The 461,373-nt window shown below is 59.2% G+C and carries 387 protein-coding genes and 3 tRNA genes (2 of these 390 only partly in view); 176 read left to right on the top strand and 214 right to left on the bottom strand.

The features are described from left to right. Nucleotides 1-353, bottom strand: partial view of a zinc-dependent metalloprotease gene (locus JF535_RS04055; RefSeq protein WP_206999367.1) — the start only. Its footprint begins 2,038 nt before the window's first position; the window shows 353 of its 2,391 coding nt (coding positions 1-353); its start codon is at nucleotides 351-353; its stop codon lies off the left edge, out of view. Nucleotides 354-624: 271 nt separating this feature from the next. Here JF535_RS04055 and JF535_RS04050 point away from each other — a divergent pair, with 271 nt between their 5' ends. Both JF535_RS04050 and JF535_RS04045 read left to right on the top strand, forming a co-directional pair. Further along, the gene (locus tag JF535_RS04050) at nucleotides 625-1,443 is read left to right on the top strand and encodes a sulfite exporter TauE/SafE family protein (protein ID WP_206999365.1); all 819 of its coding nucleotides are present in this window, start codon (nucleotides 625-627) and stop codon (nucleotides 1,441-1,443) included. 115 nt (nucleotides 1,444-1,558) lie between these two features. After that, the gene (locus JF535_RS04045) at nucleotides 1,559-2,641 is read left to right on the top strand and encodes a pyridoxal phosphate-dependent aminotransferase (protein ID WP_242523580.1); all 1,083 of its coding nucleotides are present in this window, start codon (nucleotides 1,559-1,561) and stop codon (nucleotides 2,639-2,641) included. 172 nt (nucleotides 2,642-2,813) lie between these two features. Here the strand turns inward: JF535_RS04045 and JF535_RS04040 are convergent, their stop codons facing one another. Further along, nucleotides 2,814-5,351 (bottom strand): TonB-dependent receptor plug domain-containing protein, encoded by a 2,538-nt coding sequence (locus JF535_RS04040; protein WP_242523579.1) that lies wholly within the window; start codon nucleotides 5,349-5,351, stop codon nucleotides 2,814-2,816. A gap of 284 nt (nucleotides 5,352-5,635) precedes the next feature. On the opposite strand from JF535_RS04040, the gene JF535_RS04035 reads away from it, so the two are divergent. Beyond that, nucleotides 5,636-6,451 carry a DUF2884 family protein gene (locus JF535_RS04035; RefSeq protein WP_206999361.1) on the top strand — a complete coding sequence of 272 codons (816 nt, stop codon included), beginning with the start codon at nucleotides 5,636-5,638 and terminating at the stop codon, nucleotides 6,449-6,451. 131 nt (nucleotides 6,452-6,582) lie between these two features. Here JF535_RS04035 and JF535_RS04030 read toward each other — a convergent pair whose 3' ends face one another. Then, a complete protein-coding gene (locus tag JF535_RS04030; protein WP_227718110.1) occupies nucleotides 6,583-7,101 on the bottom strand; it encodes a peroxiredoxin in 519 nt (172 codons plus the stop codon). Nucleotides 7,102-7,321: 220 nt separating this feature from the next. On the opposite strand from JF535_RS04030, the gene JF535_RS04025 reads away from it, so the two are divergent. Continuing rightward, entirely contained in the window at nucleotides 7,322-8,638 is a 1,317-nt protein-coding gene (locus JF535_RS04025) for a hypothetical protein (RefSeq protein ID WP_206999358.1), read from the top strand. Nucleotides 8,639-8,660: 22 nt separating this feature from the next. On the opposite strand, the gene JF535_RS04020 is transcribed toward JF535_RS04025, so the two are convergent. The 7 genes from JF535_RS04020 to tkt form a co-directional block, all read right to left on the bottom strand. Next, nucleotides 8,661-10,559, bottom strand: coding sequence for an NAD-binding protein (locus JF535_RS04020; RefSeq protein ID WP_206999356.1), 1,899 nt, complete (start codon nucleotides 10,557-10,559; stop codon nucleotides 8,661-8,663). A gap of 91 nt (nucleotides 10,560-10,650) precedes the next feature. Beyond that, nucleotides 10,651-11,103, bottom strand: a complete 453-nt coding sequence (locus tag JF535_RS04015) for a hypothetical protein (RefSeq protein ID WP_206999354.1) — start codon at nucleotides 11,101-11,103, stop codon at nucleotides 10,651-10,653. A 44-nt stretch (nucleotides 11,104-11,147) separates the two neighbouring features. Continuing rightward, a complete protein-coding gene (locus tag JF535_RS04010; RefSeq protein ID WP_206999352.1) occupies nucleotides 11,148-13,208 on the bottom strand; it encodes a toll/interleukin-1 receptor domain-containing protein in 2,061 nt (686 codons plus the stop codon). 270 nt (nucleotides 13,209-13,478) lie between these two features. Beyond that, the gene (locus JF535_RS04005; protein WP_206999350.1) at nucleotides 13,479-15,635 is read right to left on the bottom strand and encodes a PKD domain-containing protein; all 2,157 of its coding nucleotides are present in this window, start codon (nucleotides 15,633-15,635) and stop codon (nucleotides 13,479-13,481) included. Between the two features lie 197 nt (nucleotides 15,636-15,832). Continuing rightward, on the bottom strand, nucleotides 15,833-16,330 hold the full coding sequence (locus JF535_RS04000; RefSeq protein ID WP_206999348.1) for a DTW domain-containing protein: 498 nt from the start codon (nucleotides 16,328-16,330) through the stop codon (nucleotides 15,833-15,835). Between the two features lies 1 nt (nucleotide 16,331). Next, a complete protein-coding gene (gene gap, locus JF535_RS03995; protein ID WP_206999346.1) occupies nucleotides 16,332-17,354 on the bottom strand; it encodes a type I glyceraldehyde-3-phosphate dehydrogenase in 1,023 nt (340 codons plus the stop codon). Nucleotides 17,355-17,570: 216 nt separating this feature from the next. Beyond that, on the bottom strand, nucleotides 17,571-19,571 hold the full coding sequence (gene tkt / locus JF535_RS03990) for a transketolase (RefSeq protein ID WP_206999338.1): 2,001 nt from the start codon (nucleotides 19,569-19,571) through the stop codon (nucleotides 17,571-17,573). Between the two features lie 321 nt (nucleotides 19,572-19,892). Here tkt and JF535_RS03985 point away from each other — a divergent pair, with 321 nt between their 5' ends. The 4 genes from JF535_RS03985 to metF all read left to right on the top strand — a co-directional run bounded on the left by JF535_RS03985 (nucleotide 19,893) and on the right by metF (nucleotide 24,631). Further along, nucleotides 19,893-20,870 carry a metalloregulator ArsR/SmtB family transcription factor gene (locus tag JF535_RS03985; RefSeq protein ID WP_206999336.1) on the top strand — a complete coding sequence of 326 codons (978 nt, stop codon included), beginning with the start codon at nucleotides 19,893-19,895 and terminating at the stop codon, nucleotides 20,868-20,870. Between the two features lie 136 nt (nucleotides 20,871-21,006). Continuing rightward, complete coding sequence (gene metK, locus JF535_RS03980; protein WP_206999334.1) at nucleotides 21,007-22,227, top strand: methionine adenosyltransferase; 1,221 nt, start codon at nucleotides 21,007-21,009, stop codon at nucleotides 22,225-22,227. 115 nt (nucleotides 22,228-22,342) lie between these two features. After that, a complete protein-coding gene (gene ahcY / locus JF535_RS03975) occupies nucleotides 22,343-23,719 on the top strand; it encodes an adenosylhomocysteinase (protein WP_479724299.1) in 1,377 nt (458 codons plus the stop codon). A gap of 66 nt (nucleotides 23,720-23,785) precedes the next feature. Then, on the top strand, nucleotides 23,786-24,631 hold the full coding sequence (gene metF, locus JF535_RS03970) for a methylenetetrahydrofolate reductase [NAD(P)H] (RefSeq protein ID WP_206999330.1): 846 nt from the start codon (nucleotides 23,786-23,788) through the stop codon (nucleotides 24,629-24,631). Between the two features lie 73 nt (nucleotides 24,632-24,704). On the opposite strand, the gene JF535_RS03965 is transcribed toward metF, so the two are convergent. Continuing rightward, nucleotides 24,705-25,340, bottom strand: a complete 636-nt coding sequence (locus JF535_RS03965; RefSeq protein WP_242523578.1) for an OmpA family protein — start codon at nucleotides 25,338-25,340, stop codon at nucleotides 24,705-24,707. A gap of 196 nt (nucleotides 25,341-25,536) precedes the next feature. On the opposite strand from JF535_RS03965, the gene JF535_RS03960 reads away from it, so the two are divergent. Then, the gene (locus JF535_RS03960) at nucleotides 25,537-26,289 is read left to right on the top strand and encodes a hypothetical protein (protein ID WP_206999328.1); all 753 of its coding nucleotides are present in this window, start codon (nucleotides 25,537-25,539) and stop codon (nucleotides 26,287-26,289) included. Nucleotides 26,290-26,308: 19 nt separating this feature from the next. Here the strand turns inward: JF535_RS03960 and JF535_RS03955 are convergent, their stop codons facing one another. The 5 genes from JF535_RS03955 to JF535_RS03935 form a co-directional block, all read right to left on the bottom strand. Continuing rightward, complete coding sequence (locus JF535_RS03955; protein ID WP_206999326.1) at nucleotides 26,309-26,968, bottom strand: HAD family hydrolase; 660 nt, start codon at nucleotides 26,966-26,968, stop codon at nucleotides 26,309-26,311. Between the two features lie 36 nt (nucleotides 26,969-27,004). Continuing rightward, nucleotides 27,005-27,367: a hypothetical protein gene (locus tag JF535_RS03950; protein ID WP_206999323.1), complete on the bottom strand. Its 363-nt coding sequence runs from the start codon at nucleotides 27,365-27,367 to the stop codon at nucleotides 27,005-27,007. A gap of 23 nt (nucleotides 27,368-27,390) precedes the next feature. Next, on the bottom strand, nucleotides 27,391-28,143 hold the full coding sequence (locus tag JF535_RS03945; protein ID WP_206999321.1) for a 16S rRNA (uracil(1498)-N(3))-methyltransferase: 753 nt from the start codon (nucleotides 28,141-28,143) through the stop codon (nucleotides 27,391-27,393). Between the two features lie 177 nt (nucleotides 28,144-28,320). Beyond that, complete coding sequence (locus JF535_RS03940) at nucleotides 28,321-31,455, bottom strand: efflux RND transporter permease subunit (protein WP_206999319.1); 3,135 nt, start codon at nucleotides 31,453-31,455, stop codon at nucleotides 28,321-28,323. Further along, complete coding sequence (locus JF535_RS03935) at nucleotides 31,455-32,714, bottom strand: efflux RND transporter periplasmic adaptor subunit (RefSeq protein ID WP_206999317.1); 1,260 nt, start codon at nucleotides 32,712-32,714, stop codon at nucleotides 31,455-31,457. Before JF535_RS03935 ends, JF535_RS03940 begins: the two co-directional genes overlap by 1 nt. Before the next feature lie 264 nt (nucleotides 32,715-32,978). On the opposite strand from JF535_RS03935, the gene JF535_RS03930 reads away from it, so the two are divergent. Next, a complete protein-coding gene (locus JF535_RS03930; RefSeq protein WP_206999315.1) occupies nucleotides 32,979-35,333 on the top strand; it encodes a Tex family protein in 2,355 nt (784 codons plus the stop codon). Nucleotides 35,334-35,416: 83 nt separating this feature from the next. On the opposite strand, the gene JF535_RS03925 is transcribed toward JF535_RS03930, so the two are convergent. The 5 genes from JF535_RS03925 to ampC form a co-directional block, all read right to left on the bottom strand. Beyond that, the gene (locus JF535_RS03925; protein WP_206999313.1) at nucleotides 35,417-36,088 is read right to left on the bottom strand and encodes a pseudouridine synthase; all 672 of its coding nucleotides are present in this window, start codon (nucleotides 36,086-36,088) and stop codon (nucleotides 35,417-35,419) included. 89 nt (nucleotides 36,089-36,177) lie between these two features. Beyond that, nucleotides 36,178-36,867: a TetR/AcrR family transcriptional regulator gene (locus tag JF535_RS03920; protein WP_206999311.1), complete on the bottom strand. Its 690-nt coding sequence runs from the start codon at nucleotides 36,865-36,867 to the stop codon at nucleotides 36,178-36,180. 218 nt (nucleotides 36,868-37,085) lie between these two features. After that, entirely contained in the window at nucleotides 37,086-38,891 is a 1,806-nt protein-coding gene (locus JF535_RS03915) for a phytoene desaturase family protein (protein ID WP_206999309.1), read from the bottom strand. A gap of 112 nt (nucleotides 38,892-39,003) precedes the next feature. Continuing rightward, nucleotides 39,004-39,753 carry a 4'-phosphopantetheinyl transferase family protein gene (locus JF535_RS03910; protein WP_206999307.1) on the bottom strand — a complete coding sequence of 250 codons (750 nt, stop codon included), beginning with the start codon at nucleotides 39,751-39,753 and terminating at the stop codon, nucleotides 39,004-39,006. An 11-nt stretch (nucleotides 39,754-39,764) separates the two neighbouring features. Next, the gene (gene ampC / locus JF535_RS03905) at nucleotides 39,765-41,093 is read right to left on the bottom strand and encodes a class C beta-lactamase (RefSeq protein WP_242523577.1); all 1,329 of its coding nucleotides are present in this window, start codon (nucleotides 41,091-41,093) and stop codon (nucleotides 39,765-39,767) included. 187 nt (nucleotides 41,094-41,280) lie between these two features. Between ampC and JF535_RS03900 the strand changes: the two genes are divergently transcribed. Beyond that, entirely contained in the window at nucleotides 41,281-41,871 is a 591-nt protein-coding gene (locus JF535_RS03900; RefSeq protein ID WP_066960818.1) for an NUDIX hydrolase, read from the top strand. An 18-nt stretch (nucleotides 41,872-41,889) separates the two neighbouring features. Here JF535_RS03900 and hutG read toward each other — a convergent pair whose 3' ends face one another. After that, on the bottom strand, nucleotides 41,890-42,843 hold the full coding sequence (gene hutG / locus JF535_RS03895) for a formimidoylglutamase (protein ID WP_206999305.1): 954 nt from the start codon (nucleotides 42,841-42,843) through the stop codon (nucleotides 41,890-41,892). After that, the gene (gene hutI / locus JF535_RS03890) at nucleotides 42,827-44,056 is read right to left on the bottom strand and encodes an imidazolonepropionase (protein WP_206999302.1); all 1,230 of its coding nucleotides are present in this window, start codon (nucleotides 44,054-44,056) and stop codon (nucleotides 42,827-42,829) included. The genes hutG and hutI overlap by 17 nt, the downstream gene beginning before the upstream one ends. Before the next feature lie 414 nt (nucleotides 44,057-44,470). Here hutI and hutC point away from each other — a divergent pair, with 414 nt between their 5' ends. From hutC to hutH, 3 genes are all read left to right on the top strand, one after another. Further along, nucleotides 44,471-45,208: a histidine utilization repressor gene (hutC, locus tag JF535_RS03885; protein WP_206999300.1), complete on the top strand. Its 738-nt coding sequence runs from the start codon at nucleotides 44,471-44,473 to the stop codon at nucleotides 45,206-45,208. A gap of 233 nt (nucleotides 45,209-45,441) precedes the next feature. Continuing rightward, nucleotides 45,442-47,115 (top strand): urocanate hydratase, encoded by a 1,674-nt coding sequence (gene hutU / locus JF535_RS03880; RefSeq protein ID WP_206999298.1) that lies wholly within the window; start codon nucleotides 45,442-45,444, stop codon nucleotides 47,113-47,115. Nucleotides 47,116-47,298: 183 nt separating this feature from the next. Continuing rightward, nucleotides 47,299-48,849 (top strand): histidine ammonia-lyase, encoded by a 1,551-nt coding sequence (gene hutH / locus JF535_RS03875; RefSeq protein WP_206999296.1) that lies wholly within the window; start codon nucleotides 47,299-47,301, stop codon nucleotides 48,847-48,849. A gap of 70 nt (nucleotides 48,850-48,919) precedes the next feature. On the opposite strand, the gene JF535_RS03870 is transcribed toward hutH, so the two are convergent. The 4 genes from JF535_RS03870 to JF535_RS03855 form a co-directional block, all read right to left on the bottom strand. Further along, complete coding sequence (locus tag JF535_RS03870) at nucleotides 48,920-49,261, bottom strand: hypothetical protein (RefSeq protein ID WP_207000271.1); 342 nt, start codon at nucleotides 49,259-49,261, stop codon at nucleotides 48,920-48,922. 104 nt (nucleotides 49,262-49,365) lie between these two features. Beyond that, nucleotides 49,366-49,674, bottom strand: coding sequence for a superinfection immunity protein (locus tag JF535_RS03865; RefSeq protein WP_206999293.1), 309 nt, complete (start codon nucleotides 49,672-49,674; stop codon nucleotides 49,366-49,368). A gap of 88 nt (nucleotides 49,675-49,762) precedes the next feature. Then, the gene (locus tag JF535_RS03860) at nucleotides 49,763-50,395 is read right to left on the bottom strand and encodes an MFS transporter (protein WP_206999291.1); all 633 of its coding nucleotides are present in this window, start codon (nucleotides 50,393-50,395) and stop codon (nucleotides 49,763-49,765) included. Between the two features lie 8 nt (nucleotides 50,396-50,403). Then, the gene (locus JF535_RS03855; protein ID WP_206999289.1) at nucleotides 50,404-50,901 is read right to left on the bottom strand and encodes an RNA polymerase sigma factor; all 498 of its coding nucleotides are present in this window, start codon (nucleotides 50,899-50,901) and stop codon (nucleotides 50,404-50,406) included. 220 nt (nucleotides 50,902-51,121) lie between these two features. On the opposite strand from JF535_RS03855, the gene JF535_RS03850 reads away from it, so the two are divergent. From JF535_RS03850 to JF535_RS03820, 7 genes are all read left to right on the top strand, one after another. Then, nucleotides 51,122-51,514 carry a MerR family transcriptional regulator gene (locus JF535_RS03850; RefSeq protein WP_066960796.1) on the top strand — a complete coding sequence of 131 codons (393 nt, stop codon included), beginning with the start codon at nucleotides 51,122-51,124 and terminating at the stop codon, nucleotides 51,512-51,514. A 50-nt stretch (nucleotides 51,515-51,564) separates the two neighbouring features. Then, nucleotides 51,565-52,734, top strand: a complete 1,170-nt coding sequence (locus JF535_RS03845; RefSeq protein WP_066960794.1) for an isovaleryl-CoA dehydrogenase — start codon at nucleotides 51,565-51,567, stop codon at nucleotides 52,732-52,734. 198 nt (nucleotides 52,735-52,932) lie between these two features. Beyond that, complete coding sequence (locus tag JF535_RS03840) at nucleotides 52,933-54,540, top strand: carboxyl transferase domain-containing protein (protein WP_206999287.1); 1,608 nt, start codon at nucleotides 52,933-52,935, stop codon at nucleotides 54,538-54,540. 149 nt (nucleotides 54,541-54,689) lie between these two features. Then, complete coding sequence (locus JF535_RS03835; protein ID WP_206999285.1) at nucleotides 54,690-55,487, top strand: enoyl-CoA hydratase/isomerase family protein; 798 nt, start codon at nucleotides 54,690-54,692, stop codon at nucleotides 55,485-55,487. A 245-nt stretch (nucleotides 55,488-55,732) separates the two neighbouring features. After that, on the top strand, nucleotides 55,733-57,736 hold the full coding sequence (locus tag JF535_RS03830) for an acetyl-CoA carboxylase biotin carboxylase subunit (RefSeq protein WP_206999283.1): 2,004 nt from the start codon (nucleotides 55,733-55,735) through the stop codon (nucleotides 57,734-57,736). A 4-nt stretch (nucleotides 57,737-57,740) separates the two neighbouring features. Further along, nucleotides 57,741-58,661, top strand: a complete 921-nt coding sequence (locus JF535_RS03825) for a hydroxymethylglutaryl-CoA lyase (RefSeq protein WP_206999280.1) — start codon at nucleotides 57,741-57,743, stop codon at nucleotides 58,659-58,661. Nucleotides 58,662-58,745: 84 nt separating this feature from the next. After that, on the top strand, nucleotides 58,746-60,005 hold the full coding sequence (locus JF535_RS03820) for a DUF945 family protein (RefSeq protein ID WP_206999278.1): 1,260 nt from the start codon (nucleotides 58,746-58,748) through the stop codon (nucleotides 60,003-60,005). An 84-nt stretch (nucleotides 60,006-60,089) separates the two neighbouring features. Here JF535_RS03820 and JF535_RS03815 read toward each other — a convergent pair whose 3' ends face one another. The 4 genes from JF535_RS03815 to alaE all read right to left on the bottom strand — a co-directional run bounded on the left by JF535_RS03815 (nucleotide 60,090) and on the right by alaE (nucleotide 63,530). Continuing rightward, nucleotides 60,090-60,443 (bottom strand): DUF4870 family protein, encoded by a 354-nt coding sequence (locus JF535_RS03815; RefSeq protein ID WP_066960779.1) that lies wholly within the window; start codon nucleotides 60,441-60,443, stop codon nucleotides 60,090-60,092. Nucleotides 60,444-60,555: 112 nt separating this feature from the next. Further along, nucleotides 60,556-61,950, bottom strand: coding sequence for a response regulator (locus tag JF535_RS03810; RefSeq protein WP_206999276.1), 1,395 nt, complete (start codon nucleotides 61,948-61,950; stop codon nucleotides 60,556-60,558). 260 nt (nucleotides 61,951-62,210) lie between these two features. After that, nucleotides 62,211-62,918, bottom strand: coding sequence for an aspartate/glutamate racemase family protein (locus tag JF535_RS03805; protein WP_066960775.1), 708 nt, complete (start codon nucleotides 62,916-62,918; stop codon nucleotides 62,211-62,213). A 39-nt stretch (nucleotides 62,919-62,957) separates the two neighbouring features. Beyond that, nucleotides 62,958-63,530 (bottom strand): L-alanine exporter AlaE, encoded by a 573-nt coding sequence (alaE, locus tag JF535_RS03800; RefSeq protein ID WP_206999274.1) that lies wholly within the window; start codon nucleotides 63,528-63,530, stop codon nucleotides 62,958-62,960. 375 nt (nucleotides 63,531-63,905) lie between these two features. Between alaE and JF535_RS03795 the strand changes: the two genes are divergently transcribed. Further along, complete coding sequence (locus JF535_RS03795; RefSeq protein ID WP_206999273.1) at nucleotides 63,906-64,505, top strand: PadR family transcriptional regulator; 600 nt, start codon at nucleotides 63,906-63,908, stop codon at nucleotides 64,503-64,505. Here JF535_RS03795 and JF535_RS03790 read toward each other — a convergent pair. From JF535_RS03790 to acs, 6 genes are all read right to left on the bottom strand, one after another. Then, nucleotides 64,499-65,485: a TIGR00341 family protein gene (locus JF535_RS03790; protein ID WP_206999271.1), complete on the bottom strand. Its 987-nt coding sequence runs from the start codon at nucleotides 65,483-65,485 to the stop codon at nucleotides 64,499-64,501. The genes JF535_RS03795 and JF535_RS03790 overlap by 7 nt on opposite strands. A 73-nt stretch (nucleotides 65,486-65,558) precedes the next feature. Then, on the bottom strand, nucleotides 65,559-67,604 hold the full coding sequence (locus JF535_RS03785) for a TonB-dependent receptor (RefSeq protein WP_242523576.1): 2,046 nt from the start codon (nucleotides 67,602-67,604) through the stop codon (nucleotides 65,559-65,561). 156 nt (nucleotides 67,605-67,760) lie between these two features. Then, nucleotides 67,761-68,135, bottom strand: a complete 375-nt coding sequence (locus tag JF535_RS03780; RefSeq protein ID WP_206999269.1) for a VOC family protein — start codon at nucleotides 68,133-68,135, stop codon at nucleotides 67,761-67,763. Nucleotides 68,136-68,293: 158 nt separating this feature from the next. Continuing rightward, nucleotides 68,294-68,710 (bottom strand): RipA family octameric membrane protein, encoded by a 417-nt coding sequence (locus JF535_RS03775; RefSeq protein ID WP_206999267.1) that lies wholly within the window; start codon nucleotides 68,708-68,710, stop codon nucleotides 68,294-68,296. A gap of 53 nt (nucleotides 68,711-68,763) precedes the next feature. Next, nucleotides 68,764-69,615, bottom strand: coding sequence for a universal stress protein (locus tag JF535_RS03770; RefSeq protein WP_206999265.1), 852 nt, complete (start codon nucleotides 69,613-69,615; stop codon nucleotides 68,764-68,766). 366 nt (nucleotides 69,616-69,981) lie between these two features. After that, the gene (gene acs / locus JF535_RS03765) at nucleotides 69,982-71,919 is read right to left on the bottom strand and encodes an acetate--CoA ligase (protein WP_206999263.1); all 1,938 of its coding nucleotides are present in this window, start codon (nucleotides 71,917-71,919) and stop codon (nucleotides 69,982-69,984) included. Between the two features lie 296 nt (nucleotides 71,920-72,215). Here acs and JF535_RS03760 point away from each other — a divergent pair, with 296 nt between their 5' ends. Beyond that, the gene (locus JF535_RS03760; RefSeq protein ID WP_206999260.1) at nucleotides 72,216-72,569 is read left to right on the top strand and encodes a cupin domain-containing protein; all 354 of its coding nucleotides are present in this window, start codon (nucleotides 72,216-72,218) and stop codon (nucleotides 72,567-72,569) included. Nucleotides 72,570-72,701: 132 nt separating this feature from the next. On the opposite strand, the gene JF535_RS03755 is transcribed toward JF535_RS03760, so the two are convergent. The 4 genes from JF535_RS03755 to panC form a co-directional block, all read right to left on the bottom strand. Continuing rightward, the gene (locus tag JF535_RS03755) at nucleotides 72,702-73,628 is read right to left on the bottom strand and encodes a histone deacetylase family protein (protein WP_242523575.1); all 927 of its coding nucleotides are present in this window, start codon (nucleotides 73,626-73,628) and stop codon (nucleotides 72,702-72,704) included. A 2-nt stretch (nucleotides 73,629-73,630) separates the two neighbouring features. Continuing rightward, nucleotides 73,631-75,511, bottom strand: a complete 1,881-nt coding sequence (locus JF535_RS03750; protein ID WP_206999258.1) for a bifunctional acetyl-CoA hydrolase/transferase family protein/GNAT family N-acetyltransferase — start codon at nucleotides 75,509-75,511, stop codon at nucleotides 73,631-73,633. Nucleotides 75,512-75,935: 424 nt separating this feature from the next. Next, nucleotides 75,936-76,325 carry an aspartate 1-decarboxylase gene (panD, locus tag JF535_RS03745; RefSeq protein ID WP_206999256.1) on the bottom strand — a complete coding sequence of 130 codons (390 nt, stop codon included), beginning with the start codon at nucleotides 76,323-76,325 and terminating at the stop codon, nucleotides 75,936-75,938. A 12-nt stretch (nucleotides 76,326-76,337) separates the two neighbouring features. Further along, entirely contained in the window at nucleotides 76,338-77,186 is an 849-nt protein-coding gene (gene panC, locus JF535_RS03740; RefSeq protein WP_206999254.1) for a pantoate--beta-alanine ligase, read from the bottom strand. Between the two features lie 240 nt (nucleotides 77,187-77,426). Here panC and JF535_RS16860 point away from each other — a divergent pair, with 240 nt between their 5' ends. The 6 genes from JF535_RS16860 (at nucleotide 77,427) to JF535_RS03710 (ending at nucleotide 85,088) form a co-directional block, all read left to right on the top strand. Continuing rightward, nucleotides 77,427-78,242, top strand: coding sequence for a DUF6515 family protein (locus tag JF535_RS16860; RefSeq protein ID WP_207000269.1), 816 nt, complete (start codon nucleotides 77,427-77,429; stop codon nucleotides 78,240-78,242). A 342-nt stretch (nucleotides 78,243-78,584) separates the two neighbouring features. Continuing rightward, complete coding sequence (speA, locus tag JF535_RS03730; RefSeq protein WP_206999251.1) at nucleotides 78,585-80,507, top strand: biosynthetic arginine decarboxylase; 1,923 nt, start codon at nucleotides 78,585-78,587, stop codon at nucleotides 80,505-80,507. Between the two features lie 40 nt (nucleotides 80,508-80,547). Beyond that, complete coding sequence (locus JF535_RS03725; protein ID WP_206999249.1) at nucleotides 80,548-81,741, top strand: saccharopine dehydrogenase family protein; 1,194 nt, start codon at nucleotides 80,548-80,550, stop codon at nucleotides 81,739-81,741. A 64-nt stretch (nucleotides 81,742-81,805) separates the two neighbouring features. After that, nucleotides 81,806-82,999 carry a carboxynorspermidine decarboxylase gene (nspC, locus tag JF535_RS03720; RefSeq protein WP_206999247.1) on the top strand — a complete coding sequence of 398 codons (1,194 nt, stop codon included), beginning with the start codon at nucleotides 81,806-81,808 and terminating at the stop codon, nucleotides 82,997-82,999. Nucleotides 83,000-83,368: 369 nt separating this feature from the next. Further along, nucleotides 83,369-84,241, top strand: coding sequence for an agmatinase (speB, locus tag JF535_RS03715; protein WP_206999244.1), 873 nt, complete (start codon nucleotides 83,369-83,371; stop codon nucleotides 84,239-84,241). Nucleotides 84,242-84,401: 160 nt separating this feature from the next. Next, nucleotides 84,402-85,088 carry a DUF6515 family protein gene (locus JF535_RS03710; protein WP_206999242.1) on the top strand — a complete coding sequence of 229 codons (687 nt, stop codon included), beginning with the start codon at nucleotides 84,402-84,404 and terminating at the stop codon, nucleotides 85,086-85,088. A 126-nt stretch (nucleotides 85,089-85,214) separates the two neighbouring features. Here JF535_RS03710 and bioC read toward each other — a convergent pair whose 3' ends face one another. The 3 genes from bioC to bioB are packed head-to-tail and all read right to left on the bottom strand — an operon-like array spanning nucleotide 85,215 to nucleotide 89,025. Continuing rightward, nucleotides 85,215-86,753 (bottom strand): malonyl-ACP O-methyltransferase BioC, encoded by a 1,539-nt coding sequence (gene bioC / locus JF535_RS03705; RefSeq protein WP_206999241.1) that lies wholly within the window; start codon nucleotides 86,751-86,753, stop codon nucleotides 85,215-85,217. Next, nucleotides 86,750-87,943: an 8-amino-7-oxononanoate synthase gene (bioF, locus tag JF535_RS03700; RefSeq protein ID WP_206999239.1), complete on the bottom strand. Its 1,194-nt coding sequence runs from the start codon at nucleotides 87,941-87,943 to the stop codon at nucleotides 86,750-86,752. Before bioF ends, bioC begins: the two co-directional genes overlap by 4 nt. A gap of 14 nt (nucleotides 87,944-87,957) precedes the next feature. Continuing rightward, a complete protein-coding gene (gene bioB / locus JF535_RS03695) occupies nucleotides 87,958-89,025 on the bottom strand; it encodes a biotin synthase BioB (RefSeq protein WP_207000194.1) in 1,068 nt (355 codons plus the stop codon). Nucleotides 89,026-89,204: 179 nt separating this feature from the next. On the opposite strand from bioB, the gene JF535_RS03690 reads away from it, so the two are divergent. Beyond that, nucleotides 89,205-89,927, top strand: coding sequence for a ComF family protein (locus tag JF535_RS03690; protein WP_206999236.1), 723 nt, complete (start codon nucleotides 89,205-89,207; stop codon nucleotides 89,925-89,927). Nucleotides 89,928-90,124: 197 nt separating this feature from the next. Continuing rightward, on the top strand, nucleotides 90,125-91,270 hold the full coding sequence (locus JF535_RS03685; protein ID WP_206999230.1) for a beta-ketoacyl-ACP synthase III: 1,146 nt from the start codon (nucleotides 90,125-90,127) through the stop codon (nucleotides 91,268-91,270). 29 nt (nucleotides 91,271-91,299) lie between these two features. Here the strand turns inward: JF535_RS03685 and JF535_RS03680 are convergent, their stop codons facing one another. Next, on the bottom strand, nucleotides 91,300-93,147 hold the full coding sequence (locus JF535_RS03680) for a winged helix-turn-helix domain-containing tetratricopeptide repeat protein (RefSeq protein ID WP_206999228.1): 1,848 nt from the start codon (nucleotides 93,145-93,147) through the stop codon (nucleotides 91,300-91,302). A gap of 242 nt (nucleotides 93,148-93,389) precedes the next feature. On the opposite strand from JF535_RS03680, the gene JF535_RS03675 reads away from it, so the two are divergent. Then, nucleotides 93,390-93,728 (top strand): DUF4242 domain-containing protein, encoded by a 339-nt coding sequence (locus JF535_RS03675; protein WP_206999226.1) that lies wholly within the window; start codon nucleotides 93,390-93,392, stop codon nucleotides 93,726-93,728. Nucleotides 93,729-93,754: 26 nt separating this feature from the next. Here JF535_RS03675 and JF535_RS16855 read toward each other — a convergent pair whose 3' ends face one another. Beyond that, nucleotides 93,755-93,880: a hypothetical protein gene (locus tag JF535_RS16855; RefSeq protein WP_277987199.1), complete on the bottom strand. Its 126-nt coding sequence runs from the start codon at nucleotides 93,878-93,880 to the stop codon at nucleotides 93,755-93,757. Between the two features lie 90 nt (nucleotides 93,881-93,970). Between JF535_RS16855 and JF535_RS03670 the strand changes: the two genes are divergently transcribed. Both JF535_RS03670 and JF535_RS03665 read left to right on the top strand, forming a co-directional pair. After that, nucleotides 93,971-94,126, top strand: coding sequence for a hypothetical protein (locus JF535_RS03670; RefSeq protein ID WP_206999224.1), 156 nt, complete (start codon nucleotides 93,971-93,973; stop codon nucleotides 94,124-94,126). A 250-nt stretch (nucleotides 94,127-94,376) separates the two neighbouring features. Then, nucleotides 94,377-96,359, top strand: coding sequence for a S8 family serine peptidase (locus JF535_RS03665; RefSeq protein ID WP_206999222.1), 1,983 nt, complete (start codon nucleotides 94,377-94,379; stop codon nucleotides 96,357-96,359). A gap of 102 nt (nucleotides 96,360-96,461) precedes the next feature. Here the strand turns inward: JF535_RS03665 and JF535_RS03660 are convergent, their stop codons facing one another. Next, nucleotides 96,462-96,782: an antibiotic biosynthesis monooxygenase gene (locus tag JF535_RS03660; protein WP_206999220.1), complete on the bottom strand. Its 321-nt coding sequence runs from the start codon at nucleotides 96,780-96,782 to the stop codon at nucleotides 96,462-96,464. Nucleotides 96,783-96,881: 99 nt separating this feature from the next. Here JF535_RS03660 and JF535_RS03655 point away from each other — a divergent pair, with 99 nt between their 5' ends. The 3 genes from JF535_RS03655 (at nucleotide 96,882) to JF535_RS03645 (ending at nucleotide 99,657) form a co-directional block, all read left to right on the top strand. After that, nucleotides 96,882-97,868: a serine/threonine protein kinase gene (locus JF535_RS03655; RefSeq protein WP_206999218.1), complete on the top strand. Its 987-nt coding sequence runs from the start codon at nucleotides 96,882-96,884 to the stop codon at nucleotides 97,866-97,868. Nucleotides 97,869-97,908: 40 nt separating this feature from the next. Then, nucleotides 97,909-98,727, top strand: coding sequence for a serine O-acetyltransferase (cysE, locus tag JF535_RS03650; RefSeq protein WP_206999210.1), 819 nt, complete (start codon nucleotides 97,909-97,911; stop codon nucleotides 98,725-98,727). Between the two features lie 63 nt (nucleotides 98,728-98,790). Then, nucleotides 98,791-99,657, top strand: coding sequence for a GNAT family N-acetyltransferase (locus tag JF535_RS03645; protein WP_206999208.1), 867 nt, complete (start codon nucleotides 98,791-98,793; stop codon nucleotides 99,655-99,657). 43 nt (nucleotides 99,658-99,700) lie between these two features. On the opposite strand, the gene epmA is transcribed toward JF535_RS03645, so the two are convergent. Both epmA and efp read right to left on the bottom strand, forming a co-directional pair. After that, a complete protein-coding gene (gene epmA, locus JF535_RS03640) occupies nucleotides 99,701-100,666 on the bottom strand; it encodes an EF-P lysine aminoacylase EpmA (protein ID WP_206999206.1) in 966 nt (321 codons plus the stop codon). 220 nt (nucleotides 100,667-100,886) lie between these two features. After that, on the bottom strand, nucleotides 100,887-101,459 hold the full coding sequence (gene efp / locus JF535_RS03635; protein ID WP_206999204.1) for an elongation factor P: 573 nt from the start codon (nucleotides 101,457-101,459) through the stop codon (nucleotides 100,887-100,889). A 107-nt stretch (nucleotides 101,460-101,566) separates the two neighbouring features. Between efp and epmB the strand changes: the two genes are divergently transcribed. From epmB to JF535_RS03600, 7 genes are all read left to right on the top strand, one after another. Next, nucleotides 101,567-102,616: an EF-P beta-lysylation protein EpmB gene (epmB, locus tag JF535_RS03630; protein WP_206999202.1), complete on the top strand. Its 1,050-nt coding sequence runs from the start codon at nucleotides 101,567-101,569 to the stop codon at nucleotides 102,614-102,616. A 185-nt stretch (nucleotides 102,617-102,801) separates the two neighbouring features. Beyond that, entirely contained in the window at nucleotides 102,802-104,688 is a 1,887-nt protein-coding gene (locus JF535_RS03625; RefSeq protein ID WP_206999200.1) for a hypothetical protein, read from the top strand. Nucleotides 104,689-104,973: 285 nt separating this feature from the next. Next, on the top strand, nucleotides 104,974-107,058 hold the full coding sequence (locus tag JF535_RS03620) for an EAL domain-containing response regulator (protein WP_206999198.1): 2,085 nt from the start codon (nucleotides 104,974-104,976) through the stop codon (nucleotides 107,056-107,058). 214 nt (nucleotides 107,059-107,272) lie between these two features. Then, a complete protein-coding gene (locus JF535_RS03615; protein ID WP_206999196.1) occupies nucleotides 107,273-109,258 on the top strand; it encodes a M1 family metallopeptidase in 1,986 nt (661 codons plus the stop codon). 215 nt (nucleotides 109,259-109,473) lie between these two features. Then, a complete protein-coding gene (locus JF535_RS03610; protein ID WP_206999194.1) occupies nucleotides 109,474-110,556 on the top strand; it encodes an efflux RND transporter periplasmic adaptor subunit in 1,083 nt (360 codons plus the stop codon). Continuing rightward, complete coding sequence (locus JF535_RS03605; protein WP_206999192.1) at nucleotides 110,553-113,672, top strand: efflux RND transporter permease subunit; 3,120 nt, start codon at nucleotides 110,553-110,555, stop codon at nucleotides 113,670-113,672. The genes JF535_RS03610 and JF535_RS03605 overlap by 4 nt, the downstream gene beginning before the upstream one ends. 143 nt (nucleotides 113,673-113,815) lie before the next feature. Continuing rightward, nucleotides 113,816-113,989: a hypothetical protein gene (locus JF535_RS03600; RefSeq protein ID WP_206999189.1), complete on the top strand. Its 174-nt coding sequence runs from the start codon at nucleotides 113,816-113,818 to the stop codon at nucleotides 113,987-113,989. Here the strand turns inward: JF535_RS03600 and serB are convergent. Continuing rightward, nucleotides 113,983-115,005: a phosphoserine phosphatase SerB gene (gene serB, locus JF535_RS03595; RefSeq protein ID WP_206999186.1), complete on the bottom strand. Its 1,023-nt coding sequence runs from the start codon at nucleotides 115,003-115,005 to the stop codon at nucleotides 113,983-113,985. The two genes, JF535_RS03600 and serB, sit on opposite strands and share 7 nt — an antisense overlap. 140 nt (nucleotides 115,006-115,145) lie before the next feature. Here serB and JF535_RS03590 point away from each other — a divergent pair, with 140 nt between their 5' ends. The 5 genes from JF535_RS03590 (at nucleotide 115,146) to JF535_RS03570 (ending at nucleotide 118,756) form a co-directional block, all read left to right on the top strand. Further along, nucleotides 115,146-116,237, top strand: coding sequence for a hypothetical protein (locus tag JF535_RS03590; protein WP_206999184.1), 1,092 nt, complete (start codon nucleotides 115,146-115,148; stop codon nucleotides 116,235-116,237). Nucleotides 116,238-116,427: 190 nt separating this feature from the next. Then, nucleotides 116,428-116,697, top strand: a complete 270-nt coding sequence (locus JF535_RS03585; RefSeq protein ID WP_206999182.1) for a hypothetical protein — start codon at nucleotides 116,428-116,430, stop codon at nucleotides 116,695-116,697. Between the two features lie 97 nt (nucleotides 116,698-116,794). Then, entirely contained in the window at nucleotides 116,795-117,196 is a 402-nt protein-coding gene (locus JF535_RS03580) for a hypothetical protein (protein ID WP_206999180.1), read from the top strand. A 112-nt stretch (nucleotides 117,197-117,308) separates the two neighbouring features. After that, nucleotides 117,309-118,094, top strand: a complete 786-nt coding sequence (locus JF535_RS03575; RefSeq protein WP_340674112.1) for a 3-hydroxybutyrate dehydrogenase — start codon at nucleotides 117,309-117,311, stop codon at nucleotides 118,092-118,094. Nucleotides 118,095-118,135: 41 nt separating this feature from the next. Further along, nucleotides 118,136-118,756: a response regulator gene (locus JF535_RS03570; RefSeq protein WP_206999179.1), complete on the top strand. Its 621-nt coding sequence runs from the start codon at nucleotides 118,136-118,138 to the stop codon at nucleotides 118,754-118,756. A gap of 40 nt (nucleotides 118,757-118,796) precedes the next feature. Here JF535_RS03570 and JF535_RS03565 read toward each other — a convergent pair whose 3' ends face one another. After that, nucleotides 118,797-119,609 (bottom strand): response regulator, encoded by an 813-nt coding sequence (locus tag JF535_RS03565; protein ID WP_206999177.1) that lies wholly within the window; start codon nucleotides 119,607-119,609, stop codon nucleotides 118,797-118,799. Between the two features lie 97 nt (nucleotides 119,610-119,706). Further along, nucleotides 119,707-120,795 carry a sensor histidine kinase gene (locus tag JF535_RS03560; protein ID WP_206999174.1) on the bottom strand — a complete coding sequence of 363 codons (1,089 nt, stop codon included), beginning with the start codon at nucleotides 120,793-120,795 and terminating at the stop codon, nucleotides 119,707-119,709. A 146-nt stretch (nucleotides 120,796-120,941) separates the two neighbouring features. Between JF535_RS03560 and JF535_RS03555 the strand changes: the two genes are divergently transcribed. Next, nucleotides 120,942-121,409 carry an EVE domain-containing protein gene (locus JF535_RS03555; RefSeq protein ID WP_206999172.1) on the top strand — a complete coding sequence of 156 codons (468 nt, stop codon included), beginning with the start codon at nucleotides 120,942-120,944 and terminating at the stop codon, nucleotides 121,407-121,409. Between the two features lie 96 nt (nucleotides 121,410-121,505). Here JF535_RS03555 and JF535_RS03550 read toward each other — a convergent pair whose 3' ends face one another. From JF535_RS03550 to bioD, 4 genes are all read right to left on the bottom strand, one after another. Beyond that, on the bottom strand, nucleotides 121,506-122,174 hold the full coding sequence (locus tag JF535_RS03550; protein ID WP_206999164.1) for a nitroreductase family protein: 669 nt from the start codon (nucleotides 122,172-122,174) through the stop codon (nucleotides 121,506-121,508). 1 nt (nucleotide 122,175) lies between these two features. Further along, the gene (locus JF535_RS03545; RefSeq protein WP_206999162.1) at nucleotides 122,176-122,391 is read right to left on the bottom strand and encodes a DUF3094 family protein; all 216 of its coding nucleotides are present in this window, start codon (nucleotides 122,389-122,391) and stop codon (nucleotides 122,176-122,178) included. 141 nt (nucleotides 122,392-122,532) lie between these two features. Next, nucleotides 122,533-124,308: an acyl-CoA dehydrogenase C-terminal domain-containing protein gene (locus JF535_RS03540; RefSeq protein ID WP_206999161.1), complete on the bottom strand. Its 1,776-nt coding sequence runs from the start codon at nucleotides 124,306-124,308 to the stop codon at nucleotides 122,533-122,535. A gap of 199 nt (nucleotides 124,309-124,507) precedes the next feature. Next, complete coding sequence (gene bioD, locus JF535_RS03535) at nucleotides 124,508-125,209, bottom strand: dethiobiotin synthase (protein ID WP_206999159.1); 702 nt, start codon at nucleotides 125,207-125,209, stop codon at nucleotides 124,508-124,510. A gap of 366 nt (nucleotides 125,210-125,575) precedes the next feature. Here bioD and JF535_RS03530 point away from each other — a divergent pair, with 366 nt between their 5' ends. Then, complete coding sequence (locus JF535_RS03530; protein WP_066962089.1) at nucleotides 125,576-126,067, top strand: L,D-transpeptidase family protein; 492 nt, start codon at nucleotides 125,576-125,578, stop codon at nucleotides 126,065-126,067. A gap of 334 nt (nucleotides 126,068-126,401) precedes the next feature. Here the strand turns inward: JF535_RS03530 and dnaB are convergent, their stop codons facing one another. The 11 genes from dnaB to rnr all read right to left on the bottom strand — a co-directional run bounded on the left by dnaB (nucleotide 126,402) and on the right by rnr (nucleotide 137,946). Continuing rightward, entirely contained in the window at nucleotides 126,402-127,847 is a 1,446-nt protein-coding gene (gene dnaB / locus JF535_RS03525; protein ID WP_206999157.1) for a replicative DNA helicase, read from the bottom strand. Nucleotides 127,848-128,045: 198 nt separating this feature from the next. Beyond that, on the bottom strand, nucleotides 128,046-128,492 hold the full coding sequence (rplI, locus tag JF535_RS03520) for a 50S ribosomal protein L9 (RefSeq protein ID WP_206999155.1): 447 nt from the start codon (nucleotides 128,490-128,492) through the stop codon (nucleotides 128,046-128,048). A gap of 34 nt (nucleotides 128,493-128,526) precedes the next feature. Then, nucleotides 128,527-129,351 carry a YybS family protein gene (locus tag JF535_RS03515; RefSeq protein WP_242523573.1) on the bottom strand — a complete coding sequence of 275 codons (825 nt, stop codon included), beginning with the start codon at nucleotides 129,349-129,351 and terminating at the stop codon, nucleotides 128,527-128,529. 63 nt (nucleotides 129,352-129,414) lie between these two features. Further along, the gene (gene rpsR / locus JF535_RS03510; RefSeq protein ID WP_066960629.1) at nucleotides 129,415-129,645 is read right to left on the bottom strand and encodes a 30S ribosomal protein S18; all 231 of its coding nucleotides are present in this window, start codon (nucleotides 129,643-129,645) and stop codon (nucleotides 129,415-129,417) included. A gap of 12 nt (nucleotides 129,646-129,657) precedes the next feature. Further along, nucleotides 129,658-130,107 (bottom strand): 30S ribosomal protein S6, encoded by a 450-nt coding sequence (gene rpsF, locus JF535_RS03505; protein WP_066960626.1) that lies wholly within the window; start codon nucleotides 130,105-130,107, stop codon nucleotides 129,658-129,660. A gap of 540 nt (nucleotides 130,108-130,647) precedes the next feature. Then, a complete protein-coding gene (locus JF535_RS03500) occupies nucleotides 130,648-131,970 on the bottom strand; it encodes a tetratricopeptide repeat protein (RefSeq protein ID WP_206999151.1) in 1,323 nt (440 codons plus the stop codon). 96 nt (nucleotides 131,971-132,066) lie between these two features. Beyond that, nucleotides 132,067-132,669: a hypothetical protein gene (locus JF535_RS03495; protein ID WP_153039102.1), complete on the bottom strand. Its 603-nt coding sequence runs from the start codon at nucleotides 132,667-132,669 to the stop codon at nucleotides 132,067-132,069. Nucleotides 132,670-132,709: 40 nt separating this feature from the next. After that, the gene (locus tag JF535_RS03490) at nucleotides 132,710-133,372 is read right to left on the bottom strand and encodes an anti-sigma factor family protein (RefSeq protein WP_206999149.1); all 663 of its coding nucleotides are present in this window, start codon (nucleotides 133,370-133,372) and stop codon (nucleotides 132,710-132,712) included. Between the two features lie 73 nt (nucleotides 133,373-133,445). Continuing rightward, nucleotides 133,446-134,012: an RNA polymerase sigma factor gene (locus JF535_RS03485; protein ID WP_082859184.1), complete on the bottom strand. Its 567-nt coding sequence runs from the start codon at nucleotides 134,010-134,012 to the stop codon at nucleotides 133,446-133,448. Between the two features lie 304 nt (nucleotides 134,013-134,316). Beyond that, nucleotides 134,317-135,075 (bottom strand): 23S rRNA (guanosine(2251)-2'-O)-methyltransferase RlmB, encoded by a 759-nt coding sequence (rlmB, locus tag JF535_RS03480; protein WP_206999147.1) that lies wholly within the window; start codon nucleotides 135,073-135,075, stop codon nucleotides 134,317-134,319. A gap of 3 nt (nucleotides 135,076-135,078) precedes the next feature. Then, nucleotides 135,079-137,946: a ribonuclease R gene (gene rnr / locus JF535_RS03475; protein ID WP_206999145.1), complete on the bottom strand. Its 2,868-nt coding sequence runs from the start codon at nucleotides 137,944-137,946 to the stop codon at nucleotides 135,079-135,081. A 305-nt stretch (nucleotides 137,947-138,251) separates the two neighbouring features. Between rnr and JF535_RS03470 the strand changes: the two genes are divergently transcribed. After that, a tRNA-Leu gene (locus JF535_RS03470) sits at nucleotides 138,252-138,338 on the top strand. 78 nt (nucleotides 138,339-138,416) lie between these two features. On the opposite strand, the gene JF535_RS03465 is transcribed toward JF535_RS03470, so the two are convergent. The 3 genes from JF535_RS03465 to JF535_RS03455 all read right to left on the bottom strand — a co-directional run bounded on the left by JF535_RS03465 (nucleotide 138,417) and on the right by JF535_RS03455 (nucleotide 153,316). Further along, on the bottom strand, nucleotides 138,417-148,748 hold the full coding sequence (locus tag JF535_RS03465; RefSeq protein WP_206999143.1) for a filamentous hemagglutinin N-terminal domain-containing protein: 10,332 nt from the start codon (nucleotides 148,746-148,748) through the stop codon (nucleotides 138,417-138,419). 189 nt (nucleotides 148,749-148,937) lie between these two features. After that, nucleotides 148,938-150,872, bottom strand: coding sequence for a ShlB/FhaC/HecB family hemolysin secretion/activation protein (locus tag JF535_RS03460; protein ID WP_242523571.1), 1,935 nt, complete (start codon nucleotides 150,870-150,872; stop codon nucleotides 148,938-148,940). A gap of 143 nt (nucleotides 150,873-151,015) precedes the next feature. Further along, nucleotides 151,016-153,316, bottom strand: a complete 2,301-nt coding sequence (locus JF535_RS03455; RefSeq protein ID WP_206999139.1) for a protein kinase domain-containing protein — start codon at nucleotides 153,314-153,316, stop codon at nucleotides 151,016-151,018. Nucleotides 153,317-154,193: 877 nt separating this feature from the next. On the opposite strand from JF535_RS03455, the gene JF535_RS03450 reads away from it, so the two are divergent. The 4 genes from JF535_RS03450 to JF535_RS03435 all read left to right on the top strand — a co-directional run bounded on the left by JF535_RS03450 (nucleotide 154,194) and on the right by JF535_RS03435 (nucleotide 157,617). Then, complete coding sequence (locus JF535_RS03450; protein ID WP_206999137.1) at nucleotides 154,194-154,682, top strand: Hcp family type VI secretion system effector; 489 nt, start codon at nucleotides 154,194-154,196, stop codon at nucleotides 154,680-154,682. Nucleotides 154,683-154,825: 143 nt separating this feature from the next. Beyond that, entirely contained in the window at nucleotides 154,826-156,730 is a 1,905-nt protein-coding gene (locus tag JF535_RS03445) for a type VI secretion system Vgr family protein (RefSeq protein ID WP_206999135.1), read from the top strand. A gap of 11 nt (nucleotides 156,731-156,741) precedes the next feature. Then, nucleotides 156,742-157,320: a DUF6931 family protein gene (locus JF535_RS03440; RefSeq protein ID WP_066960591.1), complete on the top strand. Its 579-nt coding sequence runs from the start codon at nucleotides 156,742-156,744 to the stop codon at nucleotides 157,318-157,320. Nucleotides 157,321-157,323: 3 nt separating this feature from the next. Continuing rightward, nucleotides 157,324-157,617: a PAAR domain-containing protein gene (locus JF535_RS03435; protein WP_206999133.1), complete on the top strand. Its 294-nt coding sequence runs from the start codon at nucleotides 157,324-157,326 to the stop codon at nucleotides 157,615-157,617. A gap of 242 nt (nucleotides 157,618-157,859) precedes the next feature. Here JF535_RS03435 and tssH read toward each other — a convergent pair whose 3' ends face one another. The 17 genes from tssH to JF535_RS03350 form a co-directional block, all read right to left on the bottom strand. After that, complete coding sequence (tssH, locus tag JF535_RS03430; RefSeq protein WP_206999131.1) at nucleotides 157,860-160,523, bottom strand: type VI secretion system ATPase TssH; 2,664 nt, start codon at nucleotides 160,521-160,523, stop codon at nucleotides 157,860-157,862. Between the two features lie 69 nt (nucleotides 160,524-160,592). Further along, a complete protein-coding gene (gene tssG, locus JF535_RS03425; protein ID WP_206999129.1) occupies nucleotides 160,593-161,816 on the bottom strand; it encodes a type VI secretion system baseplate subunit TssG in 1,224 nt (407 codons plus the stop codon). Next, the gene (gene tssF / locus JF535_RS03420; RefSeq protein ID WP_206999126.1) at nucleotides 161,780-163,609 is read right to left on the bottom strand and encodes a type VI secretion system baseplate subunit TssF; all 1,830 of its coding nucleotides are present in this window, start codon (nucleotides 163,607-163,609) and stop codon (nucleotides 161,780-161,782) included. The genes tssG and tssF overlap by 37 nt, the downstream gene beginning before the upstream one ends. Further along, nucleotides 163,609-164,091 (bottom strand): type VI secretion system baseplate subunit TssE, encoded by a 483-nt coding sequence (gene tssE / locus JF535_RS03415; protein ID WP_242523569.1) that lies wholly within the window; start codon nucleotides 164,089-164,091, stop codon nucleotides 163,609-163,611. The genes tssF and tssE overlap by 1 nt, the downstream gene beginning before the upstream one ends. Next, nucleotides 164,091-165,563 (bottom strand): type VI secretion system contractile sheath large subunit, encoded by a 1,473-nt coding sequence (gene tssC, locus JF535_RS03410; RefSeq protein ID WP_242523568.1) that lies wholly within the window; start codon nucleotides 165,561-165,563, stop codon nucleotides 164,091-164,093. The genes tssE and tssC (JF535_RS03410) overlap by 1 nt, the downstream gene beginning before the upstream one ends. Nucleotides 165,564-165,695: 132 nt before the next feature. Continuing rightward, nucleotides 165,696-167,183, bottom strand: coding sequence for a type VI secretion system contractile sheath large subunit (gene tssC / locus JF535_RS03405; RefSeq protein ID WP_206999117.1), 1,488 nt, complete (start codon nucleotides 167,181-167,183; stop codon nucleotides 165,696-165,698). Beyond that, a complete protein-coding gene (tssB, locus tag JF535_RS03400; protein WP_066960576.1) occupies nucleotides 167,183-167,701 on the bottom strand; it encodes a type VI secretion system contractile sheath small subunit in 519 nt (172 codons plus the stop codon). Before tssB ends, tssC (JF535_RS03405) begins: the two co-directional genes overlap by 1 nt. A 47-nt stretch (nucleotides 167,702-167,748) precedes the next feature. Then, the gene (gene tssA, locus JF535_RS03395) at nucleotides 167,749-169,017 is read right to left on the bottom strand and encodes a type VI secretion system protein TssA (RefSeq protein WP_206999109.1); all 1,269 of its coding nucleotides are present in this window, start codon (nucleotides 169,015-169,017) and stop codon (nucleotides 167,749-167,751) included. Nucleotides 169,018-169,082: 65 nt separating this feature from the next. Continuing rightward, the gene (locus tag JF535_RS03390) at nucleotides 169,083-169,808 is read right to left on the bottom strand and encodes a hypothetical protein (protein WP_206999102.1); all 726 of its coding nucleotides are present in this window, start codon (nucleotides 169,806-169,808) and stop codon (nucleotides 169,083-169,085) included. A 385-nt stretch (nucleotides 169,809-170,193) separates the two neighbouring features. Continuing rightward, on the bottom strand, nucleotides 170,194-170,859 hold the full coding sequence (gene tagF, locus JF535_RS03385; RefSeq protein ID WP_206999100.1) for a type VI secretion system-associated protein TagF: 666 nt from the start codon (nucleotides 170,857-170,859) through the stop codon (nucleotides 170,194-170,196). A gap of 11 nt (nucleotides 170,860-170,870) precedes the next feature. Continuing rightward, nucleotides 170,871-174,407, bottom strand: coding sequence for a type VI secretion system membrane subunit TssM (tssM, locus tag JF535_RS03380; RefSeq protein ID WP_206999098.1), 3,537 nt, complete (start codon nucleotides 174,405-174,407; stop codon nucleotides 170,871-170,873). Between the two features lie 52 nt (nucleotides 174,408-174,459). Then, on the bottom strand, nucleotides 174,460-175,269 hold the full coding sequence (gene icmH, locus JF535_RS03375) for a type IVB secretion system protein IcmH/DotU (RefSeq protein ID WP_242523675.1): 810 nt from the start codon (nucleotides 175,267-175,269) through the stop codon (nucleotides 174,460-174,462). A gap of 50 nt (nucleotides 175,270-175,319) precedes the next feature. Beyond that, a complete protein-coding gene (gene tssK, locus JF535_RS03370; RefSeq protein ID WP_206999077.1) occupies nucleotides 175,320-176,657 on the bottom strand; it encodes a type VI secretion system baseplate subunit TssK in 1,338 nt (445 codons plus the stop codon). A gap of 63 nt (nucleotides 176,658-176,720) precedes the next feature. Then, nucleotides 176,721-177,308 (bottom strand): type VI secretion system lipoprotein TssJ, encoded by a 588-nt coding sequence (gene tssJ, locus JF535_RS03365; protein WP_340674111.1) that lies wholly within the window; start codon nucleotides 177,306-177,308, stop codon nucleotides 176,721-176,723. Between the two features lie 77 nt (nucleotides 177,309-177,385). Then, nucleotides 177,386-179,092 carry a type VI secretion system-associated FHA domain protein TagH gene (gene tagH / locus JF535_RS03360; RefSeq protein ID WP_206999067.1) on the bottom strand — a complete coding sequence of 569 codons (1,707 nt, stop codon included), beginning with the start codon at nucleotides 179,090-179,092 and terminating at the stop codon, nucleotides 177,386-177,388. A 5-nt stretch (nucleotides 179,093-179,097) separates the two neighbouring features. Continuing rightward, entirely contained in the window at nucleotides 179,098-180,519 is a 1,422-nt protein-coding gene (locus JF535_RS03355) for a type VI secretion system contractile sheath domain-containing protein (protein ID WP_206999065.1), read from the bottom strand. A gap of 80 nt (nucleotides 180,520-180,599) precedes the next feature. After that, nucleotides 180,600-181,550: a transposase gene (locus JF535_RS03350; protein WP_242523567.1), complete on the bottom strand. Its 951-nt coding sequence runs from the start codon at nucleotides 181,548-181,550 to the stop codon at nucleotides 180,600-180,602. A 107-nt stretch (nucleotides 181,551-181,657) separates the two neighbouring features. Between JF535_RS03350 and JF535_RS03345 the strand changes: the two genes are divergently transcribed. The 3 genes from JF535_RS03345 (at nucleotide 181,658) to JF535_RS03335 (ending at nucleotide 187,338) form a co-directional block, all read left to right on the top strand. Further along, complete coding sequence (locus JF535_RS03345) at nucleotides 181,658-182,524, top strand: Stp1/IreP family PP2C-type Ser/Thr phosphatase (RefSeq protein ID WP_206999063.1); 867 nt, start codon at nucleotides 181,658-181,660, stop codon at nucleotides 182,522-182,524. Nucleotides 182,525-182,907: 383 nt separating this feature from the next. Next, a complete protein-coding gene (locus tag JF535_RS03340; RefSeq protein ID WP_206999061.1) occupies nucleotides 182,908-185,868 on the top strand; it encodes a DUF6531 domain-containing protein in 2,961 nt (986 codons plus the stop codon). A gap of 240 nt (nucleotides 185,869-186,108) precedes the next feature. Continuing rightward, entirely contained in the window at nucleotides 186,109-187,338 is a 1,230-nt protein-coding gene (locus tag JF535_RS03335) for a lytic polysaccharide monooxygenase (RefSeq protein WP_206999059.1), read from the top strand. Between the two features lie 81 nt (nucleotides 187,339-187,419). Here the strand turns inward: JF535_RS03335 and JF535_RS03330 are convergent, their stop codons facing one another. Further along, nucleotides 187,420-188,616, bottom strand: a complete 1,197-nt coding sequence (locus tag JF535_RS03330) for a multidrug effflux MFS transporter (RefSeq protein WP_206999057.1) — start codon at nucleotides 188,614-188,616, stop codon at nucleotides 187,420-187,422. 191 nt (nucleotides 188,617-188,807) lie between these two features. On the opposite strand from JF535_RS03330, the gene JF535_RS03325 reads away from it, so the two are divergent. After that, a complete protein-coding gene (locus tag JF535_RS03325; protein WP_206999055.1) occupies nucleotides 188,808-189,824 on the top strand; it encodes a succinylglutamate desuccinylase/aspartoacylase family protein in 1,017 nt (338 codons plus the stop codon). Nucleotides 189,825-189,918: 94 nt separating this feature from the next. Here JF535_RS03325 and JF535_RS03320 read toward each other — a convergent pair whose 3' ends face one another. The 14 genes from JF535_RS03320 to JF535_RS03255 all read right to left on the bottom strand — a co-directional run bounded on the left by JF535_RS03320 (nucleotide 189,919) and on the right by JF535_RS03255 (nucleotide 206,036). Continuing rightward, nucleotides 189,919-191,145, bottom strand: a complete 1,227-nt coding sequence (locus tag JF535_RS03320) for a lytic murein transglycosylase (protein ID WP_206999052.1) — start codon at nucleotides 191,143-191,145, stop codon at nucleotides 189,919-189,921. A gap of 137 nt (nucleotides 191,146-191,282) precedes the next feature. Next, on the bottom strand, nucleotides 191,283-191,951 hold the full coding sequence (trhA, locus tag JF535_RS03315; RefSeq protein ID WP_206999050.1) for a PAQR family membrane homeostasis protein TrhA: 669 nt from the start codon (nucleotides 191,949-191,951) through the stop codon (nucleotides 191,283-191,285). A 182-nt stretch (nucleotides 191,952-192,133) separates the two neighbouring features. Further along, nucleotides 192,134-193,456 carry an adenylosuccinate synthase gene (locus JF535_RS03310; protein ID WP_206999048.1) on the bottom strand — a complete coding sequence of 441 codons (1,323 nt, stop codon included), beginning with the start codon at nucleotides 193,454-193,456 and terminating at the stop codon, nucleotides 192,134-192,136. 122 nt (nucleotides 193,457-193,578) lie between these two features. Beyond that, nucleotides 193,579-194,769 (bottom strand): ATP phosphoribosyltransferase regulatory subunit, encoded by a 1,191-nt coding sequence (locus tag JF535_RS03305; RefSeq protein ID WP_206999046.1) that lies wholly within the window; start codon nucleotides 194,767-194,769, stop codon nucleotides 193,579-193,581. A 63-nt stretch (nucleotides 194,770-194,832) separates the two neighbouring features. Beyond that, a complete protein-coding gene (locus JF535_RS03300; protein WP_206999044.1) occupies nucleotides 194,833-195,018 on the bottom strand; it encodes a DUF2065 family protein in 186 nt (61 codons plus the stop codon). Between the two features lie 171 nt (nucleotides 195,019-195,189). Beyond that, nucleotides 195,190-196,065, bottom strand: coding sequence for a protease modulator HflC (gene hflC / locus JF535_RS03295; protein WP_206999042.1), 876 nt, complete (start codon nucleotides 196,063-196,065; stop codon nucleotides 195,190-195,192). Between the two features lie 10 nt (nucleotides 196,066-196,075). Next, entirely contained in the window at nucleotides 196,076-197,227 is a 1,152-nt protein-coding gene (gene hflK, locus JF535_RS03290; RefSeq protein WP_206999039.1) for an FtsH protease activity modulator HflK, read from the bottom strand. 121 nt (nucleotides 197,228-197,348) lie between these two features. Next, nucleotides 197,349-198,686 carry a ribosome rescue GTPase HflX gene (gene hflX, locus JF535_RS03285; protein ID WP_206999037.1) on the bottom strand — a complete coding sequence of 446 codons (1,338 nt, stop codon included), beginning with the start codon at nucleotides 198,684-198,686 and terminating at the stop codon, nucleotides 197,349-197,351. 190 nt (nucleotides 198,687-198,876) lie between these two features. Further along, complete coding sequence (gene hfq / locus JF535_RS03280; RefSeq protein ID WP_066960503.1) at nucleotides 198,877-199,164, bottom strand: RNA chaperone Hfq; 288 nt, start codon at nucleotides 199,162-199,164, stop codon at nucleotides 198,877-198,879. 179 nt (nucleotides 199,165-199,343) lie between these two features. Further along, the gene (gene miaA / locus JF535_RS03275) at nucleotides 199,344-200,306 is read right to left on the bottom strand and encodes a tRNA (adenosine(37)-N6)-dimethylallyltransferase MiaA (protein ID WP_206999029.1); all 963 of its coding nucleotides are present in this window, start codon (nucleotides 200,304-200,306) and stop codon (nucleotides 199,344-199,346) included. A gap of 161 nt (nucleotides 200,307-200,467) precedes the next feature. Continuing rightward, on the bottom strand, nucleotides 200,468-202,366 hold the full coding sequence (gene mutL / locus JF535_RS03270; protein ID WP_206999026.1) for a DNA mismatch repair endonuclease MutL: 1,899 nt from the start codon (nucleotides 202,364-202,366) through the stop codon (nucleotides 200,468-200,470). A 174-nt stretch (nucleotides 202,367-202,540) separates the two neighbouring features. Further along, on the bottom strand, nucleotides 202,541-203,818 hold the full coding sequence (locus tag JF535_RS03265) for an N-acetylmuramoyl-L-alanine amidase (protein WP_242523671.1): 1,278 nt from the start codon (nucleotides 203,816-203,818) through the stop codon (nucleotides 202,541-202,543). Nucleotides 203,819-203,969: 151 nt separating this feature from the next. Continuing rightward, a complete protein-coding gene (tsaE, locus tag JF535_RS03260) occupies nucleotides 203,970-204,482 on the bottom strand; it encodes a tRNA (adenosine(37)-N6)-threonylcarbamoyltransferase complex ATPase subunit type 1 TsaE (protein WP_206999023.1) in 513 nt (170 codons plus the stop codon). Nucleotides 204,483-204,518: 36 nt separating this feature from the next. After that, nucleotides 204,519-206,036 carry an NAD(P)H-hydrate dehydratase gene (locus tag JF535_RS03255; RefSeq protein WP_206999012.1) on the bottom strand — a complete coding sequence of 506 codons (1,518 nt, stop codon included), beginning with the start codon at nucleotides 206,034-206,036 and terminating at the stop codon, nucleotides 204,519-204,521. A gap of 177 nt (nucleotides 206,037-206,213) precedes the next feature. On the opposite strand from JF535_RS03255, the gene queG reads away from it, so the two are divergent. Then, on the top strand, nucleotides 206,214-207,332 hold the full coding sequence (queG, locus tag JF535_RS03250; protein ID WP_206999010.1) for a tRNA epoxyqueuosine(34) reductase QueG: 1,119 nt from the start codon (nucleotides 206,214-206,216) through the stop codon (nucleotides 207,330-207,332). A gap of 23 nt (nucleotides 207,333-207,355) precedes the next feature. Here queG and JF535_RS03245 read toward each other — a convergent pair whose 3' ends face one another. The 4 genes from JF535_RS03245 to JF535_RS03230 form a co-directional block, all read right to left on the bottom strand. Next, nucleotides 207,356-209,158 (bottom strand): aminotransferase-like domain-containing protein, encoded by a 1,803-nt coding sequence (locus JF535_RS03245; protein WP_206999008.1) that lies wholly within the window; start codon nucleotides 209,156-209,158, stop codon nucleotides 207,356-207,358. A gap of 257 nt (nucleotides 209,159-209,415) precedes the next feature. Then, nucleotides 209,416-210,363: an alpha/beta hydrolase gene (locus JF535_RS03240; RefSeq protein WP_206999006.1), complete on the bottom strand. Its 948-nt coding sequence runs from the start codon at nucleotides 210,361-210,363 to the stop codon at nucleotides 209,416-209,418. Continuing rightward, nucleotides 210,350-211,549: an MFS transporter gene (locus tag JF535_RS03235; RefSeq protein ID WP_206999004.1), complete on the bottom strand. Its 1,200-nt coding sequence runs from the start codon at nucleotides 211,547-211,549 to the stop codon at nucleotides 210,350-210,352. The genes JF535_RS03240 and JF535_RS03235 overlap by 14 nt, the downstream gene beginning before the upstream one ends. A gap of 67 nt (nucleotides 211,550-211,616) precedes the next feature. Further along, the gene (locus tag JF535_RS03230; RefSeq protein ID WP_206999002.1) at nucleotides 211,617-215,027 is read right to left on the bottom strand and encodes a PAS-domain containing protein; all 3,411 of its coding nucleotides are present in this window, start codon (nucleotides 215,025-215,027) and stop codon (nucleotides 211,617-211,619) included. 168 nt (nucleotides 215,028-215,195) lie between these two features. Here JF535_RS03230 and JF535_RS03225 point away from each other — a divergent pair, with 168 nt between their 5' ends. The 3 genes from JF535_RS03225 (at nucleotide 215,196) to JF535_RS03215 (ending at nucleotide 219,220) form a co-directional block, all read left to right on the top strand. Beyond that, nucleotides 215,196-217,406 (top strand): TonB-dependent receptor, encoded by a 2,211-nt coding sequence (locus JF535_RS03225; RefSeq protein ID WP_206998991.1) that lies wholly within the window; start codon nucleotides 215,196-215,198, stop codon nucleotides 217,404-217,406. A gap of 673 nt (nucleotides 217,407-218,079) precedes the next feature. Next, complete coding sequence (locus JF535_RS03220) at nucleotides 218,080-218,568, top strand: META domain-containing protein (protein ID WP_242523566.1); 489 nt, start codon at nucleotides 218,080-218,082, stop codon at nucleotides 218,566-218,568. Between the two features lie 118 nt (nucleotides 218,569-218,686). Beyond that, nucleotides 218,687-219,220, top strand: coding sequence for an META domain-containing protein (locus JF535_RS03215; protein ID WP_206998989.1), 534 nt, complete (start codon nucleotides 218,687-218,689; stop codon nucleotides 219,218-219,220). A gap of 73 nt (nucleotides 219,221-219,293) precedes the next feature. Here the strand turns inward: JF535_RS03215 and smrA are convergent, their stop codons facing one another. The 6 genes from smrA to JF535_RS03185 form a co-directional block, all read right to left on the bottom strand. Continuing rightward, on the bottom strand, nucleotides 219,294-219,854 hold the full coding sequence (gene smrA / locus JF535_RS03210; RefSeq protein ID WP_207000160.1) for a DNA endonuclease SmrA: 561 nt from the start codon (nucleotides 219,852-219,854) through the stop codon (nucleotides 219,294-219,296). 75 nt (nucleotides 219,855-219,929) lie between these two features. Beyond that, on the bottom strand, nucleotides 219,930-220,793 hold the full coding sequence (locus JF535_RS03205) for an SDR family oxidoreductase (protein WP_206998987.1): 864 nt from the start codon (nucleotides 220,791-220,793) through the stop codon (nucleotides 219,930-219,932). Nucleotides 220,794-220,894: 101 nt separating this feature from the next. Next, nucleotides 220,895-221,341: an acyl-CoA thioesterase gene (locus tag JF535_RS03200; protein ID WP_206998985.1), complete on the bottom strand. Its 447-nt coding sequence runs from the start codon at nucleotides 221,339-221,341 to the stop codon at nucleotides 220,895-220,897. 280 nt (nucleotides 221,342-221,621) lie between these two features. After that, nucleotides 221,622-222,125 (bottom strand): protein-export chaperone SecB, encoded by a 504-nt coding sequence (gene secB, locus JF535_RS03195; protein ID WP_066960458.1) that lies wholly within the window; start codon nucleotides 222,123-222,125, stop codon nucleotides 221,622-221,624. A 137-nt stretch (nucleotides 222,126-222,262) separates the two neighbouring features. Then, a complete protein-coding gene (gene grxC / locus JF535_RS03190; RefSeq protein ID WP_066960455.1) occupies nucleotides 222,263-222,514 on the bottom strand; it encodes a glutaredoxin 3 in 252 nt (83 codons plus the stop codon). Between the two features lie 49 nt (nucleotides 222,515-222,563). After that, nucleotides 222,564-222,974 carry a rhodanese-like domain-containing protein gene (locus JF535_RS03185; protein ID WP_206998983.1) on the bottom strand — a complete coding sequence of 137 codons (411 nt, stop codon included), beginning with the start codon at nucleotides 222,972-222,974 and terminating at the stop codon, nucleotides 222,564-222,566. A 342-nt stretch (nucleotides 222,975-223,316) separates the two neighbouring features. On the opposite strand from JF535_RS03185, the gene gpmI reads away from it, so the two are divergent. The 4 genes from gpmI to JF535_RS03165 all read left to right on the top strand — a co-directional run bounded on the left by gpmI (nucleotide 223,317) and on the right by JF535_RS03165 (nucleotide 227,993). Next, complete coding sequence (gene gpmI / locus JF535_RS03180) at nucleotides 223,317-224,861, top strand: 2,3-bisphosphoglycerate-independent phosphoglycerate mutase (protein WP_206998980.1); 1,545 nt, start codon at nucleotides 223,317-223,319, stop codon at nucleotides 224,859-224,861. Between the two features lie 33 nt (nucleotides 224,862-224,894). Beyond that, entirely contained in the window at nucleotides 224,895-226,040 is a 1,146-nt protein-coding gene (locus JF535_RS03175; protein WP_206998978.1) for a murein hydrolase activator EnvC family protein, read from the top strand. A 186-nt stretch (nucleotides 226,041-226,226) separates the two neighbouring features. Next, entirely contained in the window at nucleotides 226,227-227,624 is a 1,398-nt protein-coding gene (locus tag JF535_RS03170) for a S41 family peptidase (protein WP_066962069.1), read from the top strand. Nucleotides 227,625-227,747: 123 nt separating this feature from the next. Beyond that, a complete protein-coding gene (locus JF535_RS03165; RefSeq protein ID WP_066960442.1) occupies nucleotides 227,748-227,993 on the top strand; it encodes a DUF6316 family protein in 246 nt (81 codons plus the stop codon). Between the two features lie 22 nt (nucleotides 227,994-228,015). Here the strand turns inward: JF535_RS03165 and hisF are convergent, their stop codons facing one another. The 4 genes from hisF to hisB all read right to left on the bottom strand — a co-directional run bounded on the left by hisF (nucleotide 228,016) and on the right by hisB (nucleotide 231,000). Beyond that, nucleotides 228,016-228,786: an imidazole glycerol phosphate synthase subunit HisF gene (gene hisF, locus JF535_RS03160; RefSeq protein ID WP_206998976.1), complete on the bottom strand. Its 771-nt coding sequence runs from the start codon at nucleotides 228,784-228,786 to the stop codon at nucleotides 228,016-228,018. A 26-nt stretch (nucleotides 228,787-228,812) separates the two neighbouring features. Next, complete coding sequence (gene hisA, locus JF535_RS03155) at nucleotides 228,813-229,556, bottom strand: 1-(5-phosphoribosyl)-5-[(5-phosphoribosylamino)methylideneamino]imidazole-4-carboxamide isomerase (RefSeq protein ID WP_066960436.1); 744 nt, start codon at nucleotides 229,554-229,556, stop codon at nucleotides 228,813-228,815. A gap of 198 nt (nucleotides 229,557-229,754) precedes the next feature. After that, nucleotides 229,755-230,399, bottom strand: a complete 645-nt coding sequence (hisH, locus tag JF535_RS03150; RefSeq protein ID WP_206998974.1) for an imidazole glycerol phosphate synthase subunit HisH — start codon at nucleotides 230,397-230,399, stop codon at nucleotides 229,755-229,757. A 13-nt stretch (nucleotides 230,400-230,412) separates the two neighbouring features. Beyond that, nucleotides 230,413-231,000, bottom strand: coding sequence for an imidazoleglycerol-phosphate dehydratase HisB (gene hisB, locus JF535_RS03145; RefSeq protein WP_066960431.1), 588 nt, complete (start codon nucleotides 230,998-231,000; stop codon nucleotides 230,413-230,415). Nucleotides 231,001-231,152: 152 nt separating this feature from the next. Here hisB and JF535_RS03140 point away from each other — a divergent pair, with 152 nt between their 5' ends. The 8 genes from JF535_RS03140 (at nucleotide 231,153) to JF535_RS03105 (ending at nucleotide 241,560) form a co-directional block, all read left to right on the top strand. Beyond that, complete coding sequence (locus tag JF535_RS03140) at nucleotides 231,153-231,443, top strand: hypothetical protein (RefSeq protein ID WP_206998972.1); 291 nt, start codon at nucleotides 231,153-231,155, stop codon at nucleotides 231,441-231,443. Between the two features lie 91 nt (nucleotides 231,444-231,534). After that, nucleotides 231,535-233,676: a TonB-dependent receptor gene (locus JF535_RS03135; protein WP_206998970.1), complete on the top strand. Its 2,142-nt coding sequence runs from the start codon at nucleotides 231,535-231,537 to the stop codon at nucleotides 233,674-233,676. Nucleotides 233,677-233,918: 242 nt separating this feature from the next. Beyond that, a complete protein-coding gene (locus tag JF535_RS03130; protein ID WP_206998968.1) occupies nucleotides 233,919-234,434 on the top strand; it encodes a DUF6795 domain-containing protein in 516 nt (171 codons plus the stop codon). Nucleotides 234,435-234,797: 363 nt separating this feature from the next. After that, on the top strand, nucleotides 234,798-235,202 hold the full coding sequence (locus JF535_RS03125; protein WP_206998966.1) for a DUF6795 domain-containing protein: 405 nt from the start codon (nucleotides 234,798-234,800) through the stop codon (nucleotides 235,200-235,202). Nucleotides 235,203-235,205: 3 nt separating this feature from the next. After that, nucleotides 235,206-236,363, top strand: coding sequence for a lipase family protein (locus JF535_RS03120; RefSeq protein WP_206998964.1), 1,158 nt, complete (start codon nucleotides 235,206-235,208; stop codon nucleotides 236,361-236,363). 163 nt (nucleotides 236,364-236,526) lie between these two features. After that, a complete protein-coding gene (locus JF535_RS03115; RefSeq protein ID WP_206998962.1) occupies nucleotides 236,527-238,626 on the top strand; it encodes an AsmA family protein in 2,100 nt (699 codons plus the stop codon). 182 nt (nucleotides 238,627-238,808) lie between these two features. Beyond that, nucleotides 238,809-239,657, top strand: coding sequence for a type 1 glutamine amidotransferase domain-containing protein (locus JF535_RS03110; protein ID WP_206998960.1), 849 nt, complete (start codon nucleotides 238,809-238,811; stop codon nucleotides 239,655-239,657). A gap of 169 nt (nucleotides 239,658-239,826) precedes the next feature. Beyond that, the gene (locus tag JF535_RS03105) at nucleotides 239,827-241,560 is read left to right on the top strand and encodes an arylsulfatase (protein ID WP_206998958.1); all 1,734 of its coding nucleotides are present in this window, start codon (nucleotides 239,827-239,829) and stop codon (nucleotides 241,558-241,560) included. A gap of 116 nt (nucleotides 241,561-241,676) precedes the next feature. Here the strand turns inward: JF535_RS03105 and JF535_RS03100 are convergent, their stop codons facing one another. Further along, nucleotides 241,677-243,881 (bottom strand): TonB-dependent receptor, encoded by a 2,205-nt coding sequence (locus JF535_RS03100; RefSeq protein ID WP_206998956.1) that lies wholly within the window; start codon nucleotides 243,879-243,881, stop codon nucleotides 241,677-241,679. Nucleotides 243,882-244,240: 359 nt separating this feature from the next. Further along, nucleotides 244,241-244,810, bottom strand: coding sequence for a TetR/AcrR family transcriptional regulator (locus JF535_RS03095; RefSeq protein WP_206998954.1), 570 nt, complete (start codon nucleotides 244,808-244,810; stop codon nucleotides 244,241-244,243). Nucleotides 244,811-245,048: 238 nt separating this feature from the next. On the opposite strand from JF535_RS03095, the gene JF535_RS03090 reads away from it, so the two are divergent. From JF535_RS03090 to JF535_RS03050, 9 genes are all read left to right on the top strand, one after another. After that, on the top strand, nucleotides 245,049-246,137 hold the full coding sequence (locus tag JF535_RS03090) for a DUF2855 family protein (protein ID WP_206998953.1): 1,089 nt from the start codon (nucleotides 245,049-245,051) through the stop codon (nucleotides 246,135-246,137). A 6-nt stretch (nucleotides 246,138-246,143) separates the two neighbouring features. Beyond that, a complete protein-coding gene (locus JF535_RS03085) occupies nucleotides 246,144-247,259 on the top strand; it encodes a hypothetical protein (RefSeq protein WP_206998950.1) in 1,116 nt (371 codons plus the stop codon). Between the two features lie 51 nt (nucleotides 247,260-247,310). After that, on the top strand, nucleotides 247,311-247,994 hold the full coding sequence (locus tag JF535_RS03080; protein WP_206998948.1) for a glutathione S-transferase family protein: 684 nt from the start codon (nucleotides 247,311-247,313) through the stop codon (nucleotides 247,992-247,994). A gap of 14 nt (nucleotides 247,995-248,008) precedes the next feature. Beyond that, nucleotides 248,009-248,650 carry a glutathione S-transferase family protein gene (locus JF535_RS03075; protein WP_206998946.1) on the top strand — a complete coding sequence of 214 codons (642 nt, stop codon included), beginning with the start codon at nucleotides 248,009-248,011 and terminating at the stop codon, nucleotides 248,648-248,650. A 104-nt stretch (nucleotides 248,651-248,754) separates the two neighbouring features. Continuing rightward, nucleotides 248,755-249,990 carry a glutathione S-transferase family protein gene (locus tag JF535_RS03070; RefSeq protein WP_206998944.1) on the top strand — a complete coding sequence of 412 codons (1,236 nt, stop codon included), beginning with the start codon at nucleotides 248,755-248,757 and terminating at the stop codon, nucleotides 249,988-249,990. Between the two features lie 52 nt (nucleotides 249,991-250,042). Next, nucleotides 250,043-250,480: an SRPBCC family protein gene (locus JF535_RS03065; protein ID WP_206998942.1), complete on the top strand. Its 438-nt coding sequence runs from the start codon at nucleotides 250,043-250,045 to the stop codon at nucleotides 250,478-250,480. After that, complete coding sequence (locus JF535_RS03060; protein ID WP_206998940.1) at nucleotides 250,477-252,471, top strand: alkyl/aryl-sulfatase; 1,995 nt, start codon at nucleotides 250,477-250,479, stop codon at nucleotides 252,469-252,471. The genes JF535_RS03065 and JF535_RS03060 overlap by 4 nt, the downstream gene beginning before the upstream one ends. A gap of 36 nt (nucleotides 252,472-252,507) precedes the next feature. Further along, nucleotides 252,508-253,740 (top strand): iron-containing alcohol dehydrogenase, encoded by a 1,233-nt coding sequence (locus JF535_RS03055; RefSeq protein WP_206998938.1) that lies wholly within the window; start codon nucleotides 252,508-252,510, stop codon nucleotides 253,738-253,740. Nucleotides 253,741-253,792: 52 nt separating this feature from the next. Next, complete coding sequence (locus tag JF535_RS03050) at nucleotides 253,793-254,428, top strand: hypothetical protein (protein WP_206998935.1); 636 nt, start codon at nucleotides 253,793-253,795, stop codon at nucleotides 254,426-254,428. Here the strand turns inward: JF535_RS03050 and JF535_RS03045 are convergent. The 6 genes from JF535_RS03045 to JF535_RS03020 all read right to left on the bottom strand — a co-directional run bounded on the left by JF535_RS03045 (nucleotide 254,425) and on the right by JF535_RS03020 (nucleotide 259,797). Further along, nucleotides 254,425-255,780: a DUF1254 domain-containing protein gene (locus tag JF535_RS03045; protein ID WP_206998933.1), complete on the bottom strand. Its 1,356-nt coding sequence runs from the start codon at nucleotides 255,778-255,780 to the stop codon at nucleotides 254,425-254,427. The two genes, JF535_RS03050 and JF535_RS03045, sit on opposite strands and share 4 nt — an antisense overlap. A gap of 48 nt (nucleotides 255,781-255,828) precedes the next feature. Continuing rightward, nucleotides 255,829-256,887 (bottom strand): glutathione S-transferase N-terminal domain-containing protein, encoded by a 1,059-nt coding sequence (locus tag JF535_RS16920; RefSeq protein ID WP_206998931.1) that lies wholly within the window; start codon nucleotides 256,885-256,887, stop codon nucleotides 255,829-255,831. Between the two features lie 61 nt (nucleotides 256,888-256,948). Then, entirely contained in the window at nucleotides 256,949-257,539 is a 591-nt protein-coding gene (locus JF535_RS03035; RefSeq protein ID WP_206998929.1) for an SDR family NAD(P)-dependent oxidoreductase, read from the bottom strand. Then, a complete protein-coding gene (locus JF535_RS03030; protein WP_206998927.1) occupies nucleotides 257,475-257,762 on the bottom strand; it encodes an SDR family NAD(P)-dependent oxidoreductase in 288 nt (95 codons plus the stop codon). Before JF535_RS03030 ends, JF535_RS03035 begins: the two co-directional genes overlap by 65 nt. A 64-nt stretch (nucleotides 257,763-257,826) precedes the next feature. Beyond that, on the bottom strand, nucleotides 257,827-258,768 hold the full coding sequence (locus JF535_RS03025; protein ID WP_206998925.1) for a haloalkane dehalogenase: 942 nt from the start codon (nucleotides 258,766-258,768) through the stop codon (nucleotides 257,827-257,829). 24 nt (nucleotides 258,769-258,792) lie between these two features. Beyond that, nucleotides 258,793-259,797, bottom strand: a complete 1,005-nt coding sequence (locus JF535_RS03020) for an NADP-dependent oxidoreductase (protein WP_206998923.1) — start codon at nucleotides 259,795-259,797, stop codon at nucleotides 258,793-258,795. A gap of 171 nt (nucleotides 259,798-259,968) precedes the next feature. Here JF535_RS03020 and JF535_RS03015 point away from each other — a divergent pair, with 171 nt between their 5' ends. The 4 genes from JF535_RS03015 (at nucleotide 259,969) to JF535_RS03000 (ending at nucleotide 264,243) form a co-directional block, all read left to right on the top strand. Beyond that, nucleotides 259,969-260,565 (top strand): hypothetical protein, encoded by a 597-nt coding sequence (locus JF535_RS03015; protein ID WP_206998921.1) that lies wholly within the window; start codon nucleotides 259,969-259,971, stop codon nucleotides 260,563-260,565. A gap of 75 nt (nucleotides 260,566-260,640) precedes the next feature. After that, nucleotides 260,641-262,314 (top strand): sulfatase-like hydrolase/transferase, encoded by a 1,674-nt coding sequence (locus JF535_RS03010; RefSeq protein ID WP_206998919.1) that lies wholly within the window; start codon nucleotides 260,641-260,643, stop codon nucleotides 262,312-262,314. A 30-nt stretch (nucleotides 262,315-262,344) separates the two neighbouring features. Further along, a complete protein-coding gene (locus JF535_RS03005; RefSeq protein WP_206998917.1) occupies nucleotides 262,345-263,088 on the top strand; it encodes an SDR family NAD(P)-dependent oxidoreductase in 744 nt (247 codons plus the stop codon). A 51-nt stretch (nucleotides 263,089-263,139) separates the two neighbouring features. Then, nucleotides 263,140-264,243: an NADH:flavin oxidoreductase gene (locus JF535_RS03000; RefSeq protein ID WP_206998915.1), complete on the top strand. Its 1,104-nt coding sequence runs from the start codon at nucleotides 263,140-263,142 to the stop codon at nucleotides 264,241-264,243. 56 nt (nucleotides 264,244-264,299) lie between these two features. On the opposite strand, the gene JF535_RS02995 is transcribed toward JF535_RS03000, so the two are convergent. Continuing rightward, the gene (locus JF535_RS02995) at nucleotides 264,300-265,709 is read right to left on the bottom strand and encodes a DsbA family protein (protein WP_206998913.1); all 1,410 of its coding nucleotides are present in this window, start codon (nucleotides 265,707-265,709) and stop codon (nucleotides 264,300-264,302) included. A 131-nt stretch (nucleotides 265,710-265,840) separates the two neighbouring features. On the opposite strand from JF535_RS02995, the gene JF535_RS02990 reads away from it, so the two are divergent. Both JF535_RS02990 and JF535_RS02985 read left to right on the top strand, forming a co-directional pair. Continuing rightward, nucleotides 265,841-267,511, top strand: a complete 1,671-nt coding sequence (locus JF535_RS02990) for an AMP-binding protein (protein WP_242523565.1) — start codon at nucleotides 265,841-265,843, stop codon at nucleotides 267,509-267,511. A gap of 36 nt (nucleotides 267,512-267,547) precedes the next feature. Next, nucleotides 267,548-269,344 carry an acyl-CoA dehydrogenase C-terminal domain-containing protein gene (locus JF535_RS02985; RefSeq protein ID WP_206998903.1) on the top strand — a complete coding sequence of 599 codons (1,797 nt, stop codon included), beginning with the start codon at nucleotides 267,548-267,550 and terminating at the stop codon, nucleotides 269,342-269,344. A 137-nt stretch (nucleotides 269,345-269,481) separates the two neighbouring features. Here the strand turns inward: JF535_RS02985 and JF535_RS02980 are convergent, their stop codons facing one another. Then, a complete protein-coding gene (locus tag JF535_RS02980; RefSeq protein ID WP_206998901.1) occupies nucleotides 269,482-270,654 on the bottom strand; it encodes a glutathione S-transferase C-terminal domain-containing protein in 1,173 nt (390 codons plus the stop codon). A gap of 166 nt (nucleotides 270,655-270,820) precedes the next feature. Here JF535_RS02980 and JF535_RS02975 point away from each other — a divergent pair, with 166 nt between their 5' ends. From JF535_RS02975 to JF535_RS02940, 8 genes are all read left to right on the top strand, one after another. Beyond that, the gene (locus tag JF535_RS02975; protein ID WP_206998899.1) at nucleotides 270,821-271,903 is read left to right on the top strand and encodes an MBL fold metallo-hydrolase; all 1,083 of its coding nucleotides are present in this window, start codon (nucleotides 270,821-270,823) and stop codon (nucleotides 271,901-271,903) included. 54 nt (nucleotides 271,904-271,957) lie between these two features. After that, entirely contained in the window at nucleotides 271,958-272,644 is a 687-nt protein-coding gene (locus tag JF535_RS02970; protein ID WP_206998897.1) for a hypothetical protein, read from the top strand. Nucleotides 272,645-272,701: 57 nt separating this feature from the next. Next, nucleotides 272,702-273,826 carry an A/G-specific adenine glycosylase gene (gene mutY / locus JF535_RS02965; RefSeq protein ID WP_206998894.1) on the top strand — a complete coding sequence of 375 codons (1,125 nt, stop codon included), beginning with the start codon at nucleotides 272,702-272,704 and terminating at the stop codon, nucleotides 273,824-273,826. An 8-nt stretch (nucleotides 273,827-273,834) separates the two neighbouring features. Beyond that, nucleotides 273,835-274,116: an oxidative damage protection protein gene (locus JF535_RS02960; protein ID WP_010133137.1), complete on the top strand. Its 282-nt coding sequence runs from the start codon at nucleotides 273,835-273,837 to the stop codon at nucleotides 274,114-274,116. Nucleotides 274,117-274,226: 110 nt separating this feature from the next. Beyond that, a tRNA-Phe gene (locus tag JF535_RS02955) sits at nucleotides 274,227-274,302 on the top strand. Between the two features lie 459 nt (nucleotides 274,303-274,761). Continuing rightward, nucleotides 274,762-275,253 (top strand): hypothetical protein, encoded by a 492-nt coding sequence (locus tag JF535_RS02950; RefSeq protein WP_206998892.1) that lies wholly within the window; start codon nucleotides 274,762-274,764, stop codon nucleotides 275,251-275,253. Nucleotides 275,254-275,380: 127 nt separating this feature from the next. Beyond that, complete coding sequence (locus JF535_RS02945; RefSeq protein ID WP_206998891.1) at nucleotides 275,381-275,785, top strand: hypothetical protein; 405 nt, start codon at nucleotides 275,381-275,383, stop codon at nucleotides 275,783-275,785. 175 nt (nucleotides 275,786-275,960) lie between these two features. Further along, on the top strand, nucleotides 275,961-276,398 hold the full coding sequence (locus tag JF535_RS02940) for a DUF1810 domain-containing protein (RefSeq protein ID WP_242523564.1): 438 nt from the start codon (nucleotides 275,961-275,963) through the stop codon (nucleotides 276,396-276,398). A gap of 262 nt (nucleotides 276,399-276,660) precedes the next feature. Here the strand turns inward: JF535_RS02940 and JF535_RS02935 are convergent, their stop codons facing one another. From JF535_RS02935 to JF535_RS02900, 8 genes are all read right to left on the bottom strand, one after another. Further along, a complete protein-coding gene (locus tag JF535_RS02935; RefSeq protein WP_206998888.1) occupies nucleotides 276,661-279,852 on the bottom strand; it encodes a S8 family serine peptidase in 3,192 nt (1,063 codons plus the stop codon). Nucleotides 279,853-280,034: 182 nt separating this feature from the next. After that, nucleotides 280,035-281,582 carry a tetratricopeptide repeat protein gene (locus tag JF535_RS02930; protein WP_206998886.1) on the bottom strand — a complete coding sequence of 516 codons (1,548 nt, stop codon included), beginning with the start codon at nucleotides 281,580-281,582 and terminating at the stop codon, nucleotides 280,035-280,037. 47 nt (nucleotides 281,583-281,629) lie between these two features. After that, nucleotides 281,630-282,790, bottom strand: coding sequence for a DUF3570 domain-containing protein (locus JF535_RS02925; protein ID WP_340674110.1), 1,161 nt, complete (start codon nucleotides 282,788-282,790; stop codon nucleotides 281,630-281,632). Continuing rightward, nucleotides 282,777-282,974 (bottom strand): DUF4266 domain-containing protein, encoded by a 198-nt coding sequence (locus JF535_RS02920; protein WP_153039129.1) that lies wholly within the window; start codon nucleotides 282,972-282,974, stop codon nucleotides 282,777-282,779. The genes JF535_RS02925 and JF535_RS02920 overlap by 14 nt, the downstream gene beginning before the upstream one ends. Before the next feature lie 36 nt (nucleotides 282,975-283,010). Then, complete coding sequence (locus tag JF535_RS02915; RefSeq protein ID WP_066960394.1) at nucleotides 283,011-283,496, bottom strand: TlpA family protein disulfide reductase; 486 nt, start codon at nucleotides 283,494-283,496, stop codon at nucleotides 283,011-283,013. A gap of 37 nt (nucleotides 283,497-283,533) precedes the next feature. Beyond that, nucleotides 283,534-284,316 carry an outer membrane beta-barrel domain-containing protein gene (locus tag JF535_RS02910; RefSeq protein WP_242523563.1) on the bottom strand — a complete coding sequence of 261 codons (783 nt, stop codon included), beginning with the start codon at nucleotides 284,314-284,316 and terminating at the stop codon, nucleotides 283,534-283,536. After that, on the bottom strand, nucleotides 284,286-285,113 hold the full coding sequence (locus JF535_RS02905; RefSeq protein WP_206998881.1) for an SH3 domain-containing protein: 828 nt from the start codon (nucleotides 285,111-285,113) through the stop codon (nucleotides 284,286-284,288). Before JF535_RS02905 ends, JF535_RS02910 begins: the two co-directional genes overlap by 31 nt. A gap of 3 nt (nucleotides 285,114-285,116) precedes the next feature. Continuing rightward, nucleotides 285,117-287,813, bottom strand: coding sequence for an HzsA-related protein (locus JF535_RS02900; RefSeq protein WP_206998879.1), 2,697 nt, complete (start codon nucleotides 287,811-287,813; stop codon nucleotides 285,117-285,119). Nucleotides 287,814-288,150: 337 nt separating this feature from the next. Here JF535_RS02900 and JF535_RS02895 point away from each other — a divergent pair, with 337 nt between their 5' ends. The 15 genes from JF535_RS02895 (at nucleotide 288,151) to JF535_RS02825 (ending at nucleotide 306,070) form a co-directional block, all read left to right on the top strand. Further along, complete coding sequence (locus JF535_RS02895; protein WP_242523562.1) at nucleotides 288,151-289,371, top strand: hypothetical protein; 1,221 nt, start codon at nucleotides 288,151-288,153, stop codon at nucleotides 289,369-289,371. Between the two features lie 4 nt (nucleotides 289,372-289,375). Continuing rightward, the gene (locus JF535_RS02890; RefSeq protein WP_206998877.1) at nucleotides 289,376-291,892 is read left to right on the top strand and encodes a LamG domain-containing protein; all 2,517 of its coding nucleotides are present in this window, start codon (nucleotides 289,376-289,378) and stop codon (nucleotides 291,890-291,892) included. A gap of 33 nt (nucleotides 291,893-291,925) precedes the next feature. Beyond that, nucleotides 291,926-293,497 carry a general secretion pathway protein GspF gene (locus tag JF535_RS02885; protein WP_206998875.1) on the top strand — a complete coding sequence of 524 codons (1,572 nt, stop codon included), beginning with the start codon at nucleotides 291,926-291,928 and terminating at the stop codon, nucleotides 293,495-293,497. A gap of 29 nt (nucleotides 293,498-293,526) precedes the next feature. Continuing rightward, nucleotides 293,527-294,531, top strand: coding sequence for an FAD:protein FMN transferase (locus JF535_RS02880; protein ID WP_206998873.1), 1,005 nt, complete (start codon nucleotides 293,527-293,529; stop codon nucleotides 294,529-294,531). Between the two features lie 109 nt (nucleotides 294,532-294,640). Then, the gene (locus JF535_RS02875) at nucleotides 294,641-295,180 is read left to right on the top strand and encodes an AraC family transcriptional regulator (protein ID WP_206998871.1); all 540 of its coding nucleotides are present in this window, start codon (nucleotides 294,641-294,643) and stop codon (nucleotides 295,178-295,180) included. A 22-nt stretch (nucleotides 295,181-295,202) separates the two neighbouring features. Beyond that, nucleotides 295,203-297,269: a tetratricopeptide repeat protein gene (locus JF535_RS02870; protein ID WP_206998869.1), complete on the top strand. Its 2,067-nt coding sequence runs from the start codon at nucleotides 295,203-295,205 to the stop codon at nucleotides 297,267-297,269. After that, entirely contained in the window at nucleotides 297,266-300,193 is a 2,928-nt protein-coding gene (locus JF535_RS02865; RefSeq protein ID WP_340674109.1) for a tetratricopeptide repeat protein, read from the top strand. The genes JF535_RS02870 and JF535_RS02865 overlap by 4 nt, the downstream gene beginning before the upstream one ends. Continuing rightward, the gene (locus JF535_RS02860; RefSeq protein WP_206998866.1) at nucleotides 300,180-300,845 is read left to right on the top strand and encodes a tetratricopeptide repeat protein; all 666 of its coding nucleotides are present in this window, start codon (nucleotides 300,180-300,182) and stop codon (nucleotides 300,843-300,845) included. Before JF535_RS02865 ends, JF535_RS02860 begins: the two co-directional genes overlap by 14 nt. A gap of 3 nt (nucleotides 300,846-300,848) precedes the next feature. Next, nucleotides 300,849-301,139, top strand: a complete 291-nt coding sequence (locus JF535_RS02855) for a hypothetical protein (RefSeq protein ID WP_206998865.1) — start codon at nucleotides 300,849-300,851, stop codon at nucleotides 301,137-301,139. Nucleotides 301,140-301,183: 44 nt separating this feature from the next. Then, a complete protein-coding gene (locus JF535_RS02850; protein ID WP_206998862.1) occupies nucleotides 301,184-301,870 on the top strand; it encodes a MotA/TolQ/ExbB proton channel family protein in 687 nt (228 codons plus the stop codon). A 64-nt stretch (nucleotides 301,871-301,934) separates the two neighbouring features. Further along, nucleotides 301,935-302,474: an ExbD/TolR family protein gene (locus JF535_RS02845; RefSeq protein ID WP_206998860.1), complete on the top strand. Its 540-nt coding sequence runs from the start codon at nucleotides 301,935-301,937 to the stop codon at nucleotides 302,472-302,474. Beyond that, nucleotides 302,471-302,992, top strand: a complete 522-nt coding sequence (locus tag JF535_RS02840) for an ExbD/TolR family protein (RefSeq protein WP_206998858.1) — start codon at nucleotides 302,471-302,473, stop codon at nucleotides 302,990-302,992. Before JF535_RS02845 ends, JF535_RS02840 begins: the two co-directional genes overlap by 4 nt. 18 nt (nucleotides 302,993-303,010) lie before the next feature. Further along, nucleotides 303,011-304,048 carry an AgmX/PglI C-terminal domain-containing protein gene (locus tag JF535_RS02835; protein ID WP_242523561.1) on the top strand — a complete coding sequence of 346 codons (1,038 nt, stop codon included), beginning with the start codon at nucleotides 303,011-303,013 and terminating at the stop codon, nucleotides 304,046-304,048. Nucleotides 304,049-304,373: 325 nt separating this feature from the next. After that, nucleotides 304,374-305,159: a LuxR C-terminal-related transcriptional regulator gene (locus JF535_RS02830; protein ID WP_206998856.1), complete on the top strand. Its 786-nt coding sequence runs from the start codon at nucleotides 304,374-304,376 to the stop codon at nucleotides 305,157-305,159. Further along, a complete protein-coding gene (locus tag JF535_RS02825) occupies nucleotides 305,105-306,070 on the top strand; it encodes a LuxR C-terminal-related transcriptional regulator (RefSeq protein ID WP_206998844.1) in 966 nt (321 codons plus the stop codon). Before JF535_RS02830 ends, JF535_RS02825 begins: the two co-directional genes overlap by 55 nt. Before the next feature lie 303 nt (nucleotides 306,071-306,373). Here JF535_RS02825 and JF535_RS02820 read toward each other — a convergent pair whose 3' ends face one another. Continuing rightward, nucleotides 306,374-306,763, bottom strand: a complete 390-nt coding sequence (locus tag JF535_RS02820) for a DUF2237 family protein (protein WP_206998836.1) — start codon at nucleotides 306,761-306,763, stop codon at nucleotides 306,374-306,376. Continuing rightward, a complete protein-coding gene (locus JF535_RS02815; protein WP_206998834.1) occupies nucleotides 306,754-307,380 on the bottom strand; it encodes a DUF2939 domain-containing protein in 627 nt (208 codons plus the stop codon). The genes JF535_RS02820 and JF535_RS02815 overlap by 10 nt, the downstream gene beginning before the upstream one ends. 222 nt (nucleotides 307,381-307,602) lie before the next feature. Here JF535_RS02815 and JF535_RS02810 point away from each other — a divergent pair, with 222 nt between their 5' ends. The 7 genes from JF535_RS02810 to JF535_RS02780 all read left to right on the top strand — a co-directional run bounded on the left by JF535_RS02810 (nucleotide 307,603) and on the right by JF535_RS02780 (nucleotide 315,513). Continuing rightward, complete coding sequence (locus tag JF535_RS02810; RefSeq protein WP_206998832.1) at nucleotides 307,603-308,355, top strand: hypothetical protein; 753 nt, start codon at nucleotides 307,603-307,605, stop codon at nucleotides 308,353-308,355. 65 nt (nucleotides 308,356-308,420) lie between these two features. After that, nucleotides 308,421-309,203 (top strand): RDD family protein, encoded by a 783-nt coding sequence (locus tag JF535_RS02805; RefSeq protein WP_206998830.1) that lies wholly within the window; start codon nucleotides 308,421-308,423, stop codon nucleotides 309,201-309,203. Next, on the top strand, nucleotides 309,200-310,207 hold the full coding sequence (locus JF535_RS02800; protein WP_206998827.1) for a stage II sporulation protein M: 1,008 nt from the start codon (nucleotides 309,200-309,202) through the stop codon (nucleotides 310,205-310,207). Before JF535_RS02805 ends, JF535_RS02800 begins: the two co-directional genes overlap by 4 nt. Further along, nucleotides 310,204-311,784: a hypothetical protein gene (locus JF535_RS02795; protein ID WP_206998825.1), complete on the top strand. Its 1,581-nt coding sequence runs from the start codon at nucleotides 310,204-310,206 to the stop codon at nucleotides 311,782-311,784. Before JF535_RS02800 ends, JF535_RS02795 begins: the two co-directional genes overlap by 4 nt. After that, complete coding sequence (locus JF535_RS02790; RefSeq protein WP_206998822.1) at nucleotides 311,781-313,172, top strand: DUF4350 domain-containing protein; 1,392 nt, start codon at nucleotides 311,781-311,783, stop codon at nucleotides 313,170-313,172. Before JF535_RS02795 ends, JF535_RS02790 begins: the two co-directional genes overlap by 4 nt. Then, nucleotides 313,169-314,188, top strand: a complete 1,020-nt coding sequence (locus JF535_RS02785) for an AAA family ATPase (RefSeq protein ID WP_206998821.1) — start codon at nucleotides 313,169-313,171, stop codon at nucleotides 314,186-314,188. The genes JF535_RS02790 and JF535_RS02785 overlap by 4 nt, the downstream gene beginning before the upstream one ends. Beyond that, entirely contained in the window at nucleotides 314,185-315,513 is a 1,329-nt protein-coding gene (locus tag JF535_RS02780; RefSeq protein WP_206998818.1) for a DUF58 domain-containing protein, read from the top strand. The genes JF535_RS02785 and JF535_RS02780 overlap by 4 nt, the downstream gene beginning before the upstream one ends. A 164-nt stretch (nucleotides 315,514-315,677) precedes the next feature. Here JF535_RS02780 and JF535_RS02775 read toward each other — a convergent pair whose 3' ends face one another. The 5 genes from JF535_RS02775 to cysK all read right to left on the bottom strand — a co-directional run bounded on the left by JF535_RS02775 (nucleotide 315,678) and on the right by cysK (nucleotide 319,120). Beyond that, nucleotides 315,678-316,262: an outer membrane protein gene (locus tag JF535_RS02775; protein ID WP_206998815.1), complete on the bottom strand. Its 585-nt coding sequence runs from the start codon at nucleotides 316,260-316,262 to the stop codon at nucleotides 315,678-315,680. Between the two features lie 100 nt (nucleotides 316,263-316,362). Further along, nucleotides 316,363-316,638: a type II toxin-antitoxin system HicB family antitoxin gene (locus tag JF535_RS02770; protein WP_066960338.1), complete on the bottom strand. Its 276-nt coding sequence runs from the start codon at nucleotides 316,636-316,638 to the stop codon at nucleotides 316,363-316,365. Nucleotides 316,639-316,901: 263 nt separating this feature from the next. After that, the gene (locus tag JF535_RS02765) at nucleotides 316,902-317,084 is read right to left on the bottom strand and encodes a hypothetical protein (RefSeq protein WP_206998812.1); all 183 of its coding nucleotides are present in this window, start codon (nucleotides 317,082-317,084) and stop codon (nucleotides 316,902-316,904) included. 170 nt (nucleotides 317,085-317,254) lie between these two features. After that, the gene (cysQ, locus tag JF535_RS02760; protein ID WP_206998809.1) at nucleotides 317,255-318,091 is read right to left on the bottom strand and encodes a 3'(2'),5'-bisphosphate nucleotidase CysQ; all 837 of its coding nucleotides are present in this window, start codon (nucleotides 318,089-318,091) and stop codon (nucleotides 317,255-317,257) included. Between the two features lie 111 nt (nucleotides 318,092-318,202). Beyond that, nucleotides 318,203-319,120, bottom strand: coding sequence for a cysteine synthase A (gene cysK / locus JF535_RS02755; RefSeq protein WP_206998806.1), 918 nt, complete (start codon nucleotides 319,118-319,120; stop codon nucleotides 318,203-318,205). A 162-nt stretch (nucleotides 319,121-319,282) separates the two neighbouring features. Between cysK and JF535_RS02750 the strand changes: the two genes are divergently transcribed. The 11 genes from JF535_RS02750 (at nucleotide 319,283) to JF535_RS02700 (ending at nucleotide 330,176) form a co-directional block, all read left to right on the top strand. Continuing rightward, complete coding sequence (locus JF535_RS02750) at nucleotides 319,283-319,972, top strand: lysoplasmalogenase (RefSeq protein WP_206998803.1); 690 nt, start codon at nucleotides 319,283-319,285, stop codon at nucleotides 319,970-319,972. 62 nt (nucleotides 319,973-320,034) lie between these two features. Then, entirely contained in the window at nucleotides 320,035-320,697 is a 663-nt protein-coding gene (gene yrfG, locus JF535_RS02745; protein WP_242523560.1) for a GMP/IMP nucleotidase, read from the top strand. A 215-nt stretch (nucleotides 320,698-320,912) separates the two neighbouring features. Further along, on the top strand, nucleotides 320,913-321,293 hold the full coding sequence (locus JF535_RS02740) for an RNA-binding S4 domain-containing protein (protein ID WP_206998798.1): 381 nt from the start codon (nucleotides 320,913-320,915) through the stop codon (nucleotides 321,291-321,293). A gap of 292 nt (nucleotides 321,294-321,585) precedes the next feature. Beyond that, a complete protein-coding gene (locus JF535_RS02735) occupies nucleotides 321,586-323,106 on the top strand; it encodes a S1C family serine protease (protein ID WP_206998794.1) in 1,521 nt (506 codons plus the stop codon). A gap of 52 nt (nucleotides 323,107-323,158) precedes the next feature. Beyond that, on the top strand, nucleotides 323,159-323,593 hold the full coding sequence (locus tag JF535_RS02730; protein ID WP_206998791.1) for a DUF4124 domain-containing protein: 435 nt from the start codon (nucleotides 323,159-323,161) through the stop codon (nucleotides 323,591-323,593). A 168-nt stretch (nucleotides 323,594-323,761) separates the two neighbouring features. Further along, on the top strand, nucleotides 323,762-324,640 hold the full coding sequence (hslO, locus tag JF535_RS02725; protein WP_206998788.1) for an Hsp33 family molecular chaperone HslO: 879 nt from the start codon (nucleotides 323,762-323,764) through the stop codon (nucleotides 324,638-324,640). A 370-nt stretch (nucleotides 324,641-325,010) separates the two neighbouring features. Then, nucleotides 325,011-326,558, top strand: coding sequence for a phosphoenolpyruvate carboxykinase (locus JF535_RS02720; protein WP_206998785.1), 1,548 nt, complete (start codon nucleotides 325,011-325,013; stop codon nucleotides 326,556-326,558). Between the two features lie 184 nt (nucleotides 326,559-326,742). Continuing rightward, on the top strand, nucleotides 326,743-327,423 hold the full coding sequence (locus tag JF535_RS02715; protein WP_206998782.1) for a D-Ala-D-Ala carboxypeptidase family metallohydrolase: 681 nt from the start codon (nucleotides 326,743-326,745) through the stop codon (nucleotides 327,421-327,423). Nucleotides 327,424-327,464: 41 nt separating this feature from the next. Then, nucleotides 327,465-328,199: a D-Ala-D-Ala carboxypeptidase family metallohydrolase gene (locus JF535_RS02710; RefSeq protein WP_206998779.1), complete on the top strand. Its 735-nt coding sequence runs from the start codon at nucleotides 327,465-327,467 to the stop codon at nucleotides 328,197-328,199. Between the two features lie 75 nt (nucleotides 328,200-328,274). Then, nucleotides 328,275-329,408, top strand: coding sequence for an AI-2E family transporter (locus JF535_RS02705; protein ID WP_206998776.1), 1,134 nt, complete (start codon nucleotides 328,275-328,277; stop codon nucleotides 329,406-329,408). Between the two features lie 228 nt (nucleotides 329,409-329,636). Next, nucleotides 329,637-330,176, top strand: coding sequence for a DUF3833 domain-containing protein (locus JF535_RS02700; RefSeq protein WP_206998774.1), 540 nt, complete (start codon nucleotides 329,637-329,639; stop codon nucleotides 330,174-330,176). 38 nt (nucleotides 330,177-330,214) lie between these two features. On the opposite strand, the gene JF535_RS02695 is transcribed toward JF535_RS02700, so the two are convergent. From JF535_RS02695 to glnA, 7 genes are all read right to left on the bottom strand, one after another. Then, nucleotides 330,215-331,012: a bestrophin-like domain gene (locus JF535_RS02695; RefSeq protein ID WP_206998770.1), complete on the bottom strand. Its 798-nt coding sequence runs from the start codon at nucleotides 331,010-331,012 to the stop codon at nucleotides 330,215-330,217. 65 nt (nucleotides 331,013-331,077) lie between these two features. Next, on the bottom strand, nucleotides 331,078-331,893 hold the full coding sequence (locus JF535_RS02690; protein WP_206998767.1) for a hypothetical protein: 816 nt from the start codon (nucleotides 331,891-331,893) through the stop codon (nucleotides 331,078-331,080). A gap of 40 nt (nucleotides 331,894-331,933) precedes the next feature. After that, complete coding sequence (locus tag JF535_RS02685) at nucleotides 331,934-332,269, bottom strand: zinc ribbon domain-containing protein YjdM (protein ID WP_206998764.1); 336 nt, start codon at nucleotides 332,267-332,269, stop codon at nucleotides 331,934-331,936. Between the two features lie 181 nt (nucleotides 332,270-332,450). Further along, nucleotides 332,451-333,863, bottom strand: a complete 1,413-nt coding sequence (gene glnG / locus JF535_RS02680) for a nitrogen regulation protein NR(I) (protein WP_206998761.1) — start codon at nucleotides 333,861-333,863, stop codon at nucleotides 332,451-332,453. A gap of 28 nt (nucleotides 333,864-333,891) precedes the next feature. After that, entirely contained in the window at nucleotides 333,892-334,998 is a 1,107-nt protein-coding gene (gene glnL, locus JF535_RS02675) for a nitrogen regulation protein NR(II) (RefSeq protein WP_207000145.1), read from the bottom strand. Between the two features lie 238 nt (nucleotides 334,999-335,236). Further along, nucleotides 335,237-335,899 carry a DUF4124 domain-containing protein gene (locus JF535_RS02670; protein ID WP_206998759.1) on the bottom strand — a complete coding sequence of 221 codons (663 nt, stop codon included), beginning with the start codon at nucleotides 335,897-335,899 and terminating at the stop codon, nucleotides 335,237-335,239. A 239-nt stretch (nucleotides 335,900-336,138) separates the two neighbouring features. Further along, nucleotides 336,139-337,545 carry a glutamate--ammonia ligase gene (gene glnA, locus JF535_RS02665; RefSeq protein ID WP_066960262.1) on the bottom strand — a complete coding sequence of 469 codons (1,407 nt, stop codon included), beginning with the start codon at nucleotides 337,543-337,545 and terminating at the stop codon, nucleotides 336,139-336,141. A 360-nt stretch (nucleotides 337,546-337,905) separates the two neighbouring features. On the opposite strand from glnA, the gene thiI reads away from it, so the two are divergent. Beyond that, nucleotides 337,906-339,372, top strand: coding sequence for a tRNA uracil 4-sulfurtransferase ThiI (gene thiI / locus JF535_RS02660; protein WP_206998756.1), 1,467 nt, complete (start codon nucleotides 337,906-337,908; stop codon nucleotides 339,370-339,372). A 15-nt stretch (nucleotides 339,373-339,387) separates the two neighbouring features. Here the strand turns inward: thiI and JF535_RS02655 are convergent, their stop codons facing one another. From JF535_RS02655 to JF535_RS02645, 3 genes are all read right to left on the bottom strand, one after another. Beyond that, nucleotides 339,388-340,407: a hypothetical protein gene (locus JF535_RS02655; protein WP_206998753.1), complete on the bottom strand. Its 1,020-nt coding sequence runs from the start codon at nucleotides 340,405-340,407 to the stop codon at nucleotides 339,388-339,390. A gap of 68 nt (nucleotides 340,408-340,475) precedes the next feature. Beyond that, nucleotides 340,476-341,405 (bottom strand): glycosyltransferase, encoded by a 930-nt coding sequence (locus JF535_RS02650; protein WP_206998750.1) that lies wholly within the window; start codon nucleotides 341,403-341,405, stop codon nucleotides 340,476-340,478. A gap of 5 nt (nucleotides 341,406-341,410) precedes the next feature. Beyond that, nucleotides 341,411-343,078 carry an alkaline phosphatase family protein gene (locus JF535_RS02645; protein ID WP_242523658.1) on the bottom strand — a complete coding sequence of 556 codons (1,668 nt, stop codon included), beginning with the start codon at nucleotides 343,076-343,078 and terminating at the stop codon, nucleotides 341,411-341,413. Nucleotides 343,079-343,864: 786 nt separating this feature from the next. Between JF535_RS02645 and JF535_RS02640 the strand changes: the two genes are divergently transcribed. From JF535_RS02640 to JF535_RS02630, 3 genes are all read left to right on the top strand, one after another. Beyond that, a complete protein-coding gene (locus JF535_RS02640; protein ID WP_206998729.1) occupies nucleotides 343,865-345,211 on the top strand; it encodes an oligosaccharide flippase family protein in 1,347 nt (448 codons plus the stop codon). A 44-nt stretch (nucleotides 345,212-345,255) separates the two neighbouring features. Continuing rightward, the gene (locus JF535_RS02635) at nucleotides 345,256-347,151 is read left to right on the top strand and encodes an acyltransferase family protein (RefSeq protein ID WP_206998726.1); all 1,896 of its coding nucleotides are present in this window, start codon (nucleotides 345,256-345,258) and stop codon (nucleotides 347,149-347,151) included. 222 nt (nucleotides 347,152-347,373) lie between these two features. Further along, the gene (locus JF535_RS02630) at nucleotides 347,374-347,757 is read left to right on the top strand and encodes a VOC family protein (RefSeq protein ID WP_206998724.1); all 384 of its coding nucleotides are present in this window, start codon (nucleotides 347,374-347,376) and stop codon (nucleotides 347,755-347,757) included. 108 nt (nucleotides 347,758-347,865) lie between these two features. Here JF535_RS02630 and ppc read toward each other — a convergent pair whose 3' ends face one another. Next, the gene (gene ppc / locus JF535_RS02625) at nucleotides 347,866-350,523 is read right to left on the bottom strand and encodes a phosphoenolpyruvate carboxylase (RefSeq protein WP_206998722.1); all 2,658 of its coding nucleotides are present in this window, start codon (nucleotides 350,521-350,523) and stop codon (nucleotides 347,866-347,868) included. 225 nt (nucleotides 350,524-350,748) lie between these two features. On the opposite strand from ppc, the gene JF535_RS02620 reads away from it, so the two are divergent. Both JF535_RS02620 and typA read left to right on the top strand, forming a co-directional pair. Then, a tRNA-Leu gene (locus JF535_RS02620) sits at nucleotides 350,749-350,835 on the top strand. Nucleotides 350,836-351,122: 287 nt separating this feature from the next. Next, nucleotides 351,123-352,931, top strand: a complete 1,809-nt coding sequence (gene typA / locus JF535_RS02615; protein ID WP_206998719.1) for a translational GTPase TypA — start codon at nucleotides 351,123-351,125, stop codon at nucleotides 352,929-352,931. A gap of 69 nt (nucleotides 352,932-353,000) precedes the next feature. Here typA and JF535_RS02610 read toward each other — a convergent pair whose 3' ends face one another. The 3 genes from JF535_RS02610 to JF535_RS02600 form a co-directional block, all read right to left on the bottom strand. Further along, nucleotides 353,001-355,535 carry a TonB-dependent receptor plug domain-containing protein gene (locus JF535_RS02610; RefSeq protein WP_242523559.1) on the bottom strand — a complete coding sequence of 845 codons (2,535 nt, stop codon included), beginning with the start codon at nucleotides 355,533-355,535 and terminating at the stop codon, nucleotides 353,001-353,003. A gap of 701 nt (nucleotides 355,536-356,236) precedes the next feature. Then, entirely contained in the window at nucleotides 356,237-356,803 is a 567-nt protein-coding gene (locus JF535_RS02605; protein ID WP_206998717.1) for a glutathione S-transferase family protein, read from the bottom strand. A 150-nt stretch (nucleotides 356,804-356,953) separates the two neighbouring features. Then, nucleotides 356,954-357,712, bottom strand: coding sequence for a VIT1/CCC1 transporter family protein (locus JF535_RS02600; RefSeq protein ID WP_206998715.1), 759 nt, complete (start codon nucleotides 357,710-357,712; stop codon nucleotides 356,954-356,956). Between the two features lie 316 nt (nucleotides 357,713-358,028). On the opposite strand from JF535_RS02600, the gene JF535_RS02595 reads away from it, so the two are divergent. Then, the gene (locus JF535_RS02595) at nucleotides 358,029-359,129 is read left to right on the top strand and encodes a GGDEF domain-containing protein (protein WP_206998712.1); all 1,101 of its coding nucleotides are present in this window, start codon (nucleotides 358,029-358,031) and stop codon (nucleotides 359,127-359,129) included. A gap of 26 nt (nucleotides 359,130-359,155) precedes the next feature. Here JF535_RS02595 and JF535_RS02590 read toward each other — a convergent pair whose 3' ends face one another. Beyond that, entirely contained in the window at nucleotides 359,156-359,545 is a 390-nt protein-coding gene (locus tag JF535_RS02590) for an acyl-CoA thioesterase (RefSeq protein WP_066960206.1), read from the bottom strand. A 259-nt stretch (nucleotides 359,546-359,804) separates the two neighbouring features. On the opposite strand from JF535_RS02590, the gene JF535_RS02585 reads away from it, so the two are divergent. Then, nucleotides 359,805-361,484 (top strand): NAD-dependent malic enzyme, encoded by a 1,680-nt coding sequence (locus JF535_RS02585; protein ID WP_206998709.1) that lies wholly within the window; start codon nucleotides 359,805-359,807, stop codon nucleotides 361,482-361,484. A 75-nt stretch (nucleotides 361,485-361,559) separates the two neighbouring features. Here JF535_RS02585 and JF535_RS02580 read toward each other — a convergent pair whose 3' ends face one another. The 5 genes from JF535_RS02580 to JF535_RS02560 form a co-directional block, all read right to left on the bottom strand. After that, nucleotides 361,560-362,435 carry a polyphosphate kinase 2 family protein gene (locus tag JF535_RS02580; protein WP_206998705.1) on the bottom strand — a complete coding sequence of 292 codons (876 nt, stop codon included), beginning with the start codon at nucleotides 362,433-362,435 and terminating at the stop codon, nucleotides 361,560-361,562. A 631-nt stretch (nucleotides 362,436-363,066) separates the two neighbouring features. Further along, nucleotides 363,067-364,956, bottom strand: a complete 1,890-nt coding sequence (locus tag JF535_RS02575) for a DUF885 domain-containing protein (protein ID WP_206998703.1) — start codon at nucleotides 364,954-364,956, stop codon at nucleotides 363,067-363,069. 176 nt (nucleotides 364,957-365,132) lie between these two features. Then, complete coding sequence (locus JF535_RS02570) at nucleotides 365,133-365,987, bottom strand: mechanosensitive ion channel domain-containing protein (RefSeq protein WP_206998700.1); 855 nt, start codon at nucleotides 365,985-365,987, stop codon at nucleotides 365,133-365,135. Nucleotides 365,988-366,214: 227 nt separating this feature from the next. Beyond that, nucleotides 366,215-367,228, bottom strand: coding sequence for an NAD-dependent epimerase/dehydratase family protein (locus JF535_RS02565; RefSeq protein WP_206998697.1), 1,014 nt, complete (start codon nucleotides 367,226-367,228; stop codon nucleotides 366,215-366,217). A gap of 47 nt (nucleotides 367,229-367,275) precedes the next feature. Further along, a complete protein-coding gene (locus JF535_RS02560) occupies nucleotides 367,276-369,414 on the bottom strand; it encodes a prolyl oligopeptidase family serine peptidase (protein ID WP_206998694.1) in 2,139 nt (712 codons plus the stop codon). A gap of 96 nt (nucleotides 369,415-369,510) precedes the next feature. On the opposite strand from JF535_RS02560, the gene dtd reads away from it, so the two are divergent. Beyond that, the gene (dtd, locus tag JF535_RS02555; RefSeq protein WP_206998691.1) at nucleotides 369,511-369,957 is read left to right on the top strand and encodes a D-aminoacyl-tRNA deacylase; all 447 of its coding nucleotides are present in this window, start codon (nucleotides 369,511-369,513) and stop codon (nucleotides 369,955-369,957) included. On the opposite strand, the gene JF535_RS02550 is transcribed toward dtd, so the two are convergent. Then, the gene (locus tag JF535_RS02550; protein ID WP_242523558.1) at nucleotides 369,888-370,970 is read right to left on the bottom strand and encodes an aminopeptidase; all 1,083 of its coding nucleotides are present in this window, start codon (nucleotides 370,968-370,970) and stop codon (nucleotides 369,888-369,890) included. The genes dtd and JF535_RS02550 overlap by 70 nt on opposite strands. 94 nt (nucleotides 370,971-371,064) lie before the next feature. On the opposite strand from JF535_RS02550, the gene JF535_RS02545 reads away from it, so the two are divergent. After that, nucleotides 371,065-371,298: a hypothetical protein gene (locus JF535_RS02545; protein WP_206998688.1), complete on the top strand. Its 234-nt coding sequence runs from the start codon at nucleotides 371,065-371,067 to the stop codon at nucleotides 371,296-371,298. A gap of 18 nt (nucleotides 371,299-371,316) precedes the next feature. Here JF535_RS02545 and JF535_RS02540 read toward each other — a convergent pair whose 3' ends face one another. The 9 genes from JF535_RS02540 to ubiE all read right to left on the bottom strand — a co-directional run bounded on the left by JF535_RS02540 (nucleotide 371,317) and on the right by ubiE (nucleotide 378,174). Then, nucleotides 371,317-372,150 carry an alpha/beta fold hydrolase gene (locus tag JF535_RS02540; RefSeq protein WP_206998686.1) on the bottom strand — a complete coding sequence of 278 codons (834 nt, stop codon included), beginning with the start codon at nucleotides 372,148-372,150 and terminating at the stop codon, nucleotides 371,317-371,319. Nucleotides 372,151-372,221: 71 nt separating this feature from the next. Then, complete coding sequence (tatC, locus tag JF535_RS02535; RefSeq protein WP_206998683.1) at nucleotides 372,222-372,962, bottom strand: twin-arginine translocase subunit TatC; 741 nt, start codon at nucleotides 372,960-372,962, stop codon at nucleotides 372,222-372,224. Next, nucleotides 372,959-373,705: a Sec-independent protein translocase protein TatB gene (gene tatB, locus JF535_RS02530; protein ID WP_206998678.1), complete on the bottom strand. Its 747-nt coding sequence runs from the start codon at nucleotides 373,703-373,705 to the stop codon at nucleotides 372,959-372,961. Before tatB ends, tatC begins: the two co-directional genes overlap by 4 nt. Before the next feature lie 42 nt (nucleotides 373,706-373,747). Further along, the gene (gene tatA, locus JF535_RS02525; protein WP_206998674.1) at nucleotides 373,748-373,999 is read right to left on the bottom strand and encodes a twin-arginine translocase TatA/TatE family subunit; all 252 of its coding nucleotides are present in this window, start codon (nucleotides 373,997-373,999) and stop codon (nucleotides 373,748-373,750) included. 63 nt (nucleotides 374,000-374,062) lie between these two features. After that, complete coding sequence (locus JF535_RS02520) at nucleotides 374,063-374,410, bottom strand: phosphoribosyl-ATP diphosphatase (RefSeq protein WP_206998672.1); 348 nt, start codon at nucleotides 374,408-374,410, stop codon at nucleotides 374,063-374,065. An 8-nt stretch (nucleotides 374,411-374,418) separates the two neighbouring features. Then, the gene (hisI, locus tag JF535_RS02515; protein WP_066960171.1) at nucleotides 374,419-374,817 is read right to left on the bottom strand and encodes a phosphoribosyl-AMP cyclohydrolase; all 399 of its coding nucleotides are present in this window, start codon (nucleotides 374,815-374,817) and stop codon (nucleotides 374,419-374,421) included. Nucleotides 374,818-374,898: 81 nt separating this feature from the next. Continuing rightward, entirely contained in the window at nucleotides 374,899-376,536 is a 1,638-nt protein-coding gene (ubiB, locus tag JF535_RS02510; RefSeq protein ID WP_206998668.1) for a ubiquinone biosynthesis regulatory protein kinase UbiB, read from the bottom strand. Between the two features lie 4 nt (nucleotides 376,537-376,540). Further along, nucleotides 376,541-377,203 carry a ubiquinone biosynthesis accessory factor UbiJ gene (locus tag JF535_RS02505; protein ID WP_206998664.1) on the bottom strand — a complete coding sequence of 221 codons (663 nt, stop codon included), beginning with the start codon at nucleotides 377,201-377,203 and terminating at the stop codon, nucleotides 376,541-376,543. A gap of 221 nt (nucleotides 377,204-377,424) precedes the next feature. After that, complete coding sequence (gene ubiE / locus JF535_RS02500) at nucleotides 377,425-378,174, bottom strand: bifunctional demethylmenaquinone methyltransferase/2-methoxy-6-polyprenyl-1,4-benzoquinol methylase UbiE (protein WP_206998661.1); 750 nt, start codon at nucleotides 378,172-378,174, stop codon at nucleotides 377,425-377,427. A 273-nt stretch (nucleotides 378,175-378,447) separates the two neighbouring features. On the opposite strand from ubiE, the gene JF535_RS02495 reads away from it, so the two are divergent. Continuing rightward, entirely contained in the window at nucleotides 378,448-379,137 is a 690-nt protein-coding gene (locus tag JF535_RS02495) for a CHAD domain-containing protein (protein ID WP_206998658.1), read from the top strand. A gap of 50 nt (nucleotides 379,138-379,187) precedes the next feature. Here the strand turns inward: JF535_RS02495 and JF535_RS02490 are convergent, their stop codons facing one another. The 6 genes from JF535_RS02490 to hslV form a co-directional block, all read right to left on the bottom strand. Beyond that, nucleotides 379,188-381,659, bottom strand: coding sequence for a hypothetical protein (locus JF535_RS02490; protein ID WP_206998655.1), 2,472 nt, complete (start codon nucleotides 381,657-381,659; stop codon nucleotides 379,188-379,190). A 196-nt stretch (nucleotides 381,660-381,855) separates the two neighbouring features. Continuing rightward, entirely contained in the window at nucleotides 381,856-383,475 is a 1,620-nt protein-coding gene (locus tag JF535_RS02485; protein WP_206998651.1) for an alkaline phosphatase, read from the bottom strand. 14 nt (nucleotides 383,476-383,489) lie between these two features. Further along, nucleotides 383,490-385,049 (bottom strand): alkaline phosphatase, encoded by a 1,560-nt coding sequence (locus tag JF535_RS02480; protein ID WP_206998647.1) that lies wholly within the window; start codon nucleotides 385,047-385,049, stop codon nucleotides 383,490-383,492. A gap of 124 nt (nucleotides 385,050-385,173) precedes the next feature. Further along, complete coding sequence (locus JF535_RS02475) at nucleotides 385,174-385,554, bottom strand: gamma-butyrobetaine hydroxylase family protein (RefSeq protein WP_206998643.1); 381 nt, start codon at nucleotides 385,552-385,554, stop codon at nucleotides 385,174-385,176. Nucleotides 385,555-385,667: 113 nt separating this feature from the next. Then, on the bottom strand, nucleotides 385,668-386,981 hold the full coding sequence (hslU, locus tag JF535_RS02470) for an ATP-dependent protease ATPase subunit HslU (protein ID WP_206998639.1): 1,314 nt from the start codon (nucleotides 386,979-386,981) through the stop codon (nucleotides 385,668-385,670). A gap of 215 nt (nucleotides 386,982-387,196) precedes the next feature. Then, nucleotides 387,197-387,736, bottom strand: coding sequence for an ATP-dependent protease subunit HslV (gene hslV, locus JF535_RS02465; protein WP_206998635.1), 540 nt, complete (start codon nucleotides 387,734-387,736; stop codon nucleotides 387,197-387,199). A gap of 120 nt (nucleotides 387,737-387,856) precedes the next feature. Between hslV and JF535_RS02460 the strand changes: the two genes are divergently transcribed. Continuing rightward, a complete protein-coding gene (locus JF535_RS02460; RefSeq protein WP_340674108.1) occupies nucleotides 387,857-388,096 on the top strand; it encodes a DUF2798 domain-containing protein in 240 nt (79 codons plus the stop codon). 109 nt (nucleotides 388,097-388,205) lie between these two features. Here JF535_RS02460 and JF535_RS02455 read toward each other — a convergent pair whose 3' ends face one another. Next, the gene (locus JF535_RS02455; RefSeq protein WP_206998632.1) at nucleotides 388,206-388,772 is read right to left on the bottom strand and encodes an SPOR domain-containing protein; all 567 of its coding nucleotides are present in this window, start codon (nucleotides 388,770-388,772) and stop codon (nucleotides 388,206-388,208) included. A gap of 76 nt (nucleotides 388,773-388,848) precedes the next feature. Next, nucleotides 388,849-391,092, bottom strand: a complete 2,244-nt coding sequence (locus JF535_RS02450; protein ID WP_206998629.1) for a primosomal protein N' — start codon at nucleotides 391,090-391,092, stop codon at nucleotides 388,849-388,851. A gap of 236 nt (nucleotides 391,093-391,328) precedes the next feature. On the opposite strand from JF535_RS02450, the gene rpmE reads away from it, so the two are divergent. The 10 genes from rpmE (at nucleotide 391,329) to rsd (ending at nucleotide 399,193) form a co-directional block, all read left to right on the top strand. Then, nucleotides 391,329-391,541, top strand: coding sequence for a 50S ribosomal protein L31 (rpmE, locus tag JF535_RS02445; RefSeq protein ID WP_010132044.1), 213 nt, complete (start codon nucleotides 391,329-391,331; stop codon nucleotides 391,539-391,541). A 23-nt stretch (nucleotides 391,542-391,564) separates the two neighbouring features. Further along, nucleotides 391,565-392,413, top strand: coding sequence for a thermonuclease family protein (locus JF535_RS02440; RefSeq protein ID WP_206998626.1), 849 nt, complete (start codon nucleotides 391,565-391,567; stop codon nucleotides 392,411-392,413). 165 nt (nucleotides 392,414-392,578) lie between these two features. After that, nucleotides 392,579-393,832 carry a malic enzyme-like NAD(P)-binding protein gene (locus tag JF535_RS02435; protein WP_066960130.1) on the top strand — a complete coding sequence of 418 codons (1,254 nt, stop codon included), beginning with the start codon at nucleotides 392,579-392,581 and terminating at the stop codon, nucleotides 393,830-393,832. A 123-nt stretch (nucleotides 393,833-393,955) separates the two neighbouring features. Then, nucleotides 393,956-394,426, top strand: a complete 471-nt coding sequence (locus tag JF535_RS02430) for a hypothetical protein (protein WP_206998622.1) — start codon at nucleotides 393,956-393,958, stop codon at nucleotides 394,424-394,426. Between the two features lie 180 nt (nucleotides 394,427-394,606). Then, nucleotides 394,607-396,199, top strand: a complete 1,593-nt coding sequence (gene gshA / locus JF535_RS02425) for a glutamate--cysteine ligase (RefSeq protein ID WP_207000136.1) — start codon at nucleotides 394,607-394,609, stop codon at nucleotides 396,197-396,199. Nucleotides 396,200-396,292: 93 nt separating this feature from the next. Next, nucleotides 396,293-396,901 carry an acyl carrier protein phosphodiesterase gene (locus JF535_RS02420; RefSeq protein WP_206998618.1) on the top strand — a complete coding sequence of 203 codons (609 nt, stop codon included), beginning with the start codon at nucleotides 396,293-396,295 and terminating at the stop codon, nucleotides 396,899-396,901. Nucleotides 396,902-396,905: 4 nt separating this feature from the next. Continuing rightward, nucleotides 396,906-397,406 (top strand): disulfide bond formation protein B, encoded by a 501-nt coding sequence (locus tag JF535_RS02415; RefSeq protein WP_206998616.1) that lies wholly within the window; start codon nucleotides 396,906-396,908, stop codon nucleotides 397,404-397,406. After that, nucleotides 397,378-397,818, top strand: a complete 441-nt coding sequence (locus tag JF535_RS16660) for a CidA/LrgA family protein (RefSeq protein WP_206998613.1) — start codon at nucleotides 397,378-397,380, stop codon at nucleotides 397,816-397,818. Before JF535_RS02415 ends, JF535_RS16660 begins: the two co-directional genes overlap by 29 nt. Next, nucleotides 397,808-398,554 (top strand): LrgB family protein, encoded by a 747-nt coding sequence (locus tag JF535_RS02405; RefSeq protein WP_340674107.1) that lies wholly within the window; start codon nucleotides 397,808-397,810, stop codon nucleotides 398,552-398,554. The genes JF535_RS16660 and JF535_RS02405 overlap by 11 nt, the downstream gene beginning before the upstream one ends. Before the next feature lie 171 nt (nucleotides 398,555-398,725). Continuing rightward, the gene (rsd, locus tag JF535_RS02400) at nucleotides 398,726-399,193 is read left to right on the top strand and encodes a sigma D regulator (RefSeq protein ID WP_206998607.1); all 468 of its coding nucleotides are present in this window, start codon (nucleotides 398,726-398,728) and stop codon (nucleotides 399,191-399,193) included. A 78-nt stretch (nucleotides 399,194-399,271) separates the two neighbouring features. Here the strand turns inward: rsd and bamJ are convergent, their stop codons facing one another. Next, nucleotides 399,272-400,045: a BamJ family beta-barrel-assembly machinery protein gene (bamJ, locus tag JF535_RS02395; protein ID WP_206998604.1), complete on the bottom strand. Its 774-nt coding sequence runs from the start codon at nucleotides 400,043-400,045 to the stop codon at nucleotides 399,272-399,274. Nucleotides 400,046-400,528: 483 nt separating this feature from the next. Between bamJ and JF535_RS02390 the strand changes: the two genes are divergently transcribed. Next, entirely contained in the window at nucleotides 400,529-401,539 is a 1,011-nt protein-coding gene (locus JF535_RS02390; protein ID WP_206998601.1) for a histidine kinase, read from the top strand. 1 nt (nucleotide 401,540) lies between these two features. Here JF535_RS02390 and JF535_RS02385 read toward each other — a convergent pair whose 3' ends face one another. Further along, nucleotides 401,541-402,104 carry a TIGR02444 family protein gene (locus JF535_RS02385; RefSeq protein ID WP_340674106.1) on the bottom strand — a complete coding sequence of 188 codons (564 nt, stop codon included), beginning with the start codon at nucleotides 402,102-402,104 and terminating at the stop codon, nucleotides 401,541-401,543. A 78-nt stretch (nucleotides 402,105-402,182) separates the two neighbouring features. On the opposite strand from JF535_RS02385, the gene JF535_RS02380 reads away from it, so the two are divergent. Continuing rightward, nucleotides 402,183-404,105: an ATP-binding cassette domain-containing protein gene (locus JF535_RS02380; RefSeq protein ID WP_206998596.1), complete on the top strand. Its 1,923-nt coding sequence runs from the start codon at nucleotides 402,183-402,185 to the stop codon at nucleotides 404,103-404,105. Between the two features lie 19 nt (nucleotides 404,106-404,124). Here JF535_RS02380 and JF535_RS02375 read toward each other — a convergent pair whose 3' ends face one another. From JF535_RS02375 to ftsY, 7 genes are all read right to left on the bottom strand, one after another. Then, complete coding sequence (locus JF535_RS02375) at nucleotides 404,125-404,976, bottom strand: porin family protein (RefSeq protein WP_206998584.1); 852 nt, start codon at nucleotides 404,974-404,976, stop codon at nucleotides 404,125-404,127. Nucleotides 404,977-405,065: 89 nt separating this feature from the next. Then, the gene (gene trmB / locus JF535_RS02370) at nucleotides 405,066-405,803 is read right to left on the bottom strand and encodes a tRNA (guanosine(46)-N7)-methyltransferase TrmB (protein WP_206998569.1); all 738 of its coding nucleotides are present in this window, start codon (nucleotides 405,801-405,803) and stop codon (nucleotides 405,066-405,068) included. Nucleotides 405,804-406,016: 213 nt separating this feature from the next. Then, on the bottom strand, nucleotides 406,017-406,394 hold the full coding sequence (locus JF535_RS02365; protein ID WP_206998566.1) for a DUF423 domain-containing protein: 378 nt from the start codon (nucleotides 406,392-406,394) through the stop codon (nucleotides 406,017-406,019). 259 nt (nucleotides 406,395-406,653) lie between these two features. Then, nucleotides 406,654-407,508, bottom strand: coding sequence for an RNA polymerase sigma factor RpoH (gene rpoH / locus JF535_RS02360; RefSeq protein WP_206998563.1), 855 nt, complete (start codon nucleotides 407,506-407,508; stop codon nucleotides 406,654-406,656). Between the two features lie 299 nt (nucleotides 407,509-407,807). Continuing rightward, complete coding sequence (gene ftsX, locus JF535_RS02355) at nucleotides 407,808-408,821, bottom strand: permease-like cell division protein FtsX (RefSeq protein WP_206998560.1); 1,014 nt, start codon at nucleotides 408,819-408,821, stop codon at nucleotides 407,808-407,810. Continuing rightward, nucleotides 408,805-409,488, bottom strand: coding sequence for a cell division ATP-binding protein FtsE (gene ftsE / locus JF535_RS02350; RefSeq protein ID WP_206998558.1), 684 nt, complete (start codon nucleotides 409,486-409,488; stop codon nucleotides 408,805-408,807). Before ftsE ends, ftsX begins: the two co-directional genes overlap by 17 nt. A 226-nt stretch (nucleotides 409,489-409,714) precedes the next feature. Then, the gene (ftsY, locus tag JF535_RS02345) at nucleotides 409,715-410,971 is read right to left on the bottom strand and encodes a signal recognition particle-docking protein FtsY (protein WP_206998555.1); all 1,257 of its coding nucleotides are present in this window, start codon (nucleotides 410,969-410,971) and stop codon (nucleotides 409,715-409,717) included. Nucleotides 410,972-411,121: 150 nt separating this feature from the next. On the opposite strand from ftsY, the gene rsmD reads away from it, so the two are divergent. The 3 genes from rsmD to ggt all read left to right on the top strand — a co-directional run bounded on the left by rsmD (nucleotide 411,122) and on the right by ggt (nucleotide 414,144). Then, nucleotides 411,122-411,715, top strand: coding sequence for a 16S rRNA (guanine(966)-N(2))-methyltransferase RsmD (gene rsmD, locus JF535_RS02340; protein ID WP_206998552.1), 594 nt, complete (start codon nucleotides 411,122-411,124; stop codon nucleotides 411,713-411,715). Nucleotides 411,716-411,815: 100 nt separating this feature from the next. Then, nucleotides 411,816-412,295, top strand: coding sequence for a pantetheine-phosphate adenylyltransferase (coaD, locus tag JF535_RS02335; RefSeq protein WP_066960078.1), 480 nt, complete (start codon nucleotides 411,816-411,818; stop codon nucleotides 412,293-412,295). Between the two features lie 70 nt (nucleotides 412,296-412,365). Next, nucleotides 412,366-414,144, top strand: a complete 1,779-nt coding sequence (gene ggt, locus JF535_RS02330; RefSeq protein WP_340674105.1) for a gamma-glutamyltransferase — start codon at nucleotides 412,366-412,368, stop codon at nucleotides 414,142-414,144. 109 nt (nucleotides 414,145-414,253) lie between these two features. On the opposite strand, the gene JF535_RS02325 is transcribed toward ggt, so the two are convergent. From JF535_RS02325 to radC, 8 genes are all read right to left on the bottom strand, one after another. Beyond that, the gene (locus JF535_RS02325) at nucleotides 414,254-414,595 is read right to left on the bottom strand and encodes a hypothetical protein (RefSeq protein WP_206998535.1); all 342 of its coding nucleotides are present in this window, start codon (nucleotides 414,593-414,595) and stop codon (nucleotides 414,254-414,256) included. Next, nucleotides 414,592-415,083 (bottom strand): type VI secretion system amidase effector protein Tae4, encoded by a 492-nt coding sequence (locus JF535_RS02320; RefSeq protein ID WP_206998533.1) that lies wholly within the window; start codon nucleotides 415,081-415,083, stop codon nucleotides 414,592-414,594. Before JF535_RS02320 ends, JF535_RS02325 begins: the two co-directional genes overlap by 4 nt. Nucleotides 415,084-415,232: 149 nt before the next feature. Next, nucleotides 415,233-415,802 (bottom strand): disulfide bond formation protein B, encoded by a 570-nt coding sequence (locus JF535_RS02315; RefSeq protein WP_340674104.1) that lies wholly within the window; start codon nucleotides 415,800-415,802, stop codon nucleotides 415,233-415,235. Nucleotides 415,803-415,848: 46 nt separating this feature from the next. Further along, a complete protein-coding gene (locus JF535_RS02310; protein WP_206998531.1) occupies nucleotides 415,849-416,007 on the bottom strand; it encodes a DUF5993 family protein in 159 nt (52 codons plus the stop codon). Nucleotides 416,008-416,068: 61 nt separating this feature from the next. Then, a complete protein-coding gene (mutM, locus tag JF535_RS02305) occupies nucleotides 416,069-416,884 on the bottom strand; it encodes a bifunctional DNA-formamidopyrimidine glycosylase/DNA-(apurinic or apyrimidinic site) lyase (RefSeq protein ID WP_206998523.1) in 816 nt (271 codons plus the stop codon). A gap of 234 nt (nucleotides 416,885-417,118) precedes the next feature. Continuing rightward, nucleotides 417,119-417,274, bottom strand: a complete 156-nt coding sequence (gene rpmG / locus JF535_RS02300) for a 50S ribosomal protein L33 (RefSeq protein ID WP_066960071.1) — start codon at nucleotides 417,272-417,274, stop codon at nucleotides 417,119-417,121. A gap of 32 nt (nucleotides 417,275-417,306) precedes the next feature. Beyond that, nucleotides 417,307-417,543 carry a 50S ribosomal protein L28 gene (rpmB, locus tag JF535_RS02295; protein ID WP_010132080.1) on the bottom strand — a complete coding sequence of 79 codons (237 nt, stop codon included), beginning with the start codon at nucleotides 417,541-417,543 and terminating at the stop codon, nucleotides 417,307-417,309. A gap of 399 nt (nucleotides 417,544-417,942) precedes the next feature. Next, entirely contained in the window at nucleotides 417,943-418,617 is a 675-nt protein-coding gene (radC, locus tag JF535_RS02290) for a RadC family protein (RefSeq protein ID WP_206998521.1), read from the bottom strand. A 141-nt stretch (nucleotides 418,618-418,758) separates the two neighbouring features. Here radC and coaBC point away from each other — a divergent pair, with 141 nt between their 5' ends. From coaBC to slmA, 4 genes are all read left to right on the top strand, one after another. Then, entirely contained in the window at nucleotides 418,759-419,973 is a 1,215-nt protein-coding gene (gene coaBC / locus JF535_RS02285; protein ID WP_206998519.1) for a bifunctional phosphopantothenoylcysteine decarboxylase/phosphopantothenate--cysteine ligase CoaBC, read from the top strand. A gap of 98 nt (nucleotides 419,974-420,071) precedes the next feature. After that, on the top strand, nucleotides 420,072-422,399 hold the full coding sequence (locus JF535_RS02280; protein ID WP_340674103.1) for a phosphomannomutase/phosphoglucomutase: 2,328 nt from the start codon (nucleotides 420,072-420,074) through the stop codon (nucleotides 422,397-422,399). Between the two features lie 38 nt (nucleotides 422,400-422,437). After that, nucleotides 422,438-423,361 (top strand): acetylglutamate kinase, encoded by a 924-nt coding sequence (argB, locus tag JF535_RS02275; protein WP_206998518.1) that lies wholly within the window; start codon nucleotides 422,438-422,440, stop codon nucleotides 423,359-423,361. 242 nt (nucleotides 423,362-423,603) lie between these two features. Then, nucleotides 423,604-424,215, top strand: a complete 612-nt coding sequence (gene slmA / locus JF535_RS02270; RefSeq protein ID WP_206998517.1) for a nucleoid occlusion factor SlmA — start codon at nucleotides 423,604-423,606, stop codon at nucleotides 424,213-424,215. Between the two features lie 40 nt (nucleotides 424,216-424,255). On the opposite strand, the gene JF535_RS02265 is transcribed toward slmA, so the two are convergent. Together JF535_RS02265 and pyrE are read right to left on the bottom strand one after the other, a co-directional pair. Beyond that, entirely contained in the window at nucleotides 424,256-424,852 is a 597-nt protein-coding gene (locus JF535_RS02265; protein WP_206998516.1) for a hypothetical protein, read from the bottom strand. Between the two features lie 96 nt (nucleotides 424,853-424,948). After that, nucleotides 424,949-425,605: an orotate phosphoribosyltransferase gene (gene pyrE / locus JF535_RS02260; protein ID WP_206998515.1), complete on the bottom strand. Its 657-nt coding sequence runs from the start codon at nucleotides 425,603-425,605 to the stop codon at nucleotides 424,949-424,951. A 123-nt stretch (nucleotides 425,606-425,728) separates the two neighbouring features. Between pyrE and JF535_RS02255 the strand changes: the two genes are divergently transcribed. After that, on the top strand, nucleotides 425,729-426,496 hold the full coding sequence (locus tag JF535_RS02255; protein WP_066960044.1) for an exodeoxyribonuclease III: 768 nt from the start codon (nucleotides 425,729-425,731) through the stop codon (nucleotides 426,494-426,496). A gap of 79 nt (nucleotides 426,497-426,575) precedes the next feature. Here the strand turns inward: JF535_RS02255 and rph are convergent, their stop codons facing one another. Beyond that, nucleotides 426,576-427,295, bottom strand: coding sequence for a ribonuclease PH (gene rph / locus JF535_RS02250; RefSeq protein ID WP_206998514.1), 720 nt, complete (start codon nucleotides 427,293-427,295; stop codon nucleotides 426,576-426,578). Between the two features lie 165 nt (nucleotides 427,296-427,460). Between rph and JF535_RS02245 the strand changes: the two genes are divergently transcribed. Continuing rightward, on the top strand, nucleotides 427,461-428,345 hold the full coding sequence (locus JF535_RS02245; protein WP_206998513.1) for a YicC/YloC family endoribonuclease: 885 nt from the start codon (nucleotides 427,461-427,463) through the stop codon (nucleotides 428,343-428,345). Nucleotides 428,346-428,531: 186 nt separating this feature from the next. On the opposite strand, the gene JF535_RS02240 is transcribed toward JF535_RS02245, so the two are convergent. The 5 genes from JF535_RS02240 to JF535_RS02220 all read right to left on the bottom strand — a co-directional run bounded on the left by JF535_RS02240 (nucleotide 428,532) and on the right by JF535_RS02220 (nucleotide 434,553). Beyond that, nucleotides 428,532-429,986 carry a coniferyl aldehyde dehydrogenase gene (locus tag JF535_RS02240; RefSeq protein ID WP_206998512.1) on the bottom strand — a complete coding sequence of 485 codons (1,455 nt, stop codon included), beginning with the start codon at nucleotides 429,984-429,986 and terminating at the stop codon, nucleotides 428,532-428,534. 44 nt (nucleotides 429,987-430,030) lie between these two features. Next, nucleotides 430,031-431,212 carry an acetyl-CoA C-acyltransferase gene (locus JF535_RS02235; protein WP_206998511.1) on the bottom strand — a complete coding sequence of 394 codons (1,182 nt, stop codon included), beginning with the start codon at nucleotides 431,210-431,212 and terminating at the stop codon, nucleotides 430,031-430,033. A gap of 75 nt (nucleotides 431,213-431,287) precedes the next feature. Beyond that, nucleotides 431,288-432,202, bottom strand: a complete 915-nt coding sequence (locus tag JF535_RS02230; protein ID WP_206998509.1) for an SDR family NAD(P)-dependent oxidoreductase — start codon at nucleotides 432,200-432,202, stop codon at nucleotides 431,288-431,290. Nucleotides 432,203-432,256: 54 nt separating this feature from the next. Then, entirely contained in the window at nucleotides 432,257-432,715 is a 459-nt protein-coding gene (locus JF535_RS02225; RefSeq protein ID WP_206998507.1) for a MaoC family dehydratase, read from the bottom strand. Nucleotides 432,716-432,750: 35 nt separating this feature from the next. Continuing rightward, nucleotides 432,751-434,553 carry an acyl-CoA dehydrogenase gene (locus JF535_RS02220; protein ID WP_206998505.1) on the bottom strand — a complete coding sequence of 601 codons (1,803 nt, stop codon included), beginning with the start codon at nucleotides 434,551-434,553 and terminating at the stop codon, nucleotides 432,751-432,753. Nucleotides 434,554-434,722: 169 nt separating this feature from the next. Here JF535_RS02220 and JF535_RS02215 point away from each other — a divergent pair, with 169 nt between their 5' ends. After that, nucleotides 434,723-435,556, top strand: coding sequence for a helix-turn-helix domain-containing protein (locus tag JF535_RS02215; RefSeq protein WP_206998503.1), 834 nt, complete (start codon nucleotides 434,723-434,725; stop codon nucleotides 435,554-435,556). A 151-nt stretch (nucleotides 435,557-435,707) separates the two neighbouring features. On the opposite strand, the gene JF535_RS02210 is transcribed toward JF535_RS02215, so the two are convergent. The 7 genes from JF535_RS02210 to JF535_RS02180 all read right to left on the bottom strand — a co-directional run bounded on the left by JF535_RS02210 (nucleotide 435,708) and on the right by JF535_RS02180 (nucleotide 446,006). After that, the gene (locus JF535_RS02210; protein WP_206998500.1) at nucleotides 435,708-437,486 is read right to left on the bottom strand and encodes an acyl-CoA dehydrogenase C-terminal domain-containing protein; all 1,779 of its coding nucleotides are present in this window, start codon (nucleotides 437,484-437,486) and stop codon (nucleotides 435,708-435,710) included. A gap of 104 nt (nucleotides 437,487-437,590) precedes the next feature. Further along, nucleotides 437,591-439,195, bottom strand: a complete 1,605-nt coding sequence (locus tag JF535_RS02205; protein ID WP_242523556.1) for an AMP-binding protein — start codon at nucleotides 439,193-439,195, stop codon at nucleotides 437,591-437,593. 28 nt (nucleotides 439,196-439,223) lie between these two features. After that, entirely contained in the window at nucleotides 439,224-440,642 is a 1,419-nt protein-coding gene (locus JF535_RS02200; RefSeq protein WP_206998498.1) for an MFS transporter, read from the bottom strand. A 5-nt stretch (nucleotides 440,643-440,647) separates the two neighbouring features. Continuing rightward, a complete protein-coding gene (locus JF535_RS02195) occupies nucleotides 440,648-441,445 on the bottom strand; it encodes an SDR family NAD(P)-dependent oxidoreductase (protein ID WP_206998496.1) in 798 nt (265 codons plus the stop codon). Nucleotides 441,446-441,456: 11 nt separating this feature from the next. Continuing rightward, nucleotides 441,457-442,629, bottom strand: coding sequence for a 3-hydroxyacyl-CoA dehydrogenase NAD-binding domain-containing protein (locus JF535_RS16915; RefSeq protein WP_206998494.1), 1,173 nt, complete (start codon nucleotides 442,627-442,629; stop codon nucleotides 441,457-441,459). A gap of 30 nt (nucleotides 442,630-442,659) precedes the next feature. Beyond that, nucleotides 442,660-443,469: an acetoacetate decarboxylase family protein gene (locus JF535_RS02185; RefSeq protein ID WP_242523555.1), complete on the bottom strand. Its 810-nt coding sequence runs from the start codon at nucleotides 443,467-443,469 to the stop codon at nucleotides 442,660-442,662. A gap of 92 nt (nucleotides 443,470-443,561) precedes the next feature. After that, entirely contained in the window at nucleotides 443,562-446,006 is a 2,445-nt protein-coding gene (locus JF535_RS02180) for a TonB-dependent receptor (RefSeq protein ID WP_206998491.1), read from the bottom strand. A gap of 288 nt (nucleotides 446,007-446,294) precedes the next feature. Here JF535_RS02180 and JF535_RS02175 point away from each other — a divergent pair, with 288 nt between their 5' ends. The 3 genes from JF535_RS02175 to JF535_RS02165 all read left to right on the top strand — a co-directional run bounded on the left by JF535_RS02175 (nucleotide 446,295) and on the right by JF535_RS02165 (nucleotide 450,814). Next, nucleotides 446,295-446,942: a TetR/AcrR family transcriptional regulator gene (locus JF535_RS02175; protein ID WP_206998489.1), complete on the top strand. Its 648-nt coding sequence runs from the start codon at nucleotides 446,295-446,297 to the stop codon at nucleotides 446,940-446,942. Nucleotides 446,943-447,050: 108 nt separating this feature from the next. Next, nucleotides 447,051-448,289 carry a glycosyltransferase gene (locus tag JF535_RS02170; protein ID WP_206998487.1) on the top strand — a complete coding sequence of 413 codons (1,239 nt, stop codon included), beginning with the start codon at nucleotides 447,051-447,053 and terminating at the stop codon, nucleotides 448,287-448,289. A gap of 503 nt (nucleotides 448,290-448,792) precedes the next feature. Next, nucleotides 448,793-450,814 carry a S8 family peptidase gene (locus tag JF535_RS02165; protein WP_206998485.1) on the top strand — a complete coding sequence of 674 codons (2,022 nt, stop codon included), beginning with the start codon at nucleotides 448,793-448,795 and terminating at the stop codon, nucleotides 450,812-450,814. Nucleotides 450,815-450,909: 95 nt separating this feature from the next. Here JF535_RS02165 and ahr read toward each other — a convergent pair whose 3' ends face one another. Next, nucleotides 450,910-451,917: an NADPH-dependent aldehyde reductase Ahr gene (ahr, locus tag JF535_RS02160; protein ID WP_242523554.1), complete on the bottom strand. Its 1,008-nt coding sequence runs from the start codon at nucleotides 451,915-451,917 to the stop codon at nucleotides 450,910-450,912. Nucleotides 451,918-452,088: 171 nt separating this feature from the next. Here ahr and JF535_RS02155 point away from each other — a divergent pair, with 171 nt between their 5' ends. The 5 genes from JF535_RS02155 to JF535_RS02135 all read left to right on the top strand — a co-directional run bounded on the left by JF535_RS02155 (nucleotide 452,089) and on the right by JF535_RS02135 (nucleotide 457,511). Further along, nucleotides 452,089-453,333, top strand: coding sequence for a sterol desaturase family protein (locus tag JF535_RS02155; RefSeq protein ID WP_206998481.1), 1,245 nt, complete (start codon nucleotides 452,089-452,091; stop codon nucleotides 453,331-453,333). A 218-nt stretch (nucleotides 453,334-453,551) separates the two neighbouring features. Further along, nucleotides 453,552-454,172, top strand: a complete 621-nt coding sequence (gene gmk, locus JF535_RS02150) for a guanylate kinase (protein ID WP_206998479.1) — start codon at nucleotides 453,552-453,554, stop codon at nucleotides 454,170-454,172. Nucleotides 454,173-454,470: 298 nt separating this feature from the next. Then, the gene (gene rpoZ / locus JF535_RS02145; protein ID WP_206998477.1) at nucleotides 454,471-454,734 is read left to right on the top strand and encodes a DNA-directed RNA polymerase subunit omega; all 264 of its coding nucleotides are present in this window, start codon (nucleotides 454,471-454,473) and stop codon (nucleotides 454,732-454,734) included. 68 nt (nucleotides 454,735-454,802) lie between these two features. Then, the gene (locus tag JF535_RS02140; RefSeq protein WP_206998475.1) at nucleotides 454,803-456,920 is read left to right on the top strand and encodes a RelA/SpoT family protein; all 2,118 of its coding nucleotides are present in this window, start codon (nucleotides 454,803-454,805) and stop codon (nucleotides 456,918-456,920) included. A 207-nt stretch (nucleotides 456,921-457,127) separates the two neighbouring features. Beyond that, a complete protein-coding gene (locus tag JF535_RS02135; protein ID WP_206998473.1) occupies nucleotides 457,128-457,511 on the top strand; it encodes a RidA family protein in 384 nt (127 codons plus the stop codon). Nucleotides 457,512-457,584: 73 nt separating this feature from the next. Here JF535_RS02135 and JF535_RS02130 read toward each other — a convergent pair whose 3' ends face one another. Continuing rightward, entirely contained in the window at nucleotides 457,585-458,463 is an 879-nt protein-coding gene (locus JF535_RS02130; protein ID WP_206998471.1) for an NAD-dependent epimerase/dehydratase family protein, read from the bottom strand. A 209-nt stretch (nucleotides 458,464-458,672) separates the two neighbouring features. Then, the gene (locus JF535_RS02125) at nucleotides 458,673-458,930 is read right to left on the bottom strand and encodes a GlsB/YeaQ/YmgE family stress response membrane protein (protein ID WP_066959993.1); all 258 of its coding nucleotides are present in this window, start codon (nucleotides 458,928-458,930) and stop codon (nucleotides 458,673-458,675) included. 236 nt (nucleotides 458,931-459,166) lie between these two features. Here JF535_RS02125 and JF535_RS02120 point away from each other — a divergent pair, with 236 nt between their 5' ends. Beyond that, a complete protein-coding gene (locus JF535_RS02120) occupies nucleotides 459,167-460,090 on the top strand; it encodes a hydrogen peroxide-inducible genes activator (protein WP_066959990.1) in 924 nt (307 codons plus the stop codon). Next, a protein-coding gene (gene recG / locus JF535_RS02115; RefSeq protein WP_206998469.1) for an ATP-dependent DNA helicase RecG crosses the window boundary here: on the top strand, nucleotides 460,087-461,373 show its 5' portion. It continues 819 nt past the right edge of the window; 1,287 of the gene's 2,106 nt are visible here — the first part of the coding sequence; it begins with the start codon at nucleotides 460,087-460,089; the stop codon falls past the right edge of the window. Before JF535_RS02120 ends, recG begins: the two co-directional genes overlap by 4 nt.

Below are 461,373 nucleotides of genomic sequence, written 5' to 3'. Positions count from 1 at the left end.
TCCACCGCGCGGCGCTCCGCCGGATTCTCTGATTGGGCGCGATAATCCAGATTGACCTGATGGATCAGAACCTTGTTGCCAACCCGCTCAAACTTGACCACACGGCTTTCACCGGCCTGGTTGCGGTCCAGACCCACCGGGTTTGAGCCCAGCCCCTGGGCGAGCCCGGTCACCAGCAGCAGCTCGCGGTCGAACTGGTCAACCTGCAACAGGATGCGCCCTTTGGATTCATCCCAGTAGAAGTCGAACAGCCCCTGCTGCTTCTGCATATTTGCGGTCAGGCTGCTGATGGTTTCAGCCTGTACACCGATGCTGAAGACCAGTGCTACCAGCGCGATTATTTTTTTGAACATTTCTCCCCCGGCTGTGCCTTACGGAATTTTATTTGGCTGAGTTTGTTAGATCAGGCGACGAAGATAACCAGACGCCGCACATCCGTAAACCTCCATGGTGTATTTCGGTCTACTGCGGAGCAAAAAAAGCGCTAAAGCGCTTCACCGATACCGCTCTCCACCACTTCGTCGCGACCACAGGATTCGCTTCAACGCATCCATTCATCTCAGGCGCTTATTGGCACAGTTAATGCTTTGAAAAGGTGTTCAATAAAGAACACCGGGAGAGCCAATGACCGTCGAGGAAGTATCACTTTTTATCCTGCTGCTCTGTGTCGCGGGCCTGATTGCCGGTATCACCGCAGGGCTGTTCGGCAATGGCGGTGGGTTTGTGGTAGTCCCCGCGCTGCTAGCGGTGTTTCCATTCCTGCACAGCGCGTCGGATGAAATGATGCGTGTGGCGGTGGGAACGTCTCTTGCGTCCATCGTGGTGTCGTCGGCGCGCTCGGTACAGGCCCACAACAAGCGGGGCGCAGTGGACTTCAAGGTACTGCGGGACTGGTCGGTGTGGATTGTGCTCGGCGTGGGCGGTGGGCTATATATCGCGTCGTTTACCGACAGCAAAAGCCTGGTGTACGTCTTCGCTACCGGTGTTCTGCTCTACTCCATTTACTTCCTGTTTCCCCACCTGTTCGACGGTTTCAAGGGTAAACTGGAGATGCCCACCGGGTTGGCGCGGGCGGGACTGGCGAGCTTTCTCGGCGGGTTTTCTTCACTGCTGGGTATTGGCGGTGGCACCATCACGGTGATGACCATGGTGCTGTGTAATCGGCCGGCGCATCAGGCCGTGGCGACCGCCTCCGGAATAGGCTTTCTAATCGGCCTGCCTGGCGCGATCGGATTCCTCATTATGGGGCTCAACGCACCGAATCTGCCCATGGGCTCGATCGGCTACATCAACCTCCCAGCGCTGGTTGCCATTTCCGTATTTTCCATTATCTCAGCACCCATCGGCGCGCGCTGGGCCCACAGCCTCAATGAACTACACCTGAAACGCTTGTTCGGGATCTACCTGATCGTGGTATCCCTGGCGATGTTTGCCAAGGCTTGATCCATTCCAACTGATGCTTGAAAAACACTCACACGGGGAGAATACAATAATGCAAAAATCGCTAAGCAGACGGATGTTTTTACATGGCTCCACAGCGGCCCTTTCAGCGGCCACTATGAGCGGGCTGGCCAGCAGCGCCGCCGCGAAAGAAATCGCTCGTCCTGCGCCGCTCTACGGCCCGCCACCTGGAGTGGCCAAACTGAACGCCAACGAAAACCCCTATGGCCCGAGCCCCAAGGCGCTCAAGGCCATGATGGAAGCCAGCCAGAAAGGCGCCTACTACGTCTACGACAGCGTCGCGCGTCTCAAATCCATGATCGCCGAACGCCACGGCCTCACACCCGATCACATTACCCTCGGCTCCGGCAGCAGTGCGGGACTGGCCGCAGCAGCGATTGCCGCCGCTCAAAAAGGGAGCATCCTGGGGCCCGATCTGTTCTGGGACACGACCTCGCGCGTAGTGGAAATCCAGGAAATTGGCGAAATCAAACGCTTGCCGAAACTCGAGTCCCTGGCGATCGATCTCGATGCCATGTACGCGGCCATCGACGGTTCCATTTCCATGGTGCAGGTCACCAACCCAAATAACCCGACCGGTATGCTGATCGACCCGATCGCCATGCGGAATTTCTGTATCAAGGCATCGAAGAAGTGCACCGTGCTGGCGGATGAGGCCTACAACGAACTCACCGACAACAGTGATGCAAACACCGTGGTGCCGCTGATCAAGCAAGGGCACGACATCATCGTTGCGCGGACCTTCTCCAAAATCTATGGCCTCGCCGGTATGCGCGTGGGCTACCTGATCGCGCAGCCGGAGAAAATCAAGGAAATGGAGCGCTATGGCCTTGGCTGGTATGGCCTGAACCAGGCCGGTCTTGCCGCCGCCATCGCCTGTTATGAAGACCAGCAGTTTATGGACTACTGCCGGATCAAGGTCAAAGAAGCACGGGACATGGTCAGTGCCGCAGTAAAAGAAAATGGGCTGACCGCGCTGCCGTCTGTCACCAACTTCATGTTTGTCAATCTCGGCGATCTCAATGCGGAGACCTTCCGCGCAGAGATGGAAAAAGAGAATGTCTTTATCCGTGGTATCTACCGCGATTACACCAACTGGTCCCGGGTCAGCATGGGCAAAATTGAAGACGTGCAGAAATACACGTCCGCACTGCCCAAGGTGCTGCACCGCATGACCTGAATCCGGTCACTACGATCCCATCACAGGCCAGCATTGCTGGCCTTTTTTGTGCTCGATCATTTTCACCGTATAGAAACTTTCACCGCATAAAAACCTTCACCACAAAAAATTGCACTGCATAAAAAATCCCCGCCGAAGCGGGGATTCAAGTTTTGCAGAAGACAACTGCAATTTAAAAGGTGTGATTCAGGCTCAGGTAGTAGAAGCTGCCCTGCCAGTCGACCACGGTGTCCGATGCGTAAACCGCTCCACAGCAATAATCACCCAGTTCATCTTTGTCCGGATACTGATCAAAGATATTGCGGCCACCAACACTGACATTGGTCGCTTCGGTCAGGTGATAACGGCCCTCCAGATCGACCATGACCAGGGGATCGTATTCCTGAACCAGGCCACTCTGGAAGTTCTCGTAGCTGCCATACCAGTTGGCGCGTGCCATCAACGATACCGGGCCAACATCGTGCATTGCGGTGATCGCACCACGCAGTTTTGGCTGGAAGTTTTCGAAATCGAACTCATCCTCTTCGTTCAGATACTCACTGGGGTCGGAGGCAAATTCGGACTTGTTGTAGTTAAACGATGCCGTCAGATTGGTGGTACTGGTGTCGGACCAGCTCACCGGATAGGTCGCCACCACATCCACACCCTGGGTACGGGTGTCGAACGCGTTGGTAAAGTAAAAGACCCCACCAATCGACTCGGCGCCAACCACACCGGCATCGACCAGCGCCAGGTAGTTGTCGTACGCGGCACCACTGCTGTTGTCTGCCGATACATCGAGGGTAGAAATGGCATAGGTGCGGTCATCCACATCGATGCGATAAAAATCCACGGTCATGGACAGCTTGTCGAAGTCGGCAGTGAAACCAAAGGTGAAGTTGGTGGACGTTTCCGGCTTCAAGGCCTCCGCGCCCAGGGCCTGTGCCACGGAGCTACTGGCCGGGAACAGGCCGGTCGCTACTGGAAAACCATTGGGCAGACGGGTAGACACGTTTGTGGTGCCTTGCTGGCCCGGTGTTGGTGCACGGAAGCCCGTGCCCACGGATGACCGCAGACCGATATTCTCGGTCAGGTCGTACTGCATGGCCAGCTTGCCAACCAGCTCCGAATCAAAATCGGAATAGTCCTCAAAGCGGACCGCCGCCTGTACAAACAACCGCTCGCTGACATCCGAGCTGAGGTCGCCGTAAACCGCATAAGAGTCCCGCGTGTAGCTACCGGAATATTCCGGAGAGTAACCGGGGAAACCGTTGGAACCAACGCCAACCACCCGATACACGGGGTCGCTCGCATCCGCACAGTCCAGCGTGGAGCCGCCATCGATTACCGCCTGGCCGGCGGTCGTGGGCATATCGCCATCACAGAAACCCCACGGATCGCGGGTGGCGTATGGGCCGGCGGTATACGAGGCCTCATCACCGCCGGTGAGCTCATAGGATTCATCCATGTAACTCAAACCGAATGCGGCCAGTACCGGCGCACTCAAACCCAGGTCCATCTCTTTGGAAAAGTCCGCCTGCAACTGAATCTCTTCGTTGGCCAGCGTGCCCGGCTTGAAGGCTGTGGGGCTGTCCGGCCCCATCGAGGGGTTGATGGTGTTACGCAAGGTGTAGGCCACTTCGCTGTTGCCGTAGCGCGCACTGAAGTCATACAGCAGGCCAGAGAGCATCTCGCCCTTGAAGCCACTGACCAGCGAGTAATCGGTCACTTCACCGGAGAAGCGCGGGGTAAATCCACCAGGGAATTTTTCCAGCGGGCTGTAGATAGAGCCATCCGACTCGCGCAGATCCTCGATGGTGCCATTACCGGGGTAGCGATAGTAGAAGCTGCCGTCTGCCTCGCTCTCGGAATAGTTACCAAATGCGTACAGCTCTTTACCGTCTCCCAGATCGTAGCCAGCATTGAAGAAGATGCGCGCCGCTTCGGAGTTGGGTTGCCCCCAGGGCTGTACCACATCACCTTCCAGTGAGGCACTTTTTGCGGCCTCGATAAAGGCCGGGTCCTGCTCTTCGAGACAAAACCAGCTTTCGCAATACTGCTCACTGCGCGAGGTAAAATCTGCCTTGGCGACTTCACCGGAAATGCTCAGGAACCCGTCTGAGCCCAGAGGCAGCCCTGCATTAGCGGTGGCGGTGGTCTGGAAGCCATCGCCTTCACTGTATTCACCGCTCTTGATGCTGAACAAACCACCCTCTGCATTATCTTTCAAAATAAAGTTGATCACCCCGGCGATGGCGTCCGAGCCATACTGTGCGGCCGCGCCGTCGCGCAGCACTTCCACAGACTTGAGCGCCGAACTCGGGATGGTGGCGATATCCGGTCCCTGGGTACCCGAACCGCCAATCTGTACCAGCGCGGCACGGTGGCGACGCTTGGAATTGACCAGTACCAGGGTTTTGTCGGTAGGCATGCCCCGCAACTGCGCTGGACGAATAAAGGTACCGCCATCGCTGATCGGCTGCCTGGTGACGTTATAGGAAGGCACTAGGGTCTTCAGGACGTCGTTGGTGTCCGTATAGGAAACCGATTGCAGCGCCTCACTTCCGAATACATCTACCGGCACCGGAGAATCAGACACCGAGCGCGGCTTGCCCCGCACCCCGGTTACCGCAACCTCCTCAATTTCTTCCGCCACCACCGGTGCTGCCGGCACCAATGCAAAACCGGCGGCAACCGCCATCACAGCACAACTCAGAGCTTTACGCTTCATAGGTTTTCCCCACTCGTTTTTGAACCATCGTCAGAACCATCACTTTCTTCAGGCAAAAGCTGCCCGTATTGCGCAACCCAAGGGATTCGCAACGTAATTCGCTGTTGTACATCGGATAAATATTGGTGCAGAGAAACTGCGACTGCCGTTACCAGGGAAAGAGCAATAAGCGTGCCAGTTAGGGCGGGACAAAAAATTGACGATATTTTTTTCGCGTCAGTGCATCCGGCCGGTGCGCTGAAGACGTCACAGTGCCATCAACCGGAATTTCTGTAGAACGTACTATGAAAAATGCCCTGATTTTCTTGTCTGTCGCGGCCCTCAGCGCTCCACTAGCCACCACTGCGGGAGAGATCAGTCTGATGCACGACACCGACCAGCAATGCTCCATGCGCCTGCACCACAGCACCCGAGTGAGTGCGGAGTTCTTTGAGGTCATACACGACGATAGCCAGCAAATACTGCGTTATGTGGCGGACAAGCCGCAGCAGCTGGATATAAATGGGCAGGTAATTACGCTGGACACGAAGCAACAGAATCAACTGGAGGCTTACCACGCGGGACTTCTGCAGACCGGCAAGGATATTACCAACATCACCATCGATGCGGTGGATATCGCCATGGAAGGTGTGGGTATTGCCTTAACGGCACTGGCTGGAGCCGACCACCCAGATTCTGTGGAGTTTCAGCATGCCGCCAGCCAGGTGCGCTACACAACGCGCGACCGGCTGCGCAACGAAAACGGCATCTATGTTCTGGGCGATAACTGGGATGTGGCTGCCGGAGAAAACATCGAAAATACGATCGAGCAGATTATTGAGAGCGAACTGGAGCCGCGCATTGAAAAGATTGCCTTGCAGTCTGCAGGCACCCTCACCTGGCATGCACTGAAGGCCGTATTTACCGGTGGCGCGAGCATTGCGCGCGATGCAGAAGCCGCCGCAGAGGCCGCTGAAGCCGTCGTTCAGGAGCGGGCCCGCCTGCTGGAATCCCGTGCGGAAAACCTGTGCCACAACCTCAGGGTCATGGACACCATAGAAACAGACTTGCAGGGAACCATTCCGACCATCGCGACATTTGAAGTGATCGAGCAGAACTGACGCCGGCGACTAATTCAACCTGATTACTCTACCTGGAGCACCCAATTTCTCCCCCCAAACCCAAGGAGAAAGACCCCCCAAGTGTTAGGCCGCATTAGCGGCCTTTTTTTGGACCATTTATCTACCGGTGATTATCCCTTTTTGGCAACGCCCAGTTCACCCAGGGTTTTCGCCATATCTTCCGCACTGGTGGCCGGCTTGATGTCGCGGTCGATTTTCAACACATTCCCATCCTTGCCGATATAGATAGTCACGCGTTTGGCCATGTTCAGCACCGGCATTTTCACACCATAGGCTTCCGCCACTTCGCCGCTGGGATCGCTCAGTAGCGGAAAGTCCGCTTTCATCTCCTCGGCAAACTTGGTGTTGTCCTCCAGTTCGTCGGTACTGGCCATGAAGTAAGCCACGTCGTATTCACGAATCAGGTGGCCATTCTCCGCGAGGGATTTGCACTCGATGGTGCACCCCTTGGTAAACGCCTTGGGATACCAGGCAATGGCTACCGCCTGCTTGCCCTTGAAATCGGACAATGTGTAGGTTTTTCCATCCGACCCCGGCAAAGAAAATTCCGGAGCGGGGCTTCCTACCTCGAGTGCCAATGCCGGAATAGTGATTGCCATCGACACCATCCAAAGAAACAGTTTTCTCACTTTTTTCTCCCAATCCAAGGTTAATTCCAACGGGACAAACAGCCCGCTTTCATGACTCATTATCCATCGTCAGTTTCAGGCTTTTCAGCGCTGGCTTCAATGGCAGCAGGCCCATAAAATGCTGCCTTTTTGCGCGCTCCGGCACAGGGAAACAGTACCAGGCAGTCACAATTCTGCTGCGCAGGGACAAACACAATAATCGAACACCGTAACCCCTGTTATGCCAGCTCTCTTCACATATCCGTATCGTGCCCTGCGCATCCTCTTTGTGTTCAGCCTGCTGATGGCGCTTACCGCCTGCGGTGGCGGCGGAGGAACGGAGGCATCGGATGACACAGAACTGAACCCGACGCCTCCTTCTTACGCGCCGGGCGACAGTTCGGATTCCTCCGGCAGCACACCCTCCACCTCCGACGGGGATTCAACCCAACAAAGCCCGGAGAGCGAAGATGTCGCGGCCGGAAACTACGCCACACTGGAGCGCTGCCTTCCCTTCGCCGGCAATAGTGAGGCCCCCCTCAAGGTGCTGTTTGCCAACCTCGACGGGGCACCGTACTTCGACCAGATTGTGCAGGATGCCGTGGAAAACCAGTTTCAGGGGCTGCCACCATTTTCCGAGTATTCGGGGCAGTTTGCCTTTTATCAGATTGATCTGCAGGGCTTTGCCTCCCTGGGCTGTAGCCGTAATTCCGGGGGCGGGTTTTACTGCGACATCGATCAGATACATTCAGCCATTCTGCAGCAATGCGGCAGTAATGATATCCACGGTGTAATGAAGGTGGTCATCGCGGAAGGGGATTACGGCGCTAGCGGGGGCGAGATTATCTATGTAGCCAGCGACCGCGACTGGCAGGACAGTGGCACCGCCCTGCATCAGCTGCGCAACATTGTCATCCACGAGGTAGGCCATAACTTCGGACTCGCGGACCTGTACGATGGCGGGGTCAACGCCGATGGCACGGCGGTCACCGGCTGGCCCAGTGAACTGTCCCGTGCGTGGGCCAATCTGGACGGGCCCGGCTGCGCCAAATGGTGTAACAGCTTCAAACCCGCTTCCGAGTACACCCAGTCCGCCAATGCAACCTGCCCAACCCTTACCGACAAGGCGAGCTGCACCAGCTTCAATCGTTCCGCGGAAGGCGAATGTGAAACCGACGACGAAGGCAATTACACCTGCTGCGGTTGGTCGGAAGACACCGAAGACGACTACTTTGGCGGGCAGTGCACCCCAGCATGGGGCACCGAGGACATCGGCCAGGACTGCCTGCAGGGCACAGGATGCTTCTATGGCGGGGCCTACGGCAACAACTCTTGGCGCCCGGCGAAATCCTGGAGCGACAGCATCATGTACGGTGCCGGACACTCACAGGCATTCGACGCAGCCTCGGAGCGCGCGCTGCGCGAAACCATCCGCTGCTGTGCCACCTCCGATGATGCGACCAGCTCCTGTGCCAGCTTTCGCGCGGACTATCTGACCTTCCTGCAGGACTCACAGCCTTACAAAAATCGCGTAGGCTCCTGTGGCATAAGCAGCTAACCCGCGCGTGTTTTCGGTAGGCTCAGGGGCCCGCCTCTTCTTCGACCAGAGCCCCCTGAGCCGCGACTTCGACGCCGACTTCGGAGACCACCTTCTGGCCAATCAGCGCCAGCAATGCCGGGATTTCGCGGATCAGTGCACGGTCTTTTTCCCGGTCGGATTCGGTTAGCGCACCCCACGGCTTCAGGTCCGGGTGAAGAAAGCGTACATCGTCACGCACGGCACCGTAGCGGTACCCCGCCAAACGCTTATCGGCACACCAGCGCTGGTGTTCCACCTTTGCCAGAACTTCCATAAGCTCACTATTCGGGGGAAAGCTTGCCCGCGGCAATGGTGCCTGCACCTGCGCCCGGCGGCAGAGCGCAATGCGCAACTTCACATCCAGATGTGCGGCGGCACGCTGATTGGCCACTTTCTTGTACAGCGGCAGGTAGCGCCAGGTCACCACGGAGGGGTTATCCGCTCTACTGGTACCCGCGTCGATTTGCCCCTGCAAATAGCGCTCATGAATGGCTACCGCCAGCTGATCCAGGCGATCGTTCACCACCACATCAATCGTGATGGTCTCATCCAGGGTCTCAAAATATTCTATCGGGACGGCAGCGCCGAGGCCCGTTTTATCCATCTCAATCGGCAGAAAATCGTCATCAACCACTTCGGAAATCCACGACTGCTGATTGAGGCAGACGACAAAGTGTATCGGCGCTACGCCCATGGTGTTCCGCATACGGTTCAGGCGCCGCGCGGCAAGGATGCCGTCAACATCGTGTTCCAGAGCGGTATAGCACAGCTGGAATCGCTGCTGTTCAAGCATCGCTTTCCAGCTTTGCGGGTCGAGGGTCTGCGGATCGACAAAGCGGAACGTCAGATCAAGCACTTCGTCGATATGCGTGTAGCGCTGCCGAAAACGATCCACAGCACGGCGACATTGATCGTCGCACAGCACGGTCGCCGACGGCTTGCGAAAGTCGGCGTAGTGCGCGGTCAGGGCGTACTGTATCAACAGCGCTTGAGACAGAGGCCCGAAGCCAAGGAACAGTACATGCATCGGCTCGTCCTGATCGGAAGCTGGCCGGTAATAGAGGTCGGGCGCGCACTTATCCATGATATTGCGCGCAACGGAAACATTCCGATTGAATATGCGCAATTCAAGACGATCATCAATCAGATTAAAGAAGGAGTGGTCTTGAAAGATTTCAGCCACTTCACCGGTATCCACCTGAATATGGCAACGAAGTCGCGGGCGATCCGCAGCAACATGGCCCGTCGATTCGGCACTCGATGACTTTGTTCGCACGACCCGGTGAATCGCCTTCGCCACCGCAACATTTTTTTCATCATCACCAGAGAAAACGAACACTTCGCTGGCGGATGCCACACGCGCCCGCGCCAGTGTCGCACCGTCCAGTGCATCGCCCATCAGGGCAATAGCACCCATGATGTTCAGCTTGGCGACCAGTGGATTCATAGGGCGATCATCAATAAGCACAACGCGCTTTTTTGAGCACTGTAGATATTGCAACGCAAGGCGATAGCCGGTCTCGCCGATGCCGCACACCACAACAAAACGCCGATAACGAAAGCGCAGCAGAAATAGCGAAATGTGCTCGCCTGCGCGCAGCCACAGAGTCTTCACAGCGGTATAGATAAGCAGAAAAGGGGCAAGGATACGAACCACTTGCAGGATGAACGGCCACTCCTGCGTCACATCGGGTCCGTTAAAAATAAATAGCTTGATTGCACTATAGACCGCATCCCACTGCAAAGCAGAATCGTCACTGCCGGCCCGCGGGAGAACCTGCAAATATCCCCAATAGCCGGCAAAAAATAACCCCGCGATCATGCCGGCAATAAATAGAGCCTCGTTCCTTTTGAACCAGCCCCAGTAGGCGTAAAGCGACTGCCGCAATTTTTCTTCCAAAGCTAATCCACCCTGACAGTGTCATTCGATCGGGGCCCGGGCAGCGTGACACCGGCTCGCAACCTATGTCACGCGGCCCAAACGCGGGCGATCAGGCCATGGTATTGTTTTTGATCATTGGATCCAGAATTACCGCCGCATTGTCCTTGTAAATCGTGAGTGTGTACTGCCAGTCACTGCCATCATCATTCTTGTCGATCACCACCAGGGTACGTGAACTGTCCTTCACCTTTGCCACAGAAAGTTCAGGATCATCAGAGTCGCCGAGTTCACAGGCAAAGTTTCCGACTTCCCCGGTCTCGACTTTGGATGCAGAAAACGAGGTCTGCTGATTGAATTTATAACCATCATAGACACCAGACTGCAGGCGAAACGCGATTTTTACCGCCGCACCTTTGGGCTTAGTAATTGAGATGGTGCCGTCTCCATTGATCGAAGCGGAATGATGCTTCTCGTGGGGGTCTTCCACAAAGACCACATCACACCCATCGTTCCCATCAGGTGCGCTGCAGATGTTTATACGAAACTTGTTATCGATACTCATGAATCTCTCCTTGATACATCTTACTAGTTAACGCGATAGGAAAATTACCGCGTGTTTTGCAGGCCAAAACAGCGCCTGACTACCGACATCAGTGGATCCGTATCAGTCAAGCTGGTACTGAGCAGCGGGTCCAGATGAGATTCATTGCAATGCACCGCATACTTCAATTGATTTGCGCTGGCGCCGAGAACATTTTTGCTGTTGCGCACATGCTGTTGGCGCTCTGGCTCCGCCAGCGCGGGGTCAAGCGCTAAAATCAAGTCTGCGAGCATGGCCAGATGTTGGATTTTTTTTTGCTGACCGGGTGCACTTTTTTCTGACGCCCAACGTCCAAAAGCCTGTGCAGCAGAAAGCAGCTCCAGCGAGCCTTTCGGCGCGCTCATTTTGAGATGCAGCCCCAGCTCAGCGGTCCAGCGTAAAATCTGTGCATCCAGGTTTTCTGGCCGCTCGGCGGCGAGCTTGCGAACATCGATCAGTAAGGATTCGGGCCCCGCGCTTTTACCATACCCGCTCAATGCTGCAGTGAGGTAAAACTGATAAGCCCGCAACCGGTAATCCAGATTCTGGGGGTCCTGGCGAATCAGTTTTTCTGCGGTTTCCTTACCAGAATGAATGATTGCCTGAAGGCGTGTATGATTCCCAGTAATCTGGAAGAGGCGGGTTAATTCATGCTCGGCGGTCATCGTATAGTCGGTGAGGTTGGCCCGGTCCGGCTCTTCCTCTCGCCATTGTTCAATCAGGTTAAGCTGGTGCAGCCGCGCTGCGATCGCCGCATCAAAGTCTCCACGCATGAAATTTACCGAAGCTATCCAGGCCGTGTTGTTGATCAGCGCTTCCCGGTTCTCTGCATTGGGCGGCAGTGCTTGCAGAATGCCCCCAGCCTCCTCAAACAATGCCAGGCTTTCCGCATACTGTTGATCCGCATACTTGAGTACCGCCTGGGTATTCAGCGCGTAAAACAGCTCGGTTTGCGAGCGGCTCTTTTTCGGCTCCAGTTCAACCAATCGGCGCGAGAGGCGCAGATACTGATCGAACCAGTATTGTGCGCGCTGGTATTCCCCACGCTGATAATCCGGATAGCCGACCCAGAAAGTGCTCTGCGCATGATCAAAGACGCGCTGTGCATTGTCTGGTTCCCGCGCCAGCAGCTCCTCGGTGGTCTGCGCGGCGTGTGAAAAGAGCGCAATCGCTGCATCCGTATCGCCGGCCAAGTCACGAATTTCGCCCAGTAGATGCATGGCGGAGGCCTGCCTACCCAGTGCATCGGCATTCAACACCGTCGTTTTTTGCTGAGAGTAAAAGTCGAGCACTTTCTCTCCAACAAGATCCAGCGCATCCAGCCGCCCGATGGGCTCCAGCCGCTGACGCAAGTCGGTCAGCATGAAGTTGACCAGGTCTTCCGCTGCCAGCCGGCGCTCTTCCGCCACATTGCGCGCAGAAATGGCCAGGTAACTCAGGCCGGCGAAAATGGTCACCGCAACCAGCGCGGTGGCAGAGATCAGCTGCTGCACTCGCATACGGCGCTGATGGTCGCGGCGCACCAACTCATCCAGGCCAAGATCCAGAATGGATGCGAGAATTTTTAGCAGCGCCATGCGGGGGCCGTCGCCCTTTGCGCGCATATCGGAGGCAAGGGGCTCCGCGGCGTGGTCGGACAGCGAGCCATCTGGATTCAGCTGGAAGCGCAGGGCTGGGGGCAGACATTCCTTTTCGGGGCGTCCCGCGAACGAGGCAAATGGTTCACCATCGGCGATCAGTGCAAGCACCCTGTCGGGCGCGCGCATCCGGATAAACTGCTGTATCTCTTCATTTACCCAGCGTGATTTGGCGGCCGCCGGTGAACAAATAACAATGAGGTAGTCGCTCGCGGCAAGTCGGCCCTGCAATTCCTCGGAAAGATCGGGGGCCAATGAAAGATCGGTTCGGTCGCGAAAAACCTTTCCGATCCGGGGTTTCAGCACCCCAGCGGCGGTTTGCCGCCCTACCAAGTGTTTGGGCAGGCGATAGGATTCCAACGCACGCTGTAGCCATTTGGCCGCCTGCTCGTTGGTATGACTGTAACTAATGAAGGCCCGGTAACGCTGGGAGTTATTGTTGTTGCTCATGACAGAGCCTGTAACCCGGCGATGGAATAGCCGTCGAGATTATGTGAAAAGCCGGCCGAAAACCATACATTTGTACCAACTGCGGCACGATTGGCGGGCAATTAGCTTATTTGACTTGTGCCGTGCATGGGTACGTGGATCCTTTGGCAAAACCTGCGAGGTCTGCACCGTTTCCGGTGCAGGCCTCTCTCACTCCATTACAGCGCAGACGATAAATTCGGAGCAGGTGTCACGGGCCTGCCGTGAATATGATCGCGCGCTCATTGCCGATTACTGGCACAGGCCTATGCTAGCGGCGGTGTCGTGGCTCAGTCCACCGCTCAGGTCTGTCACGCAGAAGCTCACCGACACATTGCCGCCGGCGCTCGCTGCACTGGTCACCACGGCTATACCATTGCTGTCCGTAGTTCCACTGGCACCACTCTCGCTGATGCTGCCATTGAAGTTACCGGTCACGGAAACCCCGGGCACACCACGCCCGAGATCATCGAGCACGGTTACGGTGGCGGTAGCATACTTCTGTCCACGGCCGGCAGACGCGGTACCGGTCACTACACTGGAGACGTACATAGTGGTCGCTTCCCCAGCATCACTTGCGATCACTTCAAAGCTGGCCTGGTCACTGGCTCCCTGATCGTCGGTAACGGTGAGTGTCGCGGTATAGGTGCCCGCGACAGCGTAGGTATGAGTGACGGTTACTCCGGAGCCGCTCTCGCCATCACCGAAATCCCATTGATAGCCGGCAATGGTGCCATCGCTGTCGGCGCTGGCGCTGGCATCAAAGCTGCACTCCAGTCCACTACAGCCATGGGTCGCACTGGCCATCGGCGCTTGGTTGCCAACGTTGTCGACGCCATAGATGTTGAAGTTGTCCCAGTAGTAGGTGTCACCATTGAGTGTGTTGGGGTCGAACAGAATTACCAGGCTGTCCACCGCGGTCGATGGGGTGCCGCCGTCGATCCGGTCATCCAGCTCGAATTTAAGCCGCTGCCAATCGCTGCCCTCACCCACATGTGCCGCGTACTTGGAGTGGCGCCCGGTGGGATAATTGCTGGCAGTGGCACTGGAGCTGTCCTCCATCTGCACCAGGATCTGCGTGCCCGGTGCGGCGGTGGTGAATACATCCATATAGAACGCCTTGTCACCTGACAGGAACGGATCCGCGTCTGGAACAGCGCTGGTGCCGGCGATGATCACGTCGTACTGCGCAGCGGCAGAGCGCGTGTACATGGCCACAGTGGATGAGCCATTGGTGGTATCCGCTTGCGGATTGACTGCGTCCTGCACAAGGGTGCCATCAAAGGTGTTGTAGGCCAGGGTGCGGTTGGACTCGAAGTCATCCAGCACGGTTTCCTGCACCAGCTTGGGCCCCACATGGACCGGCAGACTGAGATTGCGACTGCCACAGCTGTCGCTGACACTGACATTCACGTCGCCGCCAGCGCTGCCCCACTGCACGGTGACGGTATCGCTGTTGCCACCCGACAGTAGTGTTGCATCGGCCGGAATGCTCCAGCTGTAGCTGGCGTTGCCGCCAATGGCGCCGGCGACCGAGTAGCTGGTGGTTTCACCGTTATCCACGATGCGATCACCCGTGATACTGGGCTGACCGTGATCGTAGACCCGCACATAGTCGACCTGCATGGTCTGCGGGAGCATGGAGTCATCCACCACCCCGCCGAGATTACCGCCTACTGCCAGGTTCAACAGAAAGTGGTAGCGGTGATCTTCAAACGTCCAGTAGGAGGCATCAGTCAGGTCATTGGGGGTCAGGGTGGCGTAAAGCTGGTCATCCACATACCAGCGCATCTCGTTGGGCTCCCACTCCAGTGCATACACATGGAAGCCCGCCGACCAGGGCTCGGGCTGGATTAACAGTCGATTACCGGTAAAGGAGTTGTTGGGATACAGCTCGCCGTAATGCAGTGTGCCGAATACATACTCGTCCGATTGCCCGACAGACTCCAGGATGTCGATCTCACCGCTGATCGGCCAGGCTTCGGCGGGATCGGTGGGCAGCATCCAGAACGCCGACCACATGCCGGTGCCGTCCGGTACCTTGACCCGGGCTTCGAAGCGCCCATTGGTCCACTCGCCACCATTCGGCATATTGGCGGTGCGCAGGCGTGCCGACGTGTAAGCCTTGCTCTGTACCCGCTCCTTGCGTGCAGTAATGGTGAGCATGCCGTTGGCCACGGTGGCATTCTCGGCCTTGTAGTACTGGAGCTCGCTATTGCCCCAGCCACAGATACCGTAACTACAACCATCGCCAATCATGGGCTCCCACTTTGAGGTGTCCAAAGTGGTACCGTCGAAATTGTCTTCCCACACCGGCGTCGGCGACTGGCACTGCTGGCCGAAAGCCGGCAGTGCGGCCGTCAGGCCGACGGTGAGAAGCAACTTTTTATAGCTATTGTTATTTTGCATTGTTTTTTTCCCTCATTATTTTCACGCGCGCTATCACGCGTCTCTCCAATCTATCAACTGGTATCAGCAAGGGTTTTCCCACTATCAACCTGCAGTTAACGTGGGACTAAATAGATCGAGGGGGAAGCGCAAGGAGAAAAGCGTGAAGACCACTACCCGTGAATGAGTCAGGCTTGTGCTATCGCGCAAAGAGGGATTTAGATTGGACGCCCGTTCTGTGTATTGAACTGTAAAAACCGTGATTCAAGATCGGCGGCCAGAATGCGCTGACCTTTCCGCCGCAGAATTTCCACCACACATTCCGCCGTACACAAGCCACCCTGCTTCTGGTTTCTGCGCAGCGCGTAACGGGAAGCCCGGGCACTGTCCATGGAAACCCGGGCGACGCCATGCAGGTAGGCACTGCGGTTGTACATCTTGCGCGCCTCCTGCCAGGTGGCATCCAACACAATAAAGATATTGCAGGCTTCAATGGAGAGGGGGTGTGCTACAGATTTTTCCGTGGGCACCTCGCTAACCGGATACACCAGGCCGACGTCAGCCCTGCTTACGATGGACAACAAGTCTGGATCTGGGTCAGTGCGCTGCCATACGATTCTGTGAACAACGGCGCTAGTGGCGCTGGTCAGCGCAAGCTGTCCCGTGTTACTGGGGCGCTCCAGCTCGCGCTCGTGGGTCAGTAGTAAAACTTGCACGCTACTGTGATTGCAACGCGCGCGTGACGTCTAGCATGCGATTGGCAAAGCCCCATTCGTTATCAAACCAGATAAGCACTTTCACCAGCTTGCCTCCGGCAACACGGGTCTGGCTGGCATCGACGATGCCGGAGCGGGGGTCGTGGTTGTAATCGCAGGAGGCTAAGGGTTCTTCGGTATAGCCGAGCACGCCGGCAAACTGATTGGCGGCGGCGGTTTTGAGGACGCTGTTCACTTCGGCCTGGGTGACATTTTTTTTCAGTTGTACCGAGAGGTCGATCGCGGAAACATTCACGGTGGGCACACGCATGGCTTGCGCTTCAAATTTTCCGGCCATGTCCGGGAGTATCCGCTCGATACCACGGGCGAGGCCGGTGTCGACCGGGATGATGGAGTTCATTGCGGAGCGGGTTTTACGCAGGTCGGTGTGATGGTAGGCATCATTCACCGGCTGGTCGTTCATCGCGGAGTGGATGGTGGTGATCACGCCGGATTCGATACCGAAGGCTTTTTCCAGTGCGGCAATGACGGGCACGCTGCAGTTGGTGGTACAGGAGGCGGCGGAGATGATTTTTTCGTTGCCAGTCAACGCGGTGTCATTCACGCCGTAGACGATGGTGGCATCGACGTCACTCTGGGCGGGTTGCGAGAAAATTACCTTTTCAGCACCCGCCGTTAAGTGCAACGCGGCGCGTTCACGCTCGGTGAAACTACCGGTGCATTCGAGCACGATGTCGACTTGGGGATCGGTCCAATCGAGATCTTCGAGTTGTTCATGATGGGTAACGGCGATTTTGTCGTCGTTGATGTGCAGCATTTGGTCGTGCACGGCGACGGTGCCGTGAAAGCGGCCGTGGACGGAATCGTATTTGGTCAGGTGGGCGATGGTGGCGCAGTCGGCCAGCTCATTGATGGCGACGATCTGCAGTTGATCGCGCAGGTTAGATTCGTACAGGGCTCTTAACACTGAGCGCCCGATTCGGCCGTAACCGTTGATTGCGAGTCTTATTGGATTATTGGGCATACGTACCTCGGGCTTTTACCACCGCCCTCGGTTCGATTCTTTTCCAGTGCGGTGGCGGCCGGGTACCGGGTACGGATTTTCAGGACCGCTGTGAACCCATCCCTGGGCGCTGCGGCGCAAACATCCTGTTTGCGACGCTCCTGAAAACCCGTACCCGGCACCCGCCCTGGAATTCTGGCCGCTGCATTCCGTTAGGATGTCAGCCGCCAGAGTTTCTTACTTCAGCAGTCCTTCAACCGCTTCCGCAACTTTCTCGGCAGTGATGCCGAAGTGCTTCATCAGGTCACCAGCCGGTGCGGATTCACCGAAGGTGTCCATGCCGACGATGGCGCCGTCGAAGCCGACGAACTTGTACCAGTAGTCCTTGTGGCCAGCTTCTACGGCTACGCGGGCACGTACGGAAGACGGCAGTACGGATTCGCGGTAGTCGGCGGACTGGGCGGAGAAGGCTTCGGCACAGGGCATGGAGACGACGCGTACTTTGCGGCCGGACAGCTGTTCGGCGGCGGCAGTGGCGAGTTCGACTTCGGAGCCGGTGGCGATAATGATCGCTTCCGGTTCACCGTCGCAGTCGCGCAGGATGTAGCCGCCTTTTTTGATGGCTGCCAGCTGCTCGTCGGTGCGCGGCTGCGGGGCGAGGCCCTGGCGACTGAAGATGAGGGCGCTGGGGCCATCTTTGCGGGCCACGGCCATTTTCCAGCTCACGGCGGATTCGGTGGCGTCACAGGGGCGCCAGGTCTGCAGGTTTGGTGTGGCGCGCAGGGCGGTGAGCTGTTCGACCGGCTGGTGGGTGGGGCCGTCTTCGCCGAGGCCGATGGAGTCGTGGGTGTAGACGAAGATGACTTTCTGCTTCATCAGCGCGGCCATACGCACGGCGTTACGGGCGTATTCCATGAACATCAGGAAGGTGGCGCCGTAAGGGACGAAGCCGCCGTGCAGGGCGATGCCGTTCATGATGGCGCTCATGCCGAATTCGCGTACGCCGTAGTAGAGGTAGTTGCCGCTGGCGTCGCTGGCGCTCACGCCCTTGGAGCCGGACCAGATGGTGAGGTTGGAGCCGGCCAGGTCGGCGGAGCCACCGAGGAATTCCGGCAGCAGCGGGCCATAGGCGTTGAGGCTGTTTTGGCTGGCCTTGCGCGAGGCGATCTTCTCGGCGTCGGCCTGGCACTGCTTGATGTACTCGTCGGCCTTGGCCAGGAAATCTGCGGGCAACTCGCCCTTCATGCGGCGTACGAACTCTTCCGCCAGTTCCGGGTGCGCTTCTTTATAGTCTTCGAAGATGTCGTTCCACTCGTCTTCCTGCTCGCCGCCTTTGGCGCGGCCGTCCCAGGCGTGGTAGAGGTCTTCGGGAATGACAAACGGCTCGTGCTTCCAGCCGAGGGTTTCGCGCACCAGCGCGATCTCTTCGTCGCCCAGCGGGGCACCGTGGCACTCTTCGCGGCCCTGCTTGTTGGGGGAGCCGAAGCCGATCACGGTTTTGCAGCAGATGATGGTGGGCTTGCTGGTTTCTGCGCGGGCTTCTTCGATGGCGGCCTTGATCGCAGCCGGGTCGTGACCGTCCACGTTCGGGATCACGTGCCAGCCATAGGACTCAAAGCGCTTGGGCGTGTCGTCGGTGAACCAGCCTTCTACTTCGCCGTCGATGGAGATGCCGTTGTCGTCGTAGAACGCAATCAGCTTGCCCAGGCCCAAGGTGCCGGCGAGGGAGCAGGCTTCGTGGGAGATACCTTCCATCAGGCAGCCGTCGCCGAGGAAGCAGTAGGTGTGGTGGTCAACCAGTTCGTAACCGACGCGGTTGAACTGGGCCGCCATGACCTTTTCCGCCAGCGCCATGCCCACGGCATTGGTAATGCCCTGGCCCAGCGGGCCGGTGGTGGTCTCTACGCCCGGTGCATAACCGTACTCGGGGTGGCCCGGGGTCTTGGAATGCAACTGGCGGAAATTCTGCAGCTCGTGGATGGACAGGTCATAGCCGGACAGGTGCAGCAGGGAATACAGCAGCATGGAACCGTGGCCATTGGACAGCACAAAGCGGTCGCGGTCCGCCCACTCGGGGTTGGCCGGGTTGTGCTTCAGATAGTCGTTCCACAGCACTTCGGCGATATCTGCCATGCCCATAGGGGCGCCGGGGTGGCCACTTTTGGCTTTCTGGACCGCGTCCATGGACAGGGCGCGGATGGCGTTGGCCTTTTCTGTGCGAGACGGAGTAGAAGACATAGGGATCTCTCGGTTTGGATCTTCGGTTCATCAGATGCGCTGCGGGCCCGGCTCTGACGGCCAGTTTGCCGCGAACCCGGTTTGCCGAGGGTTATTAAGGGCTGGCAAAACGGGGGCCGTATTTTCCCGTAATACCCTGCCGGGCGCAAAGCCTGCGGGTCCAATTCTTTCCCGAAGGCAGCAACATTTTCCTAACAAACGGCAATCCTGCTGCTCGCCGCAGGTTCCGGGTAAATTTGGTTACACCTGCATCAATATTTTTCGATAAAGCTACATCAAAATACTTTGATATAGGCAAAAGGCACTGCTAGACTTCGCGCCATGCTTACATCCAGCAACTCCAACAGTGGCACCGGTGCCGAGCGGGAAACCCACGCCAGCGCCCAGATCCCGCAACTGGCAGCGACTTTAAAGGCCGCCGGGGACCCGTTGCGCCTGGAGATTCTGCGCCTGCTCAGCCAGGACTCTTACAGCGTGCTGGAGCTGTGCCGCATCTTCGACCTGCGTCAGCCGGCCCTCTCGCACCACCTCAAGGTACTGGCCCAGGCGGGGCTGGTGAGCAAACGCCGCGAGGGCAACAACCTGTTTTACCGCCGCACCGCTGGCAACGAACTGTTGCAGCAGCTGTTTACAGGTCTCGACCAACTGCCGCTGAACGAAAGCCGTGCCACCACCGTGGCACAGATTGCCGCGGAACGCGCCGAGGCCTCACGCCGTTTTTTTGCCGACTATGGCAACCGCTTCCGCGAGCAGCAGGAGTTGATCGCCAGTTATAGCGTCTATGGCCCGCAAGTAGCACAGCTACTGAAACCGGGGCGTCACGCTTTGGAGGTTGGCCCCGGTGAAGGGGAGTTCCTTGAGGAGCTGGCGAGCCGCTTCGGTACGGTGACCGCTCTGGATCTATCGGAGACGATGCTGGAACGAGCCCAGGCTTTCGCCGATGACAAGGGCCTGCAGAATATCGAGTTTGTCTGCGACGACACCCGCGCGGCAGCATCGCGCCCGGAGAGTGCGGACTGCATTGTGGTGAATATGGTTTTGCACCACACGCCGGAGCCCGCACAGATTTTTCACGATTTACAAAAATCCCTGAAGCCCGGTGGGCAGCTGTTGATTACCGAGCTGCACGACCACGGTCAGGATTGGGCGCGGGATGCCTGTGGGGATTTATGGCTGGGGTTTGCGCCGCAACAACTGGTTGAGTGGGCCGCAGACGCAGGCCTGGCCAAAGGCCGCAGTGTGCACAGCGCTCTGCGCAATGGGTTTCAGATTCAGATTCAGGAGTTTTTGAAGCTTTGAGCTTCGTAGCCTTTCGAGCTCTGTTACAGCTCGGGGCGCCAGATCACCCAAAACAGCGCTCCGAACCAAAAGGCTACGGAGCACAAAACAAGATTTACACGATCCGCCGCCAGCGGGAGACAAGGAGAACCTCACAATGAGTGAATACAGTATTTTTACTTCGGAGTCCGTATCCGAAGGACATCCGGATAAAATTGCCGACCAGATTTCCGATGCGGTTCTGGACGCCCTGCTGGCGCGTGACAAGAACGCGCGTGTTGCCTGCGAGACACTGGTGAAAACCGGTATCGCGGTCATCGCCGGTGAAATCAGCACCTCTGCCTGGGTCGACCTCGAAGACCTGGTGCGCAAGGTCATCACCGACATCGGCTACACCTCCTCCGACGTCGGCTACGACGGCGAGACCTGTGGTGTGATCAACGTCATCGGCAAACAATCCGTGGATATTGCCCAGGGCGTGGACCGCGTCAAACCGGAAGACCAGGGCGCGGGCGACCAGGGCCTGATGTTCGGCTACGCCACCGACGAAACCCCCACCTTCATGCCGTCCCCGGTCTACTACGCCCACCGTCTGGTGGAGCGCCAGGCCGAAGCGCGCAAGTCCGGCCTGCTGCCGTGGCTGCGCCCGGACGCGAAAAGCCAGGTGACCTTCCGCTACGACGAAAACGGCAAGCCTTGCGCAATCGACGCGGTTGTTCTGTCCACCCAGCACAATCCGGAAGTGAGCCAGGAAGACCTGCGCGAAGCGGTTCTGGAACTCATCGTGCACCATGTACTGCCCGCCGAGCTGCTGCACGAGAACACCAAGTTCCACATCAACCCCACCGGTAAGTTTGTCATCGGCGGCCCCGTGGGAGACTGTGGCCTCACCGGACGCAAGATCATCGTCGACACCTACGGCGGTTCCGCCCGTCACGGCGGTGGCGCTTTCTCCGGTAAGGACCCGTCCAAGGTCGACCGTTCTGCCGCCTACGCCGGTCGTTACGTGGCCAAGAACATTGTGGCTGCAGGCCTCGCCAACCGCTGTGAAATTCAGGTTTCCTACGCCATTGGCGTCGCCGAGCCGACCTCCGTTTCCATCAATACCTTCGGCACCGGCAAGGTGAGCGATGAGAAGCTGATCGAGCTGGTACGCGAGAACTTCGACCTGCGGCCCTACGCTATTTCCAAGGCGCTTGACCTGCTGCACCCCATGTACCAGCTGACCGCCGCTTACGGCCACTTCGGTCGCGAGCCGTTCGAGCACACCTACAAGTGGATCGATAGCAACGGCAAAGAGCAGACCGAGACCTTCACCGCCTTCCCGTGGGAAAAAACCGACAAGGCGGAAACCCTGCGCGCACAGGCGGGTATCTAATTTTGACACCGGACGGTGGATGCGCTGCGCTTATCCGCCCTACGGGGACGAATGAAAAATTGTAGGGTGGATAAGCGCAGCGCATCCACCATTTGAGATTTAGGTAATGAACCAGATGAGCACCGAATTTAAAGACTTCAAAGTAGCCGATATTTCCCTCGCCGATTGGGGCCGTATGGAAATTGAAATTGCCGAGGGCGAAATGCCCGCACTGATTACCCTGCGGGAGAAATACCGCGCGGAACAGCCGCTGGCGGGCGCCCGTATCATGGGCTGTATCCACATGACCATCCAGACCGCAGTACTGATCGAAACCCTGGTGGCTCTGGGTGCGGAAGTACGCTGGTCTTCCTGTAACATTTTCTCGACCCAGGACCACGCCGCCGCCGCCATCGCCGCCCGCGGTATCCCGGTATTTGCCTGGAAAGGCGAGACCGAGGAAGAGTACGAGTGGTGCCTCGAGCGCACCATCGGTGCGGATGTAGCCGGCTGGCAGCCGAACATGATCCTCGACGACGGCGGCGACCTCACCGAACTACTGCACCGCAAGTACCCGCAGTTGCTGGACAAGTGCCACGGTATTTCCGAGGAAACCACCACCGGTGTGCACCGTCTGCAAGACATGCTGAAAGCGGGCACCCTCAAGGTGCCGGCGATCAACGTAAATGACGCAGTAACCAAGAGCAAGAACGACAACAAGTACGGCTGCCGCCACAGCCTGAATGATGCGATCAAGCGCGGTACCGACCACCTGCTGTCGGGCAAAAAAGCGCTGGTCATCGGTTACGGCGACGTGGGTAAAGGCTCCGCTGCCTCCCTGCGCCAAGAGGGCATGATCGTCAAGGTCACCGAAATCGATCCGATTTGTGCCATGCAGGCCTGCATGGACGGCTTCGAACTGGTGTCCCCCTACATCAACGGCGTGAACGACGGCACCGAGTCCTGTATCAACAAGGAACTTCTGGCCAACACCGACCTGATTGTCACCACCACCGGTAACGTCAACGTGTGCGACGCGAACATGCTGAAGGCACTCAAGTCTGGTGCCGTGGTTTCCAACATCGGCCACTTCGACAACGAGATCGATACCGCGTTTATGCGCGCGAACTGGGAGTGGCAGGAAGTAAAACCGCAGGTGCACAAGATCGTACGCAATGCCGAAACCAACGATCACCTGTTGCTGCTGTCCGAAGGCCGCCTGGTAAACCTGGGCAATGCCACCGGTCACCCCAGCCGCATCATGGACGGCTCTTTCGCCAACCAGGTGCTGGCCCAGATTTACCTGTACAGCGAAAAGTTCGCCGGCCTGCCGGCGGACCAGAAGGTCTCCGCGCTGTACGTGAAAGTGCTGCCGAAGCACCTGGACGAGGAAGTGGCCAAGTACATGGTGGAAGGCTTTGGCGGTGTGATTACCCGCATGACCGACGACCAGGCGAAATACATCGGCGTTTCCGTAGATGGCCCTTACAAGCCGGAAAGTTACAAGTATTAAACACCTCCGCACAGGAACCCGGGCCCGCTCCCGGGTTCCCGTGTGCCGAGGGAATGGAAAAGAACAATGAGCAAATTACGCATCAGTTTTGAATTTTTCCCGCCAAAGACCGAAGAGGGCCGGGGCAAACTGTATAACACCCGCGAGCAGCTGCAGGCATTTAATCCCGAGTTTTTCTCAGTAACCTACGGTGCCGGCGGTACCACCCGCGACACCACCGCGAATATTGTCACCAGCCTACGCAGGGATGGCATTTCCATCGCGCCGCACCTGTCGTTCGGTGGCGACAACGAAGAAATCGTGCTGGGCCTGCTGGAGCGCTACAAGGAAGCGGGCGTAGACCGCATCGTCGCCCTGCGCGGCGATATGCCCTCGGGCATGGGCTCGGTCGCGCAACTGGTGTACGCCAATGAGCTGGTGGCGTTCATCCGCCGCCACACCGGCGACCACTTCCAACTGGAGGTAGCCGCCTACCCGGAAATTCACCCGGAAGCGGATAGCTACGACGACGACATCCGCTTCCTAAAGGGCAAATTTGAGGCGGGCGCGAACAGCGCACTGACTCAGTACTTCTACAACCCGGATGCGTATTTCTATTTCCTGGATCAGTGTGAAAAGGCCGGTATCGACGCGCCGATTTACCCGGGCATTATGCCGATCACTAATTTCACCAATCTGGCGCGCTTCTCACGCAACTGCGGCGCAGAGATTCCGCGCTGGCTGAAGTATCGCATGGAGAGTTTCCGCAACCCGGAAGACATGAAAAAGCTTGGCCTTGAGATCGTCACCGACCTGTGCGAAACCCTGCTGGAAGGCGGTGCACCGGGGCTGCACTTTTACACCATGAACCAGGTAAACCCCACCGCGGATATTTTGAAGGCGCTGGATCTGGATAACACCCAGTCGTCCTGATGGTTCCGATCATCGGCCTGCGCCAAGACGCACATGTGGCGATGCCGGCGAGCGGCATCGCCAGTGCACTATATTAATTACGCTCTTTTTTGGCACCGTCCATCTGCACATTGATGGGCTTGCCATCAAAATCGATAACGCGCACCACCAGGCGCCGATTCTTTTCTCGGCCGCGCTGGGTATCGTTGTCTGCGATCGGGTCAGAGTCCCCGAGGCCGGCAGCCTCTACGCGCGCACTGTCGATCCCCCTTTCCAGCAGGAACTGGCGCACCCAGTTGGCACGCCATTGGGACAACTTGCGGTTCTTCTTCGCATCGCCCGCGTTATCCGTGTGCCCTTCGACCACGATTTTCAGTGCCGGGAAATCCCGCATAATCACCAGCAAGGCCTCAATGTCATGCAGGCTTTCCATTTTTGGCGCAAAGGCGCCGGGTTCAAAATCCACGCCCAGAATAAACGTATCGCCCTCTTCTCTTTCCTGACCCATCAGGTAACGCACCATGTCGTCCCCAAACGGTGCCGCCGTGCGGGCCGACTGCTCGCCAAGCCCGTTGCTCACCAGGTCGCGCGGGTCCAGTGTGTATTTTTTGGTGGGATCCGGGCAGCCGGTCAGGATCAGCGTGGAAAAAACAGCGAATGAGAGTGCGCAGTACCAGCGCATGGCTCTGGAGGCCGTAAGGATTGTGTTGCAAGCACGATTTTCAGGCATGGGGCCAGCTTCTCTTGGTTGCCGGAGTCCACACGATTCTAGGATCGCCCTGCTACATTCCGTAGCGGCAGGCGCGGGGCCGCGAGAGCAGGGTAGCAGAAGCAGGTTGGGTGTGCGTTAGGCGCGACAGCCAATTTCTGAGATGATCAGCAGGACCCTACCCTGTGACCATGCCCGCACTCCCTGGGAGACCGCTATGAACAAACAGTTACTACTCACCCTGCTCGGGGCAGGCGCAATCATCATTGCTGCCGTACTCGGTTCCTCCGTGAACGCACAACAGATTATCACTGTCGACCCCGGTGACGGCTGGCTGAATGCCAATGAAGGCTACCGCGAGACCGTGACTTGGCGGGTGGCCAGTAAAGGCGGCGCGGCTTCACCGCGCGGTGTTTTCGTGAATCTGGACAACAACAAAGAGCTGGCCGTGGTAGACCAGATTCTGGAGTTCAGCGGCGACCGGGGCGAAGTAACGGAAGTGGTGCAGATTTCCCCGGCACAGGCGCGCAGCTGGCACGCCAAGGGTGTGCGCCGGGTGGGCTACCGCCGGGTGTTTGCCGGAGCCGCCGGCAGCCTGTCCAATCATATTCTGTTTGATCTCGACGCCAGTGGTCGCCTGGCGCAGGTCGAAGCATCACCGCCGACGCAGACCGTGAGCGGCAAGTCGCGGCAGATGATGCTGGCGTGGAGCCTGAATGGCGACATTGGCAGTATCAATGCCGTGTCGGAAAGCGGCCAGTTCCTGGTAGGCGATCGGGTTGTTTACGAAGTGGCTCAGCCCCTGGTTGCCAGGGGCAACAGTACGCTGAAGGAAACCGTGATGCTGCCGCCGGGGCTGGTGAACGAACTGGTGGGTAACGGGATCTACCAGGTGCGCTATACCCGCACTTTTGTGGATGACAAGGACACCCGCCGCAGCGCGTCGGTGGATATTCGTCTGACCCAATGAGCGCTGCAAGCGGCGAGCGCTACAAATAATCCAGCAGTAGCTGCATGTCGTTGATTACCCGCGCGCCTTCCGCTTCCAGCTGGCGGGCACGGGTTCCATTATGGCTGTAACCAATCACCGGCATACCCGCGGCCACCGCCGCCTTGACCCCGGCAATGGAATCTTCCACCACCAAGCAGTGCTCCGGCGCCACCTCGAAATGGGCGGCGCTGTGCAGGAACAGGTCTGGCCACGGCTTGCCGCGACCCACGTCGTCCGCACTGAAAATACGCCCGGCAAAATAGTCCCACAGGCCTGTCTTGTTCAAGGTGATCTGCATTTTTGCATGGGGGCCGGAAGATGCCACGCAGGATTGCAGGCTGGTACCCTGCAACCTTTCCAGCACCTCGTGAATGCCATTCACCGCCTCCAGCTCTTCGTGGAAGGCCCGGCGAATGCGGCTCTCGGTGGTGTGAAAATAGGCCTCGGGCAACGGGCCGCCGTAGCGTGCCTCGATATCCAGGATACAGTCTTGCGACGGACGGCCACTGAACTGTTCGTCCAGCTCTTCCGCCGTTGCCGGCATACCCAGCTTGGTCATTTCCTCGGCCAGTACGCGGCAGACAATACTTTCGCTATCCACCAGCACACCGTCGCAATCAAATATGACCAGACGTTTATCAGAGAAGGGGTTTTGCATACTGTTCCTTGCTAGCGCGCGTTCCTGACGAAATACTCAAGTGGCGGAAATCAGCAGTATGCCGATCAGTACGCCAGCGGCACCACCCACGCGCACCAGGTTTTCGTTGCCGTGCACAATGCCCAGCACAAATTCACGGGTCCGCTCGTAGCCCGCCTGCAGGGCATACGCCCCGATGACCACCAGCAGAATGCCCAGTACGTTGAACAGGGTTCCCCAGCTGCGCGTATCGGAAATCAGCAGGAATACCATCCCGATAATGATTCGTGCCCAGGCGCCAAAATAGAACATCTGCGGATTCATCCGCTCGCTCATATCGCGCGCGATTTGCGGTTTGAGAATCACCAGAACAGACATGGCGGTGATGGCTACACCAATCAGCCAGACAATTGCTTTCATTTTTTGCTCCTTGCAAAAAAGCGTTAAAAATCACCCCATTGAAATTGCAGTACCGATAGCGCGGCCACCGGTGCCGTTTCCGTGCGCAAAACCCGCGGCCCCAACCGCAGCGCGTGAAAGCCACGCCCGAGTGCCAGCGCAATCTCTTCCGCGGAAAGGCCACCCTCGGGTCCCACCAGCAACAGCGCCGCCTGCGGACGGCCGTATTGCTGTTCCAGGTTCGCCAGTGTTTCCTCGGTGCGGTGGTGCAATACCAGTTTCAGGGTATCACCACCGTCGAGGTCTTTTTCCGCGGTATCGAGAAACTGCGGCAGCTTCACTGGCGGCAACACCTGCGGCACCCGGTTGCGGGCACTCTGCTCGCAGGCGCTGATGGCGATCTGTTGCCACTGGCCGAGTTTTTTCTGCAACCGGTCACCGGTGAGCTTCACCTCGCAGCGCTCGGTAAACAGGGGCTGGATCGCCTGTACCCCCAGTTCGGTAGCCTTCTGGATGACCCAGTCGAAGCGATCACCGCGGGAAATGCCAATGGCGAGCGTGATGGCCAGGGGCGACTGGCGATCCTCCGCCGTGTAGTCGCCAAGCGTCACCCGCGCCTTTTTGCCTGCCTCGAGCAACTCCGCCTGGTACTCGCCGCCGGCGCCATCAAACAGCACCAGCGGCCGACCCGGGCCAAGGCGCAACACCTTGACCAGATGGCGCGACGCGGCTTCGTCCAGCTGGACTTCAGATTTACCCGCCAGAGGTTCGGCGGAAAAGATTCGGGGAATACGCAACGATCAATCCTGAACAGGGTACAGAGTTGCGTGAAGGGTAATACAGGAAGGAGGGAAGTTGTAGGCTTGCGCCGTTTGGAGCTCAACGTGACGGGGGCTTGGCGCGAAGCGCCCTGATGGGAGCGCCACCGGGCCCAGCCGGGCCCGGCGGCAACATCCATCAGGCTTTCTCGAACATCAAGCTTTCTCGAAGCTGACCGGCAGCTCTTCAGCAGCCTTGTCACCTTTCATTTTGATCCGCAGCACCTCAATCACCTTGTACAGGTTGGGCACCAGGATCAAGGTCACGAACGTAGCGAACAGTACGCCGAACGCCAGGCTGACCACCATCGGGATCAGGAACTGCGCCTGGATAGAGCGCTCGAACATGATCGGTACCAGACCCACGAAGGTGGTAATGGAAGTCAGGATAATCGGGCGGAAACGATCGCGACCCGCCTGCACCACCGCATCCATCACCGCCATACCCTGCGCACGCAACTGGTTGATGCGGTCCATCAATACCAGGTTGTCGTTCACCACAACACCCGCCGCCGCGAGGAAACCAAGCAGTGACATCATGCTGATGTTATGCCCGGTAATCAGGTGCCCAACGATGGCGCCAAAGAAACCAAATGGCACCGCAGTAAGGATCAGCACAGGCTGCGAGTAGGAGCGGAAAGCAATCGCCAGCAGCGCGTAGATGGCAAACAGTGCCAGCACGAAGAATGCGGTCATCGCACTGTTGAACTCCTTCTCCTCCTGCATCTGGCCCGATGTCTTGAGGCTGAAGCCCGGGAACTGGCGCTGCCACTCCGGGAAGGCGGTCTCGCGCAGGTCCTTCAGTACTTTGAAGGATTCTGTGGTGCCCGGCTGGATTTCCGCCGAGATGCGCACCGCACGCTCGCGGTCGTTGCGGCGGATGGTGGTGAAGCCGGGCACGTACACCGCATCGGCCACCGCACTAAAGGGTACCTCGCCGTCGCTGGTGCGGATGCGCACCCGGTCGATCTGATCCTCACTGGCGCGCTCTTCCTGCGGGTAACGCACCATCACTCGCACATCCTCACTGCCACGGGGAATGCGCTGCACCTCCTGACCGTAAAAGCCCTGACGTACCTGACGAGCGATGCTGGTGAGGTTCACCCCCATGTTTTCCGCATACGGTTTGAGCTGTATTTCAATATCACGGCGCGCGCTGCTGAGGTTGTCGCGCACATCGTAGACACCCTCGTAGCTTTCGAGCTTCTTCTTCACCTCATCCGCGGCCCGGCGCAGCTCCGCCATGTCACCGGAGCCAGTACTCAGGTGCAGAGACATGCCCGGCCCGGAATCGTTAATGCTGCCGGTGATACGCATATCTTCGACACTGCCCGGCAACTCACCAATGTACTCACGCCAGCGCTGGGTTAGCTCAGCGGGCTCCACATCACGCTCTTCACCGGGTGTCAGCTGCAGGAGCACATAAATATTACCGCGCCACAGGAACATCATGCTGCTCTTGACGAACGGCTTACCATGGTTCTTGGCGAGCATTTCCTCGTCCTGTGCAAGGCGATCCGCGGCCGTAACAAACTGGTTCATTACTCGCTCGGCTTCCTGGAAAGGCTCACCGGCGGCCATGCTGGTATTCAGCTGCAACATGTCCGAGGCCACATTCGGCATAAAGCTGGACTTGAGATAGCCCTTGCCGAACAGCAGGAAAGAAGTAATCAGTGCAACGAAGAACACCATGACGGTGACCCGGCTATTGCGCAGCGATTTTTCGAGCAATGGCCCGTAATATTTTTCATTGGCAGTTTTGAGCGCACCGGCAAATTTTCCGCGCAGCGCCTGCAGTTTTTTCCCCAAACCCGAGCGCGCAGGTTTTTCCGGCTTCATGCCTACCAGATGCGCGGGCAGGATCAACAGTGATTCCACCAGGGAGAAGAACAGGCACAGCAACACCACCGCCGCCAGCGAAAGTGCCATTTGTGCGGTGCCTCCGGGCAGGAACAGGAAGGGGAGGAAGAACACCATGGTGGACACCACAGCGAAGATCACCGGCTTGGCCACCTGACGCACGCCTTGGTCAGCGGCCTGCAGGCCGGTCATGCCCTTGTCATGTGCGGCGTGCACCGCCTCGCCGACGATGATCGCATCGTCCACCACGATCCCCAGAATCAGCAGGAATGCGAACAGCGACAGCATGTTCAGGGTCACACCAGTGATGGGCAGCAGCCAAAGCGCGCCCATGAAGGCGGTGGCGATACCAATGGTCACCCAGATCGCCAACAACGGGCGCAGGAACAGCATCAGCAGCACAAACACAAGAATCAGACCGCCAATAGCATTCTTCAGCAACAGGTTCATGCGGTCCGAGTACATGTCCGACATGTCCGACCAGATCTCAAGATGCATACCGGGCGGCAGGTCCTTGCGCGCTTCCTCCACAAAATTGCGCACCCGCTCGGCGGTAGCAACCACGTCCAGCGGATCACCCTGCAGCACCCTAAGATTCATGGCACGCTTGCCGTTGAAGCGGATAGCACCACTCTCCTCTTCAAAACCGTCGCGAATGGTGGCCACATCACGCAGCAGCAGCTTGGTACCGTCTGGTCGGCTCAACACCGGGATACGGGCAAAGTCTTCAGCGGTATAGGCCTGGCCGCGAGTCTGCACCTGAATGTCACCGCGGTCGGAGCGGATCGTGCCCGCGGACAGGTCCAGTGAAGAACGACTGACCGCATTGGCGACGTCGTCGAAGCTCAAGCTATAGCGGCGCAGATCGACTTCGGAAACCTCGATGGACATCTCATCGGCACGCTCACCCCAGATATCCACCCTGCGCACGCCGGTGAGCAGCACCAGGCGATCGCGCAGATTGACCGCTATGTCCTTGAGCTGACGCTCCGGCACATCGCCACCGACGGCAATGTGCATCATCTGCGCCTCCCACTCCTGCACCCCGACTACCGGGCGCTCGATTCCGGAGGGGAAGGTATTGATGCTGTCGACCTTGACCTTGATGTCATTCAGCAGGCGCAGCTGGTCGTAACCCTCAACGGCACGCACCTGTACGGAGGAATGGCTGCGCCGGGAAAACGAGTTGACCTCCTTGATGCCCTTGACTTCGGTGATAGCCTGCTCAACCCGCACGGTAACCTGCTGCTCCACTTCTGCCGGCCCGGCGCCAGGGTAGGAGATCTCCACGGAAACCGTATCGGAGGATATCGACGGGAACACCTGCCGGCCGATACTCTGCACACCGAAGATCCCGCCGATGAAAATCATGATCATCAGCAGGTTGGCCGCCTTACTGTTGCGAACGAACCACCCGATAATGCCCTGCATCAGAATGCCCCCGCTTTCGCGTCACCGAGGCCAGCGGTCACCGCGGGCTGCTCCTCGGCCTCCGCCGCTGCACCCTCATCACCGAGCTGGATGCCGTCAGGCTTTTCGTTCAGCGGGTTAGCGGTCACGGCCATACCCTCGCGCAAGTAGCCGAGGCTCGAAACCACCACGCGCTCGCCGCGGGCGAGTTGCCCGCGCACCCACACCTCGGCATCCACCGCCTGCAGCAGCTCCACATCCCTAAAGCGCAGCTTGTTTTCGTCGTCCAGCACCAGCACATGGCTGCCCTCGTGTAAGGCCTGGCGCGGCAGGCGTGCGACATTCTCCAAGGTCTTTCCGGCAATATCCGCCTCGACAAACAGGCCATTCACCAGTGGCGCGGCACCCGAGTATGGGTCCTGCACCCGGGCAACCGCGTAAACAAAGCGACTGCTAGCGTCAATAGCGGCCTCGGTACGCACCAACTGGCCACGCCACTCCCGAGGCTGGCCGGCAATCTCGGCGCTGAGGCGAACCGCCGGGCCGTTCTCGATCGCCTGCCCCAGCGGCAGGTCCAGCAATGCCAGTTGGCGATCGGTCAGCGGCAGGCGGACCTCCGCCACACCGGTACTGTGGATGCGCGCCAGCTTGGTACCGGCGGCAATAAACTGCCCAAGGTCCACATAGGTCTCCACCACACGACCAGCAAACGGCGTGCGCACCCGGGTGCGCTCCAGGTTCAGCTTGGCCTGGTCGCGATCCGCGCGCGCGGCCTCCACGGCGGCGCGGGCCGCCTCCAGTTGCGGCGTGCGCAGGAACAGGGCATTGGCCTCCTCGCTGCCCAGGTTGCGCCACTCGCGCTTGGCCTGTTTGGCCCGCCCCTGCTCCTGTGCGAGTGCGGACTGGGCATTGGCCAGTTGAGATTCGGCGCGGGTCAGCTGGAACTGATAATCGGCAGCCTCGATCTGCAACAGCGAATCTCCCTCAGCGAAGAACCCACCGGCGACAAACATGTCTCCGACCCGCTCAATAGCACCGCCCACACGCGCAACCACATCGATCTCATGACGCGCACGTACGGTACCCTGGCTCGGTACAAGCAGGGTGCGCTGGCCGGGCTCCACATACAGTACATCCGCTACTGGCGGCAGCACCGGCTCCGAAACTTTTTTCTCAGGCTTGGGCGCAAACAGAATCACAGCAGCTACCGCAGCCACGCCCACGGCGACAACGATTCCCAATACTTTATTTTTACTGGTGCTTTTTTTCGAAGGATTCACAGAAGCTTCCGTTGATCAAAATTTAACTAGTTGCGCATTCTACAGGGCTTGGGCCACTTTGGAACCGCCTCTGCATGCAGGCCACCGCAGCAGACTGCACTTGGCCGCAAATGACCAAAATGAACCGCCCCGCTTTCACAATTCCCGTTACTGTCAATCTTGGTCGCCGACGCCGCATGGCCCATAATGGCCGCCCTTTTATGACGCCGGCGCCGCCGTCGGAAAAGTGACTATCGATGACCTCCCGAGGATGTAAATAACAAGATGTTGGATATCAACGCCCGTATTGCCGAAGAACTGAACGTGCGCCCGCAGCAAGTGGCTGCCGCCGTAGGCCTGCTGGACGAGGGCGCAACGGTGCCCTTCATCTCCCGCTACCGGAAAGAAGTAACCGGTGAGCTGGACGACACCCAGCTGCGCAACCTGGAAGAGCGCCTGCGCTACCTGCGCGAATTGGAAGAGCGCCGTGCCGCCATCCTGAAAAGCATCGACGAGCAGGGCAAACTTACGCCGGAACTGGCACAGCAGATCAATGCGGCCGACACCAAGAACCGCCTCGAAGATCTCTACCTGCCCTACAAACCCAAGCGCCGCACCAAGGGCCAGATCGCCATCGAGGCGGGGTTGGAGCCTCTGGCCGACGCTCTCTACGCCGACCCCAGCCTGAACCCGGAAGAGGAAGCCCAGAAGTACCTCAACACGGAAAACGAAGACGCCGCCCTGCATGTGAAAGACATCAAGGCCGCCCTCGACGGGGCCAAGTTCATCCTGATGGAGCGCTTTGCCGAAGACGCCGAGCTGCTGGGCAAGCTGCGCAATTTCCTCAGCCGCGATGGCCAGGTGAAGTCCAAGGTACTCGCCGGCAAGGAAGAGGAAGGGGCCAAGTTTCGCGACTACTTTGAATACGCCGAAGACTGGGCCAAGGTGCCCAGTCACCGCGCCCTGGCCATCTTCCGCGGCCGCAACGAGGGCATTCTGGCGATTAACCTGGGGCTCGACGGCGACGAAGAGCGCCCGGCCACTGCCAGCCACCCCTGCGAGGCCATGATCGCCCGCCATGTGGACATCGAAGACCACGGCCGCCCCGCGGACAAGTGGCTGGGTGAAGTGGTGCGCTGGACCTGGCGCATCAAGCTGCTCACCAGCCTGGAAACCGACCTGCTGGGCCAGCTGCGCGAGAAGGCGGAAGAGGAAGCCATCAAGGTGTTCTCCCGCAACCTGAAAGACCTGCTGCTCTCCGCCCCCGCTGGCCAGAAGGCCACCATCGGCCTCGACCCGGGCCTGCGTACCGGGGTAAAAGTGGCCGTGGTCGACGCCACCGGCAAGGTGCTGGACCACACCGCCATCTACCCCAACCCGCCACAGAACAAGCTGGCGGAATCCGCTGCCGTGATCGCCACCCTGTGCAAGAAGTACGATGTGGGCCTGATTGCCATCGGCAACGGCACCGCCAGCCGCGAGACCGACAAGTTCGTGGGCGAGACCATTAAGCAGTTCAAGCTCACCGCGCAGAAGGTGATGGTGAACGAGGCCGGTGCCTCCGTGTATTCCGCCTCCGAATTCGCCGCACGCGAATTCCCCGACCTGGACGTGACCATCCGCGGCGCCATCTCTATCGCCCGCCGCCTGCAGGACCCGCTGGCGGAACTGGTGAAGATCGAGCCCAAGTCCATCGGTGTGGGCCAGTATCAGCACGACGTGTCCCAGTCGCAGCTGGCGCGTTCCCTCGACGCGGTGGTGGAAGACTGTGTGAACGGTGTCGGTGCCGAACTGAACTCCGCTTCGGCACCGCTGCTGGCGCGCGTGTCCGGCCTCAGCCAGTCGATCGCCAACAACATCATCAGCTACCGCGACCAGAACGGCGCGTTCAAGAGCCGCGACCAATTGAAGGAAGTGCCGCGCCTCGGGCCCAAGGCGTTCGAACAGGCCGCCGGCTTCCTGCGTATCAACAACGGCGAGAACCCGCTGGACAAATCCGGGGTACACCCGGAGTCCTACATCGTGGTGAAGCGTATCGCGGAGAAAAACGGCCGCGAGATCAACAGCCTGATCGGCGACTCCGGTTTCCTGCGCCGCCTGAACCCGGCGGATTACACCGATGAAAAATTCGGTCTGCCGACGGTGAAAGACATCATTGCCGAACTGGAAAAGCCCGGCCGTGACCCGCGCCCGGAGTTCCGTACCGCCCAGTTCGAAGACGGTGTGGAAGAGATCAAGGATCTGCGCCCGGGCATGGTGCTGGAAGGCACCGTCACCAACGTCACCAACTTCGGCGCCTTCGTGGACATCGGCGTGCACCAGGACGGCCTGGTGCATATCTCCGCGCTCTCGGAAAAGTTCGTCAAGGACCCGCACGAAGTGGTGAAGGCGAACGACATCGTCAAGGTGAAGGTGATGGAAGTGGACGTAGCGCGCAAGCGTATCGGTCTGTCCATGCGCATGTCTGACGAGCCCGGCGAACAGGGCAGCGGCGGCGTCAAGAAAGGCGACCACCGTGAGAGCAGACAAGCGCAACGCCACAACAACCGCAACCGCCAGCAACAGGGCGGTGGCAACGCGGGCGGTGGTCGCGGCAGCATGGGCGACCTGCTGGCGGCGGCCATGAAGGGCAAGAAGTAAGCGTTTTTTCTTTCCCGGAAACAAAAATGGGCGGCCACTGGCCGCCCATTTTCGTGAGGGATGCGCTGCGCTTATCCACCATGTTAGAGAGGGAAATCCAGAAAACCGTCACCGGGATTGCACAAAAAGTGCATTTCTTTCTCCAGCACCGGGTGCTCAAACCCCAGCGCCTGCGCGTGCAGCAGCAAGCGCGGCGCCGCGGCCAGGGCTTGCGGATGCGCGTAGAAGGGATCGCCCAGAATCGGGTGGCCCATGGCCTGCATATGTACCCGCAGCTGGTGTGAGCGACCGGTGACCGGGGTCAGCTGCAGCAGGCTGGTGCTGCCGTCGCTGTCGAGTTTCTGCCAGCGGGTCAGCGACGGCTTGCCGGAGTCGAAACACACCTTTTGCCGCGGCCGATTCGGCCAGTCGCAAATCAGCGGCAGGTCCACCTCACCCTCATCCCGCTCCGGCTCACCCCAAACACGCGCCAGATAGCTTTTTTCCACCTGACGATTCTGAAACAGACCACTCAACAGGCGGTGCATGTCCGCACCCAGCGCCATCACCACCAGCCCCGAGGTGTCCATATCCAGACGATGCACAATGCGCGCGTCAGGGTATTCCGCCTGCGCCCGGCTGGCGAGGCTGTCCTGATGTTCCGGCGCGCGGCCCGGCACCGTCAGCAGGCCACTGGGCTTGTCCAGTACCAGCAGGTGGGTATCGGCGTAGACGACATCCAGATAGGGGTCGGTGGGTGGATAGTAGGGACGCAAAACTCGAACTCGGTACAGGCCAGTGGGACCAGAGGGTGATGGGACCAGAGGGCGATGGAAAAGGTGGGAAGGATACCAGCCCGGAGCGATTACACGCAGAAGCCGCGCATCAGGCGCAGCAGGACATCGCGGCTCGACGGCCCCTTGACCTGCACACTGCTAACGTTGGAAAAATCCAGGCATTGCACGGTCCACAGGAACAGCTGGGCATCCAGCTCTGGGTCCTGTGCGCCGATGGGACGGATAAAACGCAGCGCGATATCCGCAAGCCAGTCGTTGTACGCCTGAATTTCCTCGGCGAGGGCTTCCGAGGGGTGCTGCTCAAACAGGTACTGACTCTCAATGCGCAACTGGTCCCGCCGGGAAGACAGGCCACTGTCGATCATCTGGGCGAAAATGTCTGCGATGCCCTCAATGTAGCGCTCACAGTCTTTCACGGTGCCATCGGCACCCTGCAGTTGGGCCAAAAACGCGTCGCCGCGACGGATCAGGTCCGCGTTCACCGGCTCCATCGATTTAACAAACTCGCGGAATGCCGCCACCAGAATGTTGTCGATGGTGCCGAAGTAATAGGTGGTCATCGCCAACTGCACGCCCGCGGCACTGGCAATAGAGCGGTGCGACAGGGCGGCGAGACCCTTTTTGGCAATGATGTCCAGGGTCGCGTTGAGGATTTTGGCCTTGGCGATCTCGCGTTTCTCGGCCTTCTTGTTCGTGGCAGAGGCCTTGCGAGTTGTCTCCTCGGGGGTGATTTTGCCAGCGTCGAAGCCGGTTGCCATGTCGATTGCCTCAAACAGGAATTATGCGGGTGCAGAGGGAAATGAATGCCAAACCCTATACAATGGCCAATTATTGGTCAATCGTGCAAGTTGTGCACGCTCAACAGCAGTTTTGTCGCGCTAATCCCTGAAAATGGCTGTCCGTTCACATTTTTCTGAGCAAGTCTCCTTGTCAGCCTGCCCGAGAATTGGGCGCTACCCGACGATTCCGCACCCGCTCAGGGGGCCCGGAGACGATCAGCGCCCAGCTTGGACAGGGGTGACGTGCTTTGAGCCCCGTTATTTTCTGCTGTACTTCCGCTAAAAATCCGCCGCATCAACGCCCCACCCCGGCGCCATCCCAGCAGGCTTTGCGCGGTCACCAGCCCGGCAAACATGGCGCCCGCGACCCCACAGCTCATGATGTCCTGGCCGGTGAGATACAGGCCGGGCACCCGCGTCTTTGGTCGCAACCAGGTCTGCGCAAAGCGGGCCGGGTCGTGGTTGAGGCCGTAGATTTCCCCCTGGGTGTATGCGCAGAAATGACGCGTGGAGAGCGGGGTGGAGAGTTCGCAGTAATCGATCTGCCCGCGCAACTGCGAGAAATGCCGGTACAGGTGCGCCAGCAAGCGCTCACTGAACTGCTGCTTCAGGGCCTCGTAGTCTGCGCCGCGCTTGCCCCAGGTTTTCTCCTGCCAGCGTTCGAACCAGGCGTATTGTGCCGGTGCCACCACTTCGATGGTGGCGCGGCCGGGGTAGCGGTTTTCAAACTCCGGGTCTTTGGCAGAGGGAAAAGAAATGTACACCAGTGGAATCTCCGCCCCTGGGTCCTGCAGGAAGGCCTCGGTATCTGCCTGGTAGTCCGGGCTCGGGTACAGCCAGTAATTGGTCTTCGGCAAGCCGAGCTCTGCGGCGGTTTTCCGCAGGCCGATATACAGGCACAAATGGCTCATTGACGGTTGCACCGTTTGCAGCTGGCGCGGATAGCCGGCGGCGCTGGCGGCACTTTCCGGCAACAGCTTTTCAAACGTGTTAAATACGCCCGCATTGGAGATGACCGCCGGTGCAAAGATTTCTGTTCCATCCTCCATGCGCACACCGGTTACCCGTGCCCCATCCAGCAACAGGGTTTCTACCCGCGCGTAGGTAAATACCTCACCGCCGGTTTTCTGGATCTGGGGAATAATGGTTTCCGCCATCTTGCTGGCGCCACCCACCGGGTAGTAGCCCCCGTACAGGTAGTGCTTGGCGATCAGTGCGTGAATAATGAAACTGCCGGTTTTGGGCGTCATGCCGTTGTCGCCCCACTGGCCAGTGAGCACCGCGATCAACGTCTCGTTATCCGTCAGCTCTCGTAGCACTTCGTAGGTCGTCTTGTGCAGGTAGTCCGGCCAGCGCAGCTTTTTGTACAGGCCGAACAGGGGGGCGCACCAGCGCGGGCACAGTTTCTCCAGCGTGATCAGGGGCATGGCGCTGGCCACCGCCATCACTCGCTCCAGATATGCCTCGATCACCGGCCGCTGGCCGGGAAAGCGCCGGCTGAGTTCGTCGACAAACGCCTCCCGGCCCGCCACCAAATCGTACTGCTCGTCACCCAGGCAGATGCGGTCGTAGGTGCTATCCATGGGGGCCCACTGCAGGTGGCCACCGGAGATAAAATCGAACAGCTTGCGCGTCATGGTGGGGTGGCCACCCACATCGCCAATGTAGTGCACCCCCACATCCCACTCGTAACCGTTGCGATCGTAGGCATGGGTAAAACCGCCCGCAGTGTAGTGCTGCTCAAGCACCAGCACTTTTTTTCCGGCGGCACTCAGCAGGGCCGCCGTTGTCAGCCCTCCGATCCCGGAGCCGATGACAATGGCATCGTAGGGCCCCGCGAGTCGCCCGGCGCGATAGCGACGGCCTATGCGCAAACGGCTCGGTTTGGGGTTGGGGTTGGGGTTGGGGTTGGGGTTGGGGTTGGGATTGGGATTGAAACTGGAACTGGAACTGGAACTGGAACTGGAACCTTCAGAGGGTACTGAGGTATTGGACGCAGACATGGGCAGCCTCGGCGTTTTCTTTTTTATTATTTGGTGACTGAAACACCTTAGCCGCCCACTAATGGATGTGCAACGCATTGCACGATACCGGAAAAAGTCGCTTGTGATGCCCTCAGCCGCTCACCCCCGCACGCGCACGGCCGAGCAACTTTCCGCAGGTCAGCGATTGGATCCAGTGCTCACCGAGGGTGAACTGGCAGCGGTACTCCCGCGGCAGGTGGTATTTGCTGGCGAAGGATTCACTCAGGCGCAGCACCAGAATCTGCTCTTCCAGGCAGAGCGCTGTGGCCTCGGCCACTTCAAAGCCAAAGTAGTCGCGCACCAACGGGTACAGCGCCTTGAACAGGCTCTCTTTGGCAGAAAAAATCAGGGTAGTGGCCGCCTGCTCTGACAGGCCCCCGGCGCAAAGCCGCTCCCGCTCCGGACGTGAAGACACAACCGGTGCCACCTCGTCACACACCCGGGCGGACATCAGCGCTTCCCTATCAATACCGAGATAGTCCAACCCGGTACGCAAGCCCACTGCGCACACCGCGACAACGTCTGTGTGGGAAATGGAGCCCACCACGCCGTTCGGCCAGAGAGGATTGCGACGCTCGCCGATGCCAACCTGAGTGCTCCCGATAGCTGCCGGAGACAGATACTGCAGCGCCAGCGCCGCAGCGTAGCGCCCGGCAAGGAATTCCGCCTGCCTCTTGGGCACCGATCGCGCGATGGATTCCGGCATGGCAATGCGGAGCTCGGTAAACAGCCCTGGCTGATAGCGGTCGCTATCAAACGCGCAACGCACCACACGCACCCCACTTGCCGGCGCCATCTCCGTGCACACCTCACCAATAAAGCCGCCCGTCTCTCGCATCATCCTTGCTACCGTTATCCCCTGGGATTTTTCTCTGTGAGGCTGACCCCATGTGCCGGCTGACTGTGTGTCGCCACAACATCTGATACGAGACCAGACACTCCACCAGATATATCCTTCGCCCCGGCTTCCGGTGTGGCGATCACCTCCGGCAGGATTGCCTGCAAAATGCCATACAACATCGCAACCCGCTCATCGTTGGGGAAATACTTGTTGGCCAACAGCACGAAGCCGAATTTTTTCTCGGGAATAAACGCCACGTAGGTAGAAAAACCGCCGGTAGACCCGGTCTTGTTAATCAGCACATTGCGCTGTAGAGGTAGCGGCGGCGAGATCGCCGTTACCGGATGGTCGTGACGAAGCATTACGCGCGAGTTACCCGCCAGCAGGTGCGCCTTGTTCAGCGGCAGGGCGTACTGCTCCCACACCATGTCCTGCACGTAATAGTCGGTGCGAAAGTACCCCTGGCGGGTAATCCGCAATGCCTGCTGTATTTCCGGTGCCACCCTGATCAGTTCCATCTGCGCCGCCAGGTAGCGGGTCAGGTCTGCGGCACTGGACCGCACGCCATAGGCCTCTTCCCCCAGCAGGCCGATCGTTACCCGGACGGGCTGATGCTCGCGGTTGTGACCCTCGGCATAGCCGACCATGTTTTCCTCGGGCACTTCAATAAAGGTGTGCCCGAGACCGAGCCCACGAAATACCGCATCCTGCATCGCTTGGGCAAAAGGCTGATTGAGGCTGCGCGCTGCCAGCACCCCCAGCAGGCCGCTACCGGGGTTGGCGTAGGTACGTTTGCTGCCGGGGGTGTACTGCGGCTGCCAGTTGCGGAAATAGGCCAGCAGTTCATCCTCGCTGCGCAGCTCTGCTGGCAACTGCAGCGGAAAATGTCCGGCGGTGTGCGTGGCCAGGTTCAACACCGAGACATCGCCCATGGCACTGCCGCGCAGTGCCGGCAGATACGTGCTGACCGGCGCGTTGAAATCCAGTGCGCCCTTTACCTGCGCGTAAGCCGCCAGGGTGGCGGTAAACGTCTTGCTCACCGAGCCGATCTCGAACAGGGTGTGCTCGGTAACCGGCTCACCGCCCTCCAGCGCAGTTTCCCCCAGATTGAAAAAATAGGGTTCACCCTCGATGGTCAATGCCAGCGCCATTCCGGGGATGCGATGTTTTTCCACCACCGGTTGAATGGCGTCGATCACCGCGGCCTCCAGCTGCTGGGAGGAGAGCGCACCCGCCTGCACCAACGATGGCGCCAGCGCCCACATCCACAGCCCGCACACCAGCGCGCCCCAGCGGACGGGAGCGGATGGCCGGGAACAAGCGGTGATCGGTAACGGCATGGCGAGTCCTTGTGAGATGGTTGTTTTTGGGCACTATCTGGCCCCGAGTATGACCCATGGCACGCGGAATAGTGCCATTTCGGTGCGAATCGTCATCCTCGCAGGTAAAAGAGTACTCGAAAGCCGGGGCAAGCCTCAGATACACTTTAGGGAATCCCCCATTTGCAGTGAAAGCAGTTCCGGGCCCATGCGATCATTTCTGAAAAAAGCCGTTCTCCTGATGCTGGCCCTCGGCCTGCTGACCGCGCTCGTGTTCGTGGCCTTCCCGGGGCTCAAGTATGAGCTCTATCGCCAGCTGCCGCCGAAAATCCGCTGGAACATCTCCTTCGCGCTCACCGACAAGTTTGTGGTGGGGATGGTGTATTTTGTGGAGCGCAACAATCAGCTGCTGCTGGTGCGCCATACCTACCAGGACAAGTGGGCGCTGCCCGGAGGCTGGGTGGAGCGCCACGAGTCCTTCGAGGAATCGGCGCGGCGGGAACTGCGTGAGGAGCTCGATATCAAGATTGATGATTTCGAAGTGCTGGAAGTGAACAAGGTGCCGCGCTCGGGGATCATCAACATCGCGATCCGCGGGCGCCTGAAGGACAAGCAGGTGACCATCCGCGACGGCGAGATTTATGGCTACCGCTTCTTCGAGCTGCACAACCTGCCTGAGGACGTGATCTACACCCACAAGCCGTACATCAAGCGCTACCTGAAGGCCCGACGCCCCCCACGGCAGTTGCCGCCAGAGGAGCCGGCGACGCCCTCACCTCCGGAGCGGCAGACGCCGTAACGGTTTCCCGTTCTCGCCTTATCCCTTGATGCCGTTGGCAATCTGGAACACCACCCGTGCGGCGGTGCGTGCGGCGTGGTCTTCGATGTCGAAATAGGGATTGAACTCGGCGATATCCGCCAGGCACACCTTTTTCGACTCCAGCACCGTGTCCAGCAGCGGCTCGAACAGTTCGAACGCCACCCCGCGCCCGGCGGGCGCGCTCACCGCCGGCATCACGGCGGCCGGGAAGACGTCGAGATCGATGGTCAGGTACACAAAGTCCACCCGCTCGATAAAGTCGGCGATCTGCCGTTGCACCAGCTCAAGACGCCAGGGCACGATCTCGCGGTCGGAAATGACCTGTGCGCCGAGCTCTTCGGCGCGGTTGTACAGCGCGGGGGTATTGGCAGTCGCCGCGGCGCCCACGCACAGATAATTGAATGGTCGGCCGTTGACGTCGCACTGCTCGGCAATCTGGAAAAACGGCGTTCCCGACGAGCCATTCGGCGCGGGCAGGCGCAGATCCAGATGCGCATCAAAGTTGATAATGCCGAGAGTCTTGTCCCGCTGCTGCTCGCGCATCCAGCGGGCGATACCTTGATAGCTGCCATAGGCGATCTCGTGGCCACCGCCGAGCACCAGGGGAAAGTGGCCGGCGGTCATCAGGTCGGTGATGCGCGCGCCGAGCATGGCCTGCCCGGATTCCAGGTCGTCTTTCTCCACACGCACATTGCCGGCGTCGTAAAGCGGCGCGCCGAAGGTCTTGGGCAGGTTGGCCAGGGCCAGGCGCAGTATGCGCGGACCCTTGGCGGCACCGATACGCCCCTTGTTGCGGCGCACCCCTTCATCGGAGGCAAAACCGAGAATCGCCAACCCCGGGGGGCTGTCGAGATGCAGCGGCACGATGTCCTGGTGCCAGCGCTTGCCGGCCTTGCCATCTTCACTATCGACGCGCCCGCTCCACAGGCGCATATCAGCCAGCTGTAACATGCTGTCCCCCAACAAAAATTTCCGCAGGTTTCAGGGCACCCACCTCGTAGGCCAACTGGTCTGGCGTCTCCATTGGCCACAGGGCCATATCGGCGTGCAATCCGGCGCGCAGCACGCCCCGCGAGCAACACACCCCGAGCGCACGGGCCGCGGCGCGGGTAACCCCGGCGAGGGCTTCGGCGGGGGTGAGACCAAACAGGTTGCAGCCCATGTTCATCATCAGGCGCAGCGACGCAATGGGACAACTGCCCGGATTGAGATCGGTGGAAATGGCCATAGGAATCCCGGCGGCACGCAGTTTGTCGACCGGCGGTACACGGGTTTCCTTCAAGGTATAAAACGCGCCCGGCAAAAGCACGGCGGCAGTGCCGCTTTCCGCCATGGCGGCGATGTCTTCATCGGTGATGTATTCAATGTGATCGACCGACAGGGCTCCGGCACGGGCGGCCATTCTGGTGGCCCCGGTAGCGGCGAGCTGCTCGGCATGGACTTTCACCGGCAGGTCCAGCTTCTGTGCCGCGGCAATCACGCGCTCGCACTGCTCCACGGAGAAGGCGATGTTTTCGCAGAACATGTCCACCGCATCGGCGAGCTGTTCTTTGGCAACCGCCGGCAGGATTTCCTCGCACACGAGCTGGATATAGTCGTCGGCGCGGCCATCGTATTCCGGTGGCAGGGCATGGGCGGCGAGACAGGTGGTGAGAATGCTGACCGGATGGTGCTGCGCGAGCCGGCGGGCGACCCGCAGTTGCTTCAGCTCGGTATCGAGATCGAGGCCATAGCCGGATTTGATCTCGACGGTGGTGACGCCCTCACCCATCAGGGCCTTGAGGCGGGGCTCAGCTTTGCGGTAGAGCTCTTCGGCACTGGTGGCGCGGGTGGCGCGTACGGTGGAGAGAATGCCACCACCGGCGCGCGCGACTTCCTCGTAGCTTTCACCGCCCAGGCGGCGGGCAAATTCGCCGGCGCGGTGGCCACCGTAGACCAGGTGGGTATGGCAGTCGATCAGCCCCGGTGTCAGCCACTGGCCTTCGCCGTCGATTACCTGATCGGCGGCGGTTTCGGGCAGCGCCCGGCGGGGGCCGATCCACACAATTTTGTTGCCGGTCACCGCCACCGCGGCATCCTCCACCGCACCGTAGGCACCGGGCCGGGACGGATCCATCGTGGCCGCGTGGACATTTGTAATCAGCAGATCACAGCGCTCAGTCATATTTTCTCACTGGATTGGCGTTAATTGTAACGATAGCCCTGTTGGGGCGTTTTGGCGCGGTTTCTCACCCACAAGAGCGCTGTTCTAGCTCTGTGGCGGTCGAGCACCGGGTATGGCTTTTTGAAACCGCGGTGAATACATCCCTGTACGCTGCGTCAGCGGCGTCCCTGCCGCTGACGCTTTCAAAAAGCCATACCCGGCACTCAACCTTCCATTCGTAGTTCTGCACTTCAAACGCCAGCTCCCTAAAATCGGTCCGGGGTCCGCGTGGGAGCCCGCCAGCAGGCAAACAGCCGCCCCACTTATTGACAGCAACCACAATCAAATCCATAGTTGCCTCAACAGCACACTTGTATATACAAGAATGTACAACCAGGTGGACACTCTACCCGAGCAGGCAAAGGCCACACAAGTATGAGCAGTCAGATTCCCACAGGCACCACAGAGCCCGGCAGCCAGCCCCGCTACGCCGCGATCAAGGCGCACATCCGCGCCCAGATCGAATCCGGCGAGTGGGCCGCCCACTTTCGCGTGCCCTCGGAAAACCAGCTCGCCCACGACTTCAGCGTCAGCCGCATGACCGCCCGCCGCGCCCTGTCCGAGCTCACCGACGAAGGCGTACTCATCCGCTCCCAGGGCCTCGGCACCTTCGTCGCCGAACCGGTACCGGCGGGCTCGCTGCTGGAAGTACGCAACATAGCCGACGAAATTGCCGCGCGCGGTCACAGCTACGCCAACCGCATTCTCAAACTCGAACAAACCACCGCCAGCACGGAAGTCTCCGTGGCCCTCGGCCTCGCCGAAGGCAGCGCTGTCTACCACTCGGTCATCGTGCACCTGGATAACGACCTGCCGATCCAGTTCGAAGAACGCTATACCAACCCCACCCTGGTGCCGGAATACCTGCAACAGGACTTCACCGCAGCCACGCCCAATGAATACCTGACTCGCGTGGCGCCGCTGACGGAAGCGGACACCACGGTAGAGGCGATTGGTGCGGATGACACCGTTGGCGAAGCGCTGGAAATTAAATCGGGCACCGCCTGCCTGCAGATCTGGCGGCGTACCAAAAGTAGTGCCGGTACCGTGAGCTTTGCGCGACTGGTGCATCCGGGCAACCGGTATCGACTGGGCGCACAACTGCGTTTTTGAAAAAGAAGCACGACGAAGTAAAGAAACTTGAATTGAAGGCGGAGTGCCGGGTGGAGGTTTTCAGGATCGTCGCAAACAGGATGTTTGCGCCGAAGCGTACATGGATGTACTCGCAGCGGTCCTGAAAACCTCCACCCGGCACTGCGCGGCCACAACAACAAATTTAAAACTCCGGGCCAAAAGCCCACAGATTTCAATTTCAAACCAAGAATTTGGAAACAGACGAGGCAACCATGACCGATAAACGCCACGACCCCAGCCGTAAAATTGCCGCCCCCACCGGCACCAAGCTGAATGCCAAAAGCTGGCTCACCGAAGCCCCCCTGCGCATGCTGATGAACAACCTGCACCCCGACGTCGCCGAACGCCCGGAAGACCTCGTCGTGTACGGCGGCATCGGCCGCGCCGCGCGCGACTGGGAGTGCTACGACAAAATCGTTGAAGTACTGCAGCGCCTGGAAGACGACGAAACGTTATTGGTCCAGTCCGGCAAACCCGTCGGCGTTTTCAAAACCCACGCCGACGCCCCCCGCGTACTCATCGCCAACTCCAACCTCGTCCCCCACTGGGCCAACTGGGAGCACTTCAACGAGCTGGATAAAAAAGGCCTCGCCATGTATGGCCAGATGACCGCCGGCTCCTGGATCTATATCGGCTCCCAGGGAATCGTCCAGGGCACCTACGAAACCTTTGCCGCAGTTGCACGTAAACACTTCGACGGTGAAGCCAAAGGCAAATGGGTACTCACCGGCGGCCTCGGCGGCATGGGCGGCGCCCAGCCACTGGCCGCCACCATGGCCGGCTTCTGCATGATCGCCGTCGAGTGCGATGAGACCCGCATCGACTTCCGCCTGCGCACCGGCTACGTCGACAAGAAAGCCACCAGCCTCGACGACGCCCTGGCAATGATCAACGACGCCATGGAAAAGGGAGAGGCCATCTCCGTTGGCCTGCTCGGCAACGCCGCCGACGTCTTCCCGGAGATTGTCGAACGCAATATTCTGCCGGACTGCGTCACCGACCAGACCTCCGCCCACGATCCGCTGAATGGCTACCTGCCGCAAGGTTGGACCATGGACCAAGCCGCCGAAATGAGAAAGCGCGACGAAGCGCTGGTAGTCAAAGAGGCGAAGAAATCCATGGGTGTGCAGGTGCAGGCCATGCTCACCCTGCAGGAGCGCGGTGCCGCCACCCTCGACTACGGCAACAACATTCGCCAGATGGCGTTTGAAGTGGGTGTGGAAAACGCGTTCGACTTCCCCGGCTTCGTGCCCGCGTACATCCGCCCGCTGTTCTGCGAGGGCATCGGTCCCTTCCGCTGGGCGGCGCTTTCCGGCAACCCGGAAGACATCTACAAGACCGACGCCAAGGTCAAGGAACTGATCCCGGACAATCCCCAGTTGCACAACTGGCTGGACATGGCCCGCGAGCGCATCCAGTTCCAGGGCCTGCCCGCGCGCATCTGCTGGGTCGGCCTGAAAGACCGCGCGCGCCTGGCGCTGGCGTTCAACGAAATGGTTGCCAACGGCGAACTGGAAGCGCCGGTGGTCATCGGCCGCGACCACCTCGACTCCGGCTCCGTCGCCAGCCCCAACCGCGAAACCGAATCCATGCTGGACGGCAGCGATGCGGTTTCCGACTGGCCGCTGCTGAACGCCCTGCTGAATACCGCCTCCGGCGCCACCTGGGTTTCCCTGCACCACGGCGGCGGGGTGGGCATGGGCTTCTCCCAGCATTCCGGTGTGGTGATCGTGTGTGACGGCACCGAGGCGGCGAAAAAACGCATCGAACGCGTACTGTGGAACGACCCGGCCACCGGCGTGATGCGCCACGCGGATGCGGGCTACGACATCGCCAAGAATTGTGCGAAGGAGCAGGGCCTCGACCTGCCGATGCTCAAGAGTTAATTCACAGCGAGTGACCCGCAGGGTGGATAAGCGCCAGCGCATCCACCAATCGGAACCGGCGGATGCGCTTTCGCTTATCCGCCCTACGAATAGTTGAATATATCCACCCTGTAGGAGCTTGCTTGCGAATATTCGCCTGCAAGCAGGCTCCTACAGGCAAGATCTCATTTTCGGTAAAAATTTATGTACCAACTGGAAATCACCCCCGGCCAACTGAGCCTGGAGCAATTGCGTCGTGTGGCCCGCGAGCCGGTAAAATTGACCCTGAACAAAGGCGCCCACGCCGCCATCAATGCGTCCGCAAAAACCGTGGCCGATGTGCTGGAACAGGGCCGTACCGTGTACGGCATCAACACCGGTTTTGGCCTGCTGGCAAACACCAGCATCAAGCAGGAAGACCTGGAAACCCTGCAGCGTGCCATCGTCCTGTCCCACGCCGCCGGCACCGGCAACTTCATGAGCGAAGACACCGTGCGCCTGCTCATGGTGCTGAAGATCAACTCCCTCGCGCGCGGTTTCTCCGGCATCCGCCTGGAAGTCATTGAAGCGCTGATCAAGCTGGTCAACGCCGGCGTGTACCCGGCCATCCCGGAAAAAGGCTCCGTGGGTGCCTCCGGCGACCTGGCACCGCTGGCGCACATGAGCGTGGTACTTCTGGGAGAAGGGGAATGCTTTATCAACGGCGAACGCAAACCCGCGTCCGAAGGCCTGCGCTTTGCGGAAATGCGTCCGGTGGTACTGGCACCGAAGGAAGGTTTGGCACTGCTCAACGGCACCCAGGCTTCCACCGCGTTCGCGCTGCAGGGACTGTTTTCCGCCGAGGACCTGTTCGCCGGCGCCGTGGTTACCGGCGCGCTGACCCTGGAAGCGGCCAAGGGCTCGCGCCGCCCGTTCGATGACCGCATCCACATGGTGCGCGGCCAGCTGGCACAGCGCGATGTAGCCGCGTGCTACCGCGACCTGCTGGGTGACCAGAGTGAAATTGGCGAGTCCCACGAGGACTGCGAAAAAGTGCAGGACCCCTACAGCCTCCGCTGCCAGCCCCAGGTGATGGGCGCCTGCCTGCAGCAGATTCGCTTCGCCGCCGAAATCCTGCTGGCGGAAGCCAATGGCGTTTCCGACAACCCGCTGGTATTTACCGATGTGGACAATCCGGAAAACTCCGACATTATTTCCGGTGGCAACTTCCACGCGGAACCGGTGGCCATGGTCGCCGACAACCTGGCCCTGGCCATCGCGGAAATCGGCTCCCTGTCCGAGCGCCGCATGGCGCTGCTGATCGACTCCAACCTGTCCGGCCTGCCGCCGTTCCTGGTGGACAACGGCGGCGTGAACTCCGGCTTTATGATCGCGCAGGTTACCTCCGCAGCACTGGCCAGCGAGAACAAGACCTTTGCGCACCCGGCGAGCGTCGACTCACTGCCCACGTCTGCCAACCAGGAAGACCACGTGTCCATGGCTACCTTTGCCGGCCGCCGCCTGCGCGACATGGCCGACAATACCTGCGGCATCCTCGCGGTAGAGCTGCTGGCCGCCTGCCAGGGCCTGGACTTCCGCGCCCCACTGAAGACCACCGACAAATTGGAAAACGCCAAGGCCGCCCTGCGTGAGCGCGTACCCTTCTACGATAAGGACCGCTACTTTGCACCGGATATTGAGGAAGCCAAACAATTGTTGGCGAGCGCGTACTACCGGGAGTACCTCGCCACTGAAATGCTACCCAGTAACCGTTAATCAGCTTTCCTACTAAGCTGCAATTCCGGCGGAAAGCCCTCCGCCGGAATTCAGTGCTGCCCACATCCCATCAATGACCTTTCACGACTTCCACTGGCCCGTGGTCGTCGCAATGCTCCCCGTGCACGTGGTGCAAACGGCCGTCTACCAGATAGTCAAAATGATCCCCGTGGGGCACCATTTCATGCCCGCAGTCAGGGCCGTGGTTGTGATCGGGGTCGCAGGCGGGGTTCATTGGCTTGCATTCGCTCGGGTTGGTGGCACTCACGTCCAGTACATGCTCGCTATTGCTGCCCCCATTGGGGTGGTGCAGGTGTCCATCCTGCAGATAGTCAACATGATCGCCATGCTTAATGGCGGTGTGTCCGCAGTTGGCGTGATGCTGGTGAGATTGGTTGGTTGATTTGCCCATTTTAAGACTCCCTTATTGTCGATTCCTGAAGATGTGCCAACCAAGGTATATGGCACACGTGGGTGAGGTGTGCCACTTCCACGCCATTTCCGGCGCGGGGTTCCTCAAGCTTTCCCTTCGGCGTTTAAGTTTGCCCTGGAATCGTTGCTTCCATACTTGGCCGTCAGCTTGCCGCTCATCTTGCCAGTAGCCGCCCATACTAGCAGTGCCACCCAGGCGATCCACGATAGCCCTGCAGGCACATTGGCGAGGAAAATTTTCCCCAGGTGATTGCGATTAAAGAAGATTGCCAGCAAGCTTGGCAAAAACCAGATCGCAAAAAAGAAGATAACGAAGCCCACCGTTTGCAACAGGTCCATTTGTGCAAACAGATCGAGGAAACCGGAAAGTTTTTGTTCAAGGTTCGACAACATGGTGAATATCTCTTTCATGATTAGTGTGAATTATTGACTGATCGATCGACACCTTGTGTAGTACCCGCGCCATCCGTTTTCTTACAATTTATTTGCCCATCGCTTCGATATTTTCCCGCTGCCATTTTGCAATCTGCCGCTCGCTACTTTTTATCCGATGCCAGTACCAGGCGCTCCAGAAGCCCATCGCCAGTGCAAACACGCTGATCCAGGTCATGGCAAAGCGACCGTCACCAGCGAAAATCGGCTCCAGCCAGCCATAGCCCGACAGCCACTGCCACACGGCAAAAATACCCAGCTCCGCAATAAAAAACAGCCAGGTAAAGCGCAACATGCGGCGCTTGCGCACCAGTCGCTGTCGCGCCAGATCGAGATAACCGTGCACGGATTCCTCCAGCGGCTCCCACACACCTCGACGGTTTGAAACGGAAAAGGCCATGGCCCAGGCCAAGAGCACGACCACCAGCAACGCACGCCAGGGGGCGTCGGCTGCCCCACTATCAAGCATCAGGTAGACACCACCAACACCGACCACCAGCGACGCGATCCATTCAAACCACGCATACCAGCGCATACGACGCTCCTGCCGGACTACCTGCGCGCGAATGGCTGTGGGTACCGGCACTTCGACTGGTGCTTGCTGCCAGAGACTTGCCAATTCCTGCAGCCCGTCATCTGCATTTTGATCAGCGCCGGACTGGCTGTGTTCTCTATTATTCATGTGCGGATTCACACCGTTTCACTCAATTTACTGTTCAAGCGTTCGCGCGCTCGGTTAAGGCGTACCGCCACGTTGGACTCGCTGATACCCAGCACTTCGGAAATTTCGCTGTAGCTCAGGCCTTCGAAGCGCAGGGTCAATACCTGACGCATACCCAGGGGCAGTTGCGACACCGCGCGCATCAGCCGCTCGGCGTCACGGCGCTGCAACAACTGCGTCTCGGGCCCCGGACGCTCGTCGGCGACCGTCTCCAACACCTCGCCATCCTCGCTGTCGCGACGGCGGGCCAGCTGGGTAACACTGCGGTTGTGGGCGATGCGGTAGGCGAAGGTCCGCGGGCTGGCATCCCCACGGAACCCGGGCAGCGCCCGCCAGATGGCAAGCCAGATCTCCTGCACCAGGTCCTCGCGCTCTGCCCGGTTACGGACATAGCTGCCTGCCAGGCGGGCGATACCGCTGCCACAGTCCTCGATCAGCTGTTGAAATAGTTGTTCGCGCGCGTCCAAGTTGTGCTTCTTCCATCTGGTGAGGCCGCTCTATTGCGGGTAATGCCACTTACTGTACCCAGCGGCGCCAAAACCTTACATAAATTTTGCCCCCTGGTTTGAGGCCTGCGGCCAGCGATGCCGAAACCAAAATGGTCAACCCAGTCACAATTTAGCCCGGATTGAAGTTTACGTTAACGTAAACGTCAACTAGACTTCAGGCTGATCTGAGGAATGGCACATGAGCAATACCACTGCCGGCAGCTACAGCATTTCCGAGCTGGCCCAGGAATTCGGGATTACCACCCGCACCATCCGCTTCTATGAAGACAAGGGGCTTCTGACCCCCCAGCGGCGCGGGCAGACGCGGGTGTACAGCCCCGAAGACCGGGTGCGCCTGAAACTGATCCTGCGCGGCAAGCGGCTTGGTTTCTCGCTCGACGAGAGCCGGGAAATCATCGATATGTATGACCCGGCCCACGGCAATGTGGAACAGCTCAACCGCCTGCTCGAGCGAATTGACGCCAAACGCCAGCAGCTGCGGCAGCAGCAGCGCGACATCGAGAAGGTGTTGGCCCAGCTGGACGATGCGACCGCCCGTACCGAGGCGGCGCTGAAAGAACAGACGACCTGAATACCGATTACTGAATAAAAACCTCTGACGGATCCAAAGCGGAGCACGCGATGAATACTCCTTATCCAACCCTCAACTTCGACCTCGGCGAAGAAATCGACATGCTGCGGGACATGGTCTACAAGTTCTGCCAGGCAGAGCTGGCGCCGCGCGCGGCGCAGATCGACGAGGACAATCTGTTCCCCGCTGATATGTGGAAGAAGTTCGGCGAGCTGGGTCTGCTGGGGATGACTGTGGAGGAGGAATACGGCGGCTCCAATATGGGCTACCTGGCACACGCGGTGGCGATGGAGGAGATCTCCCGCGCATCTGCGTCCGTCGGCCTGTCCTACGGTGCCCACTCCAATCTGTGTGTCAACCAGATCCGCAAGAACGGCACCCCGGAACAGAAGGCGAAGTATCTGCCGAAGCTGTGTTCCGGTGAGCACATTGGCGCGCTGGCGATGAGTGAGCCCAACTCCGGTTCCGATGTGGTAAGCCTGCAGCTGAAGGCGGAGAAGAAGGGCGACCGTTTTATCCTGAACGGCAACAAGATGTGGATCACCAACGGGCCGGATGCGCACACTTATGTGATCTATGCGCGCACCGAGCCGGGTATCAGCTCCGGTGGCATTACGGCGTTTATTGTGGAGCGTGGCTTCAAGGGTTTCACCCAGGCGCAGAAGCTGGACAAGCTGGGTATGCGCGGTTCCAACACCTGTGAGCTGGTGTTCGAGGACTGTGAGGTGCCGGAGGAGAATATTCTGGGCCAGCTGAATGGCGGTGTGCGCGTGCTGATGAGCGGCCTGGATTACGAGCGCACGATTCTGTCCGGTGGCCCGGTGGGTATCATGCAGGCGTGCATGGATATTGTGGTGCCGTACATTCACGACCGTAAGCAGTTTGGCAAGGCAATTGGTGAGTTCCAGCTGATGCAGGGCAAAATTGCGGACATGTATACGGACCTGAACGCGAGCCGCGCTTATCTGTATGCGGTGGCGAAGGCCTGTGACCGCGGTGAGGATTCGCGCAAGGATTCTGCGGCGGTGATCCTGTTTACTGCGGAACGTGCGACGCAGATGGCACTGCAAGCCATTCAGACCCTGGGCGGCAACGGCTACATCAATGAGTACGCCACCGGCCGCCTGTTGCGCGATGCCAAGCTGTATGAGATCGGCGCGGGCACTTCCGAGATCCGTCGCATGTTGATTGGTCGCGAGCTGTTTAACGAGACTCGCTAAGTTCTAAATGGGGTCCGCGTGAGCTTCGTTGCAAGCTCCGAGGCGGCCCTGCTGCCGGTATTGGTTTGCAGGACACGCCGTGAACCCATCCATGGGGGCTCTTCCGCGACATCCCTGTCGCAGAAGGTCCTACAAACCAATACCGGCATCAGCGCCTTCGCTTTTGGCGCTGAGCACGAATCAACTTCGTAAGACTTTATGAATCAGATTCAGAGCAAAATAAATTCCCGAGATCCAGCGTTTGCGGAAAACCGCGAACAGATGCAGAAGATCGTGGACGACCTGCGGGAAAAACTGGAAACCATCGCCAAGGGCGGCAGCGAGCGCGCGCGGGAGAAACACGTTTCTCGCGGCAAGCTGCTACCCCGTGAGCGTATCGACACCCTGCTCGATCCGGGCAGTCCGTTCCTGGAGTTTTCACAACTGGCCGCATTTGATGTGTACGGTGAAGACGTGCCGGCGGCGGGCATCCTGACTGGCATCGGTACCGTGGCCGGCCAGCCCTGCGTGATCGTTGCCAACGATGCGACGGTGAAAGGCGGGACCTATTATCCGCTGACGGTGAAAAAGCACCTGCGTGCGCAGGCGATTGCCGAGCAGAACAATCTGCCGTGTATCTATCTGGTGGATTCCGGCGGTGCCAACCTGCCCCGTCAGGACGATGTCTTTCCGGACCGCGAACATTTCGGGCGGATTTTCTTTAACCAGGCGAATTTGTCGGCGAAGAACATTCCGCAGATCGCGGTGGTGATGGGTAGCTGTACTGCCGGGGGTGCGTATGTGCCGGCGATGGCGGACGAGTCCATCATGGTGAAGGAGCAGGCGACGATTTTCCTGGCGGGTCCGCCGCTGGTGAAGGCGGCGACCGGTGAGGAGGTGTCTGCCGAGGAACTGGGCGGGGCCGAGGTGCACTGTAAGACTTCCGGGGTTTCCGACCACTTTGCCAATAACGATACCCACGCACTGCAGATTGCGCGCAATTCCGTGGCGCGCCTGAACCGGGTGAAGAATCCCGGGTTGGATATCCAGAAACCGGTGGAGCCGATTTATCCGCCGGAAGAGATCTACGGCATTGTGCCGAAGGATTCCCGCCAGCCGTTTGATGTGCGCGAGATTATTGCGCGTGTGGTAGACGGTTCCGAGTTTGACGAATTCAAGGCGCTGTACGGCACCACACTGGTCACCGGGTTTGCGCGCATTCACGGTTATCCGGTGGGCATTGTGGCCAACAATGGCATTCTGTTTGCCGAGAGTGCACAAAAGGGCGCGCACTTTATTGAACTGTGCGCGCAGCGCAATATTCCGCTGGTATTCCTGCAGAACATCACCGGCTTTATGGTGGGCAAGCAGTACGAAGCCGGTGGCATTGCCAAGCACGGTGCCAAGATGGTGACCGCGGTGGCCACGGCGAAGGTGCCGAAGATCACGATCCTGATCGGCGGTTCTTTCGGTGCCGGCAACTACGGTATGTGCGGACGCGCCTACGATCCCAACTTCCTGTTTATGTGGCCGAATGCACGCATCTCGGTGATGGGGGGCGAGCAGGCGGCGGGCGTGCTGGCGCAGGTGAAGAAAGACCAGATGGCGGCGCGCGGTGAAGAGTGGAGCGAGGACGACATCGCCAAATTCAAACAGCCGATCATCGACGACTACGAACACCAGGGTCACCCCTACTACGCCTCCGCGCGCTTGTGGGACGACGGTGTAATCGACCCGAAAGATACGCGTACTGTACTTGGCTTGTGCCTGGCGGCGACTACGCACAAGGAGCCGGAGGAAACGAAGTTCGGGGTTTTCCGGATGTAATTGGTGGATGCGCTGCGCTTATCCACCCTACACGCCAACGGCGGAGCACCCGTAGGGTGGATAAGCGCAGCGCATCCACCACCCCCCAGCACTCAGTTAAATGATCAGGTAGGGTGAGCGCCTAGCTTACCCAACACATAGGAATCACCATGACCGAAAAAATGCTGTGCGACATCGACAACGAAGGCGTTGCCACGGTTACCCTCAACCGTCCTGAAATCCACAACGCCTTCGATGACGACCTGATTCGCCAGCTCGGCGAAACCTTCGACAACCTCGCGCGCAGTGGCGGTATTCGCGCACTGGTGCTCGCGTCCAACGGCAAAAGCTTTTCCGCCGGTGCCGACCTCAACTGGATGAAGCGCATGGCCGAATACAGTGAGGACCAGAACCGCCAGGACGCCGCCGCCCTCGCTGCCATGCTGCACAAACTCGACCAGTTCCCGGCACCCACCATCGCCCGTGTACAGGGCGCTGCGTTTGGCGGTGCCGTCGGTCTCGTCAGCTGCTGCGACATCGCCATCGCCGCCGAGCGCGCCAGCTTCTGCCTGAGCGAAGTCAAAATCGGCCTGCTGCCAGCAACCATCAGCCCGTATGTCATCAACGCCATCGGTACCCGCCAGGCGCGGCGCTATTTCGTTACCGCCGAACGCTTCTCCGCCGAACGCGCCAAGGAAATCGGCCTGGTGTCGGAAGTCGTCCCCGAGGGCGAGCTGGATTTAACCGTGCAGCAACTGGTGAACAACATCACCGACAACGGCCCCAATGCCGTCACCATGGCCAAGCAACTGGCCATGTCCATGTCCAACCGGGTTGTTAATGACGAGCTGCAGGGACAGACCAGTGCACTGATCGCCGCCGTGCGCGTGTCTCCTGAAGGACAGGAAGGGTTGAGTGCGTTTCTGGAGAAGCGTGCGCCCAGTTGGATGAACAGCGGGGACGAATAGTTTCTGAGATGAGCACCCGTTGCCATCTAACGGAGGTATTCACATCCACCGCTTACGAAGTAAAGAAATTCAAATCGAAGGGCGGGCGTCGGGGGCAGGTTTTCAGGATCGTCGCAAACAGGATGTTTGCGCCGAAGCGCCCAGGGATGGGTTCACAGCGGTCCTGAAAACCTGCCCCCGATGACCGGCCGCTACGTTACAAGAACAGAGCACCCAAGAACCTGGGAAAGACAACAGAGCCAGCTATGATTCGCAAACTGCTGATCGCCAACCGTGGCGAAATCGCCTGCCGTATTATCCGCACCGCGCGCCGTCTCGGCGTTGCCACCGTTGCGGTGTATTCCGACGCAGATGCCAATGCCCTGCATGTCCAGCAGGCCGACGAAGCCGTGCACCTCGGCCCCGCACCGGCCAAAGAATCCTACCTGGATATCAACAAAGTCCTCGCGGCCGCCAAGCGCACCGGCGCCGACGCCATACACCCCGGCTACGGATTCCTCTCCGAGAATGCCCACTTCTGTCGCGCCTGCGAAGAAGCCGGCATCATCTTTGTCGGCCCACCCGCCGCCGCCATCGAAGCCATGGGCTCCAAATCCGCCGCCAAACGGATCATGGAAGAAGCCAAGGTGCCACTGGTGCCCGGCTACCACGGCACCAATCAGGACCCAGGTATTCTCGAAGGCCACGCCAACCGCATCGGCTACCCGGTACTGCTTAAGGCCGCCGCCGGCGGTGGCGGTAAAGGCATGCGCCGGGTCGACAAGGCCGACGACTTCCACGCAGCGCTGGACGCCGCCAAACGGGAAGCACAAAACGCATTCAGCGACGACGTCATGCTGATCGAGCGCTACGTGGTCAACCCGCGTCATGTCGAGATTCAGGTGTTTTGCGACAAGCAGGGCAACGGCGTGTACCTGTTCGAGCGCGACTGCTCCGTACAGCGTCGCCACCAGAAAGTCGTGGAAGAAGCACCAGCCCCAGGGTTGCCGGAAGAAACCCGCAAGAAAATGGGCGAGGCCGCCCTGCGCGCCGCCCACGCCATTGGCTACGTGGGAGCCGGCACCGTGGAATTCCTGCTCGACGCCAGCGGTGCCTTCTACTTTATGGAAATGAACACCCGCCTGCAGGTGGAACACCCGGTAACCGAAATGATTACCGGCCAGGACCTGGTGGCCTGGCAGCTGGCGGTGGGCGCCGGCGACCCTCTGCCACTGGCGCAGGAAGACCTGCACATCGTGGGCCACGCGTTTGAAGTGCGTATCTATGCGGAAGACCCGGACAACGACTTCCTGCCCGCGACCGGCAAACTGCTCCGCCACCAGCCGCCCCAGCAGGACAGCGCCGTGCGCGTGGACACCGGGGTACAGACCGGCGATGAAATCAGCGTGCACTACGACCCGATGATCTCCAAGCTGATCGTGCACGGGCGCAATCGCCGGGAGGCGCTGGCCAAACTGGACCGCGCTCTGCAGCACTACCAGATCGCCGGGCTGCGCCACAACATTGAATTTCTGCGCCGGGTGATCAATCACACCGCATTTGTGAATGGCCGTGTCACCACCCACTTTATCGAAGATCACGAACAGGAAATTCTGCAGCAGGAACAGCAGCTGCGCGCGCAGCAGTGCGCAGCCATTGCCGCCTTCCTGCAACACAGCGAAACCCGCGCACAACATCGCAGTGCACCCCGAGCCGATGCCTTTTCCCCCTGGCACGCCGGCAATAACTGGCGCAACGGACTGACGGTATGGCGCCGCCAGAAAGTCGAAGTGCACGGGCGCGAAATCGAAATCCATTTTTCCGGCAGCGAAGAAAATCTGCAGTGGCGCTGTGACGCCGCCGTCGATGCCCAGCAAGGCACCATCTCGTCACTGCACGGCCAGAACGTGGCGGTGCTGGATGGACGCCGGGTGAACTTTTCCAGCGTTGCCCAGGACAGCGAGGGCACGGTGTTTGTCAGTGGCGAGCAGGTGGATTTCAAAATCCTGCCGCCGGATATTGGCGAGGCCAGCGATGTAGCGCACGGCCTGGAAGCCCCCATGAACGGCACCATTGTCGCCCTGCTGGCAGAGGCGGGAGCAAAGGTCAGCAAGGATCAACCGCTGCTGGTGATGGAAGCCATGAAGATGGAGCACACCCTGCGCGCGCCGGCAGACGGCACCGTGAACCAGTTCTTCTGCGCTCCGGGTGAACTGGTCGATGGCGGCAGCCTGCTGGTCGACTTCACTGTGGAAACTGCGGAGGCCTGAGGCGATGACACTTCCCAGCCGGGTAAAAATAGTCGAGGTGGGCCCACGGGATGGCCTGCAGAATGAAAAGCAGCCGATCTCCGTGGAAACACGGGTGGCACTGATCAACCTGTTGAGCGAAAGCGGTCTGCGGGTTATCGAAGCCGGTAGCTTTGTCAGCCCCAAATGGGTGCCGCAGATGGCCGCCAGCGAGGAGGTTCTTACCGGTATCCAGCGGGTTCCCGGTGTCACCTACAGCGCCCTCACCCCCAACATGGTGGGCTACGAGCGGGCACGGGATGCGCAGGCGGATGAGGTGGCGGTGTTTGGTGCAGCGTCGGAAAGCTTCACCCGCAAGAACATCAACTGCACCATCGAAGAGAGCCTGGAACGCTTCCGCCCGCTGGCGGAGCAGGCTCGCGCAGATGGCATTCCCGTGCGCGGTTATGTCTCCTGCGTGCTGGGCTGCCCCTACGAGGGCGACATCAAGCCGCAAAAAGTGGCCGAGGTCAGTCGCGCGCTGCTGGACATGGGCTGCTATGAAATCAGCCTCGGCGACACCATAGGTGTCGGCACCCCGGAAAAGGCGCGGTTCATGATTGAAACCGTGGCCCAGCAGGTACCCCTCGAAAAGCTGGCGGTGCACTTCCACGATACCTACGGCCAGGCACTCGCCAATATCTATGCGGCACTGCAGGCGGGGGTGACCGTGGTGGATTCCGCGGTTGCCGGGCTGGGCGGCTGCCCCTATGCCCGCGGCGCTTCGGGCAATGTGGCCAGCGAGGATGTGCTGTACATGCTCGACGGCCTCGGCATCCACACCGGTATCGATCTGGGCCGTCTGGCCAAGGCCGGCAACTTTATTTCCAACGCCCTGAACCGCGAAAGCGGCTCCAAGGTCGCCCGCGCCATTGCCGGTGAATGCGGCCTGGTCGATGGGGATTGAGGAGATTGAGGGAATAGCGGTCACAGTCTGCATCGCGATCTGCTACCATCGGGCGCCTGACTTAAACGCTTGAAATTTGATCGCATGAAAGCCTTACGTTTTGTCCTGATTGCCCTCTCCACCCTGTTGCTACTGGCCGCCTTGATTGCCCCCGGCCTGATTGGCCCCAAGGTGGAGCAAGTGCTGCAACAACAGCTGGCGCACCAGCCCAACATTGAGGTCACCGGCTACCAGCGCAGCTGGTTCGGCGCCGAGGCCCTGACTCTGCTCAAGGGGAAAGATGGCGCCTCGGAAACCTTCACCGAACTCCAGCACGGTCCGGTACTGTTCACCCGCAGCGGCCCGCGCGTCGGCGCCCTTTACGCGAAAACCCGCCTGACCGGCAAGCAGCTGGAACCGACCCTGCGGCATCAGCTGGAGGCCTACTACGGCCCCATCGGTGCCAGCGTGGAAGATAGCCCGGTGATCGTGGAAACCCTGGTCGCGGCAAACAATCGGGTCATCAACACCCTGCACCTGTTGCCCATTGAGCGCAACGTCGCCGACCAGCAGATTCAGTTTGCCGGCGGCCGCATTCAGCTGATCACGGATTACCAGGGGCAGCAGCAAGCCAGTGCTTTCGAGCTGGGTGAATTCGTCCGCATGGACGGCCACCGCGAGGCACTCTACCTGCAGTCGGCCAACGGCAACTTCCAGCTGGCCCCCAATGGCGCCGGCAGTCTGCACTTGGACCTGCCGCTGGTGCGCACCAACAATGACTCCGGGCCGCTGGAACTGCGCAATGCCGAATTTGATTACACCGGAAAGCTGGTGGCCGCGCGCACCCTCAACGTGCAGACCGCCGTCAAGCTGCCGGAAATCCAGTCGGCCACCCCCGCCCGGGCCCTCACCCACCAGCTGAACGCGCCGGCGGTCAGCTATGACGACCTGCACCACTACCTGTATACCGCGCTGCTCACCCCCGCGGCCCAGCGCAGCTGGCCACAGGTATTTGACCGCCCGGTGAAATTGCAGCAACAGCTGGATATCGAGAGCGCCAATGGCCCCATGCAACTGCAAATGGATGTGGACTGGAAGGGCATGCCGCGGAACCGAGCGGTGGCGAATGACAAGCTGTTCTGGCTCGACCACCTCAACGGCAGCGCCAACATTACCGCTGCCGAACAGGCTTTGCTGCAATCGCCACTGATCATGCAGGCCAGCGCGCTCAAACAGTACGGTTTCCTGAAGGAGGAAAACGGCCAGCTGTCCATGCACCTGCAACTCGAGCGCGGCAACCTGCGGGTCAATGGCCAGCAGCTGCCAGCAGACCTGTTTGTACTGGCATTGATGGGCGGTTTCTAAGCGGCAACGGCGCACCCCTTGCCTGTTTGCGAAACAAAAAAAAGAGCGGCCACTTGGCCGCTCACATCTCTCTCATCAATTTTTCTATGAGTAGGCTGGTCGGTTATCCGCCAGCGTTAACCAGCCGCGAATCACCCGATACACCATCCACACCCAGCTGATTCCCCAGACCGCAAAGCCCACCAGAATCCACACCGTCGCCCAGCCCACCACGAACCACAGCAAGCTGTACCAGAAGGTACGAATTTGCCAGCGGAAATGGGATTCCGCCAGGGTGCCGCGCACATCGCCGCGCTTCACATAGTTAATCAGCACACCTACAAAGAAGGGCACCGCGGTAAACAGGCTGATGGCCTGAATCAGGTACACCAGCGTGGCAATATCGCGGCCAGAGCGCTCGCGCTCGGCCTGTTGGGGGGCAGGGTACTGCTCAGACATGGGCTCAGGGTTCCTTCAATGAATACCGTGTTTCAATCCAGCCGCTAGTGTAAGCCCAAACCACGCCGAATATAACGCTGCCCAGGACACATTGTCGCAACAGCCACGGCACTTATCGCAGGGCCCACTCGGTGTGGACATTTTTCTCCCGCCAGGATTTCAGTTGCTGAATGGACGTCCGCATCAGGCCCAGAATTTCCGTGCGCTGGTGGCGACAGTAATCCCGCTCGCTGTCGATGGACAGCCGCGCCGCCAGCGCCTTCAGGCGACTCGCCACCACCTCAAGGCCCACGCTTTCGGCCTCGGCGGCAATGGCCTGTGCCTGATGCTGCGCATCGAGCCAGTGGCGCCCGGTGAGCGAGCTGGTGAAAGCAGTGATCTTCTTCGGCATATTGGCCAGACGGTCGCCCAGCAGCTCGGCAAAGGCCAGATGGCCGAGGGTGTCCCGCTGGCGCTCCAGCGTGCTTGCGTTCAGTATCTTGGCGGCCCGTGCGGGCTTACCCGCAGGGGCCGACTCACGGGTTTTCTGCTCCACCCAATTCAGTAACTGCAACAACTGAGGGTCACTGGCGGGCAGCGGAAGAATGCCACTCAAGCCGCGCTCCAGATAACGCTCTTTATCCCCTTTACGCAGATCCGGCAGCATGCCGAAAATCAGCAGGTCTTTGTTGCCGTAATCACCGCGGATCTTGCGCGCCGTTTCCACTCCATCGATCAGCGGCAAACGCACGTCGACCAGTACCAGGTCAAACTTGCCACGCAGGGCGGCGTCGGCGCCGTCAACGCCGTTAGTCTCCCGGCGTACCCGGTGGCCGTGGGCCTCCAGTCGCGTGCGCAAGGAAGGATGCGAGTCGTTCTCCACCAGAAGAATTTCCAGCTCACGCTGGGCGCTATCTCGGGACGCGGCCGCCGGCACCACCTGCCCGGAAAGCTGCCCGGCACGCTGGATGTCCTCGATACTGCTGCGCAGCTGCCGGCACTGGCCCAGTGCAGCCTCTGCCAACTGGCGCACTTCACCGTCAGTACCGCGGGAAAGCAGGTTCATGGTGCTCACCAGGGTTTCCAGGGGCTTGCGCATGCGGTGGCCGGTAATCGAGAGAAAGTCACAGTGCTCCTCGCGCATCTGCTCCGTCTCGGCCTTGGCTTCTTCCAGCAGTTTGTCGCGCGTCATCAGCTCGTGCACCCGCGACTGAACCTGGCGAAATAGCTTGGCATTTTCTGCCTGCAGATCCGTAGCCTGCGCGGCCCCGGCGTCCAGTGCAGCGCGGGTCTTGGCGGTGGCTACCGTCCAGGCAATGGCAAAGGCCGCCGTGGTGATAACCAGTAGCAACACCCAGATCAGGGGGACCTGCGTATCCAGCAACAGCCCCTCACCGGGAAACGCTGAGGCCGGCAGCGGGAGAGCGAACAGCGGCGACAGAAGGACAAGAGCGGGCCGCGTGCGCGCGGACTTGCTCAAATCGAGGGAACGTAACAGGGAACGACTGACGGAGCCGTGTGAGGTCATGGCTGTATTCATCCTTGAAAACCAATTATGTACCGGGTCATTCCTGCGACCCGGTCGGACGGCTTAACCTGCCTACTGCAAACCCCCGCGGGTGAACGCAGGGCAGCCTATCCGATTATTTGTGAGCGCTTGCTCGCGCGATTGATACCCCAACCAAAGGGCATGAACAAGACTATTTTACGCCATTTGGCAGAAAATACAGTGTGAAAATGCGGTATCAGGCGCAAATAAACACCCGTACCAGTTGAACCGATCAACTATTACGCAGCCTGGACAGCTCGCTCCTGCAAGATTGCCAGCATTCGCTCGGAGGGCAGGAACAGCCGTGTTCCATCGCAGTGCAACAGCAGCTCCTCATAAAAGTAGTCGAAATGGGTACAACCGAGGATCAGAATCTGCACGCCACTTTTCACCAGTGCGGCGGCCAGGTCATCCAGCGCATGCTGCCGAACGATGGTCGCGGCCGGCATACCGTCTTCGATGTCTTCCACAATCTGCAGGTTGCCGATGCCAATGACTTTGGCGGAGGGGTTACCCGACAGGATTTCCCGCTCAATGTTGGCGCAGCTCTGGCAGTTCGCCGCCAGCAGGCCAAAATTCCGATAGCGCTGGGTCAGCTCCGCATACACATCCAGCGGTGAAATCACCGGGATCGCCGCCGCCGAGCGCACCGCTACCATATCCACCGCGCCGGAAAGGGAGTTGCAGTAGATCATTGCCGCACCCGCCCCCGCATTCTGCAAGCGTTCGATCGCCTGGATCAGCTGCGCGGTGAGTTCGCTGCGCCCCAGCGCCTGCAGCTGGGTCTGGGCCTGCGGCGAACTGGAGATGGCGAGCCCCATGCCTGGCACATTGCGGGCGGCCAGGAATTCAAGGCCGAAGCGGGTATCCGTGGCGGTACCGGCAATGACACCGATAGCGGCCATATCACTCTGTATGCCGTTATTTTCTATGTGCTTGTTCTGCATACCGGGAAACCCGCCCCATGCTGTTACAGGAAAAATCGCTCAGCCGGCAGAGCAGGTGTCTGCGGCCGGACGCCTATTCAGCCACAGACGGCGCAGACAGTCGAGATACATACCGTAGGGACGACCGAGCGCGCCGGCAATCATCACGAACGTAAGGCAGGCTGTAGCGATTTCGCCGGCCGATGCGCCGCCCAGAATCATGTTCAGGGTATACAGCGGCAACTGAAAACTGAGAAACACGAAGGTATCGACCGCGTAATTGTGCACAACGCCACCGCGCCCGAACCGCGCCACAACCCAGTTGCGATAGATACTGAACGGGCGCGCAATCAGGGTATTGAACACCACCGCCAGCAGGCGCACCTGAATATGCTCACGCCAGCTCATCCCCGCCAGCAGCAGCTCGATGGGGATCGCAATCACCCACGAGAAGCTGTTCATGGCAAACACATCCAGCAGCCATTCATCCCGGCGGGTGCGGCGGTTCTGCCGCGCATTGAGCTGAGTATTGGTGGACTGCTTGGTCTCAACAGGCTGCTCGTCTTCCAGCACCATGACGGGCGGGGAAACGGGGATGGCTTCGGTAGCCTGAGACAGGGATTGCGGTGACATGCTAGGGGTAATCCGATATACGACCGAAGGGTAACCGGTCGAAGTTGCTTCTGGACATTATTCAACCACTTTTGGTGGCGCCGGCGATTATATCCACAAAAAATGGAAATACTAGGCTCATAAGATCAATTTTTCATTAATAAATACACAAGTATCCTAAACAAACCAATTTGACGAAATAGTCACACTAATTCAGGCAACTTTCCGCTGAACCACCCCCTTTTCCTACCACGCAATTCCCCGCACTCCCTGGTGCCGTCCGGGTCGCCAGGGATTACACTGCGCAAACGGCCGCGACGCTATGCAACTACTTGCATAGAGGCCCGGAGCCCGGGCGCCGCGCGCCCCTTTCAACCCGGCGAAAGCAACTGAATCATGTCACTGAGATTTGCCGTACTGACCCTGCTGGATATCGAACCCGGCAGTGGCTACGACCTCAAGCGGCGCTTCGCACGCAGCGTCAGCTACTTCTGGAGCGCCAGCCATCAGCAGATGTACCGCGAGCTGCACAAACTGCACGGGGAAGGCCTGCTGGACTGCGCCGAACAGCCCCAGGAGGGGCGGCCAGACAAGAAGGTGTATTCACTGACCACCGCCGGGCGCGCCGCCCTGGCGGAGTGGGCGGCCAAACCCGCCGCCGCGCAAAAGATCCGCGAGCCGTTTCTGATCCAGCTGTTCGCCGGCCACCACCTGAGCAACACCCAGTTGCGCGCCGAGGTAGAGCGGCATTTACAGGAACACCGGGCGATGCTCGCCACTTACGAAGCCCAGAACCAGCGGTTCTACAGCCGGCCTGTGGAACAGCAGCAGCGCCTGTGGCTGGCGCACCAGCCCCTGCTGCTTGGCATCGAAACGGAAAAAACCTGGATTCGCTGGGCGGAACAGCTACTGGAGCGACTGGAGCTGGAGAGGCAGAAAGAGGAAAGAGTGGACGCGCAAGCGGGAGCACAAGGCCCGGAGCAGCACAATCACTGAAGGTTAAACTGGTGACGCAGGTGAATGGCCAGGGAGAGCAGCAGCAAGGTCACGACCCACACGGTGATGTAGATTTTCATGGAGCGGTGCGCGGATTTCTTCTGCCACCAGGTGCGCGGCTCGATGTCCTGGAACAGGAACACCAGCTTGCAGGCCAAATTGACGCACACGATATTCACTGCCAGCAACAATCCCGCCCCGGCCGCCAGCTCCCACTTGCCGGCGCCGAGCATCATGCCAAAGGTTGCCGCCGGCGGTAGCAGCGCCACCGCCACCATAACGCCCACCAGTACACTCGACAGGCCCGTGGTCATGGAAAGTGCCGCTGCGGCGCCGGAAGCAAGTGCCAGCGCCACCGAGTCCCAGCCCACGTTGGTGCGCGCCAGCAGCTCCTCACTGAACGCATCCCACGGCCACACCAGCCCGATCACCACAGAGATGAGCGTCGCCACCAGCACGCCCACCGACAGGGAAGCTAGGGCACTGCGCATCAGCGCCGTATCGCCCAGCGCAGTACCCAGACCAAACGCCATGTTGGGCCCCAGCAGGGGTGCAATCACCATGGCACCAATAATCACCGCCACGTTGTCTTCCAGCAGCCCGATCGCCGCCACCAGGGTCGAGAGCACCACCAGCACCAGGTAATCCCGGTCCAGGCGCGCGCTCTTCTCCGCGGTGGCATACAGCGCTTCGCGCGCCGCCAGTGCCGAGTCTTCCTTCTTGCGCTCCTCCTCACTCTGCTGGGGCAGCGAAACCTCTACCGGAATCACCAGCACCCGCGCCCCGGCGACCCCTTCCACCAGCGGTGCCAGCAGGTCCAGCGCCGACTGCACCTTGTCGTCACTCACCAGCATGCGCATGCTCTGGTGCCCGCTGGGAACCTGGGCATCGAGACGAAATTCTTCCGCCGCGCAGGTTTCTGCGATAGCAGCAACGCGCTCGGCGTCCTTGGCATCAGCGAGTATCGACAGCAATTTCATGCGCTTACCAAATAGAAGCCCACGTCAGAACGCATCGGCGGGGATAGCGAGTAGTTTCAGGGTTGTCGCCGGCTCAGAAGCTGTAGCGCAGCGAGGCCCGCAGTGCGCGAGGCTCGAAGATATGGTAGTGGATATCTTCAGCTCCATCACTGCTCTCCCCTGCCAGACGCGATGGATAAAAATACTCCACATCGCGATCTTTGGAATCCAGTGCATTCAGCAGATCCAGCTGCAGGCGCCACGCGGCAAATTCCCGCCCCACACGCAGGTTGACCAATGAGGAGCCACCGGACTGCACGCCGCCGTCTTCGATCAGCGGATAGGCACTAAAGTGGCGCAAATGTAGTGATGCAAACCAACCATCCCCGGCGTTGTAATTTAACGCAGCGCTCGCAACCAGAGGAATAGCGCCGGGGATCTCCACTCCAGCAGGATCAGGGTCGGCGAAGCGGCCATCGGTATACGAGACTTCCAGTTCACCGCTGATCTGCTCCGAAGCAAACCAGTAAAAACCGACTTCCACCCCACGCCGCTCGCTGGGACGGCTGGCTTCGGTATTACCCGCATCGCCGACAAACAACAGTTCGGAATCCAGGTCCAGCTGCCAAAGGGCAACGGTGGCGTGAAGCTGGTCGGTAACAAAATGACGCGCGCCCAGTTCGAAGCCGCGGGACGCTACCAGCGGATCTACTGCATCCACTGCCTCTCCGGTTAGAGGATCCACCTGGATTACGGTGCCGCGCGCATCATTGGAATGTAGCCCCTGACCATAGCTAAGATAAAACTCGGATACCGGCAACGGCCGCCAGGCGAGACTCGCCTTGAGCGAAGGCCTTCCATCGCTGCGACGACCGCTATTCGCTTCAAGTGCTGCATTCACGTTAAAGTCATAGATGTCATAACGCAGCCCAACGTAGCTGCGCAACGTATCGCTCCACTGGATCTCGTTGACTGCAAAAATACCCAGGCTGTCCTCCACAACCCGGTCCTCCCGCACCGTCCCCAGCACTGCGCGCTCGCGCGTCTGGTAGAGGCCAACCTGGTCGATATCATCCCTCTGCCCCTGTATGCCCAACCGCCAGCTGGCGGCTTCTCGTTGCCACTGATGAGCCAGTTCAAACCCGTATATGCGGCGATCATCCCGCTGCTGGAACTGGTCACCCTTATCCGGGCGCTCCAGTGCATAGGTGAAGTTGGACCAGAGCGTAAAGTCGTAGTCAATGGCATAGCCACTTAGCGAGAGTTCTCCGCCCGCAACCGCGCCACTCCATCCACCCGAAAGGCTATAGCGATGGGTATCGCCACCGAGACTGGTATCGAGGGAACCAAAGGGATCAATAATGCCCTGTGCGACGGCACGCTCGGGGATTTGATCGGGCGAGTTCCACTGGTTTTCGTAACTCATCAAAGTAAACTGGGCGCGACCGCCCGCGAGATCTAAAGAGTACTTACCGAGCAAGTTCAATTTGTTGACGTCTTCGCTGATATCGCTCCATGGGCCATCGTATACCTGCCATTCCAATGCCAGCAGCAGATCATTGCTGCCGGAACCCAAAGTATTGGCCACGACGCCGCGGCGATAACCCCGCTCACCCAAACTCAATTCAGCAATCCCCTGATCAAGCTCCTCCGCCAGGAAAAAATGTGCCGAACCCGCAGAAGAAAAATCTCCCACATCGGCATAGTAAGGCCCCTTGCGATAACGCAGGCGCTGGACCATTTCCGGAATCACAAAATTAAGATCCGTATATCCCTGGCCGTGACCGTGGGAGCGCAGGTTGACCGGCATACCCTCGACGAAGGTAGCAAAGTCGGTGCCATGATCCAGATTGAAACCACGTAAAAAATACTGATTCGCCTTGCCGCTACCAGAATGCTGAGTGGCCACCATACCCGGGACAAATTCCATCAGATCGCCGGTGCGGAGTAGTGGCCAGGAACTGATTTCCGCCGGCCCAACTTCCCCTTGAGATGCGGAAATTGCGTCGCCATTCAGGTTCAGCTGCCGACCGACGACTGATACTTCTTCCACAGCCTCATCGGCTCTCATCACGCCGTTCATTTTTTGGGAGCCGGCTGCGTCACTGACAACCAGTGCGGCCAGTAGGGAAACAAGCATGAATACCTCATTTTTTATTTATTGAAGCTGGAAACGCCACCAAGGCGCGAAGATCGCCCCGTCACGCTTCAAGATAGTCGAGATTGATGACACCACCGAAAACGGCAGAATCAATTCCGTGTCAAATAATGAAGACCGCCGGATTTAATCGATGCGCTAGAACGCGTCGGCAGGGATATGGCATACCACTTCGATATTGTGCCCGTCCGGATCCAGCACATAAGCGCCGTAATAGTGTTCATGGTATTCCGGTCGCAGCCCCGGCGCGCCGTTATCCTTGCCGCCTGCCTCGATGGCAGCCTGGTGAAACGCCTGCACCGTTTCCCGGTCTTCGGCGCTAAACGCGATATGCACCGCGGGCGCGGTGCTGGAGCCGCCCTTGATCAGTAGCTGTGGCTTGCCACCCCAGCCGAAGCCCGCCCACCCGGCCATTTCCATCACCAGCTCGTAACCGAGCGGTGCCAGCGCGGACTGGTAAAACGTTTTACTGCGCTGGTAGTCGTGCACTATCAGCCCGATATGGTCCAACATTTTTTCTCTCCCTGGCGCGACAAAATCGGATCCCGTTTCCGGAAAATCAGTATAGAAGGCCCGGCACAGGAGAGAGAGGAGAGTGGAGAGAGAGGAGAGTGGAGAGAGTGGAGATAGGAGAATTCGGGGATAACGGGAGCCGGCCCGGACAAGAGACGTCAGACCAACCCCACAAAGGAAAGCGCGCCATAAACCACGACAGCGGTGCCGCAGACAAACTGCCCCAGGATCAGGGCGCGGATGGCAAAGGTGTAACGAATAAAACGATGCTGTGTATGCAGGTCTCGACTGAAGACCCGCGCCGTTTCCGGTAATTGCTGCTCAATAGCGCGCAGGCCGGGCACTGCAAGATTCAATAGCGCACGGCTGCGCAGGTCCATTACCCAGAAGACACAGGACACAATCACCACAAACCCGCCGAGCATCACCAGTATGAGGGGGTGAAAACCTTTTTCCACGGCGGTGAATACTCCACCGTCCGCAAACATCGATAAGACGACAAAAAAATTGAATGCCTTGAGGCGCTGCTCGGCGTTAAAGCGATAGTGCTCGCAGAGGTACTGCTGTTCGTTCACCTCGGAATTCCTTATTTTTATAGCGGGTCTGTATTGAGTCGTGAGTGCCCAACTCAGGGAACAATAACCACATCGGTATTGGCACGGCCCAGAATCCGCTCGGCGGTATTCCCCAGCAGGAACCCTTTTGGCCCCTTGCGCACGCCGCGCCCCACCAGAATCATACGCGCTTTATTGCGGTCCACCACCCGATTGACTTCGGCAGCCGGCTTGCCGGTAACAAAGTGGGTTTTCTTGCACTCTGCGCCACTGTCGGCGATCACCTGATCAATCGTTTGCAACAGTGCACCGGCCTGCTCGCGGAAGGCATCCAGGTCTATGATTTCGTCTGTAGCGGGCACGCAGGCTACGGCTTCGAGCTCGGCACCGAGCAGCTTGCCCAGTTGCTCGCCGAGTTTGAGCGCACGCTGGTTGAGTGCAACGTGCAGGGTATTTTCCACGGCGGGGTCCAGTGCGGCAACGATGCGGTCGCGCTTGACCCAGTGGGTACTAACGGCGAGCCACAGGGGCACCGGAAGGCTTTCGATCAGGCGCCAGTCAATGGAGCCGAAGCCGCCGCGTGCAAATTGTTTCTGGGCGGTTTTTACCACCAGGTCGACGGGGTTGTCGGCGAGGTAGCTGAGAGCCCAGGAAGGAATGTCGTGATGCCAGATGACGTCAGCGGTGGAGCCTTCGGGGAGCGTGTATTTTTGCTGCAGCTCATCCAGCCACTGGCGGCGCTCGGTCTGGAGTTGATCGCGGACGTCGAGCACTGCCCCGGACAGCATAGGGATAGAGGCGACCGGCTCATACACAAAACTGGCCAGCTGCAGCCTGGCACCGGATTTCTGCGCCAGTTCAAGGGCGCGCTCCAGGGCGATTTGCTCGTGCTTGGGCTTGTCGAGAATAACAAGAATATTCTGCATGCGGCCTCCGGTGCTGCTGGGGTGTATCCAATACCTTTATAGGCATTAAATCACCGGATCGGGATTTTGTCTTGGTTCAAATCAAGTGTGGCTAGCCTGTAGTACCTGTTGATCTCGCGCGGTGGCGGGCAATCACTGGGAGATTTTCGCTGAAAATGATGTGGCGATAGCTTATGAAAGATCAAACTAGGAAGTGAAGGTGGAGTGTCGGGGATTCGTTTTCGAAAGCGTCGGCGACATGGACGTCGCCGACGCAGCCTACAGGAATGTAGTAACAGGGGCGCCTAGCTCAGTTTCGAAAACAAATACCCAGTGCTCCGCGACCGCAGGAGGCAAAACAGAGCACTCAGTTACTCAGCACCGCAATTATTTGTTGGCGCGATGGTCCACCAGCTCATCAACCACAGAGGGATCGGCAAGCGTCGAGGTATCCCCCAGCGAATCCAGCTCGTTACACGCAATCTTGCGCAGGATACGGCGCATGATCTTACCGGAGCGGGTTTTCGGCAGGCCCGGTGCCCACTGGATGATATCGGGTTTGGCGATGGGGCCGATTTCCTGCACACACAGGTCGATCAACTCCTTGCGCAGCTCTTCCGACGGCTCGCGGCCGTTTTTCAGGGTGACGTAGCAGTAAATGCCCTGCCCCTTGATATCGTGCGGGTAACCCACCACGGCGGCTTCGGCGGTATCTTCGTGCAATACGATCGCGCTTTCGATTTCCGCAGTACCCAGGCGGTGGCCGGAGACATTGAGTACGTCGTCGATGCGCCCGGTAATCCAGTAGTAGCCATCGGCATCACGGCGCGCGCCGTCACCGGTGAAGTAATAGCCGGGGAAGGTAGAAAAGTAGGTATCGATCATGCGCTGGTGGTCACCAAACACACTGCGGATCATGCTCGGCCAGCTGGCCTTCATCACCAGGGCGCCCTCGCCTTCACCGTCAATTTCCTGCCCCTTCTCGTCCAGCAGCGCCGGTTGTACGCCGAAGAAAGGACGGGTGGCAGAGCCAGGCTTCAGGGTGGTGGCACCGGGTAGTGGTGTGATCAGGTGGGCGCCGGTTTCGGTCTGCCACCAGGTATCCACGATCGGGCAGCGCTTGTCGCCCACCACCTGGTAATACCACTCCCAGGCTTCCGGGTTGATCGGCTCGCCCACGGTGCCCAGCAGTTTCAGGGAACTGCGATCGCACTGGGTAACATAGTCGTCACCAGCGCCCATCAATGCGCGAATGGCGGTGGGCGCGGTATAGAAGATATTGACCTTGTGCTTTTCCACCACCTGCCAGCAGCGGGACGCGTCCGGGTAGGTGGGCACCCCTTCAAACATCAGCGAGATGGCACCGGCGGCCAGCGGGCCGTAAACAATGTAGCTGTGGCCGGTAATCCAGCCCACATCGGCGGTACACCAGAACACATCGCCCTCTTTGTAATCGAAGGCGTATTTGAAGGTCATGGTGGACATCAGCAGGTAACCGGCGGTGGTGTGCAGCACCCCTTTGGGCTTGCCGGTGGAGCCGGAGGTGTACAGGATAAACAGCGGATCTTCCGCGTTCATCGGCTCCGGGGCGCACTCGCTGCTCTGCTCGGCAACAGACTCTGCGTACCAGATGTCGCGCTTGCTGTCCCAGTCCACATTGGCACCGGTGCGCTTCACCACAATGGCGGTGTGCACGTCCGGGCACTTGGCCAGGGCCTTGTCCACGTTGGCTTTCAGGGGCACTTTGCGACCGCCGCGCACACCTTCGTCCGCGGTGATCACCAGGCGGCAGTCGGAATCGAGAATCCGGTCCTTGAGGGAGTCCGGGGAGAAGCCGCCGAACACCACTGAGTGCACCGCGCCGATGCGGCTGCAGGCGAGCATCGCGTAGGCGGCTTCCGGGATCATCGGCATGTAGATACAGACGCGATCGCCCTTGTTCACACCGCGGGCCTTGAGCAGGTTGGCCAGTCGGCAGACCTGTTCATGTAGCTCGCTATAGGTAATGGCTTTGCTGTCGGCGGGGTCGTCGCCTTCCCAGATAAACGCGGTCTGTTGCGCGCGTGCGGGCAGGTGGCGGTCGATACAGTTCACGGAGACATTCAGTTCGCCATCGGCAAACCAGGCGGCGTGCCCCTTGGTCAAGTCTTCCTCGACAACCTTGGTGAAAGGTTTGCTCCACTGGAGGAAGTCCTTGGCCTGTTGGGACCAGAATCCATCGGGGTCTTCCACCGACTGCTGGTACATGCGCAGGTAATCCTCGTCGCGGACGAGAGCATCGGCGGCAAATTTTTCCGGCACGGGATAGATGTGCACTTCAGACATTGTTTTCTCCCTTATTAGAATTATCGGGCTGCAGCGCCTCCTTTAGCGGCTCAGGTAAGTGAGCAGTCACTATGGCGCGTTCATCGCTGTGCCCCGGTCGCTATGCGGGGGCATTTATCCCGACAAGTTATACCACTGGCGGCGAACAAATGACAACGCTGTCACTCTTTCGATTACTCCATCATAGCCTGCCACGTTTGCCGATTCCCAGCCCGCACCCGGAATCCCGTGCCTTTTTTGCCCGCGCGGTGCAAAATACCTTGAAAAAGTGATCACATTTTTCAGGAGTGCATTCTATGTCGGTAAAACTATTGCGTATCCAGGAAAGCCGCGGCGAGCGGGATGCAGGCCCCGTCGCCAAGGAAAAGGTACTGGCGGGCGCGCCCCAGCAATTGACCGAGCATTTCTTCACCAATGCCAAGGAAAACTTCTTTTGCGGGGTCTGGTCTTCCGATGCGGGCAAGTGGACACTCACGTACAGCGAAGATGAGTTCTGCTACATCATCGACGGCGAGGCGATCATCACCGATGCCGAGGGCACCAGTGAGAAAGTGTCTACCGGGGACGCGTTCTGTATTCCGGCAGGGTTTGAGGGGACCTGGGAAACCATTGGTTCGGTGAAGAAGTTTTATGCGATTTACGAGGAGTAAGTCTGAGTCTGGCGATATCCAAAAGATGACGCGATAGCGTAAAATCACCGGGCAGCTGTTTTCAAAACTGCGCTGATGAAAGCAGTCACCCGGTGCTTATTCTTCCCTTCAGATCCTGCTTATTCGATCGGCTTAGCTACCGATTAACCCCTTTAGGTGTGCGACCACACTGCGTCCCAGCGCCGATAGCGCGTAGCCCCCTTCCAACGCGGACACGATGCGGCCTTCGCAATGCGCGTCGGCAAATGCCCGCAACCTCTCCGTCACCCACTGGTAATCCTCTTCGCGAAAGCGCAGTTGCGCCATGGCATCCTCGATGTGCCCATCGAAGCCGGCAGAAATAAACAGCATCTGTGGTTTGAAGCGCTGCAGTGCCGGCAGCCACTGGTTGCTCACCAGGTCCCGGAGCGCACGGCCCTCGGCGCCCGCTTCCAGCGGGGTGTTGACGATGTTATCCGGTAATTCACCGGTGCCGCTGAACGGGTAATAGGGCGACTGGAAACTGGAACACAGCAGGTAGCCCTCGCGGCCGGCGACAAAATCCTCGGTGCCGTTGCCGTGGTGCACATCGAAATCGAGAATCGCAACGCGCTGCAGGCCATGCTGCGCGCGGGCATGGGCGGCAGCGATGGCAATATTGTTAAACAGGCAGAAGCCCATGGCCTTGTCGCGCTCTGCGTGGTGACCGGGCGGGCGTACCGAGCAGAAGGCGGAGTGCACTTCACCGGCGATCACCCGGTCCACCGCATCCACCGCAGCACCAGCCGCGTGCAGGGCCGCATCCAGTGTTTGCGGGCACATGCGGGTATCTTCATCGAGCACCTCGAAGCCTTCACTGGGGGCGCGGGCGAAAATCGAATCTACGTAGTCCGGGGTGTGCACCCGTGCCAGCTGGGCTCGAGTGGCCTTCGGCGCATCGAAAAAGCGCAGGACGTATTCCATACCGCTGGACAATAGCTGGTCCTGGATGGCGTCGAGCCGCGCGGGGCACTCGGGGTGTTCTGCCCCCATGTCGTGCTGACTGCAGGCAGAGCTGGTAAAAAATCCCACGGTAGCCATGTTTAATCCTTGTTTTCGTTATTGGGTGTGCCGGTCAGATCCAGCTCCAGGTAGAGCTCATCCATGCTGTCGCCCCTGCGGGAAACAAACCCATTATTCTCAAAAATCCCCAGCATGGGTTTATTGTCGCGACGCACACAGGCAAACATTTTGCGGATGCCGCGGGCGCGGGCAATCGCTTCCATTTCCTGCAACAGGGTGGTGGCAATACCCTTGCCGCGGCGACTTTCCTTGATGACAAACGCCACCTCACAACTGTTGTCCGCTTCGTAAAAATAGTAACGCCCCACCCCCTGGATCACCTCGCGATCGCCGTCGTAGTCGGTGAAACACAGAGCCAGGTCCCGTCCCTGGTCAACACTGACGAGGCTGCACGATTTCTCCCGCGACATCTGCGTTACATGGTGGTTGTAACGCATCATCAGGGTTTCTTTGTTGTGGGTGTAGAAAAACTCCTGCAACCGGCGCTCATCGGACGGGCGCAGTGGGCGCAATGTATAGCGAATGCCACCGAAGGTGTAGCGCTTTTGCTCCACCGGGCCGAGCTCCGGCACCGAGGTGGGCGCCTGCTCCTGGTACTCGGGCACCCAGTAAAATTCCCGCACCTTTTCCAGTAAGGCCCGGCGAAACTCCGGGTGCGCGATGCGAATCATTTCCAGTGTCCGCTCGCGTACACTTTTACCGCGCAGCGAGGCAATGCCGTATTCAGTGACCACATAGTGCACGTGCGCGCGGGAGGTCACCACGCCGCTACCGGGAGTGAGGGAGGCCACAATGCGGGAGATCAAGTTGCCGTCTTTATCCCTTGCGGTGGACGGCAGTGCGATGATCGGCTTGCCGCCCTTGCTCAGTGCCGCACCGCGGATAAAATCCACCTGCCCACCAATACCGCTGTACAGCATGCGCCCGATAGAATCGGAAACCACCTGTCCGGTCAGGTCGACTTCAATTGCGCTGTTGATCGCCACCATCTTGTCGTTGCGGGCAATCTTGACCGGTGAGCTGACATGCTCTGCGGGATACAGCTCCACGTGCGGATTGCCATCGACAAAGTCGTACAGCATCTTGGAGCCCATACAGTAGCTGGTGATAGTTTTGCCGGTATGAAAGGTTTTCTTGCGGTTGTTGATGACGCCGCTTTTCATCAGGCGCGCCACCCCGTCGGAGATCATTTCCGAGTGCACACCCAGGTCCTGGTGATTTCCCAGATAACGCAGCACCGCGTCGTGCACCTTGCCCATGCCGATCTGCAGGGTCGAGCCGTTTTCCACCAGCACCGATACGTACTGCCCGATCTGCTCCACCGCCTGGTCCATTTCCGGTGGTGGTGATTCAGGGATGGGGGCATCGGCGGTCATCCAGGCGTGTATCTGGTCCCGATGGATAAAGGTATGGCCGTTGGTGCGCGGCATGCTCGGGTTGATCTGGGCAATTACTGTGGTGGCATTTTTCACGGCGGAGGACACCACATCCACGCTCACCCCTAGTGAGCAGTAGCCCAATTCATCCGGCGGGCTGACCATGATCAAGGCGGCATCCAGTGGCAGCACATGATCGCTGAACAGCTTTGGCACTTCGGAAAGAAACGTCGGCGTGTAATCCGCCCGCCCCTCCGCCACCGCGTTGCGCACGGCAGTACCGCCGATATACAGCGCGTTGACGGTAAACAGTTCCGCGTATTTGCGCTCGGCCCAGAAGTTATCCGACAGGGTAAAGACGTGGGTTACTTCGATGTCATTGAGGCCCCGGCTGTTTTCCACCAAGTCTGCCATCAGCTGATTGGGGACGGCAGCGTGAGAGCCGAGAAATATCCGGCAACCACTTTTTAACAACTGATCCCAGGCGACGGGTTCGTTGGTTTTGGGGTTTGTCAGGGATGACATTGGGAGGCTAGATTCCTACCTAGGTTTTTGCCCTATGGTAGGCGGGTGGTTATCGGGTCACAAGCTTGGCTCGGGGTTCCCCCTAAGGAGAGCATGTGGCGGCCAAGCACCGGGTGCGGGTTTTCAGGACCACTGTGAACCCATCCCTGGGCGTTGCGGCGCAAACCTCCTGTTTGCGACGCTCCTGAAAACCCGCACCCGCTGCTTGGCCTTAGCATCGACTTCCGCGCTCTGATCGGATAGGGCTAACGAAGTCAAACACTATAAATTTAAGGCGGAGTGCCAGCTATTGGCTTTCAGGAGCGTCGGCGACAGGACGTCGCCGCCGCAACGCCCAGGGATGGGTTCACAGTGGTCCTGAAAGCCAATAGCTGACGCTCCGCCGCCACCGGGCTAGCAATAAATGGAACCACAGAAGTTGAGATTAGGCAGTCTCAGCCATCTGCACAGGAATGGTATTGGTACTACGCTCAACCCGGTTCTTTTCATCCAGATAAACCAGCTTGGGCTTAAAGGAATCGGCTTCGGATTCAGACATCTGCGCATAGGCCGCAATGATAATCCGGTCGCCAACCTGCACCCGACGCGCCGCCGCACCATTCATGGAAATAATGCCGGAGCCCCGCTCCGCAAGAATTACATAAGTGTGAAAACGCTCACCGTTGGAGACGTTGTAAATATCGATTTTCTCAAACTCGCGTAGCCCCGCGAGCTCCACCAGATCCGCATCGATCGCACAGGAACCGTCATACCACAGCTCTGCCTGAGTCACCGCGGCCATGTGCAGCTTGCCTTTCAGCATCTCAATTTGCATAACGGTCTCCACTTACATAATCAAAGAAACGTTATCGATCAGACGCGCGCCGCTGGTGTACATGGCACCCAGCAGCGTGATTTCGCGATCATCGTGCGCCGCCGGCTGCAGGTCCTTGCTGTTGCAGATGGAAAAGTAATCCACCTTGAAACCCGCGTGCTCGATCCGCGCCTTTGCTTCCTCTTCCAACGCAGCAAAATCCCGCCGGCCGTTTTCGATTTCCACACGCGCCCAGTTCAGCGACTGGTTGAGTATCGCCACCTTCGGGCGCTCCTCCTCGGTGAGATAGCCATTGCGCGAACTCATCGCCAGGCCATCGTCTTCCCGGTGCACCGGTGCGGCCACAATTTCCACGGGCATGCACAGGTCTTCCACCATGCGGCGAATCACCGCCAGCTGCTGGAAGTCCTTGATGCCGAATACCGCCTGGTCCGGCTGCACGATATTGAACAGCTTCGCAACGACGGTGGTCACCCCCTCGAAATGCCCCGGGCGACTTGCGCCACACAGCACATCGGTCATCGCCGGGCAGATCACCTTGGTCTGCTGGTCCATGCCGTTGGGGTAGATCTCACTCTCTTCCGGGTGGAACAGGTAGTCGCAGTTGGCCGCGCGAAGTTTGGCCATATCTTCCTGCATAGTGCGGGGATAGGTGTCCCAGTCTTCGTTCAGGCCAAACTGCAGGCGATTGACGAAGATCGACACCACCACAAGGTCACACTGCTGCTGGGCCAGCTTGACCAGCTCAATGTGCGCGTCGTGGAGGTTGCCCATGGTGGGCACAAAACCGATGGTCTTGCCATCGCGGCGGGCCTCTGCCAACGCATCGCGCAGGCTGGCCACATGGTGAAAGACTTGCATTACCGGGGTTCCGCCAGAGGTGTACACGGGCGGCATATTACCTTCCGACGCCGGGTGGAACAAATAGCATGACCCAGCCTGAAAACATTGGTCAGCTTCGGTTTTTCGCCTCATCGCACAACCTTTTTAGACCGGTTCAGGAAGGATTCAGTGTACGCAGGGCAAACTGGCCCCCAGATTCAACGAAAGCCTGAGATACAGGGCACCGACAGGCCGCTTCAGCGGCTGTGGAGAGCGACCATGAAAACACTGATTACAGCCATTACTACCGCGAGCCTGCTGCTAGTCGCAGGCCCGGCACTGGCAGACAGGGACGATCGCCACCACCGCAACGACCTCAGCCGCAAGTTTGTGCAGCAAAACCGCGACCAACACATCAAGGTGCGCGACATCGAACAGAGACGCCGGGACGAGCTCAACCGGCGTCAGGACCGCCAGCATGCCCGCGAGGACCGTCGCAACAATCATCAGGGCAACAACAATCACCAGGGAAGGAGCGACCGCACCCGCAGAGAGGACCACAGGTATCTCAAATACGTGGGCTACGACTCCCGTTACGACAAGAATCGTCGCCACAAGAAGCACGGGCATGGGCACGGACATGGGCATGGGCACGGACACGGGCATGGGCATGGGCATGGGCACGGACATGGTCACGGATACCATAAACCCCACCGCCCGGTGCACTTGCCGAGCCGCCCCCATCACGGCGGTCATCACAAGCCGCACCGCCCGCACCATCGCCCGCACAAGCATCGCTGGCGTCCGGCACACTACGGCTACGGCTATCGCTGGACGCGTCTGCCCAGCACCTACATCAGCCTGACGTTTGGCGGCCTGGGCTACTACTTCAGCGACGGCATTTTCTACCGCCCGTACGGTGCCGGTTATGTGGTCGCCGAGGCTCCGATCGGCGCATTCGTTCGCACCCTGCCCGGGGAGGCGATGAGCGTCAGCTTCAACGGCCTGCATTACTACGTTGCCTACGACACCTACTATCGCTGGGACCACCGCCGCCGAGGCTACCTGGTGGTCGCCAACCCCGGTTTCTTCTGAAGCCGGGCAAGGGTCACTTCCCAGGCTCAAACACAAACCCCACCCCAACAACCGAATTAACATTCGGTTATTTTCCCGGGCGACTCCTTCGAGTCGCCTTTTTTATGTGCGCGCGCAAACGTTTTAGAAATGAAAAAAACGCCAGCGTGGTGTGTTGCTGCCAGCACAGGAAAAACCGAATAAAAATTTAATTTACACCATTGAAAAAAGACGAAATTTCTTTTCTATAGTTATTGCTTTCAACCCACACTGGCCCCAAGATTCGCGCCCCTGACGCACCCGGGAACTCTTTCCGGGATACACTTTCTGAACTCCCAAGGACACTTCAACTAAAAAGGCGCCATGAAACAACAAAAGATCGAAAACTGGACCTGCGACGACTCCGCAGAGCTCTACGGCATCCGCAACTGGGGTGCCGGCTATTTCAATTTGAATCAGTCCGGTGAGATCACGGTTGAAGTCAAAAACAAAGCCGGTGACTTGCACGCCGTATCCCTGCTGGATATTGCCCACGGCGCCACCGAACGCGGCTTGGGCATGCCTTTGCTGGTGCGTTTCGAGAACCTGCTCGACGCGCAGATAGCGCGCATCAACAACTCGTTTCGCAGCGCCATTGAAAGCAGCGGCTACAGCAATGTGTTCCGCGGTGTGTTTCCGATCAAGGTGAACCAGCAATGTCAGGTCATCGAGGAAATTGCCAGGGCCGGCCGCGAATTTGGTCATGGACTGGAGGCGGGCAGTAAAGCCGAGCTGATTGCCGCGCTGTCGATTCTCGACAATACCGATGCCCTGATCGTGTGCAACGGCTACAAGGATGAAGAGTTCATCAACCTGGGATTGCAGGCGCAGCGCCTCGGTGTGCAGGTGTTCTTTGTGGTGGAAACCCCTTCCGAGGTAGACACCATCATTCACTGCGCCCAGCGTGAACAGGTTGAGCCCAATATCGGTGTGCGGGTGAAACTGGCCAGCAAGGTAGGCGGCTACTGGAACGCCACCAGTGGCGACCGCAGCATTTTTGGCCTGGGCAGTAATGACCTGATCGCGATGGTCGACAAGCTGCGCGACCACAACATGCTGCACTGCCTGAAGCTGCTGCATTACCACCTGGGCTCGCAGGTGCCGAACATCCGCGATATCCGTACCGGGGTACTGGAAGCCTGCCGCTACTACGCGGATCTGGTGGAAGAAGGTGCCGCCATGGGTTACCTGGATCTCGGCGGCGGCCTGGCGGTGGATTACGATGGCTCCAAGACCAATTACACCCACTCCAAGAACTACTCGCTGGATGAGTACTGTGTGGACGTGGTGGAAGCCATCATGGGCACCTTGGACAGCGAGGGCGTAGAGCACCCGGTCATCATTACCGAGTCCGGCCGCGCCACGGTAGCCTATTCGTCGGTGCTGCTGTTCAACATCCTGGATACCACCAGCTTCGAACCCATTGAGCTGGAAGAGGACAGCATCGGCGAAGATGCACACCCGATGCTGAAGAATTTACAGGATGCACTGCAGAGCGTTACCGCGAAAAATCTGCAGGAGAGTTACAACGACGGGCTCTACTACCGCGACGAGATCCGGGCGCTTTATCTGCACGGCCAGGTGAGCCTGCGGGATCGCGCGCTGGCAGAAAACCTGTTTTTGCAATGTGCACAGAGAATTCGCAAACTGCTCGACGAAGTCGATCAGATCCCGGTGGACCTGCAGGCGCTGCCAGAAGTACTGTCCGACATTTACTACGCGAATGTGAGCGTGTTCCAGTCGCTGCCGGACATCTGGGCGATTGACCAGCTGTTTCCGCTGGTGCCGGTACACCGCCTGGACGAGGCGCCGACCCGTTCGGCGATCATCGCGGATATTACCTGCGACTGTGACGGCAAGATCGACCGCTTTATCGATCGCCAGGACGTACGCAAGACATTGCCGCTGCACCCGCTGAAGGAAGGCGAAGAGTATATTCTCGGCACCTTCCTGGTGGGCGCTTACCAGGAGACGCTGGGTGACCTGCACAACCTGTTTGGCGATACCAATGTGGTGAGCGTACGTATTGAAGAAGACGGCAGTGTGGATTACAGCCGTGAAATCCACGGCGATAGCATCGCCGATGTACTGAGCTATGTGGAATATTCGCCGCAGGATCTGTTCGAGCGCTTCCGCAAGCTCGCAGAAAAGGCGGTAAAAGAAAAGCGCATTACGGCGCAGCAGCGCAAGGATATCCTGCACACCTATACGGCGAGCATGAGCGGATATACCTACTTCGAGAAATAATCTATTGGTTCCCCCAACATCAGAATCAGGGAGAAGAAAAATGGCCAACGTTCTGATTGTCGGCGCCGGTGGCGTCGGCCAGGTAGTTGCACACAAGTGTGCGCAGGTAGAGGAAGTGTTTGAGAACATCACTCTCGCCAGCCGCACCAAATCCAAATGCGACAAGATCGCCGATATGCTGCCGCGTAAAATCAATACCGCGGAAGTAGACGCCGATAACGTCAAGGAAATGGTCGCGCTGATCGAGAAGGTCAAGCCGGACATGGTCATCAACGTGGCCCTGCCCTACCAGGACCTGCACATCATGGATGCATGCCTGGAGACCGGTGTGCACTACCTGGACACCGCCAACTACGAGCCGCCGGAAGAGGCCAAGTTCGAATACAGCTGGCAGTGGGCCTACCAGGACAAATTTGAAAAAGCAGGCCTGATGGCGCTGCTGGGCAGCGGTTTTGATCCGGGTGTCACCAGTGTGTTTACCGCCTATGCGAAGAAGCACCACTTCGACCGCATCAAAACGCTGGATATTCTCGACTGCAATGCGGGCGACCACGGCCTGCCGTTTGCCACCAACTTCAATCCGGAAATCAACATCCGCGAAATCACCGCGAATGGCCGTTACTGGGAAGATGGCAAATGGGTTACCACCAAGCCCATGGAAGAGAAGCGAGTCTTTGAATTCCCGGAAGGTATCGGCGAAAAAGACCTGTACCTTCTGTACCATGAGGAGCTGGAATCCCTGTCCAAGCACTTCCCGGAGATCGAGCGCGCGCGTTTCTGGATGACCTTCGGTGCCAGCTATCTGAAGCACCTGGAAGTGCTGCAGAATGTGGGCATGACCAGCATTGAACCGGTCGAGTTCCAGGGCCAGCAGATTGTGCCGATCCAGTTCCTGAAGGCGCTGCTGCCTGATCCCGCAAGCCTGGGTCCACTGACCAAGGGCAAGACCTGTATCGGCAACATCATCAAGGGTGTGAAAGGCGGCGAAGAGAAAATCTATTACGTCTACAACATCTGCGACCACCAGGAAGCGTACAAAGAGGTTCAGTCCCAGGCCATTTCCTACACCACCGGCGTGCCAGCGATGATCGGCGCCAAGATGATGATGGAAGGCAAGTGGATGAAGCCCGGCGTGTGGAACATGGAACAGCTGGATCCGGATCCGTTTATGGAAGACCTGAACAAATACGGCCTGCCCTGGCAGGAGACCTGGCTAGACAAGCCGTTCGTTTAAAACCCATCAATCCCGGATCGCCAGATCCGGGATTTTTGCAAGAGCAAGAAGTGACTGACACTCTATGGACCTGACGCCCCGCAAAGACTACTTCGGCGAATTCGACCCGAGCCGCGTTCCCACGCCCTGTTTCGTGGTGGATGAAATCGCGTTGCGCGACAACCTTGAAGTGCTGGCAGACGTACAAGCACGCAGTGGTGCCAAGGTGCTGGCTGCGCTGAAGGCCTTTTCGATGTTCAGCGTGGGGCATATCGTCGCCGAATACCTGTCCGGCACCTGCGCCAGTGGTATCAACGAGGCGAAGCTGGGTTTCGAGGAGTACGGCGGCCGGGACCTCGGCAAAGAGGTACACGTATTCAGCGCCGGCTACAAAGAGCAGGAACTGATAGAAATTCTCGGCTTCGCCCACCATGTGATTTTCAATTCGTTCTCGCAGTGGAAGCGCTACAAATCCCTGTGCCTCGAGGCGCAACAAAAGCGCCCGGAATTACAGTTCGGCTTGCGCATCAATCCGGAACACTCGGAAGGCCACACACCTATCTACGATCCCTGCGCGCCCTGTTCGCGGCTGGGTATTGTGCGCTCGCTGTTTGAAGGAGAAGACCTGACCGGTATCAGCGGCCTGCACTTCCACACCCTGTGCGAACAGGACTTCAAGCCCTTGGAGCGCACGATTCAGGCGGTGGAAGAGAAGTTTGGTGACCTGATTGCGCAGATGCAGTGGATCAACTTCGGCGGTGGCCACCATATCACCCGCTGCGACTACCAGGTGGAAGAGCTGATCAGCGCGGTAAAGGCATTTTCAGAGAAGCACGATGTGCAGGTGTATCTGGAACCCGGCGAGGCGGTTGCGCTGTTTTGCGGCGTGCTGGTGGGCGAGGTCATCGACCTGACCTGGAATGGCAAGAACCAGGCGATCCTCGACGTCTCTGCCACCTGCCATATGCCGGATGTGATCGAAATGCCCTACCGCCCGGAAATTACCGGCGCCTCGCTGCCGGAAGAGCTGCCGCACAGCTACCAGCTGGGCGGGCAGAGTTGTCTGGCGGGCGACCGAATTGGCGAATACAGTTTCGCCGAACCACTGCATATCGGGGACCGGATTGTGTTTGAGGAAATGGCCTACTACACCATGGTCAAAACCAACACCTTCAACGGGATTCCACTGCCTTCGATTGCCCTGTGGAATTCGGATACCGATGAGTTGCGCATGATTAAAGAATTTGGATACGAAGACTTTAAAACTCGTCTCTCGTGACGCCAGTCCACCGCAGGAGCTCTGAAGCAGTTGCGGTGGCGATGAAGCACCGGGTGAAAGGTTTCAAAACCGCTGTAAATACGTCCCTGTAAGCTGCGTCGGCGACGTCCCTGTCGCCGACGCTTTTGAAACCTTTCACCCGGCACTTCACCTTAATATCTAGCCATGTTGCTTCGTAAGCCACTTGAGAGGGATGCGTACTCAAATACTACGAAGCTGAAAACTTGAAGCGAAGGTGGAGTGGCGGGGGCAGGTTTTCAGGAGCGTCGCAAACAGGATGTTTGCGCCGCAGCGCCCAGGGATGGGTTTACAGCGGTCCTGAAAACCTGCCCCCGCCACTCCGCCGCCACAAACGGTTATAAAGAACCCATGCACCAAGAAGACCCCAATATTTTCCTGGGCTCCGAAATCGAGCAACCTAAGCCCGAAGACGCCCTGTTTCATATCCTGCCGATTCCCTACGAAGAAACCGTCTCCTACGGCGGTGGTACCGGCAAGGGGCCGGCGGCCATTATCGAAGCGTCCCACCAGCTGGAAACCTTCGATAACTTCTCCACACCCTGTGAGCTCGGCATTTATACCCGCGACGCCGTGGACGTGAGCGGCCCAGCGGAGCAGGTGATGGACAATATCGCCAGCGCCACCGCCGACATTCTCAAGCACGGCAAAATGCCCGTCGGCATCGGCGGTGAACACTCCGTCACCTGGGGCATTATCAAGGGCTACCTGGATGCGGGAATCACCGATTTCGGCGTGGTACAGATCGACGCCCACGCCGACCTGCGCGACCGCTACGAGGGCCACAAGCACAGTCACGCCAGTGTCATGCGCCTGGTCTGCGAAGCGGGTATCCCGCTGTATCAGCTTGGCATTCGCGCCTACTGCGAGGAAGAGATGGAAGCGCGCAAGCAGTACAACGTGCGCTACCTGGACGCGCACCAGTTGGTGCCCACCCAGGTTCAGTCCATCGAACTGCCGGAGGACTTTCCCAGCAAAGTCTTCTTTACCCTGGATATCGACGGCATGGACCCATCAGTCTTCCCGTCTACCGGCACCCCGGTACCCGGTGGTCTGGGCTGGTACCAGACCCTGAACCTGTTTGAATCCGTCGCCAAACAGCGCGAGATCATCGGTTTTGACCTGCTCGAATTCGCGCCAATCGCCGGATTCCACGCCTACGAGTTCGGTGCCGCGCAGCTGCTGTACAAGCTGATGGGGATCGTGCAGCGCAACCAGCGCTAGACCCGAGCGGCGCCCGGTTATCCACACCAGACGCGGCTGTGGATAACCCTTGCGGTGACCTGACAATTCTTAACGTTAAGCGGTCAGCCGTCGCTAGTATGGCCTCCCGAATCCGGTTATTATTTGCACAGTCAGTAAGTACTCGCTCGCGGGGGAATCCATGAAGCACTCGGTAAAAACCCTCTTGTTCGGCACAGGACTCGCCGCACTCCTTTCATTCGCCTTCGCCGCGCCAGCAGATGCGCATCCGGGCCACCGCGGGCATCACCACGGGCACCTGCCAGCCAAGCCGCCCCGTTATCGCCACGGGTATCGACATGGATACCGCCATGGTTGGGGACACGGTCACGGCTACTGGGGCCCCCGCTATCGTGGGCCGCGTTTCGGCATTGGCTTTACCGTTCCGATCCTGCCGGCGGGCTATGTGAATATGGCCGTGGCCGGGGTGCCCTACTACTACCACGGTGGCTACTACTACCGCCCGGCGCCAACCGGCTATGTGGTGGTTGACGCGCCACTGGGCGCCGCCGTACTGACTCTGCCCAGCAGCGCCGTGCGCGTGCAAATCGGCGGGCTGACCTATTACCAGTACGGCACGGCCTATTATCAGTGGCGTCCGCAAATGAACCGCTACGTAGTGGTTCCACCGCCGGCAACGGTTGTGGCCAGCGCGCCGGTGGCAGGCTCTACCCAGCCCGCCTACTCCCCCGGGCAGGTGGTGGATGAGTTGCCGGTGGGCTATTCCGCCGAGGTGATCAATGGCATCCAGTACTATCGTTACGGCGGTCACTACTTCATGCCCACCCAGCGCGACGGCCGCGAAGTGTATGTGGTGGTTCAGGTCTGACGCGACCATTCAGCGTTAAAGCCTGAATTTTTAGAGGCCCCCGGAGGCTGGCCCGTGACAGCGGGCGAAATCTCCGGGGGCTTTTTTGCACCCGCCCATCGGGCAACGGCACGGGGAATGATTCATTCAGCCGGATGCCGCAGCATCCAGTTCAGATACCGCACGACGGCGTGCGAGCTCGAGGTACAGCACCTGATAGGTCGCTGGCAGTCCGGCATCGGTGCGCTGCCGTTCGTAGGCTTCCGTCAGTTTGCGCAATTTCGCCCGACTCAGCAGCCCCTTGCCCGCACCGTGGTTCACGTTGTGCGCACCAATACTCTTCAATTCGCGCATCAGCGTGCGCACGTCATTGAAATGCAGCACGCGCTGCTCAACCGCGGCGCGCACTTCCAGTTGATTGCCGACACAGGCACTGCGCCAGTCCCCTTCCGGCAGGAAGCGGTTAACGTGCACGGCGTCATCCACGGTTCTCCAGCTGGTTTCCAGCTCTTGCAGGGTGCCCGGCAACAGGGTGGAAATCAGTGCGTTACCCGCCGGTGCCAGCACCCGGCGAATCTCTGCAAACAACTGCGGCAACTGGTAGCACCACTGCAGGGCAAAACTGGAAAACACCAGGTCAATACAGCCATCCGCCAGTGGCAATTGCTCCGCATCTGCGGCCACATAACCGTCCGCCACCGGGCGCTGTTCACGGGCATAGCCCAGCATCTGCGGCGCAATATCCAGGGCGATGATTTCCGCCTCGGGAAAACGCTTGCGCAACAGTTCACTGCCGTAACCGGTGCCACTGCCGAGATCGAGAATCCGCTTGGGCGCCCCGTTTTCTGCGGCGCGGCCCAACAGACCACGGCAGACCGCGCGCTGCAAATGTGCCGCGGCGTCATAGCTCTGCGCGGCGCGACCGAAGGCGCGCGCCACGGAGGATTTTTCCAGCGGCGCGGTTGCTGCATCCAGCGATGACACGAACGACCGGATCAGCCTGGCAACCGCCTCGGGCTGGCTCAGGTGCGGGCAGTGACCGCAGTCGCCCATGACCGTTACCTGCGCGCCGGGGGCGTGCATTTTTTTCGCTGCAGCAGCGGGCACCAGTGCGTCCTTACTACCCAGTATGTGCAGCGCCGGAACCGGAAGTTGTTGCAGCAGGGCACGATTATCCAGCTCACCCAGGCAAGCCAGGGCTGTGCACCAGCTCTGCGGAATCGACGCAGGCTGCGAGCTCTTGAGGGTTTTCAGCAGGCCGCGCATTTGCCCGTCGCCGCGCGCCTGCAGCCCCGCGAAACGCGACAGGTTTTTTTCCGGCATCTCGCACTGGGCACGACAAAATTCCGCAAACACGTCCGCGTCCATGCCCGGCCAGTCATCTCGGTTCACGAAGCTGCCGTTCGCGGCGATGCTCACCAGCGCGCGCACTTTGCCGCTGGTGGCGGCCAGTCGGGCGGCCAGCATGCCTCCCAGAGACCAGCCCAACAGCAGGCAGTCATCCGGTAGCTGCGCGTCCAGTTGTGCCAGCAAGTCGCCGGTCTCCGGCCAGGGCTCTGCGGCGCGCGCACCGAAGCCCGGCAGGTCGATATTGATCACCTGCCCACCAACGTCCTCAAGTGCCTGCAGCAATGGCTGCCAGCAACGAGCATCGCTACCCCAGCCGTGAATCAGCGCGATGTTCACAGGGCTACCTCGCACGAGTTGAGCGCATTGACCAGGGCGTCTATCAGGCCATCAATGTGCGCCTCTGAATGCGCGGCAGACAGGGTAATCCGCAGGCGCGCGGTGCCGGCGGGCACCGTGGGCGGACGAATCGCCCCCACAAGATACCCGGCATGCTGTAACTGCTCCGCCACACGCAACACCGCGCTTTCGCAGCCCAGCACCAGCGGCTGTATTGCGCTGGTGGAATTTTCCAGGGGCAAAGCCCGCGCGGCAGCGCGCTGGCGGAAGTAATCGATACGATCCTGCAGGGTCTGGCGCAGCGGTTCTACCTGCATCAATTCCAGTGCCCGCAGGCAACCGGCAGCCACCGCAGGGGGCATACCGGTGGTGTAAATATACGTGCGCGCAAACTGGGTGAGGTAGTCGATCAGTGCCTGTGACCCGGCCACAAAGGCGCCGCCATTGCCAGCCGCTTTACCCAGTGTGCCCATCACGACCGGTGCCGAGTGCTGATCCAGTCCCGCCGCTGCGGCGCTGCCGGCAGAGGGATAGTCCAGGCTGCCCATTACCCCGAATCCGTGGGCCTCATCCACCATTAACCAGGCGTCATATTGCTGGCAGAGCGTCGCCATCTGCGCGAGCGGCGCGGTATCCCCGTCCATGCTGTAAACGCCATCCACCGCCAGCAGGATGTTGCCTTGGCTTTTTTCCCGGGCGCGTTTGAGCTGGGTTTCCAGTGCGTCCAGATCGTTGTGGGCAAACCGCAGGTACTGGGCGCCGCACAGGCGGCCACCGTCGATCAATGAGGCGTGATTGAGTTTGTCCTGCAGCACAAAATCACCGCGGCCCACCAGTGCATTGATGACGCCCACATTGGCCATATAGCCGCTGCCAAATAACAGCGCGGCTTCGCGCCCGGTCATTGCGGCAATCATGTGTTGCAGTTGTTGATGGATCGCGAAGTGGCCGTTGACCAGATGGGAGGCGGTGGCACCGGCACCGAGTTGGGCACCGCGCTGCTGCGCCGCGATCACTTGCGGGTGCGTGGCGAGGCCCAGGTAGTCGTTACTACTGAAGGTAACCAGCGCACGGCCGTCCACCTCGGCCAGCGGGCCCGGTGCGGCGTCGAGAAGTTTGTGGCTGCGATACAAGCGCTGCGCCCGGCGTTCCGCCAGGCGCGTATTGAGAAAATCCTGCAGGCTGGACAAAACAACCGCTGCACTTACGCCTTGGCGGCGTCGTAAAAGAAAGGATTGGTCTGCTGCTCTGCGATCTGCGACTGCAGCTCGGCTTCCACCGCCGTCTCGTCTTCGTACTGCTGGTACTCCTCCGGCTGGATGCCGAGACGCGCGAACAGCTGCATATCCTTGTTGGCCTCGGGGTTGCCGGTGGTGAGCAGTTTTTCCCCGTAGAAGATCGAGTTGGCACCTGCGAGGAATGCCAGCGACTGCATTTCGTCATTCATGGATTCGCGACCGGCGGACAGGCGCACATGGGACTTCGGCATCATGATGCGTGCCACGGCGATGCAGCGGATAAATTCAAACGGATCCAGGTCGTCGTTGTTCTCCAGCGGCGTGCCCGCCACCTTCACCAGCATATTGATCGGCACCGACTCCGGATGGTCCGGCAGGTTCGCCAGCTGCATCAGCAGCCCCGCGCGATCCTTTTCCTCTTCACCGAGGCCGATAATACCGCCGGCACACACTTTCATTCCCGCCGCGCGCACATTCGCCAGGGTGTTCAGGCGATCCTCATAGGTGCGGGTGGTGATGATATCGCCGTAGTATTCCGGTGAAGTGTCGAGGTTGTGGTTGTAGTAGTCGAGGCCGGCATCCGCCAGGTCCTTGGCCTGATCGTCGGAGAGCATGCCCAGGGTCATGCAGGTCTCCATTCCCAGCGCCTTCACTTCCTTCACCATCCTGGTGACATACGGCATGTCTTTTTTCTTCGGCGAGCGCCACGCAGCCCCCATGCAAAAACGGGTGGCACCACTGGCCTTGGCTGCGCGCGCTTCTTCCAGCACCGCCTCCACCTTCATCAGCTTCTCGCGCTCCAGCCCGGTGTCGTAGCGGGCACTCTGCGGGCAGTAGCTGCAGTCTTCCGGGCAGGCGCCGGTCTTGATGGAACACAGGGTGCTCACCTGCACCCGGTTGGCATCGAAGTGCTGGCGGTGCACCATCTGCGCGGTAAACAGCAGATCGTTGAACGGCAGCGCAAACAGGTCCAGCACCTGCTGGCGGGTCCAGTCGTGGCGCACCTGGCCGTAGCTGGAAGAATCGGAAGACATTTGCGGGTTGGCAGTCACAGGAATTATTCTCCTCGGGCGACGGGACACCTTGGTCTCAGCGTCGGGATCGGTTCAACAACCGGGTTTCCATCAAAGGCAGCCAGTGTAGCCACGGCCCCCTCGCTGTCAACCAAGAGAACCGAGTACGGTTTACAAGTCGGCAATCAGGGAGGATTGCGATGGCACTGATGCGTTCACTGGGCCGGTTGTTGGGCAGTGCGGTCGACCGGCATCTGGCGCGCTGCCTGCTGTGCGGCGACGGCCCGGTGCCCTGTGCCGGCATATGCACCCCCTGCCGGCACGACCTGCCACCACTTGGCCACGCCTGCCCGCACTGCGCCCTGCCACTGGCAAGCCCGCACGACCGCGCCTGCGCCCGTTGCCTGCAACAGGCACCACCGCAAAACCGCAGCTACGCCTGCTGGGTGTACGCCTACCCGGTGGCGCAGTTGATCCAGGGCTTCAAGTACCGACGCGACTTTGCCGCCGGCCGCACCCTGGCGGAGCTCACCGCCGCCGAACTCCTGCCGCACCAGGGCAGCGACCAGCGCCCGGACCTGCTGGTGCCGGTGCCCATGCACTGGCGCAAGCAACTGTTCGAGCGCGGGTACAACCAGGCACAACTGATCGCGGACACCCTTGGCAGCCACTGGCAGATACCGGTGGACGCCCGCGCCCTGCGCAAGGTCGCTCCCACCGACAGCCAGCAAACCCTCAAACGCGCCCAGCGACGCAAGAACCTCGCCAACAGTTTCCAGGCCCAGCCGCGGGTGGCGGGGCTGCATATCGGGTTAGTGGACGATGTGATCACCACCGGTGCCACGCAGGAGGCCGCCGCCCAATCGTTGCTCCAAGCCGGCGCCGCGCAGGTCACCAGTTTCGCTCTGGCCAGAACCCCTTAGCACTCAGCCAGATTCCCCCAATGACCAAGCGGTACTCCCGTGCACCTTCCTAGACCACTGTGACCCTAGGCGCCACAATAGTCGCCCCTTTCAGCGGCTGCGCAAAATTCCACCGGCTGCTAACGTTATAAAAGAAGTCCGCCTGAACCGGCCATCGGCCCCACGGGTGAACAGCACAGGATGATGGGATAGAGAAGATGAGTGAATTCAAAATGCCCCGCGGCATTGTGATCAGCGGCACCGGCCTGTGGACGCCTCCGGACGCCATCAGCAACGAAGAGCTGGTGCTGGCGCTCAATACATTTGCCGAAAAGTTTAACCGCGACAACGCCGATGCCATTGAGTCCGGCGAGATGCAGGCGAAGCCTTATTCTTCCGCGGAATTTATCGAGAAGGCGTCGGGGATCAAGAACCGCTATGTGATCAGCAAACAGGGCATTCTCGACCCGGAGCGCATGCGCCCCTACCTGCCGGAGCGCGCCGACGAAGAACTGTGCCTGCAGGCAGAAATGGGCCTGAAGGCAGCCAAGCTGGCGCTGGAAAAAGCCAACAAGAAGCCGGAAGACATCGACGCGGTGATCGTGGGGGCGTCTTATCTGCAGCGCGCCTACCCCGCCATTGCCATCGAGATTCAGGGCGAGCTGGGTATCGACGGTTTTGCGTTCGATATGGAAGTGGCCTGTTCCTCCGCCACCTTTGCCCTGCAGCGGGCGGTGGATGCCATCAGCTCCGGTTCCGCCAAAGCGGTGTTGGTGATCAACCCGGAACTGGCGTCACCGCAGGTGGATTTCACCGACCGCGACAGCCACTTTATTTTTGGCGATGTGGCCGTGGCCACGGTGGTGGAACGCAAGGACACCTGCAAGGCAGGCACGGCCTGGGAAATTCTCGGCACCAAGGCAAAAACCGTGTTTTCCAACAATATCCGTTCCAACGTCAGCTACACCTCCCGCGCCGCGGATGTCGATCCGTTTGGCGAGGGCAAGCTGTTCCGCCAGAACGGTCGCAAGGTGTTCAAGGAAGTGTGCCCGATGGCGGCCGCTCATCTGGAAAGCCAGGTGCAGGAGCTGGGTTTTGAACCCAATGCCGTCGACCGCTGGTGGCTGCACCAGGCGAACATCAACATGAACCTGCTGATCGCCAAAAAACTGATGGGTGACGACGCCACCGCGGAGCGCGCCCCGATTGTGCTCGACCGTTATGCCAATACCGGCTGCGCCGGTTCGGTGATCGCGTTTAACCTGAACAGCGATGACCTGCAGGTGGGCAGCAAAGGCGTGATCTGTTCGTTCGGCGCGGGCTACTCCATCGGCAGCCTGGCACTGGAGAAAGTTGCGATCTGACGACGCTAGGGAAGTCGTTGGAAATACCGCTAGCGGTGCGGTATCACCCGCGCCGCCAGCTCCCTGAATTCAGTGCTGCCGCGTATCGCGGCCAACTGCGGGTCTACGTTCAAAAACACCATGGAATGGGAACGCTGGACCACGGCTCGCTGTAACCACTGCTGCGCGGCCGCCGACTCACCCAGCGCGAGATAGGCTTTCGCCATCTCGTAGGCGGGCAGATAGGCGCCCTGCGCATCCAGATCTTGCAGCAATGCTCGCGCCTCGCCCTCATTACCATTCAGTGCCATTGCCCGCGCCAGTGACGCTATGCCAATGGCGCCACCATCAGAGCGGCGTACATTCTCCCGCAATGAAGCGATTGCGCCCGGCAAATCACCCATCGCTTCCAGCGTCCAGCCGCGCCACAGGTAGACCAATTCGAAATCGGGATTAAGCTCCTGCGCCAGCGCCAATTGCTCGAGCGCCGCCGGGTAGGCGCCCGCGTGGTAGAGCACCCACCCCAGCGCGGCGTTCGCGATCAGGGAAAGCGGGTCCAGTTCCGTCGCCCGGCGCATTGCGCGCTCCGCCTCATCGAACCGCCCGGCTGCCACCAGGAGATTGGCATACCACTGATGCGCTTTGGAGGTATCGGGATTGAAGGCGATGGCCTGCCGAAAGCGGGCTTCGGCTTCCTGCAAATCCCAATCGTAATACAGTGCCACATAACCGAGATTGGCTTCTGCAGAAGCATTGACGGGGTCGAGCTGCAGGGTGCGGCGGGCGGCACCCCGTGCACGGGTAAAGGCTTCGGCCGGGGGGAGGTAATCGTAAAAGCCCAGCACCGCCAGCGCGTCGGCTAGCCCGGCCCACGCAGGCGCGTAGTCCGGCGCAAGCGCAATGGCCTGCTCAAAGCTTTCCACCGCCCCGTGCAGGTCTTTTTCCGTGCGCTTGTGCCAGGCATAGCGGCCACGAAGATAGTGATCGTAGGCCGCCGGTAAAATATCAGCAACGCGCTGGGAGTTATTCAAATCACTCTGCAACTCTCCAGCCAGTGCGCTGGCAACCTCCAGTGCGATATCTTCCTGCACCGAAAATATATCCGTCAGTTGCCGCTGATAGCTGCGCGACCACAGTTGATAGCCACTGCTGGTATCCACGAGGCGCACGTTGATACGCAACTGTTCTCCGTCTCTGCGCACACTGCCTTCCACCAGCGCATCCGTCGCCAGAAGTTCGCCAATACCCCGGGCGTCGAGCCCGGATTGCGGAATCGAAAATGAGGAGGTTCGGGAAACAACGCGCAGACCGGGAAACCCCGACAAGCGATTCAGGATGTCATCGGCCAGCCCATCGCTGAAGTAATCGCGCGCGTTATCTTCACTGGTGTTAACAAACGGTAGCACCGCCACCGATTCAAATTGCCTGGGCTGCGCGCTGTCCGGGTTCAGTAACTCGCCTGATCGCTGCAAGAAAACCCCCAGTGCCACCACAGCGACACACCCGGCCACCAACCATTGCCAAGGGCGCCCGCTGAATTTCTGCAGGTTGACTGGTGCGCCCTGCTGAGCGGGGTCGCCTTGGCGAATCACTGGAGCAATAAACCGATACCCCTGCCGGGGTACGGTTTCAACAAAACGCGGGCTGCGGGCGGAGTCGTTGAGCGCCTGGCGCAACTTGCGCACCAGGGTATTCAGGTTGTCGTCGAGAATGCCGGTAGCGTCTTCCGGCCAGAACTGCGTGCAGACCTGCTCGCGGGTTACCACTTTTCCCGGGCTTGCCAGTAACAATGACAACAGGCGCAGGGGCTGCTCCTGAACAGCAACCACCCTGCCGCGGCGCAACAACCGATTGCGCTCCGTCTCGAGCTCAAATTCTCCGAAACACAGTGTCGCCATACGCCACTCCGGACCAGGTCTGCTGGCTATCCACGCCAAAAGCGCAGTTCATCTGTACCGCTAACCTTTTGATTTAACGGTATTTGCCAGTTCAGGTAAAGATCAGGCGCCAATTCATTGTGACCAGCAGGCGGGGCTGGTTGTATGGATCCCAAGCCTGCACAGCAACGCGAGGCTTACCCAAGAATCCACCGTAACAACACAGTGCGCGCAGCAGTGCGCAGACCCAGGAGATCCCCACCATGCGTAATTCATTGATCGCTTTTATTCTGATGCTGACCAGTACTGCAGTATTCGCTGCCGACGGCCAACAGTACATTATCGAGCGCACCATACCCGGTGCCCAAAATCTGACGCCCGCGGAACTAAAATCCATCTCGCAGAAGTCACGGGCAATACTGGAGTCACTCGGCCCGGAAATTGTGTGGCAGCAAAGCTATGTGGCCGAAGACAAGTTCTATTGCGTCTACCAGGCTCCCAACAAGGAAATCATCGCCAAGCACGCCAAGCTGGGTGGTTTTCCGGCCGACAAGATCGTGGCAGTCAGTGGTGTCATTGGCCCCCAGACCGCAGCGGACTGATTCGCTTATGAGGTCCTCCGGAGCACTCACTCCACTGCGGAGGGCCGCACCACCCACTCCGGCTCCTCATATCCCCCCAGGCTGCGAATTTCCACAAACGGCGCAGCTCTCTTGATGATCTTTTCAATCTCCGGGCTGTGATTGTTTTCCATCGCATCCCGATGTGCCTTCGATTCCCAGCGGGCGATTCGGGTTGGTGGACGATGTGATCACCACCGGACGCCATTAGTAACGAAGAGCTGGTGCTGGCGCTCAATACATTTGCCGAGAAGTTCAACCGCGACAACGCCAATCCCATTGAGTCCGGCGAGAAGCAGGCGAAGCCCTATTCTTCCGCGGAATTTATCGAGAAGGCGTCGGGGATCAAGAACCGCTATGTGATCAGCAAAGTTCGATGAGATTACATTATTTGGCGCAAAAATCATGCAATTGATGTGATCAAGGTCTGGCATTTCCGACTGAGATATCGCTTACAGTGATCCATCGGCATTTAACCAATGTCGAACTTGCGGCTTTCCATCGCGCGCGGCCTTATCGGCTACTCGTACCGGCGCAAATTATTGCTGCGTAGTAGCCCTGCCAACAGCAGTTCGCTGCAACCCAGCACACCACCCAAACATAGATCCTTTTACCGGGAGAAAAATAAGAATGAAATCCATTCTAAAGGGGTACTCTTTTTTCGCGCTTTCGGCAATCACCACGCTCGGGCTACTGGGCAATCACTCACAGGCTGTTGCGCAGGCCTCTGCCGATGCAGATTTTTCCAATGTCCCGCAGCGCCTCATCGTGCGCTACAAAGACACCCAAACGCGCGACTGGCAGTCACAGGCAAGCATCTTGTCTAATCGCGGCGGCGTGAAGATGGGGCATCTGCGCAAGATGGCGCTCGCGGATCGCCAGGTATTCCGACTGGAAAAGCGCATGGCACCGGGCCAACTAAAGAAGCTGCAGGCCACACTGGAAGCCGATCCAAATATTCTTTCCGTCGAGGAAGATGCATTTATGGTGCCGCAGTACACGCCGAACGACACCTACTACAACGTCCAGTGGCACTACTTTGAAGCCACCGGCGGCATTAACCTGCCGGCAGCGTGGGATAAGCAAACCGGCGCGGGCGTGACCGTTGCGGTGCTCGATACCGGATACGTGTACCACTCCGATCTCGATGCCAATATTCTGCCCGGCTACGATTTTATCGATGACACCTTTGTATCGAACGATGGCGACGGCCGCGACGCGGATCCCTCTGACCCCGGCGATGCGGTGTCACGCAACGAGTGCGGTATTTTTAACCCACCGCAAGACCAGAGCAGCAGCTGGCACGGTACCCATGTAGCCGGCACCGTGGCGGCGGTTACCGGCAACAACAAAGGTGTTGCCGGCGTAGCCTTTGATGCGAAGGTAGTCCCGGTGCGGGTACTGGGCAAATGTGGTGGTTACCTATCCGATATTGCCGACGGAATCGTGTGGGCTTCCGGTGGCAACGTTTCCGGTGTGCCGGTGAACGCAAATCCGGCACAAGTCATTAACATGAGCCTTGGAGGTAGCGGCGCCTGTGACTCCACTTATCAAAGTGCGATTGATACGGCGGTTGCCAATGGCTCAACAGTTGTTGTCAGTGCGGGCAACAGCGACGCCGACGCTTCCGGTTATCGCCCAGCCAGCTGTGACAACGTGATTTCTGTTGCTGCTACCGAGCGCTTCGGCGCCCGCGCCTACTACTCCAACTTTGGTACAACCGTCGATGTGAGCGCGCCAGGTGGCGATGTCGCTTACGACGGAACCCACGGTGTCGCCTCCACCCTGAACGACGGCACTACTGGTCCGGGCGCCGAGTCCTATGTGTACTACCAGGGCACCTCCATGGCGGCGCCACACGTATCCGGCGTCGCCGCGCTGATGTACGCAGCCAATGGAGGCGTTACCCCGGCTCAGGTTGAGAGCACTCTCAAGTCGACCGCGCGTGCGCTGCCCGGCGCCTGCTCCGGCGGATGTGGTGCGGGTATTATCGACGCGAGCGCGGCGATCGATGCGGTCGGCGGCGGTGGCACCCCCACCAATCAGGCACCGAATGCGAGCTTTACGTTTAGCGCTTCCGACCTATTCGTGACCTTCACTGATGCCAGTAGCGATAGCGATGGCAGTGTTGTCAGCCACAGCTGGGACTTCGGTGATGGCGGTGCCTCAACCGACGCCAATCCGAGCTACAGCTACGGTGCCGCCGGCACCTACTCTGTCACCCTGACCGTGAACGACGACGATGGCGCGACCGATAGCAGCACCCAGTCGGTCACCGTTAGCGATGGCAGCGGTGGCCCAAGTAGCGATGGCTTTAGCGAGAGCAATATAAGCGTTGCTGGACGTGCGTGGGAGTACTACACCATTGATGTGCCAGCCGGCGCGACCAGCCTCGAAGTATCCACCTCTGGTGGCAGCGGCAACCTGGACCTGTACCTACGCCTTGGCGCCAACCCCACCAACAACCTGTACGATTGCCGTGACACTGGCGGTGGCAATAATGAGAGCTGCACCATCAGCAACCCCGCTGCTGGCACTTGGCATATTGGCCTCAAGGCCTCTCGTCGTGGCGCTGACGGAGTCAACCTGGATGCCTACTGGTACAGCAATTAAAGTGCGCTAATGCACCGCGCGAATTCACCGCAATGCGCAACCAACATGGGCGCCCTGTTTTCAGGGCGCCCTTTTTTCTGCCCGGTACAACCAGGTTGCCGATTACTCCGTTCTGTTCGTCGGTGTTACCACCCACTCCGGCTCGTCGTAACAGCCAAGCACACGAATCTCCACAAAAGGCGCCGCACTGCGAATAATGCGGTCGATCTCCGGGTTATGCTTTTCCTGCATCCGATCGCGCTGTTCTTTGGAATCCCAATGCGCAATGGCGATGAGCTTGTCCGGCTCGCCGATTTTGCGGTGCAGCTCGGTGCCCAGCGCACCGGGGGCCTGCTGGATTAGTTCGGAGGCACGCACCCAGGCGTCGGCGTACTGTTCGGCGGTGTGGCCGGGTTTGATGGTGACTTCAAAGATGTATTTCACAGATCCTCCTGAATCGTCGGTGGTTGGTGCTACCGCCCAACCGCGTTAGCATAGCGCCCCCTATTTACCTGAGCCTATCTGGCTCACTGGAGCGCCGCCATGACTGAATCGTCACATCCCTATGACGCGCTCACCCCGGACCGGGTCATCGATTGCGTGGAGAGCGTTGGCCTGCTCTCGGACGCGCGTATTTTTCCCCTCAACAGTTACGAGAACCGCGTCTACCAGGTGGGTATCGACGAGGCGCAGCCGCTGATCGCGAAGTTCTATCGCCCCGGGCGCTGGAGCGACGCGCAGATTATTGAGGAGCACCAGTTTGCCCTGGAGCTGGAAGACGCAGAAATCCCAGTTGTGGCGCCGCTCACACACAACGGCCAGACCCTGCACGAGGCCCACGGTTTCCGCTTCGCGCTGTTTCCCCGCCGCGGCGGCCACCAGATTGAGCTGGATAATTTCGAGCATCTGGAGCAGGTGGGCACCATGCTCGGGCGCATTCACGCCATCGGCGCCTCACGCCCGTTCGAATACCGTAATTCACTGAGCCTGCAGCACTTTGCCATCGACGCCCGCGAATTTATTCTGAACGGTGACTTTTTACCGCGGGAAAACGTGGAGGCCTACGCCACCACCACGGCGCACATCATCGAGCAGATTGCCCCAATATTTGACCGGCCCTGGAACACCCTGCGGCTGCACGGCGACTGCCACAGCGGCAACTTCCTGTGGCGCGGTGAAACCCCCTGGTTTGTGGACCTGGACGACTGCCTGCAGGGCCCGGCCATCCAGGATATCTGGATGCTGATTTCCGGTGACCGCGCCGAGGCGACCGCCTATCTGGATACCGTGGTAGAGGGTTACGAAACCTTCTACCCTTTCGAACCGGCACAATTACAACTGGTAGAACCGCTGCGCTGCCTGCGACAGATGCACCACGCCGCCTGGCTGGCGCGGCGCTGGGAAGACCCGGCTTTCCCCAGGGCCTTTCCCTGGTTCAATTCGCCACGCTATTGGGCGGAACATATTCTGGCATTGAGAGAACAGCTGTTTGCCCTGCAGGAACCGCCGCTAACGCTTGGCGCGGTATAAAGTGCGCTACCGGGTAGAGAGCAACAAGGAGCAATATCCAATGGAAACCGCACAGGCGGAAGTGACTCGGGACTTGATCTGGGAGAGCATCCGCCGGGATGTGGCGGCACAGGTGGAGCGGGAGCCCATTCTCGCGAGCTTCCTGCACGCCACGATTCTCAACCACGACTCCTTGGAAGCGGCACTGAGCTTCCACCTCGCCAACAAACTCGACAGTGCGGTGGCACCAGCGCTACTGATCCGCGAAGTGATCGACGAAGCGCTGGCTTCCGACCCGGGTATCGGCTGTGCCGCGCGCGCGGACCTGGCGGCCATCGAACAGCGCGACAGCGCCTGCCAGTCGCTGTATGAACCCTTCCTGTTCTTCAAGGGCTACCACGCCCTGCAGGCCTGGCGGGTGGGGCACTGGCTGTGGCAGCAAAACCGCCGTTCCCTGTCCCTGTTTGTGCAGCACCGCATCTCGGTGGTATTCGGCGTGGACATTCATCCCGCGGCACAACTGGGCCAGGGCATTCTGCTGGATCACGCCACCGGTATCGTGATCGGTGAGACCGCAGTGGTGGAAGACAATGTGTCCATCATGCAGTCGGTTACCCTCGGTGGCACCGGCAAGGAATCCGGCGACCGCCACCCGAAAGTGCGCTGCGGCGTGCTGATCGGCGCCGGCAGCAAGATCCTCGGCAATATCGAAATCGGCCGCTGCTCACAGATCGCGTCGGGCAGCGTGGTACTGAAAGCCGTGCCGGAAAAATCCCTGGTGGCCGGCGTGCCCGCCAAAGTGATTGGCACCGCCAGCTGCGAACAGCCCGCCATCTCCATGGATCAGTGCGCCATCTCCAAAGTGGATCAATTGCGCTGATTCTGCTGTCACTGGTTGCGAACAATCGATACGGGCACTTAACCGCACGACTATTCTGTAACCATGAAATACAGTCTCAGCGCCAAAAACCTCGTATGCCGCAACCTGGAAAACAAAGCCGGGTACTGCGCGGATCTGCTCAACCCCAAACAGAGCAAGGAGATCACCGGCCTGTTGCGCACCGACAGCGGCCTGCTGTCCTCCCGTTTCAACCAGGTGGTCAGCAACGCCGTCATGCAACCGCGCATCCTGCAGCGCTTCGTGGTCGACTACTTCGCCGAACGTCACAGCCCATTTTCCCTGTGGCACTGCGCCAGCAAGCCGTTGGACGATACCGAGATGGCGGCGCTTCACCTGAAGCGGATGCCACCACAGATTGCGGTGGCGGCGGAAGTAAAACAGCTGGCGGTAGAAGGCAGTAGTGTGGAAGGGCTGGTCATCAAGCCGGCAACCACCGCCGAGGAGATTAGTGCGTTTGGCGACCTCGTGGCGAACATGCAAGACTGCCCGCGGGAAAGCGCACAGATCAAAAAATTTTACCGACAGCTCGCCGAGCTACCTGAGCACAAACACAGCCGCCTCAAGCTGTTTCTCGGCGAATACCAGGGCACGCCGGTCGCCACCGGCACACTGTTTTCCTCCGCCGACTCCCTCGGCTTCTACGACCTCGCCACCCTGCCCGACTACCGCGGCCGGGGCATTGGCAAAGCACTGTTGCTGCACCTGATCGGGGAGGTCCTCCACAGCCACCACAAACATACCGTGGCCCTGGTGGGCGAGGATCAGCAGGATATCTGGCTCAATGCCGGCTTCTACGCCGTGGGGGAAGTCGCCCACTACGAATTCACCCCGGAGCGCGGCAGCGCGCATCTGGTCAAGGAAGACCACCCGAGTGATGAACCGGGCGACGACGACCGACAGAGTGCCTGATAGCGCCTGAGAGCACTTCACAGCAACCCGCCGGTCCGCCTGTTCAGGCGCGCTCGATGGGAAAGGCAATCACCTCATCAATACGCGCCGCGCCACAGGCCAACATCAACAAACGGTCCACCCCCAGTGCCACCCCGGCACAACCCGGCATACCCGCCGCCAGCGCCTGTACCAGCCGCGCCTCAAACGGGCGCACCGGCTTGCCATTCTGCTCCCGATAACGCTGGTCCGCCTCAAAGCGACGCTGCTGTTCCTGCGCATCCGTCAGCTCCCAGTACCCGTTGGCCAGCTCCATGCCACCGGCATACGCCTCGAACCGACGTGCCACCGGCACCCCCAGCTCATCTTCCTCCACCCGCGCCAGCGCCGCCTGCGACGCCGGGAAATCGTAGACCAGCGTAATTACCGGCTCATCCGCCCCATCCATGTTCGGCTCGATATGGTGGCTCATCAAAAGATCCAGACACTCGTCCCGCCCCGCCGGCTCAAACGAAATCTCCAACACCCGCGCCACCACCGCCTTCAACTCCTCAAACGACGCCCGGTGCGGATCCACATCCAGATGCTGTAAAAACAGCGCGCGATAGCTGTAGGAGCGCACCCGGGAAATCTGCAACAACCACGACAGCAACTCCCCCACCTCAATCATCAGACGGTGATCGTCCCAGCCCACCCGATACCACTCCAGCATGGTGAACTCCGGATTGTGCCGCCCCCCGGCCTCCCCATTGCGAAACGCCTTGCCCAGGTAGTAACAATCGCCGATGCCCGCCGCCACCAGGCGCTTCAGTCCAAACTCCGGGCTGGTGGCCAGAAACGCCGGCGCACCGCTGCAATCGGCCGTGATGGAATCGATATGCGGGTCGCTGGTGGCGCACCGGGACAGGATAGGCACCTCCATTTCCAGCACCTGCCGCTCACTGAAAAAACGGCGGATATCCGCGAGCAGGGTGGCGCGGCGACGGAGGTTGTCGAGAGGGGCAGTAGGGCGCCAGAGGGTTTCAGACATGGGAGCAATCAACCGAAATGATTAAGGCAGTGTAGTCGTGCCGAATGGCAGAGAATCAGAAGAGAAGGCGAGGCGCCGGGGATGGGTTTTCAGGAGCGTCGGCGACAGGGACGTCGCCGACGCAGCGTACAGGGATGTATTCACAGCGGTCCTGAAAACCCATCCTCGGTGACTTGCCGCCACCACGCACCCCAAGTGGGAGCCACGGAGGCAGGGGAAATCAGTCTTCCTTGGCGCGACCCAGGTATTCCCCATTGCGGGTATCCACCTTGATGGACTCACCGATTTCCAGGAACAGCGGCACCTTCACCACCGCACCGGTGGACAGGGTCGCCGGCTTGGTACCACCCTGGGCGGTATCACCGCGCAGACCAGGATCGGTATCGGTAATTTCCAGAATCACGTGATTCGGCGGAGTAACCGCCAGCGGCGCACCGTTGTACAGCGTCACCACACAGATATCCTGCTCCTTCAGCCACTTGGCCGAATCGCCAACCGCCTTCGCATCCGCCTGATGCTGCTCGAACGTCTCCGGCTCCATGAAATGGAAGAACTCACCGTCGTTATAGAGATACTCCATATCCCGGTCCATCACATCCGCAGACTCCAGGCTCTCACCGGAACGGAAAGTGCGCTCCCATACACGGCCAGTCTTCAGGTTGCGCAGCTTCACGCGGTTGAACGCCTGGCCCTTACCGGGCTTCACGAACTCATTGTCCACAATGGAACAGGGGTCGCCGTCCAGCATTACCTTCAGACCGCCTTTGAATTCGTTAGTGGAATATGTACCCATGAGCTCCTCGAAATATCAGCAGAATGCCGTCAAATTGATTAAACTTCGCGCGGCCCGCCAAAGGCCTCTCAGCAGTTTCCAGCCACCGCGCCAAAAAATAGCCCGCTATGATACAGCACCGCCAGCCCAGCCGTGAAATAAGCCGCATCGAAATCCACACCCCCGGTGAGGACAGTGCCGCCACACGCCGCTGGCAGGACGAAATGGCCGACCTGGTCACCGACCCGCAGGAACTGCTCGACGCCCTGCAACTGGCACCAGCACAACTGCCCCAGCTCACCGCCGCCTCCGCGCTATTCCAGCTGCGGGTGCCGCGCCCCTACCTCAAACGCATCCGCCCCGGTGACCCGCAGGACCCGCTGCTGCTGCAAGTATTGCCCAGCGCGGCAGAACTGCAGCCGACCCCCGGCTTCAGTGACGATCCGCTGGAAGAGGCCAACGCCAATCCGGTGCCCGGGGTGGTGCACAAGTATCGCGGCCGCCTGCTGCTGATTACCGCCGGCCAGTGCGCGGTCAACTGCCGCTACTGCTTCCGCCGTGCCTTTCCGTACAGTGACAATCATCTCAACCGTCGCCAGTGGCAACAGGCGCTGGACTACATCCGCAGCCAGCAGGATCTGCGCGAAGTCATCCTGAGTGGCGGCGACCCACTGGTAATGAGCGATAAACAGCTCGGCTGGCTGGCAGAAGAGCTCCAGCAAATCCCGCACCTGGACAAGCTCCGCATCCACACCCGCCTGCCGGTGGTGGCCCCCTCGCGGATCAACCGCGAGCTGCTCGACTGGTTCAGCGGCAGCCGCCTCAAGCCGGTGCTGGTACTGCACTGCAACCACGCCAATGAAATCGATGGTGAGGTGCGGGACGCGCTCGGCCGCCTCAGGGCCGCCGGCGTCACCCTGCTCAACCAGTCGGTATTGCTGAAAGGCGTGAATGACACGGAGCAATCGCTCGCCGACCTGTCCGAAACCCTGTTTGCCGCCGGTGTGCTGCCCTATTACCTGCACCAGCTGGACCGGGTACAGGGCGCCGCCCATTTTGAAGTCAGTGACGACCGCGCCCGCGACCTGGTGGAGCAGCTGCGACATCGCCTGCCGGGCTACCTGGTCCCGAGACTGGTGCGCGAGATACCCGCGGAACGATCCAAGACACCGCTGTGAACGATCGCCGGGGCCGCGCCGCGGGCCTGGAAAATCCCCCACAAGAGCCAATCCGCGACCGCCCCGCGATACGGTCCCGCCAAAATCGCGAAAAACCCCGCACCCGTGTCGCCGCGTTCAACTGGTACGATTGTTTCTATGGCGATGTCTCGTATACTGCGGAGAGATAAAATCCGGTTAGAGTCATGCAGGAAGCAGTCGATACTCATAAAGCGGGAGCAACCCGCACCGGCAGTGAAGCCGGACAACCTCAAGAGCAAGCGCCAACCGTCGCATCGGGCTATTCGTCCACACCACCCAGCGCCAGCATCACACCCCCGGACGGCGATGCCGCAAGCCCGCGTACGCCCTCACTGCTGGAGCGCCTGTCGCCGGCCCCCCTCGACCTGCAGGAGCTCACCTGCGGCTGCCGCAGCCCCCGCCAGTTGAAACGCTGGCTCGCCGGCTACCTGCAACAGAATCCCCCCGCCGACCGGGCGCAACGCAATGCCGGCACCCTGCGCAGCCTGCTCACGGAAGTGACGCGCTGGGATAATCCCGCCAGGCAGCGACTGGCAAGCCTGGAGGCTTTGCGCCCGGTGGTAGTGGCGCATTACCAGCAGCTGGTACACCCATTGTTGAACCAGGCACGCGAGAACCCGGATACCGCACAAACCCAGGAGCAGCGACGCGACCTGTTGACGGGAATCATTCTGCTGCAGCACCTGGCGCTCGCCTACACCAGCGTGTGCGTGCAGCTGGCCGAGGCGGCAAGTACCGGCAAGCAAAACATGCTTACCCGTCGCCGCCTGGCCATCGCATTACACCGAGCCATCGACGGCTTGCGCCGGCTGATGTTCACCAGCAATGTCTTTTTTCTGGCAAGCCCGAAAGGCAGCTGGGGCCGTTTGCAACGCCTACTGCAGCTGGCGCGGGAACAGCAGCTGGAGCAACGACGGATAGCAGACCCTCTGGCCGGCCCGCTGGCCGGGGGTTACCGCTGGGATCGCCTTGTGCGGAGCTATCTGGATATTGCCCTGTTTGCCAGCGCCAACCCAATGCAACTGACCACCGGCGAACAGCTGCAACTGTGGCAGTGTTGCCGCCGCTGGGCCGCCAGCGCCTCACTGCTGGACGCACCGGCATCTGGCACACCCGCACTGCTCGCCAGCCTCAAGCTCGACCAACCCCCGATTCCTGCGGTGCGCCTGCAGCAGAGCCGGGTTGGCATGCACCATTTCACCATCCCCCAGGGGTGGTCAGTGGACCTGACCGGCCCACTGCAACAGCTACAGCGCCGGCTGCGCCGCCCCGGCGCGCTGTCCCCGGATGTGCTGCAGTGGGTACAGGCGGTATGGGCCGGGGAGAAAAGCCGCGGCGGACAACGGACACCGGTCAATATTCGCTGCCAGGTAGCGATTGGCCTCAGTGCAGTTTGTCACCACCTCAAGTGCGGCGACGAAGCGGCGCCGGAAATCGAAGCGACCTTCGCCCACGCCACCGAGGCGGATCGCGCACTGGTCATGGACGTCGATACCGTCGACTTCCGCAGCGGGCGCACACTGCGCAGTTACGAGGTTTCCGCCGCCGATCCCACGGGAGACCTGCTGCCCAGCGCGCCCTCGGTGGCGCGCAACGCAAAGCCCACCACCACCCGCCAGCGCTATCAGCCGATTCCTGCCACCCTGCTCAATACCAGTGAAGGCGGTGCCGGCCTGCGACTGCCCCCGGCGACCCAGATTCGTCCGCGCTGCGGCGATCTCATCGCACTGTGGCTCAACGACCGCTGGCAGGTCGCCCTGATACGCTGGCAATACGCTCTTCCGGACCAGTGCCGGCTGGGAATTGAATTCTTTGGTGGACACTCCAGCGCGGTACAGGTGCGCCGCCACACTCAGGATGGCCGCCGCACCGCGCCCATGGCCGGCCTGCTGACCGGCGATGCCGGGCTCCCCCCGGAACTGGTGCTCCCCATTCCGCTTTTCCAGTCTGGCGACACCGTGGATATCGTCAATGCCGGGCAGACACGCACCGTGGTGTTGCGCAGCCCGACCCTGACCACCGGCAGCCTCGCCATCTTTGAGTTTTCCTGAGCCCAAGCCCGCACGCTGCCAATTACGCCTGAGGAAACGCCCGCAGGGTTCGTCCTCATTAGGGTGGCATCATGGAACCGTATCCCAGAGTGGCAACGCGGCACTTGTTTGCGCAGATACACAACGCCTAAACTAACCGGTTCGCGGCCTCTTGGAATACCTGACGGGTGACCAGCAACCGATAAAGGCCCCCAGGTACTGCAGGGAAGCGGTCATACACCGAGTGAAACCGCATAGTTATGAAGCTTGCATAACGCCGCCGCAACGCAGTACAACAGGAAAACAATGAGCAGCGACAACACCATCCGTCTACTTCTGATCAACGACACCCCCGCTGAAGCCCAGCGCCTGGTGAGCATGCTGCACAATGCCGGCCGCCCCAACCGCGCCCAGCATGTGGCCAGCGAGGCCGCCCTGACCAAGCTTCTGCAAGAACACACCTGGGATCTGCTGATCGCTGCGGAGCAGAGCAAGCAGCTGGCGGCAGCTACCGCCATCCGCACCATCAGCAAATTACAGAAAGACGTGCCCACCGTGCTGCTGACCGAGCGCGCGGGCGCCCAGCCGGTGGTCGAGGGGCTCAAGGCCGGTGCCCGCGACGTGGTCACCGTGGACGAGGACCAGCACCTGCTGCTGGTTATCCAGCGCGAACTCACCGCGCTCGAAGAGCGCCGCCAGGCGCGCATGCACGACCGCCGCTACCACGCCACCCTCGCCCGCGCCAAGGAGCTGCTCGACAGCTCCAAGGATGCCATCGCGTACATCTCCGATGGCCTGATCGTCTACGCCAACGAATCCTTCGCCGAGCGCTTTGGATACCAAGACCGCGACGATATCGAATATCAGCCGATGATCGACATGCTCACCGAAGGTGAGCAGGAAGATGCACGCGAGTTCTTGCGCCAGTGCGCCATCAACAACAACGAGGTGGAAGCTCAGGAGTGGCAATTCACCGCCAAGACCGCCAGCGGTACGCCCCTTGGCACCAAGGCCGAGGTGCTCTCCACGGTGTACGACGACGAGCGCTGCCTGCAAATCCGTATCGCGGCCAGCAGTGGTAACACCGAGGAGCTGGAAGCCCAGCTCAGCGAAGCGAAGAATCGCGATGCGGCCACTGGCCTGTACAATCGCCAGCGTTTCGTACAGCTGCTCAATAACGCCATTCAGTCCGCCGCGGGCTCCCAGCGTACCGGCGGCCTGATGTATATCGAAATCGACCGTTTTGAAGAATCTGTGCAGCAGATCGTGGGCGTCGCCGGCGCCGATGACCTGCATCGCAAATTTGCGCAGCTACTGCAGAGCAGTGTGCGCCGCGGCGATGTGGTCGCCCGCTATGGCGAAGAGAGCTACTGCCTGTTGATGCCGGAAACCACCCCGGACAGCGCCGAGGGTCGGGCCAAAGAACTGCTGCAAAAGATCGCCGACACCATTTTCGAAGCCTCGGGCAAAACCCTGCACATTACCGCTTCCATCGGTATTTCCCTGCTCAGTGAAACTTCGGGCAATGCCGACAAGGTGCTGGAGCAGGCCTCCAAGGCCCACGACCAGGCACTCAAACGGGAAAATGGCAACAGCTTCGCCCTGTTCGAGCCCGACAGCGAACAGCACGGAGACGCCAACACCTACCACCGGGCCCGCGTTACCCAGGCACTGGAAGCGGGTAACCTCAAGTTGCTGTACCAGCCGATCCTCAGCCTGCAGGGCAGTGGGGAAAAAATCTACGAAGTGCTGGTGCGTCTGGTAGACGGCAAAGAAGAACTGGCCCCCCTCGCCTTCCTGGAAACCTTGGGAGACGCCGGCCTCTCCACCAAAATGGATCGCTGGGTCATCCTCAGTGCGATCAAGGCGGCCGCCGCGCAACGCGCCAAGGGCGAAAACGTTTCGGTGCTGCTGCACCTCACGGTCGCCTCTCTCAAAGACACCAGCCTGCCGGCCTGGCTCGGCGTCGCTTTCAAGGCCGCCAAGGTCCCTCCCAACGCGGTCACCTTCCAGCTGCGCGCGGAAGACATCAACAGCAACCTGCACGCGGCGCGCGACTTCTCCAAGCTGGTGCAGGATATGGGCTGCCGGGTTGCGATCTGCCATTTCGGTACCGGCCTGAGCCCGTTCAAGGCCCTGGAACATGTGCAGGTGGATATCGCCAAGATCGACGCGTCCTTCGTGCGCGAGGTACAGGACGAAGGCGAAGACAGCGAGGGCTTGGTCAAACTGGTGGGCCAGCTCAAGGAGATCAACACCCAGGTGATCGTCCCTCACGTGGAACAGGCGAGCATGCTGCCCACCCTGTGGCAGACGGGCACCGACTATATCCAGGGCTACTATGTACAGCCGCCGGCCGACGACATGGATTTTGACTTCAGCCTGGATTGACCGACCAGATTCTGTGCGCGGGTAAGGTGCGGCCGGAGGAATACCACCGGCCGCAACACCCGGAGCATCCCGCCTACAGACCGCATTTCGGTCTACCTTAAACAGCGATGCAACACCAGGTTTTCACCTCTCGCCGGCTATTGAGTATTCTGTGCCGCGAAGCAATCACCTCATTCACCCACTTACACGCACAACAACAATCATGGAGCCCCCTATGCTGCCCCAATTGTTTAACCCCGGTCTCGGTCGCCTGATCGGCGCTGGACTGCTGGCTTGCAGCCTCGCCACCCTGAGCGCCTGCGGCAAGAAAGAGGCTGAACCCGGTACATCGGGCACCGCCACCCCCGAAAGCGCCACCGAGTACCAGGCGGAGGACCTGCAAAAAGAAGGCGCCATGGCGGAGAAAAATGCGCCCGAATCCGGCGTCGACTACCACTCCTTTGCCAACACCGACGCCTACCGCGTCAAGCACCTGGACCTCGACCTCACCGCCGATTTCGACAACAAGGTGCTGAAAGGCGAAGCCATTCTGGATATCAAGCGGCTCAACCAGAAAAACCCGCCGCTGATTCTGGATACCCGTGACATCGACGTCACAGCCGTGCGCGCCGGCGTTGGCGACAGCCTGCAGGATGTCAAATTCAGCCTGGGCAAAAAAGACCCGCACCTGGGCACCCCGCTGAAGATCAACCTGCCCAAGGGCGCCAGCAAGGTGGCCATCCAGTACCAGACTTCCCCCGGTGCCTCCGGTGTGCAATGGCTGGAACCCCAGCAGACTGCGGGCAAAAAACACCCCTTCCTGTTCACCCAGGCCCAGGCCATTCACGCGCGCAGCTTTATCCCCCTGCAGGACACCCCACAGGTGCGCATGACCTACAAGGCCACCATCCGCACGCCGCAGGAATTGCGCGCGGTAATGAGTGCCAACAACGACCCGGAAGCAGAACTGGATGGCGTATTCGAGTTTGAAATGCCCCAGGCCATTCCGTCTTACCTGATCGCCATCGGCATCGGCAACCTGGACTTCAAGGCCATGGGCGAGCGCACCGGCGTCTACGCCGAGCCGGAACTGCTCGACGCCGCAGCCAAGGAATTCGAAGACACCGAGGATATGCTCGAAGTCACCGAACAGAACTTCGGCCCCTACCGCTGGGACCGCTACGACCTGCTGATCCTGCCCCCCAGCTTCCCGTTTGGCGGCATGGAAAACCCGCGCCTGAGCTTTATCACCCCCACGGTGATCGCCGGTGACAAGAGCCTGGTGGCGCTGATCGCCCACGAGCTGGCCCACTCCTGGTCCGGCAACCTGATCACCAACGCCAGCTGGCGCGACCTGTGGCTGAACGAAGGCTTCACCACCTACCTCACCAACCGCATCATGCAGTTTGTGTACGGTGACGAGCGCTACCAGATGGAGATGGCACTGGGCTACGACGACCTCAAGGCCGACCTGGACGACCGCGAGGACAAAGACGAGATCATGGCCATCGATTTGCGCGGCCGCGATCCGGACGAAGTCTTCTCGAACATTCCCTACGAAAAAGGCTCCCTGTTCCTGTATGAACTGGAGCAAAAGGTGGGCCGCGAGAACTTCGACAAATTCCTGATGGAGTACTTCAACCACTTCGCCTTCCAGAGCATTACCACGGAAGACTTCGTGAAATACCTGGATGACACCCTGCTGAAGCAGTACCCGGACAAACTGGATCGCGCACGCATCCAGCAGTGGATTTTTGAACCGGGCATTCCCGAAGGTGCCCCGCAGCCCACCTCCGACGCCTTCACCAAGCTCGACCCGATTCGCGAGCAATGGTTAAACGGTGAGATGAAGGCCGGTGACATCGATACCAAAGGCTGGACCTTCCACCAGTGGAAGTATTTCCTCGACGGCATGCCGGAGAAATTGAGTGCAGATCAGCTGCAGGAACTGGACAGCACTTTCGATCTCACCCAGTCGAAGAACAACGAGATCGCCTTCAGCTGGCTGATGATCGCGGTGCGCAACGACTACCAGCCGGCCAATGCACGCCTGGAAGATTTCCTGGTTAGCATCGGCCGCAACAAGTTCCTGCGTCCGCTGTACCGCAACCTGGTGGAAAACGGCAAGACCGACGAAGCCAAGCGGATTTTTGAGAAAGCCAAGCCCGGTTACCATCCGCTGACGGTGAAGGTGAACAGCAAAATCATCTACGGCGACTAGGCCCGCTGCTCCGTCCACCCTTGCGGGCAATCCAATAGGGTGTCTGTCAGCGTAGAACCCCCGGGTGCTCGCACTCGGGGGTAAATTTTTGTAAAACCCCTCAACTCTGACTTCCCGCTGCACTAGTCTGGCGCGGAAGTTGCTGCACTTGGTGCGACACTTGTCCGCGCCAGCATCAAAAACACTGTTTTGACCATCAGGTAATGCCCATCACCATGAAACTGACCCGTGCATTCGGACGAGCCTCCCGCACCCTCGCCGTGGCCTGTGCCGCGCTGCTGAGTTTTTCCTCCTCGACCGCCGTTGTCGCACAAGGCGGCCCCGGCCGCGCACCGGTACCGGTGCGCGTTGCCGCTGTCGAGCTGGAGCAGATTTCAAATCCGGTGGAGGCACTGGGCACCGCCAGGGCGTGGGAGTTTGTATCCCTGCGCGCCGGCGTCACCGAACACATCAGCCGCATCGCGTTTGAAAGCGGGCAACGGGTAAAGGCCGGTGATGTACTGGTGGAACTGAGCCACGGCGAGGAACTGGCAGAACTGGCCGGCGCCCGCGCCACCCTGCAACGCTACGAGCGGGATGCCAAGCGCCTGCGTGGGCTGGTGGGCAAGAACCTCTCGACCCGCGAACAGCTGGAAGCGGTGGAAACCCAGGTGGCGGAGACCCGTGCACTGATTGACGGCCTGCAGGCGCGTATCGATGACCGCATTATCCGCGCGCCCTTCGACGGCCAGCTGGGGTTGCGCAACATCAGTGTGGGCAGCCTGGCCACCCCTACCACCGAAATCACCACCATCCAGGAAATCGACCGCCTGAAGCTGGATTTCACCGTGCCCGAACGGCAACTGTCGGCTATTGCCGGCGGCATGAAAATCGAGGCCATGAGCCAGGCCCATCCCAACCGGGTATTCAACGGCGAGGTGATGATCGTGGAAGCGCGGGTGGACCCGCAGACCCGCGCCTTCACCGTGCGCGGCCGCCTGGACAACCCGGATGGCGACCTCAAGCCGGGCATGCTGTTGCGGGTCAATATCATCAGTAATCCGCGCCAGGCGCTGACTATTCCCGAGGCGGCACTGGTGCCACTGGCGGGCGACCAGTCTGTATTTGTGGTGAAGAAAACCGAAAGCGGGCATATGGTTCAACGCCGCGAGGTGGAAATCGGGCACCGCTATCTGGGCAAGGTCGAAGTGCTTTCGGGGCTTTCCCAAGGCGATCAGATCGTCACCCGCGGCACGCTGCATATCCGTGACGGCCAGGCCGTTACCGTCGAAGCGCAAAACGGAGCAGCCAGCCAATGATCATCAGTGATACGGCGGTCAAACGCCCGGTCTTCGCGCTGGTGCTGGCACTGCTGCTGGTGGTGTTTGGCCTGATCAGTTTCGACCGCCTGGCACTGCGCGAATACCCCGATATCGATCCGCCCATCGTATCCATCGACACCAACTACCCCGGCGCCTCCGCAGATATCGTGGAGACCCGTATCACCCGGGTGATCGAGGACCGGATTGCCGGTATCGAGGGGATCAAAACCGTCAGCTCATCCAGCACCGACGGGCGCTCGCGTATCTCCATCGAGTTCAATATCAACCGCGATGTGGACGGCGCGGCCAACGATATCCGCGATCGCGTTTCCGGCGTGATGGACAACCTGCCAGTGGAAGCGGATCCGCCGGAGATTGAGAAGGTCGACAGCAGCGACGATGTAGTGATCTGGCTCAACCTCACTTCCGACCGCATGACCGTGCCGGAGCTCACCGACTACGCCAACCGCTACCTGGTGGACCGCTTCTCGGTGCTCGATGGCGTGGCCCGGGTACGCGTGGGTGGAGCCAAGGACTTTGCCATGCGCATCTGGCTGGACCGCGGCGCCATGACCGCGCACAACGTCACCAGCGCGGATATCGAACAGGCACTGCGCGCGGAAAACCGCGAGCTACCGGCGGGCTACCTGGAATCCAGCGATCGCCAGTTCACCCTGCGCCTGCAACGCCAGTTCCAGAGTGCCGAGGACTTCGCGCGGCTGGCGGTGGCTACCGGCGATAGCGGCCATGTGGTGCGCCTGGGCGATGTGGCGCGGGTGGAACTGGGTTCCGCCGAGGACCGCTCCACCTTCCGCGGCAACGGCGAGCCCATGGTGGGCATCGGCATCACCCGCCAGTCCACCGGCAATATCGTTGCCGTGGCGGAGGCGGCCAAGGCGGAAATGGTGAAGGTCAACAAGACCCTGCCCGACGGCATGCGCCTCAGCCAGAGTTACGACGCTTCGGTGTTTGTGTCCGAGGCGATCAGTGAGGTGTACACCACCCTCGCCATCGCGGTGATCCTGGTCACCCTGGTGATCTACCTGTTCCTCGGCAACTGGCGCGCGACCCTGGTGCCGGCGGTAACGGTGCCGGTGTCCCTGATCGCCACCTCCATTCTGCTGTACGCCTTCGGCTTCAGTGTCAACCTGCTCACCCTGCTGGCGCTGGTACTGGCCATCGGCCTGGTGGTGGACGATGCCATTGTGGTACTGGAGAATATTTTCCGGCGCATGGACGAGTACGGTGAGCCGCCACTGCTGGCCGCCTACCGCGGTGCCCGCGAGGTGGGCTTTGCGGTAGTGGCCACCACCATGGTGTTGGTGGCGGTGTTCGTGCCCATTACCTTCCTCGAAGGGGATATCGGGCGGCTGTTCTCGGAATTTGCCCTGACCATGTCCGCCGCAGTGATCTTCTCCTCGATCACCGCGCTTACCCTGTCGCCGATGCTCGCCTCCAAACTTGTGCGCCCCAGCGACCACCACAACGCCGCCACCCGCTTTATGGACAAGGCGCTGTCCAGTGTTCAGCACCGCTACAGTCGCGGGCTCGACCTGCTGCTGCGCCGCCACTGGATTGCCGGCTGTGTGTTTGTGGCGGTGATGGCGTTTGCGGCGCTGGCGTTCCGCCTGATTCCTACGGAATACGCACCACGGGAAGACCGCGGCTCCTTCTTCCTGCTGGTCAACGGTCCGGAGGGTGCCAGCTACCAGTACATGCAGGAATACATGGACACCATCGAGGAACGGTTGATGCCGCTGGTGGAGAAGGGTTATGTGAACCGCCTGCTGGTGCGCTCACCGCGCTCCTTCGGCAGCTCCGCCACGTTCAACAGCGGCATGGTGATTTTCACCCTCGCCCCCTGGGGTGAACGACCTTCGGCATTCGAGCTGATGAATCAGGTGCGCGCCGCGGTGAGCGACCTGAGTGGCGTGCGCGCCTTTCCGGTCATGCGCCAGAGTTTCGGCGGTGGCCTCGGTAAACCGGTGCAGTTTGTACTCGGTGGCGGCAGCTACGCGCAGCTGACCGAGTGGCGTGACCAGCTGAACGCGGCCATCGACGCATCCAACCCGGGGCTCGTGGGAGTCGACTGGGACTACAAGGAAACCCAGCCGCAACTGCGCATCAATGTGGATTACGAGCGCGCCGCAGACCTGGGGGTACAGGTCAGCGATGTCGGCACCACCCTGCAGACCATGTTTGGCTCGCGACGCGCCACAACCTTTATCAGCAATGGCGAGGAGTACGATGTGATCCTCGAGGGCGAGCGCGATATGCAGCGCACCCCGGACAGCCTGGAAAACCTCTACGTACGCTCCACCACCACCGGCCAGCTGGTGCCCTTGCAGAGCCTGGTGGAAGTGAGCGAATACGCGGACTCGCCCCAGTTGCAGCGCTACAACCGGGTGCGCTCGATCACCCTGGACGCCAACCTGGCGGATGGACTGGTGCTGGGTGAGGCCCTGCAGTACCTGAACCAGCTGGTGGATGACACGATCGAGGGCTCGCCGGTGATCGACTACAAGGGCCAGTCAAAAAGCTTCGAGGATTCGGGCAATACCATCCTGTTCGCGATTCTGCTGGGCGCGCTGGTGGTGTTCCTGGTGCTCGCCGCCCAGTTCGAGAGCTTCATCCACCCGCTGGTAATCATGTTCACCGTGCCCCTGGCCATGGCCGGCGCCCTGCTCGGCCTGCTGCTTACCAACCAGTCGCTGAATATCTACAGCCAGGTGGGGCTGATCATGCTGGTGGGGCTGGCGGCGAAGAACGGTATTCTGATCGTGGAGTTTGCAAACCAATTGCGAGACCGCGGCGTAGAATTTGGACAAGCCCTGCGGCAGGCGGCAGAAACTCGCCTGCGGCCGATCCTGATGACCGGTATTACCACCGCCGCCGGCTCGCTGCCGCTGCTGCTTTCGTCCGGCGCCGGCTCGGAAACCCGCGCGGTGATCGGCACTGTGGTGTTGTTCGGGGTACTGGCCGCGACGCTGTTCACCGTGTACATCGTGCCGGTGGCCTACGACATACTCGCCCGACGCACCGGATCCCCGGGGCAGGTGGCGCGGGAAGTGGCGGAACTCGACGCGGAGCACCCGATCACAAAACCCGATTGATTGGCGGCAGATGTTGCGCCGGGCTAGGCATACCGGCGCAATTCTCATAATCTTCACGCCTAGAGCGCAACTTTTTCCCGGTTCGCCTCGTCTAATGGGCAGCAACCGGGAAACCACAACCGAATCGCAGACAGGGAACCCTCATGGGCAAGCGACTAATCGCCGTCACCGCACTGATCACACTGGCTATGGTTATCTCCGCCTGTGGGCGACAGACTGCCTGTTACCAGGACGGCAACAAGCGCAAACCGTCAATACCGTTCGCCAGCGTAAACGCAGAGCTGCCGCCGCTGGTCAGCCTTGTCAGCCTTTACTGAGTAGCGTCGTCCAGCAGCGCCTCGATCTGGCGATCATTGAGACCAAACAGGTACAGGGCCGCATCCAGCTCGAAACCATCAATCGCCTGCGGCGCTTCCGCGCGCACCTTGGGCTTGGCGTGGAAGGCAATACCCAGCGCCCCCAACGCCAGCATCGGCAGGTCATTGGCACCATCGCCCACCGCAACCACCTGCTCCAGGGAAAGATGCATTTCCTCGGCAATTTCCTGTAACAAATGCGCCTTGCGCGCGCCATCCACAATCGGATCAATCACCCCGCCGGTCAGTGCGCCGCCATCAAATTCCAGCTGGTTCGCGTGAATCACATCCACCGCCAGGTGGTTGTCCTTCAGGTAATTGGCGAAATAGGTAAAGCCGCCGGAAAGAATCGCGGTTTTGCAGCCCAGTCCGCGCAGGGCACGCAACAGGCGCGGGGCCCCGGGCATGATCGGCAGCCGTGGGGCGATATCCGCGAGGCTGGCCTCGGTAAACCCTTTTAACAACCCCATTCGCCTGCGGAAGCTCTGCTGGAAGTCCAGTTCACCACGCATGGCAGACAGGGTGATCTCCGCCACCTGGTCGCCAACGCCGGCGATCTTGGCCAGTTCGTCGATCACTTCCGCCTGGATCAGCGTGGAGTCCATATCGAAACAGGCGAGCTGCGGCGTGCGCTGGGTGGCCCCCGGCTGCAGGATCAACTCCATGTCCAGTCCATCCGCCAACGCCAGCAGCGCCCGGCGCGCGTCATCGAAAGCCAGTTCGCTGTCGAGCTGCAAGCGGATCGCACAGCAAGCGGCACGGCACGCCAGAATATCCACCCCCACCACGCGCCACTGCTGCCCATCGAGAAACGCCTGCAATGCCTGCAGTGATGGTTCACGCACCTGCCCGGTGAGCAGCGTCAGGCACCAGGGCGCGCTCACCGCGGCGGGGCATTCGGGCATCGACTCGCGTAGCGGTTGCGCGAAGACCCGCTGGCAAAGGGCGGCGAGAGAGGCGTAGTTAGCTGCGTCCATGACTGACTCTTGATGGTTGGCGGGCGCTGCCCCCAAGGGCAACGCACAGGAAAAAGGCTGCGCATTATAGCGCGGCGCGTTTTTTCGCTGAAGAAGTGGGATAAAATCAGCCGCTGTACTGCCAGCGAAAACATAACAAGATGAAAAACCTCCTCGCCAGCCTGTCCGAATTCAGCCACAGCCTGCCCCAGCGACTTGCCGGACTCTCCCGTAAACAGCGGCGTCAGCTGCTGGCGGCCACCATCTGGCTGACCCTCGCCGGCTTTTGCCTCGCCACCCTCGGCCACGCGTTCGGCCAGCAGCAGTCCGCGGCCATCGCCCGGGACCGGGCCAGTGCCACCGCGGCAGCCAAATTGCTGGCCAGCCAGAGCCTGCAGCAGATCGTCGCCGGGGACCGTATCAGCCTGCAGATACTCGCCCAGCAGGCGCTGACACTGCCATCGGTGCATGGGGTGACCATCCAGGACGTCGATTCCAGTCCGCTGGCCCAGACCGGAGAGCGCGGCCGCGGTGAAATGATTACCGAGCCGGTGGTACTGCACGATAGTCTGGCGGGCAGTGTGGCACTGAACATCCAGCCGGGCGCGTCAGTAACTTACCCCTGGGGGAGCCTGTTGCTGTGCCTGATCTTTGCGCTGCCGTTCAGTGCCGCCTGTGCCCTGGCGGCCGATCGGCTGAGCACACAACCACAACGCAAGCCACTGATCGTACCCAAGGCAAAACCCAAGCCGCCGCCGGAAGTGACCGCGGGCCTGTACCTGCGCCCGCTAAACTGGGCGCAGCTGGGCAACCAGCTGTCGCGCAGCGCCTTGGACAGCCTGCAGGAAACGCTGGACCAGCGCCTGCAGCTGCTCACCCGCATTTACGATGCGCGCCCACTGCCGAGCGCCGGCCCCGCGGTCGGGCTGGGCTTTGCCGGCGACGACGCCGCCTTTCGCGCGGTCTGTGCCGGCCTGCTGCTGCGCGGCCTGCAACAGTCGAGCCGCGCCACCGGGCTGCAGCTGGCGCTGGCGGTGATGCCGACCCGGCCGCAGCAATTCGACTTCGCGGGCGAGCAGCTGCTGAGCCAGTCCCGCGGCCTGGCACTGCATCCGCAGCTGCAGGACGACGATTCCCTGGCCGACCGGATCCAGTGCCACACCACCAGTGCGGGCGCCGAGGTCACCGGCCTGAACCCCAAGCTCCAGCAGCTTCTGGACAATCAGCTGCAGCAACTGGTGGCCGCCGGATAACGATTCACTTATAACCCGACCGGTTTTCATTGCATTTCGGTCGTTGCAATCCCCTAATAATCTTCGTGATTCGATCTCCGCGACCCTTAAATAGCCTCCACTTGGGTTTCGATTTGCCGCCAGTAACGTTTCTCTGACGAGCAGATCGAAAATAAAAAGGTTCACCCGCCCTCGCGGCGTGGAGGTTTTCATGAAGCGTTCTTTTGCAGGACTGGCTGGCGGCATTGGCGCCGCTGCGCTGCTGGCAATGTCCGGCTGCACCAGCATGGAGAACATGACCGACACCACAACGGCCATCAACCGCACCAATCAGGGCCCCGGCTACTACTCGGTGCAGAGTCGCTATTACCACTGCCACCAGAACGGACGCTGCCACAACGTTCGCCATCCCAACTACTACATGAACGGCGGTGAATACCGTCGGAACATGCCGCAAAACCGCGTCAACCAACCTCGCTGAACCTTCCCAGTACGCGTTAAGTCACGAAAACAGCTCACCGGTACTTACTGCGCTTGCGCGCGGTGACTGCCCGCTGCTTGTCCCCCGGAGGTCTCCTATGAAGAGCATTGTCAAAAAAGGCCTGTTGGCCGTCACCGTATTCGGCACCCTGACACTGGGCGCCTGTGTTTCCGATGGTTATTACAGCTCCAGCAGTGTCGGGTACTCCAGTTACCCCTACTCGCGACCCTATGTGTACCCGTCCAGTAGTGTGTCGTTTTACTACTCGTCGCCGCGCTACTATCGCTATGGTCATCGCTACGGCCATCCCCGTTACTATCGCGGCGGCTACCATCGCTACCACGGTCGCCACTACTACAACCGCCACGGCTACCGTAAGCACTATCACCACAACCGTCCCGGCTACCGCCCGAACCGTCCCGGTCGCCCGACACATCTGCCCAGCCATCGTCCGGGCGGTGGGCACCACCACCACGGTGGCAGACACCATCGCCGCTAGGCCCAGGCCAATGATCGGGGTATGAGGCCAACTCATACCTTGGTCATACAGACCCGCGACTCCCGCCGCTGCTAGGATTTATCCAAAGAATAAGCATCTGCGGGAGTTTGTCGTGCAGCAGAATCAATCGCACTCCGTCCTGATCACTGGTTCTACCAGCGGCATAGGTCTTGCCATCGCCCACTGCTTTGCCAGGGCCGGGCACCACGTCATGCTGCACGGTCTTGCAGATAACGAAACCGCTGACGCACTGCGCGCAGCATTCGCCGGCTACCCCGGCAACCAGGGTTTCAGCTCCGCGGACATCGCCAGCGAAGCGGGGTGCGCGCAACTGGTGGCGGACACTCGCGAAGCCATTGGCAACCCGTCGATCCTGATCAATAACGCCGGTATTCAACACACCGCCGCGGCCCATGAATTCCCCAGTGACAAATGGCACCAGATTCTGTCGATCAACCTGAGCGCCAGTTTTTTTCTGTGCCGAGAGCTGTTGCCCGCCATGCGCGCGGCGCGCTGGGGACGCATCATCAATGTTGCCTCGGTGCACGGACTGGTCGCCTCGGAAAACAAATCCGCCTACTGCGCGGCCAAGCACGGGCTGGTGGGATTGACCAAGGTGCTCGCCCTGGAAAATGCCGACCACAACATCACCGCGAATGCGATCTGTCCGGGATGGGTGGAAACACCGCTCATCCAGCCACAAATTGAACATATCGCCCGCGAGCAGCAGATCGACCTGGAGACGGCACGCGCAGAGCTGGTGGGCGCAAAACAGCCGATGGCACGCGCCACCAGCCCCGACGCGATCGGTGAACTGGCGCTGTACCTGTGCGGCGATTTCGCCGGCACCATTACCGGTGCGGCCTTGCCGGTGGACGGCGGATGGAGCGCACAGTAGTATCGGTGGCACCCGATTCATTCATTCTCCAGGGTGCTGCCGTGAATTATCAACTGCTGATTGCCGACGACCACCCGCTGTATCGCGACGCGTTGGCGACCACCCTCACCCCACACTTCCCCAAGGCCGAGCTGCTACAGAGCGAGGACCTGGACTCCACACTCGCGCGGCTGGCGCAGTCCGAAATCGACCTGCTGTTGCTCGATCTCAACATGCCCGGCAGTGAGGGATTCAGCGGACTGGCACGGATTCGTAATGACTTCCCTGCGGTGCCGGTGGTGGTGGTTTCCGGTAGTGACCGCCACGGGGTCATCCAGCAGGCAGCCGGTCTCGGTGCCAGTGGCTTCCTGTCCAAAACCGCACGGCCAGATGAAATACTGCAATGTATCGAATGCGTGCTGGCGGGAGATCAGTGGTTTAGCGAAGAAGCGCTGCAGGCGGAAAGTGAAAGTGCGCTGGCAGAGAAGCTGGGCCAGCTCACTCCGCAGCAATTGAAAATTTTCCAGATGATTGCCCAGGGCATGCTGAACAAGCAGATCGCCTACGACCTGGACATTACCGAGCCCACGGTGAAAAGCCACGTGACGGCGATTTTACGCAAGCTCGAACTGCGCGATCGCAAGCAGTTGATCCGCGAGGCCCAGGCGCTGATTCAGATCTGAGCGCGGTTGCCAGCCGTGAACCGAACGGCGGCATTTTCAGTCAGATAAAGTGCTGCACCTTGTTTTTATAGCTGCGGCTCATTTTCAGGCGCTCGCCATTGTTCAGCACCAGGTGATACTCGCCATTGATGTGCGCACAGATCTCCCGCACGCGCTTGAGATTAACGATGGTTGAACGGTGAATACGCTGGAAGACTTTCGGGTCCAGCTGCTGCTCCAGCTCCTTCATGGTGATACGCATCACATGGGTCTCGCCGTTGGCGTGCACACACATGTAATCACCAGCGGCGTCGATCCAGTCAATCTCACGGGCGGGCACCAGGGTAATCTTGCCCGAATCCTTGATCGCAATTTTTTCCGGGTAACGGCTACTGCCCAGCTCACCCGCGGCCAGCCTCTCCTCCAGGCTCTCCGGGGATTCCTGGGTGAGGTCGGCCACGGCTTCCAGCAGCTGTTCGCGCTGCGCCGCAAGATTTTCACTGCCGAGCTTCTCACGCGCGCGCTGCAAGGCGCGGCTGAGGCGATCTTCCTCGATGGGTTTCAACACATAGTCCACTGCGTTGACCTCAAAGGCCTCCACCGCGTACTGGTCATAGGCGGTGACAAATACAATCTGCGGGAGGGCCTCTTCAGGCAGCAGTTGCACCAGCTCGAGACCGGTCACGCCGGGCATCTGGATATCCAGAAACGCCACATCCGGCTTGAGACTGACGATCTGCTCCTTCGCCTCACGGCCATTACCGCACTCCGCCACCACCTCGACACCGCCCAGGTTTTCTAGACGCAAGCGCAAGCCGCGCCGGGCCAGAGGTTCATCGTCTACGATAATGACTTTCAAACTGTCGCTACTCACCGCTTGTCTCTCCACCTGTAAAAACCGTTTCCCTACGTTTCCCTGCAACACCGCCTGTTTCAGCCGGACCTTTTAACCCGGCGAGCGGAGGCAAGGGTCAATCCCGCTCAAACGGGATACGCAAATGTACCGCAAGCCCACCTTCAGGACGATTGCAGAAGCGGGTTTTCTGCTCCGCGCCGTACAGCGCCTGCAACCGCTCGCAGGTATTGCGGATGCCTACCCCATTACCTTTACCCAAATGCACCAGCTCTGCCTCCGGCATACCGGGACCATTGTCACTCACCTCCAGCAACAACTCGCCGGCAAAGACCCGCGCCTTGATCCGGATTTCCCCGCCCCACTCCCGCTGTGAGATGCCGTATTTGATCGCGTTCTCCACAAGGGGCTGCAGCAACAGGCTCGGGACCAGCGCCTGCTCGGCCTCCCCCTCCAGATCCACCCGCACCTGCAAGCGGTCGGCAAAGCGGACCTTTTCAATGTCCAGGTACAGCATCAGCGCCTCGACTTCCTTCGCCAGGGTCACCTTTTGCATGGGATCGTTGTCCAGCGAGTGACGCAGGAACTGGGAGAGGCGCGTCACCATGCTGTTTGCGGTTTTGCCATCCTGGTCAAGGATCAGCGTGGAAATCGCGTTCAGGGTATTGAACAGAAAATGCGGGTTCAGCTGGTAGCGCAACATCTTGAGCTGCGACTGGTGCGCGATGGACTCCGCGCGCAGCGCCTTCTCCTGCTGCAGCAGTGAGGCCTGGTAATACTTGATGCCGTAATACAGCGCCGTCCATGTCATGTAGATCAGGAACGAATAGGAGAACCAGTAGATGGCCATCACCATCGGGTGTTCGTCGCTCTCCTTGCCATACAGCCACAGGGAGCCACCAAACTTGATGGCCGCCCACAGCGCCGCCCCCAGAATGATCACGCCGAGGGTGCCCGCCAGGCGCTGTGCCGGTGCCTTGTTCCAGAGCCGCTGGAAGCCGCGGCGCATGCCTTCGGATATGGCAATACCGGACGCGGTGGCCACGGCAATGTAGCCACTGTATAGCCAGTGATTGCCGACCCAGAAGAAGCCCCCGATAAACGTCAGCAGGGTATAACCCGCCCAGCCGCTCCACTGCAGCGCCCAGTACTGGTTGCGCTCAGAGGTCAGCCATTCGGAAAGCCAGTTGAAAACGGAAGTGCCCATAATGCTCCAAACATGCGCAGAAAGTGCGCCAATCTGGGAAAATAGCCTAAATCACCAGGGGCGTGGGCGAAATACCACCAAACGCAGCAATCTGACAGACTGCCGCAGATTGCGGCCAAACCGGACGCATTGAGGGGAACAGCGGGATGAATTACTGGTTATTCAAGTCGGAGCCGGACGAATACAGCCTTTCTGACCTGCAAGGGGAGCCCGGCGGGATCGGGCGCTGGGATGGTATCCGCAACTATCAGGCGCGCAACTTTCTGAGGGATCAGGTCGAAGAGGGCGACGGTGTGCTCTTTTACCACAGTGCCTGCAAGGTGCCCGCGGTGGTCGGCACCGCCCGCGTGGCGCGCGCCGCTTACCCGGATCCGGCCCAGTTCGACCCGGAAAGCAAATACTGCGACCCCAAGGCCAGTACAGACAAGCCGCGCTGGTATTGCGTGGACATCCAGTGGCAGAGCGCATTTGCCCACCCGGTGTCCCTGAAAGCCATCAAGCAGAACCCGGCGCTGGCGGAGATGGTGCTGGTCAAGCAGGGGCGGCTGTCGATCCAGCCGGTGACGTCGGCGGAGTGGAGACTGATCGAAAAGCTGGGAGCAGGCTCTGACTGACAAAGGTGGATGCGCTTCGCTTATCCACCCTACACGAACACCTTGGAAACCGTAGGGTGGATAAGCCGCAGGCGCATCCACCGATTTCCACATGATTTAGATAAATTCCGCAATCTCGTCCAGGGGCTTTTTGCTGATCGCCGGTACCTGTGCGCCCTCGGCGGGCAGCCCCGCGACCACGACCATATAGGGGCGCTCGTTCACCGGACGCCCGAGAATCTCGTTAAGGAATTTCATCGGGCTGGGGGTATGAGTCAGCGTGGCAAGGCCCGCATTGTGCAGTGCCGCCAGCAGCATGCCGGTGGCAATGCCCACCGATTCGGAGGTGTAGTAGTTTTTGCGCTGCTCTCCCGCGCCGCCCTCGGAAAATTTCTTCAGGAAGATGACAATGAGATAGGGCGCCGTTTCCAGAAAGGGCTTGTGCGCATCTGTACCCAGGGGCGCGAGGGCATCCAGCCACTCCTCGGACGCGCGGCGCTCATAGAACTCCCGCTCCTCGGCCTCGGCCGCCTGGCGAATCTCGCGCTTTACACTGGCCGACGCCACCACACAAAAGTGCCAGGGCTGCATATTCGCGCCACTGGGGGCACTGCCGGCGGTGCGCAATGCCTGCTCGATGACTTCCCGCGGCACCGGGGCATCGGAAAATTCCCGCACCGAGCGACGCCGTTGCATCAACTGGTAAAACGCGCGCGCACGCTCGATTTTCGCGGCATCGTCCAGCGGCTCAAATTCCAGGGGCAGAAACTGTTCTGAGTTGGCCATATCACACTACGCCTTTAGTACGCGCGATGAACAGGCTGAGCAACGACAGCAGCGTGAGCACGGCGAGAATAATGCCCAGCAACAGGAAAGGGCGGAATGGTTTGCGCTCCACATCGTTGTGGCCACGGGTCAGGTAGCGATCCACGCGGGCCTGATCTTCGTCAGAGAGCTGTTTCGGTGGGATGACGGATTCGGTTTCAGGATCTGATTGCGACATGGTAACCGGGGTCTTTTTTATTGTGATACCCCGAGTTTAGGAGATTCGCCGCAACGAAAAAAGCCCCGCGCGTGCGGGGCCCTGTGACGACAAGGATTCCCTGTTGCCGACTGATTACCGGCTACATGACCATTGGGGCGATCAGAACAGCGCTTCCTCAAGGTCCATCAACGTCTCGCTGCCGGCCTGCACGCTCTCGGCCAACGCCTTGGTCTGCGGCAACAGGCGGGCGAAATAGAAGCGCGCAGTCTTGAGCTGGCCACGGTAGAAGTCGTCCGCCTGCCCCGCGGCAACCGCGGCAACCTTGGCCCACATATAGGCATAGGCTACATAGCCAAACAGGTGCAGGTACTCCACCGACGCGGCACCGGGGGCATTCGGGTCGGTTTTCGCCGCTTCAAGCACTGTCGCGGTCACATCCTTGAGGCGCTGCAATTCGGTCGCCAGCGGCGCAATGAACTCGGCCACTGCCTCGTTTTCCGCGTTGGCATCGATAAACGCCTGTACATCGGCCGCAAACAGCTCAAAGTAGGCGCCGCCGTTGGCCACGGTCTTGCGGCCGATCAGGTCCAGCGCCTGAATGCCGTTGGTGCCCTCGTAAATCTGGGTGATACGTACATCGCGAACCAGCTGCTCCTGCCCCCACTCGCGGATATAGCCGTGACCGCCAAACACCTGCTGGCCGAGCACGGTGCACTCGAGGCCCTTGTCGGTGAAGAATGCCTTGGCCACCGGGGTCAGCAGCGCCACCATGGCTTCCGCGTGTTGCTTTTCCTCGCCCTCGGCAAACTTGGCCAGGTCGAGCCAACGGGCCACATAGGTGGACAGGGCGCGGGCACCGCCGATGTAGGCCTTCTGGGTCAGCAGCATGCGGCGCACGTCCGGGTGCACGATGATCGGGTCGGCGGTTTTCTCTGGCTGCTTGGCACCCTCCGGTGAACGGCTCTGCACGCGGTCGCGGGCGTATTCAATGGCGCTCTGGTAGGAGCGCTCGGAAGCCCCAAGCCCCTGGATGCCCACACCCAGACGCTCGTAGTTCATCATGGTGAACATGGCGGCGAGGCCCTTGTTCACCTCACCCACCAGCCAACCCTTGGCGCCGTCGTAGTTCATGGCGCAGGTGGCGGAGGCCTTGATACCCATCTTGTGCTCGATGGAACCGCAGTGCACGGCGTTGCGCTCACCTAGGCTGCCGTCCTCATTGACCAGAATCTTCGGCACCAGGAACAGGGAAATACCCTTGGGGCCCTTGGGCGCATCGGGCAGCTTGGCCAGCACCAGGTGAATGATGTTTTCCGACAGGTCGTGCTCGCCGCCGGTGATAAAGATCTTGCTGCCGGTAATACGGTAGCTGCCGTCATCCTGGGGTTCCGCCTTGGTGCGGATAATCCCGAGGTCGGTGCCCGCGTGGGGCTCGGTCAGGTCCATGGCCCCGGCCCAGGTGCCGGCGTACATGTTGGGCAGGTACTTCTGTTTCAGCTCGTCACTGCCGTGGGCGTCGAGTGCCAGGCAGGCGCCGTTGGTCAACACCGGGTAAAGGGCAAAGGAGATATTCGCTGAGCACAGCATTTCTTCGACCTGTGCGCCGAGCATCTTGGGCATGCCCATGCCGCCGAATTCCGGATTGCCCACCAGCGCACCCCAGCCGCCTTCGCAATAGGTGGCGTAAGCCTCCGGGAAGCCTTTCGGTGTGGTCACCACACCATCGTTCCAGTGGCAGCCTTCCTCATCGCCACTGCGGTTGATGGGATCCAGGGTGTTGGCGGCCAGTTTGCCCATCTCTTCCAGGATGGCATCGGCGGTTTCGCGGTCGGCGGTTTCCGCCAGCGCCGGCAGGCGCGCCCACAGTTTGTCCGCCTCGAATACCTCGTGCAGCAGGAAGTTCATCTCGCGCAGTGGTGCCTTGTAGTCGGCCATGGTCTCGCCTCGCTGAATTGGTTGTGGTTCTGACTTTTGTTTCTGACTAATAGTTTTGACTGTGTCAGTGAGTGACTGACGGGACGATCAAGCAATTAACTCAATCGTTTGTTTCAAACACATGTTTGAAATCTAGGCCGAAGCGCACCCCAAGTCAAGCCGGACCCTCGGTCCGGCCCCTGGCGTCAGCCATTACGCATCAGTTGGATGAAGATAGCAGCGGAGAGAGATCGAGGTGGGCGGCGCCAGAGCGGAAGTCGCCAGATTCATCATGGGGCAGCACGCCCAGACACGGTGCCGGCAACACCGTGCGCAGGGTCGCCAGGTTTTCCTCTGCTCGCGGCATGTCACTCTGGGGACCGCGCACAAAGTTGGCGACCCAGCCGGCCAACGGCAGGCCATCGCGGTGAATCGCCTCGGCAGTCAGCAACGCGTGATTGATACACCCCAGCTCCATACTGACCACCAGTATGACCGGCAGCTCCAGGGCCCGTGGCACGTCGGATAAAAACTGGCGCGGCGCCAGCGGCACCCGCCAGCCTCCAGCGCCCTCGATCAGCACCAGATCCGCCTTGCTGCTCATCACCCCGCGGCAGATACCCACCAACCGCGAAGGGTCCAGGCGCCGGCCGGCTTCCATGGCGGCGATATGCGGTGCAATCGCCGGCTCCAGTGCGATCGGATTGACCTGCTCATAGGGCATATCTTCAGTCATCGCCGCCATCAGCGTCAGTGCATCGCTGTTGCGCAGCCCCTCCGGGGTCTGCTCACAACCGGATGCCACCGGCTTCACCGCCGCCGTTTTCAGCCCCTGCGCGCCGGCCGCATGCAGCAACGCCGCAGTGACATAGGTTTTTCCAACCTCGGTATTGGTTCCCGTTACAAAAAACGTGCGAGTCACAAAATCTTCCTCGATTTGTTGGGTGTTTTTCTTTGACGCCTCTTTAATCGTGGTCTACTTGATGATAAATTGACCACATAGCGCAGTAATCACACAACCCTCATCGCCATACAAGGCTGGGGTTAGGATAATTGCCTAACAATACCCCCAGGCTTAGCTTGGGGCGACAGCCTAGGACAGCGCTGTCATAACGCTATTGCGTCACCAAGTCGCACCGCGCAACCACATTTCTCCGCCGGGCAACTCAACCTTGCCAGCAAGCCGAGACGCCCCGCGACGGTCAGGGATGTGGAAGTGCGAAAGCACGGAAGCTGATGTTTAAGCCCCGGAATGACACCATTGATGCCATTACTACCGATGAGAGCCATGCGATACCTAAAACTCAGTCTGATAGCCCTTCTCCTGGTCCCCACCCTGGCACTTGCCAAGATCAAGTCTGTTGACGAGGTCGTGGTGTACAAGTCCAAGCACCTGATGCAGCTGAAACGCAACGGCAAGGTTGTGAAAAGCTACAAGGTAGTCTTCGGCAAAAACCCCGTGGGCCACAAGCAGTACGAGGGTGATTCCCGTACCCCGGAGGGGCGCTACACCCTGAACTGGAAAAAGAAGAACAGCACCTATTATCGCGCCATTCAGGTCTCCTACCCCAACGCGCAAGACCGCGCCCGGGCGAAAAAACTGGGCCGCAGCCCCGGTGGTTCCATCATGATCCACGGCCAGAAGCCGCACTGGAAAGGTATTGAAGACTACCTGACCCGAATGAACTGGACCGATGGCTGTATTGCGGTAACCAACCCGGAAATGGACGAGATCTGGGCGATGGTGGATACCGGTACGCCGATTGAGATTTTCCCGTAAGGTCCTCTGGCTACAGCGTATAAAAGTGTGAATTGAAGGCCGGGGGCTGGGGCAAGTTTTTCGAACCGTCGTCGCCATGGATGGCGGCGCCGGAGCGTACATGGATGTACTCGCAGCGATTCGAAAAACTTGCCCAAGCGCTCGGCCGCCACCGTGTCGGAGATCAGTGCTCCGGAACACCACCGTGGCGGCGAATCACTGGGTGCGGGTTTTCAGGACCGCTGTGAACCCATCCCTGGGCGCTTCGGCACAAACATCCTGTTTGTGACGATCCTGAAAACCCGCACCCAGCAATTCACCTTAAATTTTGACTTCTGCGACTCGAACTTCAGTCTCAGTGCTCTTCCTGATAATACTCCGGCGCCAGGTCATCAAAGCGTGTGTACTTGCCCACAAACGCCGCCCGGCAAGTACCAATCTCACCGTTACGCTGCTTACCGATAATCAGCTCCGCCAGGCCCTTGTCCGGGCTGTCCTCGTTGTAATACTCATCGCGGTAGATAAACAGAATCACATCCGCATCCTGCTCGATCGCCCCGGATTCCCGCAGGTCCGAGTTCATCGGGCGCTTGTTCGGGCGCTGCTCCACCCCCCGGTTCAACTGCGACAACGCAATCACCGGGCACTCGTATTCCTTCGCCAGCGCTTTTAGAGAGCGCGAAATCTCGGAAATTTCCTGGGTACGCCCCTCGGTACTGCCCTTCACCTGCATCAACTGCAGGTAATCCACCATCACCATCGCCGGCATCGCACGGCGCTCCGCATCTTCCCGGCTCAGCTTGGGGTCTGCCCGCATCAGCAGGTTGGTGTGATCGCGTACCGTGCGCTTCACCCGCGCGCGTACCTCACTGGGCGACAGACCCGGGGTATCGTCAATGTACAGCCCCTTGCCCTTCATCTTCTGCACCGCGCTGGACAGCTTGGGCCAGTCGTCCTCCTGCAGCTTGCCGTTACGGATACGCCCCTGATCGATCTTGCCGATGGACGACAACATCCGCATCACCAGACTGTCGGACGGCATCTCCATACTGAACACCAGCGTCGGCTTCTCCTGGCTCAACATGGCCGCCTCGACGAAGTTCAGCGCCAGTGCGGTCTTACCCATGGAGGGACGGGCGGCGAGGATAATCAGTTCACCGGGCTGCCAGCCGGAGGTGCGCTGGTCGAGCTCGGTCAGCCCGGTGCTGAGACCGGTAATATCACCCTCGGACTTGAACAGCTCATCAATCCGCTCAACGGTTTTCTTCAGCAGCGTATCCACGCCGACAAAGCCGCCTTCTTTGGCGCGCCCCTCGGCGATTTCCGCCACCCGGCGCTCGGCCATCTGCAACAGGTCGGCAGACCCCAGTCCACCGGGATTGAAACTGGTTCGGCTGATCTCGCCGGCAGCGGCGATCAACTGGCGCAGCATCGAGCGCTCGCGCACGATCTTGGCGTAGGCCACGATATTGGCCGCGGAGGGGGTATTTTCAGCGAGTTCAGCGAGATAGGCGGGACCGCCGATATCCGCGAGCAAATTGCGGCTGGCGAGGCCTTCGGCCAGGGTGACGATATCCAGCGGCTGCTCACCCCCGGACAGCTCCAGCATCACACCAAAGATGACCCGATGGCTGGCGACAAAGAAGTCCTCTGCACTCAATTGCTCCGCCACCGCATCCAGGCGGCTGGCGTCGAGCATCAGTCCACCCAATACGGATTGCTCGGCCTCTACCGAGTGCGGTAGCGGCGAACTGGACTGGGATTCCTGGGTTTCTTCTTCAGGCGGGGCGTATTCGTTCATCTGTGGGGCTGCTGCCATTCTTCCGAGCGCAAAAACGATTTTACCGGACTCACAAACAAGTCAGGCGCTGGGCTTCCAATGTCGGTCCGAGACCCACAGGGGAAATCCAGCGCCTGATTGTAGCGCGCCTCGAGGGGTAGCGGGAAAATCCGTTACCACACCTCGAAACGGGCTAGGCGTGCTGATCGCGGCAGAAGCTTACTCGGCTTCTACAACAACCTTAACCACGGTGATCACGTCAGAGTGCAGCTGTACGTCTACGTCGTACTCGCCCACTTCGCGCAGTGCACCTTCCGGCAGTTTCACTTCGGCTTTCTCTACAGCAACGCCAGCAGCGGTGATCGCTTCGGCGATGTCACGAGTGCCGATGGAGCCGAACAGCTTGCCTTCGTCGCCAGCGTTAGCGGCGATGGTGACAACCAGGCCTTCCAGCTTGGCAGCGCGGCCTTCGGCTTCGCTTACTTTGGCAGCAGCTGCTGCTTCCAGCTCAGCGCGCTTGGCTTCGAACTCAGCGATGTTCGCTGCGTTGGCCAGAACGGCTTTACCGGTAGGCAACAGGAAGTTGCGGCCGAAACCGGATTTAACTTCAACGCGGTCGCCCACATTGCCCAGTTTGCCTACTTTGTCGAGCAGAATAACTTCCATCTCGGAACCCTCAGTTTCAGTTCTTGTGCGCCGCTCAGCGGTCGTTGCTCGAGCGCGCGCGAATATCAATCCAGCTATCGATCAGGGCCAGTCCGCACAGGAACCCGGCCAGCGGCAGTGCAGCGATCACCAGCGTAATGTACATGGCAATCAGTGGGCCGCGTCCCCAGCCCTTGCGGGCTACCAACCAGTGGATCAGGCAAATACCCGCCACCATGATGGGGAATGCGGCTACCGCACCCCAGAACACAAAGTGCTCACTGACCAGGCAGTACACCCACAGCAACATACCGACGGCAGCCACCGGTAGAGGCATACGCAATGCGTGCATCTCTTCCCGAAAACCGCCGGGGTTATACAGCAATGCCTGCCACCAACGCCCCAGCAGCAGTGCCAGGGTTGCACTGATCACCGATACCCAGGTCAGGTATCCGGTGGCCTGCGCCTCGCTGGCGAATGCATTGCGCACCTGCTGCGCTTCCGGGGTAGTCGCCCCACCGGCGGCCTCATTGACCGCCTGCATCAGGCTGTCCAGCAATCCACCGGACACCTGCGAGGTCACCACAATGCCGAGGCTGGTTGCGATGGTCAGCACCACCAGCGCCCAGCTCCACGCCCGTGTTGCACGCAACACCAGCGCTCCGGCCAGCACCCCCACAAAGTGGGTGATTGCCATACCGGCCATCAGCGGCGACATATAGCCCGCTCCGGTGGCGGCAACCACCGGCAACAGTGCCCAGACCAGCACAAACAGGCCGTCACTACTGCCGCGGCGCAACCCCACCAGTGCCAGCACGGCGGGGCTGATCAGCGGAATACCCACCAGGGTGAGGATTACCGCGCGTAAGCGCGATCGCATGGCAAATTCAGCGATAGCGCGCACTAGATAGCTTCTCTAATTACAACAGTACTTACGAAGCGATTAAGCTTCGTGGCTGTCCGTGTACGGCAGCAGCGCAATGTAACGCGCGCGCTTGACCGCAGTGGCCAGCTGGCGCTGATACTTGGCTTTGGTGCCAGTAATACGGCTCGGTACGATTTTGCCAGTTTCAGAAACGTAGGCTTTCAGGGTATCGAGATCTTTGTAATCGATACGCTTGGTGCCTTCGGCGGTGAAACGGCAGAACTTACGACGACGGAAAAAACGTGCCATCTGACTATCCCCTTACTCTTCGTCTTCAGTGGTGTCGGAAGACTTGTCTTCCTCGGCGCCTTCGGAAGAAGAATCTTCACGGTCGGCGCGCTCGCGACGCTCAGAGCGTTCTGCGCGCGCAGCTTTGCGCTCGCGGGACTCTTTCTCGGCCTTCATGATCGGGCTTTCTTCGGTGATCGCTTCGTCTTCACGGATCACCAGATTGCGCAGCACGGCGTCGTTGTACTTGAAGTTGGTGGTCAGTTCGGCCAGCGCTTCTTCAGTACACTCAACATTCATCAGAATGTAGTGAGCCTTGTGGATCTTGTTGATCGGGTAAGCCAGACGGCGGCGGCCCCAGTCTTCCAGACGGTGAACGTCGCCACCGCTTTCTTTGATGGTCGCAGTGTAACGCTCGACCATGCCGGGCACCTGCTCGCTCTGGTCCGGGTGAACCAGGAATACAATTTCGTAATGACGCATTTTTGCTCCTTACGGGTTAAAACAGCCTCCCGGTTTGGCACTGCCCAGATCCGTGTCTGGATACAGCAGCCGCCCAGTGAGGCAAGGAGTGCGCAACAGCAACCCAGACGGGTGCTCTGCGGGCGGCGTATTCTATGCGCCTGGCGTACTGGTTGCAAGTTGATCGATTCGCTGTCGCGCAGATAGTCTCTTGCGCGGCAGCAGGGGAAACCGCAATGGCGCGGGCAAGCGGGCCGACCTCGAAGTCACTATTTGCGAGACCCCGCCCCGGCCGCCGGGGCACCGCGCTGGAACGGAAGTCGCCGCATCAGTCACGAATAATTGGAAATAAGTTTTGAGGGGGGACTTCGCCCGCCCGTCTTACTTGCAAAGGTCAATAACAATAAGCGGAATCCCGAATTCCGATACAAACATCCCAGTCAAAATAACAATAATCTCCAGGGATCGAAGAATAACAATCAGGACTCACTACGCAGAGGGGCGCCAGCGCCCCTCCATCTCTTTTTCACCCAACAGCAGTTCCTCGCAGCCGCACCCAACTCAGAAGACGTAGCGCACACTCAGGCTGGCTTCGGTTTTTTCGTAGCTGTAGATATCGAAGTTGTCGTCATTGTTCGTGCGAATTACCCGCGCATCCAGCTGCAGGCGTGGCAGCAACTGTACCTCCGCCCCAATCCAACTACGCAGGCGATTGCCTTCCCGGGCCTGCTGCTTGAACTCACCGTCGCTGTCCTGCAACTGGTTGTTGCCGCGGTAGTTGCTCAAACGGTAGTGGCTGCCGGCGTGCAGCGACCAGCCCCACGACAGTGGCAGTTCAGCCTCAACCCCGAAGGTCTGCCGGCGCGGCGAATAACTGTAAAAACCGTCATCTGCGGTAGCCAGGTCCTGGCGGTCGTCCAAATCCAGGCGGTACAGCACATCGATGTCCATGATTGCCAACGGCGCAGCCCAGCGCGCCTCAAATCGCTGGCGCCAGCCATCCAGGTAACGGTAGGTCTCTGTGCCATTAAAATAACTGGGCTGATAAGCCAGCGTCAGCACGCCATTGCCGAACTCCTGCTGCATGCGCCCCACAAGACGCCACTCATTGGTGACACGCTCGCCACCGAGGGAAGCGGTCTCCGCGACGCCCCCCAGCTCCACCCGCCAACCCTGCCAGGGCATATGCCGGGAAATACCCGCATTGAAACTGGTGAGGTTCAGGCTCTCCAGATCGCTGTAACGACGGCCGAAAGCAAACCCATGCAGGCGCCAACCATCTTCTGCGGTCCCCCGCAGGCGGTACTGACCCCAGGCAAACAGCTCGGTGAAGGTATCTGCGCCCACCGAGTCATCGGTAAGCAGCTCATTCTGCAGCGAGTAGGCGTTGCTGTCATAACCCGAGGTCAGGCTCAGCAGCGCCAACCCACGATCCGGATCCTGTTCCGGGGCAGGCTCCGCTCCCGGGGCCCGCGCCAGCGCCGAGAGACGCATCAGCGCCAGGCGACGCAGTTTGGGGGACTCGCTATCGGTAAGATCCCGGTAGTAACCCACTGCGGAAACCGGGCGGCCCTGCTTTTCCGCCATCAACCCCAGCTGCAGGCGCGCCACCTCGCTCCACTCAGGATCTTCCAGCAGCTGCTGAAACTGTGCCTGCGCTGCCTGATAGCGCCCAAGTTTGAATAAGGTCACCCCCAGGTTATAGGTCAGGCTGGGGCCCTGCTGGCCACGCTGACGGGCCTGCTCGAAGTGCGACAATGCGCGCTCGTAGTCCCCGCCCTTAAATGCGGCAGTGCCATTGGCAAACGGCTCTTCGGCAATGGCAGGCGCGGCTACCGCGCCCCACCAGAGCAAGCCGGCGAGCAATTTTGGTGTCAATTCCATTTTCAATACCTCCAAACACAACAGGCCGGGCACACCGCGCCCAGCCCTTAAAAAGAATCATCCACTAACAGGCTTCACCCGCTACCTCTGCAATCGTTAGCCGTCCGTTGCCGCATCCACCGCCGCCGCGGGATCCAGGTCCAGAATGCCCTCGAACAGTTCCTCCAGATCCACTGGCAGGCGGTCCTTCACATCCTCCGGCAGGTTGTCGATGATCTCCCGCACGTCCGCCATCGAGCCCGCATAATCCGCACCGCTCAGGGCGTTCTTCAGGGCCTCTTCCGCGGCCTCGCGGGCAGCGGCCGCATTTTCCTGTGCGCTCAGGGCCGCCGCGTTGGCATTGGCAATCGCCGCCTCACTGCGTGCCATGGCATCGGCGACCAGCGCCGCAATTTCTTCTGCCTTCAGCTTGCCGGCAGCGCGAATTTCCGCCTGCGCCGCTTCCGCATCGGCATTGCCGGCGGCAATCGCGGCGTTGGCTTGCGCCAGACCTTCAGCGGCGGCTTCCGCGGCGAAACTGCTCGACATCTCTGGCAGCTCGATCACATTGATCGCGTCTTCTGCGGTGGCTTCCGCGTCAACCACGGAAACATCGACATCCAGGTCCGCATTCACCCCGACTTCATTGGCCAGCGCATTGCCACCGATCGGAGCGGTAACCATCAGGCCCAGCGCCATCCATGCTTTCAACGTTTTCATAATTCAACCTCATTTGTGTCTTTCAGCGTTGTGTTGGAAGTCAGATCGTTTGCGGCGTCACAGCCGCACCCTGGTTAGCTGGCAAGTCCCCTCTTGCAGGGAACTCCACCGGCACATAAAACTCTTTGCGTGCACCGTCGTGCTCAATGCGGATCAATATCTCATTGCGCTGCCCGGTACGCGCACGCACAGGCAGCGTCAGCCGATTTGCGCCCGCGTTTAGGTTGGTGCGCCAGCTCAACTCCCGCTGGTCACCGTATCCTTCAAGCGCGAGATTTTCCGGAAGAGACACACTGATCAAAGCGCCTTCCATTGCGCGTGCAGCATCCACAGAGACCCGTACCGGGAGCGCTTCTGAGGCTGACGCCTGCACCATCGATGCCTCAACGATGGGCGTGGACGACCGCCACTGCGGCAGCGCCGCAATGACCGCGAACAACACACTGGCGGCCGTAGCCAGCTGCCACTTGCGCACGTTACCCTGCACTGCATTGCGCCGTTTCGGCATTGCCGCATTCAGCACGCGCTCTTCGAAATATTCGCTCGGCTGGGGCGCTGGCATGGTGCGCAGCAGATTTACCAGACGCAGCTCTTCGGCATATTCACGGCACTCACTACAACGATGCAGGTGCTTCAGCAGCACGCTGTTGTTTTCCCTTTGCATCAAGTCCAGTTCGCGACGAGCCTGACAGCAGTTCATCATTTTCATCCTTCCTTCAGAGAGCGATTCCGCCACTCGTTTTGTACCTGAGATAGCGCGCGCATTTTTCTATGGGTTAACACGCAGCGAAGGCTTCAATGGTTCCCGGCTCGAGCACGGATTTCAGTTTTTTTCGCGCCCGGTGCAACCGGGACTTCACGGTGCCCACATTGATATCGAGAATTTCGGCGACTTCCAGCGCGGTATAGCCTTCGACGTCATGTAACAGCACAACATCGCGCCAGGACTCATCCAGGGTGAACAGCGCGCGATTCAGCATGCGCTGTAGCTCGAGTTGTTGATAATGATTGCGCTCGTCTTCCAGACGCTCCTGAAAAAACTGGTCATCACTGACGCAGGGCGCGGTTTCATCAACGGGAGAACGGGCGCGACGGCGGTACAAGTCCACGTAGCGTCGGTAGAGCACTTTGATCAACCAGGGCCCCAACTTTTGCACGGTTGCCAGCTCATCAACACGGGGAAACAGGTGAGTCAGTACATCCTGCACCAGATCTTCCGCATCCGCCCGCTCCTGTGTCCAGCGGTAGGCCATGCGGTGCATCAGACGCAGGTGCGGTCGCACCAGCGCGGTAAAGCAGTCTTCCTTTGCTGCCCTCCCGCGAAAGAAATCAATTAAGGACACCCCATTACTCCTTTCCCCATTCCCACAGTAGCGATTCTCAAGATTTGCCGATTAACACGTATCAGACCCACAAAAGGTTCCCGCAAACATAGCGCGATTAGTGACAGTGTCGAGGAGGAGAGGAGGGGCGGAGAAAGAAAGACGCCGGTAATAGAAAAAACAGGCACCCGATTTCTCGAATCCGGACAGAACGAGAATATGGGTGCCGATCAGGGGGGATTTTTATGGCGCGACATGGCAACAAGGAGCGGCAAAATCGCGCGGATGGAATAACGCAGGCATGACGCTAAGGCGGGGACGGAGCCTAGCCGGCGGAACGCTGCCGCACCGCCTCGAACAGACAGACGCCGGTGGCGACCGACACGTTTAGACTACTGACCTCGCCCGCCATGGGAATATTTACCAGGTGGTCACAGTTTTCCCGGGTCAGGCGGCGCAGGCCGGGACCCTCGGCACCCATTACCAGAGCGAGGGGGCCGGTGAGGGAGGACTGATAGATATTCTGCTGTGCCTCGCCGGCGGCACCGTAAATCCACACGCCCGCCTGTTGCAACATCTGCAGGGTACGCGCGAGATTGGTCACGGTGACAAACGGCAGTACTTCTGCGGCACCGCAGGCAACCTTGCGCGCGGTGGGCGTGAGCCCCGCAGCCTTGTCCTTGGGCGCGATCACCGCATGCACGCCGGCGGCCTCCGCAGAGCGCAGGCAGGCCCCGAGGTTGTGTGGGTCGGTGATACCATCCAGCACCAGCAGGAACGGCGCTTCATTTTTTTCATCCAGCTGCTGCAGCAGGGATTTCAGAAACTGCTCATCGTAAATCTTTGTGTCGCTAACACACACGGCGACCGCACCCTGATGGTTGCCGTCGTCACCGACTTTTTCATCCAGGGCACGCCGATCCACAAAACGGATGACAATATCATTCTGCTCCGCTTGGCGAATAATTTTCTGCAGTTTCTGATCTTTGCGCCCGCGCAACAGCAACAGTTCCTGTACCTGTTGCGGGCTACTTTTCAACAGAGCCTGCACCGCGTGCAGGCCGTAAACCAAATGTTGTGCCACGACTTACTTATTCCCACCTGGTTTCTTCGATAGTTTTTTCTTCAGCTTTTTCTTGGCCTTCTTTTTTGCCGCTCGCGCTGCCGATTCAGCCTTATCCGCTTTTTGAGCAGCCTTGCGCGCCGCAACTGCGGGGCGCTTGCCACCTTTACGCGGTTGCGTTTTCTTCGGCTTGCGTTTTTTCGGGGCCACTTCTGTCGACTCTGCCTCTGCTGGCTGCTCTACTGACGGCGGCACGATTTCTGTTTCTTCGCTACCCACCTTGCGCTTCCGGATCGGCCGCGGCGCGTCTTCGTCGTTTTCCTGCAGGGCTTTCTTTTTCAGACCGGCGCCCCAGGGGCTGGCTTCTTTCTCTTCAGCACTGAAATCCGGCTTCTTGCGGCGCTGGCGTTCCTGCTGAAACTCCACCGCCAATTCCATCGCACGACCACTCACTTCGGTTGACTCCTCACCCTTGCGCAACTTCGCTGCTTTGGGGGCGTTTACTGCTTTCGCCGGTTTCTCGGCCTGGACGTCAGGCCCGGAAGATTTTTTCTCTGCCCTGGGCTTTCGGTATTTGGGGTTTTTATAGCTGGGGCGCGGGTGCAACTCTACAAAGGTGAAGTCGACCTTGCGCTCTTCCAGGTCGACCCGCGCCACCTGCACGGTGACACCGTCCCCGAGATGGAAGCGTGTGCCACTGCGCTCGCCGACGAGGCGCTGCTGGGCCTGCTCAAAGTGGTAGTAGTCTTTGGGCAGTGCCGTGACGTGAATCAGGCCCTCCACATATAAATCATCCAGTTCCACGAACAGGCCAAAGCCGGTGACCGCACTGATCACACCGCGGTAAACCTCGCCCACGTGATCCTGCAGATATTCGCATTTGAGCCAGCTCACCACATCGCGGGTGGCGTCATCGGCGCGACGCTCGGTCATGGAGCAATGCTCACCCAGCTCCACCATGGCCACCGTGCTGTAGGGCAGGATGTCTTCCCGCGCCAGCGCGTGCGCCCCGGGCGCCTGACGCACCTTGTGCGCCACTGCAGCAGGGTTGGCGCTGCCATTGCGGATCAGCCAGCGCAGCCCCCGGTGCAACAGCAGATCCGGGTAGCGTCGAATGGGTGAGGTGAAATGGGCATACGCGCGATAGTCGAGACCGAAGTGGCCGCGATTCTCCGGCTGGTACACCGCCTGATTCATGGAGCGCAGCAACATGGTCTGGATAATGTGGAAATCCGGGCGCCCATCTACCTGCTGCAGTAGCGCCTGGTAATCACTGGGCTGCGGCTCACTGCCACCGTCCAGGCGCAGCCCCAGCTCACCCAGGTACTCGCGCAGGTTCTCCAGACGCTCCTGCTTGGGAATATCGTGCACCCGATACAGCGCCGGCAGTTCCGCCGTCTCCATCAACTCCGCCGCGCATACATTCGCGGCGAGCATGCACTCCTCGATCATTTTGTGCGCGTCGTTACGCTGCACCGGCACGATGCGTTCGATCTTGCGCGTGGCGTCAAACAGGATGCGGGTTTCCGTGGTTTCAAAATCGATTGCACCGCGACGGTCGCGGGCGCCCCGCAGGGCGCCGTAGAGATCGCGCAGGTTGTCGATATGGGGAACCAGGGCGGCAAACTGCTTGCGGATGCCGCTGTCGCGATTGTCCCGCTCGTCGACCATTTCACCCACCTGGGTATAGGTGAAGCGCGCATGACTGCGCATCAGACCCTCGAAGAACTGGTAGCCGAGGATGCTCCCGGACTGGTCGATGCGCATCTCGCACACCATGCACAGCCGATCCACTTCCGGGTTCAGGGAACAGAGCCCATTGGAGAGTTTCTCCGGCAGCATCGGCACCACAAAATCCGGGAAATACACCGAGTTACCGCGCTGGTGCGCCTCTACATCCAGCGGCGTGCCCACGGCCACGTAGTGGGATACGTCGGCAATGGCAACCAGCAACTTCCAGTTACCATCCGGCAGCACCTCGCAGTAAACAGCATCGTCAAAGTCCCGCGCGTCTTCACCGTCGATGGTGACCAGAGGCAGCTGGCGCAGGTCGACACGCGCCTTTTTGTCCTCTTCCAGCACCTCGTCGGCGATACCTTCTACCTGCGCCAGTACCGCGGCAGGCCAGGTATGCGGAATACCGTAGTTGCGGATGGCAACATCGATCTCCATGCCCGGTGCCAGGTGGTCGCCGAGCACCTCCGCCACCTCCCCGTGGGGCAGCGCATTGCGTCCCGGCTGTGCGGTGATATTCACCACCACATACTGGCCACTCTGGGCGTCGGCACACTTGCCCTCGGGCACCATCACATCCAGGGTCATGCGCGGATTATCCGGGCGCACGAAACAGATACCGTCCTCCCGATACAGGCGCCCGGCGAGCTGGTGGGTGTTGTGTTTGATGACCCGCACCACGGCGCCCTCACGCTTGCCGCGAAAGCCGCCGGGGGTTTCCCGCACCAGCACCTCGTCGCCGTCAAACACCTTGCGCATCTGGCGGTGGGACAGGAACAGGTCATCACTGCCGTCTCCGGGGGAGACGAAACCAAAGCCATCGCGATGGCCTATGACCCGCCCGCGCACCAGGCTCATTTTGTCGAGCACGCCGAAATCCCCGGCGCGGTTGCTGGCAATCTGGCCGTCGCGGGACATGGCAATCAGCCGCCGCCGCACGCCCTCGCGGCGATCCTCATCGTCGATGGACAGCAGGTCGGCAACCGCTTCCCAGGAAACAGGCCCGGCCTGCTGCTCCAGCAGGTCCAGTAAAAACTCGCGACTGGGGACGGGTTTTGCGTATTTTTCCGCCTCGCGTTCGGCGTGGGGGTCGGCGACCGTTCCAGCGCTGTCAGCGGGGGGAGTGTTTGATTTGTCTTGTGTCAAAACAGCTTCCATTGTTCTGCGATCGACCGTGCAGTCTGCACAGCCCCGGCATGCACGCGGCGCAGCGGTATTCGAGTGGGTGCAACCAGAAGTGGCGAATGCCGGGAGCGGCCCTTAGCCACCCGAAACGTTGCACATTGCCGCGAGTATAAGCGATTTGCGGGCAATTCCCGACCCGCTTTTGCAGTTGCCGCCAGCGACCAGCCTGGCCGCGCGGGGCCCTGCCGCCCCGATGGCACAAAAGGCAACAAAAACCGTTGACACCCCGCAACCAACTCAATATAGTGCGCGTCCTCAACGGAGCACACCGTTGATTTGCCCAGGTGGCGGAATTGGTAGACGCGCTAGCTTCAGGTGCTAGTGACCGCAAGGTCGTGGAAGTTCAAGTCTTCTCCTGGGCACCATATCTGCAAAAAAGGCCGACTCGCGAGAGTCGGCCTTTTTTTGTGCGCGCCGGGGTCAAGCCCCGGCCGGGGGCAAGGTTATCGCCCCCCCACCGCCGCGGAAGTTTCGCGCCGACGCTTCTCCTCTTCATCCTCCTCCATGGGTATCAGCGCCCCTCCCTGCAGCCGCACTTCCGGCAAATTCAGCACATCCACGCCCAGACTGTACGGAGCCACCTCGGTGAAGATACCCGGATCCAGCTGCGCAATATCATCCACCGGGTTCTGCACCGCAGACTTCAACCCCTGAGCGGTCTCGTTACTGGCAATGGAGACACCCTTGTTACCGATGGCGGCAAACAGTGGCATCCGCCCCTCGAACGCCGGCTCGTAATAAAACAGCGAAACGATATCCACGGACTCGGTGACATTGAACCGCAATGGGTTGACTACGGTGCCTATATTGCCCCAGCGCTGTTGCGCGGTGCCGATCACCGCGGTACCCGCAGTAATGTGGGTCTCGCGAACGCTCTCAGCTGTCAACAGGCCAAAGTTTGCACTGGCAAGGGCCAGATTCCCGCGGCCTACGTTAATCTGGCCGATAACCAGGTCGTCGGCTTCCACAATCGATACATCGATATTGCCGCCGCTGGCACGCAGTGACAGGGACTGGAGGTCGGACTCGATATCCAGATCGCCGGCCAGGGTGAAGTCGGCATTGGCGGCCTTGAGGGAGCCACCGATGGTTTGTGTAGTGCTGCTGACCAGAACCAAATCGCCAGTACTGTCGTATGCCAGCGCCATATCGCCACCAATAAACTCGACACCGGCACTACCACCATCGTAGGTGAAGTCCATTTGCTGGCTCGAAACCAGATCCAGGCCACCGGCACTATCCTGCAACGACTCGAAACCGCCAAAGGTAAATTCACCCACCTGGTTTTGCGCGTCAGAGTTTCCGGTGATCCGCCACTGCTGCTTCGCCGCCAGCTGCATCTGCAGCTGGTCGCTACCAGAGCCCCCAAGAAGCTGCGTGGGCTGGACGCCTGCCAGAATCTGCAGCAGGTCGTCACCGGCGCCCAGCGACAGGCTGTCGAGCAGCGCTCCGCTCATCACTACGGTGTCATTTCCAGCGCCGGTATCCAGTGAGACCAGGGCGCCGCCATTCAGATTGAAGGTATCGACTCCGCTTCCAGCAACGATCTGCTCAAAACCGCTGAAGCCCACTGAGGACTGCTCAGTAGCAACGCTGCCACCGCTAGCCCCCAGGGTCCAGCTCATATCACCGTCAAACCCGTACAGGGTATCGCTGCCACTCCCCGCGCTGATGGAATCCAAGCCGGCGAAACTGACCCCGCCCATTTGCAGGCGCTGCGGACCGGTCATCAGGTAATCGGCACCGAAGGTGGGGCCGTCATAAGCACCGGTAGTCTGTACTTGTTCCAGGTTCTCGAACAGCACGGTGATGGAGTCGACAACAGCGACCGCCGCGCCCTCAACCAAGGCTGCATCCTGCTCCAGCGAACGCCAATTAGCCCCGCTGCTGGCGACGGTATCGACACCACCGGCGGCGTCAATACGACCAATACCATCGAAATCGATACCGGCGACGGTAATACCACCATCGCCTGACAGGTTGAATGTATCCGCTGCTGAGGTGCCAATCAGGGAATCCGCACCACCATTACCGGTCACCTGGCTGACCCCGCTGAAATCGATGCCGTCGACACTCAACCCACCGGATTCTCCGGCGAGGACAAACTGCTCGTCCGCACTGGTGCCAGTCAGGCTGGCACTGTCCGTCACCACTCGATCGATACCATTGAAGGTTACCCCGTTGGCGGATACCCGCGCGCCGCTCGCCAACTGCCAGCTATCGGCACCGCTGACCACCTCGTTATCCCCTTCACCACCGGCAAATACCTCCGCGACACTGACAAACAGCAGATCGAATACAGAAATTTCACTGCTATCCGCACTCAGCGCAAAGCTTTCGGCCGTCGTGTTTTGGGTAGCATCGATGACTGCGGACTGGGTGGCGATCTGATCGATCCCGCGGAAGGTCACACCTGCCGTGCTTGCGCTCCCCGCACTATTTCCCAGAGTCCAGCGCACACCGCTGGCGCTCGTTACCCGATCCGACCCCGCCCCTGCGTTGACGTCCGTAATACCCGCAAAATGGATGCCCCCTGCCTGCAGGCCTCCATCGGAAGCCAGTGCGTACTGGGTATCGGTATCCGCACCGTCGAGAATGCCATTGCCGCCACTGGCCTGCTCCATTTCACTGAAGGCAATGGCGGCATGGGACACGGAACCAGATTCAGTGCCCAACTGCCAGCCGCTGTCAGCGGCACCCACTATCGTATCGCTGCCGCCGGCGCCCGTTACTGAAGACACATCGCCGAATGTCATACCGAGACTGGTAAGCGCACCGTTTCCGGTTACGGTAAATTCGTCAGCGCCGCCGGTGCCGGTCAATGCACCGGTGGCGGTCACCACGCCGACGCCACTCACGCGGATATCGCCACTGGTCACCGCGTTGGCGCCCGACAACGTGACGCTATTCCAGGCCTCCAGCGCAGTCACATCATCTTCCAACGCCAGGCGCTGCAGCCCACTGAACGTGGAGGCACCGGACGCGACTGTGCCACTGGCGGTGATGCTTGCGCTTGCCTGCCCGCTCACCGACAGGCTCACACCCTGCCCAACGTAGCTTTCCACTTCGCTGAACTGGATACCGTCGTGGCTAACGCTATTGTCGCCAGCCAGCGCGTATCCCTGCCCCGCACGGGAGATCACTTCGTCGTCTTCGCCAGCGCCCGCGGAGACGGTGCCCAGATTCCGGAAAGCGATACCACTCACGGTGAGGGCGCCACTGCCCGACAACACAAACTGTTCGGCGCTGGTGCTTCCAACCAGGGTGGAGGTGCTCACGCTGTCGATGCCGGTAAAGTTCATCGCACTGCTGCTGAACGCTCCGTCAGCCCCCGCCAGCTCGACGCTGGAAATAGCGCTGACATCGTCGCTACCTACGCCACCTTCAACCGCGGTTACACCATCGAACTGAACGCTGTCGGCAGTCAGTGCGCCATTGCCCGTTACTGCAAAGGTATGCCCACCATCATCACCGACAACACGCCCGGAGCCACCGGAGAACGCCTCGATACCGGAGATCGACACACCATTGTGCTGAAGGCTCGCGGTATTTTCTGCAAGCTGCCAGTCCCCACTGATGGCACTGCTGAAACTATCCTCGCCCGCGCCACCGGCGAGTGTGGCGACCCCATCAAACTGGATACCGGCAACATTGATTGCGCCATCACTGGCAAGCGTAAATACGTCTGCCCCCGTACTGCCGGTCAGTGTACCGGTGGTCGCCTGCGCAATACCCAGCAGGCCAAGTGTATCCGCAAGTAATTCTCCCGCTGTGTCGGACAAGGTCAGTCCACTGTATGCGCTGGCATCCAGGGTGTTGTCCGCCGACACGCCGTCCACAAACGTCATATCGTTGACGGTGAGCAATCCTGCGGAGATGCTGCCGTCGCTGTTCAAGATAAAGTCGTCGGCACCACTGGTCCCGTACAACCCTCCATTAAGGGCATTGAGGATTTCCACGTTCAGGAAAGTTATGCCATTGTTTTCGGCACTGCTGTCTCCCAGCAATGTCCAGTCCGCGCCACTGAACCCGGTCACAGTATCGGTACCACCCAACCCATCCACGCGGGTAGAGGAGCCAATTTCCAATCCATTGACGGTGACACTGCCGTCAGCGTTAAACAGGATGTCATCGTCGCGGTTGGTAGCTCCCACAACGCCAACATCAAGGATGTCGATATCGTAAAATACGATACCCTCGGCGGTCACAAAATCACCATCTTCGCTCATGTCCGCAGAGCCGGCGGAACGAATCGTATTGGTGCCATCGTTGCCATTGACCTGGCTCAGCCCCGAGAGATTCAGGGCCGCCACGGTGATCGCACCATCGCCAGCTATCTGGAAGGTCTCATCCGCAGCGGAGCCATCAAGCTCTGCCAGTACGGCGGAGTTCAGAGCGGCAAAGGTCAGCCCCGCCGCAGTCCGCAGTTCACCATCGGCGCCGGTCAGGGCCAGCGCATCGCTGTAACCGCTCGCATCCAGCTGGTCGCCAGTAGTGGCGGGGTTAGTGATGGCATCGTAGGTCGAGCCGTTGCCGAGCACTTCACTCAGGCCGGTAAATGCCATGTCCCCGTATGAAACGGTTGCGCCATCGGCTTCGCTGCCGATCAGGGTGAAAGTATCGTCGCCGCCGGTGCCGGTGACCGTAGCAGCATCGGTATCAATGCTGCTGAAGCCGTCAAAGGTCACGCTATTACTGCTCTGTGCAGAGTCTGCATCCACCAGTGTCCAATTGATGCCGCCGGCACTCTCAACGCTGTTGCCGGTACCACCGGCGGTGACGCTGGTGACCCCGGCAAACTGAATCAGGCGAGCAGTGATGCTGTCGCTGGTCAGTGCGAATACATCGGTCCCGGCACTGCCGATCAGTGACGCGGTATCGGCCGATATCAGACCACTGAAGGTGACATCATCGGCGATGACCTCCCGCGCATTGCCAGTGAGAGTCAGACCCGCGACAAAAGCGGTGGCATCGAGGTTGGCGTCGTCATCCGGAGCACTGAAGCGCTCCACCTCGCTGAACACGATGCCGTCGTGGTTAACCGATTTATCCACATTCAGCGTGAAGTCCTGGCCGCCGCGAGATACCACCTGGTCCTCTTGATCGGCCCCGGAGCCTGCGCTGACGTTGCTCAGACCGGTGAACTCAATGCCTGCGACCTCAAGAGCACCACTGCCCTGCAAGGTGTAGGTTTCCGCTGCAGTGCTGCCCCGAAGGTCGGACGCAGTGGCTTGATCAATGCCAGCAAACTCAATTGCGCTGGTATTGAAAGCGCCGTCCGATCCCGCCAGGGTAACTTCGGCGATGGCTGTTACCTCGTCCGTGCCAGTGCCCGCATCGACATCGCTGACACCACTGAACTGGTGTGTGCCATCAACGATCACTGCATTGTCAGCAGTAACTTCAAATGCGTGCCCACTGTTGTGCCCCTTAATCGCGCCGGAGTTACCGGTGAAGGTGTTGATGCCTTCAATTAACAGGTCGCGTCCAGTTGCGCGCTCAAAGATAACGCTGGACAGGTTTTCTGCCAGCACCCAGTCGCCAGTGGAAACACTGTTGAAACGATCGGAGCCGCCGTTGCCGTTGAGTTCGGCAACGCCGTAGAAGTTGTAGCCCACGTATGTGCTTACGGTCAGCGTGTCGTCAGCCAGATTGAAGGCTTCCTGACCTGCCGTGCCGTTTACAATTTCGGTGGTAATCTCGGTGATACCGGTAACGGACAGTCCGCCGGCATCCAGCTGTCCGAAGGTATCGGTCAGGCTAATGCCTGTATCAAAGGCACTGGCATTCAGGCTATCTACACCGCCATTGCCATGCAGAGACGTCATGTCAGATATGGTCATACTGTCCGCAAAGGTGACGCCGCCATTCGCGTTCAGTGTGAAACTATCGGCACCGGTGGTTCCCAGCAGGCCGCCATTGACCGCCGCTAGTGTCTCCGCATTGATAAAAGTAATGCCATTGTTTTCCGCACTGGTGCTACTCAGTAGCTGCCAGTCCTGGCCATCCATGCCGGTAACGCTGTCGTTATCGCCGCCGCGTGCGTCAATAGATGTGACATTTTCAACCGTAATGCCATTGACAGTCAGAATGCCGGAGTCATCGAATGCGATGGTATCGTCGTCATTGGTGGCTTCCAGAGTGGCCGCTTCGATGGTCCCCAAGTCATAGAACTGTATCCCGCTGCTACTGACATAGCCGCTTTCCATGGTCGGCGTATCGATGGCAACAAGCCTGTCGTTGCCGCCTTCACCGTGGACCTCGGTAAGACCGGAAATATTCAAACCGGCAACCGTCAATGCACCTGAATCGCTTACGGCGAAAATCTCTGCATTGTCGGTTGCAGTCAGATTGGCGAGAGTCGCTGAATTTAGGCCCTCGAACGTCAGCGAACCTGCAACGTGCAATTCACCGTCGCTGCCGGTTAGGGCCAGTGCATCGCTGTAGCCGCTGGCATCCAGCTGGTCACCGATCGCGGTGGGGTTGATGATGACATCATAGGTCGAACCGTTACCGAGCACCTCGCTCAGGCCGGTAAATACCATGCTACCGAAACCGACGGTAGCCCCATCGGCTTGGCTGCCTGTCAGTGTAAAGGTATCGTCGCCTGCGGTGCCGGTGAGCGTGGCCGCATCCGCATTGATGCTACTGAAGCCGTCGAAGGTAATTCCATTGCTGCTCTCGGCAGAATTCGTATCAAGAAGAGTCCAGTGGATATTACTATCACTGGAAACACTATCGCTACTCGCACCTGCAGTAACCGAGGTGAAACCACTAAATTCGTATCCGGAATATCCGGAAACATCCAGCGCTCCGCCATTCCCCAGGGTGAAGGTTTCCTGCGCATCACTACCCTGAAGTTCACCATTAGAGGCAACAACGTCCCATGCACCCGAGAAAACAATGGAGGCATTGCTTACACTACCGCTACCCAGGGCCCAGATACCAGAACCTGCGACTTGGTCATTACCGGACCCTTCGATACTTGAAAGGCCGGTAAATGTGAACGCACCGCTATCGAGGTCCGCGTTATTTTCGGAGTTCACATCCAGGACAACATTCTGCCCATTGGTATCAACTGTTGCGACACGCGTGGAACCAAAACCGGAAAAGGCGATACCGTTATCAACGGAGAAACCAACCTCATTTTCAGCCCCGGCGAGATGCGAATAAATCTTGCTGCCACTCGCGTCGTCGAGATAGAGCACCGCCAATCCGGAGGCCCGTTCCGAAAAAGTGTCGTTTCCGTCAGAGATCACTTCTTGCAGCTCCCCGAAAAGCATTCCGTTAACGGTTACTGTCTGCGAATCGTTATTAGAGCCGATCACGAAGTCATGCTGGGTAATCGCATTAGTAGATGCGGTCACTTTGTTAGCGGTAATACTGGAGATATCGGAAATGGTCAGGTTGCCGGCGACCACTTCGAGCACATTGTCGGTGAGAGTCAAACCATCCGAAAAGGCAGAGGCATCCAGAGAAGGATCGCGTGCAGCACCACCGTCAAATCCCAAACCTTTCTGCAGCATGGCAAGACCGTTAAAAGTGGTATTTGCAACGGTGACGCCGCCGTCAGATTCAATAGTGAAACTCTCACCGACATTGAAGTCCAGAGTGCCGCCGGAAGTGTTGATGGTATCGAAACCGATAACACTAACCCCGGAACTACTTAAAAAATATATACCGGATTCAGCGGCGCTATTCAGGGTCCAACTGTCATTCCAATTAACAACCTCTGTTCCATTTTCAGTGCCCTGAATCATCAGCAAATCATAGAACCTGATATTGCTACCACTGGCATCAAAATAGTCATTCGTTCCATCGTTCTCGATGGAAAATGTGGTAGTTCCGGCATCATCGCGTGCCGCAAGAAGATCAGAAGTTACGCTACTCAACCCTGAAAATACTGTCCCAGTGCTGCCGTTCGCATCCGTAAGGAGCGCGACACTATTGTTATCGGCACCTATGACAACTCCGTATTCATATCCAGAAGCATCCAGAACACTAGCACTCGAACCGCCACCCGGTGAGACAGTCACCAAATCAGTAAATAGAATTTCGTGAATTCCGACATAACCTTCGCTATTAACAGAAAAGTTATTTTCGATATTTCTTTCGGCTGCAAGGTCTGCACCATTCGAGGTAACCGTCCAAGCTCCGGTAAAATTGATTCTCTTATTACTTGCACCAGCACCGCCTACTTCCCAGTCACCGGTCGAAGAAAGTGTATTTCCAGAAGCACCGATTACGTCATCCAGGTCATGAATTTCTAGCTTGACCTCTGTGAAAGTGGGGTCAGTTAACTCAGCGCTATTATTTTCGACCACAGATAAAGCGATTCCGCCGGCTTGCGCAGTATCTATCAGCGACACCCTGACATCCGACAAACCAATAAACTTGACCCCACTATCGTCACTGGCGGTATCAACAAAAACCTCTGCCGCTACATTGTTATCATCCTTAAGGTAAGCACCTGAGAGACCCAGCGCATTCAATTCACCGCCGGACTCTACTTTGCTGATGCCATTGAATGTCAATGTGTTGCCAGTAAACTCCATGTTATTTGCCACGGCAACGGTAGTGCCACTGCTCACATTGAAGAAGTAGCTATTACCACCACCGACAATGTTTCCTGAACCACCGGAAAATAAATCGATATTTTCAATCGTGAGATTTCCGCCGTGGGTGACACTGGCGAGATTTTCTGCAAGCACCCAGTCGCCGTCGGCAGCACTCTGGAAACTATCAGAGCCGCCATTGCCGTTCAGGTTCGTAACGTCGTAGAAGTTATACCCGGTATATGTGTCGACGCTCAGAGTAGCGCCGGCAACCAGATCGAAGGCTTCTTGGTTCGTCGAACCAGTCAATGTGCCGGTGGTGATCTCTGTTATGCCGGCAATAACCAGTCCATCGGCGTCCAGCAGCTCACCGGCGTTGTCGGTGAGACTGACTCCTGGACCGAAGGCACTAGCGTCAATAGCATCCAGGCCCCCGAGACCATTCACAGCATCGAGGTTCTCGAAAATTACGTCATCGTATTCAACCTTCCCATCGACAGATAGGGTGAACGCATCGTCGGCAACACCATCAGCTGCGTTATTTCCAAAGAGCGTGACCCCTTCACCAACCAAAACGCCATCGGCATCTGTGATAGATGCAATACTTGTTGACAAGTCACCTTTAAGGTTTGTTACTCCGCCGCTCAAGTCAATTTCCGAAATTGAGGAAATGGCGCTGACATCAAAGTGATGATTTCCGCCCAGGTTGGTTATGGCCAGAGTGTTTGCGGACTGGAGATCCCCGAGGCTACTAACAGTTGGTGGGCTGTCCTCTGCAACATTTAGCGCGCCTACATCCAATGAGAAATTTCCAACATCAACATCAGCGCTGTTTCTGAAACCATTAACTGCTATTACGTTCAGGCTGCCATTAATTGCGGTTACTGCCTGTCCGGAGGTCAGCGTCACAGTGTCTTGAGATTCGAGATTAAGAGAAGATTCCCCACGCCAAACCAAACCCGCCTCAACGGTAAGAGTCTCGGCACTCGCATCAATCGTTACCGCAGCGTTGTCATCCAGTGCGCCAACGACCGCGGCAGAGCTGATACAGTTGCCGGCGCAGTCAACACCATCCAGAGCCACAGATTGCGTGGTAACCTGCCACTCCCCACCACTAGCAGCATCTGCATCATCGGTAACCACGGACACCGTGGATGCGCCAGAAATGACCGATTCAGAGATAGTTTTGACCGTACCGCCGGTACTACCCGAACCGTTACCGGTACTACTAATGGTTCCATCCAGAGTCAGACTCTGAGATGCGCTCACGGTGATATCACCACCATCCGCCACTGTATCAATCACCGTAACCGGATCGGTATTGGTGTAGGTATTTGCGTCCGCAATCAACGCACTATCGGTCCCGAGAGTAATCTCCTCGGCAGTAACGTTGATTGTTCCGGCAACAGCATTCTCAACTTCACCGTTACTGACGGTCAGCGATCCATTATTGTGAATCGTTGCAGAACCTGGCCCGTAGGCTCCCAGGGTGATCGTCCCTCCACTGGTATCGATACCGGTCGCGATTACAGTGCCTGTGTTGTTTACTGCTGCGCCGACAAGTGACCTGGCTGCGCGCGCCTCCATCACCACCTGCACGGCTTCTAGATTACCGGAGTTAATAACATCAAGACCCTCGCCAAATTCGATATCGGCAGCCTCTTCGCTGATAGCAACGCCAGTGACAAGTCCGCCTGCCAGGGTAAGGGTCATTCTCTCGCCAGCATGGAAATTGATACTACCGGTGACCAGCTCTCCGTTTTCTGCCGCCGTCAGATCACGGGCGTTCGAAACGCTGGCGCCAATTAACGTGATACCGCCAGGCGCGAAAATCTGGTCGCCGGCGGCAACGCTCACTGTGGCTGCCGCATCACCCAACGTGAATTCGTAATCCCCATCTGCACCCGCGATGTTGCCGTTCATCGCTGCAGCGGTGAGCGCTGCCACACTCACCACCGAATTCTCACCAAAAAGTACGCCTCGGGGATTAATCAATACGACATGACCATTGGAGCTCAGAGTCCCGAAAATTTCTGTGCTTCCCTCAAGAACCCGGTTGATCACCATTGCCGATGGATCGAAGTCTCCACTGACACCGGTAAAATTAAACTTAGCGCTTTCGTCTGCTTCGATAACAAAATCGGCCCAATCGATATGGGCAAACTGCCCATCGATGGCATATTCGTAATTCAACGAGCCGACACCAGTATTATCAGTCACTGTGCCTACCACAACGTTCATACCACTAGGCCCAGCCATGGCAAACTGGGGCATGGTTAGCGTGATGCCGGCTAGACCAGATACACTCACTGCAATAGAAAGCAAATTTCTTTTCATATTCATGATTCTTGCCACTTAGCTCCATGGCGGCGCCGCGGCGCTGCCGATATCATTTAAATCGAAGTTTGATTACTGCAGGAAGTAGGAAAAGTCTGCATATAGGGTGGGACTGTCGGCATCGTCTCCGGCACCCTCAATGGATGACTTGGAACTCGTCGGCCAGGCCACCGACAATTGGCTCGCCCAGTTTTCGGCCCAACTGAACTTAAACAGGAAGCCGGCCCCGGCGAGGGCTGCCCAGTCATTGTTCAGATCCTCTTCAGGATTGTTTACGATGCCGTAGCCAGCATCCGCAATCACCGCCACCTGCAGCATGTCATTCAGGCGATTACCAAAGATTTTGGGATTGATCGATTCGGGGAAAGACGGATACCACTCGGCAGAGATCAGCCCGGCCTGATCGGCAGAAAAATCCCGCACATCAAACGCACGCACGCCGTTGGCACCGCCAAGGGAAAGTTGCTCAAAAGATGGCAGGGTATTATCGCTATACTGCCAGCGGCTTTTTACGACAAGCCGCGACTGCAAATCTGTCAGTGGCATTGGGAGAAAGAGCAACGAACTGGTTTCCGCAGCGAACTTTTGAAACTCGGAATCCGTTTCCAAGCTAGTGTCACCGGTGTAGCTATTCAGCTCCCCATACTGTATTTTCGCGTTGATGACGTTCAGCATGGGTATGCCCCCACCGGACAGGTGATCCACGTAGATACCAGCTTCGCCACCGAGCGCCTGATCCCAGCGTTCGAGGATAGGCGTCGCAGCCATCATTTCGGATTTCTTGTCCGTTACCGTGACAGTACCGGTGATATTGAAATCCCGTGAACGCCGGAATTTGTGATCCACACTCAAGCCATAGTTTTCATTGATGCCTTCAAGCTCGAGCAGGTTAATGAAGTCGTCTTCGTTTGCAGAATTATGAATCTTGAACTTATTGTAATCGGCCGAAAGTTGAATGCGTGTGCGCGTACTCAACAGGGGTAGGCTGTATTTTAGTTGCCCAAGATTCGAGCCGAATCCGGAATCAAATTCATCAATACCGGACGACTTGAGATAACCCACCGTGAGCTCGTCACCGATTCCAAGGGGATTGAACCAGTCGACGGCAGTGAAAATACGGTTGTCGCCGGTAAATGTAGAGCCGTGGTTATCCATGCGCGTGACCAGGCGCCAACCGCTCTCATCACGTACCTTTAGGTTGAGGCGGGTCTCACCGGGGTTGTCGCCCGGGCTGAAGTAGCCGGCAACGTTCAACGCGGGCAAGTCGTTTAACAGGTAAAGCGACTCTTCAATGCTGTCGTGATTGACCAATTTTCCTTGTTGCGAAGAAAACGCGTCAGCCAGTTGCGTTGCACTGTACTTCTGGTTGTCGTGTACCGCCACTTGCCCGAGTACGCCCTCCTGCACTGAAAAGGTCACCACGCCACCCTGCACTTCCTGCGCTGGAATCTGCACCTGTGCCAGGAACAACCCCTGCTGGCGGTAGAAACGCGTGAGCTCTGCGGCTATGTCCTCCAAATCCACATAGCTCAGTCCACGCTGGGCGTTCTGACGCTCCAGCGTATTTATCAGCTTGCGCAGCTCCCTCGCTCCCAGATTTTCCGGTGCAAAGCGCGCGCCCATGCCTTCGAGTAGTAGTGCGATCTCTTGCAGGTTCTCGACGGTGTAACCCGCTGCGACAATCTTATCTTCCTTCATATACTGGACGCGGAGTGCTTCGGCCTTTGCCTCGACTGTCTCGCGGTCAATACCGAATTCCGGGTACTCTTCCAGACGATGGAAACGGAATTTCTTCACCGAGATACGGGGGCCGATTTCACGACCGGAAACCTCTGGAATGTCCGTATCCAGGTTAGGGTCCCTGGCCTCCTTGGCGCGGCGCTCGAACTCCTCCGATACATCGGTATCGTTGATATGGGGTACATCCTGTTCAAACGCCTGGCGCACCCGGCTGCGGAAACCACTGTCGCCGTCCTGCGCGCTCACTTCCGAACCAGTTAGCAACATTCCCGCCACCGAGACCACCAATAATCCCTTACTGAACAAAGCCACATTTCCCCCCTTGGAATATGCCACGTGCATCCACAGACTGATTTTCCGCACTAGGCAGTGTTCTATCGTCAGCAGATCACTATGTTTTTATACGGTGCTCAGCGCACCAGATCGCGCACGATGCGGAAGCCGGTAATCTCATCACCAGCGCCACTGTGCAGTGTTTTTGAGGTGGCCAGACAGCGGCTCATAGCATCCACCCGACTGCCGCCGGCGGCGATCAGCTTCTTGTCTATACTGACGACCCACTCCTGAACATTACCCACGGCGTTAACGATTCCGAAGGGGTTGGCCTTGCCCGCGTTAGCCGCGACGAGCTCCAGCCCTCGCTCGATACCGCCATATCGCAATGTGCAGTTACGATCAGAGACTTCGGGCTGACCATTGGCGCTGGCCGCAGCAAACCATTCGATTTCGTTCGGCAACCGGTAACTGCGCCCGGTCTGAGCACTAAGCCACTGGATATACTGCTCTGCCTGCGCTCGGGAGATGTTATGCACGGGTAGTGCGCCACTATCGAGCTGCACCCCAGTACACTTGCCCGTCGAATTACAGAAGCGCGCAAATTCGCTGTTTGAGATCTCGTAACGCCCCACCGCCAGAGGCCTGCCGGAAGCACCAGCCACCACCACCATTTGCGGACCGAAACCTCCATCTCGCATCGGATCAGCACAGGTGTAGCGATCACCACGGGCGCCACTACCCGGGCGCAGATGCGCACAGTAATCGATATCGAAATCCGCTAGCAGGCGCTGCGCAGGTAGCATGATGCGCGCTTCCCGAAGCAGCCCCGCGGTGCGCTCAGGGCTGCTCACCGCCAAGCGCCCAAAGCACCCGGCAAGCTCTTCTGCCAGTACCGGGCGCAGAACCGCGGCCTTGGCCCTGTCGAGTTCGGCGAGCCGGCCGAGTGCACTGCCGATTGAAGAAATCTGCATCCCGAAGGTGCAACTCAGGGCGGATTCCATATCATCCAGTACCGCGTCAATCTTGCGCTGCTTTGCGGCGGCAGCGAGTTGGCGCTGCTCGCGTAGCTCTTGCTGGCGCAAGCGTTCGGCTTCGCGCTCAGCGGCAATTCGCTCCTCTTCCAGACGCCGGCGCAATTCCTTGCGCTCCTGGGCCAATTGGCCACGAATTTCTTCGGCTCCTTCCACCTGTTCATTCCAGCGGGCGGCACGGCCGAGCATGGCTTCTGCCGGCTCCAGATTACCGAGATTCAACTGACCGGTGGCCGCCGCAATAAACAGATCGGATACCTGCCGTCGCACGGACTCAGGGAATGACACATCGCGAGGGTTGAGATCGATGTATTCATCCAGCTCTACGCGCAAGTCCCGCTCCCAGGAAGCGGTAAGTACACTGAGGCCCAATAGCCGACTGATTGCCTCGCGCTTGTCCGCAATACGGCGCTCTAGCAGCTCGCGCTGCAGCTTATCTTCGAGCTCCACTTTCACCCGCTGCTGCTCGGCAACGTTTTCCTGCTCAAGATGGGCATAGCCAAACCCACCAGCTACGAGTGTGGCAACGAACAGGCCGCCGAAGGCCCATTTCCAACCCGCCTTGCCAAAAAACTGATGAACGAACTTATCCACCGTGGCAGTACGGTCGCATCGCTCGAACGCAAGTGCGGCTTCAAGGGCACGCCACTGGCGACGGCTAAGTGCGCGTATGCGCTTCGGCTTCAGCTTGCGCGCAAACGCCTTGTCTGCAGGAACCTTGTTATAAGGATGGCGACCACTGAACAGCTCATAGGCAACGCATCCCAGCGCATAGACGTCATCTGTGGGTTCCGGCTCGCCGCCCTTGAGCATTTCATAGCTGGCATAGGCCGGCGTGAGTGCACCCAGGGTTCCGGCGTCAAATATGGTCTGCTCACCAGCCTTGCTGGCAATACCTCCCTCAGACACCGCGCGTGCGATGCCAAAATCAATTACCTTAGCGCCCTTCTTCTGGGTAACAAATATGTTTCCCGGCTTGAAGTCCGAGTGCACGATCCTGTGAGAATGCGCATAAATCAGGGCTTGCGACACATCATGCAAAATCGCCGATGCACGCTCACTACCAAGGCCCACATCCGCATGTTCGCGCAGAAGCTTGTCGAGGGGCGCCCCTTCAAGGAACTCCATGGTCATGAAAACCCGGTCGCCTTCGCGGTCGAAGTCGTACACGGTTACGATATTGGGGTGCGCAAGAGTTTGGGATTTCCGCGCCTCGCGCTGGAGGGAGATGAAAGCATCGGGGTGCTTCTGGAAGTCTTCGTTCAGTAGCTTGATCGCCACATAGGGGTCGCTATCACTGGCTTCCAACTTGCGTCGGTCGAGCGCCTTGTAAACGGCACCCATGCCGCCCACGCCCAGCAGCTTGTCCAGCTCGAAGCGGCCCTTGATGACGGTTTTGGTCACCGCCCCTTCCCGCGAGGTAGACGGCACGAAGTGTGTAGTCCCATACGGCTTGGCTGCCGGAGACCGGGGATCACCAGAATCAACGATTACGGTAGCAGCAGCGCCTTGCAAGGGCTTTTCTGCGGCTCCGGAGGGAAGCAGCCCCGGATTGGAACCAACAGGTGGGTGATCATTTGCGCCTGTGTTTTCATGACCGACAAATACCGTCACATCAGAATCATCACACGCAGATAGATTCTCTCCGGCTTTTTTGACTATTCGGGTCTTGTCACTCACTACCATCTCCCTGGCGTATACGTTACAGAAAATCCCTTTTCTGCTTATGCGTGACATTCGGCACGATCAACCGCCATTTAAGAAATTCGGATAGAGCAACAACTACCGGCGCGGGCTGTGCAGACTGTCTAAAGAAGCGCGAAGTATAAAGGAGCGATTTTCTCGCAACAATTGGATGATGGCGCGAAAGCACAGAAACCTTATTACATTTGATTACACAGTGTTCGCAGACGCCGACAACTAAAACGAGCGTACCAACAAATCATGAGTACACGTGACTTTTTGTAACTCAGTACCAATTAGAGTCGTTAAATCGTGTCAGAGTCGGATAGATCCGGAGATGTATAACAGGCACGCAGACGCAATTCATTTAATTCGTGCCAGAGTGCATTTAGTATGCGCCAATTACCGTGCGGTCTATTATCGGCATGCGCAGGAATTAGTGTCAGAGTCAATTAGCACATTCTCTTTAACAGTTTTTTTTTACATGTGTGTCTGCTTAAATCCGTCCGGCTTGCCGAATCGGCAATACCTCGGTTACTGCTTTATGGCGGTAAAGGAATATCCACCATCATGTCCAAAAAATATTGAGGGATAAACAATGGCTATTTACATGAACTTCAACAGCAAGGCGCCCGCTGGCAACGTAACCGCCAAGGGCTATGAAGACTGGATTGAAGTTGACAGCTTTAACTTCGGCGTAGGTCGTGGCATCAGCATGGAAGCAGGCGCGGTTGCCAACCGCGAAGCGTCTCGCCCGAGCCTCAGTGAAGTTACCGTCACCAAGCGTATCGATGCAGCTTCTGGCGGCCTGTTCAAGGCTTCTGTCACTGGTGACGAAGGCGTCAAAGTTGAAATCCACGTTGTACAAACTGGTGCCAACTCCGTTGAGAAATTTGCAGTCTACAACCTGGAAGATGTCATCATCTCTTCGTACAGTATTTCTGCTTCTTCCGGCGGCGCACCTCAGGAGGCCATCTCCCTGAGCTTCTCCAAAATTGAAGCCGACCTCAACCACGCGGATAAAACCAACAAGAACCCGAAAAACATGCGTGTCGGATACGACCTGTCCACCGCGACTCCGCTGTAATCAATCTAGGCGAATTGACCCGATGTGGGTGGCAATCGCCACTCACATCGGCTTTTGACGTTCACGCACGTCAATAGTGCAGCAATTTATCTGCGCGGTTTAATCAAAGCACCTGCTGGCACCTATAAGGATTTTGGGCTGTTATGTCTTCTATCAATCAAGACAAGCGCATGATTCGGACGAACTGTTCGATCGGCAAAGATACTTTTATCGCCACGGCACTGCATGGCGAAGAGCACATATCCAAGCCTTACCGCTACCAGCTCAAACTACTCTCCACGAATCACGGTATCGAGCAGGCAGATGTCGTGGGAAAACCATTCACAGCAAGCATCCACTACGCAGAGAAAGAACGGTATATTGATGGGTATGTCACACACTTCTCAATGCATGACGTAAACGCAGAAGGCATGCGAAAGTATATAGCCGTAATACAGCCGGGACTTTGGTTCACCAATCTCGGCGGCAAAAACCGCATTTTCGAGCAAAAGTCAGCGAAGGACATTATCAAAGAAGTACTCGGTGAGTACAGCAGTGTTATAAAGTTCAGCGACAAGTTGACGTCTGAGTACATCGCCCGCGAGCATTGCACCCAGTTTAATGAAACAGACTTTCAGTTCATTCACCGACTGATGGCGCAGGAGGGGATATCATACTATTTCGTACAGAAGAGTGGTGCCCACGAATTGGTTATCTGCGATGACCATAAGGACTATTACGACTGCATCTCCGAAAAAGTCGATTACGATGGTGGAGGCAGCCATCCGCGCAAGAATTCAGTAAGCAGCTGGCACAGGGACTTCAACTATCACCGCGGCGGCTATGAATTGAAGGACTACAATGAGTTCACTCCTGGGAAGAACAATCTGCAGTCCGTCAAAACAGCCAGTAAGCTGAACGGTGTTGGCGACTTCATCCAAAATATTTACGGTATCAATCACTTTAAGGCTTCTGGCGAATCAGAGCACGTGTTTCAGGACAGCTACCACAAGGAACTTGCAAAACGCGCCATCGAGGCCGAGGAAAGTCTCTTTGACATCGGCCACGGCACCAGTGATTGCCCCGCGCTGGCCGCAGGAGGTTGGTTCCAGCTCGATCACACCATCAAGTCGGAAAAGGGAAAATACCTACTCACCTCGGTCCGCATCTCGGCCACGGACAGCAACAGTGATGATACCCACTTCAAGAATACCTTCACCTGCATCCCGGATAAGGTAACCCCGCGCCCAGATCCATTCACTAGCACCAGACAAATACATGCACCCCAGGTGGCCGAAGTACTCAGCGTAAAAGCCACGGAGTCGGGGGGTTCTAACGACCCTTATACACAGGTCAAGGTGCGATTTCCCTGGAACTCCAAGCAGAACAGTTGTTGGGTACGGGTAATGCAATCATTCTCCGGTAATAACTGGGGTGCGAACTTTGTGCCGCGGGTAGGTCAGGAAGTCGTTATCACCTACATCAACGGCGATATGGAGCGACCGGTGGTAACTGGAGCGGTCTACAACGGTGACAATACCGGGCCAGGCTATACAGCCACTCAAAGTGGTTGGAAAACCCAATATGACACTAGCAAATTTAACGAGCTCCGCTTTGAAGATAAAAAGGGCAGCGAAGAAATCTATATGGAAGCAGGAAAAGATCACAATTTCCTGATTCACAATGACCAATCTGGCAAGATCGATAACAACCAGACGCTGGAAGTCAAGAAAAATCGCACCATTACCATTGCCGAGGGGGATGAGAGCATCACCCTCAGCAAGGGAAATCAGACCACCAAGATAAAGGGCGATCACTCGATCACACTCGATTCCGGCAATCAGGAACTGAAAGTAAAGTCCGGCACTCAGACCATAGACGTGATGGGCGCAATAAAAATATCCTCCAAAACATCGATAGACCTGAAAGTCGGCAGCAACACTATTTCGATCAAGCCTTCGGGAATCGAGATAAAGGGCGTAATGCTGTCCTGTAAAGGCGACGCGACGGCTGAGGTGAAGGCCGGAGCCATGTTGACCCTCAATGGTGGCATAACCAAGATCAACTGATAGGCTGAGTGATGACAGATCTGGTTAAAGTAGAAGCAACAACAGCAGAACAACTGCTGCAACACATAGAAATCAGCGACGAGGGGCGTCCGGCTCTGGTTCCGGATACTGCCCCGGAAGTCAGTATTCTGCGGCTTATGGAAGCGGGCTGCTATGCCGATGCTATCAAACTGCTGGCACTCGGGCTGCCAAAGCGCGAGTCCGTATGGTGGGCATGCCTGTCCACCAGAGACATACAAAGCCCGGCGACCGATGAGAACAATGTAAAAGCACTGGTTGCAACCGAGAGCTGGGTGAAAAATCCCAGCGAAGAGCGTCGCCTGATCTGCAAACAGCTGGGTGAAGTAACTGGGCACAAGACCCCGGCAAGCTGGGCCGCGACTGCCGCCTCCTGGTGCCATGGGAGCCTCGCCGCACCCGGCGAGCCCGTGATCGAGCCACCTTCGCACCTATACGCGCATGCGGTGGCGGGAAGTGTAATTCTCGCAGCATCCCTCTCCGACCCTGCAAATCCGGAACAAGCTTTTAGACGTTATTTGCAACAGGGGCTCAATCTTGCTCGCGGTGGCAGCGGAAAACCGGAATTGTAGATCATGGGAAAGCCCGCATCACGAATAACCGACATGCATGTATGTCCAATGACCACGGGTACAGTACCGCATGTGGGTGGACCAATACTCTCTCCGGGCGGCCCCACTGTGCTCATTGGCAACCTGCCAGCGGCCACGGTCGGTAGTGCCTGTACTTGCGTCGGCCCCCCGGATACCGTAGCCATGGGTAGCACGACGGTACTCATTCAGAGCAAGCCTGCTGCTCGAATGGGAGACTCTACCGCACACGGAGGGAAAATTGTGGTGGGTTGTCCGACCGTACTGATTGGAGGCTAGGCGTGCGAAGAGTCGAATCGTTAATTTTGGTTGTCTTGATTGCGTTATTAACTTCAAACCCAGGATTCGCCATGGCACTTTTTGGAGGATAGTGATTTATTTTTTCAGGGGTATCCGGATACCTGACGCACACAAACAAGCCTATCGTTCATGCTGGGCTTTGCTGGGTTAGATAAAGGTTTTTCCTCGATCATTGCAGCGTGTGACCGGGCCGATGCATAACCGGGGCACACGCGCTCCAATCAACCAACGTGATAGGTAAAACCGCTCTCGGCAGTGGCTCCCACATGAATGCTTTTCACATCCTCCCCTTTCGCCATCTTGTCCAGGCACTCGCTTGCCAGAGAGGGTAACAGAGTGCGATTCAGGATAACTTCGATATTGCGCGCGCCGGTGTCGGCCTCCTGGCAGCGGGCAACGATATTGATGAGAACATCGTCGTCATAACTGAAGTCTGCTCCATAGTGCTCGCGCACGCGCTTTTCGATACGACGCATATTGATCTTGCATATATCGACCAGGTTTTCATCATCCAGAGGATAATAGGCAATCACATTGGCGCGACCGAGAAACGCTGGCTTGAATTTTTGCAAAAGGTGCGGGCGGATATTGTCCAGCAGCACCTCGGGATCCGGCTTTTCCTCAACCTGATTAAAGATCGCGCGAATTGCATCTTCACCGGCATTAGATGTCATGATGATCAGCGTATTCTTAAAGTCGATGTCGCGGCCTTCACCGTCCTTGATCGTACCCTTGTCAAACAGGTTGTAAAAAATATCCTGTACGCCGGGATGTGCCTTTTCCATTTCATCCAAGAGTATTACCGAATATGGCTTGCGTCGTGCGGCCTCGGTCAACACTCCGCCTTCTCCATAACCCACATAGCCAGGGGGCGAACCAAGCAGCATGGAGACTTTATGCTCCTCCTTGAACTCGGACATATTAATGGTGGTGATACTCTGCTCCCCCCCGAACAGTTCTTCCGCCAAGGCCAACGCCGTCTCAGTTTTACCCACACCGCTGGTACCACAGAATAGGAACACACCCACAGGTTTGCGCGGGTCAGTGAGACCAGCACGGGAAGTGCGCACTGCCTGCGCTACGGCATCCAGCGCGTGAGGCTGGCCGATGACCCGCTGATTGAGTCGCTCCGCGAGCGTCTGCACCGCCTCGATTTCATTACTGACCATTTTGCCGACCGGAATCCCGGTCCAGTTGGCGATAACCTCGGCAATAGACTGCTCATCTACCGCCGACTGCATGAGCGGTGTTTCTCCCTGGATTTGGCGCAACTGCTCAGTGAGGGTCTGTAACTGCTGCTTGAAATCCCACAACGCCGACGCATCAACGGTCTCAGCACCTTCCGAGAGCTGGGAGGAATAGGCCTCGTCGATTCGGTCGCGCAGAGTACGAATCTCTGCTATCAGTTCCTGCTCTCTCTGCAGCTGACTTTCCAAGCAATCCAGCTTCTGCTGTGCTTCCTGCTGCTCCAACTGCAGCTGCTGAATGACATCTTCGTGGGCACCAGTAGCGGCATTCTCTCGCCGCAGCTTTTCGATGGTACGGGTGCTGCTGGCAACAATACGCTGTATATCCTCAATCGCACCTGGAGTTGAGGACTGACTCAAGGCAACGCGCGCGCATGCCGTGTCGAGCAGGCTCACGGATTTGTCAGGTAGCTGCCTCCCGGGAATATATCGGTGAGAAAGCTGGACAGATGCAACCACGGCCTCATCCAGAATGCGCACCTTGTGATGGAACTCCAGGCTGGGGGCGATACCCCGCATCATATCCACGGCTTTCTGTTCGTCAGGTTCTTCCACTTTAACCACCTGGAAACGACGAGTAAGCGCCGGGTCCCGCTCAAAGTATTTCTTGTACTCCGCCCAGGTGGTGGCCGCTATGGTACGCAATTCACCCCGCGCCAGCGCAGGCTTCAACAGGTTGGCGGCATCGCCCTGCCCTTCCTTGCCACCTGCGCCAATCATGGTATGGGCTTCGTCGATAAACAGGATAATCGGTGAGGCCGACGCTCTCACCTCTTCAATCACGGACTTCAGACGACTCTCAAACTCGCCTTTTACACTGGCGCCAGCTTGAAGTAGGCCTAGATCGAGGGTTCGCACAGTGACATCGCGGAGTGGCGCCGGAACATCGCCGCTGGCGATACGCAATGCGAAGCCTTCGACTACTGCGGTTTTCCCCACGCCCGCTTCACCGGTGAGAATCGGGTTGTTCTGACGGCGACGAGTGAGAATATCGATGCATTGGCGAATTTCCTCATCGCGCCCCAGTACTGGGTCGATCTCTCCTTCACGAGCCCGCTGAGTCAGGTTAACGGTATATTTGTCCAACGCTGGCGCTTTGCTCGCGGCGACTGCCACCGGGGCGCCATCAGCAGTATGCTCCGTGCCCCCTAACACGCTCGACTCTCCACTGTGACCAAACATGGCACGCGCGGTTTCACGAATCGACTCGGGAGCGATACTTTTCAGTTCCGGGCAAGATTCCAAAAGCTGACGACGAGAGGTTTCCTCCAGCAACAGCGCAGACAGGAGATGCCCAGAACTTACCGCAGTGTGGCCGAAATCAATGGATGCAAGTATCCAGCAGTTTTTTGCAGCCTCGACAATGCTTGGCGACAATGCTGCGGGGCGGCTGCTGCCGGATTTAAAGCGGGCGATGGCACCGGCCAGTTGCTTGGCAAGATTCGACGGATTGACGTCGTGCTTGTTGAGTAGATGGTAAAAATCGGTATCGGACTGATCCAGAAGCTTCAGCAGCCAGTGCTCCAGCTCAACATTGTACTGACTTTGTGCCAGGCAAAGGCCCGCTGCGCCCTCTAGCGATTCACGCATGACGGGTGTCATGGTGTCCACGAGTCTTTTGAGATCTACGTTGATCATAATATTATTTCCCTCAATTCGTTCCCTGTTATTTCACAAGTGATCACGGTCGCCGTTTGAATTCCACTTTTATGCTGCAGGCAACGCCTCTTCTGGAGACATCTGGTCGGCACTCAAGCTAACCACCACCTGCTCATCCTGATCCTGATCCCCGGCCATATGCGTATTCCATCCCAACAGGGGCTGGAGGCTGTCATCTCCCGTGAGCTGCACTGGCGACACCTGATTGGTATTCAAAGTGGCTGAAATTTCGAAATCCATTTCAATACCCGCACTCAACTGGATAAATGACTTCAGCGCTTCCAGTTTTTCCGAACCCGGAGCAATGGCCATATGATCCGAATAATCCAGTGGCTCGATTAATAGGCGAAATTTATTCTGGGCCTGGAAGCACTGGGTTCCGAGAATCGTGTCCGTACCAAGGCGATTGTTCACACCGAGCGGATACTGTGGGCCGGGTAGTCTGGTTAGCACATCTTCGGGAAGATCATCCCACTGCCCCTGAAACTGCTCGATCGTAACCTTCAGCCCAAAATACTGCCGAACCATACTTTCCAGTGCCGCTGCGGAGCACTGTTGCCGACCAAGATGGCCCGCCATGCCGTAAAGAACATCGTCCGGGATGGGTATCCGGTATTGAAGCTCACTCGTACCCAGTCCAGCGATCGATGCGAGCGCCTGACTGAATAAATCTGGCTCTCTGGCCTTGCGCCGTTTCGCCGATTCATAATTGACCGGCAGCCGATATTTTTGCCAAGCGCGGTAAAACAAAGAGATATTGCGGTGATGAAAAATATCCAGAAAGTCTCGCAGCGCTGTGCTCTTTTCGCGAAGCTCACGGTGCAGCACCTCCGTCAAATAGTAGGGCATGACACCCTGACTTCCGACGAGCCCACTGAATCCGACTTCCATACTCCACTGTTTTTCCGGGTCGGATTCTTCAGTATTCAGCGAATCTCGAGGCCCCTCATTGCGCTCATTATTCACCCACCCCTGAGCGGAAACTGGGGCAGAGAGTTTACGTTCTTCAATTCGGATTACATCCGCGGCAACAAACGACAGTGAAGACTGCGCCTTGAAGCGTACCGCCTCCCGCACCGGCGGCGCAGCACCGGCCACCGGTTCGCGAGCAAATACATTACTCACCGCTACATCGTCCGAATCTTCGCCATTTTTTTCAATAAGAACCGCGTGTTCCAGATTCCGTACCGCCTGAAAGAACTCAAAGCGATAAGGCTCCCCACACAGCTTCTGGATTACACTAACGCTTTGTCGCCGGCGCGTGGAGGCCATTTCTTTAGTTCCCCATCTCGATCGCTCAACTTGGCGATCAGTCTGGTAAAGGAGTTTATTGAACAATAGAGCCCGAGAAAGCGCTCGATCACGCTAGAAAACAGCAAGGGGGACGCACCCGCAAGCATCATCGAATCAAATTCGATGCTTACCTCGGTACCCCGACATAAGACCACGCTGCCATCTACCTGGATAGGCGCCGTAATTGGACGGGTTTCGAGCTGAAGCACTGACTCAATCATGTTGCGAGTACTGCCAGAATTACGGAAATCGTACAGCCGTAGTATTTCTTTCAGTACATCAACACCGCCATTGTTACTGAGGGAGAGGTGGTTAAGGTTCAAGTGTGAAATCAATCTCCAGTAGGCCCGATCGCGTCGAGGCGGCCGAATAGTGGCGGTAGGAGGAACTGGACAACTGATCCGCTTGGACGGCGCATCGCCGTCGACGATGGACATGTACGGCTGAGCATTACCTGATGGTAATTTTTTCGGCAGATTACGATTGGTGCAGGTCAGTTTCAGCCCCAGGGTCTGCTGGTCGGCGTCGTATGGATTGAATTCCAGGTCCACCAGCGTGATGTCCACTTCTGAGGCCTGTTCATTGCGGTGCTCACCTTCGATAACATCACGTCGGCGGGAGTACCAGAATGCGGATTTTCCATCGGCAGATTCACTATGCTGGATACCGTAGAAAGGACGGTAGTGCGTGGTTTCGCCTCCGGCGTTAGTCGAACTGACCGCATTGATCGAATATACCTCGAGACCATCACTGCGGCGTACATCGGGAATCACGTGATAGCTGTACTCTTCGTGAGTAATCGGGATCGGATCAGCACTATGATCGAACAGGTTGACCACTGGGGTGCAGCCCAGACAGAACATGGTGGGCGAAAGCTGTTTTTCCAGCTCGTGGTGGGACTCCGCCAGGTAGATATAGAGGTTAAGTGAGTCACCGTACTTGTCACTCAGAGCCCCTGCGAGCCCACCCACATCGATAAACTGGAACTTCTCGGGGAATGCGAAATACTCGGTGAGCAAGCGGTAGCCGAGAAATGCGGAGTCGGGATAGGGCAATAGTCCCTCATCCCGGCTTAGACCCACCTGCTTCAAGGCATCCGCGTCAAGAAATATCGGATTGGGATCCCCTTCGCCCGTCGCGACGACGAGCTTGACGCACTTCGTTAGAATCAGGTCGTAAAGGTTATAGATGTGGCTCGGCTGCCCCTTGAGGAAGAAACGCAAGCGGCTTGGCTTGAGTTCGCCGAAGGTCACATCCTCATTGAACGTCTTCAGCGATAGCTTGAGTACCGCGTTGGCCCCTGCGACATCGTTGCAACCCGGTGCGATAAACGGCCGCGGCATCAAGCTCGCACTCTCGGCCTGAAACGGGCATACGTCCACGGGGTAACAACTGGTGAACCGGCAGTTTTGGCCCTGGAAGCTCTCGGATTCAAGCACAAGATCTTTTTCGAGATGAACAATGCCATCCAGGTCGGATTCGGGCTCAAACTGGATGATGGCGCATGAAGGGATAGGGCGGAGGTAATGTGGATACAGAGTTTCCAGCATCGCGTCCGTCAGCTCCGGGAAATCGTCGCTCAGCTTTTGTTGCACCCGTGCATTCATATACGCAAAACCAGACAGCAAACGCGCTACCAGAGGATCATCTACCGTATCAGTATCCAACTGCAGGCGCGCTGCGGCGGCCGGATGCATCCGGGCAAACTCTCCGGCAGTCTGCTGCACAAAGGCCAGTTCGCGCTCATAAAGGTCTATCAGTTTTTCAGTCATTATCGCACCTCTGACACGTCGACCAGTTGCGTGACGGGATTCAATGCGGAATCAAACACGATGATTTCTGATGCAGGGTTCACATGTAATACGGCTTCTACCCGAAACCGGATACTAGGATCCTCGACGTCGATGTTTTCCTGGGTACTCACCTTCACCGAGCTGATCCTCGGCTCGTAGCGAAGGATAGTACGCTCAATATCCCGGCAAAATTTTCGGCGGCTGTCTCCGGACGTGAGGTTTACTGTGGATAGATCCGGCAGGCCGTAGTTGATATTTGAATCGTCGAGGTGCTCGTGCCCTTCCGGGGCGGAAAGGCATCGGTAGCGGGTATTGAACAGGAACTCGAGATCCCGTCGCACACCCTCGCGCAACTGGCGCAATACTTGGTGGGGACGGTGGATGTCCACGCTAACAGAGGAATCCATCAGACGATCCAGAAGCGGTGCTAGGAGTCGCTTCTCACCGGTCAACTGGGCCATCAGCTGGTCACTCCCACACCGATCTGCGATAGCGCAGTGGTCAATTTCAATTCAGACACCAGGTGATCAACCGTATAGTGACTTTTGAGGTGAATCACACTTTGGTAGCTACCGGGTTTTCCTGGCTCATCCATTACTCGTACCCTTGCCTCGCGTAGTGGATAGCGGGCGAGCATTTCCCATGATAGATCCTCGCGGCCAGTGGTATACCGATCCATCCAGTGCTGAAGTTGTCGCTCACAATCCGCCGCGTTCATGTAGGCGCCCACTTTGTCGCGGATCATCACTTTTATGTAGTGGGCAAAACGGGAGGCACACAGTATCTGCTGCAACATACCGCTGATTCGGGCATTGGCAGTAGCAGATTTGGAGCTGTACTGCTTTGGCCGCTGTAATGACGGAACACTGTTGAATGCGCTATACGGTGAGTCATAGCAATGGCACAGGCAGGTAAACCCAAGTTCGCTGAGTTCTCGCTCGGCAAAATCGGTGATCAGGATGGAGGTCGCCATCTTGATCGACTGCGCACTGCTATCGACACCGTAAGGGGCGTTCGGCAACTGTGTGACCAGACCTCCCCCCAGATGATCCCGCGCTACACCGCGGATATGTGAGAACCAGCCAACCTCATCAAACTCGCGAATCAGCACACACCCCATAGCAAACACCGCATTGCCCCACAGGTGGTTACTCGCGTCCGAGGATTGCACACTTTCGCCAAAACGAATGCCTCGGTAATGGGAAAACCCGCGGGTATGCGGTTGCCGCATCAGAACCTGCGGCAGTAGTACACCGATAAACCGGGAATCCTCAAGATCACGGAGGGTGTTCCAGCGGAGGTACTGTTTCTGCCGGAATACTTCGGCGAAGTCGATCGGGCGTGCGACATCATCAAAACTGTCCACCCCGAAAAGCTGCGGCGCCGCGCTACAAATGAACGGGGCGAAAGCCGCTGCCGCAGTATGGGCGATCCCCTGCAAAGTAAACACATCGTCGTATGGATGGTCTGCAAACGGCTGATGGGAGATATAGTAGTCACCGATCAGCAAGCCAAAAGGCTCACCACCAGGGGTACCAAACTCTTCGTTATATACGAGATGGAACAGCCCAGACTGATCGTAATCCGCGGCCCGCTCGATATCTCGGGAAAGATCTTTCCAACTGACATCCAGCAGCTTGATAACTATATTGTCGGCCGCTGGTGTTTCGGAAATCAGCATCGACAGGCCACGCCAGCGTGCTTCCAATTCCTGGAATTTTGGATGATGGAGAATCGCGTTCACCTGATCATTAATCAGGAGATCCAATTCGGCAATGACCTGATTCAGCCACTCACGTACAGACTGCTGACCGATTTCACCAGCACCACTGAAGGCACTCAACCAATATTCAAACGCGAACAGGTCGTCTGGCTCATCCAGAAATTTCTGCAAGCGGCTGTCACCATCCTGAAGCAGTAACTCGGCAAACAAGATCGTGTCACCTGGCTTCTGGTGGGAAGACATCGAAGGCAAGGCAGGCTCTCCCCGGCGGGTATGAGAAGTGTGTTAACAGGCAGGAGTTGGCGGAAAAAGGGCCGCTTTAAAAATCGGCCCCCTTGCCAATTACCCTGCGCTCGGGATATTAGCCACCATGCGCATGGATGTAGTGAGTTCTTCCATCTGCAACCAGGGCTTCAGGTATGCAACAGCGCTATAACAACCCGGCTGTCCTGGAATTTCCTTTACTTCTACTCGCGCTTCAGCCAGTGGATACTTCGCCTTCATTTCAGCACTGGCATCCGGGTTGGAATTGGTGTACTGGGAGATCCACTTATTCAACCAGCGCTCACAGTCACCCGCCTCCATAAAGCTACCCACTTTATCGCGTGCCATTACCTTGAGGTAATGGGCAATTCGAGATGTTGCCATCAGGTAGGGCAGGCGAGCGGATATAGAGGCATTCGCGGTTGCATCTGGGTCATCGAATGCTTTTGGTTTCTGGGTGCTCTGGGAGCCAAAGAATACAGAGTAATCGGTATTCTTGTAGTGGCACAGCGGCAGGAAACCCTGTGCACTGAGCTCCGCCTCTCGACGATCGGTGATACCGATTTCAGTCGGGCACTTCTGGTCCAGGTCACCATCATCGCTTTTGAACAGGTGAGTCGGCAGGCCTTCCACTTTACCGCCCCCTTCCGCACCACGGATTGCAGTACACCACGAGTTTTCAGCAAATGCCTTGGTCATGGTCGTACCCATCACGTATGCTGCGTTCATCCAGCAATACTGTTCGTGACTAGCTGGACGGGAGACACCATCCTCGTCTACTTCGAACTCTTCGTAGTTAAAAGACTCAACCGGCTTGGTGTTGGCGCCGTACGGAGTGCGCGCCAGGGTACGCGGCATCACCAGGGTTACGAACCGGGAGTCATCGCTGTCCCGGAAGCTGCGCCACTTGATGTATTCACCAGACTCAAAGATGCCGCCCAAATCGCGCGGCTTGGAGAGTTCGGTGAAGTCATTGAAGCCAAACATACCCGCACCCGCTGCGGAGATGAATGGGCAGAAGCCTGCAGCGGCGACGTTGGACATTTTACTCAATAGCTCAATGTCTTCCGGGTGACTGGTGAATTCGAAGTCGCCGATCATGCAGCCGAACGGTTCGCCACCCGCAGTGCCAAACTCTTCTTCATATATCTTTTTGAAGGTCTGGCTCTGATCGAACTCAACCGCCTTGTCCAGATCGCGGAACAGCTCGCGCTTGGTGATGTTCATCATGCGGACCTTGAGAGTCGCACCCGTTTCGCTGTTCATTACCAGATGATTCAGACCGCGCCAGGACCCCTCAAGCTTCTGGAATTTTTCGTCGTGCATGATGGCCGCGAGCTGCTTGGACATTGCCGCATCAATTGCGGCCACCGCCTTATTGACCGTCTGCGTAAGGTTGCGATCCCAGGTTACAGTGCCCTGTAGAACCTGTTGGGTCAGGTTGGCGATCAGGTCCTGGGCTTCATCTGGCTGCGTCTGCTTGGTGGCGGAAATCGCCTGCTCCAGCAGGCTTACTGACTGCTCTTCGACTTCCTGTTCCGCTACATTTTCAACTTCGGTGCTCATTACGCATCCTCTCCCTTGTCATCTCCCAGTCCAAGCTGCTCGGAGATTGCCGTAACGTTTTCAGTGCTCTGGAGAATGTCCTCCAGAACCTTCTCCAGCTCCTCAGAGCGGTCCGCTTTGCTCAGCAAGTCGCGCAGCTTACTGCGTGCTTCCAGCAACTGTTTGAGAGGCTCTACCTGCTCGACGATCTGCTCTGGGGTAAAATCATCCATGTGATTGAAATCGAGGTTTACCGCCATTTTACTACCATCATCAGACAGGGTGTTTTCGACCTGCAACGCAAGTTTCGGATTCACCTTAGCCATCACATCGTTGAAGTTATCGCGATCGATCTGGACAAACTTACGCTCTTTGAGTGCTTTTCGGTTTTCCATATTGTCGCCGGAGTAGTCACCCATGACACCCGTTACGAAAGGCAGCTCTTTTTTTACCTCCGCACCATTGGTTTCAACATCATAGGTAATGTGAACGCGTGGCTTGCGCACTCGCTTTAGTTTGTTGTGAATACTCTCGGACATCTGGGTCTCCTTTCCTCAATACGGGAATCGTGGTGGTTTCTATGGATTTACCAACTGGGTTCTGCGGTCGGCTCCGGGGCTGCCCAGCCCGAATCTTCCTGGGCGGGTTGAGACTCGACGCCGGCAGCAGGCTGCTCAGGAGAGCTGGACTGGGTAACTGGTGGCGCCACATAACGCTGGCTGTCGGAGCCATCCAACCGCACACCGGTCAGCTGTGAATACATCGCGCGGGACTGATCGTCGGGCAGAAGTTCACCCATCAGCTCGGCAACGGTCATCCGCCCCCAGCCAATGAGTCGCTCGAGACCAGGTGCCAGCGGCGTATGCGGCTCGTACGTGCGGAAATATTTCGCGGCCTTTTCCAGCAATTGCAGGGCGTCTTCCCTGGAGGTGATAGCGCCGGTAGGTACAGAGACCATCTGCATCGCGATTCCTCCATTCTCGGCGACGGCGACAGGCGCCTGCCCGGCGTCCACGGCAATGGGCTCGGCCTCTTCCACAGCGGCGAGCGACTCAAGCTGGGACTTGTAGACAAAGCGGACTGTGCGCAGCACTTCATCGAGAAGGGTAGTGATATTGGTCGAGGGCGGTGCATCACTGCCACAGGATTCCCGCAGTGCAGCATTGGCGGCCTTGAAGCTGGTGAGGCACTCTTCCAGCGTATCCACCAGATCCGATGCCCATTGCGGAGCTGCCGGGGTGGCACAGGCATCAAACTCGCCGATGCTGTAGCCGAGTGTTTCTACACGCGCCGCCTTGGCGTCCGGGTCAGCGATCTTGTCTGCGTCCCGTGCCTGCTGATAGTGGAAAAAGGAGTAGCTGCCGTAATCGCCCTCCGGGGTGATCTCGGCGTTGCGGATTGGCATCAACAGGGTGCCGTCTGCACCGTCGCCGTTGAGGCCAGTAAGGGGCGCCACTTTTGTTTCAATGCCGTCTTCATCAGGCTCGGGGTATAGATCGTCCCAGTATTCCGCGATCAACCGCTCGATGAGCGTAAATCCGTCGCGCAGCCCGGGAAAGCCGTGCAGGCGAATTAGCGCTTCGGTATACCAGCTGGCGACCTCGAGATCCTTGCTCTTTTCCTTGAGAATCTTCTGTGCAGTCTTGGCTACCTCGCGCCAAGGAGCGAGCAGATCGGCGTCGCTCTCATCGAACATCGCCGAGCGCTCTGCGGCACGCGCGCTGTTACGGGCGTCCTTGATGGTGTAGTAATCGGAGGTGGGGGAGCGATCTGCGCGGATGTCATCACCCTGTCGCCGCTCGCCGGGAATATCCTGCAGAAGAGAGTCGAGTTCAATCGCATTCGGAAATGCCATGAAAAATCCTTTTTTATTATCAGGCGCGGAAGGTGTCGACTGCGCGCCTATCATTTCGTGACCTTTCAGGCTAGCGCAGCCTGGGAAAACACATCATGCGAAGCGTTCTTCGAATTTTTATCGTTCGTCTCCGGGGCATCTTTTACTGCCCCGGTAAAGCTTGCGATCAGCTGATCGAATACGCGCCTCCGCGCTGAAAACACACCCTGTTCACACCACAGGAATAGCGTATAGATTCTGTCATCACAGCCGATACAGGCCACGAGGTACTGAACCGGTACAGTGTCGACCTCGGCAAGTAACTCGCCAAAGAATCCCGTCCCTCCATCGAGCGGCAGTTTCTCTGGCGGGCTGCTTACCGCGGCCCGGTGTAGCTGAGTCGCACATTGGGATAACTGTGCGCAGCAGTACTCTTCTACCGTTGGTGCCGACCGAAAATCTTCAACTCTCTGCGGCAACACAACCATAAATTCATTGTTTTCCAGGCTACCCGCCTGCAACACCGCCCGGTGGTTCAGATCGTCAAATACCCGCCAGAAATCGGGCACAGATACAGCACAACTGCCGTCATCGGACACCAAGCGTAGTGCTAATGAATCGGATCTAGAGGGACTCAAGCTCGCTGTGGTGTTATCAGTCCGCTGGATTTCGGCATGCCAGCCCGCCGCCCACAGGGCCTGCACCAGCTTCTCGGCTTCCGTCACCTCGCGACAATTTTTTATCACCCGAGAGCCACCACTCAGCAGCTTTTTAATCTGGGTGAAATCCAGGCCGAACTTCTCGGCCAGCAACCGAATCCCCTGTCGACGTTCAACCCCTTCCCTGAGAACACCGGTAAAAATTACCGCGCATTGACTCGCTGACATTTTCAATCCCTGAACTGTTTTCCAAGAAAACCTGTTAAAGGAATCCTGGTACGACCGGACTTCAATGTCCGACTTTCAAAAAAATTCTGCAGCCCGCTGTGCAGCGTGTGAACTTTTACTTAAGAAACAAAAAATATATTTCCGCAATCTACGAAAGAAATCGGCACTACCGTACCGATTACGGGAACACCAAAGTATTATTTTATCGGAATAGAATTCCGCTTGAACACCAATTTGAATGCAAATACAGATAAAATGCAGATTTTTATTGGTACGAACATACCAACTAGATAAGAGCCCCTTCTATTCTTCACCAGTGATATTTCGGCGCGCCAAGCATTCGGCTATAACTTAGCGGATCAGGCAATCCCGGACTCAATAGTGAACTCGGGGCGAGGTGCTGCGAACCTTCACACCACCAGAGGCTATAACTGTTATGTTTTTCCTTCATAAGAATTTCGAGCATTGTCGGATAATGCTGTGAAATTCGCGAGGCACCACTGAGTGTGAACAAATCGGCTTCTCTGTCTACATTAATCGCATTGCCTGGAATCCGCGGTGGCGGGGGAAATCGCTCCAGCACCTGATCCGCAGAAAGTGCATGCTGCAGCGCCTCAATCGCCAGTGTGGAGGCCTGCTCATACCACTCCTCGGCTTCAACCAGCACAGCGAATGGATTTGATCCATTTTCCAATGGCGCGGCAAGTGTGACAGGAAAGTAGCGCCCCACACTGTCTACACTCGGCACCAGTATTCCTATCCAGCCCTGTCGGTCGAGCACACCGGGGCTCATTGCAAAGAGCCAGATTGGGCTAGTCAGGTAATAATCCAGCCAGCGGTCACCGACCAGTTCTCGGGAGCCGTGCACCGCGCGCTGCAGCCATTCATCCCAGGGCGTAACAAAGCTTGCTGGCAACTCCCGCTGAATAAAGTCGCCGTGCCCCGGAAGCTTCCCAAAGATCCCTCTGTGTGACATACCAGCTCCGCCTACAGTACTTGCGGACAGCGATATCCGCCCAGCAAGCCTTGATCGAATGGATTACTCACGCCGGATGCAGAAAGTTTGAACTGGGCCGAACGTCCGGATTCTCGGAAAGTAACCAGATGCTCAGACCCATTGCGTGAAGACTCCAGTTCTGAATTCAGTAGTAATCGGTACCAGGCCCAGTCGCCTTCGAAATGTTGCCGATGTACCGTTTCGTTCAGGTCCTCAAACAGAATCCGTACCCGGTTCGTTTCCCCGCCGCGCCAATCCAGTTTGGAGCGCGTGCGCGGACCGTGTGAATAGGGAACTCGCTGATTGCCAAGCTCCAGGGAAAAAAGTCGCACACCCGAATCCAGCTTGGTTGGCTCTATGCGGAAACTGTACCCGGCCTGCTCACCCTGACTGAACAGGGTTTTCCGGATACGCTCCGCGCGCTCCATTTGGTGCAGTGCACCACTGGAAATGCCCAATGTCTGGCCTTCCAGGGCCTTAAGTCTCCAGTTGCGGGTATCTACAAACGGCTTCAGGTACTCCTGTATGAACTGCTGCTCGATACCGCCGGGCTTGAAGTACTTGTTGAACGCCATTACCGGCGCCTCCTGGCTGCCGCTGGCCCGCAGAGGGAAACGGTCCGCGAGGCTACGGCTATACACACTGTATACTTGCTCTCGCCATACGCGATCGATGTGACGTTTGGCTTTGGCCATCACCAACCCCCAGGTGCTGTCTGCAATCTCCTCCAGCCACTGGTCAAACGGTGCTGGAGCATTGGCGGCCTTCACTCGCAATTGCTTGATTGCATCTCCGGCGCCATTGAAGCGAGCCCTGGCCTTGTTGAAAGCCACTTCATCGGTATCCACACCACTGTCAATCTCCGCCAGATAGGCCTGTAGCTGGGTGATGCTGGAAAGATAATCCTGTACGCGGGCCGGTCGGCTTTTTTCGCTGCGGGTCAGCCTTTGCAGCGGCTCAAACCGAAGGTCGACCACGGTCGGCTGAAATTTATCCGCCAGTTTGCTAGCTGCACCACTGACAGCCGCGGTGCTGAGGCGACGGGTGGTGCTGGAAACCGGAAGCGGTACGCCACTCGCGTCCAACGGCACTTCAGGTCGGGGGGTCAGTAATGTGTTGTCTGAAGTGATTTCAACAATGGCAAGCAGGGGCGAGTACACAGGGTCGGAAAGTTTTGACAAGATATCCAGTGCTTGTGAGGTGGACTGGAACCGCTGGATCGGGAACCCCGATACGAACTGCTGCCAGCGCTGTTGATATTCGCCGAGATAGATTCGCTTCACGTCCTCTCCAAGCCGCTTGCGGTCATCTTCATTGAAATCTTCCCCACTGAGCTCCCCACCATATATCCAGCGTTCGTCTGCCAGCTGATCCAGTAGCGGTGAATCGGCATCGAAGTTCAGCTCCTTATATCCAGCCTTGGTATACAGGTAAGGAATATGGAAGCGGCTATCACCAGGATCGACGCCAAACAGTTGTACGGTATCTCCACCCACTTCCCCGTAGAGGTCGATCTGTGTCTGCCCCAGATCGCTGCGCAACATCTGTGCGTACAGGCGCTGCGGTACCGGGATACGGCGCAGTTGCTGCCGAGCCGTTGCAATGGCCCGTTCATTGGGCTCAAGATCCTCCGGCAGCGGTGAAGAAAAAAGCCGCTGCAGATGGGTCATCATCTGCTCTTGCTTACCTGCCTCGCCCGACAGAGTCTGTGACCAATCATCGCTGAAATATGCCGTTAGATCTTCGAGGCTGCGCCTATCTGGATTAAACAACATCAAATAGGTCTTTAGTGTTTGCGGTAGTGCTGGATCCGCGCTGTCGAGCATTAACAGTCGCTGCTCCAGGGAACGCTGCAGGGCCGGCAGAAACGTCAGTGCTAGCTGCTGGCGGTAGAGGCGGTCCGCCGCAGCATCGACCCTCTCATCGTACAGACCGAGATTGTTGAGCCAGGGATGGTCTTCTTTCTGATATACGCGCGATGCGGCGTTCAGCGGCGCGAGCAACTCGAGGGTTTGCGAGGGAGAGAGTTTACGGCTGCCCAGTCTTATCTTGGCTTCTTCGTAAAACGCGATATTGCTGCGGACTTCTCCCATATAACGATGGTTCTGCGCGATGCTCCCAGTCCACAGGAATATAGCGCCGACAAAAGCCGCAGCGGACGCTACATAGACGGAACCGCGCAGCCAACGGGTAACGCGCTCAACCTTGCGATTCACACCGACCAGTTCGGCTTCCGGGAATATCACATCTTTTAACAGACGATGCAGGAAGTAGCTCTTGCCTACCCCCTGGAATCGCTGCGCCACTTCCCGTTCGAGACCGAAGTCGGAACTCACCGAGGCCATCATCCGGTCAATCGGGCTTCCCTCCTGTGTGCCACTGGTAAAGTACACGCCGCGTACCATGGGCACCGTGTCGTAGCGATTGGCACTGAACGCCTGCCTCACAAAATCGGACAGTACGTTTTGCAGGCTCTCCATGCGCGCAGGGAATCCCTGTAACAGAGCGCGCTTCTCGACATTCCGCTCCTGATGTACACGCCAAAGGACCCTCTGATTGAGCCGTTGGATCAAGGCCTGGAACTCGCTAGCAAAGTCATCGAGCGGTGCTCCCGCCCCCGCATGTGCCTCTTCTGGGAAGCTGATACCCCACACCTGCTCCCGCTCAGCCTGGGAAAGGTTATCGAAATATTCGCTGAAGCCTGCAACGAGGTCGCACTTGGTGAAGGTGAGGTAAATCGGGAAGCGAATCCCCAATTGCTGCTGGAGATCATTAATACGCGCGCGGATTGTCTTGGCCTGATGTACGCGTTGCTCGGTGGTCTGCACCATCAGGTCCTGCAGGCTAATCGCGACCAGCACCCCATTAATCGGACGGCGACGGCGGTAGCGCTGCAACAGGTTCAGAAAGGCTTTCCAAGCATTATTATCATATACCCGGTGACTGTCCTGCGTAGTATAGCGACCGGCGGTATCAATCAATACCGCATCATTGGTGAACCACCAATCACAATTCCGAGTGCCGCCTACACCCCCGAGCGCCTCTTTGCCGTGGCTTTGTGCGAGCGGAAATTCCAGGCCAGAATTGACCAGTGCAGTGGTTTTACCGGACCCAGGCGGGCCGATAATGATGTACCAGGGCAACTGATAGAGTGAAACATTGCCACGCTGGGATTTAAACCGTGCCTTGCGCAGGACCTGCATGGCGTCACGAAAACGTTCCGACAAAGCATTCAGCTCTTCGCGGCTTCGTTCCTCGTCGGGATCCACTTCTTCCTGCGATTCTTCAATACCTTGAATCAACGCTTGGTTCTGTCGGCGCTCCACCAGCCACTGGCTCAGGTTCCACACCAGCCAGATTGCAAAGATAAATACGATGATGGTGAGACGCGCACCTGAAGGCAGGGTGGCATTATCACTGCCGAATTTTATGTAATCGGCACCAAACCAGATTAAAAGCGAGAGCGCACACAGGCCAATCAGGCCCAGCACCCATTTATTGGTGAAAAAAATCGCCAGTCGTTTCATGAATTACTCCAGTCCCCGCGACCATTCTGCGCCGGGCAATCAGCAACCGTATCTAGCGCGGCTGCGCAATGTTGTCCTGCAATTCAGGCATCAGTGCCTGTATTTCTTCCGCTACCGGCGTTGCGCTCTGATACAGCCACCAGCGGTACCCGCTGAACGTGGCTACCAAAACGCCGAGCACCACACAGGCAATAACCCAAAGCGGTACGTAATGGATCAGTCTTGTCTTGCGATCCACACAACCCTGCCAGCGAGGGGAAAGATCGCGGTCCATAGCCGGACGATGGCTTTCAATAGTGCGGTACAAATTGTCACGGATCTGTTCCAGCTGTTCATGGCCTCTCTGTACCAGGCGATACTTGCCTTGGAAGCCAAGGCTGAGACACAGGTAAAAAAGTTCCAGCAGTTCAATATGCGATCCCGGTGTTTCCAGGGTGCGCTGCAGGATCAGAAAGCATTTCTCACCACCGAAGGTTTCTTTGTGGAACAGGCTTAACAGCGAGTGCTGGCTCCAGCCGCTTGCGGTACCCCAGGGAGTGGACAGCACTACTTCGTCCACCACCGTGCACAGTAGATATCGTGCGGTCAGCACCGTTTCCTGGGAGAGGGATAGCTGTCTGGCCTCGCGCTCGAAGCTCTGAATTTCGCGAGTCAGCCGCTTGTGCAGGTCCGGCACATTCGTGTGGTTCATCGTGCTACGGAGCTTGATGATAGCCCCGAGCAACTTGGAAGCCGCCGAGATCAGCGGATTCAGACTGTTGCGTATACGCACTTCTCCAAGGGCTATGTCGGGGGCCGTGGGCTGCTGTGGCTGGGGCGGCTGTCTACCCGCGGGCGCGGCCGCTCCTGGAGTTGGGATCATCACTGTGCGGTCTGCAGCACCGGGCGCTGAATAAGCATCATTACTCATGTTCAGTTATTCCTTATTGCCCACAGTTCCATAGTAAGGCCGGGGAACTCTGCTCCCAGATGTACCGCGAACCCACCGGAGCGCTGCATTGCCTGCCATAGCTCGCCCGTCCGCTCGAGTTCGAAATAGGTAAAGCCAGCATGGTAAGGAATCTGCCGCGGCGCGACCGGTAGTGCACGAATAGACAGGCCCGGCAACTGCGCGGAAATGAGTTCGCGGATTGCCTCCACCGGCGCGACTTTTGCCTGACTGGGAAACCGGCTGCGCAGCAGGTCTCCAGGCATATCCGCCTTTGCCGCCATCACAAAGCTTGCGGTTTTGATCAGAGACGGATCCGTTACCGGCGCCACATATATCCCGAACTTACGTTGCACCAGCTCCATGGCGATGGCGGTCTGCTCGAGGACCGTGGAAAGGGATTGTCGCAATGCGGAAAATAATCCCACATAACTCTGCTGCAGGTTTTCGTGCATATAACGCGGGATTTCCGGCGGCCGCTTGTTGGCGGCGGTAAATGTGGAGAGCTCGCCAGCGAGCTGCAACAGCTCCAGAAACAGACTGTGCGGATGCAGCCGGGGCTGTCCGGTGATCTGCTTAAGCAAAGGCTCAACACGGTTGATAACCTGCAGTAAAAGATAATCTGCGATCTCGGCAGAGCCACTGCGACCGCTGTCTGCCAAACGATGACCCAGTGCTGTACCACGATGATCCAGTAAGCCCTTCACTTCTTCGATATACGCTTTGATTACCGGAGAGGCATCAACGTTTAACAGCGGCGGGATGTAATCGGGATCCAGTTCAACCGGCTTTTCCGGCTGCCGCTCGCGAATACGGGTAATACCGATTGCCGCATAGCCGCTGAGATCCTCGCTGCCGAGCTTCAGGCAGGCCCGCAGTTTGCCCACCTGAATCCGTGCCGCCTCGCCAGAAGTGGAGGCGCTGTTACGCGCGTCGAAGTTGGCGGCCTGATAGCGTGCCTGGGGGAAATCTTCCTGATCCCTGACCGACTCCTGGCTTCCCGGGCGCTTCATCGGCACACACAGGTAGACAGTTTCATCCCGGGTATTAACCGGCACATCCAGCACATCCGGCAGGTTTTCATTCTCCGGCGCCAACACCGGGGTGCCATCGGGAAAAATGCCACTAATTCGGGATAGAGAAATTTTTCCCATGGCCAGCGGCTCACTGTCGATGGCCAGTTCCAGCAGCCCCCACGTATAGGGGCCCAGGGCACCCGTGCGGGCCTCGACCAGCTGTTCCAGATAGCGGTCCTGTTGCTGGAAGTGCTGTGGACGAAGGAACATTCCCTCGCTCCAGATAACCTTATTATTCGCCGACATACGCTGTCCTTGTTGCGGCGCCAGGCGGTTGCCTTGCGGATTGGATGGGAGCGAATTTCCGATTTACTTTCCGGACTGCTGCAGCTTACGCAGTCGCTCATACTCTGCGCTCGAAATGGTTACCGTGTTGTCTTTTTTCGATTCACCACGGGCAGCACGACGACGCATATCAAGGGCTTCTGTAGAAGCCATGCGCGTACCCTCAAGTGTGATCGCATATTCATTCTTTCTGTGATCGATAATTGGCAACAACATCAGCGCATCGGCATCCTGATACTGGACAAACTCCGCCAACAGGCCGATATATCTAACTTCTGGAGTCAGTGCCAGCTGTTCGACCCGCTGCTCTCCCGGAGCGAACTCCTTGAGAACGACTGTGTCAATCAGGTCCTTGCCGAGACGGGATTCGGCGTTTTCATACAAGTTGAGAAAGTCTTCACGGGAAAACTGGCGATCATCGGCAAGCATGAATACCCGTACGACTACCGGTGAGGAACGTCCATCGCTATCCGGATTTACGTCATTTTCGATCTCAACCGCCAGCGCAATGCTGGTATCCAGGTTCAATGTGCGGCGGGTGGTCTGACAGGCCACGAGCCCCATGACCAGCGCGATCACAACCAGTAGTTGAACTATCTTTTTACTTTCCACAGTGATCTCCATATGTTCGCCGGCAGCCCTGCGGGCACCGTTTGATTTTTACAGCTTTATAAACAGCGTTTTCCTTATCATTGGCCTTTGCCAAAACTGCGCGCGTTCTTGAGTTCGGATAACTGGCTTTCGTACGTAGCAGCAAATTCATCACCAAACAGACGTCGGTAGCAGGCTTCCGGGTCGCTGATCAGCTGCCGGTACATCTCTACAAAATTGTCCCAGTTACGTGCGCCCTTACTGGAGAAGACACCGCCCTGAGCACCATTGCGCCGCTCGATATATTCCGGGCTGAAAAAACGCAACATCGCATCGTAGCCGGCGCGCATTCCGGAAAGCACTGCCACCTGATGATCCGACAGGTCATCAAAACTGTCGCGCACTGCGTCTACCGGCTGCAGGAATGCACCGTTACCTGCAAACATCGCGGCCAGCGCATCGGCCGCACTGGCACTGAACTTGAGTGGATTGTTCGCCTCGGTCTGTATCATGGTGCGCTGCACGCGCAATTCGTTTTTTATGCTGGTGCGTGCGCGTAACAGGTCGATCAGTCGCGACACGGTTTCCTCGATAATCTCCGCGGACTGCTGATCCAGATGCTGTAGCTGCTCCGCACGCAAATTGAGACCGAGCCTTTCTGCCAGCATGTTCCCTTGAATCGAGCCTTGCGGCTGCGGCTGCGCACTCTGGGATGGCGTCGGGACAGGCGCAAATTGCTGTGAAGCACCGGCGAATCCAGCGGCGGTCGATGGGGTAACAGGGGCGTCAGTGGACGGGGCGACAGCTGGGGCAACCAGCAGCTCGGATTCGGGCGCTGCGGGTGTATCAAAACCCGGCGCACCCTGCACCTGCTCACTCACCAGTGCAGAGAGTGAATCGGCGAAGGGATTGTTGGTGGTGGGCGCCGGGGTAACCGACGGCTGCGGAGTCTCGGCTACGGTGCCAAAAGATTGATGCTGCGCGCTCCCCGTCATCGAATTGGGTTGCGGGGGCGCCAGCGGAGGACTCTGCAGCGCAGACTGACCCGACTGCTGTACCGAAAACTGCATCGCGTGGCTATGCACGGGTGCGTGATCTGCGGCGCTACCCTCTTTCCACCAGTCGTCATCGCCTCCCCAATGATCAGCGGACGCCACGGGCGGCACAATACCCGCACCAGGAACATTCAGCATTTCCAGTGGATCACTGGGTGCTTCCTGACCGAGAAAGCCGTCCATCGACTCGCCGCACGGCGCACCGGTCAGGTATCCCCATTCGCCACTCGGATTGCTGCTAGCGCCCCCACCTGCTCCCATATTCCCCCCGGCATTGCCTGCAGTGGGATCCAGCCAGCTATCCAACTGCTTTGCTTCCTGGGCGGTTTGCATTTTTGCCGCTGCCGCCGGGCTGAATGTGGTTCGGTCCACGCTGTCGAGGAAATCAGCCCCACCCAGGCCATCGGGCAATCCTGCTTCGGCCCTGGCCTGGCGAATACTGACTTTCAGCCGGTAGTCTCCGAGGACAATTGCATCGCCATCCGTCAGGGCAACACGGTTGCCCTTGCCCAGTGGATCCTCTGACTGATTGTGATAGGTCCCATTGGTACTCTGATCGATCAGGTAAAACTGGTTGTTCGCAAACTGGATCTCACCGTGACGCGATGAAACCACACGCTGGGGATCCGGTAGGACCCAATCATTACTATCGGCGCGTCCAAAGCTGCCTCCGGCGCTGCTGAACAACTTGGTGTGCTTGATCATGTTGGCGCCTTCCGGATCGGCAACCACAGAGAGGATTAAATCCATGACGTTCAACTCCAAGGCCCGCAGAGCGGGGTTCCGGCAAGGGACTGTAGTTTTGGCAATACAATCTGATCCCGGCCCTGCACCGAGCGCAGCGTGGACAGGCCAGCAGATTGAAAACGTGTGGCTCCAGCATCTGTCATCAGGGCTTCCGCACAGGGCGTCATCCACTGCCCCTGGGGCAGGCGGCGCAGGTGCAGGGGAAGGTCGGAGTAGATATCGGAGGCGATGACGGCAGGCTGACCGCGGGCGACAAACTCGCTACACAAGGAGAGTGCCAGCAGGTAGGCGCCATTGCCCCACAGATAATACTGGTGGCCAAGCTCAGGGGTGAGCTCTTCAAACTTGAAGATCTCAGTACGTGCGGTATCCGCACCATAAGGCAGGCGCAACATAAAACGGGGAGCAGCCAGTGCTATATGTGCGCAGGCATCGTATTCACGCACGGCCTGCCAGCTGCTGGCGAACTCTTCCGACAGCGGGTAATGCCAGTCATCGGGATCCATGGAACCCGCGAGACTGGCACAGCCGGCGAGGCGGCTGTCGCCCCCCATCAGCAATGCGCTACCTGCGGCTTCGGCGATGGTGGCCAGATCGATCAGCATATGCAGATCCCGCTCTTGATCCTCGATAAAGAAATCCCCCAGGATCAGGTTGTAGGGCACTCCCCCGGCCACGGCCTCACCTGTGACCAGACGCTGGAACAGCTGGGATTTTTCCAGATCATCTTCTGCCTGGGACAGGTCCGCCAGTATCTCTTCCTTGCTGACATCGATCAGGTGAAGCTCCAGGCCGGGGTGATCCTCGAGGCGACGCAGCAACAGGTGCAGGCTTCGCCAGCTTGCCTCTATCTGACGAAAATCACTGTGATGCATGATCTTGCGCATGGCTTCGGACGCAGCCTGGGCAACCGCCTCCAGATATACGCCCTGGTTAACGTCTGGTTTTTGCTGCACATAAGGAGCAACGATGTCTTTGATCAGTTGATCGATCTGCCCCGTGGCACTGGACTGGTATTCCTTCTGGTACGCCTGCCCGGAGAGAATCGCATCCAGCATCGAGCGTGCCGACAATCCACCTGCGGTATGGTGTGCAGATGGGTCCAGCGCTGCCAGCTCCGGTCGCCACTGCTGGATTTCATCGGCGGCGCGAGAAAAGTCCGCCGGTGTCAGTAGCTGTTTTTCCAGCTCGATAAATTTCTTGAACAGGGGTACCCGCTGATACAGATAATCCGGATGCAGGTCGTCGAACTCCAGCAGGTGTAACGGCTGCTCCATGAGCGGAAGGCGGATACTTACCTGTAACTGTTCGAACAACAGTTCAAAATTATCTTTGCGTAGCGGATAAGCCCTGCGCGTGGCAATGCTGCCGGGGTCACATCGCTTACCACTGCCTCGGCCACTGAAGTCGCCCAGTATCGCAACCTTCAAACTGGTACCACGGTGCAAAGTCGACCCGTGATCAGCCTGCTCACCAAAAATCGTTCCCGAGGTGTTTAACGTCGCCCTGCTCATACGCCGGTATCCATGGTCACGGGTATAGCCACGGGTTTCTCGTCCCCGGTGGCGCCCCCCGTTGCATCTGGTTTTTCTTTTGGTGGTGGCATCAATTCTGTATTCCGGGTCCGAGCGCTATCAGCACGCGCGGTTACAGGAGCATCCGTGGCTTTGCGTGTTGTATTTTTTCGCGGCCTGCCCCGCTTCAAAGGTCGCACTCGCTGGTTAGCGATCTGTTCAATTTTGTCCTTGAATACATCGCCTCCGAGTATCTGGCCGAGCTTGATGGTCTCAGCAATGTACTCGAGCAATCGCCGATCGAAGCGATAGCGGAAAAGCTTGCGATAGGCCTCGGCACGCTGTTGCGGGGTTTCACCCAGCTTCAAATAAAGACGGTGGTCGGTAATCACATCACTTTCCTCATTACTGGCGTGATGACTGAAGCTGGACCACGGATACGCACCCAGGGAATCTGCCAATCCAAGATACAGCGGACGCAATTCCACATAGCGATAGCAGGTAAGCAGATACGCATCCGAATCAATCAGGCTGGACTTGTAGCGCCCCGCCCAGAGCGTGCCAGAGCGTTTGTACTTGTGATTGACAAACTGCACATAGCGCCGCCCCAAGGATTGCATCATCGAAGAAATACCGTCTGGCACTCTTGGTGTAGCGATGACCTGGATCATATTCGGCAATAAAACATAGGCATGCACCTCGACCCGATACTGGTCTGCCGCATTGCGCAGGCTGCTCAGATAAAATTGATAATCTTCCTCAGCATAAAAACAGGGCAAGTTGTTATGGCCTACCTGCACGATATGCTGGGGAATATCAATCAGATTGAGTCTCGGGAGACGGGGCATCTTGCCGATAATTCCTTTTAATTTGCACAACCGTACCAGTTGCGCATCCGTTACTGTGGAGGGGCACGCATTATTGCAAAACCAGTAAAAAAAATTCAAACGTTACTCGTTAGCACGTTAACATTAACTGATTACATTTATGGAATTTCGCTCGCGCGCGGAACGGAATCTCGTTTTTACGGACAGGTCATGGAGTAATGACAGACATGGAGCCCATCAGGCTGGCTGTCAACGGACGCACCGATATCGGCCAGGTGCGAGAGGAAAATGAAGACAGTATCCGCTGCCATAGTAGCGAGAATCATCCCTTTGCCTATGTTGTCGTTGCAGACGGTATGGGGGGATACAGTGGCGGCGCCATGGCGAGCAACATCGCCGCCGACACTCTTCAGGACCAGCTCGACAAATTACTTAACGCCACGTTTCTCTCCTGCTCACCACAGCAACAACAGCTGATGCTGCGTGCAGCTCTTGTTGATGCCATTGGTGTGGCCAATCGAAAAATTCTCGATAAAAAACAGAGCCATCCGCAGTTTTCCCACATGGGCACCACCCTGGTGAGCGCTGTGATCTGGCAGGATTTCCTGGTGGTGGCGCATATCGGTGATTCCCGTGCCTACCTCTGGAACAACTACGGCCTGCAGCCATTGACCAAGGATCACAGTGTGGTTCAGCAGATGATTGATTCCGGGCAGCTGACCCGGGAACAGGCACAGTCGTCCCAAGTACGCAATCATATTACCCGTGCACTGGGTGTCGCCGAGAAGGCCGAAGCCACCATCAATAGCTGGACATTAAAGGAAAGCGCACTGCTTTTATTGTGTAGTGACGGCCTGACTGAATACTTGTGCGATCATGAAATACAGCGGGTTATGGCAACCTATCGTCCCGCGCTGGAATGTGTGTACCACTTTATCGATGATGCCAACCAGCGCGGCGGACGTGACAATATCAGCGCAGGGATCATTGAGTTCTGCAATCGCGCGGATGCGGTTGTTGAGTTCTCAGGAAATCCAGTCACGCTAAAGCCGAAGCAGAAAGGTGACATCACTATAAGAAAGACACAGCGCTAATCAAACACGTTACAAGTTTCGGCCCAAACCCTATTAATTGAGCAAGCCCAATGACACCGGAAAGTATGGTCGGTTTTATTCCTTCCGTTCTCGCTGACCTCGTCCCGCCGCAGCAGCCTCCATCCCCAGGCGATGTTTTTGCTATCTGCCGATGGTTACGCAAACCTGGAAATGGAACAGCCGTACCAGTCGAGGTGAAAAATCCGCTGTGGCCCAGTGCTCCGACTATCAAACCGATCGATTACTGCCTGACAAATTTCTCCAGCCCAGCCATTCTCCACCTACCGGATAAGACACCCGTTCAGCTCTGCAACTATCCTGGCACCAATTTTCGCGGTGAGCCTACCCCAGATATCGTTCAGGCCACCACTGTCCTTGGCCACGTGATCGCATTTAATGGGGAGGTCGCTTTTGGACGCACTGACTTTGTCCTCTCCGGGCCATTCAATTTTTCCTGGCAACGCTTCTATCGACAAAGTGTCGATGGTAATCAGGGCCTGGGCCAGGGATGGCGGCATACACTCAGCGAGCAACTGCAACTTCCGGAGCCGGGAGCCGACAGTAACAAGGTCATACTCAATACCGCCGAAGGACGCTGTATTGCTTTCGATCTGCCGGCCATCGGCCACGGTAGTTTCAATCGCAGCGAGCGACTTTGCCTGCTGCGACAGAGCCTGCACAGTTTCCGAGTCTCTGCATTCGATCAACCCGATAAAATTTTTCGTGCAGATGGCGCCGGCCGTAGTGTTCCTCTCAGCGAGATCCGGGATGGCTTCGGCAACACCCTGACAATAGATTATCAGGAGGGGCGGCCCCACAAGATCGTGACATCCTGGGGGCGCACCCTCTATTTTGTTTACCGGCAGGGGTGTCTACAAAAAATTTTCGACTCCCTAGAAAGCTCGGATCATGCGCCTCTGTGTGATTACGAGTTTGATGACGAGCAGTGTCTTGGTACGGCAGTCAGCAATCACTGCACCCACGCAAACTATGCATCACGCCGCAGTGAATCTTACTCCTACGAACAGGGACGACTCTGCAAACTGCACAGCGATGAAACCGGCCACCTTGCATTCACCTACGACGGTATAGATCGCTGTCGCCAACTCAGTGTGGGGCGGCAGCAGTACCTGCTGCGCTGGTCATCGGGACGACGCGCGTGTACCCTGTCGGTTGATGATCAACACGATATCCAGTGGCAGTTCGACACCCGCGGAAATACCATCAGTCGCCGGCAACATGGGCGCGAGACCCGTCGACGCTACGATTACTATTCCAATCTGTGCCTGCAGGTAGACAGCACGGGGGCATCCACTTTATTGCGCCACGATGAATTTGGCCGGCTTGTGCGCCGCAACCGCCACGGCGTACACCAGCATTACATTTACGATGCCAGGGGGCGATTGCTGGCCAGCGGGATCAGCGGCCCCGACGGCCCCTCTGCCGTCTGGAAGTTTTCCTATCAGGAACACTCGCGGCCCACGCAGGTGGTCGACCCCGCGGGCAACCAGTGGCACTGCGACTACGATGACAAAGGCCAGCTGCGCCAACTCAAAGATCCGGAAGATGGCTGTGTGAGCCTGCATTGGGATGCACAGGGGCAACTGCGGGAATTGCAACAGGGCGACCGTCGATATCGCTGGCAGTATGACGAGCGGGGACGGCCGCGGGCGTTTGACGCAGGTAACTCAGACACCGCAACGGTACACAGCTGGGAATACGACACCTTCGGCACTCTCTGCAAAAGCACATTGGGGGCACAAACCTGGACCCTGCGCTGCGATGACCATCACCGCCCCTGCGCCATCGAATATGACGGAGAAACGCAGCTTCAGTGGCAATCCGATGAACTCGGCCTTGTGCGTCATATTCGTTTTGCTGCGGGCACCCCCTGGCAGCTGGATTACAATCCGCGCCGGCAGCTTATCCGGCTCCACGCCGGCAATACGCAATTCCGCTGGCAATACGATGCCTTCGGCCAGTTGAGTCAGTTTTTCGGCGATGGGGGCCATCAACAGCGTGAGTGGCTGTACGATCTCGGCGGTCGCGTCACTGAATACCGGGACAGTGATAACCACTGGTTTCTGACCTACAACGCCCGCGGCACCCTAAATCAGATCCGCAACAATAACGGGCAGCAGTGCAACTTCCATTTCGATACTCACGGTCGCCTGCTGCAGGCGACAAACGACTGCTGCACCCTCCGCTACCGCTACGATCAGCGCGGTTTGCTCATCGCCGAGCACCGCGACCTGCAGCTGGAAAATCGCAGCGAGAGTCTCAGTATCAACCACCAGTATGACAGCCGGGGCTGGCTGCGCAGTTCCAGTTCCGACAGCCTCAATGTCACCTACACTTTTGCCGCCAGCGGGAATCTCTACGGTATCGATGCCAATGGCAAGCTGGTACTGCGCTGTGAGCAACGGGAAAATAGCGTGGCCTGGAGCCTGGGCGAGCACGAGGTCGTCAAACAGTATGAAGCCGGCGTGCTTACGACCATTACCCTGAACGGACAACATCGATTACCCCTCCAGAGTCGCCAACATCCCGCTAAGGTGCCAACCGCTCCCGCACAGTTTGTGCTGCGTGCGGCAAACGGACACACGGGGCTCGACCCGCGCGGTAATGTGGTTGACGAAGTGCGCCGAGACCACGGCGAAGTGTCGCACTATCACTACCAATACGATGGCTGGGGACTCCTGCACAGCACCGAATGCGGTGATTTCAAAACCTATTTCCACTACGACCCTTTTGGGCGACGGGTCGCCAAAAGCAGTACCCATCGTCGCTCGCGGCGACAACAGCGGGTGCTCAGTCACTGGTCTGGTCTCAGCCTGTGGAGCGAGGCAACTGTGCGGGACGGCCAGCGAACGCGCTTTCACTACCTCCATCACCCCATCAGTTCTGCTCTGGTGGCTCGCTCACTCGACCGTTCGAACGGCGACAGTGAAACAGACAGTGCGAACAATCCAATGCAGTACTGCGTCACCGATGATGATGGACAGCTGCTGGCGCTGCTGGACGAGAGCGAACCGGATACGCCAATCTGGCAAAGGGAAACACTGGACCCCGCTGCGAACGCGATTCGCAACCCCGGCAGCTACCGGGGTCGCGAGGGCATCTTCGATGTGGAAACCCAGCTTGTATACCGCGATTTCTGCTACTGGCGCCCCGCTCGCGCGACGGAGGGTGGCAACCCATCGCCAATCCTCAGGGCGCCCCTGGATATTGGCCAGGGGCGCTTGATGGCACTACACCAGGATCCGCAGCCTGCCCGCGCTTCAGCGGACCAGGGGCTGGATTCAGACCATGTGGCGGAGCGGCTGGCACAGCACGACGTTTAGCGGCATCCCAACACCGTCGCGTCGCGCTCAACCAGCCACTGGCTCTGCCAAAACAAGCACCCCGTCACACAATTGGCCCACACCCCGTGGGGCGCATAAGTTTTGACGCTCCATTCCCCAACCACCCACACAAATTCCATTAGCATGACGCCGCGAAGACAGCGTTGTCATTTTTTGGTAGGCGGCGTACACGCTTCGCTCCGAAAAACATAATCAACAATAAATTTAAGGAAATCTGTCATGCATCACACCAACAAAGCTTCGCGAATACGGCGTTCACAGGCCAGCGGCCAGCAAGGCAGCGGCCCGCTGCGGGCACTCACTTTATTCGCATTGTGCGCACTGCCCGGCCTCGATGCCCACAGCCATGGCACCATGGAAGTTCCGGAGAGCCGCATCTACAACTGCTTCCTGAATAATCCGGAAAACCCCGCTGACCCCGCCTGCGCCGCCGCCAAGGCCCTCGGCGGCACACAGCCGTTCTACGACTGGAACGAAATCAACCTGGCCAATGCCGCAGGTAATCACCGCGCACTGGTACCAGACGGGCAGCTCTGCTCTGGCGGGCGCAGCAAATACGCAGGCATGGACCTGGCACGAAGCGACTGGCAGGCAACGCCGATCACCCCCAAGGCCGATGGCACGTTTGACTTCACCTTCTGGGCAACAGCGCCACACGCCACGGATGAATGGGTGTTTTATATCACCCGCTCCGGCTACACCGGTGCCGATCCGCTGAAATGGGGTGACCTGTTCGAGTTCTGTCGTTTGGGCAATATCCCCGTAGGGGCCGATAAACGGTACACCCTGACCTGCCCCCTGCCCGAGCTGACCGGCAAGCATGTGATCTATACCACCTGGCAGCGCTCCGACAGTACGGAGGCCTTCTATACCTGTACCGATGTGGTACTCGGTGACGGCACACCCAGTGTCTGGGCGGATCAAGGTCCACTGCAGGCTCAGTCAGACCTCGCGTCTGGCAGCCAGATAAGCTTGCGATTGTTCAATAGCAGCGGCAACGACATGGAAACCGTCACCTTGCAGCTAACGCAGGATTCGACCGCTGCGGAATGGGCACTGGCATTTGCCAACCGGGTCAACAGCCAGTCCCAGTATGCGCGCATCGGTGTGCTCGACCCCTCCAGCGATACCATCACACCGCGATCGAGTGCAACGGAGAACCGGGTGTACACGCCGGCCGATTTAAACCTGAGCCACGAGGTGGATATCCAGCCGGCAGATACTGGCGGCGACGACGGTGGTGATACGGGCGGTGGCGATGGATACGACTACGCCTACCCCGCGGGCATCGGTAGTTACGTACCCGGAGAGACGGTAGTACTGGGCAGCGACGGCAGCCGTTACCGGTGCCGCCCCGCCCCGGAAGGGCAGTGGTGCAATATCAACAGCGCCTTCCATTACGCACCGGGCACCGGAACCAACTGGAGCGACGCCTGGACGCGCCTATGATGAACCGCTAAATGAACCGCCCAAACAGAAGCGTCCGGCGCTCGCCGGGCGCTTCTGTTACTCGCCGGTAAACCCAGCCGCTCAAGTGGTCACGGCCTGCGGGGGCTGGCGCAGCGTCACCACCGACAGCAGCACTGCCACGGCACCGCAGATCGTAATCGCCGCGACCAGTGTGCGGGGCGCACCATCGAACACGGCGCTCACGATAGCGATGGCCACGGCACCCAGCATCATTTGCAGCGTCCCGCCAAGCGCTGCCGCGGTGCCCGCAATCGGGCCGTGATCATCCAGCGACAGGACCATGGTGGTGGGTACTACCAGACCGAGAAACCCATTGGCGAGTAACAGCAGCGCCACCAGTACCGCAAAATCGTCGACACCCGCCAGGTTAAGCAGCAAGTGCAGCAACCCGCTGAGCGCGAAACCCGCGACCGCCCATTTCACCACGCTCACACCCCCAAAACGCTCACACAGATTGGCAGCAAACTGGCTCGCGATGAAAAAGCCCAGCGCATTCGCCGCAAAGGCCAGGCTGAACTGGGAGGGGGTCAGGCCGTAATAGTCTGTATACAAAAATGCCGCAACGGAAAGGAAAGAGAAGAAACTCGCCGTACCCATGCCGCCGATCAGTGTCATCCCCATAAAATAACTATCCCGGAACAACACACGAAACGCGCCGAGCATCGCCGCGGGGTTTACCGGCACCCGCTGATCCACCGGCAGTGTTTCCGGCAGGGCGAAGCGAATCAGCAGCAGGCTTGCCACTGTCGCCAGTGCCACGGCATAAAATACCGAAGGCCAGCCAAATGGCGCCATCAACAGGCTGCCCACCAGCGGCGCCAGCATCGGAGAAATCGAAATGACCAGCATTACGGTGGTCATCAGCCGCGTGGCCTCGGTGCCGGTATAGCGGTCACGAATAATGGCCCGCGGGATCGACATCACCGCGGCCGCGCCCACCCCCTGCACAAAACGCAGCGCAATCAGCCACTCGATGGTGGGGGCCAGTGCGCAGCCGATGGACGACAGCAAGAAGATCACCAACCCGAAATACAGCGGCGGTTTGCGCCCGAACATATCCGCCGCCGGCCCATAAAACAGCTGGCAGGCCCCAAACGCGATAAAGAAAGAGACCAGGGTGTACTGGGACATGGCCGTTGGCACCCCGTAGTCCTCGGCCATGGCCGGCATCGCGGGCAGGTACATATCGATGGCGAAGGGGCCGACACAGCTCAGCAAGCCGAGCATCAGTGCCATTTTAATCAGGTCAGGTTTCATGGGCTCTCGTATTCCGGGTGCTAACGGGTAGCAACTGTTACCGCCGGACAACCACGCCCGAACACCACTCGATTCTAACAGCACTCGGCAACGCGCCAAGCAACCCAGGCCCGCGAATCAAAATTGACTTTCACCATTCGCTGAGTCACAACTAGAATAACCCGCAAGTCATCCATAGCGATCAACCATCCATGCAAGAGCCCTTCGAAATCGCCGGCGTCAGTGTACTGCCGGGCGAGACGCGCAAAATAGAACTCCCCATCGTGCGGCTCTATACCGATACCGAAATGGCTATCCCGGTGTATGTGCACCGCGGCAAGCGACCGGGCCCCACCATGTTTGTGTGCGCGGCGATTCACGGTGACGAGCTGAACGGGGTCGAGATCATCAGCCGCCTGATCAACAGCAAGGCGCTCCGTTCCCTGCGCGGCACATTGATCGCTGTGCCGGTGGTCAATGTGTACGGGGTACTGCACCAGTCCCGCTACCTGCCAGACCGGCGCGACCTTAACCGCTCCTTCCCCGGTTCCTCACGCGGCTCCCTTGCCGGGCGCATGGCGCATGTATTCCTCGAGGAGATCGTCGCCAAATGCGATTACGGCATCGATCTCCACACCGGCGCCATCCACCGCAGCAACCTGCCGCAAGTGCGTGCCAACCTGGACGACCAGCAGACCCGCGAAATGGCCAGCGCCTTTGGTGTGCCGGTACTGCTCAACGCTACCCTGCGCGATGGCTCCCTGCGTCAGGCCGCCGCCGACCTGGGCGTTCGTATCCTGTTGTACGAAGCCGGTGAGGCCCTGCGTTTCGATGAACTGTGCATTCGCGCCGGTGTGCGCGGGGTACTGAATGTGATGCGCAAGCTGGATATGCTGCCGCCCAAAAAAGGCCGTCAGGGCATCGAGCCGTTTGTTGCGCGGCGCAGCGGCTGGTTGCGCGCCGGCGACAGCGGCATCGTCAACCACAAGAAGCAGCTTGGGGATCACGTCAAGAAAGGGGAAATCCTCGCCACCATTGCCGATCTCTACGGCAACGAGCTGGACAAGGTGCTGGCGGATGCCGACGGCATCATTATCGGCAAGCAGAATATTCCGCTGGTGCAGGAGGGTGAGGCCATGTACCACGTGGCCTATTTCCACGAACCGAACGAGGTACTGGAAAATCTGGAGTTACTGCAGGACTCGTTGCTGCCAGAAGAGAACTTCTAAATTTTCTCGCGAAGCGCTTGGTAGAAAGTGCAGGGCGGGCGCCCGCCCGCCATAGCAGGCGGAACAAGGCACCCTAAGCAGCACAGCGGCGATCTTATTGCTTGCGCAGGAGTTCAAGCACTTCCTTGCTCGGGAAACCCTGCAATTCAACGCCCGCTTCTTCCTCAAACTTGAGAATCGCCTTGCGCGTGCCACCACCGGCCTTGCCGTCGATCTCGCCGTCGTAATAGCCCTTCTCTTTCAGCTTGGTTTGCAGCTCGATCACCTCATCGTGATCCAGCTTGGTAAACGGCCGCTTCCAGTCTTTGGTCAGCGGCTTGGCGCCGCCAATCTGGTCCGCAAGAATACCCACCGCCGCTGCGTAGCGATCCGAATTGTTGTAGCGCTTGATGACGAAGAAATTCTTCAGCATCAGAAACGCCGGGCCCTTGCGACCCGCCGGCACCTTGAGCTCTGCCATATCATCCGGGCGCGGGAACTCCTGGCCGCGCACGCGCTTGACCCCGAGTTTTTCCCATTCCGATATTTTCAGCTTGCCCGCCGGCAGCTTGCGCTCCGGAATGGTCACCTCGTAACCCCAGGTCTGGCCGGTGACCCAACCATTTTTGTCCAGCAGATTCGCCGCGGTTGCCAGCGCATCCGGTACCGAGCTCCAGATATCGCGCTTGCCGTCTCCGTCCATATCCACCGCGTAGGCCTGGTAACTGGTGGGGATAAACTGGGTGTGCCCCATGGCCCCCGCCCAGGAGCCGGTGAGGTGACTCTCATCGATGTCACCACTTTGCAGGATCTTCAGCGCCGCCAGTAACTGGCTGCGGCCGAACTTTTTACGCTTGGGGTCCGCATAAGCCAGTGTGGCGAGCGAGCGCACCACACTGCGCATGACCGTCTGATTATCCAGAATCGCGCCAAAGCTCGACTCCATCGACCAGATCGCCAGCAGGATGTTTGGATTGACGCCGGACCGCTTTTCAATCTTGTCGAGCCACGGCTTCAGCTCCTGCTTCTTGGCACGACCACGCTGCACCGCGAATTTGGTGATGCGATTGTCAAAATACTGCCACGCCGGTGCTTTGAATTCAGGCTGATAACTCGCCTTGTCCAGCACCCACTGATCCGGCGAATCAATGCCCTTGAAGGCGCGGTCAAAGGTTTCTGCGGTGATCCCCTCCTTCATCGCCGTTTTGCGGAACTCTTTCTTCCACTTTTCGAAACCCGGGTCCGCGGCAGCGCCCGCCACCAGCGGTAGCGCACACAGGAAAGAAAATAGAATGGAAATAAAACCGGTGCGACGCACCGCTACAGAGGCAACCTGGCCCATAACGACTCCTTGGCAAAACACGCTCGCTCAAGGGTAGAACGGAAGACCGGTAACGGAAAGGGAGGAATGCCGCCAGTCACTCAGGCTGTGACCGGCCCGACACTCTTTTCAACCAAGCAGAGAAGGCTGTGCCGTTCTCAGCTCGCCGCCGGAATCACGTAAAACAGCACCGCAAAGAAGTGCAGCACGCCGCCCGCCAGAACAAACAGGTGCCAGATGGCATGGTGATAACGCAGGCTGCGCCACAGATAAAACGCGATACCGCCGGTGTAACACAGGCCACCGAGTACCAGCAGCAACAGACCGCCGGACGCCAGGTTATCCATTAGCGGCTTGATTGCCGCAATCACCACCCAGCCCATCAGCGCACTGAGCGTGATCGACAGCGCACGGATCTTCTTCAGCGGTGTGAACTGGATGATGAGGCCCACCAACGCCAGCCCCCAGATAATCCCGAACAGCCACCAGCCCCAGGGGCCGCGCAGGGTGACCAGGGTAAACGGGGTGTAAGTACCGGCGATCAGCAGGAATATGGAGGAGTGGTCCAGTGTGCGCAGTATCTGCTTGGCAGAGACATGGGTGATGCTGTGATACAGGGTGGACGCGGAGAAGCACAGAATCAGCGTCGCGGCGTAAATGCTGCTGCTGACAATGTGCCAGACATCCCCGCGCAGAGCGGCAAAACTGCACAATACGCCGAGGCCGGCGATGGCAAGTAGTGCACCCACACCGTGGATGACGCTATTGGCGATCTCTTCCCCAAAGCTGTAACGGCTGGTGACCTGGGCGGTCAGACTATTGGACATGGCGCTTACCCGTTCTGCGAACCTGCATCGATCCTTTGAGCGATCGATGACCAGAATGACAGAAAAATGTGACTGAAACTTTAATTACAGTCCATCATCGGGATTTGCCGCCTGCGACGCAAGCGAAGTTTGAGACCGGCGGGTATCGCCGGCCTCAACAGGAGGGGAAGGGACAGGGGCGATCAGATGCTCGCGTTGTGGATACCCATCTCACACAGGGCGGACGATTCACGCACGATGGTCTGCACCCGATCCGGGCCGGTGGAGATGATATCGATGGGCGCACCGACCAGCTCTTCGATACGCGCGATGTAGTCCCGCGCGGCCTGTGGCAGCTCCTTCTCGCGGCACACACCAAAGGTGGTCTCGCTCCAGCCAGGCATGGATTCGTACACCGGCTGCGCGCTTTCCCAGCCAGCTGCATCGAACGGCACCGGCATATCTTCGCCGGCGGCATTTTTGTAACCCACACAGATCTTCACTTCTTCCAGGCCATCCAGCACATCCAGCTTGGTCAGGCACAGGCCGGAAATACTGTTGATACGGATGGCGTGGCGCACGGCAACGGCGTCGAACCAGCCGGTGCGGCGCTGGCGACCGGTAGTGGCACCAAACTCGTGGCCTTTCTCACCCAGGTGGCGGCCTACCTCACAGTCCAGCTCGGTGGGGAAGGGTCCACTGCCCACACGGGTGGTATACGCCTTGGTAATGCCAAGCACGTAATCCAGGTACAGAGGGCCAAAACCGGAGCCGGTGGCGGTGCCACCAGCAGTGGTATTGGAGGAAGTCACATAGGGATAGGTGCCGTGGTCGATATCCAGCAGGGAGCCCTGGGCGCCCTCGAACAGGATGTGTTCGCCATTCTCACGGGCGGTGTGCAGCATGTCGGCCACATCGGCGATCATCGGCATCAGCTCGTCGCGCCAGGTTTCCGCGAGCTTGATGGTTTCCTCGTAGCTCACCGGGTCGACCTTGTAGTACTGGGTCAGGGCGAAATTGTGGTATTCCAGCAGCTCTTTGAGCTGGGCACAGAAGTTGTCCCAGTCACACAGGTCGCCCAGGCGCAGACCGCGGCGCGCGACCTTGTCTTCGTAAGCGGGGCCAATCCCGCGACCGGTGGTGCCAATCGCCTTGGCGCCACGGGCCTTTTCACGGGCCTGGTCCAGCGCCACATGCACGGGCAGGATCAGCGGGCACGCCGGCGACAGGCGCAAACGCTTGCGCACGGGGACACCGGCAGCTTCCAACTCGCCCATCTCTTTCTGCAGGGCTTCCGGGGACAGAACCACGCCATTGCCGATCAGGCAGGTCACGTCCGGGCGCAGCACGCCGGAAGGAATCAGGTGCAGCACGGTCTTTTCACCGTTGATCACCAGAGTGTGGCCGGCGTTGTGGCCGCCCTGAAAGCGGACCACCAGTGCGACTTTCTCGGTCAGCAGATCAACGATCTTGCCCTTGCCTTCGTCGCCCCACTGGGTGCCCAGCACCACTACATTCTTGCCCATGTGCGTAAATCTCGTGTCGTCAGTTCAAAAGACGGGCGGAAAGATGTGTCGGCCGCGCCCGTCGTGCGGCCTGAAAATCAACGTGCTGCCGTTGGCCAGAGGCCAATAGCAAAGCTTAGGGTTTACGAGCGGGACTTCACCACCCAGCCGGCGCCTTCCTTCACCAGTTCGCGGTCGCAGCGGCTCAGGGTCTCGCTATCATCGCTGCCGGCGTCGCCCATCAGGCTGATCACCACTTCACCCGCAGCGCGCAGGGACTCGGCGGTCTGCCACAGCTGTTCACAATCGCTGGCGGGAGCCAGAATCGCCCCGGCCTCCCGTTCACCGTTGGCACCCAGTGCATTGATCGCCGCCAGATCGGTACTGAAGCCGGTGGCCGCGCGGTCGCGGCCGAATACGGCACCGATGCCGTTGTAGCGGCCGCCGTTGGCCAGTGCCTGGCCGTGGCCAGGGGAGTAGGCGGCAAACACCAGCCCGGTCTCATAGTCGTAGCCGCGCATTTCGCTGAGGTCGAAAAACAGCGTCACCTGCGGGTAACGACGCGCAACCGCGTCGGCAACTTTCTGCAGTTCGTCCAGTGCACTTTTCAGCGCGTCCGGGCCGTTGCCAAACAGCTCTTTGGCCCGCGCCAGACACTCGCTGCCACCGGCCAGGCGCGGCAGGCCGCGCAGCCAGTTGGCGGCATCCGCGGAAGTAATATTGTCGTCTACCCAACGCTCGATATCCGCCACGGCTTTGCTTTGCAGCAAGGCAATCAACGCGCTCTTTTGCTGCTCGTCCAGCTCGGCGGCCCGGGCAAGGCTGCGGAAAATCGCCACATGCCCAAGGTCCAGGTGGATTTCGCGAATACCCGCAGCACGCAGGGTTTCGATCATCAGGCTGATGACCTCGATGTCGCCCTGCAGGCTTTCGACACCGTACAACTCCGCGCCAATCTGGATCGGCGCGCGCGGCCCCATGGGCGCTCGCGGGCGAGTGTAGAGCACCTGTCCCGCGTAGCACAGGCGATTAGCGCCACTGCGGGGGAAACTGTGGCTGTCGATACGCGCCGCCTGCGGGGTAATGTCCGCGCGAATCCCCAGGCTGCGGCCGGACAACTGGTCAGTCACCCGGAAGGTACTCAGGTCCACATCGCGCCCCATACCAATCAGCAGGGAGTCGGCAAACTCCACCATCGGCGGAATAATCAGCTCATATCCCCAGCGGTGATAGAGGTCCAGCAGGTTTCGGCGCAGGGTTTCCACCCGCTTGGCGTCGGCAGGCAAAATCTCGGCGATGCCATCCGGTAGCATCCAGCGTTCGGCTTGGGTCATGATGTGGGTATTCGACAGTTAACAGTGTGGCCTTCGCGACCGGGAGAACCTCAGACCTGTAGATCAGCCAAAGAGCATCAGCAGGGCCGTGCCGGCGAGCATGGAGACCAGCCCCGCCGTGCGCAGGCTGCGATTATCCACAGATGCCAGCTGCTGCACCAGTGCGCGCCAGCGCCGGGGGTAGAGAAAAGGCAATACACCTTCGATGATCAGTACCAGGCCCAGGGCCCGGACCAGCTCGTCCCACACAGTGACAGCTCCAGTCGCGCTTTGGCTTAGAGGTTCTACAACAGGTTCAATAAAAAGGGGCCGGCACAAAAAAACCGGGCGCCGGCCCGGTTTTGGGGATTTTACCACCATTTGATCGCGCTGTGGCCAGTTGTAACCAAACCGCGATCAATGTGGCTTCTGGGCAACTGCTTACTTGCCCTGAGAATCCTTGAGGTAGCGGAAGAAGTCGCTGTCCGGGTCCACCAGCAGCATGTCGCTCTTGCTTTTGAAGGATTCTTTGTAGGCGGTCAGGCTGCGGGAGAAGCGATAGAACTCCGGGTCCTTGCTGAACGCCTGGGCATAGATCTTGGCCGCTTCCGCATCACCGTCACCGCGCAACTCTTCTGCCTTGCGGTAAGCCTCGGACTCGATCACCACCTTCTGGCGGTCGGCATTGGCACGAATGCGTTCACTGGCTTCCTGACCTTTGGCGCGGTGATCCCGCGCCTCCAGCTCACGACCCGCTCGCATCCGCTGGAACACCGATTCGGAAACTTCCGGTGGCAGATCGATACGCTTGACGCGCACATCGACAATTTCCACGCCCAGGTCCGTTTGCGCCGTTTTGTTCAGGTTCTCGGTGATCTCCGCCATCAGCTCGTCGCGCTGACCACTCACCACCTCGTGCAGGTCACGCACACCAAACTGGTTCCGCAGCAGGTTGTTGATCTGCTCCGCCAGCAGGCGCACTGCGTTGCGCTCGTCACCGCGAGTCGCCACATAGAAACGGCCCACATCAACAATCCGGAACTTGGCGTAAGAGTCCACCATCATGAACTTGTTTTCGCTGTTCAGCATCCGCACCGGCTGCGAGTCCACCGTCTGGATACGGGCGTCGAACTTGCGCAGCTCGTGCACCAGCGGAATTTTGAAATACAGCCCGGGCTCGTAGTCGGTACGCACCACTTCACCGAAGCGCACCAGCACCGCCTTCTCGGTTTCCTTCACAACGAAGGCACTGGCAGACAACGCCAGCAGGCCCAGCAGTATCAGGGCAATGACAAATAGTGATTTGTTGTTGTTCATAGCAACCCCCTTATCGCACTTCGCGGCTGCGGCGAGCGTTATTCACTTCGGTGCGAATCTGGTTCATCACCCGCTGGGAAATCTCGTCGACCACCTGCGGAGTCACCTGTGTGCGCTGGCTGGCGCCACCGGACGCACCTCCGGTCAGCTTGTCCAGGGGCAGGTACATCATGTTGTTGCCACCCTCGACATCCACCATGACTTTGGACGTGTTGCTCATCACTTCCTGCATGGCATCCAGGTACATCCGCTCGCGGGTGACTTCCGGTGCCTGCTGGAACTCCGCCAGGAGTGCGGTGAAACGTGCCGCCTCACCGCGAGCACTTTCGACAACCCGGGATTTGTAGGCTTCCGCCTCTTCAATCATGCGCTGAGCCTGACCGCGCGCCACCGGGATGACCTGGTTGGCATAGGCCTGGGCTTCGTTCTGCAAGCGCACCTCGTCCTCACGGGCTCGCACCACGTCATCGAAGGCGTCCTGCACTTCACGCGGTGCCTTGGCGTCGGTGAGGTTGACCACATCGACCCGAATACCGGTTTGGTACAGGTCGAGGTACTCCTGCAGGCGCACCTGGGTATCGGCAGCAACCTGGGTACGATTCTGGGAGATAACCCCGTTCAGGGTCTGCGAGCCCACGATGTGGCGCAGGGCACTGTCAGTGGCCTCCTGCAGACTCTTCAGCGGGTCGCGCACACGCAGCACAAACGATTCGGCATTGTCGATATGCCACTGCACCTGCAGCACCACGTCGACGATACTGGCGTCCTCGGTGAGCATCTGGCCGGTGGTGCGCTCGGTACGCACCTCGGTCATGTTCACCTTGGTGACGTGATCGATCAGCGGCGGATTCCAGTGCAGACCGGAATTTACGGTGTTGTGGTATTTACCCAGGCGCAGAACCACCGCAGATTCGTTGGCATCCACCTGATAGAAGCCCCACAGGCCGTACACTACGGCCAGTACGATCATCACCAGCGACCAGGGGAAACTGCCGCCACCAGGGCGCCCGTCACCAGCGTCCGATGGCTTACCACCAAACAGGCCGTTCAGCTTTTGCTGCATTTTGCGCAGCAGTTCGTCGAGATCGGGCGGGCCATCGTTGTTGCGATTACCACCACCCCAGGGGTCTTTGTTATTACCACCCGGTTCGTTCCAGGCCATTTATTTACTCCAACTCTTCAACTTATTGATCGTTAGCTGTCGCGAAATTCTAGCATTGATTGCCATCAAGTATCCGCGCCCAGCGCTGTAAACTTTACCCTTGCTTATACGGTGACACCGCTCACTCGGTTTCCCAGTCTTCCGGTTTGGGCTCGGCATCGGGGTTTTCCGGTAGCCACTGCGGCGGATTCCCCACCTCGCGAAACGGCGCCATCAGCCGCTGTAACTCCGCCCGCGGCAACAATATTTTCAATTCAATGTCGCCGTTGTCGCGATAATTTTCTTCCTGCACCGCATTGCCTTCAAACAGCTGAGCCCGCAAGCGCGCGTGCTGCGGAGGAATCACTACCGCGCCGCTCACCATCTGCTGGCCAAGTCGTTCGGCGATGGCCTCCACCAGCAACTCACACCCCGCACCGGTGGCTGCGGACAACCACACCGCGCGCGGCACGCCCTGATCATCCCGGTCGATACGCGGTTCGGCGTCGGCCAGCAAATCCAGTTTGTTGTACACCAGCAGATGAGGCAAATCCGCCGCGCCAATTTCTTCGAGTACTGCCTGCACCTCTTCAATCAGGTGCAGACGATTTTCTGCCGCCGCATCCACCACATGCAGCAGTAGCGTGGCATTGGCCGCCTCCTCCAGCGTCGCGCGGAAGGCTTCCACCAGGCGGTGCGGCAAGTGGGAAACGAAGCCCACGGTGTCCGCCAGAATCATTGCGCCCACATTGGGCAGCTCTACCCGGCGCATGGTGGGATCGAGTGTGGCGAACAACTGATCGCGCACATAGACGTCAGCACTGGTGATGCGATTGAACAGGGTAGACTTGCCGGCATTGGTATAACCCACCAGCGAAACCGTCGCCACCTCGGCACGGGAACGTGCGCGACGCCCCTGCTCACGCTGACGCCGCACTTTGTCGAGACGCTTTTCAATGGAGTCGATACGCGCACGCAGCAAACGGCGGTCGGTTTCCAGCTGGGTCTCACCGGGGCCGCGCAGGCCAATACCGCCTTTCTGGCGCTCGAGGTGGGTCCAGCCTCGCACCAGGCGGGTGGACATGTGCCGCAACTGGGCCAGCTCTACCTGCAGCTTACCTTCATGGGTACGCGCCCGCTGGGCAAAGATATCCAGAATCAGGCCGGTGCGGTCCAGCACCCGGCACTTGAGTTCGCGCTCGATGTTGCGCTCCTGGCTGGGCGACAGGGTGTGATCAAAAATCACCAGTTCCGCGCCGTGCTTGGTCACGGTCTCCTGTATTTCTTCCAGTTTGCCGCGACCGACAAATGTCTTGGGATCCGGTGTGGCGCGCTGGCCAAAGATAAAGGCCACCGGGTCGGCACCGGCGGATAGCGCCAGTTCTTCAAATTCCCGCGGGTCGTCGGGACTGTCGATGGCGGAGAGTTCCAGGTGTACCAGCACAGCCAGCTCACCGGATTCCGGGCGATCAAAAAACAAGGATTATTCTCTTGGGCTCAATAGGTGCGCCATTGGCTGGCGCCGAACAACAGACGCCCCGGACGAACCGGGGCGCTGTTAATTACTGCTTTGTACAACGGCTTCGCAAACCCATCGCCACGCTTATTACACCAGAAACCCGGGGCAAACAGCGGGGACAATACGCAGCGAGGTACCGTCAAACCAACGGCTAGCCGCCGAAGGTATCGCGCTCGCCACCTTCCGGAGCGGCGCCTTCACCACCCTGTCCGGCCGGGTTCATCAGCGGTACACGAACAGCGCGCGAGGGTACAACGGTGGAAATAGCGTGTTTGTAGACCATCTGGCTCACGGTGTTTTTCAACAGCACCACGAACTGGTCGAAGGATTCGATCTGGCCCTGCAGTTTGATGCCGTTCACCAGATAGATGGAAACCGGGATTCGCTCTTTACGCAGAACATTCAGGTAAGGGTCTTGTAAGCTGTGCCCTTTTGACATCTTTTTTCTCCTTGCCAAAAGATAAGTCGCCAGATGACGCACGATCGCGCCCGCGAAACCCGCGGACTAAAAAACGGCCATGGTGATGCGGCGTATAAAAAAGAGCCAAAATTGAACAGGCTCTGTGAATAACTGACTGAACAGGGCTGGATACACCAGCCCACTCACGTTATGGCTGCTCAACCGAGAAATTTCAAGGCCTCTGCCAACATTTCGTCAATTTTGCGCACTTTGCCGCCAGACTGCTGTGCATCGATGCACTGCAGGTCCGGCCACCGTCGCAACCAGGTGAGCTGACGTTTGGCCAACTGGCGCGTGGCGGCAATGCCCGCCTCGACCATCTGCGGGTAATCCATCTCACCGTCGAGATACTCCCACACCTGCCGGTATCCCACCGCGCGGATCGCCGGCAGATCACGGTGCAGGTCACCGCGGGCGCGCAGCGCCTGCACTTCCTCGATAAACCCATTTTCCAGCATGCGCTCGAAACGCAGGGCGATGCGCTTGTGCAATAGGGACCGGTCTGTGGGCACGATCGCCAACTGCTGAATTGCGTATTGGGTGTGCAGAGAATCGCTCTGCTGCGCGGCCCGGAGTTCGGTCATGGTCTTGCCCGACAGGTGGTAAACCTCCAGCGCCCGCTCGATACGCACCGAGTGATTGGGGTGCAGCTCTGCTGCCATTGCCGGGTCTACTTGTGCCAGTTCGGCATGCAGTGCTGGCCAGCCTTCTTTTTCTGCGCGCGCCTCAATGGCCGCGCGAAACGCCGGGTCCGCCTGAGGCATCTCTGCCATGCCCTGCAATAGAGCCTTGAAATACAACATGGTTCCGCCCACCAGCAGCGGAATCTTTCCGCGCCCGCTGATCTCGGCCATTACCTTCAGGGCGTCCTGGCGAAAGCGGCCTGCGGAGTAGCTTTCCGCCGGATCGCAGATATCGATCAGGTGATGGGGGTATCTGGCGAGCTCCTCCGGTGTCGGCTTTGCCGAGCCGATATCCAGGCCGCGGTACACCAGCGCCGAATCCACGCTGATCAACTCCACCGGCAAGTGGTCGCTGATCGCCATCGCCAGGTCGGTCTTGCCCGAGGCAGTGGGCCCCATCAGAAAGATAGCGCGGGGGCGCGCGGGGTTTATTTGCATTTGGACGCCTTTAGAAACCGTAGCGAGCGGGTGCCTGGTGGTGGCCGCCGGAACGCAGGCAGCGGAATGTATTCGCTATACATGAGCATTCGACCGGGCTGGCGCACCAGTACCGCCGGACGCCGCCAGGCATCCGCGCAGTAGGTTTATGAAGGCGTCCATTATTGGCCGCGCATAAACCACTTATCCATATCGGACAGTTTCACCTGGGTCCAGGTGGGCCGACCGTGGTTGCACTGCCCGCTGCGTTCGGTGCGCTCCATATCCCGCAACAATGCATTCATCTCCGGGATGGTCAGCTTGCGATTGGCGCGCACGGAACCGTGACAGGCCATGGTGGAAAGGATCTCATTGATCTGGTTGCCAATGCGATCGCTGCTGCCCTCTGCCAGCAGGTCCGACAGCACATCCCGCACCAGCTGCTCCACCGGTGCACCGTGCAGCATGCTGGGCACCTGCCGCACCATCAGGGTTTCCGGCCCGGCGCGCTGCAACACAAAGCCGAGGGAAGTGAACACTTCCTCACGCTCTTCGAAACAGTCCGCCTCGCGTTCACTGACTGCCAGACTGACCGGCACCAGCAACGGCTGCGCCTGAATGCCACCGGCGGCGTGGGCGGCTTTCATATTTTCGTACACGATACGCTCATGTGCCGCGTGCATATCCACCACCACCATGCCGTGCTGGTTCTGGGAAAGAATATAGATACCGTGCAGCTGGGCCACGGCAAACCCCAGCGGTGGCGCCTCGCTGTCCGCTTCCGCCGGCATCGACGGCTGCCCGCCCGCCAGTGGCGTCGCCACGGCACCCGCAGGCGCCTCCTGCACACCGCCGCTATGGGGCTGGTGCAGTGCACCATAGCCCTGCATCTGCTGCTGGATGCGTTGCGGAGAGGACGCTGTACCAAATCCCTGACCGGCAAACCCCGCGGATGGCGCGGACGTCGAGGGCGACGGCGCCGAGGCCAGCGCCATTCGCTCCTGCCCGGCAAATTCGCCGGCGGCTACCCCGGAGATCTGCGGCGAAACCGCTTCGTGCTCGTCATTCTGACCCGGGCGCACATCGGCCAGGGCGCGGTGCAGGGAACCAAACAGGAAGTCGTGCACCAGGCGGCTGTCGCGGAAGCGCACCTCGTGTTTGGTGGGGTGCACATTCACATCCACCGAGGCCGGATCCAGCTCCAGGTACAGCACAAAGGCCGGATGCCGGCCGTGATACAGCACATCGGCGAAGGCGCGCCGCACTGCGTGGCTCACCACACGGTCGCGGATCGCGCGGCCGTTGACGTAGAAAAACTGCAGGTCAGCCTGGGAGCGGGAAAACGCGGGCTCCGCCACCCACCCCCACAAGCGCAAGCCATTGCGCTCCATTTCGATATGCAGCGCATTTTGCATAAACGCCGGCCCACACAACTGGGCCACACGCCGCTCCATTTCTGCGCGACTGGTGCCACCGCGCAGGTTGTGCACACCTTTGCCGTTGTGGCGCAGACTGATCGACACGTCGAACCGCGACAGGGCAAGGCGCTTGATGGTTTCATCGACGCGATTGAATTCGGTCTTTTCGGTACGCAGGAATTTCCGGCGCGCGGGGGTGTTAAAGAACAGGTCCCGCACCTCCACCGTGGTGCCACGGGGATGGGCGGCAGGCGCAAGCTGGGTTTCCATTTCGCGCCCCTCGGCAGATACCACCCAGCCCTTGCCGGAGTCATCGCGGCTGCTGGTCAGCGTGAGGCGGGCCACAGAGGAAATACTGGCCAAGGCCTCGCCGCGAAAGCCGAGGGTGGCAACCGCTTCGAGATCTTCGAGTGCGTGAATTTTCGAGGTGGCGTGACGGGCGAGGGCCAGGTGCAGGTCATCCTTTTCGATGCCCTTGCCATTGTCGCGCACCATGATGCGCTTCACCCCACCAGCGTCCAGGTCGACTTCCAGCCGTGTAGCTCCGGCATCGAGGCTGTTTTCCAGCAACTCCTTGATCACGGAAGCCGGACGCTCAACCACCTCACCGGCGGCGATCTGGTTGGCGAGTCTTGGGGAAAGTAGCTGGATATTTTCTGGCATCGGGGTCTTGTACTTACCGCTGGCCCGGAGCTATTCCGGGGCCACGCTTTCGGAGTTCTAGTGAATTGTTGTGGCGCAGGAGCACCGGGTAGCGGTTTTGAAAAGCCATTCCCAGTAGCCTGCCGCCACCGAAGGTAAAACGACCTCCGCTGCCGCAGTGCGGAACCACGACACTCAACTAGACGGGATAGTCAGCGTCTGACCCACCCGGATCATCGTGGTGCGCATGCCGTTGGCCCGCTTCAGGTCGGCCACCGAGATGTTGTAGCGGGCGGCGATGCCGGACAGGGTATCACCCCGCAAGATTCGATGCTTGCGGTCGATACGATTGGCATTGGCTGCAAGCCAGCTATCCGCCGGTGGGCGGGCGGTGAAGTGGGCGGCGATACCGTCGCCGAGCTTCTCCGCCATGCGCTTCTGGAACGACGGGTCGCGCAGGCGACGGGCTTCCTGAGGATTGGTGATAAAGCCGGTCTCTACCAGAATCGAGGGCACATCCGGATTGCGCAATACGGAGAAGTTCGCCTGCTCGACTTTCTTTTTGTGCAGGTGGGTGAAACTGCCCAGGGAGCTGAGCACACTGCTGCCAATATCCAGGCTCGCATTCATGGTGGCGGTCATCGCCAGGTCCAGCAGTACACCGGCGAGGGTGTCGTCCTTGTCGCTGAGGCTCAGGCTGCCAGCACCGCCGATGAGGTCGGATTCGTTTTCCCGCTGTGCGAGAAACCGCGCCGTCTCACTGGTGGCACCGCGCGAGGACACCGCATAAACGCCGGCACCGCGCGCATCCTTGCGGGTGAAGGCATCCGCGTGAATCGACACAAACAGATCCGCACGCAGTTCCCGCCCTTTTTTCACCCGATCGCGCAGGGGAATGTAGTAATCACCGGTGCGCACCAGTTTGGCGGTAAAGCCGGGGCGTGCATCGATGGACTTTTGCAGGTAGCGGGAGATGGCCAGCACCACGTCTTTTTCGCGCAGGCCACCGGGACCGAGCGCGCCCGGGTCCTCACCACCGTGGCCGGCATCAATGGCAACAACGATATCGCGCTTGCCGCTGACCACCTGCACCTGCTCGATAGTTTTTTCTTCCACCTTACCCCGGTCGTGCAGGTCAATTACCAGCCGGTCGGGGAGCTGTTGGTGGCGGCGCAGGGCGAAGCTGCGGGGATTGACCGGTTGCTTGAGGTCCAGCACCACACGCAGGTCGCGATTGTTCTGCACCGCATGGCGCACGCCCGCGATGGGTGTATCCGCCAGTGGCAGATCCTCGATGCCGGTGGACAGCCTGGCGCCACTCACGTCGATAACCACGCGATCCGGGTTGGTGAGCGTGAACAGTTTGTGCTCGGCGGGGCCGTTAAGATCGAACACCAGGCGGGTGTGATCCGGAGCACGCCACAGGCGCACCCCTTCGACTTCTGCGCTGTTGGCCACGGCCGCCGGCAGCATAACCAGCGCCGCCAGCAACAGGGCGACGAGCCTGAAGTCCCAATTTGTTGCAGTCAATTTTGCTGTCAGTCGCACTGGCAACCTTGCTCCGCTCATTATTATTGCCCTGTGGAATCTATGCCATTCGGCCCCAACCACTCTCCCCAGTGTATCAATCCCGTGGGAAGTCCGCCCCTTTCAGTACCGCCGCGCCCGCTTCGCTCAGCGCCACCAGTTTCAGTGCACGACCCTCGCCCTTGAGCTGCAGGGTCAGCTCCATATCCGGGGGCGGCAATACCCCGGCGCCGCGCTCTGACCACTCCACCAGACTGAGGCTGCCCGGGCCAAAGTAGTCGCGCACCCCCATATACTCCAGTTCTTCCGCATCGCCCAGGCGATAAAGATCAAAATGATAAACCCGGCGCTCGCCTTCGCTGCCGGGGGCAAACTCGTAAGGCTCCACCAGAGTATACGTCGGACTTTTTACCGCACCGCGGTGACCTAACGCGCGCAACACCCCACGGCTGAACGTGGTCTTGCCGGCACCCAGCTGGCCGCCAAGAAAAATCACCAGGCCGGCACTCAGGCCACTGGCCGCACAGGCTTTGCCCAGCGACTCGCCAGCCGCCACGGTGGCGGCCTCGTCGGCGAGATACAGGGTTTTATCCACAGGCAGTGTGCTCACAACGACATCCCTCGAACAAATCCTTCGGACAAACTCTCAATCCACCAGCGCGCGGATATGTGGCAGCAGGTCAGTGGCGAGCAGGCCGCGCTGGCCATCCTGCGCCGCGCGGTTGCCGGCCTCGCCGTGCAGCCATACCGCCAGCCGTGCCGCCGCGGGCGGCGCCATGCCCTGCCCAAGTAACGCGGCGATCACACCGGTCAACAGGTCACCCATGCCGCCGGAGGCCATGCCCGGATTGCCGCTGTTGATCAGTTCCACACCCTCGCTGTGGGCGATCAGTGTGCCGGACCCTTTAAGTATCACGACGCCACTGAATTTTTGCTGAATGGCTTTCGCTGCCGCCACGCGGTCGGCACTGACCTCGGTAGTGGACACACCCAACAGGCGCGCCGCCTCGCCAACATGCGGGGTGAGCACCCAGTCGTCGCGCTGCACGCCTGCCAGTACCCGACCGCCGGCGAGAATATTCAACGCGTCCGCATCCAGCACCAGTTTGGCCCGGGCGCGGCCGGCGCGTGCCAGCAGTTGTTCGCTCCACGGGCTTTTGCCCAGCCCCGGGCCAACCGCAATCACATCCGGCGCCTCCAGCAGTGGCTCCAGCTCCTGGCCGGACACCACCGGATGTGCCATTACCTCCGGGCAGCGGGTCAGCACCGCGGCCACATGCTCCGGGCGCGACGCGAGCGAGATCAATCCGGCGCCGGCGCGGGCGGTGGCCTCTGCCGCCATCAAGGCCGCGCCACCAAAGCCGTGGTCACCGCCGACCACCAGCACATGGCCAAACTGGTTTTTGTAGCTGTCGACAGGGCGCGGCAACAGGCGCTCCAGGCTGTCGCCATTGTGCCGCGCCAGCAACGCCGGCACCTGCGGGTAAATAGCCGGCGCCGCACCCAGATCGTCAAAGACCACGTCTCCGGTGAGCGCGGGGCCGCGGCCCAGATACAGGCCGGCCTTGCGACCAATAAACGTGATGGTCACATCCGCCGCCACCGCACCGCTATCGGCGGTGCCGCTGTCCGCATGCAGGCCGGACGGCAGGTCCACTGACAGCACCGGCGCTGCCGCCGCATTAATGTGCTCAATGGCACTGTCCATCGGCGCCCGCAGGGAACCACTGAAACCGGTCCCCAGTAGCGCATCCACCAGCACGGTATTTTTCTCCACCGGCGGTAAGGCTTCCAGACTCGACACCAGGGTGGCACCCTCGCGCTCGGCAAAACGGTAGGCTTCCAGCGCCTCGCCCTGCAGCTTTTCGGCGGGCACGGCCATATACACGGTGACGGGAATCTGTCGCTGGGCGGCAAGCCCGGCGATCACATAGCCGTCTCCGCCATTGTTGCCGCCACCACAAAACACCTGGATCGCCGCCAGGTCGGGCCAGCGGCTGCGCAGGCTGTCATAGGCCGCGCGACCGGCGCGCTTCATCAGTGCAAGGCCGGGGATCTGCTGCTGGCTGATAACCAGCTGATCCAGCTGGCGCACAGCCTCCGCACTGTAGAGAGATTGCGGGGCCGAAACAGGCGGGTGGGCGGCGGTGGTCTGACTGTCCATGATAGTTACTGCGTTCCGATGTTGGCGATGACGATGGCCAAGCGCAGTGAGCAAGCCCTGTGGCTAGTTTCACCTTTTGCGCTCAGGTTCTGTGGTCAATTTTTAAACTGTGGCAAAATACCGGCAATTATACCGCCTCAACCCACGATTCGCCGCACACAGGGTCATCCCTTTTTCATGAGCGCCACCCCCGACCTTCAAACCCTGCAAGACCTCGCCGCGCAAATTCAGCGCTGGGGGCGGGAGCTCGGCTTTCAGCAGGTGGGCATTACCGACTGCCACCTGGAGCAGCACGGCGAACGCCTGCAGCAGTGGCTGCAGGCTGGCTACAACGGCGATATGCAGTGGATGGGTGCCCACGGTGAAAAACGCTGGCGACCGGAACTGCTGGAAGAAGGCACCCTGCGGGTAATCAGTGTGCGCCTGGATTACCTGCCACCGGATACGCAGCCGGTAAAAATCCTGAAGAGCCCGGACAAAGCCTATGTCTCGCGCTACGCCAACGGTCGTGATTATCACAAGCTTATCCGCAAGCGACTGGCACAACTGGCGCAACAGATCGAGCGCTACTGTGATGCGCAGGGTATTCAAAGCCGCGGCCGCGCCTTTACCGACAGTGCACCGGTAATGGAGCGGGCACTGGCGGAAAAGGCCGGGCTGGGATGGATTGGCAAAAACTGCATGGTGATCAACAGCCAGGCGGGCAGCTGGTTTTTTCTCGGTGAGATTTACACCAACCTGCCTCTGCCCGTCACGTCCAGTGCAGAACCGAATCAGTGCGGCACGTGCACCGCCTGCCTGAAGGTGTGCCCCACCGATGCGTTTGCGGGCCCCTACATGCTGGACGCGCGTCGCTGTATTTCCTACCTGACCATCGAGAACCAGGGCCCGATTCCCGAGGAACTGCGCGAGCCGATGGGCAACCGGGTATTCGGATGTGACGACTGCCAGATCATCTGCCCGTGGAATAAATTCGCCAAACCCACCGCGGAAGCGGATTTTCACCCCCGCCACGGGCTGGATAACGGGGAACTGGTGACGCTGTTTCAGTGGACGGAAGACGAGTTCCTGAAAAAGACCGAGGGCTCGGCGATTCGCCGCATCGGCTTCGAGCGCTGGCAGCGCAACCTGGCGGTGGCGCTGGGCAATGCCGACCCGGCCCCGGAAATCATCGCTGCACTGGAACAGGCCCGGGATGCGGCAACCCCGCTGGTGCAGGAGCACATTGACTGGGCGCTGGCGCGCCTGCACAGCGGGCGGCGGCGCAAGCGCAAAGTGCGCAAGCCCGCGGGATAAACCAGCGCAGACCAAGACCGGCGTTATTCGTTGGCCACGATCGCGGTATCGATCAGTTTGCCCGCCTCATTAAACCACTTGATCCGGTGGCCATCGGTGACCACATGGAAGCTGGCCTTGCGCCCGTAGGACCAGTTGCGCCATTGACGCACCCACTGGTCGCCGTCGAGCCACCAGCGCCCGGTATCGGTTTCGTCCATCTCCACATCGTTGCGTGAATACCCGAGCATGGTGCCATCCGGCTTGAGCTCGATGCGATACGACTCGCCCAAGGTGTTAGTACCGAGAAAAATAGCCCCCGGCATTTCCCGCTGCAGGTCGTCGGCGGTGAGGTGGCGGCCGCTCGCCCGTGCCAGCGTTTCTTCCTCGGCATGCAGCTCTCCGCTGATCAGCTGCGCCAACACCTTCACCCCGGGCTCGATCTTGTCTGCGTCGATTGCCGAAAACCCAAGGCGCACGGCACGACCGTCACTGATGGTTTCCAGCAACAGGCCATTCTGCTCGGCCCGAATCTGCAGCTGCAGCGGATCGATATGTACGGGGAGTTCCAGCCAACAGGCGGTGCCACAGCTGGCGCGGCGAACCTTGAGTTTCGGCAAGTGGAACATCAGCGCTTCACCCAGTGCAGACCAGCGCTCCTTCAACTGCTGGGTAATCTTGAACAGCGCGGCGTCCAGATGCCCTGCGGCAACAAATTTTGCCAGCAGGCGCTGGTTCAGGGCAGGCACCCGCTCGCGCAGGGTATAGCGCAACGCGCGCAACCGTTGGATAACGGGCTTGGGCGCAACTACAAACGCGAGCTGCATGCCCGGGTCGATCACCTTGGGAAACTGGTAGAGGTAAATCACCGAGCCGCCGCCATCCATGCTCTTCAGGGGCGGGAGCGGGTTACCGTGGTAGCAGAAATCGTGGTCACAGTCATTTTCGATGACCACCGCCTTTTGTTCGCGGGCCTGCCTCAGCAGCAGTCGCCGCCGCTCCAGGCTGGTGGTGACCGCGGTGGGATTGTGGACATTCGGTTGCAGGTAAATACAGTCTGCTTGCCGCAGCGTCTCTTCGACCAGAGGCCCGTCCGCATCCTGGGGGAGAGACAACAAGCGCGCACCGGTGCGACGAAAAATTTCACCGCTCTCGCCGCCGGCCGGTGTTACCAGCGCCAGCGTGCGCTCATCGCCCAGCAACAACTCACCCAGCAAGTGGTAGGCCTGCTCCATCCCACTGGTTAACAGTATCTGGCCGGGCTCCACATAAATGCCCCGCCGCGGCAACAGGCGCGTACATATCTGCTCCACCAGATTGCGGTCATCCTCGTTGTTGCCAAGGGTGGCCCACTGGGCCACTTCCCGCGCGGTAAAAATATCCCGGGTGCACTCCCGCCATTCCGCACCGGGGTACAGGCGCGGGTCGTATTCATTACTCACAAAGGGGAAAGGATATTGCAGCCAGTTGGCGGGGCGGTTTTGCAGGGCGCGGCGGCTCACCGATACCGGGTTGCAGTGATTGCGCCAGTAACTGCGGTCATCTTCATCCTGCCGCGGAACATCCCCGGCACCGTGGCTGATCACGCCCTGCTGGGAGACGGTTTCGCTCACATAGAAACCGCTGCGCTCGCGGGTCACGAGAAAACCGTCATCCACCAGCTGCTGATAGGCGAGCACCACCGTATTGCGGGCCACCCTGAGCTGTTCCGCCATGCGCCGTGACGACGGCATTTTGTGGCCGGCAGGAATACTCCCGGAAAGAATTCCCTGGATCAGTTTTTCACGAATTTGCTGCTGCAGACTCTTTTCTGCCGCAGGATCGAGGACGATCAGTGCTTCGCTCATGTTCGGCTCTTTATCGTTGTAATCGCCTGCGATGAATCCGACGTGTGGATGGCAGTTTGCCCGGCTCCACAGGGACAATCAAGGAGACTACCGGGCACGGTTCGAGCAGGCACAGGCTCCGGGCATGTATGCGCAATGCGTGCCAACTTCCGCAGGCGAGTCGATACATCTGGCCGTGGTCTGGGAAAGAGAGAGGGAGTATCGAGAAAAGCACGTCTTGCCACCCACCTGCAACTCGCAGGCGGGCGGCAGCCAGATCACAGGCCGTGCAGAAATTCTGCGGTGTGGCGGTACACTCGCCCACAGGCGTCCGGCACCAGGTTTTCGATATTCAGGAAGGCATGAATCATGTCGTTGAAGTGCAGCAGCTCGGCGTTGGCGCCGCCCTCGCGCACCTTGCGCACATACTCCACGCCCTCGTCCCGCAGGGGGCAGAACTCGGCGGTGATCACCAGGCTGGCGGGCAGGTTGCGGGTGAACTCCCCATACAGCGGTGACACCTGCCGGGGATTTTCTGCGTTCTGCAGGTAGTTGTTGAAATACCAGAGAATCTTTTCCTTCTCCAGCAGATAGCCGCGGCCATTTTCCTCGATAGACGGGGTCTGCATGGTGTAGTCGAGGCTCGGGTAAATTAGCACCTGTGCATCAATGGTATGCGGCTGATGCTGCAGCAAGCGGCTGGCGGAAGCACACATTGCGCCACCACCGGAATCGCCCATCAGAATCCAGCGGCCATTGTGGGCGATGCCTTTTTTATCCAGCGCGGCCCCCAGGTGACGAACCACGCTGATCAGGTCATTCAATGCTGCGGGGTAGGGATTTTCCGGCGCGCGGCGGTATTCCACGCTGATCAACGTGCGCCCGCAAGCCTCGGCAATGCGACGACAGATGGGATCGTACACCGACACGCTGCCGGCCATATGGCCACCGCCGTGGCAGTAAATAATCGCCGCCTTTTCCTTCGCGCTTCCCTCTTCGGTCGCTGCAGGCTGGTAGATCCGCACCGGCACTGGGTATTCACCACCGAGCACCAGGGTTTCGCACACAGTCATTTCCGGGCCGGGCTCAACAAAATTGCGGGTCAGGTTGGCCAGGCTTTCACGGGCGGAAATCGGGGTGGGTTCAAAACCCGCCGCCTTGAGCTGCGCCACCTGCGCGTTGACCGCCTCCAGCCATTCCGCGAGTTTGGGTTCAAGCTGCCGCATTGTCCGCCTCCAGATTTTCCAGTTCGATTTTTTTACCGCTTTCCGGCAACAGGAATGAGAACACAAACAGTGACGCCGAGCAGGCCACGGCAAAGTAAGCCGCAGTGGCCGGCTCACCGGTAATATCCGCGAGCAGGCCAGCGCCGTACATCAACACCGTCTCCACGCCGTAGGAAACGGACCAGAACATGGCGAAGGTCACCGTGATACGCCCCGGCGTCATGCCCGGCAGTTCCTGCGGCAGAGTAACCAGTGCGGTCATCGGCAGGAACATACAGAAACCGGCGAGGGCAGCGGCGGCGTAGGCGATAATCGGGTCACGGCTGGTGACCATGAGCGCGGCAAAGATCACCAGCGCCAGGCCGCCAAAGCGCAGCACCGGCAGGCGCAGCGGGAAGCGCTTGGTGACGATGATGCCCGCCACGGTGCCCACCATGCCGGCGGCGATCATCACCGCAGACAGATGGTGGCTTGCCACAGCAAAGCCGTCGATCAGCGGGAACAGGGCGAACACCGCGATGTAGCAAAACAGCACACCGCAATACGCCAGCGGCAGCCACCAGTTGAAACCCTCTTTCACGCCCTGCTTGAAACCGTAATTTTCCTGGGGCTTGTCGGCACCGCCGGATAGCGAAAAGTTCTCCGCCGTCAGCCACCACAGCACGCCCAGCGCCAGCACCATCACCCCGTACAGCACCACTACGGACTGCCAGCTACCCAACCAGCTGAGCAGTGCGGTGGTGGAGAGCAGAGCCAGCAGGTTGCCGGTATTGAACGCGGCGGCATTGATGCCGTTGATCATGGGGCGCTCTTCAGCGGCAAAGTAGTGCAGCACCACCGGGGCGAAATACACAATCGCCAGTGCACCACCGAGCCCCAGTGCCAGGCGCGACAGCAGCCAGCCACCGTAGGTGTCCGCCAGCGCACCAAAGCCACCGGCGGCAATCAGGACGATGGCGATGGCAAAGGCACGCTTGGCCCCCAGGCGCATGAGCAGCGCCGCGGCAGCCAGGTTACCGATGATTTTGGCAATGGTGATGACGTTGCTGCCCCAGGTGGCATTGGCAAACCCCTCTTCACCAAAGGACGCCTGAATGGCCGGGGTGAGAATGGCCCCGGACACCCAGCTGGCCGCGAACAGCGCATAGGCGCTGAACATCAGAATTTCCAACAAGTATTTTTTCATCGCTGTGCTACCACTTTTTATTCTTCCGGATAATAGGTTTCAGACTGCGCGTGAAGACGCCCCCTGCCTATACGACCTTGGTCGTATCGAAGGTGCGCCGCAGCCCCTGCTGTAACAGGGCGCGCAGCGCCGCCGGCCGCAGCGGTTTCTGCAGGAACTGCCAACCCGCCTGCTGCGCGCGCGCCTTCACCGTATTGGTGTTTTCCGCGGAGATGATCACGCAGGGCACGTCGCCGCCCCACTGCGCCAGCAGCTCCGCCGCCAGATCGATGCCGTTGTCGCCGTCGTCGAGATGGAAGTCCATCAGCAGTAAATCCGGCTCGGCCGCGGCCAGCGCCTCCCGGCGATTCTGCGCACACTGCACGGTACAGCCCCAGCCGCCAAGCAGCGCCGCCATCGCTTCGAGAATGGCCGGCTCGTTGTCCACGCACAGGATCTGCAGGTCCAGCGGCGCACCGCGTCCGCCGCTGCTTTTGGTACTGGGCCGCACATTCACCCGCGCGGTGGCGCGCGGCAGGCATACCCGGAACACGCTGCCACGGCCGGGCACCGAGGACAGGCCAATCGGCGCATTCAGCAGCCGGCACAGGCGTTCCACGGTGGCCAGGCCCAGCCCGTAACCGTGTTGACGCTGCCCCTGACCGGCGGCACCCTTAGGCGTGAGGCGGCAGAACTCGCGGAAAATCGCCTGCTGCTGGTCCGGCGCAATGCCCTCACCGGTATCCCAGACTTCCAGGGAAACACTACCGCCACGGCGGCGCGCACCGATCAGCACGCCGCCCTCGCGGGTGTACTTGACCGCGTTGTCCAGCAGGTTCTGCACCACACGCCGCAGCATTTTTTCGTCACTTTGCACCCACAGGTGGCTGCGGCGGTAGCGCAGGCGGATGCCGCGCGCCTCCGCCGCGAGGCGCGCCTGGGCCACGGCATCGTCAAGGATGCTGTCGAGGGATACCGGGGCAACACTGGGCTTGATGTCACCGGCATCCATGCGGGCAATCTGCAGCATGTCGGTAATCAGCTGCTCCGCCGCGGCGAGGGCACTGTCGGCGCGGGTGAGCAGCTGGCGGCTGTCATCTTCCAGGGGGTGCGCGGCCAGCGCATCGATAAACAGCCGGCTGGCATTCAGGGGCTGCACCAGATCGTGACTGGCCGCGGCAAGGAAGCGGGTTTTGCCGGCGCTGGCCTCCTGCAGTTCGTGATTCAATGTCTGCAGTTCGTCATTCACACTTTCCAGCTCGGCGGTGCGGTGCGCTACCTTGTGCTCCAGCGAGTTGCGCACATCGGTCAGCTCCGCCAGCGCGCGCTGGTAGTCAGAGACATCGGTATAGGTGGTAACGAAGCCACCGCCGGGCAGCGGGTTGCCGCGAATCTCCAGCACCGTGCCGTCGGTGCGGTGACGCTGCACCCGGTAGGCGGTGCCATTGCGCAAATGCTCCACGCGCTTGTTCACATGGTCTTCCACCACACCGGGACCGCACTCGCCGCGGCTCGCGTTGTAGCGCACCAGCTCCGCCACCGGCCTGCCCACGTAAATCATTTCCGGGGGATAGTGGAACAGCTCCAGATAGCGGCGGTTCCACGCCACCAGGTTGAGGTTGCCATCCACCACCGAGATGCCCTGGTCGATATTGTCGATACTGCTCTGCAGCAGACCGCGCCCGAACTGGTAGATATCGGATGCCTGCTCCAGTTGCTGGGTGGTGACATCCGCCTCCCCCAGCTGGCGCACCAGGCGGCGCGCACTGGTGCTGCCCACCACACCGGCGAGGATTTTTTCGACCGCATCGCGGTAGTGCTCGGCAGAGGCGCCGGGTGTTTGCGCGTCCGCAGGTTCCTGCATCGGCGCCAGTGCGCGGCTCGCCGCATCCTCGCCCACAAAGCGCGCCAGTAGCTGCCGCAAACGCGCGCGATCCACCGGCGCCACTTCCGCCGCCGCACTGCCGGGCAACCAGCGCTGCTGCAGCAGCGAACAGCCAATCAGCGCCAGCCCGTTGATCCCCAACCCGAACACACAGGCGATGGTCAGCGGGTTCCAGCCGAGCCCCAGCAGCGCGGCAATACGATCTTCCCCGCCGAGCGCCGCCGGCAGTGCGGACATCGCCCACACCAGCGACCCCAGCACCAGACCCACAACCACACCGGCGGCGCGCAGCCGCGGCCAGCGTGCCGGCCAGGTCACCGCAGCGATCATGGCCGGCGCGAGCTGGGCCGCCAGCGCCAGGGACAACAGACCAAAGGTACCGAGGCTCACCCCGGAACCGATCAGCTCGCTTACCCCAAACGCCGCCAGCATCAGCAGGCCGATAATGCCGCGGCGCACCCGCCGCAGGTCACTGCCTAGCGCCACACCTGCCGGGCGCTGCTGCAGCCGCTTCAGCCACCAGGGCACAATCATGGTGTTGGCGATCATGGTGGAAAGGGCGATGGTGGCGATGATCACCATGCTGGAGCCGGCGGAGAGACCGCCCACAAACGCCAGTAGCGCCAGCCACGGGATACCACTTTCCAGCGGCACGCCCAGTACAAAGCGCTCCGCGTTGGCATAGCTCTCCGGCAGCCACAGCATGCCGCCGTAGCCCACCGCCAGCACTGCCAGGGACACCACCGCCAGATACAGCGGGATCAACTTGCGCACCGGGCCGATATCCCGCTCGTCATCACTCTCGATCATCAGGATATGGAACTGCCGCGGCAGGCAGAAAATGGCCGCCATGCCCAGTATCACTACGGCCAGATAGCCGGTGTCGGCGGGACGCGCCTCGGCGATGGCCGCCACCCTGTCACTGGCGAGCGCCGCGCGGGTGAGATCGGCGGCGCCGTCAAACGCGCTGTACACCACAAACCAGGCCACCGCGATCAGGGCGCCGATCTTCACCAGCGCCTCGAAGGCCACCGCCAGCAGCATGCCGTTGCGGTGCACGCTGCTGTCGATATGCCGGGTACCGAACAATACCGCAAACAGCCCCAGGGTCATGCTCACCACCGCGGTCACCACCGAGGCACTGATGCCCCGGTCCTCCACGTTCTGTGCCAGCAGCAGGAAGCTGTCGGCCACCGCCCGCAACTGCAGAGACAGATACGGCACGATGGCCACCACCGCCAGCAAAGCAACTACCGCCGCAAGCCACTGGGAGCCGCCGTACTGGGCGCTGATAAAGTCCGCGATGGAGGTGGAGCCCTGCTGTTTCGAGAGACGCACAAAGCGCATCAGCAGGGGGGCACCAAAGATCAGCATCAGGCTGGCGCCAACAAAGGTAGGGGGCAGCAGCCAGCCCTCGGTAACTGCCTGCGCGGGCACGCCGAAGAACATCCAGGCACTGGTATAGGTGCCGGCCAGCGCCAGCAACAGGGGTTTGAGCGGGCGAATGCGCCCGGCCGGCAGCCGGTCACCCCAGAAGGCGATGGCAAACAGCATCAGCAGGTAGGTCAGGCCCACGGCGGCCAGCAGGGTCAGGCTGAACAATTGGCGCCTCATTCATTTTTTTGTTTATGATGAAGAGAGTAACCGATAGTTCGTTTTGTGTCCTGTTCACCTCCTGCGACCATCGTCATACCTTGGTCTAACAGGCAAAGTCGCGATCAGCAGATACAGTGCAAATCCGTAACTTAGATAAAAACCATAAACCGGTGACCGGAGAGAGCCATGCGCAATCCAATTAAATTCAATCCCATCGCCGCGGGCATCATGCTTGCCTGCGGTGCCAACCTGTCCTATGCAGATTCGAAGCTGGAAGAAGTAACCGTGACCGCGCAGAAGCGCGAGCAGTCGCTGCAGGAAGTGCCGGTGGCGGTAACTGCGTTCGGGGAAGATCAGCTTCTGGAGAACGGTGTTGCCGACCTGAGCGACATTCAGAAACTCACCCCTAACACCACCCTGCAGGTGAGCCGCGGTACCAACTCCACCCTCACCGCCTATATCCGCGGTATTGGCCAGCAGGACCCGCTGTGGGGCTTCGAGCCCGGCGTTGGCATCTATGTCGATGACATCTATGTAGCCCGCCCGCAGGGTGCGGTAATGGATGTGTTTGACGTAGAGCGCATCGAAGTACTGCGCGGCCCGCAGGGCACCCTGTACGGCAAGAACACCATCGGTGGTGCAGTCAAGTACGTGACCAAGAAGCTGTCCGGTGATACAGAATTCCGTATTCGCGGTGGTGTGGGCTCCTACAACCAGCGCGACCTGGTACTGAGCGGCCAGACCGGCCTGTCCGACACCGCCGCCATTGGCTTCGCCGTCGCCAGCTACCAGCGCGACGGTTTCGGCGAGAACATCAACACCGGCGCCGACAACTACAACAAAGACATCCTGAGCGGCCGCGTATCCCTGGAGTTCAACCCGAACGAAGATCTGTTCATCCGCGTTGCCGCAGACACCACCAAGGACGACTCAAATGCGCGTTTCGGCCACCTGCTGGCTCCGAATGTTTGGGGCACCGAACAGCCCCTGGACGATGTCTATGACCATCGCTCAAATATGCCTGCGGATAACTCAGTAGAGTCCAGCGGTGCATCCCTGACCGCCGAGTGGAATGTTTCTGAGAACGTCACCCTCAAATCCATCACTGCCACCCGTAGCGGCGACACCAAGACGAATATCGACTTCGATTCCAGTCCTCGTCCGGACTTTGATGTGCCCGCCTTTTATGAAGATGAACAGTTCACCCAGGAATTCCAAGTTAACCTGAACGGTGACAACTTCAACCTGGTTTCCGGTATTTACTATTACGATGGAACCGCTGCCGGTGCGTTCGATGCCGTACTGGATCTGTGGAAGTATCTCTTCGGTTTCTCTAAAACACAGCACGTCGCCGGCTCTGTAGACACCGAAAGCCTGGCAGTCTATGCCAACTACGAGTACGCACTGACCGACAAGCTGAATATGACCCTAGGCGGCCGCTACACCCGCGATGAGAAGTCCGCAGAAGTATTCAAGGGCGACTATGCAGGCCTCTACTCGCCCACGTTCGCCGACCGCTACGAGGGAACCCCGGCAGATCCTGAGCCTTACGCAATCCTCACCGACTACACCAACAGCGACAGCTGGAGCCAGTTCTCACCCAAAGTTGGCATGGACTACCAGATCGATGAAGACACCATGGTCTACGGCAGCTTCAGCTCCGGCTTCAAGTCTGGCGGCTTCGACATGCGTGGTGACGCCTCCATTAACCCGGAGACAGAGGAAGGCTACGATCCGGAAACTGCCAACACCTTTGAAGTCGGTATCAAGACCCAGCTGCTGGATGACCGTATCCGTCTGAATGCGGCTGCCTTCAGCACCGACTACGAAGACATGCAGGTCACGGTGCAGGACTTCTCACCGTCCACTGGCGGTTTCGCCAGCTCCGTAATTAACGCCGGTGAATCAGAAATCCGCGGCCTGGAGCTGGAAATGCTCGCCAGTATCACAGACCGCCTGACTGCCAACCTGGTACTCGGCTACACCGATGCCGACTACAAGGAAGTTCTGACTTACAACACCACGACTGGTGAAATTGAGAATGTTGCTGATTTGTGGGACAACCTGCAGTACAGCCCAGCCAAGACCGGCCTAGGGCAGCTGAGCTACAGTATGGACGTAGCGGGTGGCGAACTGGTACTGAACGGCTCTGTTTCCTACCGCGACGGCATACAGATCTATGCTGCCCCGAACCCTCTACTCGACGTGGGCTCCGTGACCCTGGTGGACGCGGGTGCGACCTTCTTCAGTGGCGACGGTAAATGGCAGGCTTCCCTGCAGGGCAAGAACCTCAATGACGAGGTTTACCGCAATGCAGGTTACAGTGCTGCAGCCCTGACCACCGGCTACTACGGCGCACCACGTACTATCGCTCTCACAGGTAGCTACAACTTCTAAGAACTGTCACTCCCATTCGTTGTACATTGCATTGTTGGGGCCCTCTGGGCCCCTTTTTTATGCCTGATAAACCGAGGCCTATATCCTCACAACACACGCCTTCCCTATTCCCCGCGGCGCACCAATAACTAAATTGGCACCTAATTCCACACTTTGGCGGCATCCTCTTCTAACCTGAAAGAGAGGGCGGCAGTGACGCCGCTGCTTGAACCAAGCCATCGAGGTATCCGCGTGCAGAAATTGAGTAGTATTCTGCTGACGGCGGCAATTGCGACAGGAGTTGTTGCGGGTTGTACATCAACCGAGCCCAGGGATAGTCACGCAAATCGCGCTTTCAGCAGCGCAGTCCCGCCACATATCAATCCGGCACATATGTCGGTCAGAGCCTCCGACCGCCGGTCGAGGAGTGGCAGCCGCGCCGCGCCGCGCTCCCTGAACGTGAACGGCACCCGCTTCCGCTGCTTTGAACAGGAGCTGGACTCAAAAGTGGTGGTGCGCTGCGTACGGCAGTCCTAGCCACCACTCACCCCCTTCGGGGGGCACTGACGCCCATCACTCCCTGTTTCTGTGACCATTTCCGCCACAAGCTGGCGCCGCTGTCCTCTCGCAAAACCCGCAGCTGTCTAAGCTTGATCTATCTGCACGCAGGGAGCAGGAACAGGGAGCAAAAGGAATGATCCGAAACGGTATCAATAAAGTGGTCCCGGCGTGGCTTACCGGCCTCGCCATCGTGATTGCTGGCTGTATGAACATGGACAGCAAGGAGTCCGGGCCCACCCAGAGCCCCGGCTCCATCACCAGTGTCTGCGGCGACAAGTGGGAAATGCGCCTGCTGCGCATCAACGGCCAGGCAGTACCGGTCGACCAGCCGCAAGAGTTCACCTTCCTGTGTAACAGCGATGGCGAATCCATGGGCAAAAGCGGCATCAACACCTACCGCGGCGCCATGCAGATCACCGCCAATGGCCAGATCCTGTGGGATACCGCCAGTTTCGCCTCCACCAAAATGGCCGGCCCACCCCAGCTGATGGAGCAGGAAACCCAGTACCTGCGCGCCCTGTCGGGCACGCGCCAGGCCTTCGTCAAAAGCGGTGGCGGCCGCCTGATCCTGCGCGACGCTTCCGGCGACATCTATATCGAATACGTCAAGGCGGGTGGCTAAGCGCATTCGCCACCCTGCACCACCACTGCGCCCGGCAGGTGCCGAATAGATCGGATCGGTCACAGACAGCTTTTGCCGATTGGTGTTAAATGGCGCAAAAGGCCACCGGATGGATGACATGCACCGCCTGATCCCGCAGCCACAACGCGCCTTCGCCCGCACCAGTATTGCCGGCGCTGGCTCCCTCGCGCTGGCATTCCTGTTGCTGGCTCTGAGTGGCTGCAGCAGCCACGACACCACCCCCTCCGCCATGACCGATACCGGCAGCGACCCCATCTGTGACCGCGAGTGGCTACTGGATAGCCTGACCGTGGACGGCCGCGAGCACAAACCGAGCATGCTGTGGAAAAAAATGTGGCGCGACCGCCCCTACCTCGGCTGCGACAAGCTGGGGGTCGTGCGCGGCAGCGCCGGCTCCAACCCCTACCTGGGCAAATTCCAGCTGCGCGACAACGGGGCCATCCAGTGGCTCAAGCCACCGAGAACCACGCGCATGGCTGGCCGCCGTGACAGCAGCGAGCTGGAAAAGGATTTTTTGCTGGCCCTGCCGCGTGCGACGCACGCCCACACCCACGGTAACCGACTGGTACTGGAAGGCGACGATGGCACCCGCCTGGAGTTCAAGCAGGCCGGAGACAAACACGCCCAGTAGACTGCCGCCGGCACCACAAAAAAGGCAGCCTCCGGGGCTGCCTGAACAGGTTTTGATTGGATAGGGCGTCGCTTCAGGGGCGCGAGCGGCGCTGGTGCTGCTCCAGGTTCTGCTGGCGCTTGCGCTCACTTTTGCGCAGCAGGATATACGTCGCGCCGAGACCGCCGTGCTGCTTCTGCGCACTGTGAAACGCGAGCACTTCTTGCAACTGTGGCAGCCAGGCATTCACGCAGCTTTTCAGCATCGCCGGGGACTTGCGCCCCTCACCCTTGCCGTGGGTGATCAACGCACAGCGCACATCCGCCTCCACACAGTCCCGCACAAACTGATACAGCGCACTGCGGGCCATTTCCACGGTGTGGTTGTGCAGGTCCAGGCGCGCATCCACGGTGTATTTACCGAGACGGAGATTGCGGTACACGCCGTTCTGCACGCCGTCGCGCTTGAATTCAATGGGATCGAACGGCTCCACCGGCTCGACAAATTCGCCCCCCAGGGGGTTGAGCTCCCGGTAGGTCTGGGCGGTTGCAGATTCGCGCCGCGCGCGCTGGTTGAGCGGGTCTTTGGTGGTTTTGCGCAAGGCGCTCTCGCGCTGTCGGGGGGACAGTGGCTTAACATCCCCCAGCTCGCCCATCGCACCGCGAAAGTCTTCCAGGTCACTCTTGTCCACAACATCCCCCCAATTACCACGGTATCTGGCCTGGGTACGTCAGGGATCGAGAAACAGATCCACTGCCAGTTCACCGGCCTTGGCGGGATTGTGCGCATATTGCGTGAAATCTTCCACCCCCCGTTCGTGTAGCAGCGTCTCGTCGATCAACTGGGCACCGTTCAGGCCCTGGTTGTCGGTGATCAGCACCTCGTAGGCGGCATCCGCCATCACGATGGGCTTGCGGCTCTGCTCGAACATTTCCCGGCTGCCCACCGCAAACTCAATCGCCGCGGTGGCCACCAGGGTGCGGGGCCACAGGGTCGCCACGCTGACCTTACTCTTCTGCAGCTCCGCCGCCAGCCCCATACTCAGAATCGTCATACCGAACTTGGACAGCGCATAGGGGGCGAACGGGCCGAGCCAGCGCGGCTCGAGATTCAGCGGTGGAGACAGGCTGAGAATATGCCCGCAGGGGGACTTCTTGAGGTAGGGGATTGCCAGGTGCGCGGTCAGGTACACCGCGCGGGCATTCACGTCCATCATCAGGTCGTAGCGCTTGGGGGGCGTGGCCTCGACGCTGGTGAGGTTGATGGCACCGGCATTGTTGATCACGCCATCGATGCCACCAAAGGTGTCGGTGGTTTTCTTGATCGCCTCCGCCACCTGCTCCTCGTTGCGCACATCCACCTGCATGGGCAGGGCGACCCCGCCGGCGGCTTCGATTTCCTTGGCCACGGTGAAGATGGTCCCGGGCAGCTTGGGGTGCGGCTCGGCGGATTTCGCGGCAATGGCAATGTTGGCACCGTCCGCGGCACATTTGAGCGCTATGGCGCGGCCGATACCCCGGCTGGCACCGGTAATGAAAATGGTTTTGCCTTTGAGGGCGCCGGTGTTTTTGGTGAGGGTGTTGACTTCAGACATATTGAGGCTCCCGGCAAAGTCTTTCTTGTAGGGTAGATAAGCGCAGCGTATCTACCATATTTGAGGCTGTCGGGAAGGTGGATGCGCTGCGCTTATCCACCCTACGGAGTATTTGGGCGCTCAACCACGGCTGGGCAGTAGATGTCCTTGAAGGTTTGCGGCATGCGTTTGGGCTTGCCGCTGGAGAGCTCGATGCACACCATCTGCCAGCTGGCGCGAAGCACCAGGGCCTCGTCACTGGCGCGGTACACCTGGAACTTACGGGTCATATTGAGGCGGCCGTCGACCATGGTCAGCCAGGTGCCAATGCGCAGCTCATCGCCCTCTCTGGCGGCCAGTATATAGTCGTACTCGGCCTGCCGAATGGCCATTCCGCGATCCAATGACTGGTAATGGGTGACATCCAGCCCGAGTTCCTTGCTGTGCAGCCAGGCGGCGCGTTCGCACCAGCGCACGTATTCGGCGTTGTTGGCGTGGTGCAGGCCGTCAACGTGTTCCGGTTCCACGCGGACTATATAAGTGAAAGGGGCTGGTAGGTCCCAGTTCATCGGACAGGTACTCCGTAAGATTGCCCGTGGCGGCCCTGCTAGCCGGTGCGCATTTACGAGACACGAGCTAGGCGCCCCCCCTCAACCCATCCCTGGGGGCTCTTCCGCGAGGTCCCTCTCGCGGAAGGTCTCGTAAATGCGCACCGGCTATCAGAACCTTCGCATCAAGCTCATTTATTCAACAAAAGACCGCCCAACTTACTGGAATGCAAAGTCTCAGACCATTACGTCAGACACAAAAAAGGCTCCCGAAGGAGCCTTTTTCTGAAACAACCGCGCCTTATGCGTCTGCGTCGGTTTTCTCTGCGCCTTGCTCGGCCTGCTGTTGTGCCTGCTGCATGGCAGCGGCAAACAGGGCGTCGAAGTTGATCGGCGGCAGCATCAGGGCCGGGAAGGAACCCTTGGTCACAACGTTGTCCACCACTTCGCGGGCGTAGGGGAACAGGATGTTCGGGCAGGCAGTGTTCAGCGCCTGAGCCAGCTGCTGGCCTTCCAGACCTTTGATACCGAACAGGCCGGCCTGCTGAACTTCGACCAGGAATGCCGTCTCGTTCTCGATCTTGACGGTGATGGTCAGGGTCAGCGCCACTTCGTACAGATCTTCATCGATCTTGGCGGTCTTGGTGTTCAGTTCCTGATTAACTTCCGGTTTCCACTGCTTCTTGAAAACCTCGGCACCCATCGGCGTCTCGAAAGAGAGGTCTTTCAGGTAGATGCGCTGCATTGCGAATTGGACTTGTTGTGCGTCGCCGTTTACTGCTGCGCCGTTTTGTTCTTCAGCCATGTCACTGCCTGTCGTAAAAAATAGATTATTGACTGCCTTCCCTGATAGAAAGACTCCCTGTATGGGTCTTACTTATGGGGGCCTCGAAATACCCTTTCAAGGCACGTCACGGAAAATTCTTGAGCCCGCGGCGGGCCTCACGCCAGCAGTTGATCCAGCTGGCCGCTGCGCTCGATAGCCATCAGCTCATCGCAGCCACCCACATGGTGATCGCCGATCCAGATCTGCGGCACCGTATGGCGCCCTGCCTTGGCGGTCATCTCCGCGCGCAGGGCGCGGTCGCCGTCCACGGAAATCTCCGTATAGGGGACGTTCTTGTTGTCCAGCAGGTACTTTGCGCGCACGCAGAAGGGGCAGAAGCGGGTGGTGTAGATAACAACTTCTTTCACAACCGAATAACCTCTTGGCTTCTCTGACGAATGGTTTCAGGGCGACGAATCAGCCTTTGACCAGCGGCAGCTTCTGATTCGACCACTCGGACATACCGCCCTCGAGGCGGCGCACGTTGTAGCCCGCCTTCTTCAGCTGGCGGCCCACCGGTCCCGCGTGCTGGCCCATCTTGTCGGCCAGGATCAGCGTCTTTTCTTTATAGGGTGCCAGTTCGCCAATGCGCTTCTCGACCTCGCTGTGCGGGATATGGATGGCATCCACAATATGTCCGGCAACGAAGTCCGAGCGGTCGCGCAGGTCCACCACGCGGGCATCCTCAGAGTTGATCAGGCGCGTGGCCTCATTCGCGGACGCGGGCTTGCCCGCCTTGATACGTTCGGTAATCGCCAGCACGTAAATCAGCGCTACCAACAGACTCACCAGCAGCCACTGCTCGCTGATAAAGACGAAAAAATCCACTTCGCCCCCAGAAATTCACAATTGTTGTTTTAAATGGGACCACTGACGCAGCAGTCGGTCACGTTTGGCCGGGTATTGTACGGCAACGGGAAAGCCCCTGTGCACCACATGCAGTCCGGCGGTTTGAAGGTGGCGCAGTATACACGATGATGGCCAATTCTTAATCAGCAATTTCACCGCGCGCCGGCGCTGCCACGCCGGCAAAACAGGCTCAATTACTGACCCGGAGCCTGGAAACAGGTTAAAATCCGCCACCTGCGGTAAAACTCCCGCGCGAGTTCCGTCCCCTGGCACCGACGCCGAACGATATTCCACGCAACCCAATACAGGAATTCCGATCCCATGGCATCCGAGACTTCGCCCAAACGCCCGCTGGTACTGCTGATTCTGGATGGCTTCGGCCACAGTGAGCACGCGGAGCACAACGCCATTGCCGCGGCCAAGAGCCCGGTTTGGGACCAGATCTGGGCCAGCCGCCCGAAGACCCTGATCCACACCTCCGGTATGGCAGTGGGCCTGCCAGAAGGACAAATGGGCAACTCGGAAGTGGGCCACATGACCCTCGGCGCCGGCCGCGTGGTGTACCAGAACTTCACCCGCATCAACAAGGCGATCAAGGACGGCGACTTCTTCACCAACCCGGCCTATACCGCGGCGGTCGACAAGGCGATTGCCAACAACGGCGCCGTGCACATCATGGGCCTGCTGTCGGACGGCGGCGTACACAGTCACGATGACCACATCGTTGCCATGGCGACCCTCGCCGCCCAGCGCGGTGCCAGGGCGGTTTACATTCACGCGTTTACCGATGGCCGCGATACCGCTCCGCGCAGTGCGGAAACCCCGCTGGCGCGCCTCACCCAGGTGTGCGATGCCCTGGGCAACGCGCACATTGCCAGCATCAGCGGCCGCTACTTTGCCATGGACCGCGATAACCGCTGGGACCGCGTGCAGCCGGTGTACGACCTGATCACCCAGGGCGTGGCCGAGCACACGGCGGATTCCGCCCTCGCCGGCCTCGAGGCTGCCTACGCACGGGACGAGAACGACGAATTTGTGGCCCCCACCCGTATCGGCGCACCGGCGCCGGTAAATGACGGCGACGCGATGGTGTTCATGAACTTCCGCCCGGACCGCGCGCGCCAGCTGACCCGCGCCTTCACCGACCCTGACTTCGACGGTTTCCCGCGTGCCGCCACCCCGAAGCTGGCGGATTTTGTGATGACCACGGAATACGCCGCCGACATCGACGCCAGCTGCGCCTTCCCGCCGGAAAACCTGGTGAACACCTTTGGCGAATATCTGCAGTCGCAGAACAAGACCCAGCTGCGTATCGCCGAAACAGAAAAATACGCCCATGTGACCTTCTTCTTTAGCGGTGGCCGCGAAGCGCCCTACAATGGCGAAGAACGCGTTTTGATTCAGTCTCCGGATGTGGCCACCTACGACCTGCAGCCGGAAATGAGCGCGCCGGAAGTGACCGACAAGCTGGTGGAAGCCATCGAGAGCGGCAAGTTCGACGCCATCATCTGCAACTACGCCAACGGCGACATGGTGGGCCACACCGGTGTGTTCGAGGCCGCCGTCAAAGCGGTGGAAGCCCTGGATGTGTGCGTGGACCGCGTGACCAAAGCCGCACTGGCGGCCGGTGGCGAGGTGCTGATCACCGCCGACCACGGCAACGTGGAAGAGATGTACGATGCGGGCTCCGGCCAGGTGAGCACCCAGCACTCGACCCTGCCGGTGCCCTTTGTGTACATCGGTGAGCGCGAGGTCACCATGCGCGATGGTGGCAGCCTGGCGGATGTAGCGCCCACCATGCTGGCGCTGATGGGCCTGCCGCAGCCGGTGGAAATGAGCGGTGAGCCGCTGGTAAAAGTGAACTAACCCGGGCCAGTCCCGCGAGGTAGAACCATCTCCATGAACATATCTGCCGTCGTTATTGCAGCCCTGCTGTCGTCTCTGCTTCTGGTCCCCGCCTGCTTCGCGCAGGCGGCGGACGAAGAACAGCAGGCGCGGCTCGCGGAGATCAAGCAGCGCATCGAGGCCCTGCAGCAGGAACTTAACCAGGTAAAAAGTGACCGCGACCAGTTGCTCAAGGACCTGGAGTCCAACGAAAAGGACATCTCGGAACTTCTGCAGCGGATCGACAAGATCAAAGCCGACATGCAGAGCCGCGGCGAAAAACTGCAGGAGCTGAAGAAAGAAGAGCAGCAGCTGGAAGAATCCCGGCGAAGTATGCAGCGGCGGGTCGAGCAGGAAGTCGCCGCCGCTTACCGACTCGGTCGCCAGGAGCAGATCAAGCTGCTCCTCAACCAGCAAGACCCCCAGCACATCGCCCGCCAGCTCCGCTATCACGACTACTTCCTCAAACAACGCAATCGCGTCATCGGCGATTACGTCTCCACCCTCGACCAGCTCTCCACCGTCAGCGCCGGCATCCAGCGCGAACAGGACACCCTGGCCCACGAACGCAGCCAGCTGGAAGAAAAACGCCGCGCGCTGGTGAGTGCACAACAGAATCGCCAGCGCACCCTCGACAAGCTCGCCCGGCAGCTCGCCAGCAAGAGCGGCGAACTGAACCAGCTGCACAGCGACCGCAGCCGCCTGCAACGCCTGGTAGACGAAGTGGGCCGCGCCATTGCCAGCCTGATCAACCCCAGCGACCAGACCCCATTCGCCAAGCAACGCGGGCGCATGCAGTGGCCCACCAGCGGCCGTCGCGCCAACGCCTTTGGCCAGCGCCGCGCCAATGGCATCACCTGGACCGGCGTCACCCTGCGTGCCAACGAGGGCACACCGGTCAAGGCGATTCACCGGGGGCGCGTGGTCTTTGCCGACTACCTGCGCGGCCAGGGCATGCTGATCATCCTCGACCATGGCGATGGTTACATGAGCCTGTATGGCCACAACCAGTCCCTCACCCGCGCTATCGGCGAGTGGGTGGAGCGCGGCGATACCATCGCCAAGGTGGGTAATACCGGCGGTCTCAGCCAGGCCGGGCTCTATTTCGAAATCCGCCACCGCGGCAAGCCGCAGGACCCCACGGTGTGGTGCAGGGGCTAAGCCCGCCACCACGTCCATAACCAAGCCCGCAAAACAGGCGATGCTGCCCTACCACACTCCCCGCTGCGTTTTTATCCCTGCGCAACACACGCCAGTTCGTTTCCCCGCCAAGTTCAAACCTCACGGGAGTGCCGGGTCTACAATTCTTCATGGACAGTAACGATAAATGCCAAGGACGTGCAGATGATGTTCACCACCAAAACACTGGCCCGCCTGATTGGCGCCGCCGCTCTCGCCGCTCTTCCGCTGATGGGACTCAGCCAGGGCGACCAGGACAACAGCGCCGTGCGCGCGGTCCAGGAAGCCGAATCCCGACTGCCGCTGGAAGACCTGCGCAGCTTTGCCAAAGTGTTCGAACAGATCCGTCAGGGCTACGTCAATGAAGTCGACGACAGCACCCTGCTGGAATACGCCATCAAGGGCATGCTGCAGGGGCTGGACCCGCACTCCGCCTACCTCGACAGCCGCTCGTTCGACGACCTGCAGGCCAACACCACCGGTGAATTCGCCGGCCTCGGTATCGAGGTGGGTATCGAAGACGACTACATCACCATCATTACCCCGATGGACGACACACCTGCCGCCCGCGCCGGACTGCGCGCCGGTGATGTGATCCTGCGCCTGTCGGGCAAATCCATGCGCGGGGTAAGCCTGGACGAGGCGGTGGATAAAATGCGCGGCCCGGTGGGCTCCTCGGTCACCCTGACCATCGGCCGCAAGGGCCACAAGGAGCCCTTCGATGTCACCGTCAAGCGCGACAAGGTGCGCGTATACAGTGTGCGCGGCGAGATGCTCGAAGACGGTTACGGCTACCTGCGGATCAGTCAGTTCCAGATGGACACCGGCGGCGACCTGATGCGCGCCATGAAAAAGCTGAAGAAAAAGGGCGAACTGAAAGGGCTGGTGGTCGACCTGCGCAACAACCCCGGCGGCGTGCTGCAATCCTCGGTGGAAGTGGTGGATGCGTTCCTTGAGGAAGGGCTAGTGGTTTACACCGAGGGCCGCAATGACTCGTCCAACTTGCGCTACTCCGCCAGTGCCGGCGATGTCACCAACGGCGCACCGCTGGTGGTTTTGATCAACGACGGCTCTGCCTCCGCCGCGGAAATTGTCGCCGGCGCACTGCAAGACCACCGCCGCGCGGTGGTCATGGGCACCGACAGTTTCGGCAAGGGCTCGGTGCAGACCGTTATCCCGATCAACCAGGATCGCGCGATCAAACTCACCACCGCCCTCTATTTCACCCCCAAGGGGCGCTCCATTCAGGCCCAGGGCATCAAGCCCGATATCACCGTTGAAAGAGTGCAGGTTACCCGCCTGGACGGCCGCGCACGCACCACCGAAGCGGATCTGGCCGGGCACCTGGGTAACGGCAACGGCGGTGCCGAAAGCGGCTCGGAAGATCGCAAGCGGGCCAAGGCCAAGCAGGACGACTGGTACAGCCGTGACAACCAGGTGTTTGAAGCACTGAATGTGCTCAAGGGCCTGAATCTCTATGTACGTCGCACACCCACGGGCACTGAAGAAAGCAGTGCACCGAAAGCGAAAGATCAGGTGGCACAAATTCGCGCCGAAGACCTGTAAATCCCGGTAATTACAGGGAGTGACACCCGGTTATTGGCTAGGCTTTTAACTGGGTGTGCTGTTACCGCTGGCATTGGCGGGACGGTAGTAAGAAGTCGTTACAGAGGTATTAGCGAGGTTGTCATGCAGCAGTATCGTCGTGGCGAAAAAGGAGAGTCTATCCCTCCCCGAGCAGACCGCTTCTTCAAACTGGACGACGATTGGTACTTCACCGTCCGCGGCGGCAAGACCTTCGGCCCCTACGCCTGTCGCGAAGAAGCCGAAAAGGCCGTAGACAAATTCCTCAACCCCCTCAACAAATACACCGGCAACGTGCGTCCGTTTGGCAGCCTGCGCGCACGCCGTTGGCGCGGCACGCAAAAACTATAAGCGGGCCGTACGCACTCGCGAGTTAAAGTCGCATTTCAATACCCGCGTTCTGCATAAACGCCTTGGCTTCGGCCACGGTGTATTCACCGAAATGGAAAATACTCGCCGCAAGCACGGCATCGGCACCACCCTTGAGCACGCCGTCGGCCAGGTGTTGCAGATTACCCACACCACCGGAGGCGATGACAGGTACCGACACCGCGTCGGAGATGGCGCGGGTCAGGGCCAGGTCAAAACCGTTTTTGGTGCCATCGCGATCCATGCTAGTCAGCAGGATTTCCCCAGCACCAAAGCTGTCCATTTTCTTCGCCCACTCCACCGCGTCGATGCCGGTCGGCTTGCGTCCGCCGTGGGTGAAGATTTCCCACTTCGGCTCTTTGTGATTACCAACCTGCTTGGCATCAATGGCAACGACGATGCACTGGCTGCCGAAACGATCGGCGGCCTCGCGCACAAAGTCCGGGTTGAACACCGCAGCGGAATTGATCGCAGTCTTGTCCGCGCCGGCGTTTAGCAGGTTGCGGATATCCTGCAATTCGCGCACCCCGCCGCCCACGGTCAGGGGGATAAACACCTCAGAGGCCATTTTTTCCACGGTGTGCAGTGTGGTATCGCGGCCCTCGTGGGTGGCGGTGATATCCAGGAAGGTGACTTCATCGGCACCGGCTTCGTTGTAGCGCCGGGCGACCTCCACCGGGTCACCGGCATCGCGGATGTCGACAAAATTCACGCCCTTGACCACCCGGCCGGCGTCGACGTCGAGACAGGGGATTATGCGTTTGGCGAGGCCCATGCTGTTGTCCCGGTTCCTTATTTCAGTTACTTGTTCCAGCTGTCGCACAGCTGTTGTGCTTTTTGCAGGTCGAGCTTGTCTTCGTAAATCGCACGCCCGGTGATGGCACCGAAGATTTCGGTTTTGTCATCGCCAGCGGCGAGCAGTTTTTCGATATCTTCGATGCAGCTGACACCGCCGGAGGCGATGATGGGGATCTGCACCGCGCGGGCGAGGTCCATGGTAGATTCGAGGTTGACGCCCTGCATCATGCCGTCGCGGGCGATGTCGGTGTAAACGATGGCGCTGACACCACAGTCCTGGAATTCCTTGGCGAGCTCGGTGGCCTGCACATCGGAGACTTCGGCCCAGCCTTCGGTGGCGACGAGTCCGTCTTTGGCATCGAGGCCGACGATGATATGGCCTTCGAATTCCCGGCAGGCTTCCTTGACCAGTTTCGGGTTTTTCACCGCCGCGGTGCCGATGATGGTCCACTGCACGCCGGCTTCGAGGTACCACTCGATGGTTTTAAGGTCGCGGATGCCGCCGCCGATCTGGATCGGAAACTGCGGGAACTGGCGGGCGATGGCGTTGACGGCGTCGCCGTTGACGGGGTTGCCGGCAAAGGCGCCGTTCAGGTCGACGATATGCAGGCGCTTGGCGCCCTGGCTGAGCCAGTGTTCGGCGGTGGCGACGGGGTCGTCGGAGAAGACAGTAGCGTCTTCCATTTCACCCTGGCGCAGGCGCACGCACTCGCCGTCTTTCAGATCAATGGCTGGGATTACGATCATTTTGGTTAACTTCCTGTTTCGGGGCCCCGGTTAGTTTCAGGCCCGGTGGCGGCAGGGCACCGGGTAAGTCTTTTCAAAACCGCTGTGAATACATCCCTGTACGCTGCGTCGGCAACATCCCTGTTGCCGACGCTTTTGAAAAGACTTACCCGGCACCCTGCCTTCGCATCTAGTTATTTACTTCGCCGGCCGGCGCTCTTAAGCAGCACCGTTCCAATCGACAAAATTTTTCAACAGCTGCATACCCGCATCCGCACTCTTTTCCGGGTGGAACTGGGTGGCAAAGATATTGTTGTGGGTCACTGCCGCGGCGAACTGCACACCATAGTCGGTGATGCCAGCAACGGCTTCATTGTCTTCCGCGGGCACATAGTAGCTGTGCACAAAATAGAAACGGCTGCCGTTTTCGATGTTGCGCCACATGGGGTGGTCGATGGCTTGCTGCACCCGGTTCCAGCCCATATGCGGGACTTTTAAATGCTGGCCATTTTCGTACAGGTCCTTGCCGAAAAACTTTGCCGGCTGCGGGAAGATACCCAGGCAGTCGACGCCGCCATTTTCTTCACTGCTCGCCATCATGATCTGCATGCCCACGCAGATGCCGAGAATCGGCATGCCCGATTCGACACACCGGTTCAGCAGCGGCACGAAGCCCGGGCGGATGAAGCCTTCCATACAGTCGCGGATGGCGCCGACGCCGGGGACGATCAGGCGGTCAGCGCCTTCGGCTTGTTCAGGCGTGGTGGCGAGCACCACTTCATCAGCGGGAGCGACTTTTTGCAGGGCGCTGGCGACGGAGTGGAGGTTGCCCATGCCGTAGTCGAGGACGACGATCTTTTGCATCTTCGCTCCCGCCTTACAGCACGCCTTTGGTGGAGGGCATGGCGCCTTCCATCCGCGGGTCCGGGGTCAGGGCCATGCGCAGGGCGCGGCCGAAGGCCTTGAACACGGTCTCGATCTGGTGGTGGGCGTTGAAGCCGCGGATGCAGTCGATGTGCAGGGTCACCAGGGCGTGATTGACGAAGCCCTGGAAGAATTCATAGAACAGCTCGGTGTCGAAGTTGCCGATGCGTTTCTGGGTAAAGGGCACGTTCATGGTGAGACCGGGGCGACCGGAGAAATCGATGACCACGCGGGACAGCGCCTCGTCGAGGGGCACGTAGGCGTGGCCGTAGCGAGTCATACCCTTTTTGTCACCGATGGCCTGGTTGATGGCCTTGCCAAGGGTGATACCGATGTCTTCCACGGTGTGGTGGTCGTCGATATGCACGTCGCCATCGCAGGTGATATCCAGGTCGATCATGCCGTGGCGGGCGATCTGGTCCATCATGTGCTCGAGGAAGGGGACGCCGGTGTTGAATTTGCCGGTGCCTTTGCCGTCGAGGTTAAGGCTGACCTGGATCTTGGTTTCCAGAGTGTCGCGGTTGACGCTGGCGGTGCGCATGAGGTCTACATCCTTGATTGCAGGGCGGGACTCACCGGTTTGGCTGGCCCCTGAGACAGAAGGCGCGAATTATACGCCCAAATGGGCCGGAATTTGGCGGATAGTGTCAGATGAAACTTGATTCGTCACAGAGATCAAATATCATACCGCCCATGACTATGCACCCCCGCCACAAGACCCCTGTCTGGGTCAGCTTTGTACTGCTGTTCGCGCTGATGCTCGCGCAGCCGGTGCTGGCGGAGCATATTCACATCGAAGAGCGGGCGCACAGCATGTGCGACCTGTCCCACAACCACACGCCCGCCCCCGCGGGGACTGAGTTCACCTTCGTCTCCGCTGACCTGGCGCCGCTGTATATCCAGCAGCAGGCCCCGGCGGCCCTCGATTGCCAGCCGGAGCGCCAGTCCGCCCGCGGCCCTCCCGTACACCTGTCTATCCGCTGAACGCGCCGATTTAGCAAACACATAACGCTTACGTTTTCGGGCACCGGTCTCTCGAGCGGCCGCGGCCTGTGATTGACAGGAATAATTCAAAATGTACCGAGTAAACACTCTGGCGCTGGCTGTTGCCTGCGCTTTCTCTTCTGCTGTGTCTTCTGCCGCTTCCGCTCAGGCCACCGATTCTGACCGAGAGGCCCTGGAAGAGGTCAATGTTACGGTGTCCCCACTGGCCAAACCCGCCGATGCAGTAGCGGCGCCGGTTTCTGTACTGAGCGGCGATGAACTGCGCAAGTCCGCCGCGGCCACCCTGGGCCAGACCCTCAACAGCCAGCTGGGCGTGGCCAATGCGGCCTTCGGCGGCGGCGTGGGCCTGCCGGTCATTCGCGGCCAGAGCGCCAACCGGGTGAAGGTGCTGAGCGACAACCTGGACGTGGCCGACGCCTCCAACACCAGTTCTGACCACGCGGCCAGTATCGAACCCCTGCTCGCCAACAGCATTGAAATCCTGCGTGGCCCGGCCGCCCTGCGCTACGGCAGCGGCGCCATCGGCGGCGTGGTCAACGTGATTGACGGCCGCATCCCCACCCGCGTTCCAGAAGCCACCGAGGGCGCGGTCGAGATGCGTCACGACACCGCCAATAACCAGGATGCGGGCGTGTTTCGCCTCGGTGGCGGCGCAGGCAACCTGGCCTGGTACCTGGACGGTGTCTACCGGGAGAACGGCAATACACAGATTCCCGGCCTCGCAGTCCTTGAACATGAGGAGCACGAGGAGCACGACCACGAAGCACACGCCGGTGAAGAGCACCACGAGGACGAGTTCAATACCGATGGCTTTGTCGGTAACACCAACGCCCGCGCCAAGAGCGGCAGCGCCGGCCTGTCCTGGGTAACCGACCGCGGATTTATTGGCTTCTCTGTCAACCGTCTGGAGAACAACTACGGCATCCCCCTGGGCACCCATGTTCATCATGAAGACGAGCACCACGAAGAGGGCGGCGAACAGCACGCGCTTGCAGAGGAGCATGAAGAGCACGGCGAAGAAGGGGTGCGTATTGACCTGGCCCAAACCCGCTACGACCTGAAGGGCGAGCACGCCTTTAACAGCGAGTACTGGGACAAGATCAGCTTCCGCCTGGGTCACAACGACTACGCACACGTCGAGATCGAGGACGGCGAACCCGGCACCCGCTTCACCAACAAAGCCTGGGAAAGTCGCGTGGAGGTTACCCATGATGACGGCGGCGAGTGGCGCGGTGCCTACGGCCTGCAAGTGTCGCGCAAGGACTTTGCTGCGATCGGCGATGAGGCGTTCATTCGCCCGTCCATCACCGACAGTCTCGGCGCCTTTACCATGAAAGAGCGCGAGTGGGGCAACTGGCACCTGGACCTGGGGGCCCGCCTGGAGACGGTCAGCATCGACCCACAATACGGCAACGACAAAGACTTCACTCTGGTCGGCCTGTCCAGCGCACTGCAGTATTTCCTGAAAGAGCACCAGCACCTGAGTGTCAGCCTGACCAGCGCCGAGCGCGCACCGGTGGCCGAAGAGCTGTTTGCCGATGGCGCTCACCTGGCGGAATCCCGCTACATCATCGGTGACGAAAACCTCGACAAGGAAAACTCGCTCAACCTGGAGCTGGGCTATCACCACCACAATCAGGACGCGACCGGATGGCACGCGACCAAAGTGGAAGCCAATGTGTTCTACAACCGTATCGGCGACTACATTTATGCCGCCAATACCGGCCTGGAAGATGAAGAAAGTGAATTCGCCATCTACGGCTACCAGAACCGCGATGCCGCCTTCTATGGCGCTGAAGCCTCGGTGCAATTCCCGCTGGCCAGCGGCCTCAGCCTGACCCTGTTTGGCGACAGTGTGCGTGCAAGCTTTGATGATCGCATCGCCGGTGAAAGCCGCGAAGTGCCACGCCTGCCGCCGCTGCGTTACGGCTTCGCCCTCGGCGGTGATTACGCCAACTGGAACTGGCAATGGCGCAATACCCACGCCACCGAGCAGAAACGCCCCGGCACATTTGAAGAAAGCACCGACGCCTACACGCGCATGGATCTCACCGCCCAGTACAACTTCAAACTGGCGGGTAACGATGCGGTGGTGTTTGCCAATGCACGCAACCTGCTGGATGAAGAAATCCGCAACGCCACTTCGCTGTTGCGCGACTTCGCGCCGGAAGCGGGGCGCAGTGTGGAAGCGGGGGTGCGCATCCACTTTTAATCCAACCTGAGCATTCCGTGCAATGTCGGCCGGCATTGCACGGAATGCTCAACACCCGCCCCACTATTCCCTCAAAAAATTCACGCTCCCCGCCCGACCACAGCGCCTAAAGTACACACTGTTGAGCGTCGCGGATTCCTGCACGACAGTACCAACTGACTTTTCAAATACATTGTTACTCGACATGTGAGCATTTCGTCTTACAATCATCCGCTCAACCTGAAACCAAGGACGCGGAATCAGTGCAAAAATTTCTTATCGCCCTGCCTGCTGCACTTCTGATTCTTTCACTACCCTGGCCTGGAGCTGCCATGTCCAAAATGAATCCATTGAAAGCCTGCACTTTTTCTGAAATGGAAATTTCCATTCTATTCAAAGGTGCGCCCGCCAGAGGAGCCAAGATCACCCGAACCATTGAGTGGAAGCAAGAACGCACAGATCAGTTCACTACTGATGACCATGGCCATGTAACCTTACCGGCGGAATTCGAAAATCACCTTCTCAAAGCCTTCCCCATGGAGTTTGTCTCGGCGCAACATCTGGCGGTGCAATTCGAGGGTAAGGAATATGAAATCTGGAATTACGCGAAGCGTGATGCAGATCTCAATAGCGAGATGTACGGTGCGCCCCTGCAACTTACCTGCGAGCTGACTAGTGAACCAAAGACCCAGCGCGCGTTTGGCTCTATCGTGGGAACACGCTGCACCTGGCAACCAAAGAATAACTCCACTATTAACGCTGAAAAGGAATTCACGTAACGAAATTTACCCCCCGTGGTTCAGCGTCAACATAACCAATGACTTTTACCTAATCAAAAGAAAGCACGCAAGAAAACTGTTTTTTGACCTGCATCCTGAACAGTTCAATAAGGCTGTAAATTTACCGCCATCACCGCATACAACCTGCTCCGCCGCCGGTCTTTGTACGCCTGTACCACAAATAACAAATCAAAGCTATCGACAACCAAATAAACACCGTTAGAATCGAAGCAACAAATAATTTTCCTGAACATCCGTAGTCGGATTTCCAGCCCACATATGACCCAAAAAATTACACCAAAATTGGCACTTATTTTACTGTGCGCATTTTTTAGCACCTTCAGCACCACTAAAGGATATTCAATGTCGATCTTTGACGCAGGGAAGGCTTACTTTTTTTCTCCGGTAACTGGCGTAGTGACTAAAGACGACAAGCCTATTAGCAATGCCAAAATTATTCGCAAGTGGGAGCATCAGTCGATGGAGCAGGACGAAACCGTTACGGATGATGATGGGAATTTCTCTCTCCCCGAGGTGCGTCGCCGCTCGGCAGTGCAATTCATCCCGGCTGAGTTCGTTGTAGGCCAGGAAATATCCGTCGTGCATGACGGAAAGGAAATCGTTATCTGGTCCGCATCCAAAAGGGATTCTTCAAAGAATTCCGAGCTTGGTGGAAAAGCACTCGACCTCAAGTGTGACCTGAATAGCGAAGAAAAAATCTACCGAGATTTCGGCCCTGCGCTTTTCACAAAATGTACCTGGGAGTAATTCATGAATAACCTGACTCCCGAATTTGCAGCAAGACTCGCATCAGACATATACGACATAAAATTGAGCCTTCGTCAGGAGCGCTTTAAGAAGCTCTACGAAAACTACTTCAACATAGAAGAAACGAAACTAAAGGGGAAAACCGGGGCGTTCACTTTTCTGAAAAGCACACATACCATGGGCATTGCGACACATGGGATAAACGACTACACAGGCCACTCCTTCGTTGCTTTGAAGGGAACTGCTAGCCTCTATGACGGGCTAACCGACCTGAACGCAGGACTGAAAAAATTTCACACCGGTGGCCTGGTGCACCAGGGCTTCTATTACACCTTTGAATCCTTTGTAAAAAGCATCGACGATTTCGTGGATGACCTGCCGAACGATGTTCACACAATTCACTGTGTAGGCCATAGCCTCGGAGGCGCTCTGGCCACTCTCGCGGCAGATTATCTAAAGTTAAAAAGTAATAAAACGGTAAAGCTGTATACGTTTGGTAGCCCTCGCGTAGGCCTGGACTTCTTCGCCAATGGTGCAACCAAGCGGCTCGAAGACTCCAATATTTTTCGCGTTTACCATCGAACCGATCCTGTCGCGATGGTCCCTACTTGGCCGTTTATCCATGTGCCGGATAGCGGGCCCGGTGATCTTCTCCTTCAGTCCGGCGTTGCACTCAACCCCGCCCAATACCACAAAATGGACAATTACATCGCCTCACTGTCCGGAGGGGAAGAAAAGCACAATTGGGACCTGGTGAGAAAAAAGCGCCCCCCCACCCTGATTCAACGCAGCATCCAGAGCTGGCTCGAGTCAGATGGCCCCCTCTCGCTAACACTGAATACGGCCTGGGTTGCCGCTGAGGCGGTGATGTGGGTATTGAAAAAGGTGGTAGAACTTGCTGGTATCGCACTTGTTGTCACCGGAGCCACCACCTTCACGCTGATGGATCAACTGGCGATTTTTCTCAAAAAGGCCCACGACTTCGGCAAGAAGGTTTCCCATTGGGTCACCCGACTGCTCATCCGGCTCGGCAGAATGATCGGTATCGTGGTTGCCGATGGCACCAATATCACCATCGCGCTCATCCGGACAATTTTTATCCGCATGCACAACGCTGTGTCTGAACTGGTGCTGCGTGCCGGGCGCCACACAGAGCACTGACCCCCTCATCCGGCGTAGCGCCTTCAAGGTCCTCGCCGGATGAGGTTTCATTTCCTACCGGCAACTGCTTCAATAGTCGCATCCGCGACACCGGGAGCACTTCAACAAGTGCTCCCGGTGTCGCCCCTTTTCTCGCCATTTCCCGAATAAGGATGCGCTCTTTATGGCTTGGATCAAACGCGGTCTTATCACCCTCGTTGTTCTCTTCGTACTTTTTGCCGGCGTTGTCGCCTGGTTCCTTTCCGGCCTCGATGCCAACCAGTACAAGCCCAAAATCGTGCAACTCGCTGCGGACCAGGGGATCGCCCTGACACTCGACGGCGATATCGGCTGGCAAATCTGGCCCAACATTGCGCTAAAGCTCGAAGGTGTGAAACTGGCACCGCTGGCCCTGCCCAGTGAATCACTGCTGGAAGCCGATAAGGTCGCGGTAGGTGTGGCACTGATGCCGCTGCTGGACAAGCGCATCGAAGCCCAGGAGATTGTTCTGCTCGGCCCCCAGGTGGCGCTTACCGTGGACAAGAACGGCAAGGGCAACTGGGAGCTGATTACCGACGCTATGGAGGCGAAAGCCGCCCAGGACGCGAAGACCCAGCGCGAAACCCCGCCCACTCTGGATGTTCCGAAGGAGAAAGAGGCCTCAGCCGGTGGCCTTGAACTGGCGCTGGAACAGCTGCGCCTGGAAGACGGCGTGCTGCGCTACACCGACCGGCAAACCGGCACCGAGTATGCCGTGAGCAAACTACAGATTTCCGCCGACAACCTGGTGCCCGGCGGCAAACCAGGTGACGTGCGCGTAGCCGCCGAGCTGGCGGGCAGCGATCTTCCAGAGCCTATCCAACTCGATATCCACAGCAGCCTCGCCATCGACGAGGGGCTGAACGGGCTGCGCCTGCAGCCGGCCAACATCAAACTTACCGGCGCCGACGGCGCCAGTGCTGAAGTCAACCTGCGCGGTAACGTGCGCCGCCCCAAGGCCGATGCCCCCTGGCAGATCCAGCTCAACCTCAAGGTCAATGTGGACCCGATTGCCGGCTGGCTTGCGAGCGTAGGTAGTGACTATAAGGCCCAAAGCAGCAGCGCCCTGCAGAGACTCACCATCGAGTCCGATATCAGTGGCACCGACAAGCAGATGAGCCTGCAACCACTGGAACTGTCACTGGACGGCCACAAATTCAACGGCAGCGCGAGCTATCAGGCCGGCGACATCCCCAGTGTTTCCCTGAGCCTCAAAGGCGGCGAACTCAACGTGGACGACTACCTGCCACCCCCCGCAGCCGCCCCGGAGCAAAGTGAGCTCAGCGCCGATATGACCGCCGCACAACCGGTGCCGCTACCCCTCGAGTCCATGCGCGGCTTCAATGCCAAGCTGGACCTGACCCTGGAAAAGCTGCACGCACTGGACTTCGAAATTGACCAGCCGCAGCTGGCAGTGAACGTGAATAACGGCCTGTACCAGTTGAACAAGCTCGCCGCTGGGCTCTACGGTGGCAACCTGAACAGCACCGGTGTATTCAATGCCCGCGGCAACACCGCGCGCGGCGAATTGAGTGGCGGCCTGAGCGGCGTAGAAATATCCAAGGTCCAGGAAGCGCTGTTCGCCAGCGACGAACCGGAAGCCGCAGACCAGAAGAAGGTCACCCTGTCTGGCAAGACCGACCTTACCTGGGTGGCCCAGACCAGCGGTGCTGACACCCTGGCGCTGCAGAAAAACCTGCGCGCCGCAGTGCAGCTCAACGCCAAGGAGCTGGCACTGGCGCCCTTCAATCTGGAAAAAGGCATGTGCCAGCTGGTGAGCTACGCCGAAAAAACGCCACTGCCAGAAAGAGAGTGGCCCGCACAAACCCGCCTGCAGGACCTGCGCACCAGCGTGAACCTGAATGGTGACGTGGCCAAGGTGGAAGGCATCAATGCCGGCATCGAAAATATCGCACTCAGCGGCGACGGCACCGTCAACTTGGAGCAGCAAAACTTCGACTTTGCCCTTGGCCTGGCCCTGGTAGGCGAGAAGACATCCGGCAACGGCTGCTCGGTACAGAACAGTCGCTGGCGTAACCGCCCGCTGCCACTGCGCTGCAAAGCCAAGTTTGACGAGGCCGGTGCCACCACCTGCAAGCCGGACAGCCGCCGCCTCGACGACCTGATCCGCGAAGAGCTCAAGTACAAAGCCGAGAAGAAATACGGCGATAAAGTGCAGGAAAAAACCGAAGAGCTGAAAGACAAGCTCAAGGACCGGTTCAAGGGCCTGTTCAACCGCGACTAAACCACCGGCCCGGCCATGGGCCGGGCCCTCCGCCCAGCCCGTTATGCCGGATTCCAACACGGTCCCCGTCCCTGCCCGCTGCCTGAAGTCCCGACCCACAGGCTGCCCGCCGCAAGAAAATTGACCCACCACTTATATTGTCGCAATATATGCCAATACATTTCTTACAGAGACCCAATAGGATGCGCAACAAACTTCTCATCGCCGCGGCCGGTCTGACGGTCGTGGCTGTGGCGTTCGCCCTGCTGCTGCCCACCCTCCTCCACAAGGCCGGGCTCCACCCCGAGTACACTGGCGACACCGTCGCACTGCCGGGCAAGCGTGCGCTGGTGATCACCACCAGCCACGGCACCCTGAACGCACCCGGCGAGACCGACGGCAAGGCCACCGGCGTGTTCGCCTCGGAAATGACCGTGCCCTATTACACCTTCCTCGACGGCGGCATGCAGGTGGACATTGCCAGCATCCAGGGCGGCGAGATCCCGGTGGACCCGGAATCCTTCTTCTACGCGGTGCGCACCGCGGAGGACGAGCGCTACCTGCAGGATGCGGTAGTGCAGGCCAAAGTAAAGAATTCCCTGCGTATCGACGAGGTCGACTTTACCCGGTACGACATCATCTTTATGGCCGGCGGCTGGGGTGCAGCCTACGACCTGGGTTATTCCGATGCTCTGGGGCGCAAGGTCAGCGAGGCCTATTACGATAGCAGCGCGGTAATCGGTGGGGTGTGCCACGGTGTGCTGGGCCTGATCAAGGCCGAGGACAAGGACGGCAAGCTGCTCATTGCCGGGCGCCGTATGACCGGAGTCAGCGACAAGCAGATCAAGGAGCTGGGTATCGAGGTCACCCCACAGCACCCGGAAACCGAGCTGCGCAAGGCCGGCGCCGAGTACGAAAAGCAGACCGCCTTCCGCGACATCTTTGCCACCCACGTTGTCGTGGATGATGAACGCCGCTTTGTCACCGGTCAGAACCAGAACTCCGGCTACGAAACCGCGCATCAGATGATGGCCATTGCCGCCAAGCCCTAAGGCCCACGTTCACGTCGCCAGCTCTATCGCTGGCGACCAGCCCCATACAGGCGCAACCCCTATGTACCGCAAACCCGCTTCAACCGCCCGCCGCACCGGCAAACATTTCGCCCGCACACTGCTCTGCACCTCACTGGCCGCCGCCATCAGTGCTGTGACGCAGGCGCAAATGAGTGAAAGTACGAGTGAGTCAGCAACATCCACCGACGCCGCCAAGCGCCCCAATATCCTGGTGATCCTCGCCGACGACCTCGGCTACACCGATCTCGGCGCCTACGGCAGCGAGATCAGCACCCCCAATCTGGATGACCTCGCGCAACAGGGGCTGCGCTTCAGCAAATACCGCACCGCGCCCAGCTGCGCTCCGACCCGCGCCATGCTGATGTCGGGCGTCGACAGCCACCGCGCCGGCGTCGCCAATATCGCCGAAGCACTGACGCCGGCCCAGTCGCACTCTCCCTTCTACCAGGGCCACCTGCGCAAGGACGTGGTGACCATCGCCACCCAGCTCAGGGACGCGGGCTATCACACCTACATGGCGGGCAAATGGCACCTGGGCTACAAGGATCCAGCGCTGCGCCCGATCAACCGCGGCTTCGAACAGACCGTCATGATGCCGTATTCCGGCGGTGATAACTGGTCCAACAAAAGCTACCTGCCGCTATATGAAAAAACCCTGTGGTTTGAAAACGGCGAGCCGTATGAACTGCCAGAGGATTTCTATTCCTCAGAGTTCCTGGTAGACAAGGCCATCGCCCAGATCGACAGCAACCGCGCCGACGGCAAACCGTTTTTCACTTACCTACCGTTTATGGCCGTGCATATGCCTATGCAGGCCCCAAGGAAATACACACAGAAATATCTGGAGACCTATCGCCAGGGCTGGGACCCGATCCGCAGCCAGCGCCAGCAAGCGGCGAAAGCGATGGGACTGGTGCCCGCCGATGCGGCGATGAAGCACATGAACACCACCGCCGAGTGGGCGACGCTGTCGGAAGAGGAACAGCGCTACAACGCCAAACGCATGGCGGTGTATGCGGGCATGGTCGATGCCATGGATGTCCACATCGGCCGACTGCTGCAGTACCTGAAAGACATCGGTGAATACGACAATACCGTTATCGTCTTCACCTCCGACAACGGTCCCGAGCCCAATGAAATTACCGGCCCACAGCGCCTGCTGATGCTCAAGCTGCTGGACTACACCGACGACTACGAAACCCTCGGCGAAAAGGGCAGCTTCGCCACCATCGGCCCGAGCTTCGCCAGTGCCGCTGCCGCGCCCCTCGGGCACTACAAATTCCACTCGGGGGAGGGCGGCATGCGGGTACCGCTAGTGGTCAGTGGCCCAGCCGTTGCCGATGTCCTGCGCGGACAAATCAGCCACGCCACCGCCTATGTCAAAGACCTCGCGCCGACCCTGCTGGAACTGGCTGGGGTTGCCGACCACCGCGGCCAATACCGCGGCCGCGCCGTGGAGCCAATGACCGGCCGCAGCCTGCTACCGCTGATCGAGCAATCCGCTACCGCAGTGTACGGCCCCGAGGACACCATCGCTTACGAAATCGGTGGCAACGCGGCGCTGATCAAGGGCGACTACAAGATCACCTTCAACCGCGGTCCGAATAACGATGGCCAGTGGCACCTGTACCATATCGAGCGCGACCCGGGTGAAACCACGCCGCTGGAACAGCAGGAGCCGGCGCGCTTTGCCGAGCTGCTGTCGGATTACGAAACCTATGTGCGCGACAACGGCGTACTGCCGGTACCGCCGGACTACAACCAGCGGCGCCAGGTCACCCGCAATGCCGTAAAGCAGCGTTTGCCGCAGATCGCCCTTTTCGCCGGGTTACTGCTGGCCGGCGTCGCGGCGCTGCTGCTGTGGCGCCGCCGCCGCGGCTAGCGGGTCAAAAGTACAAACCGAAGAGCACAAAAAAGCCGGCAGTTTCCTGCCGGCTTTTTTGCATCTGCATGGGCCCACTGCAGGGCCCAGCACTCACACTAGATCGGTACCACGCCTCAGAACTGATAGCTGACCGTAGCACCGATGGTGCGAGGCTCGGCAAGCCAGTCCTGCTGGGCGCCGGTCATCGCCGCGGGCACGGTGCGCAGGTAGGAGTAGACATCGTCCGTGGCGTTCTTCACCCACACCGCCGCATCCCAGTCCTCATTGCGCCAACCGGCACGCACATTGACGGTCTCACGATCCTGCACAAAATCGGGAACATCCGGATTCACCGCGTGATCCGAGGCATAGTTGTAGTCGGTACGCAGGTAGGCCGCACCGTCCGCCACCGGCGCCATCAGGGTGGCCGCGAGATTGGAAGTCCAGCGCGAGGCAGGGAAGACATCGTTATCCAGATACTGCACGCCGCCGCTCAGCTTCAGGAACTGCCAGGGGGCTGCGGCAAAGTTCAGGTCCACGCCCTTGATTGTGCCTTCATCCGCCTCATTGGCGACATAGGTGCCGAGGCCCATGGCCTGCTGTCTCAGGTACTGGAGGTCATCCACCAGCATATGAAACGCCGTGGCATTGAGCTCCAGCTGGTTGTCGAACAGACGCGACTTGATACCCAGCTCGTAGTTGGTGGTCTGCTCGTTATCGTAGGTGCGCTCGGCACCCGCGCCCGCCACGCCGTTGAAACCGCCGGACTTGTGGCCGGTGGCAACAGAGGCAAACACCATCACGTCCTCATTGACGAAATGGGTCAGGCTCGCCATACCGGTGACACTGTCGTCCTCGAGACGGAAGCTGTCATCTACCGGAGCGTAAAGTGCCGCGATCAGTGGCGGGATATTCATAGCCGGCCCCGCCGGGCCAAAGGCACCGGCGGGGATACCGGTTGCCGTGGAATCAGCCCGCACATACATATCTGCGGATTTTTCCTCAGCGGTGTAGCGCAGGCCAACGGTAGCTTCCCAGCTGTCGGAGAAGGTGTAGGTGGTCTGGCCGAAGGCCGCAAAGGTATCGGTCTCCCAGGCATTGTCGATCGTGGAGCTGTCGCCGGGGCGTGCCAGCATGGCAAATGCAGGCCCCAGCGGATGCACCTGAGTGCCCACAGCGAGGATGTCCGAGCCAAAGTTAGCGACCGGCTGGCCAAAACCGCGGCCCAGCTCTTCATGACTGAAATAGAGGCCCGCCAGGTACTGCAGCGGCCCGTCCAGATCACTGCTCAGGCGCAGTTCCTGCACCAGGCTCTCGCCACGGTACGCATCGTCCACGTAGTAGAGGTCGAGTTCGGTGCGGTCACCGTCAAAGCTGCTCACCCATTCGTAATCGTTCCAGGCGGTGATTGAAGTGAGGGTGGCAAAAGACAGGTCGTAGTCCACCACCGCGCTGAGCGCATCGGCCGAGAGGGTAAACGCCAGCGGGTAATCGTTATTGCTGTAGTAATCCAGCGGATCGCTTTCGGGAACTTCCAGGCCCTTCATCTGCAACACGCCGGCCATAGCCGGGCTGATGGTAGTGTCGGCACCACAGCAACTGGAATCCCGCTCTACACGGCTGGCTATCAGGTTCACACTGAGCGCGTCGGTAGGCTCCCAGGTAAATTTACCGCGCAGGTTCCAGTCAGAGCGGTCGTTCTGGTCCGGGCCGGTACCACTTTTCAGCCAGCCATCGCGCTGGTGTACCGACCCGCTCAGGCGGTAACCCGCCGTGTCACCAACCGGCGCGCTCACCGAGGCGGTGAATTTCTGCAGCCCATAGTCGCCGGCGGAGGCCTCCAGTCGCGCTTCAGACTCCTCCATATTGACACCGGTTGTGACAATATTAAGCACGCCCGCATTGGCGTTCTTGCCATACAGGGTCCCCTGGGGTCCCTGCACCACTTCGACCCGCTCAACATCCACCAGATCCGACAGGCCGAGGCCAGAGCGACCCAGGTAAACACCATCGACCACTACCGCCACCGAGGCCTCCAGCGAGGGATCGTTCTGGTTGGTGCCCAAGCCGCGGATACGAATGCCAGCCGCAAACGGGCTCATATTTCGGTTAACCGTGAGGCTCGGTACCTGCACGGCCACATCCTTTGCATCGTCGATGCCCGCCTGCCGCATTTCCTCAGCGGACAGAGCACTCACCGAGACGGCAATGTCCTGCACGCTCTGCTCGCGCTTGGTGGCGGTGACGGTAACTTCTTCCAGTTCAGCCCACGCACTGGCGGCGGCGCTGGCGAGGCCGACCGCGAGTGCGGTCTTGGTAAACAGTTTATTCATCGGCATGGTCTCTCTCCCAGATCGCTGGAATTATTATTGTGAATTGGCGAATGAGCCCACCCAGACCACCGGTGATCCTGACCGCCAACTATTGTCATAACTTGCGACATCAACTGTATGCTAGCCAAACCAGGCAATTGAATGCAAGGCGAATCGCGGACAGCCGAATAAATCGGCACAACCTGTGTCACTTCTACACAATTAAGGACAAACTGTTACCCGGCTATTGCGAGAAAGAGGCGCGGGCCGAACGCATGGATCGCATGCAGCGACCTGTTAGCAGTCACTTGAAGGGAGGAAGATTCAGGCAGGAACAGGCTACATCAGGGAAACGAAAGAAGGGCGGCAAAAGGAAGGCAACAAGCTCAGGTGAGCAAATCCTTCAGCAGCCCCTCAACGATCTTGCCGCAGGCCTGGTCAGAGAGCTTCTGGTGCCGCGAAAGACGCTCGTAAAATTCAAACGACATAATTGCATCCACCGCTTCGCGCTTGTCGGCGGGTAACTGCAAAATTTCCGGCAGGCACTTTTCCAGGTTCTTGCGCATTTTGCGCACATTGGACTCATAAACGTCGGAGATGACCTTTGAGCGCCACAACAGGCTCCACGTCGCCCGCTGCAGGTGAATCAGCTGCGAAAAGGCTTCCATGCGACAGCGCACCGAACCGGTCAGCCGCTCCTCAAGGGAACCCTCCATCGGCATTTTGTTGAACAGGGCTTCATAGACGGGGCGCACCTGCGAATTGAGCTCCGCGTACAGCAACTCCATTTCGGTGAAGTGCCGGAATACTGTGCGGATGGAAATACCTGCCTCATCCGCCACCTGCTGCGCCGTGGGGATATAGATTTCGCGCTCCATCAGAGCGAGCATCGCGTCAATAATCTGCTGGCGACTGCGCACACTGCGCAGGGCGCGGCCATCTACTTTGACTTCCATAACGTCCCCGCTTCCACTTTGAACTTGCTACCACCCACCCAGTAATTCGGCGCGATGGCGCGATATTGTGCCACAGCAAACGCTGACGACCTATTCGCCGCACAACTTTCCCAGCACCCAGCCATTCTCTCGAATTCCCGCTGCCGGTACTCGGCCCTTTCGAGACGAATGGCACTTGGCGAATCATGTATTGGCATATATAGTGTCATTATATTCATAAAACATAAAGGACCTGAAAATGGCGAGCTGCACTGAACTCTGGGTCGACCGCAAGGACTTCCGCAAGACACGCACGGTCGGTAAACGGGACCTCACCGCCGGGGACGGCCAGGTGCTGGTTGCCATCGACAAGTTTGGCCTCACCGCCAATAACGTCAGCTACGCCCTGTCCGGGGAGATGATCGGCTACTGGGGCTATTTCCCTGCGGAAGGGCAATGGGGCAAGGTGCCGGTGTGGGCCTGCGGCACAGTGATCGAATCCCACTGCCCCGAGGTCCCCGCCGGCGAGCGCCTGTGGGGCTTCTTCCCCATGGCGAGCCACACGGTGCTGACCCCGGGCAAGGTGCGCGAGGACCAGTTTATGGATATGGCGGAACATCGCCAGGCCCTGCCCGCCATGTACAACGCCTACCGCCGCACCCAGGCGGAGCCAGACATTCTCACCAAGCTGGAGAATGAGCGCTGCCTGCTGTTCCCGCTGTTTGCCACCTCGTTCGTACTGTACGACTACCTCATCGACAACGCCTTGTTCGGCGCCGAGCAGGTGGTCATCGGTTCCGTCTCGTCCAAGACCGGCTTCGGCCTTGCGCACCTGCTGCATCGCGATAACGAAATCACAGCGAAGGTCGTGGGCGTTACGTCCGCCGGCAACACCGCGTTTGTGCGCGACCTGGGTTGCTGCGATCAGGTGGTGCACTACGGTGAGGAAAGCCAGATCGACGCGAGCCTGCGCACCGCCTATATCGACATGTCCGGTAACGTCACCCTGACCCGCGCCCTGCACCAGCATATCGGCGACAACATTGTCGAGAGCGCCATGGTTGGCGCCAGCCACTGGGAAGGCGGCGGTGCTGCCGGCGACCTGCCCGGGGCCAAACCCACCTTCTTCTTTGCCCCCGGCCAGATCGCAAAACGCGATAAGGAGTGGGGGCCCGGCGCAATGATGCAAAAAGCCATGATGGCCAGCGCCGAGATCGCCATGGCCACCAGCGGCAACCTCAAGGTCGAGTGGCTGCACGGGCCCGAGGCTCTGGATAACGCCTGGCAGCAACTGCTGGACAACAAGGTCGGCGCCAGCCGCGGGCTGATGGTTTCACTACTCGACTGATTGCTTATGAAACGCTATTCCTGCGTACTGCTGGCCGGCGCCAGCGCCGCCCGGCGCATCCGCGAGGAGGGGCTGCACCAGCAGCAATTCTCCACCCTGATCGGCGCCTCCGGTGGCCCCAAATGGCTGGCAATCAGCCACCTCGACCGGCTGCTGGCAGGCGAGTTTTTTGCCGGCCGCAATACGCCAATCACCAGCGTGGGTTCCTCCATCGGCAGCTTCCGCAATATGTGTTACGCGCTGGAGGATGCCCCCGCGGCTATTGGCCGGCTCGAAGATGCCTACATCAACCAGCAGTACGAATCGGACAGGCCTACCCCTGCGGAAGTGACCGCGGTCGGCGAAAAGATGGTACTCGCCGCCCTGGGCCCGACCGGCGCCCAGCAGGTAGCAAACAACCCCATCTGGCAGAGCCATTTTGTGACCGTGCGCGGACGCGGCCCGCTGGCCAGCGAAAACCGCGCGGTACTGGCGCCAGTGTTGATGGCATCGGCCATGGCCAATGCGGTGTCGCGGCGCACATTGCGCGCCTTCTGGGACCGGGTGGTCTTCCACACCGGCGAATCCGCGTCGATACAGTTCGACAACCTGCGCACCGTCAACACCCGGCTATCCGAGCACAATGTATCCGATGCGGTACTGGCAAGCGGTGCGATTCCGCTGGTCATGGCGGGAGTACAGAATCCCCACGGCGCACCGGCTGGCAACTACCGCGACGGCGGTATTACCGACTACCACTTCGACCTCGCCTTCCGGCACCCACAGGGCCTGGCCCTGTACCCGCATTTTTTCCCGTATATGGTGCCGGGCTGGTTTGACAAGTCCCTCAGCTGGCGCTGGGTCCGCGGTGGTGCGATGGAAAACACCTTGCTTGTGGCGCCGTCACCGGCCTTTGTAGCCAGCCTGCCCTACGGAAAAGTTCCCGACCGCGACGACTTCCGTCGCCTGACGGAAGACGAACTGCGCAAGTACTGGAATACCGTGGCCGATATGAACCGCCGCCTCGCCGACGATTTCTTCGAACTTTGGCAAAGTGGCAACCGCGGCGCGCTGGCCGATCATCTGATCGAAGTTGGCCGCGACGACCTGCCACACAAACTCGACCGGGTCACTGCGGCCTGAACCAGCCGTATTTTGTCGCGGCAATAATAATCAACAGGAAAGCTAACGCGCATGATCGATCTCTACACGGCCCCAACGCCCAACGGACACAAGGCATCCTGCACGCTGGAAGCGCTGGAGATTCCCTACGAATCACACTTTGTGAATATTGTTGAGGGCGAGCAGAAAAAACCGGAATTTCTGGCCATGAACCCGAATGGTCGCATCCCGGTCATCGTTGACCGCGCGCAGGACCACTTCGAGGTATTCGAGTCCGGCGCCATCATGGTCTATCTGGCGGAAAAGGCCGGCAAGCTGCTGCCCACCGATATCAAGGGCCGTACTACGGTCATGCAATGGCTGATGTTCCAGATGGGCGGCGTCGGCCCGATGATGGGTCAGGCCAATGTGTTCTACCGTTATTTCCCGGAGAAACTGCAGCCGGCAATCGACCGCTACCACAATGAATGCCGACGCCTGTTCGAAGTGTTGGACACGCGGCTGGCGGAGCGCGAATGGCTCGCCGACGACTACTCCATTGCCGACATTGCCAACTGGTGCTGGGTGCGCACCCACAAATGGTCCGGTGTATCGGTAGAAGGCCTCGAGCATCTCAATCGCTGGCTCAGCGCCATGTACGAACAGCCCGGCATGCAAAAAGGCATTGCAGTGCCGTTCAGCCTCGGCAACCTGCTCGACGACGAAAAAGAGCAGGAGAAATTCAAAACCGGCGCGCGCAAAGCGCTGCAAACCTAATTGGGGAACACAACATGATCCAGGTCTACGGTGTGCACGGCTCACCCTTTGTCCGCAAAGTTTTGATCGCTCTGGACCTCAAGGGCATCCCCTTCAAGCTGATTCCGCAAATGCCGTTCAGTGGCGACGCGGAGTACCTGAAAATCAACCCCCTCGGCAAGGTCCCCACACTGGTGGATGGTGACCTGACCCTGGGGGACTCCAAGGTGATCTGCCAGTACCTGGAAGCGGCCTACCCGGAAACACCACTGTATCCACAAGCCGTGGCCGAAAGGGCCAGGGCGCACTGGTACGAAGACCTGTGTGGCGGGCGCGTTTCCGAACTCGCCGCGGGCATTTTCTTCCAGCGCTTTATGCGACCACTTGCGTTCATGCAGGCACCCGACGAGGAAAAAGTAGCGAAGATCATCGACCGCGACCTGCCCCCGCTGCTGGATTACCTGGAGAGCCAAATCCCCACAGAGGATTTTATATTCGGTGACTTCTCCATGGCCGACCTGTGTATTGCCAGCCCGTTCTTTAATGCCAGCTACGCCGGCTACGATGTCGATCCAGCGCGCTGGCCGGCACTGGCGGGTTTGATTGAGCGAGTGAAGGCACTGCCGGCCGTTCAAAAAATTCTGGAAAAAGAAGCACGGGTTCTGGGGCTGAGTTAAACAGCTATACCAGGCGTTACTAACGCACCCGATGAAACGTGAAGCTAAAAATATAATTTGCCAGCGTTTAACATGAGTAGACGGCTCTACCCAACGGAAAAAATATGCAAGAGAATAAAGAAATCCCGGCCAACATCGCACACCAACAGAAGCTGCACGAAGAAAGTAAACAGCTCCACCGCGGCCAAGAGAATCACTACCGCATCTGGCAGGCACAGGCTTCGCCCTACTCCTACAAAGTCATGACCTTCATGAACTACAAGGGCATCCCTTATAAGAAGGTGGGCGCCAACCATATGGAACTCGAGTGGGCAAAGAAAGTGGCCGGACAATCCATTGTCCCCATTATGCTGACACCCGATGATCAGGTGATGCAGGATTCCACTCCGATTGTGATGCATCTGGAAGAAAAATTTCCGGCAGTGAAAACCGTACCGCACGATGCGCGCCTCGCATTCCTGATGTGGCTGATCGAAGAGTTTGCCGATGAATACATGCCGCGCATTCACATGCACACCCGTTGGGGCAATGAACAGAACCGGGCCGCCGTGAGCCACCGCATCGCCAGGGGTTTCACCTTTGGCAGTGCCGACATGGAAGCCAAAGACCTGGCGCCATTCCTGGTGGAACGCCAGTCCGGCTTTAACCAGCACCTGGGTCTTGTGGGTGACGAGGTGCGTGCCAGCATGGACCAGCAAGTTGAAGATCTGCTGGCGATACTCGAACAACACTTCAAGCACCATCAGTTTTTGCTGGGATTCAAACCGTCAGTCGCGGACTTCTCCCTATACGGGCCGCTCAAGGTGCACCTGTATGAAGACCCCCGCTCCAACGAAATCATGGAAGTGAAGGCCCCGCGCACCTGCAACTGGATACAGACCATCACCGACCTGGGGGATACCCGCGGCTGCGCCGGCCAAACCGAGTTCGGCGACTGGATCGACTTTAATGAAGGGTTGCCAGACAGCCTGCTGGCACTACTGGGCTTTATCGGCAAGACCTATCTGCCATTGGCAAAAGCCACCGCGAAGGCCTGCATTGCCCGTGAAAGGCACTTCGAGGAAACCATTTACGGCGCAACCGCGTCCTTCAGTGCGCATCAATACCGCGCCTGGAGCTTCGAACAGCTGCAGCTGCGTTACGAAGCACTGACCGATGGCGAAAAAACGGACCTGGCCAGCGCCCTGCGCGACGCGCGGATAATGCCCGGATTGATGGGCGACGGAATCCTTCACAACGGTTTGTTCGACGGGTTCACCCCGCCGTTTATCAAAGATGGTATTCCGGACGCGCGCATTAAGCGCATCAAGGAGAAGGCCGCGCAGGCCAATGCCACCTGATGTGCATCCACCGTTATGCCATTACCTGTAGCTAATAGCGAAGTAACATTCCATGTTTGATATTCATGTAGAACGTATTATCGACAAAGACATTAACACCGTATTCGAAATACTCGCCGACCACGCGGCGTATGCACGCTTTCGCGGAGTAGACGGTGCAAAGCTTCTGGAGCCCGGGCATACCGAGAAAAATGGCGAGGGAGCGCTGCGCCACCTTGATCTTGGCGCGATAAAATTTGCAGAGCGCATTACCTGCTTCGAGCGCCCCTACCGGCTCGATTACAAGATCGAAAAATCCTCGCCCCTGCCATTCAACCATGAAATCGGCAGCGTTACCCTGAGCGAGGTAGAAGGGGGGACCAAGGTCACCTGGATTTCCAGAGGCTCCATCAACATCCCTGTTCTCGGCAAACTCTTTCTCGGCCCCCTATTCGAGCGCAAGGGGCGCCAGGGCTTTGGCTCACTACTCAAGCAAATCGCTGCACTATGAAGCCGTTTATTCCCGTATTGCTCTGTGCCGCCGCCCTGACTGGTTGCGGCAGTAGTTCTGATAACAACGCCAACAACAGCATTAACGACAGCGCGGATAAATACGGTTTCAGCGCACCCACCGCGGCGACCATCCGCGCGAATGCCGATGTGCTCAACCAACTGCCGTTTGCCAATCAGCAGGACTTTGCCGATGCCCGCCGCGGCCTGATTGCCAGCGCTGACGAGCTTCGGATTGATGGGCCCGGATCCGGCCCCGTGTGGGACCTTACCGCCTACGACTTCATTCAGGGCGACGCGCCCGCCAGCGTCAACCCCAGCCTCTGGCGCCAGGCCAAGCTGAACAATATCCACGGCCTGTTTGAAGTCACCAAGGGCATATATCAGCTGCGTGGCTTCGACCTCGCCAACATGACACTGATCGATGGGGAAAAGGGCTGGATCGTTGTCGATCCACTCACATCCAAAGAAACCGCCCATTACGCCTTCGAATTTGCCATGCAGCACCTGCAGCGCAAGCCAATTTCTGCGGTTATCTTTACGCACAGTCACGTGGACCACTTTGGTGGCGCCACTGCGCTGGTCTCCGCCGAGGAGATCGCCAGTGGCAAGGTGGACCTCATCGCACCCGAAGGCTTTATGGAAGAGGCCACCAGCGAGAACTCCATGGCCGGCATGGCGATGTATCGCCGCGCCCTGTACATGTATGGCAAGCGACTGCCGCGTTCCGAGCGCGCGCATGTGGACACCGGCCTGGGCAAAGAGCCCGCGCTGGGTTCCAGCAGCGTGTTGCCACCAAATTATCTGGTCACCGAAACGCCGCAACAGCACGAGATTGACGGCGTGCCTTTTGTCTTCCAGAACGCACCCCACTCGGAAGCCCCCGCGGAACTGACCTTCTACCTGCCCGAGCACAATGCATGGTGTGGTGCCGAACTGGTTTCACAACAGATGCACAACGTCTACACCCTGCGCGGCGCCAAGGTGCGCGACAGCCTGAACTGGAGCAACACCATCGATGATGTGATCCAGCGCTTCGGGAATGCGGAGATTTATTTCGGCAGCCACCACTGGCCGATCTGGGGCAACGCGCAGGTGGTGGACTTTCTCAAAAAGCAGCGCGATGTGTATAAATACATTCACGACCAGACCATCCGCATGGCCAATGCCGGTCTGACGCCACAGGAAATCGCCGAACAGATCCAACTCCCCGCGTCGCTGCGCAAGAACTTTTCCACCCGTGGTTACTACGGCACTGTCAGTCACAATGTGAAAGCGGTGTATCAGTTTTATTTCGGCTGGTACGACGGCAATCCGGCCAATCTAAATCCGCTGCCACCGGTAGACTCGGCGAAAAAGACCATCGAATTTATGGGCGGTGCCGATGCGGTACTGAGCAAGGCGCAGCGCTCTTTTGACGATGATGAATACCGCTGGGTGGCAGAGGTGCTCAACCACCTGGTCTTCGCGGAACCCGATAATGACGACGCCAAAGCCCTGCTGGCAAAAACCTACGACCAGCTGGGGTATAGCGCGGAATCCGGCCCGTGGCGGGACGTGTATCTGAGCGGCGCCTACGAGCTGCGCCACGGCGGCCCCGAGCGCGGTATGGATCTGGCGCTGGCCGCCGAGCAATTGCAGTACATGCCCCTGCCGCGCTTTCTCGACACCATCGCGGTGGGCCTGGACGGCCCCAAGGCCGAGGGCGAAAATCTAACGGTCAACTTCGTTTTCCCCGACCTCAACCAGAGCTATGTACTGCAGGTCGAAAACGCCGTGCTGCACTACTGGCAGCGGCAACCCGACCCCAATGCCAATGCCACCCTGACCCTGACCCACGATCTGTTCCTGAGACTGTTGACCCGGCAGGCGAGCGCCAGGGAAGTGCTGTTTTCCGATGAGCTGGAAGTTGCCGGCAGCAAGCTGGACCTGATCCGGTTCTTTTCACTGTTCAGTATGGCCGATGGGAAATTTGATATCGTCACTCCGTGACGACATCAATATAGAAAAGGTAACCCGGAGGACACCATGAAGTGGCCACTACAAAAAGCGCTGTATCGCACTGCACATATGATTACCAAGCCACTGGTGAAACTGATCAAGGTTCCGGTACCGGAATTGATCACCGGTGCCGGGAGCGTTACCCAGTTGCCGCCGCTTATCCAGAAGCACGGCGTAGGTCGCGTATTACTGGTCACCGACCAGGGTATCACCCGGCTTGGCCTGGCGGATGGGCTGGTCAAGGCACTGGAAGAAATTGGTATTGGCTGTAGCGTGTTTGACGGTGTGCAGCCCAATCCCACGATCGAGAATATCGAGGCCGGGGTGGCGGCATATCAGCACAATCGTTGTGATGGCATTATTGCCTTTGGCGGTGGCTCGCCCATGGACTGCGCCAAGATGGTCGGTGCCCGGGTCAGCAACCCGGGCAAGTCCGTGATGCAGATGCGCGGCGCATTCAAGATCCCCAAGGCCCTACCGCCACTGTTCGCGGTACCCACCACCGCAGGCACCGGTTCTGAATGCACTGTTGCGGCGGTGGTCTCGGATCCGCAGGCGCAGGAAAAATTCGCAGTCACCAGCCTGAAGATTGTCCCCCGCTACGCGGTGCTGGACCCCGAGCTGATGCTCGGCCTGCCACCACACATTACCGCCAGTACCGGCATGGATGCACTGACCCATGCCATCGAGGCCTATATCGGCAGATTTGGTACACCGTTTACCGATGAGAATGCCGAGAAGGCGGTAAAGATTATTTTTCAGGATCTCGAAGCGGTGTACCTGGACGGTAGTGATCTGGAACGGCGCAATAATCTGGCCCAGGCGTCCTACTTTGCGGGGCTCGCATTTACCCGGGCACTCATTGGCTATGTACATGCCATCGCACACAACCTGGGAGGCATGTACGGAGTGCCCCACGGCCTCGCCAATGCCATCGTGCTGCCCCACATTCTGGATTTCTCGCGCGCGGACTGTGAGCACAAGCTGGCACGCCTGGCGGTCGTTGGCGGCCTAGGAGAGGCTAAAGAACCCGCCGCGGATCTTGCCATGCGCTTTATCGAAAAGATTCGCGATATGAATCGCAATATGGATATTCCCACGAGCGTGGCGCAATTACAGGAAAAAGACATTCCGCACCTTGCGCAGCGCGCCCTCAAGGAAGGCAACCCGGACTACCCGGTACCCACGCTGATGAACCAGCAGCAGTGTGAGGCGCTTTTGCGCAAGTTACTGCCATCCGTTGAGAATCCTGCCGGATAAATTAGCCGGCGCACTCGAAGACAATCAAAACAACACCACTACAGGACCACCGATGTCAACGCGCGTAAAACTCTGGCTATTACCAGCCCTGCTGTATGCCTTTTTTGTTTTCTGGTACACCGATTTTTCCGGCCCACTCAGTGACGCAGAAGTAGCAAAGATCACCCGGGCGCTGACCGACAACGGTGTATCCGCAGAGCGGGTGGATGAGCTGGCGCGCTTTATGCGTGAAGACAGCGGCCGCCAGTTCCTGATGGTCAATGCGATCCACAATAATGCCGAGCCACCAGCGGTGGCAGGCGCACCGGCCAACGCAGACGCCGATACCCTGATGGGGCTGTACCTGGAACATATGCTGCCGGCACTGCTGAAACGGGCCAGCCACCCGGTACTTATGGGTGATGCCGTATTCCCGGTGATCGACCTGATCGGACTCGAGGGCGCCGAGGAGTGGACCAGTGCCGCCATCTTCCGCTACCGCAGCCGGCGCGATTTTATGGAGGTCATCAGCAACCCGGTATTTCTCGGCCGCCACGACTTCAAGACCGCAGCACTGGAAAAGACCATCGCCTACCCAATCGAACCCAGCCTGTACCTGGGTGACCCGCGCTTGCTGCTGGGGCTGATCTTGCTGGCACTGACGTCACTGGCTGACCTGTGGCGACTTTCCCGCAACAGCAGCCGCTAGCGAACAAACTCGACGCCGGGCACCGTCCAGTCGCCACTCAGAAACGCCCGGCGGGGCAAGTACAGTCGCAGGGTCAGCGCGAAGGCCCCGTCAGGTGCGGGCAGCCAATTGGCCTGATTTACCGGCGGCTGGTGCTGAATGAGAATATCCAGAGACCCATCCTCGTTGTACTGCAGCGCGTCGCGGCCTCCGATCGTATAGCGGCTAATGGGATTGTCGACCAGGAAGCCGTCCTCGTCGTACAGGGTCAGCGACCAGAACGCATCCACCGGCGGCGTCTGCCCGGCAGCAAAATGCAGGCGGTAACGGTTTGAGCCGTGCAATGGGTTACCCTCAACATCGACTTCGGCGTTGGGGTAGGCCGCCTCTTCCGGGGGCAAGGCACCGAGGCCAATAACTGCCACCGCCATACGCAGACCATAATCATCCCCGTAGCGCCCGAGTTTGGAACGCCAAACGGCCCAGCCATTTTCCAGCTCGCGCGGACCATATGCGGCAGACAGTACCCGGCTTTGTGCAATTTTGATTGCCCTGTCCATCAGCAGGGTTGGCACCGGATTCCAGCGCTCTTTTACCTCGTTGCTGCCAGGCACAATTCCCAGGGTACGTAGACTCGTTACAGCCACTGCATCCTGCGCCAAGGTCCGTTGCTTCTGCAGTAATCTATTTACCAGTGCGAAGTATTCTGTCGCGGACATCGCCATCAGTTCCGCGGCGGGATCTCGTTTGCCCGTTTTTGCATTAGCTTCCATCACCTGCCCATTATGGCGCTCACCGGTCAGCCAACCGGCCAGTGGCGTGAGGAAAACTTCCCGCTGTAAGTTGCGCACATTGGCGATGTCGGAGCGGCCGTTGGTCTGGATGCGGCCAATTATCCACACGCCGTTGGTAGGCGCGGTAATTTCCTGTACATCGGCAGGCACCGTGCCCTGCCAGTCCGGCCCGGCAATCAGGTAACTGCCGGCGCCGGTGCCGGTGCTGCCTTTGCCAACGGTGGCAAACACATTGGTCCACATATCCATCAGTGGCATGACGTACTGGCGGCCGGCGGTGTCCGGCACGTCCAGCACCAGCGGCCCGGTGGACAAATCCAGCCAGGCAATACTGTAGAGCGTGTCATTATTCGGGCGCACCACGTTGCGGAAAGTGTGGTCAGGAAAAAACTGGATATGGCTGAACCGGTTGAGGGTTAAGCCACTGCCGATCATAGACTCGCGGGTGAGCGCCATCAGCGCCAGCGGGTAACTGTACACATAGGCCTGAGCGGTCTTTTTGACCAAGCTCAGGCTGTATAACACTGGCCCGCCCAGCAGCATGATCAGGACAGACAACACGACCAGAGCTTTTTTCATGCCAACGCCTCCGGCAGGGAAATGCCACCGAGTCTCATGTACGAACCTTTAAACGAGTCCAACAAGTAATGCCTCACAGCCGGTGCCATCCAGGGCTCCGAGAACCCGCTGCTGGTCGGCTTTCGCCAACTGAGCAAACTCTTCGCGCAGCCAACTCAGGCACTTGCCCTGGTATGCAAACGCAGACTGGACCCAGCGCCGACCATCGATCTCGCATTCCCAGATACTTTGGCCAGCCTGCAGGGCCGCGGCATTGGCCAGTTGTGCCGGCACATAGGTGCGGCCAATTTCGTTCAACAACGGACGCAAGGTCGAGGGAAGGTCCACTGGGTCGTTCCACTGTGCACCGGCAAGGTCGAGGCCACTCTGGTCTTCCATCAGGCTGGTCCAGGCAACGACGCGAGGAGCCAAATCAAGGGCGATGTGTCGCGGCGTTGGATCGACACCCACCAGCTGCGTGAGCTGGCCGTACAAGGCGAAGTCGCCGCTACCCGGCCTTGAACCGAGCATATACGGCTGGCTGGCCAAATGCGCCTCCATTACCTGTAGGAAGCGGCGGTAGCCGGCCTCGATTACCGGTGCGGTCTGTTCGCTGGAGCCCACTACCCCAAGGCGGCCGATCTGACGCTCGGAGAGCATCACGCTCATCTGCTGCAACATGGCATCCGGCAGGCTCACCGAATAACCGAGCGGAAGCAGGTTACCCGCGTGACCGGCATCGGCGGCAAAGTGCCAACGGTAGTGAAACATAAACTTGGTTACCCACTCATCGGCATAGTCCTCGAGCAGGTAATCGATAAACGCCAGCGCCGGGTCCTGCGGCAACACGGACCGGTCTGAATACAGATGCTCAAGACGGCGAATCAAGGGGGTAGAGTCACAGAGCGCCTCTGGCTGAGGGTGAGGCTGCTCATCGTCACCCGGCAACAACAGTACCGGTAACAGGGCGGGCTTGGGCACCGCCACCCCTAAAGATTGCAACGCCTCGCGGGGGTCCCCCCAGGTCACCCGGTAGGGAATCTGCCGGTAACGCATCAGCGCCACCATCTTGCGACTGTAGGGCGAGCCAATGTGGCCGAATATCTGGATCGGGTCGATGCTACTCACTGGCTTTCTCCAAGGTTTCCTATGTCAGTAACGTCCCACAGACCAAACCACTTCCGCAGAATCAGGCCAAGCGCGCCGACAGCCAGCGATCCAGCGAAGGCGACAGGCGCTTCAGCCACCACATCCAGTGGGTCGCGCGGTGTGGCAACAACATAAACGTATTTTTTTGTACTGCGCGGCAGATCATCTGCGCAATATCCGCGGCGGACAGCGGTGAAGCATCCATCGTTTTGCCAATGCCGGCCTTGGTGCGGTCATTGTTGTTTACCATGGAGTCCAGTAGCCCGGTGCGGAACAGATGCGGGCAAACCACAGTCACACCAATACCGTCAGGGGATAGTTCCGCACGCAGGGTTTCCGACAGGCTGACCACCGCCGCCTTGCTGGCGTTATAACTACTCATTTTTGGCACCGAGGCGATGCCAGCGATCGACGCAATATTCACAAGCTGGCCACCGCCCTGGGCCTTCAGTGCCGGTGCAAACACCTTGCAGCCGCGCACCACCCCCAGAGTGTTGATGTCCAGCAAACGCAGCCAATTGTCGATGGGCTCTTTCTCAATGCGCCCGGCACTAGCAACGCCGGCATTATTCACCAGCACATCCACGCCGCCCCAGTGCTGCTGGCAGGCAGGCAGCCAATAGGGTTTCAAAATCTCTTTCCTGGCGCACGTCGCAGTGCTGATAGAAGGCCTCTGCGCCGAGGGTTTTGAGCTCCCCTACCACCGCTTCGCCTTCCGCCTCACGCACATCCGCCACGGCGACGCGCCAGCCATTGCGGGCAAAGCACAACGCCAGTTCGCGGCCGAGGCCGCCGGACGCGCCGGTAATCGCAATGCGGCGCTCGGCGAATGTATTTTTATTCGTGCTCGGCATACTTGTACTCGATTATTCTATTTTTTACTTTTCTATTTTTTGGGCAACCCATCTGCGCCTGGCACTACGCGGGATCGCTTGCGGCCTCGGTGGACTGGTGCACTTCGAGGAACGGCAGTATCTCCGCCACCAGTTCCTCCGGTTTATCTTCCTGGATAAAGTGGCCACCGCCACGGATGATCTTGTGCGCCTGGCCGCGGGCGCCCGGCACATGTTTCTGGAATATTTTTTCGAAGCCGCGTGACACCGGATCCCGACTGCCAAACAGGGTCAGGAAGGGCTTGTGGAACTGTTTCAGGCCGGCCCAGGTTTCCTCATTCAGCGGCACCCCAGGGTTATCCGGATGGATGGCAATAAGCTGCGGAAACTGCAATATACCGGCTTGGTAACGGCGCGCCGGGAAGGGTGCCTTGCGGTAGGCATCGAACTTCGCCTGATTGAACTCTTCGCACTGGATTGTGTTCTTAAAGGCGATTTTCCACGGGAAGGACGGCATCCAGCGCATCACGGCCAGCCAGATATCCAGGTAGCGGTTGCCGCCCTTGCCGGTGGGCACGCCAGTATTACTGGCAATGACGCGATCAAAACGCTCTGGGAATTTGGCCACCAGGTGCAGACCGATGGTGCCACCCCAGTCCTGACAGAACAGGGTAATGTTGCGCAGGTCGTTGGCGAGCAGCCATTTTTTCATCCAGTCCATGTGCCGTGCGAGGGTGTAATACTGCTTGCGTGCGGGCTTGTCGCTGCGCCCACAACCTACCAGGTCCACGGCAATAACCCGGCGCCCGCTCTGCAGCAGCCCCGGTATCATTTTGCGGTACAGGTAGGCCCAGGAAGGGTTGCCGTGCATCAGCAGGATCGGTTCAGCATCCCGCGGCCCTTCATCCACGTGGTGAATACGAATTTCCGTTCCATCGTCGTCGAGGATGGTGGTGTAGTGCGGCGCAAAGCCATAGCCCGGCAGGTTTTCGAAGCACTCGTCGGGCGTGCGCAGTATGTCCATCATTATTTCAATCTCGCGTATTTTTTGTCACACCAGCTTCAGCATCAGCTTGCCGTGGTTTTCACCGCGGTAGAGCATGTCCACCGCCTGTGGGAACTGCTCGATACCCTCGACAATATGCTCACGGAACTTGAGCTTTCCCTGCTTCTCCCAGGTCAGCAGCTCCACAAACGCCGCAGGAATTTGCTTGAGATAATCGCGCATGGTGAAACCCTGCATCAATCCGCTCTGTGCGATCAGCTGCATGTAATTGCCCGGCCCCACCATATTTTCCAGCTGCCCGTACTGGGATACCGCACCGCACAACACAATGCGTGCATGCCGGTTAATACGCGCGAGCACCGCATCCAGGGTTTCGCCACCCACACCGTCAAAGTACACGTCGATACCGTCGGGCGCGGCCGCGCTCAGGGCCGCGCCGAGACTGCCCGCGCGGTAATCGATCACCGCGTCCAGCTCCAGCTCCTCGCGTAGATAGCGGCACTTGTCCGGCCCGCCGGCAATACCCACCACACGGCAACCCTTGAGACGTGCAATCTGGCACACTACATGGCCAACCGCGCCGGCTGCAGACGACACGACCACCGTCTCGCCCGCTTGCGGCTTGCCAATATCCAGCAGGCCGAAATAGCCGGTAAAGCCGGTCATCCCCAGTCCGCCCATATAGCGGCTCAGCGGCACCAGTTGCGGGTCGACTTTGCGCAGTGTCCTGCCGTCCAGGGTGGCGTGGGTCTGGATACCGGTAAAGCCGGTACAGAAATCCCCAACTTTGAAATAGTCCGTGCGCGAGGCAATCACCTCACCGACCCCAAAGCCGCGCATCACCTCACCCGGCGGTACCGATTCAATATAACTGCGCTTGTTGGTAATCCAGCCCTTCATGGCCGGGTCGATGGATAGATAGTGGAGCCGGATCGAGACCTCGCCTTCCTTTGGCTCGGGCAGCGGGTCGTGACTGAACGCCCAGGTTTCCGCCGTTGGTAGGCCGGTGGCGGGCTTGGCGAATCGCACCTGTGTTACCTGCTCATTCATTGGAAATGCCTCTTGTCCGGGTTGCGGCTGGCGGGTGTGGGCCCGCGCCGACTTTGCATTGACTTGTGAGGCCAGTTTCCCCTATTGTCATAATTAGTGTCAATTCAATAGATTGACCGAATCGAACAGATTAGCAGGCATTCCCGCCGGCATATTGCACAGGGGTTGAGTATGGGTTCACATGCAGTCTGGATCATTGGCGGTGCACTGCTAACTTATGGCCTGTTCCATTGCTGGTATGTGGGCTTTGGCAAACGTGTATCGCCGGAGCTGCGCGACCGTATGAGGCTGGCCATGGAAAAGGTGGGCCTTCCCGAGTTTCAGCGTAGGAACATTCTCCAATTCCTCGAGCGGGACGACGGCAAAGATTTTGTGATGGTCAACCTGCTGGAACTCAAGCAGCCGCGCGCAGAATCCCGCAAAAAGCTGACCGCATACTCGAAGATATTTCTGGGGAGCCTGCTCCGGCGCGCCGGCCACCCGGTAGCAATGGCGACCGCCGCCTCCGGCAAGATCGAAAGCGTCAATGTGGCCCCGGAGCGGGATTGGGGCGTGGCCTTTCTGGTGCGCTACCGCAGCCGCACGGACTTTGCAGAGGTGATGCTCGAAACCCTCGGTAGCGAGCATCACGGGCTCAAGCTGGACGCGCTGGCCCGCACCATCGCCTTTCCCGCGGCACCCTGGTCACTGGCCGGTGGCCCGCGCATTCTGGTACCGCTGCTGATTGCCCTGCTGGCCACAATCGCGCTCTACATCAACGCAGTTTAATTCTGGGCCTGACGACGCCCGCCTGAGAAAGCACAAAACCGAAATACAGAACAAAAATACAACCACGGACCGCCCATGAAGAAACTCGCCATTACCCTTGCCCTGCTCGTGGCCGCCGGCTATGTCGGCTGGCAGAATCGACTCGACCTGCTGCTGTGGGCGGCCCCCAAACTCACCGAGCTGCGCACCCCCGTTGCCCCCAACCAGCCGGTGAACTGGCAGCAGGGGCCAGAGGTGGCCACACAGTCACCGGCAGAGCGACCGCCCAACGTGATCCTGATTCTCGCCGACGACCTGGGCTTCAATGACATCTCCCTCACCAATGGCGGCGCCGCTGATGGCAGCCTGCAGACGCCCTCCATCGACAGCCTGGCGGCCGCGGGCACCCAGTTCACCAACGGCTATGCCGCCAACGCCATCTGCGCACCCTCCCGCGCCAGTCTGATGACCGGGCGCTACTCCAGCCGCTTCGGTTTCGAGTACACCCCAATCTTCAAGCTGGGACCGCGGATTTTCCAATGGATGGAAGATCTGGAGCCAAGCGATCCACCGGTGCTGGTGGACCTGGACGTAACCGCCTCGCTGCCACCCATGGAAGAGCTGGGTATGCCGGCAGAGGAAGTCACCATCGCCGAAGCGCTCAAGCAACAGGGCTACTACACCGCCCATATCGGCAAGTGGCACCTGGGCACCGGTACCGGCATGCGCCCGGAAGAGCAGGGCTTTGACGACAGCCTGTATATGAAAGGCACCCTGTACCAGCCCGCCGACCACCCCGAGGTGGTGAATGCGCGGGTGCACGGCGACGCTATCGACAACATGATCTGGGCGACCGGCACCTACGCAGCGCAATTCAACGGCAGCGAACCCTTTGCCCCGGACGGCTACCTCACCGATTACTACACCCGCGAGGCGGTCAAGGTGATCGAAGCCAACCGCAACCAGCCCTTCTTCCTGTATCTGGCCCACTGGGGCGTGCACAACCCGCTGCAGGCGTCGCGCGCGGATTACGAAGCGCTGTCTCACATCAAGGATCACCGCCTGCGGGTCTACGCGGGGATGATCCGCGCCCTCGATCGCAGCGTAGCCAAGATCAACGCCGCACTGGAAAAGCACGGCCTCAGCGACAACACCCTGGTGATTTTTTCCAGCGACAACGGCGGTGCCGGCTACCTTGGCCTGCCGGATCTGAACAAGCCCTATCGCGGCTGGAAGCTGTCGCACTTCGAGGGCGGTACTCACGTACCCTTCCTGATGCGCTGGCCGGCACAAATTCCCGCGGGCGGCACCGTCACCGAACCAGCACACCACATTGACCTGTTCCACACCATCGCCGCCGCCGCGGACGCTCCGGTACCCGACGACCGCAAGCTCGACGGCATCGACCTGCTGCCGGCCATTCGCGGCGAGGTCGACGCAAACCTACAGCGCCCACTGTTCTGGCGGCAGGGCCACCAGCAGAGCGTGCTTTCCGAGGGCTGGAAACTAATCCGCGCCGCGCAACCGGACAAGCCCGGTGCCGGCCCGCAGAAGTTCCTGTTCCACCTCGCCGCCGACCCCACCGAACAGCGCAACCTGGCTGCTGAGCAACCGCAAAAGGTCGCCGAGCTGGAGGCGCTACTTGCAGCACACAACGCCGAGCAGGCACCGCCGGCATGGCCCAGTGCAATGCAGGCGCCGATCCTGATCGACAAGACCACCAACGAAGTTACCGAGGCCGGTGACACCTACCTGTACTGGCCCAACTAAACACGCACTGGAATATTTGGAAGCTTGACCATGAGTAACAACAAAACCGTACTGGTGACCGGCGGCTCCTCCGGCCTCGGCGCACAATTCTGCCGCACTCTGGCCGCCAACGGCTATACCGTGGTTGCCGCCGCGCGGCGCCTGGAGCAACTGCAAACCCTGTGCGCAGAAATTGAAGCGGCCGGCGGCAAGGCCTATCCGCTGGAACTGGATGTCACCGACCTGGGCGCCCTCGCCGGTGCCATCGACAAGGCGGAGGCCGTCGTCGGCCCCATCACCTGCCTGGTCAACAACGCCGGCAGCTCGGTGAGCAAGAAAGCCGTGGACATGACCCCGGAAGATTTCGATTTCGTAGTGGACCTGAACCTCAAGGCCCCGTATTTCCTCTGTACCGAATTCGCCCGCCGCTGGATCGCCAACGGCATCCAGGGCCGTATTGTGAACGTGGGCTCCGTCTCCGACCGCAAGGCAATGCCCGGACACACCGTGTACGGCACCACCAAGGCCGCCATCGCCCGCCTGACCCAGCAATTTGCCCGTGAGTGGATCAACAAGGGCATTTGCGTAAACGCACTGGCACCGGGCTATATCCGCACCGAACTCAATGCCGAATACTTTGACAGCCCCGCCGGCCAGGCGGTAACCGCGTTTATGCCGCGCCGCCGTGTGGGCAAGCCCTCCGATCTGAACAAGGCCATCCTGTACCTGTGCGAACCGGACCAGGAATTTTTAACCGGCCAGGTACTGGCACTCGACGACGGCCAGTGCCTCTAATCCGGCACGGCGCTTACCCCGAATTAGTAGATCCCCAGAGAAGTAATAACCATGAGCGAACAGAGCAACCCCCTGTTTACCCCCTTCAGCGTGAAGAGCCTGACCTTGCAAAACCGCGTGGTAATGGCGCCGATGACCCGTGATTTTTCCCCGGGCGGCATACCCGGTGACGATGTGGCCGGCTACTACCGCCGCCGCGCCGAAGGCGGCACCGGACTGATCATTACCGAGGGCACCACGGTCAACGACCCGGTAGCCAGCCTCAGCCAGCGCGTACCGGAATTTCACGGTGAAGCCGCGCTCGCCGGCTGGAAAAAAGTGGTGGGGGATGTGCACGCTGCCGGTGGCAAAATCTTCCCGCAGTTGTGGCATGTGGGCACCGCGCGGGACGCGCGTAAGTCTGCCAACCCGGAGCTGCCGAGCGCCGGCCCTTCAGGGCTGCTGAAGCCGGGCAAACAAATTGCCGAGCCCATGACCACCGCGCATATCGAGCGCGTGATCCAGGCCTTTGCCGAGGCGGCTGCCGACGCGCAGAAGCTGGGATTTGACGGCGTCGAGCTCCACGGTGCACACGGCTACCTCATCGACCAGTTCTTCTGGGAAGGCACCAACCAGCGCAGCGATGCCTGGGGCGGCAGCATGGCCAAGCGCGGGCAGTTTGCGGTGGAAATCATCAAGGCGGTGCGCGCGGCCACCGGCCCGGACTTCCCCATCATGCTGCGTTACTCTCAATGGAAGCAGCAGGACTACACCGCGCGTCTGGCACAAACGCCGCAGGAGCTGCACGATTTTCTCGCGCCCCTGGCGGATGCCGGGGTGGACCTGTTCCACTGCTCCCAGCGCCGCTACTGGGAACCGGAGTTTGAAGGGTCGGACCTCAACCTGGCTGGCTGGACCAAAGAACTCACCGGCAAGCCCACCGTGACCGTGGGCTCGGTGAGCCTGGATGGGGATTTCTTTGGTGCCTTTGCCGGGCAGTCTTCCGAGACCCGCGCCATCGACGATTTGCTGACGCGACTCGAGCGCGGCGAGTTCGATCTGGTGGCCGTAGGCCGCGCCCTGCTGCAGGACCCACAGTGGGCCAACAAAGTCCGCGATGGGCGTCTCGACGAATTGCAGTCTTTTAACGGCGAATCACTCGGCCGCCTGACCTGAGGCTGCAGGGTAAACGAATACCCGAAAGAAAGAGGACCCTGACAACAGCAGGGCCCTCAGCCTGCAGGCTCCGGCTGCTCTGCCAGCAACTGCTGGATCGCGCGGGCCACCAGCCAAAGGCGGTCCTGACCCCACACCGCGAGCCGCTCGTGGCCGCTCTGGTCGAGCAAGCGGAAACTCGGCACGCCCCACAGGCCCGCCGCGTATAGCGCCTCGCGATTACCCTCCAAAAGAGCTTCCCATTCACGCTCGCCGTGTGACGACCGCGCGTTTGCAGCGAGGAGGCTCTGCGCCTGCTGCCAATCCAGCCCGGCCTGCTCCACCACGTAACGCAGGCCCCGGTCTTTATTGGTATTGACACCCTCGGTAAACGCCGCCCGGAGGAAGCACGACAACAGCTCCACTTCGCGCCCCTGTTCACAGGCCCAGGGGTAGAGCGCATAGGCGCGGCGCACCGGGTCGCCGATGGGGTCATAGAAATCGCCGTATGCGACGCCCGCCGCGCGCGCTTCCCGTGCTGCGTCGGTAAAGATATACATACCCTTTTCGCGGGTCGCCGGCACGCCGCGCATCACCATCGGCAGCACCGGCCGCAATACCAACTTGATACCGGCGTCACGGGCAAATTCCACCACGCGGTCAAAGCACACAGCGGTGTAAGGGCTGCGCAGGGAAGGAAAGAATTCCAGGGTGAGACTGCCTGCACGCTGGGAGTCAATCGGCTCCAGTGGCGGGCGCGCTGCCAGCAGTGGGTTGGCAGGTAGATGATCCACACCCAGTTCGGCCAGGCGCCGCTCCAAATGATAGAGGCGGTCGACGCCCCAGTACCATTCATTGCCATAAAAGAACATGCCCCCGGAATAATGCTTGAGCTGGCGTCGCCGGGCATTGCCAGCGGCAATGCGCTCCGCAAGCCGATCGTCACTGGCGCTACCCCATTGATCGGCAAGTGCCTGTAGTCGCACGCGGTTACCGGCCCACAAAGCCTCTCCGACTTCTGCAGCGCAGGCCAGAAAACCACTGAGACTCTGAGCGGAAAGGATGGCGGAGGCCTGCTGCACCAGCTCCGGTGCGGGGGCTTCGTCGCCTCCGGGAAACCCCAGGCCGTAGTGCGGAGCGATCAGCGCAGCATCCACCCGCGACAGGCGTGTGAGTAATTCCGGCTCGGCTACATTGTTGCCGCTCGGAGCACTGACCAGATGAACCTCCAGCTCGATGCCATAGCGCCCAACCAGAGCGCCCAGCATTTGCGCTGCAAGGTAACTGTAGCCGTCGTCCACCTGATGAAAATACTCCACCACATGTGCCGCGCGGTCGCGCTGGCGAGCGGCTTCCGCTTTGTCCCGGCGCGCCTGCAGGCGCTGCGGCGCACACACCCGCGTCATCACCTTCGATGTCAGCCAGCGCAATAGTCGGCTGGGGTCCATCGTGGCCGCGCCACCCTGACTTTTGAATGTTTGCGCCATACTGATTTTCCTTTCGGCCTTGTATTGTCCTAGTTTATGCCATTATATTTGAAGATACTATCAAAGCGACCACGCACAGCGACCATGGCGACCAGAAACTCTGGCGGCAGTCGAGCAACCAGGAAAGAATAATGAATAGACCTTGGCAAGAGACTCTTTACCCACCAGGCGTTCCTGCAGAAATTGACCCGGATGCACACGCCTCCATCGCTGAAGTGTTTCAGGAATCGGTTAAAAAATTTCCGCAGAACCCGTCATTCATCAGCATGGGCAGCGAACTCACCTACACCCAGCTGGGAGAAAAAGCCGAGGTGTTTGCCGCTTTCCTGCAGCAGGACCTGGGGCTGGTTAAAGGCGACCGCCTGGCCATCATGGTACCCAACCTGCTGCAGTACCCCATCGCACTGTTTGGCGCGCAGTTGGCGGGCATTACCGTGGTCAACGTCAACCCGCTTTACACCGAGCGTGAACTGCGCCATCAGCTGCAGGATTCCGGTAGCAAGGCGATCGTCATTTTCGAAATCTTCGCGCACACCCTCGAGGCAGTTATCGACGATACGCCAGTGGTGAATGTAATTACCACCGGGGTGGGCGATTGCCTCGGCCTCAAGGGCAAATTGCTTAATTTTGTGGTGCGCAAAGTCAAAAAGGCGGTGCCGGCGTTCCAACTGCCCGGCGCTATCGGCTTTAACGAGGCCCTGGCCCGCGGTGCACGCCTGGACCTGTCACCGGTGACCATCTGTGGCGATGACATCGCGTTCCTGCAGTACACCGGGGGTACCACCGGTGTGGCCAAGGGCGCAGTACTGAGCCAGCGCAATATCATCGCCAACATGCTGCAGACCCGCGCCATGATCGAGCCGATTGTGGAAGAGGGCAAAGAAATAATGGTCACGGCGCTGCCGCTCTACCATATCTATGCACTCACCTGTAACTGCCTCGCCTTTATGTTCAGTGGTGGCAGCAACCTGCTGATCGCCAACCCCCGCGACCTGGACGGGTTTGTAAAAACCCTGTCCAAATATCGCTTCACTTTCTTCACCGGTGTTAACACCCTGTTCAACGGCCTGATGAATACCCCCGGCTTCGACAAGCTGGATTTCAGCGCCCTCAAGGTAAGTATGGCCGGCGGCATGGCCACCCAGCGGGCAGTGGCCGAGAAGTGGCAAGAAAAGACCGGCTGTGCCGTGCTCGAAGGCTTCGGCCTTACCGAGTGCTCCCCCTGCGTAACGGTAAGCCCCTACACCCAGGATTACTTCAGCGGCGCAATCGGTGTGCCCCTGCCTTCCACCGACGTGCGTTTGGTCGATGAAAATGGCGAGGATGTGGCCGCAGGCGAACCCGGCGAGCTGTTGGTGAAAGGGCCACAGGTCATGCAGGGCTATTACCAGCGCCCGGAGGCCACCGCCGAAGTTCTGCACGACGGCTGGCTCGCCACCGGTGACATTGCCACCCTGGGTGAGGACGGCCTGCTACGTATTGTCGACCGCAAGAAAGACATGATTCTGGTCTCCGGCTTTAACGTATTCCCGAACGAAATCGAGGAAGTGGTGGCGATGCACGAATCCATCGCCACCGCCGGTGCCATCGGTGTGCCCTGTGAGCAGACCGGAGAGAAAGTGCGCGTGTACGTGGAAGTTCATGAGGGTGAGCTGGATACCGAGGCTCTGATTGCCCACTGCCGCCAGCACCTCACCGCCTACAAGGTGCCGCGGGAATTCGAAGTGATGGATGAATTGCCAAAAACTCCTGTTGGCAAAGTGTTGCGTAAAGACCTGCGCAAACTCCTGACCGAAGCCTGATATCCAAACCACACAAAGTTTTAGAGAGTTATTGTCATGCCCGAATATAAAGCCCCGCTGCGCGATATGCAGTTTGTACTCCAGGAAGTGTTCGACTGCGAGGCCCACTATCGCAAGCTCGGTTTCGAGGATGTCGATACGGACACCATGAATGCCATTTACGAAGAAGCGGCCAAGTTTGTCGAGGACGTTGTCGCACCCCTGAACCGCATCGGCGACGAACAGGGCTGCCAGTGGAACGACGGTGAAGTGACCACGCCCGACGGCTTCAAGGAAGCCTACGAGCAGTATATGGAAGCGGGCTGGCCAACCCTGGCACAGAGCGAGGCGTTTGGTGGCCAAGGCCTGCCGCATTCGCTGCAGCAGCCGATCAGCGAAATGATATCCGCAGCCAACCACAGCTGGAGTATGTACCCGGGCCTCAGCCATGGCGCCATGGCAACGCTGGAGGCGCACGGCACCGACGCGCAGAAAGCCCGTTTCCTGCCGGCGCTGGTCGAAGGGCGCTGGACCGGCACCATGTGCCTGACCGAGCCCCACTGCGGCACTGACCTGGGCCTGCTGCGCACCAGGGCCGAAGCCAACGATGATGGCAGCTACCGCCTCAACGGCAGCAAGATTTTTATCAGTGCCGGTGACCACGACCTGGCAGAAAACATTGTGCACATCGTGCTGGCGCGCATCCCCGGCTCCCCGGCGGGTACCAAGGGCATTTCGCTGTTTATCGTGCCCAAGGTCAACGTGAGTGAAAAGGGCGAGCTCGAGGAGCGCAATGGCGTGCACTGCGCCTCCATCGAACACAAGATGGGCATCAAGGGCAGCGCCACCTGCGTACTCAATTTTGACGATGCCCGCGGCTACCTCATTGGCGAGGTCAACCGCGGCCTCAATTGCATGTTCACCTTTATGAACTCTGCGCGCCTGGGCGTAGCACTCGAGGGCGTGGCCGCTTCGGAAGCCGCCTTCCAGGGCTCACTGGCCTACGCCCGCGAGCGCCTGCAGATGCGCGCGCTGTCCGGCACCAAGAACCCGGACGGGGCGGCCGACCCGATCATCGTGCACCCGGACGTACGCCGCATGCTGCTGACCCAGAAGGCGTTTGCCGAGGGCGGCCGCGCCATGAGCGCCGACCTGTCGTTGCTGATCGACATCACCCACAAAAGTACCGACGCGGACGAGCGTGCGCGCGCGGAAGCCAAGCTGGCCCTGCTCACCCCTATTGCCAAGGCCTTCCTCACCGAGACCGGCATGGAGTCCACCAGCCACGGTGTGCAGGTGTACGGCGGCCACGGATTTATTTCCGAATGGGGCATGGAACAGCTGATGCGCGACACCAAGATTTCCTGCCTGTACGAAGGCACCACCGGCATTCAGGCACTCGACCTGCTGGGCCGCAAGGTACTGGGCAGCCAGGGCGAACTGCTGAAAGGCTTTATGCTGGAAATGGGCAGCTTCCTCGGCGACTGCAGCACTGACGAACAACTGGCTGCACACGCAGCAGTGATCGGCCAGTACCTGGAAGAACTGCAATCGCTGACCGCAACAATCGGCAAACGCGCCATGAGCAACCCGGAAGAAATTGGTGCGGCCTCGGTGGATTACCTGATGTTCGCCGGCTACGTGGTGCTCGCTTACTACTGGCTGCGCATGATGGCCACCGCACAGCAGAAACTCGCCGAAGGCAGTGGCGATGCAAATTTCTACACCGCCAAATTACAAACCGGTGCGTTTTATTTTGACCGGGTTCTGCCCCGCGCCAAGAGTCACAGTGCCTGTATCCAGAATGGTGGAGAAAGCATGATGGCGATGGCAGCAGAGCACTTTGCCTTTTAAATCCTCGTGCATGGCGGCCTCCGAGATCGCCTGGCGCCGATGCTTGGCCCCACTTTGTGGGGCCTTTTTTTGGCGCATAAAAAAGGCCGCTGAATGCGGCCTGATTATTTTTGCGGGATTCGTCGAACCCGCACCGATCAGCGCAGCGGCCCCCACACTTCAAGGTGCGCCTTGCGTTCCACACGGCGGTCGGTACGCAGGGTCAGCAGCGCTGCCAGTCCGGTCTCGGCAAACAGCGCCGCGATGGCTTCCTGTTCGGCGGCCGCTGCCGCGTCGTAGCTGTCCTGGATGCGCTGCAGCAGGTAGAAACGGTACGGCATCACCCAGGTGCACAATGGCATGCCGCGCCACTGGAACTCTGCCTTGCCGATCATACGTGTGGCGGGGTTTTCGCAACCGTTGGTACCGTCCTGCAGGTCCGGGCGCTCGCGCAACCATTGATTGGCAAAGGCCACATGCGCCTCCAGCTCCGGGAGGTATTCCTCAGCCACATAGCGCATCAGCGCCTTCAGGGTATCGGGAATGGCATCATCGGCGAACAGCGGAGCGTTTTCGCCCGCGTATTCTTCCGCGTACTCCACGACCACCTGTTCCGGCGCATGCATACGCTCCACCCAGCGCGCCACCCGCGGCGCGGTCTCGCGCATCAGCGCGGCCGGCTTGGGGTCGCGCGCCATATGCCCGTAGAGGGGGCCGGTGAGACCGTAGTCGCCGAGGGTTGGGCGGCCACCGAGCAGGTAGGGCGCAGCGGCGAGGTGCTCGGAGAACAGCGCCAGGAATTCGGCGTAAGACTGTTCGATCAGTGCGCGCGCCTCGACCGGCGCGCCGAAGCCGACCGCGGCCTTGCGCATGCGCCCGCTGGCAAACTCGAATATTTGCGTGCGCCCATCCTCATCCGTGCCGGGCGGTACCAGGCCCGCACAGAACTCATCTTTCAGAAAGGCCAGGTTTTCCTCGTCGAAGTGCCAGCGGTAGTGCATCGCCGGACGCAGCAGGCCCTCACCGCCAAACAGCTCGAACAGGTGCGCCACCGTACGTTGCAGCGGCGTATCGGGGTAGGCCGACTGGCGGTACAGGCCTTGCTGTTCGAAGTAATCGATGATGTCGGTACCGTCCTGGATCACCTCACCCGCGGCACTCTCCACCACCGGCATGATAAAACGGCCGAGCTGCGGCACGATCGCCTGCTGGAAATGCGGGTGGTTCACCCCGCATTCGGTAAACCCGATACCCTGCTTGCGCATATAGCAGCGTACCTTGGCGGTATACAGCGAAGCGGGGATTCCATACATCGTATAGGCTGAGGTCATCGAAAACTCCGGTCTGGCAATAATACGTGTGCCCGCAAGCGGACCCCACGCAGGTTTTTATTCGTATCTTTACTTCGCGGCAAATAATGGCATAAAGTATGACACAAGGTAAAGAGATCGGACTGCGTGTTTCGCACCACTGCCCGATACACACAGGAGTCACGCTGTGAATGTGAACAAAAATGTAAGCCTCACTCTCGGGGCAATTGCCGTCGCCGCTTTGATTTTATTCAGCCAGCGCGCACAAATTGCGCCGGTCCTGATGGAGCGCGCCATGCCTCGAATGATGGCCGCCGACACCGTCGCGGAACTCGGTGATGGCCTGCACGTTGCCGTGTGCGGCGCCGGCAGCCCCATGGCTGACCCGCAGCGTTCCGGTCCCTGCCTGCTGGTGATGGCCGGCGACAACCTGCTGATGGTGGATGCCGGCAGCGGCGGCGCCAAGACCATCGGCATGATGCGCCTGCCCATTGGCGAAATCGACGCGGTGCTGCTGACCCACTTCCATTCCGACCATATCGATGGCCTCGGCGAAGTGGCCACCCTGCGCTGGGCCAGCGGCGCCAACACCAGCCCCCTGCCGGTGATTGCCCCAGAAGGCGTCGAGCCGGTGGTACAGGGTTTTAACCTGGCGTATTCACACGACGTGCAGTACCGCAACGACCACCACGGCGATACCGTGGCACCCCTGTCCGGCAAGGGCATGCTGGCGCAACCGTTTGCGGTACCGGCAGATGGCGTGGGTGAAATTGTGTGGGACCGCGACGGTCTGCGCGTCACCGCCTTCCGCGTCGAGCACGCGCCGGTGGAGCCGGCCGTGGGCTACCGCTTCGACTACGCCGGCCGCAGCGTGGTGATCAGCGGCGATACCGTGCAATCGCCCAACCTGGAGCACTTCGCCAAGGGTGCGGACCTGCTGCTGCACGAAGCGCTGTCACGCAAACTGGTAGGCATCATCGAGAAGGTGGGCAAGCAAACCGGTAACGCCATCGCCGCCAAGGTGATGTATGACATCCAGGACTATCATACCGACCCGCGCGAGGCCGCCGAGAGCGCCCAGCGCGCCGGCGTTGGCCACCTGGCCCTATACCACCTGGTACCGCCACTGCGCATACCGGCTATGGAGGCGGTATTTGTGGACGGCCTCGACGAGATCTATTCCGGCCCGGTGACCGTTACCCGCGACGGCACCTTGTTCTCCCTGCCCGCCGGCAGCGACGAAATCCGCCTGGTCTCCGAAGGCCTTTGAACCCTGCGCGCCGATGCCCGCTGCAAACAATAAACCGCAGTACAGGAAACCCTCATGAAAAAATGGCTCACCCGCACCGCACTGGCCCTGGTGGCGTTTTTCGCCTGGGCTTTTTGGCTGGCTTTTTTCTCTGCCCGCCCACCACTGACCATCGACCCCGCCACCCTCGCCGGCGATGGCAGTACCCTCAATTACTGCGCGCTGCCGGAACTGGATGGCAGCGGCAAGATGGCCGCCGACATCCCCAAGGGCAACACCCCCGGCTGCGCCTACGAACACTTCCCGCTGCCGATCCTGGCCGAGTGCACCGAGCCACTGTCTGAAGGCGCAGCCGACCTGCGCGGCCTGTGGATCGGGGTGGAAGGCGGCTACAAGGGCCATGTGGAGCGCGTCGAGCAGTGCGGCGAACGGGTGGTAATCACTTCTGCCGGTATCATTCACGACTTGGGCCCCAACAGCACCGGCGGCCTCACCTCCAACGATACCGAGGGCTCGGTGCTGTTCACCGCCGGCGAGCGCGAATACTGCGCCCGCAGCTCCGCCGGCACCACCTGGAATAACGGCGTACTGGAGTTCCGCGTGTTTGGCTGGGGCCCGATCGTGGTCAAACGTTACATGGACGGCGAACAGCTGGTGTGGGAATACGCCGACGGCAGCACCACCCGCATGGACCGCCTGTGCACCCTGCCGGACGAACACAAGCAACCCAAACCACGCGGCAAACGGATCGAACTCTTCTAACGTTGTTTAGGACCTCTGGTACACTCGCTGCACCCGAGGTTCCTATTTGTCGATTCCATGCCCGCCGATTCCAAGCCCAAGCCCAAGACCCCCGGTCGCTTTCAGCAGGCCCTGCTCAAATGGTTCGACCAGCACGGCCGCCACGACCTGCCGTGGCAGCAGGACATCAACCCCTACCGGGTGTGGGTCTCGGAAATCATGCTGCAGCAGACCCAGGTAGCGGCGGTAATTCCCTATTACCAGCGGTTTATGGAATCTTTTCCCACGGTTGAGGCACTTGCCAGTGCCAGCCAGGACCAGGTGCTGGCCCACTGGAGCGGCCTCGGTTACTACGCCCGCGCGCGCAACCTGCACAAATGCGCGCAGACCGTGGTCAATGAACACAATGGCGAATTCCCTCGCAGCGTGGATGCCCTCACCGAACTGCCCGGCATCGGCCGCTCTACCGCGGGCGCCATCGCCAGTATCAGCATGGACCTCAGGGCCGCGATTCTGGACGGCAACGTCAAACGGGTACTCGCCCGCATCCACGCCGTCGACGGTTGGCCGGGGCAGACCGCCGTGGCCAACACCCTGTGGGAGATCGCCGAGAAGTACACCCCGGCCAAGCGCACCGGCGACTACACCCAGGCAATGATGGACCTGGGCGCCACCCTGTGCACCCGTGCCAAACCCGCCTGCGAGCGCTGCCCCTTCGAGCAGCACTGCATCGCCCGCGCCCAGGGCAACCCCACGGACTACCCCGGCAAAAAGCCGAAAAAGGAAAAGCCCGAGCGCCAGACTACCCTGTTGCTGATCGAACACGACGGCGAGCTGTACCTCGAGCAGCGCCCCGCCAGCGGCATCTGGGGTGGCCTGTGGAGTCCCCCGCAACTGGAAGGGGACGATGGAGGAGAGGCCAGCGCGCAGGAATGGCTGGCGGCAAAGGACCCGGACGCCAGCGAGATCCAGGCCCTGCCGCCCATGCGCCACACCTTCAGCCATTTCCACCTGGACATCCATCCGGTGTGGATCCGCCTGCCCAATAAGCCCGGGCAGGTGGCGGAAGCAGCCAGTGGCTGGTATAAACTGCGCCAGCTCGACCGCCCCCGATCCGGACAGGATCTGGGCCTGCCGGCGCCCATCGCCAAGCTGGTCAAACAATTAACGGCCATGCGCGCCCCACTATTGGCACCCTGTTAGGAGAAACCATGTCTCGCACCGTCTTCTGCCGCAAATACCAGGAAGAACTCGAAGGCCTCCCCAACCCGCCCTTCCCGGGCCCCAAGGGGCAGGACATCTACGACAACGTCTCCAAGAAAGCCTGGGGTGAGTGGATGGCCCACCAGACCATGCTGATCAACGAAAAGCGCCTCAACATGATGGAACCGTCCTCCCGCGCCTACCTGGCAGAACAGATGGGCAAATTCTTCGCCGGTGAAGACTACGACGACGCCGAAGGCTTCGTTCCCGAGCAAGACGGCGACAAGTAAGCAACCGCTTACAAACCGAAAAAACTATTTATCAATCAAGGGGTTGACTCCCCCCGGAAGAGCAGGTTTAATACGCGCCTCGCTGCCGGGGACAACCCGAATCAAGCGAAGCCCAGATAGCTCAGTCGGTAGAGCAGGGGATTGAAAATCCCCGTGTCGGTGGTTCGATTCCGCCTCTGGGCACCATACAAAAAAAGCCCCATCCGCAAGGATGGGGCTTTTTTTGTATCCGTTGCCCGGAGGCCGGATGAGAACCACCGCGGTTCGACAAATCGCGCCAGCGATTTGCAACGAGCGCCCCAGCGCGAAGCCCGCAGGGGCGCAATAGCCCCTAGGCTATTGCGATTCTTCCGCCCCGACCAAAGCCTCAAATCACTCCGCCTCGACTATCCTGCACTTAAGCCACCAACTCCAAAGTGCACTCATGAACGAGTCCACTCAAGTTCTACTGTTACTCTGCTATCCCCTTCTGACCCAGACAGGAAAGCCGTTCCAACAAGTAACTCGCGAAGAGGAGGCAAGGATATATCTCTACAACCAGCCTTCAATAGACCGTCAAATCTACTATGCCTCTCGCTACCGAATAGCCCGGCATCAACTGATCATCCGGCTGGAAAAACGCTAGCAAAATCAGAAATCCGACGAATGCTTCAATTTGATTTTCACCTTCAGTCCTGGCACGCAAACCCAAATACCGGCGAGGCAACCCCCTCTGGCAAGTTGCCCGGAAAATACAATTCGCTTGCAACACATGATCTAAAGGGTTTGCGGAGACTGGACCAGTTCAACTCAGAGGCGTTCAAATCGGTGCGCGGCAGATTCTTTATATTCGGCGGCGGAAGTTTTGTATTAATGCCTCTTGATTACACGCCCAAGTACCATCTGATCTATATTCGACATCCTGATCGCTATGAAGGTTATGATACGCCCTACAATCTATTAAGCGATGAGAATAAACGCAGATTACGAGAGCAAAAGGCATTCATCGATAGCCTTCCCCCTGAGGATCCAGAGAAAACAATTTTGGAAAAAATCTGGAAAAATGCCCGGAGATTTTTGGCACCTGTAAAAGGGCCGATTTTTGCTAAGCGAAGAGGACGCCAACTTTACAACATCCTCGAAATTACGCCCCATTAGATATCACTTGCCTTTTAACTCCACATGATGATAACTAGATCAAGTTATCAAATCGTCTGTTCAGCATAAATTCATACGCACAAGTCAGTATGTACGCACCCAAATCACAACAGGTACCGGAGTGACCATGAAAAAGACCCTTATTGCAGCCTTCGCAAGCTTCGCGTTCGCTTCGCCCGCACTGGCTGACAAGCCAGAAATCACCGGCGAAGAAGTAGTGCAAGCCAAGGCACCGGCGGAAGCCCAGGCCCACATGAAACACAAGTCCGACAAGGCCGAAAACAAGGGCGGCAAGTCGGAGGAAAAGCGACTGAAAGCCGAAGAGAAGCGCGCAGCCAAAGAGGCAGCGAAAGCTAAGGCGGGGCAGGATATCGAGGAGGAATCCGCAAAGGCCGAGGACAAGCGCAAAGGCCTTGAGGAACAGAAGGCCAAAAAAGCCGAACAGGAACGGAAGGAACTGGGCAAAGGTTCCGAACAGGGCCAGGCTGCCCGTGAAGAGCACAGCAAGAAATGGTGGCAGTTCTGGAAGTAGACCTTTCCCGAATTTAATGGCGCAACACAAAAGCCCGGGCACCTGCATGGAGAGGCCGGGGCTTTTTTGTTCAGGACAGAGGGACCCGAACCCCCGGCATCCTGCTCCCAAAGCAGGCGCGCTACGGCCCCACTCAAAGCAACCCACCGTTACTAAAGAAGTCGCAGGAAGCTCTATGCACACCATGGACGACCCACATAACCTACAACGCTTCCTCGACGCTCAGGCATCCTGCTACCACGAAGCCCTCGCCGAAATTTGCGCCGGTAACAAACGCAGCCACTGGATGTGGTTCATCTTCCCCCAAATCGACGGTCTCGGTCGCAGCGCCACTGCACGCCACTATGCCATCAAAAGCGATGAAGAGGCGGAGGCTTATTTGGCCCATCCGATTCTCGGCGCCCGCCTGCACGAATGTTGCGCTGCACTCCTGGCAGTAGAAGGCCGTAGCGCCCACCAAATATTCGGCAGCCCGGACGACATGAAACTGAAATCCAGCATGACCTTGTTTACGGTAGTGGCGGGACAGAAGAGTGAATTTATGCAGGTGCTGCAGCGTTATTACGCTGGGGAGTTAGATACGGCAACGCTGGAGTTACTGGGCGGCGGCTAGCCCACAAGGATGGGCATCGATTTTTACCTATTGTGTAAAAGAAAAGCCTGCACCGCGGTTGTTCCGGAATGCAGGCTTCGGGTTTATCAATTGTGTGTGGCATTGACTGCGAACCAGCAGTCAATGCCAAGACACTCAGTCGGCAACGGTCGCCTCTTCGTTATCACTGCTGTTTGCTACCCGGCCATTGCCGGGTAGCTCAGCTTCATGAAGCACTCGTGACCGCCTTGCGTGTCACGCTACCGCGGTTAACCACAACCGATCAGTAGAATTCCAGCGACCAGGAATCAAGATATCCCTGGTCACCAGAAAACAGATCAATAATCTGCAACTGCCAGTCGCCGGCAGAGTCCACATTGCCGACATTCACCTGATACGTTTCCAGGATGTTATCGACGCCGTCGAAGCCGGTTTCCTTCAGCACATGGATACTGCCAGAAGGTGAAATCAGGCGCAGTTCGATATCGCCCCGGTAGGGATGTTTGATATCCACCGATACTGACACCAGGCCGGTTGGGCCTTCACGATCAACGCTGATCGTGCTGGCGATGCCCGCTGGGTCACCATCGGGAATATTCATATCGGCACCGTTGATGTAATAGGCCGGGTTCTCACCGCCGCTCACACCATTGTGGGTAGCCACCACGCTCGCATCGGCAAAGGCGTAGTAGCCCAAAACCCACACATGCCACTGGCCTGCCTGAAGACTGTCTTCGCTGATGGTTTCTTCACTGCCCCACAATACGGACTTGGCGTCGTAATCGTATTTACCCGGCGCTGATCCGAACTTCACGTACAGGTCTACGTCTCCAGTACCACCGAATGTTTCGAAGGTAACGTTGGTCGCATTCGCGGGCACATCGAAGGTAAAGCGGAAGCCTTCTCCGGCTGCGCCACTCATGCCGCCGACGGCCACCCCGTTCTCAAGGGTGTTGCCAACCGGTGGCTGGGACGCCTCTACGGTAACCGACTGGGTGACACCACTGCTCGCGCCGTCGTTGTCGGTCACGGTCAGTGTGACACTGTAGCTACCCGCAGCACTGTAGGTATGGGTCGGGTTTTGCGCGGCGGATGTTGCACCGTCACCAAACTGCCACTGCCAGCCAATAACATTGCCATCGCTGTCGGAACTTTCATCGCTAAAGCTTGCGCTCAGTCCAGTCACCAGGAAGTCAAAGGTGGCATTCGGAGCCTGGTTAGGGGGCGGTGGCGCATCGGTTACCGTGACCGTCTGCGTGGCGCTGTCGGTAGCGCCAGCATCATCGCTGACCATCAAGGTGACGGTGTAATCGCCGGCGGTCGCATAAGTATGCGCTGGATTCTGCACGGTGCTGGAAGCGCCGTCGCCAAAGTCCCACTGCCAGCTGGTGATGGTGCCATCCACGTCCTGACTCTGGTCGACAAAACTGACCGAAAGGGCGTTAACACTCTGGCCAAAGTCGGCGGTTGGCGCGATGTTCGCGGGCGGGCCGCCATTGCCATCGAAGCTTGCCGCCAGTGTTACACCATCGTAAGCCGCGTAGGTGCGCAGCATGATGTACCAGGTGTCTGCTGCAGGCGCGGCGACTTCCACCACCTCTTCATTGCCATTGCGGTAGGGCCGGTAATCCCACACATCGAAGCTGGCCTTGGCGCCGACCTTCACATAGAGGTCCACATCACCAGAGCCACCGGTGGTCAGGATGCGTAGGTTGCTGGCACCTGCCGGCACTTCAATTTTGTAGTGGCGCTCCTCACCGTAAGTGGTGCTGACGAGATCGCTCAGCGGCGTGCCATTGTCGAGTACATAGGCATCATCACCGGGCGGAGGTGGCGGTTCGACGTTGAGGCTACAGTCGGCGTTGATGGCATCCACGGCAGCCTGAGCTTTGACCAGGCCGTAACCAAAGCCATTGTCGCGCCCGGCAGCACCAAGATCTTCCGCCGTGGCGGCGAGTGCGGAGCGTATGACATCGGCACCACAGGCAGTGTGGTGACTCCATACCAGTGCAGCGACACCCACCACATGCGGGGTCGCCATGGACGTGCCGCTTAGCTCGCCATAATTACTCTGGCCAATCGACAGCTGTGCGGTTTCACCCAGCTGTTGCAGCAGCCCTGTACCCGCCGTATCCGAGACGCCAACCGAGATAATCTGCGTAGGCGTACCGCTGATGGTGCCCGCCAGTGGGCCCGGCTCATTGTTGTAGATGATGGCACCCACGGCGCCACCGGCCTCACAATTCTGCACCTTGTCGGCAAAGGTCGCGCCGCCGCGCTGAATCAGACAGATTGCATCCGTCACCCCGGTGCACACGGCGTCGGCCAGACCACAGTCGACCAGGTTGCCGCTGGCCACGCCGCTGGCGGAACCGTCCATTGCCAGTGCATCGTAGCCAGTACCACCCACAGACAGCGACGTGGAATAACCGGTACCCATCGGCATGGTGGAACGCACTGCTACGCCCGGGCCTGCCAGTTCCACTTGATCGTTTTGCTGGGAGAAGCTGGCAAGATTCTTGTTGGCATCAATCGCCGCAACAGAGACCACCGCCGGGTAAGAAGCCGGATAAGAATAAGCGGTATTGCCGTCGTTACCCGCTGCCGCAATCGGCAATACTCCTGCGTCAAAGGCGGCCTGGAAGGCATCGGCTTCCGTCTGCACATAGGTGTTGGCACCGAGGCTCATGTTGATCACTTTGGCGCCGGCGGCAACACAGTTGTCCATGGCATTGATGAGAGAGGACGAGTAGGCCCAACCCTCGGCATTGAACACCTTGACGATGTGCAGGCGCACTTTGCCATTTGGCAGCACACCCACCACGCCGCGGTCGTTATTTACCGCAGCAATGGTTCCGCCTACATGAGTACCGTGACCATTCTCATCAGTAAACCAGTCGCCGGCACCGCCCGGATCGCTGTCACCGGTGACGTTGTTGCCTGACAGATCCTCGTGGGCATATTCAAAGCCTGAATCGATAATACAGGCGGTCATGTTGGTCGCACCGGCATCACTCAACAGATGCGCCTCAACCATTTCAATACCAAACGGGGTAGATTGCGACAGCATGTAGCGCTTCTCGTCCACTTCAATCCGCTTGATATTCGGGTTGCCTTTGAGCTCACGTAGTTCCTGCGCGGAAAGTGTCGCGGCTATGGCGTTTCGGTGCGGTAGATCTTGCTTTACCCGTACGCCGGCAGCGCGCAGCTGGCCACGATTCGTGATGCGCTTCAATGGGCCCGCGCTTTCCGACTGCGCGCGTTTTTGGGCGAACGATGGTGGGCCGATACGCGGCTCCGCACGCCTAGGGTCATCTCCATCGTGGAATTTAATGATGTAACGCTCGCCTTCAGCCTGCTCATCGGATGCCAGCGTCATCATGGGAGCCAGCAGGACGGGCAGCATTGTGGCAATCGCCAGTACCCGTGTTAGCCCCGCACCGGCTTTCCGGCCTGGATTATTGTTATTAATCATTTCTTCACCTGTTGGTTGAAAAAAGCGGCATTTTCAGTGCCTTTCGCGCAGCATTTTTCACTGCGCTTTTTTTCTACCATGGTGGGCGCCAGCCGGCGGCTACACGGTGGTGAGCATTCGGTGACTTTTTGGTGACAGGAGTAAATTTTGTGAAGTGGTAGTGGTTTCGCTTCAAGAGGGGGCTACATCATATGCTGGCGTACACGCGCTCGCATGTGCGCAACCTGATCTTCCAGTTCTTGCTGCAAACGGATGTATTCCGGTAACGAAAGGGCCTCGGCAAAGGCTGGATCCTGTAAGACCTGCTGGTAGTCTACCCAGCCCGCTTGCTGCGCGCGCAGCAGCCAACCATGGGCCAACATATAATCTTTTTCAATGGCATAACAGGTGGCGATATCAACATAATTGCCTGGCCACTCATCCCCTTTGGCTATCAGCTTTTCAGCAATGTCGCGCGCCTGCTTAAGAGCCTCCTGCGCGCTTTGCTGATGGCCCTGCATCTGGAGAATTTGGCCGGTTCTCAGCAATGCATAGTGCGCAGGTTTATCCGCCGGCTCCAATGGCACGGCGCGACGGTAAAACATCAGCGCTTGGTCGTAGTCGCCTCGATAGAGTGCGATGTCTCCCGCCGCAGTCACGATATCAGGATGCTCAGGTGCAAGCTCAAGAGCCGCAGTAATCGTCTCGTTGGCACCTGCGATATCACCATTCCGCAGCAGGAAGTAGGCGAGCGAATGGTATAACAGGGGGTAATCCGGACGCAGGTTACGCGCCTTCGCATACCATTCCCGCGCCTGCTCGGACATTCCGAGCCCCTTGAACGTTTCGGCTACGTGCAGGTAAACAATCGCGTTATTGGCATCAAGGCGCAACGCACGCAGGTTCCACTGCATCGCTCGGCCAAACTGGCCTAGCTCCTGCCAATGAAAGGCCGTATTACTAATTGCAGCCAGATTATTCGGATCAAGTTCAAGGGTTTGCGCATAGACTTCGATAGCCCGCCGGAACCATCCTTTCATCGAATAGGCATGCCCCAGTGCCTTGTGACCACTGGCCTCCCCCGGGGCCATGGCAATCGCCGTTTGCGCAGATGCAATGGCACTATCCACTTCACCCAACATCGCCTGAGCATCACTCAGGGCCGCCCAGGCCCCGGCAAACTCAGGATCCAGCGCGATTGCCTTCTCGAACTGCGCAACGGCGATACGTGCATCCGCCTCCCGGTAGCGCTGATAGTAATCGATACCGCTGAGATACAGGCGATAGGCTTCGGCGGAGGACGTTAAAGATTCGGCATGACCACTACCCGCGGGCTTCCACTGCGCAAACTGCCAGGCGCCCAGAACTGCGAGTGCCACTGCGATCACACCGGCAGCTACGCGCAAGCGCGACCATCGCGTTTCCTGGCTGACCACCACCGGCTCGCAATCCAGGCGGTAACCCCTGCCGCGTACTGACTTTATAGTGATTGCTGACGACGGATCGAGTGATTCTCGCAACCGCTTCACGGCCTGCTTCACGCTCTGGTCGGTCACCACCTTGCCCGGCCAGATGGCATCAATCAGAGCCTGCTGCGTCACAGTGTCTGGCCAGGCATCCACCAGCACCCGCAACACCTGCATACTCTGGTTGGTCAGTCGAACCGGACGGCCACCACACTCCGCCTGCCACTTACCGAAATCTACCTTGAGATCACCAATTTGCAGTTTATTACCGTTTTTGTACCGCAAGACTGCCCCCTGGTCCCTTTAGAGTCTCCTTCCCCCGAGCTGCCCCGTCAGAACCACATAGACCAGAACAGGCGCACGACGTGTGCATTGAAGCTGTACGAGGGTTCCTCTCCCGGCAGAATGCTGGCGTCGCCGTTGTGTACGCGCACATCGCGGAAGTCGTCGTAGTCGAACAGGATGTAATCCCAGTACAGGTTTAATGTATTCTTGCGGTCAAACAGCGCCCAGCGCTCCGGTAACTGATAGGACGCGCCAATGCCGATGGCGGTACTGGCGAAGTCGCTCAGCTCCTTGTCACGCGCGAGAAAGGTGCTGGCGTCGGCGTAGGGAAACAGGTCACTGTAGAAGTCTGCACCATTCTGTTTGTAAAAACGCAGCTTACCCTCGAGGATCAGGTTTTCCTGCTCCAGTGGATGGGTGTAGCGTAGCTCCAGGTTGTCGGAATCAATCCCCCAGCTATCGGCATAACGCCGATACTCGGTCTTGATGGCCGCGCGGTAGGGCAGCATATATTTGGCCCGCAGGGCCACCGCGTCGCTGTTGCGGGTGCGCGGGTATCGTTCCAGCTGATAGGAAAAACCGAGCTCGGTGGCCGGGTTGACGTAGCGCACGCTGCGATACGGGTTATTCAGGAAACCTTCATCGGAGACTGTTTCGACGCTGAGTTCGGCGATCAGTTTGGTGGTGAGAATCTGGCTCCAGCCAAGGGAGTAACGGCGGTGCTCGGCGAAGTCCGAGAAGTCGTTGTCATCGTTGCGCATCACCGTGTCGCTGCCGAAGCTCACCCGCATGGACAGGTTGCTCAGGTCACCGAAGAAGTCCTGACTGATGCCGAAGCCTACGGTCTCTGCCTGGTAATCGCTTTCACTGGAGTTGGTGTAGTTCAGGCTCATGGTGGTCTTGTCCACCAGATAATCGACACCCAGAGAAAACTCGTCCCGCTGCTCTTCATACGGGCTGGCGGTGGCCTGTACGTCAATGGACGCACCGGAAATCATATCGACATAGTAATTGGCAGACAGCGAGACGGTGTTGCCAATATTCTTGCGCACCAGTACGGAGGGACCATCGATGGTGACCCCGCCGCCGCTGTAGGCGTGGTACATGGTATCCGCACGCTCTTCGGGCAATACGGCGGCGGCTGCGTTGCCGGCAATCAGCGAGGCCGCGAGCAGGCCCAGCCATTTTCTACACTCAGTTACAGCCACAGCCGCCTCCGGAGCCACCCTCTGCACCACGGGCGGCCTCACGCGCTTCGTACACATGGTTCATATATCCGGCCGCGACCGGGTCCCGTTCAAAGCCCATAATCGGGTCGGCAAGATAGTGCCGCTCGTAGGGCTGCACCCAGGGTTCCGGCATCAGGGTTTCACAACCGCCGAGGAGCAGCATTACCGGCAGCAACAGAAGCGCGCGTTTGCTCATGATTTATTCCCGGATGAGTTCCTTGATGATTTTTTTGTACTCGGCCTCATCGCCACTGCGGTATCCCTTGTGCACATAGCGCACATTGCCGTCGCGGTCGATGAACACAGAGCTGGGCATGGCCTGTACGCCAAACATTTTGCTCACCTGGCTTTGGGCGTCGAACAGCACCGGGAATTCCACCGGGATTTTGTTCAGCATGGCCTGCGCGTCTTCACGATTGGCATCCACATTGACACCCCAAACCTGGAAACCGACGGGCTCGTAACGGGCGTGCAGGTCATTCAGCAGTGGCATTTCTTCACGGCAGGGCCCGCACCAGGAAGCCCAGAAGTTGAGCATGATTACTTCACCGCGCTGTTCGCTCAACTTGAGGTTGCCGTCTTTCAGGGAGGCGAGGGTGAAGTCTTCAGCGGGCACTTTGGCGGAAGCTGGCGCGCCCGCCAGTAAAGCGGCACTGGCACAAAGAGCGGCAATCAGTTTACGCATGAAATTTCTCCGGTACTTTCTTGTTGAAATTTATTATTCAGAAATAAATAGAAACACCCAGTTGGGCAGAAAGATTATTGGTAACGATCGGCTCACCAAAAATCTCATGCTCAAAAATGTGGTCGCGCACGTCCAGACGCACAGCCAGCCAGTCTTGTGCCAGCATGCGCACACCCACCCCCACGTTGTAGGTGAAGTGCTCTGCGTCCGCAAAGCTGGTATTACCCACACCACCGATCAGGTACAGGTTGCTGTTCAGTGCCCACTTGTCAAATATGAAGATTTCACCGGGCAAAAAATTCCACGCTAGTGACAGGTTGTACATGGAAAGCTCGCGCTCTTCATCGGTGAGTAGCGGTGCGGAACCACTGAGGCGTTCGTAACTCGACTCTCCCAGGGTGGTCTGGCCGTAGGCCGCTTCCATAAAGAAGTCTTCGTTGATGTGGTACGCCAGGCTGCCGCCATACAATGCGTTACTGCCGAAATCTTCCACATTCATGATGCCGCCCAGATAGGCGGTAAACTCGAAGTCTTCCGTGTCGATATTGGCCTCGCGGATTTCGCGGCGCTCAAGATCGGGCGAGATAATTTCGTCAATCACTGCATCGCCCTGGGCAATTGCGATCGAGGAAAACCCAGCGAAGGACAAGGCGCAAGCGATACTTCTAAAAATCGTAGCGAGCGGGTGGCTGGTGGTGGCCGCCGAAGCACAGGAAGCGGAGTGCATATGTGATACATGAGCATTCCGAGCACCGCCGGACGCCGCCAGGCGCACGCGCAGTAGATTTTTCACATGAATACGTCGAATCCGAATTTCCATTCGACTATCTCCTGATTATTTTCCCGCGAGGTGAGCAGGTAGTGATTGGCAACTTCCGCGCGCAGCGCAAAGCGGCGGGATAAATAGGTGGTAACGCCGATGCCGGTCAGCATGGTGGTGTCCTGGCGGTCTTCGGTGGCGACAATAGTCGCGTTGGGCGAGGTGATGTTTACGCCGCTGCCGAGCATGAAATACGGTGCAATCCGCCACTCGGGAAAGGGTTTGTGCAGCAGGGCCAACTGGTAGGTCTGGCTGTCGGAGTAGGCGCCGATGGTTTGGGTGGCCCGCAGTTCGGCAGAGATATTGCCGGTGAAGCGGTAGCCAAGGGAAAGCCCGAGCGCGTTGGCACCTTCGAAGTCGCCGTAGGCGAAGCCGAGGCGGAAGCCCTGCTCGCGGTAGTCGTCGATACCCGGGGTGGGTACGGCGATCTGTTCGCCCTCAGCGGCAAAGATTTCGTCCAGATCGGAAATCTTCGCCCAGCCGGTTTTCCCGCTGCGGGTCATGACTTTGACCCAGTCGGTGCGGCGTTTCAGAAGCCACAGGCGCTCGCCGTATTCCACCACCTGGTCGATTACATAACCGCGCCCGGGGCCGGTATACAGGTTGAGGTACTCGGCCCCGTTGACGACCTGCTCGGCATCCTTCGGGATATTGTCCGGGATGTGCTCGCCAAATTGACTGGCAGAGAAGCTTTCGACCACCGACCCTTGCTGTGCGGCCGCCGCAGGTGCAGCCATCAGCAGGCCGGCAAGCGCGGCCCCCAGGCTGATCCAATATTTTCCGGGCTGGCAATTCATTATCTAGTCGACCGGTGCTTCAAAGGGGTTGTTGTAATACTGCGCACCGATATCCAGCCATTCTGAAATCAAACGCAATTCTGCCGCGGACAGCGCACCCTCGTGGAATCCGCCCGCCTCAAAGATACTGAAGAAACGGCTGGCGTTGGCCCCATTGGTGTTCATGATGCGCTGAATATTGACGGTAACCATAACAGGAATCGGGTTGCCATCGGCATCCAGAATCAGCTCCCCGTTTTCATCGGTTTCAAACAATGGGTTGCCATCGTCGTCGGTGTCCTGCACCAGCACATCCTGCACCGCCCCGTCGCGCAGCTCCTGGGTCGGGTTATCGAACAGCAACTCTACATATGAGGTGCTGAAATTGTTGTTCACACCGGACTGGTCGCCGCGCAGGTCCAGCTGGCCGGGGGGCACCTGGGTCATGCCGGCCGCGTCGCGGTTGGTGTGACAGGCCGTGCAGGTGTGATCTTCGAGTACCGTACCGTCAACGTCGGTGACCTGGCGCGGCAAATCCCAGATCGGCTGGATGTGGGCCTGGTAGTGGATCACGGTGCGGCAGGTACTGGTCCACTCGCTCTGGCAAGCGAGACTGGTGGGCGCCATTTCCGGTACGGGCAAATCGCTGATACGCAGGGCGGTGGCCGGGTCTTTTGCCCGCAGGGCCGGATCTGTCCAGAAATCCGTGAACAGGAGATCCCCTTCCAGTGCCGGGTGTCCGGCCACGCGCGCCAGCACTTGCGCCATGGTTTCCCCCATTTGCGCCTGCAGTGCCGGCTCGGTATTGGCAAACGGGGCCGCACTGGTGGGCGCACCGGCCCATGCGGATTCAGGTTCTTTATCGGTACGTCCGTGTGGCACTTCACTGTCGCGACTGTGGCACCCCTGGCAGTTGCGCACTTCACCGGCGCGGAACTGCAGCCAGTTGCGGTGGCGGCCGACAATGCGACGACCATTGGCATCCACCACGGAAATAGCCAGGGGCATGTCCGCCGGCACTTTGACTCGCACGGAGCCGTCCGGCTGGATCGGGGTATAACCAATGATTTCCCGCATCAATTGCGAGCGGTTGCGGCCGAAGGCGGAGCGGTCAAAATCACGGATATCCGCATCGGGAATGCCCACCGCTTTCACCACCCGCAAAAATCGCGCGGGGCGCTCGGCGGCGGTGGTCCGCAGCGGGTCTGCCAGGGCGGCAATATCCAGGGCCGCGGTGCCATCGAAGTCGTACACGCTGCGAATATCCAGCACCGCCATGCCCTCATCAAACAGGTCGCGGTCGATATCGATTCCGGGGATGGGTTGCGGGATAAATTCCGGCACCGGGCGGGTGTCGGCGGTGACCGCCTCGCTGATCATCTCGCCCTCGACCGGCTGGATGATCGGGCGCTGGGTGCCTTCGACGTAATCGTAGATCCACAGGCCGTACAGTGGGTCGGCGGGCACAATGTCCGGGGTCGCCAGCCACTCATCGGTGCAGGGTTGCGGCAGCTCGGTTGCCGGGTCGATTACGCGGCATTCACTCCAGCTCACCAGCAGGCGGCTGGTGCCATCGTGAAACGCCCACGCATTGGCGAACAGGCCATGGGGCGACAGCCCGCCGTCGATAATCACCTGCTCGACCGACAGCGATTCCTGCCCCTGCAGGACACCCTGCTGCTCCGGCTCGCTGTAAGCTTCGGTGAAATTCTCTGCATCGATCACCACCATGTCGCCACCGTAGGTGATGCCCTCGGGGGCACGCAGGGTGACGAGTATGCGACCGTCCGGCATCTGCTGCGGCCTGGCGAAAGCGGCGGGTACCGGATCGGTGCCGGCACCAGTGCCCGTTGCCTGGCTGTGGTAGCCGTAGTGGAACTGCAGGTCGCTACCATCCGGCTTGACGGTATACAGGCTCAGACGATCAACACCGCCCATGTTGTCCCAGCGGGTAAACAGGATACGACCGTTGAACAGCACCGTGGGCGAGAGGTCGTGGCTCTGGTTGTAGGAAATCTGCTGGATAGCGCTGCCATCCGCTTCCATCACATGCAGCACGAACGCGGGTTCCTGCAGGTCTTCGGCGAGGGCGGAAAACTGGGGCTTGTTATCGTCGAGCAACAGCGCGCGGGAGCGACGCTGGCGAGTGGAGGTGAATGCGATGCGACCATCCGGCAGGAATGCCGGGGCAATATCGTCACCCTCCTCGGCAAGCAGGTCGGATGCGATGACACGCTTCAGTTCGGCAGACTCGAATTCGTACAGCCAGATATTCCAGCTGGGCTGCTCGTCGTCATCAAGGCCCTCAATATTGGGGGCGCGCATGGCGAATGCCAGCTGCGTGCCATCCGCGGAGACGGCAAGGTCTTTTACATCGTAGCCGCCCTCAAAGAGAATGCCCGCCGCTTCATCACGGACAAACAGGCCTTCCGTCAATACCCGCTCGGGGGCGGTGGCGGTGGCGCGATCGCGCAGCACCAGTTCCGCGCCGGGGTTAAACGCCGACGGTGCGTAGAGGTCGTCCACCACCAGCATCTCGTTTTCGTCGCGGTTCAGGTTGCGGCGCACATAGACAACCGGGTAATCCACCACCACCGGGTCTTCCGCCTGCTCACCCCCACCGAGACTGGAACCTTCACCGCTGCCCGCCGAGCAACCGGCAAGCAAAAGCAGCGACAACAGCCCGCCAGCAGTCGCCGCCAGCGTACAAAATTTATTCAAGGGAAGATCCTCATCTCAGTTGCCTCCGCGCGACCACTCGCCCGCATTGCTACAGCGTTCTTCGTGAAGAAAGTACTCACTCACTGTGATCGCGGCGGATTGACTGAATCTGTGTCCGGCAAATTTGCCGTCGTATTATGCTCTGATTTTCGCGGTTGCTCCGCACACCCTCAAGCTGCGCACAAGGTTTTTGCCAACCAGTCCTCGCTTTATCTTATTGCCGCTGGCGAATCATGCCGCTTTCTTTAGTATCGATGATCGGTCTATAGGCACCATAAAACGCGCAGCGCGGAGTTTCTTCCCCATTGCGCGACGAGAACCCAACGCGTACCCGCCCATGAAAATAAAATCGTCCGCTGCGCGCCTGTTGCTCGCGGCGACCACCTGCGTCACTGTCTCACTGTCTGTACCCGCATTTGCCGGGCCGGAAGAGCAGGCTGCCCGAATGCACAGCCGGATTACCGGCGTGAAGCCCAGTGTCGATGTACTCAAGCAAATGGCCGAAGCAATCGCCAATGGCAACGCCAGCGCTGCGGCCGAAATGGCCATGCAGCACGACGCCTTCTACGACGTCACCCTGAAAAACCTGGCAACACCCTGGACCAATCGTGACGGCGACAACTTCGCACCGCTCAACGATTACACCGCAACGGTGATCGGTATGGTGCGCGACGATGTGGATTTCCGGGAAATTCTCTCGGGCGACATCATTTACACCGGCGCCTCCGGTCTGGACCTGCCCAGCTACAGCAACAGTAACAACAACCACTATGAAGCACTGGAGCGCAGCGACTACCCATTGCAGGTAGCGCTCGAGCGACGCGCCCAGTCTGCGGTCACCGGCCTTCCCAGCGAAGCAACCGCCGGCGTGATGACCACCCGCGGCGGCGCTAAGGCGTTCTTTTATGCCGGCACCAACCGCGCCATGTTCCGCTTCACATTAATGAACCATCTGTGCCGCGATCTGGAGCAGGTGCACGACACCTCACGGCCACCGGATCGCATCCGACAGGATGTCAGCCGCAGCCCGGGCGGTGACAGCCGCGTGTTCCAGAATAACTGTGTGGGTTGCCACAGCGGCATGGACCCGATGGCCCAGGCGTTTGCCTATTACAACTTCGAGTACGACGTAGAGAACGACCCCACCGGCGAAAATGGCCAGCTGGACTACAACCGCAGCGGCGATAGCGACCCGGTAACCGGCACCCGCGTGCAGGCCAAGAATCACATCAACAGCGCCACCTTCCCCTACGGCTACGTCATTCCCGATGACAAGTGGGACAACTACTGGCGCGAGGGCCCGAACATGCACCTGGGCTGGAGCGGCGAACTGCCGGGCTCCGGCTACGGCGCAAAATCCATGGGCCGTGAACTGGCCAACAGCGAGGCCTTCGCCCAGTGCCAGGTCACCAAGGTATTCGAACAGGTGTGCCTGCGCTCGCCGGAAGACAGCACCGACCGCAATCGCGTCGCCAGCATGACCAACAGCTTTACCGGCAACGGTTACCAGTTGAAGCAGGTCTACGCGGATGCCGCAGTTTACTGCGCGGGGGAATAACACCATGAAACAGACAAATACACGCTGGCAACATACCGCACTGCTCTCCACCCTGTTCGCTTCCGTACTGCTGGCGGCCTGCTCTGGTGGCAGCGGCCAGTCCACGGAAGACCTGCCCAATACCAATCCGGATTCCGGCGATACCAGCTACAGCGGGCCGGCCCCGGAAAGCGAAGACGTACAGAACTACAAGCGTTATATCTGGGACAACCTGGCGGCGGAAAATCGCTGCGGCAGCTGCCATATCGAAGGCAACCAGAGTCCGCGCTTTGTGCGCAGCGACGATATCAACCTCGCGCACGGCGAAGGCCGCGACCTGGTCAACCTGGGCAGCCCGGAAGATTCCCGCCTGGTCACCAAAGTCGCCAGCGGCCACAACTGCTGGCTGGCCAATGCCAGCGCCTGTGGTGAGATCATTACCAATTACATCCAGGAGTGGGCCGCAGCCGCGGGCTCGGTAGCCAGCACCATTACCCTGACGCCTCCCACCGAACGGGACGTGGGCGCCAGCAAAAGCTTCCCCGCGTCCAGCGGTAACTTTGCCACCACCGTGTACCCGCTGCTGGAAGAATACTGTGCGAGCTGCCACAGCGAAGACGCAGACACCGCCCAGCAGCCCTATTTCGCCAGTAGCGACATCGATCAGGCCTACGAGGCGGCAAAGGCGCGGATGGATCTGGACACTCCGGAAAACTCGCGCTTTGTGGTGCGCCTCGGCAACGACTTCCACAACTGCTGGAGCAACTGCACCCAGGACGCCGACACCATGGCAGCGGCGATCCGCAACTTTGCCGACGGCATCACGCTTACCGAGGTGGACCCGAACTGGGTAATCAGCAAGGCGCTGTACCTCACCGACGGTGTAGTGGCCAGCGGCGGCGGGCGCATCGAAAATAACGCCATTGCCCTGTACGAATTCAAGTCCGGCAGCGGCACCATTGCCTACGACACCTCTGGTATCAATCCGGCCATCGACCTCAACCTGTCGGGCAATGTGGAATGGCTGGGCTCCTGGGGCATTCAGCTCAATGGCGGCAAGGCGCAGGCGGCCACCGCCACCAGCAAACGTCTGTTCGATACCCTGACCGGTACCGGCGAGTACTCCATTGAAGCCTGGGTGGCACCGGCCAATGTGGTGCAGGAAGGTCCGGCGCGGATCGTGACTTACTCCGGTAATAACGACACCCGCAACTTTACCCTCGGCCAGGCGATGTACAACTACACCTTCCAGAACCGCAACGATGCCAGCACCGACGCCAATGGCATGCCGGCGCTGATTACTGACGATATGGCAGAGCGCGCCCAGGCGACCCTGCAGCATGTGGTTGCCACCTTCGACCCGATCAACGGGCGCCGCCTGTACGTCAACGGCGTATTCACCGATGACCAGGATCCGGTCGCGGCGGGCCTGCTGTCGACCTGGGATGACTCTTTTGCCCTGGCGGTGGGCAGCGAAGTCTCCGGTGATAATGTGTGGCAGGGGTCGGTGCGACTGCTGGCAATCCACTCCCGCGCACTCACCCAGGACGACATCCTCACCAACTACGAAGCCGGTGTCGGGGAAAAATTCCTGTTGCTGTTCAAAGTGGAAGCGCAGACCGGTGTACCCCAGGGCTACGTGATGTTCGAGGTGCAGCAGTATGACAACCACGGCTACCTGTTCAGCGAGCCCAAGTTCATCACCCTCGAAGACGGCGTGACTCCGGATGGCGTGATCATCCAGGGCATGCGTATCGGCATCAACGGCCGCGAGGCGGTGGTGGGCCAGGCCTGGGCCAACCTCGATACCACGGTGACAGCCAGCGAGTACGACCCGGAAAGTGGCCAGAAGCTCTCCCCGCTGGGCACCATTATCACTCTGGAAAAAGGCCCGACTTCCGACGAATTCTTCCTGACCTTCGAGCGTCTCGGCAACGAAGAATTCGTGCGCGTGGAAGCCACCCCCGCAGCTCCTGCCGCGCCGGCGGACCTGACCCCGCAACCGCGCATCGGCATACGCCGTTTCGAGCAGATCAACGCGGCACTGTCGGCCGCCACCGGTGTGCCCCGCTCACACCCGGCAGTGGCCGATACCTGGGAGAAGATCAAACAGCAGCTGCCGGTAGAAGCGGACGTGCGCGGCTTCCTCGCGGCCCAGCAAATGGGCATTACCCAGCTGGCGGTGAAATACTGCAACACCCTGGCCAATGACGAAGTGGCCAGGGCTGAATTTTTCCCGGGTTTTGATTTCAGCGCAGGCGTGAACCAGGCGTTTGATACTGAAGCCAAGCGCGATCAGATCATCAATCCGTTGCTCGACAGCTTGCTCGGCCGCCCCATCGACTGGCCGGCAATCATCGGCCATGGCGAGCAGCTCGACAGCGCACCCGACGCCAGTATCGTGCGCGACGAGTTGAGCACACTGATCGACAAGGCATCGGTCTGCACGCGGGGCGACTGCAGCAAGCCCGCCACCACGGTCAACACCGTTACCGCCACCTGCGCCGCAGCCATGGGCAGCGCGATGATTCTGATTCACTGATAACCGGCGCTTTTGCACCGGGGAATGGAAACAATGAGCAAAAAGAAATATTTCGAACTGGATCAGCCTCTGCGCCACCCGGATCATCACCGCCCGGTCAGCCGGCGGGATTTTCTCGGGCAGGGCTTTCGCGCGGGCATGGCGACGGTCCTCGGCGGTTCCATTTTCAGCCTGTTTGCCAATCCGCGCATGGCCCAGGCCGAGCTGTCGCCTGACCTGGAAGCCATGCGCGAGTTGTGTGGTGTGAGTAAATTCGGCGCAGGCAAGATTCCGTTTATCTGTTTCGACCTGGCCGGCGGCGCCAATATTGCGGGTTCCAACGTACTGGTCGGCAAACAGGGCGGACAGCTGGATTTCCTCAGCACCGCCGGCTACAGCAAACAGGGTCTGCCCGGCGATATGGTCCCTTCACTCACGGACGCGATGGGCAACAGTTTCGTCAACAACGAGCTGGGGCTTGCCTTCCACAGTGACAGCCAGATGCTGCGCGGCATTCTCAACAAGGTAGCCATCGGCAACCGCGCCGCCATCAACGGCGCAGTGATTCCGGCGCGCTCGGAAAACGATACCGGCAACAACCCGCACAACCCCATGTACGGCATCAACCGCGCCGGCGCCAACGGCTCGCTGCTGGCGCTGATCGGTTCGCAAACCAGTGAATCCGGCGGCAATTCCATGGCCCCCGCCGACCTGATCAACGCGGAAGTGCGCCCCACCAAGGTGGACCGCCCAAGTGACGTGACCGGTCTGGTGGATGTGGGCGATCTGGTGGGACTGCTCAACCAGGAAGATACGGTTCAGGTCATGGAATCCATGTACCGGATTTCCAGTGCCAAGCTGGGCAAGGTCAACACCCGCGTCAGCAATGATGCGGTGATCAAGGATCTGGTGAAGTGCGGTTACATGAAAAGTGCCGATCTCGCCGACCGCTTCGGCAACCCCACCGCGCTGGATCCGGCGCTGGACCCGGATATCGTCGGCCCCAATGGCATTTTCTCCACCGCAGAGTTTGAAAACGATCGCGAGTTCCGCAAGGCGGCCTCCACCATGAAGCTGGTGATCAACGGCTACGCCGGTGCCGGCACCATCACCATGGGCGGCTACGACTACCACACCGGTGACCGCGCCACTGGCGAAATCCGCGACCTGCGCGCCGGCCGCTGCATCGGCGCCTGCCTGGAATACGCCGCGCGCGTCGGCCAGCCACTGATGGTGTATGTATTCAGCGACGGCTCGGTATTCAGCAACGGTATGGTCGACGACTCTGTCGAGGGGCGCGGCAAGGGTGTATGGACCGGGGACAACCAGCAGACCGCCGCGTCTTACTTTCTGGTTTACAATCCTGTCGGGCGACCGCAGCTCATCGGTGGCACCGCAGACGAGCAGGCACGCCACCAGCAACTGGGCTATATGCGCCCCTCCGGTGACGTCGAGACCGCCGGCAGCCCCGCCGCCAACAACGTGAACCAACTGGTGCAGACGGTGGTACTGAACTATATGGCGCTGCACGGCGAGCAAAATAATTTTGCCAGCCTGTTCCCCAATCACGGCCTCGGTAACGCCAGCCTGATGGACAGCCTGACGGCATTTGAACCGATTCGATAACCCAGTAGCAGCCGGTAAAAGAAACTCCGATGTACCTTGTGCGCCCCCTTGTGTTGTTGGTCAGCCTGTTCAGTTCCGCGCTCAGCTACGGCGACTGGCACTACCACAAAGAGTCCATCATGGGCACCGAGGTACACCTGCAGTTCTGGCATGAGGACGGCAGCAGGGCGCAAGCAATCAGCGCATCGGTGATGGGCGAATTCCGGCGCATTGATGCGGCCCTTTCGCCCTACAAGGAAGACAGTGAACTCTCTCGGGTCAACCGCACCGCCGGTCTTGGCCCGGTACCGGTTACTGCCGAGCTGGCCTCGATCATTCAGAAGTCGCTTTGGTACAGCGACAAAACCGCCGGTGCCTTCGATATCACCTATGCCACCGTGGGCAGTCTGTACGATTTCCGCAAGGGTGAGCGCGCAAATCAGGCAACCACCGAGCAGTTGCTACCGGCGGTGAATTACCAGCACCTTCAGCTGGATACCAAACAGAACACACTGGCTTTCGCTGACCCGCGCACCAAGATTGACCTCGGTGGTATCGCCAAGGGCTACGCGGTCGATCGCGCGGTGGCCATCCTGCAACAGTCTGGCGTGACCCACGCCAGCGTCAGTGCCGGCGGCGATGCGCGCCTGCTGGGCGATAAACGCGGCAAGCCCTGGCTGATCGGCATTCGCCACCCGCGCGACAAATCAAAAAATGCCGCGGTTATTCCACTGGAGAATACGGCCATCTCGACCTCCGGGGATTACGAGCGCTTTTTTATCGATGACGACGACCATCGGGTGCACCATATTTTCAACCCGTCCACCGGCAAGCCCGCGGCAACCGATCCCGATGGCGATACATCTGACAATCAAAAGTTGATCAGCGTCAGCGTCATCGGCCCGCGCGGATTTGATACAGACCCGCTCTCTACCAGCGTGTTTGTGCTCGGCAAGCAAAAAGGCCTGGCACTGGTCGAGGGACTGGACGGGTTCGAAGCCATCGTTATCGATGCGAATCACCGGATGTTCTTTACCAGCGGACTGCAGCAGTAATTGCCAACTGGGTCACACCGGAAACGCGGCACCCTGACATAATCTCAGGGCATACTGTACACACCGTTACACAATAAATTCTAACGCTCACAAACTCTCAGGCTTCAGCATGTTTTCCCCCCGTCGCGCCCAATCCTTTCGTGCCCTGTTGACGGCATTCACTCTGACGTTGACCGGCAGCGTGTTCGCGCAGAGCAGCGATTTTCCCGGCGCGGATCTCGAAGACCTGAAGCAGGAAGTACTCAAGCTGAACCGGGACCTGCTGGTGCTGGAAGAAGACCTGCTGTTCCCCGCCCAGAGCCAGGTGGCCGTGTACGTATCCATGGATGTGGGCCACTTTTTCGACCTGGATAGCGTCAAGCTGCACATCGACAACAAACTGGTGGAAACCCACCTGTATACGGAACACCAGAAAAAAGCCCTGTTCCGCGGCGGTATCCAGCCGCTCTTCAAGGGCAACCTCAAGTCCGGTGAACACACCGTGACCGCCTACTTCACCGGCATCGGACCGGAACAGCGGGAATTCAAGCGCGCCGCCACCCTGGAGCTGAAGAAAACCGACGAGCCCGCGGTGATCGAACTGCGTATTTCCGATTCGAGCAGCAAGCAGCAGCCGGAATTTACCGTCGTGCAGTGGCCGGCTCCCTGAGCGCACTATGTGGTTTTCCGCGGTGAAAAACATAACCCTCTCACCACTGGCGCTGACGCTGGCCGCCGTGATTGCCGGTACCGTATTGCCGGCAGCGGCTGACACACCCGCAGCCGTCGCACCCCAGCCTCTGGGTGAGGTAAACCAGCCGTCCCCAAAAAAACCCGGTGAACGATTTCAGCAGGCGCAGGACATGCGCTACGGCGCGGCGCTGTACCACTATTTTCAGGGCAATACCTTCGATGCCCTGAGCACCCTCATGGTGTCGGACCTGCGCGGCGGTATTGCCCATCACGCAGACAATGCCGATCTGATTCGCGGTGGCATCAGCCTGGCGTTCGGCCTGGAGCGACAGGCGGCGGAACTGTTTGAAAAGCAGTTACAGAAAGCGGCGGATGCCGACAACCAGCAACGTATCGCACGCTTTCGGGAAGTTGCCTGGCTCAAGCTGGCGGAACTGAATTATCGCCACCAGAACTGGGATACCGCTGCGCTACAGCTGCACAAGTCCGGCGCCATTCACCAGTCCACCCTGACTTTGAACCTGGCCATCCGCGGCGGCAACCTGGAGCAGGCGCAACAACTACTGGCAATGGCAGACCTGCCGCTCGCCGAGCGGGTACTCGGGCACAACAACCTTGGCGCCGCGCTGGCGCGGCAACAACAATTGCCCGCCGCAGCGGAAGAATATCGTCGTGCAGCCGCGCTGGTCGAACAGGACCTGGATGCCGCTGAGGAACTGCGCATCCTGCGCGACAAAGCGCGCATCGGTGCCGGATACGCACTGGCACTTGCCGGAGACCACGCCGGTGCCGCACAGGAGTTCCGTGGGGTACGCCTGGATACGCCCTGGTCCGCGGATGCGCTCCTCGGCCTCGGCTGGGTATCGGTCAATGGTGGCTACCATCAGCAGGCGGTGGACGCACTCGGTTACCTGATCAACCGCAACCCGCTGTCCCCCCAGGTCCAGGAAGCGCTGCTCGCACTGCCCTACAGCTATGAGGCGCTGCAACGCCCGAAACTTGCCCTGCAGTCCTATCTGCATGCGGAACAGCGCTACCAGCAGGCACTCGACGATCTCAAGGCACTGGAGCAGGCCTCGTATCGCCTGCAGTTCCCACTGCCTCCGGAAAACGAAACCCTGAACCTGCAGCGCTACGGATGGCTCGAGGATGCGGAAACCCCCGCATTGATCCGCGACAACCAGCGTTATCTGCTGCGCATGATGCAAAGCGATCGGCTGCAATTGCAGCTTGCGGAACTGCGCGACCTGCAACAGCTCACGCGGGTGCTCGCGCGCTGGCAGCAGCGGCTACCGGAATTCCACAACCTGATTGATGAGCGCGAGCAGCGTCATACCGACATCGTGCAACAGCACAACAGCGCCCAGTACGACCAGCAGGTACAGATCGCCGAGCAGCAACTGCAGCGGCTGAAGAACTCCCTCGCGCGGATCGAGGCGGACCAGGACGGCCTCGCGATGCTTGCCAGCAGCGATAGCGCTGCGTCCGAGTATCTGGGAATGGTGCGCGCGGCCGAAGCGCGCTACCAGCACCTGAGCAAGGCGGGCAAAACCAGTCGCTACCAGCAGCAGACACTGGCGCGCGCACGCGGCCTTCTTCAGTGGCAGGCGGCGGACCAGTATCACCAGAACCTGTGGCACACGCGCAAAACGATCGCTGCACTGGAAGAGCAACTGGCCGAGGCCGCGCGCCGCCAACGCAGTGTTGCGCGCATCGCCGCCGAGGCACCACAGCTCAACCTGCTGGCCGGCAGCGTGGATGACGCCGGACAGCGCCTGGCGCAGCAGCAAGGTGCCATCGAGCGCGCCAGCAGCGCTCTGCAGAATCAGATTCGTCAGGACCTGCGTGACGCGCTCGGCGCTGCCACGCAACGGGTCGCGCAATATATGGCGCATACCCGCCTCGCCATTGCGCGCATTCAGGATGCGACGATACAGGGTGCTTACGAGGCGCCCACCCCGGCACAGCCTGAGGGCACACCTGAGACCGCAACGGAGACCACTCCCGAGCCAACCCCTGAGCCCGCGGTTGAAACCATCCCGCAAGCAGCGGAGGTGCCATCGTGAAGCCAGGCTGGCCGCGTACAAAACTGCTGACACTGGCGATTTGTGCCAGCGCTACCCTGGGCGGCTGCGCCAGTCAGTTTGATCCAGGCACTACACTGGCAGACCTGCCAGCTGCTACCCTGCCACCGGAACCGCAGGTAGAACTGCCGAAAGTGGCGCTGCCGGTATTGATTCACAGCTACGAAAAGGCCCTGGCAGCCAACCGCGACCCGAAAACCCGTCGCCAGATCCAGTTGCGCCTTGCCGATCTGGAAATGGAGCGCCTCGAGCAGCAGCAGGCGGATAACCCGGAGATGGTCGTCGCTTACGGTGAAGCCGTACGCCACTACGAAGCCCTGCTGCAAACCTCCGCCGATGACGATTACCTAGCCTACCGACTGGCCCGCGCCCGCGCCCTCGACGGCAACCTGTCCGGCTCCCTTGCCGCGCTGGAAAACATCGTCGAGACCGCGCCAGAGTCCCCGTTTATCGCCGAGGCCCTGTTCCGCCGCGGCGAGGCAGCCTTCAGCCAGAAAAAATACCGCGCCGCAGAGCGTGACTTCCGTGCGGTGCTCGCGCAGGGGGACTCCCCCTTTGCACAAAATGCGCGCTATATGCTCGGCTGGAGCCAGTTCAAGGACGCGCGCTACCGGGATGCCAGCAATACCTTCCTGTCGCTGATGGATCTGCTGTTGGCGGAAGACCAGGCGGAAGACCAGGCGGAAAGGCGTCCACTGCAAGCACTGCAGAAAGGCGAGCGCCGCCTCGCCGACGATACACTGCGCGTACTGGCGCTCGGGTTTAACTATCTCGGCGGTGCCGAGGTGATCGAATCCTTCAGCGCCGTAACCGACACCGGCGCCAGCGGCGACGCCGAAACCCGTCACACTCGCAGCTATCAGCACCTGCTGTACCGCGCCCTCGGTGACTGGTACGCAGAGAGTGAACGCTACCGCGATGGGGCACAGACCTTCCTCACCTTCGTCGCACAGAACCCGCAAAGTCCCGAGGCGCCGGGCATGCATGTGCGTGCGGTGGAGATCCTGCAACAGGGCAACTTCCCCAGTGAAGTGGTGCCGGCAAAACGGGAATTTGTTACCCGTTATGGGATTCGCAGCCTCTACTGGCAGAACGCCGACGACGCCCTGCGCAGCGAGCTGCGCGGTCAGCTGAAGCCCTGGCTGGAAGAGCTGGCCCGCTTCGATCACGCCCGCGCCCAGGCACTGCGGAACGAAGTGCGCAACCCCGGGAACAACAAACGGGCCGCAGCACGCGCCGAGCGTGAATCGCGCAGCGCATTCCTCGCCGCGGCCGCGCTCTACGCAGAATTTATCGAGACTTTCCCCGGCGACGAAAAGGCACCACCGCTTACCTTCCTGATGGCGGAAAGCCTCAACGATGCGGGCGACCATGCGCGCGCCTTCGACGCCTATACCCGGGTCGCCTGGGAGTTCACCGAAGAAACCGGCAAGACCCCGGTCAATGCCACCGAGGCAGGCTACGCGGCCATCCTGATGGCGGGGGAAATGCACAAGTCCGAGCGCAACCCGGAACTCGCCAGCCTGTGGCTCGATCGCAAAACCGAAACCAGCCTGCGCTTTGCCGATACCTGGCCCGGCGACCAGCGCGCTCTTGCGGTACAACTGGCGGCGGCCCAGAACCTGTTCGCCCAGTACCGCCACGCGGAAACCATTGCCGCCGCAGAAAAGGCCGCTGGCTGGCAACCGCCACCCAATCCGGCGCAGCGTCGCAACATCCTGATGCTGCTGGGGCACAGCCATTTCGAGACGGATAATTTTTCCGCGGCAGAAAACGCCTACGCACAGCTGCTTGCGGGCATGGCCACCAGTGACCCGGAGTACGTCAATACCCGCGATCGGCTGCAGTCGTCGATCTACAAGCAGGCGGAGCAGATTCTCAAGCAGGTGCACCTGACCACAGACAGCCTGGAATTTGTTGCGCCCACCGAGGAAGCCATTGCGCTGCTGCTGCGTGTGCGCGCAAGCGGCCGCTCAGCCATCGCCGCCACGGCGCAGTACGATGCCATCAACCAGCTGATGCGCCTGCAGCGCTGGCCCCAGGCACGGGCGGAACTGGCGGACTTCCGCCAGCACTATCCGCAGCACAAGCTCACCCCATCACTGACCGCCAAGGCCGTAGCCATCTATCAAGGGCTGGATATGCCGGAGGCGGCCGCCAACGAGCTGATGGCCTTGGCCAACAGCGACCCGGACCCGCGCGTGCGCCGCGACTCGCTTTACCTGGCCGCTGAACAATTCGAGCAATCCGGCAACACCGCCCGCGCCATTGAGGCCTATCGCCAGTACGCCCGTGATTGGCGCGAGCCTGCGTTGCAGAATCTGGAAGCCCAGTTCCAGCTGGTGTCCCTGTATGAAAAGGTCGGCAACCCGCGCGAGCGCAATCTCTGGATCAACAGCCTCGCCGGTAACCGGGTCTCCGCGCCGCGGGGTCGTTATCTGGCGGCTTACGCCAGCAATGAGCTGGCCGCACAAAGCTATGCCCGCTTCGAGCGGCAGAAACTGAACCTGCCCCTCAAGCAGAGTCTCAAGCGCAAAAAGCAGGCCATGGAAGAGACCGTTTCCGACTACAAAAAAGTGCTGGATTTCGGTATTGCCGAATTCACCACCGCCGCCAATTTCCGCCTGGCAGAAATCTATCGCCAGCTCAGCCGCGACCTGATGGACTCGCAGCGCCCCAACGGGCTGAACCCGCTGGAACTGGAGCAGTATGAAATCCTGCTGGAAGAGCAGGCTTACCCGTTCGAGGAAAAGGCCATCGAACTGCACGAAGCAAATGTAAAGCGCACCGCGAACGGGGTGTACGACGACTGGGTGAAAAACAGTTTCTCGTCCTTGGAAAACCTATTACCGGCGCGCTATCGCAAACCGGAAACCACAGTGGAGTGGAGCGATGCGGCTTACTAATCGACATTTCGGTAACAAGCGCGACACGCTGCTCGTAGTTTTTGCGCTGGCGGCCGCGCTTCTTGCCGGCTGTGCGGGCACCCCGACGGACCCGGCGGCTGCGAGCGACACGCCAGTGACCACCGACGCATCCGGCAAGCGTGTACCCGGCCCCAACCCTTATCTCGCGGAAGCCGGCAGCGTACCTGCCGGCGCGCAGCAGGGAATCAACCGGGCGCGCGACTACTTTGTGCAACAGCAGTACGCCGCCGCCGAAACGGAGCTGCAACAGGTGGTCACCCAGTGGCCGGGTTTGTCCGGGGCCTGGCTGAACCTGGCAAAGGTACAACTGAAGCTCAACAACCTGGAAGCGGCGGAAGCCAGCCTGAACCAGGCGACCACCGCCAATGCAAACAACGTTTTTGCCTGGAATACCCTCGGCGTATTCCTGCGCGACCAGGGGCGCTTTGAAGAAGCGCAGGTCGCCTATGAAAGTGCGCTGGCGCACTGGCCCGATTTTGCTGCGGCACATCGCAACCTGGGGATTCTTTTTGATCTTTACCTGCATCAACCGGAACGGGCCTTGCATCACTACCGCGAAGCGCGTGCGCTGGAGCCGGAAGAAGATCGCGTGCTGGCAGGCTGGATTGTGGACCTGGAGAGGAGACTGTAACCCGTGAACATATTACGCAATGCGCTTCAGGTGTTGGCTGTGTTACTCGTCTCCAGTCTGTGCTTTGCCCAAGACGACAGCGGTGAAGTAATCACTTTGGAGTCCACCATCATCGGCAGCCAGGAACAGCCCAAGGTGCTGTACATTATTCCCTGGAAGCAGGCCAACAGCCTGGAAAAAATTGACAGCACCCTGCCCAACGCCATCACCCATACGTTCCAGCACCAGGAATACTCGGAGCTGCAACGAGAAATAAAACTGCTCGAGCAAGAACGCTCGGATCAGCAACCGTAAACCATTTTTATAACCAGAAATCTTTACGTCCCGGAGATTTGACCATGGAATTTTTCAATACACTGCTGCGCTTTTTCCAGAACGGCGGCCCGTTCATGTACCCCATTGCGCTGGTACTGGTGATCGGCCTGGTACTGGTTATCGAGCGCTGGGTATTCCTGTCGCGCGCGAAAATGGCCAACCGCCGCGCCTACGGGCAGGTATTGCCCATGATGCAGCAGCGTAACTTTGCCGCCGCGCTCAAGTTCTCACAAAACGAGAAAGCGCCCATGAGCCAGATTGTCGCGGCTGGTATTTCTACCGCCCAGCACGCGCGCAAAGACGAAAACATCGCCATGGCCATCGAGGAAAGCATTCTTGAAGCGGTGCCGCGCCTGGAAAAGCGCACCAATTACCTGGCCACGCTGGCCAACATCGCCACACTGCTCGGCCTGCTGGGCACCATTATCGGCCTGATCGCGGCCTTCACCGCGGTCGCCAACGCAGATCCCTCAGAGAAGGCTTCCATGCTCTCCTCCAGTATCTCCGTGGCCATGAACACCACTGCGTTCGGCCTGATCTCCGCCATCCCGCTGCTGCTGGCCTACTCCATGCTGCAGAACAAAACCAATGAAATCATCGACAGCCTGGAAATGGCCGGGGTCAAGTTCCTCAATCTGATTACCCTCACACGTGGCCAGAAGGCCGAAGCCGCCGCGCGTCCGGCCGCCAAGGCTGGCGCTACCGCCTGAGCCGCGGCGAGAACGTATACCAGGGTGTAACAACCGAATAAGAGTCAGATAACAAGAGAGAGCCATGGCTATCCGACGCAGGCTGGAAACCGACCCGGATCTGGACATCACCTCGTTTATGAGCCTGATGACTGTACTGGTCCCCGTATTGCTGCTGAATATGGTGTTTTCCCATATCTCCGTGCTGAACCTCAACCTGCCCGGTCTGAGCGACCCCAGCGTGGCGGACCAAAAAGAAAACCAGCAGCTGGAACTGGTGCTGCGCAAAGACTACATCGACATCAACTATCCGGCGGGAATTCGCGTAAAGCGTATTGCCAACCGGGACGGACAGCCGGATTTCAAGCTGGTGTCAGATGTATTGCAGGAAGTGAAGCGCAGCCTGCGTGAGAAGGATATCGACAAGAAAGACCTGGTAATCCTTTCCGAGCCCGGCACCCCTTACCGCACCCTGGTGAGCGCCATGGATACCGCACGCTCTTTCCGCGCGGTGGTGGCCGCCTCGGTGGTGGATGCGGAACTGTTCCCGCAAATATCCCTGGGGGATGCGCCCGTGACGGACGCACCGGCAACAGACAATCAGCTGGCAGGCAACGGAATATGAAAGCGACGATCGGCGGAAAGCTGAAAGGGCGCAAACAGCGTCGGCACAAACAAACCAAGCTGAACCTGGTTTCACTGATGGATATTTTCACTATCCTGGTGTTCTTCCTGCTGGTGAACTCTTCGGATGTTGAGGTACTGCAGGCAGACAAGACCATCACGTTACCGGAATCCACCTCGACCGAGAAACCCGACACCACCACCGTGGTGCGGGTCAATGGCGACCAGTTGCTGGTAGGCAATCGCATGATCGCGAAGGTGGCGGATATCCCCGCGGATCAGGAACAGATTCAGCCCCTGCTGAATGAACTCGAGTACCTGGCCAGCCGCGCCGAGCCGCTGTCAGAAGAAAAACAGGCAGTGGGCCGCCCGGTAACCATTCTCGGCGATGAAGAAGTGCCTTACGCGCTGCTCAAGCAGATCATGAACACCTGTGCCGCGGCGGACTACCGGGATATTGATCTCGCTGTCACGCAGACGACACCTCAGGACCCGGCCACTGCGGCCGCCGGTCGCTAACGGGAGGGGCAAAATATCATGACTACAGCCACCTTCCATTCAGCAGCCACCAGTGCATCGGGTCGAACGGCCCTGATGCCCTGGCACTACTACAACTCCACTCTGCCGTGGACGTCCAGCGAGGAAGAAGACCAGCGCTTTCAAAAATTCCTCAAGAGCGGCATCGCCGCCTTTGTGGTGGTGGGTGCCCTGTTTACCTTTATCCCCGCACCGGAGCTGACCCGGGAGCAGGCGGAAAAGCTTCCACCGCAGCTGGCGCGGGTCATCCTGGAGAAGAAAGAACTCCCCAAACCGGTAGAAAAGCCGAAACCCAAGCCGGTAGAAAAAAAGCAGGAAAAGCCCAAAGAGGTAAAGCCGGAAAAACCCAAGCCCATTGAAAAGCCCAAGCCGGAGCCCATCAAAACCGTTAAGCCAAAACCGCTGAGCGAGAAGGCTCCCGCCGCGGAAGTGGCCAAGGCCCGCGAGAAAGCAGCCAATAGCGGGCTGATGCAGCTTCAGGACGACCTGATGGATATGCGCGACAGCCTGGACGTGTCCGCAGTGGCCAGCGCCAACAGCCTTGCCAGTGGCGCAGCCGAGGCGCAGAAAATTGACCGCTCACTGATTAGCGACAAGTCAAAGGCGGGCAGCGGTGGCATTAATACCGGTCAACTGAGCCGCAACACCGGCGGCTCGGCACTGTCTGGTCGCGAGACCACGCAGGTGCAGGTCGCAGAAGCCACAGCCGCTGCGCAATCCAGCGGCAAAGAGGCGCGAAGGGAACGCGGCACCCGCGGTGAGGAATCCATTCGCCAGGTGATGGAGGCCAACAAGGGGGCCATCTTTGCCATCTACAATCGCGCCCTGCGCCGCGACCCGACCCTGGCCGGCAAGGTCACGGTGAAGCTGGTCATCGAGGCCAATGGCACCATCTCCGCGGTAACGCTGGTCAGCAGTGAGCTGGACAGCCCGGACCTCGAGCGCAAGCTGCTGGCCCGTATCCGCCTGATCAACTTCGGCTCTGCCAACGTGGAGAAATCCACTCTCAACTACTCCATCGATTTCCTGCCCTCCTGAGGGCAGGTGACCTCACGCCCCTTCAAAAAGCCTCAGTCCCCAATGCCGGCCCAGGTATTGGGGACTGCGCCTGCGCCCGCCCGCTCCCCCTCACTCTCGCTCTCATTCACCCGGCAAAACGTTCAATACTGACTTAGCTGCATCACTGCAGCTCTAATATGTACATTCGTACCAAATAACATTGGAAAATCGCGCCGGAACTGATAAAAAAGTCTCAAGTATTTTGTGACCGTGGTCACATATTCCGTATGCTGGCGGTGCACTTGGACCATTCGAGTCGATGCCCCCTGAATTTGGCATGTAAAACGTAGAAGGACTTCCACGCGTGGACGACCAGAACCCACAGACCCAGCTGCTGAAGGACGTCTGGCAGAGCCGCAAGGCACTGTTCGCCAAACACCAGACCGAGTTGGGGAAATTCAGGGTAGATGCGCTGATCAGCGCCATTTTCAGCAACGGGCCTTTTTATCACTACGTGTTTGATCTGAGTGACCTCAACCTGCTGTACTGCAGCGCGGAAGTGGAACAGATTCACGGGCTGAAGCTGGAGTCCCTCACCCTCCAGGACATTCTTGATCAGGTGCACCCGGAGGATATGGATTTCGTCTCCCGCGCCGAGGCGACGGCCATCCGGCTATTCCAGGACAAGATCGGCCTGCACAAGATTACCAATTACAAGGTTTCCTATTGCTTCCGGTTCCGCGTCAAGGGTGGTGACTATCGTTTGTTCAACCACCAAGCGGTCGTATTGACCACGGACCAGCAGGGCAGGATAGGCAAGGCACTCAACGTGCACACCGACATTTCCCACCTGACCGACAATAACAATCGTCGCCTTTCTCTGATCGGGATGAATGGTGAACCCTCTTATCTTGACCTCGAAGTCGACGGCGAAGTCGCCGACCCCATACCCCAGCCTCCCAGATTCACCCCGCGCGAGATCACTGTTATCCAGCGGATCGCCAAAGGAATGACCAGTGCGGAGATCGGAAGGGAGCTGTTGCTCTCGGAGTACACCATCAAGAATCACCGCAAGCGAATACTGAAGAAGGCGGGTTGCCAGAATATGACCCAGCTGATTGCCCGCTGCATTACAGAAGGCCTTATTTAACCTGTGCAAACCACGGGTTACCGATAGATTCGTACCCTGACAATAAAAAAGCCGACACAGGCAATAACGATGTAACGATTGGGGCTGGCCAAATGGCAGACGACGTTTTACAACCGGAAAAAAATCCGACGCAGCAGGCGTCGCCGACAATTCCCGAGCTCTTCACCAGCGGTCGCTTTGGCACGCTCCATCAGCGCAGCGAATTCGACCGGTTTGTTGCCTCCGTGTTTGGATCGGGCGGTACTTTTTACTACGTCATCGACCTGTCGAAACAGCAGCAACCGCTACAGGCAAGCCCATCCATCGAGGCCATTCTTGGCCTGGCGCCGCGCGCAGTAACCTTCCAGGCCATTCTCGATCGAGTGCATCCGCAGGATAGGACGTTTGCGACACAGGCAGAAAAAACCGCACTGGCGATCCTGGAAAAGAAACTGGGCCCACAACAGATAAAAAACTACAAGGTCTCCTTTACCGCCAGAATGCGGACCGCCGAGGGACGCTACTACCTGTTCAATCATCAGGCGATGGTACTGGCCGAGGACAATCATGGCAGGCCAACCAGGCTGCTCCGTATCCACACGGATATCTCCCACCTGGCCAGTCACAATAATTTCAAAGTGTCATTGCTGAGTCTTCGCGGCGGTGAGGATTTTTTAAATCTGGATGTACTCGCCAAAGCGGAGCCTGCTGCAGAACTGCACGCAAACTTTACCCGGCGGGAACGGGAAATCCTGGATCTGCTTGCCGCAGGCAAGACCAGCGTGGAGATCGCCAGGGTCATGAGCATTTCCCCGCATACGGTAAAGAATCACCGGAAAAATATTCTGCGAAAGGCCAACTGTAAATCCACCAGTCAGCTGATTTCCCAGTACATCAGCGAAGGATCGAAGGGCGTGCTTCACGCGACATGAATAACGGGAGCCTTGAACAGAGACACCCAAACCAGTCACAGATTTTCGCGTAATGCAACCATTTTGACTTGAAAGAGCTATTGTTTGACCGCGGATAAACGCGCAATCTTGTTACTGAGCAGGCAAGCCTCCCTAACGGGGATGCCTGCCGGTACGGATACTGCGCTCGCCAACAATGTTCATCCTGTGAGTTGGTTATCAGCCGAAAGGCTGGCTCTGAGCAGGCCAGGACGGCTTGCTTCAGGGCATTTTGTCTGCGCGACAGCGTTACACCACCGCTTTTTACCACTTCATCGGCCGTATTTAATTCAAGTCCACCGCGTACTGACGCAGCAGCGCTAACGGAACAATTTCCAGGGCGCGCTGGTGGGTGCGCTGCAGGTAAACTCGCGGCGCCATGTCCGCCTGCTGTGCCTCGAGCCAGCGCGCAGCGCACAGGCACCAACGGTCGCCCGGATTCAGGCCGGGAAAGCCGAACTCCTCCACCGGCGTACTCAGGTCATTGCCACGCTCGCGGGAAAACCGCAGGAAGTCCTTGGTCACCTCCACACACACTGTGTGCGACCCCATATCCTGATCATTGGTGTTGCAGCAACCGTCGCGGAAAAAACCGGTCAGGGGATCGCGGCTACAGGGAATCAGCGCCTCGCCGAAGACGTTTTTGGATTCGTGCATTTCCAGTGCTATTGCCATTCTTCAACTTCCCCGTTTTCTGTATCGATCAAAACCATATCCACCAATTGCCAGCGCCAACCATTCCGCTGCAGTGACAGTTTTACACCCGTATCATCCACTTTATTGCCACAGATTACCGACACGGTATTGGGCCCGCTGAAGTACCAGCGGCGCAGCTGCCAGTGATGGTCATGCTCAGCGTTAGTGGTGTCTTCGTCCGTCCCCGTGCGCCGCTGCGGCGGGGCCGCTTGTGGCTGCCGGCTGGTGCCGCCAAACACCCGCTCCAGATCCCGCTCAAACGCGCGCCAGTCCTTTTGCCCCTGAATCAAGTCGGCAATACCCTGCGCACTGATCAGCCGGTCCACCAGCGGCCCCAGAAGCAGATCGGCGCCGGCCGTAAACAGGCCGCTCAAGTCCGGGGGCATGTCTTCGCCCATGGATTGCTGCAGTTTCGCCTGCAGACGCGCACGTATGTTCGCCCGCAGCACGGGAAAATCGACATAGCGCTCCAGTGCCGCGGTATCTTCGTGATGAGCGGCCTCGATCAACCGGTGCGCCGAGTACCAGGGCAGCGCCGCATATACGCCGCTCACCAGCAGTACCGTCAACCCGGCACGCAATAACCACCTTCCCATTCCGTTTCTACCATCGCTATCGGCCAACAGCAGGCAATAGTAGCGTTGCGGCACCCGCAATTACAGACGCTTACACCAAAGGGTTTAAGGCGCCAACAGGCCCTACGCCTGTGTTATCGTTGCCAATCCTGTTGCCGAAACCGGCAGATCGCAGGAAAAACCGGTTTCTGGATGTAGCACCGGCAACAATAAAGGTAAAAATTAGTTCAAGGAATTTCGACCATGAGTAGTGATATTTACAGCGCGCCAAAATCCGAGCTGGCGGCGGAGCAGGGCGGCAACCCCGAGATGGGTTCGATAGCCGGTGCGCTGGCGGGGGATTACCAGGTCGCCATCGGCGATACCCTGAGTGAGGCCTGGGCCAAGACCAAGGGCAATAAGGGCACCGTATGGTTGGGTGTGCTGCTGTATTTTGTGGCTTCGGTCGCCATTACCATTGTGGCCGCACTGGTTACCGGGCAGTCCCTCACCGAACCCGACACCAATGTGGGCGTTGGCAGCATTGTGTCCGACCTGATCGTTATGGTTGCCGCCGCACCGCTGGCAGCGGGCATGATCATGATCGGCGTGAAAATCGCACGGAATGAAGCCGTCTCCGGCACCGAGGTTTTCGCTCACTTTGACAAGATCCTGCCGCTGGCCCTGGGCATGATCCTGATGTACCTGCTGATCGGTATCGGTTTTATTCTGCTGGTACTGCCGGGCATCTACCTGATGGTGGGCTATTTGATGATGATGCCGCTGATTGTGGACAAGAATATGGGCCCCTGGCAGGCTCTGGAAACCTCGCGCAAGGCGATCACCAAACACTGGTTCCCAGTATTTGGCTTTACTATCGTGATGCTGCTGCTGTATATCGCGGGCTTGCTGGCGCTGTTGATTGGCCTGATCTGGGCGATTCCGGCTCTGAGCATTGCGTACGGTATCCTGTACCGCAATATGTTTGGTGGCCATGAAGCCACCCCGGACATCTGATGCTCCCTGCGGCATAGAAACTGGCGTGTCCAGTGACTATGCCGCGCAATCCTTAGCCCTGCCCGATGCACAAGACAATTCCAGCCACAACCGACGCCGACGCCGCTGCCGTGATCCGTGATCTCGACACCCTGTACGAGATCGAGACACCAGAAGGTATCGACCTCACCACCCGCGTTGCCGGCCCTTTACCGCGCATACTCGCCTACGCCGTGGACCTGTTCTACCGCACAGTGATCCTGATCATTCTCGGTATCGCGATCAGTGTTGCGGGTGATGCTGGTGTGGGTGTGTGGCTGCTGGTGTCCTTTTTGCTGGAATGGTTTTACCCGGTTTTTTTCGAGGTGTTGCGCGGCGGGCAAACCCCGGGCAAGCGGGCATTTTCTATCGCGGTGATCAACGATAACCTCACCCCCATCGGCTGGGGGCCGTCGATCATGCGCAACCTGCTGCGGTTCGCAGACTTCCTGCCATTCGGCTATTTCGCCGGCATTATCAGCATGACCTGCAGCCGGGATTTCCGGCGCCTGGGCGACCATGCCGCCGGCACCCTGGTGGTCTATCGGGAGCAGCCGAAGACGGCGTCCGGCTTGCCATCGGTGCCACCCGCGGCGCCACCCCGTGGATTGCAGCTGCAAGATCAACAGGCCATTGTCAGCCTGTGCGAACGTCACCGCGCACTCAGCCAGCCGCGACAGCAGGAACTGGCCGAGCTGCTGCAACCGCTCACCGGCAGATCGGGTATCACTGGGCTGGAGCGGCTACACGGCATCGGCCGCTGGCTGCTCGGGGCACGCACGGTGGAAGAAACTACGCCGCGCGGAACAACACAGGCAGGTGACCAGTGAAGCAGCGCGACTTCGAGCAGCGCCATCAGCAGCTGTGGCAACAACTGGAAAATTTCCTGGCCGGCTATCGCAAAAACACGGCCACCGAAACAGGCAGCGACGGGCGTGTAGACGACCTGCCGGCCAGCTACCGGCGACTGTGCCAGCAGCTGGCGGTGGCCAAGGAGCGACAGTACACCAGCCAGCTGATTGCGCGCCTCAACCAACTGGTGATGGACTGCCACCAGCGGCTCTACCAGCAGGAATCGGTGTCCAGCAGCCGCTGGCTCGATTACCTGTTTGCCGGCTTTCCCCAGGCACTGCGCCAGCAGGCGCGCTTCGTGTGGCTCGCCTGCGCACTGTTCCTCGCCCCGGCACTGGTGATGGGACTCGGCAGCTACTCCAACGACGCACTGATTTACACCGTGATGTCGCCGGAGCAGGTGCTACAAATTGAATCCATGTACGACCCGGCCAACCGGGTACTGGGGCGCGAACGCGGATCGGATACCGACCTGCAGATGTTCGGCTTTTATATCAAAAACAATATCGGTATCGCCTTCCGTACCTTTGCCGCAGGCATACTGTTCGGGCTCGGCTCCATCTTTTTCCTGGTGTTCAACGGATTATTTCTCGGTGCGATTTTCGGCCACATCACCCGTGTGGGATTTGTGTCCACCTTCTATCCGTTTGTGATCGGTCACGGTGCTTTCGAACTGACCGCCATCGTGTTTGCCGGTGCGGCCGGGCTGCACCTGGGGCACTCCCTGGTCAACCCCGGCAACCAGCGCCGTCGGGATTCCCTGCGCGGGGCCGCGCGGGAGTCAATGAAAATCATGTACGGCACCTTCCTGATGCTGGTCATCGCCGCCTTCCTCGAAGCCTTCTGGTCCTCGAGCACCCAGGTGAGCATCGCGGTGAAGCTCGCGGTGGGGAGTTTTTTCTGGCTTCTGGTCATTAGCTACTGCGTGTTTGCCGGGCGCTCCAGGCCATCCGGCCCTGCCATCGCGGGAGGTCGCCCTTGAACCTCAACCGTCTCGCCGTGCGCGCGCGACCGCGTTCCAGCTGGGAATCTGTTGATCTGGGCATCCTGCTCGCGCGCCCCCTGTGGTGGCAGTTGAGCGCACTCTGGCTACTGCCAGCCGCGCTCCTGTTTTTACTGCTCGGGCTGATTTTTCCCGACAGCCCCAACTGGGTAATTTTTGCCGTGTGGTGGTTGAAGCCGGCGTTTGAGCGGCTGCCGCTGCTGGTGGCAAGCCGCAAGCTGTTCAACGAACCCATGAGTAACCGCCAGGCGCTGGCACAGTTTGGCAGCGCCAACCGCCACGACTGGCTTGCCTGGCTGACCTGGCGACGGCTCAGCTTTACCCGCGCCTTCGATTTACCCGTGACGGTACTGGAGCATGCACAGGGAAAGACACGCGCAACCCGCATCGCCCTGCTGCACCGCAATACCGCCAGTAGCGCCAGCTGGCTGCATATCGTCGGTGTGCATGTGGAAATGATCCTGGTGATGGGCCTGGCGGCATTGCTTTACCTGATGCTGCCGGCACAGCTGGAGATCGACTGGATCCCCCTTGTCAGCGACAACAGTGTGCTGTCTGCCTGGATCGCCAATGGCCTCACCCTGCTGGTGATGGCCGCGGTCGCGCCGTTTTATGTGTGTGCCGGGTTCATGCTGTATATCGGCCGGCGCGTTGAGCTGGAGGCCTGGGATATCGAAATCCAGTTCCGCAAGTTGCGCGCCCGTCTCGACGCACAACAGCAACGTCCGCGCAAAGCGCACACTGCCCGTGCCACGACGGTGGCATCGCTCGCCTGCGCAGTGTGCCTGGCAGGCATAAGCGCCTTGCTCGCACCCCAGCCAGCGCATGCGGATGTCGCCACTCCGGGTCAGGCAGAAGCCGTGATCGACGAGGTGCTGGCAGGGGAGGATTTTCACCAGCGCGAGCAGGTCAGCCACTGGCGTTTGAAAACCTTCGAATCCCGCGAGCATCCCATTCCCGAGTGGTTAATCGCGTTTGTCGAGTGGCTGGAAGGGCTGGGCGGTAGCGAAGAAGTTGACACCGAGGGCGCGTTTTGGCCCATGCTCGCGGGTATTATTGAAGTGCTGCTGTGGATCACGGCCATCGGCCTTGTGGCCTACCTGCTATGGCGCTTTCGCGATCACCTGCGCGCGCTGCTCGGCTACCGTGCACCGAAATCCATCACCGAGCGCTCGCGCCCGCAAACTCTGTTTGGGCTGGATGTGCGCCGCGAGAGCCTGCCGGAAGATGTGACCCGCGAGGTGCTGACCCTGTGGCAGGCTGGCCACCAGCGCGAAGCCATGGGGCTGCTGTACCGCGCCAGCCTGTCCAACCTGATCTCACAATTCGATTGCGCCTTCCGCGATCACCACACGGAAGCGGAGTGTGCACAGCTGGTGCGGGATGAGGCCGGGCAGGACCCGCGATTGCAGCCCGCCCTGGTGCATTTTTTCAGCCAGCTCACCGTCGTCTGGCAGCGCCAGGCTTACGCGCACCAGCCACCCGCGCATGCGCAACTGGAATCCCTGTGCATGCAGTGGCAACAGGTTTTCCGTGAGCGGGAGGCAACCTCATGAAACTGAGCCGGCTCGCTATCTTCGTCACCCTGCTGCTGGTCGCCGTTGCCAGTGGCCTGTTCCTGGTTTTTTTCGAGCGGCACACCGAGGAAGTGGATCGCGGGTTTGGCCCCGAGGCACGCCGTAATCCGTATCTCGCTGCCCATCGCTTCCTCGACCGGCTCGGCATCCACCATCGCCGCGCCGACAACATTTCCGTGCTCGCCACCCTCAATGACGGCGACGCCCTGTTTCTCGCCAGCTCCAGCCAGATCTACAACGCCGATCGCCTGCGCGAATTCATGGACTGGATCGATTCCGGTGGCCACGCCATCGTCATCGCCCACCAGGGTATCGGCGACCACGAGCAGGATCTGTTGCTGCAGGCACTGGGGCTGGGAGTTACCGAAGGGGACCTGGATCTCTATTTCAACCGCCAACTGCGGGAAGTGTTCGGCGAAGAGGCCAGTGAACTGCAGGGTAAAACGGTGAGTGAACTCATGCGCGAGCACAACCGCAAACTCCGCGAAGAGCAGCGCAGCCACGGTAGCGATGAAAATAACCATAACACAAGCAAACACAGCGGCGCATCGCAGCAAACCGCCGCATCCTCCGAAGCCACGCCTGCTAATGCCGAGTCGCATAACACTCAGCCGCGCAATCCGGATATCGACCCGGAGCGCCTGATCAACCTCACCAGTGATGGTGGCACCAGCTACGCGCTCTATTTCAATCCACGCACCGCGTTCACCCACGAAATGATGGGCCAGGCCAGCGATGTCGACGTGGACGGGGAGCCACTGCACTGGGTGGCGTTCCAGAATATTCCCACCCTGTCACCGCTGGTGTACTACGAGCGTGGCCGCGGTCGACTGACACTGATGACCGATGCCAGTCTGTGGCAAAACGATCGTATCGGGGAATTTGACCACGCCTATTTTCTCGCCCACCTGGTTGGCGAGCGCGATCTGGTAATGATCACCCGGCCGCGCTTCGACACGCTGGGCACCCTGATTCAGCGCTATGCCCTGGAACTGCTGGTAGCCGGGCTACTCGCACTGGCGGCATGGATCGCCAACCGCAGCCGGCACTTCGGGCCGCTGGCACCGGCGCCCGCGAGCGCGCGGCGCTCCCTGCTGGAGCACATCCGCGCCTGCGGACAGTTTTACTGGCGCCAGAACCGGGGCGAGCGGCTGTTCGAGCAGATACGCACGCCGCTGCGCGCAAGGCTCAGCGGAAACCAGCCGTACGACGCCACGCAACAGCAGTATGTTGCTGCGAAGGTGGCAGAGAAAACCGGCCTCGCCGCAGCAGAAATCATCGACACCCTGTGGGGGCCGGCACCCCACACCCAGGAAGACTTTACCGCGCGCTTGCGCAGTATTCAGATCATTGAGGCCGCCTTATGAGCGAAACCACTCTGGAAACAACACCCGCCCATCACGCAGATACCCGCCCGGCGGACGTCAATCCCTGGCAGCGTGCCAGCGACCAGGTCAATACCTTGCGCGCACGTATCAACCAGGTGGTTATCGGCCAGCAACCGGTGGTGGACCAGGTGCTGATTGCGCTGCTCGCCGGCGGCCACGTATTGCTGGAAGGGGTACCCGGGCTCGGCAAAACCCTGCTGGTGCGGAGCCTCGCGCGCGGCTTCGGCGGTGCATTCCGGCGCATCCAGTTCACCCCCGACCTGATGCCGGCGGATGTCACCGGTCACGCCATTTATCATATGACGGAGAGCCGCTTTGAAGTGCGCCGCGGCCCGGTGTTCACCAACCTGTTGCTGGCGGACGAAATCAACCGCGCGCCGGCCAAAACCCAGGCGGCGCTGCTGGAGGTCATGCAGGAACAGCAGGTGACCATCGATGGCGAAACCCATGCGACGCCCCGGCCGTTTATGGTACTGGCCACCCAGAACCCGGTGGAACAGGAAGGTACCTATCCGCTGCCAGAAGCAGAACTGGACCGCTTTCTACTCAAGGTCCTGATCGACTTCCCCAGCCAGCAGGCGGAAGAACAACTGGCGGCCGCCGCCAGCGGTGGTCACATCGAACGCACCCTGCGGGACTCGGTACAGCCGGTGTTTGACGCCGATGCACTGCAACAACTGCAGACGCTGGTACCGCAAATCCAGGTGGACCAACAGGTGCTGGCGTACGCCGTGCGCCTGGTGCGGGCCACCCGGGAATCCTCGCAGCTGCGCCGCGCCGCCGGACCGCGCGCCAGCATCGGCCTGATTCTCGCCGCCCGCGCGCACGCGCTGCTGGAGGGGCGCGACTTCGTACTGCCGGACGACATCAAGGCCATGGCCATCCCCGTCATGCGCCATCGGGTCGCAGTCTCCCCGGATATGGAGATCGACGGCGAAACCGCCGACTCGGTGCTGAGCCAGATCATCGAATCCGTGGAGGCCCCGCGGCTGTGAGGCCCTCGCCACTGCTTATCCGCTTGCTGCTGATTGCTACCGCCAGCGCATTGGCGGTCAGCGTCGCGCGCATCTGGTGGCCGGCGGCCGCGGGGTTGCTCAGCAGTGCCTGGTGGTTTGGATTGGTCGCGCTGACACTCGCAGCGCTGCTGGACCTGCTCACCGGACGGCACGTTGACGGCCTCAGCGGGCACCGCCACCTGCCGGGCAACCTCGCTCTGGGTGTGGAGCAGTTGATCGGCGTGCAGCTGCACAACCGCGGCCCACGCCCACTGAGCCTGCAGGTATCCGACCAACTGCCCGAGCAACTGCGCAGCAGCGACCTGCCCCTGCAGGTTGCACTCAACCCGGGCCAGGATATCCATATCCACTACAACGCCACGCCGGTGCAGCGCGGGCGCGCGGCTTTCGGGCATCTGGCGCTGCTCGCCAGCTCGCCGTGGAAACTGTGGCAATGCCGGGTGCAGCTGGGGGCGCCTCAGGAGGTCAAGGTCTACCCGAATTTCCTCGGCATCTCTTCCCTGCAGGCACTGTCGACCGAGCAATCCCTGCGCTATCTGGGGGTTCACCAGCAGCAACGCCGCGGCGAGGGCCTGGATTTCCGCCAGCTGCGGGAGTACCGCCGTGGCGACAGCCAGCGCCAGGTAGACTGGCGCGCCAGCGCACGTATGCAAAAGCTGATCAGCCGCGAGTATCAGGACGAGCGGGATCAGGAAATCATTTTCCTGCTGGACTGCGGTCGGCGCATGCGTACACAGGATGGTGAGCTGAGCCATTTCGACCATGCCCTGAACGCGCTGCTGCTGTCTGCTTACGTGGCCATTCGCCAGGGCGATGCCGTAGGCCTGCAGTGTTTTGCCGGTACCCACAGCCGCCTGCCACCGGTAAAGGGCGAGGGCGGTATCAACCTGCTGCTGAACCATGTCTACGACATCCACTCCGGCACCGCACACAGTGATTACACCGCCGCCGCCGAACAGCTACTGGCGCACCAGCAGCGGCGCGCACTGGTTATCCTGCTGACCAATGTGCGGGACGAAGACAGCGAAGACCTGACCAGCGCCGTGCAACAGCTTTCCCGCCACCATCTGGTGATGGTGGCCTGCCTGCGGGAGCGCGCGCTGGATCAACTGCTGGAACAGCCGGTAGCGGATTTCGACAGCGCACTGCTGTACAGCGCGGGGCGCGACTTCAGTGCGCGCCGCGAGCGCCTGCTGCAGCAATTGCGCGCGCGCAACAACATTCTGGCGGACGCCCTGCCATCGGAGATGCATCTGTCGCTGGTGGAAGCCTACTGGCAATTGAAGCGCAGCGGCCGCCTGTAGCCGCGCGATCGCCACAGGCAACCGGCGAAGGAGAATCAGGGAAGAAGAGCCGGGAAGAAAAATCGGGCAGGAAGATAAGGCGAGCGGGGGTCCGAACCCGGGTTTGAGGAAGCAACACCGTGTCCGGCGCCCGTACCGCGCCGGCCGCCGTTTACCTCAGGTGTTCAGAACCGATAACTGAAGTTGACGGTGAGCGTGCGCATATGTCCGAAGTTCAGGCGCACATCGGACACGCCATCGTTGACCCACAGCCGGGCATCCACATCGTTATAGTTGTACTCGATGGACGTATCGAAATCCTGGGTCCACTTGTAACGGTAACCCACGCCAGCGTTCCAGTAGTTGTCATCCGTATCGTCATCGATCACATACAGGACATCGCGCTTTTCAATGGTGTCGACGTCGAAATTGCCGTAGTTCCAACCCACCATCCAGTAGAAACACTGCACATCGCAGGTCATGGTGAAATCCACTTTGGCGCCAATACCCCACTGGTCCACGGAAACGCTGCCGTCGTCAAAACCGGTATAGCGCAGTTCTACCTGCCAGATGCCCGCATCCGGGGTCACACCAATGCTGGCATAACCGGCAAAATCCTGCTCATCATTGATCTGCAGCTCGCCCACACCCAGCCCAACCGTGCCCACGATGCGATATTCACCGTTGCAGTAGCCGTCGATGGGATTGTTCCACTGGGCCAGTGCGGCACTGGAAGCGAACAGAGCCAGAAGGAATACCAGGCCTTTCATTGTCACCGTCCTTGGTTTTTCAACTCGGAATTTTTCTACGGGTTCACAAACCCTGTTGTCACTCGATGCAAGCAGTTAGCGAAGGATGCGCACACACCCGTTAAGGTTTCGGGCTCATGGCGTTCTGCTCGATATCGATAATTGCCCAGACGCCACCGGCAAACGCGGGATTTTTTCGCAGCAAATCCAGCTCGCCTGCTTGCGGCGGTGGATCACCGGCGGCTTGCAATTCATCCAGTCGATCCACAATGGTTTCCGCCATTTTTTGCAACGCGCCTTCCAGCGTTTCGCCCTGGCAATGGCAGTGCGGCAAATCCGGTGCAATGGCACCGTAACCGGCAAACTCGATATTGTGGACCACGACCGGATAGCGCATGGGGATGTCTCTTTTCAGTTAACTTTTATCCCACCAAGCGTAGACCCAATTGCCGGAAAAAGAACAAAATTATCCGGCAGGAAAATATTTACGCGACGTTTAGCCACGTCGCCCCAATGTAAGCGATTTTTTCAGGCGTCTTGAAACGGCGCATGGCCGGCAATCGCCAGACACGTATCCCACGCGATGCTTTCATTGGTGAAATTGTGTGGCCGCGAAGACGCCGCTTGCGTGTTATCGCGAAACTGTCGATATGCCGGGAATCAGCGGGGAATTCGCCCGAGGAGGGCGCGGCGGGAAAAAATCATTTCCCGGTAGGTCTGGGCGAGAGAGAGGTCAACCGATGCATCCGCACCCTGCAGTTCCTGCATTTGCCGGGACAGCCAGGTGATTTCGATTTCCAGGCGATGGCGCAGGTGGCGGGTTTCCAACTCACTGATATTCACATGCGAACATCTGGCGGGGCTTTGGACTCTGGTCATAGGCGTCGCCTCTCAATGGCTTGGCCGATCCCTGGAACAGGGTGGCGCATTGGATGACATCGGCCGTCGTCAAAAACAACACGACGGCCGAGGCATAAGGTAAAGCCTAGACCATATTGGGGACTTTGCCGGACTCAGCCCAGCAACAGGGATTTCCAGTCGAAACTGCGATCGCCAATCACATAGAAAAACGGGTTCAGCAACGCTTCCTTCTGGTTGTAGCGCAGCAGCGCGAACTGGTCATCCACCACCACGCCGCCGGCGGCTTCCACTACCGCCTGGGCGGCAGCGGTATCCCATTCGCAGGTGGGCGCAAGGCGCGGGTAGAGGTCGGCAGCACCCTCTGCCACCAGGCACAACTTCAGCGAGCTGCCCATATTCTTGAGCGCGGTCTCGCCCAGGCTGCCCTCGATACGCGACAACAGGGTATCGACGGCACCGGCACCATGGCTGCGGCTGGCCACCACTTCGATCGGCTGTTTGGATTCCAGACGCGGCTTCATGCTGCGCACGGAGATGGGAGCCTCACCGGCGCTGTCGCGCTTGAACGCACCGAGGGACTTGGCCCCGGCGTAGGTGATATCCAGCACCGGCACATGCACCACCCCCAGTACCGGCTCGCCCTGTTCGATCAGCGCGACATTGACCGTGAACTCGCCGTTGCGGCGGATAAATTCCTTGGTGCCATCCAGCGGGTCAATGATCCAGTAGCGCTGCCACTGGCTGCGCTCCTCAAAGGACGGCATTTCGCCCTCTTCCGACAATACCGGAACGCCCGGTACCAGGGCTTCCAGCGCCGGCGCGAGAATTTTGTGCGCCGCGAGATCCGCCGCAGTCACCGGGGAATCGTCGGATTTGGTATCGACTTCGATATCGCCACTGGCGTTGTACACTTCCAGAATGGCCTCGCCGGCAGTAACCGAAATAGCGATGACCTTATCCAGCAGTTCCCTGCTCACTACATTTTCCATGATTCCCCCACTAGGCACTGATACGTATCGTGAAACGATTGAAGCGGGAGATTATACGCAGCTCACGGCGGAATTTGTTGCCCGATACCGCCGCCAGCTCGGATCAACGGATCAGGCGCTGAACAGGTCCTCAATGGAGAGGTAACGCTCACCGGTGTCGTAGCTGAACACCAGCACGCGACTACCTGCTGGCAAATCGCCCTCCCGCTGCTTGAGCGCGGCCAGGGACGCGCCGGAGGAGATACCCACAAAGATGCCCTCTTTGAGGGCGCACTTGCGGGCCATCTCAAAGCTGTCCTCTTCGGTCACCGGGATGGTGCCATCCAGCACCTCCCGGTTGAGCACCTCTGGTACAAAGCCGGCACCAATGCCCTGCAACCGGTGCATCCCTTTTTCCTTGCCGGCAATCACCTGGGATTTTTCCGGCTCCACCGCGTACACCTTGAGGTTGTCCATGGATGCTTTCATCACTTCGGCACAGCCGGTGATATGGCCACCGGTGCCCACACCGGTAATCATGTAGTCGAGGCCCTCCGGAAAATCGGCGAGGATTTCCCGCGCGGTGGTATTTCGGTGAGCGCTGACATTGGCGGGGTTGGTAAATTGCTGGGGCATCCAGCTGTTGTCGTGTTGCGCGAGAATTTCCTCGGCCCGGGCAATGGCACCCGGCATGCCATTTTCCTTGGGAGTAAGTACCAACTCCGCTCCCAGCGCCTTCATGATCTTGCGCCGCTCAATGGACATGGATTCCGGCATGGTGAGGATCAGTCGGTAGCCCTTCACTGCGGCGACCATGGCGAGGCCGATACCGGTATTGCCGGAGGTGGGCTCGACAATCACCCCACCGGGCTTGAGCGCACCACTGGCTTCCGCATCCTCGATCATGCTCAGGGCAATCCGGTCTTTAATGCTGCTGCCGGGATTAAAGCGCTCCACCTTCATCCACACCTCAATATCATCCCGGAACAGGTGATTGAGTCGCACATGGGGGGTATTGCCGATGGTTTCGAGAATGTTATTAGCCTTCATCTGTCGCTCCGTGAAGTGATGGTGTGGTCAGTATTGTTATCGCCTGTCGGGGGATTGCAAGCCAGTCGATTGAACCGCCAGCCGCTTTGACGAATACTCGGGGAAGCATACTCGCAAGATCGACAAACCCGAACATTCACAAGAATAAATCCGGAGACCACCATGTCCGACACCGCGATGACCACACAACCTGCAGCCTCCCTGCCAAGCTTCGCTCCCGCCGCACTCTTCGCTGCTGCCAGCATCCTGTATATGGCCCTGGACGCATCGGGCGTCGAAGCCCTGTGGATGGCGGCGCTGAAAATCGTGCCCATTGTCACCCTGATGTGGCTGGCGGCGCAGTCCCTCACCGGTGCCACGCGCACGCTGACCCTCGCCGCACTGGTGCTGTCCGCCACCGGCGATGTGCTGCTGGCGGTGCCTTTCGACAACCATTTTGTGTTCGGTCTGGGCGCGTTTTTACTGGCGCAACTGACTTATGCGGGCAATTTTCTGCGCGCCGCCGAGTTTGGCAGCCGGCACTTTGCGCTGCGCGGGATTGCGGTGGTGCTGGCGGCACTGTTGCTGGCCGGCCAGGTCTTGCCGGCAGCCGGGGCGCTGGCGATGCCGGTGGCGTTCTACATCATCGCCATCGTGGTTATGGCACTTGCTGCCGCCGCCCACCGCAGCGGTTCGTCCCTGCTGTTTGCCGGTGCGGTGACGTTTATGGTTTCCGACGCGCTGATCGCCATCAACCGGTTCGTTGACCCGATCCCCCTGGCGGGGACCTGGATTATGCTGACCTACTATGGCGCGCAGGCGCTGCTGGTGATTGGCCTGGTGCGCGCGGATTTGGTGCTGCGCCGGGCTTGAGGGCATAATAGCCGACCATTTTTTGTGCAACTGCGGGTCTGAGCCCGCACAATAGGTTGGATATGCTGGACTGGAGCCGGATCGATACGGTGCTATTGGATATGGATGGCACCCTGCTGGATCTGCATTACGACAATCACTTCTGGATGGAACATCTGCCGCAGCGCTATGCAGAGGCGAATGATATTTCCCTGTCGGAAGCGCAGCAGCTGGTGATCCGCATGACTGATGAGTTGCGCGGCACTCTGGACTGGTACTGCCTGCGCTACTGGTCCGATGTGCTGAAGCTGGACGTGCTGGCAATCTACCGGGAAATTGAGGATCGCATTGCGGTGCGCCCGCACACCGACCACTTCCTGCGCAGCCTGCGCACCATGCAAAAGCGGGCGCTGCTGGTGACCAACGCCCATCCGGATGGGTTGAGCCACAAGCTGGCCATTACCGGTATCGATCAGTGGCTGGACGAAATTGTTTCCTCCCACGACCTGGGCCACGCCAAGGAGAGTTCACTGTTCTGGCACTCGCTGCAGGAGCGCCAGCCATTCGACCCGTCGCGCACCCTGTTTGTGGATGACAACCTGCACGTGCTGGGTGCGGCGCGGGAATACGGCATCGAACACCTGCTGTGCATCCGCCAGCCAGACAGCAAACATCCGGCACGGGAGATTACCGAGTTCCCGGCGATTCATGACTTTGATGAGATTGTTGGGCCCCGGGAACGCTGAGCCCAGCTAAGTGCTACTAGGAAGTTCCGTGGCGGAAGAGTGCCGGGTGCGGGTTTTCAGGACCGCTGTGTATACATCCCTGTACGCTGCGTCGGCGGCGTCCATGCCGCCGACGCTCCTGAAAACCCGCACCCGGCACTCTGCCTTCACATCAAACTATTTACTTCGGAATAATCCGTTGGTCTTTTCACGTTCATCATTGATGTAGGGTTTTGATGGAAAAAGTACGTATCGACAAATGGCTGTGGGCCGCACGCTTTTTTAAAACCCGCAGCCTTGCCAAGCAGGCTATCGAAGGCGGCAAGGTGCATGCCGAAGGCCAGCGTGTAAAAGCCAGCAAGGAAATCGCGACCGGCACCCTGCTGACCATTCGCCAAGGCTGGGATGAAAAAGTGGTGGAAGTGATCGCCCTCTCCGACCAGCGCCGCGGCGCCGACATTGCGCAGACGCTGTACCGGGAAACCGAGGAAAGCATCGCCAAGCGGGAACAGTTTGCCGCGGACCGCAAGGCCAACAACGCAAACATTTCCCACGAACGCCCCAACAAGAAACAGCGCCGACAAATCCACCGATTTATCCGTGAATCCCAAGATTGAGCACTCTCTACAGCCCTCGCGGGATCCGGGGCCCAGAGCTACGGAGCACAACAGCCAAATGTGAAGGGTGGGTACCAGATGGAGCTTTTCAGGAGCGTCGCAAACAGGGACGTTTGCGACGCAGCGTACATGGATGTACTCGCAGCGGTCCTGAAAAGCTCCATCTGGTACCCGGCCGCCAACAAAGGCAGATCAGTGCCCCAAGGACCACTCGAGCTCAATCGAACCCGCAGAGCACATAACCGCCAAAGTGCTAAACTGCCCAAAACCAACGAATAACCAAGACGCCGCGATGAAACTCCTGCTGAAATTCTGCCTGCTGATCCTCTGCTTCTCCCAGCTCGCCCACGGCGACAGTCGTGAACGGGAGCAGCTCAAGCGCTCGATCATCAAGATCTACACCACCGCCGCCGCCCCGGACTATTTCAATCCCTGGGCCCTGCTCAACGCCCAGCAACTGTCCGGTTCCGGCGCGGTCATCAAAGGCCAGCAGATTCTCACCAATGCCCACGTCATCGCCAATGGCAGCTTTATCCAAGTCCAGCGCCACGGCGATGCGCAGAAGTTTCGCGCCAGGGTGAAGTTCGTATCCCACGACGCCGATCTCGCCCTGCTGACCGTGGAAGACCAAAGCTTCTTTGACGACACGCGCCCGCTGGCCCTCGGCAAGCTGCCGGATCTGCAGGAAGAAGTCACCGTGTACGGCTATCCAATCGGTGGCAAATCCCTCTCCATCACCCGCGGCGTGCTGTCGCGGGTCGAGCACCAGTATTACGCCCACGCCGAAAGCTACCTGATGGCCGGCCAGATCGACGCCGCCATCAACCCCGGCAACAGCGGCGGGCCGGTGATTTCCGACGGGCGTATTGTCGGCGTTGCCATGCAGACCAACCACAGCAAGGGCGCGGAAAACCTGGGCTATTTCGTGCCACCCAGTGTCATCAGCCACGTGCTGGAAGATGCCGAAGATGGCGTGCACCAGGGGTTCCCCGAACTCGGTGCGGTGACCCAGAGCCTGGAAAGTCCCTCCATGAAAGCAGCCGCCGGCCTGAGCGAAGACCAGCAGGGCGCGCTGGTGGTGCGCGTATTTGAGGATGCCCCGGCGGCGCTGGTGCTGCAGCCCGGTGACGTGCTGCTGCAGGTGGACGGCTTCGATGTGGCCGCCGACCGCACCATCGAGTGGCGCCCGAACCAGCGCACCAACTACCACTACGCGGTGGATCAGTATCACGTTGGCGACCGGCTGCCGGTGCGTATCGCCCGCGACGGCGAAATCCTCGAAGTCGAAATCAACCTCGCGGCCACCCCGCCGTCGCGCTCGCTGGTACAGGGCGAGAAGTTCGACCAGCGCCCGCGCTACTACATCTACGGCGGCGTGGTGTTTGTGCCATTGAACATGAACCTGATCAAACGCTGGGGCAATAACTGGCATTCCAAGGCCCCCATCGAATACCTGTACGCACGCAACCAGTGGTCCAGCCCGGAGCAACAGGAACTGGTGGTGGCGCTCAAGGTGCTGCCGGCACCGGTCAACCTCGGTTACCACGACTGGAAGAACTGGATTATCGAGTCGGTCAATGGCGAGAAAATCAGTGACTTCCAGCAGTTTGCCGAGCTGATGGAATCCTCCCAGGCCGGCTATGTGGAATTGCGAGACAGCGCCGGCTACCGCATGGTGCTCGATGCCGCTGCCGCCGGGGAACAGCAGCCGTTTATCCTTCAGACCTACCAGATTCCCGAGCGCCATTCGCAGGGCCTGTTCAGCACCCTGGCAGAGCGCGATGCACAGGAAGCATTGGGGCAGGTGCCGTAACCGGCATCGCAGCGGCGATCATTCACACAACAGGAGTTTCGGGGGGACACGGATGCCGGGGAGATCATGGATTCTGGGCCTTGCCCTGCTGGCGGCAAATGCCGGTGGCGGGGAGCTGTACCGCTGGGTGGGTGCCGATGGCAAGGTGCACTTCGGTGACCGGCCACCACGGGAGGCTCAGGCGGAGTCCCTTGATAACAAGCTGAAACCCATCAACAGCGCCGAGCCCACCCACCAGCAGGACTTCCCGGACCGCCGCCGTGCCGACCAGATCGAACAGGATTACGCGGCGCGCAAACAGAAGGAACAGCACAAGTTCCAGCGGCAACAGCAGCAGGCCTGTGCCCGCGCACGCAAGCAACTCAAAATACTCAAGGGGCCGGTGTACTTCGTGGATGCCGATGGCAACGAATCCACCATCAGCGAGCGCCAGCGGGTCATCGAGGCGCGCAAGCTGGAACAGCAGATCCGCCAGCACTGCGGCTAGCCGGGGCCACCCGCTGACCATCGGCCGCCCCGGGCACTATCCTGTATGAATCGCCCCGTAAGACCTGGGCTGCAGGACTTGGCCTGCAAGACTTGGGTAAAGGGGCGCGACAGGGTGGGCAACAGGCACTAAAATCGCCCCCCCAGATTTTCAGCGAGGCAGTCACTCATGTCGGACCAGTTGGAACGCTTCATCTTCTCCAAGCACGATATCCGTGGCCAACTGGTCACACTGACCGATGTCTACCAGGAAGTGCTCGAGCACAACCCGCTGCCACAGCCGGTGCAACAGCTGCTGGGCGAATTCCTCGCGGCTGCCTGCCTGCTTTCCACCACCCTCAAGTTTGACGGCATACTGATGTTGCAGGCCCGCGGAGAGGGCGATGTACCCCTGCTGGTCGCCGAGTGTACCCATCACAGCGATGTGCGCGGCCTGGCCCGTGTGGCCGAGGGCGTGGAGATTGCCGAGGGTGCCACCCTGCGCGAGCTGGTGGGTGAGCGCGGCGCTCTGGTGATCACCGTGGACCCACAGCAGGGTGAACGCTATCAGGGCATCGTGCCGTTGGAGAAAGATACCCTGGCGGAGTGCCTGGAAGACTACTTTACCCAGTCGGAGCAGCTGCAGACCCGCTTCTGGATCGAGTCCAGCGCCGACACCGTGGGTGGTATCATGCTGCAGGTGCTGCCGGGCAACAACGCCGCCACCGAAGTGGAGAACGAGGACGCCTGGGAAACTGGTGTGCACCTGGCCTCCACCGTCACCGCCGACGAGCTGCACAACCTGCCCCACAACGAACTGCTGGTGCGGCTGTTCCACCAGATGGAACCGGCCAGTCTCGGCACCGCGAATATCCGCTTCAAGTGCAGCTGCTCCAACGAGCGCAGCGCCCGTGCACTGATCGCCATGGGCCCGGAAGAGGTTTACCAGCTGCTGGAAGAGCAGGGTGGGGAAATCACCGCGGACTGCCAGTTCTGCAACAAGACCTACCGCTTTGACCGCGACAAGATCGAAGCCCTGTTCAATGCCCCCCCACACACGCTGCACTGAACAACACACAGCCGATAAACAAAAGCGCGCCACCCGGCGCGCTTTTTTGTGTCTGTACTGCTAGCCGCACACCCTGCCCGCCCCCGGGACGCTGACTGTAGTAAAAACTACAGAACACCCAATATTCTTCAAAATTATGAAGTAAAAAAACTACATCATCATTTTGAATGAATTTTAGTGAAAAATTTCCTTCACAAGGCCAAATTCGATCAAAAATTATACGGCTTTTCCTGTGATCGGCTTTTGAAGTTTGCCATAATGCGCCCACCAGCAGGCCAGTCGCGCATTTTGCCGCGGCAGTTTGTCGCGTTATTAGGCGGCACCCCCTACTATTTATTTCAGTGATACAACTTTCATGGGTAATAAGCGAATGGCACAGCAACACGAGACGGTGCAGGCGTTCTCCAACCTCTCAGCGGCACAATTGGTGGAGCAGGCGCTGCAGCGCGGCGAAGGTCACCTCACGCATACCGGTGCACTGCTGGCAGTAACCGGTGCGCGCACCGGCCGCTCTCCTGCAGACCGTTTTGTGGTGGAAGAAGCCTCCACCGCCGACAGCATCGAATGGGGCAGCGTGAACCGCCCCTTCCCGGCAGACAAGTTCGATGCCCTGTGGAACCGTGTTGAGGATTTCGTTGCCAGCCACGACAGCTTCGTACAGCAGCTGCATGTGGGTCAGGACGAAGATCACTATATTCCCGTGAAAGTCACCACCCAGACCGCCTGGCACAACCTGTTCGGTCGCAACATGTTTATCCGCGCGGAAAAGTACAACCCCAAGGGCAAGGAAGAGTGGCGCATCCTGCATGCGGCCAACTTCGAGTGTGACCCGTCCCGCGACGGCACCAACTCCGAGGGCTGCGTGATCATCAACTTTGCCCAGCGCAAAGTACTGCTCGCAGGCATGCGCTACGCCGGCGAGATGAAAAAAGCCATGTTCTCCGTGCAGAACTTCCTGCTGCCGGAAAAAGACGTAATGCCGATGCACTGCGCCGCCAACGTGGGCAAAGACGGCGATGTGTGCCTGTTCTTCGGCCTGTCCGGCACCGGCAAGACCACCCTCTCCGCAGACCCGGCGCGCTACCTGATTGGCGACGACGAGCACGGCTGGGCCAAGGGCGGCGTATTCAATATGGAAGGCGGCTGCTACGCCAAGACCATCAACCTGAGCCAGAAAAACGAGCCAGTGATCTGGGACGCCATCCGCTTTGGCGCCATCGTTGAAAACGTGGTGACCGACAACGCCGGCGTACCCGATTACGACGACACCAGCCTGACCGAAAACGGCCGCTGCTCCTACCCACTGGAGCACGTGGAAATGCGCCAGCTGGAAAACCGCGCCGGCGAACCGAAAAACGTGATCTTCCTGACCTGCGACGTGACCGGCGTACTGCCCCCGGTTTCCGTACTGTCCAAGGAAGCGGCCGCGTACCACTTCCTGTCCGGCTACACCGCGCGCGTAGGCTCCACCGAGCTGGGTGCGGAAGCGGGCATCCACCCCACCTTCTCCACCTGCTTCGGTGCCCCCTTCATGCCGCGCGCACCGCGCGAATACGCGGACCTGCTGATGAAGCGCATCGAAGACTTTGACTCCAAGGTCTACCTGGTGAATACCGGCTGGACTGGCGGTTCCGGTGAAAAAGGCAAGCGCTTCCCGATTCCGGTAACCCGCGCAGTGGTTGCGGCCATCCAGAGCGGTGCCCTGGAGAATGCCCCTACCGAACACCTGGACATCATGAACCTGGAGATTCCGGTCGAGGTTCCGGGTGTGGACCAGTCCTACCTGAACCCGCGCAACGCCTGGGCAGATGCCAGTGCCTACGACGCCGCGGCCAGCAAACTGGCGGCTCTGTTCGCCGACAATATCGAGAAGTTCGCTGTCAGCGACGAGATCAAGGCCGCCGGCCCCAAGGCCTGACGGATTGATCTTCCCAGCGGTGGCAATAGCACCGCACGAAGGCGGCCCACGGGCCGCCTTTTTTGTGCCCGACGTTCCTGCCGCAGGTGGCTCAGGTGGCTATAGTCTTTAAAAGGCCCCTATTTTCCGTGCAGGGAAAACCGGGATACCGCACACAACCGGGCAAGGACAAACAGGCACAGGCATGCCGTCAGGCAACCCCTTTTCCATTTTCAGGCGTCGCTACGAGCACCTCCCCCCCAACCAGCAGACCAACTGGTGGGTCATCGTTGGGGTAGCGCTCCTGTTGTTGCTGTTGCTGTTCCTGCTATGGCTCTACCTGTTCCTCAAGGAGCGGGAAAAACCTTACTACGAATTGCAGGGCTACCGGGTGGCCTCGCAGGCAAGTCTCAAGCAGTTCTTGCGGCAGCGGGAAAACCGACGCGCCTTCGGGCAACTGGCGGATTTTATGCAGGACGCCAGGGTCGCGGATGCAATCGAACCGCAAAACCTGCTGCGCCAGGGATCGGACTGGCTGGACATCGACGAGCCGCCTTTTGCAATACCGCCCCGGGATTACTGGCCCAACATGGTCCCCACCCTGCAGCTGATCCGCGATGAGCTGGTACCGAGTATCGGCCCGGTGGATGTGGTGTCTGCGTACCGCACCGACCATTACAACCGCAAGGCCGGCGGCTCGGGCAAGAGCAAGCACAAAACCTTCTGTGGCGTGGACCTGGTGCCGCGTTCCAATATCAGCCGCAAAGAACTGGTGGAGGAACTGCGCAATCTCCACGCGCGCCTGGGCCCGGAAAGCCATATGGGCCTCGGTATTTATAGCGGCGTGCGCTTTCATGTGGACACCTGCGGGTTTCGCAGCTGGTAGCCGAAGTCCCCGTTTATCCGGAGTTAAGCGAGCAGTACACAATGGATATCAAGGAAACGCCCGATCACGAATTTGTCGACATCCACATCGAGCGCCGCAGGGTCATCTGGATTGTCGCCCTGCTGCTTATCCTGTCTCTGGTGTTGATCGTATTGACGGTGGAAAAAGTACGCGAGCTGGCGGAACGCATCGTCAGCCCGGTGGAACACATCGAGCCGGAACCCGAACCCATTCCCATCGATCCCGATGTACCCCTGATCTACCGCATCAAGGGCTACACCGCTGCCAGTGCCATTGCGTTTGACAAGTTTCTCGACGAGGGCGATCACCGCGCACATTTCGAGAAACTGGAACACTTTCTCAAGATCAACGATGTGGACGATGTGGTGCCATCGTTCGAGCTGATGCGCCAGGGCACGGACTGGCAGAAAATCGGTGAGCCGCCGTTTGCGATCCCGCCGGAAGACACCTGGGAGACCATGGTCGATACGCTCAAGGTACTGAAAAACTACATCATTCCGGAAATCGGACCGGTGGTGGTACTTTCCGGCTGGCGCACCGCGCGCTACAACGCCAAGGCAGGCGGCGCACGCACCAGCAAACACATGCACTTCTGCGGCCTGGATATGATTCCGGAGGACGAATACACCCGCAAACAGCTACTGCCCAAACTGCGCCGTATCCACCGCAAGGTGGGGCGCAAATGGAACATGGGGCTGGGGATTTACAGCGGCATTCGCTTTCACGTAGACACCTGTGGCTACCGCCGCTGGTAAAGCATCCTGCTATCTGGTTTCATAGCCGCTGGTGCCAAAACGCTCGACCAAATAACAACAAACAAGGACGCTCCGGTGCAGGAAAGACTGGAAAGACGCTCATTTATCTTCACCCTGTTGCTGGTGACCATTGCCTTCGGCTTTTTGCTGAAGCCATTTTTCACCGCTATTTTCTGGGCCTGCGCGGTGGCGCTGATCTTTCACCCGCTGTACCACTATTTACTGAAGCGCTTTCCCAACTGGCCCAACCTCACGGCATTGGGCACCTTGCTGCTGTGTATCGTGGTGGTGGTGATCCCGGTGCTGGCGGTGGCAAGTTCATTTGTCAGTGAGGTCGCCAACCTCTATCAAAAAGTGCAGTCCGGAGAAATCAATCTCGGCGCCAAGGTAGAACAGGTGCGCGCAGCCTTCCCGGGTATCAACGCCGCACTGGAACGCGTCGGAATGGATTTTGACGGCATCAAGGAACGCCTGCTGGGCGGCCTGATGACCGCCGGCAGCCTGATTGCGAAAAATGCCCTGGCACTGGGGCAGAACACGCTCAATTTTTTCGTCAACCTGGGCCTGATGCTGTACCTGACCTTTTTCCTGATCCGGGACGGCAATTCGCTGACGGCGCTGTTGATCCGCGCCCTGCCACTGGGTGACGAACGGGAAAAACTGCTGCTGGCGAAGTTTGCCGAGGTCACCCGCGCAACCATCAAGGGCAACCTGGTGGTTGCCATCACCCAGGGCACCCTGGGGGGGCTGATCTTCTGGGCCCTAGGACTGCCCGCCCCCCTGCTGTGGGGCGTGGTGATGACGGTGCTCTCGCTGCTGCCGGCGGTGGGTGCAGCGATCATCTGGTTCCCCGCCGCCCTGTACCTGTATGCCACCGGGGATGCGGTCAAGGCTACGGTATTGATGATCTTCGGCGTCGCAGTGATTAGCCTGGTGGACAATATCCTGCGCCCAATTCTGGTAGGCCGCGACACCAAGCTGCCGGACTATATCGTGCTGTTTTCCACCGTTGGCGGCCTGTTGATGTTCGGCATCAGCGGCTTTGCCATCGGGCCTTTGCTGGCGGCGCTGTTTATGGCGTTCTGGGAGATCTTCATGCGGGAGTTTATCAGTGGCGACCAACCCCTAATTCCACCGCCGCTCGAGTCACCGCTGGATGACTTGCACGACGAAGGGCGCTCCGCAGCGCCGCGTAAATCCGGCGACTAGCCCATCCCCGAAGTCCGGACACCAGTCACCGCCAGGTGACTGGCCGGCGGAAATACCGTACGGCAAATCCGCCTGCGCACGCCTTTTGCGCACACGATCGTAGGCTCTGACGGTTTACATCCGTGGCAGCCTCACCGCCGCGGACAGATTTATACACATCCAATTCCAGGCCTTGTTCGTATTCTTCGTATACTCACTGTGCTTACACCCGAACATCAAAGGCAGTCCATGAAAAAATCCATGTTACTGCTGCTGGCTATTGTATTTGTATGCTCTGGCTGCAGCGCCCCCACTATCGAAAGTTATGCCAACAATACTCCGCGCTTTGTGGCGGAAGACTTCTTTTCTGGCCCCATGAAAGCCTATGGGCTGGTAAAGGACCGTGGCGGCAACGTCACCCGTCGTTTCGTCGCCGAGATTGATGGCAGCTGGGAAAATGGGCGCGGCGAGCTGCGCGAGAAATTCGAGTTTGACGATGGCGAAATACAGTACCGCACCTGGCAGCTGGCGCCGATGGCCTCCACCGGGGCGGGCCTGCGCCAATACGCTGCCACCGCCGGTGATGTTGTGGGCACATCGACCATGTCGGTTGCCGGCAATGCGGTATTCATGCAATACGTTTTGCAGGTGCCCTACAAGGGTCGCACCATCAACGTGAATGTGGACGACCAGATGTTTCTGGTTGCGCCCAATGTGCTGATCGCCGAGTCCAAGCTGAGCAAGTGGGGATTCAATGTGGGAGAAATACAGCTCACCATCATCAAGTAGTCCCGCTAATCAGGTAGTCCCCCTGATCATTTGGCGGGCTACCGGCTTTTTTCGGCCTCCTGCAGTATGAGCACCATTTCCGCCATCGGGGTCTCATCGACGATGATCACCCCTTCCGTGGCCCGGTCCAGGTCCGCAATCAAGAGAATCACCGTGGCAAAGGTAAGGGACAGCGTAACCGCCAGTTGCCTGGACCCGCTGCGGCTGACACCAAACTGAAAGCCAATTGCCAGCATCGCCAGGGCAGTCAGAAAATACAGTGCCAACCAGATCGGGCCCGGTATGCGGTACTCCAGCCCGATCACGATCCGCGAGTTATGGGAGTTGATGATTTGCGTGACAGGCTCCACGAACTGCCGCAAGTAGGCTCCCGGATGCCCCGCCGCCACATGCTCCCGAACCATGGCCCAAAGCCGTTCCTGGATCACCACGCTCTCGGCGAGGCTTTCCGGCGCGACCTCGTCCCTGTGCGGGTCGAAATTGCGCAGCTCGGCATACTCCAGCAGTAGCTTCTGCGCCTGACGTGCGGCGGCCGGCTTCAGGAAATCGGCGTGCAAGTAACCGGTATGGATCGCATTGACCTCATCCAGTAGCAGAGTCTTGCGCTTGTTGTAACGGTCCGCGGTCATGTTGAACGTAAAGGCCAACAAAAACGCCAGCAACCCGAGCGTTGCTGTTACCGCACTGCCAATGGACGGCTCTTTGTCCAGACCCCGCACCCGCATATAGCGGCTGCCCAGCCACAGTCCGGCTGCCAGCGCGGCCAGCACAAACAGTACGGTAAATACGTAAATTGCCGCCAGCGGAACCGTGTGAAAGAAATTGTCGGCAAACATCACAACCTCCAAACCTATCCATCAGTCTGGCTCAGTTTTGGCGCTACTCAACAGGATTAGGTCCCTCAGGTCGGCATATTGATCCGCTGGCGCAAGACATCCGCGAGGGGACGCAGGAGATCCCGATCGCCCCAATATCCAGTGTGGCTGAGCGGGTTCCATGACGTGAGCAGGTTACCCGTGTTGATCGGGTGGTCCTTCACAAAGTGGTAGGTGTCGCCCAGCTGATTGACCGGCCACCCCAGCACATCATCCTCATCGTAATAATTATCCCACTGGAACTGGGGGTTGGGGCGGTCGAAACAGGTGGGGCGGTCGAGCCCAGAAGTGAAAATGGGAATATTACAACCGGTGGTGACCAGGTTACGCAGCGAACGCAACCTGAGGAACTCCCGCTCATCGGCACCGATACCAGCCATATTTTCGAAGCTGTATTTTCCGGTACCCGCATCCCACAGGTAGCTGGAGATCACCTGGCAGCCGAGGGACTGGGCAATAATCACCACCGGCTTGCGGTGATCGCGGCCCAGCTCCAGGTAGGCCTGACGTAACACCGCCTGGATCTCTCGCTGTACCTGCAGATACTTGGTGTTCGGGCCGGGCTGTCGGGCGCTGTACTCGAGGGCGGCGGCGTCACCAAATCCGAACAGCAGGAATTTGCGCAAACGGGTCGCATCGAGTTCATTGTCGGTGTCCCGCAGCATTCTCTCCCACAGCAGGTCCTGGGGCTGCTGCAGAAAATAGGCGTAATGCACCACCTTGAACGAGACCCGATCCCACGCGGACCCAAGATCCCGTTTTAGACCGTACTCCAGTTCGCGATGGTATTCCCAATCCACCTTGCCCATACCGTGCAGGGTGATCAGTGCCACGTCTTTCATCCTTGAAATCCCGTGTCAAATTGAATGGCCGATCTGCGCCTCAGGCTTTCTTGACGAACTCCGACTTCAGTTTCATCGGCCCGATACCGTCAATTTTGCAGTCGATATCATGGTCGCCGTCCACCAGCCGGATATTCTTCACCTTGGTGCCCACCTTTACCACCAGCGAAGAGCCTTTCACCTTCAGGTCCTTGATCACCGTTACCGTATCGCCATCGGTGAGTGGATTGCCATTGGCATCGTTAATCTTCAACCCTTCCTCTTCCGCAGTTTCTCCCGCAGCCCATTCATTGCCACACTCCGGGCAGACGAAAAGATCGCGATCTTCATAGGTATAGGTGGATTGGCACTTGGGGCAATTGGGGAGATCACTCATGGTCGCTGTCACTGATAATGATTGTTACGGTTGGCTGTTGCCGATCATCGTTTTACCGGGAATACAGGCAGTAAAGCAGAGTTGAAGTTGGCGCCAGCTGATCAGAGTCAAAAATTGCGCGTACTATAACGAAAATGGGCACCCGCAGGTGCCCATTTTGGTCGTCGACATCAGTCAGCACTCAATCGTCGGCGCCGTTCATGCCCAGCTCTTTCAGCTTGCGGGTCAGGGTGTTGCGCCCCCAGCCAAGCAGTTCCGCGGCATCGCGCTTGCGACCCGCCGTGTGCTTGAGTGCAATCGCGATCAGGGCTCGCTCAAACGCCGGCACTGCTTCGCTAAGGATTTCCCGTTGACCGGTGGCCAGCGCCTGATCCGCCCACAGCCGCAGCGCCTTCTGCCAGTCCTGTGGGACCTCGCTCGCGGCGCCCTGCTGATGCAGCTCCGGTGGCAGGTCGTCCACCAGCACCTCACGGCCGGAGGCCATCACCGTAATCCAGCGACAGGTATTTTCCAGCTGGCGCACGTTGCCAGGCCAGTCGAGACCCGACAGGTACTCCTCGGTTTCCTTGAGCAAAATTTTGGGCTCAACGCCGAGATCCTTGGCGGCACTGTTAAAGAAGTGGCGCACCAGGCGCGGAATGTCTTCGCGACGATCCGCAAGCCGGGGAATATGGATGCGGATGACGTTCAGGCGGTGGAAAAGGTCTTCGCGGAATTTGTGCTCTTCCACCAGGCGCTCGAGATCCTGGTGGGTGGCGGCAATAATGCGCACATCCACCTTGACCGGCGTGTGACCGCCGACCCGGTAAAACTCGCCGTCCGCCAGCACCCGCAGCAGTCGGGTCTGGGTTTCTGCGGGCATATCCCCAATTTCATCGAGGAACAGGGTGCCGCCGTTGGCCTGCTCGAAGCGCCCGGCGCGCTGCGCGCTGGCGCCGGTAAAGGCGCCCTTCTCATGGCCAAACAGTTCGGATTCCATCAAATCCTTGGGAATCGCCGCCATGTTGAGCGCAATAAACGGCTGGTTCTTGCGCGGACTGTGATTGTGCAGGGCGGCTGCCACCAGCTCCTTACCGGTACCGGATTCACCGTTGATCAGCACGGTGATATTGGAGTGGGAGAGGCGCCCGATCGCGCGGAACACCTCCTGCATCGCCGGCGCCTCACCGATGATTTCCTTGTTGGCGGTACCGTTTTCGACGATTACCGGCTCTTCGGGCTGCTGCTCATTGGCGTGGGCCAGGGCGCGGCGGGTAACGGCCACGGCCTCATCCACATCAAAAGGTTTGGGCAGGTACTCGAAGGCGCCACCCTGATAGGCTGCGACCGCACTGTCGAGGTCCGAGTGGGCCGTCATGATGATGATGGGCAGGGACGGACGCTCTGCCTGAAAGCGTTGCAGCAGTTTAAAACCATCGGAGCCGGGCATGCGGATATCACTGATCACCACATCCGGTGACTCGCTGTAAAAGTCATCCAGGGCACGATCCCCGTTTTCGTAGCAGGTGGTATCGATCCCCGCCCGGGAAAGGGCGCGCTCCAGCACCCAGCGGATGGAGCGGTCGTCATCAATGATCCATACGCGATTATTCATAATCTTTTTCCGGTTCTGTTATTACGTTCTAATAATTTTTCTCTGCCGCTGAGCCGTCATTGGCCAGCGGCAGGTATATCTGAAATTCTGTCTCTCCGGGCCGGCTCTCGCATTTGATCAGCCCGCGGTGCTGATTGATGATGTGCTGCGATATCGACAGCCCCAAACCCGAGCCTTCAGCGCGGCCGGAAATCATCGGGTAAAAAATTCGCTCGCGAATGTCTTCCGGAATACCCGGGCCGTTGTCCACAACATCGATGCGGCAGACCAGCGGGCAGTGTCGGCGGCCGATGGTAAATTGACGCTGTACCCGGGTGCGGATGGTCAGGTCTCCGTCTTCGAGACCCACATTCTCAGCGATGGCCTGCATGGCATTGCGGGCGATATTCAATACCGCCTGTATCAGCTGCTCGCTGTCGGCGGGGATATCCGGGATCGACGGGTCGTAATCGCGTTTGATCTCCAGCGCCCCATCGCACTCCGCCTCGATTAACTGTGCCACCCGCTCGGTAATCGTGTGCACGTTCACCGACTGCAGTCGCACCGGCTTACGCGGACCCAGCATGCGATCCACCAGGTTGCGCAGGCGATCGGCCTCTTCGATGATGATCTGGGTGTATTCCGCCAGATCTTCGCCACCGGACTGCTCCAGCTCTTTCAATTCCCTTTGCAGCAACTGTGCCGCACCGCGTATTCCGCCCAGGGGATTTTTTACTTCGTGGGCCATGCCCCGCACCAGGTTACGGGTGGTCTCCTGGGCAGAGATCAGCGCATCCTCGCGTGCGATGCGCAGCAGGCGATCCATGGACTGGACCTCCAGCAATAACAGGCCCAGCTCGGTGAGCGGTGTCACCGAGTAATCCACCGTGCACTCTTCCAGGTTGTGCAGCAGCCATAACGCACGCCGTACGGTGTACTTTTCCCCGTTTTCCAGCGCCGAACGCAACGCCTGCTGGGCAGAGCGGGACTCACGGACGACGTCTTCCAGGGGCAGGCCGATGGAGCGCGTGCTGGACGCTGCCACCAGGTCTTCGGCCGCCGAGTTCAGGTAGCGCAGGGACAGATGCTCATCCAGCACCAGAACGGCCGAGGTCAGGTTGTCAAAAAGCAGGCGTAACTGACGATCATTGAGCATTCGGGGGGATCCGACTTCGTTCATTTCTTCGGGTCGCCTAATGGCAGTGCAAAAAGCAAACCAAAATGGCGCAAAAAACCGGACTCTTTCGGGGCTTAGAATTCGGGGCGCGGTGTTTCAGCACAGAGAATGCACCAAAATTGTGCGCAGATCAAAATTTGTGCTGCCTGGAGCCCAGAATGGGGCTGGCGGAGAAGGAAGGGAGGGGCCACGCCTTATCGTGGCCCGCGTAACCGGACTAACGTTTCGGCTTGGGCGTGAAACCCGGTGCTTGCTGGGCCTTGGGCATCGCCGGCGCCTGACCCGCGGGGAAATCCGGAACCTGACCGCCGGGACGCTTCACGTACACCTCGATCGCCTGGGAGCGGGCCAGTGGCTGTCCCCGGGAACCCAGCAGTACCGCCTGTATCGTATGTGCACCGCGCTCCAGCGCGGAAATATCCAGGCTGGTGCCGGAGGAGCTGCCCGACCAGCGCTGGCCGTCAACCACTACAAAAAACTCGTAGCCATCTCTGGGTACCGGGTCCAGCGCCACCTGCAACACAATAAACCGCTGGCCTGGCGGTATGGTGGCCCCATTGACCGGGCTCACGATGGAGAAGTTCACCGGGCCCGTATCATCCCCAGCGCGGTTGTCCTCACGGTCGCGGGGAGACAGCTTGCGCGTCCGCAGCGGCTGCCGGGGCGCAATGGGCTGCACGTTAATCGGCCCGATTTCCACCTTTTCGGCCTTGCCGTCCGGAGGCGGGCTGTCACTGAAGGTGATACGCCCATCCGGGCCGACAATCTTGTACACACTGCCAGAGCCGCTACCTGACTTGTTGTCCGCGGCAGTCGACTCCTGCTGCGCCAAAGCGGGGACGGCGAGAATAAACGCCAGCACTGCAATCCACCTGTTCATGGGCTTTCCTGCCTCTCGCATTCTGTTAGAGGTTGCTTGATAAAGGCTAGTGTACTCCGGTCTGCGCTACCGGCATAAAAAAAGCCCACACCGCAAGGTGTGGGCTTTCTCGTCATCTTTGCACCGTTCTCACCAGACCTTGCAGATGCATGGGCCGGCGGCGGCGCTCCGATGATACTCCGTTTTAACCCCAAATAGGGTTTTAAAAGGAGGCGCCTGCGGCGTCTTTATACTGATCTTTATACTGAATAGTACAGTTCGAACTCAACCGGGTGAGTGGTCATGTTCACACGCTGTACTTCTTCGCGCTTCAGCTCGATGAACGCATCGATAGCGTCGTCGGTGAATACGCCACCTTCGGTCAGGAAGGCGCGGTCCTGATCCAGTGCGTCCAGGGCCTGCTCCAGGCTGGAAGCCACGGTCGGGTACTCGGCCAGCTCTTCCGCCGGCAGGTCGTACAGGTCCTTGTCGGCTGCGTCGCCCGGGTGGATCTTGTTCTTCACGCCGTCGAGGCCAGCCATCAGCAGGGCTGCGAAGGCCAGGTACGGGTTGGCGGTCGGATCCGGGAAGCGAGTCTCGATGCGCTTGCCTTTCGGGCTCGGCACGAACGGAATGCGGATAGACGCAGAGCGGTTGCGCGCAGAGTAGGCCAGGATAACCGGCGCTTCGAAGCCCGGAACCAGACGCTTGTAGGAGTTGGTGGAAGAGTTACAGATCGCGTTCAGGGCGCGCGCGTGCTTGATGATACCGCCGATGTAGAACAGGGCAGTTTCAGACAGGCCAGCATAGGCGTCACCGGCGAACTGGTTCACGCCGTCCTTGCTGAAGGACTGGTGCACGTGCATACCGGAACCGTTGTCACCCACCAGCGGCTTGGGCATGAAGGTAGCGGTTTTGCCGTAAGCGTGGGCTACGTTGTGTACCGCGTACTTCAGGATCTGTACTTCGTCCGCTTTCTTGGTCAGGGTGTTGGCGCCAACGCCGATTTCACACTGGCCCGCAGTACCCACTTCGTGGTGATGTACTTCGATTTCCAGGCCCATGGCTTCCATGGCGGAACACATGGCAGCACGGATGTCGTGCAGGGAGTCAACCGGCGGAACCGGGAAGTAACCGCCTTTCACGCCCGGGCGGTGGCCCATGTTGCCGTCAGTGAAAGAGGCACCGGAAGACCAGGCCGCTTCTTCAGAGTTGATCTTGTAGAAGGCGCCGCCCATTTCGGCACCCCAGGTGATGTCGTCGAATACGAAGAACTCGGGCTCCGGACCGAACAGCGCGGTGTCACCGTAACCAGTGGACTTCAGGTATTCCTCGGCGCGCAGCGCGATGGAACGCGGGTCGCGCTCGTAGCCCTGGCCGGTGATCGGATCAACGATGTTACAGCGAATGATTACGGTCGCTTCATCGGTGAAGGGGTCCAGGAAAGAGGTTTCATCGTCCGGCATCAGGATCATGTCGGATTCGTTAATACCCTTCCAGCCCGCGATAGAGGAACCGTCGAACATCTTGCCTTCTTCGAAGAACTCGCCATCAACTTCCTTGGACGGAAGAGAAACGTGTTGTTCCTTACCTTTGGTATCGGTGAAGCGCAGGTCTACCCATTTGGCTTCGCTCTCTTTGATCAGTCCGAGCGTTTTCGCTGACATTGCAGTCCTCCAAGAATGAAAATTTATGTATCGCGCCAATTCGCGTTGTCTTGTGGCAACAGTAAAAGCAAGGAGTGTGCCAAATTGGGGCAAACAGGCATAAAGCGGCCTCGGGCCCGCGAAATCCGGTGACAACCACGGGTTTTCGGTGATTCACCACCAGCGAGCCCCCACGATAGTCACAATGTTGGTGCCCCCCAAGACAGAAATGCACCGATTTGGGGCCATCAAGTCACCGCGAGCACCAAATTGGTGCTGCAAGCAAAATCCCCTTAGCGAGTTTATAATTCGCCACCTTTGCCGGGAAGGCTATAACTCCTTCCTTGGCCTCACATTCAACCGCGTTTCCGGCACACTCCCATGCACTTTGTCGTCAAATTTTTCCCAGAGATCACCATCAAAAGCAATCCAGTGCGCAAGCGCATGTCGCGGCAGCTGGCCGACAACCTGCGCAAACTAATGCGGCAGCTGGATGATCGCATCAAGGTGCACAAGGACTGGGAAAAAATCGACGTGATTGCGCCGGATGCAGTATCCCACCTTTCCGAGCGTATTGAAGAGGTACTGGCGCACACTCCCGGTATCGCGAACTTTGCCCGGGTACAGCAGTTCCCGCTCGGCGACCTGGACGACATCTACCAGAAAACATTGCCCATCTGGGGCCCGCAGCTCGCCGGCAAGACGTTCTGCGTGCGCGTCAAACGCACCGGCAAGCACGACTTCCAGTCTCTCGATGTGGAGCAGTATGTAGGTGGTGGGCTGAACAAGAACACCGATGCCATCGGAGTAAAACTGAAAAACCCCGATGTCACGGTGAAACTGGAAGTCCGCCACGACAAGCTGAACGTGATCGAGGAGCTGCACCAGGGCCTGGGGGGCTTCCCGCTGGGCACCCAGGACCCGGTGCTATCGCTGGTGTCCGGTGGCTTCGATTCCACGGTTGCCAGCTACCTGACCATCAAGCGCGGCATCCGCACCCACTTCCTGTTCTTCAACCTGGGAGGCCGCCAGCACGAGCTGGGGGTAAAGGAGGTCGCCTTTTACCTGTGGGAAAGATACGGCGCATCCCATCGGGTGAAATTCATCACCGTACCGTTTGACGAAGTGGTTGCCGAGATACTCGAGCAGGTCGACGACTCCTATATGGGTGTCACCCTGAAGCGCATGATGCTGCGCGCCGCCTCGGTGGTCGCCAAGGAACTGGACGTGGACGCAGTAGTGACCGGTGAGGCCATTGCCCAGGTTTCCAGCCAGACCCTGAAAAATCTATCGGTCATCGACAGCGTTACCGATACGCTGGTCCTGCGCCCGCTGATTACCTCCGACAAGACCGACATCATTCGCACCGCCCGCGCCATTGGCACAGAGGAGTTTGCCGCGAACATGCCGGAGTACTGCGGGGTAATTTCCGTGAAGCCCACCACGCGCGCAAAAATGGAGAAGGTAGAGCACGAGGAAACCCGATTCGATTTCACGGTGCTTGACCGCGCCATCGGCAACCGCGTGATGCAGAACATCGATGAAGTAATGCAAGATCTGGGTGAAGATGCACCGCCGGTGGATATTGTGACCGAACCGGGTGATGCCACCGTCATCGACATTCGCCACCCCACGGAAGAGGAAGTGAACCCCTTGGAACTGGAAGACACCACCGTGGAAACCATTCCCTTCTTCCGCCTCAGCACAGCGTTCCAGAAACTGGATAAGGATAAGCACTACCTGTTGTACTGCGATCGCGGCGTAATGAGTCAGTTACACGCCTCGCACCTGCTGGATGAGGGGTATCGCAATGTTGGGGTTTATCGGCCTGAGAAACCGAAGCATTGACACTGAGTAATGCGCTTAACGTACCAGCTCCAGGGGACGCGGCGATCGCTTCCCGGTCGACTCGTGCCTCTGCTGCAACCCTCGACCGACACCAACTCGGGCGGTCGCCGGGTCTGGTGAGCCGGGTAACCCCTGGAGTTCATCATAGAAACTGGCGGAATTATTTTTCAAGTCCCGACGGATCGCCTGGTATAGCAACATATTTCGCTTCGCAAGCCGGTCGGGAAAAACCTTCTCCAGCCAGAATACTATGCGTTTAGCCTGCCGTGATATTAGCGGAACCGAAGCGAGCCATTCGCCGAATTTCTTGGTCCAGTGTCGGCCTTCCGCTCTGAACCTTTTCACACGGGAGGAGGAGCCCATGTGGAAAATCAGCCCACCATAAACACCACCCATCAGAAAATGATAATCCACTGTGTTGGAACGCAGCAGCTTTAGCCAGGGTATTTCATGCTCCCAAAGCTTGTAGCCGACGCCGATGCCCGTATCAAACGGCTGCTTTGTCACTTCAGAAAACCGATGAAACTCGCGTGTATCAGCGTCACTCGAGGGCGCACCAAAGCGCAAATCCAGATTCCGAAACAGTTGTGCGGATGCAAAAATAAACGAGGGATGCGGTAGGTATGTATCACCGTTTTCCTCCCTCTGAATCGCCATCAAATCCACGTTATGCTCTTCGAGTAGCGCCAACGCACGATCAAATACATTTCCCGTGATAGGCCAACTGTCGACGTCCAGCGTACAGATGTAGTCACAGCCATCTTCCAGGGCGACTGTTTTAAGTTGATCCAGATACCAGATATGTTCTTGGCTTCCCCGGAGATCGGTATCCACGACAGGCACCGCCTCGATATATTCCCTTCCGGATAGGTAGTGCCACAAATCGGGGGCTAGCCGGTTGCATGCCGCATAGATCTTGAACTGGTTTTTATAGCAAGCCTCCAGCCTGCGAAAATGCTCCTGAATTACCCACTCTTCTGCCGGGTCCAGATAATAAACGACCAGGATACCAATCTTGACTTGCTTGCCGTCCATACTTGTCTTCCTTGAACCCCTTGGCTTTGGGCTGAAGTAACAACCCATCAATTAATGAAACGCTCTGCTTACACGGGCTTCGAACCGTGTATTGGCTTCAGCGACTCGCGGAGGACGCACGCGATGAGCTTCCATGACCCCAGTGAAAATACATTTTTAGCGAACACCTTTGTCGCATAGTGTCGGGCAGTCGCCAAATGGCCAGCAGACAGTGCCCACCACGCCCACTTTGAAAACACAATGCGCTCGGTGACAGGCTCCGCATCCTCTGGCTCATACCGGATTACCCCATCAATACCCCTTCGCGCATAAGCATCCTGGATGGCATTAAGTGTCGAGCGCCTTTGTTGCAACCGATTCGAGTAGCCGACACTACTAAAGTGCTGCCGGTAACGAAGTAACGTCAACGGTATGTTCGCAAGCCGACCTTGTTCCGCCAGCCGGAGAAAAAGGTCGATGTCCTCCGCGTGAGTATATTTTTTTCGATAGCCGCCAACAGAATTAAATGCACTCACCCGTATGATACTTGCAGGATGAATGATGGCACCTCCTGCACCAGCAAGATGTGCAGCATCAATTTCTTCATGAGCCCACATCTCACCCATTTTTCGGAGCGGACGATCAAAGGGGTCTATAAGCAACACCTCACTGCCACACGCCACGCAGTCATCATTTGCCTGCATAAACCCAACGAGCTCCGCAAAGCGCTGAGGCTCGCAGATATCATCCGCATCCATCCGAATCAGGTATCTGGCGCCTATCATTCCCGCCAATTCATTGAGGGTATCAATCAAGCCTTTATTTTCACGTGAACGAAACCGGATACGAGCGTCTTGCGCCGCATACTTTTCCAGCACACGACGGCTGCCATCGGTGGAGCCATCATCAATAATGCACAACGTGAAATCCGCATGCGTCTGGTTCAGAACGCTCCGAATTGCAGCATCCAGATAATGGCCGGCATTATAAACCGGCAAAATCACCGCAACGTCAGTCACCTGTCTCACTCCGCAGTCGCCGCCGCCGCTGATGTGCTGACGAGAGAAACACCTTCCGTATCGCCACTTGGGGTACCATTGACGAGTGTAATAAAGGTTTCGCCAAGGTCGATAACATGCCCGCTATCGCGGAAAGCGACATCATCCGTGTTATCGCCGTACAGAACCGCAAATCCGTTGGCACGGTGGCTCCCTGTCCGCCAGAAGGGAACCGGACCAATTTCCCCAATGGAGGCACAAGCTACATGATTTGACACCACATCTTCATTCCAAATAACGACCAGATCTGCATCCGGAAGATTGGGGTCCGTGTCTTCTGGATTGCTTCGGGTCTTAACGACTCGATCAACCAATTTCGCCTGAGTCGCCACATCTTTTAATTCAGAAAGCTCCCGGATCAGCTCATTACAGAGTTCTTCGTATTCATCTGGGGAAACTATTCCATTGCGGTCGCGACCCTTCAGATTAATTCGGATATAGCCTTCCGAAAAACTGGGAAGTGAAAAGGCCTTCATTTCAGGGCGCAGATTCTCATACCAATTGGGACATTGAAAAGGTTCATCGCGACCGGATTCACGCAAAAGCGCAGGACCCAGTATTGAATCGGACAAGGTATTAAGCGATAAATGTGACTCGATTTTCCGATATGTGTTCGGAGCTACCAGACGTTTTATCCAATTTTTCAGCCAACCCCTCTCCTTCGTAGTAGACCAAAGTGCGCCCGCCATCCCATATTTTTTTTGGAAATCCTGAGTTATGGATCGTTTATTTAATTTTGGCGAGACCCCACCAATTGCCTTCTTTCCAGGAAAGTTCCACCGGTATAGGAATTCAGGCAGGAATACGATACTTGGAAGATCCATTGTATTTGGCCCCATGCCATGGGCCGAGAACAGCATGAGCCTAGCATTACGTGGCATTACTTCAAGAATTCGGCCTATCGCTGTATCGATCTCCTTGAAAGCCTCGAGAAGGAGATTTCGCGGTGCCGTTTCCATCAAAAAGTCATTGATCGGATGGCTATTGCCGAGATGCCAGAAATAATGTCCGGCCACGTGGCTTTCTCCAAAGATTGTCAGGAAAAAATCCCACTGCTTATTCTTGATGAGATCGACACAGGCATCAGCACGACGCTGAATACCAGTCTTCATGTCTTCGAAGAGCTGCAACATTCGTGCGTAGTTATAGCAATTGCCGCCGTCGTTGTTTAACAGCGGGTGGGGCCCGTACTTTTGAACGATATCGTCCCAAAGCTGCGGAGGCTCTGAAACACTAGCGGTCTGGCCGGAATGTGTCCCCCACGCCAACACCTGAATACCATCCACGGACTGATCGATTGCGGTCTGTGGCATATCGAATACTGCCACTTTCTTGCCCGGCATCTTCGCGTAAAACGGACGATATTTCTTAAAATCAAAACTATGAATAAGTTTCGTTTTGTAGGTACTAGCGTCATACTTAATAGGCGACCAGTAACCCGTAGCCGCAGGGGAAGCGCCGGTAAGAAACGTGGTCCAGGGGGTTTCTGCGCGATACCAGTCATAATTTCGCAATGCACAGTATTTCCCTGCATGGTAAATCTTGGCGATATTTGGCAGTTCTCCACTTTCAACCCAGCGCTCAATGGCCACTGAATCAGCAGAATCCAACCCCAAGGCAACAACCGGATGCATCACGAACCCTCCCTGTTTTGTGATTACTTGATAATTTTTATCTTTGGCACTGACTCGCGATGAGACCGAATTCCAAAAAAGTCCAGCCTCTTTGCAGGCCTTTTACGGAATGCTTTGCGTATTAGTGCAGGCAGAAGACCGGCAACCTCAAAGAGGTGGCAATAGCCGCGAAAACCGGCTTAGCACCTCCCATAACACTTCCTTGTCACCGAGACATTGCCGCCTATGGTACGGTCATGCCTGTTGAATTTGAAGAAAAAATGTGACGTAATTCACCCCGCGTTCGCGGTGGTGCAAAAGCGGTATCGGTAAGCTGGGTGGCGTGCTCTTTTTTAGGTGCCGGTGGTTTCGCGACAATAAAGGAATCCTTACGCGTGTGGCGGGGCCTGCATCTTTTTGGCGCCGGTTTAAACGCTTATGCCATTGCAGGGGAACGCATACCTGAGTAATGCGCCTTTCAGTTTGGCTCATTTCTTGCTGACAAGTCTTCTATCCATCTCCGGCACCTAGGAAGCCTGGGGCCTGAAGGCATTGTGTCGGCACTACCTTCGTTAGCATGTAATATTTAGAGGGCGATCTACTTGCCGGATGCCCAGCCATTGATGCTACAGCAACAACCCGGATGTTAGCGCAACATCATTGCGGCCGGGCGAATAACGCTGACAAAAGCTATTCGCCTGCACACCCAAGCGGAAGAATCAGATTTAGGCCGGACCTGCTTCAAGTGGATTCGGCAAGCCCAGCCTCACCCTTCAATCAGGCTGTTGAGATAACAAGGACGTTTTAATGTTGATCGCCAATCGTGGCTCGGCGCTTCTACAAAGTCTGAGACACAGCAATTCGACCAAGTTTCGCGGCATTCGCAGCGCGGGCTGGACGCTTATTGGCTATGGCTCTGGGCAACTGATAAGACTGCTCTCCAACCTGATCCTCACACGCCTGCTCGCGCCCGATATGTTTGGGCTTATGGCGCTCGCACAGGTCTTCATTACCGGCATGGTAATGTTTAGCGACATCGGCATAAAAACCTCAATTGTTCGTCAAAAGTCAACCGGCAACGACGACTTCCTGAATACCGCCTGGACTGTGCAGATAATTCGGGGAGCTTTTATATTTTTGATTTGCCTGCTGCTAGCCTACCCCATCTCGCTTGTGTATGAAGAGCCCACACTTTTTCCGGTACTGGCGGCACTGGGCATTAGCGCATTGATCCAAGGTTTCCAGACAACGGCATTCGCGACCGCTGAAAAAAATCTTTCCATTGGTAAGCAGACCGTAATCCAGATAGCAACCCAGATCTTTGCTACGCTGGTCATGGTCGTCTGGAGCTATTTTTATCCCACCATCTGGGCGCTTGTCGCGGGCAGCATACTGAGCACTCTGCTGTCAGTGATACTGAATCACATCTATCTAGATGCTGAGCATCGGCACACGTTCCGTGTCAGCGGACCACACCTCACAGAAATAATCCGGTTTGGTAAATGGATTTTTATTTCGTCCGTTATAGGATTTTTTGCCAACCAGATGGACAAGCTCTTTCTGGGTAAAGTTTTGACAATGACTGAGCTTGGCGTATATGTGATCGCTTTCACGCTGGCACAACTCCCAGAAAGCATTTCGAATAGCATTAGCAGCAAAGTCATGATGCCGATATACAGTAAGGTTCAGGATGCAGACATCAAAACCATCCGTTCTCATGCATTTAAAATGCGCCTGAATCTCGGTAGTTTCTGCCTATTTATCACTCTGTTTTTCGTAATTTTCGGTCAAGAAATCATAACGTTTTTGTACGACGATCGATATGTTAACGCAGGATGGATGCTGGAAGCGCTGGCACTGGGTGTTGCCATCCGTGTTGCGACAAAAGTGGGGCCATTTCTTCTAAGCAGAGGTGACTCGAAGACGTTTACGGGCATTGTTGCCGTGAAGACCGGGGTGGTATTCACGTCGATGCTGATTGGGTGGGTTTACTTTGGCGTTCCGGGTGTCATATATGCAACCGTCGCTGCCAGTATTGCCAACTATTGTCTGGAGATCCGAATATACCGTCGTCACAATCTCTGGCTATGGAAGCTGGACGCTTCATTTTTCGCAGTCATTGCCTTGAGCTTTGGGCTTTCCAGGTTGATTTAAAGCGATGAGATCAGAAATGACTTTTCACGCTGGGAGAGTGGACATTGGCTAGAGGCAACTTTCGACTCGACATAAACGGCCTGCGTGGCTGGGCTGTCATCGCCGTTGTCCTGTTTCATTTTCTGCCCGACACATTGCCCGGTGGATTCTCTGGCGTTGATGTATTCTTTGTAATATCCGGATTCCTTATGACCGGAATCATCTTTTCTGGAATTGAGAATCGCACGTTTAATATCATTGAATTTTATGTTGCGCGAGCCAACAGAATAATCCCGCCACTTGCCATCCTCTGTATTAGCGTGCTTTTTTTTGGATACGTTTATTTGTACCCTCCTGAGCTCGAGATGCTCGGCAAACATGCCGTGGCAAGCCTTGGTTTTTTTTCAAATATATTGTATTGGCGCGAGTCTGGGTATTTTGATGCTGCCTCGCACGAGAAGTGGCTCCTGCACACCTGGTCGCTATCTGTCGAGTGGCAGTTCTATATCCTGTATCCACTGATACTCGCAGCGCTTGGCCGCTTTTTCTCTTTAACCAAAATCAAGTGGTCGCTACTCCTTTTCACCGTGGGTGCTTTTGCCTTCGGCTGCATCGTGACATTCAGTTGGCCTGACGCAGCCTACTTCCTCCTGCCCACCAGAGCATGGGAGCTGATGCTTGGGGGTATTGCCTATGCCTTCCCGATTAATCTGTCACCGCTTTATCGTCGTGCGCTGGAAGCGGCAGGGCTCGCGCTCATCGTACTAACCTACCTGCTGGTGGATAGCAGCACGCCATGGCCCGGCTACCACGCCCTGGCTCCCGCATTGGGAGCATATTTGCTTATTCTGGCGAACCGGCAGGATAGCCTGCTTACCAATAACGCGACATTGCAATTCATTGGCAAGCGGTCTTATTCCATATACCTCTGGCACTGGCCCGTTGCCGTCCTGGGACTGCAGCTTTCCGTCGCGCACTGGTGGGTGCCCGGCTTTGCCTTGACGCTTTTGCTGGGCTGGATGAGCTATCGATACGTAGAGACAATAAGGCTTCCCAGTTATCACCAATTACATAAGGCAGCCCTATCCAGACCCGCGCTGATCTTGCTGGCGTCAGGCTTGTTTGCCTTTGCGGTCTTCCGCACTGACGGGGTAGAGACTCGCTTCCCTCCGATGTTTAATGACTTGCATGAGCAGGCAGGCCTTACCAGCCCACATCGCTCACAATGCCATATTTCGGAATATCGCCCACCCGAGCAGTCCTGCGAATACTTTGCAGACTCCATCCGCTGGGCGACTCTCGGTGATAGCCACACTATTGAACTTGCGTATGAGCTCGCAAAACAATTGCAAGACAAAGGAGAAGGGCTCAAGCACTTTAGTTTCTCCGGTTGCCCACCGTCATTTCAGCTCGAGAATGGCATTAGTGAATGTGCCGACTGGTACGATGCTTCGCTGCAATATATCGTTGATCACCCAAGCATTGAGAATGTGGTAGTCGGGCATCGCTGGTCCTTTGCCTTTTGGGGAGACAATATAGAGGCCTATCCGGACCTTCCGCCGCAACCGACGTCTCCCGCGGTCACGTCCATGACCGAGTCCCTGGACAAGATTATCCGGACACTGGCCGGCAAGAAAGAAAAGGTGTTCGTCATCTATCCCATGCCTGAACTCGGCACTAGCATCCAGCATCTAATCAATCAGGCGATGGACGATGGTATGTCTCTGTCGGAAATCCCGGGCATAACCCTTGATTATTACCACAGCAGAAACAGCTGGATATTGCACCATTTTGACACGACCGAATATCCGGAAAATGTGCATTTTATCCAGCCCGAGAAGTTATTTTGCGACAGTGCGTTTTGCTATGCAGTCAAGGGCGGCAGACCACTGTACTACGATGATGACCATCCCTCCCTCGCAGCGGCGAAGATTCTATCTCGAGAAATTATCAGCCGGTGACCGGGCGCATTTCACTTGCGACGCCTCACATTGCTCCCTACGCAGTATCACAATAGTTTAAGAATTTGATACTACCTGGACGGACTGCGATCCCCGCTCAACTGCGCGATCAATCAAAGCCCTTTTCATCATTAGTGGATCATCATGGGTGGATTGCGGTTTTCCTTCTCCCCGGTTTGCTCTAAGCTCAACGGCACAATTTCCCAGCCACAAGGAATGAAGATGTTCAGTCACATCATGCTCGGCGCTAACGATATTCAGGAATCCAAGGCATTTTACGATGCGATTCTCGGAGTGCTCGGCTACAAGCCCGGTGTAATCGATGAAAAGGGCCGCTGCTTCTATTTCACTGATACCGGTGTGTTCGCACTTTCCAAACCCATCGACGGCAAGCCTGCCAGCTGCGGCAATGGCAGCACTGTCGGTTTTTCAGTGAAGAGCCCTGAGCAGGCGGATCAGTGGCACGCCGCGGGTCTTGCCAACGGCGGAACCACCTGTGAAGACGCGCCCGGGGTGCGTGAAGGGGGCGGCATGAAGCTGTACCTGGCGTATCTGCGCGACCCTGCGGGCAACAAGATTTGCGCGCTGAAGCGCATAGAGAGCTGAATACGCTTTCACTGCCCGCGCCGAAGAAACAAGAAAGCCCGAGCTAGTCGCCGGGCTTTTTTTGTTTCGGAATGGTACCGGACCGAGTCCCAACCCGGCCCGATATACTCACCCGGTGTTGCGCATTCCCGCGGCGATACCGGCGATGGTGACCATCAGGGCGCTCTCTAGCACCGGGTCGTCCTCCCGGGTGCGCAAACGCGCCATCAGTTCTGCCTGCAGCAAGTGCAACGGGTCGGTATAAGGGTCGCGCACGCGGATGGACCAGCGCATCACCGGGTTGTTGTCCAGCAGGCTGTCGCGGCCGGTGAGCTCGCTCAGCGCGGCAACGGTACGCGCCAGGCGGCTGCGCAATTCCACCCCCAGGCGCTGCAGCTCGGCATCATCCGTCAGGCGCTCCTCATACCAGAGCGCCACGCGCGTGTCGGATTTCGCGAGCACCATCTCCAGCATATCCACCACGGTCTGGAAGAACGGCCACTGGTCACTCATCGCGCGCAGGGTCTGCGGCGCGTTTTCCAGGCCGGTTTCCAGGGCGGCGCCAGTCCCCAGCCAAGCCGGCAGCATCAAGCGCATTTGCGTCCAGGCAAACACCCACGGAATCGCCCGTAGGGTTTCCACACCGCCACCGGGTTTGCGGCGCGCGGGCCGGCTGCCCAAGGCAAGGCGGCTCAGCTCGGTTTCCGGGGTGACCGTGCGCAAATAGGAAACCAGGGCCGGGTCATCCTGTACCACCTCCCGGTAGGCGCCCACGGAAGCCTGGGTCAGGCGGTCCATTTCCGCGCGCCATTCCGGACGCGGCTCTGCCGGCGGCAACAGGGTGGCCTCCAGGGTCGCCGCAATATATTGCTCCAGGTTGTAGGCCGCCACGGATGGGCGCCCGTATTTCACTCGGATCATTTCCCCCTGCTCGGTCACGCGGATACGGCCAGCCACAGAACCCGGAGGCTGGGACAGCAGCGCCATGCGGGTGGGTGAGCCGCCGCGGGAAATGGAACCACCGCGCCCGTGGAACAGGGTGAGCGGTATGCCATGCTCGCGGAAGATACCGGTGAGCGCTTCCTGGGCGCGGAACTGGGCCCAGGCCGCACCGAGGAATCCGGCATCCTTGGCGGAGTCGGAGTAGCCAATCATGACTTCCTGACCACCCTTGACCCGCTCGCGATAAAACGGGATTTCCAGCAATGCACTCATGGTAGTGAAGGCATTGTTCAGGTCGTCCAGCGTCTCAAACAAGGGCACCACCCGCATCGGTGCTTTTACCCCACCTATTTTCTGCAGCAGCATGACCGCAAGTACATCGGATGAGGTTTTTGCCATGGAGATCACATAGGCGCCGAGACCCTCCGGGCCCTGCTCGGCGATCACCCTGCAGGTGTCGAGCACCTCGCGCACTTCCTCGGTACAGAACTCGCTTTCGAAAAAGGCGCCATTCACCAGCGGACGACGGCTTTCCAGCTCGCTCAGCAGAAACTTCTGCTTCACCTTTTCACCCCAGCTGGCATAGCTGCCCAGGTCGAGGAAGCGGGTGATGGCATCGATGGCATCGGTATGACGGGTGGACTCCTGACGGATATCCAAGCGCAGCAGGGTGATACCGAAACAGTTCAGACGGCGCAGGGTGTCTTTCAGCTGGCCGTCAGCAATGGCGGCGAGACCGACGGCGCGCAGGGAGCGATCGATCAGACTTAACTCGTCATACAGCTGGCTACCACTGGCATAGATTTCCCCGTCAGGTTCGGCAGCACCATTGACCCTCGCTTCCATTACCTCGCGTGTCAGCCGCAGACGATCACGCACTGCGCGCAGCAGCACCCGGTAGGGCTCGGGGCTGGGGCCGGTGCGCGCCAGCAACTCGTCGCTGGCGCGATGTATGGACAGGTCTGCCAGCAGGTTTTCCACGTCCCGCAGGTACAGGTCGGCGGCCATCCAGCGCGCCAGGGTCAATACCTGTCGGGTTACCGCGGCGGTGACATTGGGGTTACCATCGCGGTCACCGCCCATCCAGGAGGCAAACCGGATCGGCACCCAGTCAGACGGCAGCGGGTCCAGACCGGCCAGCGCAAGCTCCTCCTCAATATCCCGCATCCCCTGGGGTACCGCCTGCCACAGCGATTGCTCGATGGTGGCAAAGCCCCACTTGGCCTCGTCTACCGGGGTGGGGCGCTCGCGGCGGATTTCATCGGTGCTCCAGGCGGAGAGAATCTGCTCGCGCAACAGGCGGCGCAGGTGGTCGCGCTCCTCCGGGGTAGCGTCGGGCCTGTCCAGCTCCGCCAGCCGGTCGGCAATCTGGTCGTATTTACGGATCAGGGTGCGGCGGGTCACTTCGGTGGGGTGGGCGGTAAGCACCAGCTCGACAGAGAGATTGGAAAGCACATCCAGCACCTGCGACTGATCCAGATTCGCTTTCTTCAGCTCAGCCAGTACCTGACGCAGACCGCGGTCGGTGTCAGGATCTCCGGGGAAACGCTCATGCCGGCGGCGCAGGCGCTCACGGTGGCGCTGTTCGGCGAGGTTGGCCAGATTGAGGAACTGACTGAAGGCCCGGGCGACCTCCAACAGGGTCTCGTCATCCAGCGGGTCCAGCAATTCCCGTAGTTTTCCTACAGGCATTTCCCCATGGCTGCGGCTCTCTACCGCCACCTGCCGGATGGTCTCCACCGTCGCGTACAGGGAATCACCCGCCTGCGAGCGCAATACCGTCCCCAGCTCCTCACCCAATAGACGAACATCTTCCCTCAAGGGCGCATTTTGGTCTTGATCCATGGAATATCTCCCCCTGGCCGGAATAAATTTTCGCGTTATTTTTACATATTTTGCGGGCCTTTGAGATGCCCTGACGGCATCTTCTGTAAAAAAACTACAAGATTCGCATGAAACAGCCCGGCAATTCTCCAGGCGATCCAGCGCGCACTACCGGGTCACAACAGACAATTGACTCACGCAAGAAAATCGCTATAGTGCGCACCCTCAGCGGCACACGCCGTTGATGCCCAGGTGGCGGAATTGGTAGACGCGCTAGCTTCAGGTGCTAGTGACCTTACGGTCGTGGAAGTTCAAGTCTTCTCCTGGGCACCATCTCTTCTCTCTGAATACCCGCATTTCAGCCCTGTATGGTTCCGCTGTCAGCGCCTTTTCGGCTGACTTCACCCCGCGGCGCGCATTTCCGAACAAATTTTCACCAAATCAACTCCCAATTGCCACATTTCACCTCTATAATGCCGCGCCTTGGCCGGATAGCCGCTGTACCAAACCTCAGCCCCATCCCCGCCCAACCAAATTCTCAGGTGTGACTCCTACTCTTTAGCCCAGTTAGCACTGGCGGGAAGCCACCCCCAATCACGCAATACGCCCAGAGGCCCCCAGTGATAGACAATCTTCGCAATATCGCGATCATCGCCCACGTTGACCACGGCAAAACCACCCTGGTGGACAAGCTGCTGCAGCAGTCCGGCACTCTCGACCGCCGCAGCGCCGACTCCGAGCGCGTGATGGACTCCAACGATCAGGAAAAAGAGCGCGGTATTACCATCCTCGCCAAGAACACCGCGATCCGCTGGAACGATTACCGCATCAACATCGTGGACACCCCCGGGCACGCCGACTTCGGCGGTGAGGTTGAGCGCGTACTGTCCATGGTGGACTCGGTACTGCTGCTGGTGGACGCGGTAGACGGCCCCATGCCGCAAACCCGTTTCGTGACCTCCAAGGCCTTTGAGCAGGGCCTGAACCCCATCGTGGTGATCAACAAGATCGACCGCCCGGGTGCGCGTCCGGATTGGGTAATGGATCAGGTATTCGACCTGTTCGACAGCCTCGGCGCCACCGAAGAGCAGCTGGACTTTCCGGTCATCTACGCTTCCGCCCTGAACGGTATTGCCGGCCTCGACGAGACCGATATGGCCGACGACATGACCCCGCTGTTCCAGATGATCGTCGACAAGGTTGAGCCGCCCAAGGTCGACCTGGACGGCCCGTTCCAGATGCAGATTTCTGCGCTGGACTACAACAGCTATGTGGGCGTGATCGGCGTGGGCCGCATCAAGCGCGGTACCCTGAAGCCGAACCAGCAGGTGGTTATCCTCGACCGCGACGAGAACAAGCGCAAAGCCAAGGTACTGCAGGTCATGGGTTACCTGGGCCTGGAGCGCGTGGAAGTGGAACAGGCCAGCGCCGGCGATATCGTGTGTATCACTGGCGTGGGCGAGCTGAACATCTCCGATACCCTGTGTAACCCGGATCACCCGGAAGCACTGCCGCCGCTGTCGGTAGACGAGCCCACCGTGAGCATGACCTTCCAGGTGAACGACTCACCGTTTGCCGGTAAAGAAGGCAAATACGTAACCTCGCGCAACATCAAGGATCGCCTGGACCAGGAGCTGATCCACAACGTGGCACTGCGTGTGGAGCAGGGCGATTCCCCGGACAAGTTCAAGGTCTCCGGCCGCGGTGAGCTGCACCTGTCGGTCCTGATCGAATCCATGCGTCGCGAAGGCTTCGAGCTGGGTGTATCCCGCCCGGAAGTGGTACAGAAAGAAGTCGACGGCGAAATCCACGAGCCTTACGAGCAGGTGGTGATCGACGTTGAAGAGCAGCACCAAGGTCCAATCATGGAAGAGCTGGGTCTGCGCAAGGCCGACCTCACCAACATGGAACCGGACGGCAAGGGCCGCGTGCGCCTGACCTTTATCGTACCGTCCCGCGGCATGATCGGTTTCCGCTCCCAGTTCCTGACCATCACCAGTGGCTCCGGCATCATGACCAGCATCTTCGACCACTACGGTCCGGTGAAGGTGGGCGATGTGGCCAAGCGTATCAACGGTGTACTGGTGTCCATGACCAAGGGCAAGACCCTGGCCTACGGCCTGTTCGCCCTGCAAGATCGCGGCCGCCTGTTCCTGGGCCACGGTGAGGAAGTGTATGAAGGCCAGGTGATCGGCATTCACTCCCGCGGCAACGACCTGGTGGTTAACCCGACCAAGGCCAAGCAGCTCACCAACGTGCGCGCTTCCGGTACCGACGATGCGCTGACCCTGTCACCGCCCATCCGTCACACCCTGGAGCAGGCACTGGAATTCATCGAAGACGACGAGCTGGTGGAAGTGACGCCGGAAAGCATCCGCATCCGCAAGAAGATCCTGCAGGAAAACATGCGCAAGCGCGCCAAGAAGTAATACTTGCAGGAACATAAAAAAAGCGCCCCGAGGGGCGCTTTTTTTTAACCTGTAAAACAGAGCAATGAATCAGAACTCATAGCTTGCTTTCAGGTAGTAGAAGCCACCGCCAATACCGTACGGGGAGGTTTCGTAGTACACACCACCCAGCACGTTATCCGGCGCTCCGACGATGGAGCCATCGATCTTGCCGCCTTTCTCATCCAGCAGGTTGGATGCACCGGCAGTCAGGAATACGGATTCCGTCGCCTGGTAGGAAGCTTCCATGTCCAGGGTAAACTCGGAACCCAGCTGCTCGCCAAACCAGTCGGCGTGCACCCCAACGTACTCACCGTAGAAGTTCGCACGCACGAAGGCACTGAGTTTGTCCCAGTTTTGCGCCATGGTGAAGGAAGCGCGGTGCTCCGGCAGTCCGCGCTCCAGACGCACCGCTTTACAGATTTCACCCTGGTTATTCACAAAGGCACCGCCACAGGTGGCGTCACCGCCTTTTACCTCGGTCTTGGTCCAGTTGTACGCCATGCTGAAATCAGTGGTACCGCCAAACAGGTCTGCACCATAGGTGGCCACCACATCCACACCGGTGGTTTCGGTATCGAAGTCATTGGCGAAGTAATTGATCTGTCCGATCAGCTCCGGGTTAGGCACACCGGCGGCCGCCATCGCCGCGCGCTGGGCGTCGGTGGGTGCGGCGTTATCGGTCAGCGCAATACGGTCTTCCACTTCGATGTAGAACGCATCGATGGTCAGATCAACCGGACCTGCGGACATAACGAGACCAGTGGCGAAGTTCACCGACTCTTCTGGCGTCAACTCCGCTTCACCCAGCTTGGGAGCCGGCAGGGTTTGTGCCTGGGTCAACTGGCCGCCCACGATGGAGGTCTGGGTGTTGACCACAGAGGCCTGCCCCATGGTCGGCGCACGGAAACCGGTGCTGTGCGAGCCGCGCCAGGCGACGTTGTCGGTCAGCTGCCAGTTAAACGCCAGCTTGTAGTTGGCGGTATCGCCGAAGGTGTCGAAGTCCTCGTAGCGCAGTGCACCACTCACCAGCAGATTATCGGTAAACTGATTTTCCGCATCGACGTACAGCGCGTAGTTGCGGCGCTCTGCGGTGCCTGCGGAGTCGATGGAGAAGCCGGCAAAACCGTGCGAACCGATATTGAAGCCCTGTTCAGCCAGCGGGCCCACCTGCCAGGACATGCCTTCACCGGCAATGATCTGGAAGGATTCTTCACGCCACTCGGTACCCATCGCCAGGCTCAGGGAATCGAACTGCTTTTGCACGTCAAAGTTGAAGGTCTTTTCCAGCTGGATGTAAGCGCCGGTTTCGAAATTGCGCTTGCTGTCCGGGCCGAACGACGGGTTGATGGTGTTGTTAAGACCGAACTGCGCTTCGTTGCGGCCAACAGAACCGCTGACGTCATAATTCCAGCCCTGCATGAAGCCGTCGGTGAATTCACCGCGACGCCCAGCGGTAATGGACGTATCGGTAATATCGCCGACAAAGCGGGGGGTGTAACCGCCTGGAATCATTTTGTTGAAGACGAAGCAATTAGCGTCTGCCGTCAGTCCGGAAGTCACCATATCCGAGCCATCCGCCACCGGCGTTGTGCGATAGGCATCACAGCTCGCCGCATTGCCGTCCAGTGCACCGACCAGTCGAATGCCATCGCCGTCGGTGTAAACACCTTCACGGCCATTCGGGTTACGGTAATAGAAACCGCCGTCGACCATGCGATTGGAGTAGTTGGCGAACGCGTAAATTTCGCTGCCATCTTTCAGGTCGATGCCGAAATTACCGAACAGGGTCAGGTCATCTTCGATCTTGGGCGAGCCCCAGATTTGCGCGGGATCCGCAATCGCGGTATTGCCCGCATCGATCATTTCCTGAGCATCCGGGCGCTGCACCGAGCGCGAGGTGTCGTCGGCATTTTTCAGCTGGAAGCTTAAATTCAGGAAACCGGAGTCGGTCATGGGCATGCCATAGTTGCCCGACATGGTTGTGGTCTGGCCGTCGCCCTCGAAAAATTCGCCGGATTTAACTTCCAGGGAACCGCCCTCGGCATCATCCTTCAGTACAAAGTTCATCACCCCGGCGATGGCGTCGGAGCCGTACTGGGCCGCCGCACCGTCACGCAGTACTTCGACCTGCTTGAGCGCGATGCTGGGGATTACCGAGATATCCGGTCCCTGGGCACCATCGTTCAGGCCGCCGCCCTGGAAGGCAATCACGGACGCGCGGTGACGGCGCTTGCCATTCACCAGAATGAGGGTTGAGTCCGAAGAAAGACCACGCATGTTCACCGGACGGATCATCGAAGCAGCGTCGCTGATCGGCTGGTCGTGGACATTAAAGGACGGCACGGAGCCTTTCAGCAGGTCGAGCATGTCGCTGCTGCCGGATTTCGCCAGGTCATTGGCGTTGAGCACATCCACCGGCACCGGGGACTCGGTCACGGAGCGGGCTTTGGTTCTGGTGCCCACGGTAACCACTTCTTCGATCACCTGCTGGCTTGTGTCGCCGGTCTGCGCATAGGCAGGCATGCCCAGGCTGCCGGCCAACGCGACCAGCGAAAGGGACGTAACAAGTTGTTGGACCTTCATAGTATCTCTCCGTTTGGCGTTTATTTTTTTGTGGAGCAAAATTTCGACGTAGAGGTTAAATTCGCGAAATTGTCACAATGTACGTAAAAGGTGAGGCATTCACCCCTAAGAACAGATTTATTGAAAAACATTATTGTCGTTAAGTCTACACAAAAGCCTATTTGCCAAATTAATAATAAATATCACGAGAGCCATCAAAGACAGTACATTTGACAAAGTCGGAAAAGCGCGTATCTTCGGGTATTCGTCGACAGCTCACACAATTCATCGTCGACTTCCGCTAACTCTTCCGACGACAGAAATTCCGTCTTCATTTAGTTTTTTCGCGGCCCCGAAAAATTTCAGGTGGCGTTGCCGCTTACGTATTTATCCATGCTGCATTTTGCAGCGAGCGATTCCAGCGCGCACCAAAATCATGCGCAGGCTTATCGGGCGCAACTCTTTGGTGCGAATTGGCGCGAAATTTATAGCGCGCCGCATTGGAACGGCATCAACTTCTTTACGCGATCCGAATTTCCGAATTTATTGGTCAAAAAAATGGGGCCACTTGGCCCCGTTTTTTACTTACGTTTTATTAAAAGCGCACTTCCAATTCCGGCGCGGCACTGCTCGCGATATGGAACCCGTCGTCGAAGCCCGCGTCCACAACAAAATATGCGCGACTACTTGACCGAAAGGCTCCCGAAAAGCGACAGGTATACTCAGGCGCTGATAGTGGGTGCGCTGTCGGCAAAGGTTGGATCCTGGTCAGCGATATCCAGCAGGCGCTGCAGGTTATCGCGACCATCGATGGAAAAGCGGTTGCGGAATTGCCCCCAGGCAACGCCGACCGCTACCCGATAATCCGCGTCATCCAGCTCACCCACTTGCGGTAGCGGCGCCGAATCCAGCTCAGCAAGAATCCGCTCGATGCGCAGCTGCTGCCGGCGGGTATAGGCATTGGCGTTCAGATCCAAGCCACTGCGCTCCAGCAGGAACAGGTTAATGGCCGAGTCGAGCAGGGTATTGGCGAGGCAATAGCGATCGAGGTCCTGCGCATCCGGAATGAAGACCTGACCCGCTTTTTCCCGCACGTATTTCACAATGGGTGTGGAGTCGGTCAATTTCAGTGCGCCGTCTTCCAGGAAGGGCACCCGCAAGGTGGGCGTACCCGGCGCCTCGTTTCCATGGATATCCAGTTCGACCATTTCCCAATCGAGCCCTGATTGCATTAACGCGATACGGCAATGGCGAACATACGGCGAGGTAAAGCTTCCATAGAGTTTCATGCGGAGAGTATTCCTGATTCTGAGTTAGGCGGTGCGGAAAACAGTGGATGATCATGGCGAAAAAACGCAGTATCGGCAATCCGTCAATCCCGCCGCCCCACAGAGGAAACGCACCGCATGCTGTTATACCTGTGCTTGCGCAACGCGTGTTTACCCGAGGCCACCAAATGCCTGTTGCACCAGATGCCCCACGATAAAGGCCACCGCCGCCGCACAGCCGCCCAGTAGAAAGGTGGTCAAGCCCGCTCGCAACAGCGAGCTGCGGTAAACCCACCCCTTCAGCAGGCCAATGGCGAAAAACACCAGCCCCGCCAGCAGGCTGCTGACAATGAATTGCTGGGAGAACGCCAACCCGGGCACCAGAAATGGCAGTAACGGAATCACCCCCACCACGATAAAGGCGACAAACGTCCACCATGCAGAGGCCAGTGGATTCGGCGCAACGCGACTGAGCCCGTACTCTTCACTCAGCATGGTATCTATCCACAGGCCCCGGTTGGCGGTGACCTTGTCCACAATCTGCTCGAGGCTTTCGCCACTGAAGCCCTTTCTCGCGTAGATCTGCCGCACTTCTTCCCGCTCCCCTTCGGGTACCAAGTGGATATGCTCCTCTTCGGTACGGCGGGCATTTTCCACAAAGCGCTGCTGTGCGTTGACCGCTTCATAATTGCTCACGGCCATGCTAATACCGTCGGCCAACAGATTGGCCATGCCCATAACAAGCACCACCAGTGGCGAAAAACCAGCCCCAAACGCACCGGCAGCAATGGCAAACGTGGTGATACAGCCATCAATCCCACCCAGCACCATATCCGACAGGCGCTCGGGCCTGGGAGGCATGGCAAGGCGGCGCGCAATGTTGTCCGGCTGATGCTCACGCTGCAGTTGTCGACGTCGGGAGGTATTCATCGCCAGGCCAGGCCCCAGTTAAGACACATTAAATTGATGACACGCAAAACCCACGCCTCAGGTGGAGCAGATTTTGCACGAATAGTACCGGCGGGCCGACAACGAACTCTCGAGCCGGCGGGCACTCTGGCAACGGCGAGTACTTACTGACCGGAGCCTCCCCCAATATTGAGAACAGCATCACAAATCGGTTGACCGCGCCCCACGGCACTCTCTGCGCCAAACCCGTTCGCCTTTACTATAGCCCGCTGGCGTCCCTCTACCGGGACTGGTATCACCTGCCCGATGTAGTTGGCCGGAACGCATTATTGAGATTATGGAATTCGCAGCGACATCGACCAGTAGCGCGCACGATCGCGACACCAACAGCACCGATCCGATCAGCCGTGTACGGGGTCTGGAGCTGCGCCGCCGCATCCAGGCCTCCGGCTACATGCTAATTTTTTCCCTGGCCATTACCGGTGCCATGGGCGTGATCGCACTGATGGGCGCCGATCTATTTCTGGCCACCACACTGTTCGCGGTTGCGGGCATCATCCTGCTGGCCTACATCGGCGTGAACGTGGCGGGCCCGAGCCGCAAGACGCCGCTGCTGGTGGGCGCCCTGCTCCTGGTGCTCTATTTCTACCTGCTGTTGTCGGGCGGCGTGAACAACACCGGCTTGATGTGGGCGGTGATGCTGGTGCCGGGGTTCATCAACCTGTACGGCTATAAATGGGGCACGGTCACCCTCGCCGGTATTGGTGGTGCAACCGCACTGATCCTGTTCTACCCGGACTTCCCCGGCCTGCTGGCGCAATACGATACCGCTCACCGCGCGCGCTTTATTGCCGTGTTCGGCGCGCTAACCGCGCTGACCGCGATTCTCGACAGCAGCCGCCACCAGACACAAAAGATGCTGCACCAGCTCACCGCGGAGCTGGAGAATCACGCCTGTACCGATGCCCTGACCGGGCTGTCCAACCGCCGCGAAGCCTACAAGGCCATTTCCGAGCTGGAGCGTCGCAACCGGGAGCTGGCCGGGCGTTACTCGGTGCTGATTGGCGACCTGGACAACTTCAAGACCATCAACGATACCTTTGGGCACAGTTTCGGTGACCGCGTTTTGCAGGATGTGGCAAAGGTGTTGCGGGAGAACACCCGCAGCGACGACATAGTCGCACGCTGGGGCGGTGAGGAATTTCTGATCCTGCTGCCGAATACGGACGTCGAAGGCGGCGGCATACTGGCGGAAAAATTGCGTAAAAAAGTCGCGGCGCTCAGTGACAGCTATGCGGAGAGTGCGCGCATCTCCATCAGTTTTGGCGTGGCCGAGGGCGGTGCGGCGGAACCGAACCACAGCCACCTGCTGGCAGAGGCGGATTCACGCATGTACCGCGCCAAGACGGCCGGGCGCAACCAGGTGGTTGGCGCCTAGTCATTCTCAATCCCCGTAACATCCACTCAGGCAAGATGCGGGATCAGCTTTTCCCGCACCTCGTCCGGAATCGGCGCCTTCGTCTGCTTCTGGTAATCGAAGTGCACCATCACGCAATCCCCCTGCGCCACCAGCTTTTCGTTTTGCCAGATCTCCTGGTGAATAGTCATCGAAGTATTGCCCACGGCGCTCAGGGTGGTGCGGATCTCCACCGGTGAATACAGGTAGATCTGGGCCACAAAATCCACTTCCATCTTTTTCAGGATCAGGTTCCACTGGCGCAGATTGAGCTCGGGGTTGAACAGCTGGAAAATGGGCGTGCGCCCCTGCTCGAACCATACGGGCACGACCGTATTGTTGATATGCCCGAGGGCGTCGGTTTCGCTGAAGCGTGGCTCGACCTGGTAAGTGAACATCGGTGTCCTCATTTGCGGATGGAAAGGCCGTCATTTAAGCAGCCCTGCGCGATATGGGCCAGTGGGGCCGAAACGGCGGGCGTTTTCGCCAATTCAAAAGACACATAGCGTCACTCCAGCGTAAAATGCCGGCCCCTGATCCGCTACGCTACAAAGAGCCCGTAGCGCGTCTCTTGTGCGCCTCTTGTGCGTCTCTTATACGACAAGGCGCAACACTGCGCAGAGCCCAAATTTCAACTTCGAATTCCTTGCTGTTTTTATGAGCCAGAAAGACAAACGTCCACTGTATATCCCCCATGCCGGTCCCTCCCTGCTGGAAATCCCATTGCTCAACAAGGGTAGTGCCTTCTCCCTGCAGGAGCGCATCGAGTTCAACCTGATTGGCCTGCTGCCCAACAACGTGGAATCCATTACCGAGCAGGTGCGCCGCGCCTACCACCAGTACCAGCAGTGCCGCACCGACCTGGAGCGCCACATTTACCTGCGTGCGATCCAGGACGACAACGAGACACTGTTCTTCCGCCTGATCGAGCAGCATATCGAAGAGATGCTGCCGATTATCTACACGCCGACGGTGGGTGCCGCCTGTGAGGAGTTCTCCAACATCTACCGCAATCACCGCGGCCTGTTTGTGTCCTATCCGGACCGCAAGCACATGGACGACATCCTGCGCAGCGCCACCAAGGAGAATGTGAAGGTGATCGTGGTCACCGACGGCGAGCGAATCCTCGGCCTCGGCGACCAGGGGATCGGCGGGATGGGCATCCCCATCGGCAAGCTGTCGCTGTACACCGCCTGTGGCGGCATCAGCCCAGCCTACACCCTGCCGGTCACCCTGGACGTGGGCACCAACAACCGCACCCTGCTGAACGACCCCATGTACATGGGCTGGCGCAACGAGCGCATCTCGCAGGAGGAATACGACGAGTTTATCGAGGAGTTCATCGCCGCGGTCAAACGTCGCTGGCCCAAGGTGCTGATCCAGTTTGAGGACTTTGCCCAGACCAACGCCATGCCCATCCTGCAGCGCTATCGCGACCAGGTATGCTGCTTCAATGACGATATTCAGGGCACCGCGTCCGTGGCGCTTGGCACCATGCTGGCGGCGTGCAAGGCCAAGGACGAGTCACTGGCCAAGCAGAAAGTACTGGTGGTGGGCGCAGGTTCTGCCGGCTGCGGCATCGCCGAACAGGTCGTGTCGGCGATGGTCAACGAGGGTCTGAGTGACGCCAAAGCCCGGGAACGTATCTTCATGTTCGACCGCTACGGACTGGTCACCGGTGACATGAAGGGCCTGCACGATTTCCAGCAAAAACTGGCACAGAGCACCGACAAATACCCGCAGTCACCCGAGTGGGACCTGCAAACCCTGATCGAGCACGTAAAGCCCACGATTCTCATCGGTGTTTCCGGCCAGGGCGGTCTGTTTACCCAGCCGGTAATCGAGGCCCTGCACAAGGGCTGCAAGCGCCCACTGGTGATGCCGCTGTCAAACCCCACCTCGCGCGCGGAAGCCACCCCCCAGGAAGTGCTGGAGTGGACCGGCGGGGAGGCCATGGTGGCCACCGGCAGTCCGTTCGAGCCGGCAGAGCTCAACGGCAAGAAGTACCCCATTGCCCAGTGCAACAATGTGTACATCTTCCCGGGTATCGGCCTCGGCGTGATCGCCGCCAACGCCAATCGCGTCACCGAAAATATGCTGATGGCCGCGTCCAATGCGCTGGCGGAACATGCGCCGGTGGTTCAGAAGGGCAGCGGTGCGCTGCTGCCCTCGCTGTCCGACATCCGCGCGGTGGGCAAGGCCATCGCCATGGCCGTGGGCCTGCAGGCCCAGGAAGACGGCGTGGCACCGGGGATTACTTCCGAGAAACTGGCGATGAATATCGAAAAAAACTTCTGGTCGCCGAATTACCGGCGCTATCGCCGCGTGGCGTTCTAAGCCCGATTTTTTGCCAACCATCGTTGCCCGGCGCTGCTTGTACCGGGCAGCGCGTTGGCCGCTCGATACTATCGATTATTTTTTACTGCCTTTGTTTTTCCTGTCCGGGCCTGCGTCATCCACAGCGGCACTCAGCGCGTGGTATTTCTGGCGAATGCTGTCGATATCCACCGTGGGTTTGGGAAACTGCATGTCCAGGGATTCCAGCGCAGACACCACGATCTGCGATATAGCCAGATTGCGAAACCATTTTTTATTGGCGGGAATAATGAACCAGGGCGCATATTCTGTGCTGCATTTTTCCAGAACATCTTCAAACGCATCGGTGTATTCGTCCCAGTAGTGTGCTTCCGAGTAATCGCTTTCACTGATTTTCCAGTGCTTGGTGGGATCGTCGATGCGCTTCTTGAAACGCTCCAGCTGCTCTTGCGCATCGATATGCAAATAAAACTTGAGCACCGTGGTGTCGTTGTCGGCTAATAACCTTTCAAAATTGTTGATGTGCGCGAAGCGGCCCGACCACACTTTTTTCGGCACCAGCTTGTGTACCCGCTGCACCAGTACATCCTCATAATGCGAACGGTTAAATATGGCCACATGGCCGCGCCGGGGCGTGACCTTGTGGCAGCGCCACAGGAAATCGTGTTCGGCCTCGGCCTTCGATGGCTGCTTGAACCCGGTTACGGTACACCCCTGCGGATTCATCGCACCCAGCACATGATTGATGGCGCCGTCCTTGCCCGCGGCATCGCGGCCCTGCAAGCAGATAAGCAAAGAGCGTTTGTGCTCCGCATACATCCGATACTGCAATTCGCGCAATTTCTTTTTGTATTCTTCAATCAGCGGCAATGCCGCATCGCCATCGTCAAGATCACCATGATAAGACGCATCGATTTTTTTCAGCTTTACCTTGCTGGCGGGCAATACCCGGAATTCCCTGTAAAAATTCAATGCGCCATCCTGTGTTGTTCAATGATACCGATGAGCGAACTTGCGGTGACCAGACCCCGGCATGTCCGTATTTACATCGGGATTTGGTGCGTGCCACTGATTCAATTTAGCAGGATGTAGCGACTGCACTCGTCGCGGATTCGTCAAACTAGACGCCTGATGTTGGGGAAAAAGAAAGCCGCCTTGGAAAGGCGGCAAAAGGGGCAACTCAAAGATGCGCAGGGGGATGCGCACCCGTAAGGGAGGGTTTGGGCCAGGAAGGGCGTCCATGCCTTTCTCAACCCTGATTGCAACGGCAGGATGCAATCACTTTTAGAAGAGCCAGTCGGGGGAGAAAGGCGCCTCTACCGGAGTTCCGTTTCCGGTGAATCTGGGTTGCGACCCAGAAGTTCAAGGTGACTCTATTGCGTTGCAGGGAGGTATACGGCCTCAGAGCGCGACTGGATTACTATTTTTTTCTTCTTTGTTCCAATATGCGCCGGTTTTTATGTCACAGTGCGAGGCTCCGGTTTCTCTCGTGTATTTGCGTGCATTCGCACCACGAGCGCCAGGGAATTGAAGCCACGGGCGGCGGTTTCTACAGGCAAAAAAATAGCGGGCACAAGGCCCGCTATTTTCATCCGGGATTGGATCAGCTTTTAACGCTGTCTACCCAGTTGTTTACACGCTTTTCCAGCAGCGGCAACGGCAGAGCGCCACCACCGAGGATCGTGTCGTGGAAAGCGCGGATATCGAACTGGTCTCCCAGTTTTTCTTCCGCTTCGGCGCGCAGCTCTTCAATTTTGATCATGCCCACTTTGTAGGAAGTGGCCTGGCCCGGGTAAGTCAGGTAGCGACGTACTTCGGAGCGCACTGCACCCTCGGGAATCGCGGAGTTTTCCAGGAAGTATTCCACCGCCTGATCCTGACTCCAGCCCTTGGCGTGCATGCCGGTGTCCACTACCAGGCGAATTGCACGCCACATTTCTGCAGTGAGACGCCCAAAGTCTTTGTAGGGGTCTTGGAACTGGCCCATTTCCTTGGAGAGTTTCTCCGAGTACAGCGCCCAGCCCTCGATATAGGGAGTGAAGTGCGCCTGGGTACGAAACTGCGGGATGTTTTCCAGCTCCTGAGCAATGGAGATCTGCATGTGGTGACCGGGACTACCCTCGTGGTAGGTCACGGTTTCCATATCCGCGGTGGACAGGGCGCTCATGTCGGACATATGTATGTAGTAGGTGCCCGGTCGCGATCCGTCCGGGGTACCGGAGGAGTAGTGCTGGGCGCCGCCCGGCACTTCGCGGAATGCCTCCACACGCTTCACCACCAATTTGGCCTTGGGCAGGATGCCGAAGTATTCCGGCAGCTTCGCCTCGATATCGGCGAGGTAGCCCTCTACCTCTTCGAGGTATTCCTTGCGACCTTCATCGGTGTTGGGGTAGTAGAACTGGTCATCGGTACGGATAAAGGTGAAGAATTCCTGCAGGTCGCCGTCAAACTCTACCTTGTCCTTGATCGCTTCCATTTCCTTGCGGATGCGCGCAACTTCGTCCAGGCCCAGCTGGTGTACTTCTTCTGCGGTCATCGGCAGGGTGGTGTAGTGGGCCAGGCGGTTGCTGTAGTAGTCGTCACCGTCCGGCAGGTTGGAAACACCTCTCGGCACTTCGTCCGCATTGGACTTGTCTTCCTTCAGCCAGGCGATATAGGCATCGTACGAAGGCTTCATTTGGCTGGTGAGGGCTTTCGCCACTTCCGCCTGCAGCCCTTTGGCAGTGGCGTCATCGATGGTGCCGGCGTCTTTCAGTGCTGCGATTTTCTTCTTCGCATCGGCCATCAGCGGGGCATCTTCGCCATCACCAAACGGCTGGCCAGTGGTGACCTTTTCGGCACGTTCGATCGCTAGGTCGTAGGCGAACTGGGGCGGGCGAATGCCTTTTTCGGCCGAACCCTGGGCGCGCTCCAGCAGCTGGCCGAGGGCCGTGCTGATACCGCCGATACGGGCGATGTAGTCACGCATGTCCTGCTCGGTTTCCACCTTGTGCTGGTTGATCATAAAGGTGGGGAGCTGAGCTTCCGGGCCGCCCAGTTCGCTGGCGAAGTAACCGTGATCCGCCCACGGCTGGTTGGCTTTCTGCTGTTCGTATTGCTGGATCCACAGATCGTAGGACTCTTTGCCCTCGGCGGTCAGTTTGTCGTAGTCGAACTGCTGCTTCATTTCCTCGACGGTGGCTTTTTTCCAGGCCAGCTGGCGCTCATCGGCGGCCTTGCTCATATCGTCGATATTGCTGTACTGCTCCTTGCGACCCAGGTAGCTGAGCTGGATGGGGCTGAACTGCAGCTGCTCTTCAAACTTGCTGTCGAACCACTCGGTCAGGCGTTTGGTCTCGTCCTGCTGGTGGTCTTCCGGGGTCAGCGGCAGCTGGGTCGCCTGCTCACCGGATTGGGCGGCGTTTGCCTGTTCGGTTTGTTTTTTTGGATCTTCGCTTTGCTGGCAACCGGCCACCGCGGCCGCAATCACCAGACTCAGGAGCGCCTTGCGCATAGTCTCGCCTCTTTGAAAGGAATGTTGAAAGTAACGTTTTATAGATTTGAACAAAACGGTTCAGGTTAAAAAATCCAGCCGGCTACCATGACACCGCACAGCGTTCCCGTCGACCAGCCTGCGATGAAACTGCTGTCACACGGGATCAGTGACCCGCCAGTTGAGGCTGCCGGCGCCTACTCCTGCTCCAGTGCCTGGGGCTGGGTTATTTTCTTTTCGTCACCACGGACAATGTGCAGCTCGCGCTGCGGGAACGGAATGGTGAGCCCTTCGGCCTCCAGCGCCGGCTTGAGATTTTTCATCAGGTCCCAGTAGACGTCCCAGTATTCGTCGGTCTTGGTCCAGGCGCGCAGGTGGATATTTACCGAGCTGTCCGCCAGGGCGCGCACTGCGTATGCGGGTTCCGGGTCGGTCAGGATACGCGGGTCTTCCGCCACCAGCTGGCGCAACACGCGCATGCCGGTTTCGATATCGTCGCCGTAGGCAATGCTGGCGATAATCTCGATACGACGGCTGGCATTGCGGGTGAAGTTGGTAAGGGTCTCGCCCCACACCTTGTCATTGGGTGCCGAGATGCGCAGGCCATCCGGCGTATCCAGCTCGGTGGTAAACAGGCCGATCTTGCGCACGGTGCCAATGGTACTGCCAAACTGTATGGTCTCACCCACACGGAAGGGTCGCAGGCCCAGCAGTACAAAACCGGCGGCGATACTCTGCAGGGTATCCTTGAGTGCCAGGCCGATCGCCAGGCCAGCGGCGCCCAGCAGCGCTACCAGTGAGGTGGTATTGGCGCCGAAGATATCCAGCACCACCAGACCACCCACAACATAGGTGGCCCAGACTGCGAGGGTCTCCAGTACCGGCACCAGGGTCTCATCGATGCCGCGCTCGGTCAGGCGATTGACGGCGCGGGATACCAGCTTGGCGGCAACCCAGGTCGCCAGCAGCGCCAGCAATGCCCACAGCAGGTTCAGGCCCACCTCCAGAACCACCGGCCACAGCTCTTCCAGTTGCGCTTTCAGTCCATTCACCCAGACATCTCCCCTTTCGACTCGTTACTGGCGCACAAGAGTATGCCAAGGATCGATGGCAATGCCAGAGCCAGGTGCGAGCGCCACCCGCCGGCGATCATGCGCCAGAAAAGAAATAGTGTTGAATGAGCTGCAGAACCAGCAGCGTCATCACCAGTATGAAAATGATATTGCGGCGGATCATGGGCGTACCCTTGTCGTGGTCATAGTCATGGTCGTGGACATAGTCATGGTCTGGACGGCGGCAGTGTCAGCAACCCTTCGGCGAGCAGCCAGTCGCGAGATTCCCGCAGCATAGCTTCAAGGGTGGCGTCATTGCGATAACCCAGTTCACGCTGTGCGCGGCTGCAGTCGGCCACGGCGCGGTCGGTCAGCATACGGGCCTTCTGCGGCGTAACCGCGGGCTCGCGGCCGCTGATACGGGAAACCAGGTCCGAGCAGGCGGCGAGTGTGTGGATCGCAAACGCGGGTGTGGTGCGCCGGGGTGCGGGGACCCCCAGCAGTCTGGCGATTACACCAAAAAACTCGAGAAAGCTGGCATCGACGCCGGCCAGAATGTAGTTCTCTCCCCGCTGCCCGCGCTGGAAGGCGTCGATGTGCGCACGCGCCACCGCCGCCGCGTGGCAAAAGGAGCCCGCCCCCGGTGGCACACCGGGCAGACGGTTTTCTGCCATCAGGAAGAAGGTCTGCGCCCAGCTGGATACATCGTACTTGCCCACAATCGCACAGGGATTCAGGAACACCGCATCGAGGCCGCGGGCAATTTCCGCCTGCACCGCCTGCTCCGCGTGGAGTTTTGAATAGTGGTAGTGATCGCGGGGTTCCAGTGCGCGCTTGGGGCTGGCTTCACTGATCACGCCCTTGTGGTAGCCATAGGCCGAGATGGAGCTGGTGACGATCATGCGCCCGGGCTTGGCCTGGCGATCGAAATGCGCGCGGGCGACGCGCGCCAGATTCGCTGACCCCACCACATTGTCCTGCCACTGCTGTGCATCGCCGCCACGCCACATACTGGTGTTGCCGGCAACATGGAACACCGCATCGAGTTCCGCTGGCAACGCCGCGCGCAGGGAGTCCACATCGTCGAGCGACGCCTGCACCGGGATTGCCCCAAGCGCCCCGAGCCGCCCGGTATCCGATCCGGCCCGGTGCATCGCGGTCACCTGCCAGCCGTCGCCGACTAACTGCTCAATCAGGTTGGCACCGAGAAAGCCGGTGCCGCCGGTCACAAATGCGCGCATACAATCTCCCACTCAACGGGCGCGGGATGCGCCCGGGAAGTAAGAGATTACTGGATCTCCAGCCCCAGTTCATGGGCAAGGAACGCATACTGGTTGGTAAAGTCTTCCACCTGCATCCACACCGGCTTGCCAGCACCGTGGCCCGCACGGGTTTCCACGGCGAGGTAGATGGGGTTGTCGCAGCCCTGGTCGCGCTGCAGCACGGCGGCAAACTTGTAGCTGTGCCAGGGCACCACACGGTCGTCGCGATCCGCGGTGGTGATCAGGGTGGCGGGATAGCAGGTGCCTTTTTCAGTGTTGTGCACCGGTGAGTAGGCGTACAGCGCTTCGAATTCGTCTTTGTTTTCTGACAAACCGTAATCGCTGTACCACTGGCGTGCGTTGGCCGAGGCGGTGTGATAACGCAGCATATCGAGTACGCCGACAATCGGCAGCGCCACCTTGAACAGGTCCGGACGCTGTACTTCGGTGGCCCCGACCAGCAGGCCGCCGTTAGACCGGCCCATGATGCCGAGCTTTTCCGGTGAGGTGATCTTTTCGTCGATCAGCCATTCCGCCGCGCCGATAAAGTCATCGAATACGTTCTGTTTCTGCAGCTTGGTGCCGGCCTTGTGCCAGGCGCCGCCGTACTCGCTGCCACCGCGCAGGTTCACCATGGCGAAGGTGCCGCCCATATCCAGCCAGCCGGCAAAGCGGGTGTAAAAGCTCGGCAGCTGCGCCGCGTTGAAGCCACCGTAGCCGTACAGCAGGGTCGGGTTACTGCCGTCTTTTTTCAGGCCTTTTTTATGCACCAGGAACATGGGCACACGGGTGCCATCCTTGCTCTTGAAGAAATGCTGGCTGATGGTGTAGTCCGAGAAATCCGCCGGATACCGCGGCGCTTTCACTTTCTCGCTTTTACCACTGGCCACATCCAGCTTGTAAATGCTCGGGGGCGTGAGGAAATTGCTGAAGGAATAGTAGGTTTCGCTGTCCTCCGGATCGCCGTAGAAACCTGCCACGGTGCCGACGCCGGGTAACTTCAGTGCATATTGCTGATTACCGCGCAGGTCGGTTACCACCACCTTGGATTTTGCGTCTTCGAGGTAATGCAATACAAAGCGCCCGCCGATCAGACTCGCGCTCTGCAGGGCATTTTTCTGCTCTGGCACCAGGGTTTTCCAGTGAGACCGGTCGGGCTTGTCCAGATCGATGGCGATGATGCGGCCGTTGGTGGCATCGGCGTTGGTTTCAAAGTAAAACGTCTTGCCGGTATTGCCCAGGTAGGTGTACAGGCCGTCCCAGCGATCGAGCAGCTTGACCACTTTCGCCTGCGGGTCGGTGAGGTCCTTGTAGTAAACACCGTTGCTGTCGTAGCCATCAAAAATGCCGAGAATCAGATAGTTTCCGTCATCACTGACTTCGGCACCGGGGTTGCGGGTGGGGTGGTCGGTGATCTCGTAGATGAGCTGGTCTTCACTCTGCGGGTCGCCGATTTTGTGGAAGTACACCGACACCTGCTTGCTGTCGTCCGCGCTGCCGTCCTTGTTGAATGGATAACGGCTGTAGTAAAAGCCGGATTCATCCTTGGCCCAGCTGGCGCCACTGAACTTGATGCCGGTCAGGTGATCATTGATCATGCGCCGCGTTTTCAGGTCGCGCACATGGAAATCGGTCCAGTCGGTGCCGCCATCGGAAGTGCCATAGGCGAGGTAACGGCCCTCGGGGCTGATGGAATAGCGCTTGGCGGCGATGGTGCCGTCATCGCTCAGCGTGCGCGGGTCCAGTACCACGCCGCCCTGTTTGCCGATATCGCGGGTGCTGTAAAACACATTCTGGTCCCAGGTGCCATCGTTGTATTCGTAGAACACCTGTCCGGCTTTTTTGTAGGGCACACCGTAGCGCTCGTACTGCCACAGTTCGGTGAGGCGGTCATTGATTTTCTGCCAGCCGGGAAGCGCTTTCAGCCGCGGCAGCGCAAAATCATTCTGCGCACTGACCCACTGCTTGACCGGTGCCGACTCCTGCTCTTCTAGCCAGCGGTAGGGGTCGCTGACACTTTTGCCGAAGTAGTCGTCTTTTTGCGCTACGGTGGCGGTTTTCGGGTAGTCCAGCGCTGGCTGGTCGCCGCCGGCGGCGATGGCAGCCACCGCGGCGAGCACGGGAATGGCCGCTCCGGCAATCAGTGTCAAAGCTGTTTTGTTCATAGCGATGTCCGGTTTTTCAATGACGATGAGTGGGCTAATCTAGAAAATTCGCCGCCCGGCATCCAGCGGGCCACAGCATTTTAGAAGAGGTGATCGATGAAAGGCCTGATTCAGCGGGTAAAACACGCGAAAGTAGAAGTCAGCAGTGAATCTGTCGGCGCCATCGACCACGGTATTCTGCTGCTGCTCGGCGTGGAGGCGACGGACTCGGAGCAGACCGCCGACAAGCTTCTGCACAAGGTGCTGCACTACCGCATCTTCAGCGACGCCCTGGGCAAGATGAACCTGAACGTGCAGCAGGCCGGCGGCGGCCTGCTGGTGGTCAGCCAGTTTACCCTGGTGGCAGATACCGCCAGGGGGCTGCGCCCGAGCTTTAGTCGCGGCGCCTCGCCGCAACAGGCCGAAACCCTGTACAACTACTTTCTCGCGCAGGCGCAGCAAAAAATTGCCAAGGGCTGCACGGTGGCCGGAGGTCAGTTTGCTGCGGACATGCAGGTATCGCTGTGCAACGATGGGCCGGTAACCTTTTTGCTGGAAGCCTGAGCCCGGGTGTTCAGCGCCTCCAGACGCGCCTTGCGCTCTGCCTTGGGCAGTGCGCCCAGCCGCTCCACCGCCGTATAAAACGCCTCCCAGTCGCGACCACTATCTTTGTACAGCTGCACAAACGCCGGCACCTGAGATTGGTACTCACTCACCAGCGCCAGGGTCGCGTTGTTGGTTTTCTCAATCATGCGGGAAAATTTTTCGTCCTGCACCCAGCCGGTGGAGACCTCGCGGTAGCAGCGGCGCAGTTGCTGCAGGGTCTGCGCCTTGCGCACGCGCTTCTCCGCTACGGGCTGATCGGACTGGTAGATGGCCTGCAGTTGTTTGCGCGCGGCCACCATCAGGCCGTTGACGCGGCGCGCCTGTTCGACACTGGCCACCTGGGGCGCGGGCAGGCCATTGCGGCGGCGCCAGTCGGGCAGGGCAATACGCGATACCGCCGTTGCAAAGCTCTCGTTAAAGCGGGTATCCCCGGCGATATACACGCGACGGTGTGCCAGCTCGTGGAACAGCAGGCTGGCAAGCCGGTCGGGTTTCCAGTTGACGAAGCTCGACAACACCGGGTCATCGAACCAGCCGAGGGTGCTGTACGCGGGTACCGGACCGAGATACACATCGTAACCCTCTGCGCGCAGGCGCCCCGCATGGAATTGTGCATCCGCCTTGGCAAAGTAACCACGGTAACTGGCACAGCCGGCAATGGGATAACACCATTTCTTCGGTGACAGGGAGAATTCGGGAGCCGCCACTAGATTCCATAGCGCGTACTCGTCCTCCAGTTGGGTAAACGCACTGTACGCACTGCCCACCGGCAGATGCAGTTCACCGGCGGCATAAGCTCGGATGGCGCGCACCCATTCCAGCTGCTGCCTGAGCTTTGCATCGGTTTGCTCGTCCACCACCAGGCGATCGATGGATTTGCGCCCGGCGAGAATCTTCAACTGGCCGGTGGCCGCCTGAGAATAAAACTGCACCGTCTCGCAGCCCCCCAGTGGCAGCAATGCAACTATCATCAGCATCGCAGGCAGGGTCACGCGCCTGCGGCGGCCATGTGCCGCAGAACCAGCTAACTTTAGGGAAACGAAAAAACGTTTTAGGGAAATTTCCATGCAGCCCGTGGCAGCGGTCTCACTGGTTTTTACACTTGTTGTTGGCGCCATTCTCTGGATTCAGGTGTTGCGCATGAGCTTTGCCGCGTCTTCCGGTCTCGGCGTGCTGGCGATCTTGTGCCCGCCGATCCCGCTGGTGCTGCTGCTCGCGGATCACCGCCGTCGCAGAACTCTACTGCCACTCCTGTTACTGGTGGCCGGCCTCTCCAGCATAGTCGCTCTGAATTCCTGAGGCACAGGCTGCGGAGGCCTAATCTGGCGCGTTTTCCGCGCAGGGGAATGACTCTACGCCATCACCCGCAAAGGTTCCGGTATCGAGAAAATGCACGACCTGCTGAATCACCCGCGGGTCGTCGGTCAAGCCATCGTGGGTCAGCGGGTACGTCACCCGCGCGCAGGTGCCCTCCACATAGGTGCTGGGCAGGCCAACCCGCCCATCGTCATCGCCATCGATAATGGCAGCAAACAACGGGTTGAACGAGCGGGTACCGGCAATCACCCCGAGAGGGAAGCGCACCGGCCCCAACCGGTTGGGCAGGCTGCGCGGGTCTATCCCCATCTGTTTGCCGGCCGGGCCATTGAGATCTTTTATCCACGGAATGCAGGAAAGGAAATTGCCCAGGCGACTGCCCTGGTTGGGTGTGCCGAGCATCACCACACTGGCGATGGCCGAGGTGTCGCGCTGCTCAAAGTAGTAGCGAACCAGCAGGCCGCCCATGGAGTGGGCTACAAAATGCACCCGGCTCGCACCGCGCTCCTCGCATTCAGCAAGACCGCGCGGGATTGCCTCGGTGGCAAGTATTTCGATGGGGTTTTCCCGCGAGGGATAAGTGAGGTTGACCGTGGTATAGCCGTCCGCGACCAAAGCGCGCTCGATTGCCTGCATCGACATGGCGTCTTTGGTAATGCCGTGCAGCAATATGGCGCAGGGCTTGAGCTGCACCGCGGTTGCGGCCGCGCTGTCGTGCCGGGCAGATGCCGGCGCCGCCAGGCTGAGCACCAGCAGCAGAGCGCAAATGGCCGAGAAGCAGACGTCACGAGAAAAGATGTCGGCCGGCGCTGAAAAAACGCGCGCTGAAATCACCTGAAAACCTCCTTGTGTTGGCGCTGTGCCCTGGGGGCCGCGTCACTGCGGCCACCCACCCTGAATGGGGCTCAGGGGCTTTCGACCGGTTTTCCCCGACCGCGCTTGATCATGCGCCCGAAGATGATCCCCACCTCAAACAGTAGCCACATGGGGATTGCCAGCAGGGTCTGGGAAATCACGTCCGGCGGAGTCAGCAGCATGCCCATGGCAAAGCAGGCAACGATGACATAGGGGCGCTTCCTGGCCAGATCGCTTGCGCTGACGGCGCCACTCCAGATCAGCAGGACGGTGGCGATGGGAATTTCGAAGGCAAAACCAAACGCGAAAAACAGCTTCAGCGCCAGATCCAGGTAACTGCGGATATCCGGCATCACCTTGATATCGGCATGGGCGGAGCTGATAAAAAATTCAAAAATCAGCGGGAACACCACAAAGTACGCAAACGCCATGCCCGCATAAAACAGGAAAATACTGGAAAACATCAGCGGCGCGATCAGGCGCTTTTCGTGCTTGTACAGTCCCGGCGCAATAAACGCCCAGAACTGGTACAGCACAAAGGGAATGGCAACGAAAAACGCCAATACGAAGGTGGTCTTGAACGGCGTGAGGAACGGCGAGGTCACTTCCGTGGCAATCATGCCGGCACCTTCCGTCAAGCGTGCCTGCAGCGGGTCGGCGACAAAGTTATAGATGTCGTTGGCGAAGGGCACCATGCAGGCGAAGATCGCCACCACCACCAGCAAGGTTTTCAACAGGCGATCGCGCAATTCGATCAGGTGCTCAATAAACGGCTGGTCTTTTTCACTCATGGACGCTTATCTTCCGACTCGGTGGGGCTGTCGCTGTTTGACGTATCAGAACCCTCGCCATCCGCTCTAGCAGTGGATGCGGGGCCCGAGCGCGAAACTTCGTCGTGGTCGGCGGGGTCCAATCGGTCTACCTCCGCCCAGGCCTCGTCTTCCTCGTGCTTGAAGTGATCCGGATGGTGGGGATTGTGCTCGGGATCGCCATGATCGTGCAGATGCTCGGGATATTCGGGATCTTCCTGATCCTCGTCTTCCTCATCTTCCTCCGGCAGGTAGTCCTCCTCCGGCCGTTCACCACCGGACCCGCCGCGCTCTTCTTCCGGCAGATAGTCCGCTGCCTGTCGACGCTGGTCGGCGGCCACATCCGGCTCCGACGGCGCCTCAAGCGATGCGGCGTTGCCGGCGGCATCCGTGCTCTCATCCGCGCTGTCTTTTAGCGCCTTCGCCTGCGCTTCAACAGATTTCAGATCCTGTTCGAACTTGCGTTCCGCCTCACTGAGGGTGCGCTCCATTTCCTGCTGGCTCTCGCGCAACTCCCTCAGCACGCGTTCGTTGTGCAGCTCGCGACGGATTTCGTCGGCACCGACCTCCCGCTCAAGTTCATCCTTGGCACTGCCCAGTGTCTGCTTCAGCTGCGTCCACCAGCGCACCGTGGTACGCACCGCATCCGGCAGCCGCTCGGGGCCGATGACCACCAGGCCAACGACACCGATCAACAACAGTTCAAAAAATCCGATATCAAACACGCGTGCTCGCTCTATCAGTTGCGGACGATGGCGGTCATCTGGTTACTTGTCCTGAGACTGCTTTTCTTCGGTGGAGGTCTTCTGTTGCGGCTTCGCGGACTCGTCCTTGGTCAGCAATTCCGGGGCTTTGTCCTCGCCTTCCTCGTCCTCTTTTTTGCCCTCTTCCTTCATGGCTTTCTTGAAGCCCTTGATGGCGCCACCCAGGTCGCCGCCGAGATTGCGCAGACGCTTGGTGCCGAAAATCAGCAGTACGATGACCAGCAGAATCAGTAGTTGTTGCCAGCTAATACCCATATTGAAATGCTCCTGAATCAACGCTTGAGTGCGTTTGTAACTAAAATTTTGTGGTGCCCGCGGTCAGCCCTGGCTTCGCGAGGCTTTTTCTTCCAGCCCCGAAAGGCCGAAGCGGCGCCCCAGCTCATCCAGCACTGCGCGCGAATCCGCGCCCAGGTGGTTGAGCATGACCAGCGAGTGGAACCAGAGGTCGGCGGTTTCCGAAATCATGGCCTTGTGGGCCTCACTGTCGGGCGCGGCCCCTTCCGCATCCTTGGCGGCGAGCACCAGCTCGGTCGCCTCTTCCCCGACTTTTTCCAGAATCTTGTTGAGCCCCTTGTGATGCAGGCTGGCAACATAGGAGGAATCTGCATCACCCTGCTGCATGCGCAAACGCAAAACCCGGTCCAGTTGTATCAGCATATTACTCATGACGCTGCCTATTTCTCCCCTGCGTAGATCTCTTTCGGGTCGGTGATGACGGGCTGGCGAATCTGCCACTGGCCGTTTTCCAGTACCTGGTAGAAACAACTGGTGCGCCCGGTGTGGCAGGCAATGCCGCCCAGCTGCTGCACCATCAGCACAATGGTGTCGCCGTCGCAGTCCAGGCGAATTTCCCGCACCTGTTGCACATGTCCGGAGGACTCGCCCTTGCGCCACAACTTGCCGCGCGAGCGCGACCAGTAGACCGCCTGGCCTTCCTCAACCGTCAGGCGCAGGGATTCGGCATTCATCCACGCCATCATCAGCACGCGGCCGGTTTTAATGTCCTGCGCGATAGCGGGCACCAGCCCATCACTGTTCCAGCGCACTGCCTGGGTGAAATCGTTTTCGCTCACGGTATGCGTCCTTACTGCATTCGTTATTGTAGGCTGCCAGGTCGGCGCCCCGGTGGCCATTTTGCGCCGGTGACCCGTGCCTCAGGGCCACAGCAGCAGGGCCAGGGCCGCCGCCCCGAGGGCCCAGCTCGCCGCCGGTATCTGTGCCAGTAGCCCGGGGGAGGCGACCAGTGCCGCACCCGCCGCCAGCAGGCCGCCGACCACCATGCGCGCATAGCGGGCGCGCCCGCGCTGGCGACTACCGGCGAGCTGGTCGCTGAGCTGCTGCAATTGCGGCCCCAGCTCTCGCCCCTGCTCCAGGGCAGAAAATACCATTTGCGGCATTTGCGGGAACTTTTCTAGCCATTCCGGCCCGTATCGGCGAATTTCGCCGACAATCGTCTTGGGGTGAATACGCTCGCGCATCCACCGCTCCAGAAATGGATGGGCAGTCTTCCACAAATCCAGCTGAGGATACAGCTGTCGCCCTAATCCTTCTATATTGAGCAAAGTTTTCTGCAGCAGCACCAGTTGCGGCTGCACTTCCATATCAAAGCGCTGGGCCGTCTGGAACAAACTGATCAGTACCCGCGCAAAGGAAATTTCACCCAGCGGCTTTTCGAAGATCGGCTCGCACACCGCGCGAATCGCCGATTCAAAGGCGTTGACCGGGGTGTCCTTGCGCACCCAGCCACTTTGCACATGCAATTCCGCCACCATGCGGTAATCCCGGCGGAACATCGCCAGGATATTGCGCGCCATATAGTACTGATCCTCGCGGGTCAGACTGCCAACGATTGCGGTGTCGATGGCGATGTACATGGGGCGATCGGGATGCTCGCGGGAGACAAAGATATTGCCGGGGTGCATGTCCGCATGGAAGAAGTTGTGCTCAAACACCTGCTTGAAGAAGATCTCCACCCCGCGCTCGGCCAGCAGTTCCATATTGGTATGCTGCGCGCGCAGCTGTGCCAGGTCGGTCACCGGAATCCCGTGAATACGCTCCAGCACCAGCACATTCTCGCGGGTGTAGTCCCAGTAGACCTCGGGGATGTACAGCAGGGGCGAGTTGGCGAAGTTGCGCTTCAGCTCGGAGCCGTTGGACGCCTCGCGCACCAGATCCAGTTCACCCTCGATGGTATGCCGATAATCCTCGACCACCTCCACCGGGCGCATCCGGCGGCCGTCGGGCAAATAGCGTTCGATCCAGCGGGCGATGTAGTGCAGCAACTCCAGATCCTGCGCGATGACCTTGTCGATGCCGGGCCGCAGTACCTTCACCACCACGGCCGGGCCGGGCTCGCCGTTTTCCCCCTTCAGCCGCGCACCGTGCACCTGTGCAACAGACGCCGAGGCCAGCGGCTCGCGCTCGAACTCCGCGAACAGCTCATCCACCGGCGCACCCAGTGCCTCCTCGATGCGCGCAATGCACTGCGCCGCCGGATAGGGCGGCACATTGTCCTGCAGGTGATTGAGCTCCTGCACCATATCCGGGGGTATCACATCCGGGCGCGTCGACAGCAGCTGGCCGAACTTCACATAGATGGGGCCGAGGTCTTCCAGCGCGCGGCGCAGCCGTTCACCGCGCCCCATTTGCTTCACCCGGGCACTTTGCGGCAGCAGCTTGGCCGGCGCCCACAGGGCCCGCAGCCACAGGGGCTGGTGCTCGGCGGGGACGATCTCATTCAGGCGGTAGCGCAGGAATACCCGCGCAATGGTCAGACTTCTCGCTACTGGCACGCCGCTACTTACCCTCACCGTCTGGCTGGTTCCGGCGCTCCAGCTTGCGGCGCAAAATATCAACACGCGCCTCCAGCCGGTCCACCCCCTGGGCAAATTCCGCCACATCTTCCGCAAACGCCTCAAATTGCGCCTGCGGCGGCGTCACCCGCCACTCCTCACTCACCGCCTCGGCACCCGCTTTCGGCGCCGCGCCCAGCGCATCTTTCAGCCAGCTCGCCGCCATGCGCACCCCGCTACCCAGCTGATGCGCGGGAGAATCACCAATCAGCTTCGCCAGCGGCTCCTCCCAATCGATATCCAGATTCCGCATGATTGCCTGTAACTCCGCCAGCAGCGCGCTGGAACCGCGCACTTCCACCCCCAGCTTGGCCGGTGTCGCGTCTCGATTTCGCAGCAATTGCACAAAGGCCAGCGCAGAGCCGGACAGCTCCGTGGTCACCTCGCCACTCCAGCGGCTGTGGACCTCTATATAGCCACCCTCTTCACCGTCCTCATCATCGATCGCCAGGAACAGGGTCAACGCAGGCGCGGTGAGATCTACCCGCAATACCTTGCCCGCCAGCTTGGCCAGGCGCGCGCGGCTGCCCGGGTCATAGCGCAGGGCGGTGTTGATGGCGGTTTCCAGGGTGGCATCGAAGCCGGCGCGGAAGGTGGGGTCGGTCATTATCTTCTGAAATCGTCCATGTCCGGATCGTCGCTGTGCTTCTAAATCGTGTGTTTGCAATGCTGAAGTCACACGCTAAGGCGTCGATACCGGGGTCTGTTTGCGGGACCGTCTGCGGCCTGGATGGCCGCAGCCGAGCCCCCATGGATGGGTTTACGGCGTGTCCCGTAAACAGACACCGGTAGCGGCGGCGCCACGGGACAAGGACCGAAGCCCAAGCGTTAGGGCTTGATGCCCTTGTGCAGGGCCACAATGCCACCGGTCATATTGTGGTATTCGCAGTCCACAAAACCGGCCTCGCCCATCATGTCTTTCAGGGTCTGCTGATCCGGATGCATGCGGATGCTCTCGGCCAGGTAGCGGTAGCTGTCTGCATCGTCCGCCACCAGCTTGCCCATAAACGGCAGCAGGCGGAACGAGTATTGATCGTAGACCTTCTCCAGCAGCTTCGACTGCGGCTTGGAAAACTCCAGCACCAGCAGGCGGCCACCGGGCTTCAGCACCCGCAGCATCGAACGCAGCGCCAGATCCTTATCGGTGACGTTGCGCAGGCCGAAGGCGATGGTAATGCAATCAAAAGTATTGTCCGGGAACGGCAGGTACTGGGCATCTGCCTGTACCGTCTCCACATTGCCCGCAATACCGCGATCCAGCAGACGATCGCGGCCGACTTTCAGCATCGACTCGTTGATATCCGCCAACACCACCTTGCCGGTAGGGCCCACAATACGGGAAAAGCGCGCCGTAAGATCCCCGGTACCGCCGGCAATATCCAGAATGGTCTGCCCCGGACGCGCGGCAGAAAGCTCGATGGTGAAACGCTTCCACAGGCGGTGGATACCGCCCGACATCAGGTCGTTCATCACGTCATAGCGGGCTGCTACCGAGTGGAATACATCCGCCACTCGTCCCGCCTTCTCTTCGACCGGCACCTGCTGGTAGCCGAAGTGGGTCGTCTTGCGTTCGGTCATCTTGTGCCTGCTGCGCCAAATTTCAGGGCCACATTGTACATGGGGCGGACCTGATCGGCACCGCCACCGACTAAACTTGAGCAATATCGAGACACCGCGGCTCTCTTTCCGTTCTGCTTCCGTCTTACTTATGCCCTATCAATTGCACAGTAAGCACCCACTTGCCCCGACGATCCGCGCCGTTGCACACACACAGGCTCTTGCAGCTATCGCCTGCTGCCAGTCGGCGGAAGACGAGCACGCCATCCACAGTGTGCGGAAACACGGCGAAAATTGCGCGCCCTGTTGCGCCTTATCCGCTACGCCAATACCACCACAGACACCCTGTACCGCACAGAGAATACCCGTTACCGCAGCATCAATGATGCACTCAGTGCCTGCCGCGAGAGCGCATCGCTACATCTCGCCCTGGACGCACAATTGGAAGTCGGGCGCTGCCCGCACACTGCAGCGCACCTGAAGGGGCGATTGGATAACGGGTACACCGAAAGGCTGCTGGAGCAGACCGAAAAGTCGTTGCAACTGGCGCTAATAAAGATTTATGGCTGGCACTTTCAGGGCGCCAGCTGGGACGATATTGAATTGGGCTACTGTAAAAGCTACCGGCGGGCGTTCAAGGCCATGGGACACGCCCTCGCACTGAACTCAGACGAGCAGGTTCACACTCTGCGTAAACGCGCCAAAGACCAGTGGTACCAGAGTCGCCTGCTGGAAGAGCACTACCCGGAAACCATCGGCAAGCGCACCCGCGACCTGCAAAGGTTAGCCAGCGCACTGGGCGACTGGCGCGACCTGCGGTTACTCTGCCAGCACCTTGCTCGCCACGGCCACGAAACACCCGAAATGGCCAGCGAACAGAAAGCCTTGCTGGACCAAGCAAATCAGCGGTTAGAACAGCTGCGCGACGAGATCGCGCAGCTATGCCGGCAACTGTTCCCGCAGGCGCACTGGACGTTTGCGTAGCCTAGGCGTCGGCACCAGCAATTCGGCCACCGCCAGCCAGCTTGCCTGCATTAACGGGAAATCGTAACGATTTCTCCGGATTCAAAATCTATCTGGATCACATTGTTGAACTTGGTTCCAAACAGCCTACCATCGGCTGCAGCCTCTGCGTCCAGAATGCTGATATTGTTCCCAAGGCCATAGCCGTAGTATTTCCATGGCATCACAGCACAAGAATTCGCCTCGAGATCAAACTTCATCAGGTAATCACCCGAAATCCAGATCCAGGGATTATTCGGATCTACATCCATACCATGGATATTGCCGATATTCGGATCCAGCGCGTTCCTACCATGATCCTCAATACACTCATCCAACAATAGCGACAGCTCATTGCTGCTCTGATCATAGGAATAGAGGGCACCGTTGGCCTGCGACAGAACGTACATCAGGCCAGAATTGGGGTCCGGCTCCACATCAACCGGGACATCGATTTCTCCACCGGAATAAACACTGCTTATCGTCGCACTGGCAAGGTCCAGCGCCAAAATTGAGTCCGTAGAGGTCTCAGTTAATAACAGGCGGCTACCACTTACATCAAGGCTGCCGCCCGAGAAAGTGTAACTACCACCGCAAGAGCCACCTCCAGAAGAAATCAGTGGCCGTACCAGACCATCGGCCAACGTGACCTCGAAAATTTCATGCTCGAAGACTGCGAAAATTCGGCCAGCGGACTTGTCCAGCACAAGATCTTGCGCGAAATACCGACACGTAGGTAACCGGGCTATCTCTTCCCGGTTTCCGGTATTCAAGTCAACGACCGCCAGAATTCCTTCTTCAGAACCGCCATCATCGAGCACGTAAGCGGTTTGCGCGTCCTCATCCAGCTCGATCGCTCTTATCGCAAGCAAGTGCTTACCCGAACCTACGCCATTGGCCGCAAATTCAGTACGCTCACCGGTTTCGGTATCAACCGCGAAAATGTAGCCGTAAGCGGAATCACCAACCAGCAGCCTGCTTGCAGCCGCATCATGCGCCAGGGAAGCCAACTGGTTGACGTTAAAGAGCTTCTCATCCGACTCCAACGACAGAACCTGATGTGATCCATCTGTAAGATCAGCCTTGGCAATTCCATAGTAACCCGCCATATACGCTGTACTAGTTGCGCCATCGATATCAACTTTATCTAAAGCCAGCTCTACCGGCTCAGTTAAATCAGTAACATCGGTACCCGCGTAGTCAATAAGTATTAACCGACCCTCATCGGCAATCTCCTCGGCGGTGCGGTATTTAATAGCAACTATGCCGCTTTCAGTTAAGTCAAATGAGCGCGCCGCAAGTTTTACTCCAGACGGTGTATAGCCATCGACAAGTAGATTCAGGCTGTTGTCCGCAAAATCATACCGGAATATGACTACTTTATTGTCGTCATAGCTCGCCACAGAAAAATAGGTAAGCATCAAGTAAATACTGGTATAATCTGCCGACAACTTGGCATCAGTAACATGGGCAAATTGCCATTCCGCGGGATCGAGTTCCAGGCTCTTGCCGAGTAGCACTGTATGCGCAGATGAATCAAGATTGAGTGCAGTTAATTTCAGATGCCCGTCGAATAGCTCTGGACAAATAACCTGTCGTCGAGATGAGTCCAGCATCAGCATGCCGCAATAGGGATAGTCCGCGGGAGTCGAAAGTATTTCGTAGCTATCGTCATCAAGACCCCAAATGACCAGTGGGTTGTACCATCCATCATCGGAAGGAAGCTGCCAAAGCTGGCCCATCAACTTTCGATTTTCCGCATCGATAGTGAAGCTTACCGGCACCGCACGGTTTTTAATCTCTACTGTATCCGCGACTTCCTCAACGTTTCCACTGTCATCCTCTGTTTCGACAACAACGGTGGAGTCGTCATCGTCGGGAACCGAAATCTCTGCTTCCCACTCGACCTCATCTTCTGAATCTTCATCAGAACCACCGCCCGTGCCATTTGCCAACGGATCCGGCACGTAACGATGAATCGACATGCTATTTTGCAGGCTTACTGCTGAGGAACGAGTCAGCGTTGCCTCAACGCCGTTTACCCGCACAGATTTTACCGAGCCCGCGTCTCTGGCGGTCCCCCTGACAATCAAGGTATTGGAGCTCGTGCGCGTTACCGGCGCGGGAAATAATATGGACGCGGTAGGGGGCTGACTGTCTGTCGAGGTGGAATCGGATTGAGCGAAAGCAATGGTAACTACGCAGTTAGCGGTGATCTGCCCAGTGGTATAACTGCCATCACTCAATGTCCCGTTACAGCCTTCGACGGAACTTATCTGATACCCCTGATCCGCGGAGATGGTGAAAGTGGCGGTACCACCACTCTCCACCGTTGCACTTTGCGGGGAAACGGAGCCGCCGGTTCCCACGGATGTTGTAACCGAATACTGCGTCGGAGTCGGCGATGGAGATGGAGCAGAACCCCCATCGCTTCCTCCCCCACCACCACAGGCAGATAAAATACAGCTTGCAACAACGACCCCTAAAGTGCGCTTCAAGTTCATGTACGCTCGCCTATTATTGTCATTTTCGCGAGGAGCAATAACATGTGAAGAGCACGACCTACAAGCAAACAGCGCCACATTGGCACTGAATTCTTCTTCTTAAACTGAGATCGAACTCTCAGCCCCCCATTGTCTGCAAAAGATGCTCGCTGCGGCTTGGGAAGTACACCGAAACGGACGATAGCCGGATCGCAGATCAGTTTTCGCCCATCAACCCGCCAGAATGTGCCATCACATGAAAGATAAAGCTCTGCTCATTGGTGCCAGACAGCAGGTGTGAGCCGGGGCCGCGCGCCCACACACCGACGTCTTCACCGGCATGGGTTTCACTGCCGAGCGGCACCAGGGCTTCCTGGTGGTAGCCGGCTGATTCGGTGTCGCTGGCGCTGATGTCCTGACGGCCGGCACTGATCGGGTCTTCGTAGCGGTCGTCCGCATCGGTGCTGGCACCATAGTGTGCGTGGCCGAGGCCGTTGGCATAGGTGATGGTGGTGTAGGGCAGGCCGTCGGCGGCGAGCGCCACACCGGCTTCCGGCTGGCCGCGGCTGTCGTTGTTCACCACTTTGCCCAGAATCGGATTGCCGCGGGTGGGGTAACCGGCAATGGTCATGACGTGGCTGTGGTCGGCGGTCACCACGATCAGGGTGTCTTCCGCACTGGTGTTGTCCATCGCCACCTGCACCGCTTTCGCCATTTCCACCGCGTCGGTGAGCGCGCTGTAGGCACTGCCGGCGTGGTGACCGTGGTCGATACGACCCGATTCCACCATCATGAAATAGCCGTTTTCGTTTTTGCTCAGCAACTCGATGGCCTTGCCGGTCATTTGCGACAGGGAGGGTTCGCCGGCCACATCGTTGTCGCGGTCTTCCTCGTAGCGCATGTGCGAACTTTCAAACAGGCCCAGTAACTTGTCGGTACTGGCCACCTCAATTCCATCGAAACCGGACTGGTCCTCGATATACCGCGCATTGGTCACACCGTCATTGTAACGCGCCTTCCACGCGTCGATCAGGTTGACCCCGTCAGTACGGCGCCCGGTTTTTCCCTCGAGATCGGTGACCTCCGCGGGCAGGAAACTGCGGCGGCCGCCGCCCATCACAACGTCGATCCCATCGCCGGCGGCCAGCTCCACCAGCTGTGTGGCAATATCCTTACAGCCTTCCGGCGCCGCGTATTCCCAGCCACGCTCCGGCACCTTGGCGTAGGTGGCGGCAGGGGTGGCGTGGGTGATGCGCGCGGTGCTCACGATACCGGTGCTCTTGCCCAGGCCTTCTGCCAGCTCCAGCGCGGTGGTGAGCGGGCGCTGCAGACTGCCAGCGCAATCACCGCGCGCCACCGTTTCATCCACATTCAGCACACCGGCCTTGGTTTTTACGCCGGTGACCATGGCGGTGGCGGTGCCCGCAGAGTCCGGGGTCTGCTGGTTGGTATTGTAGGTTTTGATCAGACCCGCAAACGGCATTTTCTCGAAGCTGAGCTGGTATTCCTCACCACTCTGGCCCTGCAACTGCCCGGCGAGAATGCGCGCGGCGGTGACCGTCGAGATACCCATGCCATCGCCTACAAACAGGATGACATTCCTGGCCGCACCGCGGTCGTTGTTGATCGCCACATCCCGTGCACTGGCGATGGCTGCGGCACCATTTTTGTACCAGTCACTGTTGCGCTGGGCGTCCGACAGCACCAGACCCGGGACTTCCGGCTCGGGTTGCGGTGCCGGGGCGCCCGGCGCCGGTGCGGAATTATTGTCACTGCAGGCGGCTAGCGTGAGGCCGAGGAGCGCCGCAAAGGCGGCGGAAAGTTTGTTCAGTTGCATGATTTACCCCCAAATTATTCTGCGCTGACCGGCAGCCCGGTGGCGCCGATCATCAAATGAAATACCGCGTTCTGCTCCAGGGTGCCCTGAACCAGCTGTGCACCCGCGCCAATGGCGTGCAGGGTGATGTCTTCGCCCGCGTGCGACTCGGATCCCAGCGGCACCAAGGCCTCCTGATGGAAACCCGGTGCCTGGGTATCGGTGGCCGTGAGATCCTTGCGGCCTGTATCTGCGGGCAGATAATACCGGGCATCGGCGTTGGTTTCTCCGCCCAGGTCGGCAAATCCGAGACCATTGGCATAAGACAGGGCGGTGTAGGGCAGGTCGTCTTTGGCCAGTGCGGGGGCACCGGTGGGCGCGCCGTGGCTATCGTTGGTTTCCACCTTGCCAAGAATCGGGTTGCCGCGTGTGGCATAGCCGGCAATGGTCATCACATGACTGTGGTCGGCAGTCACCAGTATCAGGGTGTCATCGAGATTCACGGTTTCCGTCGCGGTCTTGACCGCTTCGGCGAACGCGATGGTGTCGTGCAGGGCGGTGTAGGCGCTGCCGGCATGGTGGCCGTGATCGATGCGACCGGATTCCACCATCAGGAAGTAACCCTGTTCATTTTTCGACAACAACTCAATCGCACGGCCGGTCATTTCCGCGATGGAAGGCTCGTCTTTGTCATGCGCGGTGCGGTCGGCGTCATAACTCATGTGGGAGGCAGTAAACAGACCGAGCAGTTTGTCGGTGTTGGCAAGATCGGTGCCCGCCAGCTCGCTGCCACTTTGTACATAAGCTGCGCGCTGCTCGCTGTAGCGATCCCGCCATTCGGCGGTAAGGTCGCGCCCGTCGGTGCGCTTGCCGCCATCATCGCTGGTAATAAAGTGACGGCGCCCACCGCCGAGAATCACGTCAATGCCATCGCCCACATCGAGGCTTACCAGCTGTGCGGCGATATCCACACAGCCATTTGCCACGGCCTCTTCGCTCAGGCCATCGTTGGACTCCCAGTTGCGCTCCGGCGAACGCGCATAGGTGGCCGCCGGGGTGGCGTGGGTGATGCGCGCGGTGGAAACGATACCGGTGCTGCGCCCCTGGTCTTCCATCAGCTCGAGAAAGGTATTGAGTTCGTTCCCGGCCACGCCCGCGCAATCGGCACGCAAGCCATCGCTGTCGACATTGATCATGCCCGCGCGGGTTTTCACGCCGGTCATCATGGCGGTCATGGTGCCGGCGGAATCCGGGGTCTGCTGGTTGGTGTTGTAGGTTTTGATTAGCGCGGTATGGGGAAATGCTTCGAACGAGAGCAGGTTTTCCTCGCCGCTCTCGCCGCGCATCTGGCCATCCAGAATACGCGCGGCGGTGAGTGTGGAAACGCCCATGCCATCGCCCACAAACAGAATGACATTTTTTGCGGATTTTTCGGTGCGGGTATCTGCCAGCTTGGCCGCCAGTGCGGCCTCTCCGTTGGCGTACCAGCTACTGGTCTGCTGGTAGGCTGGCAACTCTGCCAGCGCAATCGACGACATCGCCGTCACGGTGCCCGCCGCAAAGAAACGCAGCGCGCGATTAACCTGTTTACCCATGGTGCTTGCCCCCCTGGCAAATTTTACAAAGAAGCGCGCATTAAATACGCCGCAGGGTTACGGGGGTGTTACCGATTGTTCACAGCTTTGTGACAGGCGGGCAAAACAGAGGGGGGACTTGGTGCTAGCCGCCGATGAATTTCACCGTACTTTCGTCGGGGTCGCGGCCCTTGCCGGCCGCTTCCAGCCGCGCCAGATACGCCGGCCACTTTTCGTCGCGGGTATCGCAGAGTTCGCGCAGGTAGTCCCAGGTGTAGATACCGCTGTCGTGGCCATCGTCAAAGAAAATCTGCAGGGCATAGCGGCCGGCAGCCGCGACCCGGTCGATGCCGACATGCAGCTTGCCCTCTACCAGGGTGCCTTCACCGATACCGTGGCCGCGCACTTCGGCACTGGGAGAATACACGCGGAGGTATTCGGCGGGAAGTACAAACTCCGCGTCCTTGTATTCAAGGGTCAGAGCTTTTTCGGCTTTATTCAACCGGATTTTCTGGGGTGGGGACATTCAGTTTCCGCTAAAGCGCACGTCGTCGGGTAGATAAGCGCAGCGCATCGACCACGGGGGCGGTGGATGCGCTGCGCTTATCCACCCTACGGGTGGTTATCTCAGGATTATGTTTAAAGAATAAAGCGTGAGAGGTCTTCGTCTTTGCTCAACTCGCCCAGGTGCTTGTCGACATACGCCGCGTCGATGGTGATGTTGGTGCTGCCGTCGCCGCCGGCGAAGGAGATCTCTTCCAGCAGGCGCTCCAGTACGGTATGCAGGCGGCGCGCACCGATATTTTCGGTGGATTCGTTCACTTCAAAGGCCACTTCGGCAATGCGCTGAATGCCGTCGTCGGCAAACTCCAGGTTCACGCCTTCGGTACCCAGCAGTGCTTTCTGCTGCTCCGTGAGCGAGGCGCTGGGCTCGGTGAGAATACGCTGGAAATCCTTGGAGGTGAGCGAGCTCAGTTCCACGCGGATCGGCAGGCGGCCCTGCAGCTCCGGTATCAGGTCGGAGGGCTTGGACAGGTGGAAGGCGCCGGAGGCAATAAACAGAATATGATCTGTTTTGATCATGCCGTATTTGGTGGTGACGGTGCAGCCTTCGATCAGCGGCAGCAGGTCGCGCTGAACCCCTTCGCGGGACACGTCGGCACCGCCGCTTTCCTGGCGTTTGGCCACTTTGTCGATTTCATCGATAAATACGATGCCGTTCTGTTCCGCCGACTGGATGGCTCTGGTTTTGATTTCTTCGTCGTTGATGAGCTTGGCGGCTTCATCGTCGGTCAGCTGTTTGAGCGCCTGTTTGACGGTGAGCTTGCGCTTCTGGGTTTTGCCCTTGGACATGTTGCTGAACATGCCCTGCAGCTGGTTGGTCATTTCTTCCATGCCGGGGGGTGCCATGATTTCGACACCCATGGGGCTGGCGGAAACGTCGATTTCGATTTCCTTATCGTTGAGTTCACCCTCGCGCAATTTTTTGCGGAAGACCTGGCGGGTGCCGGAGTCTTTTTCACTGGGGTCGGTGTTGCGTGCGGGTGGCAGCAGGGCGTCGAGAATACGATCTTCGGCGGCGTCCATGGCGCGCTGCTTGACGCCTTCGGTGGCGCGCTCGCGCTCGAGTTTGATGGCCATTTCGACGAGGTCACGCACGATGGACTCGACGTCGCGACCGACGTAACCGACTTCGGTGAATTTGGTGGCTTCGACTTTGATAAACGGTGCGCCGGCCAGTTTGGCGAGGCGGCGGGCGATTTCGGTTTTACCGACGCCGGTGGGGCCGATCATCAGGATGTTCTTCGGGGTGATTTCCGCGCGCAGTTCTTCGTTCACCTGCATACGGCGCCAGCGATTGCGCAGGGCGATGGCGACGGCGCGTTTGGCGTCGTTCTGGCCAACGATGTGACGGTCGAGTTCGTGGACGATTTCTCTGGGGGTCATGGACATGGTCTTTACTCGGATTCTTTTCGCTTCGTTCCGGCTTCGTTTACTTTGAAGCTGGTGCGGTGGCGGGCGATCACCGGGATTCAGGTTTCAGGACCGCTGTGAATACATCCCTGTACGCTCTGTCGGAAACATCCATGTTTCCGACAGTCCTGAAACCTGAATCCCGGCGCTCGCCCTTCGATTAGGATTTCTGCACTTCGTTAGCGAGTTGCAACTCAATAACTCAGCTCTTCAATCGTGTGATTCTGGTTGGTGTACACACAGATATCACCGGCAATTTTCAGCCCCTGTTCCACAATGGTTCTGGCATCCAACTCGGTATTGTCGAGCAGCGCACGGGCCGCGGACTGGGCGAAGGGGCCGCCGGAGCCGATGGCGATCAAGTCGTCTTCCGGCTGGATCACGTCGCCGTTACCGGTGACGATCAAACTGGCGGTTTCGTCGGCGACGGCGAGCAGGGCTTCGAGGCGGCGCAGGGCGCGGTCGGTACGCCAGTCTTTGGCAAGCTCGACGGCGGCGCGGGTGAGCTGGCCGTTGTGGGCCTGGAGTTTGGCTTCGAAGCGCTCGAACAGGGTGAAGGCGTCGGCGGTACCACCGGCGAATCCGGCGATAACCTTGTCGTTGTACAGGCGGCGCACTTTGCGGGCGTTGCCTTTCATGATGGTGTTGCCCATGGAGACTTGCCCGTCACCGCCGATGACGACTTTGCCGTTTCGGCGGCAGGAAAGGATGGTGGTGCCGCGATATTGTTCCACGTGTGCCTCGGTGTTTTACATTGCGAGAGCACTAAGTGTGGTCGATGGGGCTGAATTTCAACTTTGGGATTGCGGCTTTATACTCCGCGCCCACTTTCAGGTGTATCGAGAGGACTGCCTGTGACCCGTATCAAGCGCCGCTATTACACCCTGGTATTTGCCCTGTTTATGTCGTTTTTCATGTCGACATTGATGTCCGGCGTGGTGACGCTGATCAATACGGGGCTGAGCGAGGGGTTTCTGGAGCGCTGGCTGCGCGCAGGTGTCGCGGCCTGGGTGATTGCATTTCCGCTGATTTCGCTGATTGCGCCGCTGGCGCACAGGCTGACGCGGAAGTTTGTGGAGCCAGGTGGGGACTGATTAGTCCGATGGTTCTGTGGTGGATGCGCTGCGCTTATCCACCCTACGGGGCGCTGTAGCGAGGATCAGTAGGGTGGATAAGCGCAGCGCATCCACCAGATTCAGCACACTATCCTTGCGCAGGACGCTTGAGCACCAGCGGCATCAGGCGGTGTTCGGCCAGTACACCGCGCGCGGCGGCCATTTTGGAGCGGTTGGTGTAGGGGCCGACGAGGACCCGGTGCCAGGTGCCGCGGCTGTCGGTGGCGGACTCTACTTTGGCATCCAGGTTGGCCAGCATCAGCTGGGCGCGCAGGCGTTCGGCTTCGTCCTTGTCGCGGAAGCTGGCGGCCTGGAGGATGTACACCAGGTCGGACTTGGGCTCTGCCCGCTCCGGGGTCTCGCGGCTTTTCTGCTCGCCCTCGCGCACCCGCACCTGCTGGTTCTTCGGCTCGGGGACCTTCACTTCATTCTCTTCCAGCAACTTGTAGAAATCGAAGCGTGGTTTGGACTCGCCGGCCGCAGGCTGTTGCGCCACGGGCTTTTCGATGCGCTTGACCGCTTGTGTCTGCGCGGTCTTGAGGTCGTTCAGCAGGAATACAAACACTGCAAAGCCGCCGACAAAGTTGCCCAGCACGAACCAGACCCAGGCGGGCTTTCCGGTAGATTGTTGGCGGCGGGTATTGCGGCGGGCCATGGTGTTCTCTCGATTTCTTAAGCGTTATCTCTGCAGGCGGGAAATTGTAACGCCTGCGCGCGGCACTGTGCGGATTTTAAGACAGCTCCTGCGCATCCATATCCACCGCCCACCGCAACCGTCGGTTGCGATTGCCCTCCGCCCACTGGCAGAACTGCGCCAGTATTCGCTGCAAAAGACCGCGTTTTTCCGCGGTGATCTGGAGATAGAAGCGGAAGCGACCGGACTTGCGCTCCAGTAATGCGGGCACCGGCCCCAGATACTGCAATTCCGGCGAGGGTGGCGCCATGGCCTGCAGGTACTCGCGGGCGTTGACCAGGAACTCTTCCGCCCAGCGCGGCTCCTCACACTCGGCGCGCACCAGCGCCATGGCGCGAACCGGTGGCAACTGGGCGATCTTGCGCTCCTCCATCAGCTGGCGCGCGAAGGCGCCATAGCCCTTGTTCAGCAGCAATTGCAGCAGCGGGTGCTCCGGATAGCGGCTCTGCACCAGCACCTTGCCCGGCAGATCGCCGCGCCCGGCGCGGCCGGCCACCTGTTCCAGCAACTGCCCCATGCGCTCGGGGGCGCGGAAGTCCGCGCTGAACAGGCCGCCATCGGCGTCCTGGATCACCACCAGGGTGACCTTCGGCAGGTGGTGGCCCTTGGCCAGCATCTGGGTGCCCAGCAGCAGGCAGGGCTCGCCGTTGCGCGCCGGTTCCAGCAGTTTGTCCAGCGCCTGCTTGCTGGTGGTGGTATCCCGGTCCACACGGATTACGTTGAAATCCGAGAAGCTGTGGGTAAGGAAGTCCTCACTGCGCTCGGTGCCGGCACCCAGGGCGTTGAGGTTGCGGCTGTGGCACTGGGGGCAGCTGTGCACCTCGCGCATCCGGTAGTCACAGTGGTGGCAGCGCAGGTGGCGCTGGCGCCGGTGCAGGGTCAGCTTGGCGGAACAGTGCGGACAGTCCGCCAGCCAGCCGCAGTCGTCGCAGGTCAGTGCCGGGGAATAGCCGCGCCGGTTGATAAACACCAGCGCCTGCTCGCCGCGTCTCAGGGTATCGCCGATATGCCGCAGCACCTGCGGGGCAAAGCCCTCCTGCAGCTGCTGGTGGAAGGTTGGCACCACGCTGATTTCCGGCGGACGCGCGTTGCCAGCGCGGTGGCGCAGGCGCAGGTGCTGGTAGCGGCCGCTCAGTGCATTGTGCAGGCTCTCCAGGGACGGCGTGGCCGAACCCAGCAATACCGGCACCCCGGCATTTTTGGCCAGTACCACGGACAGGTCACGCGCGGAATAGCGCACCCCGTCCTGCTGCTTGAAAGAGCCGTCGTGCTCCTCATCGATCAGGATCACGCCGAGGCGCGGCAGCGGGGTAAAAATGGCGGAGCGCGTGCCGATGACAATGTCCGCAACGCCGCTGGCGGCCGACAGCCAGGCGCGGGCGCGCTCGCCATCGGCGAGCCCCGAGTGCAGGGCGGCGATACGGAAGTCGGGAAAGCGCGCGGCAATCCGGCGCAGGGTTTGCGGGGTGAGACCGATCTCCGGCACCAGCAACAATGCCTGATGGCCGGCGCGCAGGGCGCGCTCCATCAGCCGCAGGTAGACCTCGGTCTTGCCGCTGCCGGTGGTGCCTTCCAGCAAGGAGGCACTGAAGCCGGTGGCCGCTACCGACTCAATGACCAGGCGCTGCTCGTCGTTCAGCTCTGGCGCCGGGCGGGGTTCCACAGGTTCCAGCGGCGGCGGCGCGGTGGGCCCGGACACCCAGCGCGCGAGCCCGCGCTCGATCAGCGCCTTGCACACACTGCTGGTGAGGCCGCGCGCATTCAGCGCGGTGCGGCTCTGGCGGCCCGACCCCAGCAGTAGCTGCAGCAATTCCTGCTGTTTTTTTGCCCGCGCCAGCGCCGTTTCCGGCAAGCCTTTGCCCTCGGTAGTCAGCTCCAGCCATTGCTCCGCCCAGTGATCTGCCGGCTTGCCCTTGCGCAGGGCCACCGGCAGCGCGGCGGCGTACAGCTCACCGATAGGGGCCTGATAGTAGTCAGCGGCCCATTGCAGGAAGTGGCGGCTGCGGGCGTCAAAAACAGGCTGGCGGTCGATACGTTCGCTGGCGGGCTTCAGCTCCGCCAGTGGCGATTCCGCCACCACCTCCACCAGCACCGCCACCAGATCGCGCTTGCCAAACGGCACATGAAAGCGCTGCCCCGGACACAGGTCATCGGCACTGAGCCCCGCCGGTGGCAGGTAGTCAAACAGGCGGCGCAAAGGGACCGGGACCGCCAGGCGCAATATGACGCCGGCGCCCGTGACCGAACCCTGTTGTGCTTCCTGAGCCGAGAGAACCGCCAAACTGCCCCCGATGCGTGTTCTGCCTAGTGAATTTTGCGAGCGCGCTAGTGTAACGGCTGGCGGTCGTGGTTACAGCTGCTGCCAGCAAGACTTTACAACCGCATTTCCGCTTGAATCGGCGAGCTAATCTGATAGTATGCGCCGACTTTTTAAACAGCCCGGGGAATCCTCCCCTGCACCAATGACGATCCCGTGCTCAGCAAATGACTGGGTGGCGGTGTCGAAAAGAGGCCATCATGAAGACCGATATCCACCCGAATTACGCCGAAATTACCGCAACTTGCTCCTGTGGCAACACCTTCAAAATGGGTTCCACCCTCGGCAAGGACATCCAGCTGGACGTATGCTCCAACTGTCACCCGTTCTACACCGGCAAGCAGAAGCAAGCGAGCACTGGTGGCCGTGTCGACCGCTTCAAGAAGCGTTTCGGCAGCCGCATCTCCAAGTAAGCGCCTTCGAGCCGCAAACCGGAGTGAAGCAAGTCGTTCCGGCACTGACCGGCTCGCCGCTTACCCAAAAGACGCCCTGGGCTTCCCTCGGCGTCTTTTTTTGTGCCTGTCTGTTACTGCTCGGGGCGCTCCTGCCTGCCCGCGCCCTGGCCGACTGTGTACTGGGGGAGGCGGACGAGATTGTGGCCCTCAGGAAGGTGGTGGATGGCGACACCCTGCGCCTGAAGGATGGCCGCCGCGTGCGGCTTATCGGGGTCAACACACCGGAGCTGCGCCACGGCACGCGGCCGGCCCAGCCACTGGCGGAGGAGGCCAGGGAGTTTACCGAGCGTTTTCTGGCCGGTGGCGACCTTGAGCTGGTGTACGACGAGGATCGCTACGACAACCATGGTCGCGTGCTCGCCCATGTCTACAACCATCGCGGCGACAGCCTGGAAGCCGCACTGCTCGCTGCCGGGCTCGCCTTTCATATTGCCATTGCACCCAACTTCGCCCTCGCCGAGTGCCTCGCCAGCCGCGAGGAGCTCGCCCGTGAACGGCAGCGCGGCCTGTGGGCGCCGGGGGTCTGGCCAACGCTCAGGGCCGACCAGCTGCGCCCCGGCGACGGCGGCTTTGTGCGGCTCACCGGCACCGTGAAAAAAACCGACCGCAACCGATACCTGTGGCTTGAGCTGGATGGCCCGGTGGCCGTACGCCTGGATCTGAAACGGGATTATGGCCACCCGAGCGGGCGCAACTGGCAAGGCCGCAAAATAGTGGTCAAAGGCTGGCTGGTAGACCGGGGAGAGAAATATGCATCCCGAAACCGGCGAAATAAACGCTGGTTTATTGCGTCAGATTCCGAATTTACTATCGAAATTAGTAGGGATTAACTGTTCCGCTCAGTTTCTGAGCTTGTGGACTTCCAGTCGTCTCGGTTATTCTTCGCGCCTCGGATAGGGCGCCCCTTTGCCCCACAATAAAATCAAAAATCCGCTGTAACCTGCCGCCAGCCACAGAATGCCGGCTGCCTTGCAATTCAACGAGATGACACCCTGATGACCGACTCACTGCGCCAGGCAGCGCTCGATTACCATGCCTTGCCAACACCGGGCAAACTTTCGGTGGAACTGACAACCCCCGCCCACACCCAGGAAGACCTGTCCCTGGCCTATAGCCCCGGCGTGGCCGAGCCGGTGCGCGAAATCGCCAAAGACCCGGAAGCGGCCTACCTGTACACCGGCAAGGGCAACCTGGTGGCGGTGATTTCCAACGGCAGCGCCATTCTCGGCCTCGGCAACCTGGGCCCACTGGCATCAAAACCGGTGATGGAGGGTAAATCCCTGCTGTTCAAGCGCTTTGCCGACATCAATTCGGTGGATATCGAGGTGGACTGCCCCAGCCCCGAGCGGTTTATCGAGACCGTCGCCGCGATCGCCAATACCTTCGGCGGTATCAACCTGGAAGACATCAAGGCGCCCGAGTGCTTCCATATTGAAGAAGCGCTGATCGAGCGCTGCTCGGTGCCCGTCTTCCACGACGACCAGCACGGCACCGCGATCGTGACGGTTGCAGGCATGCTCAACGCGCTGGAGATCCAGGGCAAGCAACTGTCGGATGCGCGCATCGTATGCCTGGGTGCCGGCGCTGCGGCCACCGCCTGCTGCAAGCTGCTGCTTGCCGCAGGCGCCAGAAAAGAACAGATCACCATGCTCGACAGCCGCGGTGTGATTCACTCCGGGCGCAGCGACATCAATGCCTATAAAGGTGAATGGGCCCGCGATACGGAGATGCGCACACTGGACGACGCCATCGAGGGCGCTGACGTGTTCCTCGGCGTCTCTGGCCCGGACCTGCTCACCGCCGAACAGCTGGCACATATGGCCGCGAGGCCGGTGGTGTTCGCCTGCTCCAACCCCAACCCGGAAATCTCCCCGGAGCTGGCCCACGCCACGCGCGACGACCTGATCATGGCCACCGGGCGCTCGGATTATCCGAACCAGGTGAACAACGTACTGTGCTTCCCGTTTATTTTCCGCGGCGCGCTGGACGTGCGCGCCACCCGTATCAATGAGGACATGAAGCTCGCCGCCATCGAGGCGATCCGCAAGCTGGCACGCGAGGAGGTACCCGAAGAAGTGCGCGCGGGCTACGGCGGCGTGGAACTGAGTTTTGGCGCCGACTACATACTGCCCAAGCCCACGGATCCGCGCCTGCTGCCGGAAGTGGCGGCGGCAGTGGCCCGTGCCGCGGTGGACAGCGGCGCGGCGCGGCTGCCGTATCCGGCACACTATCCGTTGAATGCGATCTGAAGCATCGCTCATTTGGCCCCGGTGGCAGCAATGCTGCCGGGTGCCGGCTTCATTCTCAATCCTTGAGCCTCCCCTCCACCGCCGCTAAACTGCCCCCATGTCTGAGCAAAGATGTCCCCACGCATGAGTCACGTCTATGTGCTGACCAATCAGCACCAGCAGTTTTTAAGCAAGAGCAACGAGTGGATCGACGGCCGCGAAAGCACCAAGCTGTTCCGCACCGAGCACAAAGATGTCGCCATCAATCAGATGTTCGAGGCCAACACCCGCGACGTCAGCCTGCGCATCGAACTCCTCGAGTGCCCGCTCGACAGCAAAAAGCACCCGCAGGTGCCCGCTGAAGCGCTGAGCGACGAGCCGCTAGTGTCCGCGGACGAGGCCACTGTGAACGCGCAGGGCGCCGGTGACCCGGACGAACTGCCGCAACCCGCTCCGGTCGAAACACCGCCGGAACACAACCCGGAAGCGGACCCTGCACCGGCGCCGGAAGTGGCTCCTGAGCCGCAACCCGAGATAGAACCCGAGCAGTTTCCCGGCACCACACCGGAAATCCAGCCGGACCAGCCGCCGGAGTCCATCGCCAGGCAGGCCTGAGCATTGAAAGTCACCGCACCAGGCCACCGCCACTGCCCCGCGCAAACCCCTTGAGTTGGGAGGCGGCGCCCCCATTTAGGCGGGACTGCCTTTAAACCGCACCTGCGAGCGTCCACCAACGGCGCATCCGGCCAACCAGCCTAGCGGCTGCCACAGGAGATTCCCTTGTCGACGTTCACTATGGCCGAGCTGGCCCAGCCGGAAGCTTTAGCCCTGCTCAAGGGCATCCGCCGCGGCATTGAAAAAGAAGGCCTGCGCGTTTCCCCGGAGGGAGAGCTGGCCCAGACCGGACACCTCCAGGGTCTCGGCTCCGCGCTGACCCACGAATACATCACCACCGACTTCGCGGAAGCACTGCTGGAATTCATTACCCCACCGGTGGCCACCCCCGAGCAGGCACTGGAACAGCTGGATCATATCCATCGCTATACCTACAGCCAGATTGGCGACGAGCGGCTGTGGGTAAACAGCATGCCCGGCCGCATCGGCCGCGACGAAGATATTCCCGTGGCCCGCTACGGCAGCTCCCACAGCGGCACCATGAAGACCATCTACCGCCTGGGCCTCGGCTTGCGCTACGGCCGCGCCATGCAGACCATCGCCGGCATTCACTACAACTTTTCCCTGCCGGATACCTTCTGGCGCTGGCTGCAGCAGAAAGAGGGCGGCAGCGACCAGTCCGGGACAAATGAGTCACTGCAGGACTTCAAAACCCGCCGCTACTTTGACCTGATCCGCAACTTCCGCCGGCACTACTGGCTGCTGATCTACCTGTTCGGTGCCGCGCCGGCGGTGTGCGGTACCTTTGTGCAGGACCGCGAACACAAACTGCAACCGTTCGATGGCGACGGCCGCAGCCTGTATGCGCCCCAGGCCACTTCCCTGCGTATGGGCGACCTTGGCTACACCAGCGACGCGCAGAAATCCCTGATCGTCTGCTACAACGATCTGCCGAGTTACCTGTCCACCCTGTGCGCCGCCATTAGCAAGCCGTATCCGGAATACCACGCGCTGGGAGTGAAGGACGAAACCGGCAACTACCAGCAGCTGTCCACCGGCCTGCTGCAGATCGAGAACGAGTTCTACTCGCCGATCCGCCCCAAAAACCCCGCCGGCATGGGCGAAACCGCCCTCTCCGCCCTCGACGCCCGCGGTGTTGAATACATCGAAGTGCGCTGCCTCGACCTCAATCCCTTTGTGCCGCTGGGTATCGAAGCCCCGCAAATGCGCTTCCTCGACGCCTTCCTGCTGCACTGCCTGCTCAGCGACAGTCCCATGACCGATGACGCCGACTACCGCGCCATCCAGGAAAACCAGGCGCGCATCGTGTACCAGGGCCGCGACCCGGAAGTCCAGCTGGTGCACAACGGTCGCGAGCGCAAACTCACCGACTGGGCCAGCGAGCTCCTCGACCAGATTCAGCCGATGGCCGAACTGCTCGACCGCGCCTGGGAGAGCGACGATTACCAGCGTGCCGTTGCCGCCCAGCGCGACAAGATCGACGGCAAAGTCCCCACCCCCGCCGCGCAGATGCTGGCAGAGATGCACGAACACAAGCAGACCTTCTTCCAGTGGGCCCAGGCCAAGGCCGAGCAACACCGGCAGTATTTTCTTGAGCGCCCGCTGAGCGAGGAAGATCAGGCCGAGTTTGAACGCCTGGCGAAAGAGTCGCTGGAAAAGCAGAAACAGGTGGAAGAAGCCGATACCGGCAGCTTTGAAGACTTTCTCGGCAAGTACTACGCACAGTATGTGTTTTGTCAGAGAGGGCTCTGAAACGGCCGGGTGACCAATTGAGCTCTGGGCGAAGGTGCCGATGGCGGGTGCAGCCAATAAAGCCAATTTAAAACCCAAGCGACAAGACTCGCAATGAACTACCTTGCCCATCTGCTGCTCTCAGGCCCCGACCCGGACTGGCAACTGGGCGGGCTGCTCGGCGACTTCGTCAAGGGGCCCATGAAGGGCGAGCGCCCGCAGGCCATCGAAGACGGTATCCGCCTGCACCGCCGCATCGACCTGCTGAGCGACCAGCACCCTGCCTACCTCCGAGCACTTCGGCGGCTCGGGCCCGAATGGCGTCGCCTCGGCGGTATCGCCCTGGATATCTGGTTCGACCACTTACTCGCCCGCGACTGGCAACACTGGCATCCACAACCCCTCGAAACCTTTACCCACCACTGCTGGTCCAACTTTCGCGCGCGCCAGCCATGGATTCCGGAAAACGCACGGGCATTTATTCAAAGGGCCGAGCAATTTAAACTGCTACCCGGCTACCGCGAGGTAGCAGTTATCCAGCGCACCCTCGAACGGGTCGGAATGCGCCTGCGACGCCCGCAGCCACTGGCGGACGTGCTGCCGCTGCTGCGCGCCGATCGCCCGGCGCTGGAAACGGATTTTCAACAACTGTTTAGCGACCTGACACTCCAGGCCGAAGAATTCCGCCGACAGCTCGATACGCGGACACCATCCGGACAATAAATTTATGACTCTGCCGACACCCCGCACCACCTTCCTGCTGATGTTTCTTGCCGTTATCTTCGTACTCGGTGTCGCCTTCTACATGGAATACATCATGGGGCTGGAACCCTGCCCGCTGTGTATTACCCAGCGCGTCATGTTCCTCGGTGTCGGCCTGGTGTCACTGATCGCCTTTCTGCACAACCCCAGCGGTGCGAGCCAGATCGGCCGCCGGCTGTACGGCCTGCTGGTCTCGCTGTTCGCCATCGGCGGCCTGTATTTTTCCGCCCGTCAGCTGTGGCTGCAAAGCCTGCCGGAAGACCAGGTGCCGGCCTGCGGCCCGGGTATCAGCTACATGGTGGATGCATTCCCCATGGCCGAAGTCATCAAGACCCTGCTGACCGGTGACGGCAACTGCGCCGAAGTGCAGTGGACCATGCTCGGGCTCTCCATTGCTGGCTGGGCCGCGGTGGGCTTCGTCGGCCTGATCCTGTTCGGTGTGTGGCAGGCGTTCCGCAAACACTGAGCCGCTGCCCGCCATGGCGCTCGCGACGAAACCACTCCGCTGGCTGGTGGGGGCAGGCCTGCTGCTGGCCTTCGACCTCGCCGGCCGCAGCCTGAGTGCTGCTTTTGCATTACCCGTGCCGGGCCCCGTGCTCGGCATGCTCCTCCTGCTGCTGAGTCTCATGCTGTACGGCGGTGTGCCGCGTGGACTGGCAGAGGTGGCCGGGCAACTACTGCGCTTCCTGGTCCTCATCCTGCTACCGGCGACGGTGGGCATCTACTTTTTACGCGACCTCTCCGGGGGCGACTGGGTCGCCCTGGTGATAGCCATGGTGGTCGGCACGCTGATCAGCTTTACCCTGACGGGAATCCTACTGAACAGATTGATCCGTCGTGTTGGCGACACCCAGGGTGAGAATATCCGTGTGGACTGAGTGGCAACGCTGGCTGGCTCAGCTGCACCAGGTGGCGAGCGATTTCTTGGCGCCGCTTGGCCCTGCGCATCCACTGGTGATCCTTGCCCTGAACCTCATATGTTTCTGGGTCGGGGTAAAAATCTATCGCCGCCTCGGCAATCCACTGCTACACCCGGTGGTGGGCGCCAGCCTGCTGGTGTTCGCCGGACTGGTGCTACTGAGTGTGGATTTCGCCAGCTACCAACGGGGTAGCGGCCTGCTGAATCTGCTGCTGGGGCCGGCGGTGGTCGCCCTGGCCATTCCACTCAAACAAAACCTCGCCGTGGTGCGCAAAGTCGGCTGGCCGCTTATGCTGGGCCTGATGGTGGGTGCGGTGCTGGCGCCCCTGGTGGCGGTGGTCATCGCCCTGTTACTCGGCGGCAGCAAAACGGTATTGATTGCGCTCACCACAAAATCGGTGACAACGCCGGTGGCACTCGCCCTCGCACAGGAAATGCACGGGATTCAAAGCCTCGCGGCGGGCGTGGTGGCCTTTACCGGTATCGTTGGCGCCGTGTGCGGACCGGGCCTGCTGCGATGGCTGAAGATCACCGATGAGCGGGTGGTGGGGTTTTCCATGGGCATCAATGCCCACGCCATCGGCACCGTACGCGCGCTGGAGATCAGCGCCCTGTGCGGTGCGTTTTCCGCCCTCGCCATGGGCCTGTGCGGGGCGCTCACCGCATTGCTGTTGCCGCTCTTTGTGACCACCTGAACACTATCCGTCAGCAGTATCTATCGAATCCAAAAGCTTCGGCCTCACACGCCTGTCCCGCATCGTTTCGGTACCTTTCTGGCGCCTTTTTGCGGCCTGTTCCTTGCTCGCGGCGGCAGAAGCTTCTACATTCCTAAGAGCGGTTATAGATTCACAAAAGGAAACTTGGAGATGTTGGAAAACTGTAAAAATGCGCAGGAGCGCTGGGGTGGCGTGAGCCAGATTATTGACCGCTGGCTGCAATCCCGTCAGACGCTTCTGGTGAGCTTTTGCCAGCTCTCAGACAAGAAAGCCTTCGCCGATGGCGACCGGGAAGCCGGCGCCAATGTGCGCACCCTGTGCCAACAACTGGTGGACTACGTCTCCGCCGGGCACTTCGAAGTCTATGACCAGCTTATCCAGGAGGGGCAGGCTTTCGGGGATACCGAGGGCCTGCAGCAGGCCAAGGCGTTGTACCGGGAAATCGACGAGACCACCGACGTGGCTGTGGACTTCAATGACAAATACCTGGAAACCGACGACCTGACGTCACTGCCCAAAGACCTTTCCGAACTGGGCGTCGCCCTGGAAACCCGCTTCGCTGCGGAAGATCGTATGATCGACACCCTGCACACCGCACACAAAAACCAGCTGGCATGAATCGGTCTTAAACAGAAAAGCAGAATGCATAAAAAAGGGGCCAATGGCCCCTTTTTTGTGTGCGCAGGCTTGACCAGGTTATTCCGTACCCTGATCTTCCTCCGCTGCCGGCGCTTCGCTGTTCACGTCGGCCTTGTGCAATTCCACTTCAAAAATCAGTGTGGAATTGGGGCCGATCAGGCCGCCCGCGCCACCCGGGCCGTAAGCCAGGTCGGAGGGGATATACAGCTCCCACTTGGCACCTTCCTTCATCAGCTGCAGGGCTTCGGTCCAGCCCTTGATCACGCCATTTACCGGGAACTGCACCGGCTGGCCGTTTTTGTAGGAGCTGTCGAACTCGGTACCGTCGATCAGAGTTCCTTTGTAATCCACTTCCACCACGCTGGTTTCTGAGGGGCTGGCGCCAGAACCTTCAGTGATCACCTTGTACTGGAGACCGGAATCGGTGGTTTGAACACCTTCTTTCTTGGCATTCTCTTCCAGGAATTTTTTACCTTCTTCCATATTCTTGTCAGCGGAGGCTTTGAAGTCGGCCTCCTGCTTGGCCATCAGTTCTTTCTGCTTGGCCTGCATGCTCTCCTGGAACACCTGGATGACTTTTTGCTTCTCTTCTTCACTCAGGCGGGACTCGCGACCAGCGGCCACATCGTTCAGCGCCATGGAGACGATGGCCGGGTCCAGGCTAACTTCCTGGCTTTTCAGGCGGTTCGCCATATCTTCGGCGATGATGTAGCTGACCTTCTGCTCCTGGGATTCGAGCGCGATATCGGCAGAGCCAGCGGGCTCCTGTTTGTTACAGCCAGCCAGTGCAATACCCAGTGCAACCGCAGCGGCCAAAGAAGTTTTATTCATGAGAATGGTCTCTTTATTTCCGTGAAGCATTTATTCATAGGAGCAGGGTTTCCCCTTCTCTGCTGTTGTACACCCGAACCGCCGCAACCTATGTGCGATAGATCACATTACCGCAGGCCGGGCCAGCGTCAGCCAAGTCTAACCCATGCGGGTTAGCGCTGCACACTGCCCGCCAGGACTCTGCCTGGCACTATTCGTTTCATTTTGCGTTGAGCCGCTCCAACGATGATTCATCATCAAACACAAGGTGTGTGACAAGCAACGGAGGACCCATTTCGGCAAAGTACTGCAAACGAACAAAGAAAAAGCCTTGCATCAACTAAAGTACAGGGATGCACTTCGCAAATAACAGCGCTATTATCAGCGTTCTACCCTGAGTTTTTTTCTCCCGCAGAGAGGTGATTCTGCACTACAAATGGGAGAGCTTCGGGGGCTCTTTTCGAACCGACACCCACAACCGTTTCAACTGCAGGATCTCAACTCATGGCCGCCAAACGCAAAGCCGCTGTATCCATTGCCGATCTCGAAAAGCAGATCGCCAAGATCACCACTCAACTCGACAAGGCTCGGGCCAAGGACGCGGCCGATGCCGAAAAAGCCCTGAAAAAAGCCACCACCGCAGCGAACAAGGCACAGGCCCAGGTAAAGCAGGCTAAGGCTAAACTGGCGACTGCGCGCACGGCGGCAGGCAAGGCGAAAACCCCCGCGGCGAAAGCTTCGGCCAAGAAGAAGGTCGATACCGCCAAGGCCGCCGTGGCCAAGGTTGAGAAAGTCGCCAAGGACACAGCCAAGACCTTAAGCGAATCGAAAGCGGCCGCCGCCGCTGCCAAGCTCGCCGACAAGACCGCGCAAACCATCAAGAAAGCGGGTGAAGCCGCAGCCAAGAAAGTCCAGGCTGCAGCGAAAAAGAAGAAGACTGCTGGCAAGAAGGTAACGGCAAAGAAATCAGCAACCAAGAAGACTGCGGCTAAAGCCGCCGCCAAGCCCGCCGACAAGAAAAAGGCTGCAAGCAAGAAGGCCGCGCCGAAGCAGGGCGCAGCAAAGAAAGCGACAGCCAAGAAAGCCACTGCCAAGAAGGCACCCGCGAAAAAAGCGGCAGCTGACAAACCCGCAGCCAAGTCAGCGACGGCAAAAAAAGCTTCCGCTAAAAAAACCGCTGTTAAAAAGACTGCCACCAAAAAGTCGGCGCCCAAGAAGGCCGCCACAAAAGACGTGAAAGTGGCGAAGGCGAACGGCAGCACGCCGGCCGCAGCACCCCAGCCGGCGCCGGCGAAAGAGCCTCAGGACAAGCCGGCTGTCGCACCCGCTCCGGCAACAGCGGCCGAACCCATCATGGGGAAAACCTCAGAGCCCAAGCCCCTGCTACCGGAATCCAGTCCGGCGGCGGTAACACCGGTCACTCCGACCATCACCCCAAGCACACCGGCCAAGAGCCTGTTTTCCACCGAAGAAAACCCGCATTACGGCCCGGAAGAGCACAAACACAAGCACTAAGTCAGGGTGCCGCACCCGGCTCCGGTGAACCGCCTCCGGTGTGTTCGCCGGTAGTGGTCGCATTTTCAAGAGCGGCTCTGCCTCCGGTACTGTAGGCATCAATCAGGCCCGCCCAGCGGGCCTGTTCTTTTTGCAGCAACCCGTATTGTTGTCCTGCCAGCTCCAGCGGGGATCGGGTTTCCGGCCAACTCTCGCTATTCAGCTTCCACAACGCCGCGATCTGGCGTTGCTCCATACGCAACTCGCACCGCTTGCACCAGGCATACAAGCCGGTGTGCTTTTTGATCCGGCCCAGTAGTCGGCGCAGGTGACGCACACTGGTGATCATCCGCCTGCGTGGCGCAAGGCCGCGATCCGCAACTCGCCAGCTTTCCTCACTCAACTGTCGCCCGCAGGCACTGGTATAGCTCGCCCACAGCAGCAGACAGACATCCGCACCGCGGCTGTCCTGACACTCCAGCAGGAAGTCCGCCACGTGCGGCTGCTGGTAGAACTCCAGGCTGAATTGCCACAGTGGATTTTGCAGTGGAGACGGCGGCGGTGATGGAGGTGCGGTTTCTGTCACGGTAGAATCCCGGCGGTTTGTTATAGCCGATAGCTTAGCAGGCTGCTAAATACCCCGGCGAACTCCAAGAGGTTTCCATTGATTAATCTGCAAGGCGTATCGCTGCAGGTGGGCGGACGGGATCTGCTCAACAACGCCAGCTGCCGCATCTTCCCCGGTCACAAGGTGGGCGTCATCGGCGCCAACGGCTGCGGCAAGTCCACCCTGTTCAAGATGCTGCTTAAGCAGCAGGAGAGCGACGCGGGCACCATCGAGGTGCCCGCAGGCTGGGAAGTGGCGCATATGGCTCAGGAAGTCTCCGCCACTGATCAGAGCGCGCTGGACTACGCACTGGACGGCGACCACCGCCTGCGCGACCTGCAACGGGCACTGGAGGCCGCCGAAGCCGACGGCACCGACGGCAAGCGCATCGCCGAGCTGCACGAGCAGATGGCCGCGATCGACGGTTACAGTGGCCCCGCCCGTGCCGCGCAACTGCTGGACGGGCTCGGCTTCTCCCACGCCGAGCAACAGCGCCCGGTAAAGAGCTTCTCCGGTGGCTGGCGTATTCGCCTGAATCTGGCGCGGGCACTGATGTGCCCCGCAGATCTGCTGCTGCTCGACGAACCCACCAACCACCTGGACCTCGATGCCACCCTGTGGCTTGAGCAGTGGCTGCAGCGCTTTCCCGGCACCCTGCTGATCATTTCCCACGACCGGGATTTTCTCGACGCGGTGGTGGACGGCATCATCAGCTTCGAGCAACAGGACCTGGTGCTCTACAGCGGCAACTACACCGCGTTCGAACGGGCCCGCGCCGAGCGCCTGGCGCAACAGCAGGTGCAATACGAGAAACAGCAAGCGCAGCGGGCACATATGGAAGACTTTGTGCGCCGCTTCCGCGCCAAAGCCACCAAGGCCAAACAGGCCCAGAGCCGCCTCAAGGCACTGGACCGTATGGCGGAGATCGCGCCGGCCCATGTGGACTCCCCGTTCCGCTTTCGCCTGCCCAGCGCCGACAAGGTGTCCAACCCATTGATCGACCTGCGTGAGGCGGAGATCGGCTACCCCGGCAAGACCATTCTGCCAAACGTCGAGCTCGGCATTCAGCCCGGCCGCCGCATCGGCCTGCTGGGCCCCAACGGTGCCGGCAAGTCCTCGCTGATCAAGGCCCTCGCCGGCGAGCTGCCGCTACTGTCGGGGGTGCGCCAGTGCGGTGAGCACCTGAAAATCGGTTACTTTGCCCAGCACCAGCTGGAAGCACTGGACGCCAACGCATCGCCGCTGCTGCATCTACAGCGGCTCTCTCCCCTGGCCAGCGAACAGCAACTGCGGGATTTCCTCGGCGGCTACGGCTTTTTTGGCGACCGGGTGTTCGAGCCGGTAAAAGGCTTTTCCGGCGGCGAGAAGGCGCGGGTGGCACTGGCACTGCTGGCCTGGCAGAAACCGAACCTGTTGCTGCTGGACGAACCCACCAACCACCTGGATCTGGAAATGCGCCATGCGCTCACCCTGGCACTGGCGGAATTCCCCGGTGCCATGCTGCTGGTGTCCCACGACCGCCACCTGCTGGCGAATACCACCGACGAATTCATCCTGGTGGCCGATGGCCGTGCCGAGCCCTACGACGGCGACCTGGAGGATTACAAACAGTGGCTGCTGTCGTTCAAGCGCGACGAGAAGCGCCGCCAGGATAACGATTCCGATTCCAATGCCGCGCAGGCGACGGACAAGCCCGTTGAAGACAAGAAGGCCCAGCGCCGCGCCGCCGCCGCCCTGCGGGAACAACTGAAGCCGCTAACCAACAAGCTGAAAAGCATCGAGCAGAAAATGGCAAAGGCGGAAAAGGAACTGGCGACCCTGGAAACCCGGCTGGCGGACGAGGACCTTTACGCGGGCGGGCAGCAGGATGAAATTGCGCGCCTGACCAAAGCCCAGGGTGAGGCGCGGGAATCACTGGAAGAGCTGGAAATGGCTTGGCTGGAGGTGTCGGAAGAATTGGAGCAGGCACGCGGCGACTGACCACCACCTGCCCCGCGGCTCACTTGGAGAAGTCACCGGGGTCGTAGTCCTCCAGCGGGCAGCCGTCTTCATTCACCGCCATGCCCATGGGAGTTCCCGGACACTGGTCGAGGTAGTCCGGCACACCATCGCCGTCGCTGTCCACCGGGCAGCCACGCATGTCCACATCAATACCCGGCGGTGTTTGCGGGCATTGGTCAATGTTGCTGTAAATACCGTCACCATCCCAGTCACGCGGCACCACCTCGTCTTGCCACTGGTAGCCAATGGCGAAGCTCAAGAAGCCATCCATGCCACCTTCCTCGACCCCCTGGAAGCCACGCAGATCCCCACGCACCTGCCAGCGCGGTGCGAGCTGGTATTTGATACCCGCACCGAAGTTGACCATCGTCTGACGCTGGTGCCAGTTGTCGGGATAGCTGAAAGAATCCTCGTCCACCCGCAATTCACCGGCACCGAACACCACGTAGGGCTGCCACAGGTAATTGCCACAGAACTGCCCGCCGAACTGATACATGAGGTCGAGGTGATAGTTCTGTACCGCAACGTCTTCGCGGGCATCCTTCAGGTCAGCACTGAAGTAATCGAACACGCCCTCAATCGCCCAGCGATCGGTGATGTTGTAACCGAAACCGATACCCCCACCGGAGCTGTCTTGCAGCTCCTCAAGAAAATACGGGGTGCCGGAGAGGCGCTCTTCATCGAACCAGTACTGGCCACCGTTGAGGTAGAGGGTGAGGGTACCTTCATTGTCGGCGAGGGCCGGGGCACCGATGAGTGCCAGGCAGCTGCCGAGCACCAGACTACGCTGGCAATGGCGCCGAATACGGCTGCACAGGTGTTTCAGGGCGGGGGCGGGGCTTGTTGTCATTGTTACTCCGGAGCATCCATTTACCGGTAGACAGAAGATAGCACAGTGGGCCGGGCGCCCCTGCTGCAGACGCCCGGCCAGCCGGTAGTTTATTTGCGCTGGTACAGCAGGTCCCACACTCCGTGCCCCAGACGCTCGCCGCGGCGTTCAAATTTGGTTTGTGGGCGAAAGGCCGGGCGCGGGGCGTAATTGCCCTTGCCGGCGGTGTTTTCCAGCAGCTCTTCCGCTTCGAGCACTTCGAGCATCTGCTCGGCGTAGTTTTCCCAGTCCGTGGCCATGTGCATCAGGCCACCGGGTTTCAGTTTGCTGCACAGCAGTTTTACAAACTCTGGCTGCACGATGCGACGTTTGTTGTGTTTTTTCTTGTGCCAGGGATCGGGGAAATACAGCTGGAAGCGATCGAGGCTGGCATCTGGAATACAGTCGTTCAATACATCGATGGCATCGGCCATGTACACGCGCAGGTTTTTGACGTCGGCTTTACCGGCGTTATTGATCAGTCGGCCAACACCGGGCGGGTGGACTTCGATGCCGATAAAGTCCTTATCCGTTTCGGCTTCGGTCATTTCCAGCAGGGAGTCGCCCATGCCAAAGCCGATTTCCAGTACCACTGGGGCTTCGCGGCCAAAGATTTCTTTGGGATCGATGGCGCCGTCATACAGGGACAGACCAAACGGGCCCCAGTAATTATCGAAAGCCTTGCGCTGACCTTCCGTCATGCGGCCGCCGCGAATCACGTAGCTGCGGATGGATTTCTTTTTGAATTCGGTGCGGTAGGGGAAGTCTTCTTCCTCGTTACCTGCCTCGTTGTTTGGTTCTTCTTGCATCTTAGCTTGGTTACCTCTTTGCCCCGGAGCACCGATCTTGTGTGCTTCGTAGCTCTTTCTGTGGCGGCCAATCACCGGGTGTCTGTTTTCGGAACCGCTGTAAACCCATCCCTGGGCGCTGCGGCGCAAACATCCTGTTTGCGACGCTTCCGAAAACAGACACCCGGCACTTGGCCTTCGATTCGTAGTTTTTTGCTTCGTAGTTGCCAGTGCTTACTTTGTATAGCCGAGTGCGGCGATAAACAGTGCTATCCAGCCGCCGATCAGCAGGGTGCCGCCCAGCGGGGTGATGGGGCCGAGAATTCTGGGGCCGCCGAAGGTCAGGCCGTAAAGGCTGCCGGAGAAAAACAGGATGCCGATGGCAAACAGGGCACCGCTTACCACCAGCGAGGTTTTTGCGCCGACCTGATGAATCAGCACAGCTACGGCGATCAGTGCCAGAGCGTGAATCATCTGGTAGTGCACACCGGTTTTGTAGGCTTCTAACAGGTTTTCTGCGACTTTATCGCGCAAACCATGGGCACCAAATGCACCGAGGATAACGCCGGTGCCGCCAAAAAACGTGGCGAGCAACAAATACAATTTAGCCATCATTATTCCTTTCAATCTGGCTTACGAAGTACCGAGGTCAAAATCGAAGGTGAGGTACCGGGGATCTGTTTTCGGAAGCGTCGCAAACAGGATGTTTGCGCCGCAGCGCCCAGGGATGGGTTTACAGCGGTTCCGAAAACAGATCCCCGGTGCCTCACCGCCACAAGGCCAAAAAAAATCGATACCACGAAACCCAGAACCACATACGAAAAAACCGCGCCAGTAGCGCGGTTCTTGAATCCGGTCGGTGAGAAGGCTATCAGGCCTCCATCGCCACCCGGACTTTTTTCATGGCGTTCTTTTCAATCTGGCGGATACGTTCCGCAGATACGCCGTATTTATCGGCCAGCTCGTGCAACGTCGCCTTGGACTCGCTCAACCAGCGCGCCTCGATGATATCGCGGCTGCGGTCGTCCAGTTGCTCCATCGCCATGGTCAGATTATTAACGCTGGTTTCCTGCCAGTTATCGTTTTCCAGCATGGTGGCTGGATCGTAACGGCGATCTTCCAGGTAATGCGCCGGAGCCTGCCACGCGGAGTCTTCGTCATCGTCCACGCCGGCATCAAAGGCCGCATCGTGGGCCGAGAGACGGCCTTCCATATCGTGCACATGCTGCACATCCACATTCAGCTCAGCGGCAACGCGCTTGGCTTCATCGCTGGTCAACCACGCCAGTTTCTTCTTCTGGCCACGCAGGTTGAAGAACAGCTTGCGCTGCGCCTTGGTAGTGGCGATCTTGACGATGCGCCAGTTGCGCAGGATGAACTCGTGAATCTCCGCCTTGATCCAGTGCACCGCGAAGGACACCAGACGCACACCCTTCTCGGGGTTGAAACGCTTCACCGCCTTCATCAGGCCAACGTTACCTTCCTGGATCAGGTCGCCCTGGTTCAGGCCGTAACCGGAATAGGATTTGGCGATGTGCACAACAAAGCGCAGGTGAGACATGACCAGCTGGCGGGCTGCCTCAAGATTTTCGTGATAGTAGAGGTCCTCCGCCAGCTTCTTTTCTTCCTCGGCGGAAAGTACCTCGAAGCCACTCACTGTCTGGATGTAGGCGTTCAGGTTGGCGCCCGGCGACAGTGTATGGATCGGCTGTAAACTGGTTCCCATTCAGGATTCTCCTCGTAACTCGCTATTGCCCCGCTTGGCACTTGCTGCCCGGACTATTACTTACCGGGACCAGTAGTTTGCGGCGGCTTGTTCTTCCGGCCCTGGGCAAATCAGCCCGCAAGCGGCACCGGCAGAACAAAGTTGGCCACAGTGTAGCACCCGCAACAGGAAATGGAACCCCGTGCGAGGCGGGCCGGCAAAGCCCGCCAGCCCTTGATTTCCGGGTGGTTAGAGCAGTTATCCACAGGGGAAGTTCCACACACACGGAAGGGCTTTACCATTCTTGACTGACCATGTGGTCAGCGTGGCTGAATCGCCGAAATATGGCGCGCCACCGCCAGCCAGGCACCGGTGAGACCCAGCAGGGCCGCCCCGCCACCAAGCCCGACCAGATAGGCGAATCCCGGCCCTTCGAGCCGGAAGCCACTGCCGTAGAGATTCGCCAGCCCGCGCACCGGCCCCGCCAGCAACCAGACCCCGAAACTCACCAGCAGCCAGGCGATCAGGCCGCCCACCAGGCCATACACCAGCCCGGTGTACAGGAAGGGGCGGCGCACGAAGGCATCCGTCGCACCGACCAGCTTCACCACCAGGATTTCGTCCCGCCGGTTTTCAATGTGCAGGCGAATGCTGTTCACCACCACCAGCAGCACCCCCAGCGCCAGCAAAAACGCCAGCCCCAGGCTCATGCGCCGGCCCAGCTCGGTCAGGTTGGCCAACCGCTGTACCCAGGCCATATCCAGTACCACCGAGTCTGTCAGCGCACTCTCGCGCAATTGCGCGGCCAGCGACTCCAGTGACGCGCTATCGGACCCCTGCGGCCGCACCAGCAACACCGCCGGCAACGGATTACTGTCCATACCCAGCAGCGCATCCCCGAGCCCGGAGGACTGCTGGAACTCCGCCAGCGCCTGCTCCGGCGAAATGTACGTCACGTCCGCCACCAGCGGATCACCGCGCAAATCGTCGGCAAAGGATGTCACCGCCTGCTCCTTGGCGCGCTTGTGCAGGAACACCGAAATTTGCGGCTGCCCATCCCAACCGGCCACCGCCTTCTGGAAGTTGTTCAGCCCCAACTGCAACGCTGCCGGCAGCGCCAGCGCAATGGCGATCACCAGCGCGGTCATGAAACTGGACATGGGGGAGGCGAAAAAGCGCACCCAGGACTCCCGCCACATCTCGCGATGGTGATCCAGCCAGCTGCGGAGACGATCGCCAGCGCCGGTACGCGCCGCAACCGCACCGGCCGAGCGCGCGCGCTCGACGGCAGGTGAGGCAGCTCGGGATGAAGAGGGCTTAGTACGCTGGTTCACGGCTCGGGTATCCATCGTAAATGAGTTGTCCCTGCTGCAGGGTCAGCACCCGCTGGCGCATGCGTGCAATCAGCTCCAGGTCATGGCTCGCGATCAACACCGTGGTACCCACCGCGTTGAACTGGCGAAACAACCCCATGATCTCTTCCGACAGCTTCGGGTCCAGGTTACCGGTGGGCTCATCTGCCACCAGCAGCGCCGGCTTGTTCACCACCGCCCGCGCAATCCCCACCCGCTGCTGCTCACCACCGGAGAGCACCATCGGGTTCTGCTTCTCCTTGTGCAGCAGCCCCACCTTATCCAGCGCCGCCCGTACCCGCCGGCCCACCTCGCGCTTGCTGCAGCCCGATACCGACAAAGGCAGGGCCACGTTGTCGAAGACACTGCGATCAAACAGCAGCTGATGGTTCTGGAAGACGATGCCGAGATTGCGGCGATAGTAGGGAATCTGGCTGTTGCGCAGCCGGTTCAGGTTCTGGCCACCGACAATGATGCTGCCGCGGGTCGGGCGCTCGATGGCGGTGAGCAGCTTGAGCAGGGTACTTTTGCCCGCACCGGAATGGCCGGTGAGGAACACCATCTCCGCGCGGTCGATTTCCAGGCTGACACGCCCCAGCGCATCCTGGCCGGACTCGTAGCGTTTGTTGACGTTATCAAACTGGATCATGAGCGCGTTTTTGTTGTTTTTAGTTTTCGAGAGCAGGACGGCACTTTTCAATTCCCGAGGCGGCGCCGCTACCGGGTATAGGTTTGTGAGACACGCCGTAAACCCATCCATGGGGGCTCGGCTGCGGCCGTCCTGGCCGCAGACGGTCTCACAAACCTATACCCGGTATCGACACCTTCGCATCTGAGTTCAGATTATCGAATCTGCCACTGAAAGGACTGCCAGCTCAACCTTGGCTTCTGTTAAACAGCGCCGCCACAAAGTCCTTCGCCACAAACGGCTGCAGGTCTTCCGCCTGCTCCCCGACGCCAATAAAGCGTACCGGAATCCCCAGCTTCTGCGCCAGCGCGAAAATCACCCCACCCTTGGCCGTGCCATCCAGCTTGGTCAGCACCAGGCCCGTCACGCCCGCGGAGTCGCGGAAGGTCTCCGCCTGCGACAGCGCGTTCTGGCCGGTGCCGGCATCCAGCACCAGCAGCACCTCGTGGGGCGCCGAGCCGTCCAGCTTGCTCATCACCCGACGCACCTTGGACAATTCTTCCATCAAGTTGGCCTTGTTGTGCAGGCGCCCGGCGGTATCCGCTATCACCACATCCACGCCGCGGGACTGCGCCGACTGAATCGCATCAAAAATCACCGAGGCGCTGTCCGCACCGGTGTGCTGCGCCACCACCGGCACATCGTGTCGCTGGCCCCACACCTGCAACTGCTCCACCGCCGCCGCGCGGAACGTATCCCCCGCCGCCAGCATCACCGACTTGCCCTCATTCAGGAAGCGGTGCGCCAGCTTGCCGATGGTGGTGGTCTTGCCCACACCGTTAACGCCCACCACCAGAATGACAAACGGCTGCTTGGCCTGGTCGATCGCCAGTGGTGCTTCCACCTTGTCCAGCAACCCCGCCAGCTCTTCCTGCAGCGCCTTGTACAGCGCCTCACCATTGGACAGCTCGCGACGGGACACACGGTCGGTCAGGCGGTCGATGATCTCGGTGGTGGCGTCCAAGCCCACATCCGCCATCAGCAGCTGGGTCTCCAGCTCCTCCATCAACTCTTCATCAATCTCCTTGGCACCCAGGAACAGATTGCCCATGCCCTCGGCAAACTGGCTACTGGTGCGGGAGAGGCCGCGACGAATACGGGCGAAAAACCCTTCCTTCCTGGGTTTTTCCTGCGTCTCTGGCTGGGGAGCGGATTCGGCGGCCTCTTGGGCTTGCGGCGCGTCTGGTGCTTCCGCCTCAGCGGCAACCGCTGCCGCCGGATCGAACCCGGATTCCGGCGCCTCTTCGACAGAGAGGGTTTCCTCAGCCGGCGGGGATGCTTCCGGCGCGGCCGCATCCGCGTGCTCGGGACCGCCATCGGCCCGCAGGTTTTCCGGGATTACCAGTTCCGGCTCGTCAGCTGCCGGCGCTGGGATCGCGTCCTCACGCTCTTTAGTGGACGCATCGGCCTCGGGCTTGTTCTTACGCAGGAAATCAAAAATCATCGGGTGTGCGTTCTTTGACTGGAAAAGCGGTAGATAAAGAGGTCACCGGCAGCGGCTGGCGGCCAGTGGCAGAAAGGCGCTAATCTTAGCACCGCTGACTGTTTCGCACACAGAGATGGCCGCCTTAATTTCCCACCGACCGGATACCGCATGTCCAGAAACCGCCGCCCACGCACCGACCAGCGCGCCAAACCCGCCGCCACTTCGCACCTGCGTATCATTGGTGGACGCTGGCGCGGGCGCAAAGTGCCCTTCGCGCCCATCGAGGGCCTGCGCCCCACCGGTGACCGACTGCGTGAGACCCTGTTCAACTGGCTGCAGTTTCACCTGCAAGGCGCCCGCTGCCTGGACCTGTTCGCAGGCTCCGGAGCCCTTGGCCTGGAGGCTTTGAGCCGGGGCGCCGCTGCGGTGGACTTCGTGGAAATGGACCGGGGCGCCGCCAGCATGTTGCGCCAGCAACTGGATCTGCTGCAGGCCGAGGGGGCGCAGGTACACAACTGCCCGGCGGAGGTGTTTCTGAGCCAGCGCGCGGCGGCCTACGACGTGATTTTCGTGGACCCGCCGTTTGCCGGCGACCTGTGGCAGCAAACCCTTACTGGCCTGCTGGACGCGGGCTGCATCGGTGAACACACCCTGATCTATGTGGAATCGCCGCGCACTACGCCCATTGACGCACCCGCGGGCTGGCAACTGGAAAAGGAAAAACAGGCCGGACAGGTCTGCATGCGGCTATTTAGCGCCTGAACGCACCGCCTGCGCCCCGGGAATTCAGCAGACTTTTTGAGGGCGGGGCCTAAATTGTTTAATATGCGCGTCCCTTCTGGCCCGCAAGGCGAATTGGCTTATGAAAAAAGTGGTTTACCCGGGTACCTTTGACCCCATCACCAATGGTCATATGGACCTCGTTGAACGGGCCTGCCGCCTGTTCGATCACGTGGTGGTCGCCGTTGCCGCCAGCACCCGCAAGAACCCCCTGTTCACCATGGAAGAGCGGGTGGAACTGGCCCAGCAGGAGCTGTCGCACCTGAAGAATATCGAGGTGATTGGCTTCGACATCCTGCTCGCCGACCTGGTGCGCCAGCTCGACGCCTACGGCGTAGTACGCGGCCTGCGCGCCGTATCCGACTTCGAGTACGAGTTCCAGCTCGCCAATATGAACCGCCAGCTGGCGCCGCAGATGGAAAGCCTGTTCCTGACCCCGGCGGAGCACCTCTCTTACATCTCTTCTTCACTGGTGCGCGAGATCGCGTCCCTCGGTGGCGACGTCACCAAATTCGTGCCCCCGGGCGTGCAGAAGGCCCTGAAAGAAAAGTACAGCCAGTAAACGCTGCCCGCTGCTTCCCTCAGTGGCGGTCTGATACACTCGGGCGATCCTATTTACGCCGGATCGCCCAGTGAAACGATTGCCACTACTCCCCCTCGCCCTGTCGACCGCCCTGTGCGGACTGCTCACCGTCTCCGCCAGCGCGGTACCGCCCTCGGCAGTGCGCGCGATGCAGGCCGAAGCGGAAGTGCAGCCGGAGATCACCACCGGGCGCACGGCAATCAAGTCCGCCACCGCGGAGCGTTACATGGCGGTAACCGCCAACCCACACGCCTCCGCAGCCGCAGCTCAGATGCTCGCCGACGGTGGCACTGCAGTGGACGCCGCGATCGCCGCGCAGCTGGTGCTGGGCCTGGTGGAACCGCAATCCTCCGGTATCGGCGGCGGCGCTTTTATCCTGAGCTACCGCGCCGACGACAAGACACTCTATTCCTACGACGGCCGTGAAACGGCCCCCATGGCGGTGGACGAAAGCTACTTTGTCCGCGACGGCAAACCCCTCGGCTTCCTGCAGGCGGTGATCGGTGGCTACTCCGTGGGTGTGCCCGGCGTGATGCGCGTGATGGCGCTGGCCCACGAGCGCGATGGCAAACTGCCGTGGAAAGACCTGTTTCAGCCCGCCATCCAGTTGGCCGAAGATGGTTTCGCCATTTCTCCGCGGCTTTACCAGCTCGCCGACAAGCTGCCTCGCGTTGCCGCGCGCCCGGCCATCCGCGACTACCTGTTTGGGGACGACGGCAAGCCCTTACCCGTGGGCCATACCCTGAAGAATCCTGCCTACGCCGCCACCCTAAAACTGCTGGCAGAAAAGGGCGCGGCACCGTTTTACGAGGGCGAAATCGCCGAAGCCATCGTCGATGCGGTGCGCAATGACCCGGTCAACCCCGGTGTGATGACCCTGCAGGATATGGCCAGCTATAAGGCCAAGGTGCGCGAACCGGTGTGCAGTGAATTTTTCGAATATCGGGTGTGCGGTGCCGCGGCGCCATCATCCGGCGGCACCACTGTGGGGGCGATTCTCGGCATGTTGCAGCACCTGCCCACGCAACAGTTTGATGTGGGCAGCGCCGCACTCACCCATCTGTTTGTGGAAGCCTCGGAACTGGCCTTCGCCGACCGCAACACCTACGCCGGTGACAGCGATTTTGTCGAAGTGCCCACCGATGCACTGGTGGCCCCGCACTACCTGGCCCAGCGGGCCAAGCTGATCAACCTGGAAAAAGCCCAGCCGGCGCGCTCCGGTGTACCGGGCGAACTTGCCGGCCAACGCATCAAGGCCAAATCCCCGGAAATGCCCAACACCAGCCACCTGTCCATCGTGGACCAGTACGGCAATGCGGTGAGCATGACCACCAGTATCGAAACCGGCTTCGGCTCGCGGCTGCTGGTGAAGGGCTTCCTGCTCAACAACCAGCTCACCGATTTTTCCTTCGTGCCGCGCAATGCCGACAAGGCGCTGGTGGCCAACCGCGTGCAGCCGGGCAAGCGCCCGCGCTCCTCCATGTCACCCACCATCGTATTCAATAGCGATGGCAGCCTGCGGCTGGTGGTCGGCTCCCCCGGGGGCTCGCGCATTATCGATTACACCGCGCGCACGATTCTGTACCACCTGGCCAAAGGCATGCCCATCGCCGAGGCCATTCATGCCGGCAACATTGGTGCAATTGGCTATCGGGTGGAAGTGGAACCGGAAGTCCTTTCCGACAAGGAGCTGGATAAGCTCGAGGCCATGGGCCACAAAGTGGTGCGCAGGGAACTGAACAGCGGCATTCACGGCATCGCGCTGCAGGATGGAAAACTCTACGGCGGCGCAGACACCCGCCGTGAAGGCAGTGCGGTGGGGCGCTAAGCAGAACGGAATTTCAAGATGGTCATCCCCCGGCTCCTTTTGCTAATCGCCGGTCTGCTGGAAGTGGGCTGGGCTATCGACCTCCATCTTTAACACCCTTCGGCCGCTGTCACCGGCCGACTATCAAGGCTCGAAGCGCCTCACTATCTCTCAATTGAAAACAACGGACCAGTCTTTCATCGACATTATTTTTTGAAGCAACTTCAGGGGAGTAACTTTTTATAAAAAGGGATATTTCTTCAAATTTCTCTATGGGCACATCACTCACCTCAACCATCCCTCCACTGATTGCCCTGATATCTTCTGTATCGTAGCCCTTGCTGTCAAAATACCAGAAGAGACAGTTTGCTTGCGCAAAATCGTAGAGCTCCTGTTGACCCTTAGGCTCATTAGCAACGGCACAGGAAATTAAAAAAACAAATGCACTAATAATAGCGCTCAACTTAATCAATGAACCGTCTCCCAGAAATAAATCGATGTAGATTGATCGCCATAATCACTGCCAACACTTTTTGCCCCGTCCCACAGATCAGCATGCCCGGTGGCATCAGCCCAACCATTTACCTTGAAGATAATAATCCCCTTCTTCCCTCTTAAGTGATCCCGGTAGGAATCTACAGGTATGATTTTAGGAGCGCCATACGCCTCACCAAGATACTGAGTCATGACCTTAACGCGATATATGTACCAATACTTTTTGCCGCCAGAAGAAACCTGAATAACGTCATTACCATTGCTGTCTTTCGTCTTATAGAAGGGGATTCTATGTGCTTCTCCAGAAAAATTTAGCGCTCTCGAAATTCTGGTCGCACAGGCATTACTGAAAACGCCAATATCATAATTTAACTTTACCTTCCCACCGATTTCTGAAAACACTTCTCCAGCAGGCTTATTTGGAAAGTTGCGCAGAAGCGATTCCCATTTGGGTAGACTATTCATATCTCGTCCCTGACAAACGTCGATTTAAATCAGGAAATCTATCATCTCGCGTGATCCTCCGTCCCTTGACGATGGTACCAATTACGCCGATTGGCGTGATTTACGACCTATCAATCCCGGGCTATTGGGTCGATCCAGAGCCTCGGAGCCTATTCAGGCATCCATAGATAGCCGGTGGGATTGTCCGGGCAGGGACCAACCCCGCACTCCAGCAGAGTGGCAATCACCGTAATCAGCACTATGGCGAGGAAGCTGTATATCGCCAGCTTGCCGAGCCAGCCTGGGTTGCGCGGCACATTGGCCGCCTCCTTCAATTTCATCTGATCCAGCAGCAATAAACCGCCGATAAACAATCCCAGCAGAAAAAACGCAACCAGCGCCCAGGTATAGAAATGCAGCCCGAGGAAAGGCGAGCCGTAGCCCGGGTCTCCCGGTGCGATGTGCAGCAGTACCTGGCGCGCCGACGACACCATGCCGGCGAGTGTCGACAGCAGTGCAATTCCATAGTGTGCCGGGCGGCTGCCGAAACTGACGTTAAGCATCAATCCAATACCGACCATGGCAAACGCCACCCGCTGCAACAGGCACAGTGGGCACGGCAGTTCGTCCAGCACGATCTGCCAGACAAAGGCAAACCACAGCACGCCACTGACACCGAGCAGCGCCAGGGCGTTCAGGCAATCGGTCCAGCGGCGCACGCCGAAAACAAAGTGAATCACTACGCAGCTTCCTCGGCCCGGGCTTGGGGCGGGCTTACGGTGTGTATTACAGGGAAATCTTTAGCGGGGAGGTCATGTGGTAGCAACACCAGGCCACATAAATAGCCGCGGTGACCGCCCACCAGAAGATGGCGGTACTGCGATGACCCCGCCAGGTAAACCAGGCGGAAATGAGTGCCGTGAGAAAGGGCAACATCATAATCATGGGTTCGCGTCCGATGGGAATGTCAGACTCAAACCTAGTGTGAGGGCGAATAGATTCCCAATCAGCGTTGGCAGCGGGGGCAAAAGAAGGTGTTGCGCTGACCGATAATCTGCTCACGAATAGTGCCGGGGCAGCGGGGGCAGGGCTGGCCTGCGCGGCCGTAAGCATTCAGTTGCTGGGCGAAGTAGCCGGGCTTGCCGTCGCCGCCAACGAAGTCCCGCAGGGTGGTGCCGCCCTGTTGAATAGCACTGCCGAGGACGGTTTTGATGGCTTCCACCAGCCTCTCGTAACGCGGACGGGAGATTTTGCCGGCGGGGGTCTGCGGGCGGATGCCGGCCATGAACAAGGCTTCGGAGGCATAGATATTGCCGACACCGACGACGATGCGGCCGTCCATGATGAAGGTTTTTACCGGGGCCTTGCGCCCTCTGGATCGGCTGAACAGGTAGTCGGCATGGAAGTTGTCGCCGAGGGGCTCGGGGCCGAGGTGGGCGATGAGTTCGTGCTCGGCGATCGGATCGGTGGTCCACAGCAGGGCGCCGAAACGACGGGGATCGTGGAAACGTAGGCGCTGGCCACTATCGAGCAACCAGTCGATATGGTCGTGCTTTTTCGCAGGCTCCATACCCTCGACGATGCGCAGGCTGCCAGACATGCCCAGATGCCAGATGGCGAGGCCTTTATCGGTCTCCACCAGCAGGTATTTTGCGCGGCGGTCGAGGCGCTGGATACGGGCGCCTCGAATCTTCTCAGCGAAATCCGCATCCACCGGCCAGCGCAGACTGTACTGGCGGATCTCACACCGCATTACCTTGCGGCCTTCCAGGTGGGGGGCCAGGCCGCGCTTGGTGGTTTCTACTTCTGGCAGTTCGGGCATCTGTCTGGTTTCCGGGTAGCCACTAGCGAACGTAGTGGCGGTCATGGTGCCGGTGAAAGTTTGCGGGACACGCCGTAAACCCATCCCTGGGGGCTCGGCTGCGGCCATCCAGGCCGCAGACGGTCCCGCAAACTTTCACCGGCACCATGACCTTCAATTTGTAGACTCACACTTCGTTCAGACACAAAAAAGCCCGGAAAACCGGGCTTTTTCGCGAACTAGCAAGGCTATCAATTACTTGATTTTGCCTTCCTTGTACATAACGTGCTTGCGAACAACGGGATCGTACTTTTTGATCTCCATTTTCTCAGGCATGTTGCGCTTGTTCTTGTCAGTGGTGTAGAAGTGGCCGGTGCCGGCGCTGGAATTCAGGCGAATCTTGTCACGCATTGTTCTGTCTCCAATCTGCGGTTAAGCAGTAATTAAACTTTCTCGCCGCGCTTGCGCAGCTCTGCCAGTACGGTATCGATACCTTTCTTATCGATAATGCGCATACCTTTAGTAGAAACACGCAGTTTAACGAAGCGCTTCTCGGCTTCCACCCAGAAACGGTGGGACTGCAGGTTCGGCACGAAGCGACGCTTGGTGCGGTTCTTGGCGTGAGAAACGTTGTTTCCGGTTACCGGGCGCTTACCGGTTACCTGACATACCTTGGACATCTGATTGGCCTCTTAAAAACTCTCGTGCCCTCAGCGCAAGGCGGGGCAGTGCAAAATTCGTTATCCAGCGGACCGCGGGATCTGTACAGAATCTAGCCCGGCCGCAAAGAGCGGCGTTTTATACCAGAACACCCTAGGCGGGGCAAGTTTTGACCAGCTTTTTTGCTGTCTGAGCAGCCACTTTGGGTCGGAGGCGGGAAGTCCCCTATATGCTACGAAGTTCGAGACTGGATGAGAAGGCGGCGATACCGGGTAAAGGCTTGCGAGACCTTCCGCGAGAGGGGCCTCGCGGAAGAGCCCCCATGGATGGGTTGAGGGGGGGCGCCTAGCTCGTGTCTCGCAAGCCTTTACCCGGTAGCGGCGCCGCCACCAGAGTAACGACAGAGCGAACAGGAGAGGTCAAATCAACCCCCGCTCCGCAAAAGAACACCCGCCGCCCTCGCCAACAATCAAGTGGTCCAACACCCGGATATCCACCAGTGCCAGGGCATCCTTGAGCCGCCCGGTAATATGTATGTCCGCCTGGCTGGGCTCGCTCACTCCAGATGGGTGGTTGTGGGCGAGGATCACGGCAGCCGCGCCCTGCGCCAGCGCCGCCTGCACCACCTCGCGGGGATAGACGCTGGCCGCGTTCAGGGTGCCCTCAAACAACTCCTCATAGGCAATCACCCGGTGCTGACTGTCGAGAAACAGACAGCAGAAGACCTCGCGGGCGCGGTGCCGCAACTGTGCGGCCAGATAGTCACGCACCGCTTGCGGACTGGTCAGCGCATCCGAGCGCTTCAGATCCTCCGCCAGATGGCGCCGGCCCATCTCCAGTACCGCCTGCAACTGTACAAACTTGGCATCTCCCAGCCCCTTGCCGGCACAGAACACCTTACGCTCCGCCTGCAGCAAAGGCCGCAGACCACCAAAATCCGCCAGTAACTGCCGCGCCAGATCCACCGCCGAAACGCCCGGCAGGCCCGTGCGCAAAAAAATCGCCAACAGTTCAGCATCCGACAGAGCCGCTGCACCTTTTGCCAGTAACTTCTCGCGCGGCCGCTCTTCCGCGGGCCAGTCCGTAATTGCCATCCCCCCTCCCTGGGCCAGACCAATCAGTCAAAGTAAACGCTCGCTTCCCCTGCAAGCCAGTAAGCGCTCCCGATTGGCCATACTGCCACCGGCGCTAAGATGGTAATCTTACGCCCTCTCAGAGTTCCGGAACCACTGAATATGCCCTCTCTGGCCAACAAACGGATACTGCTTGGCGTTACCGGCGGTATCGCCGCCTATAAAAGCGCCGACCTGGTACGCAGGCTCCAGGATCATGGCGCCAACGTGCGTGTGGTGATGACCGCCGGCGCCCGTGCGTTTGTCCAGCCGCTCACGTTTCAGGCGCTCTCCGGCAATCCGGTGCATACCGACTTGCTGGATCCCGCCGCCGAGGCCGCCATGGGGCACATTGAGCTGGCCAAGTGGGCCGACGTAATCCTGATCGCGCCCGCCAGCGCCAGCGTCATCGCCCGACTGGCCGCCGGCATGGCCGACGACCTGCTCACCACCCTGTGCCTCGCCAGTGAGGCGCCACTGGTGCTGGCACCGGCGATGAACCAGGCCATGTGGCGGCACCCGGCCACACAAGCGAACACCCAGACCCTGCAACAGCGCGGCGCAATCCTGCTGGGGCCGGGTGCCGGCAGCCAGGCCTGCGGCGATGTGGGCCCGGGGCGCATGCTCGAGCCAACGGATATCGTCGACGGCGTGACCCGCAGCATTGCGCCCGCGCAGGTACTGCAGGGCAAAAAAGTCACCATCACCGCCGGCCCCACCCGCGAGGCGCTGGATCCGGTGCGCTACCTGAGCAATCACAGCTCCGGGAAAATGGGCTTCGCCCTCGCCACCGCTGCCGCACGCGCCGGTGCCGAGGTCACCCTGATCGCAGGGCCGGTACGCCTGGCAACCCCAGCTGGCGTTGCGCGGGTAGACGTGATCAGTACCAATGACATGCTAGCGGCGGTGGAGCGCGCCGCCGACGACTGCGACTTGTTCATTGCCGCCGCCGCCGTGGCCGATTTCCGTCCCGCCGTCGTCGCATCGCAGAAGATCAAAAAACAGGACGGGAATGACAGTGACGTGCTGCGCCTGGTAAAAAACCCGGACATCGTCGCCACCATTGCCGCACGGCAAGTAAAGCGACCGTTTGTGGTCGGCTTCGCCGCGGAGACTGAGAAGGTGTCCGAACACGCCGCAGGCAAGTTGCAGCGCAAGAACCTGGATATGATCATCGCCAATGATGTCAGCGACCCGCAGTCGGGGTTTAACAGCGACCACAACCAGGTGACGATCATCGACAAAAATGGCGAATTGCCGCTGCCGGCAGCGCTGAAAACCGAACTGGCCGCAGAGCTGGTCACACGTATTGCGGAACGGGCATTTCCGGCAAACTGACAACAAAAAAACAGTATCGGCAACAACACACAAGATTCAGAAAATTACTGAACCGGTCCGGGGGCTGGTCTGAGAAGACTGGGAGACAAGAGTTAGCTGTGGCTTCAAACATTCAAACGGAAAAAAAACCACTGTGGCACAGCGGCCTGAGCCTGCCCGCGCTGCTCGCTGCTGCCTTGTGGCTGGGCGGTGCATACCTGCTGATGACGCATGTGATCGACGGGCGCAACGCCAACAGTGTGCAACGTGCCGCTCAGCAGGTCGCCGACCAGCAGGCCGCTCAGCTCGGCAGCTTCTTTGCGGCACAGCAGCAAAAACTCGCCAATTTTCAGCCGGCGCAAACATCCAGTATCGCCAGCGCCACCGGCCAGACTGCGCTGCAATTCTTTACCCCCGAGCAGCTGCAGGTAGGCACGGGGCGACCACCGCTCAACTTTGCCCTGGTCGATCTGTTGAAGCGCAGCCTGGAGCAGCCACCGAAGCCGGAGTTTTTGCGCGACAGCAATAACCAGTGGCGCCTTTACCACGCGCGCACGCACGGTGAAGGCGCACTCCTGGCGAGCCAACCCTTCACCGCGTTCGAACGCGTATTGTCGGAGCTCGATCAGCGCATCGGCCATATTCAGATTCAGCAGCAGTTCCTCGACGGGCCGCCCCAGGACCTCTGGCGCTCGCCAGTGCATCCCGCCGGTGGTGATGCGGCCAGCGCGGCCGTGGCGGGCAGTTATCTCAAGGTGTCCTTCACGCCCTCAACGGCATTCGCCGCTGATCACAGTATTGCAGTGGGCTGGATTTACGGTGCCGCCCTGATCGGCCTGCTCGCGAGCCTGTTCGGGCTCTGGAAAACGGTGCCCGCCGACGGGGGCGCAGCACCCTGGGAAAAATCTGCCCGCAGCGGCCGCACGCCGGTGAAAAAAGGCCTGAGTAAAGACGACCTGGCCCCCAAGCCGAACCCCAGCGCGCCAGCCGTCGCGGAAGGTGCACCCACAACTGCCGCGGCCGCACCAAAGCTGGAAGAAACATCTCGCCGCGACCTGATGCGCACACCGAGCACCGACATTCCGCAACACGTATTCCGCGCGTACGATATCCGCGGCATCGCCGGGGAGGAAATCAACGAGCCCTTCGCCTATCAGCTGGGACGTGCACTGGGCACCATCGCCCTGCAATCCGGTGAGAAGCTACTGCTGATCGGGCGCGATGGGCGCAACAGCAGCGAACTGCTGCGGGACTGCCTGATCGAGGGCATTCTGGAAAGTGGCTGTGATGCGGTGGATCTGGGCCTCATCCCCTCGCCAGTACTCTATTTCGCCTGCGCCAAGGGTAAAAACACCAGCAGCGGCGTGATGGTGACTGCCAGCCACAACCCCGCCGATTACAACGGCTTTAAAATCGTCATGAATGGCCGCCCCCTGGCGGACGAGAAGCTCATCCAACTGCGGGCACTGATGCAGTCCGGCCAGTTCGCCAGCGGCGAGGCCAGCAACAGCCAGCAAGACGTGCGCGATGCCTATATCGACGAAATCTTTAATGACGTCGCCCTCGCCGGCCAGCCCCGTATTGTGATCGACGCGGGCAACGGGGCCACTTCCGAGCTGGCGCCGGAGCTGTTCGAGCAACTTGGCTGTGCCGTGGACACCCTGTACTGCGAAGTCGACGGCAACTTCCCCAACCACGCACCAGACCCCTCGCGCCCGGAGAACCTGCAGGACCTGATCGCCCGGGTAAAAGGCGAGGCGGCCGACCTGGGTATTGCGCTGGATGGCGACGGCGACCGCGTTACTCTGGTGACCGCGAGCGGCCGCATCGTGTGGGCAGACCAGCTGGTGATGCTGCTGGCGCGGGATATTCTTGCGCGCAACCCCGGGTCCGATATCGTGTTCGATGTGAAGAGCACCCGCGCACTGGCCAACCTGGTCACCCAGTACGGCGGCCGCCCGATCATGTGGAAAACCGGCCATGCGCCAATGAAGGAAAAAATGCTGGAGACCGGCGCACTGCTCGGCGGTGAGCTCTCCGGGCATATCTTTATCAAGGATCGCTGGTACGGCTTCGATGACGGCGTCTACGCTGCCGCGCGGATTCTCGAAATCATGGCCCTGCGGGAACAGACCCTCGACGAGCTGCTGGAATCCCTGCCACTGATGGTAAACACCCCGGAGATCTTGTTGCCGGTCGCCGAGCAGGACAAATTTGCGCTGATCGATCGCCTGCGCGCCGAGGGCCAGTTCGAACAGGCCGATCTCAACACCATCGACGGCCTGCGTATCGAGTTTGCCGATGGCTGGGGGCTGGTGCGCGCCTCCAATACCACCGCCGCGCTGACCCTGCGGTTCGAGGCGGACGATGAAACCGCGCTGGCGCGCATCCGCGACCAGATTGCCCAGCAACTTCAGAAGATTGACCCGACCCTGGTGCTGCCATAGCACCGCGGGCCGAAGCCCACAGCAGTAAGGAAAACGCTATGTCCCTGGATCAGAAATCCGCCCTGCGCGTTGCGCAGGTTCTGAATGAAGCCCTGCCGTACATCCAGCGCTTCATCGGCAAGACCGTGGTGGTCAAATTTGGCGGCAACGCCATGGTGGACGAGGCGCTGCAGAACAGCTTCGCCCGTGACGTGATCCTGATGAAACTGGTGGGCATGAACCCGGTGGTGGTGCACGGTGGTGGACCGCAGATCGGCGACCTGCTGAACAAACTCAGTATCGAGTCGCGCTTTGTGGACGGCATGCGTGTCACCGACAGTGAAACCATGGACGTGGTGGAAATGGTGCTTGGCGGTACCGTGAACAAACAGATCGTCAACCTGATCAACAAAAATGGCGGTCGCGCGGTGGGCGTGACTGGCAAGGACGGCCTGCTGATCCGCGCGCGCAAGTTGCGCCGGCCGGAAGACAGCGCCGGTCTGCACGCGTCGGAGATCATCGACATCGGCCATGTGGGGGAAGTGGAAAGCGTGGACACCGGCGTGATCGACATGCTCATCCACAGCGACTTCATCCCGGTGATCGCCCCCATCGGGGTTGGTACAAACGGCGAGTCGTACAACATCAACGCCGATCTGGTGGCGGGCAAAATCGCGGAATACCTGAAAGCGGAAAAACTGATGCTGCTCACCAATGTGGCAGGGCTGCAGGACAAGCAAGGGGAGGTGCTCACCGGGCTCTCTACCCTGGAAGTGGACGGGCTTATCGCCGACGGCACCATCTACGGCGGTATGCTGCCGAAAATTGCCTGCGCGCTCGACGCCGTGAAGGCCGGCGTCACCTCCGCGCATATCATCGACGGCCGGGTGCCCCATGCCGTGCTACTGGAAATCTTTACCGATACCGGCGTCGGCACCCTGATCAGCAATGCCGATTTCGACAGTAAAGTGGGTGAAGGATGACCAAAGAGCGGCGTGACACGGGTCACAGAACCGGTGTTAACGATCACTAACAATTGATGCCACGGCGCCGAATCGTTAGGATTCTGGCGCCGGACGAGAAGCTTTTCGACGACCACTTCCAGCAGAAATCCCAGGACTTCTAACGCCCCGGATCACATATGCTGCAGGGTTGCACGACACACGCCAAACCGGCACAACAACAAAAGCAGATCCCGGCTGAATACTCCGGGCAAAGGCAGTTCATGAGCAGCGAAAAAATAAACCGGCGCCAGCAGATTCTTCAGGCGCTCGCCCATATGCTGGAAGCCAGCCCCGGCGCCCGCATTACCACCGCCGCCTTGGCTAAAGAGGTGGGTTTCTCGGAGGCCGCCCTCTACCGCCACTTCCCCAGCAAATCCAAGATGTTCGAAGGCCTCATCGAGTTTATCGAAGAGACCATCTTCAGTCGTATCAAGATCATCCTGCAGGATGAGCCCAGTGCGCTCGCCCGCTGCCAGAAAATCCTGCATCTACTGTTGGCGTTTTGCGAGCGCAACCCCGGTATCACCCGCCTGCTCACCGGCGATGCGCTGACCGGCGAAACCGAGCGTCTGCACAGCCGTATCCTGCAGTTGTTTGACCGCCTGGAAACCCAGCTCAAGCAAATCCTGCGGGAAGCCGAACTGCGGGAGCAATTGCGCCCGGCTATTCCCCTGACGGCTGCGGCCAACCTGCTACTGGCCAGCGCCGAGGGGCGCATCGTGCAGTACGTGCGCAGCGGCTTCAAGCGCAAGCCCACCGAACACTGGGCAGAGCAGTGGCCGGTACTGGTTGCAGGGTTCTTCAGGGAAAGTGCGCTGGCTGCGCAGAACTGATCGGGGGCCAGAATGGCCCCGCAGTGGAGCGAAAGCCGGCTTACTTGCCGGCGATTTCCTGATAACGGCTGGCCGCCTGATCAAACTCGCTGTTAATCGCCACCGCCTCTTTTTCACGCAGAGACAGGCGCTCATTGACGACGCCCACTTCCTCACGCAGGCTCTCGATACGCTCCAGCAGTTCCTCAGACACAGTACCGCCGTTGCGCTCTGTGCGCGCCGCCGCCAACTCCTCGCTCTGAATCTGCCGATTCAGGGACGCAATATTGGAGCGCAGGATCGCCATATCCTGCTGCACGATGGCGAGCTTGCGCTTACGCGCGGACTCGATGTCAGCGATGCTGTTGTAACGCCGCAGAAGTTGCAGGTCGGCCGCCAGACGCGCCTCGCGCCGCTGCTTCTCCGCCAGCTCTTTACCAGTCAACTCCGGCGCCACCACCTCCAGAACCCGCCCGGAAGGGGTCAACACCTCATAGCCACCGGCCACGTATCGGGGAGGCACCACATCGTCCAGCACCTGAACGCCGTGTTCGTTGGTATAGCGGTACAGCTTCTTGCCATCCCACCCCTGGTCTGCAGCACCAACATCCATTGTCAGTAGGGCACCGGCCAACGCCAGTACTATTGCGGTCTTCACGCCTGCCTCTTTGCTATATCTTCCATAAAATACTCAATATTTGACCTTTTACACCAATCCTTTAGTGCCCGGCAGGGTTATAACGCGCAGGCGGGCCTAGCCCTCAGTGCTTACGCCATAGCGTTGCCGGTAGTCGATGATCTGCTGCACCAGCACATCGCTGGCAGCTTCCGCCTTAAGATAGGCAATAATATCGTCCAGTTCCACAATGCCGATCACAGGAATGCTGTATTCCTGCTCCACCAGCTGAATTGCGGACAGGTTGGTGTCCTCGCTGGCCTTTTCCTGCCGATTCAGCCCAATCACCACACCTGCCGGCGCCGCACCCTCGGCCTGGATGATCTGCATAACCTCGCGCACCGCCGTGCCCGCAGTAATCACATCATCAATAATCAAAACCTTGCCTTTGAGCGGCGCACCCACTAAGGTTCCGCCCTCGCCGTGGTCCTTGGCCTCCTTCCGGTTGTAACAGAAGGGCTTATCGATGCCTTTTTGCGCCAGTGCCACCGCGGTTACCGCTCCCAGCGGGATGCCTTTATAGGCCGGCCCGAAGATGACATCAAACTCCACTCCAGAGGCTATGATCGCCTCCGCATAGGCATTGCCCAGAGCGGCGAGTGCCGCACCACTGTGGAATCGACCGGCATTAAAGAAATAGGGGCTCTGGCGCCCGGATTTCAGCGTAAAATCCCCGAAACAGAGCACATCGTGCTCCAGGGCCAGTTGGATAAAGTCGCGCTGGTACTGCTGCATGGCAATTTGATAACTATTGGCTAAGGTGAAGGAAGGTCCCCACGGAATGGGGAGCGGCAATCGAAAAATGTTCAGACGAATAACGACTGCAATTTTACACAGTCCGCTGGTAAGGGGCTAATAATGCGAATAGTGAGTTTGTCCGTTGATGGTGTGCACCAGGCTGCACAGCGCGGGCTCTACGATTGGTTGTCAGATCAGGACGCGGATATCATCTGTCTGCAGGATCTGCGCTCACTGGAACCGGAGCTGGATCACCCCATCTTCCATCCGGACGGCTACTACAGCTATTTCTTCGATTCAGGCACCCCCCACGAAAATGGCGTTGCCATCTATACCCGTGCCCAGCCGAAAGCGCTGATCTACGGTATGGGCTTCGCCAATGGTGTGGACATGTACGGCCGCTATTTGCAGGCGGACTTCGAGCGTCTGAGCGTTGGCTCGCTGCTGGCACCGGTGGCAACCGACGAGAGCTCCCTGGAAGTCAAGGTACAGTTTTTCGACGACATGCAGGCGCATCTGGCCAAGATCAGCCGCAAGCGCCGGGACTTCATTTTCTGCGGCAACTGGGGCATGGCCCACCGTCGCGCAGATGTAGAGAACTGGCAGGATCATCAGGATACCCCCGGCTTCATGCGCCACGAACAGCGCTGGCTCGACCAGCTGTTTAACGATATTGGCTATGTGGACGCGTTCCGCCGGGTGGTGAAAGATGCGGATGAATTTTCCTGGTGGCCCAGCGGCGAAGTAGGCCAGGGCGACGGCTGGCGCACGGACATGCAGATCGTCTCCCAGACCCTGAAGAACAAGATCGAGTACGGCGCCATCAACAAGAACGTGCGGTTTTCCAGCCACCTGCCGGTGATCATGGATTACGACCTGGAAGTGTAATTGTCTCGATTGCCGCCAAAGGCCCGCTGGTACGCCAGCGGGCCTTTTTCGTTGCGCGGCCGGTTGGCGTGCCCGCAGATTACTCCGCCAGGGCTTTTTTCTGCAGCTCGATCAACTCCCTGATACCGGCCTTGCCCAGCGCCAGCATCTCCACAAACTGATGCTCGGTAAACGGCGCGCCTTCAGCCGTGCCCTGTACTTCGATCATGCCACCATCCTCAGCCATCACCAGATTCATATCGGTGTCGGCATTGGAGTCTTCCGGGTAATCCAGGTCCAGCACTGCAGCGCCGTCATAAATACCCACCGAGATCGCCGCAACCATATTGTTCAACGGGTCGGTGGCGATCATCTTCTGCCGCTGCATATAACGGATGGCGTCGACCAGCGCCACACAGGCGCCGGTAATGGATGCCGTGCGAGTACCGCCGTCCGCCTGGATCACATCGCAGTCCAGAGTAATCTGATGCTCACCCAGGGCCTTCAGGTCTACCGCTGCGCGCAGGGAGCGGCCAATCAGGCGCTGGATTTCCACCGTGCGCCCGCCCTGTTTGCCACGCGCCGCTTCGCGGCCCATGCGCGAGCCCGTGGAGCGCGGCAGCATCCCGTATTCCGCGGTGATCCAGCCGCCGCCCTGACCGCGCAGAAAACGCGGCACTTCTGCCGCCACCGATGCGTTGCACAGCACCTTGGTGTCGCCGAACTCCACGAGAACCGAACCCTCCGCATGGCGGGTATAGTTGCGGGTAATGCGCACATCGCGCAGTTGCTCCGGTTTGCGGCCGCTGGGTCGCTGCATATTTGCACCTCTAGTCTGTGGGAGAATAAATATAGGAAGAGTATGAACATTTACTTTCAAGGCTCGGCATTATAGCCATCAAAGCACACAATCACCCTGTGCTATGCTTTGCCGCTCTTTTTTCACACCCCATTTGCACATCAAGTATTTCGGGAGCAGGGCATTATGGCCAACAACAAAGTGCGCAGCATGACCGCTTTCGGGCGCGCCGAAGTCAATTACTCCACCGGCACCGCCGTGTGGGAGATGCGCTCCGTCAACCATCGCTACCTGGAGCCTCATTTCCGCCTGCCAGAAGCCGCCCGTGCGCTGGAGCCCAAGCTACGTGAAGTACTGCGCAAGACCCTGAACCGCGGCAAGGTGGAGATGACGCTCAACCTGAAGGCCAACAGCGGCGAAGTGGCCGGTATTGAAGTCAATCAGGCGCTGGTGGAACAACTGCTCAAGGCGGCAAAAAAAGTATCGCCGGGCATGGGCGGGCTGGACAGCCTGCCGCTGAACCCACTGGAAGTGCTGAAGTGGCCGGGTGTGATCGCCGAGCCAGAAACCGACGCGGAAGAGCAGGCCGGCGCCATACTCGACGGTTTCAAGCAGGCACTGAAACAAGTTGTGGATAACCGCCAGCGTGAAGGCGCCGAACTCGCCGGCTTTATCGAGGCACGCCTGGCGGGCATTACCGAGCAGGTCACCACCGTGCGTGCACTGCTGCCGCAAATTCTGCAAAACCAGCGCGAAAAACTGAAGAGCCGCCTGCAAGAATTGCTCGAAGAAATCGACAAGGACCGTATCGAACAGGAAATTGCCCTGCTGGCACAGAAAGCGGATGTGGACGAAGAACTCGACCGGCTCGACGCGCACATCACCGAAACCCGCCGCGTACTAAAAAACGGCGGCCCCATCGGCCGCCGCTTGGATTTCCTAATGCAGGAATTTAACCGCGAGGCCAACACCTTATCCTCAAAAGCGGTGGTCACAGACACCACCCAGGCAGCTGTGGAATTAAAGGTACTGATCGAGCAGATGCGAGAGCAGGTGCAGAATATCGAATAATTCACGCTTGCCCCCGCGTGCGAATGTGCGCCAAACAGCCTTCAGTCGCAAACACCTGGCGCGGCATACACGATATCCCGCACAAACAGCCATTGGCTGGAGGCTGATGCGCACGCTCCGTAACCGCGCAGCTCAAGGCTCAAGCTTTGGAAGCGGATCGAATTGTTTGAGGGTGTGTCGACACAATTATGAGCGCGCCCGACGGATCATAAATTCCAAAATCTTACGGGACTTTTCACCATACGGTGGCATCAATGGCTTGAGACCGTCGATAAAGCCCTGATAGTGCACCGGCCGCAGTTTGGAAAAGTTAATAAATCCTTCCTTGCCGTGGTAGTGACCAATGCCACTGTGTCCCACACCACCGAAAGGCAGGTCGTGCTGGGCTACATGTAACAGGCAATTATTTACACAGGCACCACCGGACATCACCCGCTGCAGGTATAAGTCACGAAGAGATTTGTTCCGGGTAAACGGGTAAAACGCCAGTGGACGCTCGCGGCTGTTGATATACTCGATTACCTCCTGGGGGTCCCGATAAGTCTTGATCGGAAGTAGCGGGCCAAATATTTCCCGCTGCATAACAAGGCTATCGTCATTGGGTTCAATCAGCAGGTGGAGGGGGAATTTTCGCAGCGCGCCATCCCCTTCGTTGCCGGGGAAAACGTTCACTACTTGTGTGCCCTTTTGCTGCGCATCCGCAACTGTATCCCACAACCTCTGGTAGGACCGATCATCAATAATGGATGTGTAATCCGGGGCCTGTAGATCCGGGTAGCGCTGATGTGCAATTTTCTGCGTCAACTCGACAAATTCCCGCACCTTGCTTTCTGGCAGGAACAGGTAGTCGATATTCGTACAAATCTGGCCGGCGTTCATGAGCTTCCAGAAAAGTATGCGCTCAGCGGCAACCTCGAGCGGGAAGTCCGGCGCAACAACTGCCGGTGACTTTCCGCCCAGTTCAAGGGTCACTGGCGTCAGGTTCGTCGCTGCGCTTGCCATCACCGCTTTGCCAGTTTGTGTGGAACCGGTAAACAAAAGGTGGTCAAACGGCAAGGCTGAGAATTCTGGCCCCAATTGATGCCCATCATCAATAAACGCGAGCTTTTCTCTGGGGAAGTAGTCGGTAACCACACGCTTCAAAAAAGCCGCGAGCCGCGGGGAGCGGTCGGACATTTTCACCAATGCACGGTTACCCGCAGCAAAAATACTGGTTAGCGGTGAAAACGCCAAATTAATCGGGAAATTCCACGGTACGATTACGCCGACAACACCCAGTGGCTGCGCAATCAATCGATTGGACGCGAGCGGGTACACTAGCTGCCGCACACGCCGACGCTCCGGCCTCATCCACTTGCGCAGATGTTTGATCGTTTCCTGGATTCCCTCCAACACCGGCAGGATCTCAGCGAACAAAGTTTCATCGACCGAGCGGTTACCGTAGTCCTCGCTGATGGCGCGGGCAAGGGCGTCCTTGTGATCCTGTACTAGCTGCGCAAGTTTGCGTAAATCGCGTATCCGAGATGTGTAATCCGGGTAGGGGTTGGCAAGGTAGTCTTTGCGCTGGCGCTGAAAAACTTCGTTCATCGCGACGAGGGCCTGGCTGTGCTCGTCCAACTTGGGGCTGTCCAGGGCTTCCATAGGTGTGCCTCGAAAATAGGGCGGTACACAACCGTCCCTATGGATTAAAGAACTTCAAATAGGGCCGCTGCGCCCATGCCGCCGCCCACACACATGGTGACGACAACATACTTCACGCCGCGTCGCTTACCCTCTATAAGTGCGTGCATGGTCATACGATTTCCGCTCATGCCGTATGGATGACCAATGGAGATAGCACCACCGTTGACATTGAGACGGTCAGCGGGAATGCCCAGTTGATCGCGGCAATAAATTACCTGCACTGCGAACGCCTCATTCAGCTCCCACAAACCGATATCGTCCATTTTCAGGCCGGTACGTTTTAGCAGCTTTGGAATCGCGAATACCGGCCCAATACCCATTTCATCTGGCTCACAACCGGCCACGGCCATACCACGATAAACGCCGAGCGGCTGCAGATTGCGCTGTTCGGCAAGCTTGCTATCCATCATCACCACCGCGGCAGCACCGTCGGACAATTGCGAGGCATTGCCCGCGGTGATCACACCGTTCTCGCGCACCGCATTCAGGCTGTTTAAGCCCTCCAGGGTGGTCCCCGGACGGTTGCCCTCGTCCTTGGCCAGTGTCACTTCCTGTTCGCTGATATCGCCGGTTTCCTTATTGGCCACCAGTTTGGTCGCCGTAACCGGAACAATTTCATCATCGAACTTACCGGCCTGCTGGGCTGCCGCGGTTCGGCGCTGGGACTCCAGCGCGTATTCATCCTGAGCGTCGCGGGAAATGTTGTAGCGCTTGGCGACAACCTCGGCGGTATCCAGCATCGGCATGTAAATGGCCGGCGCTTTTGCCAGTACCGCCGGATCTGCCGCACGATGCAGGTTCATATGCTCGTTCTGCACCAAGCTGATGGATTCACAACCGCCGGCAACAACCACCGGAGCGCCGTCCACCACAATCTGCTTGGCCGCAGTAGCAATCGACATGAGCCCGGAAGCACACTGGCGATCAATGGTCATACCGCTGACGCTTACCGGTAAGCCCGCCGCCATTGCAACTTGGCGTGCGAGGTTGGTGCCCTGACTGCCCTGTTGCAGCGCTGCGCCAAAAATACAGTCATCGACTTCTGCTGGATCAATATCCGCGCGCGCGACCGCGGCGGCTACCGCATGGGCCGCAAGCGATGGGCTTTCCAGATTATTGAATGCACCGCGATAGGCGCGACCAATGGGCGTGCGCGCCGCAGAGACAATAACAGCTTCTTTCATAGATATACGCTCTCAGAGCCTGCACCCGTGCAAATGCGTTGGGTGCGGGAGATTGGTGGAAGTTAGCGGGATAAATCAAGCAGGCTGGGTACTGGCCATCGCCATAGTAAGGAATTTTTCCGTCTGCCCAGCGCCCGAGGCGAGCTCGCCCTGCGCACTTTGATCGCAAATTTTTTCCCAGTTTTCGATCACCACCTCCGGAGTTTGCACATCCGCAGGGATGAAGGTACCCGCTGTTTCAAACAAGCGCGTACTGGCGTAGCCACCCGCACCGGCACACAGAATAAAGCGGTTGGGGGCATCCTTACGGCATAGGGTGAGAGCGCCAGCGGTTACCGCTTCCGGTGTAAGCATTCCAAGTATCTCGGGTGGCATCAGATCTTCGGTCATGCGGGTACCGGCAGTCGGCGCCAGCGCATTCACGCGAATATCGTATTTCGCACCTTCGAGCACCAGGGTATTCATAAAGCCGAGCACCGCCATTTTGGCAGCGCCATAGTTGGACTGGCCAAAGTTGCCATACATGCCGCTGGAAGAAGTGGTCATCACGATGCGCCCATAATTCTGTGCGCGCATAATGTCCCATACCGCCTTGGTGCAGTTCACCGAGCCCATCACATGCACGTCCATCACCAGCTGGAAATCACTCAGTTCCATTTTGGCGAAGGATTTATCGCGCAGAATACCCGCGTTATTAATCAGAATGTCGACGCGGCCCCACTTGTCCATGGCCTGCTGTACCATGTCCTGAACCTCGTCAAACTTGGCTACGTTTGCACCATGTGCAATGGCTTCACCACCATTGGCCTCAATTTCCCGCACAACCGCTTGGGCCGCATCGGACGACGCACCGCTGCCGTCGCGGGCGCCACCCAGATCATTGACTACAACTTTCGCGCCGCGCGCAGCAAGTGCCAGCGCATGGGATTTACCAAGACCGTTGCCGGCGCCGGTTACGATGGCCACCTGGCCGTCAAAACGTACTGTCATTTTTTTCTCACTTGAATTGCTTGCATTATCAGTTTTCACGGTGGATTCTTGCATTCATGCAACCATTTGCATGGTCAGCCACTCAGCCTTGAGTGCCGGCTTTTCCTCACCCTCAATTTCCACACTCACATCAAACGTCAGCATGAACTGGCCAGGATTTTTTTCTTCCGCACTGGCAAGTTTTGCATGGGCGCGAATCCGGCTATCAACTTTCACCGGCGCGATAAAACGCACCTTGTCAAAGCCATAGTTAATACCCATGTAAGCACCTTCAATGGCAAGGCCAAACGTTTCTGCAAAATGGGACAGCATCGACAGCGATAAGAAGCCATGTGCGATGGTCGAGCCAAACGGCGTCTGTGCCGCGCGCTCTGGATCAACATGGATAAACTGATGATCCCGCGTCGCCTCGGCGAACAGATTAATCTGTTGTTGATTTACGCTGAACCAGTCTGTGGTTTTCAGCTCGGTACCGACGTGTTGCAACAGGCCTTCTTTGGTAACGGTGGTCATGGTATTTCCTGTGTTAACTACTAGCTTGGCAATCGTTAAAACCAATCCGGTTTCATTTCGAAGCTGGTGCCATCAATATCACGCACAAGCTTCGACCAGTGATAGATCTTCGGCAGCTCAGAGCGATAGAAGAACTGCATCGCCTGCAGCTTTCCGCGGTAAAAATGCTCGTCATCTTTATGCGGATTAGCCTGCAGCCCCGCATCTGCAGCGAGCCCCTGACGCAACCATATCCACGCGACCACGATATGCCCGAACATCTCCAGATAACTGACGGAGTTGGAGAAGACGAGGTCGATATTTTTTTCTGCGGTTGCACCGAGCACGGTAGTCGTAGTCTGCTGCAACTCGGTAAGCGCAGCGCCTAGCTGCCCAGCAAACAGGCTCAATTCCGTATCGCGCGCTTTGTCGATAGTGCCCTGCATTTCATTGAGTATTGCCTGATAACCGGCGAATTTATTCATCGGCACCTTGCGCCCGAGCAGGTCGAGGGACTGAATACCGGTGGTGCCTTCATGAATGGGGTTCAGGCGGTTGTCCCGGTAAAACATTTCCACCGGATGTTCATTGATATAGCCGTGGCCACCCATCACCTGGATTGCCAGGTCGTTGGCTTTGGGTCCGTATTCCGAGGGCCAGGTTTTAATAATCGGCGTCAGGAAATCCAGCAGGGTGTGCGCCTGGGTTCGGGCTTCTTCGGTTTCTGCTGTTTTTTCGTCGTCAGCAAGCTGGCTACCGAGTAAACACAGTGCATAGGCTCCTTCCGCATAGGCCTTTTGCGTGAGCAGCATACGGCGCACATCGGCGTGCTCGATAATCGGGATGGGCGGAGATTGCGGATCCTTGTTGCCCAATAGCCGGCCCTGAGGGCGCTCGCGTGCATAGTCAAGAGAATACTGGTAGCCGGTCAGCGCAGTGAGGGCAGCACCGGTGCCCACCATGATGCGTGCTTCATTCATCATGTGGAACATATACATCAGTCCCTTGTTCTCTTCACCCACGAGATAGGCTGTGGCACCGCCCTTTTCACCAAAGCTCAGCGCAGTGGATGTATGCCCGCGGCCACCCATTTTGTGGAACAGGCCTGCCAGCGCCACATCGTTGCGCTTACCAATGCTGCCGTCGTCGTTGAGCAGGAACTTGGGCACGATAAATAGCGATATACCTTTCACGCCCTTCGCCGCGCCTTTTACTCGGGCGAGTACCAGGTGCACGATGTTTTCGCTGAGCTCGTGGTCACCACCGGAGATAAAAATTTTGTTGCCCGTCAGTCGATAACTACCATCCGCCTCGCGGGTAGCGGTAGTAGTGAGGTCGGCGAGCCCAGAACCGGCACCGGGCTCGGTCATCGCCATGGTGCCCATAAAACGTCCTTCGCGCATGGGGCGCACCCAGGTTTCGATTTGCTCTTCCGAACCGTGCGCCTCAATCAGGTTGGCGTTGGCATTGGTGAGGGAGATGTATCCCAGTGTTGTACTGGCGATTGCCGATAGGTGCGCCTGAGCCACATTGGTTACTATTAATGGCAACTGCATGCCGCCACTTTTAAAGTCGCTGGCGGGGGCAGCAAGACCCGCCTCGATCACTGCATCCAGAGCGGGCTTGATTTCCGGTATCAGGTGCACTCTTTCACCGTCAAAGGTCGGCTCATTGGTGTCGACTTTCTTGCGGATTGGCAAGAAATGTTTCAGCGCAACCGTCTTGCCGATTTCGATAGCTGCGTCAAATGTCTCACGGCCGTGGTCCGCATAACGCGCACGGGCCGTGAGCGACTCCGCATCAAAGAGTTCATACAGCATAAATGCCAGATCCCGTTCGCTGAGTGCTTGAGCTGCCATAGGTCACCTAATCTCTGTTGTGCATTGGCGGTAGTCGGAATTTTTCCGCCTGGAGTCTTCTGGATTTGGGTATTGTTGACCTAGTTGTTAGACTCGGCCATTACCTCTCAGGTCAAGTTCGGAAGTGCCCAAGCAAACATGGCTGAGGCAGTGTATGTAAGGCGAGAAAATGAGCGATACGGTTTATCCAGCGTTTGGTCACCTGTTGCGCTTCTGGCGCAAGGTGCGAGGCGTCAGCCAGGAGGCTCTAGCGCTCGATCTGCAATCTTCAACCCGGCATATCAGCTTTCTTGAGAATGGCAAAGCACGCCCCAGTGAAGCGCTAGTTGAGGCGATCACCCAGGCTCTTTTACTCGGCGAGCGGGACGGGAGCTACCTGCGACTGGCAGCAGGATATCTTGCGCGCAGCCACGCCGTTGACTTCGATGCGCCAGAGTTCAAATGGCTGCGCAAGGCCACCCTGTTTTCGCTGAAGGCGATGGACCCCTACCCAGCAGTGCTCATGGACCGCTATGGCCGCTTGTTGATGGTCAACCGGAGCTGGGTCGCCTTCTACAAAGAGGTCGTTAGCCCCGAGGAGCTGGTCGAGGTAGGAAATCATTTCGAATTTTTGTTCCGGCGTCCGTCGGAAGGTTCTGCGCAGGAACCCTGGCGCCATATGCTGGCAATGATCCTGATGTATGCCCAGCAGGAGGCCCTGTTGACCGATGACCCCATCTACCACGGGATGGTGCGTGAACTCGCAGCCCACCCTGGTGTACCGGACGACTGGGCCCAGATTGCTTCACAGCTCGAGCCTATGGCCAGTTACCGTGTGCAGCAACGCTACAAAGGCAAACTCTTGAGCTTTTTCAATGTCAGCCTGAATGTGGGTGCGGTGGGCCCCGCATCCTACGTGTCGGAACCTCGTCTGGCGATCAACACGCTTTATCCGGAGGATGAAGCGCTCGAGCTAAGCGACGCGCTGGATAGCGATCTCTCACACCCGCTGCTGTTTTATTAACCACAAGTAAACAAGGCGTTTCGGAGCACCCACACAGATTTACCCAGACACCTGCGGTCAACCCAGCTCCCGTGCAGCCTTTTTTAGGACTTTCCCAGTGCCAGTGTGAGTGGACGGAATGGTGCTCGGTCGGCCCATTGTGCTGCCCCGGTTATCGACCCGCGAGGGTGTCAAAGTCCGTATCGTCCAGGGCCATCAGACTGTCGGCACCCGCGCGCATCTGTTCCGCCAGGCTGCTGCAGCGTGGCAATATCTTGTCGAAATAGAAGCGTGCCGTTACGGCCTTGGCACGATAAAAAGCATCCGCACCTTCCCGCACTTCAGGGACACTGGCCATGCGCCCCCATTGCCAGCCAAGCAATACATAGCCGGAGTACATCAGATAATCCACCGATGCGGCACCGAGCTCGTCAATATTTTCACTGACGGCGCTGAATAGTGTCACGGTAATGGCCTGCCATTCTTCAAGGCGCGCAGAGAGACGCTGTGCGTAGTCTGCATTCATTCCTTCCATGTCGGCACGAATACGGACAATGACCTGCTCCAGAGAGGCCCCCTGGTCGCGTAGCACCTTACGTGCCAGGAGGTCCAGTGCCTGAATACCAGTGGTGCCCTCATACATGGTGGTGATACGTGCATCGCGTAGGTTTTGTTCCATTCCCCACTCGCGAATATAGCCATGGCCTCCATACACCTGCATGCCGATATTCGCGCATTCGATGCCCATTTCGGTCATGAAGCCTTTGGCGATTGGCGTGTAAAAAGCGAGGAAACTGGCGGCTTCTGCCGCTGCCTCGGCATCGGTGCCCAGTTCGATGTCTACCAGCTGCCCCAGACTGTGCAGCAATGCACGGCTACCTTCGGTCAGTGCGCGGATGGTCAGCAGCATGCGCCGGACATCCGGATGTACGATCAGCCTGTCCGCCGGGCGGGCTGGCACTTTCGTGCCAGATAACGCACGCCCGGCTTCGCGTTCAGTCGCATAGCTGAGCGCCCCTTGCAGCGCGATTTCGCCATGGGCAAGGCCTTCCAGCGCAACGCCGAGGCGCGCAGAATTCATAAAGGTAAACATGGCCAATAGCCCACGGTGCGGCTCACCAATGAGAAAGCCCCGGGCACCGTCAAAATTCATCACGCAGGTGGCGTTGCCATGAATGCCCATTTTGTGTTCGAGCGAGCCGCACTGGACCGCATTGCGTACGCCAGGTTCGCCGTGCGGGTCGGGTAAAAACTTGGGGACAATAAACAACGAAATACCGCGAGTACCCGCGGGTGCGTCGGGCAGCCGCGCCAATACCAGGTGAACAATATTTTCACTGAGGTCATGTTCACCGGCACTGATAAAAATTTTGGTACCACTGATGGAATAAGAGCCGTCTTCCCGTGTTTCCGCGCGGGTACGTAAGAAACTGAGGTCACTGCCACATTGAGGCTCGGTCAGGCACATAGTGCCTGTCCAGGCGCCGCTGGTCAGCTTAGGCAAATAGATTGCTTGCAGGGATTCTGTGCCATGGGCCAGCAGCGTTCCGCGACAACCCGCACTCAAGCCAGGATACATTGCCCAGGCATGGTTCGCCTGACTCAGGCATTCGGACACCATAAAGTCGAGGGACTTTGGCAATGCTTGTCCCCCAAAAGCGGTGGGCATGCTGAGGCCGGGCCAACCGCCATCAATATATTGCCGATAGGCGTCGGCAAAACCGTCGGGTGTCTTTACCCCGTCTTCGTTCCACAGGCAGCCCTGCTCATCGCCAGTGCGATTTAATGGGTAAATCACCTCTTCACTAAAGCGCGCCGCCTCCTCGAGAATGGCGTTACGTAGCTCACAATCCAGCGGCTCGCCACCTGCGAGACTTGCGTAGTGTTTCTGCGCGTTAAGTAGCTTGTCCGCTAGGAACTGTACATCGCGGATGGGTGCTTTGTAGGGCATGGCGTTCTCACATCGGTTAGCCAAAGAATGCACCTGCGGATTTTCCGTCAAGCAGGGGCAATCGGGGATTATTGGTCGGCGCGGACAATAAAATCGCGTTGTGACTATTTGCGCAGGTCTCGGCGCAGTACTTTGCCAACAGCCGATTTGGGTAACGCTTCGATAAATTCAATATGCTTGGGGACTTTATATGGGGTCAGTAATTTGCGGCAGTGTTCCCGTAGTGAATCTGCATCGCCTGAGTCACTGGCGGCAACAACGAAGACCTTGATGGCTTCGCCCGTGCGTTCATCGGACACGCCTATCGCGGCACATTCGAAAACATCCGGATGCGCGGTCAATACATCTTCAATTTCATTTGGATAGACATTAAAGCCGGAGACCAAAATCATGTCTTTGATACGGTCAACGATTCGAATAAACCCATCTTCCTGGATCACGGCGACATCACCGGTGCGAAACCAGCCATCACGGTCAATTACCGCGACACTTTCCTCCGGACGATTCCAGTAGCCCTTGAGCACCTGTGGGCCACGTACCGCCAGTTCACCCGCCTCGCCGTTGGCGAGGGTTTCTCCGTCGGCGTCGATGACTTTGACCTGCATTGCCGGCAATGGTTTTCCGACCGTACCTAATTGATGTGCTGTAGGCACATTACAGGTAAGTGATGAGCTGGTTTCAGACATCGCATAGCCTTCAAATAACAGCGTGCCCGTACGGCGCTGCCACTCTTCCGCGACCGAGCTGACCAGCGCAGCGCCTCCGGCAATCGAGCCACGCAGTGCGCTGAAATCAATTTGCTCAAATTCGGGATGTCGCATCAAGCCGGCAAACAGGGTGTTGACCCCGGCGAATCCGGTAAAGCGATGTGTCTTCATCGCCTGTATCAAGCTGTCGAGATTACGAGGGTCTGGAATGAGGACGGAGTGCACTCCGTTCATACAGCAGCTGATCACGTTCCAGGTGAAGCCGTAAATGTGGTACAGCGGCATCGGCGCGATCACGATACCATCGTTGCGCTCATTTTCGTCCAACGCACTGCTGGTTTGCCACGAACTTGCATACAGGTTGCCGTGCGTCAGCATCGCACCTTTGGATACGCCTGTGGTACCGCCGGTGTACTGGAGCACGGCAAGGCTCTCCATCGAACACTCCGCGGGCGGCGAAAGCCTGTCCCAGAATTGCGAGAGAACCTGGCCAAAGGCGACAAACCGCTCGGCACAGCCCGCAGGCAGCACCTGTTCGGGATCGGGCTTGGCCGCATTGGCGACCAACACGTGTGGAACGCCAAGCTTGGTTGCGATACGACCAGTGACTGGCAGGCAACCCTCATATACCAGCAGTGCTTTGATGTCGGCATCTTTAAACTGGTGGTGAATTTCCCGCTCCGTGTACATCGGGTTTGTATTCACGATGACTACGCCTGCGCGGAGCGCCCCCCAAACCGCAATCGGATATGCAAGAATATTCGGCAATTGGATTGCCATGCGATCACCAGATTGCAACCCAACACTCAAGAGATATGTGGCAAATGCTCGACTGCAGCTATCCAGTTCAGAGAATGTAAGCTCTTGCCCCACACAGGAGAACGCCACCTTTTTAGCGTATACCGGAACAGAGGCGTCAAATGCCTCGACCAAGTTGCGAAAGCCCTCCGGATTAATCTTCCGCAGCATTGCTTGCCCATAGTCGAATTCGGTTTCAATCATGCTTTGTACCTGTTTTTGCGCAGCGAAATCAACCGGCGGCAACCGCGTCTCTATCCAAGCCGCTGGACGCTTCCTGCTCGCGACGGGAACGGTAGAATGAAAATATATAGACACTGGCAAGCATAATTAGCGAAATACCGGGCCCGTATGCCAAACCCAACCGGGCCAGCATATCGGCAGTAACGTCAGTAGGCGAAATCGAATCGGTAAAGCCCGCAAAATCAAGAATAAATCCGGCACACAGTGTTCCTACGCCAAATGTCACTTTTTGAATCAGCATCAGTGCAGAATTCAGCGACCCCTCCTGACGCAAACCAGATTCGATCTCAATATCGTCGGTAACATCTGCAGCCATGGAGGCCGTGATGCTCATTGCACCAATAAAAAAGGTTTGGTGAACCACAACAAATAAACAAACAAAAACCAGTAAGCCAGAGGTGCCACTAGCAGGCGCCAGGTCATAAATACGGGCGAGCACCGGAATTGGGCCGACCAGTGCCGCGGCCACCAGGAATAGCATCAAGCTGCGGCGCTTACCCACCTGTGCGGTAACCTTTATGGTAAGAATCGTGGCAGGAATCAATGCCACAAAGACACACAGCATAAAGGCCCCTGTCTGCACGCTGCTGAATCCATAGAAGAACGTATTCACGTGCAGGAGCATTGTATTGGCGGTGCCCATGCTACAAACCAAAATGAGACTACCCAGAAAAAGTATTCGAGCAGAAGGCACCCGGAAAAATTTGAGGATGTCTGTGAACGCGCAATGCCATGCGCGGTCCTGCTGCTCGACGGTTGCCTGTTTTAAATATGGTATACGTGAACGTGTGCCCCACACGGCGATCGCCATACCCACAAGGGACAATATTGCCGCTGCCAACCCAACATTTTGGTAGCCACTGGCTAAGTCACCCTCACGCGTAGCGATAGGGATGAGAATAAACCACGCAAGTATCTGCAGGCTGATACCTCCTGCATATCCCCAAAAGGTGCGATGCAAAACAATATTGGTGCGCTCGTGATAGTCGTCGCTGAGTTCCGCCGCCATCGCCATATGCGGCACGACGAAAAAAGTCAGTGCCGTACGCACGAGGATGGCTGTGCATATGTACCACGCAAACAGGCCACCATCAGCGAGCCCCGCGGGAGGATTAAAAATTGCGAACAAGGACAGGGATACGGGCAGCATCGATACTGCCATAAATGGATGGCGTCGCCCCCAACGTCGAGATTTAGACTTATCCGATAGATATCCCACTATCGGATCAGAAATCGCATCCGCAATAATGGAAAGCATCGCCGCGAGACCGGCAATACTGGGCGACATCCCGAGTATTTGCGTGTAATAGAAAAATAAAAAGTAGTGGAAGCACGAGTCTTTTGCGGCCCAGGCAAACTGCCCCATACCGTAAGCATTTTTGGTCGAACTTGTTAAAGCATTTTGCATAGTTATTAACCTGCAGTGAGTCCGCCATCCAGAACCATTTCGGTACCGGTCATATAGCAGGAGGATGGGCTGGCCAGATGCACAATGGCTCGCGCGACTTCTGCGCTGCGGGCAAAACGTCGCAGTGGGATTTGTCGGTGCAGATAGCGACTGGCGCTATCGACATCGGCAAACATCTGTTCGCTGACCAACTGTTTGACCAGGGCATCGCCCATGTCGTTTTCGATCATGCCCGGATTGACACAGTTCACCCGCACCCCGCTGGGGGCAAGTTCCAGAGCCAGTGATTTACTGAAGAGCTGAAGGCCGCCCTTGGTCATGTTGTAGAGGGTTTGATTAGCGACCCCGACCAATCCGGCGATAGAAGATACGTTGACGATCGCGGCATCGCCGCACTGACTGGCACTGTGTCGCAACAGCGGAAGGGTGGCCTGGCAGCCAAGGAAAACTCCCTTGAGGTTGGTTTCTACCTGTTGATAGAAATCGGTCTCCGAGCAATTTTCCAGCGCGCGGGCAATATGTACCCCGGCATTATTGATCAGAATATGTAGTGCCCCGAAGTGGGCCTCAATGTGTTCAAGCAGGGTGCGCCAACTTTCCGGTGACGTCACATCAAGGCTCACAAAGCGTGCCTCGCCACCTTCTTCGCTGATGGCCTGCGCGACCGCCTCACCCTGTGCTCGGCTGCGGGCCGCGAGTATGACGGTAGCACCCGATCGGGCGAGCTGACGCGCCGCTTCCGCTCCCACGCCACGCGAGGCACCGGTGACTAGCGCGATTTTTCCGCAGAGTTCCTGATTCATCATTACCTCCATCAGGCCGGTACAGCGGCAGCCAGAGCGGCGTGCGCTTGTTGCCGTTGCGCGTCATTGAGCAGCGACAGATCACTGTGGGCCGAGAGTACCGTGTCTCGCAAGGCAAAGCTCCCACTGGTGTTGACCAACTCAAGTGGCGCGGTTTCCAAACCCGTGCCAACCCGCCACGCAAGGTCAACTTCTGTGGCGGTAGCAGCGCCATCAGCGACAATTAGTAGACCGGCCTGCACGACATTAGCCATCAGCGCGGTAAATATTTCCTCTTTACTACGCTCTTGCCGGATAAAATGTTCTGAGACATAGCTCGGGGCGGGGTATGTATAAAAGCCACGGCCAGATTTCATGCCGATGTAGCCGGACTCAACAAACGACTGCAAATATGCAGTGATCTCTGCTTTGAATTGCGCGCGCTCGAGGGTTTGAGCAGGGCGGTTCCAGCTATCCAGCACCACGTTCAGGCCAAAGAAATCCATCATTCCGAAGGGGCCCATGGGGGCGCCCATATTACGCATCCACGCCCGATCGACCTGTTCGATACTCGCTCGAGAACGGGTCACCAGTAGCACGGCTGTGGTGAGTAGTGGTCCCAACAGAGAGTTGAGTAGGTAGCCGGGGTATTCCTTGTGCAGCACCATGGGCACGCATCCGAGGCTGCGCACATAATTTTCTAGCACCTGTGCAACGTGGCGCTGGGCTCTAGGGCCCGGGACAATATCGATCAACGGCGCGCCCAGATAGGAATGCAGCGCAGCAAAGGTTTCGCCGCTCTTTAGTCCTGTATCGATCTCGGACGGCAACAATGCTGAGGTATTTGTGGTGAGCAGGGTGCCCGGGCACATGTGCGCCTCGACTTGCTGCAGGACCGCGCGCTTTACCTCAAGGGTCTCTGTAACTGACTCACTGATCAGGTCCACACCACTGAGGGCCGCCGCTAGATCATCGGAGGTAGCCACCCGCTCCCAGCAGTGATCGATGGCAGACCGAGTTACTTTGCCACTGGCGACCAGCATTGCGGCAATTTCTTTCTGGCGCACTGGGACGTCAGCGATTGCACGGGAGTCGCGGTCGTACAGCGTTACCTCGTAGCCGGCCAGGGCGGCAATCAAGGCATTGTAGCTACCCATGGTGCCCGCGCCGATATAGCAGATTTTTTTTATGCTTTTCTGGTTCACTACTTCTTACCTGTGACGTCGCGGCGTGGTCTAGCGGATGGCGCGGGGCAATCGGTCCGGCACCAGCAAGTTGACACTACAGCGCGCAACCAGTGCCGGGCGATATTCGATCACGGGCAGGGCCTGTATCGCATTGACGATATGAAACTGGGTGGGGTTCTGGTCCCAGGTGAGCTGTTGCCATGCCAGCTTTCCATTACCCACGTGAACTTCGTGATAGTGGGTTTCGGACGGAAAAGTGGTGGCTTCACTGATGCTGGAGCCAAAGCCGCCGATCGCGGGCATGTAGCGCCAGGCCATGGGGTTGTCGCGCCCCTGTTGTGCTGCAGTCGATGCCGCAATTTCCTCAGCCGTGGGTGGACGGAGGCTGTCAATTTGCATGTCGACAATCGGGTTGTCGAAATGTCTGGCTTCGGCGCGCCAGAGTCCATCGGTGACTGTGTGCTCTGGAATATCGGCGTAAATTTTCGGGATACCCTGCAACTCGCGTCCCGTCAATATTGGGTCGGTCAGGTTTTCCCACATGGCCAGCGTATAGGTACCGCGCAGCTGCTCACGCTCGCCGGCAAAACGGGCATCGGCATGCACGCCGATGAGGTTGTAGCCGTGTCCTGCGAGCCAGTCGACTTGTTTGTTACTGGCGTAGACCACAGTAATCAAAGGCTCTTCATCAACCGTGAATGGTTCGGGCAGGTAGCTGGCCAGTTTGTCCCGGTCGGTAACATACGACACGACCATCATGGTGACATCACGGTACCATCCGCTAGCGCGCGCATCGCTGCCTCGGGGGCCGAAGTGCGCAGGCATCGCGAACGGCTGGCTGGCTGGAAGATCTCGCATGGATACCTCTGGCGTTTGGGAAGGGGCTAGCTGCACGGCCCGTGCAGCTGTGGCAAATTGCCGGGGGTGCAGTTGCGCCCCCGCGGTTCGGGTTAGAAGTTGTATTTCATTCGTAATCCGATCAGGCGAGGATCGCTCAACGTTGACACCGCAGTCTGTGTCACCGTGCTCGGGCGCTCGCGGTATGTCACATGGCGATCGTCACTCAGGTTCTTGATGAAGCCTGTCACTTCCCAGGTGTCATCCAGCGAAGCCACATTCAGCCGCAGGTCGATGCGGTCACTGGAATCCAGCAGGTCATAGTCGCCACGATTGAAGGCGGTCATGTACTGGTCGCTGGTGTACAGATAGCTACCGGTGGCGCTCCATGCGAGGCTCATGGCTTCCCAGCTGTAAGTCAGGTTGGCGGATGCCTTTTGCTCAGGGCTCAAGGGGAAGCGATTGGCCGTCAGGTCCTGCTCTTGGGTGCAAAGCGGGTCGAACACGAGACCCTGCGCCTGGGGGCCGAGGGCACAGGCATTGAAGTCAGCGGAGCTGAATTCATCAAAGCGGGTGTCGTTGTAAGAGTATGTACCGCTGAGCAAGAGGTTGTCGGTCAGCAGGGCCTGGAACTCTGTCTCGAAGCCAGTTGCGGTGGACTCTGCCGCGTTCTCGTAGCTCGCAAGGCTAACCCCGTTGACCACGGTCTGCTTGAGTACCTGCATATCCTCGTAGGCATAGTGATACACGGAGGCGCTGAGGTTGATGCGGTTGTTCGCGAAGCTGCCACGGTAGCCGAACTCGGTGGAGGTGAGAGTCTCTGGCTCGACCATATCGATCTCGGGGTTGGCGGTGGGCTGCAGCAGGTTGAAACCACCGGAACGGTAGCCGGTCGCCACAAAGCCATACAGAAAGTGGTCTTCATTCAGGGTGTAGTCGAGCCCCAGCTTCCAGGTTGGCTGGTCCCAGGTGTCGCTGCCGGTGTGGGCCACGACCGGGTCTGCGGGGTCGCCAACGTACTGGGCGAATGTGTTGTCGCGGCCGGTCTTTTCGTCCTCGGAGTAGCGCAGGCCCAGGGTTACCACCAGGTCATCGGTCGCGCTCCAGTCCATCTGGCCGTATACCGCGGTCGAGGTGGTTTCCAGTTCGGCATCGGCTTTGTACAGGTAGCCTTCCGGATTTACGCCCTGGCCAATGAAGCTGCCTAGAGTCGCGTATACCGCCATCAGTTCCGCATTGCGCTCTTGATAGTAGATGTCCTGGGCTTCATCGCTGTTGTAGTAGTAGAGACCACCGATAAAGTTAATCGGCCCTTCCAGGTCAGTGCTCACCTGCAGCTCGTGGGAAGTGAATTCCGACTCTTGCTCAAACCCGAAAATCAGGTCAGAGGGCGTAGCGCCGATGCCGGTGATCAGGGACATCGGCAAGGGGCCGAAATCCGGGGTGGTCAGGTACAGGTTGTTCCAGTCCAGGCCGGAATTTTCTGCCGCAGTTAGGTCGGCATCCAGGGCACGACTGAAATCGAACTTGGAGTGGCCCGCGGTGTACTTGACGGTGAAACCTTCACGATCAAGCTCGCTGGTAAAGAACACCGCATCGCGCTCGCTGCTCTGGGTCGGGGCAAAGTCGATGGACACTTGGTTCGGGTTGGTGACGCCAGGGTTTTCGGCAGTCATGCCCTGGTGCATGTTGGCGAAGTTCTGGCCGGGGAACATGCCCGGGAAGTTCAGCACGGTAGCACCCACATAGGCGTCGCGGACTTCCTGCACATAGCCGGTGGAGAAAGGCTCCAGCGTGTAGCCATTGGACGGGTTAGTGTCCGACTGGGAGCGCATCACTTTCAGGGTGTTGGACCAGCTGTCGGTGGTGTCGTGCTTCAGGCTGACGGTTGCATACTGGTTTTCGCGGTTGTCGTAGTCATCGCCGTTGTAGACGTTCTCCTGGAAACCGTCGCGGCGGATATCGGACAGGGCGGCGAGGATAGACAGCTTTTCGGTGACCGGGCCGCTGGTCAATACCTGCGCGGTGCTCTGGCCGTAGTTGCCGAGCTCCGCAACCACGGTGGTGCCCCATTTTTCACTGTCTGGCTGCTTGCTGACAAAATTGATGGCGCCACCGATGGAGTTCCGGCCATAGAGTGTGCCCTGAGGGCCGCGAAGCACCTCGACCCGCTCAATGTCCAAGAAGTTGGACATATTTAACACATCGGTTTCGGTGTTATAAACCCCATCCCAGTACAGGCCAACACCAGGGTCCGAACCGAGCGCCGTATTCGGGCGGCCAATACCGCGGATACTGATCCGGCTGGGCGCAATGGTCAGGGAGGGCGCTCGGGCAGCCAGATCGGCGGAGTCGTCGATGCCGATTGCATCGCGGGCCTCACTATTGAATGCGGAGACGGCCGCAGCGGTCTCCATCAGGCCAGACTCGCGCTTGTTGGCGGTAACCACGACTTCTTCCAGAGTCGAGTCAGCCATGGCGGGAACTGCCGCCGCCAGTGCGGCAACCGCTGCGCACAGCCTGTGAGCAGGGAATCGCTTGTGGAATTTGGACTTCATGCTGGTAGACCTCCAGGCCTTTTTATCGTTGTAAGTGCGGTTGCCTGCTGATCGGCGCCATGCCGGCTGGGCTGTCCCGCTATTAGCACTAACATCTATCGCTATCGCAAGTAAACTTGCACGCTGACAAATTTATCCCTATTCATTTGTCTGGTCAACAAATAAATGGCTGAAATTTCTGCGATCGCACGCTATCCCTCATGTTAAAATTACCACGGCAGACCATCTTCTGGTTATTTTTTGTTCAACTCGTTCCCGGTTGGAATGGTGTAATCACGCGAGGTTCCTATGTCATCGGCAACAGCCACTCCGTCTAGTGGGCGGACACGGCGCGTACAGGAGAGGGCCGAGACCACCAAAGCCAAGCTTCTGGATGCCGGACAACTGATGTTTTCCGAGCGCGGTTTTGATGCAGTATCTCTACGCGACATTGAGAATGCCGCCAAGATCAAACGCGGGCTGCTGGCGTATCACTTTGGAGATAAGGAGTCTTTCTGGAAATCGGTAGTGGCGACCGTGTTCAACGGAATGCACGATGAGTTTGAGCAGCGTTTGGGGTTACTGCGCGAAGTGTCGGAAAGCGAGCACCTCGCGTTTATTGTGCGTTTTTATGTGGGCTATCACGCGCGCCACCCGGAGCTGAGCCGGCTGATGGCCCAGGAGGCCACTCAGGATACTTGGCGGATCCAGCACTTGATTGAGCTGTACATTGCTCCTGCCTGCGAGAAGATGCAGCGGCTGGTGGGTGACTCGCTGCAACTGGACAGGGACGCGTTTATTCACTGGTACTACATCATGGTCAGCGCCTCTTCGACCATTTTCTCTTTTGCACCGGAATGCCGCCGCCTGTTCAATATCGATCCTTGCGAAGAAGCACGCGTCGACCGACATGCCGATATGCTAGTACAAATGCTGCTGCGCCTGAGGGACGACTAATCCTTCGCTCCAGACCGTAATCGTCAACTAGGTCGCGCTTTATCTGGCCGGTCTGGGTATCGTTATTCCAGACCGCTGACACCTGCTTTAACTGGCATAATCCTGCAGATGCTTCCCACTACCGTTTCAAACCGCGCCCTGCTGATTGCCAAGCAGTGGCCCGAGCCCGCCTCCACCGCCGCCGGTCGGCGCACTCTGGATATTCTCGACCTGCTCAGCGATGCGGGTTACATCATTGAGATTGCCAGCCCGGCGCAGCCCACACCCTTTCAAGCGCACACCGGTTACAGCGAACACCAGATTGAGGTGAATGACTCCAGCTTCGATGACTGGGTGCGCGCACTCGATCCCACGCTGGTAATTTACGATCGCTTTATGATGGAGGAGCAGTTCGGCTGGCGGGTGCGGGCGCAGTGCCCGCGCGCGGTAACGCTGCTGGATACGAGCGATTTTCACAGCCTGCGCGAGGCCCGCCACCTGGCGCTGAAAACAGGCCAGCCACTTAATCTTTTTCATCCGGTTGCCGAGCGCGAGATTGCCGCCATGGCGCGCTGCGATCTCACCATCATGATTTCCCGGGTCGAGATGGACTTGTTGAAAACCCACTTTGGCCTGCCCGACTGGCAACTGCATTACCTTCCGTTTCTGGTGCGGGAAATACCGCAGCCGGATACGCTGCCCGGTTTTGCGGAACGCGAACATGTGGCAATGATCGGCGGTTTCAAGCACGCACCCAATCGGGATGCGGTGAGCTGGTTTGCGGAGACGGTGTGGCCGCAGTTACGCGCGTTACTGCCCGGCGTGGAGTGCCATGTGTACGGCGCCTATGCGGACCACGCCATGCAGCGTTTCCACGCTCCCAAAGCCGGCCTGCGCATCATCGGCCGCACCGACGATGCACTGGCCACGCTCGCGCGCTACCGGCTGAACCTGGCACCACTGCGCTTCGGCGCAGGGCAGAAAGGTAAAATTCTCGATGGCTGGCTTGCCGGCACTCCGACCATCACTACCCCGATCGGTGCCGAGTCGATGGCAGCCGACGATGCCTGGGGTTACCCGCTGACGGAAGAACCGGATCTGTTTGCCAAGATTGCCGCAGACATTTACCAGAACCGGGAACGCTGGCAGACAGTGCGGGATGCGGGTACCCGCGCACTGGTCACCAACTTTTCCCATGCGCCCCATGCCCGTGCTTTTATCGCGCGCGTCGATTCGGTCGCGGCCGATCTCGACGCCCATCGCAATCGCAATATCTGGGGCCGCATTTTGCGACGCACCGAGCACCGCGCGGAAGAGTTTATGAGTCGCTGGATCGAGGCGAAAAACCAATTGCCGGGCAATAGGTAAATCCCGACACCCACTCAATCGACGTCACTCGCTTTCGACAGTCTCGCCCTTCGTTTCAATCGGCGGGGTCAGCGCCCCGCTTGTACTAAGTGAGCCGGTTTTGTCCGGTCACTGCGCCGGTCACCCACAGCCATCGATCAAAACTGCTAAACGTTCGTCTGAAAATAAAATTGATGCCAGTGGATGTGACCTCGTTCTCACGCATCATCTAATGGTTCACAAGCGTACCAAGTACACACTAAATTTGGCGCGAATTCCAAAGAGTTGTCCTGTTATACGATTGTGGCCGCAATCATTCTCCTCGTTAAACCCAGACCCGGCGATATTAATCCGCAACACAATTGCGGTGGTTGTCGCGGGTTACCGCTCAGGATTTCCGCGGTATTTAGCGGCGGCTCTATCCAGCTCCGTCGATAAAAATAATTATGGAGAAATTCGCAACAATGAAATTATCAGCATTACTTAGACCAGGGCCCGGCGCTGTGCTCGGCGCGGCCACTCTCATGTTCACAGCCACCTTCGGTGTCAGCTTTTCCGCCCAGGCGGTGGAACCGGAATTATCGGCTATGTCCGTGGCGGCCGATGAAGTGATCACCGACCGCATTATCGTCAAATACAAAAACACGCTGCCCGGCGCCAATGCCATGTCCATGTCGCAGACCGCCATGGATCGGGTTGCCCAGACTGCCGGCCATCGCTTCAAGCACATGCGTCGTCTCGCCACTGGCGCCCAGTTGATGAAACTGGAGAAGCGCGCGAGCAAGGCAGAATTGAATGCCATCATCGCGCGCCTGCAACAGGACCCGCAGGTGGAATATGCGGAGCCCGACCGCCTGATGCAGCCCATGGCCACCCCCAACGATGCCAACTACAACCAGCAGTGGCATTACTTTGAGGCCACCGGTGGCCTGAACCTGCCAAGTGCCTGGGATATCACCCAGGGTGAAGGCGTTGTGGTCGGTGTAATTGACACTGGCTATCGTCCGCACGCCGATCTGAATGCCAACCTGCTGCCTGGCTACGACATGATCTCCGACACCGACGTGGCGCAGGATGGTAATGGCCGCGACAGCGACGCCAGCGACCCGGGCGATTGGTCTCCAGCCGGTGCCTGTGGTTCCGGACAGCCGGCGCGCAACAGCAGCTGGCACGGCACCCATGTGGCAGGCACCATCGCCGCCGTCACCAATAACGGCACCGGCGTGGCCGGCGTTGCCTACAAATCCAAAATCGTGCCGATCCGCGTGCTGGGCCGCTGCGGTGGCTACACCTCGGATATTGCCGACGGCATCATCTGGGGTGCTGGCGGCAACGTCAGTGGTGTGCCTGCCAACGCCAACCCGGCCCAGGTGCTGAACCTGAGCCTTGGCGGTGGCGGTGCCTGCGATACCACCACGCAAAATGCGATCAACACCGCGCGCAGCCTCGGCACCACGGTGGTGGTCGCCGCAGGTAACTCCAATGCCAACGCCGCCAACTACAGCCCGGCAAGCTGTAACGGCGTAATTTCCGTGGCCTCCACCAACCGCGCCGGTAGCCGCGCCTACTACTCCAACTACGGCAGTGTGGTGGATGTGGCGGCACCGGGCGGTGAGACGTCCACCAACTCCAACGGCGTACTTTCCACCCTCAACAGCGGCACCCAGGGTCCGGGCAGTGACAACTACGCCTTCTACCAGGGCACCAGTATGGCGGCCCCGCACGTGGCCGGCGCCGCAGCCCTGCTGTACGCGGTAGACAGTGGCATTACCCCCACGGAAGTTGAAACCATCCTGAAAAACACTGCGCGCAGCTTCCCCGGCAGCTGTAGCCAGTGCGGTACCGGTATTGTTGACGCGACTGCGGCGGTGAATGCGGCCAACGGCGGCGGCGGTGGTGATCCCACCCCGGGTGATGGTGCGCTGAGCAACGGCGTCGCCAAGACTGGCCTTGCTGCGTCCAGCGGTCAGGAACTGCAGTACACCCTGGAAGTACCTGCCGGTGCGTCCAACCTGAGCTTCCAGATCTCCGGCGGCAGCGGTGATGCCGACCTGTATGTGCGTTTCGGCAGCCAGCCGACCACCTCCACTTACGATTGCCGCCCCTACCTGAATGGCAACAGCGAAACCTGTTCCATCAGCAATGTGCAGGCCGGCACCTACTATGTGATGGTGCGCGCCTACAGTAGCTTCTCCGGCGTGAGCCTGGTGGGCAGTTTCGACGAGGGCAGCAGCGGTGGCGGCGCTACCGGCTGGACCGAATCAAACCTGTCCGGCGCAAGCGGTAGCTGGCAGCACTTTACCCTGGATGTAAACAGCGGCATGGGTTCGCTGGAAGTACTGATGAGTGGCGGCAGTGGCGATGGTGACCTGTATGTGCGATACGGCTCCCAGCCCACCACCAGCAGCTACAACTGCCGTCCCTATCGCTGGGGCAACGACGAGAGCTGCAGCATCAGCAACCCGCAGGCAGGTACCTGGTATATCAGCATCCGAGGCTACAGTGCTTATTCCGGAGTGACCTTGCAGGCAGAAGCGGCACCCTGAGGGCAGCGCATCACTCCCTCTTTGTATTGAGGTGTCGTAATACAAAGATCCCCACCTTGATTTGGCCGGCTTTTGCCGGCCTTTTTTATCCCCGCCTATTTACCCGCTTCCAGCACGATTCGGTAACGCGCCTCGCCACTTTCCAGACGCGCAAACGCCTCGTTGATTTTGCTCATGGGGAAGTGCTCCACTTTCGGCGCAATCTTGTGCCGGGCAGCGAACTCAAGCATATCGGCAATGGTTGCCGGGCTGCCCACCGGGGAACCGGAGACCTGGCGCTGGGACAGCAGCAGATTAAATACGTTGAGGTCCAGCGGCTCGGTGGTGGCGCCGACAAAATGCAAGCGTCCGCGGGGTTTGAGGGTGGTGAGGTAGGTGTTCCAGTCCAGTTTTACGTTGACCGTGGAAATAATCAGGTCGAACTGACCGGCCGCGGCCGCAAGCGCTTCCGGGTCGCGGCTGTTGAGGGTGTGATGGGCACCCAATGCCAGCGCTTCTTCCCGCTTGCTGTCGCTGGAGGTAAAAGCGGTCACCTCGCAGCCCCAGGCGTTCAGGAATTGCAGCGCCAGGTGGCCAAGGCCGCCGATACCGATCACCGCCACACGGCTGTTGGGTTTGATGTCGAACTGTACCAGCGGGTTGTAGACGGTGATGCCCGCGCAGAACAGTGGGCCGACCACCTTCGGGTCCAACCCGTCCGGAATGGGCACCACGCTCTCGGCGCTAGCGCGCACCGTATCGGCAAAGCCGCCGTGGTGACCGATGATGGTGGGCTGGGCTTCGGCACACAGATTCTGGTTGCCGGTATCGCACTCGCCGCAGTGGCCACAGAAGCCGGCGTGCCAGCCCAGCCCCACGCGCTGGCCTTTTTTCAGGTGGGTAACACCCGCGCCCACTGCGGCAATCTTGCCCACCACCTCATGCCCGGGCACCACCGGAAAAGCAGTCATGCCCCACTCGTCGTTCACCACGCTCAGGTCGCTATGACAAAGGCCGCAGTACTCGACCGCGATTTCCACCTGGTCCGATTTCAGCGCACCCGGGTCGTAGCTGAAAGGTTTGAGTTCGGCACCGGCACTGTCGGCCGCATAGGCATTGATCATGATCACTCCCGATTGGTGTAGAAACTGAGTTCAATGGCTGTCATACGTTGTATTAAAGCGTACGGATTTCGGAATCCGGTCGCTCAGGACATTGCCCCCATCCCGGCCTGTGGCAACATGAGTCTCTGATTCGGAACAACCATAACGATATAGACACATTCCGAGGTAACCGTGGGACTCATTACCGCCGCCATTCCCTTTTTCCTGCTCGCCGTGCTGATCGAACTAACGCTGGACCGCTGGCGCGGCTGGGGGCTGTACCGCCTGAACGACGCCATTGGCAGCCTCGGTGCGGGCATATTGAGCCGCATCCTGGGGCTGGTGAAGGTCGGCATCCTGATGCTGCTGTACATCCCCCTGTATCAGTGGTTGGAACCCGCTTATCAAAGCCTCGGAATCCACTGGTCGCTGGAAAACCCCTGGCATCTGGTCCTCGCCGTGATCGCCTACGACTTCTGCTACTACTGGAAGCACCGCGTCAGCCACGAGATCAATATCTTCTGGGCGGAGCACCTGGTGCACCACCAGAGCGAGGACTACAACCTGACCACCGCATTGCGTCAGTCCAGTGACCTGGTGCCCCTGGGGTGGATCTTTTACCTGCCCCTGCTATTGCTCGGCATGCCCCCCGAGGTCCTGATTACCGCCGGCGCCATCGACCTGATTTACCAGTTCTGGGTACACACCCAGAAGTTTCCCAAGGTGCGCTGGATGGAATGGATTCTGGTGACCCCTTCCAACCACCGGGTGCATCACGCCCAGAACAAGACCTACGTGGACCGCAACTACGGCGGCATATTGATCATCTGGGACCGCCTGTTCGGCACCTATCAGGAGGAGCTGGACGACGAGCCCTGTATCTACGGCGTCCGCAAGCCGCTAAACACCTTCGATCCGCTGGCGGCCAACCTGCAGCACTTCAAGCGTATGTGGCTGGATGCGGTGTACACCAAACGCTGGCAGGAAAAACTCACCCTGTGGTTCCGCGCCACCGGCTACCGCCCGGCGGACGCGGAAGCCGCCATGCCCGTAGCCAGCAGCGACCTGAACAACTTCCGCCGGTTTGACCCACAAATCGACCGGGGGCTGCGCTGGTATGCCCTGGTTCAACACCTGATCTACTCGGGCGCAACCCTCGCGCTGCTGTCGAACGCGGGCAACTTTTCCTATGCATCACTGGCGTTGATGGTGCTGATGCTGGTGATCGGCCTGGTGGTGAACGGGCGGGTACTCGATGGCGATGCACGCTGCCGCTACTGGGAGCTGGGGCGCCTGGCACTGCTGGCGGCAACCCTGCCGCTGCTGCCCACAGGCACCTGGCTGCCGCTTATCGGCTACTGCCTGGCGAGCGCAATCACCTGGTGGGTGTTGGTTTTTATGCACAAAGACGATACAGTCACTTCCGTTCGCAACTAGCAACAGGAATCCGCAGTAGCCCGAGCCTTCCCCAAAGGTGACCGGTTGAGATTCCGCAGGCACTCCCGGCCGGCTCCGGACTGCTCGCCTCCCCGTGGCAAGCAGCTTGGAAAAGCCCAACACTTTGCCCCCAGCACCGGTCGGGGGACTGCCTGTCTTCCTTTCGCTATAATCCCCGCCCACCCAACCACTTTACCAACACAGCAGCAGGGTTCGCCGTGTCCACAGGTACTCTCTATACGGTCTCCGCGCCTTCCGGCGCCGGTAAAACCAGTCTTGTCAAAGCGCTGATCGAGGCGGACTCCCAGGTCACCGTATCCGTGTCCCACACCACCCGGGCCATGCGTCCCGGTGAGGTTGAGGGCATCAACTATCATTTTGTGGATCGCGACGAGTTCGTGGCGATGCTCGGGAAAAGTGCCTTTCTGGAGCACGCCCAGGTGTTCGACAATTTCTACGGCACCTCCAGAGCCTGGGTTGAAGAGACCCTGGCCAGCGGCCGCGATGTGATCCTGGAGATCGACTGGCAGGGTGCTGAGCAGGTGCGCAAGCTGATGCCGGAAACAGTGGGGATCTTTATTCTGCCGCCGTCACAACAGGCACTGCTGGAGCGCCTGACCGGGCGCGGCCAGGATGACCAGTCGGTGATCGACAAACGTATGGCGCAGGCCATCGACGAGATGTCCCACTATGTGGAGACCGATTACCTGGTGATCAACGACGACTTCACCACCGCCCTCAACGAGCTGCGCTCGATTATGGTGGCGGAGCGCCAGCGCTTGGTGAGGCAGCAGGAGCGTCACTCCGGGCTGCTGCAGTCGTTGCTGCGGAGCCAGTAAGCTCGAATCTAGTTTTGTGGCGGCGGCGCTGCCGGGTATGGGTTTACCAGACACGCCGTGAACCCATCCATGGGGGCTCTTCTGCGAGGTCCCTCTCGCAGAAGGTCTGGCAAACCCATACCCGGCATCGCCACCTTCGCATCTTACTTTATGCGTCTTTAACCACTGTTCGATTTGCGTACACCGCGCGGTCCGGTAGAATAGTCAACCCCCGTCCGCGCCGGCACTGACCGGGCAGACAACAGAATTCGTCAATTTTGCCCAGCCGGGCAAACTTACACACTGGAATAGAAGATTTATGGCACGTATTACCGTTGAAGATTGCCTCGACCACGTAGACAACCGCTTTGAGCTGGTGATTGTAGGCAGCAAGCGCGCCCGTCAGATCGCCACCGGCGGCCGCGACCCGATGGTACCGGAAGAAAACGACAAGCCGACCGTGATCGCCCTGCGCGAAATCGAAGAAGGCTTCGTTGACGCCAGCATTCTGGACGAGCCGGAAGAAGAGCCGGTACAGCGCGCCGCACCGGCACCGGTATTCCTGTCAGAACAGGACATGTAATCCGAAGTTGACCGATTATTGATGCAGTAATGCAGGATTTGCTGGAAATTTAAGAGGCGAGCGCGGCTTTGCACACCATCGACAGTCTGGCCCATCGCCTCTCGTCCTACCTTTCCCCCGACCAGATCCAGTTTGTCCGCCGCGCCTACTTCTATGCGGAGCAGGCGCACGAGGGCCAGAAACGGCGCTCCGGCGAGCCTTACATCACACACCCCCTGGCGGTTGCCACCATCCTGGCTGGCATGCATATGGACGCACAGAGCCTGGCGGCAGCCATGCTCCACGACGTCATCGAAGATACCGGCATCCCCAAGGCGGCGCTGGCGGAGCAGTTTGGCGGAGAGATTGCCGATCTGGTGGACGGCGTCTCCAAGCTGACCCAGTTCGAAACCGACAGCCCGGCAGAAAAGCAGGCCGAGAACTTCCAGAAAATGGCTTTGGCCATGGCGCGGGATATCCGCGTGATCCTGGTCAAGCTCGCCGACCGCCTGCACAACATGCGCACCCTCGGCTCGCTGAAGCCGGAGAAGCGCGCACGCATCGCCCGCGAAACCCTTGAAATCTACGCACCCATCGCCAACCGCCTGGGCATGAACGATGTGCGGATCGAATTCGAGGACCGCGCCTTTTTTGCCATCTACCCGCTGCGCGCCAGCCGCTTGCGCGCCGCACTGGTTGCCGCGCGTGGCAACCGCAAGGAGCTGCTGGAAAAAATCCAGAACGCCATCGAACTGCGCTTGGAGCGAGAGAAAATCGACGCGCTGGTGATCGGCCGCGAAAAGCACCTGTACAGCATTTACCAGAAGATGCGCTCGAAGAAAAAGTCGTTCAAGGAAATCATGGACGTCTACGCCTTCCGCATCATCGTCGACAGCGTGGACACCTGTTACCGAACCTTTGGGGTTATCCACAACCTGTACAAGCCGGTGATCAGCGAATTCAAAGACTATATCGCCATCCCCAAATCCAACGGCTACCAGTCGCTACATACCGTATTACTGGGTATGCACGGGGTGCCGATCGAAGTGCAGATTCGCACCAAAGAAATGGACGAGATGGCCAACAGCGGTATTGCCGCGCACTGGCTGTACAAGTCCTCGGGGGATGAGGTGCTCAACACCGGCGGCACCAGTCAGGTACGCGCGCGGCGCTGGGTGCAGGGCCTGCTGGAAATGCAGCAACGTGCCGGCGATTCACTGGAATTTATCGAAAACGTAAAAATCGACCTGTTTCCGGACGAGGTTTACGTGTTCACCCCCAAAGGCAAGATCATCGACCTGCCCGCCGGCGCCACCGCTGTGGATTTCGCCTACTCGGTGCACACGGATATCGGCAACTCCTGCGTGGCAGTGCGCATCAACCAGCGCCTGGCCCCCCTGTCGCAACCACTGGAAAGTGGCCAGAAGGTGGAGATCCTCACCAGCAAGAATGTGCAGCCGAATCCCAACTGGCTCAACTTTGTCGTCACCGCGAAAGCGCGCAGCGCCATCCGCCACTATCTGAAGCACCAGCGCCATCACGACTCCATCGAGCTGGGGCGCCGACTGCTGGAAAAGGCACTGGTCAAATTCCGCCTGAAAATTTCAGATCTGGACGACGAGCAGATTCGGCGCGGCGTCAAGGAAGCCCGATGCGAGAGTTTCGACAACCTGCTCGAGGAGATCGGCCTCGGTAACCGCGCGGCCTTCTCCGCCGCCAAGCTGCTGATCCCCCCAGGCACCACTGAAACCGAGGCAAGCAATATTTCATCGCCACTGACCATCGACGCCCAGGAGGGCATGATGATCAGTTTCGCGCGCTGCTGCCGGCCGATCCCCGGCGACACCATCATCGGTCATATCAGCTCGGGCAAGGGTGTGGTGGTGCACCGGGACACCTGCCGCAATGCGCTGGAACTGCGTGAGCATCCGGAAAACATCATGGCGGTGGCCTGGTCACCGGACGTGAAAGGAGACTTCCTCGGCGATGTGCGCGTGGAAGTGGAGTCCGAGCGGGGCATCATCGCTCGCCTGGCCACCCGCATCACCGAAGAGGGTGCCAGCATCGAGCAGATCCATGTGGATGAAAAAGACGCCCAGCACAGCGTGATTGCGCTGACCCTGGAAGTCACCAACCGGGTACACCTGGCACAGATCATGAAACGCCTGCGCAACCTGCCGGCGGTGATCAGGATCGCGCGTCCCTGATATCCAGCGCGGTCACGCCAGCGGATATTTGTTGCGACCTGGCCACAAAAGCGGGGGTGGTTTTGCGCGAAGGGCCATGCAATGTGGACAGGCCGCGCATATCGACAACCCGCTGCCGGCATTACTCCCCAAATGTGAAAAACCGCGCTATATTCTCCCGCTTTCTTTTTCAGCAAGCAGGCCCTGTCAGGCCCGGAGAAGTAACCCATGCCCAATCGCGCCGTGATAAAAACCGATAAGGCACCGGCCGCAATCGGCAGCTACTCGCAAGCCGTCAAAGTCGATAACACCATTTATCTTTCCGGCCAGATTCCACTGGTGCCCGAAACCATGGAGCTGATTTCGGACGACTTCAAGGAACAGGCTGAGCAGGTGTTTAAAAACCTCAAGGCGGTGTGCGAGGCAGCCAACGGCTCCCTGGACTCGATCGTCAAGCTGAACCTGTACCTCACGGACCTCAGCAACTTCGCCACGGTCAATGCGGTGATGGAAGAGATGTTTACCAAACCGTTCCCCGCACGCGCCGCCGTCGGCGTCAGCGAGTTGCCCAAAGGCGCGCAGTTTGAAGCCGAAGCGGTGATGGTGATCTAACAGGGAAGGTCAGGGTTGCTGCGCCGCCCGAAGCTGGTGGCGCGGCAGGTAGCTAGATTGGTAGCCAGGTAGCTCAGTCGTTTTCCAACAGGGTGCTGTAGCCCGCACGATAATCCGGATACAGCATCGTATAGCCGCTCTCCAGCATGCGCTTGTTGCTCATTTTTTTCGAGCGGCGCTCACTGGTCGCCACTTCTTCACGCAGGTGCGCACTGGTGTACCCCATGGACTTCGCCAGCCAGCTCTGCAATTCATACATGGGAACCGGCGTACAGTCGGCGCCGATGTACAGCTTCTCCAGCGGCATTCCTTTCTTCTGGCCCTCGATCAGGTGCGCCAGGAATCCCACGGCATCATCCACATGAATCCGGTTACTGTACTGGGGCGGTGACGGCGGCGCACAGCGGCCTGCGCGTACCTGGGACAGCAAACGGTCGCGGCCCGGACCGTAAATACCCGCAAAGCGCACCACACAGGTTTCCGTGCCGGAAGACTGCACGATTTTCTCTGCGGCGAGCAGTGCCTCACCCTGATAGCTGCCCGGCAGGGGCTGGGAGCGCTCATCGAGCCACTGGTCACCACTCTGGCCGTACACACGGGTGGACGATATCCACAGAAACAGACGGGGAGGTTTTTCCATGGCCGCGAGACTATCGCGCATGGCGGTGGCGGTTTCCACATAGGCACGCTGGTAGGCTTGCGGCGTACTCGCACCCGGGGTGAAGGTCGCAATCACAATATCGGCACCATTGCTCAGGTGCCGCTGAATATCTTCCGGTTTGGTGGCATCGCCGCGACGCCAGTTGACCACATCGGCGCGGCGCTTGCGTGACAGCGCCTGCAAAGGATTGCGTCGCACCCCGAATACATCGTACGCATCGCGATCCAGCTTCAGCGCCAGACGAGTACCCAGGTCACCACAACCGAAGATCCAGACGTTTTCCTTTGCCATAACCGCTCGTATCAACCCCCGGGGTACCGAACTCCAGTCCCCACAATACACGATGCCGCAGCTGACACTGCGTCGCATCGAAATAGTTTTTATGAATTACCGCGAACACTTGGTCAGCAGCGCTATTTATAGCCTGTTTGCCAACCGTAATCTGTGAACCGGGCCCGCAGTATAACGCGGGCCCGGGCATTGGAAGCACTAGTGACGGGTCAACTGCGCGATTTCACCATGCGATAAATGAAAAGCAGTACGATCGCACCAATTACTGCAGTAACAATGTCTCCCAGCGAGAAACCGGTCACCGGGCCACCAATACCCACCAGTGAACCCAGCCAACCGCCAATAAAGGCGCCGACAATACCGATGACCATGGTGACAATCCAGCCACCGGGATCCGGGCCGGGCATGATCCATTTCGCCAGCGCGCCTGCGATCAGGCCCAAAATAATCCAAGACAAAATACCCATAGAGCGTTTCTCCGCTTTGTGTGTTTTGAACACTTGCCCTTACACGTATAGCAAAAAAAGCGCCATGCCACCGGCTTCGATGGCACCTTAATAGCAAATTTTACTAACTGATTTTTTAATTAATAGCATTTTTTTCTAGATTGAGACATTCATACGCGGTAACTGCAGTTTTGCTGGCCGCCCGGGGGGGTTTATGAATAAACTCTATCGCCAAGATTTCTCTGATTGCGTTTACCATGACTCTCAATGAACTGCGCTATATCGTCACCCTGGCTCAGGAGCAGCACTTCGGGCGCGCCGCAGAACGCTGTTTTGTGAGCCAGCCCACCCTGTCCATTGCGGTTAAGAAGCTGGAAAAGGAGCTCGGCGTGGCGCTTTTCGAGCGCTCCAAGACCCGTGTGCAGGCCACGCCACTGGGCGAGCGCATCGTCGCACAGGCGCAGCTGGTACTGGAACAATCCGCAGCCATCAAAGACATCGCCAGTGCCGGCAAGGATCAGTTGAGCAGCCCCCTCTCCGTGGGGGCAATCTTCACCATCGGCCCCTATCTGTTTCCACACTTTATCCCGCAGCTTCAGCAGCGCGCACCTCAGATGCCGCTGTTCGTAGAGGAGGGCTATACCTCTACCCTGCGCGGCCGGCTGCGCAAGGGTGAGCTGGACGCGGTCATTCTTGCGCTGCCGTTTACCGAGCCGGACGTGGTCACACAGCCGCTGTACGATGAGCCCTTTGTGGTGCTGATGCCATCCGACCACCCGCTGGCCCAGTACGAGGCTCTAACACCAGAACAGCTGTGTGAAGACAATGTACTGCTGTTGGGGGAGGGGCATTGTTTCCGCGACCAGGTGCTGGAAGCCTGCCCGCAGTTGCAGCAGTCGATCGAAAAAGAGGCCGGTAGCGGCCATATCCGTACCGCCGCGGACGGCAGCTCGCTGGAAACCCTGCGCCACATGGTCGCCTCGCGCCTGGGCATCACTGTTCTGCCGCTGTCGGCGGCGGCCGCGTCCCAGTACGCCACCGGGGTACTGGTCACTCGCCCGTTCGTGGCGCCGGCGCCCCAGCGCACCGTGGCGCTGGCGTGGCGCGCCAGCTTCCCCCGTCACCGCGCCATCGATATGCTGCGCGACGCCATCAACCAGTGCCAACTACCGAGTCCGTGAAGCAAACGCACAAGCCCTCACCACAACCGCTGGCGGAAATTCCGGTCACCGCGCTGAAAGGCGTCGGCGCCAAGCTGGCGGAAACCCTCGCCAAACTGCACATCAGCTCCCTGCAGGACCTGCTGTTTCACCTGCCCGCCCGCTATCAGGACCGCACCCGCGTGGTTCCCCTAGCAGGGCTGCGCCCGGGTATGGACGCGGTCATCGAAGGCGAGGTGCGTGCCGCCGATGTGGTCTTCGGCCGCCGCCGCAGTCTTGCGGTGCGTATTCAAGACACCACCGGCAACGTCACCCTGCGTTTTTTCCATTTCACCGCGGCACAGAAGAATCGCCTGACACCCGGCACCCGGGTGCGCTGCTACGGCGAGGCCCGGCGGGGCAGTGCCGGTATTGAGCTGTATCACCCGGAAACCGAAGTTGTGGGTGAGGACGTTTCACCTACCGCGGAAACCCTGACGCCGGTTTACCCGCTGACCGAAGGACTGGGCCAGGGACGCCTGCGCGCCCTGATCGGACAGGGGCTCGACTGGCTGGCGGAGGGCAATGTCACGGAGCTGGTGCCCGCTGAACTGTTGCCCCGCCCGCTGCAAATGCCACTGGCCGGGGCCCTGACGTATCTGCACCGGCCGCCGGCCGATGCCGATATTGCGCAACTGGCCGAGGGGCAGCACCCCGCACAGCAACGCCTCGCCCTGGAAGAGCTGCTGGCCCACCATCTGAGCCTGCTGGAGCTGCGTCGCAGCGCCTCCAGAGTCGCGGCGCCCCCGCTGCAGCCGAATGCCGCGCTGGAGCGGGATTTTCTCGCGCGCCTGCCGTTTGCCCCCACCAATGCGCAACAGCGGGTCGGGCAGGAAATCGCCGGGGACCTGGCCATGAGCACACCCATGATGCGCCTGCTGCAGGGGGATGTGGGCGCCGGTAAAACCCTGGTCGCTGCCCGCGCCGCACTGCAGGCCATCGGCGCCGGTTACCAGTGTGCGGTCATGGCGCCCACGGAAATCCTCGCCGAGCAGCACCGCATCAATTTCAGTGCCTGGCTCGAACCCCTGGGGATTACCGTGGCCTGGCTCACCGGCAGCATGAAAGCGGCAGAGCGCCGGGCGCAGCTGGCGGCCATCGCCAATGGCGACGCGCAGCTGGTGGTGGGAACTCACGCCCTGTTTCAGGAAGGCGTCCAGTTTCACCGCCTGGCGCTGGTGATCATCGACGAGCAGCATCGCTTTGGTGTCGCCCAGCGTTTGCAACTGAGGGAAAAGGGCGCGCAGGACGGTGCCACGCGCACC

This window comes from Microbulbifer salipaludis, from assembly GCF_017303155.1.
Lineage (GTDB): Bacteria > Pseudomonadota > Gammaproteobacteria > Pseudomonadales > Cellvibrionaceae > Microbulbifer > Microbulbifer salipaludis.
This window is presented reverse-complemented; position numbering and strand designations above follow the sequence as displayed.

Bases quoted from the DNA above. Each gene is read 5' to 3' on its own strand.
- JF535_RS03330 (WP_206999057.1), bottom strand. From the start codon at position 188,616: ATGAAACCTGACCTGATTAAAATGGCACTGATGCTCGGCTTGCTGAGC.
- rsd (WP_206998607.1), top strand. From the start codon at position 398,726: ATGTTGGAAAACTGTAAAAATGCGCAGGAGCGCTGGGGTGGCGTGAGC.
- rpsF (WP_066960626.1), bottom strand. From the start codon at position 130,107: ATGCGTCATTACGAAATTGTATTCCTGGTTCACCCGGACCAGAGCGAG.
- rnr (WP_206999145.1), bottom strand. From the start codon at position 137,946: ATGGAAGCTGTTTTGACACAAGACAAATCAAACACTCCCCCCGCTGAC.
- JF535_RS03065 (WP_206998942.1), top strand. From the start codon at position 250,043: ATGTTTGATATTCATGTAGAACGTATTATCGACAAAGACATTAACACC.
- JF535_RS02230 (WP_206998509.1), bottom strand. From the start codon at position 432,202: ATGACAGTACGTTTTGACGGCCAGGTGGCCATCGTAACCGGCGCCGGC.
- JF535_RS03020 (WP_206998923.1), bottom strand. From the start codon at position 259,797: ATGAATGAGCAGGTAACACAGGTGCGATTCGCCAAGCCCGCCACCGGC.
- trhA (WP_206999050.1), bottom strand. From the start codon at position 191,951: ATGTCCAATAGTCTGACCGCCCAGGTCACCAGCCGTTACAGCTTTGGG.
- JF535_RS03910 (WP_206999307.1), bottom strand. From the start codon at position 39,753: ATGATGCGAGAGACGGGCGGCTTTATTGGTGAGGTGTGCACGGAGATG.
- JF535_RS02695 (WP_206998770.1), bottom strand. From the start codon at position 331,012: ATGTTTGCCGACAATTTCTTTCACACGGTTCCGCTGGCGGCAATTTAC.
- argB (WP_206998518.1), top strand. From the start codon at position 422,438: ATGTCCCTGGATCAGAAATCCGCCCTGCGCGTTGCGCAGGTTCTGAAT.
- JF535_RS03005 (WP_206998917.1), top strand. From the start codon at position 262,345: ATGAGTAACAACAAAACCGTACTGGTGACCGGCGGCTCCTCCGGCCTC.
- JF535_RS02740 (WP_206998798.1), top strand. From the start codon at position 320,913: ATGGAAAAAGTACGTATCGACAAATGGCTGTGGGCCGCACGCTTTTTT.
- JF535_RS03085 (WP_206998950.1), top strand. From the start codon at position 246,144: ATGAAACGCTATTCCTGCGTACTGCTGGCCGGCGCCAGCGCCGCCCGG.
- JF535_RS02365 (WP_206998566.1), bottom strand. From the start codon at position 406,394: ATGGCTAAATTGTATTTGTTGCTCGCCACGTTTTTTGGCGGCACCGGC.
- hisB (WP_066960431.1), bottom strand. From the start codon at position 231,000: ATGCGCACCGCCAGCGTCAACCGCGACACTCTGGAAACCAAGATCCAG.
- JF535_RS02715 (WP_206998782.1), top strand. From the start codon at position 326,743: ATGCCGTCAGGCAACCCCTTTTCCATTTTCAGGCGTCGCTACGAGCAC.
- JF535_RS04005 (WP_206999350.1), bottom strand. From the start codon at position 15,635: ATGCAAAATAACAATAGCTATAAAAAGTTGCTTCTCACCGTCGGCCTG.
- yrfG (WP_242523560.1), top strand. From the start codon at position 320,035: ATGCTGGACTGGAGCCGGATCGATACGGTGCTATTGGATATGGATGGC.
- JF535_RS03850 (WP_066960796.1), top strand. From the start codon at position 51,122: ATGAGCAATACCACTGCCGGCAGCTACAGCATTTCCGAGCTGGCCCAG.
- JF535_RS03685 (WP_206999230.1), top strand. From the start codon at position 90,125: ATGAGTGAATTCAAAATGCCCCGCGGCATTGTGATCAGCGGCACCGGC.
- JF535_RS03755 (WP_242523575.1), bottom strand. From the start codon at position 73,628: ATGGCTACCGTGGGATTTTTTACCAGCTCTGCCTGCAGTCAGCACGAC.
- JF535_RS03940 (WP_206999319.1), bottom strand. From the start codon at position 31,455: ATGCAGGGCATTATCGGGTGGTTCGTTCGCAACAGTAAGGCGGCCAAC.
- panD (WP_206999256.1), bottom strand. From the start codon at position 76,325: ATGCAAATTGAGATGCTGAAAGGCAAGCTGCACATGGCCGCGGTGACT.
- JF535_RS04025 (WP_206999358.1), top strand. From the start codon at position 7,322: ATGCCAGCTCTCTTCACATATCCGTATCGTGCCCTGCGCATCCTCTTT.
- JF535_RS02225 (WP_206998507.1), bottom strand. From the start codon at position 432,715: ATGACCACCGTTACCAAAGAAGGCCTGTTGCAACACGTCGGTACCGAG.
- JF535_RS02670 (WP_206998759.1), bottom strand. From the start codon at position 335,899: ATGAACAGGTGGATTGCAGTGCTGGCGTTTATTCTCGCCGTCCCCGCT.
- JF535_RS03675 (WP_206999226.1), top strand. From the start codon at position 93,390: ATGCGTAATTCATTGATCGCTTTTATTCTGATGCTGACCAGTACTGCA.
- JF535_RS03605 (WP_206999192.1), top strand. From the start codon at position 110,553: ATGATCATCAGTGATACGGCGGTCAAACGCCCGGTCTTCGCGCTGGTG.
- rpoZ (WP_206998477.1), top strand. From the start codon at position 454,471: ATGGCACGTATTACCGTTGAAGATTGCCTCGACCACGTAGACAACCGC.
- gpmI (WP_206998980.1), top strand. From the start codon at position 223,317: ATGGCATCCGAGACTTCGCCCAAACGCCCGCTGGTACTGCTGATTCTG.
- JF535_RS02950 (WP_206998892.1), top strand. From the start codon at position 274,762: ATGCTTCAATTTGATTTTCACCTTCAGTCCTGGCACGCAAACCCAAAT.
- JF535_RS02310 (WP_206998531.1), bottom strand. From the start codon at position 416,007: ATGATTATGATGTTGCCCTTTCTCACGGCACTCATTTCCGCCTGGTTT.
- JF535_RS04010 (WP_206999352.1), bottom strand. From the start codon at position 13,208: ATGAGCAACAACAATAACTCCCAGCGTTACCGGGCCTTCATTAGTTAC.
- JF535_RS03655 (WP_206999218.1), top strand. From the start codon at position 96,882: ATGACTGAATCGTCACATCCCTATGACGCGCTCACCCCGGACCGGGTC.
- JF535_RS03835 (WP_206999285.1), top strand. From the start codon at position 54,690: ATGACCGAAAAAATGCTGTGCGACATCGACAACGAAGGCGTTGCCACG.
- JF535_RS02985 (WP_206998903.1), top strand. From the start codon at position 267,548: ATGCCCGAATATAAAGCCCCGCTGCGCGATATGCAGTTTGTACTCCAG.
- JF535_RS03960 (WP_206999328.1), top strand. From the start codon at position 25,537: ATGAACAAACAGTTACTACTCACCCTGCTCGGGGCAGGCGCAATCATC.
- JF535_RS03220 (WP_242523566.1), top strand. From the start codon at position 218,080: ATGATCCGAAACGGTATCAATAAAGTGGTCCCGGCGTGGCTTACCGGC.
- nspC (WP_206999247.1), top strand. From the start codon at position 81,806: ATGGACCTGACGCCCCGCAAAGACTACTTCGGCGAATTCGACCCGAGC.
- JF535_RS03860 (WP_206999291.1), bottom strand. From the start codon at position 50,395: ATGAATAATAGAGAACACAGCCAGTCCGGCGCTGATCAAAATGCAGAT.
- JF535_RS02875 (WP_206998871.1), top strand. From the start codon at position 294,641: ATGTTTTCCCCCCGTCGCGCCCAATCCTTTCGTGCCCTGTTGACGGCA.
- ppc (WP_206998722.1), bottom strand. From the start codon at position 350,523: ATGGATCAAGACCAAAATGCGCCCTTGAGGGAAGATGTTCGTCTATTG.
- JF535_RS02810 (WP_206998832.1), top strand. From the start codon at position 307,603: ATGAGTAGTGATATTTACAGCGCGCCAAAATCCGAGCTGGCGGCGGAG.
- JF535_RS02915 (WP_066960394.1), bottom strand. From the start codon at position 283,496: ATGCGTAAACTGATTGCCGCTCTTTGTGCCAGTGCCGCTTTACTGGCG.
- JF535_RS02735 (WP_206998794.1), top strand. From the start codon at position 321,586: ATGAAACTCCTGCTGAAATTCTGCCTGCTGATCCTCTGCTTCTCCCAG.
- JF535_RS03105 (WP_206998958.1), top strand. From the start codon at position 239,827: ATGAGTGAAAGTACGAGTGAGTCAGCAACATCCACCGACGCCGCCAAG.
- JF535_RS03230 (WP_206999002.1), bottom strand. From the start codon at position 215,027: ATGAGGCGCCAATTGTTCAGCCTGACCCTGCTGGCCGCCGTGGGCCTG.
- hisH (WP_206998974.1), bottom strand. From the start codon at position 230,399: ATGCAAAAGATCGTCGTCCTCGACTACGGCATGGGCAACCTCCACTCC.
- JF535_RS02475 (WP_206998643.1), bottom strand. From the start codon at position 385,554: ATGTCCCCACCCCAGAAAATCCGGTTGAATAAAGCCGAAAAAGCTCTG.
- bioB (WP_207000194.1), bottom strand. From the start codon at position 89,025: ATGTCTTCCGATTCTTCCAGCTACGGCCAGGTGCGCCACGACTGGACC.
- JF535_RS04015 (WP_206999354.1), bottom strand. From the start codon at position 11,103: ATGAGTATCGATAACAAGTTTCGTATAAACATCTGCAGCGCACCTGAT.
- epmB (WP_206999202.1), top strand. From the start codon at position 101,567: ATGATACAGCACCGCCAGCCCAGCCGTGAAATAAGCCGCATCGAAATC.
- JF535_RS03825 (WP_206999280.1), top strand. From the start codon at position 57,741: ATGACACTTCCCAGCCGGGTAAAAATAGTCGAGGTGGGCCCACGGGAT.
- JF535_RS02805 (WP_206998830.1), top strand. From the start codon at position 308,421: ATGCACAAGACAATTCCAGCCACAACCGACGCCGACGCCGCTGCCGTG.
- thiI (WP_206998756.1), top strand. From the start codon at position 337,906: ATGCACTTTGTCGTCAAATTTTTCCCAGAGATCACCATCAAAAGCAAT.
- speA (WP_206999251.1), top strand. From the start codon at position 78,585: ATGAAACAACAAAAGATCGAAAACTGGACCTGCGACGACTCCGCAGAG.
- efp (WP_206999204.1), bottom strand. From the start codon at position 101,459: ATGGGTACATATTCCACTAACGAATTCAAAGGCGGTCTGAAGGTAATG.
- JF535_RS02585 (WP_206998709.1), top strand. From the start codon at position 359,805: ATGAGCCAGAAAGACAAACGTCCACTGTATATCCCCCATGCCGGTCCC.
- JF535_RS03555 (WP_206999172.1), top strand. From the start codon at position 120,942: ATGAATTACTGGTTATTCAAGTCGGAGCCGGACGAATACAGCCTTTCT.
- JF535_RS02655 (WP_206998753.1), bottom strand. From the start codon at position 340,407: ATGGACGGCAAGCAAGTCAAGATTGGTATCCTGGTCGTTTATTATCTG.
- rplI (WP_206999155.1), bottom strand. From the start codon at position 128,492: ATGGAAGTTATTCTGCTCGACAAAGTAGGCAAACTGGGCAATGTGGGC.
- JF535_RS04050 (WP_206999365.1), top strand. From the start codon at position 625: ATGACCGTCGAGGAAGTATCACTTTTTATCCTGCTGCTCTGTGTCGCG.
- JF535_RS03435 (WP_206999133.1), top strand. From the start codon at position 157,324: ATGGGAAAGCCCGCATCACGAATAACCGACATGCATGTATGTCCAATG.
- JF535_RS03580 (WP_206999180.1), top strand. From the start codon at position 116,795: ATGAAGAGCATTGTCAAAAAAGGCCTGTTGGCCGTCACCGTATTCGGC.
- cysQ (WP_206998809.1), bottom strand. From the start codon at position 318,091: ATGGAAAATGTAGTGAGCAGGGAACTGCTGGATAAGGTCATCGCTATT.
- JF535_RS03690 (WP_206999236.1), top strand. From the start codon at position 89,205: ATGGCACTGATGCGTTCACTGGGCCGGTTGTTGGGCAGTGCGGTCGAC.
- cysK (WP_206998806.1), bottom strand. From the start codon at position 319,120: ATGAAGGCTAATAACATTCTCGAAACCATCGGCAATACCCCCCATGTG.
- JF535_RS02850 (WP_206998862.1), top strand. From the start codon at position 301,184: ATGGAATTTTTCAATACACTGCTGCGCTTTTTCCAGAACGGCGGCCCG.
- JF535_RS03000 (WP_206998915.1), top strand. From the start codon at position 263,140: ATGAGCGAACAGAGCAACCCCCTGTTTACCCCCTTCAGCGTGAAGAGC.
- hisF (WP_206998976.1), bottom strand. From the start codon at position 228,786: ATGGGCCTCGCCAAACGCATAATCCCCTGTCTCGACGTCGACGCCGGC.
- tkt (WP_206999338.1), bottom strand. From the start codon at position 19,571: ATGTCTTCTACTCCGTCTCGCACAGAAAAGGCCAACGCCATCCGCGCC.
- secB (WP_066960458.1), bottom strand. From the start codon at position 222,125: ATGGCTGAAGAACAAAACGGCGCAGCAGTAAACGGCGACGCACAACAA.
- JF535_RS02185 (WP_242523555.1), bottom strand. From the start codon at position 443,469: ATGCGAGATCTTCCAGCCAGCCAGCCGTTCGCGATGCCTGCGCACTTC.
- JF535_RS03515 (WP_242523573.1), bottom strand. From the start codon at position 129,351: ATGCGATCGCGCTTACGCGCGGTAATCCTCACCCTGGTGGGTATTCCG.
- JF535_RS02905 (WP_206998881.1), bottom strand. From the start codon at position 285,113: ATGAATTGCCAGCCCGGAAAATATTGGATCAGCCTGGGGGCCGCGCTT.
- smrA (WP_207000160.1), bottom strand. From the start codon at position 219,854: ATGGGCGAGCTGGGGGATGTTAAGCCACTGTCCCCCCGACAGCGCGAG.
- JF535_RS02645 (WP_242523658.1), bottom strand. From the start codon at position 343,078: ATGCATCCGGTTGTTGCCTTGGGGTTGGATTCTGCTGATTCAGTGGCC.
- JF535_RS02970 (WP_206998897.1), top strand. From the start codon at position 271,958: ATGAAAAAATGGCTCACCCGCACCGCACTGGCCCTGGTGGCGTTTTTC.
- JF535_RS02170 (WP_206998487.1), top strand. From the start codon at position 447,051: ATGCTTCCCACTACCGTTTCAAACCGCGCCCTGCTGATTGCCAAGCAG.
- JF535_RS02920 (WP_153039129.1), bottom strand. From the start codon at position 282,974: ATGCTGCTCCTCGGCGGTTGTGAAACCCTGATGCCGGAACCCTGGGTG.
- glnL (WP_207000145.1), bottom strand. From the start codon at position 334,998: ATGCTCAATGATCGTCAGTTACGCCTGCTTTTTGACAACCTGACCTCG.
- JF535_RS02135 (WP_206998473.1), top strand. From the start codon at position 457,128: ATGCCCAATCGCGCCGTGATAAAAACCGATAAGGCACCGGCCGCAATC.
- dtd (WP_206998691.1), top strand. From the start codon at position 369,511: ATGAAAGGCCTGATTCAGCGGGTAAAACACGCGAAAGTAGAAGTCAGC.
- JF535_RS03200 (WP_206998985.1), bottom strand. From the start codon at position 221,341: ATGAACTGGGACCTACCAGCCCCTTTCACTTATATAGTCCGCGTGGAA.
- rpmB (WP_010132080.1), bottom strand. From the start codon at position 417,543: ATGTCCAAGGTATGTCAGGTAACCGGTAAGCGCCCGGTAACCGGAAAC.
- JF535_RS03075 (WP_206998946.1), top strand. From the start codon at position 248,009: ATGATCCAGGTCTACGGTGTGCACGGCTCACCCTTTGTCCGCAAAGTT.
- JF535_RS03325 (WP_206999055.1), top strand. From the start codon at position 188,808: ATGCAAGAGCCCTTCGAAATCGCCGGCGTCAGTGTACTGCCGGGCGAG.
- JF535_RS02210 (WP_206998500.1), bottom strand. From the start codon at position 437,486: ATGCCCTACAAAGCACCCATCCGCGATGTACAGTTCCTAGCGGACAAG.
- JF535_RS02220 (WP_206998505.1), bottom strand. From the start codon at position 434,553: ATGGCAGCTCAAGCACTCAGCGAACGGGATCTGGCATTTATGCTGTAT.
- JF535_RS03550 (WP_206999164.1), bottom strand. From the start codon at position 122,174: ATGGCCAACTCAGAACAGTTTCTGCCCCTGGAATTTGAGCCGCTGGAC.
- hslO (WP_206998788.1), top strand. From the start codon at position 323,762: ATGTCGGACCAGTTGGAACGCTTCATCTTCTCCAAGCACGATATCCGT.
- epmA (WP_206999206.1), bottom strand. From the start codon at position 100,666: ATGTCTGAAACCCTCTGGCGCCCTACTGCCCCTCTCGACAACCTCCGT.
- JF535_RS02710 (WP_206998779.1), top strand. From the start codon at position 327,465: ATGGATATCAAGGAAACGCCCGATCACGAATTTGTCGACATCCACATC.
- JF535_RS03790 (WP_206999271.1), bottom strand. From the start codon at position 65,485: ATGAAATTGCTGTCGATACTCGCTGATGCCAAGGACGCCGAGCGCGTT.
- JF535_RS03985 (WP_206999336.1), top strand. From the start codon at position 19,893: ATGCTTACATCCAGCAACTCCAACAGTGGCACCGGTGCCGAGCGGGAA.
- tssB (WP_066960576.1), bottom strand. From the start codon at position 167,701: ATGTCCGAGAGTATTCACAACAAACTAAAGCGAGTGCGCAAGCCACGC.
- serB (WP_206999186.1), bottom strand. From the start codon at position 115,005: ATGGACGCAGCTAACTACGCCTCTCTCGCCGCCCTTTGCCAGCGGGTC.
- tssA (WP_206999109.1), bottom strand. From the start codon at position 169,017: ATGGCATTTCCGAATGCGATTGAACTCGACTCTCTTCTGCAGGATATT.
- JF535_RS03870 (WP_207000271.1), bottom strand. From the start codon at position 49,261: ATGGGCAAATCAACCAACCAATCTCACCAGCATCACGCCAACTGCGGA.
- tssH (WP_206999131.1), bottom strand. From the start codon at position 160,523: ATGATCAACGTAGATCTCAAAAGACTCGTGGACACCATGACACCCGTC.
- JF535_RS03305 (WP_206999046.1), bottom strand. From the start codon at position 194,769: ATGACCCAAGCCGAACGCTGGATGCTACCGGATGGCATCGCCGAGATT.
- ubiE (WP_206998661.1), bottom strand. From the start codon at position 378,174: ATGACCGAACGCAAGACGACCCACTTCGGCTACCAGCAGGTGCCGGTC.
- JF535_RS03255 (WP_206999012.1), bottom strand. From the start codon at position 206,036: ATGGACAGTCAGACCACCGCCGCCCACCCGCCTGTTTCGGCCCCGCAA.
- JF535_RS03830 (WP_206999283.1), top strand. From the start codon at position 55,733: ATGATTCGCAAACTGCTGATCGCCAACCGTGGCGAAATCGCCTGCCGT.
- dnaB (WP_206999157.1), bottom strand. From the start codon at position 127,847: ATGAACGAATACGCCCCGCCTGAAGAAGAAACCCAGGAATCCCAGTCC.
- JF535_RS03265 (WP_242523671.1), bottom strand. From the start codon at position 203,818: ATGCTGCCGGCGGCCGTGGCCAACAGCGCAGAAGTCGAAGGGGTGCGC.
- JF535_RS03245 (WP_206999008.1), bottom strand. From the start codon at position 209,158: ATGAGCGAAGCACTGATCGTCCTCGATCCTGCGGCAGAAAAGAGTCTG.
- tssG (WP_206999129.1), bottom strand. From the start codon at position 161,816: ATGGCCTCCACGCGCCGGCGACAAAGCGTTAGTGTAATCCAGAAGCTG.
- JF535_RS02565 (WP_206998697.1), bottom strand. From the start codon at position 367,228: ATGCGCGCATTTGTGACCGGCGGCACCGGCTTTCTCGGTGCCAACCTG.
- rsmD (WP_206998552.1), top strand. From the start codon at position 411,122: ATGTCCAGAAACCGCCGCCCACGCACCGACCAGCGCGCCAAACCCGCC.
- JF535_RS03025 (WP_206998925.1), bottom strand. From the start codon at position 258,768: ATGATGGACATACTGCGCACGCCCGACGAGTGCTTCGAAAACCTGCCG.
- JF535_RS03050 (WP_206998935.1), top strand. From the start codon at position 253,793: ATGTCAACGCGCGTAAAACTCTGGCTATTACCAGCCCTGCTGTATGCC.
- JF535_RS03080 (WP_206998948.1), top strand. From the start codon at position 247,311: ATGATCGATCTCTACACGGCCCCAACGCCCAACGGACACAAGGCATCC.
- JF535_RS02690 (WP_206998767.1), bottom strand. From the start codon at position 331,893: ATGAAAGACGTGGCACTGATCACCCTGCACGGTATGGGCAAGGTGGAT.
- JF535_RS02235 (WP_206998511.1), bottom strand. From the start codon at position 431,212: ATGAAAGAAGCTGTTATTGTCTCTGCGGCGCGCACGCCCATTGGTCGC.
- JF535_RS03610 (WP_206999194.1), top strand. From the start codon at position 109,474: ATGAAACTGACCCGTGCATTCGGACGAGCCTCCCGCACCCTCGCCGTG.
- JF535_RS03215 (WP_206998989.1), top strand. From the start codon at position 218,687: ATGCACCGCCTGATCCCGCAGCCACAACGCGCCTTCGCCCGCACCAGT.
- JF535_RS02730 (WP_206998791.1), top strand. From the start codon at position 323,159: ATGCCGGGGAGATCATGGATTCTGGGCCTTGCCCTGCTGGCGGCAAAT.
- JF535_RS03135 (WP_206998970.1), top strand. From the start codon at position 231,535: ATGTACCGAGTAAACACTCTGGCGCTGGCTGTTGCCTGCGCTTTCTCT.
- JF535_RS03810 (WP_206999276.1), bottom strand. From the start codon at position 61,950: ATGACCTCACACGGCTCCGTCAGTCGTTCCCTGTTACGTTCCCTCGAT.
- JF535_RS03710 (WP_206999242.1), top strand. From the start codon at position 84,402: ATGAAGCACTCGGTAAAAACCCTCTTGTTCGGCACAGGACTCGCCGCA.
- JF535_RS02935 (WP_206998888.1), bottom strand. From the start codon at position 279,852: ATGATTAATAACAATAATCCAGGCCGGAAAGCCGGTGCGGGGCTAACA.
- cysE (WP_206999210.1), top strand. From the start codon at position 97,909: ATGGAAACCGCACAGGCGGAAGTGACTCGGGACTTGATCTGGGAGAGC.
- JF535_RS03965 (WP_242523578.1), bottom strand. From the start codon at position 25,340: ATGCCTGAAAATCGTGCTTGCAACACAATCCTTACGGCCTCCAGAGCC.
- tssF (WP_206999126.1), bottom strand. From the start codon at position 163,609: ATGACTGAAAAACTGATAGACCTTTATGAGCGCGAACTGGCCTTTGTG.
- hutH (WP_206999296.1), top strand. From the start codon at position 47,299: ATGTACCAACTGGAAATCACCCCCGGCCAACTGAGCCTGGAGCAATTG.
- JF535_RS02520 (WP_206998672.1), bottom strand. From the start codon at position 374,410: ATGAGTAATATGCTGATACAACTGGACCGGGTTTTGCGTTTGCGCATG.
- hslU (WP_206998639.1), bottom strand. From the start codon at position 386,981: ATGTCCATGACCCCCAGAGAAATCGTCCACGAACTCGACCGTCACATC.
- JF535_RS02435 (WP_066960130.1), top strand. From the start codon at position 392,579: ATGACCGACTCACTGCGCCAGGCAGCGCTCGATTACCATGCCTTGCCA.
- JF535_RS03225 (WP_206998991.1), top strand. From the start codon at position 215,196: ATGCGCAATCCAATTAAATTCAATCCCATCGCCGCGGGCATCATGCTT.
- JF535_RS03010 (WP_206998919.1), top strand. From the start codon at position 260,641: ATGAAGAAACTCGCCATTACCCTTGCCCTGCTCGTGGCCGCCGGCTAT.
- JF535_RS03170 (WP_066962069.1), top strand. From the start codon at position 226,227: ATGTTCACCACCAAAACACTGGCCCGCCTGATTGGCGCCGCCGCTCTC.
- JF535_RS03540 (WP_206999161.1), bottom strand. From the start codon at position 124,308: ATGGCCGACTACAAGGCACCACTGCGCGAGATGAACTTCCTGCTGCAC.
- rpsR (WP_066960629.1), bottom strand. From the start codon at position 129,645: ATGGCACGTTTTTTCCGTCGTCGTAAGTTCTGCCGTTTCACCGCCGAA.
- JF535_RS02815 (WP_206998834.1), bottom strand. From the start codon at position 307,380: ATGGGAAGGTGGTTATTGCGTGCCGGGTTGACGGTACTGCTGGTGAGC.
- JF535_RS03090 (WP_206998953.1), top strand. From the start codon at position 245,049: ATGGCGAGCTGCACTGAACTCTGGGTCGACCGCAAGGACTTCCGCAAG.
- JF535_RS04035 (WP_206999361.1), top strand. From the start codon at position 5,636: ATGAAAAATGCCCTGATTTTCTTGTCTGTCGCGGCCCTCAGCGCTCCA.
- JF535_RS03930 (WP_206999315.1), top strand. From the start codon at position 32,979: ATGTTGGATATCAACGCCCGTATTGCCGAAGAACTGAACGTGCGCCCG.
- JF535_RS02245 (WP_206998513.1), top strand. From the start codon at position 427,461: ATGGCCAACAACAAAGTGCGCAGCATGACCGCTTTCGGGCGCGCCGAA.
- ftsE (WP_206998558.1), bottom strand. From the start codon at position 409,488: ATGATCCAGTTTGATAACGTCAACAAACGCTACGAGTCCGGCCAGGAT.
- JF535_RS03530 (WP_066962089.1), top strand. From the start codon at position 125,576: ATGCGATACCTAAAACTCAGTCTGATAGCCCTTCTCCTGGTCCCCACC.
- tagH (WP_206999067.1), bottom strand. From the start codon at position 179,092: ATGGATTTAATCCTCTCTGTGGTTGCCGATCCGGAAGGCGCCAACATG.
- hutI (WP_206999302.1), bottom strand. From the start codon at position 44,056: ATGACTGAGCGCTGTGATCTGCTGATTACAAATGTCCACGCGGCCACG.
- tssK (WP_206999077.1), bottom strand. From the start codon at position 176,657: ATGTCGGCGAATAATAAGGTTATCTGGAGCGAGGGAATGTTCCTTCGT.
- JF535_RS02595 (WP_206998712.1), top strand. From the start codon at position 358,029: ATGGAATTCGCAGCGACATCGACCAGTAGCGCGCACGATCGCGACACC.
- JF535_RS02600 (WP_206998715.1), bottom strand. From the start codon at position 357,712: ATGAATACCTCCCGACGTCGACAACTGCAGCGTGAGCATCAGCCGGAC.
- JF535_RS02575 (WP_206998703.1), bottom strand. From the start codon at position 364,956: ATGCGCAAGGCGCTCCTGAGTCTGGTGATTGCGGCCGCGGTGGCCGGT.
- JF535_RS02550 (WP_242523558.1), bottom strand. From the start codon at position 370,970: ATGATAGTTGCATTGCTGCCACTGGGGGGCTGCGAGACGGTGCAGTTT.
- bamJ (WP_206998604.1), bottom strand. From the start codon at position 400,045: ATGAATAAAACTTCTTTGGCCGCTGCGGTTGCACTGGGTATTGCACTG.
- JF535_RS03600 (WP_206999189.1), top strand. From the start codon at position 113,816: ATGGGCAAGCGACTAATCGCCGTCACCGCACTGATCACACTGGCTATG.
- JF535_RS03460 (WP_242523571.1), bottom strand. From the start codon at position 150,872: ATGTTGCTAACTGGTTCGGAAGTGAGCGCGCAGGACGGCGACAGTGGT.
- JF535_RS02415 (WP_206998616.1), top strand. From the start codon at position 396,906: ATGACTCTGCCGACACCCCGCACCACCTTCCTGCTGATGTTTCTTGCC.
- JF535_RS03070 (WP_206998944.1), top strand. From the start codon at position 248,755: ATGCAAGAGAATAAAGAAATCCCGGCCAACATCGCACACCAACAGAAG.
- JF535_RS02120 (WP_066959990.1), top strand. From the start codon at position 459,167: ATGACTCTCAATGAACTGCGCTATATCGTCACCCTGGCTCAGGAGCAG.
- mutL (WP_206999026.1), bottom strand. From the start codon at position 202,366: ATGCCAGAAAATATCCAGCTACTTTCCCCAAGACTCGCCAACCAGATC.
- tssM (WP_206999098.1), bottom strand. From the start codon at position 174,407: ATGAAACGACTGGCGATTTTTTTCACCAATAAATGGGTGCTGGGCCTG.
- hflC (WP_206999042.1), bottom strand. From the start codon at position 196,065: ATGAACAACAACAAATCACTATTTGTCATTGCCCTGATACTGCTGGGC.
- JF535_RS02545 (WP_206998688.1), top strand. From the start codon at position 371,065: ATGCAGCCCGTGGCAGCGGTCTCACTGGTTTTTACACTTGTTGTTGGC.
- pyrE (WP_206998515.1), bottom strand. From the start codon at position 425,605: ATGCAGCAGTACCAGCGCGACTTTATCCAACTGGCCCTGGAGCACGAT.
- JF535_RS03840 (WP_206999287.1), top strand. From the start codon at position 52,933: ATGAATCAGATTCAGAGCAAAATAAATTCCCGAGATCCAGCGTTTGCG.
- metK (WP_206999334.1), top strand. From the start codon at position 21,007: ATGAGTGAATACAGTATTTTTACTTCGGAGTCCGTATCCGAAGGACAT.
- JF535_RS04040 (WP_242523579.1), bottom strand. From the start codon at position 5,351: ATGAAGCGTAAAGCTCTGAGTTGTGCTGTGATGGCGGTTGCCGCCGGT.
- JF535_RS02195 (WP_206998496.1), bottom strand. From the start codon at position 441,445: ATGAATCAGGAACTCTGCGGAAAAATCGCGCTAGTCACCGGTGCCTCG.
- JF535_RS02180 (WP_206998491.1), bottom strand. From the start codon at position 446,006: ATGAAGTCCAAATTCCACAAGCGATTCCCTGCTCACAGGCTGTGCGCA.
- JF535_RS03060 (WP_206998940.1), top strand. From the start codon at position 250,477: ATGAAGCCGTTTATTCCCGTATTGCTCTGTGCCGCCGCCCTGACTGGT.
- JF535_RS02610 (WP_242523559.1), bottom strand. From the start codon at position 355,535: ATGAAGGTCCAACAACTTGTTACGTCCCTTTCGCTGGTCGCGTTGGCC.
- JF535_RS03015 (WP_206998921.1), top strand. From the start codon at position 259,969: ATGGGTTCACATGCAGTCTGGATCATTGGCGGTGCACTGCTAACTTAT.
- JF535_RS02960 (WP_010133137.1), top strand. From the start codon at position 273,835: ATGTCTCGCACCGTCTTCTGCCGCAAATACCAGGAAGAACTCGAAGGC.
- JF535_RS02785 (WP_206998821.1), top strand. From the start codon at position 313,169: ATGAGCGAAACCACTCTGGAAACAACACCCGCCCATCACGCAGATACC.
- JF535_RS02505 (WP_206998664.1), bottom strand. From the start codon at position 377,203: ATGACCGACCCCACCTTCCGCGCCGGCTTCGATGCCACCCTGGAAACC.
- JF535_RS02240 (WP_206998512.1), bottom strand. From the start codon at position 429,986: ATGGAAGCCCTGGACAGCCCCAAGTTGGACGAGCACAGCCAGGCCCTC.
- JF535_RS03450 (WP_206999137.1), top strand. From the start codon at position 154,194: ATGGCTATTTACATGAACTTCAACAGCAAGGCGCCCGCTGGCAACGTA.
- JF535_RS03845 (WP_066960794.1), top strand. From the start codon at position 51,565: ATGAATACTCCTTATCCAACCCTCAACTTCGACCTCGGCGAAGAAATC.
- JF535_RS03175 (WP_206998978.1), top strand. From the start codon at position 224,895: ATGAACATATCTGCCGTCGTTATTGCAGCCCTGCTGTCGTCTCTGCTT.
- JF535_RS02685 (WP_206998764.1), bottom strand. From the start codon at position 332,269: ATGAGTGATCTCCCCAATTGCCCCAAGTGCCAATCCACCTATACCTAT.
- JF535_RS02895 (WP_242523562.1), top strand. From the start codon at position 288,151: ATGAAAATAAAATCGTCCGCTGCGCGCCTGTTGCTCGCGGCGACCACC.
- JF535_RS03545 (WP_206999162.1), bottom strand. From the start codon at position 122,391: ATGTCGCAATCAGATCCTGAAACCGAATCCGTCATCCCACCGAAACAG.
- hisA (WP_066960436.1), bottom strand. From the start codon at position 229,556: ATGATCGTAATCCCAGCCATTGATCTGAAAGACGGCGAGTGCGTGCGC.
- JF535_RS03680 (WP_206999228.1), bottom strand. From the start codon at position 93,147: ATGGCGACACTGTGTTTCGGAGAATTTGAGCTCGAGACGGAGCGCAAT.
- JF535_RS03645 (WP_206999208.1), top strand. From the start codon at position 98,791: ATGAAATACAGTCTCAGCGCCAAAAACCTCGTATGCCGCAACCTGGAA.
- JF535_RS03750 (WP_206999258.1), bottom strand. From the start codon at position 75,511: ATGTCATCCCTGACAAACCCCAAAACCAACGAACCCGTCGCCTGGGAT.
- JF535_RS02125 (WP_066959993.1), bottom strand. From the start codon at position 458,930: ATGGGTATTTTGTCTTGGATTATTTTGGGCCTGATCGCAGGCGCGCTG.
- ahcY (WP_479724299.1), top strand. From the start codon at position 22,343: ATGAGCACCGAATTTAAAGACTTCAAAGTAGCCGATATTTCCCTCGCC.
- JF535_RS04045 (WP_242523580.1), top strand. From the start codon at position 1,559: ATGAGCGGGCTGGCCAGCAGCGCCGCCGCGAAAGAAATCGCTCGTCCT.
- JF535_RS03805 (WP_066960775.1), bottom strand. From the start codon at position 62,918: ATGCAGAACAAGCACATAGAAAATAACGGCATACAGAGTGATATGGCC.
- coaD (WP_066960078.1), top strand. From the start codon at position 411,816: ATGAAAAAAGTGGTTTACCCGGGTACCTTTGACCCCATCACCAATGGT.
- glnG (WP_206998761.1), bottom strand. From the start codon at position 333,863: ATGAATAATCGCGTATGGATCATTGATGACGACCGCTCCATCCGCTGG.
- JF535_RS03165 (WP_066960442.1), top strand. From the start codon at position 227,748: ATGCAGCAGTATCGTCGTGGCGAAAAAGGAGAGTCTATCCCTCCCCGA.
- JF535_RS03780 (WP_206999269.1), bottom strand. From the start codon at position 68,135: ATGTTGGACCATATCGGGCTGATAGTGCACGACTACCAGCGCAGTAAA.
- JF535_RS02995 (WP_206998913.1), bottom strand. From the start codon at position 265,709: ATGGCGCAAACATTCAAAAGTCAGGGTGGCGCGGCCACGATGGACCCC.
- JF535_RS02835 (WP_242523561.1), top strand. From the start codon at position 303,011: ATGACTACAGCCACCTTCCATTCAGCAGCCACCAGTGCATCGGGTCGA.
- tatA (WP_206998674.1), bottom strand. From the start codon at position 373,999: ATGGGTATTAGCTGGCAACAACTACTGATTCTGCTGGTCATCGTACTG.
- JF535_RS02990 (WP_242523565.1), top strand. From the start codon at position 265,841: ATGAATAGACCTTGGCAAGAGACTCTTTACCCACCAGGCGTTCCTGCA.
- JF535_RS02390 (WP_206998601.1), top strand. From the start codon at position 400,529: ATGGCCGCCAAACGCAAAGCCGCTGTATCCATTGCCGATCTCGAAAAG.
- JF535_RS03055 (WP_206998938.1), top strand. From the start codon at position 252,508: ATGAAGTGGCCACTACAAAAAGCGCTGTATCGCACTGCACATATGATT.
- JF535_RS02860 (WP_206998866.1), top strand. From the start codon at position 300,180: ATGCGGCTTACTAATCGACATTTCGGTAACAAGCGCGACACGCTGCTC.
- JF535_RS02845 (WP_206998860.1), top strand. From the start codon at position 301,935: ATGGCTATCCGACGCAGGCTGGAAACCGACCCGGATCTGGACATCACC.
- JF535_RS03125 (WP_206998966.1), top strand. From the start codon at position 234,798: ATGTCGATCTTTGACGCAGGGAAGGCTTACTTTTTTTCTCCGGTAACT.
- gshA (WP_207000136.1), top strand. From the start codon at position 394,607: ATGGCCGAGCTGGCCCAGCCGGAAGCTTTAGCCCTGCTCAAGGGCATC.
- slmA (WP_206998517.1), top strand. From the start codon at position 423,604: ATGAGCAGCGAAAAAATAAACCGGCGCCAGCAGATTCTTCAGGCGCTC.
- JF535_RS03770 (WP_206999265.1), bottom strand. From the start codon at position 69,615: ATGCAGAATATTCTTGTTATTCTCGACAAGCCCAAGCACGAGCAAATC.
- JF535_RS03585 (WP_206999182.1), top strand. From the start codon at position 116,428: ATGAAGCGTTCTTTTGCAGGACTGGCTGGCGGCATTGGCGCCGCTGCG.
- rpmG (WP_066960071.1), bottom strand. From the start codon at position 417,274: ATGCGTGACAAGATTCGCCTGAATTCCAGCGCCGGCACCGGCCACTTC.
- alaE (WP_206999274.1), bottom strand. From the start codon at position 63,530: ATGTCACCGCAATCCCTGTCTCAGGCTACCGAAGCCATCCCCGTTTCC.
- JF535_RS03240 (WP_206999006.1), bottom strand. From the start codon at position 210,363: ATGCGGCAGCTTGAACCCAAACTCGCGGAATGGCTGGAGGCGGTCAAC.
- JF535_RS02420 (WP_206998618.1), top strand. From the start codon at position 396,293: ATGAACTACCTTGCCCATCTGCTGCTCTCAGGCCCCGACCCGGACTGG.
- JF535_RS03560 (WP_206999174.1), bottom strand. From the start codon at position 120,795: ATGGGCACTTCCGTTTTCAACTGGCTTTCCGAATGGCTGACCTCTGAG.
- JF535_RS02205 (WP_242523556.1), bottom strand. From the start codon at position 439,195: ATGATTGAAACCGAATTCGACTATGGGCAAGCAATGCTGCGGAAGATT.
- hutC (WP_206999300.1), top strand. From the start codon at position 44,471: ATGAGCAGTCAGATTCCCACAGGCACCACAGAGCCCGGCAGCCAGCCC.
- JF535_RS02840 (WP_206998858.1), top strand. From the start codon at position 302,471: ATGAAAGCGACGATCGGCGGAAAGCTGAAAGGGCGCAAACAGCGTCGG.
- queG (WP_206999010.1), top strand. From the start codon at position 206,214: ATGAGCGCCACCCCCGACCTTCAAACCCTGCAAGACCTCGCCGCGCAA.
- glnA (WP_066960262.1), bottom strand. From the start codon at position 337,545: ATGTCAGCGAAAACGCTCGGACTGATCAAAGAGAGCGAAGCCAAATGG.
- JF535_RS03445 (WP_206999135.1), top strand. From the start codon at position 154,826: ATGTCTTCTATCAATCAAGACAAGCGCATGATTCGGACGAACTGTTCG.
- JF535_RS02770 (WP_066960338.1), bottom strand. From the start codon at position 316,638: ATGCGCTATCCGGTCGTGGTCCACAATATCGAGTTTGCCGGTTACGGT.
- JF535_RS02890 (WP_206998877.1), top strand. From the start codon at position 289,376: ATGAAACAGACAAATACACGCTGGCAACATACCGCACTGCTCTCCACC.
- JF535_RS03955 (WP_206999326.1), bottom strand. From the start codon at position 26,968: ATGCAAAACCCCTTCTCTGATAAACGTCTGGTCATATTTGATTGCGAC.
- JF535_RS02375 (WP_206998584.1), bottom strand. From the start codon at position 404,976: ATGACAACAAGCCCCGCCCCCGCCCTGAAACACCTGTGCAGCCGTATT.
- JF535_RS02820 (WP_206998836.1), bottom strand. From the start codon at position 306,763: ATGGCAATAGCACTGGAAATGCACGAATCCAAAAACGTCTTCGGCGAG.
- JF535_RS03620 (WP_206999198.1), top strand. From the start codon at position 104,974: ATGAGCAGCGACAACACCATCCGTCTACTTCTGATCAACGACACCCCC.
- JF535_RS03335 (WP_206999059.1), top strand. From the start codon at position 186,109: ATGCATCACACCAACAAAGCTTCGCGAATACGGCGTTCACAGGCCAGC.
- ampC (WP_242523577.1), bottom strand. From the start codon at position 41,093: ATGCCGTTACCGATCACCGCTTGTTCCCGGCCATCCGCTCCCGTCCGC.
- JF535_RS03815 (WP_066960779.1), bottom strand. From the start codon at position 60,443: ATGTCTGAGCAGTACCCTGCCCCCCAACAGGCCGAGCGCGAGCGCTCT.
- JF535_RS02880 (WP_206998873.1), top strand. From the start codon at position 293,527: ATGTACCTTGTGCGCCCCCTTGTGTTGTTGGTCAGCCTGTTCAGTTCC.
- JF535_RS03235 (WP_206999004.1), bottom strand. From the start codon at position 211,549: ATGAAAAAATACTTGTTGGAAATTCTGATGTTCAGCGCCTATGCGCTG.
- hfq (WP_066960503.1), bottom strand. From the start codon at position 199,164: ATGTCAAAAGGGCACAGCTTACAAGACCCTTACCTGAATGTTCTGCGT.
- JF535_RS02775 (WP_206998815.1), bottom strand. From the start codon at position 316,262: ATGAAAGGCCTGGTATTCCTTCTGGCTCTGTTCGCTTCCAGTGCCGCA.
- JF535_RS02130 (WP_206998471.1), bottom strand. From the start codon at position 458,463: ATGGCAAAGGAAAACGTCTGGATCTTCGGTTGTGGTGACCTGGGTACT.
- rpmE (WP_010132044.1), top strand. From the start codon at position 391,329: ATGAAGACCGATATCCACCCGAATTACGCCGAAATTACCGCAACTTGC.
- miaA (WP_206999029.1), bottom strand. From the start codon at position 200,306: ATGCAAATAAACCCCGCGCGCCCCCGCGCTATCTTTCTGATGGGGCCC.
- JF535_RS02485 (WP_206998651.1), bottom strand. From the start codon at position 383,475: ATGCAACTGAACAAACTTTCCGCCGCCTTTGCGGCGCTCCTCGGCCTC.
- radC (WP_206998521.1), bottom strand. From the start codon at position 418,617: ATGGCAATTACGGACTGGCCCGCGGAAGAGCGGCCGCGCGAGAAGTTA.
- tssC (WP_206999117.1), bottom strand. From the start codon at position 167,183: ATGAGCACCGAAGTTGAAAATGTAGCGGAACAGGAAGTCGAAGAGCAG.
- JF535_RS16860 (WP_207000269.1), top strand. From the start codon at position 77,427: ATGAAAACACTGATTACAGCCATTACTACCGCGAGCCTGCTGCTAGTC.
- icmH (WP_242523675.1), bottom strand. From the start codon at position 175,269: ATGATCCCAACTCCAGGAGCGGCCGCGCCCGCGGGTAGACAGCCGCCC.
- JF535_RS03950 (WP_206999323.1), bottom strand. From the start codon at position 27,367: ATGAAAGCAATTGTCTGGCTGATTGGTGTAGCCATCACCGCCATGTCT.
- JF535_RS02430 (WP_206998622.1), top strand. From the start codon at position 393,956: ATGAGTCACGTCTATGTGCTGACCAATCAGCACCAGCAGTTTTTAAGC.
- gap (WP_206999346.1), bottom strand. From the start codon at position 17,354: ATGCCCAATAATCCAATAAGACTCGCAATCAACGGTTACGGCCGAATC.
- JF535_RS02630 (WP_206998724.1), top strand. From the start codon at position 347,374: ATGTTCAGTCACATCATGCTCGGCGCTAACGATATTCAGGAATCCAAG.
- JF535_RS03795 (WP_206999273.1), top strand. From the start codon at position 63,906: ATGTCACTGAGATTTGCCGTACTGACCCTGCTGGATATCGAACCCGGC.
- JF535_RS03665 (WP_206999222.1), top strand. From the start codon at position 94,377: ATGAAATCCATTCTAAAGGGGTACTCTTTTTTCGCGCTTTCGGCAATC.
- JF535_RS03100 (WP_206998956.1), bottom strand. From the start codon at position 243,881: ATGCCGATGAATAAACTGTTTACCAAGACCGCACTCGCGGTCGGCCTC.
- hflK (WP_206999039.1), bottom strand. From the start codon at position 197,227: ATGGCCTGGAACGAACCGGGTGGTAATAACAAAGACCCCTGGGGTGGT.
- JF535_RS03140 (WP_206998972.1), top strand. From the start codon at position 231,153: ATGACTATGCACCCCCGCCACAAGACCCCTGTCTGGGTCAGCTTTGTA.
- JF535_RS03785 (WP_242523576.1), bottom strand. From the start codon at position 67,604: ATGCTTGTTTCCCTACTGGCCGCACTGGTTGTCAGTGACGCAGCCGGC.
- panC (WP_206999254.1), bottom strand. From the start codon at position 77,186: ATGCAAGTCTTTCACCATGTGGCCAGCCTGCGCGATGCGTTGGCAGAG.
- JF535_RS03865 (WP_206999293.1), bottom strand. From the start codon at position 49,674: ATGTTGTCGAACCTTGAACAAAAACTTTCCGGTTTCCTCGATCTGTTT.
- tagF (WP_206999100.1), bottom strand. From the start codon at position 170,859: ATGTCACACAGAGGGATCTTTGGGAAGCTTCCGGGGCACGGCGACTTT.
- hutG (WP_206999305.1), bottom strand. From the start codon at position 42,843: ATGTTACAGCTGGCTGATATGCGCCTGTGGAGCGGGCGCGTCGATAGT.
- JF535_RS03310 (WP_206999048.1), bottom strand. From the start codon at position 193,456: ATGGGCAAGAATGTAGTGGTGCTGGGCACCCAGTGGGGCGACGAAGGC.
- JF535_RS03725 (WP_206999249.1), top strand. From the start codon at position 80,548: ATGGCCAACGTTCTGATTGTCGGCGCCGGTGGCGTCGGCCAGGTAGTT.
- JF535_RS02605 (WP_206998717.1), bottom strand. From the start codon at position 356,803: ATGAAACTCTATGGAAGCTTTACCTCGCCGTATGTTCGCCATTGCCGT.
- JF535_RS03030 (WP_206998927.1), bottom strand. From the start codon at position 257,762: ATGCCGAGCACGAATAAAAATACATTCGCCGAGCGCCGCATTGCGATT.
- JF535_RS02255 (WP_066960044.1), top strand. From the start codon at position 425,729: ATGCGAATAGTGAGTTTGTCCGTTGATGGTGTGCACCAGGCTGCACAG.
- JF535_RS16855 (WP_277987199.1), bottom strand. From the start codon at position 93,880: ATGGAAAACAATCACAGCCCGGAGATTGAAAAGATCATCAAGAGAGCT.
- JF535_RS03625 (WP_206999200.1), top strand. From the start codon at position 102,802: ATGCAGGAAGCAGTCGATACTCATAAAGCGGGAGCAACCCGCACCGGC.
- coaBC (WP_206998519.1), top strand. From the start codon at position 418,759: ATGCCCTCTCTGGCCAACAAACGGATACTGCTTGGCGTTACCGGCGGT.
- JF535_RS02200 (WP_206998498.1), bottom strand. From the start codon at position 440,642: ATGCAAAATGCTTTAACAAGTTCGACCAAAAATGCTTACGGTATGGGG.
- JF535_RS03120 (WP_206998964.1), top strand. From the start codon at position 235,206: ATGAATAACCTGACTCCCGAATTTGCAGCAAGACTCGCATCAGACATA.
- acs (WP_206999263.1), bottom strand. From the start codon at position 71,919: ATGTCTGAAGTGCACATCTATCCCGTGCCGGAAAAATTTGCCGCCGAT.
- JF535_RS02165 (WP_206998485.1), top strand. From the start codon at position 448,793: ATGTTCACAGCCACCTTCGGTGTCAGCTTTTCCGCCCAGGCGGTGGAA.
- mutM (WP_206998523.1), bottom strand. From the start codon at position 416,884: ATGCCCGAACTGCCAGAAGTAGAAACCACCAAGCGCGGCCTGGCCCCC.
- JF535_RS02320 (WP_206998533.1), bottom strand. From the start codon at position 415,083: ATGAATAGTCTACCCAAATGGGAATCGCTTCTGCGCAACTTTCCAAAT.
- JF535_RS03095 (WP_206998954.1), bottom strand. From the start codon at position 244,810: ATGGAAGTCAAAGTAGATGGCCGCGCCCTGCGCAGTGTGCGCAGTCGC.
- JF535_RS02560 (WP_206998694.1), bottom strand. From the start codon at position 369,414: ATGAACAAAACAGCTTTGACACTGATTGCCGGAGCGGCCATTCCCGTG.
- JF535_RS02945 (WP_206998891.1), top strand. From the start codon at position 275,381: ATGAAAAAGACCCTTATTGCAGCCTTCGCAAGCTTCGCGTTCGCTTCG.
- JF535_RS02940 (WP_242523564.1), top strand. From the start codon at position 275,961: ATGCACACCATGGACGACCCACATAACCTACAACGCTTCCTCGACGCT.
- mutY (WP_206998894.1), top strand. From the start codon at position 272,702: ATGCCCGCCGATTCCAAGCCCAAGCCCAAGACCCCCGGTCGCTTTCAG.
- JF535_RS03205 (WP_206998987.1), bottom strand. From the start codon at position 220,793: ATGTCTGAAGTCAACACCCTCACCAAAAACACCGGCGCCCTCAAAGGC.
- tssE (WP_242523569.1), bottom strand. From the start codon at position 164,091: ATGGCCCAGTTGACCGGTGAGAAGCGACTCCTAGCACCGCTTCTGGAT.
- JF535_RS03615 (WP_206999196.1), top strand. From the start codon at position 107,273: ATGCTGCCCCAATTGTTTAACCCCGGTCTCGGTCGCCTGATCGGCGCT.
- JF535_RS03900 (WP_066960818.1), top strand. From the start codon at position 41,281: ATGCGATCATTTCTGAAAAAAGCCGTTCTCCTGATGCTGGCCCTCGGC.
- JF535_RS03440 (WP_066960591.1), top strand. From the start codon at position 156,742: ATGACAGATCTGGTTAAAGTAGAAGCAACAACAGCAGAACAACTGCTG.
- JF535_RS02980 (WP_206998901.1), bottom strand. From the start codon at position 270,654: ATGACCTCAGCCTATACGATGTATGGAATCCCCGCTTCGCTGTATACC.
- JF535_RS02490 (WP_206998655.1), bottom strand. From the start codon at position 381,659: ATGAACTTGAAGCGCACTTTAGGGGTCGTTGTTGCAAGCTGTATTTTA.
- JF535_RS02910 (WP_242523563.1), bottom strand. From the start codon at position 284,316: ATGGAAATTCGGATTCGACGTATTCATGTGAAAAATCTACTGCGCGTG.
- JF535_RS03495 (WP_153039102.1), bottom strand. From the start codon at position 132,669: ATGAAAACGTTGAAAGCATGGATGGCGCTGGGCCTGATGGTTACCGCT.
- JF535_RS02455 (WP_206998632.1), bottom strand. From the start codon at position 388,772: ATGGCCCGCCGCAATACCCGCCGCCAACAATCTACCGGAAAGCCCGCC.
- JF535_RS02700 (WP_206998774.1), top strand. From the start codon at position 329,637: ATGAAAAAATCCATGTTACTGCTGCTGGCTATTGTATTTGTATGCTCT.
- JF535_RS03045 (WP_206998933.1), bottom strand. From the start codon at position 255,780: ATGAAAAAAGCTCTGGTCGTGTTGTCTGTCCTGATCATGCTGCTGGGC.
- JF535_RS03345 (WP_206999063.1), top strand. From the start codon at position 181,658: ATGGAGCCCATCAGGCTGGCTGTCAACGGACGCACCGATATCGGCCAG.
- ahr (WP_242523554.1), bottom strand. From the start codon at position 451,917: ATGATCAATGCCTATGCGGCCGACAGTGCCGGTGCCGAACTCAAACCT.
- JF535_RS03590 (WP_206999184.1), top strand. From the start codon at position 115,146: ATGAAAAACCTCCTCGCCAGCCTGTCCGAATTCAGCCACAGCCTGCCC.
- metF (WP_206999330.1), top strand. From the start codon at position 23,786: ATGAGCAAATTACGCATCAGTTTTGAATTTTTCCCGCCAAAGACCGAA.
- JF535_RS02480 (WP_206998647.1), bottom strand. From the start codon at position 385,049: ATGGGTAAACAGGTTAATCGCGCGCTGCGTTTCTTTGCGGCGGGCACC.
- speB (WP_206999244.1), top strand. From the start codon at position 83,369: ATGCACCAAGAAGACCCCAATATTTTCCTGGGCTCCGAAATCGAGCAA.
- rph (WP_206998514.1), bottom strand. From the start codon at position 427,295: ATGCAGCGACCCAGCGGCCGCAAACCGGAGCAACTGCGCGATGTGCGC.
- JF535_RS03490 (WP_206999149.1), bottom strand. From the start codon at position 133,372: ATGATGAACTGCTGTCAGGCTCGTCGCGAACTGGACTTGATGCAAAGG.
- JF535_RS02175 (WP_206998489.1), top strand. From the start codon at position 446,295: ATGTCATCGGCAACAGCCACTCCGTCTAGTGGGCGGACACGGCGCGTA.
- JF535_RS02215 (WP_206998503.1), top strand. From the start codon at position 434,723: ATGAGCGATACGGTTTATCCAGCGTTTGGTCACCTGTTGCGCTTCTGG.
- hutU (WP_206999298.1), top strand. From the start codon at position 45,442: ATGACCGATAAACGCCACGACCCCAGCCGTAAAATTGCCGCCCCCACC.
- JF535_RS03915 (WP_206999309.1), bottom strand. From the start codon at position 38,891: ATGTCTGCGTCCAATACCTCAGTACCCTCTGAAGGTTCCAGTTCCAGT.
- JF535_RS02720 (WP_206998785.1), top strand. From the start codon at position 325,011: ATGGCACAGCAACACGAGACGGTGCAGGCGTTCTCCAACCTCTCAGCG.
- JF535_RS03500 (WP_206999151.1), bottom strand. From the start codon at position 131,970: ATGGAATTGACACCAAAATTGCTCGCCGGCTTGCTCTGGTGGGGCGCG.
- JF535_RS03115 (WP_206998962.1), top strand. From the start codon at position 236,527: ATGGCTTGGATCAAACGCGGTCTTATCACCCTCGTTGTTCTCTTCGTA.
- JF535_RS02590 (WP_066960206.1), bottom strand. From the start codon at position 359,545: ATGTTCACTTACCAGGTCGAGCCACGCTTCAGCGAAACCGACGCCCTC.
- JF535_RS03320 (WP_206999052.1), bottom strand. From the start codon at position 191,145: ATGGGCCAGGTTGCCTCTGTAGCGGTGCGTCGCACCGGTTTTATTTCC.
- JF535_RS02790 (WP_206998822.1), top strand. From the start codon at position 311,781: ATGAAACTGAGCCGGCTCGCTATCTTCGTCACCCTGCTGCTGGTCGCC.
- JF535_RS03820 (WP_206999278.1), top strand. From the start codon at position 58,746: ATGAAAGCCTTACGTTTTGTCCTGATTGCCCTCTCCACCCTGTTGCTA.
- rpoH (WP_206998563.1), bottom strand. From the start codon at position 407,508: ATGGGAACCAGTTTACAGCCGATCCATACACTGTCGCCGGGCGCCAAC.
- trmB (WP_206998569.1), bottom strand. From the start codon at position 405,803: ATGCAAGAAGAACCAAACAACGAGGCAGGTAACGAGGAAGAAGACTTC.
- tatC (WP_206998683.1), bottom strand. From the start codon at position 372,962: ATGAGTGAAAAAGACCAGCCGTTTATTGAGCACCTGATCGAATTGCGC.
- JF535_RS02750 (WP_206998803.1), top strand. From the start codon at position 319,283: ATGTCCGACACCGCGATGACCACACAACCTGCAGCCTCCCTGCCAAGC.
- JF535_RS03920 (WP_206999311.1), bottom strand. From the start codon at position 36,867: ATGGCAACCGGCTTCGACGCTGGCAAAATCACCCCCGAGGAGACAACT.
- JF535_RS02640 (WP_206998729.1), top strand. From the start codon at position 343,865: ATGTTGATCGCCAATCGTGGCTCGGCGCTTCTACAAAGTCTGAGACAC.
- JF535_RS02885 (WP_206998875.1), top strand. From the start codon at position 291,926: ATGAGCAAAAAGAAATATTTCGAACTGGATCAGCCTCTGCGCCACCCG.
- JF535_RS03760 (WP_206999260.1), top strand. From the start codon at position 72,216: ATGTCGGTAAAACTATTGCGTATCCAGGAAAGCCGCGGCGAGCGGGAT.
- JF535_RS03110 (WP_206998960.1), top strand. From the start codon at position 238,809: ATGCGCAACAAACTTCTCATCGCCGCGGCCGGTCTGACGGTCGTGGCT.
- ftsY (WP_206998555.1), bottom strand. From the start codon at position 410,971: ATGATTTTTGATTTCCTGCGTAAGAACAAGCCCGAGGCCGATGCGTCC.